This window comes from Erythrobacter sp. S259 (assembly GCF_057364965.1).
The window spans coordinates 2710705-3165696 of the sequence record NZ_CP200286.1; the positions used below are offsets into that span (position 1 = coordinate 2710705).

424 protein-coding genes, 3 tRNA genes and 20 pseudogenes (1 of these 447 only partly in view) are annotated in these 454992 nt (G+C 57.5%); 226 read left to right on the forward strand and 221 right to left on the reverse strand.

Features of this window, described 5'->3' with window-relative positions:
- On the reverse strand, positions 1–722 hold the 5' portion of the coding sequence (locus AC0V60_RS12845) for a 3'(2'),5'-bisphosphate nucleotidase CysQ (protein ID WP_486178845.1). It extends 64 nt beyond the left edge of the window; 722 of the gene's 786 nt are visible here — the first part of the coding sequence; its start codon is at positions 720–722; its stop codon lies off the left edge, out of view.
- Between the two features lie 155 nt (positions 723–877).
- On the opposite strand from AC0V60_RS12845, the gene sucC reads away from it, so the two are divergent.
- Positions 878–2092 (forward strand): ADP-forming succinate--CoA ligase subunit beta, encoded by a 1215-nt coding sequence (gene sucC, locus AC0V60_RS12850; RefSeq protein WP_486178846.1) that lies wholly within the window; start codon positions 878–880, stop codon positions 2090–2092.
- A gap of 59 nt (positions 2093–2151) precedes the next feature.
- On the opposite strand, the gene AC0V60_RS12855 is transcribed toward sucC, so the two are convergent.
- The gene (locus tag AC0V60_RS12855; protein WP_486178847.1) at positions 2152–2427 is read right to left on the reverse strand and encodes a hypothetical protein; all 276 of its coding nucleotides are present in this window, start codon (positions 2425–2427) and stop codon (positions 2152–2154) included.
- A 286-nt stretch (positions 2428–2713) separates the two neighbouring features.
- Here AC0V60_RS12855 and AC0V60_RS12860 point away from each other — a divergent pair, with 286 nt between their 5' ends.
- The 3 genes from AC0V60_RS12860 to AC0V60_RS12870 all read left to right on the forward strand — a co-directional run bounded on the left by AC0V60_RS12860 (position 2714) and on the right by AC0V60_RS12870 (position 5081).
- Entirely contained in the window at positions 2714–3460 is a 747-nt protein-coding gene (locus AC0V60_RS12860) for an electron transfer flavoprotein subunit beta/FixA family protein (protein WP_486178848.1), read from the forward strand.
- A gap of 33 nt (positions 3461–3493) precedes the next feature.
- Positions 3494–4426, forward strand: coding sequence for an electron transfer flavoprotein subunit alpha/FixB family protein (locus AC0V60_RS12865; protein WP_486178849.1), 933 nt, complete (start codon positions 3494–3496; stop codon positions 4424–4426).
- A 274-nt stretch (positions 4427–4700) separates the two neighbouring features.
- Positions 4701–5081, forward strand: coding sequence for a hypothetical protein (locus AC0V60_RS12870; RefSeq protein WP_486178850.1), 381 nt, complete (start codon positions 4701–4703; stop codon positions 5079–5081).
- A 7-nt stretch (positions 5082–5088) separates the two neighbouring features.
- On the opposite strand, the gene AC0V60_RS12875 is transcribed toward AC0V60_RS12870, so the two are convergent.
- From AC0V60_RS12875 to AC0V60_RS12900, 6 genes are all read right to left on the reverse strand, one after another.
- Complete coding sequence (locus tag AC0V60_RS12875) at positions 5089–6309, reverse strand: DUF445 domain-containing protein (protein WP_486179496.1); 1221 nt, start codon at positions 6307–6309, stop codon at positions 5089–5091.
- 163 nt (positions 6310–6472) lie between these two features.
- Complete coding sequence (locus AC0V60_RS12880) at positions 6473–9976, reverse strand: efflux RND transporter permease subunit (RefSeq protein ID WP_486178851.1); 3504 nt, start codon at positions 9974–9976, stop codon at positions 6473–6475.
- 84 nt (positions 9977–10060) lie between these two features.
- The gene (locus AC0V60_RS12885) at positions 10061–11287 is read right to left on the reverse strand and encodes an efflux RND transporter periplasmic adaptor subunit (protein ID WP_486178852.1); all 1227 of its coding nucleotides are present in this window, start codon (positions 11285–11287) and stop codon (positions 10061–10063) included.
- A 284-nt stretch (positions 11288–11571) separates the two neighbouring features.
- Complete coding sequence (locus AC0V60_RS12890; protein WP_486178853.1) at positions 11572–11841, reverse strand: GlsB/YeaQ/YmgE family stress response membrane protein; 270 nt, start codon at positions 11839–11841, stop codon at positions 11572–11574.
- A gap of 156 nt (positions 11842–11997) precedes the next feature.
- On the reverse strand, positions 11998–12297 hold the full coding sequence (sciP, locus tag AC0V60_RS12895; RefSeq protein WP_486178854.1) for a CtrA inhibitor SciP: 300 nt from the start codon (positions 12295–12297) through the stop codon (positions 11998–12000).
- Entirely contained in the window at positions 12290–12742 is a 453-nt protein-coding gene (locus AC0V60_RS12900) for a hypothetical protein (protein ID WP_486178855.1), read from the reverse strand. The genes sciP and AC0V60_RS12900 overlap by 8 nt, the downstream gene beginning before the upstream one ends.
- A 224-nt stretch (positions 12743–12966) precedes the next feature.
- On the opposite strand from AC0V60_RS12900, the gene mnmA reads away from it, so the two are divergent.
- Complete coding sequence (gene mnmA / locus AC0V60_RS12905) at positions 12967–14139, forward strand: tRNA 2-thiouridine(34) synthase MnmA (RefSeq protein ID WP_486178856.1); 1173 nt, start codon at positions 12967–12969, stop codon at positions 14137–14139.
- 76 nt (positions 14140–14215) lie between these two features.
- On the opposite strand, the gene AC0V60_RS12910 is transcribed toward mnmA, so the two are convergent.
- Positions 14216–14602: a hypothetical protein gene (locus tag AC0V60_RS12910; protein ID WP_486178857.1), complete on the reverse strand. Its 387-nt coding sequence runs from the start codon at positions 14600–14602 to the stop codon at positions 14216–14218.
- Between AC0V60_RS12910 and AC0V60_RS12915 the strand changes: the two genes are divergently transcribed.
- Positions 14601–15761, forward strand: a complete 1161-nt coding sequence (locus AC0V60_RS12915; RefSeq protein WP_486178858.1) for a serine hydrolase domain-containing protein — start codon at positions 14601–14603, stop codon at positions 15759–15761. The two genes, AC0V60_RS12910 and AC0V60_RS12915, sit on opposite strands and share 2 nt — an antisense overlap.
- On the opposite strand, the gene AC0V60_RS12920 is transcribed toward AC0V60_RS12915, so the two are convergent.
- Positions 15762–16586, reverse strand: a complete 825-nt coding sequence (locus AC0V60_RS12920) for a PhzF family phenazine biosynthesis protein (protein ID WP_486178859.1) — start codon at positions 16584–16586, stop codon at positions 15762–15764.
- Positions 16583–17245 (reverse strand): pyridoxamine 5'-phosphate oxidase, encoded by a 663-nt coding sequence (pdxH, locus tag AC0V60_RS12925; RefSeq protein WP_486178860.1) that lies wholly within the window; start codon positions 17243–17245, stop codon positions 16583–16585. Before pdxH ends, AC0V60_RS12920 begins: the two co-directional genes overlap by 4 nt.
- A gap of 234 nt (positions 17246–17479) precedes the next feature.
- Here pdxH and AC0V60_RS12930 point away from each other — a divergent pair, with 234 nt between their 5' ends.
- From AC0V60_RS12930 to AC0V60_RS12945, 4 genes are read left to right on the forward strand one after another with little or no spacing between them, the layout of a single operon-like run.
- Complete coding sequence (locus AC0V60_RS12930; RefSeq protein ID WP_486178861.1) at positions 17480–18472, forward strand: DnaJ C-terminal domain-containing protein; 993 nt, start codon at positions 17480–17482, stop codon at positions 18470–18472.
- 13 nt (positions 18473–18485) lie between these two features.
- A complete protein-coding gene (locus AC0V60_RS12935; RefSeq protein ID WP_486178862.1) occupies positions 18486–19547 on the forward strand; it encodes a YihY/virulence factor BrkB family protein in 1062 nt (353 codons plus the stop codon).
- Complete coding sequence (gene fabI, locus AC0V60_RS12940) at positions 19544–20350, forward strand: enoyl-ACP reductase FabI (protein ID WP_486178863.1); 807 nt, start codon at positions 19544–19546, stop codon at positions 20348–20350. The genes AC0V60_RS12935 and fabI overlap by 4 nt, the downstream gene beginning before the upstream one ends.
- 5 nt (positions 20351–20355) lie before the next feature.
- Positions 20356–21369: an NAD-dependent epimerase/dehydratase family protein gene (locus AC0V60_RS12945; protein WP_486178864.1), complete on the forward strand. Its 1014-nt coding sequence runs from the start codon at positions 20356–20358 to the stop codon at positions 21367–21369.
- Here AC0V60_RS12945 and AC0V60_RS12950 read toward each other — a convergent pair whose 3' ends face one another.
- From AC0V60_RS12950 to AC0V60_RS12990, 9 genes are all read right to left on the reverse strand, one after another.
- The gene (locus tag AC0V60_RS12950; RefSeq protein WP_486178865.1) at positions 21370–22017 is read right to left on the reverse strand and encodes a hypothetical protein; all 648 of its coding nucleotides are present in this window, start codon (positions 22015–22017) and stop codon (positions 21370–21372) included. It abuts the gene before it with no gap.
- Between the two features lie 102 nt (positions 22018–22119).
- The gene (locus AC0V60_RS12955; RefSeq protein WP_486178866.1) at positions 22120–22641 is read right to left on the reverse strand and encodes a demethoxyubiquinone hydroxylase family protein; all 522 of its coding nucleotides are present in this window, start codon (positions 22639–22641) and stop codon (positions 22120–22122) included.
- Positions 22642–22670: 29 nt separating this feature from the next.
- The gene (locus tag AC0V60_RS12960) at positions 22671–23120 is read right to left on the reverse strand and encodes a disulfide bond formation protein B (RefSeq protein ID WP_486178867.1); all 450 of its coding nucleotides are present in this window, start codon (positions 23118–23120) and stop codon (positions 22671–22673) included.
- A gap of 45 nt (positions 23121–23165) precedes the next feature.
- Positions 23166–24569 carry a S41 family peptidase gene (locus tag AC0V60_RS12965; RefSeq protein ID WP_486178868.1) on the reverse strand — a complete coding sequence of 468 codons (1404 nt, stop codon included), beginning with the start codon at positions 24567–24569 and terminating at the stop codon, positions 23166–23168.
- 138 nt (positions 24570–24707) lie between these two features.
- Positions 24708–25937, reverse strand: coding sequence for a murein hydrolase activator EnvC family protein (locus AC0V60_RS12970; protein ID WP_486178869.1), 1230 nt, complete (start codon positions 25935–25937; stop codon positions 24708–24710).
- Between the two features lie 5 nt (positions 25938–25942).
- Positions 25943–26365 carry a 23S rRNA (pseudouridine(1915)-N(3))-methyltransferase RlmH gene (locus tag AC0V60_RS12975; RefSeq protein WP_486179497.1) on the reverse strand — a complete coding sequence of 141 codons (423 nt, stop codon included), beginning with the start codon at positions 26363–26365 and terminating at the stop codon, positions 25943–25945.
- Positions 26366–26649: 284 nt separating this feature from the next.
- Positions 26650–27027, reverse strand: coding sequence for a ribosome silencing factor (gene rsfS / locus AC0V60_RS12980; RefSeq protein ID WP_486179498.1), 378 nt, complete (start codon positions 27025–27027; stop codon positions 26650–26652).
- Positions 27028–27186: 159 nt separating this feature from the next.
- Positions 27187–27837, reverse strand: a complete 651-nt coding sequence (locus tag AC0V60_RS12985) for a nicotinate-nucleotide adenylyltransferase (RefSeq protein ID WP_486178870.1) — start codon at positions 27835–27837, stop codon at positions 27187–27189.
- 13 nt (positions 27838–27850) lie between these two features.
- A complete protein-coding gene (locus AC0V60_RS12990; RefSeq protein ID WP_486178871.1) occupies positions 27851–29140 on the reverse strand; it encodes a glutamate-5-semialdehyde dehydrogenase in 1290 nt (429 codons plus the stop codon).
- 324 nt (positions 29141–29464) lie between these two features.
- Here AC0V60_RS12990 and AC0V60_RS12995 point away from each other — a divergent pair, with 324 nt between their 5' ends.
- Both AC0V60_RS12995 and AC0V60_RS13000 read left to right on the forward strand, forming a co-directional pair.
- Positions 29465–30661 (forward strand): M23 family metallopeptidase, encoded by a 1197-nt coding sequence (locus tag AC0V60_RS12995; protein ID WP_486178872.1) that lies wholly within the window; start codon positions 29465–29467, stop codon positions 30659–30661.
- A 16-nt stretch (positions 30662–30677) separates the two neighbouring features.
- On the forward strand, positions 30678–31088 hold the full coding sequence (locus AC0V60_RS13000) for a bactofilin family protein (RefSeq protein ID WP_486178873.1): 411 nt from the start codon (positions 30678–30680) through the stop codon (positions 31086–31088).
- A 111-nt stretch (positions 31089–31199) separates the two neighbouring features.
- Here AC0V60_RS13000 and AC0V60_RS13005 read toward each other — a convergent pair whose 3' ends face one another.
- From AC0V60_RS13005 to AC0V60_RS13020, 4 genes are all read right to left on the reverse strand, one after another.
- Complete coding sequence (locus AC0V60_RS13005) at positions 31200–32861, reverse strand: long-chain-fatty-acid--CoA ligase (protein WP_486178874.1); 1662 nt, start codon at positions 32859–32861, stop codon at positions 31200–31202.
- A gap of 152 nt (positions 32862–33013) precedes the next feature.
- Positions 33014–33841 (reverse strand): cell cycle transcriptional regulator TrcR, encoded by an 828-nt coding sequence (locus AC0V60_RS13010; RefSeq protein WP_486178875.1) that lies wholly within the window; start codon positions 33839–33841, stop codon positions 33014–33016.
- A 127-nt stretch (positions 33842–33968) separates the two neighbouring features.
- Entirely contained in the window at positions 33969–34598 is a 630-nt protein-coding gene (locus AC0V60_RS13015) for a glutathione S-transferase family protein (protein WP_486178876.1), read from the reverse strand.
- The gene (locus AC0V60_RS13020) at positions 34591–35598 is read right to left on the reverse strand and encodes an NAD(P)H-quinone oxidoreductase (protein WP_486178877.1); all 1008 of its coding nucleotides are present in this window, start codon (positions 35596–35598) and stop codon (positions 34591–34593) included. Before AC0V60_RS13020 ends, AC0V60_RS13015 begins: the two co-directional genes overlap by 8 nt.
- A gap of 165 nt (positions 35599–35763) precedes the next feature.
- Here AC0V60_RS13020 and AC0V60_RS13025 point away from each other — a divergent pair, with 165 nt between their 5' ends.
- From AC0V60_RS13025 to AC0V60_RS13040, 4 genes and pseudogenes are all read left to right on the forward strand, one after another.
- Positions 35764–35967, forward strand: a complete 204-nt coding sequence (locus tag AC0V60_RS13025; RefSeq protein ID WP_486178878.1) for a DUF1192 family protein — start codon at positions 35764–35766, stop codon at positions 35965–35967.
- 114 nt (positions 35968–36081) lie between these two features.
- Positions 36082–38465: pseudogene (clpA, locus tag AC0V60_RS13030) on the forward strand (ATP-dependent Clp protease ATP-binding subunit ClpA).
- A 104-nt stretch (positions 38466–38569) separates the two neighbouring features.
- Complete coding sequence (locus tag AC0V60_RS13035) at positions 38570–40660, forward strand: prolyl oligopeptidase family serine peptidase (protein WP_486178879.1); 2091 nt, start codon at positions 38570–38572, stop codon at positions 40658–40660.
- Between the two features lie 38 nt (positions 40661–40698).
- A pseudogene (locus AC0V60_RS13040) lies at positions 40699–41729 on the forward strand (ligase-associated DNA damage response exonuclease).
- Between the two features lie 52 nt (positions 41730–41781).
- Here the strand turns inward: AC0V60_RS13040 and AC0V60_RS13045 are convergent.
- On the reverse strand, positions 41782–42075 hold the full coding sequence (locus tag AC0V60_RS13045) for a hypothetical protein (RefSeq protein ID WP_486178880.1): 294 nt from the start codon (positions 42073–42075) through the stop codon (positions 41782–41784).
- 97 nt (positions 42076–42172) lie between these two features.
- On the opposite strand from AC0V60_RS13045, the gene AC0V60_RS13050 reads away from it, so the two are divergent.
- Together AC0V60_RS13050 and AC0V60_RS13055 are read left to right on the forward strand one after the other, a co-directional pair.
- Positions 42173–43768 (forward strand): cisplatin damage response ATP-dependent DNA ligase, encoded by a 1596-nt coding sequence (locus AC0V60_RS13050; protein ID WP_486178881.1) that lies wholly within the window; start codon positions 42173–42175, stop codon positions 43766–43768.
- 51 nt (positions 43769–43819) lie between these two features.
- The gene (locus tag AC0V60_RS13055) at positions 43820–44332 is read left to right on the forward strand and encodes a DUF1993 domain-containing protein (RefSeq protein ID WP_486178882.1); all 513 of its coding nucleotides are present in this window, start codon (positions 43820–43822) and stop codon (positions 44330–44332) included.
- Here the strand turns inward: AC0V60_RS13055 and AC0V60_RS13060 are convergent.
- The 4 genes from AC0V60_RS13060 to AC0V60_RS13075 all read right to left on the reverse strand — a co-directional run bounded on the left by AC0V60_RS13060 (position 44329) and on the right by AC0V60_RS13075 (position 48489).
- Positions 44329–44907, reverse strand: a complete 579-nt coding sequence (locus AC0V60_RS13060; RefSeq protein ID WP_486178883.1) for a gamma carbonic anhydrase family protein — start codon at positions 44905–44907, stop codon at positions 44329–44331. The two genes, AC0V60_RS13055 and AC0V60_RS13060, sit on opposite strands and share 4 nt — an antisense overlap.
- Positions 44904–45467, reverse strand: a complete 564-nt coding sequence (locus tag AC0V60_RS13065) for a GNAT family N-acetyltransferase (protein WP_486178884.1) — start codon at positions 45465–45467, stop codon at positions 44904–44906. Before AC0V60_RS13065 ends, AC0V60_RS13060 begins: the two co-directional genes overlap by 4 nt.
- Complete coding sequence (gene hemB, locus AC0V60_RS13070; protein WP_486178885.1) at positions 45460–46455, reverse strand: porphobilinogen synthase; 996 nt, start codon at positions 46453–46455, stop codon at positions 45460–45462. The genes AC0V60_RS13065 and hemB overlap by 8 nt, the downstream gene beginning before the upstream one ends.
- A gap of 69 nt (positions 46456–46524) precedes the next feature.
- Positions 46525–48489: a peptidoglycan DD-metalloendopeptidase family protein gene (locus AC0V60_RS13075; protein WP_486178886.1), complete on the reverse strand. Its 1965-nt coding sequence runs from the start codon at positions 48487–48489 to the stop codon at positions 46525–46527.
- A 256-nt stretch (positions 48490–48745) separates the two neighbouring features.
- Between AC0V60_RS13075 and AC0V60_RS13080 the strand changes: the two are divergent.
- The 5 genes and pseudogenes from AC0V60_RS13080 to AC0V60_RS13100 all read left to right on the forward strand — a co-directional run.
- A pseudogene (locus AC0V60_RS13080) lies at positions 48746–51390 on the forward strand (helicase-related protein); the annotation flags it as partial.
- Between the two features lie 468 nt (positions 51391–51858).
- Positions 51859–52041, forward strand: a complete 183-nt coding sequence (locus AC0V60_RS13085) for a hypothetical protein (protein ID WP_486179499.1) — start codon at positions 51859–51861, stop codon at positions 52039–52041.
- 142 nt (positions 52042–52183) lie between these two features.
- Positions 52184–52522, forward strand: coding sequence for a ferredoxin FdxA (fdxA, locus tag AC0V60_RS13090; RefSeq protein ID WP_486178887.1), 339 nt, complete (start codon positions 52184–52186; stop codon positions 52520–52522).
- A 255-nt stretch (positions 52523–52777) separates the two neighbouring features.
- Complete coding sequence (locus AC0V60_RS13095) at positions 52778–53311, forward strand: CarD family transcriptional regulator (protein ID WP_486178888.1); 534 nt, start codon at positions 52778–52780, stop codon at positions 53309–53311.
- Between the two features lie 217 nt (positions 53312–53528).
- The gene (locus AC0V60_RS13100) at positions 53529–53861 is read left to right on the forward strand and encodes a hypothetical protein (RefSeq protein WP_486178889.1); all 333 of its coding nucleotides are present in this window, start codon (positions 53529–53531) and stop codon (positions 53859–53861) included.
- Position 53862: 1 nt separating this feature from the next.
- On the opposite strand, the gene AC0V60_RS13105 is transcribed toward AC0V60_RS13100, so the two are convergent.
- Positions 53863–54810: an L-threonylcarbamoyladenylate synthase gene (locus tag AC0V60_RS13105; protein ID WP_486178890.1), complete on the reverse strand. Its 948-nt coding sequence runs from the start codon at positions 54808–54810 to the stop codon at positions 53863–53865.
- A 99-nt stretch (positions 54811–54909) separates the two neighbouring features.
- Here AC0V60_RS13105 and AC0V60_RS13110 point away from each other — a divergent pair, with 99 nt between their 5' ends.
- Positions 54910–56652: an acyl-CoA dehydrogenase family protein gene (locus tag AC0V60_RS13110; protein WP_486178891.1), complete on the forward strand. Its 1743-nt coding sequence runs from the start codon at positions 54910–54912 to the stop codon at positions 56650–56652.
- 8 nt (positions 56653–56660) lie between these two features.
- Positions 56661–57494, forward strand: a complete 834-nt coding sequence (locus AC0V60_RS13115; protein WP_486178892.1) for a DUF815 domain-containing protein — start codon at positions 56661–56663, stop codon at positions 57492–57494.
- A 12-nt stretch (positions 57495–57506) separates the two neighbouring features.
- On the opposite strand, the gene AC0V60_RS13120 is transcribed toward AC0V60_RS13115, so the two are convergent.
- Complete coding sequence (locus AC0V60_RS13120; RefSeq protein ID WP_486178893.1) at positions 57507–59000, reverse strand: PQQ-dependent sugar dehydrogenase; 1494 nt, start codon at positions 58998–59000, stop codon at positions 57507–57509.
- A gap of 117 nt (positions 59001–59117) precedes the next feature.
- Here AC0V60_RS13120 and AC0V60_RS13125 point away from each other — a divergent pair, with 117 nt between their 5' ends.
- A complete protein-coding gene (locus AC0V60_RS13125) occupies positions 59118–59615 on the forward strand; it encodes a GAF domain-containing protein (RefSeq protein WP_486178894.1) in 498 nt (165 codons plus the stop codon).
- Positions 59616–59794: 179 nt separating this feature from the next.
- Positions 59795–60850, forward strand: coding sequence for a hypothetical protein (locus tag AC0V60_RS13130; RefSeq protein ID WP_486178895.1), 1056 nt, complete (start codon positions 59795–59797; stop codon positions 60848–60850).
- Between the two features lie 6 nt (positions 60851–60856).
- Here the strand turns inward: AC0V60_RS13130 and AC0V60_RS13135 are convergent, their stop codons facing one another.
- The 9 genes from AC0V60_RS13135 to AC0V60_RS13175 form a co-directional block, all read right to left on the reverse strand.
- The gene (locus AC0V60_RS13135) at positions 60857–63625 is read right to left on the reverse strand and encodes a hypothetical protein (RefSeq protein ID WP_486178896.1); all 2769 of its coding nucleotides are present in this window, start codon (positions 63623–63625) and stop codon (positions 60857–60859) included.
- A 43-nt stretch (positions 63626–63668) separates the two neighbouring features.
- Positions 63669–64505 carry a fimbrial biogenesis chaperone gene (locus tag AC0V60_RS13140; protein ID WP_486178897.1) on the reverse strand — a complete coding sequence of 279 codons (837 nt, stop codon included), beginning with the start codon at positions 64503–64505 and terminating at the stop codon, positions 63669–63671.
- A gap of 221 nt (positions 64506–64726) precedes the next feature.
- Entirely contained in the window at positions 64727–65275 is a 549-nt protein-coding gene (locus tag AC0V60_RS13145; protein ID WP_486178898.1) for a DUF4402 domain-containing protein, read from the reverse strand.
- A gap of 254 nt (positions 65276–65529) precedes the next feature.
- Positions 65530–66528, reverse strand: coding sequence for a ParB/RepB/Spo0J family partition protein (locus AC0V60_RS13150; protein ID WP_486178899.1), 999 nt, complete (start codon positions 66526–66528; stop codon positions 65530–65532).
- Positions 66525–67304: a ParA family protein gene (locus tag AC0V60_RS13155; RefSeq protein WP_486178900.1), complete on the reverse strand. Its 780-nt coding sequence runs from the start codon at positions 67302–67304 to the stop codon at positions 66525–66527. The genes AC0V60_RS13150 and AC0V60_RS13155 overlap by 4 nt, the downstream gene beginning before the upstream one ends.
- 51 nt (positions 67305–67355) lie before the next feature.
- Positions 67356–67994: a 16S rRNA (guanine(527)-N(7))-methyltransferase RsmG gene (gene rsmG / locus AC0V60_RS13160; RefSeq protein WP_486178901.1), complete on the reverse strand. Its 639-nt coding sequence runs from the start codon at positions 67992–67994 to the stop codon at positions 67356–67358.
- Positions 67991–69844 (reverse strand): tRNA uridine-5-carboxymethylaminomethyl(34) synthesis enzyme MnmG, encoded by a 1854-nt coding sequence (gene mnmG / locus AC0V60_RS13165; protein ID WP_486178902.1) that lies wholly within the window; start codon positions 69842–69844, stop codon positions 67991–67993. Before mnmG ends, rsmG begins: the two co-directional genes overlap by 4 nt.
- 74 nt (positions 69845–69918) lie before the next feature.
- Positions 69919–71208, reverse strand: a complete 1290-nt coding sequence (gene mnmE, locus AC0V60_RS13170) for a tRNA uridine-5-carboxymethylaminomethyl(34) synthesis GTPase MnmE (RefSeq protein WP_486178903.1) — start codon at positions 71206–71208, stop codon at positions 69919–69921.
- Between the two features lie 29 nt (positions 71209–71237).
- A complete protein-coding gene (locus tag AC0V60_RS13175; RefSeq protein ID WP_486178904.1) occupies positions 71238–71501 on the reverse strand; it encodes a DUF6489 family protein in 264 nt (87 codons plus the stop codon).
- A 120-nt stretch (positions 71502–71621) separates the two neighbouring features.
- Between AC0V60_RS13175 and AC0V60_RS13180 the strand changes: the two genes are divergently transcribed.
- Positions 71622–72056: a nuclear transport factor 2 family protein gene (locus AC0V60_RS13180; RefSeq protein WP_486178905.1), complete on the forward strand. Its 435-nt coding sequence runs from the start codon at positions 71622–71624 to the stop codon at positions 72054–72056.
- 56 nt (positions 72057–72112) lie between these two features.
- Here the strand turns inward: AC0V60_RS13180 and AC0V60_RS13185 are convergent, their stop codons facing one another.
- The 4 genes and pseudogenes from AC0V60_RS13185 to hemE form a co-directional block, all read right to left on the reverse strand.
- On the reverse strand, positions 72113–72505 hold the full coding sequence (locus tag AC0V60_RS13185) for a BLUF domain-containing protein (protein ID WP_486178906.1): 393 nt from the start codon (positions 72503–72505) through the stop codon (positions 72113–72115).
- A 28-nt stretch (positions 72506–72533) separates the two neighbouring features.
- A pseudogene (rho, locus tag AC0V60_RS13190) lies at positions 72534–73800 on the reverse strand (transcription termination factor Rho).
- A gap of 257 nt (positions 73801–74057) precedes the next feature.
- Positions 74058–74510, reverse strand: coding sequence for a CopD family protein (locus AC0V60_RS13195; RefSeq protein WP_486178907.1), 453 nt, complete (start codon positions 74508–74510; stop codon positions 74058–74060).
- Positions 74511–74514: 4 nt separating this feature from the next.
- The gene (gene hemE / locus AC0V60_RS13200) at positions 74515–75531 is read right to left on the reverse strand and encodes a uroporphyrinogen decarboxylase (RefSeq protein WP_486178908.1); all 1017 of its coding nucleotides are present in this window, start codon (positions 75529–75531) and stop codon (positions 74515–74517) included.
- Between the two features lie 331 nt (positions 75532–75862).
- Here hemE and AC0V60_RS13205 point away from each other — a divergent pair, with 331 nt between their 5' ends.
- From AC0V60_RS13205 to AC0V60_RS13250, 10 genes are all read left to right on the forward strand, one after another.
- Positions 75863–76708, forward strand: coding sequence for a pyruvate, water dikinase regulatory protein (locus tag AC0V60_RS13205; protein WP_486178909.1), 846 nt, complete (start codon positions 75863–75865; stop codon positions 76706–76708).
- Entirely contained in the window at positions 76705–77295 is a 591-nt protein-coding gene (locus AC0V60_RS13210; RefSeq protein WP_486178910.1) for a Maf family protein, read from the forward strand. Before AC0V60_RS13205 ends, AC0V60_RS13210 begins: the two co-directional genes overlap by 4 nt.
- Positions 77292–78143 carry a shikimate dehydrogenase gene (gene aroE / locus AC0V60_RS13215; protein ID WP_486178911.1) on the forward strand — a complete coding sequence of 284 codons (852 nt, stop codon included), beginning with the start codon at positions 77292–77294 and terminating at the stop codon, positions 78141–78143. The genes AC0V60_RS13210 and aroE overlap by 4 nt, the downstream gene beginning before the upstream one ends.
- Positions 78143–78739, forward strand: a complete 597-nt coding sequence (coaE, locus tag AC0V60_RS13220; RefSeq protein ID WP_486178912.1) for a dephospho-CoA kinase — start codon at positions 78143–78145, stop codon at positions 78737–78739. Before aroE ends, coaE begins: the two co-directional genes overlap by 1 nt.
- A 40-nt stretch (positions 78740–78779) precedes the next feature.
- Entirely contained in the window at positions 78780–79484 is a 705-nt protein-coding gene (dnaQ, locus tag AC0V60_RS13225) for a DNA polymerase III subunit epsilon (protein WP_486178913.1), read from the forward strand.
- A gap of 78 nt (positions 79485–79562) precedes the next feature.
- Positions 79563–80126: a ribosome hibernation-promoting factor, HPF/YfiA family gene (gene hpf / locus AC0V60_RS13230; protein WP_486178914.1), complete on the forward strand. Its 564-nt coding sequence runs from the start codon at positions 79563–79565 to the stop codon at positions 80124–80126.
- 162 nt (positions 80127–80288) lie between these two features.
- Entirely contained in the window at positions 80289–80753 is a 465-nt protein-coding gene (locus AC0V60_RS13235) for a PTS sugar transporter subunit IIA (protein ID WP_486178915.1), read from the forward strand.
- On the forward strand, positions 80743–81198 hold the full coding sequence (locus tag AC0V60_RS13240; RefSeq protein WP_486178916.1) for a PaaI family thioesterase: 456 nt from the start codon (positions 80743–80745) through the stop codon (positions 81196–81198). Before AC0V60_RS13235 ends, AC0V60_RS13240 begins: the two co-directional genes overlap by 11 nt.
- A gap of 9 nt (positions 81199–81207) precedes the next feature.
- A complete protein-coding gene (locus AC0V60_RS13245; RefSeq protein ID WP_486178917.1) occupies positions 81208–81543 on the forward strand; it encodes a DUF1491 family protein in 336 nt (111 codons plus the stop codon).
- Positions 81544–81760: 217 nt separating this feature from the next.
- On the forward strand, positions 81761–82453 hold the full coding sequence (locus AC0V60_RS13250) for a cell wall hydrolase (RefSeq protein WP_486178918.1): 693 nt from the start codon (positions 81761–81763) through the stop codon (positions 82451–82453).
- A 142-nt stretch (positions 82454–82595) separates the two neighbouring features.
- Here the strand turns inward: AC0V60_RS13250 and xth are convergent, their stop codons facing one another.
- The 3 genes from xth to AC0V60_RS13265 form a co-directional block, all read right to left on the reverse strand.
- Positions 82596–83402 (reverse strand): exodeoxyribonuclease III, encoded by an 807-nt coding sequence (gene xth / locus AC0V60_RS13255; protein WP_486178919.1) that lies wholly within the window; start codon positions 83400–83402, stop codon positions 82596–82598.
- Between the two features lie 51 nt (positions 83403–83453).
- A complete protein-coding gene (locus AC0V60_RS13260) occupies positions 83454–83783 on the reverse strand; it encodes a HesB/IscA family protein (RefSeq protein WP_486178920.1) in 330 nt (109 codons plus the stop codon).
- A gap of 68 nt (positions 83784–83851) precedes the next feature.
- Positions 83852–84283 carry a CBS domain-containing protein gene (locus AC0V60_RS13265; protein ID WP_486178921.1) on the reverse strand — a complete coding sequence of 144 codons (432 nt, stop codon included), beginning with the start codon at positions 84281–84283 and terminating at the stop codon, positions 83852–83854.
- A gap of 134 nt (positions 84284–84417) precedes the next feature.
- On the opposite strand from AC0V60_RS13265, the gene AC0V60_RS13270 reads away from it, so the two are divergent.
- On the forward strand, positions 84418–84732 hold the full coding sequence (locus AC0V60_RS13270) for a hypothetical protein (RefSeq protein WP_486178922.1): 315 nt from the start codon (positions 84418–84420) through the stop codon (positions 84730–84732).
- On the opposite strand, the gene AC0V60_RS13275 is transcribed toward AC0V60_RS13270, so the two are convergent.
- The 5 genes and pseudogenes from AC0V60_RS13275 to AC0V60_RS13295 form a co-directional block, all read right to left on the reverse strand.
- The gene (locus AC0V60_RS13275; protein WP_486178923.1) at positions 84729–85250 is read right to left on the reverse strand and encodes a S9 family peptidase; all 522 of its coding nucleotides are present in this window, start codon (positions 85248–85250) and stop codon (positions 84729–84731) included. The two genes, AC0V60_RS13270 and AC0V60_RS13275, sit on opposite strands and share 4 nt — an antisense overlap.
- On the reverse strand, positions 85222–86892 hold the full coding sequence (locus AC0V60_RS13280) for a S9 family peptidase (RefSeq protein WP_486178924.1): 1671 nt from the start codon (positions 86890–86892) through the stop codon (positions 85222–85224). The genes AC0V60_RS13275 and AC0V60_RS13280 overlap by 29 nt, the downstream gene beginning before the upstream one ends.
- 84 nt (positions 86893–86976) lie before the next feature.
- Positions 86977–87445 (reverse strand): annotated as a pseudogene (locus tag AC0V60_RS13285) (DUF2497 domain-containing protein).
- 74 nt (positions 87446–87519) lie between these two features.
- Positions 87520–89031: a TolC family outer membrane protein gene (locus tag AC0V60_RS13290; protein WP_486178925.1), complete on the reverse strand. Its 1512-nt coding sequence runs from the start codon at positions 89029–89031 to the stop codon at positions 87520–87522.
- The gene (locus AC0V60_RS13295) at positions 89016–89645 is read right to left on the reverse strand and encodes a protein-L-isoaspartate O-methyltransferase family protein (protein WP_486178926.1); all 630 of its coding nucleotides are present in this window, start codon (positions 89643–89645) and stop codon (positions 89016–89018) included. Before AC0V60_RS13295 ends, AC0V60_RS13290 begins: the two co-directional genes overlap by 16 nt.
- 202 nt (positions 89646–89847) lie before the next feature.
- Between AC0V60_RS13295 and fumC the strand changes: the two genes are divergently transcribed.
- The 3 genes from fumC (at position 89848) to AC0V60_RS13310 (ending at position 93487) form a co-directional block, all read left to right on the forward strand.
- Positions 89848–91308, forward strand: a complete 1461-nt coding sequence (fumC, locus tag AC0V60_RS13300) for a class II fumarate hydratase (protein WP_486178927.1) — start codon at positions 89848–89850, stop codon at positions 91306–91308.
- 133 nt (positions 91309–91441) lie between these two features.
- On the forward strand, positions 91442–92686 hold the full coding sequence (locus tag AC0V60_RS13305) for a sensor histidine kinase (RefSeq protein WP_486178928.1): 1245 nt from the start codon (positions 91442–91444) through the stop codon (positions 92684–92686).
- Between the two features lie 27 nt (positions 92687–92713).
- Positions 92714–93487 carry a LytR/AlgR family response regulator transcription factor gene (locus tag AC0V60_RS13310; protein ID WP_486178929.1) on the forward strand — a complete coding sequence of 258 codons (774 nt, stop codon included), beginning with the start codon at positions 92714–92716 and terminating at the stop codon, positions 93485–93487.
- Positions 93488–93718: 231 nt separating this feature from the next.
- Here the strand turns inward: AC0V60_RS13310 and AC0V60_RS13315 are convergent, their stop codons facing one another.
- Positions 93719–94027 (reverse strand): UrcA family protein, encoded by a 309-nt coding sequence (locus tag AC0V60_RS13315; protein ID WP_486178930.1) that lies wholly within the window; start codon positions 94025–94027, stop codon positions 93719–93721.
- 338 nt (positions 94028–94365) lie between these two features.
- Between AC0V60_RS13315 and AC0V60_RS13320 the strand changes: the two genes are divergently transcribed.
- The 3 genes from AC0V60_RS13320 to AC0V60_RS13330 all read left to right on the forward strand — a co-directional run bounded on the left by AC0V60_RS13320 (position 94366) and on the right by AC0V60_RS13330 (position 95703).
- Positions 94366–94542 (forward strand): hypothetical protein, encoded by a 177-nt coding sequence (locus tag AC0V60_RS13320; RefSeq protein WP_486178931.1) that lies wholly within the window; start codon positions 94366–94368, stop codon positions 94540–94542.
- 52 nt (positions 94543–94594) lie between these two features.
- Positions 94595–95356 (forward strand): metallophosphoesterase family protein, encoded by a 762-nt coding sequence (locus tag AC0V60_RS13325; protein WP_486178932.1) that lies wholly within the window; start codon positions 94595–94597, stop codon positions 95354–95356.
- Positions 95357–95505: 149 nt separating this feature from the next.
- Positions 95506–95703: a hypothetical protein gene (locus AC0V60_RS13330; RefSeq protein WP_486178933.1), complete on the forward strand. Its 198-nt coding sequence runs from the start codon at positions 95506–95508 to the stop codon at positions 95701–95703.
- Between the two features lie 78 nt (positions 95704–95781).
- On the opposite strand, the gene rpsI is transcribed toward AC0V60_RS13330, so the two are convergent.
- From rpsI to AC0V60_RS13350, 4 genes and pseudogenes are all read right to left on the reverse strand, one after another.
- On the reverse strand, positions 95782–96312 hold the full coding sequence (gene rpsI / locus AC0V60_RS13335; protein ID WP_486178934.1) for a 30S ribosomal protein S9: 531 nt from the start codon (positions 96310–96312) through the stop codon (positions 95782–95784).
- On the reverse strand, positions 96312–96791 hold the full coding sequence (rplM, locus tag AC0V60_RS13340; protein ID WP_486178935.1) for a 50S ribosomal protein L13: 480 nt from the start codon (positions 96789–96791) through the stop codon (positions 96312–96314). The genes rpsI and rplM overlap by 1 nt, the downstream gene beginning before the upstream one ends.
- A gap of 183 nt (positions 96792–96974) precedes the next feature.
- Positions 96975–97313: a divalent-cation tolerance protein CutA gene (gene cutA, locus AC0V60_RS13345; RefSeq protein WP_486178936.1), complete on the reverse strand. Its 339-nt coding sequence runs from the start codon at positions 97311–97313 to the stop codon at positions 96975–96977.
- Positions 97310–98345, reverse strand: a pseudogene (locus tag AC0V60_RS13350) (COX15/CtaA family protein). The gene cutA and the pseudogene AC0V60_RS13350 overlap by 4 nt, the downstream one beginning before the upstream one ends.
- A 118-nt stretch (positions 98346–98463) precedes the next feature.
- Between AC0V60_RS13350 and thiS the strand changes: the two are divergent.
- From thiS to AC0V60_RS13365, 3 genes and pseudogenes are all read left to right on the forward strand, one after another.
- Entirely contained in the window at positions 98464–99447 is a 984-nt protein-coding gene (thiS, locus tag AC0V60_RS13355; RefSeq protein WP_486178937.1) for a sulfur carrier protein ThiS, read from the forward strand.
- A gap of 98 nt (positions 99448–99545) precedes the next feature.
- Positions 99546–100077, forward strand: a pseudogene (locus tag AC0V60_RS13360) (hypothetical protein).
- A 228-nt stretch (positions 100078–100305) separates the two neighbouring features.
- A complete protein-coding gene (locus AC0V60_RS13365) occupies positions 100306–102396 on the forward strand; it encodes a tetratricopeptide repeat protein (protein WP_486178938.1) in 2091 nt (696 codons plus the stop codon).
- Positions 102397–102998: 602 nt separating this feature from the next.
- Here the strand turns inward: AC0V60_RS13365 and AC0V60_RS13370 are convergent.
- The 3 genes from AC0V60_RS13370 to AC0V60_RS13380 all read right to left on the reverse strand — a co-directional run bounded on the left by AC0V60_RS13370 (position 102999) and on the right by AC0V60_RS13380 (position 107874).
- A complete protein-coding gene (locus AC0V60_RS13370; RefSeq protein ID WP_486179500.1) occupies positions 102999–104828 on the reverse strand; it encodes an AMP-dependent synthetase/ligase in 1830 nt (609 codons plus the stop codon).
- A gap of 147 nt (positions 104829–104975) precedes the next feature.
- Positions 104976–106769: a gamma-glutamyltransferase gene (ggt, locus tag AC0V60_RS13375; RefSeq protein ID WP_486178939.1), complete on the reverse strand. Its 1794-nt coding sequence runs from the start codon at positions 106767–106769 to the stop codon at positions 104976–104978.
- A gap of 10 nt (positions 106770–106779) precedes the next feature.
- Complete coding sequence (locus AC0V60_RS13380; RefSeq protein ID WP_486178940.1) at positions 106780–107874, reverse strand: quinone-dependent dihydroorotate dehydrogenase; 1095 nt, start codon at positions 107872–107874, stop codon at positions 106780–106782.
- A gap of 294 nt (positions 107875–108168) precedes the next feature.
- Here AC0V60_RS13380 and AC0V60_RS13385 point away from each other — a divergent pair, with 294 nt between their 5' ends.
- The 10 genes from AC0V60_RS13385 (at position 108169) to AC0V60_RS13430 (ending at position 116096) form a co-directional block, all read left to right on the forward strand.
- Entirely contained in the window at positions 108169–109092 is a 924-nt protein-coding gene (locus AC0V60_RS13385) for a helix-turn-helix domain-containing protein (RefSeq protein WP_486178941.1), read from the forward strand.
- Positions 109093–109183: 91 nt separating this feature from the next.
- On the forward strand, positions 109184–109630 hold the full coding sequence (locus AC0V60_RS13390) for an SUF system Fe-S cluster assembly regulator (protein WP_486178942.1): 447 nt from the start codon (positions 109184–109186) through the stop codon (positions 109628–109630).
- Positions 109627–111117, forward strand: coding sequence for a Fe-S cluster assembly protein SufB (sufB, locus tag AC0V60_RS13395; RefSeq protein WP_486178943.1), 1491 nt, complete (start codon positions 109627–109629; stop codon positions 111115–111117). Before AC0V60_RS13390 ends, sufB begins: the two co-directional genes overlap by 4 nt.
- A gap of 279 nt (positions 111118–111396) precedes the next feature.
- Positions 111397–111954, forward strand: a complete 558-nt coding sequence (locus AC0V60_RS13400) for an endonuclease domain-containing protein (RefSeq protein ID WP_486178944.1) — start codon at positions 111397–111399, stop codon at positions 111952–111954.
- 140 nt (positions 111955–112094) lie between these two features.
- Positions 112095–112859, forward strand: a complete 765-nt coding sequence (gene sufC / locus AC0V60_RS13405) for a Fe-S cluster assembly ATPase SufC (protein WP_486179501.1) — start codon at positions 112095–112097, stop codon at positions 112857–112859.
- Positions 112856–113611 carry a SufD family Fe-S cluster assembly protein gene (locus AC0V60_RS13410; RefSeq protein WP_486178945.1) on the forward strand — a complete coding sequence of 252 codons (756 nt, stop codon included), beginning with the start codon at positions 112856–112858 and terminating at the stop codon, positions 113609–113611. The genes sufC and AC0V60_RS13410 overlap by 4 nt, the downstream gene beginning before the upstream one ends.
- The gene (locus AC0V60_RS13415; RefSeq protein ID WP_486178946.1) at positions 113608–114036 is read left to right on the forward strand and encodes a hypothetical protein; all 429 of its coding nucleotides are present in this window, start codon (positions 113608–113610) and stop codon (positions 114034–114036) included. Before AC0V60_RS13410 ends, AC0V60_RS13415 begins: the two co-directional genes overlap by 4 nt.
- The gene (locus tag AC0V60_RS13420; protein WP_486178947.1) at positions 114009–115256 is read left to right on the forward strand and encodes an aminotransferase class V-fold PLP-dependent enzyme; all 1248 of its coding nucleotides are present in this window, start codon (positions 114009–114011) and stop codon (positions 115254–115256) included. Before AC0V60_RS13415 ends, AC0V60_RS13420 begins: the two co-directional genes overlap by 28 nt.
- Before the next feature lie 7 nt (positions 115257–115263).
- Positions 115264–115734: an SUF system Fe-S cluster assembly protein gene (locus tag AC0V60_RS13425; RefSeq protein WP_486178948.1), complete on the forward strand. Its 471-nt coding sequence runs from the start codon at positions 115264–115266 to the stop codon at positions 115732–115734.
- Positions 115734–116096, forward strand: coding sequence for a HesB/IscA family protein (locus tag AC0V60_RS13430; RefSeq protein ID WP_486178949.1), 363 nt, complete (start codon positions 115734–115736; stop codon positions 116094–116096). The genes AC0V60_RS13425 and AC0V60_RS13430 overlap by 1 nt, the downstream gene beginning before the upstream one ends.
- Here AC0V60_RS13430 and AC0V60_RS13435 read toward each other — a convergent pair.
- From AC0V60_RS13435 to AC0V60_RS13445, 3 genes are all read right to left on the reverse strand, one after another.
- Positions 116093–117070, reverse strand: coding sequence for a hypothetical protein (locus AC0V60_RS13435; RefSeq protein ID WP_486178950.1), 978 nt, complete (start codon positions 117068–117070; stop codon positions 116093–116095). The two genes, AC0V60_RS13430 and AC0V60_RS13435, sit on opposite strands and share 4 nt — an antisense overlap.
- Before the next feature lie 83 nt (positions 117071–117153).
- A complete protein-coding gene (locus tag AC0V60_RS13440; protein WP_486178951.1) occupies positions 117154–117474 on the reverse strand; it encodes a hypothetical protein in 321 nt (106 codons plus the stop codon).
- Between the two features lie 73 nt (positions 117475–117547).
- Positions 117548–118240, reverse strand: coding sequence for an EI24 domain-containing protein (locus tag AC0V60_RS13445; RefSeq protein WP_486178952.1), 693 nt, complete (start codon positions 118238–118240; stop codon positions 117548–117550).
- A gap of 169 nt (positions 118241–118409) precedes the next feature.
- Here AC0V60_RS13445 and AC0V60_RS13450 point away from each other — a divergent pair, with 169 nt between their 5' ends.
- Positions 118410–119435: an adenosine kinase gene (locus tag AC0V60_RS13450; protein ID WP_486178953.1), complete on the forward strand. Its 1026-nt coding sequence runs from the start codon at positions 118410–118412 to the stop codon at positions 119433–119435.
- On the opposite strand, the gene purD is transcribed toward AC0V60_RS13450, so the two are convergent.
- Positions 119432–120703 (reverse strand): phosphoribosylamine--glycine ligase, encoded by a 1272-nt coding sequence (gene purD / locus AC0V60_RS13455; protein ID WP_486178954.1) that lies wholly within the window; start codon positions 120701–120703, stop codon positions 119432–119434. The two genes, AC0V60_RS13450 and purD, sit on opposite strands and share 4 nt — an antisense overlap.
- Here purD and xseA point away from each other — a divergent pair.
- Genes xseA through AC0V60_RS13475 form a run of 4 tightly spaced genes read left to right on the forward strand, consistent with a single transcriptional unit; the run spans position 120702 to position 124362 of the window.
- Positions 120702–122201 carry an exodeoxyribonuclease VII large subunit gene (gene xseA, locus AC0V60_RS13460; protein ID WP_486178955.1) on the forward strand — a complete coding sequence of 500 codons (1500 nt, stop codon included), beginning with the start codon at positions 120702–120704 and terminating at the stop codon, positions 122199–122201. The two genes, purD and xseA, sit on opposite strands and share 2 nt — an antisense overlap.
- Before the next feature lie 24 nt (positions 122202–122225).
- Positions 122226–122429, forward strand: a complete 204-nt coding sequence (locus AC0V60_RS13465; RefSeq protein WP_486178956.1) for a DUF2093 domain-containing protein — start codon at positions 122226–122228, stop codon at positions 122427–122429.
- Entirely contained in the window at positions 122430–123380 is a 951-nt protein-coding gene (locus AC0V60_RS13470; protein ID WP_486178957.1) for a M23 family metallopeptidase, read from the forward strand.
- Position 123381: 1 nt separating this feature from the next.
- A complete protein-coding gene (locus tag AC0V60_RS13475; RefSeq protein WP_486178958.1) occupies positions 123382–124362 on the forward strand; it encodes an esterase-like activity of phytase family protein in 981 nt (326 codons plus the stop codon).
- Between the two features lie 78 nt (positions 124363–124440).
- On the opposite strand, the gene rpmB is transcribed toward AC0V60_RS13475, so the two are convergent.
- Positions 124441–124728, reverse strand: coding sequence for a 50S ribosomal protein L28 (rpmB, locus tag AC0V60_RS13480; RefSeq protein WP_486156490.1), 288 nt, complete (start codon positions 124726–124728; stop codon positions 124441–124443).
- Positions 124729–124877: 149 nt separating this feature from the next.
- Between rpmB and AC0V60_RS13485 the strand changes: the two genes are divergently transcribed.
- Together AC0V60_RS13485 and AC0V60_RS13490 are read left to right on the forward strand one after the other, a co-directional pair.
- Entirely contained in the window at positions 124878–125345 is a 468-nt protein-coding gene (locus tag AC0V60_RS13485; RefSeq protein ID WP_486178959.1) for a nucleoside deaminase, read from the forward strand.
- Positions 125345–125890, forward strand: coding sequence for a protein tyrosine phosphatase family protein (locus AC0V60_RS13490; protein WP_486178960.1), 546 nt, complete (start codon positions 125345–125347; stop codon positions 125888–125890). The genes AC0V60_RS13485 and AC0V60_RS13490 overlap by 1 nt, the downstream gene beginning before the upstream one ends.
- A gap of 155 nt (positions 125891–126045) precedes the next feature.
- Here the strand turns inward: AC0V60_RS13490 and AC0V60_RS13495 are convergent, their stop codons facing one another.
- The 15 genes and pseudogenes from AC0V60_RS13495 to AC0V60_RS13565 all read right to left on the reverse strand — a co-directional run bounded on the left by AC0V60_RS13495 (position 126046) and on the right by AC0V60_RS13565 (position 138825).
- Positions 126046–126750: a ribonuclease T2 family protein gene (locus tag AC0V60_RS13495; RefSeq protein WP_486178961.1), complete on the reverse strand. Its 705-nt coding sequence runs from the start codon at positions 126748–126750 to the stop codon at positions 126046–126048.
- Positions 126740–127195, reverse strand: coding sequence for a hypothetical protein (locus AC0V60_RS13500; protein WP_486178962.1), 456 nt, complete (start codon positions 127193–127195; stop codon positions 126740–126742). The genes AC0V60_RS13495 and AC0V60_RS13500 overlap by 11 nt, the downstream gene beginning before the upstream one ends.
- The gene (nadC, locus tag AC0V60_RS13505; protein WP_486178963.1) at positions 127167–128033 is read right to left on the reverse strand and encodes a carboxylating nicotinate-nucleotide diphosphorylase; all 867 of its coding nucleotides are present in this window, start codon (positions 128031–128033) and stop codon (positions 127167–127169) included. Before nadC ends, AC0V60_RS13500 begins: the two co-directional genes overlap by 29 nt.
- Positions 128034–128237: 204 nt before the next feature.
- Positions 128238–129039, reverse strand: a pseudogene (locus tag AC0V60_RS13510) (LytR/AlgR family response regulator transcription factor).
- A 15-nt stretch (positions 129040–129054) separates the two neighbouring features.
- Entirely contained in the window at positions 129055–130269 is a 1215-nt protein-coding gene (locus tag AC0V60_RS13515; protein WP_486178964.1) for a sensor histidine kinase, read from the reverse strand.
- Between the two features lie 120 nt (positions 130270–130389).
- Positions 130390–131418 carry a M48 family metalloprotease gene (locus AC0V60_RS13520; RefSeq protein WP_486178965.1) on the reverse strand — a complete coding sequence of 343 codons (1029 nt, stop codon included), beginning with the start codon at positions 131416–131418 and terminating at the stop codon, positions 130390–130392.
- Between the two features lie 2 nt (positions 131419–131420).
- On the reverse strand, positions 131421–132140 hold the full coding sequence (locus AC0V60_RS13525; RefSeq protein ID WP_486178966.1) for a DsbA family protein: 720 nt from the start codon (positions 132138–132140) through the stop codon (positions 131421–131423).
- A 10-nt stretch (positions 132141–132150) separates the two neighbouring features.
- Positions 132151–133518 (reverse strand): M48 family metalloprotease, encoded by a 1368-nt coding sequence (locus AC0V60_RS13530; RefSeq protein ID WP_486178967.1) that lies wholly within the window; start codon positions 133516–133518, stop codon positions 132151–132153.
- 44 nt (positions 133519–133562) lie between these two features.
- Complete coding sequence (locus AC0V60_RS13535; RefSeq protein WP_486178968.1) at positions 133563–134522, reverse strand: alpha/beta hydrolase; 960 nt, start codon at positions 134520–134522, stop codon at positions 133563–133565.
- 112 nt (positions 134523–134634) lie between these two features.
- The gene (locus AC0V60_RS13540; RefSeq protein ID WP_486178969.1) at positions 134635–135810 is read right to left on the reverse strand and encodes a hypothetical protein; all 1176 of its coding nucleotides are present in this window, start codon (positions 135808–135810) and stop codon (positions 134635–134637) included.
- Positions 135811–135838: 28 nt separating this feature from the next.
- Positions 135839–136444 (reverse strand): annotated as a pseudogene (locus AC0V60_RS13545) (PAS domain-containing protein); the annotation flags it as partial.
- 133 nt (positions 136445–136577) lie between these two features.
- Positions 136578–137006 carry a DUF2141 domain-containing protein gene (locus tag AC0V60_RS13550; protein WP_486178970.1) on the reverse strand — a complete coding sequence of 143 codons (429 nt, stop codon included), beginning with the start codon at positions 137004–137006 and terminating at the stop codon, positions 136578–136580.
- A 56-nt stretch (positions 137007–137062) separates the two neighbouring features.
- Positions 137063–137827, reverse strand: coding sequence for a sterol desaturase family protein (locus AC0V60_RS13555; protein ID WP_486178971.1), 765 nt, complete (start codon positions 137825–137827; stop codon positions 137063–137065).
- A gap of 75 nt (positions 137828–137902) precedes the next feature.
- Positions 137903–138412 (reverse strand): MmcB family DNA repair protein, encoded by a 510-nt coding sequence (locus tag AC0V60_RS13560; RefSeq protein ID WP_486179502.1) that lies wholly within the window; start codon positions 138410–138412, stop codon positions 137903–137905.
- Between the two features lie 47 nt (positions 138413–138459).
- Positions 138460–138825 (reverse strand): hypothetical protein, encoded by a 366-nt coding sequence (locus AC0V60_RS13565; protein ID WP_486178972.1) that lies wholly within the window; start codon positions 138823–138825, stop codon positions 138460–138462.
- Positions 138826–139017: 192 nt separating this feature from the next.
- Here AC0V60_RS13565 and AC0V60_RS13570 point away from each other — a divergent pair.
- From AC0V60_RS13570 to bchE, 6 genes are all read left to right on the forward strand, one after another.
- Positions 139018–139094 (forward strand) — tRNA-Arg (locus tag AC0V60_RS13570).
- Between the two features lie 854 nt (positions 139095–139948).
- Positions 139949–140542, forward strand: coding sequence for a hypothetical protein (locus AC0V60_RS13575; RefSeq protein ID WP_486178973.1), 594 nt, complete (start codon positions 139949–139951; stop codon positions 140540–140542).
- Positions 140535–140897: a winged helix-turn-helix domain-containing protein gene (locus AC0V60_RS13580; RefSeq protein WP_486178974.1), complete on the forward strand. Its 363-nt coding sequence runs from the start codon at positions 140535–140537 to the stop codon at positions 140895–140897. The genes AC0V60_RS13575 and AC0V60_RS13580 overlap by 8 nt, the downstream gene beginning before the upstream one ends.
- 712 nt (positions 140898–141609) lie before the next feature.
- On the forward strand, positions 141610–142803 hold the full coding sequence (locus AC0V60_RS13585) for a linalool dehydratase/isomerase domain-containing protein (protein ID WP_486179503.1): 1194 nt from the start codon (positions 141610–141612) through the stop codon (positions 142801–142803).
- Positions 142804–142874: 71 nt separating this feature from the next.
- Entirely contained in the window at positions 142875–143348 is a 474-nt protein-coding gene (locus tag AC0V60_RS13590; RefSeq protein ID WP_486178975.1) for a diacylglycerol kinase family protein, read from the forward strand.
- Positions 143348–144838 carry a magnesium-protoporphyrin IX monomethyl ester anaerobic oxidative cyclase gene (gene bchE, locus AC0V60_RS13595; RefSeq protein WP_486178976.1) on the forward strand — a complete coding sequence of 497 codons (1491 nt, stop codon included), beginning with the start codon at positions 143348–143350 and terminating at the stop codon, positions 144836–144838. The genes AC0V60_RS13590 and bchE overlap by 1 nt, the downstream gene beginning before the upstream one ends.
- 204 nt (positions 144839–145042) lie before the next feature.
- Here bchE and AC0V60_RS13600 read toward each other — a convergent pair whose 3' ends face one another.
- On the reverse strand, positions 145043–146119 hold the full coding sequence (locus AC0V60_RS13600; RefSeq protein ID WP_486178977.1) for a tetratricopeptide repeat protein: 1077 nt from the start codon (positions 146117–146119) through the stop codon (positions 145043–145045).
- A gap of 43 nt (positions 146120–146162) precedes the next feature.
- Entirely contained in the window at positions 146163–146603 is a 441-nt protein-coding gene (locus AC0V60_RS13605; RefSeq protein ID WP_486178978.1) for a winged helix-turn-helix domain-containing protein, read from the reverse strand.
- A 123-nt stretch (positions 146604–146726) separates the two neighbouring features.
- On the opposite strand from AC0V60_RS13605, the gene AC0V60_RS13610 reads away from it, so the two are divergent.
- The 3 genes and pseudogenes from AC0V60_RS13610 to AC0V60_RS13620 form a co-directional block, all read left to right on the forward strand.
- Entirely contained in the window at positions 146727–148544 is a 1818-nt protein-coding gene (locus AC0V60_RS13610; protein WP_486178979.1) for a serine hydrolase domain-containing protein, read from the forward strand.
- Positions 148545–148769: 225 nt separating this feature from the next.
- Positions 148770–149969: a serine hydrolase domain-containing protein gene (locus AC0V60_RS13615; RefSeq protein ID WP_486178980.1), complete on the forward strand. Its 1200-nt coding sequence runs from the start codon at positions 148770–148772 to the stop codon at positions 149967–149969.
- 462 nt (positions 149970–150431) lie between these two features.
- Positions 150432–150888, forward strand: a pseudogene (locus tag AC0V60_RS13620) (hypothetical protein); the annotation flags it as partial.
- A gap of 120 nt (positions 150889–151008) precedes the next feature.
- Here AC0V60_RS13620 and AC0V60_RS13625 read toward each other — a convergent pair.
- A tRNA-Gly gene (locus AC0V60_RS13625) sits at positions 151009–151083 on the reverse strand.
- A 248-nt stretch (positions 151084–151331) separates the two neighbouring features.
- Here AC0V60_RS13625 and AC0V60_RS13630 point away from each other — a divergent pair.
- The 5 genes from AC0V60_RS13630 (at position 151332) to AC0V60_RS13650 (ending at position 153896) form a co-directional block, all read left to right on the forward strand.
- On the forward strand, positions 151332–152258 hold the full coding sequence (locus AC0V60_RS13630; protein ID WP_486179504.1) for a tetratricopeptide repeat protein: 927 nt from the start codon (positions 151332–151334) through the stop codon (positions 152256–152258).
- 11 nt (positions 152259–152269) lie between these two features.
- Positions 152270–152881 (forward strand): LON peptidase substrate-binding domain-containing protein, encoded by a 612-nt coding sequence (locus AC0V60_RS13635; RefSeq protein WP_486178981.1) that lies wholly within the window; start codon positions 152270–152272, stop codon positions 152879–152881.
- Positions 152882–152950: 69 nt separating this feature from the next.
- Positions 152951–153181, forward strand: coding sequence for a TetR/AcrR family transcriptional regulator (locus tag AC0V60_RS13640; RefSeq protein ID WP_486178982.1), 231 nt, complete (start codon positions 152951–152953; stop codon positions 153179–153181).
- A gap of 32 nt (positions 153182–153213) precedes the next feature.
- Positions 153214–153474, forward strand: a complete 261-nt coding sequence (locus AC0V60_RS13645; protein ID WP_486178983.1) for a hypothetical protein — start codon at positions 153214–153216, stop codon at positions 153472–153474.
- Complete coding sequence (locus AC0V60_RS13650; RefSeq protein WP_486178984.1) at positions 153471–153896, forward strand: MAPEG family protein; 426 nt, start codon at positions 153471–153473, stop codon at positions 153894–153896. Before AC0V60_RS13645 ends, AC0V60_RS13650 begins: the two co-directional genes overlap by 4 nt.
- On the opposite strand, the gene AC0V60_RS13655 is transcribed toward AC0V60_RS13650, so the two are convergent.
- From AC0V60_RS13655 to argB, 5 genes are all read right to left on the reverse strand, one after another.
- On the reverse strand, positions 153893–154519 hold the full coding sequence (locus tag AC0V60_RS13655; protein WP_486179505.1) for a MarC family protein: 627 nt from the start codon (positions 154517–154519) through the stop codon (positions 153893–153895). The genes AC0V60_RS13650 and AC0V60_RS13655 overlap by 4 nt on opposite strands.
- 16 nt (positions 154520–154535) lie before the next feature.
- Positions 154536–155300 (reverse strand): hypothetical protein, encoded by a 765-nt coding sequence (locus tag AC0V60_RS13660; protein WP_486178985.1) that lies wholly within the window; start codon positions 155298–155300, stop codon positions 154536–154538.
- A 24-nt stretch (positions 155301–155324) separates the two neighbouring features.
- Positions 155325–156218 (reverse strand): bifunctional methylenetetrahydrofolate dehydrogenase/methenyltetrahydrofolate cyclohydrolase FolD, encoded by an 894-nt coding sequence (gene folD, locus AC0V60_RS13665; RefSeq protein ID WP_486178986.1) that lies wholly within the window; start codon positions 156216–156218, stop codon positions 155325–155327.
- Positions 156215–156511, reverse strand: coding sequence for a YggT family protein (locus tag AC0V60_RS13670; RefSeq protein ID WP_486178987.1), 297 nt, complete (start codon positions 156509–156511; stop codon positions 156215–156217). The genes folD and AC0V60_RS13670 overlap by 4 nt, the downstream gene beginning before the upstream one ends.
- A 184-nt stretch (positions 156512–156695) precedes the next feature.
- On the reverse strand, positions 156696–157616 hold the full coding sequence (gene argB / locus AC0V60_RS13675; protein WP_486178988.1) for an acetylglutamate kinase: 921 nt from the start codon (positions 157614–157616) through the stop codon (positions 156696–156698).
- Between the two features lie 250 nt (positions 157617–157866).
- On the opposite strand from argB, the gene AC0V60_RS13680 reads away from it, so the two are divergent.
- The 4 genes from AC0V60_RS13680 (at position 157867) to AC0V60_RS13695 (ending at position 160190) form a co-directional block, all read left to right on the forward strand.
- Positions 157867–158208 carry a BufA1 family periplasmic bufferin-type metallophore gene (locus AC0V60_RS13680; protein ID WP_486178989.1) on the forward strand — a complete coding sequence of 114 codons (342 nt, stop codon included), beginning with the start codon at positions 157867–157869 and terminating at the stop codon, positions 158206–158208.
- Between the two features lie 249 nt (positions 158209–158457).
- Complete coding sequence (locus AC0V60_RS13685; RefSeq protein WP_486178990.1) at positions 158458–158865, forward strand: thermonuclease family protein; 408 nt, start codon at positions 158458–158460, stop codon at positions 158863–158865.
- 167 nt (positions 158866–159032) lie between these two features.
- Entirely contained in the window at positions 159033–159407 is a 375-nt protein-coding gene (locus AC0V60_RS13690) for a DUF4870 family protein (protein ID WP_486178991.1), read from the forward strand.
- A 90-nt stretch (positions 159408–159497) separates the two neighbouring features.
- A complete protein-coding gene (locus AC0V60_RS13695; RefSeq protein ID WP_486178992.1) occupies positions 159498–160190 on the forward strand; it encodes a hypothetical protein in 693 nt (230 codons plus the stop codon).
- A 148-nt stretch (positions 160191–160338) separates the two neighbouring features.
- On the opposite strand, the gene AC0V60_RS13700 is transcribed toward AC0V60_RS13695, so the two are convergent.
- On the reverse strand, positions 160339–160650 hold the full coding sequence (locus AC0V60_RS13700) for a hypothetical protein (protein WP_486178993.1): 312 nt from the start codon (positions 160648–160650) through the stop codon (positions 160339–160341).
- 162 nt (positions 160651–160812) lie between these two features.
- Between AC0V60_RS13700 and AC0V60_RS13705 the strand changes: the two genes are divergently transcribed.
- The gene (locus tag AC0V60_RS13705; RefSeq protein WP_486178994.1) at positions 160813–161169 is read left to right on the forward strand and encodes an endonuclease domain-containing protein; all 357 of its coding nucleotides are present in this window, start codon (positions 160813–160815) and stop codon (positions 161167–161169) included.
- A gap of 302 nt (positions 161170–161471) precedes the next feature.
- Here AC0V60_RS13705 and AC0V60_RS13710 read toward each other — a convergent pair whose 3' ends face one another.
- Both AC0V60_RS13710 and AC0V60_RS13715 read right to left on the reverse strand, forming a co-directional pair.
- Positions 161472–162674 carry a hypothetical protein gene (locus AC0V60_RS13710; protein ID WP_486178995.1) on the reverse strand — a complete coding sequence of 401 codons (1203 nt, stop codon included), beginning with the start codon at positions 162672–162674 and terminating at the stop codon, positions 161472–161474.
- A 3-nt stretch (positions 162675–162677) separates the two neighbouring features.
- Complete coding sequence (locus AC0V60_RS13715; RefSeq protein WP_486178996.1) at positions 162678–163718, reverse strand: ribonucleotide-diphosphate reductase subunit beta; 1041 nt, start codon at positions 163716–163718, stop codon at positions 162678–162680.
- A 220-nt stretch (positions 163719–163938) separates the two neighbouring features.
- On the opposite strand from AC0V60_RS13715, the gene AC0V60_RS13720 reads away from it, so the two are divergent.
- The 3 genes from AC0V60_RS13720 to AC0V60_RS13730 are packed head-to-tail and all read left to right on the forward strand — an operon-like array spanning position 163939 to position 166228.
- The gene (locus tag AC0V60_RS13720; protein WP_486178997.1) at positions 163939–164637 is read left to right on the forward strand and encodes a CDP-alcohol phosphatidyltransferase family protein; all 699 of its coding nucleotides are present in this window, start codon (positions 163939–163941) and stop codon (positions 164635–164637) included.
- Complete coding sequence (locus AC0V60_RS13725; protein WP_486178998.1) at positions 164634–165272, forward strand: lysophospholipid acyltransferase family protein; 639 nt, start codon at positions 164634–164636, stop codon at positions 165270–165272. The genes AC0V60_RS13720 and AC0V60_RS13725 overlap by 4 nt, the downstream gene beginning before the upstream one ends.
- On the forward strand, positions 165272–166228 hold the full coding sequence (locus tag AC0V60_RS13730) for a phosphatidate cytidylyltransferase (protein WP_486178999.1): 957 nt from the start codon (positions 165272–165274) through the stop codon (positions 166226–166228). The genes AC0V60_RS13725 and AC0V60_RS13730 overlap by 1 nt, the downstream gene beginning before the upstream one ends.
- On the opposite strand, the gene AC0V60_RS13735 is transcribed toward AC0V60_RS13730, so the two are convergent.
- The 11 genes from AC0V60_RS13735 to AC0V60_RS13785 all read right to left on the reverse strand — a co-directional run bounded on the left by AC0V60_RS13735 (position 166225) and on the right by AC0V60_RS13785 (position 177417).
- On the reverse strand, positions 166225–166512 hold the full coding sequence (locus AC0V60_RS13735; protein WP_486179000.1) for a hypothetical protein: 288 nt from the start codon (positions 166510–166512) through the stop codon (positions 166225–166227). The two genes, AC0V60_RS13730 and AC0V60_RS13735, sit on opposite strands and share 4 nt — an antisense overlap.
- Positions 166513–166534: 22 nt before the next feature.
- Entirely contained in the window at positions 166535–166720 is a 186-nt protein-coding gene (locus AC0V60_RS13740; protein ID WP_486179001.1) for a hypothetical protein, read from the reverse strand.
- Positions 166721–166810: 90 nt separating this feature from the next.
- Complete coding sequence (locus AC0V60_RS13745; RefSeq protein WP_486179002.1) at positions 166811–167173, reverse strand: PilZ domain-containing protein; 363 nt, start codon at positions 167171–167173, stop codon at positions 166811–166813.
- 553 nt (positions 167174–167726) lie between these two features.
- Positions 167727–169733 (reverse strand): ribonucleoside-diphosphate reductase subunit alpha, encoded by a 2007-nt coding sequence (locus AC0V60_RS13750; protein WP_486179506.1) that lies wholly within the window; start codon positions 169731–169733, stop codon positions 167727–167729.
- Between the two features lie 834 nt (positions 169734–170567).
- Positions 170568–171482 carry an alpha/beta fold hydrolase gene (locus AC0V60_RS13755; protein WP_486179003.1) on the reverse strand — a complete coding sequence of 305 codons (915 nt, stop codon included), beginning with the start codon at positions 171480–171482 and terminating at the stop codon, positions 170568–170570.
- Positions 171483–171551: 69 nt separating this feature from the next.
- Positions 171552–172526: a TraB/GumN family protein gene (locus AC0V60_RS13760; protein ID WP_486179004.1), complete on the reverse strand. Its 975-nt coding sequence runs from the start codon at positions 172524–172526 to the stop codon at positions 171552–171554.
- Between the two features lie 75 nt (positions 172527–172601).
- Positions 172602–173345: a hypothetical protein gene (locus AC0V60_RS13765; RefSeq protein ID WP_486179005.1), complete on the reverse strand. Its 744-nt coding sequence runs from the start codon at positions 173343–173345 to the stop codon at positions 172602–172604.
- The gene (gene nadB / locus AC0V60_RS13770; protein WP_486179006.1) at positions 173342–174967 is read right to left on the reverse strand and encodes an L-aspartate oxidase; all 1626 of its coding nucleotides are present in this window, start codon (positions 174965–174967) and stop codon (positions 173342–173344) included. The genes AC0V60_RS13765 and nadB overlap by 4 nt, the downstream gene beginning before the upstream one ends.
- A complete protein-coding gene (locus tag AC0V60_RS13775) occupies positions 174951–175256 on the reverse strand; it encodes a hypothetical protein (protein WP_486179007.1) in 306 nt (101 codons plus the stop codon). The genes nadB and AC0V60_RS13775 overlap by 17 nt, the downstream gene beginning before the upstream one ends.
- 185 nt (positions 175257–175441) lie before the next feature.
- Positions 175442–176455: an MBL fold metallo-hydrolase gene (locus tag AC0V60_RS13780; protein ID WP_486179008.1), complete on the reverse strand. Its 1014-nt coding sequence runs from the start codon at positions 176453–176455 to the stop codon at positions 175442–175444.
- A gap of 11 nt (positions 176456–176466) precedes the next feature.
- Complete coding sequence (locus AC0V60_RS13785) at positions 176467–177417, reverse strand: ABC transporter ATP-binding protein (protein WP_486179009.1); 951 nt, start codon at positions 177415–177417, stop codon at positions 176467–176469.
- A gap of 214 nt (positions 177418–177631) precedes the next feature.
- On the opposite strand from AC0V60_RS13785, the gene AC0V60_RS13790 reads away from it, so the two are divergent.
- From AC0V60_RS13790 to AC0V60_RS13800, 3 genes are all read left to right on the forward strand, one after another.
- Positions 177632–177847, forward strand: a complete 216-nt coding sequence (locus AC0V60_RS13790) for a zinc-finger domain-containing protein (protein ID WP_486179507.1) — start codon at positions 177632–177634, stop codon at positions 177845–177847.
- Between the two features lie 142 nt (positions 177848–177989).
- A complete protein-coding gene (locus AC0V60_RS13795) occupies positions 177990–178535 on the forward strand; it encodes a DUF4402 domain-containing protein (RefSeq protein ID WP_486179010.1) in 546 nt (181 codons plus the stop codon).
- A 129-nt stretch (positions 178536–178664) separates the two neighbouring features.
- Positions 178665–179114 (forward strand): hypothetical protein, encoded by a 450-nt coding sequence (locus AC0V60_RS13800; RefSeq protein ID WP_486179011.1) that lies wholly within the window; start codon positions 178665–178667, stop codon positions 179112–179114.
- 95 nt (positions 179115–179209) lie between these two features.
- Here the strand turns inward: AC0V60_RS13800 and AC0V60_RS13805 are convergent, their stop codons facing one another.
- Together AC0V60_RS13805 and AC0V60_RS13810 are read right to left on the reverse strand one after the other, a co-directional pair.
- Positions 179210–180184 (reverse strand): NAD(P)H-dependent flavin oxidoreductase, encoded by a 975-nt coding sequence (locus AC0V60_RS13805; protein ID WP_486179012.1) that lies wholly within the window; start codon positions 180182–180184, stop codon positions 179210–179212.
- A gap of 84 nt (positions 180185–180268) precedes the next feature.
- Entirely contained in the window at positions 180269–180400 is a 132-nt protein-coding gene (locus tag AC0V60_RS13810; RefSeq protein WP_486179013.1) for a hypothetical protein, read from the reverse strand.
- 136 nt (positions 180401–180536) lie between these two features.
- Here AC0V60_RS13810 and AC0V60_RS13815 point away from each other — a divergent pair, with 136 nt between their 5' ends.
- Together AC0V60_RS13815 and gloA are read left to right on the forward strand one after the other, a co-directional pair.
- Positions 180537–181502, forward strand: a complete 966-nt coding sequence (locus AC0V60_RS13815; RefSeq protein ID WP_486179014.1) for an oxidoreductase — start codon at positions 180537–180539, stop codon at positions 181500–181502.
- Positions 181503–181537: 35 nt separating this feature from the next.
- Positions 181538–182026: a lactoylglutathione lyase gene (gene gloA / locus AC0V60_RS13820; protein ID WP_486179015.1), complete on the forward strand. Its 489-nt coding sequence runs from the start codon at positions 181538–181540 to the stop codon at positions 182024–182026.
- A gap of 3 nt (positions 182027–182029) precedes the next feature.
- On the opposite strand, the gene AC0V60_RS13825 is transcribed toward gloA, so the two are convergent.
- The 3 genes from AC0V60_RS13825 to guaA form a co-directional block, all read right to left on the reverse strand.
- The gene (locus AC0V60_RS13825; RefSeq protein WP_486179016.1) at positions 182030–182725 is read right to left on the reverse strand and encodes an endonuclease III domain-containing protein; all 696 of its coding nucleotides are present in this window, start codon (positions 182723–182725) and stop codon (positions 182030–182032) included.
- A 12-nt stretch (positions 182726–182737) separates the two neighbouring features.
- The gene (locus AC0V60_RS13830) at positions 182738–183355 is read right to left on the reverse strand and encodes a YceI family protein (RefSeq protein ID WP_486179017.1); all 618 of its coding nucleotides are present in this window, start codon (positions 183353–183355) and stop codon (positions 182738–182740) included.
- A 99-nt stretch (positions 183356–183454) separates the two neighbouring features.
- Positions 183455–185044 carry a glutamine-hydrolyzing GMP synthase gene (guaA, locus tag AC0V60_RS13835; RefSeq protein WP_486179018.1) on the reverse strand — a complete coding sequence of 530 codons (1590 nt, stop codon included), beginning with the start codon at positions 185042–185044 and terminating at the stop codon, positions 183455–183457.
- Between the two features lie 699 nt (positions 185045–185743).
- Here guaA and AC0V60_RS13840 point away from each other — a divergent pair.
- Complete coding sequence (locus AC0V60_RS13840) at positions 185744–186175, forward strand: hypothetical protein (protein WP_486179019.1); 432 nt, start codon at positions 185744–185746, stop codon at positions 186173–186175.
- Between the two features lie 22 nt (positions 186176–186197).
- Here the strand turns inward: AC0V60_RS13840 and AC0V60_RS13845 are convergent, their stop codons facing one another.
- The gene (locus AC0V60_RS13845; RefSeq protein WP_486179020.1) at positions 186198–187748 is read right to left on the reverse strand and encodes a class I adenylate-forming enzyme family protein; all 1551 of its coding nucleotides are present in this window, start codon (positions 187746–187748) and stop codon (positions 186198–186200) included.
- 165 nt (positions 187749–187913) lie between these two features.
- On the opposite strand from AC0V60_RS13845, the gene AC0V60_RS13850 reads away from it, so the two are divergent.
- From AC0V60_RS13850 to AC0V60_RS13870, 5 genes are all read left to right on the forward strand, one after another.
- On the forward strand, positions 187914–188828 hold the full coding sequence (locus AC0V60_RS13850; RefSeq protein ID WP_486179021.1) for a PIG-L deacetylase family protein: 915 nt from the start codon (positions 187914–187916) through the stop codon (positions 188826–188828).
- 97 nt (positions 188829–188925) lie between these two features.
- A complete protein-coding gene (gene gyrB, locus AC0V60_RS13855) occupies positions 188926–191496 on the forward strand; it encodes a DNA topoisomerase (ATP-hydrolyzing) subunit B (RefSeq protein WP_486179022.1) in 2571 nt (856 codons plus the stop codon).
- Between the two features lie 29 nt (positions 191497–191525).
- Positions 191526–192350: an FkbM family methyltransferase gene (locus AC0V60_RS13860; RefSeq protein ID WP_486179023.1), complete on the forward strand. Its 825-nt coding sequence runs from the start codon at positions 191526–191528 to the stop codon at positions 192348–192350.
- Positions 192351–192430: 80 nt separating this feature from the next.
- Entirely contained in the window at positions 192431–193603 is a 1173-nt protein-coding gene (locus tag AC0V60_RS13865; protein WP_486179024.1) for an AI-2E family transporter, read from the forward strand.
- Between the two features lie 39 nt (positions 193604–193642).
- On the forward strand, positions 193643–194425 hold the full coding sequence (locus AC0V60_RS13870; RefSeq protein WP_486179025.1) for a M50 family metallopeptidase: 783 nt from the start codon (positions 193643–193645) through the stop codon (positions 194423–194425).
- Positions 194426–194431: 6 nt separating this feature from the next.
- Here the strand turns inward: AC0V60_RS13870 and AC0V60_RS13875 are convergent, their stop codons facing one another.
- The 6 genes from AC0V60_RS13875 to AC0V60_RS13900 form a co-directional block, all read right to left on the reverse strand.
- The gene (locus tag AC0V60_RS13875) at positions 194432–195073 is read right to left on the reverse strand and encodes a hypothetical protein (RefSeq protein ID WP_486179026.1); all 642 of its coding nucleotides are present in this window, start codon (positions 195071–195073) and stop codon (positions 194432–194434) included.
- 140 nt (positions 195074–195213) lie between these two features.
- Positions 195214–195843 carry a lysophospholipid acyltransferase family protein gene (locus AC0V60_RS13880; RefSeq protein WP_486179027.1) on the reverse strand — a complete coding sequence of 210 codons (630 nt, stop codon included), beginning with the start codon at positions 195841–195843 and terminating at the stop codon, positions 195214–195216.
- Between the two features lie 331 nt (positions 195844–196174).
- Complete coding sequence (locus AC0V60_RS13885; RefSeq protein ID WP_486179028.1) at positions 196175–197782, reverse strand: carboxyl transferase domain-containing protein; 1608 nt, start codon at positions 197780–197782, stop codon at positions 196175–196177.
- A gap of 107 nt (positions 197783–197889) precedes the next feature.
- Positions 197890–198252 (reverse strand): hypothetical protein, encoded by a 363-nt coding sequence (locus tag AC0V60_RS13890; protein WP_486179029.1) that lies wholly within the window; start codon positions 198250–198252, stop codon positions 197890–197892.
- A complete protein-coding gene (locus tag AC0V60_RS13895) occupies positions 198252–198569 on the reverse strand; it encodes a DUF1330 domain-containing protein (protein ID WP_486179030.1) in 318 nt (105 codons plus the stop codon). Before AC0V60_RS13895 ends, AC0V60_RS13890 begins: the two co-directional genes overlap by 1 nt.
- Positions 198570–198993: 424 nt before the next feature.
- The gene (locus AC0V60_RS13900) at positions 198994–200160 is read right to left on the reverse strand and encodes an isovaleryl-CoA dehydrogenase (RefSeq protein WP_486179031.1); all 1167 of its coding nucleotides are present in this window, start codon (positions 200158–200160) and stop codon (positions 198994–198996) included.
- Between the two features lie 142 nt (positions 200161–200302).
- Between AC0V60_RS13900 and AC0V60_RS13905 the strand changes: the two genes are divergently transcribed.
- From AC0V60_RS13905 to AC0V60_RS13915, 3 genes are all read left to right on the forward strand, one after another.
- The gene (locus tag AC0V60_RS13905) at positions 200303–200767 is read left to right on the forward strand and encodes a hypothetical protein (protein WP_486179032.1); all 465 of its coding nucleotides are present in this window, start codon (positions 200303–200305) and stop codon (positions 200765–200767) included.
- Positions 200768–200872: 105 nt separating this feature from the next.
- Positions 200873–201586 (forward strand): ATP-binding cassette domain-containing protein, encoded by a 714-nt coding sequence (locus tag AC0V60_RS13910; protein ID WP_486179033.1) that lies wholly within the window; start codon positions 200873–200875, stop codon positions 201584–201586.
- Positions 201583–203121, forward strand: a complete 1539-nt coding sequence (locus AC0V60_RS13915; protein ID WP_486179034.1) for an ABC transporter permease/substrate-binding protein — start codon at positions 201583–201585, stop codon at positions 203119–203121. The genes AC0V60_RS13910 and AC0V60_RS13915 overlap by 4 nt, the downstream gene beginning before the upstream one ends.
- On the opposite strand, the gene AC0V60_RS13920 is transcribed toward AC0V60_RS13915, so the two are convergent.
- Positions 203118–203534, reverse strand: a complete 417-nt coding sequence (locus AC0V60_RS13920; protein ID WP_486179035.1) for a DUF2147 domain-containing protein — start codon at positions 203532–203534, stop codon at positions 203118–203120. The genes AC0V60_RS13915 and AC0V60_RS13920 overlap by 4 nt on opposite strands.
- Before the next feature lie 58 nt (positions 203535–203592).
- A complete protein-coding gene (locus AC0V60_RS13925; protein WP_486179036.1) occupies positions 203593–204567 on the reverse strand; it encodes a class I SAM-dependent methyltransferase in 975 nt (324 codons plus the stop codon).
- A 3-nt stretch (positions 204568–204570) separates the two neighbouring features.
- On the opposite strand from AC0V60_RS13925, the gene AC0V60_RS13930 reads away from it, so the two are divergent.
- On the forward strand, positions 204571–204870 hold the full coding sequence (locus AC0V60_RS13930) for a hypothetical protein (protein WP_486179037.1): 300 nt from the start codon (positions 204571–204573) through the stop codon (positions 204868–204870).
- Here AC0V60_RS13930 and AC0V60_RS13935 read toward each other — a convergent pair.
- Both AC0V60_RS13935 and lgt read right to left on the reverse strand, forming a co-directional pair.
- Positions 204867–205661 carry a hypothetical protein gene (locus tag AC0V60_RS13935; RefSeq protein ID WP_486179526.1) on the reverse strand — a complete coding sequence of 265 codons (795 nt, stop codon included), beginning with the start codon at positions 205659–205661 and terminating at the stop codon, positions 204867–204869. The genes AC0V60_RS13930 and AC0V60_RS13935 overlap by 4 nt on opposite strands.
- Positions 205562–206473 carry a prolipoprotein diacylglyceryl transferase gene (gene lgt / locus AC0V60_RS13940; protein ID WP_486179038.1) on the reverse strand — a complete coding sequence of 304 codons (912 nt, stop codon included), beginning with the start codon at positions 206471–206473 and terminating at the stop codon, positions 205562–205564. The genes AC0V60_RS13935 and lgt overlap by 100 nt, the downstream gene beginning before the upstream one ends.
- A 226-nt stretch (positions 206474–206699) precedes the next feature.
- Here lgt and AC0V60_RS13945 point away from each other — a divergent pair.
- The 4 genes and pseudogenes from AC0V60_RS13945 to AC0V60_RS13960 all read left to right on the forward strand — a co-directional run bounded on the left by AC0V60_RS13945 (position 206700) and on the right by AC0V60_RS13960 (position 214065).
- A pseudogene (locus AC0V60_RS13945) lies at positions 206700–208416 on the forward strand (class I adenylate-forming enzyme family protein).
- 33 nt (positions 208417–208449) lie between these two features.
- A complete protein-coding gene (locus AC0V60_RS13950; RefSeq protein WP_486179039.1) occupies positions 208450–211224 on the forward strand; it encodes a [protein-PII] uridylyltransferase in 2775 nt (924 codons plus the stop codon).
- Between the two features lie 112 nt (positions 211225–211336).
- A complete protein-coding gene (locus AC0V60_RS13955) occupies positions 211337–212284 on the forward strand; it encodes a TonB-dependent receptor plug domain-containing protein (RefSeq protein WP_486179040.1) in 948 nt (315 codons plus the stop codon).
- A complete protein-coding gene (locus tag AC0V60_RS13960) occupies positions 212212–214065 on the forward strand; it encodes a TonB-dependent receptor domain-containing protein (RefSeq protein WP_486179041.1) in 1854 nt (617 codons plus the stop codon). The genes AC0V60_RS13955 and AC0V60_RS13960 overlap by 73 nt, the downstream gene beginning before the upstream one ends.
- Before the next feature lie 63 nt (positions 214066–214128).
- On the opposite strand, the gene AC0V60_RS13965 is transcribed toward AC0V60_RS13960, so the two are convergent.
- Complete coding sequence (locus AC0V60_RS13965) at positions 214129–214581, reverse strand: hypothetical protein (RefSeq protein WP_486179042.1); 453 nt, start codon at positions 214579–214581, stop codon at positions 214129–214131.
- Positions 214578–215240 (reverse strand): YggS family pyridoxal phosphate-dependent enzyme, encoded by a 663-nt coding sequence (locus AC0V60_RS13970; RefSeq protein ID WP_486179043.1) that lies wholly within the window; start codon positions 215238–215240, stop codon positions 214578–214580. Before AC0V60_RS13970 ends, AC0V60_RS13965 begins: the two co-directional genes overlap by 4 nt.
- 23 nt (positions 215241–215263) lie before the next feature.
- On the opposite strand from AC0V60_RS13970, the gene AC0V60_RS13975 reads away from it, so the two are divergent.
- The 5 genes from AC0V60_RS13975 to AC0V60_RS13995 all read left to right on the forward strand — a co-directional run bounded on the left by AC0V60_RS13975 (position 215264) and on the right by AC0V60_RS13995 (position 221611).
- The gene (locus tag AC0V60_RS13975) at positions 215264–215797 is read left to right on the forward strand and encodes a thiamine phosphate synthase (protein WP_486179044.1); all 534 of its coding nucleotides are present in this window, start codon (positions 215264–215266) and stop codon (positions 215795–215797) included.
- A 188-nt stretch (positions 215798–215985) separates the two neighbouring features.
- Positions 215986–218391: an FtsK/SpoIIIE family DNA translocase gene (locus AC0V60_RS13980; protein ID WP_486179045.1), complete on the forward strand. Its 2406-nt coding sequence runs from the start codon at positions 215986–215988 to the stop codon at positions 218389–218391.
- Positions 218392–218403: 12 nt separating this feature from the next.
- Positions 218404–219822 carry an MmgE/PrpD family protein gene (locus AC0V60_RS13985; RefSeq protein WP_486179046.1) on the forward strand — a complete coding sequence of 473 codons (1419 nt, stop codon included), beginning with the start codon at positions 218404–218406 and terminating at the stop codon, positions 219820–219822.
- A gap of 16 nt (positions 219823–219838) precedes the next feature.
- Positions 219839–220648 (forward strand): nucleotidyltransferase family protein, encoded by an 810-nt coding sequence (locus AC0V60_RS13990; RefSeq protein ID WP_486179047.1) that lies wholly within the window; start codon positions 219839–219841, stop codon positions 220646–220648.
- Positions 220649–220786: 138 nt separating this feature from the next.
- Positions 220787–221611 carry a GGDEF domain-containing protein gene (locus AC0V60_RS13995; protein WP_486179048.1) on the forward strand — a complete coding sequence of 275 codons (825 nt, stop codon included), beginning with the start codon at positions 220787–220789 and terminating at the stop codon, positions 221609–221611.
- Here AC0V60_RS13995 and AC0V60_RS14000 read toward each other — a convergent pair.
- Positions 221600–222001, reverse strand: coding sequence for an acyl-CoA thioesterase (locus AC0V60_RS14000; protein WP_486179049.1), 402 nt, complete (start codon positions 221999–222001; stop codon positions 221600–221602). The genes AC0V60_RS13995 and AC0V60_RS14000 overlap by 12 nt on opposite strands.
- 33 nt (positions 222002–222034) lie before the next feature.
- Positions 222035–224224, reverse strand: a complete 2190-nt coding sequence (locus AC0V60_RS14005) for a S9 family peptidase (protein WP_486179050.1) — start codon at positions 224222–224224, stop codon at positions 222035–222037.
- 107 nt (positions 224225–224331) lie between these two features.
- Between AC0V60_RS14005 and AC0V60_RS14010 the strand changes: the two genes are divergently transcribed.
- The 7 genes from AC0V60_RS14010 to AC0V60_RS14040 all read left to right on the forward strand — a co-directional run bounded on the left by AC0V60_RS14010 (position 224332) and on the right by AC0V60_RS14040 (position 231491).
- Positions 224332–226146, forward strand: coding sequence for an aminopeptidase P family protein (locus tag AC0V60_RS14010; RefSeq protein WP_486179051.1), 1815 nt, complete (start codon positions 224332–224334; stop codon positions 226144–226146).
- Between the two features lie 107 nt (positions 226147–226253).
- Positions 226254–226655, forward strand: a complete 402-nt coding sequence (locus AC0V60_RS14015; RefSeq protein ID WP_486179052.1) for a VOC family protein — start codon at positions 226254–226256, stop codon at positions 226653–226655.
- A complete protein-coding gene (locus AC0V60_RS14020) occupies positions 226652–227047 on the forward strand; it encodes a cupin domain-containing protein (protein ID WP_486179053.1) in 396 nt (131 codons plus the stop codon). The genes AC0V60_RS14015 and AC0V60_RS14020 overlap by 4 nt, the downstream gene beginning before the upstream one ends.
- A 317-nt stretch (positions 227048–227364) precedes the next feature.
- Positions 227365–228006, forward strand: coding sequence for an EF-hand domain-containing protein (locus tag AC0V60_RS14025; protein ID WP_486179054.1), 642 nt, complete (start codon positions 227365–227367; stop codon positions 228004–228006).
- Positions 228007–228150: 144 nt separating this feature from the next.
- Entirely contained in the window at positions 228151–228894 is a 744-nt protein-coding gene (locus tag AC0V60_RS14030; protein WP_486179055.1) for a response regulator, read from the forward strand.
- On the forward strand, positions 228891–230366 hold the full coding sequence (locus tag AC0V60_RS14035) for an ATP-binding protein (protein WP_486179056.1): 1476 nt from the start codon (positions 228891–228893) through the stop codon (positions 230364–230366). The genes AC0V60_RS14030 and AC0V60_RS14035 overlap by 4 nt, the downstream gene beginning before the upstream one ends.
- Positions 230367–230396: 30 nt before the next feature.
- The gene (locus AC0V60_RS14040; RefSeq protein ID WP_486179057.1) at positions 230397–231491 is read left to right on the forward strand and encodes a glutathione S-transferase family protein; all 1095 of its coding nucleotides are present in this window, start codon (positions 230397–230399) and stop codon (positions 231489–231491) included.
- Here AC0V60_RS14040 and AC0V60_RS14045 read toward each other — a convergent pair.
- Both AC0V60_RS14045 and AC0V60_RS14050 read right to left on the reverse strand, forming a co-directional pair.
- Complete coding sequence (locus tag AC0V60_RS14045; RefSeq protein ID WP_486179058.1) at positions 231474–232658, reverse strand: serine hydrolase domain-containing protein; 1185 nt, start codon at positions 232656–232658, stop codon at positions 231474–231476. The two genes, AC0V60_RS14040 and AC0V60_RS14045, sit on opposite strands and share 18 nt — an antisense overlap.
- Before the next feature lie 17 nt (positions 232659–232675).
- Positions 232676–234252 (reverse strand): annotated as a pseudogene (locus AC0V60_RS14050) (helicase HerA-like domain-containing protein).
- Between the two features lie 134 nt (positions 234253–234386).
- On the opposite strand from AC0V60_RS14050, the gene pabB reads away from it, so the two are divergent.
- The 8 genes from pabB to AC0V60_RS14090 all read left to right on the forward strand — a co-directional run bounded on the left by pabB (position 234387) and on the right by AC0V60_RS14090 (position 241149).
- Entirely contained in the window at positions 234387–236195 is a 1809-nt protein-coding gene (gene pabB / locus AC0V60_RS14055) for an aminodeoxychorismate synthase component I (RefSeq protein ID WP_486179059.1), read from the forward strand.
- A 46-nt stretch (positions 236196–236241) separates the two neighbouring features.
- Positions 236242–236961, forward strand: a complete 720-nt coding sequence (locus AC0V60_RS14060) for an RluA family pseudouridine synthase (protein ID WP_486179060.1) — start codon at positions 236242–236244, stop codon at positions 236959–236961.
- Positions 236954–237370, forward strand: a complete 417-nt coding sequence (gene arfB, locus AC0V60_RS14065; protein WP_486179061.1) for an alternative ribosome rescue aminoacyl-tRNA hydrolase ArfB — start codon at positions 236954–236956, stop codon at positions 237368–237370. Before AC0V60_RS14060 ends, arfB begins: the two co-directional genes overlap by 8 nt.
- A gap of 144 nt (positions 237371–237514) precedes the next feature.
- The gene (rpmG, locus tag AC0V60_RS14070) at positions 237515–237682 is read left to right on the forward strand and encodes a 50S ribosomal protein L33 (RefSeq protein ID WP_034961594.1); all 168 of its coding nucleotides are present in this window, start codon (positions 237515–237517) and stop codon (positions 237680–237682) included.
- 86 nt (positions 237683–237768) lie between these two features.
- The gene (locus AC0V60_RS14075; protein ID WP_486179062.1) at positions 237769–238449 is read left to right on the forward strand and encodes a LolA family protein; all 681 of its coding nucleotides are present in this window, start codon (positions 237769–237771) and stop codon (positions 238447–238449) included.
- A 287-nt stretch (positions 238450–238736) separates the two neighbouring features.
- Positions 238737–239525, forward strand: coding sequence for an exodeoxyribonuclease III (locus AC0V60_RS14080; RefSeq protein WP_486179063.1), 789 nt, complete (start codon positions 238737–238739; stop codon positions 239523–239525).
- A 68-nt stretch (positions 239526–239593) separates the two neighbouring features.
- Entirely contained in the window at positions 239594–240631 is a 1038-nt protein-coding gene (gene ribA / locus AC0V60_RS14085) for a GTP cyclohydrolase II (RefSeq protein WP_486179508.1), read from the forward strand.
- Positions 240628–241149 carry a GNAT family N-acetyltransferase gene (locus tag AC0V60_RS14090; protein WP_486179064.1) on the forward strand — a complete coding sequence of 174 codons (522 nt, stop codon included), beginning with the start codon at positions 240628–240630 and terminating at the stop codon, positions 241147–241149. The genes ribA and AC0V60_RS14090 overlap by 4 nt, the downstream gene beginning before the upstream one ends.
- Positions 241150–241152: 3 nt before the next feature.
- Here the strand turns inward: AC0V60_RS14090 and AC0V60_RS14095 are convergent, their stop codons facing one another.
- Entirely contained in the window at positions 241153–242157 is a 1005-nt protein-coding gene (locus AC0V60_RS14095; protein ID WP_486179065.1) for a right-handed parallel beta-helix repeat-containing protein, read from the reverse strand.
- 152 nt (positions 242158–242309) lie between these two features.
- On the opposite strand from AC0V60_RS14095, the gene AC0V60_RS14100 reads away from it, so the two are divergent.
- The 7 genes from AC0V60_RS14100 (at position 242310) to AC0V60_RS14130 (ending at position 247570) form a co-directional block, all read left to right on the forward strand.
- Entirely contained in the window at positions 242310–242642 is a 333-nt protein-coding gene (locus tag AC0V60_RS14100) for a hypothetical protein (RefSeq protein ID WP_486179066.1), read from the forward strand.
- Positions 242643–242645: 3 nt separating this feature from the next.
- Positions 242646–242909, forward strand: a complete 264-nt coding sequence (locus AC0V60_RS14105; RefSeq protein ID WP_486179067.1) for a hypothetical protein — start codon at positions 242646–242648, stop codon at positions 242907–242909.
- Complete coding sequence (locus AC0V60_RS14110) at positions 242906–244108, forward strand: acyl-CoA dehydrogenase family protein (protein WP_486179068.1); 1203 nt, start codon at positions 242906–242908, stop codon at positions 244106–244108. Before AC0V60_RS14105 ends, AC0V60_RS14110 begins: the two co-directional genes overlap by 4 nt.
- 103 nt (positions 244109–244211) lie before the next feature.
- Positions 244212–245474, forward strand: a complete 1263-nt coding sequence (locus tag AC0V60_RS14115; RefSeq protein WP_486179069.1) for a CoA transferase — start codon at positions 244212–244214, stop codon at positions 245472–245474.
- The gene (locus tag AC0V60_RS14120) at positions 245474–246724 is read left to right on the forward strand and encodes an acetyl-CoA C-acetyltransferase (RefSeq protein WP_486179070.1); all 1251 of its coding nucleotides are present in this window, start codon (positions 245474–245476) and stop codon (positions 246722–246724) included. Before AC0V60_RS14115 ends, AC0V60_RS14120 begins: the two co-directional genes overlap by 1 nt.
- Complete coding sequence (locus AC0V60_RS14125; RefSeq protein WP_486179071.1) at positions 246721–247314, forward strand: FAS1-like dehydratase domain-containing protein; 594 nt, start codon at positions 246721–246723, stop codon at positions 247312–247314. The genes AC0V60_RS14120 and AC0V60_RS14125 overlap by 4 nt, the downstream gene beginning before the upstream one ends.
- A 55-nt stretch (positions 247315–247369) precedes the next feature.
- Positions 247370–247570, forward strand: coding sequence for a hypothetical protein (locus tag AC0V60_RS14130; RefSeq protein WP_486179072.1), 201 nt, complete (start codon positions 247370–247372; stop codon positions 247568–247570).
- Here AC0V60_RS14130 and AC0V60_RS14135 read toward each other — a convergent pair.
- Genes AC0V60_RS14135 through ppk2 form a run of 3 tightly spaced genes read right to left on the reverse strand, consistent with a single transcriptional unit; the run spans position 247567 to position 249540 of the window.
- Positions 247567–247764 (reverse strand): type II toxin-antitoxin system antitoxin, encoded by a 198-nt coding sequence (locus tag AC0V60_RS14135; RefSeq protein WP_486179073.1) that lies wholly within the window; start codon positions 247762–247764, stop codon positions 247567–247569. The two genes, AC0V60_RS14130 and AC0V60_RS14135, sit on opposite strands and share 4 nt — an antisense overlap.
- Before the next feature lie 24 nt (positions 247765–247788).
- A complete protein-coding gene (locus AC0V60_RS14140; protein ID WP_486179074.1) occupies positions 247789–248706 on the reverse strand; it encodes an SPFH domain-containing protein in 918 nt (305 codons plus the stop codon).
- Positions 248707–248763: 57 nt separating this feature from the next.
- The gene (gene ppk2, locus AC0V60_RS14145; RefSeq protein ID WP_486179075.1) at positions 248764–249540 is read right to left on the reverse strand and encodes a polyphosphate kinase 2; all 777 of its coding nucleotides are present in this window, start codon (positions 249538–249540) and stop codon (positions 248764–248766) included.
- Positions 249541–249595: 55 nt separating this feature from the next.
- On the opposite strand from ppk2, the gene phhA reads away from it, so the two are divergent.
- Positions 249596–250534: a phenylalanine 4-monooxygenase gene (gene phhA / locus AC0V60_RS14150; RefSeq protein WP_486179076.1), complete on the forward strand. Its 939-nt coding sequence runs from the start codon at positions 249596–249598 to the stop codon at positions 250532–250534.
- Here phhA and AC0V60_RS14155 read toward each other — a convergent pair.
- The 3 genes and pseudogenes from AC0V60_RS14155 to AC0V60_RS14165 all read right to left on the reverse strand — a co-directional run bounded on the left by AC0V60_RS14155 (position 250531) and on the right by AC0V60_RS14165 (position 253524).
- Positions 250531–250773 carry a hypothetical protein gene (locus tag AC0V60_RS14155; RefSeq protein WP_486179077.1) on the reverse strand — a complete coding sequence of 81 codons (243 nt, stop codon included), beginning with the start codon at positions 250771–250773 and terminating at the stop codon, positions 250531–250533. The two genes, phhA and AC0V60_RS14155, sit on opposite strands and share 4 nt — an antisense overlap.
- 11 nt (positions 250774–250784) lie before the next feature.
- Entirely contained in the window at positions 250785–251642 is an 858-nt protein-coding gene (locus AC0V60_RS14160; RefSeq protein WP_486179078.1) for an undecaprenyl-diphosphate phosphatase, read from the reverse strand.
- 53 nt (positions 251643–251695) lie between these two features.
- Positions 251696–253524 (reverse strand): annotated as a pseudogene (locus AC0V60_RS14165) (ABC transporter transmembrane domain-containing protein).
- Positions 253525–253711: 187 nt separating this feature from the next.
- Between AC0V60_RS14165 and AC0V60_RS14170 the strand changes: the two are divergent.
- Together AC0V60_RS14170 and AC0V60_RS14175 are read left to right on the forward strand one after the other, a co-directional pair.
- A pseudogene (locus AC0V60_RS14170) lies at positions 253712–254946 on the forward strand (polyhydroxyalkanoate depolymerase).
- A 206-nt stretch (positions 254947–255152) separates the two neighbouring features.
- The gene (locus AC0V60_RS14175; protein WP_486179079.1) at positions 255153–255611 is read left to right on the forward strand and encodes a hypothetical protein; all 459 of its coding nucleotides are present in this window, start codon (positions 255153–255155) and stop codon (positions 255609–255611) included.
- A 156-nt stretch (positions 255612–255767) separates the two neighbouring features.
- Here the strand turns inward: AC0V60_RS14175 and AC0V60_RS14180 are convergent, their stop codons facing one another.
- The 6 genes from AC0V60_RS14180 to AC0V60_RS14205 all read right to left on the reverse strand — a co-directional run bounded on the left by AC0V60_RS14180 (position 255768) and on the right by AC0V60_RS14205 (position 260693).
- Complete coding sequence (locus tag AC0V60_RS14180; RefSeq protein WP_486179080.1) at positions 255768–256373, reverse strand: DUF4126 domain-containing protein; 606 nt, start codon at positions 256371–256373, stop codon at positions 255768–255770.
- A gap of 69 nt (positions 256374–256442) precedes the next feature.
- A complete protein-coding gene (locus AC0V60_RS14185) occupies positions 256443–257054 on the reverse strand; it encodes a hypothetical protein (RefSeq protein ID WP_486179081.1) in 612 nt (203 codons plus the stop codon).
- 124 nt (positions 257055–257178) lie between these two features.
- Positions 257179–258360, reverse strand: a complete 1182-nt coding sequence (locus tag AC0V60_RS14190) for an acetyl-CoA C-acyltransferase (protein WP_486179082.1) — start codon at positions 258358–258360, stop codon at positions 257179–257181.
- A gap of 106 nt (positions 258361–258466) precedes the next feature.
- Positions 258467–258916, reverse strand: a complete 450-nt coding sequence (locus tag AC0V60_RS14195) for a MaoC family dehydratase (RefSeq protein WP_486179083.1) — start codon at positions 258914–258916, stop codon at positions 258467–258469.
- A gap of 167 nt (positions 258917–259083) precedes the next feature.
- Entirely contained in the window at positions 259084–260493 is a 1410-nt protein-coding gene (locus AC0V60_RS14200) for a DUF5935 domain-containing protein (RefSeq protein ID WP_486179084.1), read from the reverse strand.
- Positions 260490–260693, reverse strand: coding sequence for a hypothetical protein (locus AC0V60_RS14205; RefSeq protein ID WP_486179085.1), 204 nt, complete (start codon positions 260691–260693; stop codon positions 260490–260492). The genes AC0V60_RS14200 and AC0V60_RS14205 overlap by 4 nt, the downstream gene beginning before the upstream one ends.
- A 64-nt stretch (positions 260694–260757) precedes the next feature.
- Between AC0V60_RS14205 and AC0V60_RS14210 the strand changes: the two are divergent.
- The 6 genes and pseudogenes from AC0V60_RS14210 to AC0V60_RS14235 all read left to right on the forward strand — a co-directional run bounded on the left by AC0V60_RS14210 (position 260758) and on the right by AC0V60_RS14235 (position 272139).
- Positions 260758–262015, forward strand: a pseudogene (locus tag AC0V60_RS14210) (TIGR04063 family PEP-CTERM/XrtA system glycosyltransferase).
- A gap of 55 nt (positions 262016–262070) precedes the next feature.
- On the forward strand, positions 262071–263339 hold the full coding sequence (locus tag AC0V60_RS14215) for a hypothetical protein (RefSeq protein ID WP_486179086.1): 1269 nt from the start codon (positions 262071–262073) through the stop codon (positions 263337–263339).
- Between the two features lie 254 nt (positions 263340–263593).
- Entirely contained in the window at positions 263594–268246 is a 4653-nt protein-coding gene (gene gltB, locus AC0V60_RS14220) for a glutamate synthase large subunit (RefSeq protein WP_486179087.1), read from the forward strand.
- Between the two features lie 99 nt (positions 268247–268345).
- A complete protein-coding gene (locus tag AC0V60_RS14225; protein ID WP_486179088.1) occupies positions 268346–269797 on the forward strand; it encodes a glutamate synthase subunit beta in 1452 nt (483 codons plus the stop codon).
- A gap of 139 nt (positions 269798–269936) precedes the next feature.
- The gene (locus tag AC0V60_RS14230) at positions 269937–271298 is read left to right on the forward strand and encodes a carbohydrate porin (RefSeq protein ID WP_486179089.1); all 1362 of its coding nucleotides are present in this window, start codon (positions 269937–269939) and stop codon (positions 271296–271298) included.
- Positions 271299–271428: 130 nt separating this feature from the next.
- Complete coding sequence (locus AC0V60_RS14235) at positions 271429–272139, forward strand: hypothetical protein (RefSeq protein ID WP_486179090.1); 711 nt, start codon at positions 271429–271431, stop codon at positions 272137–272139.
- Between the two features lie 4 nt (positions 272140–272143).
- Here AC0V60_RS14235 and AC0V60_RS14240 read toward each other — a convergent pair whose 3' ends face one another.
- From AC0V60_RS14240 to ung, 3 genes are read right to left on the reverse strand one after another with little or no spacing between them, the layout of a single operon-like run.
- Positions 272144–272923 (reverse strand): enoyl-CoA hydratase, encoded by a 780-nt coding sequence (locus AC0V60_RS14240; protein ID WP_486179091.1) that lies wholly within the window; start codon positions 272921–272923, stop codon positions 272144–272146.
- Between the two features lie 37 nt (positions 272924–272960).
- Positions 272961–273287, reverse strand: a complete 327-nt coding sequence (locus AC0V60_RS14245) for a TraR/DksA family transcriptional regulator (protein ID WP_486179092.1) — start codon at positions 273285–273287, stop codon at positions 272961–272963.
- Entirely contained in the window at positions 273284–273970 is a 687-nt protein-coding gene (gene ung / locus AC0V60_RS14250) for a uracil-DNA glycosylase (protein ID WP_486179093.1), read from the reverse strand. Before ung ends, AC0V60_RS14245 begins: the two co-directional genes overlap by 4 nt.
- Before the next feature lie 97 nt (positions 273971–274067).
- On the opposite strand from ung, the gene AC0V60_RS14255 reads away from it, so the two are divergent.
- The 3 genes from AC0V60_RS14255 to AC0V60_RS14265 are packed head-to-tail and all read left to right on the forward strand — an operon-like array spanning position 274068 to position 275953.
- The gene (locus AC0V60_RS14255; RefSeq protein ID WP_486179094.1) at positions 274068–274703 is read left to right on the forward strand and encodes a ribonuclease D; all 636 of its coding nucleotides are present in this window, start codon (positions 274068–274070) and stop codon (positions 274701–274703) included.
- A 12-nt stretch (positions 274704–274715) separates the two neighbouring features.
- A complete protein-coding gene (lptC, locus tag AC0V60_RS14260) occupies positions 274716–275393 on the forward strand; it encodes an LPS export ABC transporter periplasmic protein LptC (protein WP_486179095.1) in 678 nt (225 codons plus the stop codon).
- Positions 275394–275404: 11 nt separating this feature from the next.
- On the forward strand, positions 275405–275953 hold the full coding sequence (locus AC0V60_RS14265; RefSeq protein WP_486179096.1) for an LptA/OstA family protein: 549 nt from the start codon (positions 275405–275407) through the stop codon (positions 275951–275953).
- Here AC0V60_RS14265 and AC0V60_RS14270 read toward each other — a convergent pair.
- The 5 genes from AC0V60_RS14270 to AC0V60_RS14290 form a co-directional block, all read right to left on the reverse strand.
- A complete protein-coding gene (locus tag AC0V60_RS14270) occupies positions 275950–277353 on the reverse strand; it encodes an exopolysaccharide biosynthesis polyprenyl glycosylphosphotransferase (protein ID WP_486179097.1) in 1404 nt (467 codons plus the stop codon). The genes AC0V60_RS14265 and AC0V60_RS14270 overlap by 4 nt on opposite strands.
- A 118-nt stretch (positions 277354–277471) precedes the next feature.
- Positions 277472–278512 (reverse strand): DNA polymerase III subunit delta, encoded by a 1041-nt coding sequence (gene holA, locus AC0V60_RS14275; protein ID WP_486179098.1) that lies wholly within the window; start codon positions 278510–278512, stop codon positions 277472–277474.
- Positions 278509–279054, reverse strand: a complete 546-nt coding sequence (gene lptE / locus AC0V60_RS14280; RefSeq protein ID WP_486179099.1) for an LPS assembly lipoprotein LptE — start codon at positions 279052–279054, stop codon at positions 278509–278511. Before lptE ends, holA begins: the two co-directional genes overlap by 4 nt.
- A 94-nt stretch (positions 279055–279148) precedes the next feature.
- Positions 279149–281701 carry a leucine--tRNA ligase gene (gene leuS, locus AC0V60_RS14285; RefSeq protein WP_486179509.1) on the reverse strand — a complete coding sequence of 851 codons (2553 nt, stop codon included), beginning with the start codon at positions 281699–281701 and terminating at the stop codon, positions 279149–279151.
- A gap of 147 nt (positions 281702–281848) precedes the next feature.
- Positions 281849–282304, reverse strand: coding sequence for a DUF3576 domain-containing protein (locus tag AC0V60_RS14290; protein ID WP_486179100.1), 456 nt, complete (start codon positions 282302–282304; stop codon positions 281849–281851).
- 465 nt (positions 282305–282769) lie between these two features.
- Here AC0V60_RS14290 and AC0V60_RS14295 point away from each other — a divergent pair, with 465 nt between their 5' ends.
- The 5 genes from AC0V60_RS14295 to AC0V60_RS14315 all read left to right on the forward strand — a co-directional run bounded on the left by AC0V60_RS14295 (position 282770) and on the right by AC0V60_RS14315 (position 286563).
- On the forward strand, positions 282770–283570 hold the full coding sequence (locus AC0V60_RS14295) for a hypothetical protein (protein WP_486179101.1): 801 nt from the start codon (positions 282770–282772) through the stop codon (positions 283568–283570).
- A 113-nt stretch (positions 283571–283683) separates the two neighbouring features.
- Complete coding sequence (phbB, locus tag AC0V60_RS14300; protein ID WP_486179102.1) at positions 283684–284406, forward strand: acetoacetyl-CoA reductase; 723 nt, start codon at positions 283684–283686, stop codon at positions 284404–284406.
- A 26-nt stretch (positions 284407–284432) separates the two neighbouring features.
- Positions 284433–284828: a RidA family protein gene (locus tag AC0V60_RS14305; protein WP_486179103.1), complete on the forward strand. Its 396-nt coding sequence runs from the start codon at positions 284433–284435 to the stop codon at positions 284826–284828.
- A gap of 68 nt (positions 284829–284896) precedes the next feature.
- The gene (locus AC0V60_RS14310; protein ID WP_486179104.1) at positions 284897–285730 is read left to right on the forward strand and encodes an EamA family transporter; all 834 of its coding nucleotides are present in this window, start codon (positions 284897–284899) and stop codon (positions 285728–285730) included.
- Positions 285731–285927: 197 nt separating this feature from the next.
- The gene (locus AC0V60_RS14315; protein WP_486179105.1) at positions 285928–286563 is read left to right on the forward strand and encodes a PilZ domain-containing protein; all 636 of its coding nucleotides are present in this window, start codon (positions 285928–285930) and stop codon (positions 286561–286563) included.
- A gap of 17 nt (positions 286564–286580) precedes the next feature.
- Here AC0V60_RS14315 and AC0V60_RS14320 read toward each other — a convergent pair whose 3' ends face one another.
- Complete coding sequence (locus tag AC0V60_RS14320) at positions 286581–287339, reverse strand: DUF4019 domain-containing protein (RefSeq protein ID WP_486179106.1); 759 nt, start codon at positions 287337–287339, stop codon at positions 286581–286583.
- Positions 287340–287476: 137 nt separating this feature from the next.
- Here AC0V60_RS14320 and AC0V60_RS14325 point away from each other — a divergent pair, with 137 nt between their 5' ends.
- Entirely contained in the window at positions 287477–287704 is a 228-nt protein-coding gene (locus AC0V60_RS14325) for a TIGR03643 family protein (protein ID WP_486179107.1), read from the forward strand.
- A complete protein-coding gene (locus tag AC0V60_RS14330; protein ID WP_486179108.1) occupies positions 287701–287940 on the forward strand; it encodes a ribbon-helix-helix domain-containing protein in 240 nt (79 codons plus the stop codon). The genes AC0V60_RS14325 and AC0V60_RS14330 overlap by 4 nt, the downstream gene beginning before the upstream one ends.
- Here AC0V60_RS14330 and AC0V60_RS14335 read toward each other — a convergent pair.
- Both AC0V60_RS14335 and murA read right to left on the reverse strand, forming a co-directional pair.
- Positions 287897–289084, reverse strand: a complete 1188-nt coding sequence (locus AC0V60_RS14335) for a hypothetical protein (protein ID WP_486179109.1) — start codon at positions 289082–289084, stop codon at positions 287897–287899. The two genes, AC0V60_RS14330 and AC0V60_RS14335, sit on opposite strands and share 44 nt — an antisense overlap.
- Complete coding sequence (murA, locus tag AC0V60_RS14340) at positions 289084–290367, reverse strand: UDP-N-acetylglucosamine 1-carboxyvinyltransferase (protein ID WP_486179110.1); 1284 nt, start codon at positions 290365–290367, stop codon at positions 289084–289086. The genes AC0V60_RS14335 and murA overlap by 1 nt, the downstream gene beginning before the upstream one ends.
- Before the next feature lie 130 nt (positions 290368–290497).
- Here murA and AC0V60_RS14345 point away from each other — a divergent pair, with 130 nt between their 5' ends.
- Positions 290498–291376 (forward strand): UTP--glucose-1-phosphate uridylyltransferase, encoded by an 879-nt coding sequence (locus AC0V60_RS14345; RefSeq protein ID WP_486179111.1) that lies wholly within the window; start codon positions 290498–290500, stop codon positions 291374–291376.
- Positions 291377–291988: 612 nt separating this feature from the next.
- Here AC0V60_RS14345 and AC0V60_RS14350 read toward each other — a convergent pair.
- The 8 genes from AC0V60_RS14350 to glnE form a co-directional block, all read right to left on the reverse strand.
- Positions 291989–293731, reverse strand: coding sequence for a flotillin family protein (locus tag AC0V60_RS14350; RefSeq protein ID WP_486179112.1), 1743 nt, complete (start codon positions 293729–293731; stop codon positions 291989–291991).
- 127 nt (positions 293732–293858) lie between these two features.
- Positions 293859–294485 carry an OB-fold-containig protein gene (locus AC0V60_RS14355; RefSeq protein WP_486179113.1) on the reverse strand — a complete coding sequence of 209 codons (627 nt, stop codon included), beginning with the start codon at positions 294483–294485 and terminating at the stop codon, positions 293859–293861.
- 361 nt (positions 294486–294846) lie between these two features.
- The gene (locus AC0V60_RS14360; protein WP_486179114.1) at positions 294847–296136 is read right to left on the reverse strand and encodes a cytochrome P450; all 1290 of its coding nucleotides are present in this window, start codon (positions 296134–296136) and stop codon (positions 294847–294849) included.
- Positions 296137–296149: 13 nt separating this feature from the next.
- On the reverse strand, positions 296150–297688 hold the full coding sequence (locus AC0V60_RS14365; protein ID WP_486179115.1) for an acyl-CoA synthetase: 1539 nt from the start codon (positions 297686–297688) through the stop codon (positions 296150–296152).
- Positions 297689–297917: 229 nt separating this feature from the next.
- A complete protein-coding gene (locus tag AC0V60_RS14370) occupies positions 297918–298652 on the reverse strand; it encodes a M23 family metallopeptidase (RefSeq protein ID WP_486179116.1) in 735 nt (244 codons plus the stop codon).
- Between the two features lie 160 nt (positions 298653–298812).
- Complete coding sequence (locus AC0V60_RS14375; RefSeq protein ID WP_486179117.1) at positions 298813–299604, reverse strand: ferritin-like domain-containing protein; 792 nt, start codon at positions 299602–299604, stop codon at positions 298813–298815.
- Positions 299605–299610: 6 nt separating this feature from the next.
- The gene (locus AC0V60_RS14380; RefSeq protein ID WP_486179118.1) at positions 299611–300084 is read right to left on the reverse strand and encodes a peroxiredoxin; all 474 of its coding nucleotides are present in this window, start codon (positions 300082–300084) and stop codon (positions 299611–299613) included.
- A 4-nt stretch (positions 300085–300088) separates the two neighbouring features.
- Positions 300089–302812 carry a bifunctional [glutamate--ammonia ligase]-adenylyl-L-tyrosine phosphorylase/[glutamate--ammonia-ligase] adenylyltransferase gene (gene glnE, locus AC0V60_RS14385; protein ID WP_486179119.1) on the reverse strand — a complete coding sequence of 908 codons (2724 nt, stop codon included), beginning with the start codon at positions 302810–302812 and terminating at the stop codon, positions 300089–300091.
- Between the two features lie 109 nt (positions 302813–302921).
- On the opposite strand from glnE, the gene AC0V60_RS14390 reads away from it, so the two are divergent.
- Together AC0V60_RS14390 and AC0V60_RS14395 are read left to right on the forward strand one after the other, a co-directional pair.
- Positions 302922–303899, forward strand: coding sequence for an agmatine deiminase family protein (locus AC0V60_RS14390; RefSeq protein WP_486179510.1), 978 nt, complete (start codon positions 302922–302924; stop codon positions 303897–303899).
- A gap of 242 nt (positions 303900–304141) precedes the next feature.
- Positions 304142–304888, forward strand: a complete 747-nt coding sequence (locus AC0V60_RS14395) for a DUF1223 domain-containing protein (protein WP_486179120.1) — start codon at positions 304142–304144, stop codon at positions 304886–304888.
- On the opposite strand, the gene AC0V60_RS14400 is transcribed toward AC0V60_RS14395, so the two are convergent.
- From AC0V60_RS14400 to thrS, 3 genes are read right to left on the reverse strand one after another with little or no spacing between them, the layout of a single operon-like run.
- Positions 304885–305628, reverse strand: a complete 744-nt coding sequence (locus AC0V60_RS14400; RefSeq protein WP_486179121.1) for a sulfite exporter TauE/SafE family protein — start codon at positions 305626–305628, stop codon at positions 304885–304887. The two genes, AC0V60_RS14395 and AC0V60_RS14400, sit on opposite strands and share 4 nt — an antisense overlap.
- Positions 305629–305970: a hypothetical protein gene (locus AC0V60_RS14405; RefSeq protein WP_486179511.1), complete on the reverse strand. Its 342-nt coding sequence runs from the start codon at positions 305968–305970 to the stop codon at positions 305629–305631. It lies immediately after the preceding gene.
- Between the two features lie 22 nt (positions 305971–305992).
- Positions 305993–307990 (reverse strand): threonine--tRNA ligase, encoded by a 1998-nt coding sequence (gene thrS / locus AC0V60_RS14410; RefSeq protein WP_486179122.1) that lies wholly within the window; start codon positions 307988–307990, stop codon positions 305993–305995.
- A 362-nt stretch (positions 307991–308352) separates the two neighbouring features.
- On the opposite strand from thrS, the gene AC0V60_RS14415 reads away from it, so the two are divergent.
- The 3 genes from AC0V60_RS14415 to AC0V60_RS14425 are packed head-to-tail and all read left to right on the forward strand — an operon-like array spanning position 308353 to position 309366.
- Positions 308353–308529, forward strand: a complete 177-nt coding sequence (locus tag AC0V60_RS14415) for a hypothetical protein (RefSeq protein ID WP_486179123.1) — start codon at positions 308353–308355, stop codon at positions 308527–308529.
- Positions 308529–309161, forward strand: coding sequence for a hypothetical protein (locus AC0V60_RS14420; RefSeq protein WP_486179124.1), 633 nt, complete (start codon positions 308529–308531; stop codon positions 309159–309161). The genes AC0V60_RS14415 and AC0V60_RS14420 overlap by 1 nt, the downstream gene beginning before the upstream one ends.
- A gap of 13 nt (positions 309162–309174) precedes the next feature.
- Positions 309175–309366, forward strand: coding sequence for a helix-turn-helix transcriptional regulator (locus AC0V60_RS14425; protein WP_486179125.1), 192 nt, complete (start codon positions 309175–309177; stop codon positions 309364–309366).
- Positions 309367–309443: 77 nt separating this feature from the next.
- Here the strand turns inward: AC0V60_RS14425 and AC0V60_RS14430 are convergent, their stop codons facing one another.
- The 3 genes from AC0V60_RS14430 to AC0V60_RS14440 all read right to left on the reverse strand — a co-directional run bounded on the left by AC0V60_RS14430 (position 309444) and on the right by AC0V60_RS14440 (position 311526).
- The gene (locus tag AC0V60_RS14430; protein ID WP_486179126.1) at positions 309444–309788 is read right to left on the reverse strand and encodes a hypothetical protein; all 345 of its coding nucleotides are present in this window, start codon (positions 309786–309788) and stop codon (positions 309444–309446) included.
- A gap of 75 nt (positions 309789–309863) precedes the next feature.
- Positions 309864–310790 (reverse strand): alkaline phosphatase D family protein, encoded by a 927-nt coding sequence (locus tag AC0V60_RS14435; protein ID WP_486179127.1) that lies wholly within the window; start codon positions 310788–310790, stop codon positions 309864–309866.
- Positions 310675–311526: an alkaline phosphatase D family protein gene (locus tag AC0V60_RS14440; RefSeq protein WP_486179128.1), complete on the reverse strand. Its 852-nt coding sequence runs from the start codon at positions 311524–311526 to the stop codon at positions 310675–310677. The genes AC0V60_RS14435 and AC0V60_RS14440 overlap by 116 nt, the downstream gene beginning before the upstream one ends.
- Positions 311527–311620: 94 nt before the next feature.
- Here AC0V60_RS14440 and AC0V60_RS14445 point away from each other — a divergent pair, with 94 nt between their 5' ends.
- The 6 genes and pseudogenes from AC0V60_RS14445 (at position 311621) to AC0V60_RS14470 (ending at position 321501) form a co-directional block, all read left to right on the forward strand.
- Complete coding sequence (locus tag AC0V60_RS14445) at positions 311621–312364, forward strand: alpha/beta fold hydrolase (RefSeq protein WP_486179129.1); 744 nt, start codon at positions 311621–311623, stop codon at positions 312362–312364.
- Positions 312365–312379: 15 nt separating this feature from the next.
- The gene (locus AC0V60_RS14450) at positions 312380–313237 is read left to right on the forward strand and encodes a tetratricopeptide repeat protein (RefSeq protein WP_486179130.1); all 858 of its coding nucleotides are present in this window, start codon (positions 312380–312382) and stop codon (positions 313235–313237) included.
- A 2-nt stretch (positions 313238–313239) separates the two neighbouring features.
- A pseudogene (locus AC0V60_RS14455) lies at positions 313240–314231 on the forward strand (LLM class flavin-dependent oxidoreductase).
- A 147-nt stretch (positions 314232–314378) separates the two neighbouring features.
- Complete coding sequence (locus AC0V60_RS14460) at positions 314379–319037, forward strand: NAD-glutamate dehydrogenase domain-containing protein (protein ID WP_486179131.1); 4659 nt, start codon at positions 314379–314381, stop codon at positions 319035–319037.
- 54 nt (positions 319038–319091) lie between these two features.
- The gene (locus AC0V60_RS14465) at positions 319092–320342 is read left to right on the forward strand and encodes an NAD(P)/FAD-dependent oxidoreductase (RefSeq protein WP_486179132.1); all 1251 of its coding nucleotides are present in this window, start codon (positions 319092–319094) and stop codon (positions 320340–320342) included.
- A gap of 7 nt (positions 320343–320349) precedes the next feature.
- On the forward strand, positions 320350–321501 hold the full coding sequence (locus AC0V60_RS14470; protein ID WP_486179133.1) for a CaiB/BaiF CoA transferase family protein: 1152 nt from the start codon (positions 320350–320352) through the stop codon (positions 321499–321501).
- Here the strand turns inward: AC0V60_RS14470 and queG are convergent.
- Positions 321498–322550: a tRNA epoxyqueuosine(34) reductase QueG gene (gene queG, locus AC0V60_RS14475; RefSeq protein WP_486179134.1), complete on the reverse strand. Its 1053-nt coding sequence runs from the start codon at positions 322548–322550 to the stop codon at positions 321498–321500. The two genes, AC0V60_RS14470 and queG, sit on opposite strands and share 4 nt — an antisense overlap.
- Positions 322551–322620: 70 nt before the next feature.
- On the opposite strand from queG, the gene AC0V60_RS14480 reads away from it, so the two are divergent.
- The 4 genes from AC0V60_RS14480 (at position 322621) to msrB (ending at position 326979) form a co-directional block, all read left to right on the forward strand.
- The gene (locus AC0V60_RS14480) at positions 322621–323622 is read left to right on the forward strand and encodes an ABC transporter ATP-binding protein (RefSeq protein WP_486179135.1); all 1002 of its coding nucleotides are present in this window, start codon (positions 322621–322623) and stop codon (positions 323620–323622) included.
- Complete coding sequence (locus AC0V60_RS14485) at positions 323619–324917, forward strand: ABC transporter permease (protein WP_486179136.1); 1299 nt, start codon at positions 323619–323621, stop codon at positions 324915–324917. The genes AC0V60_RS14480 and AC0V60_RS14485 overlap by 4 nt, the downstream gene beginning before the upstream one ends.
- Before the next feature lie 123 nt (positions 324918–325040).
- Complete coding sequence (locus AC0V60_RS14490) at positions 325041–326390, forward strand: cytochrome P450 (RefSeq protein WP_486179137.1); 1350 nt, start codon at positions 325041–325043, stop codon at positions 326388–326390.
- An 82-nt stretch (positions 326391–326472) separates the two neighbouring features.
- Positions 326473–326979, forward strand: a complete 507-nt coding sequence (msrB, locus tag AC0V60_RS14495) for a peptide-methionine (R)-S-oxide reductase MsrB (protein ID WP_486179138.1) — start codon at positions 326473–326475, stop codon at positions 326977–326979.
- Between the two features lie 14 nt (positions 326980–326993).
- Here the strand turns inward: msrB and AC0V60_RS14500 are convergent, their stop codons facing one another.
- The 7 genes and pseudogenes from AC0V60_RS14500 to AC0V60_RS14530 all read right to left on the reverse strand — a co-directional run bounded on the left by AC0V60_RS14500 (position 326994) and on the right by AC0V60_RS14530 (position 333062).
- Positions 326994–328781: a hypothetical protein gene (locus AC0V60_RS14500; RefSeq protein WP_486179139.1), complete on the reverse strand. Its 1788-nt coding sequence runs from the start codon at positions 328779–328781 to the stop codon at positions 326994–326996.
- A 4-nt stretch (positions 328782–328785) separates the two neighbouring features.
- Positions 328786–329235: a GtrA family protein gene (locus AC0V60_RS14505; protein WP_486179140.1), complete on the reverse strand. Its 450-nt coding sequence runs from the start codon at positions 329233–329235 to the stop codon at positions 328786–328788.
- The gene (locus AC0V60_RS14510) at positions 329235–330860 is read right to left on the reverse strand and encodes an NAD(P)/FAD-dependent oxidoreductase (protein WP_486179141.1); all 1626 of its coding nucleotides are present in this window, start codon (positions 330858–330860) and stop codon (positions 329235–329237) included. The genes AC0V60_RS14505 and AC0V60_RS14510 overlap by 1 nt, the downstream gene beginning before the upstream one ends.
- Positions 330861–331008: 148 nt before the next feature.
- Positions 331009–331716 (reverse strand): PilZ domain-containing protein, encoded by a 708-nt coding sequence (locus AC0V60_RS14515; RefSeq protein WP_486179142.1) that lies wholly within the window; start codon positions 331714–331716, stop codon positions 331009–331011.
- Between the two features lie 330 nt (positions 331717–332046).
- Positions 332047–332132 (reverse strand) — tRNA-Leu (locus AC0V60_RS14520).
- Positions 332133–332222: 90 nt separating this feature from the next.
- A pseudogene (locus tag AC0V60_RS14525) lies at positions 332223–332505 on the reverse strand (integration host factor subunit beta).
- Between the two features lie 218 nt (positions 332506–332723).
- The gene (locus tag AC0V60_RS14530; RefSeq protein ID WP_486179143.1) at positions 332724–333062 is read right to left on the reverse strand and encodes a GntR family transcriptional regulator; all 339 of its coding nucleotides are present in this window, start codon (positions 333060–333062) and stop codon (positions 332724–332726) included.
- 249 nt (positions 333063–333311) lie between these two features.
- On the opposite strand from AC0V60_RS14530, the gene AC0V60_RS14535 reads away from it, so the two are divergent.
- Both AC0V60_RS14535 and AC0V60_RS14540 read left to right on the forward strand, forming a co-directional pair.
- Complete coding sequence (locus tag AC0V60_RS14535) at positions 333312–334967, forward strand: peptide MFS transporter (RefSeq protein WP_486179144.1); 1656 nt, start codon at positions 333312–333314, stop codon at positions 334965–334967.
- A 280-nt stretch (positions 334968–335247) separates the two neighbouring features.
- A complete protein-coding gene (locus AC0V60_RS14540) occupies positions 335248–335577 on the forward strand; it encodes an FKBP-type peptidyl-prolyl cis-trans isomerase (RefSeq protein ID WP_486179145.1) in 330 nt (109 codons plus the stop codon).
- 13 nt (positions 335578–335590) lie between these two features.
- Here AC0V60_RS14540 and AC0V60_RS14545 read toward each other — a convergent pair whose 3' ends face one another.
- Positions 335591–335944 carry a winged helix-turn-helix transcriptional regulator gene (locus AC0V60_RS14545; RefSeq protein WP_486179146.1) on the reverse strand — a complete coding sequence of 118 codons (354 nt, stop codon included), beginning with the start codon at positions 335942–335944 and terminating at the stop codon, positions 335591–335593.
- Between the two features lie 79 nt (positions 335945–336023).
- Here AC0V60_RS14545 and AC0V60_RS14550 point away from each other — a divergent pair, with 79 nt between their 5' ends.
- Positions 336024–336473 (forward strand): PaaI family thioesterase, encoded by a 450-nt coding sequence (locus AC0V60_RS14550; protein ID WP_486179147.1) that lies wholly within the window; start codon positions 336024–336026, stop codon positions 336471–336473.
- Between the two features lie 33 nt (positions 336474–336506).
- Positions 336507–337181: an NnrU family protein gene (locus AC0V60_RS14555; RefSeq protein ID WP_486179148.1), complete on the forward strand. Its 675-nt coding sequence runs from the start codon at positions 336507–336509 to the stop codon at positions 337179–337181.
- A gap of 5 nt (positions 337182–337186) precedes the next feature.
- Here AC0V60_RS14555 and AC0V60_RS14560 read toward each other — a convergent pair whose 3' ends face one another.
- A complete protein-coding gene (locus AC0V60_RS14560) occupies positions 337187–337984 on the reverse strand; it encodes a crotonase/enoyl-CoA hydratase family protein (protein ID WP_486179149.1) in 798 nt (265 codons plus the stop codon).
- Between the two features lie 195 nt (positions 337985–338179).
- On the opposite strand from AC0V60_RS14560, the gene AC0V60_RS14565 reads away from it, so the two are divergent.
- Positions 338180–339217, forward strand: a complete 1038-nt coding sequence (locus AC0V60_RS14565) for an MlaA family lipoprotein (protein WP_486179150.1) — start codon at positions 338180–338182, stop codon at positions 339215–339217.
- On the opposite strand, the gene AC0V60_RS14570 is transcribed toward AC0V60_RS14565, so the two are convergent.
- The 8 genes from AC0V60_RS14570 to rpe form a co-directional block, all read right to left on the reverse strand.
- Complete coding sequence (locus tag AC0V60_RS14570; RefSeq protein WP_486179151.1) at positions 339214–339339, reverse strand: hypothetical protein; 126 nt, start codon at positions 339337–339339, stop codon at positions 339214–339216. The genes AC0V60_RS14565 and AC0V60_RS14570 overlap by 4 nt on opposite strands.
- 289 nt (positions 339340–339628) lie before the next feature.
- Positions 339629–341554, reverse strand: coding sequence for a 1-deoxy-D-xylulose-5-phosphate synthase (gene dxs / locus AC0V60_RS14575; protein ID WP_486179152.1), 1926 nt, complete (start codon positions 341552–341554; stop codon positions 339629–339631).
- Positions 341555–341670: 116 nt separating this feature from the next.
- Positions 341671–342144, reverse strand: coding sequence for a Fur family transcriptional regulator (locus tag AC0V60_RS14580; protein WP_486179153.1), 474 nt, complete (start codon positions 342142–342144; stop codon positions 341671–341673).
- A 56-nt stretch (positions 342145–342200) separates the two neighbouring features.
- Positions 342201–342893, reverse strand: a complete 693-nt coding sequence (gene msrA, locus AC0V60_RS14585; RefSeq protein WP_486179154.1) for a peptide-methionine (S)-S-oxide reductase MsrA — start codon at positions 342891–342893, stop codon at positions 342201–342203.
- Entirely contained in the window at positions 342890–343120 is a 231-nt protein-coding gene (locus AC0V60_RS14590) for a hypothetical protein (protein ID WP_486179155.1), read from the reverse strand. Before AC0V60_RS14590 ends, msrA begins: the two co-directional genes overlap by 4 nt.
- 339 nt (positions 343121–343459) lie before the next feature.
- Complete coding sequence (gene purH, locus AC0V60_RS14595; RefSeq protein WP_486179156.1) at positions 343460–345082, reverse strand: bifunctional phosphoribosylaminoimidazolecarboxamide formyltransferase/IMP cyclohydrolase; 1623 nt, start codon at positions 345080–345082, stop codon at positions 343460–343462.
- Positions 345083–345089: 7 nt separating this feature from the next.
- Entirely contained in the window at positions 345090–347039 is a 1950-nt protein-coding gene (locus tag AC0V60_RS14600; protein WP_486179157.1) for a heparinase II/III family protein, read from the reverse strand.
- Complete coding sequence (gene rpe, locus AC0V60_RS14605; RefSeq protein WP_486179158.1) at positions 347039–347701, reverse strand: ribulose-phosphate 3-epimerase; 663 nt, start codon at positions 347699–347701, stop codon at positions 347039–347041. The genes AC0V60_RS14600 and rpe overlap by 1 nt, the downstream gene beginning before the upstream one ends.
- Positions 347702–348000: 299 nt before the next feature.
- Here rpe and AC0V60_RS14610 point away from each other — a divergent pair, with 299 nt between their 5' ends.
- Positions 348001–348528, forward strand: a complete 528-nt coding sequence (locus tag AC0V60_RS14610; RefSeq protein ID WP_486179159.1) for a DUF2141 domain-containing protein — start codon at positions 348001–348003, stop codon at positions 348526–348528.
- Positions 348529–348555: 27 nt separating this feature from the next.
- On the opposite strand, the gene AC0V60_RS14615 is transcribed toward AC0V60_RS14610, so the two are convergent.
- Complete coding sequence (locus AC0V60_RS14615) at positions 348556–349464, reverse strand: hypothetical protein (RefSeq protein WP_486179160.1); 909 nt, start codon at positions 349462–349464, stop codon at positions 348556–348558.
- 20 nt (positions 349465–349484) lie between these two features.
- A complete protein-coding gene (locus AC0V60_RS14620) occupies positions 349485–350522 on the reverse strand; it encodes a diacylglycerol/lipid kinase family protein (protein ID WP_486179161.1) in 1038 nt (345 codons plus the stop codon).
- A gap of 370 nt (positions 350523–350892) precedes the next feature.
- Between AC0V60_RS14620 and AC0V60_RS14625 the strand changes: the two genes are divergently transcribed.
- Positions 350893–352905, forward strand: a complete 2013-nt coding sequence (locus AC0V60_RS14625) for a DNA/RNA non-specific endonuclease (protein ID WP_486179162.1) — start codon at positions 350893–350895, stop codon at positions 352903–352905.
- Between the two features lie 266 nt (positions 352906–353171).
- Positions 353172–355316, forward strand: coding sequence for a TonB-dependent receptor (locus AC0V60_RS14630; RefSeq protein WP_486179163.1), 2145 nt, complete (start codon positions 353172–353174; stop codon positions 355314–355316).
- A gap of 120 nt (positions 355317–355436) precedes the next feature.
- On the opposite strand, the gene AC0V60_RS14635 is transcribed toward AC0V60_RS14630, so the two are convergent.
- From AC0V60_RS14635 to dcd, 3 genes are all read right to left on the reverse strand, one after another.
- Positions 355437–356612, reverse strand: coding sequence for a saccharopine dehydrogenase family protein (locus AC0V60_RS14635; RefSeq protein WP_486179164.1), 1176 nt, complete (start codon positions 356610–356612; stop codon positions 355437–355439).
- 278 nt (positions 356613–356890) lie between these two features.
- Positions 356891–357676, reverse strand: coding sequence for an acyl-CoA thioesterase (locus tag AC0V60_RS14640; protein WP_486179165.1), 786 nt, complete (start codon positions 357674–357676; stop codon positions 356891–356893).
- Between the two features lie 4 nt (positions 357677–357680).
- Complete coding sequence (dcd, locus tag AC0V60_RS14645; RefSeq protein ID WP_486179166.1) at positions 357681–358235, reverse strand: dCTP deaminase; 555 nt, start codon at positions 358233–358235, stop codon at positions 357681–357683.
- Between the two features lie 244 nt (positions 358236–358479).
- On the opposite strand from dcd, the gene AC0V60_RS14650 reads away from it, so the two are divergent.
- Positions 358480–359118: a class I SAM-dependent methyltransferase gene (locus AC0V60_RS14650; RefSeq protein WP_486179167.1), complete on the forward strand. Its 639-nt coding sequence runs from the start codon at positions 358480–358482 to the stop codon at positions 359116–359118.
- Positions 359119–359126: 8 nt separating this feature from the next.
- On the opposite strand, the gene AC0V60_RS14655 is transcribed toward AC0V60_RS14650, so the two are convergent.
- Both AC0V60_RS14655 and putA read right to left on the reverse strand, forming a co-directional pair.
- Entirely contained in the window at positions 359127–359666 is a 540-nt protein-coding gene (locus tag AC0V60_RS14655) for a hypothetical protein (RefSeq protein ID WP_486179168.1), read from the reverse strand.
- Between the two features lie 44 nt (positions 359667–359710).
- Complete coding sequence (gene putA / locus AC0V60_RS14660) at positions 359711–362842, reverse strand: bifunctional proline dehydrogenase/L-glutamate gamma-semialdehyde dehydrogenase PutA (protein WP_486179512.1); 3132 nt, start codon at positions 362840–362842, stop codon at positions 359711–359713.
- 231 nt (positions 362843–363073) lie between these two features.
- Between putA and AC0V60_RS14665 the strand changes: the two genes are divergently transcribed.
- On the forward strand, positions 363074–363367 hold the full coding sequence (locus AC0V60_RS14665; RefSeq protein ID WP_486179169.1) for a YciI family protein: 294 nt from the start codon (positions 363074–363076) through the stop codon (positions 363365–363367).
- 19 nt (positions 363368–363386) lie between these two features.
- Here AC0V60_RS14665 and AC0V60_RS14670 read toward each other — a convergent pair whose 3' ends face one another.
- From AC0V60_RS14670 to AC0V60_RS14680, 3 genes are read right to left on the reverse strand one after another with little or no spacing between them, the layout of a single operon-like run.
- Positions 363387–364634 (reverse strand): M24 family metallopeptidase, encoded by a 1248-nt coding sequence (locus AC0V60_RS14670; protein WP_486179170.1) that lies wholly within the window; start codon positions 364632–364634, stop codon positions 363387–363389.
- An 11-nt stretch (positions 364635–364645) separates the two neighbouring features.
- A complete protein-coding gene (mtnP, locus tag AC0V60_RS14675; RefSeq protein ID WP_486179171.1) occupies positions 364646–365521 on the reverse strand; it encodes an S-methyl-5'-thioadenosine phosphorylase in 876 nt (291 codons plus the stop codon).
- A 38-nt stretch (positions 365522–365559) separates the two neighbouring features.
- Entirely contained in the window at positions 365560–366264 is a 705-nt protein-coding gene (locus tag AC0V60_RS14680; RefSeq protein ID WP_486179172.1) for a glutathione S-transferase family protein, read from the reverse strand.
- Between the two features lie 178 nt (positions 366265–366442).
- Here AC0V60_RS14680 and AC0V60_RS14685 point away from each other — a divergent pair, with 178 nt between their 5' ends.
- The 4 genes from AC0V60_RS14685 to AC0V60_RS14700 all read left to right on the forward strand — a co-directional run bounded on the left by AC0V60_RS14685 (position 366443) and on the right by AC0V60_RS14700 (position 370413).
- Positions 366443–367870 carry an aldehyde dehydrogenase family protein gene (locus AC0V60_RS14685; RefSeq protein ID WP_486179173.1) on the forward strand — a complete coding sequence of 476 codons (1428 nt, stop codon included), beginning with the start codon at positions 366443–366445 and terminating at the stop codon, positions 367868–367870.
- 108 nt (positions 367871–367978) lie between these two features.
- Positions 367979–368776: a M48 family metallopeptidase gene (locus AC0V60_RS14690; protein ID WP_486179174.1), complete on the forward strand. Its 798-nt coding sequence runs from the start codon at positions 367979–367981 to the stop codon at positions 368774–368776.
- Positions 368777–368788: 12 nt separating this feature from the next.
- Positions 368789–370144, forward strand: a complete 1356-nt coding sequence (locus AC0V60_RS14695; protein ID WP_486179175.1) for a phosphotransferase family protein — start codon at positions 368789–368791, stop codon at positions 370142–370144.
- Positions 370141–370413 (forward strand): hypothetical protein, encoded by a 273-nt coding sequence (locus AC0V60_RS14700; protein WP_486179176.1) that lies wholly within the window; start codon positions 370141–370143, stop codon positions 370411–370413. The genes AC0V60_RS14695 and AC0V60_RS14700 overlap by 4 nt, the downstream gene beginning before the upstream one ends.
- 3 nt (positions 370414–370416) lie before the next feature.
- Here AC0V60_RS14700 and AC0V60_RS14705 read toward each other — a convergent pair whose 3' ends face one another.
- Positions 370417–371379: a bile acid:sodium symporter family protein gene (locus AC0V60_RS14705; RefSeq protein ID WP_486179177.1), complete on the reverse strand. Its 963-nt coding sequence runs from the start codon at positions 371377–371379 to the stop codon at positions 370417–370419.
- Between the two features lie 195 nt (positions 371380–371574).
- On the opposite strand from AC0V60_RS14705, the gene AC0V60_RS14710 reads away from it, so the two are divergent.
- Entirely contained in the window at positions 371575–372342 is a 768-nt protein-coding gene (locus tag AC0V60_RS14710) for a hypothetical protein (RefSeq protein ID WP_486179178.1), read from the forward strand.
- A 5-nt stretch (positions 372343–372347) separates the two neighbouring features.
- Here the strand turns inward: AC0V60_RS14710 and AC0V60_RS14715 are convergent, their stop codons facing one another.
- The 6 genes and pseudogenes from AC0V60_RS14715 to AC0V60_RS14740 form a co-directional block, all read right to left on the reverse strand.
- The gene (locus AC0V60_RS14715) at positions 372348–373097 is read right to left on the reverse strand and encodes a sigma-70 family RNA polymerase sigma factor (RefSeq protein ID WP_486179179.1); all 750 of its coding nucleotides are present in this window, start codon (positions 373095–373097) and stop codon (positions 372348–372350) included.
- Positions 373094–375240 (reverse strand): annotated as a pseudogene (locus AC0V60_RS14720) (flagellar biosynthesis protein FlhA). Before AC0V60_RS14720 ends, AC0V60_RS14715 begins: the two are co-directional and overlap by 4 nt.
- A gap of 29 nt (positions 375241–375269) precedes the next feature.
- Complete coding sequence (locus AC0V60_RS14725) at positions 375270–376469, reverse strand: transglycosylase SLT domain-containing protein (protein WP_486179180.1); 1200 nt, start codon at positions 376467–376469, stop codon at positions 375270–375272.
- 148 nt (positions 376470–376617) lie between these two features.
- Positions 376618–377004: a flagellar protein FlgN gene (locus AC0V60_RS14730; RefSeq protein WP_486179181.1), complete on the reverse strand. Its 387-nt coding sequence runs from the start codon at positions 377002–377004 to the stop codon at positions 376618–376620.
- A complete protein-coding gene (gene flgM, locus AC0V60_RS14735; protein WP_486179182.1) occupies positions 377001–377318 on the reverse strand; it encodes a flagellar biosynthesis anti-sigma factor FlgM in 318 nt (105 codons plus the stop codon). The genes AC0V60_RS14730 and flgM overlap by 4 nt, the downstream gene beginning before the upstream one ends.
- A gap of 88 nt (positions 377319–377406) precedes the next feature.
- Positions 377407–377979, reverse strand: a complete 573-nt coding sequence (locus AC0V60_RS14740; protein ID WP_486179183.1) for a flagella basal body P-ring formation protein FlgA — start codon at positions 377977–377979, stop codon at positions 377407–377409.
- Positions 377980–378450: 471 nt separating this feature from the next.
- On the opposite strand from AC0V60_RS14740, the gene AC0V60_RS14745 reads away from it, so the two are divergent.
- Positions 378451–379260, forward strand: coding sequence for a GGDEF domain-containing protein (locus AC0V60_RS14745; protein WP_486179184.1), 810 nt, complete (start codon positions 378451–378453; stop codon positions 379258–379260).
- A gap of 81 nt (positions 379261–379341) precedes the next feature.
- On the opposite strand, the gene AC0V60_RS14750 is transcribed toward AC0V60_RS14745, so the two are convergent.
- Positions 379342–379827, reverse strand: a complete 486-nt coding sequence (locus AC0V60_RS14750; RefSeq protein ID WP_486179185.1) for a hypothetical protein — start codon at positions 379825–379827, stop codon at positions 379342–379344.
- Complete coding sequence (locus AC0V60_RS14755) at positions 379824–380504, reverse strand: MotA/TolQ/ExbB proton channel family protein (RefSeq protein ID WP_486179186.1); 681 nt, start codon at positions 380502–380504, stop codon at positions 379824–379826. The genes AC0V60_RS14750 and AC0V60_RS14755 overlap by 4 nt, the downstream gene beginning before the upstream one ends.
- Positions 380505–380794: 290 nt before the next feature.
- Here AC0V60_RS14755 and flgB point away from each other — a divergent pair, with 290 nt between their 5' ends.
- The 15 genes and pseudogenes from flgB (at position 380795) to AC0V60_RS14830 (ending at position 394119) form a co-directional block, all read left to right on the forward strand.
- On the forward strand, positions 380795–381148 hold the full coding sequence (flgB, locus tag AC0V60_RS14760) for a flagellar basal body rod protein FlgB (protein ID WP_486179187.1): 354 nt from the start codon (positions 380795–380797) through the stop codon (positions 381146–381148).
- A gap of 17 nt (positions 381149–381165) precedes the next feature.
- Positions 381166–381576 carry a flagellar basal body rod protein FlgC gene (gene flgC, locus AC0V60_RS14765; protein WP_486179188.1) on the forward strand — a complete coding sequence of 137 codons (411 nt, stop codon included), beginning with the start codon at positions 381166–381168 and terminating at the stop codon, positions 381574–381576.
- A 2-nt stretch (positions 381577–381578) separates the two neighbouring features.
- Entirely contained in the window at positions 381579–381971 is a 393-nt protein-coding gene (locus AC0V60_RS14770) for a flagellar hook assembly protein FlgD (RefSeq protein ID WP_486179189.1), read from the forward strand.
- Between the two features lie 65 nt (positions 381972–382036).
- Positions 382037–382849: a flagellar hook-basal body complex protein gene (locus tag AC0V60_RS14775; RefSeq protein WP_486179190.1), complete on the forward strand. Its 813-nt coding sequence runs from the start codon at positions 382037–382039 to the stop codon at positions 382847–382849.
- 23 nt (positions 382850–382872) lie between these two features.
- Entirely contained in the window at positions 382873–383634 is a 762-nt protein-coding gene (locus AC0V60_RS14780; protein ID WP_486179191.1) for a flagellar basal body rod protein FlgF, read from the forward strand.
- Between the two features lie 18 nt (positions 383635–383652).
- A complete protein-coding gene (gene flgG, locus AC0V60_RS14785; protein ID WP_486179192.1) occupies positions 383653–384444 on the forward strand; it encodes a flagellar basal-body rod protein FlgG in 792 nt (263 codons plus the stop codon).
- Positions 384445–384454: 10 nt separating this feature from the next.
- Complete coding sequence (locus AC0V60_RS14790) at positions 384455–385138, forward strand: flagellar basal body L-ring protein FlgH (RefSeq protein ID WP_486179193.1); 684 nt, start codon at positions 384455–384457, stop codon at positions 385136–385138.
- 16 nt (positions 385139–385154) lie between these two features.
- Positions 385155–386259: pseudogene (locus tag AC0V60_RS14795) on the forward strand (flagellar basal body P-ring protein FlgI).
- The gene (locus AC0V60_RS14800) at positions 386256–386564 is read left to right on the forward strand and encodes a rod-binding protein (RefSeq protein WP_486179194.1); all 309 of its coding nucleotides are present in this window, start codon (positions 386256–386258) and stop codon (positions 386562–386564) included. The pseudogene AC0V60_RS14795 and the gene AC0V60_RS14800 overlap by 4 nt, the downstream one beginning before the upstream one ends.
- On the forward strand, positions 386564–387922 hold the full coding sequence (flgK, locus tag AC0V60_RS14805) for a flagellar hook-associated protein FlgK (RefSeq protein WP_486179195.1): 1359 nt from the start codon (positions 386564–386566) through the stop codon (positions 387920–387922). The genes AC0V60_RS14800 and flgK overlap by 1 nt, the downstream gene beginning before the upstream one ends.
- Positions 387922–388836 carry a flagellin N-terminal helical domain-containing protein gene (locus tag AC0V60_RS14810; RefSeq protein WP_486179196.1) on the forward strand — a complete coding sequence of 305 codons (915 nt, stop codon included), beginning with the start codon at positions 387922–387924 and terminating at the stop codon, positions 388834–388836. The genes flgK and AC0V60_RS14810 overlap by 1 nt, the downstream gene beginning before the upstream one ends.
- A 51-nt stretch (positions 388837–388887) precedes the next feature.
- Complete coding sequence (gene motA / locus AC0V60_RS14815) at positions 388888–389751, forward strand: flagellar motor stator protein MotA (RefSeq protein ID WP_486179197.1); 864 nt, start codon at positions 388888–388890, stop codon at positions 389749–389751.
- Between the two features lies 1 nt (position 389752).
- Positions 389753–390727 (forward strand): flagellar motor protein MotB, encoded by a 975-nt coding sequence (locus tag AC0V60_RS14820; protein WP_486179198.1) that lies wholly within the window; start codon positions 389753–389755, stop codon positions 390725–390727.
- A gap of 63 nt (positions 390728–390790) precedes the next feature.
- A complete protein-coding gene (locus tag AC0V60_RS14825; RefSeq protein WP_486179199.1) occupies positions 390791–393292 on the forward strand; it encodes an HAD family hydrolase in 2502 nt (833 codons plus the stop codon).
- A complete protein-coding gene (locus tag AC0V60_RS14830; RefSeq protein WP_486179200.1) occupies positions 393289–394119 on the forward strand; it encodes a class I SAM-dependent methyltransferase in 831 nt (276 codons plus the stop codon). The genes AC0V60_RS14825 and AC0V60_RS14830 overlap by 4 nt, the downstream gene beginning before the upstream one ends.
- A 116-nt stretch (positions 394120–394235) precedes the next feature.
- Here AC0V60_RS14830 and AC0V60_RS14835 read toward each other — a convergent pair whose 3' ends face one another.
- On the reverse strand, positions 394236–395060 hold the full coding sequence (locus tag AC0V60_RS14835) for a flagellin N-terminal helical domain-containing protein (RefSeq protein WP_486179201.1): 825 nt from the start codon (positions 395058–395060) through the stop codon (positions 394236–394238).
- Positions 395061–395204: 144 nt separating this feature from the next.
- Positions 395205–395339 (reverse strand): hypothetical protein, encoded by a 135-nt coding sequence (locus tag AC0V60_RS14840; RefSeq protein WP_486179202.1) that lies wholly within the window; start codon positions 395337–395339, stop codon positions 395205–395207.
- 174 nt (positions 395340–395513) lie between these two features.
- Here AC0V60_RS14840 and AC0V60_RS14845 point away from each other — a divergent pair, with 174 nt between their 5' ends.
- From AC0V60_RS14845 to AC0V60_RS14935, 19 genes are all read left to right on the forward strand, one after another.
- Positions 395514–396935, forward strand: a complete 1422-nt coding sequence (locus AC0V60_RS14845; protein WP_486179203.1) for a sigma-54 interaction domain-containing protein — start codon at positions 395514–395516, stop codon at positions 396933–396935.
- A complete protein-coding gene (gene fliE / locus AC0V60_RS14850) occupies positions 396932–397309 on the forward strand; it encodes a flagellar hook-basal body complex protein FliE (RefSeq protein WP_486179204.1) in 378 nt (125 codons plus the stop codon). Before AC0V60_RS14845 ends, fliE begins: the two co-directional genes overlap by 4 nt.
- A gap of 14 nt (positions 397310–397323) precedes the next feature.
- Entirely contained in the window at positions 397324–399063 is a 1740-nt protein-coding gene (fliF, locus tag AC0V60_RS14855) for a flagellar basal-body MS-ring/collar protein FliF (protein WP_486179513.1), read from the forward strand.
- Positions 399063–400109 carry a flagellar motor switch protein FliG gene (locus AC0V60_RS14860; RefSeq protein WP_486179205.1) on the forward strand — a complete coding sequence of 349 codons (1047 nt, stop codon included), beginning with the start codon at positions 399063–399065 and terminating at the stop codon, positions 400107–400109. The genes fliF and AC0V60_RS14860 overlap by 1 nt, the downstream gene beginning before the upstream one ends.
- Entirely contained in the window at positions 400093–400881 is a 789-nt protein-coding gene (locus tag AC0V60_RS14865; protein ID WP_486179206.1) for a FliH/SctL family protein, read from the forward strand. The genes AC0V60_RS14860 and AC0V60_RS14865 overlap by 17 nt, the downstream gene beginning before the upstream one ends.
- Positions 400882–400899: 18 nt before the next feature.
- The gene (locus AC0V60_RS14870; protein ID WP_486179514.1) at positions 400900–402255 is read left to right on the forward strand and encodes a FliI/YscN family ATPase; all 1356 of its coding nucleotides are present in this window, start codon (positions 400900–400902) and stop codon (positions 402253–402255) included.
- A complete protein-coding gene (locus AC0V60_RS14875; RefSeq protein ID WP_486179207.1) occupies positions 402248–402760 on the forward strand; it encodes a hypothetical protein in 513 nt (170 codons plus the stop codon). Before AC0V60_RS14870 ends, AC0V60_RS14875 begins: the two co-directional genes overlap by 8 nt.
- 32 nt (positions 402761–402792) lie before the next feature.
- On the forward strand, positions 402793–403416 hold the full coding sequence (locus tag AC0V60_RS14880; RefSeq protein ID WP_486179208.1) for a hypothetical protein: 624 nt from the start codon (positions 402793–402795) through the stop codon (positions 403414–403416).
- Positions 403417–403607: 191 nt separating this feature from the next.
- Positions 403608–404651, forward strand: coding sequence for a hypothetical protein (locus AC0V60_RS14885; protein WP_486179209.1), 1044 nt, complete (start codon positions 403608–403610; stop codon positions 404649–404651).
- Positions 404652–404686: 35 nt separating this feature from the next.
- A complete protein-coding gene (locus AC0V60_RS14890) occupies positions 404687–405265 on the forward strand; it encodes a flagellar basal body-associated FliL family protein (protein ID WP_486179210.1) in 579 nt (192 codons plus the stop codon).
- The gene (locus AC0V60_RS14895; RefSeq protein WP_486179211.1) at positions 405262–406197 is read left to right on the forward strand and encodes a FliM/FliN family flagellar motor switch protein; all 936 of its coding nucleotides are present in this window, start codon (positions 405262–405264) and stop codon (positions 406195–406197) included. The genes AC0V60_RS14890 and AC0V60_RS14895 overlap by 4 nt, the downstream gene beginning before the upstream one ends.
- Positions 406194–406694 (forward strand): flagellar motor switch protein FliN, encoded by a 501-nt coding sequence (locus AC0V60_RS14900; protein WP_486179212.1) that lies wholly within the window; start codon positions 406194–406196, stop codon positions 406692–406694. Before AC0V60_RS14895 ends, AC0V60_RS14900 begins: the two co-directional genes overlap by 4 nt.
- Complete coding sequence (locus tag AC0V60_RS14905) at positions 406691–406993, forward strand: flagellar biogenesis protein (protein ID WP_486179213.1); 303 nt, start codon at positions 406691–406693, stop codon at positions 406991–406993. Before AC0V60_RS14900 ends, AC0V60_RS14905 begins: the two co-directional genes overlap by 4 nt.
- A 2-nt stretch (positions 406994–406995) precedes the next feature.
- Positions 406996–407790: a flagellar type III secretion system pore protein FliP gene (gene fliP / locus AC0V60_RS14910; RefSeq protein ID WP_486179214.1), complete on the forward strand. Its 795-nt coding sequence runs from the start codon at positions 406996–406998 to the stop codon at positions 407788–407790.
- Positions 407791–407803: 13 nt separating this feature from the next.
- Positions 407804–408076 carry a flagellar biosynthetic protein FliQ gene (locus AC0V60_RS14915; protein ID WP_486179215.1) on the forward strand — a complete coding sequence of 91 codons (273 nt, stop codon included), beginning with the start codon at positions 407804–407806 and terminating at the stop codon, positions 408074–408076.
- Positions 408077–408091: 15 nt separating this feature from the next.
- Positions 408092–408901, forward strand: coding sequence for a flagellar biosynthetic protein FliR (locus AC0V60_RS14920; RefSeq protein WP_486179216.1), 810 nt, complete (start codon positions 408092–408094; stop codon positions 408899–408901).
- A 3-nt stretch (positions 408902–408904) separates the two neighbouring features.
- Positions 408905–410041 carry an EscU/YscU/HrcU family type III secretion system export apparatus switch protein gene (locus AC0V60_RS14925; protein WP_486179217.1) on the forward strand — a complete coding sequence of 379 codons (1137 nt, stop codon included), beginning with the start codon at positions 408905–408907 and terminating at the stop codon, positions 410039–410041.
- A 30-nt stretch (positions 410042–410071) separates the two neighbouring features.
- Positions 410072–411502: a flagellar filament capping protein FliD gene (fliD, locus tag AC0V60_RS14930; RefSeq protein WP_486179218.1), complete on the forward strand. Its 1431-nt coding sequence runs from the start codon at positions 410072–410074 to the stop codon at positions 411500–411502.
- 15 nt (positions 411503–411517) lie between these two features.
- Positions 411518–411901: a flagellar export chaperone FliS gene (locus tag AC0V60_RS14935; RefSeq protein WP_486179219.1), complete on the forward strand. Its 384-nt coding sequence runs from the start codon at positions 411518–411520 to the stop codon at positions 411899–411901.
- Here the strand turns inward: AC0V60_RS14935 and AC0V60_RS14940 are convergent.
- Both AC0V60_RS14940 and nhaA read right to left on the reverse strand, forming a co-directional pair.
- Positions 411898–412767: an alpha/beta fold hydrolase gene (locus AC0V60_RS14940; RefSeq protein WP_486179220.1), complete on the reverse strand. Its 870-nt coding sequence runs from the start codon at positions 412765–412767 to the stop codon at positions 411898–411900. The two genes, AC0V60_RS14935 and AC0V60_RS14940, sit on opposite strands and share 4 nt — an antisense overlap.
- A gap of 4 nt (positions 412768–412771) precedes the next feature.
- Positions 412772–413977, reverse strand: a complete 1206-nt coding sequence (nhaA, locus tag AC0V60_RS14945) for a Na+/H+ antiporter NhaA (protein WP_486179221.1) — start codon at positions 413975–413977, stop codon at positions 412772–412774.
- A gap of 209 nt (positions 413978–414186) precedes the next feature.
- Between nhaA and AC0V60_RS14950 the strand changes: the two genes are divergently transcribed.
- Entirely contained in the window at positions 414187–414696 is a 510-nt protein-coding gene (locus AC0V60_RS14950; RefSeq protein WP_486179222.1) for a flavin reductase family protein, read from the forward strand.
- Positions 414697–414706: 10 nt separating this feature from the next.
- On the opposite strand, the gene AC0V60_RS14955 is transcribed toward AC0V60_RS14950, so the two are convergent.
- Genes AC0V60_RS14955 through AC0V60_RS14970 form a run of 4 tightly spaced genes read right to left on the reverse strand, consistent with a single transcriptional unit; the run spans position 414707 to position 428781 of the window.
- Positions 414707–415132, reverse strand: a complete 426-nt coding sequence (locus AC0V60_RS14955; protein ID WP_486179223.1) for a PaaI family thioesterase — start codon at positions 415130–415132, stop codon at positions 414707–414709.
- Entirely contained in the window at positions 415132–418170 is a 3039-nt protein-coding gene (locus AC0V60_RS14960) for a CHAT domain-containing protein (protein ID WP_486179224.1), read from the reverse strand. The genes AC0V60_RS14955 and AC0V60_RS14960 overlap by 1 nt, the downstream gene beginning before the upstream one ends.
- A complete protein-coding gene (locus AC0V60_RS14965) occupies positions 418167–426971 on the reverse strand; it encodes a beta strand repeat-containing protein (protein WP_486179225.1) in 8805 nt (2934 codons plus the stop codon). The genes AC0V60_RS14960 and AC0V60_RS14965 overlap by 4 nt, the downstream gene beginning before the upstream one ends.
- A 40-nt stretch (positions 426972–427011) precedes the next feature.
- Positions 427012–428781, reverse strand: coding sequence for a ShlB/FhaC/HecB family hemolysin secretion/activation protein (locus tag AC0V60_RS14970; RefSeq protein WP_486179226.1), 1770 nt, complete (start codon positions 428779–428781; stop codon positions 427012–427014).
- A gap of 395 nt (positions 428782–429176) precedes the next feature.
- Here AC0V60_RS14970 and AC0V60_RS14975 point away from each other — a divergent pair, with 395 nt between their 5' ends.
- Both AC0V60_RS14975 and AC0V60_RS14980 read left to right on the forward strand, forming a co-directional pair.
- Positions 429177–429716, forward strand: a complete 540-nt coding sequence (locus tag AC0V60_RS14975) for a hypothetical protein (protein WP_486179227.1) — start codon at positions 429177–429179, stop codon at positions 429714–429716.
- On the forward strand, positions 429713–432010 hold the full coding sequence (locus AC0V60_RS14980; RefSeq protein WP_486179228.1) for a GAF domain-containing protein: 2298 nt from the start codon (positions 429713–429715) through the stop codon (positions 432008–432010). The genes AC0V60_RS14975 and AC0V60_RS14980 overlap by 4 nt, the downstream gene beginning before the upstream one ends.
- Here the strand turns inward: AC0V60_RS14980 and AC0V60_RS14985 are convergent.
- The 9 genes and pseudogenes from AC0V60_RS14985 to AC0V60_RS15025 form a co-directional block, all read right to left on the reverse strand.
- Complete coding sequence (locus tag AC0V60_RS14985) at positions 431949–433361, reverse strand: TIGR01777 family oxidoreductase (protein WP_486179229.1); 1413 nt, start codon at positions 433359–433361, stop codon at positions 431949–431951. The two genes, AC0V60_RS14980 and AC0V60_RS14985, sit on opposite strands and share 62 nt — an antisense overlap.
- 114 nt (positions 433362–433475) lie before the next feature.
- On the reverse strand, positions 433476–434183 hold the full coding sequence (locus AC0V60_RS14990) for a DUF4166 domain-containing protein (RefSeq protein ID WP_486179230.1): 708 nt from the start codon (positions 434181–434183) through the stop codon (positions 433476–433478).
- Between the two features lie 63 nt (positions 434184–434246).
- Positions 434247–434828: a GbsR/MarR family transcriptional regulator gene (locus AC0V60_RS14995; protein WP_486179231.1), complete on the reverse strand. Its 582-nt coding sequence runs from the start codon at positions 434826–434828 to the stop codon at positions 434247–434249.
- Positions 434829–434954: 126 nt separating this feature from the next.
- Positions 434955–435524 carry a cytochrome b gene (locus tag AC0V60_RS15000; RefSeq protein ID WP_486179232.1) on the reverse strand — a complete coding sequence of 190 codons (570 nt, stop codon included), beginning with the start codon at positions 435522–435524 and terminating at the stop codon, positions 434955–434957.
- 27 nt (positions 435525–435551) lie between these two features.
- Positions 435552–436286 carry a VOC family protein gene (locus tag AC0V60_RS15005; RefSeq protein ID WP_486179233.1) on the reverse strand — a complete coding sequence of 245 codons (735 nt, stop codon included), beginning with the start codon at positions 436284–436286 and terminating at the stop codon, positions 435552–435554.
- A gap of 27 nt (positions 436287–436313) precedes the next feature.
- A complete protein-coding gene (locus AC0V60_RS15010) occupies positions 436314–437129 on the reverse strand; it encodes an alpha/beta hydrolase (protein WP_486179234.1) in 816 nt (271 codons plus the stop codon).
- Positions 437130–437147: 18 nt separating this feature from the next.
- Positions 437148–438329: an iron-containing alcohol dehydrogenase gene (locus AC0V60_RS15015; protein WP_486179235.1), complete on the reverse strand. Its 1182-nt coding sequence runs from the start codon at positions 438327–438329 to the stop codon at positions 437148–437150.
- Positions 438326–439492, reverse strand: a complete 1167-nt coding sequence (locus tag AC0V60_RS15020; RefSeq protein ID WP_486179236.1) for an acyl-CoA dehydrogenase family protein — start codon at positions 439490–439492, stop codon at positions 438326–438328. The genes AC0V60_RS15015 and AC0V60_RS15020 overlap by 4 nt, the downstream gene beginning before the upstream one ends.
- Before the next feature lie 93 nt (positions 439493–439585).
- Positions 439586–440952, reverse strand: a pseudogene (locus AC0V60_RS15025) (MFS transporter).
- A 197-nt stretch (positions 440953–441149) separates the two neighbouring features.
- Between AC0V60_RS15025 and AC0V60_RS15030 the strand changes: the two are divergent.
- The 4 genes from AC0V60_RS15030 (at position 441150) to AC0V60_RS15045 (ending at position 447412) form a co-directional block, all read left to right on the forward strand.
- Positions 441150–442742, forward strand: coding sequence for an acetate--CoA ligase (locus AC0V60_RS15030; RefSeq protein WP_486179237.1), 1593 nt, complete (start codon positions 441150–441152; stop codon positions 442740–442742).
- Positions 442739–443515 carry a FadR/GntR family transcriptional regulator gene (locus tag AC0V60_RS15035; RefSeq protein WP_486179238.1) on the forward strand — a complete coding sequence of 259 codons (777 nt, stop codon included), beginning with the start codon at positions 442739–442741 and terminating at the stop codon, positions 443513–443515. Before AC0V60_RS15030 ends, AC0V60_RS15035 begins: the two co-directional genes overlap by 4 nt.
- 130 nt (positions 443516–443645) lie before the next feature.
- Positions 443646–446159 (forward strand): TonB-dependent receptor, encoded by a 2514-nt coding sequence (locus tag AC0V60_RS15040; RefSeq protein WP_486179239.1) that lies wholly within the window; start codon positions 443646–443648, stop codon positions 446157–446159.
- A gap of 200 nt (positions 446160–446359) precedes the next feature.
- Positions 446360–447412, forward strand: coding sequence for a phosphotransferase family protein (locus AC0V60_RS15045; protein ID WP_486179240.1), 1053 nt, complete (start codon positions 446360–446362; stop codon positions 447410–447412).
- Positions 447413–447483: 71 nt separating this feature from the next.
- On the opposite strand, the gene AC0V60_RS15050 is transcribed toward AC0V60_RS15045, so the two are convergent.
- The 5 genes from AC0V60_RS15050 to AC0V60_RS15070 all read right to left on the reverse strand — a co-directional run bounded on the left by AC0V60_RS15050 (position 447484) and on the right by AC0V60_RS15070 (position 452608).
- On the reverse strand, positions 447484–448824 hold the full coding sequence (locus AC0V60_RS15050) for an MFS transporter (RefSeq protein ID WP_486179241.1): 1341 nt from the start codon (positions 448822–448824) through the stop codon (positions 447484–447486).
- Entirely contained in the window at positions 448821–450149 is a 1329-nt protein-coding gene (locus AC0V60_RS15055; protein ID WP_486179242.1) for a short-chain fatty acid transporter, read from the reverse strand. Before AC0V60_RS15055 ends, AC0V60_RS15050 begins: the two co-directional genes overlap by 4 nt.
- Positions 450150–450268: 119 nt before the next feature.
- The gene (locus AC0V60_RS15060; RefSeq protein ID WP_486179243.1) at positions 450269–451462 is read right to left on the reverse strand and encodes an acyl-CoA dehydrogenase family protein; all 1194 of its coding nucleotides are present in this window, start codon (positions 451460–451462) and stop codon (positions 450269–450271) included.
- Between the two features lie 31 nt (positions 451463–451493).
- Positions 451494–452315 (reverse strand): acyl-CoA dehydrogenase family protein, encoded by an 822-nt coding sequence (locus AC0V60_RS15065; protein WP_486179244.1) that lies wholly within the window; start codon positions 452313–452315, stop codon positions 451494–451496.
- Complete coding sequence (locus AC0V60_RS15070) at positions 452312–452608, reverse strand: acyl-CoA dehydrogenase family protein (RefSeq protein ID WP_486179245.1); 297 nt, start codon at positions 452606–452608, stop codon at positions 452312–452314. The genes AC0V60_RS15065 and AC0V60_RS15070 overlap by 4 nt, the downstream gene beginning before the upstream one ends.
- Before the next feature lie 566 nt (positions 452609–453174).
- Here AC0V60_RS15070 and AC0V60_RS15075 point away from each other — a divergent pair.
- Complete coding sequence (locus AC0V60_RS15075) at positions 453175–454404, forward strand: tyrosine-type recombinase/integrase (RefSeq protein WP_486179246.1); 1230 nt, start codon at positions 453175–453177, stop codon at positions 454402–454404.
- Positions 454405–454992 lie beyond the last annotated feature (588 nt).

Here is a 454992-nt window from a genome sequence, read left to right on the forward strand (position 1 = left end):
CCCGGCGCGCTCACCAAAACCCCAAAATCACGCGGGTCGCGTTTATTGTAGGCGAGCGGCTTTCCAAACGCGTCTGTAACGCTTGCACCCGCCTCGCGCGCAATCAGCGCAGCAGCGCCAATGTCCCACTCAAAACCCCAGTGTAAAGTTGCCAGCAAATCGGCCCGGTCATCGGCCACCATAGCGATGCGCAGCGCAATCGAATTGGGTTTCTCGACTGCGACCAGATCCGTATCGTCACCGGGCAGGTGATCCACAGGCACTCTCGCGCCTGAAAACTGCGTTCGCTGGCTTGCGCTTATGGCTGCACCGTTGAGCGCTGCGCCGCGTCCAGCCATGGCAAACCACTCTTCGCCGCGCGCAGGGGCTGAGAGCATGCCGATCAGCGGTTTTCCCGCACTCACCAACGCAACCGACACAGCCCACCCTTTGCGGCCCCGGACAAAATCGCGTGTGCCATCAATCGGATCGACCAACCAGATCAAGTCTTGACCAAGACGCACAGGATCATCGGTGGATTCCTCCGACAGCCAAGCCGCAGACGGCAACAGGCGGGCCAGCTCCCGGCGAAGAAATTTGTCGACCGCCAAGTCCGCCTCGCTCACCGGATTGCCGGGGGTTTTGTCCCAAGAATCAAGCGTATGTCCCGCTCCCGGCCAGCGCGCATAGGCCATGCGCCCTGCCTCGCGCACAATCTCTTGAAACTGGTTTTGGTCGATCATGGAGCGGCTTTCTTGCGTCGAACCCTCGTGCTCGCACTTTGAGTACTTTTCAAGTGGAGCAAACCATGCTTATGCCCCTCGCGTGGAAAAGTTGCCTTCTTCGGAATTTGGGGCACCTTTTCGAACGCGATCAATACCAAAGGGATCATCCTCTCATGAACGTCCATGAATATCAGGCCAAAGAACTGCTCAAAGAACACGGGATCGCGATTCCGGCTGGCCACGCTGCGCTCACTGTCGAAGAAGCCGTCGAAGGTGCGAAGAAGCTGCCCGGCCCGCTTTACGTTGTGAAAGCGCAAATCCACGCAGGCGGCCGCGGTAAGGGTAAGTTTAAAGAGCTTCCTGAGGATGCAAAAGGCGGCGTGCGCCTCGCATTCTCGCTTGATGAAGTGGAAAGCCACGCAAAAGAAATGCTCGGCAACACTCTGGTGACGATCCAAACCGGCGCAGAGGGCAAGCAAGTGAACCGCCTGTATGTCACCGACGGCGTCGACATTGAGAGCGAATATTACCTTGCGATGCTGGTTGACCGCGCGACAGGCCGCGTTGCCATGGTGGCATCCACCGAAGGCGGCATGGACATCGAAGACGTCGCCCACGAAACGCCTGAAAAGATCACCACGATCACAATCGATCCAGCACAAGGCTTTATGGCGCACCACGCACGCAGCGTCGCGTTTGCATTGGGCCTGACCGGTGACCTCAACAAGCAGTGTCAAAAACTTGCCAAGCAGCTTTACGCAGCGTTCACCGCAAGCGATTGCGACATGCTCGAGATCAACCCTCTGGTAGAGACCGAGAAAGACGCGGACGGCAACGCTTCGCTCCTCGTGCTCGACACAAAGATGAGCTTCGATTCCAACGCCCTTTATCGCCACCCAGCGATCGAAGAGATGCGCGATGAAACCGAAGAAGATCCAGCCGAGGTTGAAGCGTCAGAATATGACCTTGCCTACATCAAGCTTGATGGAAACATCGGCTGCATGGTGAACGGCGCCGGCCTTGCGATGGCGACGATGGATATCATCAAGCTGAACGGCGCATTCCCAGCCAACTTCCTTGATGTGGGCGGCGGCGCAACCACTGAGAAAGTGACAGCAGCCTTCAAGATCATCCTCAAAGACCCTGCGGTTGAAGGCATTCTCGTCAACATCTTTGGCGGCATTATGAAATGCGACATCATCGCCAATGGCGTTGTTCAGGCAGCCAAAGACGTGAATCTTCAGGTTCCGCTGGTCGTGCGCCTTGAAGGCACCAATGTTGACGCCGGCAAGGAAATTCTAGCGAACTCCGGCCTTGCCATCGTGCCTGCCGATGACCTTGGCGATGCGGCCAAGAAGATCGTCGCCGAGGTGAAGAAGGCGGCATAGGCCTCCAAATCTAGAAAGCTGAAAGAGCCGCCCGGTTTTAGCCAGGGCGGCTCTTTCAATTATCGGGTGAAGCCGAAGAGCAGTTCGCTACCGCTCTGCATCCACACAGCGGCCACCAGTCCTTCGCCCGGTCTATCCTTCTCTGCGCACCGCAAGGTCTGTGCATGGAAATAGGCAACGCACTCTTCCATCGCGGGAGCCCCCTGAATACCGGTGCCGGCCCATTGGCCGACCAGCCAGTCCACATGATCAAGTGTGGCCGCAGGCGATTCGAATTCCTCTTCGCCAAGCCTCGTTTCTCTTTGCCCATCGTCAGCCAGCACCGCACTAGACATGTACAACACCGCAAAAATGGACGCCAGAACTCTCACAATTGCAAACATTGCAGTTCTCCGCTTCAAAAGGTTCTACCGCGCATGGCGCTATCAAAAAAGCGACCACACAAAGGGTTGACGTAGCTATGACGGATGGCGACACCCATATACGGCACGGCGAGGCAAAAACCCTCGCCCCAAGGCGCAACTTGACGTTTACGTAAACGCGAGATAGGGCCCCGTCACAAGAGTTTCACGCATGTCTCAAATCCCTTCTTGAGCATGCGCTAATGGGAAAGGTACTGCCATGAAAATCCTCGTCCCCGTCAAACGGGTGATCGACTACAACGTCAAGCCGCGGGTGAAAGCCGATGGCACGGGCGTTGATCTTGCCAATGTTAAAATGAGCATGAACCCGTTTGATGAGATCGCTGTCGAAGAAGCGATCCGCATCAAAGAGGCAGGCAAGGCAGAAGAAATCATCGCGGTTTCTGTAGGGCCTGCAAAGGCTCAAGAAACGCTGCGGACGGCGCTCGCCATGGGCGCGGACCGCGCGATCCTTGTGGAAACCGATGAAGAGGTTGAGCCTCTCGCGGTTGCCAAAATCCTCAAAGCCATCGCTGACGAAGAACAGCCCGGCCTGGTGGTCCTTGGTAAGCAGTCAATCTCTGACGACAGCAACCAAACCGGCCAAATGCTCGCCGCTCTGATGAACCGCCCGCAAGGCACCTTTGCCAACACGGTCGAAGTTGACGGCGATGCGGTTATCGTAAAGCGCGAGATTGACGGCGGTCTTGAGACAGTCAAGCTCACCATGCCAGCGATTGTCACCACCGATCTTCGCTTGAACGAGCCGCGCTACGCTTCGCTTCCCAACATCATGAAAGCAAAGAAGAAGCCGCTCGACACCAAGACACCTGGCGACTTTGGCGTTGATATCGCACCGCGTCTCACCACCACTAATGTGGCCGAACCACCCGTTCGCCAAGCCGGTGAAAAGGTCGAGGACGTTGCCGCTCTCGTTGCGAAAATCAAGGAGCTGGGGATCGCGTAAGCGGCCCGGTCTAAAAGGAAAAGGACAACAGATATGAACACTCTGGTTCTGGTCGAGCATGACAACCTTTCAGTAAATGACGCGACGCTTGCGGTGGTTACCGCTGCAGCCAAGCTTGGCGATGTGACTGCTCTGGTTGCAGGTTCAAACTGCGGGGGCGCGGCTGAGGCGGCAGCGAAAATCGCTGGCGTTTCTAAGGTACTCAAGGCCGATGATGCCTCTTATGGCGAAGGCCTTGCTGAAAACGTAGCGCCGCTCGTGGCTGGCCTTATGGCTGACTATGACGCGCTGCTCGCTCCTGCGACAACGTCTGGCAAGAACATCGCCCCGCGCGTGGCTGCTCAGCTCGATGTGATGCAAATCTCGGACATTCTTTCGGTCGAGGGTCCAAAGACTTTCACCCGTCCGATCTACGCTGGTAACGCGATTGCGACCGTTGAAAGCTCGGATGCAAAACTCGTTATCACCGTTCGCGGCACCGCCTTTGAAAAGGCAGCAACCGAAGGCGGTACGGCTGCAATCGAAGATGTGAGCGGTGCAGGCGATGCTGGCATCTCCACCTTTGTAAGCCGCGAAGTCGCCGACGGCGGGGACCGCCCCGAGCTTACCAGCGCCAAGGTTATCGTTTCAGGCGGCCGCGCTTTGAAAGACGGCGAAACCTTTGAGAGCATCATCAACCCACTAGCAGACAAACTCGGCGCCGCCATCGGCGCATCGCGCGCTGCGGTCGATGCGGGCTATGTGCCCAACGACTATCAGGTCGGCCAAACCGGCAAGATTGTGGCTCCAGAAGTCTACATCGCCATCGGTATTTCAGGCGCAATCCAGCACCTAGCCGGCATGAAGGACTCCAAAGTCATCATCGCGATCAACAAAGACGAAGACGCACCGATCTTCCAAGTCGCAGACATTGGTCTGGTTGCTGATCTGTTTAACGCAGTTCCGGAATTGACCGGCGCGCTTTAAGCAGCCGCAAGACAATCGAACTTGTCAAAGACCTCTGCCCCGCTACTTAGCGCGGCGGAGGTTTTTTGTGATGCATATAAAGAGCTTGATGATCTGTACCGCTCTCGTCTTTGCTGCATTTGGACCCAGTCCGCTACGTGCAAGCGATAAGGATGAAGCTCATTTCAGATCAGACAATCAAGAGCTCGCTGATATGTTCGCATCGGATCAGGCGGTGCGATCCCAGCTATCGAGCGTTCTTCAATCGCGTGAGCGAGGGGCGATACATTTGCCGGTGGAGGTCATCAAAGCCATGAGCGAAGGGGATGCCAGAAGGCTGGCGCGGGCCGAGCAACTCCTAAAAGACGGCGATCTACACACTGCCAATGATTACTATCATGCCGCCTTCCTCTTTCAGCATGGAGGAAACTCCGCGTCCTATTTGCGCGCGCACCATGCGGCGGTTGTGGCCACTAAGCTGGGCCACCCCAAAGCGCCTTGGATAGCGGCGGCTTCGCTGGACAGATACCTGCTGAGCATAGGCCAGGATCAGATTTATGGGACTCAGTCCTCGAACGAAGGAGGAGAAGCCAAGCACGGGAACATGGATAGCGCAATTCTCACCGAACGTGAGCGGGCTCGGCTTGGAGTTTTAATGCCCGCCGCTTCCGAGTAATCAAACCTCACATAAAGCTCACAATAAAGTGCAGCGTCATGCCCACCATGCCGCCCACTATCGTCCCGTTGATCCGGATAAATTGAAGGTCACGGCCCACTGCGCTTTCAATGCGGCCCGTGATTGTTGTCGCATCCCAGCGCTTCACCGTCTCTGAGACCAACGTCACAATCTCGCTGCCATAACGTGTCGCAATCCCGGCAGCGGTGCGCCTGGCAAAGCGGTTGATCTGCATCTGCAGCCGCTCATCCTGTTTCAAGGCCTCGCCCAAATCGGCCAGTGCGATACGCATATCTGAGCCCAACTCGCTTTCAGGATCGCGCGCACGTTTGATCAGCGACTGGCGGATGCGCTCCCAAACACCCATCCACCATTCGGCGACCGCAGGGTTTTCGAGCAGATCGCGCTTCATCTCCTCCACCCGCGCGCGCGTTTTGGGATCGTCTCGCAAATCTTTAGAAAGCTCCCGAAGGCCCTCTTCGACCTTGTCGCGCAAGGGGTGATCAGGATTGACCAGCACTTCGGCAAGCAGTTTATAGAGCCCTTCTAGCACGTTGGCAGAAATGGTTTTATCAAGGCCCGTCCAGCGCATCACACCGTTCACCCGGTCGTGAATGATGGTGCGCACGGTCTCCTCATTGTCCTCAAGCGTCAGGCCCGCCCAGCGGATAAAGCCGTTGATCAAAGGCGAATGCCGACCATCAGCCATTATATTTTCGAGCATCCGCCCGGCAAGCGGAGAAACTTCGACTTTCGCAAGCTGGTGCCCAAGGCCGGAGCGCACTTGATTTCCTAACCGGTCAGGATCCAGCGATTCGAGCACTTCAGCAAGGAGTTCAGCAGCGCCGCCTGTGATGCGCGAACGTGTATCGATGCCGTCCTCATTCGGTTTCTCCGCTAGAAAATCGCCAACCGCACGCGCGACATTCATGCTCGACATACGGCGAGCAACAACCGCTGGTGTCAGAAAGTTTTCGCGCAGAAACTGCCCCATGGTGTCCGCAATGCGGTCCTTGTTGGTCGGAACAATAGCGGTGTGGGGAATGGGGAGGCCGAGCGGGTGCCGAAAAAGCGCGGTAACCGCAAACCAATCGGCAAGTCCGCCGACCATGGCCGCTTCGGCAAAGGCGTTGACATAACCCCAAGCAGGGTGCGCAGGCACAAGACCATGGGTAGTGAAGAAAAGCGTGCCCATCGCAACCAGCAGCCCTGTCGCGGTCCAGCGCATACGCCGGGCAACATCAGGGCTTAGCGGTTCGCCGCCAAACTTCGAAGGGACAGGCTTTGGAGAGCCGAATTTGGGGCTGGTTGCCATAGCGCCGCGCTATCTGCCCCAATGCAGGCGCATGGGGAAGACCAAATCCGCTGCCTTTGTCTGCGGCAAGAGACGACTACTCCGCAGGCTCAGCTCCGGGGGGCGGAATTTGCGGTTTTGTCTGGGCCGGCGCAGGGATAGGCGCGTCGAGCACCGGTTGGCCGTCATCGCCCGGCTTATAGGTAAGCAAGGTTCTGCGCAGCCACGGGCCAATGCGCTTCTCAACGCCGTCAGCAAGGCTAAAACCGGCGGGCACGATGAGCAGGGTGAGCAAGGTCGAAAGGATCAGCCCCCCAATCACCACAATACCCATCGGCTGGCGCCAGGCACCATCGCCTGTGAGCGAGATCGAGGTGGGAACCATGCCTGCCGTCATAGCCACCGTGGTCATCACAATCGGCTGCGCGCGTTTATGGCCTGCGTCCATGATCGCGGCGAGTTTATCGGTGCCCTTCTCCATCTCTTCAATTGCAAAGTCGATCAGGAGAATGGAGTTCTTCGAGACAATGCCGAGAAGCAGCAGAATTCCGATATAAACCGGCATGGATTGCGGCATGCCCACAAGCCAGATGAGCAAGATCCCGCCAAGCGGCGCCAAAGCAAGAGAGGTCATGTTGACAAGCGGGCTCATCAAACGCTTGTAAAGAAGCACAAGGCACGCAAACACCAGCATCACACCGGAGACCACCGCAACCTGGAGGTTGCCGACAAGCTCTGCCTGAATTTCGTCCTCGCCCACAGCGTCACGGATCACGCCTTGCGGAAGGTCCTTCAATGTTGGCAGCTCGTCGATTTGCGCTTGAGCGGTGCCTTTCAATACGCCGCTGGCAAGATCAGCACCGATGAAGACCCGGCGGTTTTGATTGTAGCGTTGGATCGTGGTGGGACCTGAGCCAAACTCGATGGTTGCGACCCGTGAAAGAGGCACTGTGCCGCCGTTGATCGTTTGAACCGGAAGGTTCTCAATCGTGCTCATGCGGCCGCGCGCATCTTCGCTCAGCTTGACCTCGATCGGGATCTGGCGATCAGACAGCGAAAATTTCGCCGCGTTCTGTTCAATCTCGCCAAGGGTCGCAATGCGGATTGCTTGGCTGACGGCTAACGTTGAGACGCCCAGTTCGGCAGCCAATTTCTCATTGGGAGTGATGATAATTTCAGGACGGCGCAGGTCCGCTGCGACCCTCGGGGCAACGATGGTGTCGAGCCCGCGCATCTCATCGACTAGCTTGGTGGCTGTTTCATTGAGGAGAGCGGGGTTTGATCCTGCCAGCATGACGGTCAAATCGCGTCCTGATCCGGCCCCGCCAAAGCTGTCGGCAACAAAGCGGATACGGGCGTCCGGGATCTGGCTGAGGATCGGCGTCATGTCGCGCTGAAAAACGATTGAGGAACGCTCACGATCTTCCATGAGGGTGATGTACATGGTGGCTTCACCGACGCGGATACGCTCAAGGATGACTTCCACTTCTGGCTGCTCGTAAAGAACACTGGCGATCTCATCGACGACGCGTTTTGTGCCCTCCAGAGTGGTGCCTGGCACCATTTCGACCGCGATTTCGCTGTTTGATTGATTGATATCGGGCTGAAACTGCGCGGGGACGCTGCCAAACAGTACAATGGTCACGAGGAATGACATCCAACCCGCGCCGAGCATCCAGACCCGGTGATCACGGAAGCGCGCGGTCAGATAGCGCATTGACTGGCGCACTCGCGACCCGGTTCCTGCGAACAGCTCGAGAAATTTAAGCGTCAGCCAAGTCGCGACCCCTGCCACGAAGGTCACACACAAAAGCTGTGCGACCTCGAATATCTTAGCAATGGTCTTGAACACGAAACCGTATTGGTCATTGGAGAAAAGACCAGCCATCTGGCCGTGCAGGTTCACCTCGCCCACGACGCCCCAAAGCGCGAAGACAACAAACGCAGGGACCGCGAGCAGGAGGATGGAGGTGAGGAGCAAACCAATCGTGTAGAGCGCACGCGAGCGCGGCCCTTCGATACCCTCACGCAGGCGGTGCATTGTGCCGGTATGAAGCGTCCAGCTCAAAACGCCGAGATAACGCTCCATCCATTTGCCCTCGCCGTGTTCGGCGTGGCCTTTGGCAGAGAGGAAATAGGCAGCCATAAGCGGCGTAATCATCCGCGCCACGGCAAGGCTCATCAAAACCGCTACTACAACGGTAAGGCCAAAGTTCTGGAAGAATTGCCCTGAGATACCCGGCATCAAACCCACAGGCAGAAAGACGGCCACAATACAAAAACTGGTGGCGACCACAGGCAGCCCGATCTCATCCGCTGCATCAATGCTGGCGACATAAGCGGTCTTGCCCATTCGCATGTGCCTGACAATATTCTCAATCTCCACGATCGCATCATCGACGAGCACGCCTGCCACGAGACCAAGCGCCAGCAGCGAGAGGAAGTTCAGGTTGAAACCCATCAGGTCCATGAAAAAGAACGTGGGGATCGCTGACAAGGGAATGGCAACCGCGCTGATAAAGGTCGCACGCCAATCGCGCAGGAACAGGAAGACGACCACAACCGCAAGAACTGCCCCTTCAATGAGGGCCTGCATCGAACTTGCGTATTGGCTCTTGGTGTATTTGACCGTGTCGAACAGCGGAATAAACTCAAGGTCGGGATTTTCGGCTTGAATTCCGTTGATGATCTCTTGCGCATTTTCAAAGACGGTCACATCCGAGGCGCCTTTTGCGCGGCTCATGAAGAAATTGACCACTTCTTTGTTGCGCACCTCGCTCAAAGAAGATCGTTCGGAAAAGCCATCGCGAACGGTCGCAACATCAGCAAGCCGCAAGGTCTGGCCATTACCGAGCTGGATTTGCCTTTGCGAAAGCTCGTAAGCCGTCTCGTTATTACCAAGAACCCGAAGCGATTGGCGCGTGCCGCCGACCTCTGCAAGGCCGCCGGCTGCGTCGATATTGGTCTGACGAAGGACGTTGTTGATCTGCGAAGCGGTGACGCCAAAGGCCTGCATTTTTGCAGGGTCCAAAATGACCTCAATTGCGCGGTCAACACCGCCAAACCGGCCCGCTTCCGCCATGCCGGTGATGTCAAGAAGACGCTTGGTCACCGTATCGTCAATGAACCAGCTCAATTGCTCAATCGTCAAGTCATCAGCGCGCACGGCGTAAATGCCGAGAAAGCCGCCAGCAGCCTCAATCTTATTGACGCGCGGTTCCTGAATGCCGTCAGGCAGGCTGCCTCGGATCCGGTCGACCGCATTTTTGACCTCGGAAACCACGAGATTGGGGTCGATTCCGACCTCAAATTCCACAAATGTGTTCGAAAATCCTTCGCTTGCGGTCGAAGAAATCTGCTTCACGCCATTGATCGAGCGCACCGCGCTTTCGACCTGCTGCGTGATCTGGTTCTCGATCTCACTGGGTGCAGCGCCCGGTTGAGAGATACCGACAGTGACCGCAGGAAACTCAACGTCAGGATTATTCACCACATCCATACGGGCGAAACTGACCATGCCTGCGAACAAAAGCGCTGTGAACATGACGAGCGGGATCACTGGATTGCGGATCGACCAGGCGGAGAGATTACGAAAGTTCATGAATACCTCTTTGTGCCTTTACTCAACCAGTTTCACCCTGAGCGACACCCCCTAACCCTAAGCGGTCGGGGGCCTCTCAGATACTCACTCGGCCTCGTTACTTTTAGCGCCGTCTTCTTCTTCACCCTCGCGTCTGGGGCTGACGGTTTCGCCCGGGTTCAAAAAGCCGCCAGCGCGAACCACAATGGCCTCATCGCCGTTTAGCCCCTCGGCAATGGCAATACCGTCTGGCGTGACCATGCCTGTAACAACCGGAGTGCGGATAGCCTTGTTTTCGTCGTTCACGATATAAACGAAGCTGCCTTGGTCATCTGCAAGAACCGCACTTTCCGGAAGAACGGTCGCGCTGACGGTGCCGCTGTTGATTGTCGCTGTGGCAAATCCGCCGGGCCGCAGTTCTGGCTCGAATGAAAGCGCGATCCGGGCTGTGCCCTGACGTGTGCGCTCATCAACCACTGGCGATAATTGCCACACCTGGCCCGCAAAGCTCTTGTCTGAGCCTGCTGGCGTGACACTAGCCGAAACGCCCACGGAAAGCGCGGCGAGCTGGGTTTCGCCAAGCTCTGCGAGCATTTCGAGCTCTCCGCCGCGCGCGATGGTGAACAAAGCGCCCGAAGCGCCGCCTACGGTTTGGCCAGGTTCGACATTGCGTTCAAGCACGTAGCCAGATGCAGGGGCGGTCACATTAAGCCGGGCGTTTCGCGCTCTCAGCTCTGCGAGCTGTGCCTGCGCGACTTTGATACGGGCCATGGCCGAATCGCGCGTTGCCGATAGCCTATCAATTTCGGCCTTGGAGATGAAGCCGCGCTCGACCAATTGCAGCGCGCGGTCAAGATTGGACTGGGCAAGCTCAGCATCAGCGCGGGCCACACCAATCTGTGCTTCTTGTGCGGCGGCTTGCTGAAGTTGTACCGACCGGTCAATCACCGCCAGGACCTGCCCGCGCGCGACCCAATCGCCAGCGTCCGCCCGCACTGAAAGGACTCGCCCGCCTTCGCCCACAACGCCAACCGGCATTGGACGCCTTGCAGCGAGAGTTCCCGGCGCCTCCACCGCGCCGTTGACCGCCGTGCGGCCGGGCGCAATAACCGTGACGACGGGAGCCTGAGAGTTATCGTCACCTGACCCAGCGGGCTCACCGCCCGCAAGCGCGAAATACGCCCCAAGGGCAAGCAGCAAGGCCAAAAGAACGCCGCCCGCAATCAGCAAATTACGACCAAGGGATGAATCTTGCCGCTCTTCATGCTGGGCCGATGCATCCGCAGGAATCTGATCCTGCGCGCCGGCTGAAATGTTGGTCGCATAATTCATGCGGTTTGCCTTCTAACGGTATCGCCCAAGATAGGTTGAGCCTGCTTCAGTGTGTTGTAGATATAACTCACCATGCGCAATGGTCTTTAACCCGCCCACAGAAAAGCGCAATCCGTACCTCGACAGGTGACTTTGAGCCTAGACGAAGTGCGTGCCGCCGTCTTTGCCCCTTTACGCGCGGTGAAGCGATAAAAACAAAGGCGGCGCAGAGATAAACTCTACGCCGCCATTTTGTTCCAAATCGCACACCCGGTATTCCGGGAGCTAATTAAGGTGTCGCTGGTTTAACCGCGAACCCGTCCACGTTGGATGAGGTTGAGGACGCCAAGCAGTACGACGGCGCCAACCACAGCAACAATGAGCCCTGTAAGCGAAAATGACTGAACGCTGCCGGAAATGCCCAAAAGGGGCCCTGCGATCATATTGCCGACCACAGAACCGACACAGCCTACAACGATATTCCAGAAAATGCCCATCGACGCATCTCGGTTCATAACCATGCTGGCCAGCCAGCCAGCAACCCCGCCGACGATAAGTGCAATAATCCAACCCATAATATATCTCCTTTCCCTCAATATACTCGGAAGAACCCAGGAGGTTCCAAATGAGGGTTCAGGACATGGGATAACACACTTATGCGAATGAGAAGACAGCAATGATATCAAAACGCTGAGACGCCAGTTTTGGACCGGCATACGCTTTGCGGTGGATCAATATTTCAATTGGCGCTCATAAAGGTCGCGGTAATGCTGGATGCGAGTGACCCTTAGGCCTTGCATACCGGAACGGTCGACAGCACGCTGCCATCCGGCGAATTCTTCAAGAGTAAGACCATAGCGCTCAAGCACTTCGTCGATCGTCAGCAGACCGCCATTAACGGCAGCCACGACTTCAGCCTTACGGCGCACAACCCACCGTTTGGTGGAGGGCGCCGGAAGATCATCAACCGTAAGAGGCTCCCCGAGCGGGCCAATCACTTGTGCCGGTCTGATATCCTGATTTTCAATCATTACAACTCTCTCGCATCGCCCGGCTTGCATCGCGTGTTTGCGATGTGTCCGCACTGTCATGGTGCGCAAAGGGAACGTCTCGACCCCCTTCTTGCTTTACAATCTGATACATACCGGACGAGGTTTTTCGGCCCTCTAAAGCAGTAGGGTTAACACCGGGTTCATCATCCTCATTCGTCCGAAAAAACCGTGCCGCTGCATCCGCAAATGCGAGGTCTTTGGCGCCAGTTTGGGCTCCAATATCCTCGCGGAGCAGCTGCCGAAGATCGCGCGCTGCACTCAGCCGTGCGGTTAGTTCGCTCCATTCAATGGTGCGCAAGGGAGGCGTCTTTGCCTCTTCTTTTGCGCTCTCTGTATACGGTGCCTCATCCTGCGCTGACCAGCCCATCGCCGACGTGCGCGGCGAGGCAGCGCTCGCCGAATCGCAAGCTACAGAAGGGATCATTGGAGGCTTCGCCTTTTCGAACATGGGCCATGGTATACACAGCGGTTGTCAAAATGTGGTAAAACCGGGCTTTACCTCTGCTTAGGAAAAGTGCCGGGAGGCAGAGCAACGCTGTGTTGCCATTGATTAACGAGCGAGAAACACGTGTAAAATCAGAAGTCTTGCCCGTAAAATCGCATAACTGTAGTCAATCGCAAATGCGCTCACTATATGCTGCTGCGACCATGAAATCGTCAGAAACCCATACGCTCAGCCCCACATTTGGGCTCGATACGGCCGCTTTGTTCGATCTGCCGCGCCCTGCTTCGCAGTGCCGAATCGTCGTCGCGATGAGCGGCGGAGTCGATTCATCTGTTGTGGCTGCGCTTGCCGCTGACACCGGGGCCGAGGTGATCGGCATCACCTTGCAGCTTTATGATTATGGTGCAGCGACTGGACGCAAGGGCGCGTGTTGTGCCGGCGATGATATTTCTGATGCGCGCGCTGTTTGCGACCGGCTGGGCATTGCGCATTATGTCTTCGATCATGAGAGCGCCTTTAAAGAAGACGTGGTTGATCAGTTCGCAGATGAATACTTAGCAGGGCGCACGCCCGTGCCATGTATCCGCTGCAATATGGGCCCTAAGTTCACCGACCTATTCCGTATGGCGCGCGAGCTGGGCGCAGATTGCCTAACGACGGGACATTATGTGCAGCGGCTCGAGGCCGAAGGCGGCCCTCACCTTTACCGTGCACAAGACCCGGCGCGTGATCAATCGTACTTTCTGTATGCAACCACGCAGGAGCAGCTGGACTACATCCGTTTCCCGCTCGGCGGCCTGCCAAAAACGCAGGTACGTGAGCTTGCCGAAGCCGCTGAGCTGCGCAATGCAATGAAGCCTGACAGTCAGGACATCTGTTTCGTCCCCGATGGCAATTACGCCAAAATCGTGACCAAGCTTCGTCCCGAGGGCGGCGTCCCGGGCGCTATCGTGCACGCAGCCACCGGCGAGAAACTGGGCGAGCACAAGGGCATCGTCCACTACACCGTCGGCCAGCGCAAAGGCCTTGATATTGGCGGGCAGCCAGAACCGCTTTATGTGATCAGCCTTGATCCAGACACGCGCGAAGTTCGCATCGGACCCAAACGCATGCTGGCTGTCGAAAGCGTTGAAGTGATCGAGACCAATCGTATTGGCGCTATCGCGGATGGGGCTAAGCTGACAGCCAAAGTGCGCAGTCTGGCCAAACCAGTGCCGATCACGCTTGATGGGCCGATGGGCGATGGTGCGACGATCCGCATTCATTTTGCAGCCCCTGAGTTTGGCGTTGCGCCGGGGCAAGCGGCGGTCATCTATGCTGATGATCGGGTTATCGGTGGCGGCTGGATCGATAAAACCACTTCGGTTGCAGGATAACTGGGTCGAAAAATGACTGGGTCGAAAAATGACTGGGTCGCGGAATAATTCGGTCGCAGCAAAAGCAGTGGCCTAACTACCCTTCCCACTTGTCGAGAACGCAGCCATAGCCCTCGCGATTTGTGGCCGTTGTCGCATTAACAAAGGGGATGCTGGCGGTAACGCTTTGCGCCTCGGGGTTTTCGCTGAGCGCCACCATCTCCATGCCAGCAAGCTTGTCTTTGGCGCAATCGTCCAAATCGCGGCCCGCGACGAACCTGCAAGAGCATGCAACACGCGCGGCGTAGCTGGTGCTCACCCCTGCATAGCCTTGGATGGGACCACGGTTGAACCACGCCAGCACAGCGATTGCTACAACGACTAGGATAGCCGCGATCAACACTGCCTTGGGCAAAGAGACGCGCTTTGAACCTGCTGAATTTGCCATTGCTTTGACCGTGTCCTTGTCCGATTGAGGGGTCATGACCGCTCGTTCAAAGCCTTCTATCGCCCTCACCGCGCTTCTTCCAGTGTTTGGTATCGGCCTTGCCTCTTGCGGCGACCGATCTGAACAGCCGCCCGCTGAACAGCTGCCTCCGCTCAGCCAAGAAGCGCTTGATGCGGTGAGCCGCGATGCGGGCGCTCCGATGGACCAATTGGCGCGCGCAATCGACGAGCTTTTCACGGCAGAGGGGATAGGCGAAACGCGCGCTGTGTTCCTCATGGCCGATGGCAAGGTCGCCGCTGAACGCTACGCGCCGGGATATGACGCCGAGACGCGTCACATCAGCTGGTCTATGGCCAAGACGGTCACCGCCGTTCTTGTCGGAATGCTTGTTGCCGATGGCCTGCTGAATGAGAAAGCGCCCGCCCCCATCCTTGATTGGCAGCGCAATGGCGATCCGCGGGCGGACATCACATTAGAACACCTTCTGCAAATGCGCAGCGGCCTTCGCCATACAGAAGCGGGCGATCCGCCATATGAAAGCGCCGAGGTGCGCATGCTGTTTCTCGATGGCCGGGACAACATGGCCAAATGGGCCAAGGAACAACCGCTCGAAGCCGAGCCGGGCGAGATGTTTGAATATTCCTCCAACACCACGGTGATCCTCGCCGATATCGCCGCGAGTGCGCTGACCGACAACGATGATCCTGACGCGCGCCGCCTGGCTGTGGCAAACTACCTCGAAGAGCGCCTGTTTGGGCCGCTTGGTATGACCTCCATGGTGCCTGAGTATGATGCGGCGGGCACTTTGATTGGCGGAAGCCTGATGCATGCCAGCGCGCGCGACTATGCCAAGTTTGGCGAATTTCTACGCGATGACGGCCGCGCGCCATCGGGCGAGCAATTGGTGCCCAGCCGCTGGGTTGAAAAGATGCTGTCGCCCAGTCCAGCTTCATCGCATTATGGCTATCAAATCTGGCTCAACCGCAACAACCCCAATCTCAAATCGCCGCATCCCCTGCTCCCAGACCGCGCACCGCGCAGCCTGTTTTCGCTCATCGGCCATATGGGGCAGTATGTGCTTGTCTCTCCAGAGCAAAAGCTGACGCTGGTGCGGCTTGGCCATTCGGACCGTGAGGAACGCCCCGCGATGCTGCAAGAGGCTGCCGACGTGCTGGCACTTTATCCCAGCGAATGATCAAAGGGTGAACTCTCCCTTCACAACAGTTACGCAAGGGCCGCCTAGCCAAACGCGGTCCCCCGCGATGCGGCAGGTGAGCGATCCGCCGCGTTTGCTCGCTTGATACGCGGTGAAGTGATCGCGGCCGAGCTTTGCGGTCCAATAAGGCGTAAGCACCGCGTGCGCGCCGCCTGTCACCGGGTCTTCGTCAATACCGTAAGCGGGCACAAAAACGCGGCTCACTATATCAGTTTCATCGCCCAGCGCGGTGCAAACAAACAGCTCTCCCCCCAACGCGGCAAGTCCGCGAAAATCAGGATCGAGCGCGCGGATCGCTGCCTCATCGCTGTAAAGGAACAGATTGTAGCCGAGTTCGCTTCGCTGCACGGCGATGGGCTGCCCGCCAAGAAGCGAAGCCGCTTCGACCCATTGCACCGGTTCAGTTTCGATCGCAGGCAGGCCGACTTCGTAGACTTCACCTGTTCGCCGCACTTCGAGAATGCCTGCCTCGCGGGTGCGGAACGTCACTTTCCCCCCGCCGGTTTGTAAGCCGGCGATCTCACTGAGCAGCACATGCCCGCTCGCCAATGTGGCATGGCCGCACAGGCGTATCTCTGAACTCGGCGTAAACCAGCGAAGCTTCCAATCAGCCTTGCCCGTTTCATCGCGCACGAGAAACGCGGTTTCGGCAAAGTTGTTCTCAGCCCCGATATTGACCAGCACTTCATCAGGGAGCCACTCGTCCAGAACCATCACCGCAGCCTGATTGCCGCCGAAAGGGGCATCGCTGAAGGCATCAACATGCCAATAGGGGAAGGAGCTAGTCACAGGTTTGGGGTTCACGGGTAGAGCAGCGTGTCTTTCCAGCCGTCTTCAGTGCGCCTGTATTGGCGCCGATCATGGAGACGGTTGTCGCGGTCGATCCAGAATTCAATCCGGTGAGGGCGAAGGGTGAAGCCTGTCCAATGGGGCGGACGCGGAACTTTGCCAGCCGCTTCGTGCGCGCCCCACAATGCCTCGACCCGGTCGAGATAGTCCTGCCGCTTTTCCATCGGCTGCGATTGAGCACTGGCAGCGCTTCCGACCTGGCTGCCATAGGCGCGCGAATGGAAATACTCATCAGCACGCTCGGCGCTCACCTGTGCCAAGGGTCCTTCGATCCGAATCTGACGGCGCAAGCTCTTCCAATGGAACAGCAGGCTCGCTTTCATATTCCCGCGTATTTCCTCGCCCTTGCGGCTCTCGGCATTGGTGAAGAAGGTAAAGCCGCCGACACCGGTTTGGCTTTGATTTTCATGAGGCCCATGGCCTTTCAAAAGCACCATGCGAACAGATGGCATCCCTGCCTTGGTCGCGGTTGCAAGCGCCATAGCATTGGGGTCATTGGGCTCGCTTTTCTGAGCTTCGGTAAACCATGTGTCAAACAAGCCATAGGGGTCGCTGCCAGAAGGGATCACACTGTCTGCCAGTTGCGCTTCATTGAGCTTAGCGGCGTCAATCATGAAATGTGTTCCTTTTTAGATGCTTGATCAAAGTTTGGCACAATTGGTACACTGTTCAGGGAGCAAAAAGTTTCTCCGCTCGAAAGCGGCTGCAAAATGTTCGGCAAAAGGCGGCTCCAATGGGTCATACGAGGCGAAATAGGCACTGGAGGCGCGGTAGGAAAGATATTCCCAACTTACACAATGCACGTTAGGTGGTTGCGCCTCTCAAGCGCCTCACCTAGCTAAGACACCATGCGCGATCCTTATTCCACACTTGGCGTTCAACGCACAGCTTCTGAGAAAGAGGTGAAGAGCGCCTATCGCAAGCTCGCAAAAGAACTGCACCCCGACAAGAATAAGGACAATCCCAAGGCGGCTGAGAAATTCTCGGATGCAACCAAAGCCTACGACCTCCTTTCTGATAAAAGCAAGCGCGCGCAATTTGACCGGGGCGAGATTGACGCTGAAGGCAACCCGCTTAACCCCTTTGCCGGAATGGGTGGCGGAATGGGTGGGGGCCGCCCCAGAGGCGCTGGAGCCGGATATGGCGGCGCGCGCGGCGGTTTCCGCGATTCCGAATTTCAGGGCTTTGGCAATGACGACATGGACCTGGGCGACCTGTTCGAGGGCTTGTTCGGCGGCGGACGCAATCGCACCGCAGAGCCACCACCACGGCGCGGGTTTGGCGGCGCGAGAACCCCTCCGCCCAAGAAGGGCGCAGATATCCAATACCGTCTTGCGGTGCCCTTCGTGGATGCAGCCTCTGGCGAAGATCAGCGGATCACTCTGGCCGATGGCAAGGCGATCAGTCTGAAGCTTCCCGGAGGCGTCGAAGACGGAACACAGATGCGGCTAAAGGGAAAGGGGCATTCGGGCCCCGGTGGTTACGGAGACGGGATCGTAATGGTTGAAGTTGCCGCGCACCCCTTTTTCCGGCGCGAGGGTGATAACATCCGGATGGACCTTCCAATCACGCTCGATGAAGCGATCAATGGCGGCAAGGTCAAATGCCCGACAGTCGATGGCCCGGTTATGCTAACGCTCAAACCGGGAGCCAATGGCGGTACGGTGATGCGCCTTACCGGCAAGGGCTGGACCAAGAAATCGTCGAGCGCCGACAAGCCTACACGCGGTGATCAGCTGGTGACGCTCGAAATCCAGATGCCGGAAGAATTGGGCAAGCTCAAAAAGAAGCTGGGTGATTGGAAAGACCCAGCAAAGCCGCGCGCCAAGTTCGGGCTCTAGACAGATCACACAAATGACCGAAGCTTTGGAACAAGGCACCCCTCCCGAACAAACGGATGAGCGGACGGATAGCGTGACCGAGCTCCGCTCGCTCTCGCCCGAAGCGCGGCGGTTGAGAGCGCTCAAACAGCCGCGCCCGCTTGCCTCAAATCCGGAGCGCACTGGCCCGCACTCTGGCGCGCTCGGACGCCTGGCGCGCTATGCGGGGCCAGGGACACGGGTGTTCGAAATCGCAAAGCGCACTGCGGCTGGTACTTGGCAGGATGGGTTTATCCATGCCGGAAATCTTGCCTATCTTTCAATGTTGGCAATCTTCCCGTTTTTCATCATTGGCGCGGTTCTGTTTGAGATCCTTGGCGGGCGTGATCGCGCGTTGGAATTGGTGACAGCGGTGCTTATCGCAGTGCCGCCGACGGTCAGCAGAGCCATCGGACCTGTGGCCGAAGAAATCGTGGATGCCCCGCAAGGGTGGCTCTTATGGCTCAGCGCAGGGGTGGCGCTGTGGACGGTCTCAAGTCTGATTGAAACGATCCGCGAAATCCTGCGGCGTGCCTACGGTACAAAGGCGCAGCTGACCTTCTGGCAGTCGCGGCTGTTTTCAGCGGCGCTTATTCTGGGGGCAGTAATCATGCTGCTCATCTCGCTCATCGCAAGCGTGCTGATCGGGACCGTGCAGCAGTTCATCCTCAGTTTCTCGCCGCAATTCTCCGAGGCTTTGACCGGGCTGCGGCTGTCGCGGATCATCCCGGCGCTCGGTCTTGGCGCGTCATTATACATACTTTTCTGGTCGCTTACCCCCACGCGCTATAGGCACAAGCGTTATCCTAAATGGCCTGGGCCTCTCTTTACCGTCTTGTGGTGGCTGGGAGTGACAGCGGCGATGCCTCCTCTTATGCACGGGGCTGTCACATACGATCTCATCTATGGCAGCATGGCCGGGATTATCATTGCACTGTTCTTTTTCTGGCTCGTCGGGCTTGGGCTCGTTATCGGAGCAGAATTGAACGCAAGCCTTGCGGAACCTGAATGCGAATTGGCGGTTCCAGACGCAAACAATGAGGACAAGAACGCATGACCAAACTTATGGAAGGCAAGAAAGGTCTCATTATGGGGCTTGCCAATGACAAGTCGCTTGCGTGGGGCATTGCTCGGCAATTGGCAGAGCACGGGGCAGAGCTTGCCTTTTCCTATCAGGGTGATGCCTTGGCCAAGCGCGTGAAGCCTTTGGCAGAAAAGCTTGGCAGCGACTTTACCTTTGAATGCGACGTATCTGATATGGCCTCGCTTGATGCAGGCTTTGACGCCATCAAGGAGCGCTGGGGCGTTCTTGATTTCGTGGTCCACGCCATCGGTTTCTCCGACAAGAACGAGCTGCGCGGTCACTATCTTGACACGAGCCTCGATAACTTCCTGATGACGATGAACATTTCGGCCTATTCACTGGTCGCTGTGACAAAGCGGGCGGCGGAATTGATGCCGGAGGTAGGCGGGAGCATCCTTACGCTGACCTATTACGGCGCAGAGAAGGTCATGCCGCATTACAACGTCATGGGCGTTGCGAAAGCCGCGCTTGAGACGAGCGTGCGCTATCTTGCTAACGACCTTGGCCCCAGAAACATCCGGATCAACGCGATCAGCGCCGGCCCGGTGAAAACCCTGGCAGCTTCGGGGATTGGCGATTTCCGTTATATCCTCAAATGGAACGAACTGAACTCGCCCCTGCGCCGCACGACCACTTTGGAGGATGTGGGCGGCTCGGGGCTTTATCTCCTCTCGAACCTGTCCTCAGGCGTCACTGGCGAAGTGCACCATGTCGATAGCGGCTATCATACAGTGGGTATGAAGCAGGTGGATGCGCCCGATATCTCAGTGGTTTAGAGGCTGTGCGGACTGTCCTCGTCACCGGGTCCGCCGGGTTTATCGGCTACCATTTGTCTCAGGCGCTCTTGGACGAGGGTTTCCGCGTTGTCGGCTATGATGGGCTGACCGATTATTACGATGTGGCCCTGAAAAAGCGGCGGCATCAAATGCTGCTCCAAAACCCAAACTTCACCTGTAAAGTGGGCATGCTGGAGGATTTCGACACGCTCCATACCCTCGCGATGGATGAGAAACCGGATGTGATAGTCCACCTCGCTGGGCAAGCCGGTGTTCGTTACTCGCTGGAGAACCCGCGCGCTTACCTCGACGCCAACTTGGTGGGCACGTTCAATGTCATGGAATGTGCGCGCGAGTTGGAAGTGGAGCATCTCCTTATGGCTTCCACCAGCTCAGCCTACGGCGCGAACACTCAAATGCCGTTTCACGAGCAGCAACAAAGCGATCACCAGCTGACCTTTTATGCCGCCACGAAAAAGGCGAATGAAGCGATGGGGCATTCCTATGCCCATTTGTGGAACCTGCCGACCACCATGTTCCGTTTCTTCACGGTCTACGGCCCCTGGGGACGCCCGGACATGGCCTTGTTCAAGTTCACTCAAGGCATCTTGAACGGCGATCCGATCGACGTTTACAACCATGGCGAGATGCACCGCGACTTCACTTATGTCACTGATCTTGTGCGGGGTATTCGGCTGTTGATTGACGCTAAACCCGTCCGCCCTGAGACGCCCGAAGACATCCCCGAATGGGACTCGCTTTCACCCGCCGCGCCTTACCGCGTCGTCAATATCGGGAACAGCGACACGGTAAAGCTCACCGATTTCGTCGATGCGATTGAAGCGGAATGCGGGCGCGAGGCAATACGCAACTTTATGCCGATGCAAAAAGGCGATGTGCCAGCAACATGGGCCGATGCGAGGCTCTTAAAAGAACTCACCAGCTACACGCCCAAAACCGACGTGCGCGAAGGGATCAAGCATTTTGTCGCATGGTACCGCGACTATTACCAAGTGTGATTAGCTAGAGCCGTCTGGTGCAGGAGAAGGCTGAGGGGCCAGCTCAGGATCGGGTTTGGGAGCTGGTTCGGGGGCCGGTTCAGCAGCTGGCCCGTCGGTGAGCGCCGGAGGGCCTTCTTCGCCCGGCAGCGCTGCTGAACGCTCACGCTCCAAACGCTCCAGATATTCGCGCTCGATCTGCTCCACGCGGGTTTGTTCAGCGGCCGCATCGCCGTCAATCGTGGAGAGCCGGTCCTGGCGTGCTTGCTCGATCAGCTGAGCAAAACGCAGACCTTCGGACTGCTCTCTCTCAGCAAAAGCAGCCTCAACAAATTTCTGGGTGCATCCGGTAAAACCGCCGGCCCCCGCCGGACTGCAAGAGAACGCTCCAAATTCGCCGATATAGCGCACTTTTTCAAACTGTTGCGCCTGCGTTTGATTTCCGAGCGAACTGCTTGTGCGCAAGGTGGATGGGATCCGGTAGCGGTCCGCTTCAACCACGATCTGGCAAACAACGATCTCGTTCTCATCCGTCTGCTCGGGGCATTCATCTTCACTATGGGCGATGACCATATTGACCCTGTCGCCTGCCTGACCTTGTGCTGCCACCGGGGTAGCGGCAAGCGCAGCGAAGGGTGCGATGATGGCAATGCGTGCGAGTGTCGACATGATGTTTCCTATCGGGGGCAAAGTGTGCGGTGGCTAAGTATGTGGGGGCAAGTGTGTTGCTGCATTAGATAGCAGCCGCTGAACGCTGACTGAAGAGGGTTTTTACACCCGCTCGCTCACCTTGATAGCAATCTTGCAGCCCAGACGGATTGCGCCGGAAAGCAGCGGATAGGCCGGGGCCCTCTCTGCCCCATGCTCCAATGCGGCATCGCGGTGCTCGCGCTCTTCCTCGCGGAATTGCTCGATCATTCCGGCAAGTTCGGGCTCCGAATTGGTTTCAGCAAGACGGTCCAATTGCTCGGAATAATGCTTGTCGATTTCTTCTTCGACAGCCGCCGTGCACGCCATCGCTGCCTCGGGCCCCAAAAGAGCCGTGCCCGCACCAAGCGCGTAGCCTGCAACATGCCAAAAAGGTTGCAAAGCGGTGGGGCGCACGCCTCGTTCAGCCATAAGCTCATCAAATTTGGCGCGGTGGACCGCTTCCTGATCGGCCATATGGCGGATTTCCGCGGAGTGAGGACCACGGTCGCCCATGACCGCGAGCTGGCCTTCGTAAATGCGCGTTGCGCCAAATTCGCCAGCTTGATCAACGCGGATCATACGGTGCAATTCATCACGGTCCATCAAAAAACCCTTCTAAAGTTCGCAGGATGCTAGTCCTTATACGCAGCGAGCGCCACAACAGCCGCACCGCCCAGCGAAGAAATGAGGAAATTCCAGCCCGCGAGCGAAATGCCAAAGAGCTCCCAGGGGGCCACATCGCAGCGTATCAATGAAACGGAAAAATCAGTTACATCAACTGTGCCAACCGGCGCGGTGCAACCGGTAATGCCTTCCCACCAGCCGTACTCGACCCCTGCATGAAACCCTCCGATCAGGCCAGAGGTGATAATCGCAAGGCCGGCCAGCGCTGCCCAGACCCTTGGCGGGCGGGCAGCCAAAGAGACAAGCCCAAATGCCAGAGCGGCAAAGTGGGGATAGCGCTGCCACCAGCACATCTCACACGGGAAAAGACCAAAAACGTGCTCAGCCACATAGGCCCCAGCAAGTAAGCCTGCAGGAATGAGCACAGCAAAAGCGCGCGACAGGTTCAATCCATTCATGCGTGCGATTTAGGGTCCGATTGCCGCTTTGCCTAGCGGCCAATCCTACCCGCGAGAATTCAGCGCGACCGAACTCGCTGTGCTTCGGCGCAGTGTCTCCAAGGCATAATGCAATTGAAAATCCTCAATGCCTTGTTCTTCCAATTGCTCTGCGGTGAGCTGGAAGCGCGGATCGGCAATCGTGTCCTCCACCATCTCTTCATCGGCCACCCCAAGATCATTAACGAGGTGCCCGCGAAGATCGCTTTCGCGTGTGCGATATTTCTCGCGCAGCGCAAAGTCGGGATCGGACAGCTGCGGAACGCGGATATCGGGCGCAATGCCGCCTTCCTGCACTGACTTGCCCTTCGGCGTGTAATAACGCGCCGTGGTGAGCTTAAGCGCCGAGTTTGATCCAAGCGGCAGGAGCGATTGGACAGAGCCCTTTCCAAAGCTTCTTTGCCCCATCACCAAAGCTCGGCCATGATCTTGCAAGGCGCCTGCGACAATTTCTGATGCGGATGCAGAGCCTGCGTCGATCAACACGATCATCGGGATATCGCGCGCAATCTCGCCCATGAAAATCTGGGCTTGGCTGCGGCTGATCCGGCGGCGCAGATAATAATCGAGATCATCGGCCTGAAAGTTAAAGGTCTCTCCCCAGCCGCGCCCGCGCTGTGAAACAATCTCGCCTTTTTCAAGGAACAAGTCGGTCAGTGCGACCGCTTCGTCAAGACTGCCCCCCGGATTGGAGCGAAGGTCAAGCACAAGCCCGCCCATGCGGCCGGTCGCCTCGGTCTGAAGCGCTTGCCAAGCCTCATATACGTCCTTGCCGACGTCGGCGGAAAACTCATTGACCGAGATGTGCCCGATATTGCCCGATTGCAGCTCATAAGTGACCGGCTCAAGCTCAATAACGCCGCGCGTCACAGTCAGCTCTAGCGGTTCATCGCGGCCAGGGCGGAAAATGGTAAGATCAATCGAAGTGCCCGCTTGTCCGCGCATCTGCGCCACCGCATCATCCAGATCACCGCCGACAATAAGCTTGCCGTTGAGGTGCGTGATGAAGTCCCCGGCTTTGATACCTTCCTTATCAGCTGGGCTGCCTTTGAACGGCGAAATAACCTTAACCGCGCCCTCTTCTTGGATAACGGACAAGCCGAGGCCAGAGTAATTGCCGTCAATCAGCGTGTTGAGCCGGTCGAGATCGCTGCCATCGAGATAGGCGCTGTGCGGGTCGAGCGCGCCCAGCATTCCGTCAATCGCGCCTCGCACCAACACTTCGTCTTCGACCGGCTCCACGTAATTGGCCTGAACCCGCTGCATAATCGCAAAGATCTTGGCGAGTTCTGGACCTGCCCTTCCATCGACCTGCGCCATGGTGGCGGTGGTGGCGGGGACAAGCGCGACAGCGGTAACCAATGCAGCGCCGCGCAAAAAGGATGTGACGGATAGACCGGCGATTTTCATGATGGGCGAGATGCTCCTTGTCTGTTGGAGTAGATGTATAGGATGCGAGGCCTGAACGCCAGATGAGAGCCACGCGCGGCAATACACTGTCTCGGGCTGGGGCGAAGCTTGGTTGGAAATGGTAGAGCAGACGCTCAATTAACCAAGGTAATTGAGTGGGTTAACCGGATCTCCATTGCGCCTTAGCTCAAGGCTGATCGGTTCTTTGCCCCCGCCCGCGACCCCCAATGGCGCGCCGCCAATGACCTCATCGCCTACTTCAACTTCGGTCCGTTGGAGCCCTGTGACGAGCGAAGTCCAGCCTCCGGGATGCTCGATTATCACGATTCGCCCAAACCCGCGATACGGCCCTGCGAAGGCGATTCGTCCCGCGCTTGGCGCCACAACTTGGGCCGAGGGGGCAGGAGCGAGCGAAAGGCCTTTTGAGCGTAGGCCGCTGTCTCTCACCTCGCCAAACCCTGCAAGTGTGCGCCCTTGAACGGGAAGCTGGAATCCCGGCGGGCGGGCGGTGTCTGTGGCCGTCGCAGCGGGCGCAGGGTTTTCTTCCATAACCCTCGCCGACAGATCGGCAGGCCGCGCAATGGGTCCGGGAAGCGCGGCGAGCTCAGCGCGCAGTTCGGCCGCCTCGCCCAAAGTATCGACCAGCCCATCAAGATCGCGCGCCTCTTCTGCCAAGGCCAATGCCCGCTCGCTTTCGCGCACTGCATTGCTGCGCGCCTCGGTCGAGGTGAGCCTTTGCTGCGCTTCCAACGCCGCAAGCTGAGTGCGGCGGGTTTGCAAATCTTCTTCAGACGAGCGCAGATTTTGCAGCACCCGTGCTGCGCTGCGTTCAAGGCGGCGTCCTTCATCCAGCTCTGCACGCAAAGCCGCAGTGCGGGTGCGTATCTCCGGCACCGCCGAGGCAAGAACCGCGCGCACATAGACCAGGTCCTTGAGCGATCCGGGCTGGAGCGCCGACAAGGCAAGAGGGCGGCGAGCGGTGGTCTGCAGGGCTCCGGTCAATCGCACCAAAGGCTCGCGCCGATCTGACAGCCGTTTGGCCAGCTGTTTGCGATCGTTTTGGACAAGGGAGAAGCGCGCGCGGGCTGCTGTGATTTTGGCTTCTTCGGCCTGAATGCGCGCAGCCATAGCGGCGGCTTCGCGCGCGGTTTTGTCGGCGGCCTCGCTTGCCTCCTCGGCTTCGGCTGCAAATCGGTCGGCCCGCGCTTCTGCACGCTGGCTTTCGCGCGTCGCCCTTGTGAGTTCAGCCTGCGCCTCTTCGGGTTCGAGCAATGGTACATCGCGCTGCGCCCAGCTGTGCGGGACAGCCGCCAGCAAGGCGATTGTGGCAGCGGCGATAGAGCCAAGGATGAGAAGAGATTGGCGCATGGGAGCTACCCTGCCCGATGATAGGGATGCCCTGCAAGGATGCTTGTCGCGCGGTAGAGCTGTTCCATCAGCATTGCGCGCGCCAAAAGATGCGGCCAAGTGGCAGGGCCAAAGGCATACAGCAGGTCAGCATCAGCGCGCTCAGCCTGAGAGTGACCATCAGCCGCGCCCAGCACAAACCGGACCTCGCGCGTGCCGGTGTCGCGCCAGTTTTCAAGCGTAGAGGCGAGCTTTTCGGAAGGCAGCGCCTTACCGCGTTCATCCAAAAGCACCGTCTTATGAGGGCTTTGGGGAAGAGGCACTTTTCCCCCGGTTTCGGGAAGCTCGGTGAGCTTCACCGGCCAAGTGAGCCTCTTTTCATAGCGCGCCACCAGCTCCGCCTCAGGCGAGCGAGCAATTTTACCGCGAGCGATGATATGGAGGAGGATGGTGAGGTTCCTTTTGAAGGGTTTTGTTTTAGGCACCCCTATCCGGGGGTGCGTCCTCGCTAGACGTCCTTCCCCCGGATCAAGTCCGGGGTGCGGACCCGCTGCGGGCGGGTGGTCACCCTTGCGACGCCCTTGGCGCCGAGCCAGCGCTACATACAAACCCGGTCACGGAGCACGGTTTCGCCAGAAATCGCAAGCCCGACTGGGCGCTCGCAGGTGCCCCGAAGCGGAGCGGAGGGAATAGCATCGAGGACGCTCACCCGGCTGGGTGAGCGAAAACCGAATTACGCCCGGCCCTGCCGCATTTCGCCGCCGTCAAATGACCACATGCGCTCCAGGTTGTAGAAGCTGCGCACTTCGGGGCGGAAGAGGTGGACAACCACATCGCCGCAATCGACCAGCACCCAATCAGCTTGAGGCAGGCCTTCGATACGCACCGGACCAAAGCCCGCCTGCTTGACCTTTTCAGACAGTTTCTGCGCAATCGCAGCGACTTGGCGCGAAGACCGGCCGCTGGCGACCACCATGTGATCGGCAACCGAGCTCTTGCCCTCAAGCGGGATCGAGACGATCTCAGCTGCCTGATCATCATCCAATTGGCTGATCACGAGCGCATAAAGATCATCGGCAGCTTCGTTTCCGGTTTTTGAAGTCTTATTCATAGCGTGAACCACCTTGAACGGCGAATTGTCTGCGCCGACAGGCGGCGCTGTGTTTGCCTGTGTCATAGGCTTGAGGGTGTCTCCTGATTGTGGATGAAACTTGGGGGTTGGTATGGCTTTTGCCAAGGTGTTCGATGTGCGAAAGGGTGATCAGAACCCTCATGCAGTCAATTCCTGAATAGGCTTGAACGTCAATCTGTCTGTGAGCGCGCTCGTCTCGCTAAATTCGTCGGCCCAATCGGCTTGCTGACCGCGAATTGCGGTAGCGGAGCGATGATCAGGGTCAAAATGCAGCAACACCAGTGCCGGCGCTCTCCCAAAGCTGTCTCGCCCCTTCTTGCGGAAAGCCGGTACAGACACGGAATAGCGTCTGAGCCAGGCCATGGCGGGGCTCGTCATAGCCTCTCTCGTATAGCCCGGACGCGCGATGACTGCAATCGGCATGGTGCGAGCGATGGTGCGCCAATCTTTCCAGCGGTGAAACTGCGCCAGATTGTCCGACCCCATAAGCCACACAAACCTGCGCGATTTGTAGCGGTTTTGAAGCGTTCTTAGAGTGTCCACCGTGTAGCGGGTTTTGAGTTGAGTTTCGATTGCAGTGGGGACGATCGGTGCGCGTCTGGCCTGCTTATGTGCCGACCGGAGCCGCACGGCTAAGGGCGCCATACCCGCCTTGGGCTTCAAGGGATTACCCGGCGAAACCAGCCACCAAGCCTCATCCAGACCCAGCGCATCAATGGTGAAGCGTGTGATTCGGCGGTGCCCGCCATGCGCGGGATTAAAACTGCCGCCTAAAAGACCTGTCAGCATGTTCGGGGCTTAATCAAGGCCGCGCCTGACCCGTACCGCGCACTAGCCATTTGTACGTGGTCAGCCCTTCGAGCGCGACGGGTCCACGCGCATGGAGCCTGCCGGTGGCAATGCCAATTTCCGCGCCGAGACCAAACTCACCGCCATCTGCAAACTGTGATGAGGCATTGTGCATGACAATCGCGCTGTCGACACTGGTGAGGAATTGCTCGGCGACCGCGTTGTCATCGGTGATGATGACATCGGTATGCTGAGAGGAATGCTCAGCGATAAGCGCGCTCGCCGCGTCCAGTCCATCGACCATGCGGACAGCTGCGATGCTATCGAGAAATTCTGTGCCCCAGTCGCGATCCTGAGCGGCCACTACGCGGCCATCGAGCGCCTGAATACGCTCATCCCCGCGCACTTCGCAACCAGTGTCGATAAGGGCAGTCACAAGCGACTGCGCCTCGCCAAACCCGCTATCCACCAAAAGCGTCTCCATCGCCCCGCAAATGCCGGTGCGGCGCATCTTGGCATTGAGCACGATGGTCTTTGCCATTTCAGGATCGGCAGCGGAATGCACATAGGTGTGACAGATACCGTCAAGGTGCGCGAGCACCGGCACGCGCGCATCATTTTGCACTCGCTCCACCAGACCTCGGCCGCCGCGCGGGATGATCATGTCGATCAGCCCGCTCGATGTCAGCATCGCGCCTACAGCGGCGCGGTCCTGCGTCGGCACCAATTGGACAGCGGCCCGCGGCACTGCGCCCTCGGCTAAGCCTGCGACCATCGCCTGATGGATCGCATGGTTGGAATTCACCGCCTCACTGCCCCCGCGAAGAAGCACCGCATTGCCCGAGCGCACACAAAGCGCAGCAGTGTCAGCGGTCACATTAGGACGGCTTTCATAGATGATCCCAATCAGGCCGATGGGCACACGGATACGGGCCAATTTGAGCCCATTGGGAGGCTGTGTTTCGTCGATAATCTGACCCACTGGATCAGGCAGATCAGCCACCGCTTCAACGCCCGCTGCAATAGCTTCAAGGCGCGCCTCATCAAGGGTCAGACGGTCGACCATTGCCTTGGAAAGGCCGTTTGCAGACCCGGTGTCAACATCCATTGTGTTAGCCGCAAGAATGGCTCCAGCTTGCTTACGGATTTGCGCTGCGGCCTTGCGAAGCGCATCGGCGCGCACATCGCTGCTCATGCGCGACAATTCCCCTTGTGCAAGCCGCCCTGCCCTCGCAAGCTCGCCTATGAGTTCGCCGGGAGACGTGGCCGTATTAACGTTATGATTGGAAGAAATTGCGTTCATGCACTCTGCATTAGCATCAGCTCAGCGGCCTGTCAGGAGAGATAAAAGGCTGCGTCAGATAGCCCGTTTTTGATCAGCGACTCGCAGCCAGTATGAGAGCGAATCGGGCGCTAATCCGTGCCTCTGCGGGACACTCCTAAGTGCTGACCCAGAGTAATATATGAAGATGGTATGGCGTTGGTTCCAAGGCAATTACCGTAGGCTGAACGATTCGTCGCACTAACCTGTCGTCTCAACCTTTCGGACGCTTGGGGGATTCGCATCTTGGGGAATCCGAAGCTAGCAAGGTGGGCAATAACACAAAGATAGTCGGGTCTATTAGCTTTGTCAGAGAAAAACACATCACCGGTGGAGAGAGCCGGACGCACGTTCGCAGAAAGGATCGAAGGTTGGTTTCCCGACCGTGAATTCTTTATGCGGTCACAGGGGCAAGTACGCTTCATCAAGGTCTCATCAGGCCTTCAAAAGGGCGCTGCAACCGCCGCGATTGTCTTGGCTCTGGGATGGGCCGGATCGTTGGGCGTGATGGCGTGGAATAAATATTCCGCCGAATTGCAGGTTGCCTCGTTCCAGGCGCAAAAAGCTGAAGTCGCCAAAGCAGAACAGCGCATTGATGCCTACAGCGGTAATCTCGATAATGTTGTGGCTGACCTTGAGACCCGGCAGCGCGCGCTCGAAACCATGTCAGAAATGCTTCCAGACGAAATCAAGACTGTCGACACCAACGTAACCGACAGCTCAGACGAAACTTCCAAAACCGTTAAACAAGTGGGCGCTTTTCTACCTCAAGCCAGAGGTCTGGCAGAGATCGAAGCGCGGCAGCTTGCTTATGTTGAGAACATGACGCGCTATGCTGATTGGCGCGCGCGTAAAGCCGAACAGGCGCTGCGCAAACTCAACCTTGACCCGCGCGCCATGGAACGCGCCGCGCGCGCCGAGGCGCAAAGCGCGATGGGCGGCCCGCTGGAATTGCTTGCGACCTCCGCTGATGGTTCGCTTGATCCACGTTTTGAGCGTCTTGGCCTTAGTCTTGAGCGCATGTCCGCGCTCGAGCTTGCGCTTGAGGGTGTGCCGCGCGTTGTCCCAGCAGCGGCCACGCGCATCTCATCCAACTTTGGCTATCGCCGCGACCCTTTCAATCGCCGCGCCGCAATGCACAGCGGCATCGACTTCAAAGGGCCGTATGGCTCGCCGATCTACTCCGCTGCCAGGGGCGAAGTCACCTTTGCCGGTTGGAAAGGCGGTTATGGCCGCACGGTTGAAGTCACCCACACCAATGGCATCGTCACACGTTACGCTCACCTTGCCAGCATTGGCGTGAAGGTGGGTCAGCCTGTCGGCGCAGGCGCGACGCTGGGCGGTCTTGGCAGCTCGGGCCGGTCCACTGGACCCCATCTGCATTTCGAAGTTCGTATCAACGGCCGCGCAATCAATCCGCGTCCTTTCCTGGAGACTGCCCCCGATGTTTTCAAAGAAGCCCGCGGAAACCAGCCCGCCCGCTCCCACAGCGCCAAGCGCTAAACCGAAAGCAAAAGGCATGGCGGGCAATTCAACCTTCTCAGTGATCGGCTCAGACGTCACCATCAGAGGCGACGTGAGCGCTTCTGCCGATCTTCACGTCGACGGCACGATTGAAGGCGACATCAAATGCGCCAGCATTGTTCAAGGCGAAGCATCTGTTATCAGCGGCGCAATCACTGCTGAAACCGCGCGCATGTCCGGCAAGATCATGGGGTCGATTACAGCGAAAGAGCTGGTGATCCTCAAAACCGCGAAGATCGACGGCGACGTGCATTATGACGCGCTCACCATCGAACAAGGCGCGCAAGTGGATGGGCGCTTTGCCCCCAATGCGAGCAAGCCAGCCGCAAAACCAGCCGCTGACGCCAAACCTGTCGAGCGTGTCAACACATCTTCAAAAAGCGCTGAACCGCTGATCGCAAGCTAAGCTCTACAATTTAGCCGAAAAAAGTGCCGCGACCCAGTCCGTGATCCGGTCCGTGACCGAGTGAAGGGCGCGGCGCTTTTCATATCTGATAAGACGCGCTTTTCGCAGCGCTCAAAGCACCTCGGCGCGCAGTGCCTTACGGTCGAGCTTGCCAATAATCGTCTTGGGAAGCTCCTCGCGGATCACCACTTGATCGACCCGTTCATGTTTACCGATATGATCGTTGAGCCAGTCCTTGATTTCGCCGCCTGTCGCAGCGGCGCCGTCTTCGAGCACTACAAAAGCGCGCGGAACCTCACCTTTGTAGTCATCTGGCACGCCGATCACGAGGACCTCTTTCACCGCCTCGTGTTTTCGCACCGCATCTTCGACAACGCTGGGGAAGACCTTAAAGCCTGCGACCGCGATCATGTCCTTGATCCGATCGACAATGGAAAGGAACCCGTCTTCATCGCGCACCGCGACATCGCCTGTGCGCAGATACCGCTTGCCGCCGTGCTCCACGAAAACATCGGCATCTGTTTCAGGCCGCTGCCAATAGCCGCGCATGACTTGCGGCCCGTTGAAAGCGAGTTCCCCCGGCTCACCGTCTTCGACAAGCTTGGCGGGGTCTTCCTTGTCGAGGAAGATAATCTCGGTGCCAGCAACAGGCTGTCCGATCGTGCCCTTCTTGCGGGTGCCCGCGTAAGGATTGGCAGAAACCACGCCCGAACTTTCGGTAAGGCCATATCCCTCGACGAGGCGCACACCCGTGGCCTCTTCAAACCGATCATGCACCTGGGCTGGCATGGGCGCGCCGCCCGAAATGCACACTTTGAGGGTCGACAGGTCGGTCTTGGCCAGATCCGGGTGATCCAGCAGCGCCTGAAACATAGTCGGCACGCCCGGAAAGCCGGTGCAGCCGAGCTTCTCGATAGTCTCAAGCACTTGTTTCGCCTCAAACCGCGGCACCATGGCAATCGCGCCGCCTGAAACCATCGCATGGTTCAAAAGCGAGGTGTTGGCGAACACATGGAAGAAAGGAAGCGCGCCCACGAAAATTTCGCTGCGCGGCTCCCCCCACGGGTTGATCGCAGCGGTCTGCTGCGCGTTCTGGGTAAGCTGGCTGTGGCCGAGCATCGCACCTTTGGGCCGTCCTGTGGTCCCCCCGGTGTATTGAAGCAGCGCGAGATCATCCGCTGTGACAGCAGGCAAATCGGCACTCACCTCGCTCAAAAGATCAGTCCATGGGCGGGTATTCACGCCCCACTTGACCTGTGCGATCTGGCTGCGCTTGAACAGATTAAACGCAATGCTTTTGCCAAGCGGAAGCATCGAACCGAGCGAACCGACGATCAGCGTCTCAAGCTCAGATGTCGCCAGCACTTTTCTGGCCGTGTCATACACTTCTGGCACATCGACCGTGACCAAAGCGCGGGTTCCACTGTCAGCGACCTGCCAGCTGAGTTCTTCGACCGAATAAAGCGGCGAGAAATTGACCACGACCGCGCCCGCCATCATCGCGCCGTAATACGCGCTGGCATAAATCGGTACATTGGGCAGGAACAAGCCGACCCTGTCGCCCGGCGCAATACCCATTTCGATCAGCCCGTTTGCAAATTTAAGCGCCTCCGCGTGGACTGCGCCGTAAGAATAGGTGCGGCCCATAAAATGCAAGAAAGGCGCTTGCGGATCATGCGTCACGGTGCGTTCCAGCATCGCGGGCAGGGTCAGAGGCTCAAAGCTCGTATCCCATGGGGTCGGGTGATGGTAGTTGGCGCTATTAACATTCATGTAAGCAGCCTTAGTGATCACTCTGGCGAGCGCAAGGGATATCGCGTTTAAAGTACGGCCGCCTATCCGCGTCCGCTACACACAAAACGCCCAACAAAAAGGCGGCCACGCTCATTCCAGCGGGCCGCCTTTGCATTGGATTGAAGGCCGGATTAGCCCGCGTCGTTCGCGTCCGGGTCCTCTTCGGAAGGAATGTCCTCATGAGCAGGTGCAGCTTCCTCAGTAGGAGCAGAAAAGGCTGCTTCTGCATCGACAACCACCTCAGCAGCCGCTTCTTCAGCAGCGCGTTTCTCGGCAATCCATGCTTCGGCTTCGGCCTCTTGCGCGGCCTGAGCAGCGGCCTTCGCGTTGGCGTCGCGCTCTGCACGCAGCTCTTCGATCAGCTTATCCTTGTCAGAGCGCGTGTCGAGCACTGCTTCATCGGCGACAGGCGCTTCTTCGGTTATACCGGCACGCTTGGCGGCCTTAGCCACCACAGCATCAAGCTCGCGCTGTGCACACAGTCCAAGGGTGACAGGGTCCTTTGGCTGGATGTTCTGAATGTTCCAGTGAGACCTCTCGCGGATTGCGCCAATCGTGTTACGAGTGGTGCCGATAAGCTTGCCGATCTGGGCGTCCGACACCTCCGGATGATTGCGCAGAAGCCAGGCGATGCCATCGGGCTTGTCCTGACGCTTTGACACAGGCGTGTAGCGCGGCCCCTTAGTGCGCGAGACCTCAACTGGAGCCTTGTGCATTTTCAGCGCATATTCGGCGTCCTCTTCGCCCAGTTTGATCTCATCGAGCGTCAATTCGCCGGCATGCACCGGATCGCGCCCGGTGTATTTGCTGCCCGCAAGATCGTCGGCCATGGCTTGCACTTCGAGGATGTGAAGGCCGCAAAACTCAGCGATCTGTTCGAAGGCAAGACCAGTGTGATCGACCAGCCAAGTGGCCGTGGCATGCGGCATCAGCGGCTTTGGCTGTTCCTTGGAAGCCATGGGATGAAATCTCCGTTAGAAATAATAAGGGCCGCCCCTTGCGGAGCGGCCGTTGCGTGAAGCTAGATAGGCGATTGGAAGCCTCGGGGCAAGGAAATGGTTTTGAGGCGCGCGATTGCCAGCGCGATCAATCCATTGGCGCAAAGTCTGGACGGCTCTTGATGCGCTCCAACCACGCTGAAAGATGCAAATGAGCGCCGATCTCAAAACCCGCTTCATACGCCAGATGAGTGTAAGCAAACAGCGCGATATCTGCGAGGGTTATCGCATCACCGCATAAGAAAGGCCCGTCAGCAAGCTCTGCATCCATCAAGGCCAGCGCCGCCGCTCCCGCCGCTCGCTTACCCGGCATCAGCGCGCGCTGCTCGTCTGACAGATTGTCTTCGCCCACAAACCGCAGCCAAAACCGCAAGGTCGCGACATTTGGTTCCTGTTGGTACTGTTCAAAAAACATCCAGCGCAGGACATTGGCCTGCTTGAACGGATCGGTAGGCACCAAGTGCGAACCAAAGGCGAGATACCAGCAGGCTGCGTTGCTTTCGGGCAAAAAGCGCGCGCTTTCACCCTCACCAATCTGCAAAACCGGAATGCGGCCATTGGAGTTCACGTTCTTGAGGAACTCGGGCGTGCGCGTCTCGCCTTGAAGAATATCGTATTGTTTGGTTTTAAGCGGTAGACCCAACATCGCAGCGGTCAGCTTGATCTTATAGCAATTGCCCGAGCATGGGTCCTCGTGAAGGGTCAGTGCCTCAGCCACCCGCGACCTCCAGCATGATTTTGCCAATGTGCGCGCTGGATTCCATGCGCGCATGCGCCGCTGCCGCCTGTGTCAGCGGAAAGGTCTGGTCCATCACAGGCGCAAGCTCCCCGCTCGTGAATAGCGGCCAGGCATGGGCGGCAATTTCATCGGCCAGCGCGGCCTTGAACGCATCAGAACGCGGACGTAGGGTTGATCCCGTTAGCGTGAGGCGCCGCATCATCACCATCGGGATGAACAGCTCAGCCTTCGCCCCGCCCAGTACTGCAATCGTCACATGGCGGCCATCTTCGGCCAAGCATTGCAGATTGCGCGGCACATAATCGCCCGAAACCATGTCAAGCACGATGTCGACACCCTTACCGCCGGTGAATTCCATTGCAGCAGCCACAAAATCGGCCTCGCGGTAATTGATCGCAAGGTCTGCGCCCAGCTGACGCACGGCCTCGCATTTGGCCTCATCGCCGCAAGTGGTGACGACTTTCAAATCAAAAGCCTTGGCGAGCATGATCGCCATCGTGCCGATGCCGGAGGTTCCGCCGTGGACCAGCAAAGTCTCCCCATCGCGCGCCATTCCGCGCTCAAACACATTGTGCCACACGGTGAAAAGCGTTTCAGGCAAAGCGGCGGCCTGTTTGAGATCCATTCCGCCGGGCACTGGCAAGCAATGCTGCCAAGGCGCGGTGCAATATTCGGCATATCCGCCGCCCGGTGTGAGCGCAGCGACGACGCTGCCGATCATTTCACGCGGCACTTCGCTGCCCACTGCAACCACTTCGCCAGCAATTTCGAGCCCAAGAATGGGTGAGGCACCCGGCGGCGCTGGGTAATTGCCTGCCCGCTGAATACAATCGGGACGGTTAACCCCGGCATAGGCGGTTTTGATGAGAACATCGGCAGGACCCGGCGCAGGAACTGACACTTCCTCAATTTTCAGCACTTCGGGCCCGCCCGGTGCAGAAAATCCGATTGCCTGCATTGTTTCTGGTGTAGTGTCCATTGCCGCCCCGATTGTTTGCTGTTCCCAAAGCACGATTGTTCCCTCGCAGGCCCAAACAGCCTTCCAAGGGGTTTCATGGCACAAATGCGCCACATTCAATCAGACGCGCAAATACCTGCCTTGGCCATTGACAGCAAGCCGGTGTGCGAGTGATGTTTGTAAACAATGGAAGACGACAACCTCCCCCGCCCCAAGGGCGACGCTGCGAGTAAGCTCGCGGCTGAAGATTTGGCACCTTATAGTCAGGATGAATTGGCCGTTCGCGTATCGCTTCTCAAAGCAGAAATCGCGCGCGTTCAAGCGCATAGCGAGCGTGCAGCCAAGCACCGAGCAGCGGCCGATGCACTTTTTAAGGGTCCAGGATCATGATGGCACCACGCATCCACCACCAATTTGGAGTCGTATTTTCCAAAGGGCGCACCATATTGCTCTATACTCCACCTGCCTCTCAGTCCTTAAGGACACCCCCGATAGAGACCTCATATGCCTAGTTTTGCTCAGAATTTAGAACGCACTCTTCATAACGCGCTCGCCCATGCGTCGGAACGACGCCATGAATATGCGACTTTGGAGCATTTGCTGCTTGCGCTGATTGACGATGAAGATGGCGCAGCGGTCATGGGCGCATGCGGCGTGGATCTCGCTGAACTTGGCGAAGTGGTTAAGCAATATCTCGATCAGGAATATCAATCGCTTAAAACCGAGGAAGACGCTGACCCTCAGCCAACGGCGGGCTTTCAGCGGGTGATCCAGCGCGCGATTTTGCACGTTCAGTCCTCGGGCAAAGACACGGTGACGGGCGCCAATGTGCTGGTGGCTTTGTTCTCCGAACGCGATTCTTATGCGGTCTATTTCCTCCAGCAGCAGGATATGAGCCGCCTCGATGCGGTCAGCTACATCAGCCACGGCATTGGCAAAGGCGGCCGCCAGATCGAATCGAGCAATGCTTCGGGCAGCGAGGAAAGCGCGCCAAACGAGGCTGAAGCTGCCAAAGAAGGCGGCAGCAAGAAAGAAACTGCGCTCGACCAGTTTACGGTCAACCTCAACAAGAAAGCTGAGGATGGCAAAGTCGATCCGCTTATTGGCCGCGGGCCAGAGGTGGACCGCACGGTTCAAATCCTGTGCCGCCGTTCAAAAAACAATCCACTTTACGTGGGCGATCCGGGCGTTGGCAAAACCGCGATCGCAGAAGGTCTTGCGCGCAAAATCGTCGAGGGCGATGTGCCTGAGGTGCTTGAGCCTGCGGTGATTTATTCGCTCGACATGGGCGCATTGCTGGCAGGTACGCGGTATCGCGGCGACTTTGAAGAGCGTTTGAAGCAGGTCGTAACAGAGCTTGAGGCGATGCCGCACGCGATTCTGTTTATTGACGAAATTCACACTGTCATCGGTGCGGGCGCAACCAGCGGCGGGGCGATGGATGCCTCGAACTTATTGAAGCCTGCGCTTTCAGGCGGGACGATCCGCTGCGTGGGTTCAACCACTTACAAAGAGTTTCGCAATCACTTCGAAAAAGACCGCGCGCTCCTGCGCCGTTTCCAGAAGATTGATGTGAACGAGCCTACGATTGAGGACACTATCAAGATCCTCAAGGGCCTTCGTTCAGCCTTCGAAGATCACCACAAGGTGAAATACACGCCCGACGCGCTTAAAACGGCAGTCGAGCTTTCCGCCCGCTACATCAACGACCGCAAATTGCCTGACAAGGCGATCGACGTGATCGACGAGGTCGGTGCGATGCAAATGCTGGTGCCGCCCAGCCGCCGGAAAAGAAAATCACCGCGCGTGAGATCGAGCAGGTCATCGCAACCATGGCGCGCATCCCGCCGAAATCGGTCAGCAAAGACGACAAGAAAGCGCTCGAAAACCTCGACCGCGATCTGAAACATGTTGTCTTTGGCCAGGATGAGGCGATCACCCGCCTTGCCACCGCGATGAAGCTGTCACGCGCCGGTCTTCGCGATCCGGACAAACCCATCGGCTCCTTCCTGTTCTCCGGTCCCACCGGTGTTGGTAAAACAGAGGTCGCCCGCCAGCTTTCGTCCATCATGGGCATTGAGCTTAAGCGCTTCGACATGTCTGAATATATGGAGCGTCACTCGGTCAGCCGTTTGATCGGTGCGCCTCCGGGCTATGTTGGTTACGACCAAGGCGGTCTTTTGACAGACGCGGTTGACCAGAACCCGCACTGCGTGCTGCTGCTTGACGAGATTGAGAAAGCGCACCCGGACCTCTTTAACATCTTGCTCCAGGTCATGGACAATGGCCGTCTCACCGACCACCATGGCAAGACGGTCGATTTCCGCAATGTGGTGCTCATTATGACCACTAATGCGGGCGCTGCTGATATGGCGAAAAGCGGTATCGGCTTTGGTGACGTGTCCAAAGAGGACGCCGGGACCGAGGCCGTGAACAAGATGTTCACCCCCGAATTCCGCAACCGCCTCGATGCGATTGTGCCGTTTGCCTACCTTGGCAAGGACACCGTCGCGCGCGTTGTCGACAAATTTATCCTCGAGCTTGAACTGCAACTCGCAGAGCAAAACGTGCATATCCAATTCGACAGTGATGCGCGTGCTTGGCTGGCTGATAAAGGCTATGACCGTCTTTATGGTGCGCGTCCGATGGGCCGCCTCATTCAGGACAAGATCAAACAACCGCTCGCTGAAGAGCTTCTGTTTGGCAAACTTTCCGATGGCGGTGAGGTTTCGGTGACGATGAAAGATGGCAAGCCCTCTTTTGAACTCTCCCCCGCCGCGCCCAAGGCCAAACCGAAGCCTAAGCGCAAGCCAGCGGCCAAAAAGGCGCCTCCTGCAAAGAAGGATGACCCCAAGCCCGAGGCTTCGGGTTCGGACAAAGAGGGCTGATCGCCCAAATGCCTACCTAGGCTGTCAGGCGTAACGCGCTCACCCTAGACTTGGGCGCAAAAAATGGCATGGATTGGCTCCAGAAATCTTATCTGGAGCCAATTATGATCCTCCCAAAGCACACACGCAATTTTGCTCTAAAGGTCCTTTGTGCAGCCTCGGCCTTTGCGCTCACTGCGCCTCTTGCCGCTGATGCGCATACAGACGAGGAGGCAGGCCCCGAAAAACACTTCACCGGAGATGATCTCTTCGGCCTGTCGGTCGCCGCCGATCCTCAGATCAGCCCTGACGGCAGCCAGATCGCTTACGTGCGCCGCACCAATGACATTATGACCGACCGCGCGGTCTCCTCTATCTGGCTCATTGATGTGCGTTCGGGAGCCGAGACCCCATTGGTCACGGGCGCTGGCACGCATGTTAGCCCGCGTTGGTCGCCTGATGGCGACCGGCTCGCCTATATCTCAACCGAAAGCGGCGGCGGACCCGAGTTGCATGTGCGCTGGATGGAGAGCGGCGTTTCCGCGAACATTACTGCACTTGCTGAAGGACCCGGCGGGATTGAGTGGTCACCCGACGGCAGCAAAATCGCTTACACTGCGCGCGTTGCGGGCAAGGGCCTGACCCTTGGCACTGCCCCGGCAAAGCCCGAAGGCGCGGAATGGGGCAAACCGCTCCAAGTGATCGACCGCCTCGTCTATCGCCGCGATGGTGGCTCTTATGTGAAGCCGGGAACCACGCAGCTCTTTGTCGTTAGCGCCACCGGCGGCGCGCCTCGCCAGCTTACCTTTGGCGAATATTCGAACGGCGGCGCAGTTGAGTGGTCGCCCGATGGCTCAAAGCTCTATTATTCCGCCATTCGCCGCGAAGATTGGGAGCTTCAGATCTTTGGCAGCGAAATCTACGCGCTCGATGTAGCGAGCGGAGACATCACTGCGCTCACGGACCGCGATGGCCCGGACGGAGCGCCGCAGGTTTCCCCCAATGGCTCAAGGATCGCCTATCTCGGCCGCGACGACAACGGCAATGCGTTCGATCAAACCAATCTCTATGTGATGAACGCTGATGGCAGCGGCTCTCGCCAGCTGGTGCCCGGATTTGACCGGGGCTTTGATGGGCTTGAATGGACCGATGCTGGCCTGTTTGCCAGCTACGAAGATGACGGCGAGCACCGCGTTGCCCGCATTGGGCTCAATGCGAGCGCGCCCAGCCCGTTGGAGGCCCGTGTTGGCAGCGGTTATTACGCCCTTCCCTACACCGGCGGCCAATGGTCGGTGAGTGACAATGGCAGCCTCGCCTTCACAACCCAAAACTCTGTCGCACCGCCTGATGTGGGCGTTCAAACGCGCCGCGGTATCCGCACGCTAACCTCGCTCAACGCGGTCAGCCTTGGCGGCAAGCAAATGGGTGAAACGCGCAAGCTTAGCGTCACCATGGATGATGGCACGGTCATTCCTTCGTGGATCATGCTGCCCCCCGGCTACGAAGCAGGAGACAAAGTCCCAACCATCCTTGAGATGCACGGTGGGCCCTATGCTGCCTATGGCCCTGAATTCTCGGCCGATTATCAGCTTTACGGCGCGGCGGGATATGCCGTGGTTTTTGCCAACCCCGGCGGCTCCACCGGCTATGGCGAAGAATTTGCCGACCGGATCGAAGACAATTACCCGGTCAGCAATATTCCCGAGCTTATGGCCGTCGTTGATGCAGCTATTGCGCAAGGGTTTGCGGATGAAGAAAACTTGTTTGTCACAGGCGGCTCCGGCGGCGGTATCCTCACAGCTTATATGGTCGGGAAGACGGACCGGTTCAAAGCGGCAGCGGCTCACAAACCCGTCATCAATTGGGTGAGCCAAGGGTTGATGTCCGATCTTCCCACGCTCATTCCGCGCTATTGGCTCGGCGGGCTTCCTTGGGAGAAGCCAGAAGAATATTGGGAGCGCGGACCTTTGAGCAATATGGCCAATGTCACCACCCCGACGCTGGTTTTGGTCGGCGCCGAGGATTACCGCACGCCGCGCAGTGAGGCCGAGCAGTTCTACGCAGCGCTTAAACTGGTGGGCGTGGACACCGCGCTCGTCGTGACGCCCGATTCCAGCCACAACAACCTCTCGCAAAGCCCCAGCCAGCAGGCCGCACGCACCGCGAGTGTGATCGCATGGTTTGATAAGTACCGGACCGATAAAGACGCGGAATAATTGGAACCTGACGGTGTGCTTAACGGTTTAATCTAGCGATGAGCGCGCCTTTTTCCTGGATCAAACCGCACCCTTGGGGGTGGAAGTGTTGCCAGCCGGCGCCTTCATCGACCCCTCGCGCGCGGTCGATAGAGCGCTTGTCACTCACGGTCATGCCGATCACGCACGCGGCGGCCACGGGGAGACGATTGCAACCCCTGAAACGCTCGCGATCATGGAGCTGCGCTATCGCACCGGCGCATCGGACGATGACGGCGAAATCCCGCACAAGGCTGTGCCGGTCGAATATGGCGAGACGATCCGCCTGGCCGGAGGCGTTGATGCGACCTACATCCCGGCGGGCCATGTGCTGGGCTCTGCTCAAATCCTGCTTGAATACACGGGCGAGCGGGTGGTGATTACCGGCGACTATAAGCGCAGACCCGATCCGACCTGTGCGCGCTTCCAAGTGACACCGTGCGATGTATTTATCACCGAGGCGACCTTTGGCCTCCCTGTCTTCACCCATCCACCGATTGCCGATGAAATGGCAAAGTTGCTTTCGGCATTGGAGGCGAACCCTGAAGGCTCAGTGCTTGTCGGTGCCTATGCGCTTGGCAAAGCGCAGCGGGTGATTGCTGAGCTTCGTGCGGCAGGCCACAAGGACCCCATTTATCTTCACGGTGCGATGGAGAAGATGTGCCGGCTTTATGAAGAACTCGGCGTGGACTTGGGCGAATTGAAGCTGGTGAGCGATCACACCAAGGCGCAGATGGAAGGCGCGGTCATTATCGCACCGCCTTCGGCGATGAATGCGACGTGGTCACGGCGCCTGCCTAACCCGATCACTGCGATGGCAAGCGGCTGGATGCGGGTGCGCGGGCGGGCGCGGCAACGCGGCGTCGAATTGCCGCTGATTATCTCGGACCATGCCGATTGGAACGAGCTCACCGAAACAATCCGCGAAGTGAATCCGGCCGAAACCTGGATCACCCACGGACGCGAAGAAGCGCTGCTGCGCTGGTGCGAGCTCAATCAGCGGCGCGCGCGAGCATTGGCGCTGGTGGGGCGGGAGGAAGAGGATGAATGATCGTTCCCCTTCCCCGCTGGCTTCCCCGACAGCTTTCCCGGCAGGCAATCCCTTACAGGGCCGCCAAGTCCGCTTTGATTTTCTCAAGCGTCTCGGTTGTGATCGCGCCGTTCGACATAGGCTGAACCTGCGGCAGTGTCATCGTTTTAATCTGGCCATAAAACGGGTGTTGATCAATCGGACCCAGATGCTTCAGCACAACCGCTTTCGCCCCCTCATTCGCCATCAACGCTTCGATAGGACTGTCTATCGAGAGTTTGGCTGCGGCTTCCTCAGCAAGCGCCGGCGCTGCAGTGATGGCAAGAACTGGGGTAAGCGCCAGTGCGGCGGCGTGAAGCATTTTCATCAAATGGATTCCTCAAGAAATGGACGCAAAGTCGCGGATTGGCACAAAGCTGTACAGATTGCACCTGTCCTCACGATGAAGGCGGCGTGTTAGCGGCATGAAAGCCTTCGCCGCCCTTCTCGACACGCTGGTCTATACAAGCAGCCGCAATCGCAAGCTTGCCCTGATCGCGGAGTATCTGCGCGAGACGTCGGACCCGGACCGGGGCTGGGCATTAGGAGCCCTTACCGGCGAATTGGATTTCCCCGGCGTCAAATCCTCCACCATCCGCAATCTCATGAAAGACCGCGTAGACCCGGTCCTTTGGACGCTGAGCCGGGATTTCGTCGGTGACACCGCCGAGACGGCCAGCCTCTTGTGGCCTGAGCAAGGCGCTCCCCAAGGTGAGCCTCCCAGCGTGAATGAGGCTGTGAAGCTTCTCTCCAGCCTCAATCAAAAAACTGCCCTCAAACAATTGCCAGAACTTCTGGACCGTCTTGACGCCAATGGCCGCTTTGCGCTGATCAAAATGGCCACGGGAGGGATGCGGATTGGCGTCTCGGCGAGACTGGCGAAGACGGCCTTTGCGCAAGGTTTTGACGTCAATGTGGATGAGGTCGAGGAATATTGGCACGCACTGGAGCCGCCTTATGACGAGCTGTTCGCATGGGCCGCAGACGGGGCCGATCCGCCCGATGTATCAAATCGCCCCATGTTCCGGCCCTTCATGCTCGCACACCCGCTCGAGGATACTGAGGTTGATCTCAAAGACTATGCGGCCGAATGGAAATGGGACGGCATTCGCGTGCAATTGGTGCAAGTGGCGGGTGAAACGCGGCTCTATTCGCGCTCTGGCGACGATATTTCGGCGACTTTTCCCGAGTTGCTGGACGTTCTGCCGATCGACGCGGTGCTCGATGGTGAACTGCTGGTGCGCGGCAGCACCCAAGGAGGTAAGACGGGCGGCGCGGCCAGTTTCAATGCACTTCAGCAGCGTCTTGGCCGCAAAACCGTCTCCAAGAAAATGCTGGCCGAAGCGCCTGCCTTTGTCAGGCTGTATGATGCGCTGATTATCGAGGGCGAGGATCTTCGCGAACAACCGTGGGAAAGCCGCCGCGCCGCGCTTGAAGCCTTGACGCCGCGCCTTCCGCAAACGCATTTTGACATCTCAGCCCTCGTGGAAGCACACGATTTTAAACACCTCGCCGAAATCCGTGAGGGCACACGCGATGACGCCATTGAGGGGTTGATGCTCAAGCGCCGCGATGCGCCTTACATCGCGGGGCGCAAGGCGGGTTTTTGGTACAAATGGAAGCGCGATCCGCTGCTGATCGACTGTGTGCTGATGTATGCGCAAAGGGGCTCGGGCAAGCGCTCGAGCTTCTACTCGGACTACACATTTGGCTGCTGGGATGGCGATCCCGATGCGGGAGCCGAACTGCTCCCAGTAGGTAAGGCGTACTCCGGTTTCACCGATGCCGAACTTAAGAAACTCGACAAATTGGTGCGCCGAACCACCCTCAACCGCTTTGGTCCCGTGCGCGAGGTTGAGCGGACGCTCGTGTTCGAGGTCGCCTTCGACAGCGTGCATTCTTCCAAACGTCACAAGTCCGGGCTCGCCATGCGTTTCCCGCGCATCCACCGCATTCGCTGGGACAAACCGGTGCACGAAGCGGACCGGATCGAGGCTTTGCGCGCGCTGATCAGAGATTAGGTTGGCACCCCTCGCAAAGACGTTATGGATGGTCCCAAGGAGAGACAATCTATGAACCTTTACGACCAATCTGTTGCCACTTATCGCTCGCGCCTGGACACTTTGGCCGCAATGCTCGCAAAAGCTGAGGCCCATGCAGACGGCGATGCTCTGCTCCAAGCAAAGCTTACCGATGATATGCATCCGCTAGCGACCCAAATCCGCTTTGTGGCCAACACGCCTGGCGAGGCGCTCAGCCGCTTGGGCGCGGCCGAATTCGCATCTAATGATGACGAGATTTCTTCTTTTGCAGACGCCAAAGCCCTCATCGCCGCGACTTCAAAAATACTCGATGCCGTCTCTCAAAGTGATCTTCCCGCACATGATGCGCGTGTAGCGTTCTCAATCGGCGATGGAGCGTACAACTTTGAGATGAGCGCGGAGGAATATGTGCGCGAGTTTTCGCTGCCCAATTTCTACTTCCACCTCTCCATGGCATATGCGATTTTGCGGATGAAGGGGCTGGCCGTCGGCAAAGCGGACTTTATCCCGCATATGATGCAATATTTTAAAGCGCCCGGTTAGCCCATCGCACTGGCAACCGCGTGTGCATGGTGCTTCGCGTTTTCGGTGTAATGCATAACGCCTGCGCGCATCCCTGCGATCGCAGCATCGTTCAACTCTTTGAGCAATTTCGCCGGACGCCCTGCCCAAAGCTCGCGTGTCCCCATAATCTTGCGCTCGGTCAGCATCGCGCCAGCGCCAAGCATCGCATCGCAAGCGATCACCGACTTGTTCATTGCGATCGCTCCCAAGCCTACAAAGCCGCGATCATGGATCGTGCAGCCGTGGACCATCGCCATATGGCCGATTAAAACATCATCGCCGATGATCAGCGCAGAGCCGTCCTCATCGCCGGGCCGCGGCGGATCGCAGTGGAGGACTGAGCCGTCTTGGACATTGGTGCGTTCACCGATGCGGATTTTGTAGACGTCCGCTCGCACGACGCAATTGTACCAGATCGAGCTTTCAGCTCCGATTTCCACATCCCCGATGATGGTGCAACCGGGCGCAATAAAGGCTGTTTCGTGAATCTTGGGCGTTTTGCCATGGATCGAAATGATGTTTGCGCCGGGATGCGCAGACGGATTTTGGGTCATTTGGTGGCTTCCCATTGCTCTTTGGTGATGGAGTAGACGATAACCGATTCTGATCCAAAAACATCGCTCTCAAAATCCAGGTCTTCTCGCCGTTCCATCCCGAGGCGCTTCATTAAACCCCAGCTTGGAGTGTTTCCGATCACGGTGAGAGCGATGATATGGGGCGCGCCAAATTGGCCAAATCCCAATTGCAGCGAAGCGAGCGCGGCCTCTTTGGCATAGCCATGCCCCCAGGCGTCTTCGCGAAGGCGCCACCCCGCCTCAAAGTCGCCCAAGGGACCCGCCTTGTCATTGCATCGCTTGAGGCCGCAAAAGCCGAGCATTTCGCCCGCAAGATGCCCGCCGTCCTCCTTGCGTTCGCACACCCAGAAGGTGTGACCAAAATCCCGGCGGTAGCCCTCAACTCTGTCGTTTGCCGCCGTCATCGCGGCCTCATCAGCCACCCCGCCAAGCCATTGCATAACAGCAGGCGTGTTGCAGTGACGCCAAAACACTGGCCAATCGTCCTCACCCCAATCCCGCAGGATCAAGCGGTCCGTCTCATGATAGAATTCAGCCACCGAGAAGGCGCGCGGCTAGCGGTGCGTGATAGGTGAGCACACCGCTTACCCCGGCGCGTTTGAATGCGATCAGTTTCTCCATCAAAAGGGCGTCGCGGTCGCCCGCACCAACCGATTGCGCAGCCTCAAGCATCGCGTATTCGCCGCTGACTTGATAGGCGAAGACAGGCACGCCGAACTTCTGCCGCACGCGGTAGATAATATCGAGATAGGCAAGGCCAGGCTTCACCATCACGCTGTCTGCGCCCTCAGCGATGTCCAGTTCCACCTCGCGCAGGGCTTCATCGCCATTTGCCGGGTCCATTTGGTAGGTCTTTTTGTCGCCTTTAAGAAGGCCGCCAGAGCCCACTGCATCACGGAAAGGTCCATAGAACGCAGAGGCATATTTGGCCGCATAGCTCATGATCTGAATGTTCGGATGGCTGTTCATCTCAAGCGCCATGCGGATCGCTTGGATGCGCCCGTCCATCATGTCGGACGGAGCGATAATATCGGCGCCGGCCTCTGCCTGGTTGATCGCTTGATCGACAAGCACCGCGACCGTGTCATCGTTAAGAACATAGCCTGCATCATCAATCAGACCGTCCTGCCCATGGCTGGTGTAAGGGTCGAGCGCTACGTCGGTCAGCACGCCCACTTCATCGCCGCATGCGTCTTTGACCGCGCGGATGGCGCGGCACATAAGGTTATCGGGATTATATGCCTCGGCCCCATCTTCGGACCTGCGGTCTGGCTGGGTGTTGGGAAACAGCGCAATTACAGGAATGCCAAGAGCCACCGCTTCCTTGGCCTGCTTTACAATACCGTCAACCGACCAGCGCGAGACACCGGGAAGCGAAGCGATAGGGTCTTCCACCCCTTGACCCTCGGTCACAAACATCGGCCAAATGAGATCGGCGGGCGTGATCAAATGCTCGCGGTGAAGCGCACGGGACCAAGAGGCGGCGCGCGTCCGGCGAAGGCGGGTGTTGGGATAGCTTGCGGTCATGGGCGCAAGGTCTGCCCGAAATTGACAGCGCAATCAACGCATGTTGACGCGTCCAAATGTCAAGAATGCTCAATCAGCAGCGGTGCCAACGGCAATCTTCTCAATCTCGCGGGTCGGCTCTTCGATTTCGCTGGGAAGCGGCTTCAAATCCTCAAGCGCAGCCCCTGGTTCGATCTCGCGCAGCGCAATCAGCTGGCGGCGGAAATCAATCAGTTCGGTGCCCGATAGCACTGCGCGTGTGACATAGTTGACACCGGCAGGATTGATCGCACGGCCACCCCGGTACATCTCGTAATGAAGATGAGGACCGGTTGAGAGCCCAGTCGAGCCTACATAGCCGATAACCTGCCCGCGCCTCACCTGTTGCCCTCGGCGAACAGCCATGCGGCTCATATGACAGTACCGCGTATCGAGCCCGCCCCCATGGCGCAGTCGCACAGCAATTCCGCAGCCGCCTGCACGGCCGGCCGCTGTCACAGTGCCATCGGTGACAGCCACAATCGGCGTTCCATGGCGCGCGCGGTAATCCTGACCTGCGTGAAGGCGGCGAATGCCAAGAATTGGGTGGCGGCGCATGCCAAAGCGCGAAGAAACCGCGCCCGGAACAGGTGCCACAAGGCCCCGGCGTTGTTCACCTACCCCTGAGGCTTCGTAGAAACGCCCCTGATCACCCCAACGCATAAGCTGGGTCTTGGGTTTACCCTCACGATCAATCCCGGCGTAAAGCAGATTGCCCGCTTGGCGCTCTCCTGTTGCAGCGCGCCTGTACGCGATAACGATATCGAACTCGTCCGAAGAACGCACTTCGCGCTCAAGCTCGATGTGATCATCCAAAGCCTGAAGGTAGTCCTGCGCCGCGCTTGCTGGCACACCTGCTGCACGCATGGAGCGGTAAAGGCTGGAGCCAACGAGACCGCGCACTCGCAGCGGCGTGTCGTCAACGCGGATCACGTTGCGCTGGAGAGAGAGTGCTCCGGGTTCGCCGGTCTCCAAATCAACGTCCGCGCGCGCAATCTTCAGCTCCAAATCAAACCGCGCGCGGAAAGCCAAGGCATCGAGCGGCCTGGAATCGCCTTGTTTGCTTCGCCGGCCAAGGATGATATCCATTTTTGTGCCAGCCTCGATCTCAGAGAGCGGCATAGCATCGCCGATCAGTGCGCTAACCCTGCCAATATCAGTTGCCGAGACGCCAGCACGGCGGAGCATTGCCGCGAAACTGTCGCCCTTGGCGAGCGTTGCAACGAGTTCAATCTGTGGGCGTTCGGGTGCGCTTTCCAGAGGTGTCACGGCAGCGGTCGGCCCCATTCGGCGTCCACTATCGGCACCAAGTGCCAAAGGCATTATCATCTGGCTGCGGAATTCATCTCGGATGTCATCGCCTTCGGGGATGGCTGAACGGGCTTGGAGCGGCGTCAGACTTGGCCAAAAGGCGAGCGCGGCGGCGCCCAATACAACCATCGTGGCAAGCCCGCGAAACCACCGGCGGCTCCCGATATTTTCAGCAAGGTCAGGAACCAAGTCGATTTCATCCAACCTATCACTGACACTCAGCTTCCATTCGTCATAGCGCGCGCCCCAACCTTGGACACGGGCGAGCACCTGACGTTTGACTTTGCGAGAACCTGTGGGAGGCGCGACTTTCATGGAATTGGCGAGATAAGGCGCAAAGCTGCGAGCGGTTTCCTCGTCCATTCCGCCTTTGGCAGCGGCATCTGATCGGCTTAGCGCAGGATCAAACGCGCCGGCCTCGTCAAAGCCCAGCTCACCGCCGTCAGAGCTCTGATTAGAGCTCTTGGGAATGTCGCCTGTGTGGTCCAATTCTCGCCTTCCCACTGCATCCAGCCTACGCTCAATTGTTAGAGCGGCCTTCTGCACCCCTTCCATGGCCAAAGATGGTAAATGTAAACTTAACACGCGGCCAAAGGATTCGCGGATGCGATAAGTCGTTTTGCCTATGCGCGCCAGAGTGGGATCGGTGCAGAATCCCCATGCGGGACGCTCTTGGCCATTGCCCTTACGGCAAGTGTTTGACACAGACTGAGGCCGTGTGGACACATTCGGTGTGGTCACGGCGTGACGAGTTTGCGTCAATTCAAGAAGCGAGGACGAAGGACATGCTTGGCATATTCAAGGACGAGGGACGCAGAATTGACGCAAACTCGTCGCGCCCCTGCGGGGTTTGGCCAAAATCTGCTCTCGCAGCGTCGCATACGCTTGAAAGTGCGCCGCACTTCCTGCGCGTCCGCTCCTTGAGACAGCAGATTTTGCCCCAAACCGTGATCCACACCGAATGTGTCCACACGGCCTATCCGTGACCTCTCAAATACCCCATCGCTCCCCTAGTGACAGCCGGGTTCGCGCCGTGCTGGGCCCTACCAATACGGGCAAGACTCATCTCGCGATTGAGCGGATGTGCGCGCACTCCTCTGGCATGATGGGTTTCCCGCTGAGGCTTTTGGCGCGTGAGGTTTATGACCGTGTGCGCGCGATCAAGGGCGATAAGGCGGTGGCACTGATCACCGGAGAGCAGCGGATTGAGCCGCCTGATGCGCGCTATTTCTGCTGCACGATGGAGGCGATGGATAGGCTGGGTATGGGAGCAAATGGCCCCCATGCCTTCGTCGCGATTGATGAGGCGCAGATTGGCGCTGATCCTGAGCGCGGGCATATCTTCACCGACCGATTGATGCATGCGCGCGGGCGCGAAGAGACGATGATCTTGGGATCTGCGACACTGCAGCCCATTGTCAAAAAGCTGATCCCGGGCGCGGAAATGGTTGAGCGGCCGCGCTTTTCCACCCTCACCCATGCAGGCGAGGCAAAGCTCTCGAGGCTCCCTCCCCGCAGCGCCGTCGTCGCGTTTTCGACCGAGCAGGTCTACGCCATGGCCGAGGCGCTCAAACGTTTTCGCGGCGGGGCGGCGGTGGTGATGGGCGCATTGTCGCCGGAAACGCGCAACAAGCAGGTCGAGCTCTTCCAGAACGGCGAGGTTGATTACATAGTGGCGACCGATGCGATTGGCATGGGGCTCAACCTTGACCTCCACCACGTTGCATTTGCCGCGCTCACCAAATTCGACGGGAAGCGCAAACGGCGGCTTACCCCTTCGGAAATGGCGCAGATTGCTGGGCGCGCTGGGCGGCACCAAACCGATGGCAGCTTTGGCGTGCTCTCTGGCGGAGGCTCCAGAACAGGTGCGCCGATCGAATTTGCCGAAGAAGAAATCTACGCCATTGAAGAGCACCAATTCGCCCCGCTGACCAAACTGTATTGGCGCGAGGCAGAACCGCGCTTTGATACGCTCAGCGTGCTGATGGGCGATTTGGAGGAGAAACCTCAAAACGAGGTGCTGAAACCGGCTCCGCAAGCCATCGACTTGGCGGTGCTTAAACGGCTGGCAAGCGAGCCCATCGCCGATACGGTCAAAGGCCACGGCAGTGTACGCCGGTTCTGGGAAGCCTGCTCGCTTCCAGATTTTCGCCAGCTGGGCGTTGACCCGCACTCGCGCTTTGTCGCACGGCTTTGGCAGGATTTGCGCGAAGGCTACATTGGCGCTGACTTCGTGGCTGCGCGGATTGCGGAACTCGACCGCACCGGGGGTGATATCGACACGCTTCAAGGAAGGATCGCGGCGATCCGGTCCTGGGCCTATATTTGCCAGCGCCCCGACTGGGTGCTGGCCCGCGATGAGATGGCTGCGCGCGCAAGGGGGTAGAAGCGAGGCTCTCTGATGCGCTACACGCGCGCCTCACCGAAAGATTTGTGAATCGAAGGACGACAATTTTGATGAAATCTCTGGGGCAAGATGGCGCAAGCCTCCCCGTAACACTTGAGCCCGATGGCCGCGTAAGCGTTGAAGGCGAAACCATTGGCAGGCTCGATGGCTTTCGCTTCTCGGTGGATGCTGATGCGGCGCTGGCTGATCGCAAGATGCTGTTGTCAGCGGGCGAAAAAGCGCTTCCCGGGATTTTGTCGCAGCGCGCAGAACAATTGCTCGCAGCAGGGCTCGATGATCTCGTGATCGAGAAGGGTGCCATTTATTGGCTTGACCAAGAACTCGCGGCCATCACCATTCCCGATGATTTTGGCGAACCGCGCCTGACTTTCCCCCGCGAGATTTCGGCGCTTCCGGATGTATCCCGCGAAAAACTGGAAGCTGGGCTCAAGACATGGCTTTCTGAGAAGCTCGCGCCGCTGGAGCCTTTGCGCAAGCTGTCCGAAGCGGCCCGCGATCCGAATGCAGGAAGTGAGGCGCGCGCGCTGCTTGTCACTTTGATTGATGCTCGCGGAGTGGTCGCCCGAGAGAAGGCAGGCCTTGAACATCTGCCCAAGGAAATGCGCCCGTTTTTGCGCAAACTTGGTGTGACCTTTGGCGCGCTCGATATCTTTGCGCGCGATTTGCTCAAGCCTGCGCCTCGCCAATTGCTCCATGCACTGGGCCTCGATGACAGGCCCTTGCAACAGGCAATGCTGCCGGTGATTTCGGAGAGCAGTTCCATCCCGGCAGGTTACCGAATGGCTGGTAGCCAGATCATCCGGGTAGATCTTGCTGAGAAGATCCTGCGGAGCGCATTCGATACCCGCGCCAAGGCCAGCGAACAGCCTGCCGCTCCCAAGCCAGCAAAAGAGGCTGCCGGTAAAACTGCCGAAGCGGAAATTGCGGCTGAAGTGGTCCCTGAAGTCACGCCCGAAGTGGTCGCTACCGATGGGGCAGCCGATAAGGCTGTTGAGGCCGCAGCGCCTGAAGCGAAGGCAGAGCCAGAGACAGCCGAGGCACCCGAAGTTGCAGAAGCGCCCGCGGCTTCTAAAGCCCCGGCCACCTCGAAGGCTAAGCCGCGCGCGTCCCGCAACGCGAAATTCAGCCTTGATCTGTCGCTTCCCATTTCCATTGGGTTAGAAGAAGAGAACGCGCGCCGCTTGCTTGGCAGCGCGGGCTTCCGGGTTCAGCGCCCGAAAGCTCTTGCAGAAGGAGCCCAAGGCCCGGTTCTCCCAGACAGTTGGACTTGGCGGCCTAAACGCGCGGGAGATGATAGACGGGACGGTCGCCGCAGGGATGGCCAAAACAGAGGCCAACCGCGCAATAAGCACGAGCCCAGGGGGCCGGGAGCAGGGGCGCCGGCGGCAAAAACTTCAAGGGCAAAGGCAAGCCGAAGGACAGCAAGGACCGCCAAGGCAAACCCAAACGCGGCGGCGGCAAGCCCAAAGATTCGCGGAATCAGCGGTCAAAGCCCGACTTTGGTCCGGCCCGGGCAAGCGGCGCGTTCGACAAGCTGGCGGATTTGCTCAAGTAATGATGGCCTAATGGCAGACAGCGCGCAGGAAACCTCAAAGCCTGACACACTCAGGTTAGACAGACTTTTGGTATACCTGCGTTTTGCCCGTACCCGCTCCGCTGCCCGCGCTATGATTGAAGGGCGTTCTTTGCGGCGCAATAGAAAGCATGTGCAGCGCGCCAGCGAGGCGGTTGCTATTGGCGATGTGCTGACATTGGTTGTGGGCGGCGAGGTACGAGATCATCGAATTGGTAGACTTACCCAGACGGCGCGTGTCGCCTGGTTTGGCGAAGACCTTTTACCAAGAGTATGATCGCGGCGGTTAGAGGAGGGTCTTGAGCAGGTGCCTGCCCCCGTTTTTCTTGACCATCCCCCCACTTGCCATTAGCAGCGCGAAACTCGTGATTCCTGTCAACTGCGCCAGCTGCGGATGACACAAAGAAAGACATTTTTGCATGACCTACGTCGTCACTGATGACTGCATCAAATGTAAATACACCGACTGCGTGGAAGTGTGCCCAGTGGACTGCTTTTACGAGGGCGAGAACATGCTCGTCATCAATCCGGCCGAGTGTATTGATTGCGGCGTGTGCGAACCGGAATGCCCAGCCGAAGCAATCCTACCTGATACCGAGGATGGCCTTGAAAAGTGGTTGGAATTGAACACCAAATTTTCCGCCGAATGGCCCAATATCACGAGCCAGAAAGAGCCGCCTACAAACGCAGACGAGTTTAAGGGTGTTGAGGGCAAGTTCGAGAAGTATTTCTCAGACGCACCCGGCGAAGGCGACTAATTGAGCCCCGTTTTGGGACTTGTGTGACCGCGACTCGCAATTTTGTTACGGATGTGCTATATAATGCAACAACCGGGTTGGCTCGCTCCAACCACGGCTGTCTGAATCAGAAAGGCCAAGCACCAGCAACGACAATCTGAAAAGGGTTTGCGCCCGGTTCCCGCTTCATCTTCGAAGTGCGGTCCCCTTGCGTAAAGTTCGGCTCATGCTTTTGTCGGTTAGGTTTTTGCTGGAGGCCACGAGAAAGGAATTCGCATGGCAAGCAATGCGCCCGCCTTCACTGTTGGCGACTATGTTGTTTACCCCAAGCACGGTGTTGGCCGTGTGATTGAACTTGAAAATCAAGAAATCGCCGGCATGCAGCTTGAGCTGTATGTGCTGCGGTTTGAAAAAGAGCGCATGACGCTCCGCGTGCCGACCAACAAAGTCGAAGCGATTGGGATGCGCAAGCTTTCTAGCGACAAGACCCTCAAAGAAGCGATGGAAACGCTCAAAGGCAAGCCCAAGGTGAAACGCACCATGTGGTCACGCCGCGCGCAGGAATATGAAGCGAAGATCAACTCAGGCGAGATCGTGCTGATCGCTGAGGTCACCCGCGACCTTTTCCGGCCTGATGATCAACCTGAGCAAAGCTATTCCGAGCGTCAAATCTTTGAGGCCGCCTCCAGCCGCCTTGCGCGCGAACTGGGTGCAATGGAAGAGAGCGACGAAGCGACAGCGCTTGAGAAAATCCTCGATGTGCTGCGCGAACATGCGCCGCAATATTACGAAAGCACCGAAGAAAGCTGATCTTCGCCTTTCGAAAATTGCAAGAACCAAAGGGCTGCCTGAAGGGGCGGCTCTTTCGTTGTGGGCTATCAAGCTGGAGCGGCCATAGATAGAACCCGCCTTTAAGCGTGCTCGCTCGTCTGTTCGCGGTAAAGTGACCGCGCCTTGCGCTGAGCGACTGTTCTCAAGGGGTATTCCTGACTTGCATTCCGCAGCGCTGCGGCGCACACTTTGACCCATGCGCATCACCCCCACGCTCGCTATCGCTCTTGCGACCTGTTCGTTGACCCTTTCGGGCTGCCTTGTCAGAACCGCTGCTAATGTTGTGACGGCGCCTGTGCGCGTTGCCAGCAAGGCTGTCGATGTTGCGACCACCAGCCAATCAGAGGCTGATGAAAACCGCGGCCGTGAGATCCGCCGACGCGAGGCTCGGCTTGGCAAACTAGAGCGCCAGTACAAGAGAGAAAGCGAGGATTGCGCCGATGGGGATCGCGGGGCGTGTAAAGACGCGGACGAAACCCGCGAAGAAATCGAAGAATTGCTTCCTCAGGTCCCGCTAGAGCCGCGCTGACCTATTTGCTGGCCGCGCGTTTTAACCGGTCATTGATCGCCTGCCCCACCCCCTCCACTGGGATCGGGGCAACCGCTATGCGGGGTTTGCTGGAACCGCTTGCCAGATGCAGGCACTCGTAAAGATTGGCCGCAGCTTCATTGAGGTCACCGTTTGGTGACACATTGCAATCACCGTGCAGCTCGCCGAACCCGATCCAAAACTCGTCTTGCGCAACTTTTGCGGCGTTCAACCGCACTGGCTTACCAGGAGAATAGTGCCGAGCCGATTGGCCGGGGGCTTCGATTGTTGCTGTCTGAGGCAGCATTTGAGGACCGAGCAGATGTTCCAGCACCTCTTGGGTGATGGGGCCCGGCCGCAAGAGGCTCCAACCTCCCTCTTCACGAAGCGCTATAATCGTCGACTCAAGCCCTGCTTCGGTCGCGCCATCGCAAATGACCGCAGGACAGGCATTCCCCAAGGATGCCATAACATGCTCGGGCCTTGTGGGGCTCACCTCTTCGCTCGCATTGGCAGAGGGAGCGGCAAGGGGGAAATCCAGTTTTTCGAGCAGCGCCTGCATCGCGGGGTGCGAAGGCTGACGCAGAGCAATCGTGGGCAGGCCCGCGCTTACCGCTGCCGCCAATCCGGCACCCTCTTTCATAGGCAGCACCAGCGTCAGGGGCCCCGGCCAAAACTTCTGAGCCAGATCACGGGCGCGCGCATCGAAATGAGCGAGTGTTTCGGCCTGCGCCAGGTTCTTCACATGTACTATAAGAGGATTGAAACCCGGCCGGCCCTTGGCGGCATAAATCCGCGCCACAGCATCAGCACAGTCCGCACGCGCGGCAAGGCCGTAAACCGTCTCCGTTGGCACTGCGACTAGCCCGCCGCTCTCCAAAATCTTGGCCGCACGGTCCAATCCTTCGCCCTTAGGGGACAGCTGCTGCGTTACGTTCTTGCGGGCCATGGCCTCGCGCTATATCTGGTAAGCGAAATTGCCAAGCACACTTTCACAAGTGTCGCCACAAGTGTCGCGGCGCGCTCAAGTTTGAGAGGATCAACTCCAGTGACCCCGTTTACTCCGCCCACTCAGGACCAATTGCTCGCTATCCGGGTGAATGCCGGCATCGAAGAGCTCAGCCAATCAGAGAGGTTCGCTCACGCGGAAAGTGATCTGGTCGAAGCCATCGTGGAAGGCGTCGGCCAGTTTGCAGCGGGCGAATTTGCGCCGCTCAACCGCATCGGTGACCTCGAAGGCGCTAAGCTTGAAAATGGCGTGGTGCGCCTGCCTGATGGGTTCAAAGAAGCCTATGAAGGTTATATCGAGCAAGGCTGGAACTCGATTGGCTCCTCCACCGATTTTGGCGGACAAGGTCTGCCCTTCACGCTTTCATGCAACGTACTTGAGAACCTGGGCAGCGCCAATATGGCCTTTTGCCTCCTCCCCATGCTGTCCGTAGGCGCGGTCGAAGCGCTCGAACACCACGGCAGCGACGCGCAGAAATCGCTCTATTTGCCAGATCTGATCAGCGGAAAATGGTCGGGCACCATGAACCTCACCGAACCTGCTGCAGGAAGCGACGTGGGCGCGCTGCGCTCCAGCGCTGAGCCGATCACGGACGGCGAGCATGCGGGCAAGTACAAGATCAAAGGCCAGAAGATTTACATCACCTGGGGCGATCACACTCTGGCGGAGAACATCATTCACCTTGTGCTCGCTCGCCTTCCGGGCGCCCCTGAAGGAACGCGCGGCATCTCGCTCTTCGTAGTGCCGAAATATCATGTGAACGCGGACGGCTCGCTTGGCCCCCACAACGATTGCCGACCTGTGAGCCTTGAGCATAAGCTCGGCATCAACGCCTCGCCCACTTGCGTCATGTCGTACGGCGACAATGACAATTGCATCGGGGAACTGGTGGGAGCGGAAAACCGCGGGCTGATGGCGATGTTCACGATGATGAACAATGCGCGGATCAATGTCGGCAACCAGGGCGTCCAAATCGGTGAACGCGCAACACAGCAGGCAATCGCTTATGCTTGCGATAGGGTGCAATCGGCAAGAGCTGGCTCTCCGGATAAATCGCCGGTTGCGATTATTGAGCATCCCGATGTCCGCCGCATGATCCTGCGGATGAAGTCTCTCACCGAAGGTGCGCGCGCGCTTCTCTATTACTGCGCCGGACAGGTGGACCGGGGCACACTGGGCGATAGCGATGCGTCAAACCGCGCTGAAATCCTTGTGCCATTGCTTAAGGCGTGGGGCACGGACATCGGCGTCGAGGTCACCGGCATCGGCGTCCAAATCCACGGCGGTATGGGCTTTGTCGAAGAAACAGGCGCGGCGCAGCATTGGCGCGATTCGCGCATTGCGCCGATTTATGAAGGCACCAATGGCATTCAGGCCGCCGACCTTGTGACGCGCAAGCTTGGGCTTGACGGCGGAGAGGCGATGCTCACTCTGTTTGCCGATATCGTGCGCGATGCTTCTGGCGAACCTGCCTTGGCAGTTTTGGCACAGGAGTGCTCCGCAATCGCCAGTTGGATGCGCGATGAGGCGAGCCTTGATGACCGCCTGGCCGGTAGCGTTCCGTTCTGCACTATGGCAGCCGTGGCAGTCGCTGGCTGGCAGCTGATGAAACAGGCCGAGGCGGTTGCGAACGGCGCGGCGCCTGCATTGGAGCAGACCAAACCCGTGACAGCGCGCTTCTTCCTCGACCGCATCGTCCCCGAAGCTGCCGGTCTTAAGGCGAGCGCGGTTGCAGGGGCGGAAGGCCTCTACACCCTCTCGCCAGAAGCGTTGGCAGGTTAAGCGGCGCGATGGGTGAAGAGCGCGACCTGCTTGAGCGGATAGCTGAAAGCCTCGAGCGGATTGCACCCACCCCAGGCGAGTTCCCCCGTGCTCCGGTAGATTGGCTGGAGGCGCCTGCCTATGTGTGGGATGGCGAAAGCGCGCGTGCGCTCAAAACCCTGGATGCTCTGCCTCTTGAGCGGTTGAAAGGGATTGAAGCGCAAAAGCACGCGCTTGCCGAAAATCTAAAGAGACTGTCTTCAGGTGCCGCGGCTCACGACATGCTCTTGTGGGGCGCGCGCGGAATGGGAAAGTCGGCGCTTATCCGTGCAAGCGTAAAGGCCGTTCAGCAAGAGGGAGGTCAAATTGCACTCATCCAGATCAGTGCAAGCAAATTTGCGCAGATACCATCGCTGATAGAGGCGCTCAGCAACTCTGCGCGGTCTTTTGTCCTGTTTATCGACGATCTCGGTTTTGGCGAAAGTGATTTACAGGCCAACCTTGCGCTTCGCAGTCTGCTGGATGGAGGGGTTCTTGTGCGTCCCGCCAATATCAAGATCGCGGTGACATCCAATAGGCGTGCGATTGTGCCAAGGGAGGCAAGCGCGCCCGCAGAGCTGCACGAACGCGATGAGCGTGACAATGCGCTGGCTCTTGCTGACAGGTTTGGCCTGACGCTTGCGTTTCACCCCTGCGACCAGGCCACATATCTTGAAATTGTGCGCAGCTACGCCGATCCTCTCGCCCTGTCGGTTGACGAAACCGAGGCGCAGCGATGGGCGATTGCGCGCGGCAACCGCTCAGGTAGGACCGCCTATCAGTTCGCCTGTGAGCTAGCGGGGCGTGCTGGCCTCAAGCTGTAGGCCAACCACGCGTTATTCGGCCTCTTGGCCAGCCTGTGTGCGCAGGAAGTCCTCTTCAAATGCAGCGCGCGGGTCGATCAGTTCACGCAAAGGCGGGAGAGGTTCGGCCTGCAATTCCTCAATCGCGCTGCCCGGCGCGCTTTCAAGCGCCAGAGTGCGCCAGATGATGCCAGCGGTGTCGTCGGTCACGAGGAGCGATCCATCACCGGCCCATTCGACCCAGGTTGGGCGGCCTTTGGTGCTCCCATCTTCGTTGAGGAAGTCTGTCAGGAGCGGCACAGGCTTGCCAACCGGATTGCCGTTCGCATCAAAAGCGACATAGACCACATCATATCCTGAAGGCGGCTTGCGGTTCCACGATCCATGACGCGCAACAAAAGCGCCGCTTGCAAATTCATCACCCATGCGGTGGCCGTCTGCGGTGAACACCAGTCCCAATGCAGCCACATGCGGTCCGAGAGCAAATTCGGGATAGCGTGTGTATTCCATCATAAACCGGGGCATCCGGCTTTTGACCCGGCGATCAATATTCTTCTGATAATAAACCCAAGGCCAGCCATATTGCGAACCCAAAGGTACGCTGGTGAGGTAATCAGGAACGAGGTCTGAGCCCAGCATATCGCGCTCGTTTACAGTGGTCCAAAGTTCGCCCGTCCATGGGCTGAAATCGAGACCATTGGGATTGCGAAGACCCACAGAAAATGGCCGCGCCCCGAGCGTTTCAAGGCTAAGCTCCCAGATCATGGCGCGGTTTTCTTCCACTGCCATGCCTTGTTCGCCGATGTTCGAAACCGAACCAACCGCAACATAAAGGCGGTCACCATCGGGGTGAATTTCAAGATTGCGCATCCAGTGGCCGCCTCCCGGCGGCAAATCGGTGATCTTTGTGCTCTCGGCCTCAATGGTCAAAGCGCCGAGTTCGTATTCGAACGCGAGGATCGCATTGTGATTGGCGACATAGAGTTTGCCATCGGTCCAGCCCATGCCCGATGGGGAATCGAGGCCGTTGTCCGCATTCAGCAAGACCTCCTTTATCTCAGCAACCCCGTCACCATCCGCATCCCGCAACAACACCACCTCATTCGCCGAGGCTCCGGCAGCGCCAGCCTGTGCGAAAAGCAAATCAGCCACCCAGTTGTAGATCGAGGCGAAGAAGCCAGCTCCTTCCTCATCCGAAGGGCGCGAGGGTGCCCGGGTCAATGTTACCAGAACATCCCCATTGGGAAGCGCGTAAAGGACACGCGGATGATCGAGCCCTTCTGCAAAACGGTTGACGGTAAACCCTTCAGGAGCGGTAGGCGCTTCACCGTCTTCCCAGCCCACAGGTTCAGCAATTCGAACGGTGGGAAAACTCTCAGCCGATGGCTCTGCCAAAATCGGATCAGTTCCAGCAACGTCATCCACGCTCAGCTCGGCCTCTTGTCCGATCGAGAGATAGAAAACACCGGCCCCTGCAACGACAATAAATACGACAAGAGCGATTGCGAGCTTGCGAAAGATACCCATGTGAAAGCCCGATACGGCAGGCTTTGGCTTGCCACAAGCATCAAGTGCTCATGATAAGGCATGCGATGGCGCTCAAGATGGTGCTCGATAAGGTGCTCAGTTCAGGGACACTCAAACATGTTCGATTTCAAACCTGATGAAACCGCGACCAAGCAAGAGCGGTATCAGCAATTGGCCGAGGCAGTGGACGCCATCACTCTCGGCGAGGATGATGGCATTGCGAACATGGCCAATGTCGCCGCTTTGATGTGGGAATTTCTGCCGGGTCTGAATTGGGCGGGTTTCTACCGGATGGGGGCTAATGCGGCTGGCGATGCAGAATTGGTTTTGGGCCCTTTTAACGGCAAGCCAGCGTGTATTCGTATCCCCACCGGCATTGGAGTGTGCGGCGCGGCTGCGAAAACCTTAAAAACCCAATGCGTTGAAGACGTCCATGCCTTTCCCGGTCACATCGCTTGCGACGCGGCCAGTCAATCGGAACTGGTTGTCCCCATTGTGCGCAGCGGTAAGGTCATCGCTGTCATTGATCTGGATAGCCCCGATAAGGGACGCTTCACATCCGAAGACGCCGAGGCAATTGAAGGGCTGGCACGGATTTTGGCGGACCGGTTGTAAGATACGATCGCAGCGTGGTGATTACACTTGCGCCAGCATCCGCCCCGTTTCGAGACACGGTGCCTTAGTCCATTTGTGAGCAGCAGAGCCCTGATGGTAACACTTCTGCAAGCATTTTTCTAAGGCACCATTGCCGATTCGCCAATTGGGGTGAACCGCGGTGCAACAGGGGACACTGGATGACACCGACCACTCTTTCCCGAGCAACTCTCACCGGCATCGGCCTTACGGCCGCAGCAATGGCATTGCCGGCATCTGCGACGGCTCAGGATTTTATGCCTGATATGCCTGATATGCCTGAGGTCGAGGTGCTGAGCGATTCAGAAGCGAGCACTCTTCCGCGTGATCTTCAGACCGCACCGCGTGACAACACTTTCCAGACCCAGACATTGCCGTCTACTGGGCCATCTACCGGGCCATCTACGGGCGGCGAGATAAGCGAAACAAGCGTTGGTCCCGACGGTGTGGAAACCATCACCCGCACCCGCCGGATTGCTCGCTCGTCTCCTTATACCCAGAGCGCGGCCCCTTCTGTGACTGCACAGGGATCTGCGGCGCAGCTTCCCGCTCTTCCTCAGGGTCAGCTTTATCAAGGGCAAGTGTATGGCGGCCAGGCGCCCGTTTACGCGGGTCATTACGCGCAAGGATATGCGCCGGGCGCGCAAGTGTTTCAGCGTGAGCAATGGATCGCAGAATGCGAGCGCCGCACTGATGGTCATCGTGGTCGCCGCAAGGGCGGTATCATCGGCGGTCTTCTTGGTGCGGTCGCAGGCGGCATCATCGGCAACCGCGCGTTTGACAGCGAGCGACTTGGTGGAACCCTTCTGGGCGCTGGAGTGGGCGGCATTGGCGGCGCTATTTTGGGCAGCCTGATTGGTGGCGGCCGGAATGATCGCGGCGAATATGACTGCGAAGCAGCGCTGGATGCCTATCTGTCGCAATATATCCAAGGCGGCCACCGTGTTGCGGTTCGCACTATCCCGGCCCGCGCCCCGGTTTATGCTCAAGCTGCACCTGTTTACGCGGCTCCGGTCTATGCAGCGCCGCAGTACTATTACCAGCCGCCGCAACAGATCACATACGTGCCAATCGAATATCAGCAACGCCAACGCGTGATCGTGCGCGAAACGGTACGCGAAGAGGTCATTCCAGGCGCCCGCCGCGAAATTCCTCGGCCCGTTCGGCGCGAGCCAATTCCGATCAAGGGTCAGCCGCGCTTGATTAAAGGCAACTGAGCTGCCCTACTGAGCATTTGCTGCCGCGATTACTGGACCCGCCGGGCGATTGCCGGGCGGGTCTTTTGCGTTGGCGGGCGACAGTTTGACCGTACCAAAGCGCACGACATCTTCGCCCTGCCCAATCTTGAAACGGATGCGCCCGTCCTGAAGCGCAAGGCCCGGCTCGACGGCCAGCGTCTCAGCCGCCTCGTCGGAAACACGCAGGCGGTATTCACCATAAGGGACTCGCTGGAATAAGAAGAAGCCGTCGAACTCGCTGATAGTCTCTGCCGCAACAGCTCCGCGCTGATTGATCAGCTGCAAACGAACGCCAGATTGCTCGGTTCCGGTCACGCTGCGAAGTGACCCTTCGACTTCGCCCGTGGGAGAGACAGCCAAATCGATCTGTGCGATCACGCCGGGACGCGGCGTTACGACAATGCCTTTGGAAGACGGCGCAAGAAACGGATCATCGAGCGAGCTTTCGTCAATACCCACAAGCACCGGTTGGAAGGGCCTCAGCTCATCGACAATAGCCGTGCCGTTTTCACCGGTGATGGCATCAGTGCTGCGCAGCCCCGCTTCGACCAGAATATTTTTCAAGACAGCCTCGCCTTCGTCGCGCCGATCATTGCCGTTGTCATCGCGGAAGACGGTCACAGCCGCCTGACCATTTCTCGCCAGTTTTGAATGGGTTACACGCACTCCGCCGGAAACCGGATCAGGCCCGAGGCTAAATGCGGCCTGGAGACCAACCCCAAGAACCCCGCGCGAGGTGACAAAAGCATCGCCGCGCAGCGAGAACTCTTTGAATAGGTGTGTGTACCCCGCCGTCAGCCTGAATTCGTCAGATCCAGCGAAATAATCAAGGTCCCCTTGGAGAACCCCGTCCTCACTGACGTCAGCCTCGAGCCGAACTGCCGCAGATTCGAGGCCTTGGTCCGGACCATTGGCCTTAAACGTCGCATTCCCGCGCAATCGAACATTGCGCCAACGCCTGTTGGCGATCAGACTCAGCTCGGTCGTGTTGTTTTCCGGCCTGCCGCTGTCCTTTTCATGGAAGATTTGAGCAGAAAGAGACAATCGGCCCGCACTGACCGAGGTGAGAAGGTTAAAACCGTTGACGGTGTCGCCATTAGAGCGTTTCGCGTGGGTGACTGACCCTTGGACAGGCAAAGAGAGCCTCCCCATCCGCAATGAGGTCGAGAAATTGACCCCGCCGAGGTAATCAATATCGTTATCCGCAAATTCGCCGCGGAAATTCCCGAAAAATACGCGAGCATTTGCGCCAAAATTGACGTTACCCACCCTGCCGAGCGTGTTGAGGTTGGTGACCACCCCTCCGCCAAACTCATGCGCCGCCGCCAATTCAAATTGAGCGAAGGACAGCGAATGCGTCAATGTCGCCTCGGTGTAGGTGTGCCGCGCATTGTTGCGATACAGGTTATGAAGCCCGAACCCGGCGCTGGTGCGTTTGCTCAAACCGCGTTCAACCCCCGTGCCCCAGCGCCATTTCTGCGGCTCTTGGTTGGGCTGCGCGGTCGGACGGTCCAATTGGATCAGATCGCGGTTGTCTTGAACGATCCCTGCCCAATACTGCGTTTCGCCTGGCTCGATTTGGTTCACACCGACGGGAACCGACGATCTTTCGCGCCGGATCTGACCCTGAGGCCCATAAAGCACAACTTCAAAGTCATTTCGGCCAAAGAATAGCTCTATGTCGATAAACTCGTAGCGCCCATCTGGGCGCGAGCTTTGGAATGCAAGCAATTGTCCATTCCGGTAAAGCTCAGCATCCCATCCAGTCGGAAGCGTGCCGCGCAGAACCGTGGTCGAGAAGCGAGAGGTCTGATTGAGCGGGCGATTTGTGATAAATGCCCCTCGTCCAACGGCGGTTTGGCCGACCAAACGGCCCGGAACCGTCTCGACATCACCAATCGCGATATCGGTGGCATTAAGCGGTCCCAGAAGCCCTCCATCTGCATCACTCCGATACGCTCTTACGCGAAGAGTTTGCGGGTTGAAATCGCTATCTGTGGCCACCCGCGCGGTGTAACTTGCTCCCAAGGCTTCGCCCGCAGCAAAGAATTCCACCCGGCCGCCGATACCGCTGTTTTGCCGAGCTTCAACATCGGCAACCACATCAACTGAAGGCGTTCTCCAACTGCGATAGGCCATCTTCGACTGCGGATATTGCGAAAGGTCGAAATCGTTCGATCTTGGCCGAAGACGTTCAGCCCGTTTGCGGCGCTCAATCGCCTGCATAAATGGCAATTCAGCGTCGGTTTCCAGGCGAACCGCTGCATTGAAAAGTTCAGGCCTGAAGTCCACTCCAAACCAGCGCGACAAGGCATCGGTATCCACGCACCACCCCTCTGGTGTGTCATAAATATCGTTTGCGAGAGGAGCAGGCCCCGTGTTCACGTTTTGTACTGTGTTGGAGCTGCGATCAATCGTGATTTCCTGATCCTCAGCAAACAGCCAGCCAGTCGCGCGGCGCGACTTTTTGTCGATCCGTATCGGCAGATCCAAAGTTTGGATGACATCTGCAAGGTCGAGGCAGACCCCGCGATCCGTTTGATACCCGCGCACATCATAGGTGAGTTTGAAATTCTTGATGGTCATTTGAAGCAGAAGATAATCGTCTTCGCTCGGTTGCCATGTGTTGGTCGGAGCGCCTGAATTTTGGCCTGCACCATTTTGCGCTGAAGCCTCAACGCTTGGCACAAACGCACTAAGCGCCGCTGCAAAGCTCGCAACGGCGCTGAGAAGTGGTTTGCGCTCAAATTTCATCTGTCAAAGCTCAGGCGAAAAGCCCGACCGTTCTCGCTGACAATCAGCCGATCACGCCATCAATAGACGCAATCAGTCCGCCGCCATTCTCCGGAAGCTCGCGGTATTCAACCCGGCCCGGCCCTTTGAGCTGGGCCGCCTGTTCCGGGGTAAGCTTCACGCGAACCTGACGGGTGCCGATCTCAGGATAGACCGCGATACCGCCTGCAAGCAGGATAGGGTTATCAAAGCCCGGTTTCACAACGCTCAAAGCACCATAGGTCGAACTTTCGCCTGAACGCTCGATCGTCATGGCAAACTCTGGTCCGTCTTCGCCTTGAATGATGCTCGGCTGCGTTAGAGCCACCTGGGCTTCAACCCGTCCGTGACGCACAATGATCGGAATGGTGATGCCATAGATCGGGATAAGGCGAAACTTGACCTCCCCCGTTTGCGTCTCTTCCTGCGTGACCTCACGGGGCCGCGGGATCGCTTTGAACGACATATGGACGCGGTACTCCCCATCGGGAAGCTCTGCGCCGGGACGCGCGGCAAGGCGTACCGCCTGCGGTTGGCCGGGCGGAAGCGCGATGCGGCGCGGTGCATATCGGATCATGCCAAGCGAGGCTTCTTCAACGCCGTTTGCGTCGACCTTCTCGACCGGAACCAGTTGCCCCTCTTGCGTCATCCGGCGCAGTTCGAGGCTGATGCGGTAAGTCGCTTCCTCAGAGCCGATATTGCTGAGAATAACTTCCGTCCCGCGCGATCCGTCAAGGATTACGCGCGTAGGAGCGACAAGCAAATCACCTTGAGCATAGAGCGGAGAAGCCAGAATAGCCGTGCCTGCGGTGGCAAGAATAGCAGCAGACTTGAGAGTTTTACGCAGCGATTTCAGAAACATAGTATTCAGGGCTCCTTCAAGCAGAGACCCATCACCAACGGGCCCCTACGCAAGTTCACCTATGGGGGGTAATCAATCATGGTTAAGATTGGTTAAAGGAGCGAGGCTCAAACCTGGGCGCACTCCAGACATGCAAAGGGCCGCACCCCTTTATGAAGGGATGCAGCCCGAATGCCTGTTCAACCACCAGCGCTCAAAGCGCCGATGCTTGGTTTTCGATCTTACTGATAGGCAACAGTAACTTCGAATGAACCTTCGTAAGTGCCAGCGATTTCGCTGCCGTCGAGCGAAATGCTGCCACCGACGTTGAATGATTCGCTGCCGCTGAATGAGGTGAAGCCGCCGAGCGAACCATCATCAAGAGCAGTAAGCTCAATATTGTGCTCTGCGCTCGTTGAGCCTGCGTTTGCAGTGTGCGTCAGGCTCACTGGGTTTGCAACGAGGTCCTGAACGGTCACGTTGATGGTGCTGTTTGCAGCGCCAGTGACGGTGAAGACAGCAGGCTGCTCTGAGCCGCCTGGACCGCAAATCACATCGCCGTTGCAGTTGCGGAAGCCCCCACCGCTCACATCGACAGAACCGCCAGCTGAGTTGGCGTTCATGATCAGCGAGCCGAAGTCGAGAGCGGCATCGTTGGTAAGCTGCAGTGCTGCGAGGATCTCAGCCGTCGCATCAGCGCTTTGCGAAACCTGTGCTTGAGCCGCTGAGCCCATGCCTACAGCTGCAAAAAGAGCGACGCCGGCTGCGGCGGTGCGAAAAATCTTGGTCATGTGTTGGTCCTTCCGAAAAATTCTTTTTCCCGTTGTCAGGATGACCGAAAGGCATTTTCGCAACCCGTCGCGAATCAGTGCACCATGCCACCCTAACCGAACGAGTTTGCCCCCGTTCGAGTTCTCTAAGTAGAAGTGCGGAGTTCCGCTTTCGTTTTTAAGTATGATTAACAAGCGGGTAAGGCCTAGGATCCACCTCACATAGGGCCTTGAAAAACCGCGATTTCCATCTGAGGAAGCGCATAAGTTTTCTGTTAAAAGTCGCCGCCGGTTAAGCGCTGACACACCAAATCCAGCTGATCGAGCGAGCCATATTGAATGGTTATTGCCCCTGATCGCGGGTCTGTATCGGCCTTGATTCGAACCTTAAGTCCCAAAAATTCCTCGAGATGCTTCTGGACAGCCACAATATCAGCATCTTCGCCAGACGCGGCGACAGGCTGGACAGTGTCGCCATTGCTCGTGGCCTTCTTAGCCGCCTTGCGAACCAGCTTTTCGATCTCGCGTACGGACAAATTGTCGTTCACAGCCTGCTTTGCGAGCGTTGCCGCATTCTCTTGCCCTACAAGAGCCCTTGCATGGCCCATCGAAAGCTTGCCGCCTTCGACGAGGTCGAGGACAGCTTCCGGAAGGCCCAAAAGACGTTGAATATTCGCAACATGACTGCGCGACTTCTCTACCATCCTGGCAATGTCAGACTGCGTCATACCTTCTTCATTGGCGAGGCGCTGGTATGCGCGCGCTTCTTCAACCGGGTTGAGATCTTCGCGTTGAAGGTTCTCAATCAGCGCAAGAGCCATGACCTCGCGGTCTGTTAATTCTCGAACAAGCGCCGGGATTTGATGCAGGCGGGCCTTTTGCGCCGCTCTCCAACGCCGCTCGCCTGCGACCAATTGATAGCGGCCCTTTCCCTTAGGCCGCACGATAATGGGCTGGATCACACCTTTTGATGCGATAGATGCGGCTAGCTCCTCTAGCGCGGCCTCATCAAAATGCTTGCGCGGGTTGCCGGGCAGCGGAGAAATAGTGGCAATCGGCAATGATTTGAGCGGCGAATCCCCGGAGACACCCGAATCGGATGCCGATCGGCCCGCAACACCTTGATTTTCTTGACCTGTCTGAGAGACCAATGGCTCTTCTCGCTTGGTCTCACCCATCAGCGCGCCCAGACCTTTGCCTAGCTTTTTCTTGCGGTCCGAAGGGCTTTTCTGAGGCACAGAGAATCGAACAGCGTCGGATGTTTTACCGGTCATGCGGCTACCTGTCTTTCGGGAGGAAATCGTCCAATGAGTTCGCGGGCAAGCGCGATATACGCCCGGCTTCCGACACAGCTGTGATCATAAACCAGAGCAGGAAGACCATGGCTCGGCGCCTCAGAAAGGCGAACATTGCGCGGGATTACGGTTTCAAAGACCAACCCGCCAAGGCAATCCCGGACATCATCGGAAACCTGATCAGTGAGCCGATTGCGGCGATCAAACATGGTCAGCGCCACGCCGATAATGCTGAGTTCGGGGTTAAATCCTTGCTGCACCCGCTCCACAGTCTGAAGAAGCTGGCTGAGCCCTTCAAGCGCGAAAAATTCGCATTGGAGCGGAACAAGGATCGAATCCGCAGCACAAAGCGCGTTAAGCGTCAAAAGACCCAAGGATGGCGGACAGTCAATGAAGCAAATGTCGTGACCAGAATGGCTCGCCAAGGCGCTGCGCAGTCGCTGTGTGCGCTCTTCGACCGATACAAGTTCCACCTCAGCGCCGCTCAGATCCACTGTTGCTGGCACTATCTCAAGGCCTGGAATGCTGGTCTCATAGATCGCCTCTGAAACCGCCAATTCTTCGACGAGAAGATCGTAGGTTGAAAGCTCCCGGGTGGCAGCCTCAACCCCAAGCCCAGTCGATGCGTTGCCTTGCGGATCAAGATCAAGCAGCAGGGTGCGCCATCCGGTCGCCGCCATAGCGGTCGCCATATTGATGGCGGTGGTGGTCTTGCCCACTCCGCCTTTCTGGTTTGCGATGGCGATTGTTAGCACTTCCCGCTCCTCTTGATGGCTATCATCGGCGCCTAATGCGCGTATCAAAACCTATTTGCTCACGATGATCCCTGCGTCCGGGTCGGTCAATGAATGTTTCACGTGGAACATGCTCCGAATCGACTTTTTCACCTCTTTCAATTCGTGCGCCGCAGATCGTCCCTTAGGCAAGAGCCAGCAAGTCTGCTTTGTGGAGAAGGGTGCGGATAAATTGAGGAGCTTTTCCAACGGAGCGAAGGCGCGGGCTGAAATCACTGCTGCCCGGAACGGGGTAATTGTCTCCAAACGGGAGCCTTGCACCTCGCAGTTGTCGAGGCCTAGCTCTTTCACGCAGTGCCGAAGAAACGTCGCACGCCGGCCGCGCGATTCCACCAGAACGACTTTGAACCGAGGGCGCAGAATAGCAATTACGAGACCAGGAAGGCCCGGCCCAGTCCCTAAGTCGAGCCAAACCCCGCCCTTGTGGACCCCATTTCCATCAGGCACATGCGTGAGCAGTTGAGCACTGTCGGCCAAATGCCGGACCCATAGGTTCGCCTCGCTCGGCTTGCTTATAAGATTTTGCTTCTGATTTTCCTCAAGGAGGAGCCGCGCATAGTGGTGCATACGCTCGGCCGCATGAGTATCACCCAGCCCTTCAACAAATGCGCGCGAATGCTCTTCACTGGCGAGCAGGTCCAAGTCGCTCATGCCGCGTTCTGCCAACGCCGCGCATGGACGAGGACGGCAGAAAGCGCCGCAGGGGTTATCCCTGCAACACGTCCAGCAGCAGCGAGGTTCCTCGGCGCGGACCGTGTCAGGCGTTCCACCATCTCATTGGATAGTCCCGGCACCTGAGCGTAAGGGAAATCTGCAGGGAGCTGGAGATCTTCGCTTGCCCGCAAATCGCGCAGTTCCGCCTCTTGCCGGGCGAGATAAGGCGCGTAGACCGCATCCTCGGCCATTTCCACGAGTAGCGATGGCTCGATGCCTTCGAGGTCTATGAGCCAGGGCGCTAGCACCTCTAAATCAACACCATTGTGCCGCAGCCACTCTTCAATTGACTTCTCGCCAGTGTCCTTCCGCACGGCAACACCGGTATCGGCAAGGTCACTTGAATGGATTCTAGCCGCAAACGCGGCTTCGACTGTTCCACGTGAAACCTCACGCGCCTCAAACCAGCTGCGCCTTTCGCTGCCGATACAGCCGCTTGCAATACCGAGCTGCGTCAATCGAGTGGACGCATTGTTTGCGCGCAGCCGTAACCGATACTCCGCGCGTGATGTAAGCATCCGGTAGGGTTCGCTGACACCCTGAAGCGTCAGATCGTCGATCATTACTGCGATATAGGAATTGGCGCGGTCAAGCTTTGGTGCCTTTTTGCCAACCGCAGCTGCGGCCGCTTCCAAGCCAGCAACCAAGCCTTGTGCAGCGGCCTCCTCATAGCCTGTCGTACCGTTAATCTGTCCAGCACAGTACAAGCCCGGGATAGACCGCAGCTGCAGATCGGGTGTTAACGCACGCGGGTCGATATGATCATACTCCACCGCATAGCCAGGCACAGCCATCTCAACCTGCGACAATCCGTGCATGGTGCGAAGCATGCTGAGCTGCACATCGACGGGCAGCGAGGTACTAATACCATTGGGATAGACAAGGTGTGTGTCCAAACCTTCGGGCTCTAGGAAAATCTGATGCCCGTCACGGTCGCCGAACCGGTGAATTTTGTCTTCAATCGAAGGACAATATCGCGGACCCGCTGCGCCGATTGCGCCTGAAAACAAAGGTGAGCGATGGAGGTTTTCGCGGATAATATCGTGGGATACCTGATTGGTCCGGGTGATCGCGCAGAAAACTTGGGCGTTCACACGCCGCTTCGTCAACGCAGACATGGTCCAATGATCGGCATCGGAAGGCTGTTCATCAAGCTGAGACCAGTCGATCGTGCGCCCATCGAGCCGCGGAGGGGTGCCGGTCTTCAGGCGTGCCATTGGAAGGTCCGCGCCGCGCAATTGGTCGGCTAAGCGTGCAGCAGCATTCTCCCCAATCCTGCCGCCGTCAAAACGCTCCTCTCCGCGAAACAATACCCCGCCGAGGAAGGTCCCGGTGCAGAGTATTACCCGCTCAGCCACAAGTTTCGAGCCGTCTGCCAACTCAAGACCTGCCGCCCTGCCACCGGTGAGCGATAGGGCCGCAGCCTCCCCTTCGATTAGCTCAAGGTTGTCCTGCGCTTTCACACAGCGCTGAACCTCTGCTTTGAAAAGTTTTCGGTCGGCTTGAACCCTTGGCCCCCAGACGGCGCTCCCCTTTGACCGGTTCAACATTCGGTAATGGATCGCGCCTGCATCGGCTGCTCGGCCAATTACACCGTCAAGCGCGTCCACTTCGCATACGAGATGCCCTTTGCCCAGGCCGCCTATGGCCGGGTTGCAGCTCATCGCGCCAATGGCCTCGAGATCGAAGCTGACCAAGCCCGTTCGCGCGCCCATACGCGCTGAGGCAAGAGCCGCCTCCACACCGGCATGGCCGCCGCCGACTACTAGAACATCATAGGTGTGCATGATCCGCCAGATAGGCGTTCACCCACCCCGCGTCAAAGATGTTTCACGTGAAACAGTGCTGAAACCGGGAGTACTCATTTTCCGATACAGAACCGTCCGAATAAAGTATCAAGCATATCTTCTGTCGTTGAGCGGCCAATCAAGCGGTCGAAGGCCAACCGAGCCCTGCGCAGATCTTCACCGAGGAGCAGAAAATCAGTCTGCTCCTTGGCGCTGATCAATGTCTCATAGGCATCGTTGATACGGCTATGCTGCCTTTCGTTTAGCGCGGTTTCGCCGGGCTTTGGCAGGCTCATGCGAGCCAGATCGACAAGCGCCCCTTTCAGAGCCTCCACACCGGCACCGCTTACACCAGACACTGATCGGGCCAAGTCCGAGGTTTTTGGTACAAAATCGGGACAGTCATTCCGGGCAGCAATCTCGAGTGAACCGGCGGGGCCCTGCCCTTCCTCGCCCAGCCACAGCACACAGTCCGCTTGCGCGAGTTCCCCCTGAGCTTTCACAATCCCGATCGCCTCGATCTCCTCAGCGCCATCATCCCTAAGCCCCGCAGTGTCCACAAAAACAAAGGGAACGCCCGAAATCGACACGCTGCGTTCGATTACATCGCGCGTTGTCCCCGCGATTGGCGAGGTGATCGCCGCCTCGCTCTCCACCAGCGCATTAAACAAAGTCGACTTTCCAGTATTGGGCGGCCCGGCCAGCACAACACGAAAGCCCTCCTTGAGCTTTTCTGATCGCGGTCTTTTCAGCCATTCCTTAAGCGAGCCAACCAGGCGCTCGAGCTTGGTTGCAAACGCGGTTGGAAGTTCCGAAACGTCATCCTCGTCAGAGAAATCGAGCACAGCCTCGACGTGAGCAGACAGTTCCAAAACGGTGTTTCGCCACTGTTCGGTCTGACCCGAAAGCGCGCCGCTGGCGCTGCGAATGGCCGCTGAGCGTTGCAGCTCTGTCTCCGCTTCAAGCAGATCGGCTAATCCTTCTGCTTCGGCAAGGTCGATCCTGCCATTGGCGAAACTGCGCCTGGTGAATTCCCCCTCAAGCGCTGGCCGAAGCCCATCCATCTCGCTGAGAGCGGTGCACACAGCCGCGAGGACCGCCCTGCCCCCATGACAGTGAAACTCAGCCAAATCCTCGCCCGTGGCCGTGTTGGGGCCCGGAAACCACAGAACAAGCGCCTGATCCAGAACCTCGCGCGACGAACCGAGCAGCAGGGCAAGCGATGCCGTTCGCGGCGTTATATCACGCCCTGTCAAGGCGCGAAGAGCAGTGCCTGCCTTTGGACCGCTCACCCGTATCACGCCAATCGCAGCAGGGGGCGAGCCGCTTGAGACCGCAAAAATTGTTTGTGCGCCGCTATCCATATTCAGGCCAAAACGCTGCCCTTGCCGCGCTATTTTTTAGTGTCAGCCGGCTTGCCCGCACCGGTGGCACCGCGCATACCGCTCTCAACAAAGTTCTGGAACAATTTCAGGCCCATTTGCCCCATCGGAGCCAAAGCTTGGGCGTATTCCTGCAATTGGGCAGGGCTTTGAACGCCGCTCATCGCTTTTGAGATGTTCTCGACATAAAGCGCGTTCGCCTCGCTCACATCCGGCAGGCCCAGAAATTCGCGGGCCTCCTGCGGTGTGCAGTCGACTTCTACGTTGATCTTCATCGCCCTCTCGCCCTTCCATGATGCGGCATCGCCTGCACCCTTACCACAATACCGTTTGCATCAAGCCGCCGGCAATGGCTAGGTTTCATTCAAAATAGGCCGAATGGGTAAGAGAGAACGATGACACATACTACAGCTGCAGCTTCACAGGAAACTCACGCTCCTGCAACATCAGGCTTAGAACGCTGGCATGAGGTCATGGCGACCGGAAGTTCGATGGGTGCTCTTAACGAAATATTGCACGAGGACGTCGTCTTTCACTCCCCGGTTGTTCACACGCCTCAGGAAGGCCGCAAAATCACCGCAGCGTATCTTAGTGCGGCCAGCAAGACTTTGGGCAATGACAGTTTCAAATATTTGCGCGAGGTTGTGAGCGAGCAAAGCGCTGTCCTTGAGTTTCAGACCGAGATGGACGGAATTCAGGTCAACGGGGTCGATATCATCACCTTTGATAATGACGGAAAAATCATTGATTTCAAGGTGATGGTGCGCCCGCTCCAAGCTGTGAACAAGGTTTGGGAGATGATGGGCGCGCAGCTCAAGCGCGGCAGATGAGCCCATTTCTATCGAACGATGGCTGAATATAGCGCTTTCAGACGCGGCTCTTCACTTTAGTTCAGCATCGCAAAATTCAGCATGGTCTTTCGGATAGCTGGATCAATGCCAGCTGGCAATTCATCCTCCAATTGCTGCTGCCTTGCTTCGACGGCGTCAGCAATCGCGATGCGCTTCATCGCCCATTCCGGGCAAACGCACGCCTCAACCTCGCCCTTGTGCAAGACGACCATGCCAACGTGGCGCGTATCGCTCTCAATTTTGGCGAGAAGACTGTCCAGAACAGGTTTATCGCCTTCCAAAAGCTGAAAGAAGTTACGCCCGTTAAAAAGGAGGAGCCCTGTCACGCCTTGCGCAGTGTTGTTGCGGGCACACGTCTCAAGGATGTCATCCACATCATCACGGCTTAGATTGAGCGCGGTGCTTATGTAAACATATTGGCTTATCAATCTTCGACCCCTCCCCAGGCCACCAATTCTACTGATTCATCGTATCGAAGAAATCTTCGTTTGTCTTTGAATCCTTCATCTTGTCGAGCAAGAATTCCATCGCATCTACGGTGCCCATCTGCATGAGGATGCGGCGCAGGACCCACATTTTGGAAAGCTTATCCTTCTCGACAAGGAGCTCCTCCTTACGCGTACCTGATTTGCCAACATCGAGCGCAGGGAAGATACGTTTGTCAGAGACCTTTCGGTCCAGAACGATTTCAGAGTTACCGGTGCCTTTGAACTCTTCGAAGATGACCTCATCCATACGGCTGCCAGTATCAATCAGCGCAGTTGCAATGATTGAAAGCGAGCCGCCTTCTTCGATGTTACGTGCCGCACCAAAGAAGCGTTTTGGGCGTTGGAGCGCATTTGCATCCACACCGCCGGTAAGCACTTTACCCGAGGATGGAACAACCGTGTTGTAAGCGCGGCCAAGGCGCGTGATCGAGATCCAGCAGAATGACAACATCATTCTTATGCTCGACCAAACGTTTGGCCTTTTCGATAACCATTTCAGCGACTTGAACGTGGCGTGTTGCTGGCTCGTCAAAAGTTGACGAGATCACTTCACCTTTCACGCTGCGCTGCATGTCGGTGACTTCTTCCGGGCGTTCATCGACGAGAAGAACCAGCAAGAAAACCTCTGGGTGGTTGTCCGTGATAGCCTTGGCGATGTTTTGGAGAAGAACCGTTTTACCCGTGCGAGGCGGCGCCACAATCAGAGCACGCTGGCCCTTACCTTGCGGGGACACAATGTCGATCACGCGGGCCGATTTGTCTTTGACCGTCGGATCAAGCGTATCGAGGCTCAACTTTTCGGTTGGATAAAGCGCTGTGAGGTTGTCGAAATTGGTCCGCATGCGAACCGCATCGGGCTCCTCGAAATTGACTGTGCTGAGGCTCGTCAAAGCAAAATAGCGTTCTCCATCTTTGGGTGCGCGAATTTCGCCCTCGACTGTGTCGCCTGTGCGAAGACCCCATTTGCGGATCTGATTGGGCGAGACATAAATATCATCTGGTCCAGCAAGGTAGTTCGCCTCAGGAGAACGCAGAAAACCAAAGCCATCTTGCAACACTTCAATCGTGCCGATCCCCATGATCTTTTCTTGGTATTCTTCATCCTCTGCAAGCTCGCGCAGGATTGAGAACATAAGATCCTGACGCCGCATGGTCGATGCGCCTTCAACGCCGAGCTCTTCCGCCATGGCCACAAGATCAGCTGGAGTGCGTGCTTTTAAGTCTTTGAGATGCATGAGAAACAATATTCCAAATCAAACGACGCGAAGAGTGTCTTGCGCCAAGGGGGTGACCGGTTTGTCAGTACCTCTTTTTAAGAAGAGGCCTCCTGTCGCTTTAAGGCTTCACCTTAAAGAGACGAGAGGATGGGCTTGGAGAAAGCAGACTGTCCGCGCATGAACTGAGCGAACCCACCGGATGAGTGTTTTGGGAAATACGAGCAGGACGCGCCGCGGTCAATCCACCAATCGTAGGCACGCCTAAATTCGGCTGACTAAGCCAAGTGTATGCGGCCAACATACAAAGCGACGATGATCAAGATCAGCAATATACCGGGAACCTCGCCCACCAAACGCAAAGTCTTGTCGCTCAAAGGCCGTTCACCGCGCGCCATCTTCTTTGTCTGGCCGACAAGCCAACCGTGATAGCCTGTAAGAAGGAAAACCAGTGTGATTTTGATGTGCAACCACCCTTGAGTAAACATCTCCATCGCGATTGCTTGACTGAGGCCAAGGATCCAAACAACGATCAGGCTGGGCGTAAGTATGATCCTGCGGAGCAGTCCCATACGGTGCGTCCACAGTGCTTCTTCGTCAGAGCCGGGCGCAGCATCAAGCATGTAAATGCATTGGCGCGGCAACATAAACAGGCCCGCCATCCAAAACACGACAAAGATGACGTGACCCGCTGTCAGCCACGGGTAGATAGTGAGCAATACGTCTTGCATGATGCTACCCCCGCACAGCCTTCAAAAGCTGCTCAACATGCTCGATGGGAGTGAATTGGCCGATCCCGTGCCCAAGGTTGAAGACATGGGGACGGTCTGCAAATGCTTTGAGGATAGTCTCCGCACGCTTTGGCAAAGCATCGCCGCCAGCCTCGAGCAGAAGAGGGTCGAGATTGCCTTGAACAGGCATTCCCTCGGGAAGGTGCGCATTGACCCAATTGGGATCGAGCGATTCATCAATACCAACCGCATCAACACCGGTCTCGCGTGCATAGGCGGGAAGCTTTTCATTCGCCCCTTTTGGAAAGCCAATGACAGGCGTGTCAGGATGGCTTTCTTTGATGGCCGCCGTGATCTTGGCATTGGGCGCAATCACCCAGCGCTCAAACTCATCAGGCGCAAGGGTCCCGGCCCAGCTGTCAAACAGCTGCACCGCTTCTGCCCCGGCATCAATTTGGCCCCGTAGATAGGTGATTGAAACATCAGCGATAGCGTCACAGATGGCCTGAAAACGTGCCGGATCCTGATAGGCCAAAAGCCGTGTCTTGCCCTGGTCTTTGGATCCTTCACCTGCAACCATATACGTCGCCACCGTCCACGGCGAGCCTGCAAAGCCCAGCATCGTCACCTGATCAGAAATCAGCGCTCTGGTTTGACGCACGGTCTCATAAATTGGATCAAAACGCTCAAACTGAGAAGTGAAACTCTCAAGCTCAGTTTCGAGAAGCGTCGGAGAGAGCTTAGGCCCCTCGCCCGCCAAAAACTCCAGCCCCTGACCCATCGCATGGGGCACGATGAGGATATCGGAGAACAAGATAGCGCCATCAAACCCAAACCGTCTGATCGGTTGAACTGTGATTTCCGCTGCCGCTTCGCTATCATAGACCAGCTCGAGAAAGCCGCCCTTCTCCGCACGCAGTTCGCGATATTCAGGCAGATAGCGGCCCGCTTGGCGCATAAGCCAAACAGGTGCGATATCTTGGCGGTGACCCTTCAGGGTTTCGAGCAATGGACCGGGCATAGGGCTTCTCTAAACAAATAAATTATAATTATAAAAGGATTGATTCAGTCTGTTGGCCCTGTGGAAACCGGGGATTACCGTCATATCCATCATACGCCGGGATAGGTCCAGTAGGATTTACATATCGCGAATCCGCTGCGTTCTTGAGTCAAGTTTAAGATATCCCCGAGGTTCACAGCCTGTGGGCGCTACGTATGTTCTGTCGAGAACCGCTGAGAAGAAAATGCCGAGATCGGGCACGAAAATGTGTCCCAAGGTTGTCGACGCATCCGTCCCGTGGTTTATGCGCATATCTGTCCACAAACCAAATGGGCCCAGCGCGAATCACCATATGAGCCGACTAAACCTCCATCTGGTCTCCGATTCCACCGGCGAAACGCTTGAGATGATTGCCAAGGCAGCCATCGCTCAATTCGATGACCCTGATGTGAGCCGGCATTTTTGGCCAATGGTCCGCTCGCGCCAGCATTTGGACCGTATTGTCCCGGATCTTGCTGATAATCCCGGCCTGGTGCTTTTTACACTCGTCAATCCGGACACCCGCGCCCGGTTAGAAGAGCATTGTTTGCATCTGGGGCTCCCAGCCGTGCCGGTGCTCGACCAAGTGACTGCGGCGCTTGAATCGCAGCTGGGTCAGGAAGCGCATGGCAGGCCAGGACGCCAGCACTTGATGGATGATGACTACTTCCGGCGAGTGGATGCGATCCAATATACAATCGCGCATGACGATGGGATTGCGCATGAAGATTGGGAAGAGGCAGACATCGTTCTTGCCGGCGTGTCTCGCACCTCGAAGACGCCGACGAGCATTTATCTGGCAAACCGCGGCTATAAGACAGCGAACATTCCTCTTGTGCCTGAAAGCCCTCCGCCCAAAGCGCTTTTTGGCCTGCGTCATCCCTTGGTCGTTGGCCTGACCACGGCTCCGGAACGGCTGGTGCAGATCCGGCGCAACCGTCTTTTGTCGCTGAATGAGCAAACGCAGACCTCCTATGCCGATAATGACAAGGTCAAGGACGAGATCCAATTCGCCCGCCGCATGTTTGCCGACAATGGGTGGCCGGTGATCGACGTGACGCGCCGTTCAATCGAAGAGAGCGCGGCCGCTATCATCAGGCTTGCTCAAGAACGTGCGCGCAAGGACCGGCAGGTTGACGGCGTGAGCAAGCCGATATGATCCGCCTCATCCTTGCATCCAAATCCGCATCGCGGCGGGCCATGCTGGATGCAGCGCGCATTTCTTATGAAGCCATTCCCGCTGACGTCGATGAACGCGCGGTCGAACGCTCGCTCGAGGGGTCTGCTCCCGCAGACATCGCGCGGGCGCTCGGCATCGCGAAGGCCGAAGCGGTTGCTAGAACAAGACCGGACGCGCTTGTTTTAGGGAGCGACTCTCTTGTGGTTGCAGGCGGCAGACGCTTTGATAAACCGGCCTCGCGCGAGGATGCCGCTGAACATCTTGCATTCTTTTCAGGCAAGATCATCGAGCTTCACAGCTCTGCTGCATTGGTGCACGGCGAGAAGTGCGAATGGAGCCACCAATCCTGCGCACGTCTTAGTGTGCGCAAGCTATCGCCCCAATTCATCGAGCATTATCTGACCGCCGAATGGCCCGAAATAGGCTTTACCGCCGGGTGCTTTCGGATTGAGGCGATGGGCGTGCAGTTGTTTGACAGGATCGAGGGCGATCAATTCACTATCCTGGGAATGCCGCTTTTGGAAGTTCTTGGCGCGCTTAGGGAAAAAGGTGTGCTGGTCGCATGACCCCTTTCGCGCATGTGATCGGTGATCCGATTGCTCACTCCAAATCCCCTCTGATCCATGAATTCTGGCTTCAGAAACTGGGTTTGGAGGCGCGCTACACCCGCCAGCATGTGACCAGCCTTGAGCTTTCTGATTATATAGAGGCATCGAAACGAGATCCGCATTGGGCAGGTTGCAATGTCACCATGCCGCACAAACAGGCTATTGCCTCTGATCTCGATACGCTTGACCCCTTGGCGCAGCGGCTTGCTGCGGTGAACACCGTGGTGCGCGGCGAAAACGGCGCGCTTACAGGCTACAATACCGATGCGGAGGGTTTTCTTGAGCCGCTGCAAAGCCAGCTTGATCAAAAGCACTATTTCCGCATGGCGCGTATCATCGGCACCGGCGGCGCGGCGCGGGCCATTATTGCTGCCCTTGCTGATCATGGATTCACACTGGTGGTGGCTGGCCGAAATCCTAAAAAAGCGCGCGCGCTTCTGAGTGAATTGGCGCCCAAAGGTGAACATCACGCGGTTCACCTCGACCATTTTGCAAGCCCAACCGATTTTGCTTTTGATGAACGTGAAGGGTGCCTTGATCTTATCATCAACGCCTCCCCCTTGGGTATGCAGGGCAACCCGCCGCTTGCATTCGATTGGAGCCATGCTCCCCCCGGAAGTATAGCGTATGATATTGTGACCAGTCCAATTGGCACCCCGTTTCTAGAGCATGCGCGTGCGGCGGGGCATGATACAATTAACGGTTTTGCGATGCTTATCGGGCAGGCAGCCACCGCCTTCGAGAAGTTCTTTGGCCGTCCGCCCCCGCGCCAATTTGATACCGAGCTTATGGAGTTGCTTGACTGATGACACGCCCGAAGATCATCGGTTTGACCGGTTCCATAGGGATGGGAAAATCCACCGTTGCCTCGATGTTTGAACGCGCTGGCATCCCCATTTTCGATGCAGATGCGCAGGTTCGCGCGATGCAAGGGCCAGACGGCGAGCTTGTTCCGGCAATCGAGGCCGCATTTCCCGGTTCCACTGGCCCTGACGGCGTTGACCGCGACGCGCTTGGCAAACATGTCTTTGCCGATAAGACAAACCTTGCTCGGCTTGAGGCTATCGTCCACCCCGCAGTTGCACAAAAACGGGCCGCTTTCTTGCACGAAAACGCAGACAAGCCCCTGATCCTCTTCGATATTCCGCTGCTGTTTGAAAGCGATGGTCATGCTCAGGTCGATCATATCATCGTCGTCTCAGCGCCGGCCGATGTTCAGCGTGAGCGGGTCCTTGCGCGCCCCGGAATGACGATAGAAAAGTTTGTGCAAATACTCGGGCTGCAAACACCCGATGAGGAAAAGCGTGAAAGAGCCGATTTTGTGATCAACACCGGGGTTAGTCTTGAGCACACGCAGGTCCGCGTGCGCGAACTTATTGAGGCATTAACAGCCCCCGCTTAAGCCCTTGCGCTCTCCTCGACATGGGCCGATACTCCTGCAAATGCGTGAGGTTATATTCGATACAGAGACCACCGGATTGGACCCCAAAACAGGGGACCGGATGGTCGAAATTGGCTGCGTTGAAATGGTGGACCGGGTTGAGACCGGCAATTCTTACCATGCCTATTACAATCCGGAGCGCGATATGCCTTCCGCCGCAGAAGCGGTGCACGGACTTTCGGCTGACTTTCTTTCAGGCAAACCTTTGTTCTCGCAAACGGCTGACGAATTGCTCGAATTTCTGGGCGATGCGCCGCTTGTGGCTCACAATGCGAATTTTGATTTCGGCTTTTTGAACACAGAGCTTGAGCGGATTGGCCGTGAGCCAATTTCGATGGACCGTATGGTCGACACTGTGGCTATCGCTCGTAAAAAGCACCCGGGTGCAAAGCTTTCATTGGATGCGCTGTGCACACGCTACGGTGTTGATCGAAGTCACCGGGTGAAGCACGGCGCGCTCCTTGATGCAGAATTGCTCGCGCAGGTCTATGTAGAGCTTAAGGGTGGGCGCCAAATTGGTCTTGAACTCGCCGCTGAGCCGGAATCTGCATCATCCCGCGATGCGCAGGCGCAGCTCACAGCGTCAACTGGGTCATTTGAGAAAAAAGAGCGCCGAGAACCGCGCCCTCACAGTGCAAGCGAGGATGAATTGGCGCGGCATGCCGAATTTGTTTCCGGCATAGAAGAGGCGATCTGGACACGCTAACGGGGACCACGCAGCGTTTGAGAAACTGCGTTCGTCCCGCATTAAATTAAAGCGACCAGTCAAGAAAGGTCAGCGACTATGGATATGAGAATCTCAGGCCATCAGGTTGAAACAGGCGCCGCGCTTCAGGCTCATGCCTCGGACCGGCTTGGCGCAATCGTCGAAAAGTACTTTGAGCGGGCCCTTTCTTCGCACGTCACGTTTGGCAAAGGCCCGGGCAGCGCTTTCACCTGCGACATTGTGATGCACGTGATGCAGGGTCTTATCCTTAAGGCGCAAGGCAGAGCGCATGATGCGCACCAATCCTTCGATGATGCGGCGGCAAAGATCGAAAAACAACTGCGACGGTATAAAAGGCGGCTCAATGACCGCCATGAACGCGCCCTTCATGCCCGTGCGCAAGAAGAAGCCGCTTACACCATTTTCGCGCCCGAAGACGAAGGCGAGGAGGTGGTTGCAGAAGCGCCGCCAATCATCGCTGAGACAAGCGTTGATGTGCCCGAATGCAGCGTGGCAGACGCCGTTATGATGCTGGATTTGCGCGATACCCCGGCATTATTTTTCAAAAATGCTGGAACTGAGCGGCATAATATGGTCTATCGCCGCGCTGACGGATCAATCGGATGGGTTGAACCGAATTAGGATCAAGTAAGCCCGGCAGCAGTAGAGAGCTGTATTGAACCGGGAAGGTCCACTCACAAATGAAGGAAATTTGGCGTCTGCCTTAATTGCGGCGTTTTTCGTTATTAGTGGAAAGATTGAAATTCTCTTGGGAGAGGGGATTCTTATGAACTCGGGATTTACATGGACGTGAATATATTTGTTCGGCCTGAAGCAATCGCAATTGCTCACGCGGAAACCAGCCATCAGATACTCAAAGAGCTTTCAGGTATTTTTGCATCGGTCTACGGGCTTGAGGCGGAAGATGTGCTTGAGGGTCTTGAGCAGCGCGAAGCTTTGGGAAGCACCGGCTTTGGACGCGGCGTTGCTATTCCGCATTGCCGCCTTCCCAGCGTGACGCGCCCTACGCTTGCTGTTCTTAAGCTTGAGCATCCGGTCGATTTTAAAGCCGCCGATGCCGTGCCTGTCACACTCGCATTTGGGCTCGTGTCGCCTGAGAATGCAGGGGCCACGCACCTTCATGCGCTCGCAGCGATCTCGCGCCTTATGCGGGATGAAAATATGCTGAGCGCGCTTGGCGAGGCACCCGATGCAGAAGCGGTTTACGCGCTTTTGACCAACCAATTCCTCAGCCGTGATGCCGCCTAAGCAGACCGGGGCAGACGAACATTATCGCGCGCTCGAAAGGCTCTATGCCTCAGCGCCGATCAACTCGCTGTTCTGCTCCAAACTCGCTGTTACAGGTGAAGGTCTTTCGCAGATCCGCTTCACGATAAGCGAAGATGTGTACCACGCGGCGGGGGCGGCGCATGGGACGATCTATTTCAAGATGCTGGATGATGCGGCCTTTTATGCGGCCAACACTCTTGCGACCGATACATTCCTCCTGACCACGAGCTTCAACCTTCACTTCACCAAGCCAGTGAAAGAAGGGGACATCGTGGCAGAAGGCAAATGGGTCAGCGGCAAGAGGCGGGTGATGGTCGCCGAATCGCGGCTCGTGGATGACGAGGGTGAGGAGATCGGCCGGGGTACGGGCACATTTATGCGCTCGCGCATACCGCTTTCCAGCCTGCCGGGTTATGTCAATTAGCCCCGTAATATGAGCGAGCGGCTCCCAGCACATCTTGAAGTTTCCAGTATGATTCGCCTGGCTGAATCGAATGGCGGCTTTGCGATGGTGCTCCACAAGGGGGAGCGCGATGCAGGGACGATCCTCATTGTAAGTATGTTTCGCGGGGCCAATACACAGCTTTACGAAAGAATGCCGCAATTGGATGGAACACGCCCTTTCATTCTTTCAAAATCGCAAGACATTGAAAATCCATCAGAATTTGATGAGTACATTTCGCGTCGACGTTCACAAGACCCCGATATTTGGGTTTTAGAGGTGGATATCGCCAATCCGGAACGGTTTATCGCACTTTTGCCAAGTTGAGCGGCTGTTAACTTGACGCAAACGTAAGATCGCCTATTTGCAGCCTCGCTTCCAGATGCGGAGGCCATGACGTGAACAATACGGTTCACCAGATGGCACGCAGACGGGGGGCAGCCGGCAGGCTTTTTGAACCACCCATAAACCCCGCGACCCAATCGCAACTTTACAGGTTCTCTCCTGCGTCGGAGCTCGCTCACCGCACAAAAAGTAGATTTCAATGAGTCGTAAGACTTATTCATACAGCGCCGCTGCGATTGTTGCGGTTGCAGGATTGAGTTTCTCGAGCGCCGATGGCGCTACCGCTTTTGCGCAGGACCTTATTGCTCAAGATCAGCTTCAAAATGAGGCAGACGCGGAGCAAGCTGCGCAAACCGAGGCACCATCCATTGAGATTATGCCTATGGTGACCACTTCTGAAGACGTTGCATTCGTCTCAAACGAAGTGGTTCAGCCCGTCGCTGAGGAGCCTGAAGAACAGGTTTTGGGCGAGGCTTCATCGCTGCGCGAACTTGTCTCCAGCATGGATAAGGACACAAATCTGTCCGAGCAGCTTCGCTGTCTTGCCGGTGCTGTTTATTTTGAGGCCCGGGGTGAGCCACTGTACGGCCAGCTTGCTGTCGCAGAGGTTGTGGTCAACCGCGCGCAAGACCGGCGTTGGCCGGCCAGCTATTGCGGTGTTGTGTACCAGCGCTCGCAGTTCTCTTTCGTGCGCGGCGGAAAAATGCCTTCGATCAACACATCGAAAGCCACTTGGCACCGCGCAAAGGCGGTGGCGCAGATCGCTCATGATAGGCTTTGGGAATCCGATGCGAGCGATGCTGTGTATTTCCACGCAAACTATGTGCGCCCCAAGTGGAGCCGCCGCAAAACGCCGGTCGCCCGCATCGACACCCACGTTTTTTACCGCTGATATCAATGTCTATCGCTGGGTCTTAACTCGGCTGGTGGCTTAAGTCCCCGCCTTCCCCCCCGAAGGCGGGGCACTTTTGTCCCAGAGGGTTTTCCGAACATCCTGAGGTAATCCCGCTGAAGCAGGATGGTCGCAAAACGCTCTAATCGCGCAGAACTGCCCAAGTCGGCGCGTGATCGCTCGCTTTCTCGCGGCCTCTGTGCTCGCGGTCGACCCCTACCGCCTCAAGCCGATCTGCAAGCTCTGGCGAAAGCAGAATGTGGTCAATACGAAAGCCGTGGTCGCGCTGCCAGGCCCCTGCCTGGTAATCCCAATAGGTCCACACCCCGCCCCTCGGGTTGAGGGTGCGCACCGCATCGGTCCAACCGTCTGCGAGCAAACGAGAGTATGCGCTGCGCGATTCGGGCTGCATCAGGGCGTCGGACGCCATGGCTTTGACGGCATAGACATCGTCGTCCTGCGGGATGACATTGTAATCGCCAAGCACTGCGGCAGGCACTTCTTCAGCCCAAATTTCAGCCATGCGCGCACGCAATTTTTCCATCCAGGCCAGCTTGTAGTCAAACTTGGGACCGGGCAGAGGATTGCCATTGGGCAGATAGATGCACACTATCCGTGTGGTGACGCCGTCCTTAGCGACATCGGCCTCCAGATAGCGGGACTGCTCACCCTCCCCCTCTTTTGGTCCGTCAATGCCAAGGCCGCGCTGGACTTCGCTTAACGCATAGCCTGCCTTTTCATCGACCAGAATTGCCACGCCGTTGAAGCTTTTCTGACCATGCCAGATGAGCGAATAGCCAAGCGCTTCAAATTCGTGCGCGGGAAAGTCTTTGTCCTGGCTTTTGATCTCTTGCAGGCAAGCGACAGAGGGACGCGTTTCCTCGAGCCATTCGATAAGCCTGGGCAAGCGCGCTTTGACGCCGTTAATGTTGTAAGTGGCAATTTTCATGAGCGCTTTCATGACCGATGAGAGCGCGTGCGTCTATTGCCGAAAATGCGATTATATGCCGAAGCTTGACCCGCACCCGCAACCAGCTGCTGCATTGGGATTTTCCACCCGGAAGGCAGCGCCCCCCAGCGATTCCACAAAATCAACAACGCTTCCGCCAACAAGATCGAGACTGATCGGATCCACCACAAGCTTCACGCCGTCGGTTTCGCTTATGGAATCGCCCCCTTGCGCACCTTCAGCAAGGTCGAATTTGTACTGAAAACCCGAACACCCCCCACCCTCTACTGAGAGGCGAAGTATCGCAGGCTTGGTCTGCTTTTCAGCGATCCAAGCGACACGCTTTGCAGCGGCCGGGGTAAGTGTGAGTGTTTCAGCCATAAAGCCTATTTAAGGCCCCGCAGCCCAATCCTCAAGGGCCCAACTCTCGAGGGGACGTGATCTTACGCTCAAACGGTTTGGATATAATCTCGCAGGGCTGCTGCTTCGTGCTCAACCTCGTCGATCTTGTCTTTAACCAGGTCACCAATTGAAACAAACGCGACCAACACCTCGCCTTCAACCACAGGAAAGTGGCGAAAACGCCGCTTGGTCATGAGGGCCAGAGCATCATCAATGCGGGTTGAGGGTTCGATGGTTACCGCAGGCGAGGTCATAATCGCCTCGACCGGCCCATCGAGACATTTGGGTCCATCGCCCGCGAGTCTGTAGATAATGTCGCGTTCTGAAACGATCCCGGCGACCTTACCGCCGCGCAACACAGGTAGGGCGCCTATCCGTTTTCCGGCAAGCATCCCAATGACTTGGTGGACCGGAGTGCTCACATCGCAAGAGATGATATCTGCACTGCCCCGATCACTGATGATCTTTGCAATAGTCATGGCCAACTTCTCCTGAGAAGAAACGTGCCATCAATTGCCGGGAATTGCGAGTCGTCTTGGGGTTTAAACTTAGTGAGGCTTTGTCACGTAACTTGGCCATTGCAATGTCATCACACCCGCCTCATGGAAACCTCATGGTCAAAAAGTCCCCCTTGGATGATCCCGAAAACGCTGCTCACGCATGGGCGCGCTATCGCCAGATCATGCGGCTTTTGCTGTCGGTAACGATAGCGACTGTTCTGATCGCCGTGGGACTGTTGTACGCTTACAATGGTGCGATTTCGGTGCACTTTTACATCGCGGTTGCTCTTGGGATCAGCTTTACGATGCTGCTTGGCGGCGGACTAATGGGGCTCGCGTTCCTGTCAAACGGAACGGGCCACGACGAATCGGTCGACAACCGCCTGCCCAGCCGCGATGAGCTGTGGTCTCCAAAGGATGATGACTAACCCTCTTCTTGCAGCTCAGCTTTTGGCTGTTTGAGCCAGCGATCAAGCCAAGCAAACACCGTTTCATGCCATTGCAATGAATTGGCAGCCCCTAAAACCCAGTGGTTTTCATCAGGAAAGACCAGCAATTGTGAGGGGATCGCGCGTTCTTGCAGCGCGGTGAAGCTTTGCAGACCTTGGGTGTAGGGTACGCGGAAGTCTCTTTCGCCAGCGATCACGAGCATTGGCGTTTGCCATTTGTCGACGTGATTGACCGGGTTCCACTTTTCATAAACGTCCGAATTCTCAGCGTAAGAACCGCCGAAATCCCACCGAGGAAACCACAATTCTTCCGTTGAGTAATAGAAGCTGCGCATATCGAAGAGGCCATCGTGCTGGATCAGGCAATCGAACCGGTCTGGCCAATTGCCAGCGATCCAGTTGACCATATAGCCGCCGTAACTTGCCCCCATGGCGCACGTCCGCGTGCCGTCAATCTGGCTGTCGAGCTTAAGCGCTGCGGCAAGACCTTTTTGCAAATCCTCGAGCGGTTTTCCGCCCCAATCTTGGTTGATCGAGATCCTTGAACGCCTGCCCATATCCCGCACTCCCGTGAAAATCGACGGAGATCACCGCGTAGCCTTGGCTTGCCAAAACGCGCGGGTTCCAGCGCGAGGACCAACCATCGAGGAAGGAGCCTTGGGGTCCTCCGTGAATATAGAGGATTGCAGGAATTGGACCTTGTTGATTTTCGAGCCGGGTTATCTGTCCCCAGACTGTGTCGCCCCCTGCCCCTTCAAAACTAAAGCGCGTTGTGACGGTTGAGGCCAATTGACCTGTGCGCGAGGTCACAATGTCGGTTAGCGGCTTACCCTTGGTGCCGCTGTTGGCAAGGTAGAGCTCTTTGGCTGCGCCGATCGAATCGCGGGTGAATAACATGCGTCCGCCCGGTAGCGGTGTGAGACCGCGAATATGCGCTTCATTGCCTGCGATCAGGTTGAGCTCGGTCACTTCGCCGCTTTTCGGGTCGATCCGGTAGGCGGGCACATCGAGCACATCGGTGGCGGTCGCAAGAAGGGTGCTTCCGTCATCGCTCCACATAAGGCCGCCAAACGACAGATCTGTGCCGGCAGTAAGCGCACGCGTCTCGCCGCTTTCAAGATTGCGCAAATGGACCACCAACCGGTCCGATTCGTAGCCTGCGCGCTCCATAGCGAGATAGGCGAGGCTTTTGCCATCGGGTGAAGGTGCAGGACCGCTATCATGGGCCGGATTCGAGGCGGTTAGCTCAGTGGGTGCATTTCCCGAGAGGTCTGACCAGTAAATGTCGAGATCGGTCGATGTGGGTTCCTGGCTGCCTGAACGCCGTGCAACAAAATAGAGGCCCGAACCATCAGGTGCCCAGGCAATATCCTCTCCCCCGCCAAAGGGCTTTGTGGGCGTATTGCCAATGCCAATACCGCCATCGGCCGGAATTGCGGTGCCCGAGACTTCGCCATTGGCAAGATCAAACACGAACACACGGCTCAAAAGTTCTGGTTCGGTCCAATGATCCCAGTGGCGGTAAAAACCAGCGTCGCCATCGTAAAGACGGCCTGAACCGGTGCGCACATCCTCCGGAACGCAGCCAAACTCAGCGCAATTGCGGCCCACCTCGCCCCAGATGGCGATTTTGCCCCCGGCCGGCGCGATTTTGAACCCAGCAATGTCCGCGCCATCCAGATCGGCAACCAGCACCGGGCCGGTCACATTGCCATCGCCTTCAAGAGCCACGCGCCAAATGCGCGAGCGAGGGCTTTCGTCCGCGTTGGTGTGCTCAGAGCTCAGGAAATAGAGGAAGTTATCGGGCCCGAAGGCAAAGGAATGGCCTGCTAGACCCAGATCGAACTCGGCGGGTGTGTCTCCTGATGTCTTGAGATCAAGCACATAATGTTTGGGCGCCCTTTCTAGCGTATCAGGGTCGGTGTAAGTCACTGAATAGACGGCGTACCTTCCATCTCCCGTCACAACCGGTGATCCAAGACGCGGCATAGTGATATGGTCGCGCGCAGTCATGGGCGGCTTGGTTAGGCCAGAGATGGCCTTGCCTGCGTCTACCGCCGCATGATTATCGGCGGCCAGCGGTGAGGCGAAGAGAAGCGGAGCAGCGCAAAGAACGCGCGCAATTGTGTTTTGTCCCATAGCGCAGTTGCTAAAGGGAACAGCGCCAAGTTTCCAGCAAAACCAGATTTACTGACAGCTTAGCCCTGCGGCAAAGTGCCCTGCTCAGTCGCGCTTACCAGCGATCCTGGCGATTTCGGCCTGGACCATCTTTTCGACCATGCCCGGCAGGTTCTCGTCGAGCCATTCAGCCAGCATCGGGCGCAAAAGCTCGCGGGTCAGACCCTCAAGCGAGGTTTCGCCCGAGCGCACAATTTGCGGCTTAGCGGGCGGCTCGGCCAGCATTGCAAGCGCTGCGAGGTTTTCTTTCATCGCGCCGCGCGTTTCTTCAGCAATAAGCGGCTCATCATCGGTTGCCTCAACCGTTTCGGCAAGCTCGAGCTCTGAAAGATCGAGAACCTCATCGTCCAGCGATTGTTCGGGCGCATCGTCCAAACGAATAGCGGTAAGCTCTTCGCCTTCCGCTTTATTACGGCGTTTGGCCTCAGCCGCGGTGTTGCGCGAGATCGCGCTCCATCACGTGCTTGATGGATTCAAGTATCTCTTCGACTGAAGGTTCGCCGCTTTTACCCAAGGTGCTGCCCCAAAAATTGTTAACCCCAAAGGGTCATCGACCCCAGTATGTCATTAACCATTACGAATCGCAGCTTACGGCGCTTCGTCCGGTGTCATAACGGGTCCTATGAAAGCCTCAGCCGCCTCAATGTCAACGGTTCTCGTCGATTTTGGTTCAGGTTCAGGGTCACGGTCCCAGTCCCAAATTTTGCCGCGCACTCTTTTTGCGTTGACCTCTGGGTCGTAAAGCGGACCACCTGTATCAAGGTTGAGGTCACGCGCTTCTGCTCGCCCCATAGCGGCAAGCAAAGAGAAACCGGCGACATAAGCATTGCGCCGGGCCGTCACGAGATTGGCTCTTGCGGACAGCAATTCCTGTTCAGCGTTCAGAACATCAATAATCGTGCGATTTCCGATAGAGTTTTCCGCACGCACGCCTTCAAGGCTGACTTCTGCGGCTTCGACCGCTGATTTTGAACTTTCAATAACGGCGACCGACGCCTGCCAGCTCGAATAGGCTGAGCGGGTTTGCTGGATCACGTTGCGTTCAGCGGCAATAACTTGCTCAAGCGCGGCGGTTTCGCGGGCACCGGCCTGTCTTTGGCGTGCTGCTGTGAGGCCGCCTTGAAAGATCGGGATCGTTAGCCTGACGCCCGCATTTGCGGTGGTTTCGCTCTGTGCAAATTGCGCTGCCACCGGTCCGCCGAGCGTACCGAAGAAATTGGTGTAATCGCCGTTGGCAAACAGGCCAACTGTGGGCTGGCGCCCTGACCCTGCTACCTCCGTATCGAAGCCTGCTGCCTCAGCGCGTTCTTTAGCAGCGATCAGATCAGGATTGTTATCAAGCGCTGTCACCACCGCCATACCAACAGTTTCCGGCAAGCCGGGAAGCGGCGGCGGGGCCTGCAGATCATCGGGAGCGCTTCCCACAAGCTGAACATAGGTCTCGCGCGCGCCGACCTGGTTGGCATAAGCGGTGCGCAAATCCCCCTGCGCCACGGCCAGACGAGAGCCCGCCTGTGCCACGTCGGTCCGGGTTAGATCGCCAATTTCGAAGCGGTCGTTTGCCGATTGAAATGTCACTTCAAGCACTTCGACCTGGTTGGCGGCCAACCGGGTCAAGGCCTGTGTTCGCAATACGTCCATATAGGCCGCGACCGTTTGGCTGAAGATCGCGCTTTCTGTGCCGCGCAAATCGGCTTGACCTGCAGATACACGCTCGCGCGCTGCCCGAACGCCGTTACGCACTGCACCTCCGGAATAAATCGGAACCTGAAGCTGCGCGTTGACGCCCAGATTGCGCTCAGGCGCGTTAAACTGGTTCACGGATTGGCGAAGGAATTCGATATGGGTGGCGGTTGCGTTGATGGTGGGGAGGCCCTGTGCTCGCTGAACTGGAACATCCTCATCCACGGCCCGCTGATTTGCCCGCGCTGCTTCGAGCGTGGGGTTCGTATTGTAAACCGCCGCCAGCGCATCGCGCAGGGTTTCTGCCTGAGCAGTGCCCGCTCCGCCCGCTCCCAGCATCAAAGCTGCAGCACTGGTGCACCGCGCAGCCCTAAGGGCCCATTTGGAGCGAGCTTTGGTTGTCACGAAAAGGTCCATCCTTTAGGCTGGTCGAATGCATGGAGAACGGGAATGCCAAGATCCTCGGTAGGTTCCAGTGACAGGTGCCCGGCAATCTTGCGGCCGGAGGCAAGGCGGGTCACACCGCGGAGCAAGAGGCCCGAAACAATCCGGCCCTCGTCCTCAAGCGCATTGGCTAGAGCGTCATGAAGCGCCTCGATTGCGCCATCAATCACGATGAGCGAATAAGAGCCTTTGATCGCCGATCCTGCTGCTGCATCGGCTGCCGACATCGTATCCATACTGGCGACGAGGGGGCGCATCAATTCTGCAAGATAGCCGGTGCCGCCATCCACCACCAAGGCGCGGTCTGAGGCATCGGGCACGGCTTCGAGCAATAGTTTTCCGTAAAACAAAGGCGAAGCAAGGTGTGCATCAGGGCCAATCGCAACGGAGCGGTCGATGTAGGCGAGACTTGCTTTATCGCCGGGCAAAAATGCCTCTCGCGGCACAGCGTTCATTCGAGACAGAACAAACTCTTCATTCACGCCGCTGGTGCGAAGTTGGCTGTCGATCATAGCTTTGCGCGCGGCTTCAGTGCCGGTTTTCTCAGAGCCTGCTTTCACATCAAGGGTCATGGTCAATTCACTCATAGAGATATCGTGGCGCTGTATTATTGATCTAATACAGCTCGTCAACCTTTCCTAGACTTTGAAGCAGCGACTTCCAAGTCAATAGGTCAAACACAGATAGCTTCCCTTTGACCTGTCGCACTTTAGCGTCATATGGAAAGCTAAGTATTCCCGCCGATCCATTACGGACAGTACGGGATCGACAGGCGAATGGAGAGTTTCGATGAGTGACATGAACACATCCGGCGACAGCCGCGCAGTAAACAACGATGGCTCAATCTTCGGGGCAACCGGAGAGGTGCGTATCGAAACAGATTCCCTGGGCGAAGTCGCAGTGCCGATTGATGCCCACTGGGGCGCGCAATCCCAGCGCAGCCTTTATAACTTCGCCATCGGCACAGAGACTATGCCTGGACCGCTTGTGAAGGCGCTCGGCATTCAAAAGATGTCTTCTGCCAAAGCCAATATGGATCTTGGTGTGCTTTCTTCCGAAATCGGCGATGCCATTGTAGCGGCGGCCGGCGAAGTGATCGACGCAACGCTCGCCGATCAATTTCCATTGAGCGTTTGGCAAACAGGTTCGGGCACCCAGTCCAACATGAACGCGAACGAGGTGATTGCCAGCCGCGCGAACCAGATTCTGACCGGTGTTCACGGCGGCAAAGAACCTGTGCACCCCAATGACCACTGCAATATGGGGCAAAGCTCCAACGACACATTTCCCACCGCCATGCATATCGCTGCGGCGTGTGAAACCATTGAGCAGCTTATCCCTGCGCTCGAGCACCTGCACGGCGCGCTTGACGCCAAAGCGAAAGCCTATGCAGACATCGTCAAGATCGGCCGCACCCACTTGCAGGATGCGACACCGCTGACACTGGGTCAGGAGTTTTCTGGATACGCCAAACAAGTCGAATATTCGATTGCGCGTATCAAGAACGCTTTGCCCCGCGTGCTTGAGCTTGCCCAAGGCGGCACAGCTGTCGGCACCGGGATCAACTCAAAGGCGGGCTTTGCGGAGAAGTTTGCCGCTCATGTGGCGGATATCACAGGCCATGCCTTTGTCACCGCGCCCAATAAGTTCGAGGCCCTTGCAGCGCATGACGCATTGGTTGAGATTTCCGGCGCTCTCAACAGCACCGCTGTCAGCCTGATGAAAGTTGCCAATGATATCCGTCTGCTGGGTTCTGGTCCGCGTTCTGGTCTGGGCGAGATCGCGCTGCCAGCCAATGAGCCAGGTTCCTCAATCATGCCGGGCAAAGTGAACCCAACCCAGTGCGAGGCGCTCACCATGGTGTGCGCGCAGGTGATGGGCAATGCGACGACTGTGAGTGTCGCCGGCAGCCACGGGCACTTGGAGCTCAATGTCTTCAAGCCGGTGATGATCTACAATGTGCTGCAATCGGTGCGCCTGCTTTCTGATGCATCGCGCAGTTTTGCGGACAATTGCGTCGCGGGGATCGAAGCCAATACCGCCCGTATCGACCAGCTCATGAATGAAAGCCTGATGCTCGTCACGGCGCTCAACCCGCATATCGGTTATGACAATGCGGCCAAGATCGCCAAAAAAGCCCATGCCGATGGTTCCACGCTGAAAGAAGCAGCGCTGGAGCTGAAATTGCTCACCGAAGAGCAGTTTGCCGCTTGGGTGGTCCCGGGTGATATGATCAGGCCGCGCGACTGAACGAATGGGTGCTCGGTAAAGGCGAGGCGCAAGCCCCCTCGCCAAACGCCTTGCACCATTCGACCAAGCGGGCTTTGAGACCGACGACCGGTTGGCCCTTTTGGCTGAGAGGCGCTATTCCCCTGCGCTAGATATGGACCTAAGCCGCACTCCAAACGCCCCCGCCAAAGAGGGGCCTATCAGCGTACCGTTCCGCTCGGTGCTGATTTCCATGGTTTTGCTGTGGGGAACCTATTTTCTGCTGATCACCCTGCGCAGCTATTTGTTCGAGATGGATTTGCAGCCAGCAATGGCTTGGCGCCGCTTCTTGGTCACGCTTGCCGCTATTGGCCTTACTATGGTTCTCTGGGCTCTTCTGCGCCTTGTGGAAGCCCGCCCCTTATGGATCAAAATTGGCGCAGCTATTCTTTTTGCGATACCGATTGCTGCCGCGATTGGGCAGATCAATCAGTTCGCCTTTCAGGAACTGAGAACCGAACTTCAGCAGAAATTTGCAGAAGAACGCGGCCTTCGGTACGATGATAAGGGCAACCTTCTTGTCGATTTACCTGATGGCACACCGCAAGAGGCACCTGCACTAGGCGATAATTCCATTGCTCAAACTGAATCGCTGGTGATTGTGGCCGCAGAAGAGGCGCAGGGCTCATGGCGCTCTATTCTTGAGATTGCGCTTGGTCGATATTTCCTTCTCCTTGCTTGGGCCTCGACCTATTTTGCGCTTGTTGCTGGAACTAAGGCGAGGACCGCAGAGCGGCGTGAACAGCAATTTCGCTCCGCTGCTAAGGCGGCAGAATTGCGCTCATTGCGCTATCAGGTGAACCCGCATTTCCTGTTCAACACGCTTAATTCGCTTTCGGCATTGGTGATGACACAGAAAACCGATCAGGCCGAGCGCATGATCCAGACAATCAGCCGCTTTTACCGCCACAGCCTTGCCAACGAGCCGACAAGCGATGTGGCGCTTAAAGACGAGTTCGATCTTCAAAAACTGTATCTCGATATCGAAGCCGTGCGTTTTCCGGAACGCCTTGTGCCCGTATTCGAATTGCCCGAAGAGCTGGAAGAAGCGCGCGTCCCTGGCATGATCTTGCAGCCTTTGGTCGAAAACTCGGTGAAATACGCCGTGTCCGCAGTGACGCGCCCGGTGACCATCAAAGTGGCAGCGCACGAAGAGTTTGACCGGCTCGTTATCACCATCAGCGATGACGGACCCGGTATTCCTGAAGGCTCGCCCCATGGGTTTGGCATTGGGCTTGCCAATGTCAGCGACCGCTTGGAAGCGCGCTTTGGATCGGATATCGGGTTTACGTCCACCCCTATTTCCGGCGGCTATCGGACCGAAATCCGCATTCCCCTAACCCGGCCCGGCCGCAGGTAATTTCGGGGTAATTTTGAGAGGTGATATTTGGCTAAGGCTGAAAGTGAAGACACAGGCGTCCAACTGCGCACTTTGATTGTTGATGATGAACCTCTTGCGGTCGAACGCATCCAGGTCATTTGCGCGGAACTTCCTGCCATCAATGTGGTGGGCACCGCGAGCGACGGGGCTGCGGCTTTGCGGCTCGCCGAAAAGCTCACCCCTGACCTTGTGCTCCTTGATATGACCATGCCTGAGCTTGACGGGCTGGGCGTTGCCCGAAAATTTGCTGAGGAGGAGAACCCTCCAGCGGTGATCTTCGTCACTGCTCATGATCATTTTGCGGTTGAGGCCTTTGACCTTGAAGCGATTGATTACGTCTTGAAACCCGTCTCATCCGAGCGACTGGACAGAGCCATCGAACGCGCGGTTGCGCGCAAAGGTGAGCGTAAAGCGACTGCTAGCGAATGGCTCGATGAATTGTGGGTGCCGCACCGCTCAGAGCTTTTGCGGATCGCAGTGAGCGAAGTGCATCAGATTGATGCAGAGCGCGATTACGTGCGCCTCCATGTGGGCGATCCAAGCGAAAATGCACACGACCGGCGTTCCTACCTGCTGCTTCAAACAATTGCTGGGCTTGAGGCGCGGCTTGATCCGGAACAGTTCATCCGCATTCACCGCTCCACGATCCTTCGCAAAGACAATATTCGCGGGCTGAGGCACGATGGTTTGGGAGTATGGTCGGCGGAATTGCAAAATGGTGAGGCCCTGCGGATCGGGCGCACCTATCTGTCCAAGGTGAAGGCCATGGCTGGGCGCTGAGCGTTTAGCACACATACGCATACCGGGCTCAAAAAGCCTGCCAGTGCGTCTCCACGCCCGGAGGCGCCCCGCCCCCCGGACGTGATCGGGGGGAAGGGATCAGCCCCTTGGGAAACAAAAGACCCAAACGACAAAAAAACGGCCCGAACCCCGGGACTGAATAGGGTTCGAGCCGAAATGTCTGCGCTTTGTATCGGGGATTACCGGGTAAGCGCAGGGAATGCGCGAAGATTAGCCGCCGCGTCGTTGATCTGCGACGATCGCTGCCATCTGCTTCTTGCCGCTGGCGCGGGCACTGGCGAGGCAAGCTGTATATTCAGGTGAACGCAGGCGAGTGCCGGTGCGGTATTCGAGGGCGCTGCAGACGCTCTTGGCGGCCGATTCAATGCGCTGTGCGAGGCGCGCCTGGCCTTGAGATGTGTTGAGGTTGAGGTCAGCGAACTCAACGTCTTTGGTAGGGATTTCGCCAGCATTGGCCAAAGCGGGGCTGGTGGTAAGAGCGAGCGCTAGGGTTGCGGCTCCGATTGCTAGGGTCTTCATAATTACTCTCCATCATAAGCACCGAGGTTGGAGTTCGAAGGGGCCGAACTCGGGCCAGAATTTGGGGATGCCAACCTTCCGTGCTGTGATCCTTAAGTACGATATGGACCCTGGCACGTCATTTGATGTTCGACGAAACCACTTGTAGTCGCCGACTGGCGGCATCAGAAATGACCGGCGTCTGATCTTTGCGGACCAACGGCGTATTTCAAAGGACGAGCGTTTACGTCATACGGGTCAGTATGGTTTTCGCTCTCGCTTTGTCCTTCCTATTGGGGATCGCCAACTTTGCGTTGCACAGTGCGGTCATAAAGAGCGGCCATCCGTTGCTTCGGCAAATGCCTGAATTCATCTACTCGATGGGCGGCCGGATGTCGTTTATAGTGGAATTTTTGGTTCTGCTTGCCGCTATGCTCTTGGCAGCGAACGGGTGGGAAGTTCTGGTTTGGGCCTATGCCGCCTACAGCGGGCTCAACGCGGTTTCGGCTTGGCTGATCCTTGGTGACAAGCTGTAGACATGCTTTTGGACTTGCGCTTTATGAGTGACCGCGCTTGGGCGTATTTGCGATGACGACGCGGCTTTTTCATATCAGCGATGTGCACTTTGGCGTCGAAGACCAAGCGGCCCATGCCAGCGTGGCTAGAGCGGTGCACGCGGAGCGGCCCGATGCCCTTGTGTGCACCGGCGATGTGACGCAGCGTGCCACGCGGGCGCAGTATGCGGCTGCGGCGGCCTGGTTTGCACAGTTCGAGGTGCCTGTGTGGATTGATCCTGGCAATCACGACATGCCCTATTACAATTTGTTGGAGCGGTTTCGCAGGCCCTATGACAGGCACAACGCGCTGCGGGCAGCGGTAGCAGTGGACCACTTTGAGACCGATGATGTGGTCCTGATCCCGCTGAAGAGCACAGTGCGCTCCCAGAGGAGATGGCCATGGTCGGACGGGCATATCACCCCTTCTGCCGAATGGCGCACGCTTGAGGCGTTATCGAACTATGGTGCCGACCCCCGGCACCTCATCGTTACAGCTCACCACCCGCTTCACGGTCCGGTGCCGGGCGGGGCAAATGCAACGATCCGCGGGGATGAAGCTTTAGAGGCGCTTGCCAAGCAGGGCATGGATGCGGTTTTGACCGGTCACATTCACAAGCCCTTTGATGAGCTTCGCAAAGGTGACGGCTGGCAGACCCATGTGATCGGTGCTGGGACGCTCTCAACGCGGCTGCGCGGCGGGATTCCGCCTTCTTACAACGTGCTCACCTGCGACAAAGGTGAGCCCATCAAGGTTGAGGTCAGAGAGTTCGCAAGGGATATTCTCAGAGGCTGAATTTAACCTCATCCTTACCAAATTTAACGCTTCTTGGAGGTTCGCACTTAACGGCTCCCGAGCGATAACCACCGCTGGTTCTGGGCTCTGGAAGCCCCCTGTGAAGCGGGCCCCTTGTGAAGCAGGCCCCATACGATGGAGTGCGAGCGATGGAATTGTTAAAGGCTATGGGCCTTAGCGCGCTTTTGACCGGCTGCGTTGCCCTTGTGATTGGATCGCAAGGCGCGAGCGGGGGAAGCCTCGCAATCTATGCGGTAAGCTATGACGGTTTTCGTTTCTTTTGGTCTTGGCCCTTGTTCATATACGCAAGCGGGCTGGGGTGGGGCATAATGCTGCTTCAGCGGTGAGGCGAAGCCCCATACAGCAACAAAAAGGCGGCCCCGGTTTGGGAGCCGCCTTTTCGTATTTGAAAGGTCTTGGGAAACTTAGCGTTTCGAGAACTGGAAGCTACGACGTGCTTTCGCGCGGCCGTATTTCTTACGCTCAACAACGCGGCTGTCGCGGGTGAGAAAGCCAGCGGCTTTCACTGTGCTGCGAAGCTCAGGCTCGTACTTGCTAAGAGCTTGGCTGATGCCGTGCTTGACCGCGCCAGCTTGACCAGAAAGGCCGCCGCCTTTGACGGTCGCAACAATATCATACTGACCTTCACGCTCAGTGATGGCAAAAGGCTGGTTGATGATGAGACGCAGGGTCGGACGCGCGAAATACACTTCCTGTTCCTTGCCATTGACCGTGATCTTACCGGTGCCAGGCTTCAGCCATACGCGCGCGGTTGCGTCCTTACGGCGGCCAGTGGCGTAAGCGCGGCCCTGTGCATCAATCTCTTGCTCACGCAGAGGCGCAGGCGGATTGTTCGCGGTTGTTTCAGCGATTTCCGCCGCATCCGCAGCAGGCGCATCACCAGCGATGTCTTTCAGATCGGCGAGATCTGATACGGTTTCGTTATTGTCAGCCATTATGCAGACACCTTGTTCTTACGATTCATTGCAGCAACATCGAGCACGGTTGGTTTTTGGCCATCATGGGGGTGCTCAGTGCCAGCGTAGAGGTGAAGGGCGCGCATTTGATCGCGGCCAAGAGGACCACGCGGGATCATGCGCTCAACAGCTTTTTCAAGCACACGCTCAGGGAAACGGCCTTCGAGAATTTTCTCAGGCGTGGTTTCTTTGATACCGCCGGGGTGACCGGTGTGCTTGTAATAGATTTTGTCAGTGTTCTTGCGGCCGGTGAAGCGCACCTTGTCAGCATTGATCACGATCACATGATCGCCGCAATCGACGTGGGGGGTGTAGGTTGGCTTGTGCTTACCGCGCAGGATATTGGCAATAATCGAGGCGACGCGGCCTGGTACGAGACCGTCGGCATCAATGAGGTGCCATTTCTTTTCGACCTCTGCCGGTTTTACCGACGCGGTCTGTTTGCTGATAGCCTTCATGGCTGATGCATCCTTAAATCAAGGGTTTTTCGAAAACTGTGTGCAATCCGGCAGTGCGAGATCGCGGCGGCAAACAACCGAGTTGCTCACCGAAGAAGCGCGCATTTGTGGGTTTAGGGCGAATAAGTCAAGCAATTGCGGGGGTTTCAGGAGTGGTAAAATAATACCACATAGTCTCTTGGGCTATTTTAGGGAGCCGATTAGCCACTCCATGGCGCGAGGAGGTGTTTCATCAACTAACCACCCCATAATGGCGGGTGTTTCATAGGGATGAAGCTCGTCAATGCGCTTGGTCAGAGGAGCCAATTGCGCGGAGCTTGTCTTGAAGAGGACAGCGCTTTCGGTCTCGCTGGATACCGCGCCCTTCCACGTAAAGACTGACTCAATGGTGGGCACGATATTGGCACAAGCGATGCGCTTTTCTTCGAGAAGTGTGGCGGCGATAGCGCGCGCGGTCTCAGCATCGGGGAAGGGGCACCAGACAAGCGCGGCTCTTGGGGTCGCTGCCTTCTCCTTGCTCATGGGGATGCCTTACCGTCTGAATGCATCGCCCAGGCAACCGAGGCGACCAGCAGCGCGCCGGTGAGTTGGTGCGCAGCTGCCACCCACAGCTCAACCTCGGTGAGGACCGTGGTAATGCCAAGGATCACCATGACCCCAAAGGCGCTGTGCACGGCGATAGAGGCGGCGCGGTCGATCTTGCGGACCCGGCGGGCGAGATAGACCAATGCGACGACTGCGACCCAGTGCCCACCAGCGGTGCATCCAGTGGAGAAGGAAGGGATCGCTGGTAAGCGTCGCCAAGACACCGCTAGAGAAGTCCACCTCGGGAATGAGCTTCCCGTTCATCAGGGGCCAGTCGTAAGCTGCGTGCCCTGCGTTGAGGCCCGCCACCCAAGCACCGAGCAGCAGCTGGATGAAGAGCACGCCAGCAACGATCGCAGACGGTTTAGTGAGCTTGGCGGTGCTCCCGCTTCGCAAGTCGCGAGCGGTCCAAACAAGCCCGCCAAGCAGGAACAGCGCGGTGAGTAAGTGGGCCGAGAGGCGGAAGTGACTGACATCGGTAAGGTCAGTCCCGACCCCAGAGTTCACCATATACCAGCCAAGCGCTCCCTGCCCGCAGATCAAGGCAAACATGGCGAGAAGGCGCGGCTTGTAGCCTTGCGGAATGGCGTCTTTCACCCAAAACCAAACCATCGGCAGAAGAAATGCGAGCCCAATCACCCGGCCAAGGATTCGGTGGAACCACTCCCAGAAGTAGATGAACTTGAACTTCGCAAGATCCATCCCCGCAGGCCCGCTCTCAAATTTATACTCGCCGGTCTGCTTGTAGAGCTCATATTCCGCCAGCCAGCCCGCCTCAGTCAGTGGGGGCAGGATGCCGGTCACGACGCTCCAATGGGTGATCGAAAGACCGCTTTCCGTGAGTCGCGTAATCCCTCCGACAAGCACGATGAGCACGACAAGACCAGCGACAACTTCAAGCCAGCGCGCTAGCGCAAGCGGGCGCGCAACAGGGGCCGCAGTGGCTTCTAAGGGGGCGGTTGTGGCCATATCGCCGCTGTAAATGTGCGCACGGCCTTTGCCAAGCAAGTGCAATTGCTGAAAACGACAGGGCATCTGATGCAAGGGAGACTTGCGCCCCTGTGTGAGCCCTCTATTTGAAAGCCCCATGAGCGATATGATTTCCATCACCCTGAACGGCGAACCGCGCCAGACATCCGCCTCGACGATCGCCAGCCTTGTGCGCGAGCTGGACTTGGAGCCCGCTAAAGTCGCAGTGGAGCGCAACCGGGAAATTGTGCCCCGCTCTACGCTGGAAGATGCACCCTTGGCGGATGGCGATACCTTGGAGATCGTGCATTTTGTCGGAGGCGGCGACCATCAAGCAGATACATGGGAAGTCGCAGGCCGCACTTTCACCTCGCGCCTGATCGTGGGGACGGGCAAATACAAAGATTTTGAGCAAAATGCTGCCGCGGTCGAGGCGAGCGGTGCCGAAATCGTCACGGTTGCTGTTCGCCGGGTCAATGTGACCGACCCCAAAGCGCCAATGCTCACCGATTTCATCGACCCCAAGAAGGTCACTTACCTCCCCAACACCGCTGGCTGTTTCAATGCAGACGATGCGATCCGCACCTTGCGGCTGGCGCGCGAGGCGGGGGGCTGGGACCTCGTGAAGCTCGAAGTGCTGGGCGAAGCGCGCACGCTTTATCCCAATATGAAAGAGACCCTCGAGGCGACCGAGGTTCTCGCCAAAGAGGGTTTCAAGCCTATGGTTTACTGCGTCGATGATCCCATTGCGGCCAAGCAATTGGAAGACGCTGGCGCGGTAGCAATCATGCCTTTGGGCGCGCCGATTGGGTCTGGGCTTGGGATTCAAAACCAAGTGACAATTCGCTTAATCGTCGAAGGAGCCTCTGTACCAGTGCTCGTCGATGCAGGCGTTGGCACGGCGTCTGATGCAGCGGTAGGTATGGAGCTTGGCTGTGATGGTATCTTGATGAACACCGCCATTGCAGAGGCGAAAGACCCGATCCGCATGGCCCGCGCCATGAAGCTTGCAGTGCAAGGCGGGCGCGAGGCTTATTTGTCCGGCCGTATGGGGCGGCGCAAATATGCTGATCCTTCCAGCCCACTGGCGGGCCTCATCTAGCGAGCGAATATGCTGAGCGAATTGTAAATTGTTCGCTCTGGTTACTACGTATTAACCATAGGACGTCACACCCGTTTTCTGAAGTCAGGAGACGATGAATGACACTTGCCAGCACCTCGACCTTGACCATTGGTGAAATGCGCGAATTCGCAGGCTTTGGCCCGCGCGAGCAGCGCTACATTAAGCGCAGCCTCGATATCGGGCTCTCACGCTGTGATGCCTTTCGCCTTTGGGGCCGGACAGAGGACGAGAATATCGCAATCCGCCGGCAATATGTCGCCTATCAAGACCTCAAGGCCCTACGCGAACTGGTCCCGCAAGACTGCGGTATCGGCGAGATTGAGCGATTCGTTGGTAAATGCATCCGCATCGCCGCCTTTGATCTTGGCCAAGAGCAGAATCGAGAGCTTCTCCGCCTTCCGCTTCCTCTATGAGCGGCTGTTAGGTGCCGAAGTGCGCCCCTACCTCCCAAGCGTATTCTGCGCCGCCGCAGCCCTTCCGCTTATCCGCCCAGACCACCGCAAGGTGCTGTTGCAAAGCTTAAGCGAAGCGGCAGCCACCGCCCCTGCATGGTCAGAGCGTCAGCCGAACTTCCTGCCGGAATATGTCGAGGATGTTGAGGCGGCCTGAACTGACACGCGCGCCCTTTTGAGCTCCGCTCAGGAGTTGGTGCAAGCACCCGCAGGCAGCGCCGCAGAATATTGAAATAAAAATGATAGAAGAAATTGCCGCGAAACGGTGATATGCACGCTGTGTGTCAATGGTGGATTCTTCATGAGAGCGGCCCCGGTCTCGTTCGCTCTAAGCCGCGTATCTTCGTATCTGCGGTCATTTCGTCATTTCGTTAAGGCTGTGCTCTTGACGCTCCTTCTTGCGCTGTTTGCTGCGACCTCTCCTGCTGTTGCACAAAACTGTGCAGAGTGGATCGAGAGGGTTCCGGTTGACCGTGAAGACACTCCGGCGGCATCAGCGGTATGCCTCAAGGAGATCGAGAAAGGGGAAGGCGGCGTAAGTGATGCGTTGCTCGACCAATACCTGCTGTCTGATGGGCAATTTATTGATCCCACCGCCTTGGGCCCGCTGGCCGAGCGCCTTTCCGAACCAACCGCGCTGAAATTGCGTGCAATAAAAGCGCAATACGCCAGGCGACCCGATGTCGATCTGTCTTATGACGACATCGCCCGCTTTTCCGATCAAGCAGCCAGTCGCGGTGACACAGTGGCGCAGGCCGCGCTCGATTTCGGTCTGAGCACGCTTGCGCTGATGAATGGCGATATGGAAGATATGGGTGCACGCGCGCAGTCGGCCCTGGATCTGGCCGAGGCTGGCGGGATGACGCGGCTGTTGCCGAAAGTGATCAACAGTCTTGCCGTCAGTGCAACTGTGCAGGGTGATTACAAGCGCGCAATCGATCTGTACGAAGACGCAATCGAAGCCGCGCAGGCGATTGGCGATCAGTATCGCGTCGCCAACGCCACAGCCAATATTGGGAATATCTTCTCCGATCTGGGCGATGGCGAGGCGGCTCTGAAATACTATGACCGCGCGTTGACGCTGGCGGAAACGGTCAAGGTGGACGACCCCATCCTGACCGCCGGACTGCTGACCAATATCGGCTCGATCCACACGATCGAGGGGCGCCATGAAAAGGCGCTTGAGATATACGAACGAGCCACGCCATTCGTTCGCCGGGCCTCGCGGCGTGATCTCGATGGCCTCCTTCATTTCTTCCAGGCGCAATCGCTCGACGCGACCGGTCGATCAGCCGAAGCCATCGCGATGGCCGAACAGTCCATCGACGAATCGCTATCCTATCGCGATCCGGTCGAAGCGGCGACGGCGCTCAACTGGCTTGCTGAGCGCTATCTGGAGCAGGGCGACCCGGCAAAGGCGAGCGCAGCGTTGCAGCGAGGACGCGATATCGTCGATCCCGGCGGCAACGGCGCTGCTGCCCTGAGAGAGCGCACCGACAACCTTTTCTGGACGCTCGAATATGCACGCACTTTGTCGCGCGTGCTGTCTGCTGTTGGCCGCCGGGACGAAGCGCTGGCTTATGCCTCAGTAGCGCTCGATCTGAGCGAGGACAGGTTCGAAGCGGAAAAGACCAAAGCGGCTGCCAATGCCGAATTGCTGTTCGATCTGAGGCAGCGGGATGACGAGCTGACACAGGCCCGGCAATCGGCAGAAATCACGGAACTTTCACTTGGCCGGTCCAGAGCCTTCTTGCTCGCTGCGTTGCTGGTCGTCGGGTTGATTGGCCTGATCGCATTCCTGCTGTGGCGTTCGTACAGAGCGCAGCGGGAGCTGACCCATACGCGCGAAACGTACATGTCCGAGATGCATCACCGGATCAAAAACAACCTGCAGGTTCTGATCAGTCTGCTGTCGCTGGAGGCACGGCGCAAACGCGGCGAGGCTGGCGGCGAGGTTCAGACCGATGCGGCCAACCGGGCGCGCACGATGGCACTGGTGCATGAGCGGCTATACGGAATGGAGCCAACCACGTCGATCGAAGCTCCGGCGTTCGTTGATGATCTGCTGGCGCTGTTGCGCACGAGCATTGGCCGCGACGATGTCGTCATGGAGGCCGATATCGAAATGATGAAGCTGGAGGGCGACACGATCACACCGCTAGGCCTGATTATCTGCGAGGCGGTAACAAACGCATTCAAACATGCCTTTCCGAAAAAAGGCGGGCGGATTGAAATTGCGCTTCGGGAAGATAGCGGGGTGATAGGTCTGGAAATCTGCGATGATGGCGTTGGCATGGGTGATCCAGGATCGAGCAGCAGAGATAGCTCCGGTCTTGGCGCTGATTTGATGGACGATCTCGCCGATCAGCTCGGTGGAAGTCTCACGCGGGAACGGATTGACGGGCAAACCTGCATCAAAGTCTTAGGTATCAAGCCAAGCAAGCCTGTAGGTTCGACAAGAATGATTAGCTTTTAATTGCAGTGAGGTTGCCTGTGCCTTGTGCACTTAACGCGCCGCCGCAGCCCTGCCGCTTATCCGCCCAGACCACCGCAAGGTTCTGTTGCAGTCCTTAAGCGAAGCGGCAGCCACAGCGCCCGCATGGTCAGGGCGTCAGCCGAGCTTCTTGCCCGAGTTTGTCGAGGACGTTGAGGCGGTTTGAGGGTAAAACTACTTGGCCAAATAAGCCTCAGCTGAGGAAAGCCAGCTATCAAATTCACGTCTCGCACTTCGATAGCGCCTGTCCGTTGATGCGAGTGACGAATTGTGATCCCTGCATCGACCTACAATGATCTGATCTTTCGCTGGACCAAACTTCTCTTCTGCCAACGCATGCAGGCGCTCCAAGCGTTTGCCAAATTGCTCGTCAAACAAAGCGCCGTAGCGGGCACTTAGGGAAGGGTCACAAAAACCCTGACCCCTTGCTCGAGAAACGGCGGCTAAGACATCTCTTCCCCAGTCATTCGAAAAAGAAAATGATTGGGCAGACGCAACCTGTGTATCTTTGTGAGCGCATCCGCTTCCAAAGACGGCCAACACCAGAAAACAGACGAACGTCCAGTTTTTGGCTCTGCTCAACTTCACCTCCGATACATCCCATCGATCCGCTCCTGATAGCGATCACGGATTTTATGACGGCGGATTTTCATGCTCGGGGTCATCTCTTCGTTCTCGATGGTGAAAGCCTCGTCCGCAAAGGCGAAGCTCTTGACCTTTTCGACCACGGAGAGGTCTTTGTTTGTCCGGTCCACCGCCGCCCGCACTGCGTTCTTGAAGGCGGGGAGGTCTTGCAGGGCGGCTAGGTCGAATTTCTCATCATTCGCCCGCGCCCATTCCAATGCCCATTCGGCATCGGGCACGATCAGACCCACAACGTACGGCCGGTTGTCGCCGCTCACCATCGCCTGTGCGATTTCCGGCTGGAGGGTCAGCATCCCTTCGACCTTTTGCGGGGCAACATTGTCGCCCTTGTCATTGACGATCATGTCTTTCTTGCGGTCGGTGATCTTGATCCGGCCTGCATCATCGATGAGGCCAATATCGCCGGTGTGCAGCCAGCCATCCTTTACCGTGCGCGCAGTCTCCGCATCATTGCGCCAATACCCATGCATGACGAGTTCGCCTGCGCACAGGATCTCGCCGTCCTCAGCGATTTTGATCTCCACCCCGCGCATTGGCGGACCGACGGTGTCCATGCGCAGGCCAGTTTTGGGGCGGTTGCAGCTCATGATCGGCCCAGCCTCGGTTTGACCATAACCTTGCAGCATGGTGAGACCCATGGCTGCGAAGAAATTGCCAACATCGGGGTTAAGCGGCGCGCCGCCTGAGACCATCGCTTTCAGCCGGCCACCAAACTTCGCGCGGATTTTGGGGCGCAGGGCTTTTTCGACGATAAGATCAAGCGGCCGGTCGCGCAGCCGCTTTTTGCCTCTACGCGATCTCTCAGTGATCTTGATCGCGCTATCCATCATGAAGTTGGCAAGGTTACCCTGCTTTTCCACCTGCTTCATGATGCGGGTTCGCAAAACTTCGAAAAGACGCGGGACCACAACCATAATGGTCGGGCGGGTTTCTTCGATGTTCGATGCGAGTTTCTCAAGCCCTTCGGCGTAGTAAATTTCAGCGCCCACTGCGATGGGCAGGTATTGTCCAGCAGAGTGCTCATAAGCGTGGCTCAGCGGCAGGAAGGACAAGAAGCGTTCATCCGTAATGCCAAAATCATTGATGAGAATTTCGCCCGCACCCGAAACATTGCACAGGATTGCGCCGTGGTGCTGCATCACGCCGCGCGGGGCGCCGCCGGTGCCGCTGGTGTAGATAAGGCAGGCCGTGTCATTGCGGCCAATCTTGGCAATTCGCGCATCAACCGCAGCGCGGGCTGCTTTTGCATCTCCACCGGCAAGATTGTCCCAATTGTGATACTCAAAACTGCCCGCTTGATGACGCTTGAGATCTTCAATGCCGATCACGAAGTCGGTGGAACCTGTTTCTCCAATTGCGCCCACCAATGGTCCGAGCAATTTCTCATTCGAAACAATCACAGCGCGCGCGCCCGAATTGTCGAGAATGTGTGCATGATCACGCTGTGTGTTGGTGACGTAGGTGGGCACCGAAATGCACCCAGCCGCCATAATCGCCAAATCAGCGACGCACCATTCTGGCCGGTTCTCGGAGACCAGCGCCACCCGGTCGCCCGGCTGCAGTCCGATGCGAATTAGGCTTTCGGCCAGTAAACACACTGTCTCAGCAATTTCCGCCCAGCTTTGTGTCGTCCACTCACCTGCCAATTTGCGCCCCAGAAAAGGCGCATCGCCTTTCTCATCAGCGCGCTTCAGAAATAGCTCAACCAGATTGTTAGCCCGGTCGATATCCTGGAGGATGAGGCTATCATTAGGGTCGATGACAGGCATCTTTTGGGGGGCATTCACAGATGGTGGCTCCTCTTACCGCGATCATATACAGGCCGCATAGGACGCTCGCATAAGCGCATAAATGTATCTCTTTGACTTCCTGAGTTAAGCAATGAATACCAGGGCGACAAGTGATCGGGCTTTTGATCAGGGCGCGTTGGCCGCGTTTTCCTCGTCGATTTGCTCGCTCGGCTCATACGACAACAACGGTGCGACGCGCGGATCGCCCGCCACTTCCCAGCCGCTTTGGGTACGGCGCAAGGCATTGGTTTTGCCGCGCGGCCCAATCACCCGGATTTGTTCGTGGCCAAGAGCGTTTAAATCATCGACCATGCCGGCGATAACGCTGCCTTCCTCGGTTATGGCAACCGATCCAAATGACATGATGAGCGGGAGGCCAAGCGCTTCTTCAGCGCTCATTCCAAAGTCGAGAACACCGATAATCGAACGGGCAACTTGCACAGGGATCGTAGGCCCGCCCGCTGCACCAATGACAAGCACGACCTCGCCGTTTTCGTCAAAGACGATTGTGGGCGCCATGGATGAGCGCGGCCGTTTGCCGCCTTCGACCCTGTTAGCAACTGGCTTGCCATCCACTTCTGGGTTGGTGCTGAAATCGGTGAGTTCATTGTTGAGGTAGAACCCGCCCCAATAAAGCCCCGATCCCCATGCGCCTTCGATGGTAGAGGTGTAGCTCACAGCGTTTCCATCGGTATCGACGACGGAAAAATGGGTGGTGCCGCGCTCCATTGGCTCGTCTCCATCCGCGCGGGCAAGAGGAGCGCCCGGCGGTGTCCCGGCTTCTGCTTTCTCAAGCGCTTTGGCGGGATTGATCAACGCGCTGCGGCTGGCGATGTAGGCGGGGTCAACGAGCCCGGCGACTGGCACTTCAACAAAGTCCTCATCGCCGATGTACAGCTCCCGGTCAGCATAGGCGAGACGCTGCGATTCAAGGAAGATATGCCAGAATTCAGCGCTTTCCGGCCCGAGGGCGGCCACATCAAAGCGCTCTATCTGCGCCAGCATCTGTCCCACCGCTACACCGCCAGAGGACGGCGGGCCCATCCCGCAAACCTTGTAGGTCCGGTAGCGCGCGCAGACCGGCTCGCGCTCTTTGGCCTCATAACTCGATACATCGCTGGGCGTTATCGTCCCGTCTTGCGGAGTTTCGCCTGCGACATAGCTTGCAAAATCTGCTGCGCTGTCGTCATAAAAGGCTGAGATGCCTTGGGCTGCGAGCCGCTCGAAGGTTGATGCGAGCAGCGGGACTTTGACAGTTTCGCCGACGCCAAGCGCCTTGCCATTATAGTCATAGAAGACACCGCGTGCGGCCTCGGTTTTGCCAGCCCGGCTTTGGCGGCCGCTAAGGCTTGCGTGGAGGCGGCGATTTACGAGAAACCCATCTCGCGCAAGTGCAATTGCAGGCTGAAACAGGTCAGCCCATGCGAGTTTTCCGTATTTTTCATGCGCTTTTGCCGCGAGCGCCAAATTGCCGGGCACGCCCACGCTCAAACCCGAGGTCACGCGTGTCTCAGAGGGGAGCCGTTTGCCCTCTGCGTCCAGAAACCGGCTCGCTGTCGCCGAGGCAGGTGCAGTTTCGCGGCCATCGAGTGTGACCAGCGATCCATCGCCAGCGCGCACCATAAAACCGCCCCCGCCGATACCGGAGCTTTGAGGCTCAACAACGGTGAGTGCCAGCATCACTGCAATCGCTGCGTCAGTGGCAGAGCCGCCCTTTGCAAGGATTGCCTCGCCCGCTGCTGTCGCGCGCGGATCAGCGCTACTGACCGCTCCAGTTCTGGCCCCAATTTCGGCACCTGTTTCGGCAGAAACAGCCGGCGGAGGCGTGCTGGCAATTGCAGTTTGAGGGCCAGCGCAGCCCGCTAAGGTTCCGGCAAAGACAAGCGCGATAGGCGATAATGCAGCAAGGTGTTTTAGCATGAAAGCCTAGCTATTCGCTTCCAACCGCCTCTGCAATGGCCGAGACCCCCTCACGCTCCATAATATCGAGCAAGCCTTTCGCGATTTTCGCACCAAGTGTGGGCCCTTCGTAGACCATGGCGGAATAAAGCTGCACCAGGCTTGCACCGGCCTTGATCCGCTCCCACGCATGCTCAGCTGTCGCGATACCGCCGACACCGATAAGCGCCATTTCACCGCCAGTGCTTTTGCGAAAATCACGCAGGCGTTGCAGCGCGAGTATGCGCAATGGTTCGCCTGACAATCCGCCCGTCTCGCCCGCATGACGCGATGTGAGCCCGTCTCGTGAGATTGTTGTGTTTGATACGATTAGCGCGCCGAGGTCTTTGTCAATCGCGATGCGCGAAATTGCATCAATGTCAGCTGGCTCCAGGTCGGGCGCAAGTTTGAGGAAAATGGGCGGCAGGTTTTCATTTGCGCTTTCGGCGCGGGCCGCAATCACGCCGTCGATCAGGTCTGTCAGTGCGCCTTCATCTTGAAGTGCGCGCAGGCCGGGCGTGTTGGGGCTCGACACATTGACGGCGAGATAGCTTGCAAACGGGGTCATCGCCCTTGCCATTTCAGCATAGTCCGCAATTCTGTCTTCAGAATCTTTGTTGGCTCCTATGTTGATGCCCACCAAACCGCCGCGTGATTTGCGCGCCTTCAGGCGCTCAACCGCGGTCGCTGCTCCGTCATTGTTAAAGCCCATCCGGTTGATGACGCCCTTATCTTGCGTCAACCGAAAGAGCCGGGGTTTGGGATTTCCCGCCTGAGGGCGCGGGGTGATTGATCCCACCTCGGTAAATCCAAAGCCGAGCGCGAGGAGTGCGTCGGGGACTTCTGCGTTTTTATCAAACCCGGCAGCGACCCCTACGGGGTTCGGGAAACTGAGCCCTGCGACGTTTACACCAAGCCTTCCTGTATCGCGTGATGAACCCGTCCGCGAGCCAATTCGCGCGCCTGCCTTCAAGGTGGCTGTGGGCGCGGTTTTCAGCGCCTTTATCGCTAGGTTGTGACCGGTCTCCGGACCCAGCGCAAAAATCGCTGGCCGGGCGAGATTAAACAGTTTGAAGGGGTTGAGCATGGCACAGCGCTAAGCCTCAAAACGGCCGCCATGTCGAGCCCAAACACCGCCATGATCACCATTCCGTTTGCCTGGCCTGCGCAAAGGCGCGGATTATGGAAGATGCGAATCTTGTCGCTTCGATACAATTAATTTCAATACCCCCTAGCTAGAGAGGCTCTGCGACCCGGAGGGCTCAGAGCAATTATGCAAAGAGTTCCTCAACTCATAAGGGCGGCCCGCTTTTTAAGCTGGCCGCCCCTTTTTTGAGCTGACCCCTCTGTTAGTCTGCGAAGACAACAGGCGGGGGTGCACATGGTTGAGGGTTTTGATGGCTTTCCCGAAGTTTCGGGCTCGCTGAGTGCCGCAATTGAGGCGGACCTTACCTCAAGCGACCTCATCAAAATTGACTACATTGCCCCGCCCATCGCCATCAGCGCCTATGTTACCATTCTCTATTATTTCCGCTGTGATGAGGCAGAAATCTGCGATATTCAGCCTGCCTCGGTTGGACATTTTGCGCTGTTCCCGCATGGCAAAGGTGAGATGCAATTTCGCAGCGGAAGGCGTGATCCTAACCCGCAGGTCGCGGTGATGACGCCCCTATCGACCTCGCATCCGATCAAAGTCGCAGGGCCGATGCATTCGATTGGCGCTGCGCTTACGCCGCTTGGCTGGGCGGCTTTAACCGGGCTTCATGCAGGCGATAATTGCGATCAACTGCTCCCTGCAGGGCAGGTTCTGGGGGATGATGCGGCTGAGCTTGGTGCGAGGCTTAATGATGCTTACCGTTCTGGCGAGAAGACTGGACGGGACTGCGCGCTTGCGCTCGGCGAATTTATCGGCGCGCATGCCAAGCCGATCAATTCGCGCCATGCCGAGCTTATCAAGGTCACCAACAATTGGCTCGGCTCTTCGCTCAATCCTGACCTGGACGATCTCGCGCAGGCCGCCGCCTATTCCAAACGTCAGGTGCAGCGCTTGACTGAGCGGTATTTTGGCCTGCCCCCTCAAGCCTTGGCTCGCAAATACAGAGCTCTGCGGGCGGCGGCTTTGCTGTCTTTTCCGACCCTTACGCCGGAGTTTGAGGCACAGCTTGCCGAAGCGTTCTTCGATCAGTCGCATATGATCCGTGAGATCAATCTGTTTGTTGGCCGGACCCCGGCGCGCCTTAGGGACCCTGGCACTCCCTTTTTGAGCGAGATGATTGCGCCGCAGAATTTGCGAGAACTAGAGTAAGCTTGAAATCGGACCATATTGCGCGTATTTGAAATCCGACTCAATTAGTCCGATTTAAGAACCACTCGCAATAAGGCACTTTTCAGCTCCCATGCGCCTCTCCAATCTCACCGACTATGCCATCATAACGATGGTGCAGGCCTCGGCCCATTGCGGGGACGGGCGGGTGAGCGCGGCTGAGCTGGCGAATGAGACCGGGCTGCCGGTGCCGACGGTCCAGCGGCTGGTGTCGAAGCTGACCAAGGCGCAATTGCTGCGTTCAGTGCGCGGCGCAAATGGCGGTTTGCAATTGGGCCGTCCTGCCGCTGCGATCACTGTGGCTGACATCGTCGAGGCGGTGGAGGGGCCGATTGCGCTCACCGCTTGCCTTGACCATGGAGATTGCGACTACGAGGCGGGCTGCAACATGAAACCGCATTGGCCGCTCATCAATTCCAAGCTGCGCGGCGCCTTGGCTGAGGTGTCGCTTTCCGATCTGCGCCAACATCCCGCGAAGCAACCCTCTCACGTACTAACACAAAAAGAGCTTACGGCATGACCGACAATCTCGACCTAAAACCTGAAATGGACCAGGACGCCAAGGACGCAGCCGCTGCTGCGACCGAATATGAGCATGGCTGGTCCTCTGATATTGAAACCGAATTTGCCGAGAAGGGTCTGACCGAAGACACGGTCCGCTTTATCTCGGGCAAAAAGGGTGAGCCGGAATGGATGCTCGACTGGCGCCTCAAAGCCTTCCGCATGTGGCAAGAGATGGAGGAGCCCGATTGGGCCAAGGTCGGCTATCCCAAGATCGACTACCAAGACGCTTATTATTACGCCGCGCCCACCAAGAAGATCGAGCTCGATTCGCTCGACGATCTCGATCCGGAGATTAAGCGCGTTTACGACAAACTCGGCATTCCGCTGGGCGAACAGGAAGTGCTCGCCGGGGTCAAAGGCGCGAAGAAAGTCGCCGTGGATGCCGTGTTTGACAGTGTCAGCGTTGCGACCTCGTTCCGCGAGGAGTTGATGCGGGCGGGCGTTATCTTCCGCTCTATTTCAGAGGCTATCAAGGAATACCCCGAACTCGTCAAAAAGTGGCTGGGCCGCGTTGTGCCTACGCGCGACAACTACTTTGCCTGTCTCAATGCGGCAGTCTTCTCCGACGGCACCTTTGTGTACATCCCCGAAGGCGTGCGCTGCCCGATGGAGCTCTCCACCTATTTCCGCATTAATGCGGAAAACACTGGCCAGTTTGAGCGCACTTTGATCATCGCGGAAAAAGGCTCTTACGTCTCCTATCTCGAAGGCTGCACCGCGCCGATGCGCGATGAAAACCAGCTCCACGCCGCCGTGGTGGAACTGGTCGCGATGGAAGATGCGGAGATCAAATATTCGACTGTCCAGAACTGGTATCCGGGTGATGCCGAGGGCAAGGGCGGGATCTACAATTTCGTGACCAAGCGCGGCCTGTGCCAAGGCGACCGCTCCAAGATCAGCTGGACGCAGGTTGAGACCGGCTCTGCGGTGACGTGGAAGTATCCGTCCTGCGTCCTCAATGGCGAAGACAGCGTGGGCGAGTTCTACTCGGTCGCGGTCACCAACAATTACCAGCAGGCCGACACCGGCACCAAGATGATCCACAATGGCAAGGGCTCGCGCTCGACCATTATCTCCAAGGGGATCAGCGCTGGCCATTCCAGCAACACCTATCGCGGGCTTGTTCGCGTGGGGCCAAAGGCGGAAGGGGTGCGCAACTTCACCCAGTGCGACAGTCTGCTTCTCGGGGATGAATGCGGCGCGCACACCGTGCCCTATATCGAGGTGAAGAACCCCGGCGCCCAGATCGAGCACGAGGCGACCACGTCCAAAATCTCCGACGAGCAAATGTTCTACGCCCAACAACGCGGCCTCGACGAAGAGGAAGCGGTGGCGCTGATCGTCAACGGCTTTGCCAAGGATGTGCTGAAAGAGCTGCCGATGGAGTTTGCCGTGGAAGCGCAGAAGCTGCTGGCGATCTCGCTTGAGGGGAGCGTGGGGTGATCACTTTTCTTGGATTTGTTGCACTGACTTGCTTTTTCGCTTGGGGATTCCGGGTATTATGGAGGAGCAAAGGTAGGCCCATAAGCAATCAGGTTGCGATTGGAGATTTCCGGCCACGATGGAGTTTCTTTGGCGCATTTGTTGCACTTCATTTCGCTGGTGCAACACTGATAAGCCTCGCAATTACGCTGATCTGGGCATCAGATTCCCTTGGCTTTTCAGATGCGCTAAAATCAGAAGTCGAGGCTGACTTGGTTCGCCAAGCGTCAGAGGTGCCTCATGACTGACCGCAAAACCCTAGGCCTCCGCGACACAAGCGACTCCGAAGTCCCCGATCTCCCCAAAAAGGGCCGTGGGTGGAAGATTTCGGATAAGCGTCTCGACGCGCTCCACGACCGTGCGCGCGAAATGCGGCGCTTTGCTTCGCCAGCGAACAAGGCGCTCGCCAAGAAGTTCGCGGAAGCCGACCTTGGCCGCTACACCTTCAAGCGCTTTGCCGTTGTTGGCAGCGCGATTGTCGACTTCAACTGCCACAACCTCGGCATGGCGATCATGATCGACGAAGAAGATCAGGACGAAACGCTGGCGAAACGCCGCGACAAGAGCCTTGAGAGCGTCGGCATCCGCGTGATGCGGATCAAGGCGGCCGATATTCTCGATGATATGGACGCAGTGCTCCAACGCATCACCGCCGGTATGCGCATCCGTATCGGCGACAAGAAAGACGCCGCCCGCGCCCACCGCGAGGCCAACCCTAACCAAGATTACTCACGGCCCGACCGCAAGGACAATCGCGGACATGACCGCGGTGATCGCGATGACGGTGGCCGCCGATGACCCAATTTACCCCCTCCCGTCATTGCGACCCCGGACTTGATCCGGGGGAAGCAATCCAGGGCGTAACGCTCGGCGGCTCTGGATTGCCGCGTCGCTTCGCTCCTCGCAATGACGACAAAGAAAACAAATGAGACGAAATGATGCTTAAAATCACCGACCTTCACGCCGCCGTTGGCGAGGACAATCCAAAGCCGATCCTCAAAGGCCTATCCCTCGAAGTCGCGGCTGGCGAAGTTCACGCAATCATGGGTCCCAATGGCGCGGGTAAATCGACGCTCGCCAATGTCCTTGGCGGCAAGCCCGGATATGATGTGACAAGCGGCTCGGTCGAGTTTGCAGGCGAAGACCTGTTCGACCTCGACCCACACGAGCGGGCGGCCACGGGGCTCTTCCTCGGCTTCCAATACCCGGTCGAAATTCCCGGCGTCTCCAACGTCCAATTCTTACGCGAAGCCTTGAACGCTCAGCGCAAATTTCGTGGGCAGGAGCCCCTTTCCGGCGGCGAGTTCCTGAAACTCGCCAAGGAGAAGGCGGGTCTGCTCAAAATGGATATGGAAATGCTTAAGCGGCAGGTGAACGTCGGCTTTTCCGGCGGCGAGAAAAAGCGCGCTGAGATGGTGCAAATGGGCATTCTCGATCCCAAATTTGCTGTGCTTGATGAGACCGACTCAGGCCTCGATATCGACGCGCTTCGCATTGTGGGTGAGGGCATCAATTCGATCATGCGCGCACCCGACAAGGGCGTGCTCCTCATCACCCACTACCAGCGCCTGCTCGACGTGGTGAAGCCTGATAAGGTGAGCATTCTTGCAGGTGGCCGCATCGTCCAAACCGGCGGCCCAGACCTCGCGCTTCGCCTCGAAGACGAAGGCTATGACGCGGTTATGGCAGAGGCTGCGGCGTGAGCGACACAGCAACCCTCCCAACACGCCGCGATGAAGCGTGGCGCTATGCCGACATCGACGCGGTCGCAAAGCTTGGCTTTGCTGGCATTTCCGACTGGCAAGATATCGTGCTGGCCGAAGGCGAGACCAAGCGTGTTTGCCTGACGGTGGGCGGCAATGCCCCTGAAGTCACTCGGATGCGGCTGATGGTCGGCGATGGCGGGCGCGCGGAAGTCTTTGCGACCAGCGCTGGCTCTGATTACACCCGGCTCGAGATTGAAGTGATCCTTGGCAAAGGCGCGCATTTTGAGTTTGGCGGTGTCACCATCGGCGGCGGTGAGGCGGTGCGCGAGTTTGTGACGCAAACCATCCACGCAGAGCCCAACGCCACTTCAAACCAAACGGTGCGCGCTGTGCATTGGGGACAGGCAACCGGCAATTTCCTCGGCGAGATCAAAGTCGCGCGCGATGCGCAAAAGACGGACGCAGCGCAGGATTTCAAAGGCCTGCTCCTCGAAGCGGGCGCGAGCGCAAACGCTGTGCCGCAGCTTGAGATCTTCGCAGATGATGTGAAGTGCGCCCATGGTGCAACAGTTGGACAACTCGACGAAGCCGCGCGTTTCTACATGGCGGCGCGCGGCCTCTCTCCACAGCAAGCCCAGCGCCTTCTGGTCCAAGCCTTTATCGGTGATGCATTCGTCGAACTTGACGATCAGGCGGAACGTGAGAAACTGCTTCAAGCAGCACTCAAGAAACTGGAGGGAATGTTATGATTTCGACTAGGTCAAAATGGGCCATCCTGCCGGCCATCGCAGCGTTGGCAGCCGCGCCCGTAACATTGTCTGCTCAGGAAAGCTCCAGTGCGCTCACGCTTCCAGCGAGCGATTTTGCGCCCATGCAACGATACAATATCGTCTATGAAGAACCCAAAGAGATGGCCGAACTTTATGTTCGCACCCTTGGTCTTGAGGCGCGGGATGCCGAATATGAGGAAGGGCGCAACCCGAGCAATCCGAAGCACAAGGTCGTGATTGCGACCGTCAAAGGCATTGATGATCCGACCGTCAACGCCGTCCAGTGGCGGCTCGAGCTTAAGGCCGAAGGTGGCAATTGGGAGGCGGTTTCGGCAGGGCTTCGCCGCCAATGTCAAAAAGGCCCCAACACCAACACATGGACGAGAGAAGTTTGTCCCTCATAGCTGAAGCCAAGCCAGCAGCCACCTTGCGCGGCGACTTTCCGGGTCTTGTGACGCCGGAAGGTAAGCCGTGGCATTACCTTGACACAGGCGCGACCGCGCAAAAGCCGCGCCAAGTTATCGAGGTGATGGCGCGCGCCATGGGCGAGGATTATGCAACCGTCCACCGGGGAGTGTACTCGCGTTCGGCGGACATGACGCTTGCCTATGAGGCGGCGCGCCGCCGGGTTGCGTCGCTTATTGGTGGTAGCGATGATGAGATCGTGTTTACCCGCGGCGCGACAGAAGCGATCAACCTTGTTGCGAAAACCTGGGGCCGCGCAAACCTCAAAGCTGGCGACCGCATTCTGCTCTCGCAATTGGAGCATCACTCCAACATCGTGCCGTGGCAAATGCTTGCCAAGGAAGTCGGCGCCCACATCGACGTTGTGCCGCTCACCCATGACCATCAAACTGACCTAGACGCGGCCGAAGCGATGCTGACCGAACAGCACAAATTGGTCGCATTTGGACACGTTTCCAACGTCTTGGGCAGTGTTCTTGATGCGCATCGCGCGGCGGATATGGCGCACATGGTTGGCGCAAAGCTCCTGCTCGATGGATGTCAGGCTGTGCCGCATATGCCGGTTGATGTGGCGGCGCTGAATTGCGATTTCTACGTTTTCTCGGCTCACAAGCTCTATGGCCCAACCGGCATTGGAGCGCTTTGGGCGCGTTCGGAAATCCTTGCCGAAATGCCTGCGTGGGAAGGCGGCGGGGCGATGATTGACCGCGTGACTTTTGAAAAGACCACATATGGCACAGGGGTCCAGCGCTTTGAGGCGGGCACGCCTGCTATCACCGAGGCTATCGCCTTTGCAGCTGCCGCCGACTACGTTTGCGAGGTTGGCCTTGGCGCGGTGCATGAAGCGGAAGGCAAGCTTGTCGAGCGTCTCCGCCGCGAGCTGACCGCCATGAACGATGTGACCGTTTATGGGCCTGAAACCAGTGCGGGAATTGTGAGTTTCGCGATTGATGGCATTCACCCGCACGACTTGGGCACGATCCTTGACGAGGCGAATGTCGCTATTCGCGCAGGGCACCATTGCGCTCAGCCATTGATGGATTATCTCGGCGTTCCCGCCACCGCGCGCGCCAGTTTCGGGCTCTATTCAAGTGACGATGATGTGACCGCGCTGCTTGACGGGATTGCCCGGACCCGCCGGATTTTTGGAAAAGGTTAGACACGTTATGACCACGACCGATCAAACATCGGCAAAACCGCCCCGCGCACGGGTTGAGGATGCGGTTGATCCCGATACGGAAAGTGCTGATGCCGCCAACAATTCTGAGCGCACCCGCGATTATCTCGACGGGTTTTTGCATCAAAAGCCTGCGGACACCGCAGGCGGCCCCGGCGGCGACTTGCAGCAAGCGGTGATTGATGCGCTTAAAGAGATCTATGACCCGGAAATCCCGGTCAACATCTATGATCTGGGCCTCATTTACGGTGTTGAGGTCGATGATGAGTGCGACGCCACTGTCACAATGACCCTGACGACGCCGCATTGTCCCGTCGCAGAGACTATGCCGGGAGAGGTTGAATTGCGCGCGTCCTCTGTGCCTGGCATTCGCGATGCAGAGGTTGATCTGGTCTGGGACCCGCCGTGGAGCCCTGAGAAGATGTCGGATGAAGCGCGGCTTGAATTGGGGATGCTCTAATGACCGAGACCACCACGAAAACTCGCAAGTTGCCCGCCGCGGTGACCCTTACAAAGGGCGCGGAGGACCGCATCGCCCATCTCATGAGCAATGCGCCTGAGGATGCGATTGGGGTAAAGCTTTCTACCCCGCGCCGCGGTTGTTCGGGGCTTGCGTACTCGGTCGATTATGTGACCGAAGAGGCCAAGTTCGACGAAAAGATCGAGACGCCAGGCGGCATCTTCTACATCGACGGCGCAAGCGTGCTCTATCTGGTCGGTTCGGTCATGGACTGGGTCGAAGACGACTTTACCGCTGGCTTCACCTTTGAAAACCCCAACGCCAAGGGCGCGTGCGGCTGCGGCGAGAGCTTTATGGTCTAGCGGTCGTCTTCGGCTAGCCGATTGATCAAACGGCGCTCTAGATCGTCCAGTTCGCCGTCTGCCTTTACCATCGCATCAAGCCAGCTTGATTCGGTATCGGTAATCTCTGCACCTGCTTGCGCTTGGGCGACGATTTTTGCGCCAGCATATTCAGATACTGGTCCGCCTTTGCGTTTGCCGAAAACAACTCCCATCGCATTACCGAAGTTTTGAGCGACGTTTGGTGCCTCGCGCACCATGCGGGACATGAAGCGCCCGACATTGCTTGAGTTATCAGCGATAAAGCGCTCCAACTCGAGCTTGCGCTCATGGCTAAGCTGCGCATTGGCCATCGAAAAGCCTTTGAGGTAGTTGGCAACGCCATCAACGAACAGATCTCTCCATTCAGCCGCGTTCGCATCGGCTAGCGTTGCATCCTTCAGGCGGAAGAGCATTTCTGCATCAAACCGGCTAACAGCCGCTGGGCCGTACCCGCCGCTTGAGAAGATCACACGGCGCAAGATTTTGCATTCTGCTGCGCTGATATGGGTGTCGGAAAGCTCGCCCCCACAGCGTGTGGGGCCGGTTCCGCTCAGAACCTCTCTCTCAACCTGTTCAAGCACATAGTCTTTGAGCAAAGTTGGCACATTTTCCGCGCGTTCAATGATGCGAACCATGGTCTCAAGCTCGACAAAGCTCTCTACCACGCCGTCGCGGTCGACCTGCTCGATCAGCCAGCGGGCTTCTTTTTCACTGCACTGCCGCTTTGGCTCTGTGCCGTTCAAGACATACTCGCCAATCGCCTCAACGAAGAAGTCGCACCACTCCTGGCCCCGATCCTCGACCGCATCATTCAATGCGAACAGCGCCTCTGCCTCTTCGCGAACGATGATCCCATCGCCCCAGCCCTGACGGCGCAGCGCAAGCACCTCTTGCGGATCAACGGTTCCATCAGCAGCAGCGGCCTTGGCAAGTTCAGAGAAATGCATGGTCATTTTGGCAAATACCCCTTTGATACCCTTAGTGGGCAGTGGATCATAAATGCCACAATGTGCTTAAGGCTGCGTTACCAAAGCGATCAACGACTGCGCGCTGCGCTTGTCACCTCGTCAATGCACTTTGCCCGGTCAATATCACCGCCGCCCACACGTTGGCGTGCTTCGACATGGGTTGCGACCGGAGCGCGTCCACGCTCTAGTGGGTAGAGGAAGATATCCAGCACGCAGGCATCGGAGCTGAACTGCAATTTGCGCGCATCGCCTTCGGACAGGTCAATACGTGCCCTTCCAAAACGCTGGGTGAGCGAGGATGCGCCTTGTCCAATCACGCCTTCGAGGCCTTTTTCGCGCAGGATTTGCGGCGCGGGCGTGCCGCCTGGCGGTGGCGCAGCACTGACCATAGGCGGCGCTTTTCTGACGCTGGGCGCGCAAGCACCCAATAACGCGGTGCAAAGGCACACGAGACCTGCTGATCTATGCCTCATGAGCAGCTCCCATGTACCGGTGCGTAAGGTGGGTCCCCGCAGCTGCGCCTAATATCGGCGCGATAAAATTCGCAAAGGGAACCATCATAATCATTGCTATAACCCCGCCCAGAAAGAAGCGTTCCATGCTTGGCACAGGATTGGGTGCGCCGGGCTCTGCTCTGTGTCTGAACCAGGCCATATCGGTAAGCTCGCGCCCCAAAAGCACCGCATTGACGATCAGGAACACGACGGCAGGCCCGACCGCAGTGAACAGCAAGACAATCGCAAACGGCAAGGCCAACGCATTGAACATAAGCGCTCTTCCAAGGCCCCTGACGCTGTTGGCAAGGTCTTGGCGAAACGGCAATTTGCGCGCTCTTGCTGCCGCTTGCGGATAGTGGCGTTCCTCCACGGCAATCACGATCTCGTCGGCAAAGAATTGCAAAACGGCAAGGGCTACCATGCGGAACAAGAACCAGAAGGCGAGCGCGCCAACGATCACCGCAGCGGCTGCTCCTGCCCATCCGCTGAGCTCCCAGCCCATCGCTGCAATGACCCAGCCGAAAGCGAAATAGACCGCCGCGCCAAGCACTAGGAACGCCAGCAAAGTGAGAGCAGCCGTCTTTAAAAGCACGCGCAGCACGGCAGGGTCGCTCAATTGCCCTGCGCCTTTCGCCAACGCTGTGATCACCGCATTCATTAGCCCTACCGTTGCGTCCTTCCGCCCGGCTAGTCAAACCACTTGAGACCTATATCACCCCTTTCACGCCCTCAGTCTTTGCTCCCCATTTTGGCTTGGCGTACCTGCAACTTGGCGCTAGGCGCAGCTCCAACATTTCCTTTCAATGCCATCCAAGGACCCAGCCACCGTGTCAGACGCCAACTCATCAGGGCCCGCCCGCTACGACGTAGTCGCCATCGGAAACGCTATCGTCGATATCATCGCCTCGTGCAGCGAAGAGGATATTGAGGAGCTGGGCCTCAACCGCGGCGGCATGACCCTTGTAGATCCAGCGGGCGCTGACCGCCTGTACGATGCGATGGGACCAGCAACCGAGAAGTCGGGCGGCTCGGCGGCCAATACGCTTGCAGGGCTTGCTGCGCTCGACATCCAGTGCGCTTTTGTGGGCCAGGTTGCCGATGACCAGTTCGGCAAGATCTTTGCCCGCGACATGCGCGCAACCGGCATCGACTTCGACACTGCGGCTCGCCCGACTGACGGCACACCGGCCAATCCGCCAACGGGCCGCTGCCTCATCTTCGTAACGCCCGACGGCGAGCGCACGATGAACACCGACCTCGGCTCCAGCCAGTTCCTTCCTGCCTCCGCCCTCGACGAAGACCTGATCAAGGGCGCGGCCATCCTCTATCTCGAAGGCTATCTCTGGGACCCCGAGGAGCCGCGCAATGCGATGCGCCGGGCGATGGGTGTAGCGCGCGAGGCTGGCCGCAAAGTCGCCTTCACCGCTTCTGAAAGCTTTGTCATTGACCGTCACGGCGATGACTTTCGCGCGATGATTGAAGAGGGTCTCATTGACATCCTCTTCGTCAACGAGAGCGAGCTTGCGACCCTCACAGGCGAAAACGACTTCGACACCGGTTTTGACGCGCTTGCCGCCAATGTCCCTGTTCTCGTCGCCACCAAAGGCGCCAAGGGGGCGGTCGCTAGCGCTAATGGCGAGCGGGCCGTTGTTGCCGCAGCGCCGGTTGCCAAAGTGGTCGACACCACCGGAGCAGGCGACCAATTCGCCGCCGGTTTCCTCGCTGGCTTTGCGCGCGGAGAGAAGCTTGAGACCTGCCTCAAACGCGGCGCGATTGCGGCGGCTGAGGTGATCTCGCACTACGGCCCGCGACCTGAGACCGATATGAAGGCGCTTATGGAGAAGAGCCTCTAGCGTTTCTCCCTCGCAACTTCTTTCCAGCCGATATCGCTGCGGTAGAAGCCGCTCTCGAAGTCCACTTTCTCGACCGCCTCATAGGCCGCCGCTTTCGCCTCGGTCACGTTCGCGCCGCTGGCGGTGACGTTGAGGACGCGGCCTCCGCCTGCGACCAGTTGGCCATCTGCCAGCTTAGTGCCAGCGTGGAAGACCTTTGCGCCGCCTTCTTCGCTCGCACCCAAATCAATTGCGCCGCCTTTTTCGGGCGTGCCGGGGTAGCCATTGGCGCACATCACCACCGTAAGCGCGGTTTCGGCCGCAAACTTCGCCTCCTGACCGCCAAGCTCACCCTCGGCGCAGGCCAGCATAACCGCTGCCAAGTCGCCTTTGAAACGCGTCATCAGCACTTGGCATTCCGGATCGCCAAAGCGGCAGTTGTATTCGATCAGCTGGGGGCCGGTCGCGGTTAGCATGAGCCCTGCATAGAGCACGCCGGAATAGGGCATACCCTCGGCGCGCATTGTGTCGACGGTCGCCTGGATGATTTCGGCGATCACTCGCTGTTGCAATTCTTCGGTCAACACAGGCGCAGGCGAGTATGCGCCCATTCCGCCAGTGTTCGGGCCGACATCGCCCTCGCCCACCTGCTTGTGGTCTTGCGCTGTGCCGAAGGGGAGGACGTGTGTGCCGTCGGTGATAGCAAAGAAACTGGCCTCTTCGCCTTCGAGGAATTCCTCGATCACCACCTGCGCGCCAGCTTCACCAAACGCGCCATCGAACATATCGGCGAGCGCGGCCTCTGCCTCTTCGAGGGATGCAGCGATCACCACACCCTTGCCTGCCGCCAGACCATCGGCCTTGAGCACGTAAGGCGCGGTGAACTTGGCGAGGGCTTCGGTGGCTTCAGCTAAAGAATGCGTGCGGACATAGCCGCCTGTGGGGATATTGGCGCGCGCGCACAGGTCCTTGGTAAAGCCTTTGGAGCCCTCCAATTGCGCGGCTTTAGCGGAGGGGCCGAATGCGGGGATACCGGCGGCGGCAAGGCTATCGGCGAGGCCATCGACCAATGGCGCTTCTGGACCGATCACCACCAGCCCGATTGTCTTCGCCTTACAAAACTCTACCACTGCGCCGTGATCGCTCACATCTAGCGCCGCCAATTCCGCTTCCTCAGCGATTCCGGGATTTCCGGGGGCGGCGTAGAGCTTGGCGCAAGACGGGGATTGCGCGAGCTTCCAGGCTAGAGCATGTTCGCGGCCACCCGACCCGATTAGCAGGATATTCATGGCTCGCAGCCCCTCTTCTTCCGATAGTTCTGGCCTGCTAGCGCGCAGCCGCGATGGGGACAACGCTGAACCTTTGTCGATCAGCGAGATTTCCCAAAGCTTGAAGCGGACGGTCGAGGATCGCTTTGGCTATGTGCGCCTCCGCGGGGAGCTTTCCGGTGTCAAACGCGCAGCTTCTGGCCATATGTACTGCGCGCTGAAAGACGATAAGGCTGTGCTCGACGGCGTTATGTGGCGCGGCAATGCTGGGCGGCTGGCGTTTGTGCCCGAAGATGGGCTTGAGGTGATCGCGACGGGTAAGCTTACGACGTATCCGGGGCGCTCCAAATATCAGATCGTGATGGACAGCCTTGAGATTGCAGGCGAGGGCGCATTGCTGGCGCTGCTTGAAAAGACCCGCGCCCGGCTTGAGGCTGAGGGGCTGTTTGCAAGGGAGCGCAAGCGGCGCCTCCCGTTCCTGCCGCGCACGATCGGGGTGGTGACATCGCCCACAGGCTCAGTGATCCGCGACATCCTCCACCGTCTCGCCGACCGTTTTCCAAGCCATGTGCTTGTGTGGCCGGTGCTGGTGCAGGGACAGGGCGCTGCGGAGCAAGTGGCGGGGGCAATTCGAGGGTTTTCTGAGATCGCTCCGGGCGGTCCTGTGGCGCGCCCCGATGTGGTGATCGTTGCGCGCGGGGGCGGTTCGATAGAGGACCTGTGGGGCTTTAACGAAGAGGTCGTGGTGCGCGCAATTGCGGAATGCTCGATTCCCGTAATCTCCGCCGTGGGTCATGAGACGGACACAACGCTGGCCGACTACGCCGCGGACCAACGCGCGCCGACACCTACGGCTGCGGCAGAGATGGCTGTGCCGGTCAGGGCTGACTTGGATGCGACCGTCGCTGATTTCGCTGCCCGCCAGCGCCGCGCAGTGTATCGCCCGCTGGAACTTGGGCGCGAGCGTTTGGAAGCACGCTTGCGCCGAATGCCTAGAATCGAAGCGCTTCTGCAACCCCAAGCGCAGAAGCTTGATGATCTGTCCGAACGTCTCCGCCGGGGACTCCGAGATCAGGCAGGGCAGGGTCGCGAGAAATTGGCAGGTACAGCGGCAAGGCTCGGTCGCAGGTTGCTGGATACAGCGCTCGAAAAACGCCAAGACAGGCTGGACCGGGTGCGCCTCATCCCTGCCATGGTCGAGCGCCCCATTGTGGAGCGGCAGCAACGCCTGACCGCACTCGCCCGGCTGGTGGAGCAGCTTCATCCGGAAAAGCCGCTGGAGCGAGGGTTTGCCATGGTGCGCGCGGGCGATGGCGCGGTGGTTACGTCCCGGTCGCGGGCGAGCGAGCATTCAGCGCTTACCCTCAAATTCAAGGACGGCGAGCTGGATGTGGGGGTTGGCGGTGCGCTGCCTCCACCCCGCACGCCCAAGCAGGCCGCAGCAACGCCTAAGGGAAAGCCCCAGACGAAAACCAAGCTCCAGGCGTCAAATCCGCGCCAAGATGATTTGTTTGGATAGCCTGCCTTTGCTATGGATGCTCCCATGTTGATGTCCTCAGGCGATAAGACCGCAAAACTTCACTATGACCCTTCTGGATTTCGTGTCCTGAGGCCGGGCCACCATGTCATCTGCGCAGTCTCTGGCGCGGTGATTCCTCTTGAAGAGCTGCGCTATTGGAGCGCGGAGCATCAGGAGGCTTATGCTTCACCCGAAATCGCGACCAAGCGCCTGCTTGAGGCGGACTAAATGATGCGTCTGCTATGCGCGTTCGCTGGGTTGGGATTGCTCACATTGGTGAGCTGCACCGGCACCGAAGCTGCAACAACAGAAGCGGCAGGAACAGGGGCCGCAAAAACAGCGGCGGCAACCCCCGCTATCCCGGAAGCACAAGCAGCGCCTGTGGTCGCGGCTGAACCTGTGCTGCCTGCTGCGCCTATTCAGGCCGATTTCCTGTTTCTGGCAGGCGAACTCACCCAAGGCGGTTTTATTCGGGGGCAAGCGCCTACGGGAACGATCAAAATCACCCTCGGCGACCAAGCGGTTGATATCGGCGAGGATGGATTGTTCTTCGCGGCCTTTGACCGCGACAGCGCGGCCAATGTTGCCCTCACGGCAGTGCTGGAAAACGGGAGCACCGTCACCGAAACCCTTGCTGTGTCACCTCGTGATTGGCAGATTGAGCGGGTCAATGTCGCCAAGCGCGCGCTTCGCAATCCTGAAGCTTATTGGCGCAAACGCGAACCCGAACACAATGCCATCGTGGCGGCGCGCGCCAAGGTGACGGGAGCGCAAGGTTGGAAACAGGATTTCATCTGGCCCGTCAAAGGACGCATTTCGGGCCGCTTTGGCCGCCAGCGGATCTTTCGCGGCGAACCGGGAAGCTATCATTCCGGCATTGATATCGCGAAGCCCACCGGCACTCCTTTTGTGGCTCCGGCTGACGGCGTGGTGATCCTTGCGCGGACGGGTTTTAGCCTCGAGGGCGGCCTTTTGATGCTTGACCACGGCAATGGTCTCAACAGCGCATTCCTCCATTGCCACCGCATCCATGTGAAAGAGGGCGACACCGTGCGCCAGGGTCAGCATATTGGCGATATAGGCTCGACCGGGCGCTCCACTGGTCCCCATCTTCACTGGGGCCTTAAATGGCACGATGCGCGCTTTGATCCGATCCTTCTTGCAGGGCCTATGAGCTAGCGTGGCAAGAGCAATTAGGGTGACTGCGGCGCTCGTCGTCGCTGCCATGGCCGCGCCCGGAACGTGGCTGCGCACACCGGTTGACGAAGAGAATCCTAGAGATATTGCGCTCGAGCAAGTGGCGGCCGCCTCGCAAACCGGTGTCCCCGGCTGGCAGGTTGAAGGTGTGTGGCATTACTCAACCGAGCCGTCTTTACGCTTTGGCGGTTTCTCCGGGCTTTTGACCCTTGGCGGAGGGCGTTTGCGCGCTTTTTCCGACCGGGGTTTCCTGTTCACTTTCGTGGAACCCGATCGTTCAGAGGAAAGGCCGGAAACGCGCCTAACAGCAGGCCTGCCCTACAATGATCCTGCTCTCTATTCGCTTTTATGGGACATCGAATCCGTAACGCGCGATCCTGCTCAAGGCGGGGATTATTGGGTGGGCTATGAAAACACCCATGCGGTCCACCGGTTCTCTTACAAAACGCAGCCGGAAGAGGTCCGGATTTTCGATGACATGGCCAAGGACTGGTATTCCAATGCAGGACTTGAGGCGATGGAGCGACTGTTTGACGGGCGGTTCTTGATCCTGCCAGAAGGGCGAGATGAGGCGTTGATCTTTGATAGTGATCCGGTCGAGGGTGGCTCCCCCAAAACCGTTCCGTTTCAAAACCCAGCGGTTGGCTTTGCTGTTACCGATTTGGCGCAAATGCCCGATGGCCGAGTGCTGTTGCTGATGCGCGATGTGGATTGGGGCAATTACCCGCCTTTTGCGGGCAAACTTGCGATCATGGATGCACCGAAGCCCGGTGCAAATGCGGCCATAGCGCCGCGTGTGCTGTTCGATTTCGAGGGCGTTTTGCCGCCTGAGAACTATGAGGGTATAGCAGTTCGTGCTGAGGAAAACGGTAGAATGACGGTCTGGATTATCTCAGATGACAATCTGGCCGCCATGCAGCGCACTTTGGTGGCAAAGCTAACCTACACGCCCACCGCAAGCTGAACGAGAAAAGGACGCTAACGCTTGTATCGCGCTGCGCCCTTCTCCTATTTTTGTCCTGTTTTCATCGCCGAAGCGAGATTAAGCGGCTTTTGCCAGCTTCTTAAGTTCACGCTTCACTTTTTGTGCGCGCGAAGAAAGCTTCTCGTCTTTGGTTTTGAGGAGCCAGTTGTCGAGACCACCATTGTGCTCAACCGAACGAAGACCATGGGTCGACACACGGAATTTGAAGCTGCGCTCGAGCTTTTCGCTCATCAAAGTCACGTTCTGCAGGTTAGGCAGAAAAACGCGCTTGGTTTTGTTATTGGCGTGGCTGACGTTGTTGCCAACCTGGCGGCCTTTGCCAGTCAGTTCGCAGATGCGCGACATGATAAATCTCGTCTTGTTTGTCGGTTGCGGGAGTGCCGCCGTAAAAGCGGACCGATCGCTCGGAAACCCCGGAAAGCGCGGCGCATAGCGGGCCACTTGCGAATCGTCAATTGATTCGTGAGCCCGCGAGGGTTAGCGCTTGGGGTCTGATGACCACCCAAGGAACCAAATGGCCGATCCCGCAGCCGATGCAAACCGCATTGCAGGCTGCCCGCGAGGCGGCGGAGGCTGGCGAAGTGCCCGTGGGCGCGGTGATCGTCAAGGACGGCGAAGTGGTCGCGGTGGCGGCCAATGCGACCCGCTCGCCCCCTGATCCCACCGGCCATGCAGAGATGCGCGCGATCCGCATGGCGTCGGACTGGCTCGGAGACGACCGCCTGACCGGCTGCGACATGTATGTGACGTTAGAGCCCTGCGTCATGTGCGCAGGCGCGATTTCCCATTCGCGGATTGCGCGGCTTTACTATGGTGCAAGCGACCCCAAAGGCGGCGGCGTAGAGCACGGCGCCCGCGTCTTCGAACAAGAGCAATGCATGCACGCGCCCGAGGTTTACACAGGGCTGGGCGAGGAAGAGGCGGCTGAGATGCTGCGCGCGTTTTTTAAGGAGCGGCGGTGATGGCCAGTTTGCAGACAATCAAGACCATCACCAAATACCTCGGCACGGTCATCGCCAAACGGCTGGGGATTTCGCTTGGGCGCGCGGATATTGAGAGCATCTTCAACTATGTGAAGATCACCGACAATCTCTCGACCTCGGGTCAGCCCACCCAAGAGCAATTTGGCGCGATTGCGGGGGCTGGCTTTGATGCTGTGATCAATTTGCTGCCCCAAGAAAAGGAAAATGCGCTTAAGAATGAGGGGGACGTCGTGCGCGGGCTTGGCCTCGATTACACCTATATTCCCGTCAATTTCGCAGCGCCCAAAGAGGCCGATTTTGCCAAGTTCGTCGAAGCAATGCAGGCCAATGGTGGCAAGCGCGTTTGGGTGCACTGCGCGGTCAATGCGCGCGTTTCGATCTTCACAGCCCGCTACCGCCACGAGGTGCTGGGCGAGCCGGTAGAGCAAGCCCGCGAACACATTGCGCACGTCTGGGAACCCTTCGGAGCGTGGCCGGAATTTTTGGAGAATGGCTCTCAAACCCCCTCGTCACCCCGGACTTGATCCGGGGTCCAGCTGACCGTGCAGGGTCGCTTGTCGTTGCAAAAGGGTTAGTCCCAGCCAACTCGCAGAAAAATCCCCACTAGAACCGCATTCACTCCCGCATGACCCTCGAGAAGCTGGACCCCGGCCTTCGCCGGGGTGACGCTAAAGCCCTCTCACAAACCGCGCCAAATCTTCGCTTTTGCATCATCTCTTGCCCCAAACCTGCGATCATCGCAGCGGGCGGGGCGGAAGCGTTTGTTGTAGCAAAGGCGCAGTTCTTCCAGCCATCCATCGCGGTTGAGTTTCACGCCGACATGGCCCGCCTGCCACATGCGACCATTGGCATCGGCAAAGGCTTGGCGAATGCGGCCAGCGGTCAGGCCATCCTCGCGGCTGATCCGGTCGTAGTCCGGGATCCGAAGGCTCTCCCACAGAACTTTGGTGACGGCGAGATAGGTTTCCGGGCGTTTGACCATGCAGGAGCCGTGCTTTGCCCATTGCCGCGCAATGAGGCGGGCAGAGGGCATCATGCACATGTTTTGGCGCACTTGGCTGGCGGTAAGGCGGCTTTGAACCCCGCACCACTGAGGCCATGTGCGCGCCCCTTGCGGCCACAGGCCATGCACAACGAAGCCAAAACGCCCATTGTCGCCAGAGCATTGGACGCGGTGATTGCGGGAGTCCTGTCGCGTGCGGCAGAAGGCCGGGGACCAGCTGAGCGCAAGGGTGTAGCCTGTGACCGGCACCACGCGGGGGCGTTGATCGGGCGCAACTTGCGGAACCGAAGACACCTGCGGCGCGCGGCATTGGTAGGCCTGCGCGTTGCCAGCCACAGGTAGGGCAAAAGCCAGAAGCGTCGCGCCGAACTTAGAAATCAAGTTGCGGATTGGGGAGCCCCTTCTTCTCCGGGTTGAACCAATAATAGACAGAGCTGTGGAACAGCCCGGTTACTACACACATCATCCCAAAAGCATGCGCCAAAACCAGCGGATCGAACGGATCTGGACTCAATGAGGAATAGATTTGCAACAAGACGATAAAGAACGACAACATTGCGGGAACGCACATCAGCATCCGAGCAATTCGGCTACCGAAACCCCAGATCGCAATGACTGGGATCAACGTGATCGTAAACAAGGCGAAGGCACCTATTACCTTGTCTTCTTGCTCCTCCCAGAGGCTGTAAATGGGTAAAGCATCAATGAGGGTGAATAGCCCGGTTGCGACCATGAAGGCAGCAAACGCGTGAATGGCAATGGGCCTTGGCCCCTCGCGCCATCGCGCACGGAAGAAATCAAACAAGAGCAAAATCGAGGCCAACATCAGCCGCAGGAGCGCTCTGCGTGAGGCGACCGACAGAGCAATAATCCACCCCGCTCGCAGCTTTCGCCGCGATGGTGACCAAGTTGATCCCGCCGCTCGCCTCGGTTTTGGCGCGGCCTGCGACCATTGCGACCGCCTCTTTGAGCGTTTCGGGCGACATATTGTCGAGCAGCAAGTGGTCTGCCCCGGCCTTTAGCGCGGGTTCGATCTGGTCCAAGCGGTCCACCTCGCAGATGATCGGGGAGACCCCTGCATCTCTTGCGCGCCGCACCGCTTCGCCCACGCTACCTGCAACCGCGACGTGATTGTCTTTGATCATCGCCGCGTCGTAGAGCCCCATGCGGTGATTTTGCGCGCGCCCTTGGCGTGTGGCGTATTTCTCGAGCACGCGAAGGCCCGGAAGCGTCTTGCGGGTGTCGAGCAGGGTGCAGGCCGCGCTGCCCTCGCGCATGGCCGTCACATATTCGCGGGTCATAGTGGCGATGCCGGAGAGGTGCTGAACAATGTTTAGCGCGCTTCGTTCTGCGGTCAGGAGCGCGCGCGCATTGCCCTCGAGCCGCATGAGGTCGGTGCCGGCCGCCACTGCATCGCCATCGCTCACAAGCGCCTCGATCACGCAAGCGGGGTCAAGATGCCTGAAGAACGCCTCTGCCAGTGGGAGACCTGCCACCACAATGCTATCTCGAGAATCCATAACGCCGGAAAATCGTGCATCAGCCGGGATCACGCTCTCGCTGGTCACGTCCTTGCCGCCGCCGGGAAGGCCAACGCCCAAGTCCTCCGCTAGGGTTTCACGGACAAATGTATCAAGGTCGAAGCCCTCAAGTTGAAAAGACATCAAATTCCCGTTCGTGCTGAGCCAGTCGAAGCACCGTAGAGGCTTGGGCCGCCTTTCGACAAGCTCAGGGCGAACGGATGTTGGTGTTTGTTGCCAGAAATGGACCTAACGGGTTCGCAAGCCTGACCGGGCGCCCGCAGGTGCCCGGCAGCGTAGCGGCGGCAATAGCGCCGAGGCGTTCGTCCGTATGGGCGAACTCAAATATCAATGCACGAAACGCGCTACCACATCCCGGTAAGACCGGCTCACCTTCACCTCAGCGCCTGAATCGAGCACTAGGAAGCATTCGCCATTGGTGTGCGGCTTGACCTGACGGACCTGATCAAGATTGACAATCCAGCTGCGATGCACACGCTGGAAGACGCGCGGATCAAGACGGCGCTCCAGATCCTTCATCGTTTCGCGCAGGATCAACGAGTTCTCGGCAGTATAGATGCACATGTAATCGCCTGCTGCCTCGATCCGTTCGATCGAGATCCACCTCGACGCGGAAGATTTGCCCGCGGTCCTTCACATTGATGAGTTTTTCAAACCGGTCAGTGTTCTCGGCCGCCGCCTCACAGGAAAAGTCCGCCGCTCGGTCAGGGGCGACTTCTGCAAGGACGCCCATCAGTTGTTCTGCATCCTCGGCGGATTTCTTCTCAGCCAAACGCTGGCGCACGCGCTCGATCGTATCTGCCAGCTTGTCTTCATCGACCGGCTTCATCAGATAATTCACCGCATTGGCATCAAACGCACGGATCGCGTGCTCTTCATAGGCGGTGACGAAAACGAATAGCGGCGGCTCTATTTCCATCACGCCTTTGACGACGCTAAAGCCATCAAATCCGGGCATTTGAATGTCGAGAAAGACCAGATCTGGCTTCTCGGTCTTGATCTTGCGGATCGCCTCGCGCCCGTTGGAGCACGTGTCGATAATCTCAACATCTTCATGTGGCTGGAGCCGCAATTGCAGGCCCTGAATGGCGAGTTTTTCGTCGTCGACGAGGATAGTGCGAATGGTCATGCTAGGATTTTCCAATCACGCGTTGGGGGTTTCGGGGGAGTTAAGATTGATCACATTGTCCGCCGCCTCTGTATCGGGAGGTGAGGGGGCTTCAGATGTGTGGGAGGGTGAAACTGAGCTGCTCGCAGCTGTATCGCTTTCAGGCTCGAAAGGAATCTCGATCAAGACGGTAAATCCGCCGCCCGCTTGCGAGCGGGTTTCGAACAGATGGTTAGCGCCATACCCTTGTGCAAGGCGGTTCTGGATATTGGCAAGGCCGACACCGGTTGAGACAGGCTCTCCGGGACGTGGGAGGGGCCTAGCGCCTGGCATTACGCCAGGGCCTGTATCTTCGACCGAAACCCTGAGGCGCTGACCCACTACGCGGCCAGTGAGCGAAATGCGCGCGCCTTCCTCTTGCGGACCCACAGCGTATTTGATCGCGTTTTCGACCAAGGGTTGCAGCAGCATAGCAGGCAGCCGTGCCGTGAGTGCGGCCTCTTCAATATCGAAATGCGTACGCAGCCGCTCTTCAAAGCGCATGCGTTCGATATCAAGATAGAGTTGAAGCGTTTCGATCTCTTGCGCGAGAGTAACCTTGCTCCCCGGCTCTGCGATCAGGGTATGACGCAAGAATCCCGATAGCCGGGTGAGCATCGCATTAGCAGGCTCTGTTTGTTTCAAAAGAACCAAAGTGCTGATAGAATTCAATGTGTTGAACAGGAAGTGCGGATTGAGCTGATAACGCAGCATCGCCAGTTGAGCCGATGTCGCCTGCGCCTCTAATCGGTCGGCTCTGTGGGTTTGCTCTTCAACCCGGAGGAAGTAATTGATCGCGTAATACAGCGCGCTCCACCCGCCGATGATCGCAAGCGGGATGAAGCTGTACCCAACCAACCGCTGGGCAAAGCTTATTTCGCCGAGGGACCCCTGATAGACACCCTGCAACCACGCTTCGATTGTAACGTGCATAAGCACAGCAAGAGACAAAACAATAGCTGTCCCACCCCATGTAACTATGGGTTGGCGGTCAATTAACTGCCGATAGACCACAGACAGTAGAAGGGTAATGGAAAACCCGGCTATGGTGGTCACCAACAAAACCACCATTTGACTTAACGGTTGTCCATTGTTGAGTGCGATGACGGCCCGCATCAAAAAATACCCGCCCCACCCAGCGAATTGCAGGTTCCAGAAGGCGCGGTTTTTGCTCGCAAAGAAGGGCGCAGGCTGGAAATTCACCATCGACATAATAACCAGTGTAGCGCAATTTTCGGTTCATCGCACAAATTAAGGCAAAAGGGCTCGCAAACGAACGCAAAGCTGGAACCGCTGGCCGCATGGCTTGGGGCGATTGGGAAAGGCACGGGGCTAGAGCCCGGTATCTGGATCAATCTCGCGCCGGAAATGCGCGCGCCAATTCGCCTTACCCTCACTCGTCATAACGCGCTCAATGAGAGACGTTTCAGCCTCGACCCATTCTTGCCGGTCGCGCCATTTCGGGTGCGAGCCGCGCACAAACAGAAAGCTCCCGCTGGCGGGGCGATATTCGCGAAAGAAAACAGAGGCAGCGCCCAGGTTATAGCCTGCATTCACAAGCAGCCACGGCATCAAACGGTCGGCTTCCTTCTCAGTCATTCGAACGCGTTCGAATTTTCGCCCCAGTCGCTGATGGAAGCCATGATGGGCGAACAGCACATGGGCAAGCTCATGGGCAATTCCTGCGGCAAAAACATCTTCGCTGTAGCCGAAAGCCTCGGACTGAATGCCGATGTAGACGCGCTCATCATTGGCAACGAGCTTTTCGTCATTCGCGGCGAGTTCAAATCGCGCAGCGCACACAGGAACAGGATTGACCGATACAGCCTCGCTGTCGCCGAACCTGACGGAAATTGGGCTCCCATCAGCGAGCAATTGATCGAGCAGATCATGGACGCGCTTTAGCCGGGCCCATTTCTTCTCTCGGTCAGGCGCCAATGTGCTCAGATCCACCTCGCCCAAATGGGTAATCTCGCGGTTCCGGGTGAAGGCTCCGCTTGTGTGCGAGGGCGAGCCATTTGCTGCGGTCGCGACTGCGAAATCTCCTGCGAGTCTCAGCGCCCGGCGGGCAAGCTCTGGCTTTCCGAATGTCGTCACGTCCTGGATCTGTAGTCCGATGGAGGGAATAGCGCGCTCACAATGATCTGCATTAGCGCGCACCAACCTCCAGCCGACATCCTGAAGTCTTTGATCAAAGGCTTGAAAATGGGCGATGGACCCTGGCGAATGGGTGATTGCCGCTTGGTCCCATTCCTGCGCCTTAGCGGGCTGAGCCGCGCCTCCCAGAAGCGCGAGAAGTGCCAAAAACCCCAAATGTGTACGCCGAAAGACCCGAATAATCCGCCCGTTGCTGGTCAGCATTATCAGCCACCTGCACCGGCGAGCGCCTCTCTCAACCGGTCTGCTCCAACCGCGCCTGGCAACAACGTGTCGCCGGTTACAAACGCCGGAGTACCACTGAACCCGAGGTTTTGCGCGAAGGTCAGATTGCGTACGAGCTCCACAGAGACCTCATCGCTCACCGCATCCGCGCGGGCTTGCTCCATGTTGAGGCCAATAGTCTGAGCTGCGGCTTCGACGCCTTGAGCGCTTGTATCGCCGCGTTCGAACAGGGCGGAATGAAACGCCTGATAGCGCCCCTGTTTGGCTGCTGCGAGCGCCATACGGGCAGCGGTCTCGCTGCCTTCAAAAATCGGCCACTCACGCATGACGACTTTCAGCTCAGGGTCTTCGGCGATGAGGCGCGAGATGTCCTGAAAACTGCTTGCGCAATACGGGCAATTGTAATCGGTAAACTCGACCAGAACCTTTGACCCCTCCGGATTGCCCATAAAGGCGCCGGGGAAAGGGGTGTAAAGCTCCTCTTTTACAGAGGCCAAACGGTCTTTTGCATCTTTGGCAGCGAGCGCTTCGGCCACGTCCTGCAAAATCTCCGGATTTTCCATTAGATAAGCTCGGGTCCGATTGTCAGCTTGCCCTGTGTAGGACCAGGCTGCAGCCCCCAGAAACCCAAATGCGAGGGCCAAGAGCGCGGTGAGCAGCGAGTGACGGAAAGGCGAAGTCGCCGAAGAAGTCTCAGTCATGCAGGCGTGCTTAGCGGCTGTCGCGAAGCTGTTCCAGTTCCGCGCGCGCTTGAAGGCCTACATCTTGTGCACGGATCCAATCGGGCGACCCTACCGGAAGCCCTGCTTCGGCATCTTTCGCATTACGCAAAGCTTCAGGATAATTGCGGCGCATGATCTGCTGCTCAGCGCTGGCAAGTTTTGCGCGCGGAATATCACCGCGCTCGGCGTAAACGACCCCCAATTGATACCATGCGAAGGGGTTGAACCGGTCTTTTGCAACCGCTGCACGCAAGACTTTTTCCGCTTCATCATAGTTCGCCCGCTCTTCCGTTGCGATCAGAGCGTGGCCAAACATGCCAGCGATCAGCGGCTGATTGAGAGTAAGGTCTGTCGCGCGGCGAAGCGGCTCAAGCGCTTCTTTCGGGCGGCCCGATTCGAGCAAGATCTGCCCTTTGAGTTCAAGAAAATATGGGTTCTGCGCGTCAAGAGCGAGCAGCTTATCAGCCTCCGCTAACGCTTTCGTCACCTGCGCATCCTTGTGATAGGCATAAGCGCGGGCATAGCGCGCAGGGGTGCTCTGATCGCTTTCGGGATATTGTTGAAATGTGCGCTCTGGCTTGGCGAGATAGCCATAAAGCTTAGCTTGGACGGCCCGAAAACGCGCTTGGAGTTCAGGATCATCAGGGGTCTCCCAAGCGTCATCTTCGGCCAATTGCACGCGCAAGAATTGGATGCGGTCGCCCGAAAGTGGATGAGTTCGGCTGTATGCTGCATCATCCGACTGGCTGTAGCCGCGGCGAATTTCGAAATTCCTGAGCTTTTCAAAAAAGCTGATCATGCCGCGGCCTGAAATACCCGCGCCCGACAAATATCGCGCGCCTGCCTGATCGGTTGCCGCTTCCTGATTTCGGTTGAAGGCAAGGAAGTTGCCGGTTGCTGCCTGTTGGCCCGCTAAAATCGCACCGAGCGCCGCATCACCCGCGCCTGCCAAGGCAGCGCCAACGCCAAGGATCAGCGAGAGGATCGAAATGCCCTGCGCGCCCTTGGTCCGCTCTCCAAACCGAACCACATGGCCTGCGGTAATGTGACCCAGTTCATGCGCGATTACGCCTTGCACTTCATTGGCAGTGTCGGCCGCGTTCAAAAGCCCTGCGTGCACATAAACCACCTGGCCGCCTGCGACAAAAGCGTTGATCGACGCATCATTGATCAGAACGATCTCGACATTCTCAGGCTCAAGCTCTGAGGCTTCGATCAGCGGACGCGCCATATCCCGAAGGAGCGCCTCGGTCTCGGCATCGCGCAAAATGGACTGAGCTGCCACCGGTTGGAGCGACAGTGCAAATGTGGCGAGCAATGCAAGAGATGCAGCGGCTAAGGAGCGAAAAAGAGGCATATTAGATGTGCTAACGCCTTTGGGCCTGAACGGGAACTGAAGTTTTATTCAGACGCGGTCTGTGTGCGGGCAAATTGGGCGATCTTGGCCGCAATATCACGCCGCGAGCGCCAAGGTGCGGCGATCGAGATCAGCGGATCGGTGTGGTTCATATCTGGATAGAGCTCGAGCGCCGATTGGACCCCAGCATCCTCCAGCAAAGCCTTGATATTGCGCGAATGAAATGCGCCCACTGTGGTGTCCTTCTCGCCGTGGATCAGCAGCATCGGCGGGGCACTGGCGCTCACATGGTTGATCGGCTGGGTCGCATCCAAATCGGCGGCGTGGCCAAAGCTTGCCTTGGTGCTGTCTGATTCAAGAGGCAGAAAATCATAAGGGCCCGAGATCCCCACCACGCCCTTGATAGCGCCAGGCGTAAGCCCATGCCGCCCGAGCCATTTGCCCTCAAGCGCGATCATCATCATATTGTATGCACCTGCAGAATGGCCAGCAACAACAATGTTTTTCGGGTCTCCCCCATAGCTTTCAATCTCGCTATGGACCCACTCAAAGGCGCGCGCTGTATCCTCGATCATGGCGGGATATTTGCCTGCAGCCCCGAGGCGATACCCGGAAAGGACGACCACAAAGCCTTCTTCCACAAAGGCGCGTCCGACGAAATCATAGCTTTCCGGATCGCCCGAGCTCCAACTGCCACCATGGACAAACATTATGACCGGGCGAAGCGGCTTATCCGAAGCGTGCTTTTCAGGAGCCCACACGAGAAGCTTTTGATCCGGGTGATCGCCTGTCGCAATCTTGGCTTTAAGCTCTGCGCCGCCTGTCCCGCCTGTGGTCCGGTCGACAAGGCTCAAAACCGCGGGGCCATCGCGCGAAACCGCGATTTGAAGGCCGGCCGCCGCAACAATGATGACTGCCAACACAACGCCTAAGGTCCATGCCATGATCCGATAGGGTCCTTTGGTTTTGCGATTGCGTTCGGTTGGAGGTGTTTGCGTGTTCATCGCCCCCTATTGGGGCGCGATACCTGCGGCGTAAAGGGTATGGGCCAATCAAAAAGGGGCGATTGCCGCTCCGGCATCGCCCCTATTGAAAAGACTTTGGCTCAGACCCGTTTCAGCCGATGAGTTTTTTGCCGGCACGCTCAATCAAAGCAACATCATCAGCAATTTCACCGATCATTGCGACATTGCCTTCGCCATCGCGGCGCACCATTACCAACGAAAATTCTGGCCCATCCGAGGAGAGCGCGTCAAACATGAGCGCATCAAGCTCGCGCAATTTCTGTGCAAGCCTTGCGCGGACGTCGCCTTCTTCCTCGACCTCTTGTCCTGCCTCTTCACGGCGCAGGCGGCGTTCGCTCGCGACAACCGCTTTGAGGCCGCCTTCCGCATCGCCAAGGTAATCGGCGAGCGCGCCGCGCTCCAATCCAAGGCGGTGTGCATGGGTCAATACCGCAGCATATTCGGTCACCCGTGTTTTGTCGTAATCTGCGCCAAAAACGAGCTTCACAACCGGTGTCATCGGCGCGCGTTCCTGCACCGCAAGTCCGCATTCATCAATAAGTTCAGCAAAGGCTTCAGGCTCATCTTTTGCGGCAAGCGAGACGTCATAGGCGCGGCCAACGGCGGCATAGAGCGCATGGCGGCTGCGATCTTCAGAAACGCGGGCGCTCTGGGCAAGCTCGCGTGCTGAGGCGAGGCAGTCATAAAGGGTCGCGTCAGGATCAAAGGCGTAGTCGCTGCCCTTTTGCTCGTGGTTCAATTCTTTGCCGGCTGGCGCCTGATCAGGGGAAACTTCATCCCACAGTTCACCGGCACCCTCTCGGACATCATCTTCGCCCGCGTTTTCTTCAGCGCCGTCTTCTTCCCCTTCGACTTTGTAGTCATCGGGATCAAACCGGTCTGCTTCCAGATCAACGGCTTTTTTCGATGGGGCCTCAAGATAGTCGGCGAGCGAGGCAAAGCTGTAGGATGGCTTGTCGCTTCCTTCTTCGTCCTCGTCGATCTCTTCTCCGAACTCGTCAATTTCCGGATCATCCAGATTGAAAAGGCCAAAGTCAGGGGCGGGAAAATCAGTATCAAAGTCTGCAGGGGCACTTACCATCTCATCAGAAAGGTTCGCGACATTATCATCGGTGCTCAGCTGCGCTGCTGCCTCGTCTTCGGCCCACAGGTCCATTTCGCCCGGCTCGGCGATTTCATCAGGGGCGCTAGCGGCTTCGTGAGCGGGCAGAATCGGCCCATTCTGTAAGCGGTCCAGCGTTATGTTTCTGGGCCTCGTCGGTCTCATCCTGCGCCCGGCCAGCAAGCTTGTCGTCAATCGCCTGATCAATTGCTAGCAAAAGCTCATCAGCCGTCGCGGCATCGGCCATCTCTTTCCAGTTGATAACACCGTAGATGAAATCAATCGTCTCGTCGTCGCTAGAGAAGGGCAAAAGGATCCCGCGATAGAGCACGGATGCACCGCGTTCGTTCACAAATTCTGCCTCAAATCCAATCGGTGCCTGATTGGCGAGGATTTGCATGTAATGGTCGGTGATCCGGCTCAAAAGTGAGCGTGGGGGCACGTCTGAAAGGTGCTGGATCAAAGGTTTCTGAGCGCCGCATTCCTCTGCGAGTTTGTCGCCGAGGAATTGCACCGCTGGGTCTTCGATGCCTTTGGAGAAATCGAGCAATACAGAGTTTGGCCCGAAGTCTGTGAGGTTTTCAGGACTCAGCTCTTCGATCGAGGGGAAGTTGGCATCACCCAAGAGGCTGGCCCAGTGATTGTAGGCGCGAACCTGCATACGCCGCTCATCTTGGCCGATGGCCTCTGGTGGCATTTCGCGCACCATCTCTTCTTCGCGTGCATCATTATCCGCGCCCCAATCGGGCGTGTCTTCGGCGGGTGTGCCGCTCTCAAAAGGTCCGCGAAGAGTATCCATGATTAGGCCAAATGCCCCCGAGCTAATACAGTCTTTGGGAGGGTTCTGGCGCTACGTGGTAAACATCACGTTAAGTGCGCATGTAATCTTTGGTCTGCTCGATTATTTCCAGCGCAGGCAGCGCTGGCTGCAACTAAAGGAAATACCGCATCTTGATGCTTAGGTTCTGATCAGCAGATCCCACAGTAAAAACCGCATCGCTCCAATCAGGCGGCGCCATGCGCACGGGCGCATCGCGCGAAAAACCATACCCCTCTTTGGGGGCCATGCCGAGAACGCGGTTGGCTTTGCCGTCTTCATTTTCATCGTGAAGCAAAGCGATCGCATAGTCACCCGGCGTCACATCATCGAATGTGATCGTGATTGTGCCCGCGGCCTTTACAACCGTGCGGTGAGAATTGGGATCACGCCGGCAACGCGGAAAAATGCTCTCCTTTGTGGTCATGCACGCGCGCACCACGCCTTTGATATTGCGCAGATCGGTGACTTCAATCGTCACTGTTCCAGCCGAAGCAGGCGCGGCAGCGGCAACCATTGCACCGCCAGCAAGGCAGAGCGCCATTCGGCCAATCGACACAGACAGCGTACGCCCGGTCGAATGACCAATCGCAGTTGCAGCTAAGGCGCGTTCTCCGCCTCGCGCTCGAAGCGCCGCGAAAGACCTCGGTCGGTTCCGCAAACCTTGTCCCAAAATCGGAAATAGAGACCAAAATTGCATTGATATTCCTCGTGATGCCTCTCGTGATGGCTAGCGGTTATCACAGCGCTTCCCAATGAAGAATGAACAAGCCAGCGAGGAAATATCTCCCACCCCATATGGTTCACCACCCCCATTATCGTTGCGACGCTTAGCACGATTCCAAGCATCGCCAAATGGATCGGCACAATAAAGACGAGGATTGGTATGAGAATTGCCCCGCTAAGGCTCTCCACCGGGTGAAAACTCATCGCGGTCCAAGCGGTAGGCGGCTTGCTGTCATGATGGACTTTATGCGCCAGTCGAAACAGCCCCTTCCATTGATGCATCGCCCTGTGGCTCCAGTAAAACCAGCTGTCCTGGACAAACAAATAGATCAGCACGGAAAGCGGCAAATACCACAAGGGGTACGCGTTCCAGTCGGTGTAGATGAGAGCAAAATCATGGTGCCGCCAAAGCCAGAAGACCGCGCCCGCAGGTACGCCGTATATAACCGCTGCGATGAACGAATATCGTATCTCGCTTGCGATCTGGCTGCGCTGACTAAAATACAGGCCCGGGCGCGCTTTACCTGTCATCCAGGCAAAGGCTCCACTGAAGAGTAAATAGCGCAAGGCCACCATCGCGCTCATGGCTAAGCCGACGATCAGAAATGCGAGCCATACAGGGGTGTCTGCGGGTACCATGGCAGATGCTTATGGCTCAGATGTCCAGCTTCGCACAGACCTATCTGCAATCGGGCGGGCGCGCTTAGCCAACACTCAGCCTGCGCTGTCCAGATCTGTGCAACGCGGGTCCATCAAAGCGGTGTTGCGGCGCATCGCGGTGCGGGCCAATCTTTCAATCTGAGCTTTGCGCCGCGCTGCTGCCAACGGTTCAAGCGAGGCCTGACGCACGATTTCTGCATCATAGGCATCGGCGACAATGATCCCGCATCTGCCAGGACTATACCCCGCATTCTGGAGCGGGCTACGGTCCAGTTCAGCGGGCACACCCCAGAAAAAGCGATCGCAATATTCGAGATATTCAGGCCATTTGCTGTCACCAAGCAGATCACCTTTGGCGACCTTGATCTCGACAATGATCACCTGACCGCGCACATCTATTCCCATCAAATCAGCGCGGCGATTGTTTTTAAGGGTCATTTCCTCAAGGCACCAAATATCATTGCGGGCAAACAGCCGCTTGATCCCGCGCGCCACATCTCGCGCCGTTCGCGCGGCGCTGCCGGTTGTATTGTTCTCAAGAATGGATTGATCGGTGCCGGTCATTTGCACCAGATGGAACATAATAAGAACAGCGTCAAGCCGTAACGCGCCTACCCTGCGACCGGCTCCATAGCTGTCACGATGGCGCTGCGGGCGTGATAGAATTCCCGCCACAATGCGAGCGCTGGTGTGTGTGTGCACTGGCATCGCAGCTCAAGAGTGTTCAAGGCTTTGAGGCCCATCGCCATCAGCCTTTCGGTGTCTTCAAGCATGTGTAGCACCGCATCAAGACGCGCGCCTTCCAAGCCGCGAACCGCACTAGAGAAGTCGTTCGTGTCTTCGCTAAAGCTCTCTCCAGACAGGTCAGCCATTACGGCGACTTGCCTCGCCTTGTCGTTCAGACTGATCCAGCGCTGCTCAAGCGAGCCATCGGGAGCCAGGCTGGTGTGAACAGTTGGGGCAGGCGTATTTTGCATTATTGATGGATAGCGCACGGTCCCTTGCCGAAGAGTTAAATCTGCACTGCGTTCAGGCGGGTAGCTGCGTAGAGCAGGCGGAGCTCGCGATTAACTCTAGCCTATCGGCAAAACGCTTGCTAATCGCCGCGCCCACCGCTCAAAAGGCACTTGCGCGTTCGCATTCCATAGACGACAAGCGCCAAACCCAAAGCACCCGTAGCTCAGCTGGATAGAGCGCTGCCCTCCGAAGGCAGAGGCCAGAGGTTCGAATCCTCTCGGGTGCGCCATTATTTCAATGACTTAGCGGGATTGTTTTTCGTTCGTACGGAATGAGTTTGGAAAACAGGGGGTCAGTATGGTCCGCCAAGCTCGCAATCCGACAATCGTAGCGCGGCTGGCAGTCCAGACCATCGCGGGTCCTACCTGTCGAATGCGCCAGCGTTGAGCACTAGCTGACCGCATTTTCTCCGGCTGGGCAGCTTCTAGGCGATAGTTTCAGTCAGAAGTTACAGTCTGGGCCATAGCGGCTGGCCTGCTTAGAATGGGCGAACTGTGCGGATCGCAAACAACTCGCGCACCCTGTCGAATTTCAACCCCTGTTTCAGGGGCTTGCTTTTTGATGAGTTGGCTGCGGATCAGCGCAAACCCGCTCAACTCGTAGGTGGGTTGCTTCCGCCCGAACCGCGTTTCATCCATAATACGAGTGGCTTATGTCCCGAAGTCGCGGGGTAGGGTGTGCCCAAAATTGTTCCCCATATGTGCAAGGTCTGATCTACCACCACCCCGACCGATCAATGGGGGCAAAGGCACTGGTTTCAAGCGGATTCTCTAGCCCAAACCGGGCTTGAGGGGAAGTCATAAGGACGAGAGCTTTTTCTCTTGGCTGCCCTTTTTGGTAACAGATAGCCACTTCAACAGGACAAACTGAAACCCGCAATTTGCTGTCCGCATAGGGCTCGAAGTTCTGCAGTTTACATGCGGTCACTCTGCGTGATTCGTCCGCTTTTGGGAGTTCAAGTACCTTAAGGCTACGACCGACTTTGGGAGTGAAAGCGGACATAGAAAACTCATGATTCTCAAGGTTGAAATATTTCGCAGCAAATTACTTTACAAAGCAAAGTAATTTGCGTATCCGGTGCCTATGAGTGAATTCGATTCGGCTCTCGATGATATCGCTAGAGTGCGCGAGCAACTTGCCGCTAGCAGTCGCTTTCAGGGCTTTGCCCCGGGGGTGGTCGCAGTGACTGGTCTGCTCGCTTTTGCTCTGGGGGCCTGGCAGGCCTTGAACCAAAGGGACGACTTACTTGTTTGGATTTTGTTTGCAGCCATTTCTGGGCTCTTAATCGGAATTGAGGCCGTTGGGCGGGCCCGAAAAGCCCACCGCTCTATGGCAGACAAGATGCTCAGCTCCACCCTGAGCCGCTTTCTGCCTGTTGCGGTAGCCGGAGGTGCGATTGGGACCCTAATCATCGTGCAAATGCCCGAGCATAGTCGGTTGCTCCCTGGAATTTGGCAGTTCTTGATGGGCATTGGCATCTTTGCAGTTTTAGTCGGATTACCCAAGCAGATGGCAATTGCAGGCGGGTTCTATTTCGTGACTGGAGCATTGAGCCTGTCACTCAGCGGCGCAGAGGGGCCATCTGCAGCATTGCTTATGACGCTCCCGTTTGGCGCTGGTCAGCTATTGGTAGCCGCCATTCTCTACCTAACATCTAAGGAGTCGAGTCATGGCTAAAGGCAATAAGGCCCCATTTGCTTTCGAAGGGCTTGAGAGGCTTTTCCACGAAAAGGCTAGGCTTAGCATCATGACATCGCTTGCGGATCATCCAGACGGTCTGAGTTTCACTGAGCTACGTGACCTGTGCGGGCTCACTGATGGCAATTTGAGCCGCCATGTCCAGATTTTAGAGGAGGCCCGAATGCTCAAGGTTAGCAAAGGGTTTGAAGGGCGGCGGCCGCTCACGACTTGTGCGCTGACTGATCAAGGCCGCGCACGGTTCTCTGACTACTTGGGAGTCTTGGAGCAAGTCCTTCGTAGCGCTCGGCCTACCAATGAACTCGCATCCTCGCTTAAAGGAAGGCTCGCATGATTAGAAACTCCACCCCGACGCCAACCGAGCGGCACAATCCTGCAACCCGCGGGCTATCAGCCCCTTTTTTGCCTAGTAACTTTGTACTGCAAAGTACTTTCTTTGGTCTGAGGCAATCGCAGTTTCGCCGACGACAGGCGCTGACTATATTCGCATACTCGACATTCGTCTCGGCTATCGTCTGCCTTTCTTTTTGGTAGATTTAGAGGCAGCCTCGCCGGTTGCGCTGGGCCTGACATTTCCCGGGGCTGGGTTTCTGCATTGGCTCGCTGAGGGTCAGTTCATTTTATCTGGAGCCGGGTTTGCATTAGGCGTTGGTGCCTTCGCCATCGCCCTGGTTGTTTGGTTTGCGACTGGCAATTTATTGGCTCCGCTTGCCACTTGGATTAGCCTGGCTGCGCTTGCCGCGTTCCCAGAGCTTATTGGGCTAGCTCCAACCGTTTCGAAGTATCAGATTCCATGGATCGTTGGCCCCAGCGTCGCTCTTGCAGGATGGCTGTTATGGCTTTTGTTTCGTCCATCTCTTCGGACTGGAGCGTCAGCAAGGGTGTCGTTCCCAAAGGTTGAAAGCGCACAACCGGCCCCAATAGCCTCAACCAACGAGAATAACGCCCGGCTTCGACTGTTGCTCGACCGCGCTCTACAACCAAGGGACACCTTTAAAGGGTTCGAATGGCGTGATCAGTTTCAGACAGCTGCGGTTCGGTATCAAGTGAACTTCTTGAGCTATGCTGTGTCCATGGCGAAGGCACGACATGCTCCATCGGCTTCAGCCTATTTCGACGATGCTCAAGAGCAGTTAATGGAGAAAATCGGCAGCCAATGTTTGTGGCGATATTGGGGATTGGAGAATGCGTGGGGCAATCTCAAACTCAATCGTGATCCCATTCCGCATCAGAACATCATGTATTCCGGCTTCACCCTGCTCCAAATGGCGCTGGCTGGCAAAGATTGCCTCAGATTGAAACGTGGTAGCGAGATATGGCGACGCTATTCCATGGATGACATCGCGGAAGCGCTCAAACGTCAGTATTGCAGTAGCTCCTATGGCCTGCTGGCGTGCGAACCAAATTGGGTTTACCCGCTTTGCAATCTCATCACGATGGCGGCCATCAAAGCCAGTGACACGCAGCTTGAATCGGACCGGTGGGAGAACCTCCGGGAACCGTTTCTCGCATCACTTGACCGGGAGGCCACCCGCTCAGACGGGAGCTTCATTGCCTTTCGTTCCAGCTTGACTGGTTTCGCGCCGCCCGCGCCTGGTGGTATCGTGATGCAGGCGTTCCCCTGCTTGTTTCTCAATGCGCTCTCGCCAGAACGCGCCCAGCAGCAATGGCACTATGTGCGCGGCAAACTGGACAAAGGATCTTGGAAGCGTCTGTTCTGGCCGATCGATACAGGGAACTATGGGTTCAGCCGCGCATCTGGATACGCCGCAACCGCAGCTGCTGCGATGGAAATGGGCGATGTAGAGGTGGCGGAAGAGTGTTTGAGACGGCTTGAAATTGAATGCCCTACGCATCAAAGCGGCGGTGTTGCCCACAGATCGAATGCATCGCTTTGGGCTCATGCGCTCGAGGTGTTTGCACGCAGCAATCGGCCCAATGGCCTCAGCGAGCTTATCGGCACCGCCACACCTTCAAGTCGACCTCATCTTGCCTCGCTGAACTACGAGCAAGCTCAAATTCTCTTCGCTCAAAGCAACAGGGACGGGCTGGAATTCACCCTGGCACCCGCCCGCAATCCTGTCTCGACCCACATCGAAGTGGGCGAATTACAGCCGCACCGCGAATACACGACCGGTCTTAGCGAGCGCCGTTTTGTCACAACAGATGCAAGCGGCTCCGCCAGCTTTACGGTTTCACTTTCTGGCGAGACCAAATTTTTCATCCATCCCGCATTTTAGAGGAAGTGAGCATGGTCTGTTGTACAATCATCGCGGCCCTTTTGGCTCTGCTGTTGCGACCATTTATCTCAATGCAGGCCAATCCACTTGAATGGAGACTGGCCGAAGCAGGGGGAGCACAAGCTGGTACCACGGGGAGAGCCGAGACTCGTTTTGCAAGTGTCTCATTTGCGCTTGCGGGCTGGGAGTTTGTCGCCCGCAATGAGCCAAACATGCGCATCCACATTGCCGCCTCGACCTGTGTGGTGGCGCTTGGGCTGATGCTCCAAATACCGATTTCTGATTGGCGCTGGCTTATCATCGCAATCGCCACCGTATTCGTCGCCGAGGCGCTAAACACCGCCGTTGAGCAGGCCTGCAATGCGACCAGTCGCGAATTTAACCCAGCGATCAAGGCCGCAAAAGATGTCGCAGCTGGTGGTGTGCTGATCGCTGCGATTGCTGCAGGATTGATAGGAGCTAGCGTGTTTCTGCCCCACTTGGTTAGCAGCGAGCATATGGCAGATCAGACATCACTTCATCCTATGTGTCATGGGAATATTTGATGCGGATTGTTCTTGTTAACGTCCCGCATCCAGCGATTGGTAGCCGTATCCCAGACGATCACCTGCCGCCGCTTGGTCTGCTTATGGTCGGCGGTCCATTGATCGATGATGGGCATGAGGTTTGTCTGATTGACGGTGAGTTTGGACCGATGCCGCTTGCGGACTTAGTCCGTGAGGTCGTGCGGCTTGCCCCTGACGCGGTTCTTTTTGGTCATTCGGGTTCTTCCTCTGGGCATCCTATCATCAGCAAAGTGGCTGAGGCCGTGAAAGAGTGCCTTCCCAATTGCCACATCATTTATGGAGGCGTTCATCCCACCTACTTTTGGCGAGAAATCCTCACTAAGGAGCCTTGGGTTGATGCAATCGTCAAAGGGGAAGGTGAAGAAACGGCAAGACACTTAATGAAGGCCTTCGAGGACGGTTCGGCGCTCGATGCCGTTGACGGAATTGCCTTTCGCAAATCAGGACAGCTCTTCGCCACCAAACCTGCAAGCGTCATTCGCGACCTTGATGCGTATCGGATTGGTTGGGAACTCATAGACTTTGACCGCTACAGTTATTGGGGTGGCAAGCGAGCCGTTGTTGTCCAATTTTCACGGGGATGTCCGCATCTTTGCACCTATTGCGGTCAAAGAGGGTTTTGGACACGCTGGAGGCATCGTGACCCCGTTCTATTCGCCCGTGAGATCGCTCATCTTCACCGAGAACATGGCGTTGAGGTTTTCAACTTTGCCGATGAGAACCCATCCGCTGGACGAAAAGCTTGGAAGGCTTTTCTGAAGGCACTGATTGCAGAAGAGATTGATGTGACCTTGGTTGGCTCAACCCGCGCGGATGACATTGTCCGTGATGCTGAGTTTCTTCACCTCTATAAGCAAGCCGGGTTTGAGCGGTTTCTGATGGGGACCGAGGATGTCGATGAGGCAACGCTCAAGCTTGTCAAAAAAGGTGGTAAGACGAGCTCAGACCGAGAAGCGATCCGTCTGCTTCGAAAACACAACATTTTGTCCATGGCGACGTGGGTCGCTGGATTTGTTGATCAGACAGATCGCGACATGATCCGGGCTTTACGCACTTTGATCGCCTATGATCCCGATCAGATTCAGGCGCTATATGTCACGCCTCATCGCTGGACGCCCTACTTTCGTGAAGCCGAAGAGCGAGAGGTTGTTCAGACTGATAAGACAAAATGGGACTACAAACATCAGGTTCTGGGGATGCAGAGAATGCCGTCGTGGCGACTTTTTCTGTGGGTCAAAGTGGTTGAGGCATGCATGCAGCTGCGTCCCCGCGCACTTAAACGATTCTTGTGGAACCCAGACCCAAAAATACGACACGCGATCCGCTGGTACTACAAGATGGGCCGACGAGTTTGGCTGCATGAAATCGCTGGATTTTTCCTCCGCGATCGTACCGGACCAACTGGCGTTAGTGTTGGGCGTTTTCTGGGAAATTCCCAAGAAGCCGAGGAGGAGGCCATGTCCATTTGAAGGGAGACCTTGCCGAGGGCTGGTTGATGAATGCGATAATGTGCGCAATTGGATCGTAAGGGGAACGGCAGTTTTTAGGCGCCTTGCTCCCAAGAGCGCACTGACCGCTTTCGGCCCCGATCAAGCCATTGCAAAAGGTCTGCAAATAGGGGTGGATGCAGGCATTATTATTCTGCCAAGAATAGGCGGTTGCCGATATCGCGGTCAGCCATTGATTGCCAGCATCAATTCCGTGTTACCCTCAACCAGTCGGCGCTGCGCATGCAGTTCACGCGAAATTCGATTTTCCAGTATTTGACCTTTATCCGAAGCTATCAACTCACCTAGAAATGGGGACCGCTTCAACCATTTTATATCCCTCCAACCCACGCTGATGGCTTGAGCGATTAATCTGATCGCTTCATCTTCATTCCCCAGAGCAGCGGCCACTTCGGCCAAGTGAACTCTTAGTAAAGGATCGGGGTCAGCATCCAATTCAGCGAGTTTGTCCTGAGAAAAGAGCGCGTTTCCGCGCTCAGGATCACCGGCCATCGCGGCAAGTGCAGCCTCGTCGTATTTCCCTCTCCAGCCAGCAGCCTGTAGGTCTTGCCTCGCCTCTACAATTCGCCCGAGCATAATCTTGGCCCGTCCTTGCAGTTTCAGAATTGACGGCGCCGCACGGTCTTCGCCATTGACTTGGGACAGCGTTACTAGAGCGGCATCCGGATCACCTTGCCTGATTTGTGATCGTGCAATTTCGCCCAAAACGACGACCTGCCCCGGGTTGAGCGTAAGCGCCTTCTGATACCATCGCCGCGTGGCAGGATGTTCGATCAGCTCCAAGTTCTGGGCAATCTGAACTTCCGCATAGCGCGACCGCCCGCCGGCCTGAAGCACCTGAAATTCGATGCTTAAAGCTCGATACAACTCTCCTTTCAGAAGATGAAGATACGCCGCACTTGATGCTGCAGGTGCATTCTCAGGATCGAGCTGGTGCGCGTACTGCAGTGCCGACAGGCTTTCATTAATGCGCCCCTGCGACCCAAGCGTATAGCCAAGAGCAGACCAGGCATTACTATCGTCTGGCCTCTCGCTGATTAGAGCACGAGCGAGCGTTTCGGCTTCCTGCTTCTCGCTTCGCTCACCGCCAAATTTTGTTGCTTTTGTGGAAAGCGCAAAACTCAGGGACAAGCGTGCATCGAAATTGTTCGGGTCCTGTGTCAGCGCCTCTCGCAGCATTTCGATCGCGCGATCGGTCTCGGCAGACTGATGGAGGTTTAGCTGTTGTTGGGCACGGGTCACCAAGGTCTCGGTGTTCGTATCAGACGTTGCTAAGTCGGAAAGATCATTTGCGGTCGAGATCTGGATTGCGGATATCCCATAGGAGCCAGCCGGCAAGGAGCACGACAGCAATGACCGTCGCAAGCCCACGAGTGCGGCGTGATGCAAAGGTATACGCTCGCGATGGTTTGCAATCTGATCGCTGAACTACACCGACGATCGCATAGCCTGACCCGCGAACTGTCCGAATATATAAGGGATCTTTATGATCGTCGCCGAGAGCCTTGCGTAAGAGCGCAATCCGCTGTGCGACGGTTTCATCGCTGACGTATTCTGTATTCCATACCGATTTGGAGAGTGCCGAATTGCTTAAAGGTTCGGGGGCTGCCTCGATCAAATTGGCCAGCGCATCAAAACTCAGGTCAGGCAGCTTGATTGGGTTCGCACCGCGGCGAATCGTGCGCGTATTGGTATCTATCGACAGATCATTCAAAATGTAGTGCACGATGGTCTGCCTACTCTCCCTTTAAATATGTGGCTTCAAGTATCTTCAAGTTTCTTCAAGTGACATGCACAGGCCCGAAAGTGATACTTCTTGGTATCGTATCGTAATGTTAGGGGATAATCGATGAAAATACGTCCGATTGCTGCTGCACTCTTGGTTGGTCTGCTTGGTACTTTTGGCACGATGGCAGCGCGCGCTCAAGATGATGCTCCTGCGACACAAGCCCCACTTGGATTGTGGTATTGGAGTGATGATGAGGCTGACACCCGACGTTTGGTGTCTATCGCAGTCGTCGATGGTGTTTGGCGCGCCAAGATTGATGGCTCGGTCGCTACCACAACGCATAGCAATGGTAACATAATCGTACATCTGTCTGACGGCCAGTCTTTTGGCGGCGAGCTGACAGCCGATAAATCTCAAATACACGGCCATTGGTTCCAACCGTCAACGCCGCTCGATTATCAAAATGTCGCCACACCAGTAGTTCTGTCGTCGGTCGCGCACAATCAATGGCAGGCTGTTGTCGAGGTTCAGGCCCGTCCATTCCAGTTGATCTTGGACGTTTTTGAAGGCGAAGAAGATACCGTTGAAGCGGTTTTGAGAAATCCCTCAGGCAACAACACTCTCGGTAGCAGTCAGTTTAGGGTCGAGGGCGAAGCATCCGGCGGTTGGAGCTTGGTCAGCGGCAGCGGCGAGCGTGAGCAGCGGCATCGTTTCTATCAGCAGCAAGGCGGCGAGATCCTACTCCAGTATGATCGTTTTGAAGAACCAATTGTTCTCACTCCCGCCAAAGAAGCAGCCCGATCCGCCTATTACAGCCGCGTCGAAGAGGAAGGTGGGGTGCGCCACAATCCTCCTCCTCAGCTCGGTGATGGGTGGAGTGTAGCCGAACCAGAACAGGTAGGCTTCGACAGGGCCGCACTCGAGGCACTTACTGAAAGGATTGGAAATCTCGATCCAAGAACGCAGCCACATTTGATTCATTCGCTACTTATCTCACGCGCTGGGAAACTGGTATATGAAGAGTATTTCTACGGCCATCACCGGGAAAAGCGCCATGATGTTCGGTCGCTTGGCAAGGTGTTCGGCTCAGTTATGGTCGGCGCGCTACAACAAAAAGGGCATGCTATCACAGCAGAGCACCGACCAGTCGCTAGCCTTCTTGAGAACGCTGGCCTGCCAGTCGACGATAAGAGAAAGGCGGACATCACCCTTGGCAATTTGATGACGTTCACAAGCGGCCTCGACTGCGACACCAATTCGAACGAATCAGCAGGTAGTGAATGGAAAATGTGGGAGCAGGAGGAACAGCAAAACTTCTGGCTTTACACAGCTAAGCTCGCAATGTTGCACGATCCGGGAAGCCGCTATGCCTACTGTTCGGGCAGCGCCAATCTCGTGGGCGCTAGCTTGGCTGAATTTGGCCAGGCTCCGATCCACGAGCTCTTTGATGAGCTTATCGCGAAGCCCTTGGATTTCGGTCCTTATCACTGGGCGCTGGCACCGAACGGCGAGGGTTATCTCGGAGGCGGCGCCTACATGCGCCCTCGAGACATCTTGAAGATCGGCGCCATGTACATCGCTGATGGTCGGTGGAACGGGCAGCAGATTGTGAACCGCAACTGGATTGAGGAATCGACCAAGGCTCACGCGGCGATCACTCCAGAAACAACCGGCATGACCCAGGAGGTGTTCCAAAACAGCTACTTTGGCGGATCGCAGGCATACATTTGGAGTGTCAATTCCATCGAGGTTGGTGAGCGGAGCTATCCCTCATATCAAGCCAGTGGCAATGGCGGGCAATTGTTAATCGTGGTCCCGGAGCTTGATCTGGTAGTCGGGATCACAGGTGGCAACTATCGCATGGGCGGCATCTGGGGACGATGGCGCGATCAGGTTGTCGGCGGCTACATCATTCCCGCGATGACTAATCTGCCGTGATGATATGCCAGTTTGGCACAAGTCCGCGGTGGTTCGATTGTCGCGCGCCGTATTGTGCCCTCGGACATCGAGACGCCAGATGCGGTTTAAAATCCGCCGATTTCCTTGGGCGTATTCGGCGGACCAGATCTAATGATTGACCGCATTGTTATGAGTTCTTTCCCGAACTACTAAAGCACCAGGATATTAACACCGCCAAGCGGAACGTCGGAGGAAAGTTACGCAATGACCAAACCCCACTTTAGAGCCATGATGTTGGCTGCCGGGTTGTTGTCTGCAGGGGGATGTGCAGAAAATTCTCCGCCAGTGGCAGTCTCGGAGGCAAATTTGCCAATTGCGCGCTCTCTCGATGTTCAGATGGAGACAATCCTTGACGAACATGGGATCGCTACGGCTGGCGCGGCAATAATCCAGAATGGCAACATCATCTGGACGGGATATTATGGCGAACAGGTGCCGGGTGTACCTGCGTCTCGCACAACGATGTTCAATGTGGGATCAATCTCCAAAACGATCGCGGCAGAGACTATTCTCAGGCTCGCTGATGACGGAGCGCTTTCATTGGACGAGCCAATGGCCCCAATCTGGAGTGATCCAGACATTGCCGATGATCCGCGCCACAAGACCCTGACCGCGCGAATGATGCTCACCCATCGGTCTGGTTTTCCAAACTGGCGCTATACGGACCCACAGTTTAAACTTAGGTTTGTGCGCGCTCCCAATGTCTCCTTCGGCTATTCTGGAGAGGGCCTAGAATACGTCGCTAAATTTGCAGAGAACAAGCTGCAAACCCCATTTCCCGAGCTTGCTAGGGCGCGTGTGCTCGAGCCATTGGGGCTCACGTCAACCTCACTTGGGCCACAGGACTGGGTCATGGACCGCATCGTACACCCTGTCGGCGAAGATGGAGCGCGTCACAAACCCTTTTGTACTGATGCGAGCGAATGGCGCTGCGCACCCAATGGAGAATGGTCTGCCGCGGACGAACTCGCTGTTACCGTCGAGGACTACGCCAATTTTCTCATCGCGGTGATGCATGGCAAAGGCGTAAATGATCCGCTTCATCGAGACAGGTTCACGATTCAGACTAGTACTGCGGATGACGAGATATTGCGATGCAATCTGCCAGACCAAGCTAAATGCCCACTTGCTCAAGGGTATGGCCTTGGCTGGGAAATATTTGAGTTCAACGACGCCAAGATTGTGAGTCACGGAGGGAGCGATTGGTCCGAACGGGCAATAGCGTATTTCGACACGGAAACGAAGAATGGCATCGTACTGTTTCTCAATGGTCCGGCTAGCTCCAGCACCCAGGCCCTCATCGATGGAATGGACGTGCTTGACCCGGGTTCAAAATTGGCAGTGCTCTATCGTGGTTGGGTTGACGGCATTGAGAAGAGACAAGCGACTGGTGGTGCGGATTAGCTCACAGTCTGAACCACATGTCCTGAAAAACGAAGGCTGGCGTCCGATCATGGCTCGAGAGCGGACAGACTGGTTCCGGCGCTACGTCGGTCAAAGCCGCCACTCCAGTGGCAAGCGATTTCATTGAGCCAGCATCTGGACAGATAAAATTCGTGGCGGGCCAAATTTGGCCCAGCGGTTTCCAGAACTGCAGTCACTTCTTTAAGCCAAGTTGTTCCATCATTTGGCTGAAATCCTTCTTGGTTAGTGGTTGGTCGTCATCGCTTGCGGTTTTTCTGATCGACAGAAGAATCTCGCGCGGCTGGTAAAGATCAAGCTTGCCATATGTTGCCGTTGTTGTGAGCACGTTCTCAGGCCCGAAATGTTCCCCGTCAGCGCCTATGGCACAAATTTGAGGTTGTGATTTAAGGAGGATTTGGCTCTCGTCGTAGTGACGAAGGACACGAAGATGAGAACCAAACATTGAAATTTAAAGCGAGTGCTGCGCGGGTGGTAAGAGACATCAGCCGCTAGACGAGGCGGCACTTGTCCGCGGAAGACAAGATCAGGATCGTGCTTGATGACCTGCGCGGTCACGATAGCATCGCTGAATTGTGCCGCCGTGAAGCCCCAGAACGCTTTTGACCCAGCACGCTTTGGGCGCAGAGCCTGTATTACAGATGGTCGAAGGATCCTTCGATAGGCTCAGGAGAGCATTTATGGAGGCGGGCAAGCGCCGCCTTGCCGGTGACACTGCGCGTGCTGCAACCAGCGATGAGTTGAAGGATCTGCGTCATGAGGCGCGTGATCTGAAGGAGTGCGTGGCGGACCTGACACTGGAGAACCGTCTGCTCCAAAAGAGCATTTGTCCCGATGGGGGAGACGAAGAATGAGATATCCTGCAACTGAGAAGCTGGAGATCATCCGCCTCGTCGAGAAATGTAAGCGTGTCGGTGGCGAAATCTGATCTTTTTTGCGCCCTAAAGGATCGACGCCTACACGCTCCTTTTCATGTTTTTTTATGGAAACACCAATGACCGTCCGTAAGCCATTGAAATAATGGAGCGGGCGAGGCGATTCGAACGCCCGACCCCAACCTTGGCAAGGTTGTGCTCTACCCCTGAGCTACGCCCGCTCACTGACGTCTCACACAGACTGCTTGAAAACAGCGCTTCTGTGCCGGAGAGGCGGCGCAAGTAACAGCGGGGGCGAAACGCTGCAACCCCAAAAACGCGCAAAAATGTTCTCTTATTCGTATTGCCCGACTAGCCAGCGGCCCTAGCAACCTTCAAAGGTGCACAAAACGCCCCATATCGTGGGCGAGAAGAATCATCCGGCCGTAAAAATTCGGCTACAAATCACAGGAGCATTCCCTTGGCGAGCATGGGACTGAATATCGAAGAACAAAAAGCTGTTGATCGCTTCCGCAAGGAAGTGGTTGAGCCAAGCATGGCCAAGCTGGTCATTGTCGATTTCTGGGCGGAGTGGTGCGGCCCGTGTAAAGCGCTCACCCCGGTGATCGAAAAGGTTGCGGCCGATTACGCTGAGAAAGGCGTCATTCTGGCCAAGATCAATGTCGATGAAGACAAATTCATCGCAGCCCAGTTTCAGGTAAAGTCGATCCCGACCGTCTATGCCCTGTTCCAAGGACAGCCCGTGGCTGACTTGACGCAGGCGCGCACCGAAAGCCAGCTTAGCCAAATGCTCGACCAATTGCTGGGGCAGCTCCCTATCGAGGCAGGCGCAGCAGACGGTACGCCTCAAGGGCCTTCGCCCGAAGAAATTGAGCAGTTCCTTGCGATGGGCGAGGCAGCGCTGAGCGAAGGCGATGCACAGCGCGCTGCTGGTATCTTCTCGCAGGTTGCCGAATTTGCAAGCGACAACGCTGCGGCTCCTGCTGGCCTGATCAAAGCGCTCGTGGCTTTGGGGCAGACTGACGAGGCCGCTCAGGTTCTGACCGCAGCGGAAGCTGATCCCAGCCTCGCAGGCGACCCTGCGATTGCCGCTGCCAAGAGTGCGCTGGAATTGGCCGCAAATTCGGTTGATGACGATGAGCTTTCAGGCCTGCGTGCAGCGGCGAGCAGCAACCTTGATGATATGGACGCTCAGCTGGCCTTTGCCGAGGCCGCCTTTGCTGCAGGCGCGCGCGATGAAGCGGCTGACACACTTCTTGGCATGGTTGAGAAAGACCGGGAGTGGAACGAGGGGGCAGCACGCGAAAAACTTCTGAAGATTTTCGAGGCGGTCGGTCTCGAAGATGAATGGGTGGTAGCCACCCGCCGCCGCTTGTCCAAGATCCTCTTCGGATAAACGGCCCCCGCATGCCCACACGCCTCTCCATCTTTCCGCTAACCGGCGCGGTCCTTTTTCCAGGGCTGCAACTGCCCTTGCACATCTTTGAGCCGCGTTACCGCGCGCTTGTGGGGGATGCATTGGTGCGAGACCGGCGAATTGCCATGGTTCAGCCGCAGCGCACCGTCGATGGCGCGCCGCTTTATTCGATCGGCTGTGTTGGCCACATCGGCGAGATCGAAGCGATGGAGGATGGTCGCTATAACCTTATCCTCGAAGGACAATCGCGCTTTCGCATCCTCCATGAGATGGACGTGGCGAGCGCCTTTCGTCAGGTTGAAGCTGAGCTGATTGAGGATGATGAAGATGAAACGCTCAGTTTCCCTCAGCGCGGCGGCTTTGAACAAGAGGCGCGCGAATTTGCCGAACTTCAGGGCTACAGTGTCGACTGGGAGTCGGTGAAGCGGCTCGATGATCAATCGCTCATCAATGGGGTTGCGCAAATTGCGCCGTTTGATCCAGCTTCAAAGCAAGCGCTGCTGGAGGCGAATTCGCTTGCCGAGCGGTGCGAACTTTTGGTTCAGTTGATGCAGTTCTTTGGCCGCAGCGATGGCACCGAAGAGATTACGACGCTGCAATAAGGCCCATTGCGACAGTTTGTCGCATCCTATTGCTGGGCTGGGGCTCCAAAAGTAACTACATGGTTACTTATGAACAAACCGGCGCTTCTCACAAAAGGCGAACGCACCCGCGCTCACATTGTTGCAACAGCGGCTTCTTTGTTTTGGCGCCGGAATTTTCACGGCGTCTCCGTCGATCAAGTGGCAACGGCTGCCAAGGTCAATAAGGCGACGATCTACCGCTATTTTGCAGACAAGAATGACATCGCGCTCGCCGTGACGCGGCTTAATGCCGAGACGTCTTTGGCTGCCCAATTGTAGGGCTGGCGTTAGAATTGGGGCAAGAACTTCCGATGCTGCGCGAAGAAGCCAACGGTGTTTTCAAGCAGGTTGAGGCGATGCTGACGCTCATTGTCGGCGATGCTTATCGCCGCCAGGCGATCGGCAGCGATCCGGCACCTCTGGGCCGGACCCTCACGCAGCTTCTGCACGGAGCTTTTGCCTCCGCCCGCTTGGCGTCAGATCCCGGCCTTATCCTCGATGCGGGCCGGGCATCGCTTACGCTGATCGGGTATCCCCACACACCAATCCATAATGCGGAGCCAACTCTATGACCAATTTGCCGATGTATTCCGCCACACTTGGCGCTTTCCTTATCATGCTTCAGGTGATCTTGATGCTGACAGTCGGCCTGCACCGGGCCAAAGGGGCATTCATCGGGATCGGCGAAGACCGCGACCTTGAGCGCAAGGTGCGCCGTCACGGCAATCTGGCAGAAAATGCAGGTCTTTTTCTCGTTGTGATCGCCCTTTTTGAGATGCTTGTCGGCCAAACAACCTATGCCGCCGCTGTCTGCATCGCCTTCGCAATTGCGCGTCTGCTTCATGCAGCGGGCTTCTCCTCCCTTGCAGGATCGCACGGCGAGGATCTGACCGGTGCTCGCAAAGCTTTTGCTGGTATGCGGGCGATGGGCGCATTTGGAACCTTGGGAGTGGCGATAGCGCTTGCCTGGGGGATTGGCTCGAACATCGCCTAGGCGAAGCCGAAGTTGCCTTTGATCCCGTCGATGACATATTGCGCGGCAAGTGCCGCAAGGAGCACTCCTAAGAGCCGTGTGATCACGGCTTCGACCTTGTCGCCGAGCAAGCGAATGAGGGGCCCTGCGGCCACCAGCGCGGCTGCGGTAAGGAACAGGACCAGCCCCAGTGCTGCAAACACCTCGACCGTCTCTGCCGCCGTATCCGCCTCATTCATTAGCAGCATGATCGCCGCTATTGCGCCCGGCCCTGCGAGCATCGGCATGGCCATGGGGAAGACGGACACGTCCTCAACTTCAGGGTTGGCGTTGACCTTGTCCGCGCGTTCTTCGCGCCGCTGTGTGCGTTTTTCAAACACCATCTCAAAGGCGATGAAGAACAGCATCAGGCCCCCTGCAATGCGAAAGCTGTCGAGCTCAATATGGAGCGCGCCCAATAGTCCCTCGCCAAAAAAGGCGAAGATCATAAGGATCACTGCTGCGATAATCACTGCGCGCAGGGCCATATTGCGGGCCTGCGCAGGCGTCGCCTCCTTGGTGAGCCCTGCGTAAATCGGAGCGCAGCCGGGCGGATCAATCACCACAAACAGGGTGATAAAGGCAGAGATGAAGAGTTCAGGCAGCATTTGCGGCCCTTGATCACTCTCCCGATGCAGATGCAAGCGTTTCTTCGATGGCCGTCACCCATTGACCCTCGAAGTAATAGTCTGCGGTCACATATTTCATATTGCCCTCGCGGTGCTCCCAGCGCCAACGCAGCGTGCCATCGCGCGAAATCTGCATCGCGGACGCGCCGCCGGTGTTCGCCGGGATGGCGGGCGCTTCGGGAATGGTCTGGCCCGCTTGCGGGCAGCTTGCGATTAAGCCCTCTACTAAGTCGATCGCTTGCACCACAATATCGCCGTCTTCAAACTGGCGGCGCGGTGGCGGCTGGGGATTGTCTAGCCCGGCTGCATCATAGGCCCATTTGAAGCTGCCGTCTTGCTGGCGCACCCAAGTCGTGACGTAATTGCCAACCTTGCCTTCACCATCGACAAAGCGCCCCTGACTGAGCGCGAGCGAACCATCGCAGCTTTGCACCACGACGCGCGGGGCCCACTGGGTCTCTACGCCCGCTTCTTCAAAAGCCTGCGCGATAGAGGCGATGGGGACGACGCCATTGCGAAGATGGATTTGCGCACCGGGCGCCGAATAGGCGAGCGCTGCCTCAGCAAAGCCCTGCTGCTCGGCAGCCCTTGCATAGGCAATCTCGGTTGAAACGATTGTGCTGGGCTGCGCTTTGCCCGGCGCTTTGGCAAGGACGCGTTCAATGACTTTATTCGAAGGTCCACGCTGCGGCGCAGCGCAGGCGGATAAAGACACTGCAAGGGCTGCTATTAGGCCAATAGTCAAAGCAGGCTTCATCCAAGCTCTCCGTTTTTACTGCGATCAGATGCCTTCTGGCACCTCAAGCCCCGCATTGCGATGCGCCGCCACCAACGTATTGCGAAGGAGCACCGCGATTGTCATCGGTCCAACCCCGCCTGGCACAGGTGTAATCGCCCCTGCAACCTCGCTTGCCTCAGCATATGCGACGTCGCCGACAAGTTTGCCTTTTTCCTTGCCCGCCTCAGGCGGAAGGCGGTTTATGCCCACGTCGATCACAGTTGCGCCAGGTTTGAGCCAGTCTTTTCCGATCATACCGGGACGACCCACTGCGGCCACTACAATGTCTGCACGCTTAACAACGCCGGCCAGATCCTTGGTCCGGCTGTGCGCAATGGTGACAGTCGCATTGGCATCAAGCAGCAGCTGAGCCATAGGCTTGCCCACGATATTAGAGCGGCCAATGACAACCGCCTCAAGGCCGGAGAGATCGCCCAGACGGTCAGTCAAAAGCATCATACAGCCAAGCGGTGTGCAAGGTACAAAGCCCGATTGGCCAACACTCAAACGCCCGGCGTTGATCACGTGAAAGCCATCAACGTCTTTGTCCGGGCTGATTGAGGCGATGATGGATTGTTCATCGAGGTGATCGGGCAAAGGCAATTGCACCAAAATGCCGTCCACGCTGTCATCTTCGTTGAGCTGTTTGACCAGCGCGAGCAGCGTCTGTTCATCAGTGTCAGCGGGCAAGCGGTGCTCAAAGCTTTCCATATTGGCAGCGAGCGTCGCTTTACCTTTAGAACCCACATAGACCTGGCTTGCAGGATCATCGCCCACCAGAACCACAGCAAGGCCAGGTTTGCGCGCGGCGGACTTGGCAAATTCGAGCGCATATTCGCCAACGCGCGTCCGCAGAGCGGCGGCAAAGGCTTTGCCGTCTATCTTGGCCGCGCTCATAGCGAACGGGCAACCGAATTGAGCACGATCAGCAAGATCTGAGCGCCGACAATGACGACCAGAGGTGACAGATCAAGCGCGCCTGTTTGCGGCATGATGTTTCTGACCGGTCGCAGTACGGGGTCCATCACCCGGTTGATGCTTTCGTAAACCTGCATCAAAAACTGGTTCGATGTGTTCACGACATTAAACGCAAACAAAAGGCCGATCACAAATTGCACGATCACCAGCATGACGAAGACGTTCACCAGCAGTGATACGATCTGGATGAGTGTATCTATAAAAGTGGGCATGGGGTTCGCTATTACCTTGTCGATTGACGCATTGAGCTTGCCCATAGCGTCTGTTGTGTCCCTTTGATCGGCGTATTACCTAACTAATACGCCTTTTTCCAGTCCTGCGTATACCAATCTGGTCGATGCAGTCTCGGGGTGTCCCCTAAAGACGGCTTCGATCTGAGCCGCTTTAGCTTTGGGATCACGCTCGCACCAGCGTCCCTACACCGCTGGCGGTAAAGAACTCCAGAAGCATCGCGTGGGGCACACGTCCATCCAGCACAACCGCAGCCTCACACCCTGAATTCACTGCAGTGACGCAGGTTTCCAGTTTGGGGACCATCCCGCCTTTTACGACGCCGTCTTCGTTCAGCTTTGCGATATCAGCGGGCCTCAGGTCGGTTAGCAGCTCGCCATCGGCGCCCAATACCCCTGCAACATCGGTCAAAAGGAACAGACGCGCTGCTCCTAAGGCTGCTGCAATGGCACCTGCCATCGTGTCGGCGTTGATATTGTAAGTCGCGCCGTCCTCGCCCGCTGCAATCGGCGCTATGACCGGGATCATGCCAGCTGCAACCGCTGTATCAATTACCGAAGTGTCGACAGTGGCAGGCTCGCCGACAAAGCCCAGATCAACCACGCTTTCGATCAGGCTCTCGGGATCTTTCGCGGTCCGAGTGACTTTGCGAGCCGACACAAGGCCGCCGTCCTTGCCAGAAATGCCAATCGCCTTACCCCCTGCTTTGCTGAGCCAGCTGACAAGATCTTTGTTGATCGCGCCTGACAGGACCATTTCGGCAACTTTAGCGGTGGCCTCATCTGTGACGCGCAGCCCATCGACAAACGTGCTCTCCACCCCAAGACGCGCGAGCATGTCACCGATCTGCGGCCCGCCGCCATGCACCACGACAGGATTGATGCCCACCGCTTTTAAAAGAACGATGTCTTCAGCGAAATCGCGTGCTGCCGCAGGGTCGCCCATCGCATGACCGCCGTATTTCACAACGAATGTGCGCCCGGCATAGCGCTGGAAATAAGGAAGCGCCTCGATCAGCACCTCGGCCTTGGCCAGGTTCGGAGCAGATCCGCCCTTTTCAGCTTCGCCTGTTTCGATTGTGCTCATATTCTCGTCTCGCCCTTTGACCGCGATACACTGTGCATGATGGGAGCGCGCTTAGCCGCTTAGTTCATCTGAGGAAAGCGGGTGATAAGCCCTTTCGCTTTAGCAAGGTTCTCCCACCAATTAAAAAATTTCTCCTTTCCTTTGTAACCGAATGCTGGTTCGATCCGAATCAGTGATTATGCAAGGGCTCAGGTCTCACGCCTGAGCCGGACGAATTTGCCTGTGTCAGGCAACTTGAAGGAGGAAAGTTATGAATACCACACGTCTTAAGGGATCAATCGCATTGGCCGCAGCTGCTGGTCTTGCAGCGGCTTGTTCAGGCGGCGCGGAAGCACCTGCTGAAACGGCCGGCGCAAGCACCGAAGCGGAAGCTCTTGCAGATGCAGGTTCCGGCGAGAAAGAGAAGTGCTTTGGCGTCTCCCTTGCGGGTAAAAACGGCTGCGCTGCTGGTCCAGGCACGAGCTGCGCTGGTACGTCTACCATCGACTATCAAGGCAATGCATGGACCTATGTTGATGCAGGCACCTGTGAAAGCACCGAGCGCCCAGACGGCACCTTCGGTTCGCTGGAAGAAACCACAAACGTCGGCTAATTCCCGCCGCAATCTCAAACTAAAAGCCGATCAGGACATTCCTGGTCGGCTTTTTGTATGCGCGGCTTCTTTTTGCCGGGTTGTCCGAGCGGTTCATCCCGGCCTACGCTTCCATTTGAGCATGCAGCGCTGCTATTCTCAGACCCGCTGCTATTTTCAGGTTCAATGCCCCGCAAACACACAAACCCGCGATTTCGCCGCCCGAAAGCTCCCTCGCCGGGTTTGTTGCGCTGGTGGCTGGCTTGGCGAGTGCCTGCGCTCGCGCTTCTTGTGATGTGTGCGTGGTGGTTCATCGTAAGACCGGCTGTGCAAGAGCAAGGGTGGATGCAGGTGAACGCAGGCTTTGCCTTGTGCAACGAAGGACCCCGGCAGGCAGGGTGCGTGATTGATGGCGACACACTGCTATTGGGCGAGGGCAAGGATCAACGCCGCATTCGCCTCAAGGGATTTGATGCCCCGGAACGCGGCGGCGCATGCGAGGCGGAACGAGCCAGGGCAAAAGAGGCGCGCGCTAAGCTGCATCAATGGCTCAATCAAGGCGACTTTGAATGGGACGGCGCCGGTAGCCCCCGCGCGATCAATATGGCCGCGAGCTACGCAGCGCCCGCCGAATTCAGCCTGATGGAACCTATGAAAGCCTTGCCGAGGTTATGCTGAACAGCGGCCTCGCATCCGGTAGCGGCTGGGGGAAGCCCCTCGCGATTGGTGCGCGAACTGATTGCACATGTGCGTGCACGCGGGCGGGGCTGAGGAAACGCTTGCCCCCTTAAAGACAATGCGTAGACTGCGCTTCAACTTTAACGGCCAATCAAGGGGGATCAGCCATGACCGAGCCAACCAATCCACGAAATTCAGCCGAACCCAATTCTGGTGTTGATTTTAACCAACCCACCATCGTCTCGCTGTGCTTTCTGGCAAGCTTTGTGACCGGTATCACTGGGCTTGTCGGCATTGTTTTGGCCCATGTCTGGGCAGGGGAGAGCAAAGACAGCTGGTCTGCATCGCACTTCACCTATCTTATCCGCACCTTCTGGTTTGGCTTTCTTGGCTTCATTATCGCAGGTGTTTTATCGGTGGTCTTGATTGGTTTTCTGATCATGCCACTGATCGCGGTTTGGGTCGGCGTTCGCAGCGTGTTGAGCCTGATCAAAGCGCAAAAACAAGAGCCTATGCCCGATCCGCAGACGCTTCTGTTCTAAAGGTTTCTCACCACATTATAGAATGGAATGGGGGCGGTTGCCATTGCGGCAGCGCCCCTGTTTCTTTGCCAGCAATAAAGGTTTTAGCCCATGAAACGCACCTGCACGATTTTTGCGCTCACACCCGTGACTTTGGCGCTTGCCGCATGCGAGGCAGAGCCGCAAAAGGCCGCTGCACCTTCCCCGCAAACCGAGTTCTGGGGGGCGCTCTCCAGCCACTGCGGCAAGGCCTATGCCGGGCGCCTCGTGAGCGAAGACGCAGCTGATGCGGACTTCGCGGATGCTGCGCTGGTGATGCATGTGTCTGAATGCTCGGACGAGCGAATTGCGGTGCCATTCCACGCCCGGCTAGACGGTGAATGGGATCGCTCGCGCACATGGGTGATCACCCGCCGCACCGTCCCGCATATGAGCGGCAGTGGTGAAACATTGCTGGGCCTTCGCCTCAAGCACGACCACCGGCACAAGGACGGCTCAGAGGACAAGCTCACCCAATATGGCGGCGATACGGTTGAGGAGGGCACAGCGCGCGTCCAAAACTTCCCGGTCGACCAGTTCAGCATCGATATGTTTGGCGAACAGGGGTATGACGCCTCGGTCACCAACTTGTGGTCGGTTGAGGTGGACCCGGCCGGCACCGAAGGCGGCAAATACGTCTATCAGCTTAAACGCACTGCCGAAGGCGGCGCGCCTGAGGACCGCTTGTTCCGGGTGGAGTTTGACCTTAGCCAAGAAGTCGAAGCGCCCCCGCCTGCGTGGGGCTGGAACGCATCAAGCCTGTAGGTGCGGCTCTCTCCCGGCGTATGCATTCAAGTCTCGGCAAAGAGGTTTTAAAGCAGCTTCCCGTCATCCCATACGAAAAAACGCGCACAAGGCCGGTGATTGGCCTTGTGCGCGCTCTTCGAGGTTATAGCCAAGAGGCTGACGGGGGTTATTTTTTCATATCGTCAAGTTGTGGGGGGTTGTCCTCAATGTCCTGATATTCGGTGTTTTCTTCCTCGTCCAGCTCAGCTGTATTGGGAGTGTCGCCTTGAGGATCGGCGTCAACAACTCCGGGCACGGCCTCTTCGATTTCTGCACCAGTAATTTCGTCACCGTCAGCATCATACTGGCTTTCCGGCCGGTCATCATCGCCAGCGTTCACACTTTCGGCTTCGCCCGTGCAGCCGCCGAGACCCAAGGCAAGGGTCGCTGCCATCGTTGTGGCAAGGGCGAGATCTGCTTTGCGAAAGGGGACGTTCATGGTTCACTCCTGTGTGTCTGTATGCGCTATCTACGCAGCCGGGGCATGGAGCGTTCCGAGAAAGTTTCGAAGATATGCAAAAGGCGGTGCGTAATTGTCTCGGCGCAGGGGTGGGTTTGGGATGTGCTTGTTTCCTCCAAACCATTGCGGCAATATCCCAAAATGCCCAATTGGCGTCCTAGAAACACTGGGCGAGCCCGCACTTTGCGCCGCGAAGCCACGCCCGCCGAGCGCGCCCTATGGGAACACCTCTCCCGCAGCCAGCAAGGCGTCAAATTCAGCCGTCAAATGCCAGTCGGGCCATACTATGCCGATTTCCTGTGCCGAGAGCTCAAATTGGTGATCGAACTCGACGGCTATAGCCATGACGTAGCGCCTGAACGCGATGTAGTCCGCGACGAGTGGATGCGGGCGGAGGGCTACACGGTGCTCCGTTTCACCAACGCGCAAGTGCATGAAAACATCGAAGGCGTTGTCACCGCAATCCGCTTGAAAGTCGAAGAGTTGCGCGCCCTATGAAAAACCTCCCGCTTGCGGGAGGGTCGGGAGGAATCGACCAAAGGGAGATGGCCAAAGGCCACCTAGCAGCTTGCTGCTTAGTCGCACGGGGTGGGCCGATCCTGTCGCAGCAAAGTGGGCACTTGCCTGCACCCCTCCCGCCCGCGGGAGGGGCAGTGAGACTTGCGAGCTTGCTCGCTAGTCGCAACGGGGTGGGATGTTTCTTTTGCAGCAAGGTTGGCAATTTCCCGAGGTCTCCGACCAAGCCAAGCCCACCCTAACCCCTCCCGCAAGCGGGAAGGGGATAAGCTTGAAGGCGGATGTTAAGCTTTTTCGGAGCCAATCATTTTGACTAACAACTTGAGCAATTGCTCGGTAGTCAATTCCACTGGATGGTCAGCCGTATGATTTTCGACCGTTTTCCCAAAATAGGCGGCAGCCAATGACTCTATGACTTGCTGTCGACGCTCAATTGGAAGAGCCTCTAAGAATGGCGTAAGTGATGCCAGCTCGAGCTCAGTCTGCTTGGCGCTGTCAGCGTTCGAACGATGCCTGGCAGATTCTTTGGCAAGATATATCGCCGGGGTCGAGATGGTCACGCCGATCAGTGCACGCGCAATCAATTCAACGACGTCGATTTTGCCATCGAAACTGAGGAACACGCTGATCCCAAGAATGGAAGCCCCAACAACAAAGAACCCAAGAGCAAAGACCCGTAGCAAGTTGGCCTGGCCTTTTTCGGATGTTGCCCGGTTTTGATAGTTACCAGTCAGACCGATATTGCCAACGATCTGAAGAATGTTCTTAGCCTGCCGCTCATAGTCAGATATTTCGTCTGTCTTCGTCTGAGCCAACTCTGTTTGGCTGTCAAAGTAAGCACCAAGCGCCGCCTCTTGTTCCGCTCGATCGTTTCGTCTCTCTGTTTCGATTTCGGACCGGAGCGTCGCAAATTCGGATGCGATCTCATCTAGACGTGAATTGGATAATGACTTGATTTGAACAAGAAGTGACTGCGCGCTTTCAATTTTCTCTTCTTGTTTTGCAACCTTTGCCTCTAACTCGCTGACTTTCGTCTTCGCCTTATCACGGTCTGCATCAAGCGCCCTAATTGACTGAGTTGCAGCCTTCCGGACGGATGCGATGGTCTCCCCGTAGACTTTTGATCCTTTGAGAGACCGCCTGAAGAAGGCCCAAGCGGCAACGGCGAGAGCTCCGTCAAGGTTTGACCCAGCATTGGCTAGATGGCCTTGATTTCCGTTAGACTTGAACGCATTCAGTTCGTTGTAGACGTTGTTCACATTCTTATTCAGCTGGTTAAGACCACCAATGCTGACTTCAAGATCTGTGCTTGTCTCTACCTGCTTCTTCAGTTGACGAGCAAATTGCTCTGCAGATCTTGCAATAGCTCGCTGCTGAGGTTCAAGATCCGCAAGGCTTGCGAACAAATCTCCGTCTTCATAAAGACTGATGAGGTTCGCGATCGACCTGTTTATCGCGTGGTTGGTGACAAGAGACTTCTCAGCCAACTATCACTCCGCCGCTTCAAACATATCCGGCCCGTCGCTTACAACCTCATCCTCGTTCACCGCTTTCGCCTTCTGCCGATTGTCAAAGCTTGACCACACGTCGTTCCAGTCGCCTTTCGTCGCGCCTTTCGAATACTCTGTCGCGCGCGCTTCGAAGAAGTTGGCGTGCTCGACACCGTTCAGAAGCGGGGACAGCCATGGCAGCGGGTGCTCGTCGATCATGTAGATCGGTTGAAGCTTAAGCTGACCCAAACGCCAGTCGGCGATGTAGCGGATGTACTTCTTGATGTCCTTGGCCGTCATGCCCTCAACCGGGCCCATCTCGAACGCCAGGTCGATGAACGCATCTTCGAGGCGCACGGTCTTTTGGCAGATGTCGATGATGTCTTCCTTGACCGCCTTGGTCAGGCAGTCGCGCTCTTCGCAGAAGGTGTGGAACATCTTGATGATGCCTTCGCAGTGCAGCGTCTCATCGCGCACCGACCATGAAACGATCTGCCCCATACCCTTCATCTTGTTGTGGCGCGGGAAGTTCATCAGCATGGCGAAGGATGCAAACAGCTGAAGCCCTTCGGTAAAGCCGCCGAACATGGCGAGCGTGCGGGCGATATCCTCGTCGGTGTCGACGCTGAACTGGTGCATGTAATTGTGCTTGTCGGCCATCTCTTCATAGTCGAGGAAGGCGCTGTATTCGCTCTCTGGCATGCCGATCGTGTCGAGCAGGTGCGAATAGGCCGCGATGTGCACCGTCTCCATATTGGAGAAGGCGGCGAGCATCATTTTGATCTCGGTAGGCTTGAACACGCGGCCATATTTGTCGTGGTAGCAATCCTGCACCTCAACGTCGGCCTGCGTGAAGAAACGGAAGATTTGGGTGAGCAGATTGCGCTCTGATTCGGTAAGGTTCTGTGCCCAGTCGCGGCAATCCTCACCCAGCGGCACCTCTTCAGGCATCCAGTGGATTTGTTGCTGGCGTTTCCAAAACTCGTAAGCCCAAGGGTATTGGAACGGCTTGTAGGTGTTACGGGCTTCGAGCAACGACATGTTGTGTAATCCTGTTTTCGTGGTGGCCGACTTATATAGGTGAACTAGGTTCGATCCGACAGGTAGGGGTGGATGATTCGGTGGGGATAAGCCGTGTAAATTCTGAGTCGAGTGGAGCGTAGCCGAGGGCGGGATACGCATTGCTGCGTAGAAATTTCTTGGCGGTTTGTTGGCCCATGCTTAGCTTGCCTGACACGAGTAGCTTGGGGATCGCACTCTCATGACATCACAAAGCTCTGACCAAGAGGTCAAAAACCGCAGGCCTTTGGCAACGCGCAGCGCGGGCTGGGCCAAGGGGCTGGCGAAGGGTTTGGCTGCGGTAGGTCTGACCCCCAACGCTATTTCGGTAATCGGGATTTTGTTCGCAGCGGGCGGTGCATGGTGCTTTTGGCTGGCGGCAGATGGCAAGGCCAGCGAGTGGCTGTGGCTTGGCGGGGCGCTTGGGATACAGCTGAGATTGCTTGCCAATATGCTCGATGGGCTGGTCGCGGTTGAAGAGGGCAAGTCTTCGGCGACTGGGGCGCTGTACAACGAAGCGCCTGACCGCGCCGAGGATGCATTGCTGCTGATTGCGGCAGGCTATGCGGCTGGTGTGCCTGAACTCGGATATGGCGCAACGATCCTCGCATTTGGCACGGCTTACATTCGCGCGCTCGGCGGGGCGCTTGGGTTTGAGCAGGATTTTGTGGGGCCAATGGCGAAACAGCACCGCATGTTTGTGCTTACATTGGCGGCGATTGCTGCATTCATTTGGCCACTTAGCGCTGTGGGAGACCTTAAGCTTGATGGCACCGTTGTAATGGGTGCTGCCTTATGGGTTATCGTGGCGGGAGGCGCCCTCACCTGCGCCATTCGCCTGCACCGCATCGCGGGTCTCTTGCGCGGCAAAGAAGCGTCGTCCGGGGAGGCGGGTGAATGATCGCGGGCCTCTTTGGTGAAGCGCTTTTCGGAGCGGCCAAACTCCTCGTCGGCGGACAGGCACGCTGGGACGGATGCGAACCTGCGACCACGCAGCGCATCTACTTCGCCAATCACGCAAGCCACATGGACACGATCATCATGTGCGGCGCGCTTCCCGGATATTTGCGCGAGACCACTCACCCCGTGGCGGCAGCCGACTATTGGGGCGGCGGCGCGGTTCAGCGCTTTGTTGCGCTCAAGGTTTTGAACGCGGTTCTGGTGGAGCGCGCCAAAGACGGCGTACGCGCGAAAGACCCACTCGCGCCTCTTCGCGCAGTCCTTAAAAGCGGCGAATCGCTGATCATCTTTCCCGAAGGCACACGGCGCGCCAAAGCGCTTCCTGGAGAGTTCAAAGCGGGCCTATATCACTTGGCGAAGGAATTCCCGGAAGCCGAGCTGGTGCCCGTTTATCTCACCAATCTCGCGCGGGCCTTTCCCAAAGGCGCGATCGTGCCAGCGCCAATCAGCGCAGCTGCGCATTTCGGGACGCCGATCCAACTAGGTGAAAGCGAGGAAAAGCCTGCATTTCTTGAGCGTGCTCAGCAAGCGATCATAACGCTTGCTGGTCGAGATTTGGCAGGAGAAAACGCGTAATGCCCAATTTGGATTTCGCAATTGACCCCGTGATGACCACGCTCTTCGCAGGTGTCTTCGCACTGTTACTGCTCGCTTCATCCATCGGTTTCGTGCTGTCCAAGCGGGTTAGCAGCGAAGGCGGGATTGCGACGGTCCAGAACCTCAATCAGCGCATCAAAGCCTGGTGGTTTATGATCGCGATTTTCGCGGTTGCCTTCGTGTTCGGCAAAGGCGTGACCATCGTGCTTTTCGCGCTCACCAGCTTTTTCGTGCTGCGCGAATTTTTGTCGCTAACCCCGACGCGCGCCGAAGATCACACCGCAACGGTGGCCGCGTTTTACCTATTTATCCCATTGCAATATTGGCTGATTTATTCCGATTGGCAGTCGCTTTTTTCAATCCTGATCCCGGTCTGGGCTTTCCTCCTTTTGCCGCTGCTCGCCGTGCTGAAGGGGGAGACGGCCGACTTTCTTGCTCGCTCTGCCAAAATCCAATGGGGCATGATGCTGGGTGTTTATTGCATCAGCCACGCGCCCGCGCTGCTGCTGCTCGACATTCCGGGATACTCAGGCAACTTCTTGCTGCTTTTCTTCCTCATCACCGTGGTGCAGCTCTCAGACGTTTTGCAATATGTGTTCGGCAAGCTTTTCGGCAAACACAAGGCCGCCCCGCGCGTGAGCCCTGCCAAGACGTGGGAGGGCCTCATCGGAGGGGGTCTGTCAGCCGCCGCCATCGGCGCTGCATTGTTCTGGATCACGCCGTTTGCGCCGTGGGAAGCAGCACTCCTCGCGCTCACCATAGTGCTGGCGGGATTTGCCGGGGGGCTTGTGCTTTCAGCAGTGAAACGCTCGCTTGGCGCAAAGGATTGGGGCACGATGATTGAAGGGCATGGGGGCGCGCTTGACCGGATGGATTCGGTGAGCTTTTCCGCGCCCGTTTTCTTCCATCTGGTGAATTACTTCTTCACGGTTTAGTCCCGGCGGCTTTTCGATCCGAAGACACTGCCGCCGCCCAAAACGGTCACACCGAGGAAGAAACCGAAGTCATACCAGCCGCCGCTGTTGGGCACTGCGTAAACGGCGATCTCAGGGCTGAACAGCGATCCTATAAAGCTCCACGGGAAGATGAACCCATGCCATAAACCCCACAAGAAACCGGGTGTGCCGGGTTCGGCGCTGACGCCTGTATCAATCTGCGAGGCGCATGCTGAAACAGCAAGGGCGAGGACGACAGCGACAAGAATGCGGCGTGTTTGCATAGCGGATGCTTTGGGCGGCGGATTACATATTGGCAGCAGCTACGACAGCCAGCCACATAAAGGGAAGCGCAATTCCGCCAATCACCGTATGAAGCCGCCCGGCGTTGGCACCGTGCCCTTCGGGTCCGCGCGAAAGGCGCATTCCGTTGATGATGAAAGCCAGCAGCACGATTGTGCCGCCAATCCCGACCCAGATTTCCGGTGCCATTGATCCCTCCTATCCTCTTGGAGCGAAGGATTTGCACATTTTGTCCTAAAGCGCGAGAGCAAAGCCTGCCGTTAAAGCGGGCTTTTTGCCTCAGCACATGCGGCGCACTGGGAAGCTGGTCGTATCCGTGCTGTGAGCTTCGCCTGCAAGCTCCCATTCCTCAGCGGCCAGATGCTTGAACACGCGGGGCGGAAGAGGGCGGAGAAATTCAAGGCCAACACAGTCACCCTGCCGCCAAGCCACTTCGGCTTTATGCGGGCCGGTGCCTGCAATGATAAGGCTGACAAAAGCACCAAGGTCCATGCCGCCTTTGGGATCATCCACTCGGCACCCTCCACTGGAGAGGTCCTTAAAGGCAATATCCAACTGATAGCCTCGGTTGGTCTTGCAAGTGCCTGTCGCACTGGAGGGGACCCGCTCAGAGCCCCGCGTGATGATATCTTTTTTGATCAACGCTCGCATCTCGTAAAAGCTTTCTGCATTTGCCGTTACAAGACGTGACGTTAGCTATGAGGGGTTAACACTTGTTTGCGATTTTCTTGGATGTGCGGCGAGCAGGCAAAGAAACCCCCGCACAGGCACTTGGCTCGGCGGGGGTTTGTTTGACCGTGAGAGAATGTGGTTACCCCAGATTGTTGTTTCGCGTCCTGTCCGGATTAGACACCGGTGTCTTTACACCTTTCACTTCGCGAACATGATAGTTTTCATAGTTGCCGCGCTCGATCTCCCGCACAAAGTTCGCACGTGTCATATCGTCACCTGTGAAGTTATCGTGAAACCGTTTGTTCCGACCACTCTTGGTTTCTTCAGTTGCTGATACTCGCTTTGGCATATTTCAATCCTTCAAGTTTTCTGAGGGATTGACTGACCCACTCTGTTCACACATTGTGAGCTCCTAATGCAGCGACCCTCAAGGTTGTTGTTTGAGGCCCAGATCAGTTAGCGCTGTTCTGGGCCTCAGCTTTCTCCGGCTAGATATTCCGGAAATTCGTGTCTCTTTCTACGATCACTGACAGCTGAGGCATTCCTCATAGTCGGTCTGCTCAGCGGAGAGCTCAAACTTGGCCGCATCCGCTGTGTTGTCGGCCTCAACACCGCCGGCAAAGCCTGCGCGTTGGACCGATTTTGAACGGAGATAATAAAGCGACTTGATGCCTTTCTCCCACGCTTGGAAGTGGAGCATCATGAGATCCCATTTATCAACGTCCGCCGGGATGAAGAGGTTCAGCGACTGAGCCTGATCGACATATGGCGAGCGGTCCGCTGCAAATTCAAGCAGCCAGCGCTGATCAATCTCAAAGCTGGTTTTGAAGCTGGCCTTTTCCTCTTCAGAGAGGAAATCGAGGTGCTGAACACTGCCGCCCTTTTCAAGGATCGAGTTCCACACATTGGGCGAGTTTTTGCTCTTCTTATCGAGCAGTTTCTCCAGATAGGGGTTCTTGACGATGAAAGAGCCCGAAAGCGTCTTGTGGGTGTAAATGTTCGCCGGGATCGGCTCGATGCAGGCACTGGTCCCGCCGCAAATGATCGAGATCGACGCGGTCGGCGCAATTGCCATTTTGCAGCTAAAACGCTCCATCGCGCCCATTTCAGCCGCGTCAGGGCACGGTCCACGCTCCTGCGCAAGAAGCATGCTCGCCTCAGACGCTTTGGCTTGAATATGCTTGAACATTTTGAGGTTCATGGCCTTACCCATTGCGCTCTCAAACCCAAGCCCCTTCGACTGCAGGAAGGAATGGAAGCCCATCACACCCAGACCAACCGAGCGTTCCCGCTCTGCGGAATAACGTGCACGAGCCATTTCGTCGGGCGCACGGTCGATATAGTCCTGAAGCACATTGTCGAGCATGCGCATCACGTCTTCGATGAATTGCTTATCGCCGTTCCACTCATCCCATTTTTCCAAGTTGAGCGAAGAGAGGCAGCACACAGCCGTGCGGTCATTGCCAAGGTGGTCAATGCCAGTGGGCAGAGTGATTTCGCTGCACAGGTTCGAGGTTGAAACCTTCAGGCCAAGCTCGCGGTGATGCTTTGGCATCATGCGGTTCACCGTGTCGTTGAACACGATGTAGGGCTCACCTGTTGCAAGGCGCGTCTCGACCAGTTTTTGGAACAGTGAGCGCGCATCAACCTTACCGCGCACTTCCTGCGTTTTGGGTGACTTGAGTTCGAACTCAGCGCCGTCACGCACCGCTTCCATAAATTCGTCGGTGAGAAGCACGCCGTGGTGCAGGTTCAATGCCTTGCGGTTGAAGTCACCTGAAGGCTTCCGGATTTCGAGGAATTCTTCGATCTCTGGGTGCGACACATCAAGATAGCACGCCGCCGAGCCCCGGCGCAGCGACCCTTGCGAAATCGCCAGCGTGAGCGAGTCCATAACGCGCACAAATGGGATGATGCCGGAGGTTTTGCCGTTGAGGCCCACAGGCTCCCCGATACCGCGCACATTGCCCCAATAGGTGCCAATGCCGCCGCCTTTGGAGGCAAGCCAGACATTTTCATTCCAGGTGTTCACAATGCCATCAAGGCTATCGTTCACCGAGTTCAAATAGCACGAGATCGGCAGGCCGCGGCTGGTGCCGCCGTTTGAGAGCACAGGCGTTGCCGGCATGAACCACAGGTTCGAGATGTAATCATAAAGGCGCTGCGCATGCTCTGCATCGTCGGCATAAGCATCGGCGACGCGTGCAAACAGGTCCTGATACTTCTCTCCGGGGAGCAGATAGCGATCGGTCAGCGTCTCTTTGCCGAATTCGGTGAGGTTCGCATCACGGCTTTCGTCCGTCTGCACGTCGAAACGGCGATCATTGACCTTCTTGCTGTCATCAACAGACGCCTTCGCAGCTTCAGCCACTGCATTGCCCAGCGCCTCCGCGCTTTTTTCCGCAATCAGGGCATCGCTGCCTTTGTCGGCTTTTTCCATCGTCACTGCCTTTTGCGCCTTTTCCTCAGTGCTGACCGCGTCGCTTGTTTCAGCATCGCTTAGCACTTGATCACCTGATTTGAATTCCATCATCGCCCCATTCTAACCTGTTTCGAATCGGGCTGCTGCTCTCTTAGGGGAAAAGCACCAATGTTCCGACTCTGTTCCAAAACTCTTTGCCGACAGTTTTTGCCCAGCCTATCCGCAAACGAGTGCACACAGTTGTCCATCAAACAGTCCACATCTGTCCGTTCAGGCCCCATTTTAGCGACTCCTTCCCCGCTTAGCCCTTTGGAATCTCACCTCAGACAGGAAAATTTACACTACAATTTGGGGGTCCATTGCGAACCAGACCCCTAGATGATGAATCAGAAGCGGATGAGGGTCAACGGGCTTTTAACCATGATATTGCACCACATCGGCTGACAACCCTATGTTGCAGTGCAGCGACGCGTGGGAAAAGCTTGAGTCATGGGGTGCGCAAGCCCCAAACTGAATCTGTGAAGAAAAATTTGGTGATTGTTCGGTGTGAATCAATCCTTGAATCTTTCTCACATAGGCTTGCAATATTGTTGCGGGACCTGCCGCCAAGAGGAAGCGGGCAGCGCAAAGGTGCCTTTCAAGGGCGCAGCGGGAGAGGATTAGCCAGTGGATACCTTGCTAACCAAAATTGTTGAATTCGCAGACCGGCACGCGCGAGATCATCAACGGCATAAGTGCTGCGTGGTTTGTATTCTCCACCGCTTCTTGGATTCCGTTTATAGGCATTCCAGAGATACCCTACATCACAGATCGGAATTTCTGGGTCTCAGCGGCGGTCTGGAATGTTGTATGGTGGTGTTTCGCCTTTCCGGCCATTACCGAACATCGCAAAAAAATGGACGAAGCAGCTATACAACGCGAGCGGTCTGACCCGGCCGGTGACTAAGCGGCGTGAGGCGTTGCCTCGCTCGCTGATCGGGCATGGCCTGCCACATAATCTGCAAGGGGCTTAATCAATTCCATGGGCAGATCATGACCCCAGCCCGGAATGGTGACCAGCCTTGCACCTGTTATGTGGTTGGCGGTGTCCTCGCCCCCGGCAAGCTTCACCAGGGGATCATCCTCGCCGTGCAGAACGAGTGTTGGCGCAGTGACTGAGGCGAGACGCGAACGCCGGCAGCCATCGTCGATGATCGCTGCCAATTGGCGTGCGAGGCCGGGCGGATAGACGCTGCGGCGCACCGATTTGATTGTTCGTTCTCGCACGCGCTCTGGATCGGAAGGGTAGCCAGGCGAGCCGATACTGCGCGAAATATGAAGGCCTTGAAGCACGAGATCCTCCTCATCAAGCGATTTGGGTTTCGCAACCAAAGCCTCCATCGCTTGTTTGTCTGCCATAGGAAGCGAGCTATTACCCGTGGTTGACATAATCGAGGTGAGAGAAAGAAGGCGGTCAGGGTGATTGATCGCAGTAAGCTGCGCAATCATCCCACCCATGCTGGCGCCCACAACATGCGCTTTGTCGATCCCAAGAGCGGTGAGCAAGCCCGCCGCATCATCTGCCATGGAGGCTAGCGTGTAAGGCACTTTTGCAGGCCAGCCGATCTTCTTGCGGATGACTTGCCATGCAGGGCTTGGCGCCTTTGCGCCTTCAAACTTTTGCGAAAGGCCGATATCGCGGTTGTCATAGCGAATGACGCGAAACCCGTGCCCCACCAAAGCCTCAACCAGTTCATCAGGCCACAAAGTCATCTGCGCGCCGAGGCCCATAATTAGAAGGATGGGCTCATGGTTTGGGTCACCGTGATCGTCGTAAAAAAGCTCGATCCCGGTATTTGGCGAGGTGATGGTGGGCATGAATGGGTGCATTCCTGACGGTGATGTAAGTCATCACCACAATGCAGGTTAGTGCCCCAAGAGCAAGGGCTAGCCTTCGGGAGAGCCTCTCCAATCAGGTCCGCCGATTAGGAACTCTTTGGCCTCTAGCTGATCGAGCACACCGTTATCCTCCGCCAAGACGCGCAAAGGAACCACCGCTAGGGTCACACCGCTCTCCTGCGAGGCCTTAGAGATCATATTTACCCATTGCCCGCGTATTTCATCGCCCAGTTCATCATCCGCCCACGGCCAGCACGTGCCAAGCGCCATTTCCAGCGGGTTGTCCATCACCGCGGGAATATCGAAGCTGCGCCAGTCGTCACCGCGTTTTTCAATGATTGCTTGACCCGCCTCTGTCGCGCCCATCGCTGCTTCCAGGCAGGGGATATGGCTTTCTGGCGGTGCATCGGCGAGATTGTCGAGCAAGTCTTCGCCCCGGAAGCGTTCGGGCCGGGTGATGGGTACATCCGCCTTGTTTGCGGCCTTCTTCACAATGTCGGTGGCGTCTTTGACCGTATCATCATCAAAATCGAGCCGCCGTGCGAGCATATCAAAGCTCGTCATCAAAAAGGAGCGGCGGTCATAGTTGATATCATACTGCGCCTCGAGAGCGGCCAGGCGGGCACGCTGAGCATCGCTGAGATATTCGGCTGCGACGGTTTTATCAGGCAGCTTGGTAAACTTGCCCCCGCTGAAAATGAGGCGAAAGGCATCGCCTGGAGAGAATTTGGGAGCAGCGCGAAGGATCACACGGTCGGCTTCTTTGGTCGCCTCTTCCAGCCGGTCGGGAAACCACGGCGTCGATTTGGGGACCGCGCGAATTTCTCCAACAAGGATGACGGTTCCGCTGTCCGTATCAATCGTCCACATCGGTGCGCCGGAGCGCTGTGCGGTTACGACGATGGAGTTTGCGGACACGCTTTGGGTGGCGCTTTGGGTAATCCCCGCCTCATCCTGACCCAAAACCGCAACTGAGCAAGGCAGACACAGCGCAATGCCGAAAGTAAGAGTGAGCCGGTTCATAAGCACGCCGTTAGCGTAAGACCGCTGGCTCGCAGGTGAACGGGGCCAGTGGAGAGGGCTGGGAGCTGCAACCACTTACCGCTCAACTGCGGGCATCTGCATCACAACCGAGGTCGTCTCGCTGTCCTCATCATAGGCACAGTGGACGCGCACCAGGTACGGCCGATTTCTCTGACCAAGCATCCAATACTCCAGCAATTCAGCGTTATAGCATTGCGCTGCCGTTACCTTGCGGCCTTCAAAATGCTGCTTTGTGGTCATGGGCGAAGAGCGCGGATGATCGGCCACATTCTTCGCCATAAATTGCCCCACGCCGGTCAGTTTTGCCTGAATGGCTTCGCTGGTAATCTGCACCAACGAAGTGGGGCCGAATTGCACTTTAAGAGCGCCCTCTTCCATAGTGATTTTTGCGCGCGGAGTGGCTCTAGGCACCGAAAGCACTGCCGCCCAAGGAAGCGCGCCGCGCCCTCTCAAGATTGCGTAAGGATCTCGCGGTGTGATCCCGGCGTCGCGCTTGACCGAATGGCCAATCAAATTGCCCTCATCAGAGTAATCCGATGAATGAACAAATTTGTCGATCACAATGGCCTCCTCCTGGCCTGTCGCAAGGTCTTGCTCGATCAGAAATATCTCGGCCCGCTTGGCTTCGTAATAGCCAAGGTTGTCGGTGGACGTGCGCAATAGGTAAAGATGCGTCTCGCTTATCCCTACGGGTTCTTCGTGAATGTCGATAAAGCTATCAGGAGATGCATTTGCAGGGCTGGCGACAGCTAGGACGGTGGCACAAAACGCAGTGAAAATGGTTTTGATCAGGTTCACGGCACCAAAACCGTATCGCGCACGCTTGTTTTCAGGTCTGGATAATCCATCGTGTAATGGAGCCCCCGGCTTTCCTTACGGGTGAGAGCCGATTGCACGATCAGCTCTGCGGATTGGAGCAGGTTCCTGAGCTCAATCAGGTCGGTAGTCACGACAAAGCTGCCGTAGTATTCCTCTACCTCTTGGCGCAGCAGAGCGATGCGGTTGGCGGCGCGTTCCAAGCGCTTGGTGGTGCGCACAATGCCAACATAGTTCCACATAAAGCGGCGGATCTCGGTCCAGTTCTGCTTGATCACCACCTGCTCATCGGAATCCGAGACCCGGCTCTCATCCCATGGTAAGATCGCGGGCGGCTCTGGCAATTCATCCCATTTGGCCAGAATATCCGCCGCTGCCGCTTCGCCAAAGACAAAGCATTCGAGCAGGCTGTTGGAGGCTAAACGGTTCGCACCGTGCAGCCCGCTTTCGGTGCACTCACCCGCCGCCCAAAGGCCTGGCAGATCAGTGCGTGCGTGCAAATCCACTACGATCCCGCCGCAGGTATAATGCTGGGCAGGGACCACAGGGATGGGCTCTTTGGTCATATCAATGCCAAGGCCGGTGAGCTTCTCATGGATAGTCGGGAAGTGTTCGCGCACGAATTCAGGCGGCTGGTGGCTGATGTCGAGGTGGACGTAATCAAGACCGTACCGCTTGATCTGATCGTCGATAGCGCGCGCCACCACATCGCGCGGGGCAAGCTCCATGCGCTCGGCGTCATATTCGGTCATGAAGCGGTGCCCGGTTTCCGGGTGCTTTAAGTGACCTCCTTCACCGCGCACGGCCTCTGTGATGAGGAAGTTTTTGACTTCAAGATTATAGAGACACGTAGGGTGAAATTGCATCATCTCCATGTTGGAAACCCGCGCGCCTGCCCGCCAGGCCATGGCAATACCGTCACCGGTTGCGCCGCGCGGGGCGGTGGAGAACTGATACACTCGGCCTGCCCCGCCGGCGGCAAGGATCGTCGCGCGCGCCACATGGCGTTCGACCCAGCCGGTCGATTCATTGAGGGCATAAACACCCCAGACATGGCCCGCGCCCGAGTAATGTTCGCGGTTGCGGTCCGTGATAAGGTCAATCGCTGTGCGACCGCCCAGCATGGTAACATTGGGATTGGCCTCAGCCGCTTTAAGCAGAGCGTCCTGCACAGCCCACCCGGTGGCATCATCGACATGCACGATCCGGCGGTGCGAATGCCCGCCTTCGCGCGTCAGGTGCAGATCGCCGGCATCCTTGTTGAAAGGAACGCCCAGCTCGACCAACCGGTTGATGCTTTCAGGCGCTCGCTCGATCACGTACTCCACCGCTTGGCGGTCGTTAAGACCGGCGCCCGCCACCATCGTATCGCGCACATGGTTTTCGAATGTGTCGCCCGCATCCAGCACCGCCGCAATCCCGCCTTGCGCCCATGCAGTAGAACCTGATGTGAGCGAACCCTTGGCAAGCACAAGCACACGCTTACTTGTCGCCAGCTCCAGCGCGGCGGTCAGCCCAGCCGCGCCTGATCCTATGATGATCACGTCGTAGGCGCTGATTATGTCGCCCGTCTGCGCATCCTTGATGTCAGTCGTCTCTGCCATGAGCTAAGCCATGACGCCCGCTTGCCGGCTTATCAAGTCCTGCGTTGAAAGCGCCCTTGCACTGCGGAGCTTCTGTCTGGTTGCGAAAATTTAATTCATCGAGGCTGAGAGACAATCCACCAGCTATCGGGTTGAAAATGAAAGCCAAGCTTTGCGCGGTGCCAAATTCGCGCAGGGGGTGATCTATGCCATTGCCATCATTTAACCGCTGATCCTGCGGCTTTACCCTTACAAGACAGATGCGGGACCGTGCACGCGGAGGTATGTCCATGTCGATGATGTCAGCCATATATTGCCTGCGCGGCCACCACCGTCCCGATCGCCGCAGTGTGCATTGGGACGGACGCGAATATCATGGAAAATGCAAATATTGCGGCGCGAAGCTCGAGCATATTTCACGCCGGAACTGGCGCGAGCGTATAACCGAATAGCCAAAGGTTCAGGGCTCTTGCGCATCGCCCGGCCGGCCCTCGATTATTGCTTCTGATCCGCTTCAGAAACCGTATAGCAATCCAGATCACCGGCCACACTCACCGGGCCGGAATAGTTTTTGCCAATCGCTGCAAGGCCATCATCAAGCCGGCTAAGGCTGCGCTCCATATTGTGCGTGAGAACCAGACGCTTGGCACCGGCCTTTCCCGCCAGTTCGCCGATTTGTTCCGGTGTACGATGGAGCCCAATCGGCTGCCCCTCTTCACCATTTATGACATGGTGCGCGAAAAGAATATCGGGTTCTTCATTGGCCATTGCGCGGTAAAACACACTCGACATTGCGCTTTGATCTCCGGTGATAACGAAGACTTTTCCTCGGGCTTGCACCCAATATCCGACAGCAGGGACCGGACCGTGATGCACTGGAAACGCCAGAGCAAACAGGTCATCGGTAAACATGAGAACATGAGGATCAAATCCAGTGCCGTCATATTGCGCAGTCGGGTCTTGGAAGGGAATGTCTTGGGCTGTGATTTTCGGCTTGTTTTCGGTCCCATCCAGATAGCCGCCATTGTAGGCAAACGCGCCGCCATCTTTTGCTAGCAGTCTTTGGAGAAATTCGCTTGTCGATGGAAAGCGCGGTGCGGAGCTGGGCCCAGCAATAATCAACGGCTCACTGCGCCCTTCGAACCCTCCCGAATTGAGCACGTCGATCAAATCGCCGGTATGATCAGCGTGGAGGTGCGTCAGCAGAATAGCATCGAGCCTGCCAATGCTTGCGCCCGCCTCGGCAAAGCGCAGGAAACTGCCCGAGCCTGCATCAACCAAGAGCCGCGGCTCGCCGTCAATCCACAGGAGATACGACGTGCCAGCGCGCGCAGCTGTTCCGCCTTCAGCAATGGGCCCGCCGCTCCCTAGCACTTGCATCGCGACCCCTTCCTCTGGGCAAGGTGCGGGCTGCTCTGCCCGCGGGATGGCGTTGTCAAAAGCCGTACTCTCCTCAGCGCCGCAGCCGACAAGCGCGAGCAAGGTCAAAAATGTGAGTGTTCCGCGCATCGCCTTACCTCTTAATTGCCAGACCCGGTGAGTTGCACGAAGACGTCTTCAAGATCGGCCTCACGCGTGGTCACATCTTCGATTGTGAGGCCTTGAGACTGAAGGATACCCAGCACCTGGCCAGCGTTCATCCGATCCTTGTCATAAGTAACTTCGACGCCGCGTTCACCGGTCATCTCGACCTTGTTGAATGCCTCATGCGACGGCGCTTTGCCTAGGTCATCTGAAACGGTCACAGCAACGATCTTTTCGCGCGCCATATCAACCAGCTCGCGGGTTGGTTTGTGCGCGATAAGCTCTCCGTGGTTGATGATCGCAATCTCATCGCACAGCTCTTCTGCCTCTTCGAGATAATGGGTGGTGAGCACAATAGTGACGCCCTCGCGGTTCAATTCCGTCACCAGATCCCACAGCTGGCGCCGGAGTTCTACATCGACCCCTGCCGTGGGCTCATCCAGCACAAGGATTGGCGGTGAGTGCACCATAGCTTTTGCCACCAACAACCGCCGTTTCATTCCCCCCGAAAGCGTGCGGGCATAGGCGTTGCGTTTGTCGGCAAGGTGCACCGCTTCGAGCAATTCTTCGCTGCGCCGATAGTCCTTGCCAATCCCGTAAAAACCGCCTTGGTTTTCAAGGACCTCAAAGGGGGTAAAAAAGGGGTCAAACACGATTTCCTGAGGCACAATTCCAATCGCGCGGCTGGCATTGCGGCGCTCGGCGTCGATATCAAAGCCCCAGATCTCGGCAGAACCGCTGGTCTTGTTCACCAGGCCTGCAAGGATATTGATGAGTGTCGATTTGCCAGCGCCGTTGGGGCCAAGCAGGCCGAAAATCGACCCTTCAGGCACATCGAAACTGACTCCGTTAAGGGCGAGTTTCCCCTCGGCATCTGCACCTTTGGCCCCTTTGGGCGCGGCATAGCGTTTGACGAGGTTGTCGATCCGGATGGCAGGTGGTTTCATACATCAACGCCATAAAGATGGTGTGCGAGGCTGCAAGGGGAAGGATCAATTTGCACTGCCTCAATATCTGCGGCCACCTTCTCAAAACTCCGCACCGCCGCGAGCAGGCGCACTATTTTCGCTTGGATAGGGCGAGCACCCATTGAAATGCGTGCGCACCCGCAGTAATTGCCAATTCGATATGGCAACCACTGCGCAAGAGATCACCCAAGAGATGGTCACCCCAAAGATGGTCAATCCAGAGACAATCACAGTCGACACTCGCCGCGTCAGCTGCGACGGGGCTAGCGCCATTCGCGGCGGAAAGGGCTATCGCCCAGCAGCGCTTGGCCATCCGCTCATCTATATGGAAATTGATGAAAGCGGACTTGCTGACTGCGGATATTGTGACCGCCGGTTTGTTTTGCGCGGCGGACCTGCTGACCGCTGAGCCAGCGATGGTCTGCGCTTGCGGGCGAAACCGGGCCTTGAATGGGGTTTGCAGACACTACGCTCGCAGTGCGCTGAGATTTCAAACAAATTTAAGGTTTGGCGTTTAGCTCTGATGGCTGGGAGCGGTTAGGCCACTAAACATGCGTCGTTTGAACACACTTGCTGCACTTTTGAGTGCTTTTGGCGTCATGATGATGATGCCTGCGGCGGCGCATGCGCAAGAGGTCGAGCAGGGCGAGGCGCAGGCGTTTCTCGTCACGCCCCTGAGCTTTCTCAAACAGTTCGACCTTGAATTTGGCACTGTCATTCCCGGCAATACCGGCGGCACCGTGGTCATGGATTCGGCAGGTAACGTCATCACAACCGGTTCTGTCATCCACATTGAGGGAACCCAGCAGCCCGCGCGCTTCGCAGGTTTTGGCGCCTTTAACCAAACAGTGCTCATCAATGTTGATGCCAATTCCTATATCCTAACGCGCAATGGCGGCACGCAGACCTTGCTCATGGATACGCTTTTGATTGGCAGCCGTCCGCCGATTATCATCAACACCAATCCGCGTCGTTTTCGGATTGCGAACCCCGATGGGTTTTTCTTCTTCACCATCGCAGGGCGGCTGCAAGTTCCAGGCAATGCAATTCCGGGAACTTATGAGGGCGAATTCACTGTCACGCTCGAATACGAATGATCACGCCGGGTGCTCGGTAAAATCCCTGCGATAATCTCCACCACCATCCATGTGGCTGCCACCATTTGGTCAGCCTCCGTTCACACAGCGCGGGCCATGCACTGCGGCGAGGGCTAACAGGAGACTGTTATGATTCGCACATTCAAATCCCGATCAAACCTGTCGGCAGGACTTGCCGCATTTGCGCTGTTTGGCGCATCGACCGCTTTTGCAGATGAAGGCGACCCGGCGCCTGCTCAAGAGTTGACCAAAGGCGAAGCTAAGCTTGCTGAGATACTCGAAGGCCGCGTTGCAGGTGAGCCGCAGGAATGCATCCGCGATTTTCGCAACACCAACCTCCAGACCATCAACGACACCGCCTATGTTTATGGCCGGGGCCGAACAATCTACATTCAGCGTACCCTTGATCCCAGCAATATCGACGATGACGATATTCTGGTTGTCCGCCGCTTTGGTTCATCGCATCTGTGCCGATTGGATTTTGCCACTACGATTGATCGCTATACCGGATTTTTCACAGGCGGCGTGCGGTTTGATCAATTCATCCCCTACACCAGAGAGGACGCGGAAGGCTCATAAGCGCCCCTGCAACGACTTTAATTGGCTTTGTATAAAGGGCAGACGAGAGGCAGGCCTAGCGGTCTGATACACTAACCTGCCCACGTTCACTGTCCCTATGCCGCCTGCAAACCGTTCATTCGAGCCAAAATCTTTTCAGCATCACTCATGATACCGTCGATCAGCTCTTTGCAGGTCGGAATGTCGTTGATGAGCCCTGCGACCATGCCGCAGGACCATGCCCCCTTGTCCATTTCGCCATCCATCATGATCGAGGGGTACACGCCCGCAACTTCTGGCAAAATATCCTGAATGGTCAAAGCATCGCCCAGCTCTTTTTCCTTCTCGAGCAGACGCTCAACGCCGGCATTGTTGAGCACGCGCTCTGTGTTGCGAAGCGGGCGCATCACAAGGCGCGTGTCGAGTTCGGATGCGGCCACAATCGCCTTTTTCACATTTTCGTGAACGGGCGCTTCTTTGGTGGCGATAAAACGCGTGCCCATATTCATACCCTGCGCGCCCATAGCCAGCGATGCCACAAGGCTGCGCCCATCAGCCATCCCGCCTGAGGAGACGAAGGGTATCTCCAGTTCATCGGCCGCGCGGGGCAAAAGGATGAAGTTTGGCACATCATCTTCGCCCGGGTGTCCGCCGCATTCAAAACCATCGACACTAACCGCATCGCAGCCGATGGATTGCGCCTTCAATGAATGGCGCACACTGGTGCATTTGTGGATCACTTTGATCCCTGCGTCCTTGAGGGGGCCGATCAGCTCAATCGGATTGCGCCCAGCGGTCTCAACCGCTTTGACGCCGCCTTCGATCACGGCTTTGACAATGCCCGGATAATCGGGCGGGGTCAGAGTTGGCAGGATCGTGATGTTCACGCCAAACGGCTTATCCGTCATATCCTTGCAGCGCGCGATCTCATTGGCGAGATCGGCGGGCGTTTTTTGCGTGAGGCCGGTGATGATACCAAGGCCGCCAGCATTGGAGACGGCGGCTGCCATCTCTGCAAATCCGACATAATGCATGCCGCCTTGAATAATGGGGTGCTCAATGCCGAACATTTCGGTGATGGCGGTTTTCATCGCGGTATCCTTCCCAATTTGTTTCTTATTTGCCATGGAAAAGAGCCGAATATAGACTGCAGCGCAAGAGCCCATTTTGCTAGGCTAAAGCCCGACGCAGCGCGCCGTAGCGTCAAGGTCGTAGGTGGTGGCGCAGCCGGGATCAGTTTCATCAAGGAGCGGCAAATGATCGAAAAAGCAGCTGCCCGGCCAAAGGCCCGTGATCGGTTCCTCCATAGCCTTTCTGCGCCCGCTTTGGTTTATTTAGCCAGCATATGCGCGACCGCGGCTCCGAGAGCGCTTGCACATTTTGTAGCAGCCCATTTTGCACCGGACCGAGCATTGCCTCGACCAATTTTGAAGGAGTATCGTCTTGGTATCACCGCAAGCCCCTATTGAATCGCCATTCGGCTATCGTTCGACCGCGCTCGAGGTGGTGGAGGGGATCGACCTTGCGGGCAAAAGGGTGCAGGTGACGGGCGGATATTCCGGCATCGGGACCGAGACTGTGCGCGCGATCGCCAGGACTGATGCAGATGTAATCGTCGGCGCACGGCGGCCAGAGCAGGCGCGCGAGGTGCTGGCTGATATGCCAGGCAAAATCACGATCATGGCGCTTGATCTGTCTGATCCCGCTTCGATTGACGCTTTCGTTGAGGGTGCGGCGCAAAATTGGGACACTCTTGACATCCTCATCAACAATGCGGCGATCATGGCGAGCCCTTTGATGCGCGATGCGTGCGGAAATGAGATGCAATTTGCGACCAATCATTTGGGGCATTTTCAACTGACCGCGCGGCTTTGGCCCCTGCTCCTTGCAGCAAACCGGGCGCGCGTAGTCTGCCTTTCCTCCATCGGGCACCGCTTGAATGGCCTCGATTTGGATGATCTCAATTGGGAGCAGCGCGAATATGAGAAATGGCCAGCCTACGGCGCGGCCAAAAGCGCCAATGCGCTGTTTGCGCTGCACCTGGATAAGCTGGGCGAACCACATGGCATCCGCGCCTTTGCTGTCCACCCTGGAGGGATTGCAACGCCGCTACAACGCCACCTCACGATGGAGGAGCAAAAGGCGATGGGTTGGTATGATGATGAGGGCAACACGCATGAAGCCTTCAAATCCACGCAGGAAGGCGCCTCGACCAGCGTATGGTGCGCGGTGTCGCCGTTGCTAGAAGGCATGGGCGGTGTATACTGCGAAAACTGCAATATTGGCGCGATGGCGGATGAGGAAGCACCAGCGGGATCAGGTGTCTATCCGCACATTCGTGATGAAAGGCTGGGCGAGAGGCTTTGGAGAAAATCGGAAGAACTCACCGGCGTGACCTTTCACGGCTAAGCTCTTGCTTTAACGGCAAAGACTAAGGACCAAAAATGACTTCCAACCCCCACGGCTTCACTCTCAATCACACCATGCTTAGGATCAAAGACCCGGACGCTAGCCTTGCTTTTTATTGCGGTGTTCTGGGCATGACCTTGCTGCGTAAGGTCGATATCGAGATGGGCGAGTTTTCGCTTTATTTCCTTGGGTTTACGGATGGCGACGATGAGGTGCCCGAAGATCCCAAGCAAGCAATACAATACGTCTTCTCACGCCAGGGTGTGCTCGAGCTGACCCACAATTGGGGCACCGAAGAGGAGGACGGCGCGGTGTATCACGATGGCAATGCGGAGCCGCGCGGCTTTGGCCATATTGCGCTTGATGTGCCCGACTTTGATGCAGCGATTGCGCATTTTGATGAACACGAAGTCGAGTATCAAAAGCGTCCCGAAGACGGCACAATGAAGCACATCGCCTTTATCAAAGACCCTGATGGCTATTGGGTCGAAATCTTGAGCGCCAACATGATGGCGGGCATCTGATTTCTACCGCCCGGTCGCGCAATCTTCACGCACGGGACACCCTTCACACTTCGGCGCGCGCGGGCGGCAAAAGGTTTGGCCCAGCTTCTTCAACAGCAGATGGTGTTCATCCATATCTGCGGCCGACCATTCAGGCGGGACGATCGGCATAAGCGCGTCATAGGTCTTGGCTGTGCCGGCTTTGGCTGGAACCACGCCCATTCGCTGAATGATGCGGCGGTGGTGGCCGTCGATCACCATGGCTTTTCGGTCAAACGTACTTGCGTTCATCACGCCTGCTGAATTCTTGCGTGCGACACCGGGCAGGGTCTCAAGCTGCGCCATAGCCTCTTCGAGAGGCAGATTGGATAAGTGAGCAAGGCTCACGTTGCCGCGCTCTGCTATGATGGCCTGGAGGCAGGCTTTGAGCCGTTTTGCCGCCACGCTAGGGAAGCTTTGGCGCCCAAGCCGCGCTTCCAACTCGGGCTCTGAAACCTCAGCCACCGCCTCCCAGGATCCAAACTCTGCGAGCAGTCCATCGGTAGACGCATTGGACGCGGCGGTCTTGGTCTGCGCGCCGATCACCCCGTGAACCAGCACCCACTCCGGGTTTCGGCGCTTGTCAGACGGGCGGATGATCCTGCCAAAATGACATATCAGCGCGGCTTGCGCACGGCGCAAAATGTCCGTTCGATGATCACCGCCAAGGTCAAACTGCATGAGAAAAGGAGTTTACCGCTCAAATGCGATCGAGAAGGTTACGGGCACCGCTGGCGAGATGGATTCGAGCCCAGCAAGCTGCTGAAGCGTTGCCAATTCATCGCTCAGCTCAAACCGGCCCGCATCAATGATCACAGGCTTGTCGGTCACGGCGATCACCCGGTCAGGCCCCGCGCGCGTCACGCTAACCTCGGCTTGAAACGGCGCCTCAACACCTACGAGCGAGAGCATGCCATCGAGCGTCGTATCAGCGCTTTCGCCCACCCCGAGCGCTTCAAAAGATGCCGGGTCCACTGCGGCAGTCACTGTCGCCGTGGGGTTACTGGCGACCACAAAGAAGATGTCGCGCATGCGTTCATTGCGGATATCGACGCCGGTGGACACCGAAGAAAGGTCGATCTCAATCGTGGCCGCGCCATCAGCCGTCACTGCGCCAGTGACAGTTTCAAACGTGTTGGCCTCGGCAATCTCGCCCTGCTTTATCGAGACGTAGGACAGTTCTGATGCGCCAGTGTCCACGGTCCATTCAGTCCCTGTCACTGAAGGTGCCTCGGCCGGGGCCTGCGAGCAAGCAACAACGGCCAATGTGGCAAGTGCGGCGAGGCCAGGGTTTACGTAAGAGCGGGGCATGGGGTCGGTCCTTTGCATCTTTGATCTTGCCGGCACACTAACAAAGTGGAGGCCAAGGCATAAGCATATATTTCTGCCCATAGAGGCGAGAATTCTTAATCACTCCCACTCGATCGTGCCCGGCGGTTTTGAGGTGTAGTCATAGACCACGCGGTTAATGCCTTGGACTTCGTTCACAATCCGGGTGGCGACCTGCGTTAAGAACGCCGCATCGAAGGGGTAAACATCCGCCGTCATACCGTCGGTGCTGGTGACCGCTCTAAGACCGCAAACGCTGTCATAGGTGCGGCTGTCGCCCATGACCCCCACGGTCTTAACCGGGAGCAGCACCGCAAAGGCTTGCCAGATCGCATCATAAAGCCCGGCATTGCGGATTTCCTCGAGGTAAATCGCGTCAGCCTTGCGCAGGATATCGCATCGTTCCTTGGTCACCTCTCCTGGAATACGGATCGCAAGGCCGGGCCCGGGGAAGGGATGGCGGCCAACGAAGGCATCGGGAAGGCCCAGCTCGCGGCCCAAATCGCGCACTTCGTCTTTGAACAGTTCGCGCAAAGGCTCGACCAGCTGCATATTCATGCGCTCTGGAAGGCCGCCAACATTGTGGTGGCTTTTGATCGTAACCGAAGGCCCGCCGGTGAAAGAGACGCTTTCGATCACGTCCGGGTAGAGCGTGCCTTGCGCGAGGAAATCGGCTCCGCCCACTTTCTTGGCTTCCGCCTCAAATAGGTCAATGAAGGCCCCGCCAATAAATTTGCGCTTTTTCTCAGGGTCGGTGACGCCAGCCAGGCCTTTAAGAAAGGTCTCTTCGGCATCAACAGCGACGAGAGGGATGTTGTAATGGTCGCGAAAGAGCGAGACGACCTGCTCGGTTTCATTGAGCCGCATGAGGCCATGATCGACATAAACGCAGGTGAGCTGTTCGCCGATTGCCTCATGAATGAGAACCGCCGCAACCGTGCTGTCGACCCCTCCCGATAGACCGCAGATCACCCGGCCAGAGCCGACCTGCGCGCGGATTTCCTCAATCTTGGTTTTGCGATACTCGGCCATCGTCCAATCGCCTTTCAAGCCGCAGACATGGCGCACGAAATTGGCCAGCAGCTTTCCGCCGTCGGGCGTGTGGACGACTTCGGGGTGGAACTGCGTACCGTAGAACTTGCGCTCCTCATCCGCGATCACCGCAAAAGGCGCCCCGTCAGAAGTGGCGACGATCTCAAAACCGGGCGCAAACTGTGTCACCTTATCGCCGTGGCTCATCCAAACCTGATGCCGTTCGCCTTCCTGCCACATCCCATCGAAGAGCGCGCACGGCTTTGTAACGGTGAGATAGGCGCGGCCAAATTCGCCGCCTTCGCCGGTCTCGTGACCCGGCCTTACCTCGCCGCCCAATTGGTGGTTCATCACTTGCTGGCCGTAACAAATCCCAAGGATCGGAATGCCTGCCTCAAACAGGCTTTGAGGCGCGCGCGGGCTGTCGTCATCGGGCACGCTTGCTGGTGAGCCTGAAAGAATTATGCCTTTGGGCTTCATCCGGCGGAATGCGTCTTGCGCCATGGTAAAGGGCGCGATTTCGGAATAAACCCCGGCCTCGCGTACGCGGCGCGCAATAAGCTGGGTCACTTGGCTGCCGAAATCGACGATGAGTATCGATTCTGCCCGGCTCGAATCTGTAATTTGGTCTGCTTGCATGGCTGTCCGTTACGGCAGGCGTGCGCGCGCTGTCCAGCGGGCGCGTTGTCCCTTGCGCAGACTATCGACAAGCGCGCACTGCTTCGAGCGCTCTGCTGCCCGGAATTTCGGCCTCTTTGCTTACTCACCGGTCCGCCATCCGAAGCGCCGGGGTGCATTGTTGCAAAAAGCGCAAGAGAATTAGAGATTTTGTCATTTGTGTTTTACGCAGTCGAACTTCATTTGGAGTTCAGCAACGACGAACAGCTTCTTCTCTCTCCAGGCTGACGCGTTGCCAGTGACGGATCACAAGGTTTCCCCGGACCTGATCTGTCAAACTGCTTGCGACAAGCCAGCAGCCATGATGAGTGCGATTTCTTATGAGCCCGGTGTCTTCCAGCGCCCCGCTCAGGCGATGAACCCGCACACTGCAGCATATTAATGCTGAGGCTGACTGGCTGTTTGAGAGCTCAGACCTGGCGGCGCTCTCCCCAAGCGCCAGGATCGCAGGACTGATGCTTATCAGTAGCGCAACGCTTGCCAAGCAGCGAGCGAGACGCGGCCACCACTTTCTCCCTCTCCCAATGGTGGCCGCGTCTCAAACTTGGCGCAAGGGCTCTGCGTTTTTGTTAGTTTCTGAAAAAATTGCTTAAAAATGTTCGATCATTTATCACGCATACTGACAGGGGTTTAGTCAAAGGGGTCGCAGTGATTTACACCATGAAAACAAGCGTGCTCGCAGCCGCGGCATTTGTTGTCACCAGCGGAGTATCTGCGCAGTCGATCAGTCCAGCGTTCGATCCCCACAGGAGCGAGGCTCAGGTCGTGGGCGCGCTAACAATTCCCCTCGGGCATTCCACCGATCACCGTCACACCGCACCGCGGGTAGAGATCATTGCGCGGAACCGGGTGTCGGCGAGTCCACTTTCGATCGTTGCCAGAGACGATCACCGCCGTTGGCAAGAACGCCGGATTGGTTTTGCGCTCGATGGAAGCGATGAACTTCTTCTCAATGGGCGGCCGATCACCACGCCCAACAGGTCAACGAAGCTGGATACTGCGGAGACGATCCTTGTCGTCGTAGGCGGAGTGCTGGTTGTAGGTGTTGTGGGTGTATACGCATTGGCCGATGGACTCTCTGGGGCCGAGTGAGGTCTTACGACGGTCAGCGCACCTAATGCCCTTCCGCAATTTCGCGCAGTTCGCTCTTCAGCAGCTTCCCGATATGACTGCGAGGCATTTCAGATATCGAATGGAGCGCGGAGAGGCGCTGCGTCTTACCAAGCCGCGCATTCACGTTCGCAAGGATTACATCTGCATCGCGCGCACCATCGCCAAGGACAACAAAGCCAACCGGCGTTTCGCCCCAAGCTCTTGATTTTAGACCGACAACCGCAGCTTCGATGACGTCCTCTTCGCGCTCAAGCTCGGCTTCAAGGTCGCTTGGGTAGATGTTAAATCCGCCTGAGATGATCATGTCCTTGGCGCGGCCTACCAATTCGACAAAACCGTCTTCATCGACCCGCGCAATATCGCCCATACGCATCCAAACGCCGCCATCTGCGTCAACATATTGCGCTTCGCTGGTTTTGTCGGGCTGGTTTTTGTAGCCGCTCATCATAGTGGCCGACCGTCCGATCAGATTGCCCGTAGTGCCCGGTGACACCTCTTTATCCTCATCGTCCAAGACTTTGAGCTCGCTGCCAGGAGCGGGGCGTCCGACTGTGTGAAGTTTATCGGGAAATTCATGGGCTTGCAGGAGGCATACGACCCCGCCCTCGGTCATCGAATAGATCTCAACCAATCCTCCGGGCATGCGTTTAAGGACTTCGCTCTTCAGCTCCGCAGAAAACGGCGCAGACGTGCAATATTTCAGGATCAGCGATGATAAGTCGTGATCGTCAAATCCCGGATAATCCATCAGCCTTTGGTATTGCACGGGGACAAGCATCGTAATGGTCGTGCGGTCCTCAGCAGCATGGGAAAGCCAGCGTCCGCAGTCGAACTTGCCCATCACTCGCACAGTGCCCCCTGCCAGGAGCACAGGCAGAAAAGCCACCATCGTCGTGTTCGAATACAGCGGGGTCGAAGCCAATGAGCGGACCGGAAACCCGCCCTCCAGATAAGACACGCCCGTTGATGCGAACTGAAGCCAGCGCATTTGGTGCGAGTGCACGATCCCCTTGGGGATCCCGGTGGTGCCTGACGAATAGATGATGTTGAACGGGTCGCTTGGGGCAGGTTCAAAATCGGGTGCCAGATTCCCGGGCGGGGCCATCCACGTGCCAATGTCTTCAAGGGGCACGCGGATCAGCTCTGACATAAAATCAGGGCCAAGTTCGGCAGCTTTGCCAGCATCAATAAACAGATGGCGCGCCCCTGAATCTTCGGCCATGCCTTGAAGCTGCTGGGGTGAGGCACTGGTGGTGAGCGGCGCTGCCACCCCTCCAGCGCGCACGGCGGCAAGAAACACAAGCGCATAGTTTATGCTGCTTGTCCCCAGGATCGCGACCGACTGCCCCTTCTCAAGACCAGTCTCAACCATCCGCGCTGCAAGCCGTTCGACCTCACCGATCAACTCTGCCCATGCTATATCGCGGGTGTCATCCACCATCGCGATCGCATCAGGCTGGACCTGTGACCATTTGCGCAAAATGGCTGAAAAAGAGCCAAACGGCTCGGCGAGGTTGGCGGCAATTGCTTCTTTTGGATCATGTGGCGTCATGGCCCGGAACAATAGGGCCAAGTATGGCAGCGGCAAGCCTCATCAAAGAGTGGCCAAGAATTTTGAGCGCGGATGGTGGGCATTTCTTTACCCAATTCTCGCAAGATGTCGTTTGGCTAGATACCATCCGCTCATCGGCGGCGTGGGCGAGAGGAGAATGATAGAGTGAGCACCGGGCGCAGGGCAAAGATGCACAAATGGCTCGCAGTCGGCCTTGGCTTGACGATTAGCGCGGCCACAAGTGCTCAGGTCGGACAGGAGGAAACACTTGAAGACGGCCAGATAGTAACCAGGATTCTCCCCGATGAGGCCCCGCTATTAGCCCAGCCGAGAGATAGCGCCGAGGGCGAGGAAAATCTATCGGTTGATCCCAATATCCCGTCTGTGCTCGCAATTCTTGCTCACCCCGATGATGAGTTGACCCTTGCGCCTGTGCTTGCGCGGATTGTTCGGGAAAAAGGCGAAGTGACGCTGGTTTTTGCGACCAGCGGCGATGCGGGGCCGGGAAACAGCGGCCTTGATACAGGCAATGCCTTGGCTAAGCTTCGCGAAAACGAGGCGCGCTGCGCGGCTTTTGCCCTCGGCCTTGAGGAGCCAATTTTCTGGCGTTTTGGCGGCGGCACCCTTGCGCGCAAGGCCCGCAACACTTCTGAAGAAATGCGGGATTTGGGCGGGCGGATTGCTGGCCTCATTGAACTGCAAAAGCCCACTGTCATTATGACATGGGGGCCAGATGGCGGTTTTGGTCATGCCGATCATCGCATGACAAGCAATGCGGTGACCCAAGTGGTCCAGGCGCTCGGTCCTGATAGACCCGATCTTCTTTACGCCGCTTTTCCGAGCACCAAACAGGGCGACTCTGAGTTGCCCGGATTTGAAGGCTGGGCGCGAATGCATCCATCGCTAGTGACCGACCACATAAGCTATGAGGTGCCTGATCTCGATGCGACTATTGCGGCGGTTGATTGCTATCAAAGCCAGTTTGATGCCGCAGCTCGCAGGGTCCTTGCGGGCACTTTGCATGAGCGGGTCTGGCGCGGGAGAGTGCCGTTTCGCTTAGCGTTTGCACGCCAGCGCTGAGCTTGCCGTTAAACTAGGGCTGGCAATGCGGTGGAAAAGCTTCGTGACAGCGCTGTCACAGCTTGGGTTTTGAGGTTCGAATGCCTATATCTTTGGCATGGACGAGAACGCATCAAACGAGCCGCAGGGCACATCCAAACCTGAGAAGCAACAGGGCGAATATGGCGCTGATTCCATTAAGGTTTTGAAAGGCCTTGATGCGGTTCGCAAGCGCCCGGGCATGTATATTGGCGACACCGATGATGGATCGGGTCTGCACCACATGGTGTTTGAGGTGTCAGACAACGCGATTGATGAGGCTTTGGCGGGGCACTGCGACCTCGTTTTGATCGAACTCAACCCCGATGGCAGCGTGTCGGTCGAAGACAATGGCCGAGGCATTCCCGTGGGCATGCACAAGGAAGAGGGCGTATCGGCGGCCGAAGTCATCATGACGCAGCTTCACGCTGGCGGTAAGTTTGAAAACACCTCCGACGACAACGCTTACAAGGTCTCGGGCGGCCTTCACGGCGTGGGCGTTTCGGTGGTGAACGCTCTGTCTGAATGGCTGGAGCTGATGATCTGGCGCGAGGGCAAAGAGCATTGGATGCGGTTCGAGCACGGCGATGCAGTGAACTCGCTTGAGATCAAAGGCAATGCGCCCAAGGTTGAGCAGAACCCGGACGAAAACGGCTTTAAGAAAGGCACGCGGGTCACCTTCCACCACTCAAACGGCACGTTCAAAAACGTCACCGAATACGATTTTGAAAAGCTGGAGCACCGCTACCGCGAGCTCGCTTTCCTCAATTCGGGCGTGCGCATTCTCCTGCGCGATAAACGCCACGAGGAAGTGATCGAGCATGACCTCTATTACGAGGGCGGGATTGCGGCCTTCGTCAAATATCTGGATCGTAACAAGGATGCGCTGATTTCTGAGCCGATCTCCGTTTCGGCGGAGAAGGACGGCATCGGCATCGACGTCGCTCTGGAATGGAACGACAGCTATTACGAAAATGTCCTCACCTTCACCAACAACATCCCTCAGCGCGATGGAGGCACCCACTTGGCAGCTTTTCGTGCGGCTCTGACGCGGACGCTCAATGGGTATGCTGACCGTGAAGGGCTGCTTAAGAAAGAGAAGGTTTCGCTGTCGGGTGAAGACATGCGCGAAGGGCTCACCGCGATTGTCAGCGTGAAGCTGCCCGATCCCAAATTCTCCTCGCAAACCAAGGATAAATTGGTTTCCTCTGAGGTGCGCCAGCCTTTGGAATCGCTCATGGGCGAGAAGATGACCGAGTGGCTGGAGGAGAACCCAGCCGATGCACGCGCGATCATTCAGAAAATCATCGACGCGGCTGCTGCGCGCGAAGCTGCAAAACGCGCCCGCGAAATGAGCCGCAAGGGCGCGATGAGCGTGGCCTCGTTGCCGGGCAAACTCTCCGATTGCCGTGAGCGCGATGCGACGAAAGCCGAAATCTTTCTGGTCGAGGGTGATTCTGCTGGCGGCTCTGCCAAAGGTGGACGCGATAGCCAGTATCAGGCGATCCTTCCGCTCAAGGGTAAGATTCTCAACGTCGAACGCGCGCGCTTTGACCGGATTATCTCATCCAAAGAGGTCGGCACTCTTATTCAAGCGATGGGCACCGGCATTCGCGATGAGTTCGACCTTGAAAAACTGCGCTATCACAAGATTGTGATCATGACCGACGCTGATGTCGACGGGGCGCACATCCGCACGCTGTTGCTTACCTTCTTCCACCGCCAAATGCCCGAAATCATCAAAGCTGGGCACCTCTACATCGCACAGCCGCCTTTGTTCAAAGTCGCCAAAGGCAAGAGCGAGGTCTACGTCAAGGACGAAGGCGCGCTCGACCGTTATCTGGTCGATGCAGGGTTGCAAGGGCGCATTCTGGAAACCTCTGGCGGCGCGCGTTCGGGCGAGGATTTGCGCAGTCTGGTTGATGGTGCGCTGCGCCTCAAAAACATGCTCGCCTTTGTCCCGCGCCGTTATGACGGCGGCATCATCGAACAAATGGCGCTTTGCGGCGCATTGGACCCCGCGCTTTCTGACGCAAACCGTATCAAAGCTCTCGAAGTCACCGCCTCGCAGCTTGAGGCGGGCGATCAAGACGCGCGTTGGAGCGTTCGGATGCTGGAAAGCGGTACGGTTCAGTTCTCGCGCGTTTGGCGCGGTGTCACTGATGTGCACGAGATTGAAGGCCGGTTCCTCACCAGCACCGAGGCGCACAAGCTCCACTCCATCGTCGCCGATCAAGCCGACGCTTACGCGGGCGCGGTTCGCTTCGCCAAGGCAGGCGATGCAGCCGAGCCTGAGACAGCAGCGCCAAGCGATGAAGGCGCCGGGGAAGATGGCGGTCCAGATGGAGGCGACGAACCGGCGATCCTTGCTGAAGATGCGATCACCCGGCCCAGCCAATTGCTCGAGGCGGTGTTTGCAGCAGGGCGTAAAGGCCTCTCGATCAGCCGCTACAAGGGCCTTGGCGAGATGAACCCGGAACAGCTTTGGGAAACCACGCTCGACCCGGAAAACCGTGTGTTGTTGCAGGTGAAAGTCGAAGACGCCGATGTTACCGACGAGATTTTCACCCGTCTGATGGGTGATGTGGTGGAACCGCGCCGTGAATTTATTCAGAACAATGCCTTGAGCGTCGCTAATTTGGACGTTTGACCTTTCATGTTCTGCGTAAGCCAAAAATTATGAAAAAACTTTTCGACCTTGGCAGGCTGAAAACAATCAGACGCCAAAGCAACCAGATATTCATCCGCGATGCGTGCCAGAATGCATATCTTGGCAATCATACTACGCTTGCGCGGGTGCTGGGACGCTACAAGATGTTTCTTGATACTCGCGATGTTGCCTTCACGCCCCATATGCTGGCTGATGGATATTGGGAAATACCCCACACTGAGGTCATGGCCAAGCTTGTCAAAAGGGGCATGACAGCGGTCGATCTGGGCGCAAATCTAGGGTACTTTACCCTCCTCATGTCCGACCGGGTTGGTCCGCAGGGCACTGTTCACGCTTTTGAACCCAACCCCCATATTGCGAAGCTGTTGCGCAATTCGGTTGAGGTGAACGGCTTTGCAGCGCGTGCGACCGTTCACGAACTTGCCCTAAGCGATCAGGCGGGCGAGCTGGACTTCTATATTGATCCGGCACGGCCCATGAATGCGACCGTCAATCCCATGGGCGACCACGAGAAAATCACTGTGCCGACGGCAAGGTTCGATGATCTGCCTGAGCTGGAGGACTGCGATTTCGTCAAGATCGATGTGGAAGGCGCAGAAGAAGCGGTCTGGGCGGGAATGGAAAAGCGTCTGGCAAACCCGCGCCCGTTGACCATAATCCTTGAGTTCACCCCTGATCGCTACCGTGATGCGAGCGGGTTTCTCGACTTGTTCGAGAAACAAGGCCTGTCGCTTGCCTACGTCCACCAACGGCGCGGCGTTGTACCAACAAGCAAAAGTGAAGTGCTCGCAAAACCGGGCAATGTTGATCAGCTTCTTGTTTTGCAGCGTTAGGTCGCGCATGTTTGTGCATTGATCGATTGCTAAAGATGTCCTCTTGATGTTTGAGCGATTTATCCCGACATCATAGAGATATGTCCCAAGAAGAACCCAACGACACATCCTCTCTCGAGCACTGGAGCTTTCTCCTTCTTCTTGCAGCGGTCTCGATACTCTTTGTTTGGGTGGCTTGGCCCTTTGTGGGTCCTTTGATGTGGGCCGCGCTCGCGGCGATCATGTTCCAGCCCCTCTACAAGTGGTCACTCATCAGGACACGCGGGAAGCGCAATTGGGCGGCCGCCTTGTCGCTCCTGATCATTTTTGTCGCGGTCCTCCTGCCCGCCTTATGGATTGGGTCAATTGTGCTCACTGAAGCGGTAAAACTGGTGAACCGGTTGCAGGCCAATCCTGTCGACGTTGGCGCTTGGGTGAATGAAACCTACGCCCTGCTGCCAGCGAGTGTGCAGAAATTTGCCGCCGAAAACGGGTTCACCGATTTTTTGACCATTCAAGCCCGTCTCCAAGAAATTCTGGGTGAGAGCGCTGGCATCATTGCCCAGCAGGCTCTTACCATCGGCAGCGGCGCTCTTGGATTTGTCCTGAGCTTCAGCATTGGCCTTTATGTGCTGTTCTTCCTGCTTCGCGATGGGTCCCGGATTGGTGAGACGATTATCCATTCAGCGCCCATCGAGCGCGGGATTGCCGATAGGCTGGCTGAACGCTTTCTCGGGGTTGTGCGTGCGGTCATCAAAGGCTCAGGTGTCGTTGGCATCATACAAGGTACGTTGGGCGGCATTATGCTTGCCATTGCCGGCGTTCCATCCGCTTTGCTCCTGGGCGTGCTCATGGCAATCCTCGCGCTGATCCCCGCGATTGGCACAGCGCTTGTATGGGCGCCTGCCGGAATTTGGCTCATCGTGATGGGCGAAGTGGGGTCAGGCGTCTTTGTCCTTGCCGCAGGCTTTATCATCATCTCCAGCGTCGATAACGTCCTTCGCCCGATATTGGTTGGGCGCGATACCGGCATCCCCGACTGGATTATCTTGGTAACGACACTTGGCGGGATTTCGCTTGCTGGCTTCTCCGGCATTGTTCTTGGGCCGCTTGTTGCAGGGATGTTCCTTGCCAGTTGGTCGATCTTGCAAGAACAGCGCGCTGAGGACGAGGAAGCCGCGGCGCGTTACCGGATGCGCGTGGGGCCGGATGGTAAGGCGCGAACCGACGAAGAGATCGAGCAAATCGAACGCCTCGCCGATCCGAGCGCTTAAGCCGCCGCCCGCTTTCGGAAAGGAGCAAGGATGCGTTCAATGGTAAAACCTGGAAGCCAAGCCGAAGAAGTAGGCAGGCTCATTCTTGCAGGTTTCATTGTGCTTGCGTTGCCCTCGCTTCCCTTTGGTTCTTACCTTGTTTATCCCTTTGCGATCCTGACAACGTGGTTCCACGAAATGGGCCACGGGATGACTGCACTCTTGCTAGGTCAAAGTTTTGACCGCCTGCTCATTTTCGCCGATGGTTCAGGGCTCGCAGACATCAGGGTCGCAGCCGGCGCCTCGCCGTTCCTGCGCGCCGCTATTGCTGCTGGAGGCCCGCTTGCTCCGACATTTGTGGGAGCGGGATTGATCCTGGCAAGCGCGCACCGAAAGCTTTGGCGCCCGGCGCTTTGGGGCTTGTCTGCTGCGATTTTTGCATCGGTCATGATCTATGTGAGATCCGCCGTCGGGGTCGCAGTTCTGCCGCTTGTCGCTCTCGCATTGGCGTTGATCGCGTGGAAGGCTTCTGAGGGCATCAACCGCTTTACCTTGCAGTTTCTGGGATTGATTGGCGCGATGAGCATGTTCAGCGACTATCGCTATTTCTTCACAGAGCAGGTCGTGATTGAGGGCAGGACCATTTTATCTGACACAGGGCAGATCGAGGCGGCCTTGTGGCTGCCGCATTGGGTTTGGGCTGCACTTATCCTGCTCATCTCAGCTGGGATGGTCGGGGCGAGCCTCAAATATGCCCTTGACGAAAAGCGGCGGCTCAACGCGGCCCGCAAACTGCCCGCCAATGTGCTGCAGTTCAAACGAACGTCCGACCGCGAACGTTAGTGGGCCTTAAGAGACAGCGACGCGGATAGTGTTGACGCCCTTGGCCTCGCCTCCCGCTTCGCCCGAAAGGCCGGTGAAGATGGTGTCGATGATCTGGGCAAGCTTCTCCTCGCTCAGCTTGTCGGCAAGGTAAATGAGCGATTCCGGCAGTGTGTATGGTCCGACCATCTGATTGATGAGCGACAAGGTTTCGTCGATCTCAAGCCCTGCGAAATATCCATCAGCCTGCGCCTGGACGATTACCTCGCACAGATAGTGATCAGCGAGGTCCACATAGGACCGCACCCGTTCGAAATTGGCGGCCCCCATCTCGCAAATCATGGTGAAGTTCTCAGGATCGTCACGGTAACGCTGCCGCGATATAACGAAGCGCTGCCTGAAAAACTCGTACATCTTGCGGATGGGAGGAAGATTTGTTGCCAGCACCTCTTCCATGACTTTCATGTGAGGAGCGAGCCAGACCGCAGCGATCGCGTCGAAGAGGTCGTCATAATCCTCAAACACCCATTCAAACCGGCTGCGCGAAAGGCCGCTTTCGGTTTGTGCGGTGGCAAAGGAAATCTCGCTCCCGCGCTCTTTGACAAGGTCGAGGACCATCGCCGCAATGCGCTGGCGTTCGTGTTGGCGGGTTTCTTCGCTCAAAGACATGGCAAGGGGGCCTCCTCAATTGGAGCTAAGATAGGGTGCGAAGAGGCGGGCTTAAAGCCATATCTGCGCAAAAATGGTGCGACGCGGCATCGCAATTTGGGGAAGGAGCGCGGGCCGCTTGTGCAGCTTGCTATATCAAATCAGAACTCGTTCTTGCCCGCGATGATGTCTTTTGCCTGTTGTTCCAGCACCTTATACCGGTCGAGATCGGGGATTTTGGAGCGGAACCACTCTGCGATTTTGAGTAGGTCCTCGCCATAGTTGCCAGAAGGCATCATCGGCGGGCTAAATCCGATCGTGCGTTTGTCATTGTCGGCATAAGCAAGGACGATGGGGACCCCGGCGGCCTTGGCGATGTTGTAAAAGCCCGACTTCCACTTGCCGTCGGAATTGCGCGTGCCTTCGCAAGCGATGACGAGGTTGAGTTCATTGCGCGCGGCGAACTCATCTTTGAGTTGTTGGATCGTACCGCCCGCAGCGCGCCGATCAACAGAAATGCCGCCCATATCGAGCATGAAATTGCGCATGACCCCTTTGAAAAGCGTGTGCTTTCCCATGAAGTTAGGCTGCACTTTCTCTTCCTTGGTGGCGCCCGCGAAAAAGACAAAGTCCCAATTGGAGGTGTGCGGGGCGCCCGCGATAACGCATTTCTTGACGTCCTTGGGGAAGCGCTCTTCGATCCGCCAGCCCATCCAGCTGTAGAAAAACAGAATGATCCGGTTCACGGCGCGCGACAACAGGCCGACATTACGGGTTTCGTTGTGTTTCAAACGCTGGGGTCCTCTCTTGTCCGGGTGGGAGACTAGCAGTTACGCTGCGGAATGCGAGGAAGACTTAGGACGTTCCGCCCAAATGGGCTTCGAGCTCTTGAAGATTGGCCATAATTCTCGCTCTAACCTCCGGATCGCTAGAATTGCCGGAGAAGCTTGGTTCTTCAAGTATTCTCCCAATCTTATCACGGAGCTCTAATGCTCCATGTTTCCTCGCCAAGGCTCGAACAGAGTCTGCGATCTCGCTCCCGAACCCCGCCGACGAGCGATGAATCAGAATATCTGTGTATGGGTGATCGCCCCGAACTCCGCCCGACATAGCTATTCCACCCTACATCCTAAATACACCAAAGCGGGACGCTTCCGCAATCGGGGCCTCCAGTGTCGCGGCAAAGGCCAGCCCCAGCACATCGCGGGTCTGTACCGGATCAATCACCCCGTCATCCCACAGTCTAGCGGTGGCGTAATAGGGGTTGCCTTCGTCCTCATACTTCTGGCGGATCGGGGCTTTGAAGCTTTCCGCCTCTTCCTCGCTCCATTTGTCTGCATCGCGGTGGACGGTGGCTAGCACGGAAGCGGCTTGCTCGCCGCCCATCACCGAAATGCGCGCATTGGGCCAGGTGAAGAGGAAGCGCGGGGAGTAGGCTCTGCCCGCCATGCCGTAATTGCCCGCGCCAAAGCTTCCGCCGATGACCACGGTGATCTTGGGCACGGTCGCAGTGGCAACGGCGGTCACGAGCTTTGCGCCATGCTTGGCGATGCCTTCTGCCTCATATTTGCCGCCGACCATAAAGCCGCTGATATTCTGGAGGAACAGAAGTGGGATGCGCCGCTGGCACGCCAACTCGATAAAGTGCGCGCCTTTTTGTGCGCTTTCGGAGAACAGCACGCCGTTGTTGGCGATAATCCCGACCGGCATCCCCCAAATATGGGCAAAGCCGCACACCAGTGTCGAGCCGTAATGCGCCTTGAACTCGTGGAACTCCGACCCGTCCACCAGCCGCGCGATAACCTCTTTCACATCGTAAGGCGCGCGCACATCGTCTGGCACGATGGCGTAGAGATCGTCGGCGTCGAACTTGGGCGGACGCGGATCTTTTAGCGCTATGTCCGTCGCTTCCCCCGTATTCGCTCCCAGTTGACTGACAATATCGCGCACAATGGTGAGCGCGTGTTCGTCATTCTCAGCCAAGTGATCGACGACGCCTGATTTTTTGGCATGAAGGTCGCCGCCGCCAAGGTCTTCGGCGGTGATTTCCTCGCCCGTTGCTGCTTTCACCAAGGGAGGACCAGCGAGGAAAATCGTGCCCTGGTTCCTCACAATCACGGTCTCATCGGACATGGCCGGGACATAGGCTCCGCCCGCCGTGCAAGAGCCCATCACACAGGCAATCTGCGGAATGCCAGCTGCCGACATATTCGCTTGATTGAAGAAAATGCGCCCGAAGTGATCGCGGTCGGGAAAGACCTCGGCCTGATGCGGCAGGTTCGCCCCGCCGCTATCGACAAGGTAGATGCAGGGCAGCCGGTTCTCCATCGCGATTTCCTGCGCGCGAAGGTGCTTCTTCACCGTCAGCGGGTAGTACGTGCCGCCTTTGACCGTCGCATCATTGCATACGATCATCACCTGACGCCCCGACACGCGCCCAATCCCGCAGATGATGGAGGCAGCGTTTACGTCGCCCTCATACATGCCGTTCGCTGCAAGCTGACCGATCTCAAGGAAGGGCGAACCGGGATCAAGAAGGCGTTCTACCCGCTCACGGGGCAGCAATTTTCCGCGAGAAATATGCCGCTCGCGGCTGCGCTCTGGCCCACCGAGGGATGCCTTGGCGACAGCCTCGCGAAGATCGCTCGCGAGAGCCTTGTTATGCGCGGCACGGGCCTTGGCATCCGGCGCTTCGGTGCCGAGTTTGGTTGTGAGAACAGGTGCGGTCATACTTTACTTTCTATCTGTCATCCCGAACTTGTTTCGGGATAACAAGCGATAAGCGGTGCCAGTGTTATCCTGAAACCAGTTCAGGATGACGGCGGTGTTTGGAACGGTCATACGGTTTCTTTCTTGGAGCTGCGAAAATGCTCCCAGCTCGCGAAAAACACAAATGCGGCGAAGAGGCTCTGCAAAATGAGCGCGAAGAAGAACTCTTCATAGCCGATCAAATAGGTGTAGCCGTTCACCAATACGTTTGAGGCTATAATGGCCATTCCCAACCAAACGCCCCATCGCTCCCTCGCCCAAATCAAAATCGCTGCGAGCGGGTCAAGAAACGTCAGCGAAGTCCAATAGATATTCCACGGCAGCGGCCTAAAATCATATGGCAGCCAGCCGAGGTGGAGAATGTCGAGCGAATGGGTGATCGTCCCGACGACAAAGCCCAAAGTCCAGATGATCTTCGCGATTGTTGGCATCAGCTGCCAAGGGAGGCTTCGGGCTCGCGGCCCTCAACAATAATCGCCTCCGCCGTGCTGCCTGCGTCGCGAAATTTGCCGATCTCTTGGTACTCAGGAGAAGTCAGCCATGCGAAGAGCTTGGGCTTATCGGGAAATTCGATGAGGACGCTGCGGGTCGCGTTCCATTCGCCAGCTACCACCTGTGGCTCTTCGTCGACGCTCAGCATTTTGCCTTCAAATTTCTCGAAGATCTCCATGAAGCGCTCCTCGTACTTATCGTACTCGGCGCGGTCGTGGATGGTCATACGGCTGATCATGTAGACGGGTGCGGTCATTTTTTCAGCCTCATTCCTTACCCATGGCTTTCCAATTCTGCCGATCACATTCAGGCACCTCGGCTGACCGCTGGCGCATACGCTCCAGATCGCAAGTCGATGCAGCCGAAAGATATTTCACCCTACTAGGCGGGCTCTTTGGCAGCGGACATGAGTTGTCCTTCATCATCTGATAGATCATGTCCGCACGCCCGAGGCTTTCTAAGTCTTCAAGCTTGCGAAGGGTGGCTCGGGGGGCCGAGTTATCAGTCAGCCCAGCGCTAAACGATGCTGCCAAACTTTTTTCCAGATTATCCCAATCGAATGTGAGCGCCTCGCACGTTGGCATTGGCTGGTTTTGGGCCGCTACTGAGTATTGAATAGGCATTCCACACAGACAAATAGCAGCCATCATAAAGTATCGAAACATCGTTATCTTTCCCTCCTAGTTCGCCCCAATCAATTCGCGCCCAATAAGCATCCGCCTGATCTCATTTGTCCCCGCGCCAATATCGAGCAGTTTCGCATCGCGCATATAGCGCTCGACCGGCCAATCGGTGGTGTAGCCTGCGCCGCCCAGTGCTTGCACGCTTTCGGCTGCCACTTTGAACGAGTTTTCACTCGCATAGAGGATCGCGCCTGCGGCATCGAAGCGGGTGGTTTGGTTCGCATCACATGCTTTCGCCACCGCATAAACATAGGCGCGGGCAGTTTGGAGCGCGACGTACATATCCGCGATCTTGCCTTGCATCAGCTGGAACGAACCGATGGGTTTGCCGAACTGCTTACGCTCGCGGACGTAAGGGATGACGGTGTCGAGGCAGGCTTGCATAATGCCGATGGAGAGCCCGGCGAGCACCACGCGCTCATAATCAAGGCCGCTCATCAACACGCCTACGCCGCCATTCAGCGGGCCCATGATGTTCTCTTCGGGCACTTCGCAATTGTCGAAGACGAGCTCCGCTGTGGGAGAGCCGCGCATGCCGACTTTCTCGATTTTCTGACCGATGGAAAAACCGGGCATGTCTTTCTCGATAAGGAACGCCGTGATCCCGCGCGAGCCTGCGTGCCCGTCGGTCTTGGCATAGACCACCAAGGTGTCCGCTTCGCTCGCATTGGTGATCCAGAATTTGGTGCCATTGAGGACGTATCCTCCCTGCACAGCTTCTGCCTTCAATTTCATCGAAACCACATCAGAGCCTGCGCCCGCCTCGCTCATAGCAAGCGAGCCGACATGTTCCCCGCTGATCAGCTTGGGGAGGTACTTTGCCTTTTGCTCAGGGCTAGCCCAGCGGCGGATCTGGTTGATGCAAAGGTTGGAATGCGCGCCGTAGGATAGCGACAGCGAAGCGCTCGCCCGCGCGACTTCTTCAACTGCGATCACATGCTCGATATAGCCGAGGCCAAGCCCGCCATCTTCCTCATCGACAGTGATCCCGTGCATGCCAAGGTCGCCCATGGCCTTCCACGCCTCGTCCCGCGGGAAATAATCTTCGCGGTCGATTTTGTCGCCCAGCGGCATCAGCTGTTCATCAACAAAGCGCCCGACGCTTGTCCGGATCATCTCAGCAGATTCGCCGAGCTGGAAATCGAAATCAGGGGTGGCTCGCATCAGTGTTCTCTCAGACAGGTATGTTCATTTGTTGCGCGCATTAGCAATCTTGTTGGCAAAGGCCAATGATGCGGCACAGTTCCATGGAGATCTTAGCACAGCGCTTGGCGTGACGCGATTTGCGCTCTAGGCTGCCCCTATCATGGCAACGCATATCAATTTTTCTCGCTTTTTGCTTCCCCTTGGCCTGCTGGCCATTGGCGCATGTGCGCCGGCTGATGAAGGGCCGGGTGAGGCTGGGGCGAGCGAAGAACAGAGCGCAGATGCTGCCAACAATGCCGAGCAAGCCCCGCCCATGCTTATGGCCGACACTGGCTGGCTTTCCGTTGGCAGCGATGGATCGGTGCAGACGACTTTCCTCGATACTGGCGGGCGTTACCGCGATTTCCGCAATGGCGTCGCGGCAGACAGAGGCGATTGGGAACGGCGACCTGATGGGTCCCTATGTTTTGCGCCCGATGGAGGGCTAAAGGTTTGTTGGACCCCCGCAAGCCCGGATGATGACGGGATGATCATCGTAACCAACGACGATGGCAAAAGGGTAGAGATCAAGCGCATCGCCTACACGCCTCCGCCTGCAAGCAAAGCCGAGCAAGAGAGCAGCTGAACGCAAAAAAGTTAGGGGCAGATCATTTCCGCAAACTCTTCCGGCACAGGCCCACAGGCAGCGCTTATCCGTTTTGAGCAGGCAGAGCGGCGCTACAGCGAGGTAGTGGCCGTTGGCGGCGTTACACTCGATATAGCGGCGGGCAGCTTTGTGGCGCTCGTGGGATCATCTGGATCAGGCAAATCGACGCTGCTCAAGATGGTCAACACACTGGTCGAGCCGACTGGCGGGCGGGTGCTTTTTGGCGGAGACGACGTGACCACCCTGCCCCAGGCAAGGCTGCGCAGAAGGGTGGGCTATGCGTTCCAAGGGATTGGTCTCTTTCCCCATTTTTCCGTCGGCGAGAATATTGCCATCGGACCGCGTTTGGCTGGCGAGACCTTGCCGGTTTCGCGAATTTCCGAGCTGCTCGAATTGGTGGAACTAGAGCCTGCAATGGCGGGCCGTATGCCGGATGAGCTTTCGGGCGGGCAGCGCCAGCGGGTGGGGGTCGCGCGCGCGCTTGCGAGCGACCCCGAACTTCTGATCATGGATGAACCCTTCGGTGCGCTTGACCCGATTACCCGCGATGCCCTGGGCGAAAAAGTGCGCGAGCTTCACGCGAGACTTGGCCTCACCACGGTGATGGTAACGCACGACATGGCAGAGGCGCTTTTGCTCGCTGACAGGGTCCTTGTGATGGACAAAGGCGCGGTTGTGGCAGACGAAACGCCGCGTGCACTGCTCAAAGGCGACGGCGGAGAGATCGCGCAAGGGCTTGTCGCGGTTCCGCGTGAGCAGGCGGAGCGCTTGGCTCATATGGAGAACGATCCAGCATGAGCGAGATCTTCGAAATCCTGCTTGGCCTGGGCGGCAAATTTGCCGCCCATATTGTGCTGGCCGCCAGCGCGATAGGGCTGGGCATTGTGGTGGCATTGCCGCTCGCTATTTGGGCCAGCCGATCTCAAACCGTGTCCCGTTTTGCTCTTGGCTTCGCGAGCCTCGTGCAGACCATTCCTGCCCTGGCTTTATTGGCGCTGTTCTTCCCGATCTTGTTAAGCCTCAGAGCGGTATTCGGCGAGGAACTGCCGACGCTCGGCTTCCTGCCCGCGCTTCTCGCTCTGGCGCTTTACGCCCTGCTGCCGATCCTGCGGAACGCCGTCACAGCGCAGGCCAATCTTGACCCGCAAGTGCTTGAGGCCGCCGACGGCGTTGGCATGACCTCTTGGCAAAAACTGCGCCTTGTTGAAGCGCCATTGGCCGCGCCCTTTGTGATGGCCGGTATCCGCACGGCAAGCGTTTGGACCATTGGCGCTGCGACGCTTTCAACCACTATCGGACAGCCCAGCCTTGGCGACCCGATCTTTGCCGGGCTTCAGACGCAGAACTGGGCGCTGGTCGTAGCAGGCTGCATTGCAAGCGCGGGCCTTGCCATAGTGGTCGATGCGCTTTTGGGGATGATCGAAAACGGCTTTGCAAAACGGCGCAAATGGCAATGGGGCGCGGGGATTGCAGCAACCGCGCTTGGCCTTGGAGCGGCGCTGCTTGCGCAAGGCGGCGGGGAGGATGACGACACCATCATCATCGCCTCAAAACAGTTTTCAGAGCAGTATATCCTTGCCCAATTGATCGGCGCTCAATTGGAAAAAGCGGGCTATTCCGTCGCATACCGCGATGGGTTGGGGTCCGCCGTCGTGCACAGCGCGGTGGCTTCATCCAATATTGATATATCTGTTGATTACACCGGCACGATCTGGACCAATGAGCTGGAGCGCACCGACAATCCTGGGCGCGAGGCGATGTATGAGACTATCGTGGACTGGGAGCGCGAAAACACCGGGGTGCGCGTGCTCGGACGGCTTGGGTTTGAGAACGCCTATGCTTTTGCCATGCGCGCCGATCGCTCAGCCGAACTCGGCATCACGAGCCTTGAGGACATGGTCGCAGTGGCCCCGCAATTGACCCTGGGCGGGGATCCTGAGTTCTTTGAACGGCCCGAATGGATCGCAGTGCGCGAGGCATACGGTCTGCGCGTGGGCGAAACCCGCAATTTCTCGCCCACCTTTATGTATAATGCGCTCAAATCCGGCGAGGCCGATGCGATCAGCGCTTATACCTCGGATGGGCGGATTGCAGCGGACAATCTGGTCGTTCTAGAGGACCCGCGCGAGGCGCTGCCGAGCTACGATGCGATGCTGATGATGAGCCCGCGCATTGCCGGGGACGATGAAATTGCCGCCGCGCTTGCGCCCTTGATCGGAGCGATTTCAGTCGAGGCTATGCGCGAGTCGAATTACGCTGTGGACCGAGAGGGCGAAGGCAAGCTTTCGCCTAAGGAAGCGGCTGAAGAATTGGCACAGACAATAGGGCTCTAACGCGCGCGCCGCCAAGTTTGGCTCTGACAAAGCGGGCCGATGCAGCCGCTCACCTCGATGGTGTTTGCACCTTTTCGCTCAATAACTGAGCGATAGCTTTTTCCGTTGTTGGGATCATAAATTCGTCCGCGCCATTTGCTGCCATCTTCGCGAAACTGGGTCAGGATCGGCAGGCCCAAAAGCTTGCGTTTGCGCAAGGCAGCATCGGGGTTGTTGATATCGCGCTGGTCCGCGCCGTCAGGAGGCGTGATCAGGAAACGAGCGATCCTGCCGCATTGTTTAATCTCAACCACAGCGCCGCGGTCTTCGGTGATCCAGCGGCCAGTAATGGGATCGGCCGCTAGCGCCTGTGCTGGAAGAGCGAGCAAGGCGGCTCCGGCCATTAAAAGTGACAAAACCAAGCGCTGGATCATGCAAATTCTCCTCCGAGATGTTTCTGGTTCGCGCAAAGCCATGCGAAAGCTGCGGCTATCACTCGAAGCCGACCCCATCGGGCCATCTGCGTCCGCAAATGCCAAGCACTTTGAACAGCAGGCCCATTTGCCCATCGTCAACCAGCCGGCTATATTGCCGCTTGATCTTATCCGCTTCGCCCGGATTTTGCCGCTGAAGCGCCTCCATGCGCACATCAATGCCCATCTGCCTTAGCCATTCGCCCTGCATTTGGACGCCCATCACATCGGCCCCCTGCGCATCGGCCACGTCTTTGAGCATTTCGAAATCGACGTGAGCGGTAAGGTCTGCTTGCCCGGGATGATCGAACACATCGACCTTCTCATGGGATTTGAGCGCTTGCAGCGTTGAGCCCGAGCGCGCCTCGAACGGGCCGTAGTCGATAATCAATGCTGCCCCGCCTTGGTTTTTCAACCGCGCGGCGATCTCGCTCATCAGTGTCGACGCCGCTGCGCTGGTTTCGATCATCGTGCCTTGGCTGGCGCTTTTCCAGCCCTTGGGGACAATCGCATCCATCGGTTTATCGCCTGCAACAAAGACGAAATCATCGCCCTCAAGCCCCACCATACGCTCGTGCCAGCCATTGGCGGACCGGATCAGCTGGTGGATGGGAAGCGCATCGAAAAACTCATTGCCGACGATCAAAAGCGGCGCATCATCGGGAAGCGTCGACATATCATCGTGGTGGACGACATCGGGAAAAGCCTCGCGCTGAATTTTGCGAAGCGCTGGCGATGTTTCGACAAAGTGCACGGTGGGCGCAAAATCATAGCGCGCTGCGGTTCGAAGCGCGTCTTTTGACAGTGTGCCGCGCCCCGGGCCAAGTTCGACATAATGAATGTGCTTGCGCGCGCCCATCTTGACCCAAAGGTCCGCAAACCAAAGGCCGATCAACTCGCCAAACATTTGGCTGACTTCGGGCGCGGTGATGAAATCGCCTTCCTCGCCCAATGGGTCGCGGCTGGTGTAGTAGCGCGCGTTGCTTTCCGCCATGTAATGGGCAAGGCTGATCGGGCCGGTTTCGCGGATCAGGCGGCGAAAGGTTTTGCCAAGGTTCTTCGCTTTTTCAGCCGCCTCGGCGAGCGTTTTGGCTTCGGCTTTTTCGCGTGCTTTCTCTTCGGCCTTTTGCTCTGCGCGCGCTTTCTTGCGGGCCTCGGCCTCGGCTTTCTTCTTGGCTGCGGCTTCCGCTTTGGCCTGGGCTTCGGCCTCTTCTTTAGCTTTGCGTTCAGCCTCTTGCTTAGCCTGTTCTTGGGCTTTTTTCTGGGCCTGTTCTTGAGCCTTTCTCTCCGCGTCTAGCCGAGCTTTTTGCTCAGCCTCAGCCTTTTTCTTGGCGGCTGCCTCGGCTTTGGCTTTCTTCTCAGCCTCAAGCGTTGCCTTTTTTCTGCTTCGCGTTTGGCCTTCGCTTCGGCCTCGGCCTTTTTCTTAGCTTCCGCCTTGGCCCTTTCTCTCTCGGCGCGCTCTGCGTCCTGCTTAGCTTTCGCCTCGGCAGCAGCCTTTGCCTTGGCTTCTGTCTCTTCTTTGGCTTTGCGTGCAGCTTCGTCCTGCGCTTTCGCTTCAGCCTGCGCGAGTGCCTTTGCCTCGGCTTCTTCTTTAGCCTTACGATCAGCGTCTTCGCGCGCCTTTGCCTCGGCTGCTGCAATCGCCGCTTGTTTTTGCGCCTTTGCCTCAGCTTCGGCGCGTGCTTTTTCCTCGGCCTCCGCCTTGGCCTCTCTTTTGGCCTTGGCCTCCGCCATCGCCTTGGCCGCGAGCGCCGTTTCCTCGGCGATGCGGGCGTCTTCCTCGTCCTTGAGAGCTTTAGCGAGCGCTGCCGCTTCGTCACCGGCGACCGGCTCAGCCTTACGCTGCTGCTTCTCCTTGACGGGCTCTTTTGCGGCTTCTTTTGCGGCTTTTTTCTCAGGCGGCGCTTCAGCCGGAGCAGCAACGGCCGCTGCATCCGGTTCAATCAAACGCAATTCGCTCACACGGCTCGTGCGAAGCGTGATGACACCTAGGCCAGCCGCGCTGCCATCCCTGAGCCCACGGGCGGCCTCATCATCGCGGCAATCACGACAATCAATCCAATCACGATGAGCGGTACGCTTAGCCATTGGCCCATTGATAGCCCGGTTTGTGTCACCAAGTCAGCCAATTGTTCGTCGGGTTGACGGAAAAATTCGTTAAAGAAGCGCGCACACCCCATGCCAAGAGTAAAGACGCCCGCCAAAAGGCCGGGGCGGAACCGCGCTCGCGTCTTCCAGAACAAGAGCAGCATCACGATGAGGAGCACAAGCCCTTCCAGCCCTGCTTGATAGAGCTGGCTGGGATGGCGTGCGATTTCGCCTGCACGCGGGTCGGGGAAGACCATTGCCCAAGACACGTCGCTCGCGCGGCCCCACAGTTCGCCATTGTTGAAATTGGCAAGACGGCCCAGCATCATGCCCATGGGAACACTCACTGTCACATAATCGCACACGCGCACGAAGGAGAGGCTGTTGCGCCACGCCACCCAGAGCATGGCTACACCCACGCCTAGCATCCCGCCGTGGAAGCTCATGCCCCCGTCCCACATGCGCAAAAGCTTCCAGCTGACTAAGCCGTCGCCGGAAAAGTCAGTAAAGGCCGATGGAATGCCTGTGTCGCCGCCGGTGTAGAACGCGGCATAGCCAAGACGGCCACCCAGGATCACCCCGAGCGTGCAATAGAAGAATAGATCATCCGCATGACGCTGTGCCATCGGTGCACCGGGCGTTTTAAGCGCTTTTGACGTGTGCCAATACGCGAAGATTACGCCCAGCAGATATGCGAGCGAATAATAGCGCAACTGGAACGAGCCAAGCTCGAACAGATAGGGCGACATGCCCAGATCTTCCCAATAAATTGGCTCAGCCACGCCGGTGGCTGCAGCAAGTAGTGACAGCACGAAAGGAACCTCTTAAAGCTCATGGAAGTGCCATATCGGCACGGGAAGTCAGCGCGGCTTTTGGCACAGCATTGCGGCTACGCAAAGCGCTTTGCTAAACGCTGCTCGCAGAACTTCATGGCACATTGCGCTATTTGGCCTCTTGCTCAGAGGAGCTTAGAGCGACAAATAGGCGAAAAACAATCGGCGCTCAGTTGAGAGGGGCGCAAATGGGAGAGAAGACCGCATGGCCACTGAGCTGGACAAAGCCCTTGAAGCGATCATCGGGGAACTGACCAAGGAAGGTCAGCCGTTTCATACCACTCCGTTTGAACGTGAGGGTACGGTGATGCCCCAGTTCACAACTTCCCCCGTCATTGGCGCATTACCTCGCGCACTTCTGCCAGGAGCACAAGGATGTGCCCTTCATCGTTGATGGCGATTTGCGTTTGACCTTTGGCGAAACCTATCAGGCCGCCGTTTGCGTCACGGAAAGCCTTGTGAACGATCACGGCGTTGAAAAAGGCGACCGGATCGGAATTGCGGCGCGCAACTCGGCCAATTGGATGATCGCTTATATGGGCATCGCCATGGCGGGCGGCTGTGTGACCTTGCTCAACGGTTTCTGGTCAGGTGATGAGCTGGCTTACGGCATTCGCTTGGCAGAATGTAAGATTGTGCTTGCCGATACAGGCCGCGCCGCGCGGCTGGAGGGCACCGATCATTCGGCACAGCTGGTTATGATGGAGCATAATGCGCCGCATGAGGGGCTCGCCAATGTGTGGAAAGCGCCGGAAAGCTTTGAAGCGTCTGCTGCGATGGCGATGCTCGGACAGCTTGGCCCGGATGATCTGGCCACAATCCTTTATACCTCCGGCTCAACCGGCAATTCGAAGGGTGCGTACTCCGACCACCGAGGCGTTGTTGCTGGCACCATGAATTACGTTGCGCAAAGCGCGATGGCCAAGGTGCTGCTTGAAAGCAGAGGCGAAGACATGAGCGCGCAGCCGTCTGCTCTGGTTGCTGTGCCTTTGTTCCACGTCACGGGCGAAGTTCCTCTGTTCCTTCAATCCTTTGCAATCGGCCGCAAGCTTGTTCTTATGCCCCGGTGGGATGCGCTCAATGCGATCCAATTGATGGATAAAGAGAAGATCACCTATTTCGTCGGCGTGCCGCTCATGAGCTATGAAATGGCCATGCATCCCGATGTGAAGGACTATGATCTTTCCGCCTGTAAAAGCTTCGCTGCTGGCGGCGCGCCGCGTCCGGTTGAGCACGTCACGCGCATCAAAGATGCCTTCCCCGGCGGCTTCCCGATTTTGGGTTATGGCCTCACAGAAACCAATGGTGTGGGCTGCGGCAACTTTAACGAGAACTACATCGCAAAGCCGGGCTCTACGGGGAAAGCTTCTTTGCCATTGGTCGATTTGGCGATCCTTGATGATGACGGAAACGCGCTTGCTCAAGGGGGCGTTGGCGAGGTGTGCATTCGCTCTGTTGCAAACTTCCGCGGCTATTGGGGCAATGAAGAGGCCACAGACGCCGCCTTCACCGACGATCAATATTTCCGCACCGGTGACCTCGGATATGTCGACGAAGACGGCTATCTCTACATTGTCGATCGCAAGAAAGACATCATCATCCGCGGCGGTGAAAACATCACCTGTATCGAGGTGGAAGACGCGATTTACGCCCATAGCGATATCGCCGAATGCTCGGTCTTTGGCCTGCCTGATGACCGCATGGGCGAAGTGCCGGCATGCGTTTTCAATGTGAAAGAGGGCCGCGATGCGATGGAGCCAGGTCAGCTGCGCGAGTTCCTGCTTTCCAACATTGCCCCCTTCAAGGTTCCGCTTGAAGAGCATATCTGGGTCGTCAATGATCCGCTTCCCCGCCTTGGCACGCAGAAAATCGACAAGAAATCCCTGCGCGCGCATTACACTGAACAGCTGTCGGCTGCCTAGAAAATACACCCAAATCAGCTTGAGAGGGACGCAATGACCGACTGGTCTTCACCCAGCCGCCGCGTCCCTCGCCAGAGGGCAATCCTTGATCGCCGAGCGCTTAGCGGTGCGGTGAATGATTTGGCTGCCGGACACGGCGAGAATGCCCGTCCCCTGGTGCTCAAAGAGCTGAAGGCGGCGCAAGAGGCTGGGCATACAGAGCTCGAACGGCGCCTTAAAGAAAGGCCGTCGGCGGGCCATGAAATTACGCTTGGCTATGCCTTTCTCACCGATCAGCTCATTCGGGTGATCCACGATTATGTGGTGGAACACATGTTCCCGGTTGCCAACCGGACGACGGCTGAGCGGCTCGCTGTGCTGGCGGTGGGCGGTTATGGCCGCGCTGAGATGGCGCCGCATTCTGACGTCGATATCGCGTTTATCACCCCAATGAAGCGCGCACCGTGGTGCGAGCAGGTGATTGAGGCGATGCTCTATCTCCTGTGGGATATGGGCCTTAAGGTCGGTCATTCCAGCCGCACTGTGGGCGACACTATGCGTATGGCAAAGGAAGATCTGACGATCCGTACGGCCCTCCTGGAATCGCGCCTGATTTGGGGCGACCAAGGGGTTTATGAAGAACTGCGCCAACGGTTTTGGGCCGATGTCGTGCGCGGCAATGAACGCGACTTTCACAGCGCTAAGCTCGAAGAACGCAATGCCCGGCACAAGCGTATGGGCGACAGCCGCTATGTGGTCGAACCCAATGTGAAAGAGGGTAAGGGAGGCCTTCGCGATCTCCAGACGCTCTATTGGATCGGCAAGTTTGTGCACCGCGTTGAAACAGCTTCGCAGCTGGTCGATGTGGGCCTCTTCACAAAGACTGAATACGCTAGTTTCCGGCGGGCCGAAGGGTTCCTTCTCGCCGTGCGGTGCCACATGCACTCGATAACCGGGCGCGCCGAAGATCGCTTGACCTTCGATCTTCAAAGGCAGGTTGCAGAGGCGATGAACTTTGCGGATCGCACAGGCAAAAGCGCGGTCGAGCGGTTCATGCAATACTACTTCCTGCAAGCCAAACGAGTGGGCAATCTAACCGGCGTGTTTCTGTCGCAACTGGATTCCAAGCTCGCCAAAAAGCGCGTCGCCAGCGGCTTTTTTGCAGGTTTCGCTGCAAAGCGGCGCATTCATAAAGGCTATGTGATCGAGGCTGGCCGGATCAAAGCGCCAAGCGATGGCTGGTTTAAAGAAGACCCGGTGCGCCTCATCGAGATTTTCCAGATCGCTGAGGCGCAAGGTCTCGAGATTCATCCTGAGACCATGCGCCAGGCAGACCGCGACCAGAAGTTGATCGACAAATCGGTCAAACGGGACCCCCGCGCCAACACGCTATTTCTGGAAGTTTTGGGAGGGCGCAAAGACCCTGAGAGCGCTCTTCGGTGGATGAATGAGGCGGGCGTATTTGGGCGTTTTGTGCCAGATTTTGGCCGTGTGAACGCTCAAATGCAGTTCGACATGTATCACCATTACACCGTCGATGAGCACACCATTCGCGCCATCGGCCTGCTTAGCCAGATTGAGCGCGGTTTGCTTAGAGCAGACCATCCGCGCGCTACCCAGCAGATCCATAAGATCGCATCGCGCCGCGCGCTTTATGTTGCTGTGCTGCTGCACGATATCGGTAAAGGGCGAGGGGGTGACCACTCGGTGATTGGCGCTGAGATTGCTCACAAGCTGTGCCCGCGATTTGGCCTTGATGAAAAAGAGACCAAGCTTGTGTCTTGGCTGATCCTTCAGCATCTTTTGATGAGTTCAACCGCGCAAAAACGCGATTTGACGGACCCTAAGACTATCGAGGATTTTGTGGGCGAAGTGAAATCGGTCGAGCGCCTGCGTAATCTCTCCATACTTACCTGTGTGGATATCCGCGCGGTTGGCCCTGGCACTTGGAATAGCTGGAAAGGGCAGCTGCTGCGTGAGCTTTATGACGCTGCGCAAGAGCGCCTGCGTTTGGGGCATAAGCGCACTGGCCGCGCCGAGCGCGTTGCCGCGCGCAAGGCGGCTGTGGCCGAAATTCTGGCGTCGAAGGGCTATCTGACCGAGCAAGTGGGCGAGTTGCTTGCAGATGCCTATTGGATTGCCGAGCCTGAGGATATCATCGCGAAGAACCTGATCCAATATGAAGAGGCCCGGCGATTAGACGAAGACCTCTCGATCCACTGCGAGGTCGATGAGGAGCGCGGCGCAACTCTGGTGAGTGTCATTGCAGGCGACCATCCGGGACTGTTCTACCGTATTGCAGGCGGAATACATTTGGCCGGGGGCAACATAATTGATGCCCGTATCCATACCGCGACCAATGGCTATGCGATCGACAATTTCCTCGTGCAGGATTTGAACCAGGCTCCGTTTCGCGAAGCCGGTCAGATTGAGCGCCTCAAGAAGGGTATTCGCGATGCTCTGCTTGCCAAGATTGAGCTCGTACCGAAACTCGCCGCCCGCCCGCTTCAGCATTCGCGCTCTAAAACCTTTGCTGTCGCGCCCACGGTCAATTTCGACAATAAAGCCTCGAACCGTTTCACCGTGATCGAAGTCAATGCGCGGGACAGGCCAGCTCTTCTCAACCGGCTCGCGCATGCTTTGTTCAGATGCAATCTGATCGTCCATTCGGCGCACATCACAGCCTACGGCGAGAGTGCGGCCGACACATTCTATGTGACCGACCTGACCGGAGGAAAAATCACACTGCCTGACCGCCTTGCTGAAATCGAAGCAACACTGCTGGAGGCGGCCAGCGATGAGCGGCAGTTGGAGCTGGAACAGGCGTGATTTTGCAACGCTCAACGCTCTAATAATGTTTTTCGTCGCCAAAGGGCTTGTAAAAGTTATAAGTTGCATAAATAGGTTTTCGAAACAGAACCTAATCTAGGGAGAGAGATTTATGCGTTCCTTTACTTCGCTTCGTGCGTTGGCACTTTTGGGTGCCGGCATGGTTTTGGCCCCCGCGGCTGCTTCTGCTCAAGACGCTGATGTGACCACTGATGACAGTGCCGCGGCCTCGCAGGACGAGGGCAACACTATCCTCGTGACCGGTTCGCGTATTCGCCGTCAATCACAGGCCGACCTTGCATCCCCGCTTGCAACACTTGGCAGTGAGGCCATTTCGGATATTGGCGCGCAAAATATCGGTGAGATCACACAGACCCTGACCATCAACTCGGGCGCACAAAACAATCCCGACGCCTTCACACAAGGCGGCACCACCGGCACCTCGAACATCAACCTTCGAGGGCTCGGCGTTGCATCGACCTTGATCCTCCTGAACGGTAAGCGTCAGACGCTCTCAGCGGCGCCCACCAATGACGGTATCAACTTCGTCGACACCTCTTCCCTTGTTCCATTGATCGCGGTTGAGCGTGTGGAGATTCTCAAAGACGGTGCCTCGTCGCTCTATGGTTCAGACGCGGTCGCAGGTGTTGTGAATTTCATCACCCGCGAAAACTATGAGGGCTTTACCATATCAGGCGAATTCACTGATCATTTCAGTGAGGGCAATTACTCAGAGTATAATGTCCAAGCTCTTGGCGGCATCAATATCGGCGACCTCAACCTGATGGCGGCGGTAAGCTATGTAGACCGGAGCGCGCTTACCACCAGTGAGCGCCGTTTGTCCCAGCCTATTGATGACACCTCATCGCTTGGTAATCCCGGTGCCTTCTTCGGCGTCCCCGGTTTCCCAGCAAGCGCACCAGTGATTGATCCGGGATGCGCGCAAGCGGGCGGCTTCCCCGGGTACTTTCCGCGACGCCGGCGGGCGTGCCAGACGTTGGTTTCTGTGGTTTTGACTTCGGCACGTTCTTCAATCTCGTGCCAGAAGAAGAGCGTCTGACAATCTTCGCCTCGGCTGATCTCGATATCTCCAGCGCGGTCCGCTGGAGCGCTGAAGTCGGCTATGCCGATAACTCGGCTCTGCGCGGCAACTCGCCAACCTTCCCATTCTTGCAGCTGGGTCAGGCCGTGGTGCCAGAGTTCAACCCGGACAACCCGTTTGGGGCCAATGTGGTCTTTTTCGGCCGGGCAAGCGGCAACGGCGGCGAAGTCTCGCCAGCTCCGTTCAGCTCAGAAACTTTCCGTTTCTCGACCACCCTCGAAGGCGACTTTGACGGCTTCCTTCAAAACGGTCTTTGGAACATCAGCGCGACCTATGCTGAGAACGATTTCGAAAACCAAACCGAGGACACCGTGCGCGACCGATTTGCCTGCGCACTTCGCGGGTTCAATGCCGTGCCTGCGTTTAACGCAGCGACCGGTCTTGATTGTACCGCGTCCAACCCGTTCCTCACGGCGAATGGTGCGACAATCCCGGCGGACGGGACATTCTTCAACCCGTTCTCCTCGGCTCTGCTTGGCGATCCGGGTGATAACGCGGCGCTGCTTGAATATATCGTAGAACCGCTGGTCTCGACCCGCGACTCTGAGCTGTTTGTGGTCGAAGGCTTTGTTTCAGGTGAGCTGTTCGAACTGCCTGCAGGTCCCGTGGGTGTAGCCCTTGGAGCGCAATATCGTGAGCAGCAGATCTCTGCATCGTTCGATGATATCGCGGTCAATGATGGCTTTGCCTTCCTTATCGGTGAACAACCCTTCGCAGGGACGCAGGACGTTTACGCGATCTTCGGTGAAGCCAACGTGCCGCTCACCGAATGGGCAGAGGTACAGCTTGCGCTTCGTTTTGAAGACTACGGCGCAGACGGCGGCGACACGCTCGATCCAAAAATCGCGCTGCTGCTTCGTCCAACCGACACGTTGTCGCTTCGCGGGTCGTTCTCGACCTCGTTCCGCGCGCCTTCGACGTTCCAATTGCAAGGCCAGTCAACCACGCTGCAACAGGTCTCTGACCCGAACAATGGCGGCGCCAATGCCTTTGTCGCGGTGCGCGCTTTGGGCAACGCTGCTCTGACGCCGGAAACCTCGACTGCCTATAACCTCGGCTTCACGTTTGAGCCGGTGCCAGGTCTCGAGCTGAGCGCAGACTATTACAACTTTGAATTCGATGATGCGATTGTGCAAACCGCGCCTCAGTCGATTGTGGACGCAGACCCTGACGGTCCATCAATCATCCGTAGCCCTGCTGGTACGATCATTCAGGTCAACAACTCATTCGTGAATGCAGCCAGCGTGGAGACATCAGGAATCGATTTCTCGGTGCGCTATATCATTGATGCAAGCTTCGGCACGATCACGCCGAGCTTTGAAGGCAATTACGTGTTTTCCTATGACCTTCAAACGACCGCTGGTGGTCCTGAGATTGATGGCGCGGGCAACCGCAACTTCACAAACTTTGGGTCTCCAACCCCGGAGCTGCGCTTTAACGCAGGGCTCCAGTTTGAAACTGGCCCACACGCCCTCAACCTCTTTGGCCGTTTCATCGACAGCTACAGCGATGATCAGAACGGCGGCGTGACCATCGAAAGCGACTTCCGCGTGGATGCGCAATATTCGGTCGATATCGCTGACTATCTTGAGGTGGATAACCAACTGACGCTGACAGTTGGCGCGCGTAACCTGTTCGGTGTGACAGCGCCGACCGTTGCGACCAATGGCGGCTTTGATAGCCGGGTCCACGACCCGCGCGGTACATTGTTCACTATCGGCGTTGTGGCTGGCTTTTAAGCTCGCTGACAATTGGACGACAAACAGGGGGCGCTTCCTTCGGGGCGCCCCTTTTTTGTGAGCTTAATCGGCGAGGAGAAGTAGGACGATCTGCTTTTCGTCAAAGCCGACGAAGCCCCATTCGCTTGTCCCGCCAGCGATAGGGTTCCACAGGCCATTATATCGGTTTGATACAAGTGAGTGGTTAGCTGGATCGAACAGGTCCAAGAACTCTTCTGCACATTCCTGCGCTGTGTCTTTGCTCAGCCATAGCCTGCTGGGGTTGGCGAGGTTAGCGGTGAGGGCTTTGACGAGTTCCCCCTTGCCCGAACGCTTATCCCCCTCAGCCGCCCCCGCATCGAGCAGCTCCCAATTAAAACCAATCGTCTTTAGGCCAAGTGTTTGCACAAATTGGTCTGCAACCTTGCAATGGTTGCCGCCTGCATCGCTGCGCGGGCCATATGCGAATTTCACCATTGCCCCGTTTTCGAGCACCGGCTGCCAGCGCTCAATGAAAGCCTGCGGGCCTTCGCTCATCCGCGGCCGCCGAACAATGCTGTGCCTACCCGAATATGGGACGCCCCCAGCTGAACTGCGGTTTCATAGTCGCCGCTCATGCCCATGGAGAGGCCTTCAACGCCGTTATCTTTTGCGAGTTTCGCCAAGAATGCGAAGAATGGCGCTGGCTCGATTTCAGAAGGCGGCAGACACATCAGGCCTGCGAGCGGAACATCCGCCTCGCGCACTTTATCAAGAAACGCGGGCAGATCAGCAATCGGGCACCCGCCCTTTTGCTCCTCATCGCCGATATTGACCTGTACGAAACATGGCACGCGCTTGCCGGACTTGGCCATCGCCTTGGCAAGCGCTTTCAATAGGCTTGGCCGGTCGAGTGAGTGGATGACGTCGAAAAGTTCTACTGCTTCCTCGGCTTTGTTCGATTGAAGCTGGCCGATGAGGTGCAATTCGACATCGGAATAGTGCTTGCGCAATTCTGGCCACTTGGCTTGCGCCTCCTGCACCCGGTTTTCACCAAAGGCGCGGTGGCCTGCATCCAGCAGAGGAGTGATACGTTCAGCCGGGTGCGTTTTGCTGACAGCGATCAGGTTCACGTCTTCGACCTTACGCCGCGACGGTTTGCACATTCGGGCGATGTTTTCGCGCACGGTCCCAAGTTTATCAACTGCACTTTCCATGGGAGAGCCGCTATAGCGAGCTCGTGCAAAACTCAACTCTCCCGATGCTCTGGCTGATTTCGGATGCGCGCAATGATGCGGTGCTGGAAGGGTCTTTGATGCGATTGCCGCGGGCAAGCGGGTTTATCTATCGCCACTATCATTTGAGCGACCCTGAGCGTTGGGAGCGGTTTCGCGCGATCCGCCGTGTGGCTAAGGCATGCGGCCATACGGTGATCTTATCCGACAGCGCTCTTACGGCAAAGGAATGGGGCGCGGATGGCATCTATGGCTCCCCGCGCTCGCTTTGGCCAAGGCGCCAAGGGCTGCTGCATCTTGCAACCGCCCATAACCATGCTGAGGTGGGGCTCGCGAACCGGTTGGGGGCCGATGCGGTGCTCCTTTCCCCCGTTTTCGCCACCCGTACCCACCCTGGCGGCGGAGTGCTTGGTCCGGTGCGTTTCCAGATGTTGGCGAAGCACTCGAGGGCACCAGTGATTGCGCTGGGCGGAATGACAAAGCCCCGCGCCCGGACCCTGCAATGGCAGCGATGGGCCGCAATTGATGGGCTGAGTTAAACCGGCTTGAAAGGCTGCGAGGGCGGCAAGAGCCTCATGTGCCCGCCTGCAGCACAGCGAGGAAAGCCACATGAGCGGATGCGAATGCCAACGCTGGAGACCCTCGAAATAACGCTCTTTCCTTGACCGGACCGGCGTGAGGATTCATGGTGTGTTCTCGTCAAACCCCGTGAAGAAGAGAGCGCCCCATGGCGACCCGAGCAGTGAGCACCCGTAAGCAGGCACAAGCAGACTGGCGCATAGGCCTTCGCAGATCCATCCGGCGCGCAGCCCAGATGACGGGTGCGGGCGTGCTGTTGGCAGGCATGGTGTTTTTGGCGCTTGCTTTGGCAAGCTATACCCAGACTGACCCGAGCCCTTCGACCGCGGCCGATCCGTCGCAGGTCAGCAATTGGATGGGCAGCTGGGGCGCATGGGCCGCCGACCGCGTATTGTTTGCCTTTGGACTGACCGGTGTATTGCTCTTACCGCTTCTATACATCTCAGCGCGCAGATTGTGGCGCGCCGTGGAACTCGACACGCAAGAGGGCGAGCGCACCCGCTGGTGGCTTCCGGCCGGACTTTTGCTGGTGGCGATGGTGCTCTTGGGGACGGTGTTATCGCTGACCTTTGATACGAGCGCTGGCTCGCTTCCTGCGCAATTGGGAGGCGTATCCGGCCTGTTGGGTGCGACGGGCATCGAAGCGGTTGCCTCCCGGTTTGGAGAGGCGGCGTCAGGTTGGGTAACGCTTGTGGCCGCGCTGATGTGCCTTGCAGGTGGCACGGCATTGCTTACGCGCGTGTTCGCGATTGATTGGCGAATACTTTTGACGCTGCCCAATTTCGTGCGCAGCTCTTCGATTGGCAGCGCAATCACCGCCCGCCTGCCGTTCCTTAGAGACCAACAGCCCGCTCTCACATATGCGGGTGATGACGATGAAACCGCCGCGCCTGCAACAAAATCGCGCCGCACAGCCAAGCCCGATGCGCCGATCATGGAAGAGCCTGTCCAGCGCCGCTCGCCGGAGATCACCGATCCATCCGCACCGCCCAAGCGCGCCAATCCGGCGGCCAAGAAGAACCAGCGCGATATGTTCGCGACCTATAACTTGCCGAGCCTTGATCTGCTCGGTGACCCGCCAGAGGATAATGCGCCCAAGCTTGATAAGCTGGCATTGGAGCGCAATGCGCGATTGCTCGAAAACGTGCTCGACGATTTCAACGTCAAGGGCGAGATTACAGCTGTGCGCACCGGCCCTGTGGTCACTATGTATGAGCTTGAGCCTGCTCCTGGCATTAAGGCAAGCCGCGTTGTGGGCCTTGCCGAAGACATCGCTCGCAATATGAGCGCCATTTCCGCACGCGTCTCGCCCATTCCGGGCAAGACCGTGATGGGCATCGAACTGCCCAATAAGGACCGCCAGATGGTAGCCTTGAAGGAGCTTGCCGAATGCGCTGACTTTGTCGATCATAAGGGCGCGCTGCCAATCATTCTGGGCAAGGATATCGCCGGCGAGCCGATTGTTGCTGACCTTGCCGCGATGCCTCACTTGCTAGTCGCAGGGACGACGGGTTCGGGTAAATCGGTGGGCCTCAACTGTATTCTGATGTCGCTTCTCTACCGGTTCACACCGGACGAATGCCGTCTGATCCTGATTGATCCTAAGGTCTTGGAACTCAAAACCTACGACGACATCCCGCACCTTCTCTCCCCCGTGGTGACAGAGCCGCACAAATCGGTGCGGGCACTCAAATGGGCGGTTGAGGAGATGGAGCGCCGCTATCGGATGATGAGTTCAATCAACTCGAGGAACCTCTCCGGCTTTAACGAGAAAGTGCGCAGCGCGATTGCCAAGGGCAAACCGCTCGGCCGCCGTGTGCAAACGGGGTTTGATCCGGATACGGGCGAGCAGCTGTACGAAGAAGAACAGCTCGATTACGCGCCGCTGCCCCAGATTGTTCTGATCGTCGATGAACTTGCCGATTTGATGGTGACGGTGGGCAAAGAAATCGAGATCCTGATCCAGCGTCTCAGCCAAAAATCGCGGGCTGCCGGTATTCACCTCATCATGGCGACGCAGCGTCCGTCGGTTGATGTCATCACCGGCGTGATCAAAGCCAACTTGCCGACCCGGATCAGCTTTAAGGTCACCAGCCGCATCGACAGCCGCACCATTCTGGGTGAGCAGGGTTCTGAACAGCTGCTTGGCAAAGGCGATATGCTGTATAAGCCCAACACGGGCGCGACAGTGCGCGTGCATGGGCCTTTCGTTAGCGACGACGAGGTTGAGGCGGTCGCCGATTTCTGGCGCGAGCAGGGCGCCCCTGAATATGTCGATGCCGTCACCGAAGAACCCGAAGATGGCGGCGGTCTCAATTTCGAAGACGACATGACCGCGTCAGACAACCCCGAAGAGCGCAAATATCGCCAAGCCTGTCAGATCGTGATCGAGAACCAGAAAGCATCGGGATCATGGCTCCAGCGCCAGATGGGCGTGGGCTATAACACGGCGGCCAAATGGATTGAGCGCATGGAGAGCGAAGGCCTAGTGGGTCCAGCCAACCATGTCGGCCGGCGCGAGATTTTCCGAGACCAGGACGGCAATCCGATCTAAAGGGCTTTGAATATGCCCAATACCGTAACGTCCTTTGCCCTTAAAGCGTTTGCCGCTTGGGTCGCTGAAACGCCCCGAGATTGGCCCGATGAAGCGCTGCACACCGCACGCCGGTCGCTGATTGATACGGTCGCATGCATGGTGCCGGGCGCTGCTGATAGCGCTCCATCCAAGCTGTGGCCTGTGGTTCAAAGCTGGGGCAGCGGCGAGGCGAGGGCCACTGCGAAGGCGCAAACACTCTCTGCGCCAAACGCGGCTCTCTTTAACGGAACCTGCGCCCACGCGCTCGATTTCGACGACAATTTTGACCCCGCAAAGGCACATGCTTCGGCAGTGCTGATTCCTGCCCTGCTTGCGCTGGCCGATAGCGAAGATGCATCCATTGGCGATGTGCTCGATGGATACATCGTTGGCCTCCAGATTATGGGACTTGTGGGACAAGCGGTAAACCCGTTTCACCGTAGCCGGGGCTGGCACGCAACTGGCACTATGGGCGCTATAGGAGCGGCGGCTGGATGCGCGCGGATGCTGCGCCTTAACGCAGAGCAATCAGCCCACGCGATCTCGCTTTCGACCAGTCTTGCCGGCGGTTTTATGAGCCAGTTTGGCTCTGATACAAAACCGATCCACGCAGGGTTAGCGGCAAGCGGCGGCGTGCAAGCGGCGCTTATGGCACGAGGCGGGATCACCGCAGGGGCCGAAACGCTCGACGGGCCAACGGGTCTTCGCACGCTGATGGTTGGGCAGGATGTCGATGATCTCGCCACGAGCATGGAGGGCAAGGCGGAGCACGGCCAGACCATGCGTTTTGACGCCGATAATGTCGGCGCGCCGCTCCACATCACCGAGCACAGCCTCAAAATCAAACGCTTCCCTAATTGCGGGAGCCTCCACCGCGCGCTTGATGGATTGCTAGGTCTGATGGACGAGCACGGGATCACAGCTGATGCAGTTGAGAGCGTCCTGGTCCGTGCCCCCGCAGCGCACTTGCGCAATCTGATGCACGAAAACCCGCAAACCCCGGCAGAGGCGAAGTTCAGCCTTGAATATAGCCTTTCTGCTGCTCTGCATTCTGGCGAAGTAGGCCTTGGCGATTATGATCCCCAAGCGCTCCACCGGCCGCAAGTCCGCGCGTTGATGCCGCTTATCACCAAGGAATATGTCGAAAAGCTCGAGAGCGAGTTTCCCACCGAGGTCCGCATCTCGCTCAAAAACGGGCGCTTCGTTCAAACCGCGCTTAAGATGCCAGTGGGCAGCAAAGCGCACCCGATGAGCGACGCGCAATTGTGGCAAAAGCTCGAAACTTGCCTCGCTGCATCGCCGGGTTTTGAGGCGGCCCCTCTCATCAAACAGCTCACAGAGCTTGACCCGGCAAAGCCCGCCCGTCAATTGACCGCCACTCTTCAATCAGCAAACGCGCTTCAATCCTAACCGATAGGTTCGACCCATGGCCACCACGAGTAAAGTCACCGTCCTAGTCCTCGCTGCCAGCCGCGCAGGGCCTCAGGATGCGGTCGCAAAGCTCCAGAATGTGAGCCACAAGTGCCTCGTGGACATCGACGGTGAAGTCATGCTCCAGCGCGTTGTGCGCGAAATCGCTGAAAGCGCGCATGCAGGCGATATCTACGTTTCAATCGAGAGCGAGGAGCTGATGCGAGGCGTGCCTTACCTCAACGATATGATGGAGGCAGGCCGCCTCAAGTTCGTTGCTGCTGGAGAGAATCTGTTTGCCAGCATCGAGCACGCCGCTGCCACCATTCCGGGTGTCTACCCCCTCGTTGTCTCCACCGGCGACAACGCGCTCCACACCTCAGAGATGTTCGACCATTTCTGCGCGGAGACCCTGGCGAGCGGAGCAGAGGTAGCAGTGGCGATGACACGGGCGGAAACAATCCTCAAAGCATATCCAGACGGCAAACGCGCTTTTCATGAGCTTAAAGACGGCGGCTGGTCGAGTTGTAATCTCTACGCGGTCACTTCTGCCAACGCGATCAAAGCGGCCAAAGTCTTCGAGACAGGCGGGCAATTCGGCAAACAACCTCGCCGTATTCTCAAAGCATTCGGCCTTCGCTTTATGCTCATGTATAAATTCAGCCTCGCCACCATGGATGGCATGGCCGATTTTTTGGCGCGGCGTTGGGGTGTGAGTGTTCAGGTGGTGCGCATGCCATTTGCCGACGCGCCGATTGATGTTGATAACCCTGGTGATTTTACTCGGACCAATGATATTTTGAAGAGGCGCCGCGAAGTTGCTTAGTGGCGTCGCTTGCAAATAATTGACCAGAATTACTTCAACAGTACTTCTGCTTAAATATCCGGTAACTAATTGCCCTTTATAGCGCTGTGCATGCAAGGGGGGCATCTTATTTTCTATTTCACTGCAGTGAGTGCGGCCATGTTTCTTGGCGCTCCTTTGGGTCTTCCGCATGCAAATGCGCAAGTTGATGGGGCATCCTGTACCGCGCCCTCATGCTCAGGGCTTCTGCCTGCGTCCGGTTTCGAACGGTCCTTTGAAGGATGGACGCAGACCTTTGGCCTGGGCATGAGCGGCGTGATATTGGTGGCATTGCTCGTTGCCGGGGTCATTGCGCTAAGCGCTGTAAGCGTCACGCTGGCGCGGCGGAGCAGGACCTTTCGCAAACAGCGGGACGCAGCCTTGCATCAAGCAAAAGCACTTGAAGCTTCGGCGGAGCGTGACCCTCTTACCGGGCTGTTGAACAGGCGCATTGTGGAGGAACGCTTCGAAACCCTGCGAGGACAAGGGTTCGATACTGTTGCGTTGATCGACCTCGACAATTTCAAGGCCGTGAATGACCTTTATGGCCATCAGGTCGGAGACGAGGTCCTCGTCGCTTGCGGGGCTGCGCTTAAAGGCGGAGAACAGCGCGACTATTTGGCTATGAGGCTGGGCGGTGAGGAGTTCGTGATCCTCCTTCGCGGGGTTGATGCCTATTACCGCGCGGAAGCGTTGCGAAAGTCGCTCTCCTTACGCATCGCGCGCGCAGTGCCCTGTCTTGAAGAGCCTGTCACAGCGAGCATGGGGCTGATCGAATTGCCGAGCGCCAGCCACAAGGTTCTGAGCTTCTCAGCGCTTTACACGCGCGCTGACCAACTGCTCGACAATGCCAAATCGTCCGGACGCGATCGCACATGTTTTGAACGCCTGACGCTAATCAATGACGCTCCCCCCACGCGCGATCTTGAAAAGTCAGCCGCCTGAGCGACGAAAAGGCGCGAGAACCTCGGGCCGTACACGGGCTAAGCGCCCGCTTTCCCTATCGAGCATTGCCCAAGTGGTTTGCGCTGTCACGAGCAGCTTTCCGCCAGCGTCAGTAAACTCGACCATGCGGATGGACTTTGCGCCTTTTGGATCTCCGGAAATGTAGGTTGTGCCGTTCGCGCTTTCTCCTGCCGCAATATTGCCGCGGTAGTCGATTTCATGGCGGATCACGACCCAGAAGAATTGCTCTTGATGTGCAGGATCAGCCACCGCAGACCAATGCGCGGTGGCCATTTCCTGAACCCACGTTACCCAGACCGAATTGTTCACATGGCCAAGCTCATCAATGTGATGCGGCTCTGCTGTGAAGGTTTGGGTGAACTTATCCATGGTCCCCCTCACGCTGGCCGGAGGGGATGAGGGTTACTCACTCGCCATGCCCATCTGCCATAGAATAAAGGCGAACTCTTCAGCCGTTTCCTTCAAAGAGTTCCAGCGGCCCGACTGACCGCCGTGGCCTGCGCCCATATTGGTTTTGAGCAGTAGCAGATTGTCATCGGTTTTCACGTCGCGCAATTTGGCAACCCATTTGGCAGGCTCCCAATAGGTGACGCGCGGGTCGTTGAGGCCCGCTGTGACCAGCATCGGCGGATAGTCTTGTGCAGTGACTTGGTCATAGGGTGAGTAGGAGAGGATATAAGCGAAACTAGCCTTGCTAGTTATCGGATTGCCCCATTCCTGCCATTCACCCGGGGTCAGTGGCAGGTCCTTGTTGAGCATCGTATTCAGCACATCGACAAAGGGCACATGGCTGACGATGGCGCCATATTGCGACGGGTCTTGGTTGATGATTGCGCCCATCAACTCGCCGCCTGCTGAGCCGCCAGAGGCGGTGACCATGCCCTCGGCAGTATAGCCCTTGGCGATCAGCCCCCGGCCAGCATCGACGAAATCGTTGAAGGTATTGGTGCGCTCAAACATCTTGCCTTGCAGATACCAGCGCCGCCCGAGGTCATCGCCGCCTCTGATATGCGCAATCGCATAGGCAAAGCCGCGATCAACGAGGCTTAGCCGCGTGGTCGAGAAGCCGGGCGGCACGGCATAGCCGTAAGCGCCATAAGCATAGAGATGCAGCGGGCCGGGACCTTCGATGCCTGCCTTAGCGAGGATTTCCTCGCGGTCCTTGCGCATCACAATGCTGACCGGGACCATAGTGCCATCGCGCGCTTCGATCTCGACGCGTTCAGTGGTGTAGAGCAATGCGTTGTAGCCGCTCGGGATTTCCTGCGTTTTCAGCGTCGTGAGCGTTTTCGTCGCCACATCATAATCGAGAACTGTGTCAGGCGTCACCATACTCTCATAAGCGAGGCGCAGTACGGTTTGACCGTATTCCGGATTGTAAGCGAGGCCTGCGTCATAGCTTGCTTCGGGAAAGGCAATTGGCTCAATCTCGAGCGGCGCGTTGTAGCGGCGGATTTGCACCTGATCCAATCCGTTCAAACGCCCTTCGGTGACGAAAAAGCCTTCGAACAAGTCGAAATCGGTGAGGTAGAACTCGTTGGAGCCCGCGATGACGGTCTCCCACTCGCCAGGTGCGGCGATGTCGGCCTTTGCGAGGCGGAAATTGATGTGGTCGTCATTGGTCCACACCCACAGTTCACCATCACGGATATCGACGTTGTACTCGGTGCCTTTCTCGCGCGGTTTGACCAGCGTGAGACCAGCTGCCGGGGTAGCAGCCGGAACAAACCGCACTTCTGACGTTTCATTGTCACCGCTCGCGATGATCAGATAATCGTCCTGCGCGCTAAGACCTGCCCCGACACTAAAGCTTTGATCCTCTTCAAGGAAAAGCGTGATGTCGGTCTCGTTGGGGTTGCCAATGGTATGGAGCTTGATCTCGAGGCTGCGCCATTCCTCGGTCGAAGGGGTGTAGACAAGCGCGGTGTCATTCGCAGCCCAAGTCAAACCGCCGCGAAGCTCGGTAAGCTCATCGGCTAGCAGCGTGCCCGTCTCCAGATCTTTGATCCGTCCAGTGTAGCGCTCTGACCCATTGGTGTCGGTCGAATAGGCGAGATAGCGCCCGTTCTTGCTCACGCTGAGAGCGCCGAGACGGAAATATTCAAGGCCCTCGGCAAGCTCATTCTGGTCAAGGATCAGCTGCGGCTCAGCATCGTCGGGAGCGCCGACAGGTTTGCGATAGTGTTTGCGGTACTGCGAGCCCTCTTCGAACTCCGACCAATACATATAATCGCCATTGCGCTGAGGAACGGTGGAATCGTCCTCTTTGATCCGCGCGCGCATTTCGGTGAAGAGGGCCTCGGTTACTTCCTCTTGCCCCGCCATCTTCGCCTCGAAATAGGCGTTCTCCGCCTTCACATAATCGAGCACGTCCTCATCATCGATGGTCGGATAGGACTTGTCGTAGAGCCAGTCATAAGGATCGCTGATTGTGATCCCGTGATGGGAGTAGCTGTGCTCGCGCTTTTCAGCGATTGGCGGTGTGACTGACACGTTTGCGCGTTCCTCTTGTGTGTTGGCTGATGCGATATGGGCAGGCAGAACCGCCAAGGCCGCTGCGCATGTAAGGATGGTGATGCGTGATTGCGACACTGTGAGAATTCCCTTTTGCGAACGCTTGGGTGGAAAGGTGCTGAGTTGCAGCTTATCTCATGGTATCTAACGAGACACACGACACGCGCAAGCAAGGATCAAACATAATGCTGATGCAAACTCACGAAGCGCGCCTCAAGGCTCTGCGCGAGGAATTGAAACGCCGCGAGCTTGATGGTTTTGTCATTCCTATCAGTGACGAACATATGAGCGAATATGTGGGCGATTATGCGCAGCGGCTTAAGTGGCTCACCGGGTTTGGCGGGTCTGCCGGGTTTGCTGCCGTGACGCTCACCCATGCGGCGATCTTCGTGGACGGGCGCTACACTGTGCAAGTGCGCGATCAAGTAGACGGTAAGCTGTTTGAATATCGCAGTATTCCAAGCGAATCTTTGAGCGAATGGCTCGGCGATGTGTGTGAGGAAGGCGCGAAGGTCGCCTATGACCCTTGGCTCCACACATGGGGCTGGGTTGCCGCCCAAGAGAAAGCGCTGGAGCCCACAGGCGTGCGCATGGTGCCAGCCGACAGCAATCCGCTCGATGCCGTCTGGTCCGATCAACCTGCTCCATCCGATGCGATTGCGGTAATCCAGCCTGACGAGTTGACCGGGCGAGGCTCAGCCGACAAGCGTGCCGAAGTTGCCGATTATTTGTGCGATGAGGAGCTGGATGCAACCGTCATCACCGCGCTCGATTCGATTGCGTGGCTGCTCAATATTCGCGGCTCGGATGTTGACAACACGCCGGTCGCGCTGTCCTATGTGATCGCTCACAAGGACGGGACGGCGGAGCTGTTCATCGCGCCTGAAAAGGTGACGAGCGAGCTAACCCAGCATCTGGGCAATGCGGTCACAGTCCGGGATCGCTCTGAGTTCACATCTGCGCTGGGTGAATTCTCCGGCAAGCGAGTGAGCGTGGACCCCAATTACGGCGTGGTCGGCATTGCTCAGGCTCTTCGGGCAGGCGGGGCGAATTTTACCTTTCGCCAAGACCCAACAATCCTGCCCAAGGCGATCAAAAACCCGGTCGAGATAAAGGGACACCAAGACGCACAAGCCCGCGATGGTGCTGCGGTCGCACGCTTCCTGCGCTGGATGGAAGTCACCGCCCCCGGCGGCACTGTGGATGAACTCTCGGCTGCCGCCAAACTGGAAGGTTTCCGGCGCGAAGCGTGCACTTTGCGTGATCTCTCCTTCCCCTCGATTTCGGCAGCCGCCGGACATGCCGCGCTCCCCCATTATAAGGTCGATGGAGAAACCAATATCCCCGTGCCCCCCGGCTCGATCTATCTTGTCGATTCCGGCGGTCAGTATGAAGACGGCACCACCGACATCACTCGCACCATATGGATCGACACGCCCGAGGGTTCCGAGCCAACGAGCGAAATGCGCGACCGCTTCACCCGCGTTCTCAAAGGCCATATCCAGATTGATCGGGCGATCTTCCCGCAAGGCACCAATGGCGGCCAGATCGACGTTCTCGCGCGCCAGTACCTCTGGGAAGCAGGCGTCGACTATGCGCACGGCACAGGCCACGGTGTCGGCAGTTTCCTTTCGGTCCACGAAGGGCCACAGCGCATCGCAAAGCCCTCTGGAGGCCAGGCTGGCACGTCTCAAGAAATACACGCTGGTATGATTTTCTCCAACGAACCCGGCTATTACAAGCAGGACGCGTTTGGCATTCGGATTGAGAACCTTGTTCTGACAGTTGAGCGTGACATCGAGGGCGCGGAAGGCCGCTATCTTGGCTTTGAGTGCCTCACATGGGTGCCGCTGGACAGGCGTTTGATCGACACGAGCCTTCTTACGACAAGCGAGATCGCTTGGGTGGATGACTACCACGCCAAAACCCGCGCTCTTTTGGCTCCGCAGCTTGAAAGCGAAGACTTGGCGTGGGTGGAGCGAGAGACAGCTGCACTTTAGAATTGGGCTCGCGGGCGGCCCGGGCCGTTGCATGAGTGTACATGTTCCTTTAATGTTCTCACTATCTCGAGTCGCGATGGAGGCGCTCGGCAAAAGGGAGAACGATCATGATCGGCTATGTAACGCTTGGCACCAATGACTTGGGCAAGGCCTCGGCATTCTACGACGAAGTGGCCAAAGCCATGGGTTATGGCCGCATGATGGAAGAGGGCGAATTTATCGCTTGGGGCAATTTTGAAGACGGAACCGCTGGCATTGCGGCGACCAAACCCTTCGACGGAGATGCGGCGAGTGTCGGCAATGGCACTATGGTTGCCCTGCAAGTCGACAGCCCTGACAAAGTCAAAGCGGTCTATGATGTCGCCATGGCCAATGGCGCAAGCGATGAAGGCGAGCCGGGTCCGCGCGGTGAAGATGGTTTTTACGCAGGCTATTTCCGCGATCTGGATGGAAATAAGCTCAATGTCTTCTGCATGACGCCGCCTTCTTCATCAGAGCCGCAATCGTGAGCGCGCCCAAACTCAGCGACACTTTCCTCCACCTGGGGTGCGGGGCAACCGCCGTTCCCCAGCCTCCGTTCGATGGAATGGAATGGTACGCAGGATATGGAGCACGCCACGGGAATGATGGTGCAGAAGGCAGGCTCGTTTCTCAGCATACTTTTACCGAAGGATGGGACAGCTGGGAAATGCATCCCAAAGGCGAGGAAGTCGTCGTTTGCACTGCAGGCGCGATGGTTCTCACACAGGAATTTCCCGACGGCTCGCAAAAGACCACTGCGCTTGAGGCTGGCGAATTTGCCATCAACCCGCGCGGGGTTTGGCATATCGCTGATGTCGAAGAGAGCGCGACAGCAATTTTCATAACAGCAGGCGAAGGCACAGAGCACCGCCCGAGATAGCCCCGGTGAGCCTCCCATCTTTCGGCTTTCTGAACGCGGCTGCCTTATTGATACAAACCGCGACACTTTGCCCGTGATCCGGCATACTCCTGCGACACTGGGCCTCTAGAAAGGTATCTGTGAGTTGCGGTGAGGAGCAAACAACTGGCTCCGGCCCTTTTGAACCCCGATCACCCGTTTGGGTGCAAACAAAAGGGACCGGTCAGCGGTTTAGTCTCACTGGGCACCCAGAGCCTGCAAAAGGTTTGGGTATTGTGGGATGCCTCGCCGCAGCTTCGTAGTGAAGTGAACAGTAAACCCCTAGAAAGGAGCGTATAATGCGCAAACTAACCCTCTCACTGACAGCCGCTGCCCTCGTCATGGGCGGTGCAGGCCTCGCATACGCCCAAAAGGGCGACCGCATGGCGCGCGCTGATACCAATGGCGATGGCGAAATCTCAATCGCCGAGGCGAAGGCGCAAGGCGACAAGCGATTTGCCCGCATGGACGCCAATGGTGACGGTCAGCTTACAATGGAAGATCGCGGCGCTCGCGCTGAGGCCCGCTTTGCCAAGGCTGATGCCAATGGCGACGGCGAAGTGACCCCGGCGGAATTGTCTGCCGTTCGCGAAGAACGCGCTGCTGAGCGCCAGGCACGCATGTTTGAACGTCTTGATACAGACGGCAGCGGCGGTCTGTCGCAAGCTGAAATGACGGCAGGCCGCGAGGCACGTGCCGAGCGCCGAGGAGGTCGCGGCGGTGACCGCGCGATGCGGATGATCGAGCGGGCAGACACCAATGGCGATTCTGCCGTAAGTAAAGCGGAATTCGATGCCGCCATTGAGCAGCGCTTTGCCCGCGCCGACACCGATGGCTCAGGCATAATCACCGCTGCCGAGCGCGAAGCCGCCAAAGCCAAGCGGCAGGAGCGCCGTCAGGAGCACCGTCAGGAGCGCAGGGGCCAGCGCGGCACCCGGTAAGTCCCCTCGAACAGGTTGGCACCCGCGAGAATTGCTTACCCCTCCTTGGTCCCTCTCGCGGTTGCCAACTATTCGGCCCGGTGATGCAAGCACTCCCCAAAGGCTTGCACACCGGGCCGACACATTTCATGAATGATACCGCCTATGACCCAAGACGCGCCCATAATTCTGCTTGTCGATGACGAGGCCACCTTGCGTGAGCCCTTGGCGGAATATCTCTCAGGTCAAGGCTTTTCAGTGGTCGAGGCGCACAGCGCTTCTGCCGCGCGCTCAGAGCTGACAGCGATGCGGCCCGATCTTGTGCTGCTCGACGTAATGATGCCGGGCGAGGACGGGCTTTCGCTGTGCCGCCATTTGGTCGAGACACAGGGCCTTCCCGTGATCTTTCTCACCGCTAAGGCTGAGGCGATGGACCGAATTCTTGGGCTTGAGCTTGGCGCGGATGATTATGTGGTGAAACCCTTTGAACCGCGCGAGCTGGTTGCGCGTATTCGCACAGTGCTGCGCCGGGTGGATCGCTCGGCCGCACCGCAGGCCGAAATGGAGGATTGGCACTACAGTTTTGATGGTTGGCGGCTTGATCCGCTGAAACGCAAGCTTACCGATCCTGAAGGTGTCACTGTTCCCATCTCGACCGCAGAATTTCGCCTTTTGAGAGCCTTTCTTGACGCCCCGCGCCAGGTGATGGACCGCGATCTGCTGCTTGACATCGTGCAGGGACGAACCGCCAATCTTTTCGACCGCGCTGTCGACAATCAAGTGAGCCGCCTGCGCCGCAAAATTGAGGCAGATACGAGCTCACCGCAATTGATTTTAACGGTCCGCGGCGGCGGCTATCGTTTTGCTGCAAGTGTCAAACGCATTCCGCCGGGGACTGAGCTTTCGTGAAGCGTTTTTTGCCCTCGAGCTTGCTGGGTCAGGTCATGGTGAGCGTCGCGCTTGCCCTCCTAATCTCGCAAGGTATCTCGGTGACACTGCTCTTTCGGGCAGGCGAGGACCGACGCGAGAATGCGGCAGTCACAACCGCTGCATTCCGCCTCATTAATGGCGCAGAGCGTGCAGAACGCACAGAGCGTTTAGGGCGCGGGGACGGTCAGCAGGCAAACCTGGCCGAGAGGCAGCGTCTTCAAGAACAGCGCCGCCGATTGCGCGAGGCGGGCGGCTTGGCGGCAGAGCAAGCCGGGCGTGGCCGCCTGCCGCCGCGGCTTCGCTATATGATGACGCCGCGCGAACCTTTGGCGGCTCAGAACTTTCCACTCCGCCCGGATTTAGCCGAAAGGCTCGGCGAGGTTCTTGAAGGTGAGGGGGTCACTCCTACTGCGCTTTCGGTCACCGTAATTCGTGCTGGCGATGATCCATTGCTTCGGCGCGTTGCAGCGCGCCGCCCAAGATTGGCGGCAAACCGTCAGTGGCAGGACCGCGATCTGGTCGTGGCAACCATTCAACGAGCCCCAGACAGCCAGTGGGAGACGGTAAGGCTCTTTGCGCCGAGGCGTCCTCAAGGCGGGCTTGGCCTAGTCGTTCTTCAGACGCTGGTGACCTTTGGATTTCTCATTGTCATTCTATTCTTTGTTATCCGCAGGATCACACGGCCTTTGGCAGCACTCACAGCGCGCGTGGCAGATTTTTCGCGCGACCCTGATCAAGTGGTGGAGCTTGAGGAAACGGGGCCCGATGACACCCGCCGCCTTATCGCTGCTCACAACGCGATGGAGGCTCGCATTGCCGCTCTGCTTGACGAGAAAGACGTGATGCTGGGCGCGATTGGCCATGACCTCAAAACGCCGCTTGCCGCGCTTCGCGTTCGCACTGAGAGCGTTGCCGACAATGAACAGCGCGCCAAGATGGCGGCCTCGATCGAGGATATTTCTGCGACGCTCGACGATATTCTTATGCTGGCCCGGATGGGCCGAAAAGACACTCTTGAGACCGAGGCTGCGGATTTGGGCGCTCTTGTCATAGGCGTGGTCGAAGAATTTGAGGATCTGGGCGAGCCTGTGACGATGAATGATCCGCAGAGGCTGGTCGCCGAGGTTCAGGTTACATGGGTAAAGCGGGCGCTGCGCAATCTCACGTCCAATGCAGTTCGCTATGGCGGGTCGGCTCAGATATCCATGGTGCGCAGCCAGACCCATGCCATTTTGCGCGTCGAAGACAATGGCCCCGGCATTCCTCAGGAGGCCTTGGGGCAGATGATGGAGCCTTTCACCAGAGGCGAGGTCTCGCGCAACCGGGCGACCGGAGGGACAGGTCTCGGTCTGACACTTGCGCGGGCTATCGCTGAGGCTCATGGGGGATCATTGGTAATCGAGAACCGTAACGAAGGCGGCCTTCGCGCCGAAATACGTCTACCACTCTAATTTTGCGAACACTGCCTAGGAGACTCATGAATGAGCGTTACACTGTTTGGCGCGCCCCCTTCGCTTTTCTCAGGAAAAGCGCGCAGCTATCTCGATTGGAAGGGGATCGATTATACCGAGAAACTCCCGAGCGATCCCGCCTTTGTCTCCAAGATAGTCCCCGCTATTGGTAGGCCAGTGATCCCGGTTGTCGAGCTCAGCGACGGCACACTTGTTCAAGACACGACCGTTATCATCGACCATTTTGAGGCCCAATCAACTGGCCCCTCAGTCTATCCCGCAAGCCCGCGTCAACGATTGGTCGCGCTCCTGCTTGAGTGTTTTGGAGATGAGTGGCTGGTTATTCCTGCCATGCATTATCGCTGGCACTATAATGAGGAATGGATCTACTCAGAATTCGGCAAAACGGCGCTGCCTGATGGGAGCCTGGCTGAGCAATATGAGGCAGGCAAGAAACGTGGGAGCATGTTCAAAGGCTTTGTGCCTATGCTCGGCATCAATGAGACGACGATCCCTGCTGTCGAGGCCTCCTACGAGGCGCTGCTGCATGACCTGGACCAGCATTTTGCCGCTCACGATTTTCTCTTCGGATCGCGGCCAAGTATTGGCGACTATGGCCTGATTGGCCCGCTTTACGCGCATAATTACCGTGATCCCAAAAGCGGTGAGATAATGAAACGGCTCGCGCCCAATGTGGCGCGCTGGGTTGAGCGGATGATTGCACCTGATGTTTTGTCCGGTGACTTTCTGCCGGGTGACGAAGTTCCAGAAACGCTCTTGCCCATTTTGCGCCGGATGATGACAGAGCAGCTTCCTTATCTTGCAAGGGTGGCGCAGCTTTTAGAGGCTTGGGCGTCCACCAATCCCAATACCGAAGTGCCGCGCGCTTTGGGTCTGGTCGATTTTTCGGTTGAAGGTGTGACAGGGCAGAGAGCCGCATTGCCCTTTAGCCTATGGATGTTTCAGCGTGCGCTTGATTACCTTGCAACGCTAACCGGCGGGGCGCGCGAGGAGGCAAAAGCTATACTGAAGGCATGTGGAGGCGAAGCGGTTCTGTCATTCGAGCTGCCCTGCCGGCTGAACTTTGAAGATTTTCGTCTATTCCACTCACCGCTCGGCAAGTAACTCCTGAGCCCGCTCAATCAGAGCCAACTCTCTTGGGTCAAACCCGCCTTCGTCCTCAGCGCTTTGACGCGGCGGCACCGCGGTGGTGAAATATGCGAGACCCTTGCCGCTTACCGGATCGAACCAGAGCCCTGAACGAAGGCCGTAAGCCTCGCCTGCATGACCATAGCGTTTGACGCCGTCCTTAAAGAGTGCGTCGGTGCAGGTCCGTCCGGGCGTTTCTAAAGCTTGCAAATGCAGGCCATAGCCGCAGAAAAACTCTTGGCCTTCGATCTGCGGATCAGCGGAGGCGAACATTGCTTTCAATGATCCTGACGACAGAAAACCGTCAGATTCTCGCACCAGCGCCTGTCCGATCTTGGCAAGGTCCACCATGCCGATGCGAACACCGCCCTGCGGGCTGAACACGCTGGCATTGGTGCCGGGCACATAGCTTTCCAGTGAACATTCCGTCCCGTCTGCGACCGGCACGGTGCAATTGGGCGGGAGGTCTGCGGGATCATCGCGCGCCACTTCGCCCGTGTCGCGGTAGAGGATGACGGCGCGCGCGGCCATATCGTTAGAGCAGCCGATCCAATTAACGCAGGCTTCAATGCCGAGCGGCTCAAACACGAGCCGGTTGAGCAGCGCATCATACCGCTCGCCGCTGGCCGCCTCGAGAACGCTGGCGACCACTGGTGAGCCGATATTGGCATATTCAAACGGGGCCTCTCCCGGCGCGGCATCGGCGTACCAGCTGTCTGGGTTTTCGAGTTGTTCTTGCAGGCTTTCACCAAGCGGTATCACATATCCGCCTGCGTCGCGAAGGCCCGAACGGTGCGAGAGGAGCTGCGCCAAAGTGACCGGTATTTCAGGAAATTCGGGTGAGCGAAGGGAGTACCCGAGATATTCAGACACATCGGTATTCAGATCAACCACGCCCTCTTCAGCAAGGCGCATGGTTGCAAGCCCCATGATGAGCTTTGAAATGCTGGCAATCCGCACTGGATCATTGGGAGCCACGCGGCGACCGGTTTCCCGGTCGGCTACTCCCTCGGTGACGAGAAGGTCGGCGGTCTCGCGGTCAAAAGCGACAACGACAGTGGCAGGCTCGGGCGTTTGCTCACCGGGGCTGCAGGACCCAAGCAAAACGCCGCAGCCAAGCGCAGATAACAGTCGTTTCAGCATGCCGGGGCTCTCTCCAATCAACGCATCAATCCGCCGATAAGATTGCGCACAAAACGTCCCGCAATCGGCCCTGCGAGATCGGTTGCAAGCGAGCCTGCGGCCGAAGTGATCCCAGAACGCATGGGGTTGGCGCGGGATTTCTTGCCAAGAACCGCAGCAGCGGCAGCGCCCGCGACACTGCCAGCGGCGACTTTGGCGCCTCGTGACATGGCTTTTTCCCAGATCGACTTGGATTTGCGCGAGCGCTTGGCGACTTCGGCCTCGCCTTTTTCCTCGACCTCCTTGGCGGTTTCCACCGCATCGGAGGCCTTTTGCGCGAGCACTTCTTCGGCGCTTTGACGGTCTACAATTTCGTCATATTTGCCGTCGAACGGGCTGATCGACTGGATGATCGCACGTTCTTTTTTGTGACAGGGCCAAGGCGCGAGCGCGGCGGATTGATAAGCGTGCGCTGTACAATTGTGGGCGCGCCTTCCTCGTCGAGCGTCGAGACAAGCGCTTCACCCACTTTAAGCTCAGTAATCGCCTCTTCCACATCGAGGTCGGGGTTGATCCGGAAGGTTTCCGCCGCCGCCTTGATCGCGCGTTGATCGCGTTTGGTGAAGGCGCGCAGAGCGTGCTGAACGCGGTTGCCCAATTGCCCTGCGACTTCCTCAGGGATGTCAATCGGGTTTTGGGTCACGAAATACACGCCCACACCTTTGGAGCGGATCAGGCGAACGACTTGCTCGATCTTGTCCTGAAGCGCTTTGGGAGCGTCATCGAAGAGCAAGTGCGCTTCATCAAAGAAGAACACGAGCGTGGGTTTTTCAGGGTCGCCCACTTCGGGAAGCGTCTCAAACAGTTCCGCCAAAAGCCACAGCAAAAAGGTCGCATAGAGCTTTGGCGAGCGCATCAATTGGTCTGCAGCGAGCACATTCACATAGCCGCGCCCATTTTCGTCCTTTTGCAGGAAGTCGTCGATCTCAAGCGCGGGTTCGCCAAAGAAATGGTCTGCGCCTTGCGATTCAAATGAGAGCAATTGCCGCTGGATCGCGCCCACCGATTGCTTGGAGACATTGCCGTATCCAGCACCAGACAGCTCCTTTGCGTTCTCATTCGCCCATTGGAGAAGGGACTGGAGATCGCCAAAATCCAAGAGCAGAAGGCCATTGTCGTCGGCATAGCGGAAGACGATTTGAAGAACGCCTTCCTGAGTGTCGTTAAGGTCAAGCAAGCGCGCCAAAAGCAGCGGGCCCATTTCTGTGATGGTGGTGCGGATCGGGTGGCCTTGTTCGCCGTAAAGATCCCAAAAGATCACCGGATTGTCGGAGTACTCATAGTCCTCCATGCCAAGCTCTTTGGCGCGGCCCTCAAGCTTGTCTGCGTGTTTGAACTTTGCCGAACCGGGCATGCCGATGCCGGACAAATCGCCTTTCACGTCAGCCACAAACACCGGGACACCGTCTGCTGAGAAGCTTTCAGCCAGCCCTTGGAGCGTCACCGTTTTACCAGTCCCGGTGGCGCCTGCGATCAATCCGTGGCGATTGGCCCGCGACAAAGCGAGGCTTTGATTTTCGCCATTGCCCCCAAGACCCAGAAATATATCGCTCATTGCTTACCCAATCCTTCGCCCAAATTCGTCTGTTTGCGTGTGCCGCTCACCGGTGGCTTGGTCAACCGTGCGGCACGCGATTTAGCCAAACCACCCTATCGACTTGAGGGTGCGAGGGCCTTAAAGCAAAAAAGATGGGTCAGGCTCCGAATAAAGAGTGCTTTATACTGCTGGACGACGCCCGCGAGGCAGGCGCGGCGGCGGATGCGCTTTTGTATTCGGCCCCGCGCGAGATTTTTGCAGCCTACCGCGCTGAAGAAGTGGCGCTGACCCTTGAAGCTGCGGACGCCGCGCGCGGCAATGGGGGCGAGCTTGCCGGGATAATTGCCTATGAGGCGGGCCTCGCTTTAGAGGGCAAACTTGCGCCTCTCGCCGATGCGAGAACCGGTGCGCATGGGCCGCTTGTATGGCTTGGGCTTTTCGATGAACCGGCACGGATTGCGGCGGGCGATGTACCAGCGTGGCTTGCCGCGAGGGCGCAAGGCGAGGCGCGGCTTGGCCCGCTGGAGCCGCAAGTGTCGCCCGCTGGATATGAGGCCGCGTTTGAGGCTTTGCGCGAAGCTATTCACGCAGGTGATGTCTATCAGGCCAACCTGACCTATCCGCTTGCCGGGTCTTACCGAGGCGATCCGGTGGCCCTCTATTCGCAGCTTAGGACTAGCGCGAATGCCGGTTACGGCGGGATGATCTTCGATGGCTCGCATTGGCTTTTGAGCTTTTCGCCTGAGCTGTTTGTCGCGCTCGGCGCAGAAGGCAGCGCCAAAGCCAAGCCTATGAAAGGCACGCGTCCGCGCGGGAGAGATCCGGAAACGGATGCAGCATTGGCTAAGGAGCTTAGCACTTCGGTCAAGGACAAGGCCGAAAATCTGATGATCGTCGACCTGATCCGCAATGACCTGTCGCGCGTTGCTGTGCCCGGAAGTGTGCAGGTCGATGCGCCTTTTGCGATTGAGAGCTATCCAACGGTCCATCAAATGGTCTCCAGCGTTCGCGCTCAATTGGCAGATGGTATGGGGGCAGCCGATCTGGTGCGTGCGATGTTCCCATGCGGCTCGATCACTGGCGCGCCCAAAATCCGTGCGATGGAGCTTATCCAAGAGACGGAACGCGACGCGCGCGGGGCCTATTGCGGTAGTATTGGGCGCATTGGCGCGGATGGCTCGGCGGCGTTCAACGTGGCGATCCGCACCTTGCGTCTAACCCCGATAGAGAACGGACAGGGCTCTGCTATTCTGGGTGTGGGCTCTGCGATTGTTGCCGATAGCGAGCCGCTTGCTGAACGCCGCGAATGCGAGGTGAAGGCCGGTTTTGCACGCGGGGCAGCTTCGGGCGGCGCTGACCTGATTGAGACCATGGTGTTCGATCCGGAGACAGGCATTGCCATGCTGGAATTGCATTTGGAGCGGATGAAGCGCAGCGCATCCGCGTTTGGCTTCGAATTCGACCGTCATGCGCTTCGCAACCAGATCCATGCTCTTGTGTTTGAGCTTTCCGAGCCTGCCAAAGTGCGCCTCCTCACCTCAAAAAGCGGTGCGAGCGTGATCGAGACGGGACCCATGCCAGAACCATTTGAGAGAGTAGTGCCGGTTGCGGCCCTGCCGAACCCGCTTGATCCATCCGATTGGCGGCTGCGCCACAAAACAAGCGACCGCGGGTTTTACGAGGATGCCTTGAAAGCGGCCAAGGCGCTTGGCGGCGCGGAAGCCATACTGGTGCGCGAAGATGGATTGGTGACTGAGGGCAGTTTCACCAATGTGTTTGTCGAGCGCGATGGCGTGCTTCTCACCCCGTCTCAATCGCTCGGCCTGCTGCCGGGTATCCTGCGCGAGTACCTTATCGAGAAGGGCAAGGCGCGCGAGGCCGAGTTGACGCTCGAGGACCTTAAAGACGGCTTTCAGCTTGGCAATGCAGTGCGCGGTCTCTTCGCTGCAAAGCTGGTCTAGGCAAACATTCTTCGACAATCCGCAGGCCAGGCAGTAGGGGGCGCATATGACCTCCATTCCCATCCTCTTCGAAGACGGCGAAGCGCTCGTTATTGATAAGCCTGCCGGACTGCCCGTGGATCGCCCAAAGCGTGGAGGAGCATGTCTTGAAGATCATCTCGATGATTTGAAGCTCGGCTTTCAGCGGCGCCCTGTGGCGGTGCACCGGCTTGATACTGATACATCAGGCTGCCTCCTTCTGGCGCGCAATCCCAAGGCATTGAAGCGCTTCAACAAGGCGTTCGAAGACCGGCTGGTGGGCAAGACCTATCTGGCCGTCCTCGACTTTAAACCGGAAGAGACCTCGGGCACTATCGCCCTGTCACTTTCGAAGATCAGTTCGGCGGAAAAAGGCTGGCGCATGATCGCCGCCAAAAAGGGTAAGCCTGCGGTTTCGCACTGGGAGCTTATCGAGACAATTGGTGAAGGAGAGCGCGTGCGTTCGCTGATCCGTTTTCGCCCTGAAACCGGCCGCACGCACCAATTGCGGGTGCACGCATTGCAAGGGTTGGGCGCGCCGCTTTTGGGCGATCCTGTTTATGGCCCGGTGAGGGGTCAGAACAAGGGCGCGCCGCGCACAATGCTTCATGCTGAAACCTTCACAGTGGAGCGTCCGGGCAAGAACACAATCACCGCTCATTCACCGTTCCCAGAGGATTTTATCCGCGCGGGGCTTTCCGAGCCGCCTGCGCCAGAGTTAGAATTGCCAGAGAAGGATCATGGATAGCAGCCTCCTTGATCGCGCACATGCTCTTGCGCAGGAAAGCTTCCTTGCTGGCTCTGGGCCGGGTGGTCAGAACGCCAATAAGGTCGCGACCGAGGTGCAGCTGCGGGTCAATATCTATGCTCTGCGCCTGCCTCCGCCGATTTTTGCAAGGCTGCGCGAGCTAGCAGGCTCGAAACTCACCACATCAGGCGACCTCCTAATCACTGCCCGCCAGCACCGCACGCAGGAGGCGAATCGCCAGCTTGCTCGCGCGCGGTTGGAGGAGATGCTCAAGGCCGCACACCGCGCTCCAAAGAAACGCGCCAAAACCCGTGTGAACCGGGTTGGCAAGACACAGCGTCTCAAGGCGAAGAAAGTGCGGGCCGATGTGAAGTCCAAGCGCGGCAAAGTCAGCCGGTCTGATTGGTGAGTACTTCTTGACTTTTCCCCGTGAATCGCTCAGAGGCGCGCGACTGTAAGGCGGCATGCTTGGCACACCCCAAGCGCCGCCCTTTGTTTTTACGGCCACCAGGGTTCGTCCTTGGGCCACCATCTGTTTTGTAGGAACCTTGCAATGGCGAAGCCAGCAACCGTGAAAATCCGTCTCGTGTCGACTGCTGACACCGGCTTTTTCTATGTGACCAAAAAGAACCCGCGTAACATCACCGAGAAGATGACGTTCCGCAAATACGATCCTGTTGTCCGCAAGCATGTTGAATTCAAAGAAGCCAAGATCAAGTAAGATCGGCTTTTGCAGCGCCTCTTCTGAACAATGAGAGGCGCGCAAATTCATCGACAGTTCAACGCTGGCCGCGTAACCGTCGCGTTATGAAAATCACCAAACTTTTCCGCCCGCTCGGCATTGCGCTGGCCGCTGCGGGCACATGCGCTCTGGGCTTATCGCTCGGGAACGCCTCAAGCGCGCCCTCGTTTGCGCCCGCAGCGCAGGCTCAGTCCAGCAGCGCGGATCTTGACCGGGCCGTGACCGCCCTACGCGCAATCTCTACGATGAAGGCGGACTTCAACCAGATTGATCGTGCGGGCAATGTCGCCAACGGGACGATGACGCTAAAGCGGCCCGGAAAAATCCGCTTCGACTATGGCAAGGATGCTGATCTTCTCGTCGTATCCAACGGCAAATCGCTCTACATGGTCGATTATGAGGTCAATCAAGTCGAACGCTGGCCAATCAGGAACTCGCCGCTCGGCGCGCTGCTCGATCCCAACCGCGATGTGAAGCAGTATGGGACGCTGTTGTCCCTGGGTGGCTCAGAGATCGTCAGTGTCGATGTATCTGACCCCGGCAGACCCGAGTTTGGCCGGATTATTATGAACTTTGCGCGTGATGCAAGAGCACCGGGCGGATTGCGCCTGATGAACTGGGTTGCGGTTGATGCGCAGAATTATCGCACCACCGTGCGTCTCAGGAATCACCGTTACGGCGTTGCGGTTCCTGATTCGACGTTCAGGTTCCGCGATCCGCGCCGCTCCTCTCGTCGGCCAGGGTGAACGGTTCGCCTGCAAAAAGTTGTAATATTAAGACAAACCTAGGTTTGCGTTCATTCAAGTGAAAGCCAGCCCAGAGTAAAACGCGCTAATCAGAACGGCAAAGCTTAAGGGCTTCCCCCTGTTGTCCTAGGCGCGAAAAAATGCCGTTTTGACCAAGCGTGACGAACGCTAACAAGGAGCCCCAGTGCCAACGCCCCCCGGCACTGGGGTTTTCTTTTTGTGTTTCTTTATCGGCCTTTTTTCCACCCCAGCTTGTAGCCAATAAGAAGTCCGACTAGTTGGAATGCATGCTTAGCGTCGCCACTTGGAATATAAATTCTGCGCGTTTGCGCTTGCCTATTATCGAAAGATATTTGGGCGATCACGGGCCTGATATTTTGTGCCTGCAAGAGATTAAATGTCAGGAACACCAGTTCCCGGCTGAAGCTTTGGCAAAGCTTGGATATGAGCACCAAGCGATCTGCGGGCAAAAAGGGTATCACGGCGTCGCAACCGTCAGCCGTGTGCCTATCCGCGAATATTCCCGCCACGACTGGCAAGCCAATGGCGAAGCGCGCCATGTCGGCGTTGAAATTGTCGATCGCGGTATGCGCGTCGACAATGTCTATGTGCCAGCAGGCGGCGATGAACCTGACCGCGCAAAGAACCCCAAGTTCGGGCAGAAGCTCGATTTTCTGGCCCGCATGACCGATTGGGCGAAGGGCATCGACGCTCCCACTTTGATCGTTGGCGATTTCAACATTGCTCCGCTCGAGGCCGATGTGTGGAACCACAAACAGCTCCTTAAAGTCGTCAGCCACACGCCGCTTGAGGTTGAGACCTTGCAGCGCTTTAAAGACGCGCATGGCTGGGTCGATCTGGGCCGCGAGTTTATCCGCGATCCTGAGCGGTATTTTTCATGGTGGTCCTATCGCAGCAAAGATTGGCGCGTGAATGATCGCGGGCGGCGCCTGGATCATATGTGGGCCTCGCCCGAATTGGCGGCCAAGGCGACCGGACACTCTCTGCTTGAGGACGCGCGCAATTGGGAAAAACCTTCTGACCACATCCCGCTCATCACCGAGTTTGATGTGTGAATGACAGCGCCCGCCTAGCACCAACCGGCTTTGTCCAAGCGTCGCCCGAACGGCGCGCAGCGCAGGGTGTGGATGCATTGCGGCATGGCTGGGCGCTCGATTTTGCAGGCGGGCCAGTTTTATTGCCGGTTGAGACCGCGACCGCGAGCGGTGCGCAGTCGGGCCAATTGCTGATTTCCGCTGCGCGTGCGGCGACCCTCAAACTTACCAATCAGCGCGAAGCAGCTAGGGGCGACCTGCCCCACACGCCGATCCTGATCCGTTCAGCCGAGCCGGTCAATTTGGACATCGCACGGCCCATCGCAGACCCTTCGCTCGATCTGAATAACCCTTTCAAAGGGCCTTTCAAGGCGGAGGCCATCGACTGGGCGGATGAAGCGGTCGCGGCGATGGAATACGCCCGGATCGCAGGGATATTGCCCGCCTTTATGGTGGACCCGGTCCATGGCGGTGAGCCGCATTCCCTCATCGCAAGCGACCTTGCCGCCTACACCGATGCAAGGCGGCTCGATATAATCACCCGTGCACGGCTTCCGGTCAGGGCCAATGAGGAGGCGGAGATCATCGCCTTTCGCTCCGCCGCCGACACTCGCGAGCATATTGCGCTTATCATCGGAGAGCAATCGGGCGACTGCGAGCCATTGGTTCGCTTGCACTCTGAATGCCTCACCGGAGATGTTCTGGGCAGCCTTAAATGTGATTGCGGGCCGCAGTTGGATGCAAGCCTTGAGGCGATGTCTGAGCACGCGCGCAAGGACGGCGGCTGGGGCATCCTTCTCTACATGCGCCAAGAAGGGCGCGGAATTGGCCTGATCAACAAACTGCGCGCTTACCGCTTGCAGGATCAAGGGTTCGACACGGTGGAAGCGAACGAGCGGCTTGGCCTTCCCGATGAGGCGCGCGATTTTCCCGTGGCCGCGCGCATGTTGGAGCTTATTGGTGCGCGCAAGATTCGGCTTCTCACCAACAATCCTGCGAAAGTGAAGAGCCTCAAGATGTCGGGTGTGACAGTGACCGAGCGGGTGCACCACCAGCTCCCAGCAGGTCCGCACAACGCCGAATATCTCGCCACTAAACGCGACAAATCAGGACATTTGCTCACATGAAGGGGCCCGAAATAGCCGTCACCATCCGCCCCGAGGCTCAAGGCGATGAAGCGACTATCCACGCGCTGACTAAGGCTGCATTCAAGGACATGCCCTTCAGCGAGGGCGACGAGCAGCATGTGAATGACCGACTGCGTGCGGCGGGTGATCTGACACTGTCACTCGTCGCAGAGGACGAGCAGCGGATCGTTGGGCATATCGCCTTCTCGCCTGTCACAATCAGCGATGAAACGAAAAATTGGTATGGGCTTGGCCCGGTATCCGTCTTGCCAGAGCTTCATCATCGGGGCATCGGCGGCGCGCTGATTACGCGCGGTATTGCCGATATGCGCGCAAGCGGCGCCAGAGGCATCGTGCTTTTGGGGAGTAATGTTTACTACCCGCGCTTTGGATTTGAGCACGTACCACAGCTCACCTATCCGGGCCCACCACCAGAATTTTTCCAAGCGATGTTGCTGGACGGCGAAATGCCGCGCGGGAAAGTGGATTACGCGCCCGGCTTCTACGCCCCGGATTAGGGTCTAGCGAAGCTCGTACTTCGTCAAACCGCGCGCAAGGCTGTTCCCGCTCATCACCACCCGCGAATTGGTCCAATCGGCGAGAAAGACGCTCGCCCGGTTAAGACCCGGGACAAAACGCGCGGTGTTGTCTTTGACCACCAAGCCGTCTGGATCATGCAGCACGGTTTCAGCGCCCAGAGCGATAAACGCAGAGTAGTTCTCTTTGTCTTTGCCCTGCACGAACCAATTGTTCGCAATCGAGCCTTTGGAACCGGCTGGCAGGTCGATCATGTAATTGGTGCCGGTGCCCTGTGCGTCATCAAAAGAGTTGTCTTCGAGCACAACATTCGCGGTGCGCGCTTTGACATAGTGGCCGCCCCGACCTTTCTCAAAGCGGCTCTCTTTGACAGTCAGCGAACCATAATTGCCAATATAGATCGAGTGAGCGCAGCCTGCGGAATGCTCGCAAGTGCCAAGGCCGCTGAATGTTGAGCGCAGGATGTAGATCTGACCCGCCGGATTGTCGGCGGTCAGGATGCCTTGCTGGCTATTCATGAAACGCGAATATGCCACGTTGAGAGCACCTGTCTCAAGGCGAATACCAGCCCCATTGCCGTCGCCCACGGCCATATTGGTAAAAGTGATCCCGCGAACTTCTGCTCCAAGGCCTCGAAGTACCAGTGCGGCTTTGCCTTCGCACGCCCGGCGGTCGAAAGTGACTGTGCCGTATTCGCGTGCGACATAAATCACGACGCCCTTTGTCTGGACGGCGCACTGGCGATAGGTCCCCGGTGCAATCTCAATTGTCCCGCGGCGCTCGCCAATCGCGTTCACGGCGTCTTGAAGCGCGGCAAAGCTGCGCCCGTTTTCCTTGATCGTGAACGGTTGTCCGTTCTGCGCATTCGCCGCGGTTCCTGCGAACAGGAAGGCGGCCAAAAACAGCACAGCGAGAAAGAATACATGGTCAAACGCATTGGCAATGCGGACTGGAAGAGGGCGGGCGGACGGGGTCAGATAGCTTCTCATGAGCACAGGCATACCGGGCAATGCGGGCGCTTGGGAGCTAGCAAATCGGTACTGTCTCGTTTCGGTCCACCAATTGGGGCTTGGCTTAACGCTGCTCTGGCCGCTACACCCACCGCTGACACGTTTGGGATGATTTGAGGAGGATACCCCCCATGAAGAAATTAGCATTTGTCGCCGCTCTGGGCAGCCTGGGTCTGGCCGCTTGTGGCAGCACCGATGACGCATCGACCGAAGCGATGCCTGATACAGTTGAAATGCCGGCGGATGAGGCGTTGGAACCGATCGTCGAGGAGCCTGTCGAAGCGCCCGAACCGGTCGAAGACGTGGATCCAGCCGAAACCGCACCAAGCCTTGAGACCACTGAGGCCGCAGCAGATGCCGCAGCTGATGTGGCTGCCGAAGCAGCGGCCGCGGCAGAAGCTGCCGCTGCGGTTGATACATCGGCGTTTGGCGGCGAAGACGCGCCTGCTGACCCACCGGAATAAGCCATGCGCATTAGCACTTTGGCATTAATGCCAATCGCGTTGATGCTGTGCGCCTGTGGGTCAGGCGGGGCAGACGCTCCTGGTTCGGTGAGCGTAGATGAGGCACAGGCGCTTGATGAAGCAGCTGAGATGCTGGACGAGCGGCGCCTTCCCGAAGGCGCTGTCTCTACGCCCGCCCCCCAAGGCGCTGAGGCAGAAGATGGGGCGCAAGCCGGTTCGCAAGCAGGCTCGCCAGCCGAGGCTAAGCCGCAGGAGACGGGCAAATGAACGGACCCCGCGCCAAAGGCATCTTTAATCCGGGCATGGATGAAGAAACCTTCGAACAATTCGCCGAGCAACTCGAGCGATACGTTCGCGAACGCTTGATCCCGGCAGAGGCGCAGGTGATTGAGGACGATGCGGTCCCTGCTGATATCGTGCAAGAGATGCGCGAGATGGGCCTGTTTGGGCTGACCGTACCCGAAGAATACGGCGGCGCGGGCCTCAATATGATGCAATATGCGCGCACCGTGAACATCATGGCCTACGCCGCGCCCGCCTATCGCTCTATTTTCTCGATCAATGTCGGGATGTTCGCAAGCGCGCTTAAGAACGGGGCGACAGAGGCACAGCGGGCCGAATGGTACCCCAAGCTTGCAGAGGGCAAGATTGCGTGTTTCGGGCTAACAGAGCCGGGCTCGGGTTCGGACAGTGCCGGCCTTCAAACAACCGCCAAGCCCAGCGAAGACGGAAACGGCTGGGTGCTCAATGGCTCCAAACGGTACATCACCAATGCGCCGCACGCTGATGTTGCTCTGATTATGGCACGCACGGAAAAGGACAACCTTCCCAAGAACGCGCACGTCAGCGCGTTTTTGGTGCCTATGAATGCCGCCGGTGTTTCTACAGGCTCGCCGGATAAGAAAATGGGCCAATCAGGCAGCCACATCTCGGACATTATGCTCGACGATGTGGAGGTTTCGGGAGAGGCGCTGTTGGGCGGCGAAACCGGTAAGGGTTTCCGTTTTGCGATGCAGAGCCTCGATAATGGGCGAATTTCTGTTGGTGCAACGGCGGCAGGATATGCGCGCCGCGCGCTTGATTCAGCGATACGATACGCCAATGAACGCAAGGCTTTTGGCGAACCGATTGCGAACTTTCAGCTGATCCAGCAGATGCTCGCCGATAGCGAGATTGAAATCTACGCAGCAGAAGCAATGATGAAAGATGTCACCGAACGCGCTGACCGAGGTGAAAATATCCTCATCAAAGCCGCCGCATTCAAGGTGTTCTCTTCCGAGATGTGCGGGCGCGTGGTGGACCGAGTAGTCCAAGTCTATGGCGGCGCGGGATATTTGGCCGAATATGATGCTGAACGCTTCTACCGCGATGCGCGCATATACCGCATTTACGAGGGCACAACGCAAATTCTCCAGCTCCAAATCGCCAAGCATATGCTGCGCGAATGGCAGGCGGCTAACGGGTAAGGGAGAGAACAGCCCACCCCGCTGCGACTAAGCGCGCCTCCGGCTTGCTAAGTCTCGCTCCCCTCCCGCATGCGGGAGGGGTTGGGGGTGGGCCGAGAACCATATGTATCAACTAATCAACGACCTTTCGATTGTCGAAGTCTCCAGCTTCGTCGCCTCGCCCACAGCCGGGCTCTATCTTGCGCAAATGGGCGCGGAGGTCATCCGCGTGGACCACAAGGCGGGCGGGCTCGATTACGACCGCTATCATCTGACTAAGGAGGGCCGATCGCTTTCGTGGGAGAACCTCAACCGCGCGAAAAAGTCAGTCGCCTTGGACCTTCGCAGCGGTGAGGGACGCGAATTGTGCGTCGAACTCGCTGCGAAGACCGGACAGTGCATCACCAACTTGCCTGAAAAGAGCTTTATGAGCCACGCGGCGATGCAGGCCCGAAGAACTAAAGAATTGGGGCGCGATGATATGGTGAGCGTGCGCATCATGGGTTGGCACGATGGACGCCAAGCGATGGATTTCACCGTCAATGCGGCGGCGGGCTATCCGCTCATGACAGGGCCTGAGGAGTGGGATGCTGAAACCGCTCCGCCGATCAGCCAGCCGCTACCGGCGTGGGATTTTATCACCGGTGCTTACTGCGCCTTTGCCCTGATGACCGGGCTGCACAACCGCACGGCGACAGGTCAGGGCGCAGAGATGCGTGTGCCCCTTGGCGATGTGGCGATTGGGACGCTCGCCAATTCAGGCACGATGGCCGAAATGCTCTATCGCGGGACGGACCGGGAGCGGCTTGGCAATGCGATCTGGGGCGCGTTTGGGCGGGACTTTCAGGCTAAGGATGGCACCCGCTTTATGGTTGCAGCGCTCACGCCAAAGCAATGGCACGGTCTTGTTGCTGCCTTTGACGTGGCCGAGGGTATCGCCGCGCTGGAGCAGGAGCTGGGGGTGGACTTCAATTCCGGCGACCGTGTGCGTTTCGAAAATCGCCACCGTCTGTTCGACCTGTTTCAAGCGGTGGCGGAGCGCTTCGACTACGAAACCCTCTCAGGCCGCATGGCGGCAGAGGGCGCTACGTTTGAAAAGTATCGCTCGCACCATGAGGCATCGAATGACCCCGTACTCGTGGCAGAGAACCCCCTGTTCGGGCCTTCGCCTGCCAACCCGTCGGGCTTTGAGTATCCGGCGGCGCGCTCATTTGCGAATATGCCGGAGTACAAAGCGGGCGACCCCGCCCCAGCGCCCTTCCTCGGGCAACATTCTGAAGAAGTGCTGACCGACAAATTGGGCCTATCCTCCGGCGCAATCGCCAAGCTGATTGATGCAGGAACCGTCGCTCTGTCCGATAAAAATGCCGATTACAGGAACCGCTAATGAGCAGCTTATCACCCCGGCGCGCCGCCATCGTATCACCCCTTCGTACGCCTGTGGGCAAGTTTCTCGGCGGGCTCTCCAGCCTTAACGCAGGCGAACTCGGCGCGATTATCCTGAAGGCGTTGATTGAGCGCTCGGGCATTGATCCGGCACGCGTTGACGATGTGGTATTCTCTCAAGGCTACGGTAACGCAGAAGCACCTGCGATTGGGCATTGGTCCTGGCTTGCAGCGGGCCTTCCTTTGGATGTGCCCGGATACCAATTGGATCGCCGCTGCGGTTCGGGGCTCCAGGCGGTCGCCAATGCTGCGATGATGGTCGAAACCGGAATGGCTGACGTAGTGGTGGCTGGAGGATGCGAAAGCATGTCCAATGTCGAGCACTACACGCTTCAAGGGCGCGGCGGTGCACGGATGGGCGATATCACACTCCACGACCGCCTATCGCGCGGGCGTTTGATGAGCCAGCCAATCGAGCGTTTTGGCATCATCACCGGGATGATCGAAACCGCCGAGAACCTCGCCAAAGACTATGGCATCACCCGCGAACAGGCCGACGCCTACGCCGTGCGCTCACACCAGAATGCCGCCGCCGCATGGGAAGCAGGCAAGTTTGACGATCACCTTGTTCACGTAGAGGTGCCGCCCAAAAAAGGATGGGGCCGCGCAGACCCGGTGACCTTTGCGCGTGACGAGGGCTACCGCGCCGATGCGTCCATGGAAACGCTTGGAAAATTGCGCGCGATCGACGCGAAGCGCGACCCCGACGCTATCGTGACCGCAGGCAATGCGAGCCAGCAGAACGATGCGGGGGCCGCATGTCTTGTGGTGGCCGAGGACAAGCTAGACGAGTTGGGCCTCACCCCATCGCTCTGGTTTGGCGGCTGGGCTGCGGCTGGCTGTGACCCCTCGCGCATGGGCATCGGGCCTGTGCCTGCAACAGAGCGCTTGTTTGAACGGCGCGGATACAGCTGGGACGATATGGACCTTGTCGAAGTCAACGAAGCCTTTGCTCCGCAAGTGCTCGCGGTTCTCAAAGGCTGGGGCTGGAGCGAGGACGATACACGCCGCGAAATCCTTAATGTGAACGGGTCCGGCATTTCGCTGGGCCACCCCATTGGAGCGACGGGCGGGCGTATTCTTGCCGATATGGCGAGCGAAATGCATCGGCGTGGTTCTCGCTACGCATTGGAGACGATGTGCATCGGTGGTGGTCAGGGGATTGCCGCTGTGTTCGAGAGGGCCGCATGAGCTATGACGCTTGGATTGGACGCGAGCAAACCGCCCATGACACGCTGACGCCGCAACGCGCGGCGCAGTGGTGCGCGACTTTCGACCTTGCACTGCCCGAGCGCTGGATCATGCCCCAAGGGATCCACCTAGTGCTTTGCACACCCGATGCGCCCAACGAGGCGCTGGGTGAAGATGGCCATCCCATCCGCGACGAGAGCCCAGACAGCTTCTTTCCCCCACTGCCGCTGCCGCGCCGCATGTGGGCATCGAGCGACATCCGCTTTATCGCGCCCATAGCTGTCGGAGCGATTATCAAACGCTCCAGCCGTGTGGCTTCCATCAGCGAGAAGGAGGGCAGTTCCGGCAAACTCGCATTTGTGAATATCGAACATGAAACGGTCGCCAACGGCACGCTTTCAGTGCGCGAAACGCAGACGCTCGTCTACCGGCAGGCAGCGGCGAGCGATACTGCGCTAAGTCCTCCATCGGTAGGAGAGGACACTTTTGCGCCCAGTGCCTGGGACAAACACCGCAGCATTACCCCCGATCTCGCGGCTCCTGTTCCGTTACTCCGCTCTCACCTTCAACACCCACCGCATTCACTATGACGCGCCTTACGCGCAGGACGTAGAGCGATACCGCGGGCTCGTGGTTCACGGGCCGATGATCGCCTCGCTGCTCTTGCAATTGGCCGCAAGCGAGCTGGGTCACAACCGGCTGCGCAAATTTGCCTTTCGCGCTGTCTCACCAGCGATCGCTGGCGACCAGCTCAATCTTGTGATGAGACAGGGCGAAGATGGAATAGAGCTGGGCGCATTTGCCAATGATGGACGGCAAACCCTCAAGGCAAGCGCGCAGCTCTAGGGCTTGGGCGGCCGCCCACGGCGCGGCGCTTTGGTCCGCTCGACCTCGATCCCTCGCGCCTTCAAAGCTTCGCGCAAAAGCATCTCGATCTGCGCATTGGCAGAACGCAGTTCCGCACCCGCCAGCCGCTCGACCGCAGCGTGAACCGCTGGATCGAGCCGCAGTGCAAATGCCTTTTTTGAAGATGCAGCCATCGCTGCCTCCGTCGGGTTACTGGCCTACTGGTAGAGCGTGCCTGTGTTCACAACCGGATGCGCTTCGCGGTCACCGCATAGGACCACCATCAGATTTGAAACCATTGCGGCCTTACGCTCATCATCAAGTTCGATGATGCCGTCAGCCGACAACTTGCCCAGCGCATCCTCGACCATGGAAACCGCACCGATTACCACCTTCTTACGCGCTGCGATCACGGCATCAGCCTGTTGGCGCCTCAGCATGGCCCCTGCAATTTCGGGAGCATAAGCGAGATGAGTGAGGCCAGCTTCATCGACGACGATACCGGCGACAGCGAGCCTCTCGTTAAGCTCCTCACACAGTTCCGTGGCAATGACGTCAGCACTGCCCCGAAGCGTCGTTTCGTCCTCATCTGACATATCATCGTAAGGATGGCGCGCACCGACCGTGCGAAGGCCGGCCTCGATTTGAATGTTCACAAATTCCTTGTACTCATCGACGTCAAACACGGCCTGCGCGGTGTCCGAGACACGCCAAACCACGTTGCACGCAACCTCAATTGGATTGCCGCGCAGATCGTTGATCTTGACGACTTCTGAGTGGATGTTGTGCGCGCGAACGCTCACCTTGTTCTTGATCATCCAGGGCCATACCCATTGCAGGCCCTCTTCGCGCACCGTTCCGCGATATTCACCGAACAGTGTGATGACGGCGGCCTGATTGGGTTGGATCATAAAGAAACCAATGAAACCAAGAAGAACTGTAAGCGCGCCTATGATCAGAGTGCCGACAAACCCGGCCTTGACTGCTTTGGACGCCCCTTCCGGGGGAATGGAGCCGACAATCATGTAAACGACCGCAAGCGTGATGACCGTGAATATCGCGAGCATCACATAGCCATTATGCGCAGAGCCCGAATGCTCCCGGCTCGATGTCATCGGCTTAATTGGTTCGGACATAAATATCACTCTTCGATATAATTATGATATCATATTTAAATCGGAAGAGATATGGAGTCAACCAAGCGGATAATCCTTGATCGGTTGCAGTACATGGTAGGTTTCGGAAAGAGGCTCATGCCCAAGGTCTGGAAATTCGATTGTTGGTGGCTCGATATACGTGTCAGGCAGCCGGTCGAGCAGGTCGCGGATCAGGGTGAGCCTTCCCCGTTTCTGGTCGTTGAAATCCACCAGTGTCCACGGCGCATTGTCCGTATGGGTGGCCCTCAGCATATCGGCGCGCGCCTGAGTATAGGCCTCATACTTCTCGCGCGCGGCGAGATCGACGGGTGACAGTTTCCAGCGCTTTAATGGGTCTTCGCCGCGTTCTTTGAGCCGCTCTTCCTGCTGGTCCTGACCGGTGGTGAGCCAATATTTGAACAGCATTATACCGTCATCGGTGAGCATTTTTTCAAACACCGGTGCGGCCTCCAAAAACGCTTCGGCCTCTTCCTCGCTGCAATAGCCCATCACCCGCTCAACCCCTGCGCGGTTGTACCAGCTGCGGTCGAACAGCACGATTTCGCCCGCATGGGGAAGGTGCGTGACATAACGCTGGAAATACCACTGCGTTTGCTCTTCCTCGCTGGGTTTGGACAGGGCCACGGTGCGGCATTGGCGCGGATTGAGTTTATCGCGCACCGCGCGAATCGCGCCGCCTTTGCCAGCGGTGTCGCGCCCTTCGAAAATTACCACAATCCGCGAGCCAGTCGCCCGCGCCCACCGCGCCATGCCGACCAATTCTTCGGTCATGGGGTCCAAGAGTTTGCGATATTCTTTGCCTTTAAGCGCCATGGAATGCCCCTTATTCTGCTTGCCTTTGAAGGCTGTTAGTATCAGGTGATACTTTATGGAAACGCGCCCCAACACTGACACCGATTTCACCGCACTTCCAGAGCTGGACGCGGATATCTTCACCGCGCCGCTCGCCCGGCCGGCGCACGTGGGTGAGGATTGGATTGAGCCTGCGCAAACCAATTATTCCAGCGAAGATCACAGCGTCTGGAACGATCTCTTCGCGCGCCAGATGGAAGTGCTTCCCGGACGTGCGGCAAGTGCCTTTCTGGCGGGGCTGGATAAACTCGACCTATCGCGCGGCGGCATTCCGGAATTTGGTGAGCTTTCGGAGGAACTTGGCAAGCTGACCGGGTGGAGCGTTATACCGGTGCCTATGCTGATCCCTGATCACGTCTTTTTCTGGCATCTGGCAAACCGGCGCTTTCCTGCGGGCAATTTCATCCGCACGCGCGAGACTTTCGATTACATCCAAGAACCCGATGTGTTCCACGATGTGTTCGGCCATGTGCCGATGCTCACCGACCCTGTATTTGCTGACTATATGCAGGAATATGGCCGGGCCGGATGGAAGGCGATGCGTTACAACCGCCTCAAATCCTTGGGCGCGCTCTATTGGTATACGGTTGAATTTGGCCTTATCGAGGAGACAGACGGTATCCGCGCATACGGCGCTGGCATTCTTTCAGGGCCAACAGAGGCGAAGTTTGCGGTGGAGGCGGAAAGTCCCAACCGCATCATGCTCAATGTCGACCGCGTTATGCGCACCGATTATGTGATCAGTGATCTGCAACCCACATATTTCGTGATTGAGAGCTTTGGTGATCTCTTCCGCCAAACGGTGGAGCGTGATTTTGACCGGCTTTATCGCAACCTCGCCCCTGGTTTCACTTACGCCAATTCAGCGGTGATTGATGTCGATTATGTCGTGAACCGGGGTACACAGGAATATCACCTTCGCGGTGGGAATGGTTCAGGGGCAGATCCTGTCTAAACCTCGCGGGTCGCAAAAGCATAATAGCCAACGATGGCAGGCATTGCGACGCCTGCCGCCGCGCCAAAGCCCAGTAGGCTAAGCGAGCCAAGAAATGTGCCCCCATTGGCAATAAGGCCAGCGACAAGGCTCGCGGCAACACCAACCAGCATCATCCGCAGAACCGCCCCCGGTATCTCAAGCCGCAAAAGGATAGAGCCGATCCAGCCCAAAACCGCGCCCAAAGTGATCAAGATCATGAGTGCCATGGCTAGAAGAAGTATAGCAGGGCGGCGCCCATAGCCACCCGGTAGATCACGAAAACCATCATCGATGCCTTCTTTAGGAAATTCATCAGGAAATACATGGTCGCAAAGGCCGCTGCAAAGGTGAGCGCGCCCGCGATGAGAGCATCTACCGCAAGCTCCATCCCCGCATCGAATATCTCAGGCACAATCAGCACCCCAGCGCCTGCCACGGCCGGGATCGACAAAAGGAATGAGAAGCGCGCCGCCTCGACCCGCTTATAGCCGAGGAAACGCGCCGCAGTCATGGTAACGCCTGAACGCGAAGTGCCCGGAATAATCGCAAGCGCCTGAGCCAGCCCCACGATCAAGCCATCGCGCCAGCTCATGTCTTCGAACTCCTTGATCTCTTGCCCGACTTTGTCTGCAATCCCCAACAGGATGCCGTAAACGATCAGGTTGAAAGCGATCAGATCGGTGAAGCGTATCGAGGCCATGAGGTCATCATCGACGATCTCCACCCCGAACACGCCGCTCGCTATGCCGTTGAAGAGGCCCATTTTGATCGACAGCCCGAATACAACTGCGGGAATAGTGCCAAGCACGATCCACCAAAATAGCCTCCGCTCTTGCGGTGCGTTGGGGGCCTTTGCGCCCACGCCAATGCTGGCGAACCCGCCCCGCGCGAGGACAAGCACATCTTTAAAAAAGTACACAATGATCGCCAACAACGAGCCCACATGCACCGCCACATCAATCAACGGGCCTTGATCTGGATAGCCGGTAAAGAATTGGATCAAAATGAGGTGGCCTGACGAGGAGATCGGCAGGAACTCGGTGATCCCTTGCACCGCGGCAATGATGAGCAATTGGAGGAAAGTCATGGTGGATGGGCTTTGGCCACGGCGGGCCGCTCAAGTCAATCGGGAGAAGCGCTTCAAGCGGCCTGCTCGCTTGCAAATTGCAGCTTGGCCAGCCGGGAATAGAGCCCGCCGGACGCGGAAAGCTCTGTATGGGTGCCTTGTTCTGCAATAACGCCTTGGTCGAGCACAATGATCCGGTCTGCCGCGCGCACGGTCGCCAAGCGGTGGGCGATAACCAGTGTCGTGCGGTCTTTCATCAGTTCGTCGAGCGCCTGCTGAACCAATTGCTCAGATTGCGCGTCCAATGCGCTGGTTGCCTCATCAAGAAGCAAGATCGGCGCATCACGAAGAAGCGCGCGCGCAATCGCCACACGCTGACGTTGGCCGCCTGACAGCTGAGTGCCGCCTTCACCAAGGTAAGTGTCGAGGCCTTGCGGCAGCGCCTTCAGGAATTCCTCAGCATTGGCAGCCCGTGCGGCTTCCCAAATGGCCTCATCGCTCGCACCCCAATTGCCGTAGCGCAAATTGTCGCGCGCATTGGCGCTGAACAAAACGCCTTCTTGCGGAACAAACGCAAGCCTTTCGCGAATATCAGCAGGGTCGGCTTTGGTCAGCGGCACTCCGTCCAAGCGGATGGTGCCGCCTTGCGGATCATAAAACCGCTCCACCAATTGGAAGATCGTCGATTTGCCTGCACCCGAGGGGCCGACAATCGCAATCGTCTCGCCCGGCTGGATTTCGAGGTTGAAATCATCAAGCGCTGTATCCTCAGGCCGCGCCGGATAACGGAATGTCACCCCCGAAATGAGAGGCTTCCGCGCGCTGGACTTGGCAATTGTTCGGGCCGCTCAGGAGGCGCGATGATCGGCTGCGTCTCAAGCAACTCGGCCAACCGGCTCGCAGCGCCCGCCCCGCGCAAAAGATCTCCATAAACCTCGGTCAATGCGCCAAACGCGCCCGCCACGAGCATTGCGCCGACAAGGAAGCCTAGCAGAGTGCCAGATGTGATGTCGCCAACTGACACTGCGACAGCGCCGCGCCACAGGAGAAACACGATGGAGCCAAACAGCGCGAAGATCACAACCGAAGTCATAACTGCGCGCAATATGATGCGTTTGCGGGCAGTGTCGAAAGTGCGTTCGACCGCATCACCAAAGCGGTCTGCCTCCCGTCTTTCCTGACCAAAGCTCTGGACGATCTTCATTGCCGAGAGCACTTCTGTCACCATAGCGCCCACGTCCGCCACTCGGTCTTGACTGTCGCGTGAAATGCTGCGGATACGCCTTCCAAAAATCACGATAGGAAGGACCATCACTGGAATGCCAACGACAAGCCAAATGGTGAAGCTGGGGAGCAGATAGAACAGGTAAATCGTGCCGCCGATACCTAGGAAGACGTTGCGCAATGCCACCGAGACTGTGGTTCCAACAACGGTTTCGATAATCGCTGTGTCCGACGTCATGCGGCTCGAAATTTCCTTGGGCGAATTTTCTTCGTAAAATGCTGGCGACAAACGCATCAGATTGCGGTGAACCTTGCGCCGCACATCGGCGACCACGCGTTCTCCGATCCAGCTGACGAAATAAAACCGCGCGGCGGTCCCCAAAGCGATGACCACCACGATCATGCCGAGATAACGGAACCAGCGCTCAATACCTTCGCCGCCTTCGCCAAACCCGCGATCGACAATGAGTTGTACGGCCGCTGGGATCGCCAGCGTGCCAGCCGCTGTGACGGCAAGCGCGATGAGTGCAAATATAACCTCGCGCGGGTATTTCGCCGCCTCGCGGTAAACCATCTTTAGCGGCGCGAGCGAACGCGATTTCGGCGCCTCAGAAACAGCTTCTGGCGCCTCGCTCTTTTCGTCGTCATTGATTGGATTTGTCGTCTTTTGCCCGCCCATATTGCCTTTCCCCTAGGCGCAATGCGCGCAAATTACACCTGCAAAAGACATATTAATCGAAGCGGTGCCAGAATCTCAGTCATTGTGCATTGCACAATTGTCTGCCAATACGGCCTGGGCCTCGAAAAACACCGAGTCTTGGGTAGGGCATCTTCCCCACGCGCTCACAATTATGGACGGGTAAGACATGCTTTACAAAGCCTACGAACTTCAACGCAGCTGGCTCAATTCCTTGAGTACGGTTGCCTCGCTCAGCTCCGAATTTCTCAGCACTCCTGCGAACCCGTGGAGCAAGACCCCCTCGGCTCAATGAGCGCAAATGCATTTGATGTGCTTGCCCACTCGACCGCTGCTTACAATAAGCCCGCCTTTGGTATCACCGAAGTGGATGTGGAAGGTACAGTCTTCCCCGTCATCGAAGCGACCGTCATGAACCGGCCATTTGGTGATCTTAAGCGCTTTCGCTTGGACGGGGTGGGCGACAGCCGCCCAAAAATGCTTATCGTTGCGCCCATGAGCGGCCACTTCGCGACGCTTCTTCGCGGTACGGTTGAGCGCATGCTCCAAAGCCATGAGGTGTATATCACCGATTGGGCCGATGCTAAGACAGTTCCGGTGCACGAAGGCTCGTTCGACCTCGACGACTATATCGACTATCTGATTGAATTCCTGGAGTATATCGAGCGGATAACGCCCGGTCAGCGTCCGCATATGCTCGCCGTTTGCCAGCCATCGGTCCCTGCGTTCGCCGCGACCGCATTGATGAACCAGCACAAATCGCCTGCGACCCCTGCGACCCTCACCATGATGGGCGGACCGATCGACACGCGCGAAAGCCCGACCTCGGTGAACGACCACGCAATGAACCGCCCGATTGAATGGTTCCGTAAATCGGTCATCGCCTCGGTTCCCATGCAATATCGCGGAGCCGGTCGCCGCGTCTATCCGGGCTTTATGCAGCTTTCGGCCTTTATGAGCATGAACCTGCAAAGTCACATGATGAGCCATTATGAGATGTACAAACATCTCACCACAGGCGATGAAGCATCAGCGCAGGCGACCAAGGATTTTTACGACGAGTACCGCGCGGTGTGCGATATGCCCGCTGAGTTTTACCTCCAGACGGTTGAGGAAGTGTTCCAGAAACACTCCATCCCCAATGGCACTTTCCGCCACAAGGGAGAGATTGTCGACCTTGCGCAAATCACTGACACTGCGCTTCTCGCGGTTGAAGGCGAGCGCGATGATATTTCAGGCTTGGGCCAGACAAAGGCAGCGCTCCAGCTGGCGACCGGCCTTAAGAAAGCCAAGAAACGCTATTATATGGCCGACGGCGCTGGCCATTACGGAATCTTCAACGGTAGCCGCTGGCGCACCAAAGTTGCGCCTGTGGTTGAGGAATTTGTGGCGCAGCACTCCTAGGGCGTATGTGGGACGAGAGCCGCTGTTTGGGCGGTTCGGCTCCCACACCCTTCATTGTGTAGTGGTTTGTGGCGGCGGTCTAGGGACTGTAAGGCCAAGGATTGCCCGATCCTGATTACGCAGTGTTAAGCATAAGGCCAAAGCCTCGGGTAAACCCCTGATGCTATCTCCCCCAAATATCTTGATGCGAGCCTTGGGGGGCACTTATGATCCAGATTTCAAAAGCAGTGTGTGTGGCGGCGGCTTTGTTTATGGGAAGCAGTGCGCTGGCTGAAAGCTCTGGTTGGAGCATTTCGGAAGCCGATGGACAGGTGTCGGTTATCCGAGGCGATAAATCGCTCTACGGCGCAGAGGGCACACGGTTGCAGGTCGGCGATGTCGTCAAGACAAGCGGCGCTGCCAATGCAGTTTTGGTGCGCGGGGACGATTTTGTCGTCGTCGCATCTGGTAAGGCCGTGCGGATTAAGCCTGCACAAAGGTCCGGCCAAAGCACAGGCGTTGTCGGGCAAGTGGTCGAGTTTGTGAACGGTCTTCTGGGGCCGAGCGAAGACCGCGCAAGGCTCAATCGGCCTTTGGAGGCGGCTGTCGTCAAAGGCCTTGATGGCAATATGGTCGCTGGCTCTAAAAGCTCCGAAACGGTCAAGTCAGAAGATTCGCGTGAGTAATTGCGCAATTCCGCAGTCGTAAGGGCTTCTAGCTTCGCGTGCGCTGGCCTGGATCATCTGAACAAACGGCCGCGCGGGTCCTGCACCCAAAACGGTTAGGTTATAACGCGTCATACGCATTCCCGGCTAAGAGAAAACGGCGCGAAATTTCTGGACTTAACCCTCCGGAGTTTTCTTAGGCGACCGGAAAAACAGCCGCTGGATGAGCTGTTTCGTCATCCACAAAAGACCAATAACCAACACCAAAAGGAACGCTGCTACGCCTGCTGCGGCGAAAGGATATTCATAAGCGAACCACAAGAGCCCAACGGTCGCGACATCTTCTGCGGTAGACACCGCGATATTGCTGACGGGCTCGGGGGAGGTGTTGACGACCGCGCGGGCGCTGGCCTTGCCTCCGTGCGCCAAAAAGCTCGCCCCTCCGCCGAGCAGAAAAGCGATCACCTGGGTGGCTGGGTCTGACGGGTCGACAATTGCCAGCGCTAGCAACGCCCCGCCGACAGGCCGCACCAGCGTATGAATGGTGTCCCAAGCGCTATCGAGCCACATGATTTTATCAGCGAAGAATTCTGCCAATGCGCCGATCGCGGCGATTCCCATCACCCAGGGATTTTCCAGCACCCCAAGGCTGGCGAGATGCTCAGGTACAGGAAGGGCACCCAGCCGCATCGCAAGGCCCGTTGCAAAGATGCACAGATACAGCCGCCATCCTGAAAGCAGGCTGACACTTCCTGCAATGCCAATGATTTCGATGATCCCCATGTCAGTCTCCCATTGCGTATTCTCGGCAAGTTCGCGTGCAGACGCAAGACTGACAATATGTCGGCGACGTTACGCTGCGCCTTTTCGGCCGAAACCACCTGCCGAGTGGCTGGGCCTTACATCAACGGATCGCGTTATGACCGATTGGCTCATAAAACCGTTGGCCTCGCGCACAAACCCTTCAAGCTCGGCGACAGAGCCTACCATAAGCACACCATTACGCGGCCCCCCTTCGCCTTCCATGTAGAGGACAGTGGAGCCGCCGAGTTGCGGAGAGTGGCTAGCCTGAGAGCCAGCATAAAGGCGCTTGATATCGGAAAAGCCAATCACGTGTTTGACAATGCGTTTGCCTTCTTGATTCACTTCAAGAACGCTCATCTCACGGGCGATAAGGTCGAATTCCAAGCGGGTCACGGTATCGCGCGGGATAAGCGCGCTGCGACCAAGAGCTATGCCAATTGCGCACATCCCGCCGCACAGGACAATGCGGATGATCAAGGTGGTCGCACCATCGTTTTCGACCGGCATTTGCCAGAAAAACAAGCACGCAGCCATAAAACAGATCGCGCCCAAACCGCCGAAAACACGGCCTATAATGCTAGGCTCAAACACCTCTTCGATCTCGACGCGCTCTGGCGAACGCGACACATTGACCGTGCCTGTCGTGGTAATGTGAACCATATGCCTCTCTGCTGCGATACGGGCAGTCTAGCAAGGAGAGGCTGTAAAGCGGTTAACCCAAACAAAAAGGGCGGCGCAGGATCGCTCCCACGCCGCCCTTTGAATGGCGGAATTGGCGTGCGGCTCAGAAGATCTCGAACAGACCCGCTGCGCCCATGCCGCCGCCGACACACATGGTCACGACCGCATATTTCGCGCCGCGGCGCTTGCCTTCGATAAGAGCGTGGCCGGTGCAGCGTGCGCCCGTCATGCCGTATGGGTGACCGATCGAGATCGAGCCGCCGTTCACGTTGAGGATGTCGTTGTCGATGCCAAGCTTATCGCGGCAGTAAAGAACCTGCACTGCGAACGCTTCGTTGAGTTCCCAAAGACCGATATCGTCCATGGTGAGGCCATTGGCTTTGAGAAGCTTCGGAATAGCAAAGACAGGACCAATGCCCATCTCGTCAGGCTCTGTGCCCGCAACCGCCATGCCGACATATCGGCCAAGCGGCTCAAGACCTTTTTGCTCGGCGACTTTGGCTTCCATCAAAACACTTGCCGAAGACCCATCGGAAAGCTGCGAAGCGTTACCCGCGGTAATGGTCATGTTCGGCCCCATCACCGGCTGGAGGCCTTGGAGACCCTCGAGTGTGGTCGACGGACGGTTGCCTTCGTCCTTGGTGATGGTGACTTCTTGCTGGCTCACTTCGCCTGTCGCTTTGTCCTTAACCATCATGGTAGTGGTGACAGGCACGATCTCTGCGTCGAAATGGCCGGCTTCTTGGCCAGCGGCAGTGCGACGCTGCGATTGGAGCGCGTATTCGTCCATCGCCTCGCGGCTCACTTTGTATCGCGCAGCCACGGTCTCAGCGGTGCCGAGCATCGGCATATAGACGTCTTTGTGCATCGCGATGAGCGAGGGGTCAGGCGCCACGCGCATCTCGGGGGTTTGAACCATTGAGATGGAGTCCTGACCGCCGCCAACGACGACATCCATGCCGTCAACGATGACCTGCTTTGCAGCGGTTGCGATGGCCATCAGGCCTGAGGAGCACTGACGGTCGATGGTTTGCGCTGCGACCGAAGTTGGCGCGCCGCCGCGAAGAGCAACCTGTCGGCCGATGTTGCCAGCCTGCGTGCCTTGGGTCAGCACTGCGCCCCAGACAACATCGTCGATTTCAGCGGCATCAATGCCAGCGCGCTCAACGGCGGCCTCGAATGAAAATGAACCGAGCGTTGCGCCCGGCGTTGCATTAAAGCCGCCCTTGTATGCGCGGCCAATGGGTGTGCGGGCGGTAGAGACGATGACTGCGTCACGTGACATATTGGGGGTGTCCTTTTTTTGCGAGGCCTAGCGAGGGCCGGGACCTCTTGAAACTGGGTGCAATTTTGCGGGGTGGTCCCAGCTTTCGCTGGGACACGCGGTCACCTTAGACGAAAAACTGGGTAATCCATTCGCATATCAGCGCAGGCTTTTCTTCGCCTTCAATCTCGATCGTGATCTCTGCTGTTTGTTGCCATTGGCCGGGGCGCTTTTCGATCATCTCAGCCAGCTTCCAGTGGCCGCGAATACGCTTGCCGACGCGCACTGGCGCGATGAAGCGGGTCTTGTTGCCGCCATAATTCACTCCCATTTTGACGCCGTCGATCTTGGGCATGTCGCTGTTGGCAGAAAGGTAGGGGATCATCGAGAGGGTCATAAAGCCGTGAACGATGGTGCCGCCGAACGGGGTCATCTTGGCTTTTTCTTCGTCGATATGGATGAACTGATGATCGCCGGTTGCATCGGCGAACATGTTGACCTTTTCCTGAGTCATTTCGACCCATTCAGAAGTCCCGATGTTTTCGCCAGTTTTGGCGGCCAGATCTTGTGGTGACATAAAGTATCTCCCTTGCCTAAAGCGGCAGCGCTCTGAGCGACGCTCGCACGGTTTACGTTTACGTTAAGTTGGGAGTATCAATGGCAGGCGCGGGGCCCAAACGCAATGATAAAGCGCCAGAATGATTGGGGCTGTGTGCACGGAAAGGTCATGCCGTTACGGCATCGTTAGCTATGGGCAGGCTCTGGGTCAGATTTGCGCGAACCTGTGCGGCGATTACCGCGCGTATTGCGGCGTTTTGAAACGCGGTCCGAAACAAGAGCGCGCTTTCCCGAATCAAGCCGGGTGACGTAGGAATACAGCCCGATTTGAAGCCCAACGATCATCAGCATCACTGGCTGATAACCAATCCCCTGGAACGTTGCGCCGACAAGGTAGATCAGGCTCGCAATCTGCAAAGCGGCGGCAAGAGGGGAAATCCACGCCTCATTTTCCTTGGTTTTGCCCTTCCAGCGCCTGTAAGTCTTCTCCATCTGGAGCACGCCAAGGCCGTGGAGCAATAGCCACATGATGAGGCCAGGATAGCCCTGCTCACCCAGTAGCTCGAAGAAAGACGAATGGAACGCACGCGCTTCGTCGGTCACTTCGCGGTACTGCGTTGTGGTGGTGTTCCCGTTCTGCTCCTTTACTGGAATGGTGTAGGTGAAGGAGTTGGAGCGGTAGCTGTCAAAGCCGCCCCCGAGTGGGTTTTGGTTCGCATAATCCAAGGTCCACTTCCACACCTGCATGCGGGTGGAGGCGCTTTCATCGCCGCCGGGCTCTGCAATCGTCGCCATTCGGTCGTAGTAACTTTGAGGCAGAAACGGCAGCGCCATAAGGCCAAGCACCGGAGCCGCTGCAATGAACATGAGCCGCTTTTCGGTGTAGCGCAGCAGAAACACGCCAAGCGCTGCGATACACACTAGGCCTGTGCGCGCCTCAGTCCCGATAGGGATCATGAGGCAGGCAAAGCACAGAGCCACCGCGAACACTGTTACCGTCCAATGCGGCTTTATGATTGTGCCAAACCGGGTGAACCACATGATCACCGGGATAAGGCCAATGGCGACCGTTGCCAGCGTCGAGCTTTCGTAAATGCCGCTGTTGTCTTTGACGAAGAATTTGAGGGAGCCATAGCCGCCCCCACCAAGCACCGTCTTCATCCCGGTTGAGATGACAATCATGCCGACGGCCAGCACCATTGTGAGCGCTAGGGCCTCGATCCGTTGGCGGGTCGTGACGGTAAAGGGCAGGAAGATCGCAAAGACCATGGCCTTCCACACCCAATCCCATTTCGTCCGGGCCTCAGCCGGGAAATCGGCAAATTGCAAAGTGATGAAGCACCAAATGAGCAGTGCAAGGATCAAGCCTTGGCGTAGCGAAAAGCGCGCGCCTTCTTTGCGGTCGAAGAGTATCCACCCCGCAAACGCTGCGCCAAAAGCGATGAAAGACACTTGCACGCTTTGGATAACGCCGTACCCGATAAGCTGCGGGGCGAGGATGTCGATGTAGACGTAAAGCAGCACCCACAAATAGGGCCGCTTTAACCCAAGCGCTAAGACAAAGCCGATAAAGGCGAGGAATATGAGATCAATCACGGCTTGCCCGCGCCTTCATCGGGAACCGAGCGCGTGCGCGGGCCGCTCCGATTGGCTCTAGGCCCTGGCCGTTTGGCCTCGGCTGCTTCCTTTAATTCGGCGATCGCTGGGTCTATGTCCAGGCTGTCACGCATCACCAGCCGCATAAATGCGAGCACAAGCAGGCCATGCCCTAATGCGAGAGCGAAATAGTCGATCATGGCGATGAGCTTTACGGCAAGGCGGTTGACGGCGCGTTAAGCACAATCGGGTAAAACACGCCTCATGACACGGATTTTGCACGTTCTTGACCACTCGCTTCCGCTGCACAGTGGTTATACCTTTCGCACGCGCGCAATTTTGAAAGCGCAGGAGGCGGCGGGGCTTGAGGTGCGAGGCATCACGTCGCAGCGGCACAATAACGAGGCGGAATGGAATGAGAGCCGCGAGACCTTTGATGGTCTCACTTTCCACCGAACAAAGGGCACCCCCAAGGGGCCGGTCGGTGTTTCCGAATTTCGCGAAATGGCAGCGCTTATGGATCTCGATCCTTGAGCTCGCTAAAGAATGGCGCCCTGATGTGATCCAAGCCCATTCGCCCGCGCTTTGCGGCGGCGGCGCCATGCGAGCAGCGCGCAAGCTCGGCGTTCCGTTTGTCTATGAAATCCGGGCCTTTTGGGAGGATGCCGCTGTCGGCAATCTTACCGGAAGGGAGGGATCGCTCAAATACCAGCTCACACGCGGGCTGGAGACGCAGATCGCAACCGGAGCCGATGCTGTATTCACTATTTGCAATGGGCTGCGCGATGATCTGATCGAACGCGGCATTCCCGGCGGCAAAATTGGTGTGATGCCAAATGGCGTGGATCTTACCATGTTCGGCGAGCCTTGCCCGCGTGATGAGAGCCTTGCCAAAGAGCTGGGGCTTGGCCCTGATACGCCGCTTATCGGGTATATCGGCAGCTTCTACGATTACGAAGGCGTTGATGATCTGATCGCAGCAATGCCGATCTTGCGCAGGTCCCATCCTGATGCGCGGCTTCTTCTCGTGGGGGCCGGCAATCTGGACAAGGAATGGCGCGCTGCTGCGGCAGCTCTGCCAGAACCAGAAGCCATTATCTTCACAGGCCGCGTGCCGCATAACGAGGTTGAGCGGTATTATTCGCTGATCGACGTGCTGGCTTACCCGCGCAAACACTCCCGGCTAACCGATCTTGTGACGCCGCTCAAACCGCTAGAGGCGATGGCGCAGCAACGTCTTGTCGCAGCGTCCAATGTCGGCGGCCACCGCGAGCTTATCACCCACGGTGAAACCGGCGTTTTGTTCGAGCCCGATAACCCGGCGGCCTGTGCCGAGGCTTTGAGCGAACTTCTTGAACAGCGCTCTGAATGGGATCGTTACCGCGCAAATGGGCTTGCTCACGTCAAAACCCGGCATGACTGGCATTTGAATGCGCGGCGTTATCTCGATGTTTACCATATCCTTTTAGCGCAATCCTTGAACGAAGGTTCTCCCCCTCGGGAGTCCGCGAACTTGGGTTAAAGGCCTAAGGCGATATGCGAAGCGCCTAACGGTCACATTAGGGCAGTAAGGCGCAATGCAATCAGACAACCACATCGGCAAGATCGTCGAGCAACATGCAGAAGCTGTGGAGAATGGCAAGACGGGCACGCGGTCTCGCAATTCAAAGCTGAGCAAGCTTGCCGGTTTTAGCGCTGTCCCCAATCACCGTGCTTTTGTGCCGATGGTGACGGTTTGGGGCGGCCTTTTGCTTGCGGCGGTTACTGCTGCTCTTCCTGATCATGTAATCGCGCAAGCGTCCGTTCTGACCGGCTTTTATTTGCCGCTACTTTTGACACGCCTGATCCTATCATGCGCGGCGGGAATTGCTGGCGCATTGCTGGGCTATATCGCCGCAAAGGCGCTTTCTAAACGCGCACAGACAAAGGCGGCCGATATGGATTTACAACCCATTGACCCGGCCGCCGACCTTGGCAGCGACAGCTTTGATGAACCGTTGGACGGCGCAGACGAAGAGCGGGAGGGGGGCCATAACCTCTCCGAAACAGCCGAAGATGGCGAGCCTGCCCTAAGTGAATTGGCACAGCGCGGCTACGATATTGAGGCGCCTGAAGAGCTTGGCGAACAAGACGCGCTGCATGCGAAAGACGCGTGGTCGTTTACCCGGAAACGTCCCAAAGAAGCGGTGAACGAACCGGGCGAAAGCGCAACCTGCGAAGCGGCCCCGGCAAATGAGGGCGGCGCACATATTGGCGCGCATTCCCTGGCACCGTCTTGCGGCAACAAACCGAGCACGCTTGGCCCTAAAGAACTTAGCCTTGAAGAACTTGGCCCTAAAGAACTTAGCCTTGAAGAATTCGCCGCCTTGCCAAATCGCAATGCTGTTTGGGTAGACGAGCCCATTTGGGAAGAACCCAAGGTGCCCGCTAGTGAGTATACAGCCGGGCCTCAAACCAACCAACCAAGCGCGGTTCCCGAAGCGGCATCAGAAATGGCTCACGAGAAGGTGGCACCTGATCCGGCAAACACGCCAGCCAGCGCGCTTGAGAAACTGCGCCGCACGCCTCCGGAGGACCTGAGCCTCGTGGAAATGGTGGAGCGGTTCGCCGCTGCACTCCACGATCATCAGAAACAAGAACGAGCGAAAGCAGCCGAAGGTCAGATTGCCCGCGAGATCGCACTTGCCGAAGCGCTAAAAGCCCTATCTCTTTTTACTCAGGCAGGCTTTGATGTAAGCAGTGGGCCAGATAGCGATATGAAAAGAGATTACGATCAAATCGGCGCGACCGAAGGCGAGCTTCGCGGTGCGCTTGATCGTTTGCATCAAGTGCGCGGCGCTGCATAAAGCTCAGACGCTGCACGCGTTTTCGACTGAGACCGAGCGTTTTTTGCAGGGCAACTTGCCTAATGCAATTAAAATTAACTGCTGCACGAAATAAAATTTCACGCTTCGCGGTTGCAATATCGCTATTTCATCTGCCATAGGGATCCAAACGGATAGGCCGCGCGTAACTCGTGGCTATCCGGCAAAATCGCCGCTGCGGCGCGCTTTGGCGCACAACGCCCCAGCAGCGGCATCTGACAGATTGGAACCTCGCCATGGGATACCCAGATTCCCAGGGTCTCTATGACCCGGTAAATGAACATGACGCCTGCGGAGTAGGCATGGTTGCCCATATCAGGGGCGAAAAAAGTCATGCGATCATTGAACAAGCGCTTCAGATTTTGGAGCGGATCGACCACCGGGGCGCGGTCGGCGCTGATCCGCTTTTGGGCGATGGTGCGGGGTTGCTCATGCAGATTCCCGATCCGATTTTCCGCAAATGGGCGGGAGAGCATGATGTAAATCTGCCGCAGCCGGGCGAATATGGCGTCGCCATGTGCTTTATGCCTCAGGATGCGGCTGCGCGTGCCTTCGTCACCGAGCAGTTCGAAAAATTTACGGAAAAAGAGGGGCAGAAGCTCCTCGGCTGGCGTGATGTGCCGGTGACGATGGATGGTCTGGGCAAGGCGGTTATCGATTCGATGCCCGTCATCCAGCAGGCCATCATCGGCAAGGGCGAAAATTGCGAAGACCAGGACGCGTTTGAGCGCAAGCTCCTTGTGATCCGTAAGCAGGTTCAGAACCCTCTGGCTAAATTGCAAGAGAAGCACGGGCTTCCGGGGCTGACCGATCTTTATGTGCCGAGTTTCTCAAGCCGAACCATCGTCTACAAGGGCCTCTTGCTGTGTGAGCAGGTGCGCAGTTTCTACGACGATTTGCGCGATCCTGATTGCATCTCAGCGCTAGGCCTTGTGCATCAACGATTCTCGACCAACACCTTCCCAAGCTGGCGGCTTGCGCATCCGTTCCGCCTGATCGCGCATAATGGTGAGATCAACACCAATCGCGGCAATGTAAACTGGATGAACGCGCGTCGGCGGACGATGGAGAGCGATCTTCTCGGGCCGGATCTCGACAAAATGTGGCCGATCATCCCGCATGGCCAATCGGACACGGCATGCCTCGATAACGCCTTGGAATTGCTGCTCGCAGGCGGATATTCGCTCGCGCACGCAATGATGATGCTCATCCCGGAAGCCTGGGCGAAAAACGAGCAGATGAGCCCCGAGCGCCGCGCGTTTTACGAATATCATGCTGCGCTTATGGAGCCATGGGATGGCCCGGCAGCCGTATGCTTTACAGATGGCCGGCAAATCGGTGCGACGCTGGACCGCAACGGTCTTCGCCCGGCGCGTTTCTGTGTCACCAAGGACGACATCGTCTGCTTGGCGTCTGAAAGCGGCGTTTTGCCATTCGCCGAAGAAGACATCACCCGCAAATGGCGTTTGCAACCGGGCAAAATGCTCCTGATCGACCTTGAAGAAGGGCGCATAGTCGAGGACGAAGAGCTTAAGGCTGATCTTGCCAATGCGGAACCTTATGCCGATTGGCTCGAGCAAGCGCAGTATAAGCTTGCCGAGATCGTGGATATTGAGCCTGAGCTTTCCGAATTGCCAGTGAGCGAAACGACGCTCCTCCAACGACAACAAGCCTTTGGTTACACTCAGGAAGATGTCAGCAAATTCCTCGAGCCGATGGCGACTAAGGCCGACGATCCCATCGGGTCTATGGGCACTGACACGCCGATTGCGGTGCTTTCTAATAAGGCGCGCCTGCTTTATGATTATTTCAAGCAGAACTTTGCGCAGGTGACGAACCCGCCGATCGACCCTATCCGCGAAGAGCTGGTGATGAGCCTTCTCTCCATGATCGGTCCGCGTCCGAACCTGCTTGGCCATGATGCAGGAACGCATAAGCGGCTCGAGGTGGAGCAGCCCATCCTCACCAACGATGACCTTGCGAAAATCCGCTCGGTCGAGGCGGTCCTGGATGGCGCGTTCCGCTGCGAAACCATTGATATGACATGGGACGCCAGCGCCGGGGCCGAGGGCCTGGAGATGGCGATCAAGGAAATGTGTTGGGCCGCGACCGAGGCGGTGCTTCAAGACCAAAACATCCTTGTGATCTCTGACCGCGCGCAAAGCGAAGACCGCATCCCCATGCCAGCGCTTCTGGCGACAGCGGCGGTGCATCACCACCTCGTGCGTCAGGGTCTGCGCATGCAAACCGGGCTCGTCGTCGAAACCGGCGAAGCGCGCGAGGTGCACCATTTCTGCGTTCTCGCAGGCTACGGAGCAGAAGCAATCAACCCGTATGTGGCTTTCGAAACGCTCGAAGACATTCGCGCCAAAAAGCACTCGGGGCTGACGCCAGAAGAGGTCCAGCAAAACTACATCAAGGCGGTCGGCAAAGGCATTCGTAAGGTGATGTCCAAAATGGGCATTTCGACCTACCAGAGCTATTGCGGCGCGCAGATTTTCGATGCGGTTGGCCTCTCATCCGAGTTCATCGCAAAATACTTCACCGGCACTGCGACCACCATCGAAGGCGTTGGCCTTGCTGAGGTTGCCGAGGAAAGCATCCGCCGCCACGCATCTGCTTATGGCGACAATCCGATCTATGCAGGCATGCTCGATGTGGGCGGTATCTACCAATACCGCCTGCGCGGAGAGGAACACGCCTGGACGCCGGAAAACGTCGCGCAATTGCAGCATGCTGTGCGCGGGAATAACCATGCAAATTACGAAGAATTTGCCAAATCGGTCAATGACCAGAACGAGCGGCTGCTGTCCATTCGCGGGCTGATGGAATTCAAGAAGGCCGACAAACCTCTCAGTATTGATGAGGTTGAACCGGCCGCTGAAATCGTGAAGCGCTTCTCTACCGGCGCGATGAGCTTTGGCTCGATCAGCCACGAAGCGCACTCGACGCTTGCGATTGCGATGAACCGCATCGGTGGGCGCTCGAACACCGGCGAAGGCGGCGAAGAGCCGTTCCGTTTCACACCGCTCGAAAATGGCGACACGATGCGCAGCCGCATCAAGCAGGTGGCCTCGGGTCGCTTTGGTGTGACGGCAGAGTACCTTGCCAATTCCGACGATATTCAGATCAAAATGGCGCAGGGCGCAAAGCCGGGTGAAGGCGGACAGCTGCCGGGACACAAAGTCGATAAGCGTATCGGCGCGGTGCGGCACTCGACGCCGGGCGTTGGCCTCATTTCTCCGCCGCCGCACCATGACATTTACTCGATTGAGGATTTGGCACAGCTGATCCACGATCTCAAAAACGTGCAGCCTTCCGCGCGTATTTCGGTCAAGCTTGTGTCCGAAGTCGGCGTTGGGACGGTTGCCGCTGGTGTGTCGAAGTCGAAAGCCGATCACCTCACGATCTCAGGCTATGACGGCGGAACCGGCGCATCGCCGCTGACCTCGCTGACGCACGCAGGCAGCCCATGGGAAATCGGCCTTGCCGAAACGCAGCAAACGCTGCTTCTCAACGACCTGCGCAGCCGCATTGCGGTACAAGTCGATGGCGGGCTTCGCACAGGGCGCGACGTCGCAATCGGCGCGCTCCTTGGCGCCGATGAGTTTGGCTTTGCCACCGCTCCGCTGATCGCGGCGGGCTGCATAATGATGCGCAAATGCCACCTCAACACCTGCCCTGTGGGTGTCGCGACGCAGGACCCCGTGCTGCGCAAGCGCTTCACCGGGCAGCCTGAGCATGTGGTCAACTACATGTTCTTCGTCGCCGAAGAGCTGCGCGCGATCATGGCCGAAATGGGCTTTCGCACGGTCGCCGAAATGGTGGGCCGCGTGGATCGTCTCGACATGACCCGCATGCACCGTCACTGGAAAGCGCAAGGCATCAATCTCGACCGCCTTCTCCACGCGCCAGAGCTCGATGAAGGTGCGAGCCTCGACCACACTGAGACGCAGGACCACGGGCTCGACGCAGCGCTCGACAATCACTTCATCAAGGATGCAAGCGAGGCGATCGCTAATAAGACGCCGGTGGAGCTCAAATACGAGATCCGCAACGTCAACCGCACCGCTGGCACGATGCTCTCTGGCACAATCGCCAAACAGCACGGTCACCAAGGCCTGCCAGTCGATTGCGTCCGCATCAACTTGACCGGGGTTGCGGGACAGAGCTTTGGCGCTTGGCTCGCGCACGGTGTGACGCTTGATCTGGTGGGCGATGCCAATGACTATGTCGGCAAAGGAATCTCAGGCGGGCGCATCATCGTGCGACCACCGGAAAATGCCCCGCGCGCGGCCAATGAGAACATCATCGTCGGCAACACCGTGCTTTACGGCGCGATCTCGGGCGAAGCCTATTTCTCAGGGGTAGGCGGAGAGCGTTTCGCGGTCCGCAATTCGGGCGCCATCGCGGTGGTCGAGGGCACAGGCGATCACACCTGCGAATATATGACTGGCGGCGTGGTGGTGGTGCTGGGCAAAACGGGCCGCAACTTCGCAGCCGGCATGAGCGGCGGTGTCGCATATGTGTACGATGCCGAGGGCAATTTCTCGGATCTCGTTAACCGCGCGCAGGTTGAACTGGAGCCCATTTCAGCCGAAGCAAACGAAGAAGAAGGCGCTAACGATTCTTGGGGCCGCCCAAGCCAGCGCACGCGCTCGGTCAATGATCTGGGCATGGGCGATATGCTGCGCCACGATGCAGAGCGCCTGCGTATTCTGGTAGAGCGTCACCAGCTTCATACTGGCAGTAAGGTCGCATCAGACCTTTTGGCAGATTGGGACAATGCGCTGACCAGATTCGTGAAGGTCATGCCGACCGATTACAAACGAGCCCTTGAAGCCATCGAAGCAGAGCGCCTCGAAGCTGAAAGCGTGGCGGCGGAATAACTGCCCACCCCCAACCCCTCCCGCATGCGGGAGGGGAGCGAGACTTGCCAGCTTGCTGGCTTAGTCGCAGCGGGGTGGGCCCTAGAAGGCAAAAGTAAGATGGGTAAAGACACAGGCTTCCTCGAACTCGACCGCCGCGAGCGGGATTATATCGAGCCGGAAAAACGGCTTGAGAACTACCGCGAATTCGTGGTGCAGCCCGATGATGAGACGCTGAGCTCGCAAGCCTCGCGCTGCATGGATTGCGGGATCCCCTATTGTCACAACGGGTGTCCGGTGAACAATATGATCCCGGACTGGAACCACCTCGTTTACGAGAACGATTGGAAGAATGCATTGGACGTGCTGCATTCGACCAACAATTTCCCGGAGTTTACGGGCCGCATTTGCCCCGCGCCGTGTGAGGCGTCGTGCACACTCAACATCGTCGACCAGCCGGTTACGATCAAATCCATCGAATGCGCGATTGTTGACCGCGGATGGAAAGAAGGCTGGGTCACCCCTCAAGTGCCTGCGAAAAAGACCGGCAAATCGGTTGCGGTTGTCGGCTCAGGCCCTGCCGGTATGGCCGCTGCCCAGCAATTGGCGCGCGCTGGCCACTCGGTGACCCTGTTTGAGAAAAACGACCGTATCGGCGGCCTGCTTCGTTACGGCATTCCAGACTTTAAAATGGAAAAGCACCTCATCAACCGCCGCTGCGTGCAGATGGAAGCGGAGGGTGTCACCTTCAAAACCAGCAAAGAAGTGGGCGTTGATGTCTCCTTCCAATCTTTGCAGGAAAACTATGACGCAGTGGTGCTGTCAGGCGGCGCAGAGAATGCGCGCCAACTGCAAATTCCGGGCGCTGAACTCAACGGCGTTCGCCTCGCGATGGAATTTCTGACCCAGCAAAACAAACGCAATGCAGGCGATGAAGAAAGCCGTGCGGCCCCTCGCGGAACGCTCAAAGCGACCGGCAAACACGTTGTCGTGATCGGAGGCGGTGACACGGGCTCCGACTGTGTTGGCACCTCCAACCGTCAGGGCGCCGCGTCCGTTACCCAGCTCGAGATCATGCCCAAACCTCCTGAAAAGGAAGATAAGGCAATGACGTGGCCAAACTGGCCGCTTAAGCTTCGCACCTCATCCAGCCATGAAGAAGGCGTAGACCGCGATTGGGCCGTCCTCACCAAACGCGTGGTCGGCGACGGCGAAAAAGTCACCGGCCTCGAATGCGCACGGGTTGAATGGGTTAAGGACGATGATGGCCGCCACCAGATGCGCGAAATTGTCGGCAGCGAGTTTACCATTCCAGCCGATCTTATCTTCCTTGCGATGGGCTTTGTGGGACCGATTAAGGCTGGCTTGCTCGACCAAACGGGCGTTGAGCTTTCTGATCGCGGCAATGTGGCAGCGAACGAAGAAAATTACGCAACAAGCGTCGAGAATGTCTTTGCCTGCGGTGATATGCGCCGGGGCCAGAGCCTTGTGGTCTGGGCTATTCGCGAAGGTCGTCAATGCGCGCGCGCCGTTGATGAAGCGCTCATGGGAGTGACTGAACTCCCGCGTTGAACACTGCGAAAAGGTTGTGGTGGCATTATTGACACGGCCCAATGTAAACCGTTCGCGGCCGTTCAGTAATCGTGCTTATCTTCTTGATTTTTACTTCATTAATCGTCCATCTTTGATACCGGAGAGAAGGCGCAGGACCGTGTGCCTCTTGAGAGAGGGTCGAAGAGGTGATGTTACCGCACACAGACGGCGCAAAGTTCGCGCGCCTTTCGATTTTGAGCTCAATCGCTTTGGCGTCAGCGGCCCCCTTTGGGCACAAACCCCTTCTGAAGAGATGGGGCCCGAAGTGGCTGGTCCCGCGATGGAGGGGCCTGAGCTCCGTGAGGTCGCTCTTCAAACATCAACAAAATCGACTGAGGAGGTTGCACCGGCTGCTCCTGCAGGGGCAACAGCGGCTAAGCCTGACCCAATTGATGTCGAATTTGTCGCTTCTCATTTCCTTGATTTGCCCGCCGCAGGCGATGCACCTGAGACGCTTCGCTATGGCGGGCGCATTGATGGTTATATCACCGCAAGGGCAAGCAGTCTTGGCGGGCCATCGAACCTTACTTTAAAGCTTCGTCCTGAATTTCGCTGGGGTGAAGATTCCAACGGCGAAATAGGGCTCGTGCCCAGCAACACCGCACTTTTCAGGCCTGAAGGGCGCGGCAGAGTCGATCTGTCGGCAAGCCTCGAGTACAAATGGGACAATGGTGCCGTTTTGGAAGTGGGCAAGATGAATGTGCTCGACGTGACAGCGCAGACCCCGCTGATTGAGAGCAATGGGCACTTCGGCTTTCAAAATCTCGGGATCGCACTTCCCCCGACAGGGATTGCACCCAATACGATGACAGGGGCCATGCTCACGGTCCCAAAAGGCTCCGCGCTTTACCGGCTTTGGGTGTTTGATGTGGACAGTCAATATGCGCGCAGCGGTCTCGAAGACCCTTTTGAGAACGGCATAGCCTTTCTCGCTGCAGCCACAAAGATCGCAAAGGTCGGCGGAAATCCGGGCTTTTACACATTTGCTCTGGTTGGATCGAACCGGGATGATTTCGCCCGCGATTTGCTGCCAGCCGCGCTCACCCCTCCGCCGCAACCAATCGGTACATTTGGAAATGAAAGCGGCGAACTGGCGGTGCAGCTTTCCGCTTATCAATACGTAAAGCGCTACGCAGAGGCGCCGGGCAAAGGTTGGGGTATCCTGGCACGGTTTCAAGCATCAATGGGCGATCCGACCTTCCTCGATTATTCGGGATATATAGGCATTGCAGGAAACCCCCAATTTCGCCCGCAGGATCGGTTCGGGCTTGCCTATTTCCATTATTCTCTCACCGATGAACTCGTCGAAGATATTGCGTTTCGATTGGGGCTTGAAGATGAGCAAGGCGTCGAGCTGTTCTACACCTACCAATTTGCAGACAGCCACGGCCTGACTTTTGATGTACAGATTGACGACAGCGCAATTTCTGCGCGCCGCACGGGCGTAACCGTTGGTCTCCGGCTCACGAGCGTTTTTTGACCAGGTGAAGCGAAAGACGCGGCCTTGCGCGGCTGCTTTATCCGAAGGCTTTTATGCGAACCACACGGTTTTCGATGGAGGTAAAGCAGGCCGTCTGTATCTTATCTCCAGTGCCTGCTAGTTTGTCGCAATGACGGTCAAACAAAGCGCTGTGTTTGGGGCATTGGCCCTTCTTTTGAGCGGCCATAGCACTGCTGCCTTCTCGCAAGATGCTGCGGAGCAGACAAGCGCGGTATCGCGTGACGAATCCCGCTTTGTTGGTGAGTACGATGGCAGCGGGTTTGAAACCGCGATGGGAATGGCTGTTCGCGCTGATGGGACGTTTCAATGGGGGCTTTCGGTCGGTGGGCTTGATATGCGTGCGCAGGGCACGTGGTATGAGGAAGATGACACGATCATCTTTGTAAGCGATCCAAAGCCTGTAGCGCCCGAGTTCACCTGGTCAGGGACAGAGCAAACGGGGGACGGACCTGCTTTGCGTCTTGTATGGGCGGGCACCGACCAGCCTTTTCAGCACGCCAGCGTTCGTGTGCAATGCGTCAATGGGGAGACTGTGACCGACTATCTTGATGAGGGGACGTGGTCTCCGGGCGAAGAATGCAGCCAGCTCGAAAGGCTGCAATTTCGCATGCAGAGTTACGGAATTATGTCCGAAGTGTTCGAACTCACGGGTGAGCGCGCGTTAGCGGAGGACCGGACGATCCGTTTCGAATTTCATCGCAATGATCTGGGCCTCGCCAATTTTGACAAGGCGATGGGATGGCTCGAAGACGGCACGCTCCGTGTCGAAGGCCCCGGGGGTCAGATGCTATTGCGCAAGATCGGCCCGCCTTTGCAATAAAGGCCTACTGGGTGCGCCCGCGGGCCTGCACTTTTGCGCGGCGCTCTTCCACGTCTTGGGACGCGACCTTCGAATTTGCTGATGATGAGCGAGCAGCCTCAATTTGCATCCCTTCACCAAAGCTGACGGCATATCCATCGTCGATCAAACGCTTATAGCCGCGCACAAATTCCGGATCTATTCCGGCGACATCGCCTGCAAGCTTCAAGGCTTCATCCAGCAGATCTTCGGGTTCGACAACATGATTGACGAGCCCCCAACTGAGGGCGGTCTGCGCATCGAGAAAATTGCCAGTAAATGCGAGCTCTTTGGCGCGGCCTATGCCGATGATGCGCGACAGTTTTTGCGACAGGCCCCATCCAGGCACAATCCCGACGCGCGCATGGGTGTCGGCAAAGCGCGCATTGGTTGCAGCGATCAGAAAATCGCATGCCAGCGCCACTTCGAAGCCGCCCGTTATCGCCACACCGTTAACCGCGCCGATCACAGGCTTGCGGCAAACCTCGATGGCTTTGACGGGGTTGTTGGCGGGGTCCTCATCGTTGGCAGCGCCCAACGCGCCTTCCTCAGAGCCTAGCTCCTTAAGGTCAAGGCCAGCTGTGAAGGCGCGTGTTCCAGCGCCAGTGAGCACCACGGCATTCACAGCCCCATCCGCATCGGCCTTGCGCATAACTTCGTAAAGCCTGCGTCTGAGAGCCTTGTTGATCGCATTCATCGCTTGCGGCCGGTTTAATGTCACCAACGCCACTCCGCCGTTCACCTCATAGAGCACTTCGTCAGACATAATCTTTCCTCTTAAGCTGCGCCTTTAGCTGGACCTGTCAGGCCGCGCATTTGATGCAGGTTGGTGTGGAAGGGTCATGGCGCAGGCGCGCATCGGCAATGTCTTCGCCGCAACCCAGGCAATATCCCCATTCACCCTCGTCAATCCGTTCAAGCGCAGCCTTTATGCGCGCGTGTTCGCTTACCCTGCGAGCCTGCACCGCCTGAGCCATAGCTTGCTGTTGAAGCGCATCCATTCGGCTCAAGCGCCCAACGCTGTCCTGTTGCAGCTCAACGGTATCGCGGGCATCGGCATTGGCGATGTCTTCCTTTGCCAATGCCTTTTCGCGGTCCAGCAGAGCAGCGCGGGCCTCATCTGTTGTCATAGTGCCCAGTCTATACTCTGCTGCCCGTGCGCCTCAAGGAAGGCGTTCGTCTGGCTAAAGGGTTTGGAGCCGAAAAACCCTCTGTGCGCGGACAGCGGGGAGGGGTGGGGGGATTTGAGGATAAGGTGGTGGCTGGCACCGCCCAATCCTTTCACCCGTCCCGCTTTCTTCGCGGCATGGCTGCCCCACAGCACGAAAACGCATGGGGCGCCTGCGTCCACGACCGCTCCAACGCACGCATCCGTGATAGCGTCCCAGCCCCTATGCGCATGGCTTCCGGCTTGCCCTGCTTCCACCGTTAGAGTGTTGTTGAGAAGAAGAACGCCCTGCCTCGCCCACGGGGTAAGGTTGCCCGTTTGCGGGCGGGGTATGCCAAGGTCGCTCTCGAGTTCTTTGAAGATATTGACCAGCGAAGGCGGCTGTTTGACGCCGTCCATCACGGAAAAGCTTAGGCCGTGTGCTTGCCCCGGTCCGTGGTAGGGGTCTTGGCCAAGGATCACCACGCGAACCTCATCCAGCGGCGTCGCGTCCAATGCTGCAAGCCGCATCCCGCGCGGAGGAAAGATGGTCTTGCCGGCTTTCTCCTCGGCCACCAACCACCCGCCAAGCTTGCGTGCCTCGGGCGTTTGGAGCGCGGGCTTGATCGCTTCTTGCCAGCTTTCAGGGATGGGATCGCTTGCCACACGCCGATACTACACAGGTGATGGCGTGAGTGGCGAGACGGGTGCCCGTCAATATCCCCCTCTTTCCCTAGCTGCCAATGTCGCGTATTGGCCCTGCATGACAGTTCACTTTCACGAAGAAGACCTGCCCGACGGCGTGCTTGAAGGCACAAGCGATCTGGCCGTTGATACAGAGACAATGGGCCTCATTACGCACCGCGATAGGCTTTGCGTGGTTCAGATTTCGGATGGATCTGGTGATGAGCATTTGGTGCGGTTTTCGCCGGGAAGTGACTATGAAGCACCGAACCTCAGCCGCATTCTGGCGGATGAAAGCCGGGTCAAGCTTTACCACTTTGGCCGCTTTGATCTGGCAGCTATCCAATTCTATTTGGGCGTCGTTGCGGCTCCCGTTTTCTGCACCAAGATCGGCAGCAAGCTCGTGCGGACTTACACAGATCGCCACGGCCTCAAAAACTTGACCGAGGAATTGCTGAGCGAGAGCATTTCCAAACACCAGCAATCGTCTGATTGGGGCGGGCCGGAGTTGAATGACGCTCAGCGCGATTATGCCGCCTCTGATGTCCGCTTTTTGCACCGGCTGCGTGACGAGCTGGTGGTGCGCTTGGAGCGCGAGGGACGCATGGAAATTGCGCAGGCTTGTTTCGACTTCCTACCCACCCGCGCCGCGCTCGATATCGCTGGGTGGGATGGGCGCGACATATTCAGCCATAATGAAGGTTTCTACCGCTAGGTTGGCTCCGCTATGGTCATCAAACGCCGCATCGAAACCGAGCGCGCCGAAGCGCTACGCAATAAGAGGCAGGATTTCGCAGCTCCTGGCGGCAGCCACGATAAGCTCGTCGGATTCCTTGCGCGTGCTTTGCCGATGGGTGTGGGCGTTCTCGCCGCGTTGATGATCATTACGCCTCTGTCGCCGCGCGGCGAGGTGAGTTTTCTGCTCGACCGCAACCAGGTTTCCGTGATCGAACAGCGCCTTAGCGTCGATAATGCGATGTACCGGGGCCGAGACGACAGCGGGCGGCCGTTTTCCATCACAGCAGGTGAGGCGGTTCAGCGTTCGAGCGCTGAGGGGAAAGTGCGCATGGATGACCTTCTTGCACAGCTCCTCCTGCAAGACGGCCCAGCGCGGCTGTCAGCAGAAGGCGGGGTCTACGATATCAATAGCGAAGTCGTCGATGTTGAGGGCACTATGCGCGTGCGCACCGCAGATGGCTATGCGATCAGCGCCAGCGGCGTCAAATTCGATCTTGAGACGCACACAATGACAGGCTCCAACGGCGTGGAAGGCACTGTGCCGGCCGGTAAGTTTTCTGCCAATTCAATGCGCGGCGATTTGGATGCACGCACTATTTCACTTAATGGGAATGCTCGGTTCACTATGGTGCCCGGCAAATTACAGAGCGGATTGAGGGTGCCGTAATGGAGGGCTTTATGTCTCGTAAACTTGGAAAAATCGCGTTGAGCTGGGCCGCTGGCGGCCTGGTGATGGGTGCAGTGCTGGCGGGCGGGATGACCCTCAATGCTCAAACGCTCGCCTCGCATAACACCCGCGCGCCGGTTTCATTTGACGCTGGCAGCATCGACTTTGACGACCGTGCCAACCGCGTCGTGTTAAGCGGCGGTGTGACGGTCAATCAGGCAGGGCTTAGCGTGCGCTCTAACCGCATGCTGGCCAATTACACCGACGATGGTTCGCTTGATGTGCAGCGCATTACCGCCAATGGCGGCGTGGTTGTGACACGCGGGGGCGAGCGGGCCTCGGGTGATGTTGCGGTTTATGATTTTGGAAAACGCTTAATTACAATGGCGGGCAATGTCTCGCTCAGCCGGGGCGGTGATACACTCAACGGCGGACGCTTGGTGATTGATCTAGCCTCGGGCCTGTCCAGCATAGATGGGCGTGCCGCTGGCGGGGCAAGTGGCGGTGAAACAGGGTCCAAAGGCCGCGTCACCGGCACCTTCAGCGTGCCTCAGGATTAAAAGGCGTTCTCGTGGTTGAGGACCAAGGCGGTCTTGAACACGATCTCAATATCGCGCCGGAGCGACCAGCCTGAGATATACTCAAGGTCTGATTGCAGGCGGTCAGTAAGATCCGTTTCCTTTTCGGTTGCTCCCCTATGCCCGCGAACCTGCGCCAAACCTGTAAGCCCCGGCTTCAGGCAGTGACGGCGCCAATATTGCGCATCCACTTCCCAGAAATATTTGTTGTTGGCCTGACTACCCAGTGCGTGCGGACGCGGGCCGACAATCGACATATCGCCCGCTAGCACATTGATCAGCTGAGGGATCTCGTCGATGCTGGTCTTGCGGATAAACGCACCGATCCGCGTGATGCGGTCATCCTCACGGCCAGTCGAACGCGCGCCCTCGGCATCGTTGTTATCAACATTCATCGAGCGGAACTTGAACATATTGAAGAAGGTGTTGCCGCGCCCCATGCGGCGCTGAACGAAGAAGATGGGGCCGCCATCCTCAAGCTTGATCAGAAGAGCGAGGAGTAGCAGTAGCGGTGACAAAACCAGCAAAGCCCCTCCAGCAATCGCCGTGTCGAACACGCGTTTCGATATGCGCGAGCGCAGCTCCAGTGGACCGTTAGAGACGACCAATGTGGTGCGATCTTGGGTTTCGTAATGGTGCAATCCCAATGCGCCCAGCTCATGCGCAGGCTGGCTCACGATTTCGCCGTGTACACCGGCGGATTTCAGCAAAAACGCCCATTGCGCCCGCCGTTCGGCAGGCGTGCTGACGACCACCTTGTCCTGGTTTTGCAAGAGCTTGCCCAGACGGTCGAACATGAAGGGATCATGGCTTGTCGGATCGAGCGCGTAATCGGAAGCCTCAATGACATCGCCCTGGCCTGCTGCAAAACTGGGGCCGCCGTCGTTGATCACCAGCTCATTGACAGTGCGTCCTGACCAAAAGCGGTCGATGAACATGACCAGCACTCGCCTGAAGATGACAAGGGCAACCGCAGAAAGGATCAAGCCCAGCGTCACCGAAACTCGCGAAAAATCGGCGTTTGATTTGGTGTAAAAAGCAAGGAAGTTGACAAGCGCGGTCGAAACCAAAAGCGCTGTCAGCAAACGCCTCGATGCAAACAGCCAATCACCCAGCGACTTGTCGCCATAGCTCCCATTATAAAACGCTATGGTAAAGAAGACCGGCAAAAGGGTCTGAACCACGAGCATATTGCTCGATATCCACCAGCTTCCAAGATAGATCAAACCCGCAAGCGCAAAGGCAAGATGCAGAAGCGCCGCATCGACAACCATCATCACTGCAAAGGCGCGCAAACGGCGCTTTTCCAATGATGGCGCGATTGGCCTCGCTAATTTCTCCGACTGTGCTGCATCAAGCAGCACGCTGGTCTGTTCATTCATGTCCTAAAATTTGCCCCCAGCAAACGCCCCCAACGTTGCACCCTCAAGGTCTCTTAGCGATTTTTACGTAGGATGGGAATTCTATACGTGGGCGCGAACTCGCACCTGCCGAACAATGCTACCTTTTGGCTGCGAACCTAGCGATTTCGGTAAGGTCCTGAGCGAGCAGCAGCTCCGCGCTTTGACTGTTGGTGAGGAGGGTCTGGTGGAGCGCGGTAAGGCGCGGGATCAAGCGGTCGAGTTTCGCCCGAGGCCAGCGGCTAAGTTGTTGGCGTATCTCGCGTTCTTCTTTCCAGAAAATACCGAGCTGCGCTTTTTCGCCTTTTCCCAGACTGTCAAAATTGCCGCGTGGACCGAGTTTTGCCGTAATTTGCGTCAATTGCGCCGCGCGCCGTTCAAACGCCAGCAAAAGGCCAACCGGATTGAGCCCGAGCTCTTTCATCCGCTTGAGTTCGAACGGTAATTTGCGCAGCTCTCCGCCAATGACCGCGTTGACGACCGGACCAAAACCATCATCCTCGGTAGGAGCGCCAATTTCGGCATAATCTTGGGGGCTAGCGGTCTTGGGATTTTGGGAGGAGGCATCCAAATAGAGCGCCAATTTATCGACTTCGGACTGTGCAAGACGCACATCGAGACCACTTGAGCGTGCGATTCGCTCCGCCATATCACCCCCGAGTCGCAAACCGGCGGCATCTGCCATAGCCCGCACTCCGCCCGCGACGCTACCGATGTCTGGCGGATAAAACATAGTGACGAGCGCATCGGCGCGTTTTTCGAGCAATTTAGCGGTGCGCGATTTGTCGGTGGCAGAGGTCGCGATGACCAGAACGGGCGCTGCGTTCCCAGCGCCTGCATCGCCCGTTTCGATCAGGGCTTTGACGGCATCGTGCGCCTCGTCGCCGCTAACGCGTGCCAAGATGTGCCGCTTGTCTCCAAAAAGTGAGCCTGAGCGCGCCTCGTCTCCGAGAAGAGCAGGATCGCGTTTGAGATCGCTGCCGGAAAGCTCGATACGTTCGCCTGCATCAGGCAAGTTCGCGATGACTTTGGTGGCGGCAGCTGACGCGCCTGCCTCATCGGGTCCGCAAAAGAAGAAGATCGAGGCTTGGCTGGCTGAACGGGGGAGTCCGCGTACAAATTCGCCGTGTTTGGCTTTCATTCGGAAGTGACGCGTTCGCGCTCCCGCAGGGTTAGGGCAACCCGGGTGACCATCCGGCTTGCGACCTCTTGAGCGAGGTTTTCGAGCGCGCGTTGCTCGGCGGCGATGGTGGCGTATTCGCTCGAGACCACGTCGATCCCTGCGTCTGAACCGGCGGTCGCATCGAGCAGGATTTCGCCGGTCGTCAGGTCCACCAATTGATAGCGCGAGCGCAAAATGCGCAGCTCGCGGCTGATCGTGTCATCGTTGAGCACGCCCAAAGCCTCAAGCGCGTCATCCAGCCGCACATCGAGCCGGTAGCGATAGCCTCCCTGATCGCCTGCTGCGCCGAGGCGCTCTTGCAATGCGTTGCGCACCAGCCACCCATCGCGGCCCGGAATGGCAGGGACGTCGACCGCCGCAAGGCCCTGTGCAACAGAACTCGATGCGCCGCTTGAGTAAAGCGGTTGAAGCCCGCAGGCGGAGAGGAGGAGCGCGAGCGGAAGCAGGAGTGCCTTTGCCCCCTGTCCCCCAAATCCGTCATGCTGAACTCGTTTCAGCATAACCCTCTCCTTCATGCGCTGCGTTTGTTGCGATGGTTATCCTGAAGCAAGCCTGTACTGAGCCTGTCGAAGTGTTCAGGATGACGATGAATTTCTAAGTGACGATATTAACGAGCCGGTCGGGCACGACAATGACTTTGCGCACTTGTGCACCGTCAAGTGAGCGTTGCACCTTCTCTGAGGCAAGCGCCATGGCTTCCAAATGCTCTTTGGACGCGCCTTTGGGAGCGGTGAGAGTGTCGCGCAATTTGCCCTTGTGCTGGACCGCGATAGTGACCTCGTCCTCGACCAGCATAGCTTCGTCATGGGCTGGCCATGGTGCGTCGGCGATCAATCCGTCACCAAACAACTTCGCCCAAGCTTCCTCGGCGAGGTGGGGCATCATGGGGCTGACAAGCTTTATCAGCGCGATAATTCCATCTTGTCGATCACGTGTTTCCCGAGCCTTTTCGAGCGCATTTGCTAGTGCGTAATACTTCGCGACCGCTTTGTTGAACTGCAAAGCTTCGATATCAGTGGCAGCGCCTGCAATTGTTTGATGCACAAGGCGGCGAACTTTCAGATCTTCTTCTGTTGGAAAATTGACACCCACTCCCGTAGCCAAATTGTCATCTCCAGCAGGCGGGACGAGTGGGTCAATCGACATGAACAGCCGCCACAAGCGTTGGACAAAGCGGTAGCAGCCTTCGATGCCAGCCTCGGACCATGGCAGATCGCGTTCTGGCGGCGAATCTGAAAGCATAAACCAGCGCACCGCGTCCGCGCCGTAGTCGCGGATGATGTTGTCAGGGTCGACGACGTTCTTCTTCGACTTCGACATTTTGATAACGCGGCCCCTGGTCACCTCTTCGCCGCTTTCAAGGGTGTAGGCCTTCTCGCCTTCGATACGGACCTCATCCGGGCTGAGCCATGGGCCTTCTCCCACTTGGTAAGTCTCGTGCGTCACCATGCCTTGGGTAAAGAGCGAGGCGAAGGGTTCTTTCACATCGAACTTGCCAATATGCGCCAGCGCGCGGGTCCAGAAGCGGGCATAGAGCAGGTGCAAGATCGCGTGCTCAATCCCGCCGATGTAATGCTCGACCGGCATCCACTTGGCGATTTCCTCTGCGTCAAACGGCTTGTCCGAAGGCTGCGAAGCGAAGCGCAGGAAGTACCAACTGGAGTTGGTGAAGGTGTCGAGCGTGTCGGTTTCGCGCAGCGCAGGCTTGCCGCTGATCGGGCAGACCGTGTGCTTCCACGTTGGGTGGCGTTCCAGTGGGTTGCCGGGAGTTTCGAAATCAACGTCGTCGGGCAGCTCCACCGGCAATTGATCGCGCGGCACGGGTACGGGGCCATGGTCGGGTGAGTGGATGATGGGGATGGGAGTGCCCCAATAACGCTGGCGCGAAATGCCCCAATCGCGCAGCCGCCAAACGGTTGTACCCTTGCCCCAGCCGCCCTCTTCGGCACGGGTGATGACTTCGGCTTTGCCGTCCTCGACGCTCATTCCGTCAAGGAAGTCAGAATTGACGATCACACCGTCGCCTGACTCCGCCTCATCGCCCATCGGCGCATCGGCCTCGGACACATCTTTGGCCACCACGCGGGTGATGGGAAGCTCGTATTTGGTCGCAAATTCAAAGTCGCGTTGGTCGTGCCCTGGCACGCCCATAACCGCGCCCGTGCCGTAATCCATCAGCACGAAGTTCGCGATGAACAGGGGCATTGCTTCGCCCGTGAACGGGTGCTTGGCAGTGATTTCAGTGCGGAAGCCCAGCTTCTCAGCCGTTTCCAGCGCTGCCGCCGTAGTGCCGCCCTTTTTGCACTCCTCGATAAACGCCGCGACCTCAGCGTCGCCAGCCAGCGCCTGCGCCACAGGGTGATCGGCGGCAACCGCTACGAAACTAGCGCCGAAAATCGTGTCAGGCCGCGTCGTGTAGACCGGGAGCTTTTCGCCATTGGAAAGCTCGAATGAGAACTCCAACCCAGAGCTTTTGCCGATCCAGTTTTCCTGCATCAGCTTGACCTTCTCAGGCCAGTCTTTGAGATCGCCCAGACCCTCAAGCAGGTCCTCAGCAAAGTCGGTGATCTTCAAGAACCATTGGTCAAGCTTGCGCTTTTCGACCTCTGCGCCAGAGCGCCAACCTTTGCCGTCGATAACCTGCTCATTGGCGAGCACAGTCATATCAACCGGATCCCAATTGACCTCGCTTGAGCGCCGATCAATCAGCCCCGCCTCATACATATCGAGGAAAAGCGCCTGTTCGTGGCCGTAATATTCCGGGTCACAGGTCGCAAATTCGCGGGTCCAATCGAGCGCAAAGCCGATGCGCTTTAATTGCGCTTTCATCGCCTCAATGTTTGATCTGGTCCAGCTGCCCGGGTGGACCTTCTTTTCCATCGCCGCGTTTTCCGCTGGCATGCCGAATGCGTCCCAGCCCATCGGGTGGAGCACTTCAAACCCGCGCATCTTTTTATAGCGCGCCAGAACATCGCCCATGGTGTAATTGCGCACGTGGCCCATATGGATGCGCCCTGATGGATAGGGAAACATCTCAAGCACGTAAGACTTGGGCTTGTCACTATTGGAATCGGCGGTGAAAGTGCCAGCCTTGTCCCATGCAGCCTGCCAGCGCGCATCAGCATTTGCGGGGTCGAGATCGTATATCGGTCATGAAGTCTCGCTAACGCTGTTCATGACAAGCGCAAGGGGCGCACCGCTGTATCAGGCGCGTTTCCAACATTGATGAGCACAATAGCGAGCGGGGTGCGCACAACCGTGTTGGCATAGCCCTATCCGCACACCGAGCGCCGATTAGCTGCCGGACAGTGCCTTGCGGCGAAGGTCACGTGCTTTGGTGAGGATAATATCTTCAAGCTTTTGCACAGTCGCCGCCTGAACAGGGGCGTCCACCCAGTTTCCGCTTTGTGAAACTTGACGATTCGCGGTGACGCGAAGGGCGTCTGCACGAAGGTCCTGATCAAGGATCGCCACAAAAACCTTAACCCGTTCTTCCGGGTTGGAAGGGTTGGCGTACCAGTCGGTCACAATCACGCCGCCGTCGCTATCGGCGGATGCCAATGGCGCAAAGCTGAGGGTTTCAAGCGCGCCGCGCCAAAGATAGGCATTAACGCCAATTGTGTTGATCTGGGCTGCTGCGAGCTCGGTGCGAGGCCGCTCTGACCCGCCGCAAGCAGCAAGGCCAGCGATTGCGGCGGCACCAATTGCGAGCTTGGCAGTGTTCGAAAGTGTGAGTCTTGCGCGTGTCACAGCGAATGTATGTCCCTCTTAACGTCTTCGGCTCCGCTCTATACCGGGCGGGGGGCCTGCGGCAAGCGCACTTTAACAGTGTGCACCGACAATGCGTATCGACCGCGCTATAAGATGCCTCCTTTCCGTTTGCTGAATTGAGCGCAGTGCGTGCGGAGCGCGGTTCTGGCGGCCGATTTCGTCTCGGCGCGTCCGGCGCATATGTGCCCCATGGCGCGCTGCGGGCGTGTGTGAAGAGCGCAACAGGTTGAAGGTTTAGCGGGGCGTCTTTGCAGAAACGATTGCGTAGCCGCCTTTCATGATCGTATTACCTTTGCCAAGTAGTTGATAACGAGTCTTCTTTGTGTGGCTCCCTAGCCGCGAAAAGCGCAGGGTTACGAAAAACGAAGGGCCACGAAAAACGAAGGGTCAGGCGAGGTTCAGGAGCAAGCTGGTTATGTACACCAGCGAAGTATTGGAAATGTTGTGAAACGAGAGCGGATCAAAGCAGCGGGCAAAGGAGGCGGGCAAAACCGGGCCTCTCGATTGCTGCTTGGCATGTCCGCTGTTCTTTCGCTCGCTCTTCCATCGGCAGGATTGGCCCTCGCCAGTCTGGGTGATGAGAATCCACTCTCGCCATCTTTCGAACTTTTTACACCAGCCTCGGTGGATCCTGCTCTTGCGGCCCGTGTTGCTGACAAAGCCCGCGAACACGGCATTCATTTCACACCGCGTGGCGCAAACGTCTCCAGCAGCGAACGCACGGTGACTGTCGCGGTGCGGATTGATGACAATATGGGAAGAGTGGTATCAGTCCGCTCTTCAAGCGTGTCAGCGCCAGGCCTTGGCACTGATATTGCCGCTCTCCAGACGAACCGGTTTAACCTCGGTACTGCTCGCGGATACCGAAGCTTTGCCCGGCCTCAGGCGGCTGATACGGCGCCTTCGGGCCGCTCGATTGAGACAGGTGCTCTTAGCTCGATGGGAATGCCTGATCTTGCCGACTTTGAGCCAGCAGGGCCTAGTGCAGCCGATAAGCCGAGCCGTCTTCAACCCCGGATCGAACTTGAGGATGAACGGGTTGCTGGTCGTTCGCGCAACACGCTGGATGATGTGGCGGCGCAAACGGTGGACCTTGGCGGGTCTTTCCGGCTTTCGCCCAACCTTGACGTCACAGCGGGTGTTCGCCTCAGCCAAGAGCGTGACCGTCTGGACCGCCTCGATCCTCTGACCAATTCAGTCAAAGACAGCCAAGCGGTTTACGTCGGCACTCAAATTCGCTTCTAAAGCGCCTCTCTCCCTTAGAAATTGCTATGCATAATCGCGCCTTTGCGCATGTTTGGGTTGCCTGATGTGGCGGCACGGTTACTCTCACCGGATCAGCATCAAGGGAATCTATCATGAGCAAAGTAGCGATCGTAACAGGCGGCACACGCGGAATTGGCGAGGCCATCTGTCAGCGGCTCAAACGTCAAGGCCACACGGTGATCGCCAATTACGGCGGCAATGATAAAGCGGCAACCGCCTTCACCGAGGCGACCGGCATTCCCTCCTACAAATGGGACGTTGGCGATCATGAGGCCTGCATTGAAGGCTGCGCGCGCGTTGCCGAGAAACACGGCGAGGTCGATATCATCGTCAACAATGCCGGCATCACCCGCGATGGCACACTCCACAAGATGAGTTATGACGATTGGCACGATGTCATGCGCGTCAACCTTGGTGGATGCTTCAACATGGCGAAAGCAACCTTCCCCGGCATGCGCGAGAGAAAATGGGGACGGATTGTCAACATTGGTTCGATCAATGGCCAAGCAGGCCAATACGGCCAGGTGAACTACGCCGCAGCAAAATCGGGCATTCACGGCTTTACGAAGGCTCTGGCACAAGAGGGCGCAAAGTTTGGCATCACCGTCAACGCGATTGCGCCGGGTTATATAGACACCGATATGGTGGCCGCTGTGCCTGAACCGGTCCTGGAAAAGATCGTCGCCAAAATCCCCGTGGGACGCCTTGGCCACGCCGAGGAGATTGCGCGCGGGGTTGCGTTTCTCACATCGGACAATGGTGCATTCATGACCGGCTCAACGATGAGCATCAATGGCGGCCAGCATATGTATTGATGCAACGGCATAAGGGGAGCCAGCACATGCAAAAGACAACGCACAATCCGAGCGCTTGGATGCAAGGATTTGGGCTTAACCACGCGGTCGAAATCAACGGCGGCGAGCGCACACTCTATCTGTCGGGTCAAACATCAAGCGATGCGCAAGGCGCGCCCCTGCATGCGGGTGACATGGTCGCTCAGTACAAGACCGCGTGGCAATGCCTGCTTGATGCGCTCGCCTCAGCGGGCATGGATGCAAGCAATTTGGTGCGGCTTAACTTTTATGTGACTGATGTGCCCGCGTTTATGGCAGCCGCAGACCAGATCATGCCGATCCACGGCGAGGCAGGTGCACAGATTGTCTCGACCTTGCTTGGCGTAAAAGAGCTGTACCACCCCGATATTATGGTCGAAATCGAAGGCACCGCTGTCGCCTGATTCAGCTGAGCCTCTGGCCCCGCATTGCGGTTGCGGCAGCGGGTAGCCTTCGTTAGTGCGCGAATGCAGTGTCGCTTCTCGCCCTATTTCTGCTTCTTGCCGCCGCCGCTATTCACGCCGGATGGAATGCACTGGTCAAAAGCGACATGGACCGCTTTCGCTCGGTCGCGATCATAGCCGTCTTCGGAAGCTTGGCTGCCATTGTATTGCTTCCGTTTGTGCCAGCGCCCGCCCGGCAAAGCTGGCCGTTCATGATTGGCTCCGCCGCTATTCAAGTGGGATACTGCTTTGCCCTTGTGCGAGCTTATGATCACGGCGACCTTGCCAGCGTCTACCCCATCGCAAGGGGGAGCGCCCCGGTGATTGTGACCATCGGCGCGGCTCTGTTTGCCAGCGAAGTGCCTTCTGCCGCAGGTCTTGCGGGGATTGCGCTGGTGTCGCTGGGCATAGTCACCTTATCCGTAGGCTCCGGCAGGCCCAGTTCCAAGGCCATCCGCGCCGCTCTCACAACCGGGCTCTTTATTGCATCCTATGCGCTCGTCGATGGGATCGGCGTGCGCCGCGCTGGCAGCGCGATGGGCTATATTGTGTGGCAAGCGGTCCTTGCCTCCACGCTGATCGCTGCATCGTATGTGGTCACGCGCCGACAATTGCCAAAAATGCCCGGCGGTAAAGCTTCCCTGGCCCTTGCGATTGCCGGGGTCCTTTCAGCGCTCGCCTACGGTATATCGGTTTGGGCGATGAGCCTGTCTGCCATGGGCGCTGTCTCAGCCGTGCGCGAAACCAGCATTCTGTTTGCGGCGCTCTTCGGAGCTGTCCTCCTTAAGGAAAAGCTCACCGCAGCGAAAATCCTCGGCATTGTTATCGTAACAGGAGGGGTCATCACCCTGTCTGGCGCGTGACACATTGCGAGCGTAAAACGCACCCCTCATGCGGCGAATGGAGGCGCCTGTCTTAGGGCTTTCTTAAGCCTCTTTATGTAATATCCCTTAATAGAAGTTACGAAGGTGTGAACGCTCTGGGACAGCTCCTGCGGGCAAATACTCCTTCGCCAACGCTTTAGGAGCGAGCCGAAGTGGAACAGACGAGCTCAACACCAATGGACAGTTCACCCGCCGCCGCTGAAAATCGCTGGCCGCGCTGTGCCAGCCTTATGCTGCGCCGCGCAAAACTGGTCTGCCAGAGCGGCGAATATCTGACGCTTATCCGCGATGTGTCTGAAAAAGGCATTGGCCTTGGATTTTTGCACGAAGTTCCGCCAGAGCCGCGCACTCTCCTCCAACTTGCCAATGGTATGACCTACCCGGTGGAGCGCGTCTGGGCGCAGTCACGCCAGGCAGGTTACCGGTTTGGCTGCACGATAACCTTGAACGAATTTCTGCGCGAAGAAACACCCCATCCGGTCCGCCCTTTGCGCCTTAATGTCGAAGGGACTGCACGGGTTCAGGATGGTCGCACTGTCCTGAACGCAAGGTTGCTCGATCTCTCATGCGAAGGGGCGAAGATCGAGAGCGACAATGACATTCGCGCACGTGGTCTCATCAGTTTTGAGCTTCCGGGTATATCGCCGCGCCTAGCGCAAGTGCGTTGGAATAATGGCGCACACTATGGCCTGCAATTCCAGCACCCGCTTGAGACCGAAGAGCTCGCAAGGTGCGCAATGCTGCTCCAACCCTTTGGCGATATGCGCAAAAGCCGCTTTGCCAAACTTCTGGCAAAGGCACGCGCAGCATAGGTTCTGCCGCCAAGGTATCAGTTAAGGTAATAACCAATCACGCGGTATGTATCGCCCTCGGGCTGTAGCGTGACAGTTTCGATTACACGCGGCTGTGTTTCAAACTCGGTTAGAAATTGCACTACTTGATAACGCTCTGGGCTCGGTACCTCTTGGAAGCTCACCGCCTTTCGGGTCACAACATCGCCCAGAGGCCCGCGTGCCATTTCGCTTGCCGCTTGCCAGCGCTCGACTGAGTTCGCGTCGCGGAAGATTTTGCCGGCTGCGGCATGGCTCGAGGCCCAATCTTCCTTGTCCACCAGCGCAAGCCATTCGCGCGCTGTGCGTTCGTAAACGGCGTTCTTGTCTGCGGTGGCCACAGTCGCATCACTGGATGCGGTCTGGGTCCCGGCCGGTGAAGCGGCAAGCCAAAGGGCAGTGCCAAGAGCAACGAATGAGAGCATGACTATTCCTCCAATCCAAAGCGCCCGAGTGTTCCGGGCTGATGGCGTTGGATGATCGACATTAACTGCCGAGTCCGCATCCCCAAATCCTTTGTCTACAAGAGAATCGTCTACGAGAGTTGCGGGTGTTCCCTCTTCGCTGTCCAACAAGAGCCGCGCGGCTTCCTTACTGCTGGTGACGCCCAGCTTGCGCCGGGCAGAGCGCAAACGTTCATTGATCGTGTGCACCGAAAGGCCAAGCTCGCTCGCAGCGGTCTTGGCATCATGACCGCGCACGATCAGGCGAAGCGTAACCCGTTCTTTTTCGGTGAGATCATCAATCGAGCCGTCCATGCAGGCTATCATAGGGAACGACACGCAAATTGGACCACCCCAAATTTTTTGGGGCCGTTCTTGGGACGAACGTGGTGGAACCAATTTGGCAGTTTGCCGCTTGGGTCCGTATAACGGATTTGAAGAGACCTAGAAAAATGCCAAGCGACCTGCCCCCCTCAGACAGACTTTCAGCGTCGGACAAAAGCGCCATTATCGAAATGGCGCTGAGCGATCACATGCCTTTTGCGGTGATCGAGGCGGAATTTGGCCTCAAAGAGCGCGAGGTCAAAGAGCTGATGCGCGATAATCTCAAACCCGGCAGTTACCGCGCATGGCGCAAACGCGTGCGCACGTTCTCTGACCGCCGCGAGCATTACAAATGAGCGCTCCCTATCATCCGCCGGTCAAACGCTCGATTGCGATTGAAGGGCACAGGACCTCTATCAGTCTGGAGCCAGTTTTCTGGGATATGCTCAAAGACGCAGCGGAGGATGCAGAAATGCCGGTGAGCACACTAGTGGCCAAAATCGACGCAGAGCGCATCCAATCCGACACCCCTCCCGGTTTGGCGAGCGCTATTCGGGTGTGGTTGGTTGCTTCTCAGAGAGCTTGGGAATAACCGCGCGTACCGTGTAGCGTCCCGGTTTGAGCGCCAACCGCACATCCTCGCCCGGCTCAACCCACACCCGGTCGATGGGCACTGCTTCAAAGGGCTCGCCCTCAGCGAAAGCCTCAATGACGAGCGGTGTGTCAATTGGCTCAAGCGCTTCCGGGATTTCGACCGCCTGAGCGCCATCGGCAAAGCGCCAAGTGGGCCGACCAAAGCGAAATTCATAGGTAGGGTGGTCGATGCTGAGGTCAAAACCGACTTGAGTTGATGGGGGTGGCGCGAGGCTCACTGTACTTGTGCTCCCACGACAAACCGTTTGTCCGATAGTCAACGGGTCAACGCCGGTTTGCCTTGTGAGACGGGCCGCCATCCATGCATTTTCCCAGCCATCCTCATCAATAGAAGTAGCCTCGCTCGCATGACCATATCCAACATGAACGATCAGCTTCTGATCTTCAGGCAGATCGGCTAAAATGGCGGCAAGGTTGCGGGCCTGAGCTGTCTCGCGATCACGGATTGCAATGCGCCAATCGTCGGGCAAGGAAGCGCTCGGTTCTGATACCTCTTCATATGCGACAAACCGGTAGCCTAGCGCCTTGGCATCCCGCAGCATCTGTCCGAATACCGGCTCGCGACTGTACCAGCCAATGCGGCGATCAATATAGGCGAGGTCGCCATAAGTTTCGACCGGATCCGGCTCGCCATCGACATTGCGAAATGTTTCGGCAGCCAATGTTGCAAAGCCATGCGGTCGAAGCGCTGCGATGACCATGCGCGAAAAATCGCGGTGACGGGTGACGGTGTGGCTCTCATTGATGATCACCACCCGGTGCGAGCGGGCAGCTTCAACGATATGTGTCAATATCGCCTCGCTCCCTGCGACGGGTGGATCGCGCAGCGGGCATGGTTTTTCACGATATTCGCTGTCGGTCTCGGCCGCCCGGTCCTCGCGACCAAGCATGGACCAGCCTTGCTCTACTACTCCGCCTCCCGGATAGCGGTAATCTTCTTCGGGTTCTTTGTATAAAAAGGCCTGTCCCGTCTCCTCCGCTTCTATCGGTGGCCCGGCAACTTCGAGAACAACCTCACCCTCCTGCGCACTGGCTCCGGCGGCCAAAGCAGCAGCAAAAACAAAGGTACAAAGCCGCCTCATCAATCATCAACCCGCTCAATATCAGCACCCAAAAGCTGCAACTTTTCCTCGAGCCGCTCGTACCCGCGATCGAGGTGATAGATGCGGCGCACGGTCGTCTCACCCTCTGCGGCTAGCGCTGCGATGATCAGGCTCATTGAGGCACGAAGGTCGGTTGCCATGACCTCTGCGCCGGTCAAATCCGCCGGACCCTTTACGATAGCGGTGCGGCCTTCGGTGGCAATGTTGGCCCCCATGCGAGAAAGCTCTGGCACATGCATAAAGCGGTTTTCGAAGATCGTCTCTTTGAGGACTGAGGTGCCTTCCGCTTTGGTGAGAAGGCTCATCAATTGCGCCTGCATATCGGTGGCAAGGCCGGGGAAAGGCGCGGTGGTGAGGTCTGCGGGCTTGAGACCGCCGCCCGACTTGATCGTGACGCCCCCCTTGTCCGCCTCGACCCGGACGCCGATGGTGCGCAGGGCCGATAGGGTCGAATTCATATCGTGCTCGTTTGCCCCCTCCAGCCGCACATCGCCGCCTGTGATTGCCGCTGCGCAGGCGTAGGAGCCTGCTTCGATCCGGTCGGGCATGACCTTGTAGGTCGCGCCGTTCAATCGTTTGACCCCGTGGATCGTGAGGTCGCTTGAGCCAATCCCTTCAATCTCTGCGCCCATAGCGACCAGCAAATTGCACAGGTCCACAATCTCAGGCTCGCGCGCAGCGCCGGTGAGGCGGCTTGTACCATTGGCGAGCACCGCTGCCATCAGCGCGTTCTCCGTCGCGCCCACTGACACCACGGGGAAGTCAAAGTCACCGCCGGGAAGGCCGCCTTTGGGCGCAATCGCTTTCACGTAACCTGCTGCAAGTTCAATCTCTGCGCCAAATGCCTCAAGCACTTTTAGATGCAGGTCAATTGGCCGGTTCCCAATCGCGCAGCCGCCTGGCATCGACACAGTTGCCTCACCCATTCGCGCCAGCATTGGGCCTAGCACAAGGATCGAGGCGCGCATTTTGCGCACCAGATCATACGGTGCAACTGTCGATGTGACGCGCGCGGCTTGGTACGTTACGACCCGGCCAAAATCCTCAGGGCGATTGTTGCCCTGGATGCTCACCGTCACCCCGAACTGGCCCATCAGATGCTGGAACCCGTCAATATCGGCAAGCCGCGGCAGGTTGCGCAAGGTGAGCGGCTCTTCTGTCAAAAGCGCGCATGGGATGAGCGTCAGTGCTGCGTTTTTCGCACCAGAAACAGGAATTGTGCCAGAGAGGCGATTGCCGCCTTTGATAATCAGTTTGTCCATGGGCTAAGAGCCTTAACAAAAGCTCGCTATCGCGCAACTGAGCGGGCGGCCTTCATCCGCATCATTGACCTTCGCCCCGGCGCAAGGCACGAACCCAATAACACCATCTTATGACCAAAGAGCACATTTTATGAGCCTCAAGCCAATCAAAAAGGCCGTTTTTCCTGTCGCAGGACTGGGCACGCGCTTCCTTCCCGCAACTAAGGCGATCCCGAAGGAACTGCTTCCCATCGTGGACAGGCCGCTGATCCAATATGCGGTGGACGAAGCGCGCGAGGCGGGGATCGAGCAGATGATCTTTGTGACCGGCCGCGGAAAAACCGCCATCGTTGAACATTTCGACGTCGCCTATGAGCTGGAAAGCACCATGGGCGAGCGCGGTAAGGATATGGGGGTGCTGGAGCCGACACGGGCCACACCTGGCGATATCATCACTGTGCGTCAGCAAGTGCCGATGGGACTTGGCCACGCTATCTGGTGCGCGCGCGCGATCGTGGGCGATGAGCCTTTTGCGATCTTCCTGCCCGATGAACTGATGATCGGCCACAAGAACGGGTCAGGCTGTATGAAGCAGATGGTCGATGCCTACGATCAGGTCGGCGGCAATCTGATCAGCGTTCTCGAAGTGCCGATGGAGGAAGTCTCCAGCTACGGCGTGATTGAGCCCGGTGCTGAGAACGGTTCTCTCACCGAAGTCACCGGCCTCGTTGAAAAGCCTCCGGTGGCAGAGGCCCCTTCCAACAAGATCGTCTCAGGCCGCTATATCCTTCAACCCGAAGTCATGCGCACTCTGGAGACGCAAGGCAAAGGCGCAGGCGGCGAGATCCAGCTCACCGACGCCATGGCAAAGATGATCGGCACCCAGCCATTCCACGCAGTGACCTTCGACGGCAATCGCTACGACTGCGGCAGCAAGCTTGGCTTTGTTGAGGCGACCTTAGCGCTGGCGTTGGAGCGCGATGATATGGGCGCGGACGTGCGGGCGATGGCGGAGCGGTTGTTGGGTTAGGAAGAGAAACTCGTTCGCCCTGAGCCGGTCGAAGGGCCGGACTTCACTTCGAAAGGAAAGGCGGTGCTTCGACAAGCTCAGCACGAGCGGTATTATTAGGTTAACGCTGACTCAGCCGCTTCGCGTTTCCACGGCCCATTTGCAGCCAGTTCTAAGATTGTTACAATAGACCCATGATAGTCGTTCTGCTTGGATCATCGATCCCAGTTCTTTTCGCCTTGATCCTTGGGTCTCTCACTTATCGGAATGAGTGGCGGTTTTGGGGCATAGGTAGCCTTGGGTTGGTGACGGTTTATCCGATTGCCCATTGGTACTTACTCCGTGCGATCCGCGAAACGTTCTATGATCTTTTGCCAAAGGATGAGGCGGTTTGGGCTTCGGTAACAGCGTACCTCGCATGGTTGAGCATTCCGGTTTGCTTATGCGGTTTCTGGGCGACTCGTTGGATTACGCGTCGGTTTGCCCGTGAATAACTCTGGTTACCTTCAATTACCGTCATCCTGAACTTGTTTCAGGATCCATTTGCACACTAGGCGCTGCTCCCGAGGGAACAGCGCCTAGGGTTTGGATAGACCCCGGCTCGGAGACCGGGGTGACGGTTGTTTCTAGGGCTTACTCAGCCGCTTCGCCTTCTGAGCCGCCGAGACGCTCTTCAGCTTCTTGGACTTGCTCGGAGACATCAGCGATAATCTCTGCCAAGGATGCGTCATTGGCTGGCGCGACTTCCGCTGCAGCCCCTTGAGCGAGGCTGCCAAGCGATGACCCATCAAGTCCAAGCTCTTTCATCAGCCCGTCGAGCACGGGGGCCTGTGCGCGGTAGGCTAAAGCTGCGGAGACCGCGTCAGTTGCCAAGTTTCCCGAGCCACCGCCGGAACCGCTTGCGCCGGGCGCACCGGACGAACCGCCGCCGTTTTGCGTAAGCCCGTCGACCTGAACGATCTTGATCGAGTCGATTGCCTCCATCGGCTTGGCGCTTTCTTTGATGACCTCTGGGAGCACTTTGAGGAGAGCCAGCTTGGTCTGAAGGCTGATCTGATCCATCGAAAGGATATTGGCCGCCTCGTTGACCGCTTGTTGACCTGCGGCCTCAACTTCAAAGCGCACACGGTCGGCTTCAGCGCGCAGAATTTCAGCATCCGCCTGACCCTTGGCCTCAAGACGTGAAGCCTCCGCGCGGTTGGTGGCTGCGTCTTTCTCTGCTTCCGCCTCGACCTTGATTGAGATGGCGTCGCGCTCTGCGACCTTTGCTGCTTCGATAAGCTCGATCTTCTTCTGACGCTCGGCAACCTCGCTTTCGCGCGACGTTACAACCTGCTCTTCAGCGGCCACGGCCAGAGCCCTTGCAGCGTCAGCTTCGGCTTTCGCCTGGCTTTCCTCGCGGGACTTATTCTGGACCTCGATCTGCTGCTCTTGGCGAGCGATTTCGAGAGCACGGGTCTGGTCGATCCGCGCCTCTTCAACAAGGCGGTCAGCTTCAATCTGCTGCGCATCGACTTGCTTTTTGGCCTCAATCTTTGCCGCATCGGCTTCGCGCTGACGCTCTGCCTGTTCACGGGCGATTTCGGACATTTGCGATGCACGGCGCACCTCAACTTCGCGCTCTTGCTGGAGCTTTGCGTATTCGGTGTCACGCCCGATCTCGAAGGAGCGTTGGTCCGCCTCCAAGTTCTTGCTTTCCATCTGAACGCGGGTGTCCTGCTCGATATCGTTGCGCAGTTTTTTGCGCGCTTCGATCTGCTCGGTGAGCTTGGTGAGACCCTCGGCATCAAACGCGTTGTTGGCGTTAAAATGCTCAATGCTCGTTTGGTCGAGACCGGTGAGGGAGACCGATTCCAGCTCAAGACCGTTCATGGCGAGGTCGTTGGAAGACACTTGCTGCACTTTTTGGACGAAGTCGGCGCGTTGTTCATGCAGCTCGTTCATGCTCATGCCCGCGGCCACAGACCGCAGTGCGTCGACGAACTTACCTTCGACCAAGTCTTTGAGCATTTCTGGCTGCATCGTGCGCTGACCAAGGGTTTGCGCCGCCATGCCAATCGCGCCTGCATCAGGGCGAACGCGGACGTAGAATTCCGCCTTCACATCAATCCGCAAGCGGTCGAGCGTAATCAGAGCTTCTGCATCCTTACGGACCACGGCTAGCACAAGCGTGTTCATATTGACTGGCATGGTCTCATGCAGAACAGGGAGCACCAGCGCGCCTCCGTTCATGACAACCTTCTCACCGCCAACACCGGTCCGCACAAAGGCAATCTCTTTGGAGGCCCGGCGGTAAAGGCTCATAAGAAACACAACGATGATCAGCAGGACGACAAAACCCAGCCCAATCATAATGGCAAGATCAATAATACTCATTTTCCCTCCGTTTGTATGATGCGCGCGGCCCTCTATTGCGGGCGGACTTTTCGGGGTGTCCTATACACGCACGTATTTGATTGTTTTGTGGCTCAGCGCTCGGGTTGAGTCCACCAATTCAATGCTGTTATGAAATAGACAGCATCGGGTTTTCGTACTGGACGCCGAAAAAGGTCTCCCCCTCGCGCCGCACCAGCATAACGGTTTCCCCTTGTGTCAGCGTCGCCTCCGGATCGTTGGGCTCAACCATCACGAAATGTGGATGGCCATGCCGGTCGATCACTTTGGAGCGTGCAGGAGAACCTGCGGTTGCGCTTCCCAGCTGGATTTCGGCGTCGCGGCGCACAAGGCTATCGAGCCCGACCGCGCTGGTTTCATCCTGCGGGAGGAGCCGCGCCAAAGGCCGGGTAAGCGCGCCCGTCACAGGCAGTGCTGCGGCTCCTGCGGCAATAGCGGCAAGCCAAGCCGGGAACGGCGCGCCGACCATGCCCACCACTATCTGCTGACCCACGACCCCGATCACCGTAAAGACGAACAAAAGCACGCAGAACCAGATCAGAAACGGCACACGGCCAATTCCAAAGACGGTCTGAAGCGTTTCAGAAAAGCCGCTAGCAGCAGTTGGATCGGCGTCGATATCGACATCGGCGCCTTCGAACATATCGCCCATGCCAATAACTTGAGCAATCGCGATAAAGACCAATAAAATGGCAGCCCCTGCGAAAGGCAGATTGTAGGCTTCTAACAAAGTCATAAACTCACCTCCTTTCATAAAGGGAGGCGGTTTTCACGAAGTTGCGGCTCAAAGCCCTTTTGCTCGTAAAAACGCCTCCACCTTCACAAAAAGCGGCGCGCTTCCAATTGCGTCCCATGAATGCTGTGTTAACAGATATCGCCCGTAAAGAACAGTAAAATCGCACATCTTGTTTCAATAATTCGTATGCGGAAAAGATATTTTGTGTGATCCCTTGAATTGTTGCGAATACGTACCTAAATATGATGCTTGATTACACGGTTTCGCGTCAAAATTTCCTACACAGCATTATAAAGTGGGTATTGGAGTTCTTCTTCAATACTCCCCTGCGGCTGTATCTCATCAACTTGCCGGTGCGCATTCAGCTTGGTGTGATCTTCAACGGAAGCGTTTTCAGCCCTCCGACAAAGGTGGTGTTTGACCGCCGTGCCTCGCCCGCAGGCTCAACGCTATCCAGCCGGTCCAGCAGCACCTCGAACAGCACTTTGATCTGAAGCCGTGCCAGGTGCAGCCCGAGGCATTGATGGGCGCCAGCCCCAAACGCTGCGTGACGATTGGGCGTGCGGCTCGCGTCAAAGCCCCGGGGGTTCTCAAACTGGGCCGGATCGTAATTGGCCGAAACATAGCTCAGCATCATCCAATCGCCTTTTTGGATAAGTTGGCCGCCCACTTCGACGTCTTCGGCAGCGGTGCGCATAAAGTGCTGTACTGCGGTAGTGGTGCGGATCGCCTCTTCGACGAGGCCGGGAAGCAGCGAACGGTCTGCTTTGACCCGCGCGAATTCTGCCGGATCATTGGCTAGCGCCTGCATCGCCCCCGATATAGTGGCTGAGGTGGTGTCGTGGCCGGCGGCTGCCATAATGATGTAATAGCCCGCCATGTCGCGGTCAGGCAGAAGCTTGCCGTCCACCTTAGCATTGGCGATAACACTGGCGACATCATCGGTCGGGTTCGCACGGCGATCTGCGGCGATCCCGGTGAAATAGTCCTCAAAGACTTTGACCGCGCCCGACACGAGTTGAAGCACTTGCTCAGGCGTCATATTCTCCATGCCGGTGCCCGATAGGTCGGCATCCTGTCCGCCAAACAGCTTTTGGGTGAGCATGAGCATGCGCGGCTCATCTTCTTCAGGAATGCCTAGGATCTGCATGATTACATGGAGCGGCATGGGGGCTGCTACCAGCTTCACAAAGTCGATCTCGGGGCCCTCAGCAATCATCGCCTGGACCCGCTTTTCAGCAAGCGCGCGGATCTCGTCTTCCATCTTGGCAAGGTTGCGCGGCATGAACCAGTCCATGGTCAGCTTGCGGTACTTTGGGTGGATTGGTGCGTCGAAGACCACGAGGCTGTCGACCAACATGTTCGACCCCGTCGCCTTGCGAGCGAACTCGGTCGCCTCGCGGGTTGCAAAGACCACAGGTTTGGGATTGTTGAGGAAGGTTTTGTTATCCTTCGAGATGCGCATCACATCTTCGTAGCGCGTGATCAGCCAGAAAGGTTCAAACGTGTCATCCTCGGCCACCACTTTGGCGACGGGCATGTCATCACGAAGCTCATCGAAGGTATCGAGGAGGCCGTGCCATTCGCCGTAGCTGGTAGGCGCAATGACCTCGCGGGCGATGTTTTCTGGCAGGACGGCTGGCTTGTTCATGATGCTCTTCTCCTTACGCTTTGGCCATTGCTTCATACTCATCGCGCAGTTCGCGCTTGTAGAGCTTACCATTGGCCTCGCGCGGAAGGTCTGGGCGGAAGTCGAACTGCTTTGGCATCTTAATCCGAGCAAGGTTGGGCGCGAGAAAATCGCGCAGTTCTAGTTCGAATGCCTCGCCAGCATCGTCCATCGTCACCGGCTGGATTACCGCGACCACGCGCTCACCCAGCTCAGGGCAAGGCGCGCCGATCACGGCTGCGTCCATGACCTTGTCATGGGTGACGAGCAGATTCTCAATCTCCTGAGGATAGATGTTCACACCGCCTGAGATAATCATGTGGCTCTTGCGGTCGGTGAGGAAGAGGAAGCCTGCCTCGTTCACGTGACCTATATCGCCAAGCGTCATCCAGCCTTTGGCGTGCATGGCATCTTTGGTCTTCTCAGGGTCCTTATGATAGGTCGGCAGAATATCATTCTCGAAGTAGATCAGGCCATCTGTGCCTGCCGGCACCTCTTCCCCGTCCGCGTCGCAAATGTGAAGCGTGCCGTGAATTGCCACACCAACGGTTCCAGGGTGCTCCAGCCATTGCTCGGATTTAACAAGTGTCATGCCGATGCCTTCTGAGCCGGCGTAATATTCATTGATGATCGGCCCCCACCAATTGATCATCTCATGCTTGATTGGAACCGGGCAAGGAGCGGCGGCATGGAGCGCGCGCTGGTGGCTGGATAGATCGTAGCGCGAGCGCACCTCTTCATCGAGTTTGAGGAAGCGGACAAAGTGGGTCGGCACCCATTGGCTGTCGGTGACCTTATATTTCTCAATCGCGGCCAGAGCGTCTTCGGGATCGAATTTCTCCATCACGACGATCGTGCCGCCCAAACGCTGAACGGTGGAGGCCCAGCCAATGGGCGCTGCGTGGTACATCGGAGCAGGGCACAGATAGACTATCGAGCCATCAGCGGGCATGCCCGCTCCCATGGTGGCAAGGCCCATAAGAGGGATCGGCGCCTCGATGTCTTCTTCGGCGGGCGGCGCGGGGCGCACACCTTTGGGGCGGCCAGTTGTGCCTGATGAGTAAAGCATGACCTGACCCGGCACAGGGCCGGCAACCGTATCAGGCGAATGCTGACTTAGTGCGGCCTCGAAGTCGTCTGCGCCGCCGCTGCCGGCAACAAGTATCTCCAAATCGGGAAGCTCAGCGCGTATACCCTCGACCACCTCGGCATAGGCGGGCGAGGTGATCAAAAGCTTCGCCTCAGAATCGCGCAGGATATAGGCAATTTCCGGAGCAGTCAGCCGGGTTGATACTGGCACCAACATTGCTCCGCAGCGCTGCGAACCCCAGATGAGAGTGAAATACTCCATTCGGTTCTCTAGGAGCACACCAAATGCGTCTGACGGCCCAAATCCGCGAGCGCGCAGCAAGTGCGCAAACCGATTGGAAGCCTCGTCCATCTCTCTGAACGTCATCTGCTCGCCGCTACCAGCCATAATAACGGCAGGATGGTCGGGTCGCGCCGCCGCATGGGCGATCGGGTGCAAACTCATGTCTCTCTCCATTCCAGTCGCCGGTCCTTCTGATAGGGACCTGCGAACAGTCTCGAGCCGCAACCTAAACTAAGGCTGTAAGTGCTCAAGCCATTTTATTGATAGGAAGCTGGAGAAAAAAAGGCGGCGGGAAAACCCGCCGCCCTATCTCGGACACCCTCTCCAATGTCCGGCCCGCTTGCCAGCGGGTGTCTGTCATCCGCTCTGCGGAGAAATTCTTGTGCGGGGGTTATTGACCGCCTGATCCGACCCGGCGCCGTCCTTCAATAAGGGTTTCCGGATTTTCGGCGACCAGAGGATCTTGTTTCTTCGCCGCCATATAGTGAACTGGGTTCACCGCAACGCCATCGACACGGACTTCGTAATGGAGGTGCGGTCCGGTCGACCAACCTGTTGAACCAACATAGCCAATCACCTCGCCTTTTTCGACGCGGTCCCCTGCGCCAACCGCAAGACGCGACAAGTGCGCATATCGGGTTTCAAGCTCAGCGCCGTGATCAATCTTGATGTAAAGTCCATAGCCGCGGCCCCAACGCGCCAAACCAACGATGCCGTCGGCAGTAGCATAGACAGGCGTACCCGTAGGAGCTGCAAGATCAATGCCCTTGTGCATCCTGCGTCCGCCGCGAACCGGGTGCTTGCGCATGCCGAACCGACTGGTCATTCTTGCGCCATTCACCGGAGCAAGCGATGGTACGGAAACCGTTGGCTGCTCCAAAACGGCGATGGGATCGTTCTGCTGCGGTTTCTTAAGAGTGTCGAGCGAAGTCCAGCTTGAAAACAATTCGCGGAACCGCTCATCGCCGTTCGCCAAAGTTTCCGCCTGAGCCTCCTTAACTGGAGCGACGATATCAGCCGCAGTGCTCGCAGCGGTGTTAGCGTGAGAAGCTGGGCTTATCACCAAGGATGCTGCGACACACAGTGCAGCTGCTACTTTTGAAACAGAGCGCGTTAGCAAGCTCATCGAGACCCGGTCCTATCTGACGCTTTGAGCGTCACTCACAGTTCAAAACCACGTTTATGTTTTGTTGTCTAAGAGACCCAAGCCTCAAGCAATGTGGTTAATTATTCACGATCACAGGCCTGACCGCGAATTTGTAAGATTTAGTTATCGGACTGATTCGCTAAACCGCAATATCTTCGTAGAAGTCCCGCGATAAACCGGCTGCAAGACGCGCTGAGTCGTTGAATGGCGGTTTAACCGGGCCTCTGAAATGCTTGCGAACGAGGGATTTCCAGGCTTTCGCTGGCTCTTCGCCTGATTCTTGCGACACCTTCAAAAAGTATTTGGTGCCAAATCCGACATGGCGGATCTCATCGTCAAGAATCCGCGCCAAAATTCTCGCGCCATGCGCGTCACCCGCTGCCTCAACCCGTTCAAGCGTGGCCGGCGTCACATCCAATCCGCGCGCCTCTAGCACCATCGGCACCACTGCCAATCGCGCCGCTACATCATGGCGGGTATCATGCGCGGCCTCCCACAATCCGCCATGCGCTGGCAGAGCTCCATAATGGCTGCCAAGGCTTTCAAGCTTCCGGGCGAGCAGCGCATGATGCATCGCTTCATCGGCTGCAACATAAAGAAATTCGGAGACGAACTCCTCCCCCATTTCGCCGCCGAAGCGCCCTGCCATATCGAGCGCTAAGTCAATCGCGACAAACTCGATATGGGCCAATGAATGCCACAAAGCGATGCGCCCGCGCTCTGATCCAAATTTGCCGCGTTTCGGCATTTTGTTGGGTGGCAGAAGCTCTGGCGCATCAGGCCAAGCAGGCTGATCGGGCATCGCATCATCGAACGCAAAAGCCAGCTCGCCTTTGCGCCAGCGCCGGGCGACATCCCTTGTGGCAAAACACTTGGCGCGCGGGTCGCCGGTTAGCATGGCGGAGCGGATCGCGGATGAGACGGATTGCATTGCGGCTTACAGCGCTTTGGCGGCGGCCAGCACTTCCTCGGCGTGGCTCTTAACCTTCACCTTGTTCCACACCTGCGCGATTTTGCCGCCGGTTCCCACGAGGTAGGTCGTGCGGACCATGCCCATATAGGTTTTGCCGTACATTTGCTTTTCAGTCCAAATGCCAAGCGCATCGGAAAGCCCGCCTTCTTCTGCATCAGTTGCCAAAGGCGTGGTCAGATCGTGTTTGGCAATAAAGTTCTGGTGCTTTTTCGCGCTGTCTTTGGAAATTCCGAGAAGCTCCACTCCGGCGGCATCGAACTCGCTCTTGAGCGCGGTAAAATCCTTGGCCTCGGTTGTGCAGCCTGGCGTGTTGTCCTTGGGATAGAAGAACAACACCAGTTTTTTGCCGGCATAGTCGGATGGCTTAACAGAGCCGCCATCGGGGGTCCCCATCGCAATATCGGGAAGGGCGTCACCAGGGCCGGGAAAATCAGTCATCGGTTCAAATCTCCAAAGTCTCTTCAAAATTGTGCACCCATTGGCGGGCCACGCACCGCCGCGCCTGTGCTAAGTCTGCAAAAAGCTCTGCGTAGCTAGAGCGTCCACAAGCCCGCGCAAGCGCTTTTGCAGCGGCAGGCGGCGGCTCTTGGCGTTCGGGCGCAAGGAGCCTGCTTGCGATCAGCACATCCGTCATAAGGTCGTAGGCAGGCCAAAGTTCCCTCTCTAGCAGGCCCAAATCCATCAGCGCCGGAATTGCTTCGGCAAAATCGGGCGAAAGCATCAGCGGGTTTTTGGCCGCCAGTTTTGACGCATCACGCAGCTGAATGAAGTGAACAAGAAACTCGACATCAATCAATCCGCCGCGCAAAAGCTTTACATCAAGCTCACCTTCGGGCGGCTTATGCTGAGCCATATCGCGGCGCATTTGCAGCACGTCTGTGCGCAGGTCCGCTGTGTCACGCGATCGGCACTGTGTCCGCGCAATGATCTCTTCGACTTTCGCTCGGGCCTGATCAGAGCCTGCCAAAACGCGCGCGCGGTTCAAGGCCATGTGCTCCCAGGTCCAAGCGGAGGACTTTTGGTATTTGGCGAAAGCTTTAATCGAGACTGCAAGCGGCCCCTGGTTGCCTTGCGGTCGCAGCCGTGTGTCTACCTCATAGAGCGCCCCTTGCGCGGTGGGCACGCTGAGCGCTGCGTTCACCCGTGTCGCGAGGCGGTTATAGTAAAGCGTTGCACCAAGAGGGCGCTCACCATCTGACTCCGTTCCATAATCGCCTTTGAACAGATAGATCATATCAAGGTCCGAGGCGGGCGACAGCGCCCCTCCGCCCAGCCTTCCGAGACCCAGCACCAGAAGCTCGCTTTGCGCTATACGGCCATGAGCCCGGGCGAATTCCTCATGCGCGGCTTCAATCGCCGCGGTAATAGCGGCCTCGGCGACGTGCGAGAGCGCCGCTGCAATGCGCGATGGCTTATGCTCTGCTTCAAGCAGGCTGATGCCAAGCGTGAAGCGCGCCTCGCTGATGACCTGCCGGATGCAGTCGAGCTTCGCTTCATAATCGTCCCGCTCAGGCCCTTCGCGCATTTGCTCAAGCGTGCGGGTATAGGTGTGGTCAAAGTCAATCGGCTGGCGCTCAAGCAGCACGTCGAGCGTTTCGGGACGCCGCGCCAGAGTGCTCGCAATCGGAGAGGAAAGGGTAAGCGCGCCTACCAAACGCTCAATGAGTGCGGGCTCAGCGGTGAGGAGCCGGAACAGCTCAATTGCGCTCTGGGTGCGCTCGATGATCGCTTGAAAGCGGATGATGGCGCGCTCAGGGTCATCGCTTTTGCAAATGGCATCGAGGAGCTGGGGGAGAAGACGGTCAAAGGCCTCAAGCGCCTGCGGGCTCCTGATTGAGGAGTATCGTCCATCCCGCCAAGCCTCGATCCTCGCTGCTAGAGCATCGCTGTCTGCAAACCCCATCTCTGCCAGTGTCCTTGCGCGGCTTTCACGCTTGGGCTGGGGGTAGGGTGCCGGCGCTTCTTGGCCGATCAGCTCATCGTAAATTGCGCCGGTTTGGCCTGTGAGCTGCGTCAGCTCTGCGACCAGGGCCGCGCCGTCCGCCAATCCGTCAAGCTTCGCCGCCGCGTCCAATGCCGCTCCTCCAGGCAGGCTATGGGTTTGGCGGTCCTCGACCATCTGCAAGCGGTGTTCTATCACTCGGAGGCGGTCATATCCCTCGCCAAGAATGCGTGCGTGCTCTGCCTCAATCCTCCCCGCCTGTGCCAGCGCGTCCAATGCCGCTCGCGTGCCGCGAAGGCGCAGGGATGGGTCGCGGCCGCCGTGAATAAGCTGATGGGTTTGCGCAAAAAACTCGATCTCGCGAATACCGCCGCGCCCCTTTTTGACGTCAAAGCCGGGGCCGGGGCAATCGGGGCCTTCGTTGCTTTCGCGAATACGCTGGGTGAGCGTGCGGATTTCCTCCACCGCTCCAAAATCCAGCTTCTGACGCCAAATAAAAGGGGCAATCTCTGACAGGAAGGCCTCTCCGGCCGCGGTGTCACCCGCCGCAGCCCGCGCGCGGATGAACGCTGCGCGCTCCCATGCAAGCGCTTGGCCCTGATAGTGCGTAAGCGCCGACGACACGGGCACAGCAGGAGGGCTGATCTCGCTTGCCGGACGAAGGCGCAGGTCAACGCGCAAGACGTATCCTTCAGCGGTGTTTTCAGAAAGCAGGCTCACAACGCGCCTGGCATAACGCTGGGCCGCCTCTCCCGGATCATCTTTGCCCCGGCGCGGCAAGGCCCCGGGATCAAACAGCAAAATCGGGTCAATGTCAGAGGAATAGTTGAGTTCTCCTGCCCCTTGCTTACCAAGCGCCAAGGCGATCATACCATCGCTCCGGCTCTCTCCCGTGCGGTCCTCAATCGCTGAGCGGATCGCTCTATCAAGCGCGTAATCGGCAAAATTGCTGAGCTCGCTCACCACCTCTTCGAGCGAGAAAGCGCCCGCAAGATCGCCAATGGCAAGCGTGGCGGCGAGCGCCAGTCTGTGACGGCGAAGGGCAATGCCCGTGTCCTGGTGCTTGCTGCGCGTACGTGTCCATTCCATCGCCGTATCACTGTCGCCTGCGGCTAGCAGCGTTTCCAATTCTGGTTGACGATCCAAACAACGGGCGAGAAAGGGCGCAAAGCTGCGCGCCCGCCTGAGCGCATCTGCCCAATCAAATTCTCCCTTCACTGCCATCACTCCCAATTGGCGAAGCGGCTTGCAGCACGCAAGGCCATCTGTAAGGACGCGCCTTCGAATTTGGCTCAATTCTCGTGTTCGGAGCAAACGTGTGAGCGCTGTAATAATGCCGCCTGAATGGGCTCCGCAGGACTGGCTTTGGATTGGCTTTCCGCATCTGGCAGAGGAATGGCCCGGCTTTCTTGAGCCTGCGCAAGAACAAATCGCGGCCTTTGCCAATGCGGTGGCGGATAGCGGTCAGGATGTGCGTTTGCTGGTGCGTGATGAGGCGAATGAGGTCCGCGCCCGTTCATTGGTAAGCGCGAGCGTTACGCTGGAGCGGCGCGTCTATGGCGATATCTGGCTGCGCGATACAGGGCCCTTGGTGGTGCGCACGTCCCAAGGCCGATCAGCCGCCGATTTCGGCTTCAACGGCTGGGGCGAGAAGTATCTGATGGACGGCGACCAGACCATCGGAGAAGAGCTTGCCCGCAGTGCTGGGCTGCCTCGTTCGGTCTCGGCCATGATCCTCGAGGGCGGAGCGGTGGACAGCGATGGCAGAGGGCTTGCTGCGACGACCGAGCAGTGCCTCCTGAACCCCAATCGCAACCCTGATATGAGCCGCGATGAGATTGAAGATGAGCTTTCGCGAATGCTGGGCTTCAGCCGGGTCTTGTGGCTGGGCGAGGGGCTGATTAACGACCATACCGACGGCCATGTCGACAACCTTGCGCGCTTTGTCGGACCCGGCAAGCTGGTGGTGCCACAAGCCACTGGCGAGGATGATCCCAATGCTGCGATTTACGCTGATGCCAAACGCCGTGCGCAGGATTTCGGCGTCGAAGTCTTCACGATCCCATCGCCAGGCCTCATTAAAAGGAGCGGCGCAATTGAGCCTGCAAGCTATGTGAACTTTGCTATCACCACGCATTTGGTGGTGGTTCCCACTTTCGGCTCGCCCCATGATGAGGCCGGTGTGGAGGCTATCGCATCACTTTTCCCGGATCGCCAAACCCTCGGTCTCCCAGCTGATGCGGTCCTGGCGGGCGGGGGCGGTTTCCACTGTGCGAGTCAGCAAATGCCCTCGGCTTTGCCGCTGAATTAACGCTTCGTTAGGGAATTGCCGCGAAAAGGCGTAAATGAGCCGAGCAATCGCCCTTTCCCGCAGCACATTTCAAGCTGCACATACGCGCCAGACGGAAATGCTGAACAGCGTGATTGTCCTTGGCTGTGCGGGCGCATTGATCTTTGCTGGTCAAGCTTTACCGCTCTAAACTTACCTGCTGTAACCATTGCCGCTTATTCACCGAACTTCCGAATAGCCTTTGGCTATTGGGACAGATGATTATGCGCTCTTACAACTCTGTGTTTTTGGTGGTGGTCGCAGCGACTGTGGCGGGAGCAACCTTGTTCACCGGCCCCAGCGAGGCGCAGGACTTTTCTCCGCCCAAAGAGCCCGTTTTGATTGAGCTCTTCACCAGCCAAGGGTGTTCTTCATGCCCGCCCGCTGACCGTTTGGCACAGCGCTTGGATAAAGAGGACGGCCTCGTAGTTATCTCGCGGCCTGTCACCTATTGGGACTACCTTGGTTGGAAGGACAATCTCGCGCTTGAGGCGAACACTCAGCTTCAGCGCGGTTACGCCAAGCGCGGCCTTACCGGATACAACGGCGTCTATACTCCGCAATCGGTCGTTGCAGGAGCGCAAGGCGAGGTGGGCTCACGCGAACGCGCTGTGCGCCGAATGATCGCGCGTGCTGCTTCAAATGTAGTGGCGGCGATCAGGGTGCGCGGTAACGAGGCCAAAGGTTTCGGGATCGGGCTCGCCGGAAAAACTGACCGGCCTGCGGAGCTGGTTCTGATAGGGGTTGATGCCCATGCTGAGATCGACATTGGCAGGGGCGAAAACCGCGGCCGGCGGATCGCCTACACCAATGTTTTGAAAGACGAGCGACGTTTGGCCAGTTGGCGCGGTGGTTCGGCAAGCCATGTGATCGAGCCCTCGGCTCTCAATATGCCGGGCGCAGATCGCTACGCTCTGGTTCTGCGCGAGACCGGCGCTGGACGCGTGCTTGCTTCAAGCTGGCTGAACTAGATCAGTTTCACAAGGGCGGCGAGCGCTGCTGCGCCGAGCACCACTCCAACGCATGCCCGCCACACAGGATCGCTGACTTTGCCAAAGGCGAGGCCGCCCGCCCAATTGCCCAAAAGGACCAGCGGGAAGAGCGCAAGACCGAGCACCACGATGCGCCATTCAAGCACACCTATGGCTGCGCCTGATCCAACTCCGGCCAGAGCGGCGATCCCAAAGATGCAAACCATCGAGGCCTTAGCGGTAATGCGCGGAATGTCGCGCCCCACATAATAAGGAACGACAGGCGGTCCCGGCATGGCCGCAAAGCCTGTTAGCACCCCCGATGTCAGCCCGACAAAACCAGTGGTCACAGCGCCCGGCTGCGCTGCGCTGCGTTTGGGCAGGAGGATCGCAAAAAATGCTGAAAGCGCGATCAGCGCGATCAAAAGCCGTGCCAAATTTGCGGGTGTCGCATCGAGCAGGATGAGCCCGGGAGCGGTGGCTACGACCACAAGAGCGGCAATGATGAACGCGCTTTTCTCAGCTTCGCGGAGGATCAGGCGGACCTCTGTGAGAGCCAAGAGACCCGCCATAATATTGATCGCCAGGACCGCTTCAACCGGGGTCAGTGCAAGGGCCAAAATCGGCACCAACAAGATGCCAAAGCCGAACCCGGTGAGCCCCCGGATAAACGCTGCGCCCAAAGTGGCCGCAACCGCGACCGCGATCTGAACCGCACTAAAACCAGCGAGGAACTCCACCTATTGACCAGCTTTGTAGATAATGAGGCCAAGGGTCACACAATGGAACGCAGCAATGGCCAAATTGCTAGCCACAACTGGATTGCCCAAGGTTCCCACCGTAAACGGGGTAATCACTTTGTAGACGATCTGAACCATCAAGAGCGCGGCCACCATGGCAGGGATTGGCTTTATCATCAGCCCCGCAGAGCCAATCAGGATCGCCAGATAGACCGCCAACAATATGCCCCGCGCTGATGTTTCCACACCGTAAGCGTCTATGACCCAGCCTGCTTTAGTGAAAAGGCCATAAGTCACTGGCACCAGCACGAACATGTTTAGCGCCAGTGACAGATAGATCATCAGCTTCACGCGAACAGTGCCCCTATACCGCCAAATCAGGCGCACTTGCCGCCTGCGTCAGCATCGCAATTGCCTCATCGAGCGGCAGGACCTTTTGATCCTTCTCGCCCAATGTACGGATCGCCACCGTGCCCTCTTCCTGTTCGCGCTTACCCACGATAAGCAGGTGCGGAACCTTGGCAAGGCTGTGCTCGCGGATCTTGTAATTGATCTTCTCATTGCGAAGGTCACTTGAAGCGCGAATGCCAGCCGCCTCCAGCTTCGCCAGCACATCGCTCGCATATCCATCAATGTCAGAGACAATCGGCGCGACCACTGCCTGCATCGGCGCAAGCCAAACGGGCAGGCGGCCGGTAAAGTGTTCAATCAGAATGCCAATAAAACGCTCATAAGAGCCAAAGATCGCGCGGTGGAGCATGACCGGGCGGTGTTTCTCACCATCCTCGCCAATATACGTCGCATCAAGGCGCTCGGGCAGAACACGGTCCGATTGGATCGTGCCCACTTGCCACGTGCGCCCAATCGCATCGGTGAGGTGCCATTCCAGCTTTGGCGCATAAAACGCGCCTTCGCCGGGAAGCTCTTCCCATTCGAGGCCATTGGCGGTGAGCGCATCGCGCAGTTCCTGCTCCGCCTTGTCCCAATCTGCATCCGAACCAAACCGTTGTTCGGGACGAAGGGCGAGCTTGATTTTGTACTCAAAGCCAAAGTCGCGGTAGACCTCATTAGCCAGCGTGATGAAGGCTTGGACCTCCTCGACAACCTGATCCTCGGTGCAGAAGATATGCGCATCGTCCTGAGTGAATTGGCGCACGCGCATGAGCCCGTGGAGCGCGCCATGCGGCTCATTACGGTGGCAACACCCCATCTCGCCCAGGCGGATTGGCAGATCGCGGTAGGAGGTGATGCCTTGCTTGAAAACCATGACGTGCGCGGGGCAGTTCATCGGCTTTAGCGCCATCCAATCCGCGTCTTTAGAGACGATGTCGCCCTCATCCTCGGTGTTGGGCACCTCGTCAGGGATGACGAACATGTTCTCGCGGTATTTGCCCCAGTGGCCCGACTGTTCCCATTGGCGCGCGTCCATCACCTGAGGGGTCTTGATCTCGCGGTAGCCAGAACCGTCCATCTTACGGCGCATATAGGCTTCAAGCTCTCGCCAGATACGGTAGCCTTTGGGATGCCAGAAGACGCTGCCATGCGCCTCTTCCTGAAGATGGAACAGGTCCATCTCGCGGCCAAGCTTGCGGTGATCGCGCTTGCCCGCTTCTTCGAGATTATGAAGGTGCTGCTTCAGCTGCTTCTTATTGAGCCATGCTGTGCCGTAAATGCGGGTTAACTGGGCATTCCTTTGATCGCCGCGCCAATACGCGCCAGCGGTCCGCATCAGCTTGAAGGCTTGCGGGTCGAGCTTGCCGGTACTCGCCAAGTGCGGGCCGCGGCACATATCGAGCCAGTCATCGCCCGACCAATAGACCGTCAGATCCTCGCCCCCATCCTCGTTGGCGGGCAGTTCTTTGGCCCATTCCGCCTTAAACGCTTCGCCGTCGGCTTCCCATTTGGCGATAAGGTCATCGCGCGACCACACTTCGCGCTTGAGCGGCTTGTCCGCCTTGATGATCTCGCGCATCTTCTCTTCGATCGCTGGCAGGTCTTCGAGACCGAATGGCTCACGGCTCGCCGGCGCCATCACGTCGTAATAGAAGCCATCGTCGGTCGCAGGGCCAAAGGTGATCTGCGTGCCGGGCCAAAGCGCCTGCACCGCTTCGGCGAGGATATGCGCAAAGTCATGGCGCACCAATTCCAGCGCGTCTGCCTCGTCTTTTGACGTAATGAGAGCAAGCTCGCTATCACCGTCAAAAGGACGGCCAATATCGCGCACCTCGCCGTTCACCCGCGCAGCGAGCGCCGCTTTCGCAAGGCCGGGGCCAATGGCAGCCGCCACATCGTAGGGCGTAGAGCCCGGTTCCATCTCGCGCACGGAGCCATCGGGAAGGCTGATCTTAAGCAGTTCGGTCATCGTACTAATCCGTCTTATTTGATGCGCGCCTTAGTGCATGAAGGCGCGCACCGGAAGAGCGGTGTTGGCTTGTTTAACCGATTTCAAGGAGGACACCGCGCCGCCCCAAACCGGGAAGCGATTTCGCGAGGCTCTAACCCAGCAACAACCGCCCCCGGCGAGCCGAGGTGCTAGTGGTTGTTGTTGGGGCCAGCAGTTTTGCCATGCGCTCCAGATGAGAGCCCTTGGTTCAGAAGTCACCTCTTTAGTTGATGAAACACGGCCGCAAACGGCAAATCTGTTTTCCATTTTGGAAAGCACACTTGACAAAACCGCGAATCAATGACAAGCATACTTTCCATATTTGAAAGGGCACTTTACCAATGACCACAGTTCACAAATCTCTCATTTGGGCGGCCATTATCATCGCAGCCGCCCTTTACTCCAATTACCTAGACCTCAGTTCAGGCGCGAGTTTTGGGATCACTATGGGAATGGTTGGCGCGGCCTACGGGTCGGTCCAGGGCAAGCGCGGCCGCTGCGCTAAGGTGTGCAGCTGATGACCACTCAAACCGCAAAATCATCAGGATTTTTGGGACGCGGCCCGGTGTTCTGGATCGGTATGACCTTTGTTACTTCGGGCGCAGTGATCGGGCTCATCCTGTCGGGTGCCATCCAAGGTAAAGGGACAGCTTTCCTGCTTATGATTGTCCCGCTCGCCTGTATGTCAGCCGCGTTCATCGCTATGCTCACCATGAACAAATCGGGCAGCGGCAATTGCGTCAACAAGGGGCAGGCCCAGCGCGTTTACATCAAACGGGTGGCGGTTTTCACATCGCTCTATCTGGCGGCGTTTGCTGTGCTCACCTTTATCGACGAGCTTGGCGATTTGCCTGATCCGGTGCGCATCGGCCTAGGCGTTTTGCCCGGCCTTGCGATCACCGGGTTTTTCTGGGCGATCGGGCGCTTGATTGTCGAGGAAACCGACGAATTCATTCGTATGCTCCTCATCCGCCAAACTCTGATTGCCTCCGCTCTCGCCATGAGCGCAGCATCTGTTTGGGGTATGCTTGAGAGCGCGGATCTCGTGCCTCATGTGGACGCATATTGGTACGCTATTATCTGGTTCGCAGGGCTGGCTGTGGGTGCGGTCGTCAACCGGATCACTTATGGTGCCTGGGGCACGGTATGATGGGGCGCGGGATATGAAGAACCGCCTCAAAGTGCTGCGTGCTGAGCGTGACTGGTCGCAGCAGGACCTCGCCGACCGCCTCGGCGTCTCGCGCCAGAGCGTCAATGCAATTGAGAAAGGCCGCTACGACCCCTCGCTGCCGCTCGCCTTTACGATTGCCGATGTGTTCGAGCTCACCATCGAAGAGATTTTCAGCCGAGATTGATGCGCTTCGCGCCAACGAAAAAGGGGCGGCACCCACGTGCTGCCCCCTTCTTTGGTTAAATTGAACGAGGTTTGCGTTTATGAAATCCCAGCTGGTAGCGGCTGCGCTGCGATTGCGGCCGCGCCATTGGGGCGGGTTTTGACAGGATCAAAATCTGATTTTTCTGCATCATCCCCGGATGGAGCTTTGGTCTTAGCTTCCAGCGAAGGTTTCCCGGCGCCATCATCAGCCACTTTGCGTTTATCGAACATGCGCTTTGCCAGATAACCGCCCGCGCCCAGCACAATCATGCCCGGGATGCTCAGACGGCTTAGGATAAAGGGAGCAGCGGCACCTACGATCGCACCTGCCGGGCTGTTCATTCCGGTCGTCTTTTTAACAACAGCGTTGCCGAGCGCGGCTCCTACAATCTTCTTTAGCATTTCGTGTCTCCTTTACCCCAGTTACAGGAGATCGCGGCGATTGGTTCCAAAAAGTGCAGCAAAACTGCGACCCGGTCAGCTCGCTGTGTCGCTGCGAGGCTTTACCATTTCCTTGTGCGTTTCCACAATCTGGGTCGAGCGCGTCTTGGTGCTCGCAGTAAAGCGCCATTCGCTCGTCGCCTCCTCCGGCGTCAGCTCCACCACCATATAACCGCGCTGCGATGTGTCGGCCCAGGTTAGCTCCTCATTGGCGTTCACCAATGCGCCCGCGAGCAGGGTTGGCGGGAGCGCAGAGAGATAGCTTTCAAAACCGGGTGAGCTGACGGAGGACGTCGCAAATTCGGCGCCCACCGGCTCGCCTTCATGATTGAGGTCAAAGGCCCAAGCATTGTGGGTATCTCCAGCCAGTACGACGAGGTTGGCATTGGCCTCGCGCGCGCCTTTCAATACGCGGTCGCGCGCGGCAGGATAGCCGTCCCAAGCATCCATATTGAGCGGCAGGCCCACTTCGGCTGCAAAGCTAGCAGCGGTCAGGCGAGCCCGCGCAAATTCAGGAACATTGTCACCCAGAAGCTTGCTCACGCCTTGGGGAGCGGAAAGTTTCCCGATGAGGACCTGTTGGACCAGCACTTGCCATGTGGCCCCGCGCGCCCTTGAGCTTGCGAGCCCGTCGATCAGCCATTTCTCCTGGGGTTCTCCCAAAAGTTGACGTTTCTGATCTGACCATGCGCCATCGCGAAGCGCAGTGTAAATCTGACGGATTTCCTTGGGGCTTTGCGCATCACGGATCATGCCGACAAGGTCAAATTGCTCCTCGCGGCCCTCGAGGCGGGTGTCGATGCGAAAGAGTGTCGCCAGATCGCCGACATCGTAGGCAGCATAGGGTTCATCTGAGACGGGCATCCATTCGCGGTAGACTTGCTTGGCAATTTCTTTGCGGGTTTCCCAATCGCCTTCGGTGTCGCTCTGGTGGTTCTGCGCGCCGTCTTTCCACGAGATCATTGGTGCTTTCATGGTCGTCCCACACCGCGATCATGGGCAGGACCTGGTGGAGACGCTGAAGATCGGGGTCCGCGCGGTAGGAGGCATATCGTAGGCGGTAGTCAGCTAGCGCGACGATTTCGCCGCCAGGTGCAACGCTGCGATCAGGGTGGCGCTCGTCTTCGCTAGGGTAAGTGTCGCCGCCATATTCGTAGATGTAATCACCAAGGTGCACCGCGAGATCGACATCGTTCGCCTCGGCGGCGTGCGCATAGGCGTTGAAATAGCCAAAGCCGAAGTTCGCACATGAGAAGACCGCCATGCGGAATTTGGCAGTTGGGCCAAGCGGTAAAGTTCGCGTGCGGCCAACCGGAGAGGCTGTGCCTGAAGGGGCAAGGAAGCGGTAGAAATACCAGCTATCGGGTCTCAGGCCCGTTGCCGCGGCTTTGGCGCAAAAATCGCGCGCCGGTGAGGCTGTGACTTCGCCTTGTGCGGCGAGGTCGGTGAAATCGGCATCCGCGCTCACCTGCCATTTGAGCGTCGTCGTCGCGGCAGCGACATAGCGGGTCCACAATAGCACGCCCGAGCTTTGCGGCTCACCGCTCGCGACGCTGTGGGTGAAGCCTTTGCCGTGGCTGGTCGCAGCAGACGGCGCAGCAGCCACGGCGGCTGTGGCTCCTGCCAGTGCAAAGACGCCGCGCCGAGTAACTTTGGAGGCGGGTGCGGGGGTTACGGTTGGCGTTGTTGTCTTTGTCATATCGACTCTCTTGGCTGTTCGTGCGTCCGGTACACTCTGGCAGCTTTGCGCCAACACTTGCACTAATTGCGCTCTTGTGGGCAAGAAATACGCCATGAGCGACACACGTTTTCACGAAATGCCCGACGGACGCCGGATTGCGTTTCGGTACACCGCCGGATCGGGCCCCACCCTCGTTTTCTTGCCGGGCTATATGTCCGATATGGCTGGAGGCAAAGCGACAGCAATCTTCGACGAAGCCAAAGCCAAGGGGCGCGCATGCCTTTTGCTCGATTATTCGGGATGCGGGGAAAGTTCGGGCGATTTTGCCGATGGCACTTTGTCGCGGTGGTGCGAAGAGGTTCTGGCATTGATTGGCGCCTATGTTGAAGGACCGGTTCTGGTCACAGGGTCTTCAATGGGCGGCTGGCTGATGCTGCTTGTGGGCGGAGCATTGTCTGTATCTGAAGACAATCGGCTGGCCGGGATTATCGGCATTGCCTCCGCGCCCGATTTCACCGTGTGGGGTTATAGCGCCAATAAACGCGAGAGGCTCTTTGCAGGCGAAGTGGTGCTTGAAGAAAACCCTTACGGCCCAGAGCCCACGCCAACCCATCCGGCATTTTTCGCAGATGCCCAGGATCACTTGCAATTGATCGACGAAATCCCGCTCGATACTCCCATCCGCCTGATCCACGGGCAGCGTGATGACGACGTGCCTTGGGCGATCAGTATCAAGCTCGCAGCCGCGCTTCGTTCGGATGATGTACAGGTGACACTGGTAAAGGACGGCGACCACCGCCTGTCGCGCGATAGCGATATTTCGCAGCTTTTGGGACTGGTGGATAGCTTTTACTGACGGAAAGACTTCTTCTTGACCCTTATCTCCTCGCTCCTTTTTATCGCCCTGCAAGTGGGCCCCAACCCCCATATTGGTAACACAGTTGGCGCGCCCGATGAGCTGCGCAATCGCCCGCCGCGCCCGCGAGAGGAAATGTCCCTTGAGCAAGATCCCGACGCCCAGTGGCTCGCGCAGTGTCTTGCCATGCTCCCTGAAGATGCCGCACGCGCGCACACCCTGTCGCAGGTTCGCCGCAACGAGACCTCGGGGCGAGCACGCATTCTTGCAAACCACTGCTTGGGGCTGGCCGCGACCGAACTGGAACTTTGGGATGATGCGATTGGTGCATTTAGCGCTGCACGTGACGAAACACCGTCTGATGAAATGCGCGCAAAGGCCCGGTTTGGCGCGATGGCGGGAAATGCCGCTTTGGCCGCGCAGGACCTTGAGCGGTCGCGCGCAATTTTCACGCAAGCAAAAGCGGATGCACAAAGCTCTGCATCTGCGCCCATGCAGGCTGTGATTGCGCGTGATCTGTCTCACGTCCTGGTGGCGCTTGGAATGCTGGAGGACGCCCTCAACGAACTGGAATCTGCGAGCGAGCTGCTACCGGAAGAAGCGGACACATGGCTTTTGAAAGCGACGCTCTTGCGGAGATTGGAGCGGTTGGACCAGGCACAGACAGCGATTGAAACGGCAGGCGGGCTTGCACCGACATCTGCGCCGGTCGGACTTGAGGCGGGGGTGATCGCAGTTCTCGCAGGGCGAGATGAGGCAGCGCGGGAAAGTTGGCAATCGGTGATTGACCTGGCACCCGGCAGTCCGCAGGCCTTGACGGCGCAAGAGTATCTTGGTCAGCTTGGTCCCGCATCTCAGCCGCCTCAGGAGTGACCGTGACCCAATTTTCTGTTCTCGACCTTGTCCCGGTGCGTCAGGGTGGGAGCGTCGCCGAGGCTTTAAAGACCGCTGCTGAGCTCGCCGCTCATGCTGAGAAAATTGGATGCAAGCGCTTTTGGGTGGCCGAACATCACACGATGGAGGGGATCGCAGGAGGCGCGACTTCGGTTGTGCTCGCCCACATCGGCAATGCGACAAGCACCATTCGTATCGGGTCGGGCGGGATCATGCTGCCCAATCACACTCCGTTTCAGATCGCAGAACAATTCGGCACACTGGATGCGCTTTTTCCAGGACGCATTGACCTGGGGCTGGGCCGGGCACCGGGCGCAGGGCCGCAGCTGAGCCGCGCGCTTCGTAAAGATCTGCACAAAGCTTCTGAATATTTTCCGCAAGATGTGTTGGAACTGCGCGCCTTGATGACGGGTGATGTGGACCTGCCAATCACAGCCACACCGGGCCTCGGTTCTAATGTCGAGTTCTGGATGCTGGGCTCGAGCCTTTTTGGCGCGCAACTGGCTGCGAAACTCGGCATGCCTTATGCCTTTGCTGCGCACTTTGCGCCTGACCACCTTGACAGCGCGCTCGAAGTCTACCGCCGCGAATATCAGCCTTCCGAGGCGTTTGAAAAACCGCACGTCATGGTCGCGATGAATGTGTTTGCTGCGGACACCGAGAAGCAAGCCCAGCTTCTTGCCTCAAGCCAGCAGCAAAGCTTCGCCGCGCTGCGTAGTGGAACGCCCGGAAAGCTTCCACCCCCATCGCCGACTACACCTCGACACTTCCCGCCCCAACACGCGCAATGCTCGACCATTTGGGCCAAGCAGCGGCAGTGGGTACGCCTGAAAAAGTGCGTGATGACATCGAGCGTTTCGTCAAACGCACGGGCGCTGATGAGATCATCTTGTGCGGCGCGACCTTTGATCCGGCCGCGCGCCTGCGCTCGCTCGAACTCACCCTTGAGGCCTGTCAGTCAGTGCCCGCATAAGGACTAATCGTGCTTGCAAGTGCACCCTATGGGCCTGTACTGCTTGGCACGATAAGAACGCGCTGGCACAATAAAATTACATGACCTGGAATGGCATGACATGAGGGGCGCCGGCTTTGGTGATCTCAGGAGAGGAGCTCTCAGGCGATGAGTGCTAATGATAAGTCCCTTCTAAAGGCGCTGGTAAAGCACCTTTCTGCATCCAATTTGCCGGGGGAAGCCCCCTTGGAGAAGGCTGCTGCCGAAAGCGCCGCCTCATTCCTTTTGGAAGCAGCCGCCAAGCGCACGCCTGCCCGAAGCGCGATTGCCCACCAGTCCGACACAAGCGAGCGGCGCCTACGGATCGCCATCATCAATGATGACATGCCGTTTCTGGTCGCTTCAGTGGCGGCAACTGTGACGGCAGCTGGGCTCAGCATAGAGCAATTGCTTCACCCGATTGTGCCTGTCACGAGGGATGCCTCTGGCGCGCTGACTGGCCTTGGCTCTGCTGGCGAAAAGAGCGCACGCGAATCCTTCATCTACATTGAGACGCCACGGGTGGATGCAAAGCAGCGGCGCGAATTGCTTGCCGCCTTGCGCGCCACTTTGGGCGATGTGCGCGCTGCGGTGAGCGACTGGCCGGATATGCAAGCGGCCATGACCAGTGATGCGGAAGCGATTGGCGAGAGTGAGGGCGCAGAGCTCCTCAAATGGCTCAACGGCGGGATGCTCACCCAGCTGGGCGCACTGAAACGCAGCCGCAATGGCGAGGTGAGCGGTGCCCTTGGCATTTGCCGGAAGAGCGCAAAAACCATCCTTGCAGATGCCACTTATGAAGGCGCATTTGCTTGGTTCGAAAAGGAGGGGGCTCACGATAGGCTGCTCGCGGTCAAAGCCAATCAGCATTCCAATGTGCACCGGCGCGTGCCGCTTGATGTGTTCCTCGTGCCCATCCGCGAAGGCAACAAAGTCACCGCGCTTCATATTCATGCAGGCGTGTGGACAAGCGCAGGGCTGCTCGCAGCGCCAGCGCAAGTTCCCGTTATGCGCAAGGCGCTTGGCGATATGACGCAAAGCCTCGCATTTGATCCCAAGGGGCATGCGGGCAAAGCGCTCGCCCACGCATTCAGCGCGCTTCCAAGCGACGTGTTAATCGGGTTTGCGCACAAGGATATCGTTTCGCTTGCAACCGCGATGATGGGTTTGGTGGATCGCCCGCGTCCGCGCATCATTTTGGTGCAATCGCCGCTTGGCCGCCATGTTTTCGCCTTCGTTTGGCTGCCGCGCGACTACCTCTCGACCCAGATCCGCCAACAAATCCAAGCGCTGCTGACAGGTGCGACCGGTCTCGATTTGCTCAGTTGGAATTTGGAAGTGGATGGCGGCTCGCTTGCGATGCTTCAATTCCTGCTGGATTCGCGCACTGTTGCGAACATGCCCGATGCGGCCGCGATTGAAGAGCAGCTGGTGGATCTCCTCAAGGGCTGGCCCGAGGCGGTTGAAACACAGCTTGCCAAAATTGACAACAGCACCCGTGTGCCTGCCATTGCGCAGCGCTATGCGGAGAGTTTTCCGCCCGGTTATCGCCTGCGCTATGGGCCCGCTGAGGCCGCGCTCGATATAGCGCAAATTCATACGCTTAGCGGCGGTGATACCCCGGATGCGCGCGCCTGCCGTCTGTATAGGCTGAACAATGACACACGCGGTGATTTGCGGCTGAAAATCTATCATCTCACAGGCAGGGTGGCCCTGTCTGATGCGGTTCCGGTGCTTGAAAACTTCGGCTTTCGTGTGCTGTCAGAAGTTCCAACCAGATTGGACGATGGCGCGCTAGGGACCATTCACGAATTCACGCTTGTATTGCCTCAAGGGACCGGCGCTGACGCGCTTTTGGGCCGTGCCCAGCAGATCGAGACCGCGATAGCAGAGGTGCTTAATGGCGCGTCTGAAAACGATCCATTCAACAGGCTTGTAGTCTCAAACGGGCTTGGAGCGCGGGAGACCGTGTGGCTGCGCGCGATCTATCGCTATTTGCGCCAGACGGGGGTCAATTTCACGATCTATCCGGTGGTCGATGCATTGGAGCGCGCGCGCGATGTGACAGCGGCGATGATAGACCTGTTTGCCGCTCGCCATGACCCGGACTTTAAAGGGGGGCGCAAGGCTGCGATCGAAGCGGCAATTGCCGCTTTTGGCAAGGGCCTCGCTAAGGTTTCGGCGATCAATGATGACCGGCTCCTCAGGCTGTATCGCGCGGTGATTGATGCGGTTTTGCGCACCAACGCCTTTGCACCGGCCGCAGAAGAAGCGCTCGCGTTCAAGATCGATTCTAGCCTTGTTCCCGGCCTGCCCAAACCTGTGCCGTGGCGAGAGATTTTTGTGTATTCGCGCAGGGTTGAGGGCATTCACCTGCGTTCTGGGGCCGTCGCACGCGGCGGGCTTCGTTGGTCCGACAGGCGCGATGATTTCCGTACCGAAGTTTTGGGCTTGATGAAAGCGCAAAAGGTCAAGAACGCGGTGATCGTGCCCAGCGGTGCGAAAGGCGGTTTTTATCCCAAACAGCTCCCATCACCAGCCGTAGACCGCGACGCATGGGCGGCAGAGGGCCGCGCGAGCTACAAAGTCTTTATCCGCACGCTTCTGTCGGTCACCGACAACATCGTCGATGGCAAAGTGGTGCACCCGGACGCCGTGCGCGTCCATGACGGCGCGGACCCCTATTTCGTGGTCGCCGCCGACAAAGGCACTGCGACATTCTCCGACGTCGCCAACGGTATCGCGCAGGACGCAGGCTTTTGGCTCGACGACGCTTTCGCGAGCGGCGGCTCTAACGGATACGATCACAAAGCCATGGGCATCACTGCCAAAGGCGCATGGGTCAGCGTTCAGCGCCACTTCCTCGAAATGGGCGTGGATGTTCAAAATGACCCTGTGCGCGTGGCGGGATGCGGCGATATGTCGGGTGATGTGTTTGGCAATGGGATGCTATTGTCCAAAGCGATTAAGCTCGTTGCAGCCTTCGACCACCGCCACATTTTTATTGACCCTGATCCCGATCCCGCCGCGAGCTGGAAAGAGCGCAAACGCATGTTCGAACTCCCCCGCTCAAGCTGGGAGGATTACAATGCGGACCTCATTTCCAAAGGCGGCGGCGTCTATTCGCGCATCGCCAAAAGCATCAAGCTTTCCAAGAAAGCGCAAACCATGCTGGGCCTTGAAGAGAGAGAAATCGGGCCGGACGAGCTGATCTCTGCGATCCTCAAAGCGCAAGTTGACCTTCTATGGTTCGGCGGCATCGGCACTTATATCAAAGCGGAAAACGAGAACCATATCGAGGTGGGCGACCCCTCCAACGACGCGCTGCGGGTGGATGCCCGCGAAGTTGGCGCAAAGGTTATTGGCGAAGGCGCAAACCTAGGCATCACGCAGGCCGGGCGCATCGCCTTTTCGCTCAAAGGAGGCCGGATAAACACCGATTTCATCGACAATTCGGCAGGCGTCGATTGCTCGGACAATGAGGTGAATATCAAGATCGCGCTTGCCTCTGCCACCCGCGATGGTTCGCTCACCAAGGCCAAGCGCAACGCCCTGCTCGCCAAGATGACGCAAGAAGTGGGCGATATCGTGCTTGAGGACAACCGGCTACAAGCGCTCGCTCTATCCATTGCTGAAGCAGGCGGTGCAGCGGCCAATGCCTCGTATATTCGCCTGATCGAGCAGTTGGAAGAGATGGACGCGCTTGATCGGCGCACTGAAGGATTGGCTGATAGCGAGACCTATATGCGCCGCGCGGCAGAGGGCGAAGGCCTCACCCGGCCTGAACTTGCGGTGATCCTTTCCTCAACCAAACTTGCGCTCCAAGATGCGATCGAGGCAAGCAGGCTGCCCGATGATCCGGTGCTGGAAAGCAATCTTATCGCGATGTTCCCCGAGCCGATGCGGAGCAAATATCTGCCACAGATTCGCGGCCACCAATTGCGCCGCGAGTTGGTGGCGACAGACCTTGCCAACCGGATCGTCAACCGGCTCGGCCTGATCCACGCCTTCGAGCTTCCCGAAGAAGAAGGTGTGGCTTTGAGCGATGTTGCCGCTGCTTTCGTAGTGGTCGAGCGCCTGTTCGGGCTCAAGATTTTGTGGGCTGATATTGACGCGGCGACCATGCCGGAGCCTGCGCGCATCGCTCTTTTGGACCGGCTGGCGGCTGCTGTCGGCAATCTCATGTCCGATGTGCTTCGCACGACCGGAGGCCGGGTTGAGGCAGGCCCGATGGTGCAGGAACTTTCGAACGGAGTGGCCACCCTACGCGAAGGACGCGAGGCTTTGTTGTCAGGAGAAGCGCGCGAGCGGTCGAGTGTATTGCGCAGCGACTTTATCGCCAAAGGTGCACCGCCTGCTCTTGCGGGCCGTGTGGCTGACCTGTTCGACTTCGATGGTTCAGTGGCTCTTGCAGGGCTTGCCCTAAAGACAGGGATTGATCCTGCCAAGCTCACCTCAGCCTTTGGCGATATCGGGGAGCGCATTGGAATTGACTGGGCGCAAGGCGTGGCGGCCCATATGTCTCCTTCCGATGTATGGGAGCGGCTGCTTGTCGATGGACTTGCGCGCGATTTTCAGCACATGCGGATCGAATTCTTGCGCAGGCTTACCCGCCGCAAATCGGGCAAGGATGACCCCGCTGGCGCCATTGCCAAATGGGCTGATACGAATGCTCCAGCGATTGCACAATTTCGCTCGATGATAGCGCGTGCGCAAAGTTCACCGCCCGTTGCTCCTGCTGCTTTGGCGCAAATCGCGGCCCAAGCACGCAATCTTCTGGAGCGGTAAACTGGTCGCTTCTCGCTTGACGAAAGCGCACTTTTTGGGTGAACGCGATTGCTTATGAGTGACACGGGACATTCTTCGGCGTCCGCAGACGTTGTGATCGTCGGCACTGGCCACGGCGGTGCTCAGGCAGCTATTGCGCTGCGACAACAGGGCCATGAAGGCTCAATTCTTATGATCGGGCGCGAGGCCAACCCGCCTTATGAGCGCCCGCCCCTGTCCAAAGAATATTTGGCCGGCGACAAAACATTTGAGCGGATCATGATCCGGCCTGAGAAGTTTTGGGCGGACAAAGGCGTCGAGCTGCGCCTTGGCAGCGGTGCCGCTTCGATCGACTGGATGCGCCATTCTCTGACCCTCTCGGATGGCTCTGAAATCGGCTACCGCCAGCTTATCTGGTCGGGCGGAGCAGACCCCCGGCGACTGGGCATTCCCGGCACCAATCTGAACGGCATTTTTTATGTGCGCGATAAGCGCGATGCGGACGGGATGATGGCGGCGCTCGAAGCGGGTGCAAAGCGCGCGGTTGTCATTGGCGGCGGCTACATCGGGCTCGAGGCAGCAGCTGTGTTGCGCAAGCTTGAATGCGATGTCACTGTGGTCGAAATGCAGAACCGCTTGCTCGCGCGGGTTGCTGGCAAGGCGATCTCTCAATTCTATGCAGACGAGCACACGCGCCAAGGCGTCGATATCCGCTTGGAGCAAGGTGTATCCGAGATCGTAGGCGAAGACGGCAAGGTGACCGGCGTGCTTCTGGACAATGGCGAGACCGTGCCTTGCGATATGGTGATCGTGGGGATTGGCATTGTGCCAGCGGTGGCGCCGCTAATCGCAGCAGGTGCAGCAGGTTCCAACGGGGTCGATGTGGACGTTTTTTGCCGCACCACCCTCGACGATATCTACGCCATTGGCGACTGCGCTGCTCACGCCAATCCCTATGCGGGAAGCGCGGTCATCCGATTGGAATCGGTTCAGAACGCAAATGATATGGCGAATACGGCCGCAAAAGCGATACTGGGCGAGAAAGTACCTTATCACGCGCTGCCGTGGTTTTGGTCGAACCAATATGATCTGAAGCTCCAAACCGCCGGGCTCAACATCGGCTATGATGCGACCGTGCTTCGCGGTGATCCGGAGACGCGCAAATTCACCGTGGTCTATCTCAAAGAAGGGCGCCCTATCGCTTTTGACTGTGTCGGCACGATGAAGGACTATGTACAAGGGCGGAAGCTTTTGGAGAGCGAGCCGGGCCGCATTGATCCGGCCATCCTTGCTGACACCGATGTCCCGATCAAAGAGATGATGTGAGCTAACTTTGCCAGCACAAATTGAAGACAATCAGCCGATGCTGGAAGGCATCAAAGTCGTTGATTTAACCAGCGTCGTTTTCGGACCCTATGCGACCCAGATATTGTGCGATTACGGCGCCGAAGTCACCAAGGTCGAGGCACCGGGCGGCGATGTCTATCGCTACGGCGCAAAACCGGCAAAGACACCGGGCATGGGGCCGGGCTTTATTTCGCTTAATCGCGGTAAGAAGTCGCTCATGCTCGACCTAAAGCAAGAGGCGGATGTGAAACGCCTGCGCTCTCTTTTGCGCGAGGCGGATGTGTTCGTGCACAATGTGCGTGAAGAAGCGATCGAACGGCTCGGCTTTGGCTATGAGGCGGTCAAAGCGCTCAATCCGCAAGTGATCTATGTTCACTGCGTCGGCTTTGGCTCGGGCGGGCCATATGCAGGACTTCAAGCCTATGATGACGTCATTCAGGCAGCGACCGGCACGACCACGCTTCTGCCGCGCGTCGATGGAGATGAGCGGCCGCGCTATATCCCCTCGCTGATCGCGGACAAAGTCGCGGGGCTGCATGCCGCCTATGCAACGCTGGCTGCGATCACGCACCGCCTTCGTACAGGGCGCGGGCAATTTATCGAAGTGCCCATGTTCGAAGCCTTCGCAAGCTTCATGATGAAGGAGCACCTCGACGGTCACACCTTCGATCCGCCCAATGGCGGGGCAGGCTATGGCCGCCAGGTTGATCCCGACCGTCAGCCGTTCCCAACCAAAGACGGCTGGATCAGCATCGTGCCCTATATCATCCCGCATTTCCCGCTTGTGGTGGGCCTTTTGGGTGATGAGGCTATGGCGTCTGACGAGCGCTGGAAGGACCCGGCCAATGTGGTCAAAGGGGCGCCTCAGCTCTACGCCCGCATTGGCGAGCTGACCCAGACCAAGACCACTGCTGAATGTTTGGAAGTCCTGCGGGCCGCGAACATTCCGTGCATGCCTGCGGTTGATCTCGACGAGGTCATCAAAGACGAACATTTGCATGCGACCGGCTTCTTCGAAAAGTCGGAGCACCCCAGCGAAGGCCCGCTTTATCAAATGCGCGATCCCAATAAGTTCAGCGATTGGAAGCAGGGGGAGCTGGGCCACGCCCCTCGGCTCGGTGAGCATAACGAGGACTAGGTTAGCTGCGCCTTGGCCCAGAGGGCGGCATCGGCGACCACCGGGTCAGGATCGTTCGTGAGCGGTTCGACCTGAGAGAGCAACCCAGGCTCGCCGCTGTTGCCAGCTGCATAAAGACAGTTCCTCACAAACCTGTCACGCCCGATCCGTTTGATCGGAGAGCCTGAAAAGAGCTTGCGAAAACCTGCATCGTCCAGTGTGAGCAACTCCGCCAGGCGCGGCGCGGTGAGTTCGGCGCGTGGCAAAAATTCACCTGCGGCATAAGCTTCGCTTGCAAATTTGTTCCAAGGGCAAACAGCGAGGCAATCATCGCATCCATAAATACGGTTGCCGAGCGGTTTGCGGAATTCCTCGGCAATCGGTCCCTTATGCTCAATGGTGAGGTAAGAGATGCAGCGCCTCGCATCGAGTGTGTAGGCGCTAGGGAAAGCATCGGTGGGACAGCTATCAAGACACGCGCGGCAGGACCCGCACTGATCGCGGTGGGGCGGGGCGGGCACCAATTCCAGTGTCGTATAAATCGCACCCAGAAACAGCCATGATCCATGCTCGGGGCTCACCAAATTGGTGTGCTTGCCCTGCCAGCCGATCCCCGATGCCTCGCCCAAGGGTTTTTCCATCACGGGGGCTGTATCGACAAAGACCTTGAGCTCGCTTGTCGGCTCTTGCTCCACCAGCCACCGAGCGAGCGCTTTCAGCCGCTTCTTCACAACGTCATGGTAGTCGCGCCCTTGCGCATAGACCGAGATGCGAGCGCGATCCCCTGTGCCTTCCAGAGCCAAAGGATCAAGCGCCGGGGCGTAACTCATCCCGAGTGCAATGACCGACTTCGCCTCTGGCCATAACCCTTGCGGCGAGCGGCGGTGGTGAAGGCGGGTTTCCATCCACTCCATGGTGGCGTGTCGCCCCTCACCCAGCCACTCCTGAAGCCGCTGAGATCGTAACGGATCTTCCGCTGCGGTCGTAAAGCCTACAGAGGCAAAACCAAGCGCGCGCGCCTGCTCTTCAATCTGCCTGTTTAAGGTAAGTGTTGCGCCAGCGTTAACCATGGTTGAGGTTGCTCTCGTTCAGTTTCACGCGTTAACTGCTGCTTCCATGTACATGCAGGTAGATGATCCAATGACGCCAGACAATGGGCAGACCCCCGATGGCCGTCCACTCCAGAACGCAGCCCACGCCGACGACCGCCCTCTCGCAATCGAAGCGCGCGGCCTCGTGAAGAGTTTTGACGGCACACGCGCGGTGGATGGCGTCGATCTGTCCGTGCCAGAAGGCGCGATTTACGGCGTGCTAGGCCCGAATGGCGCGGGCAAGACGACGACCTTGCGCATGCTGCTCGGCATTATTGACCCTGATGACGGCGTGCGCATGATTTTTGGCCACGATCGCCCGCACGATATTGGCCGCCTAATTGGCTATCTGCCGGAAGAGCGCGGTCTTTACCCAGCGATGAAATCAATCGAAGCTATCGCCTTTATGGGCGCGCTTCGAGGGCTTTCCCTGAAAGAGGGCCGCAAAAGGGGCATGGAACTGCTTGAGCGCCACGACCTTGGCTATGCCGCCAACCGCACGATCCGCCAGCTCTCCAAAGGCATGGCGCAAACGGTGCAGTTGCTCGGCACTCTGGTTCACCGCCCGCGTCTGGTCGTGCTTGATGAGCCGTTTTCAGGGCTCGATGCGATCAACCAGGGCAAGCTTGAAGGCATGATCCGAAACCTTGCCGAAGACGGGGTGACGGTGATCTTCTCCACCCACGTTATCCACCACGCAGAGCGCCTGTGCGAAGGTGTTGCGATCATCGCCGGGGGCAAAGTGCCATATGCGGGCAGTGTTGAGACCGCGCGAGACCGTATCCCGGCACAAGTTCGCCTGGAGACCCGTGCGCGCGAGGGAGGTTGGACCGCGGCTCTTCCCGAAGAGACACGGCGAGAGGGTGATTTCTTCTACTTCCCGCTTCCGGGAACAGGCATTGAGCCTTTGCTGAAGACGCTCATTGAAGGCGAGGCGGGAATTCTCTCGCTGTCCATCGAACGTGCGGGGCTTCATGACGCCTTTGTCTCGATTGCTGGCGAGGCCGCTGCCCGTCAGCTTGAGGCGGATGCGCAGGGAGGCTCGAAATGAGCGTGCACGATTCTGCCGCCATCGGCGCCTCCCGTATGGATTCTAGCCCGCGCCTCTCGAAACTTGAGGCCGCATGGGTCATCGCCCGGCGCGACTTTATCGCCGTGCTGTTCAGCCGCGCGTTTCTGTTCTTCCTAGTCGGCCCGCTCTTCCCGGTCCTTGTGGGCGGGCTTGCGGGCAGCATTGGTGGGCAGGTCTCTCGTGAAGCCGTAACGCTCGAAGTCGGCATCGCCATGAGCGCCGAGGACAACGCCGCTATGATCGCGGCAAGTGAGCGGATCGGCCCGCAGTTGCGTGGTGCTATCCCGGTCCTGAGCGAAGTCTCAGAGGCAAAAGACAACCCCTCCTTTGACGCACGCACCTTCATGGAAGAGCGGCGCGGGAACTACGCCGTTATCATTACGGGCACGCTCAATGCGCCAGAGGTTGTTGGCACCGAGGCCCAAGTGGACCGCTGGACCGGGCCCGTAAGGCTGATGGCAGCAGACGCGCTTGCCGCTAGTCCCCTCGCATTCCCGAGCTCGACCAAAACCACCGTCGCCTCAAGCGCAGCCTCGGAACGCACCACACGCTTGCGTACCGCCCAGGCAGCTCAGATGGTGATGTTCCTCCTCACAATGCTGCTTGCAGGCATGGTCTTGTCCAACTTGGCCGAGGAAAAAGGCAACAAGATCATTGAGATCCTTGCAGCGGCCATCCCAATGGACTCTGTCTTTATGGGTAAGCTCTTCGCGATGCTCGGCGTGTCTTTTGTCGGGATTGCCGTTTGGGGAACAGTTGGATGGGGCTTTTGGGCGATTGCCGAGGACGCCATTGTCACCGTCACCCAAACCAATTTCCGCGAACTGCCCGGCCCTGCGGTCGGATGGGGCATGTTCGTGGTGTTCGGTGTGCTCTATTTCTCCATGGCCTACCTGTTGCTGGGTTCCTTGTTCCTGACAATCGGCGCCCTCGCCAGCACCGTTCGAGAAGTTCAAACCCTGTCGATGCCGGTTACAATGATGCAGTTGATGGTTTTCTTCATGGCGAGCGCGGCGCTAGCGCCCAACTACGCCTTTCTTGAGCCATTCGTTGTAGCCTTCCCGCTCTCCTCGCCCTTTGCAATGCTGGCGCTCGCGGCATTGGAAGAGACGCTGTGGACCCATCTCGCAGCGCTTGCATGGCAGGCCGTCTGGGTGGTTCTGCTTGTCAAAGGCGGCTCCATGCTGTTCCGCAAGCGGGTCATGAAATCGGGCGGTGCTGGCACGAAAAAACGCCGTTGGTCCTTTGGCAAGCGGGCCTCGCAAGCTTCATAAAGGTCCGCGCAACAATAAGTGGCTGATGAAAACTCATATTGACATTGCTGTCAGTTAAGGCAGGATGGTAATTGAGGGGAGAGTGCAATGGATAAGACCCCGCGCCTCCTATAGGAGAGAGATATGGCCACCGCTGCGCCCGGAAACACAATAGCGCGTCCTGACGTGCGCACTTCGCCCACCGCTTACGAAGCGATCAAAAAACACTACGCAGAGCACCCGGAAGAGCGGCCCAACCACCCTCACAAATGGGACCTCAGCCGGTCCGATATTTATTTCGAGGACAAGTGGCAGCCAATTGTCGCAGAAATGCAAGCGGCAGGCCCGCTTCATTACATCGACGACAGCCCTTTCGGCCCCTATTGGTCGGTCGTGGGGCACAAGGCGATCCAGCATATTGAAGCTTTGCCAGAAACCTTCTCCTCAAGCTGGGAACATGGCGGGATCACTATCCTTGAGCGGCTGAGTGAAGAGGAACTTGATAAGCGCGAAACCGACACGCGAGAGCTCCCGATGTTCATCGCGATGGACCGGCCCAAACACACCGGTCAGCGCCGTACGGTGGCACCGAAATTCACGCCATCCGGCATGACCGCGATGGAGCCGGAAATTCGCGCAAGAACGGGCGAACTGCTCGATTCCCTGCCGCGCGGCGAGACGTTCGACTGGGTCGATAAAGTCTCGATTGAGCTCACCACCGGGATGCTTGCGATCCTGTTCGGATTCCCATGGGAAGACAGGCGTTTGCTCACCTTCTGGTCGGATTGGTCAGGCGATACCGAGCTTGCGACCATTCGCGAGCTTGACGATATGCGGTGGAGCTTCCTGCATGAGATGGCGGCCTATTTCCAATCCATTTGGGTAGAGCGCACGCAGGCCAAAGAGCCGGGCGATGACCTTATCTCAATGATGCTGCATTCCGAGGCGATGAACCAGATGCGCCCTGAGGAATTTATGGGCAATCTCATCCTTTTGATCGTCGGCGGGAATGACACGACCCGCAATTCGATGAGCGGGTTCATCCATGCGCTCGACAAATTCCCGGACCAGCGCAAGCTGTTCGAAGAAAACCCGGATGTGATCCCCAACGCGGTTCAGGAAATGCTGCGGATGCAGACCCCGCTTGCGCATATGCGCCGGACCTGCACCGAGGATACCGAGGTGTTTGGCCAGACCATCAAGAAGGGCGAAAAGGTCGTCATGTGGTATCTGGCCGCGAACCACGAGGAAGAAATCTTCCCGGACGCCCACACGCTTGATCTCAATCGTGAGAATGCGAAGCGGCATATTGCGTTCGGCTATGGCATCCACCGCTGTGTAGGGGCGCGTTTGGCGGAGCTTCAATTGCGCATTCTCTTGGAAGAGATGCACAAGCGCCGGATGCGTGTACATGTCGCCGGTGATGTTGAGCGGGTGCGTGCAAACTTCGTCCACGGCTTCCGCAAGCTTGAGGTCGAAATCACCGAATTCTGATCTTTTGACACTCTTAGTGTAACCTTTTCCGCCTGGCGTACGTATTCACTGAGTGAAACCAGTGATTGTGAAAGCTATTTAAATGTTACCAAAACCGACAAACCGTCGTTCATTTCTCGCCACCAGCGCGATTGTGGCCGTGCTTCCGCTCGTAAGCGGGTGCGGCTCAGAGGTGCAGGCGCGCACAGCAAGCGGGACCTTCCGCGTCACCAAGACCGCGGCGCAGTGGCGCCGTAAACTGACGCGCGCTGAGTATTATGTCTTACGCGATGCAGGGACAGAGCGGGCCTATTCCTCGCCCTTGGACAAAGAAAAACGGCGCGGCACCTTTGTCTGCGCCGGATGCAATAACAAGCTCTATTCCAGCGTCCATAAGTACGACAGCAAGACCGGTTGGCCCAGTTTTTGGCAGCCAATTGGTAAAGGCGCGGTGGGGACATCGACCGATTATAAAATCGGTGTCCCGCGTACCGAAGTGCACTGCGCCGATTGCGGCGGTCACTTAGGGCATATCTTCGGCGATGGTCCGCGCCCAACAGGCAAGCGTCACTGCATCAACGGCATCGCTATGAATTTCATTCCGGCATAAGCCGGAGGGGGACATCATTCCGGCTTAACGCGCCAAAGTTTGAGCCCGTTGTCGCCAGAAATTGCCACGGGCTCCAGCCAATCAGGCGCTGCGCCTCTCGCCAATTGCGGAACGAAACCGTCGCTTGCGATGTTTGCATAGGTCCGCGCTTCGTAGAGTGCAGGGCATATAGCAACATAGTTCGTCCCGCGCGCAAGGAGTGTCCCGCGCGCTGCCTCTGGCGAGCCAATCGCGGTCTCAATCAGCACTTTCATTGCCTTGTGTCCGCGGTGGTGGCCCGTCGCGATAACGCTGTGGTCGCTCACAAGAAGCAGTTCGGGGGCGATATCCAGCAAAGCGTAAATCTCGCCTTCCGGCAGCGCATTCAGGGTTTCAGCGGCATCCTGCACGCGGCAATCAGCCACCCGGATCGGCACATCTTGCGCGCCTCCAACAGAGGCTCGCACCGGCATCGCGCTGGTGAGGAGAAGGGCAGGAACAGCAGGGAGAAGCGCGCAAGCCACGCCCACCATCGCGGCCATGCGCGGCAAGGGGCTTTCCATCAAACGGATTGCTTTCAGCCAGCGCCTGAGCTGCCAAGCGAGCAGAGGACTTGCAAGAACGCAGGCCACCGCGCCGGTGCGCGCGACAAACACTGAAGTGGCAAGCGCGCCTGCAAGGATTAGGGCATAATCAGTCCAAAAGAGCGTGAGGCCATCATGTGACCGACGCGCCAATTGGACCGCAGCATAAATGCCGATCAACGGCGCTGCGAGGTATTGGAGCGCAATGGCAAGCACTTGCTCCCACAAGGGTCGGCCTTCGAGCACGTTGGAAAGCCAGATTTCCGCCACCATCGGATCGACTTGTGAAAAGCCTCCCCCGGCCGCGCATTGAGGTGCGGCACTCAGCATCATAGTGAGCGCGCCGCCGCCCGCGACGGTGAAGCCGGTCAGTGTTATAGCGAGGCTCGGTCTGCCCGCCCTTGCGAGCAGGCTCAAAATCACTGCGCCCCAGGCGAACATGGCGAGGTGGACCGGGCCGATAGCATCGCAATAATTAGCAAGATCGGCAAAGCCCCTGGTGACTGCGAAAAGAACGGCGCTCACGGCCGCCAGAGATTGAATCGCACTGGTCAGCCAGACTTTGGCTGAAGGATCGCGCAGCCAGCGCCAAGCAAGCACCGCAAACGTAATCGCTGCCAGCGGGAGACCCTCAATCGAGATCGAGAGCCAAGCCGCAAATCCAGCTCCGATGACCCAACCACCGACACGCGGCGACCGGGCCAGGAGGCCGTTCAAAGCCGCCAGCGCACAGACCATTTGCCAGCCGTGATGGTCAATCCGCAAAGGTGAGAGTTGAAACAGCACAGGGATCGAAATCACGATCATCAATGCTGTGAAGATCGCCTCCTCATCGCCCCAAAGCCTCCAGGCAATGCGCGAGGCCAAGAGCATAACAAAGGCCAGCGTGATGAGCGGCACAATAACGATGGCAGCACTCTCTGCCGCGGCAACGCCAACGAGCGGGGTGAGAGCCATAATGACCAGTGCCAGCGGGATATCTACGAGCCGCGACCAATGCATGGCAACGCCGCCATTTGCGGGATCAATGCGGTATTGGGTCACGTCAAACCAGCTTTGCCCGCCGAGAAGATCGCGCACTTGGATAAGGCGAAGCACATCATCGGGATCAGAGAAGTGAAGGCTGGAAATCGAGGTCCAGTTGGCCGCGACTAGGAACGCGCTGACCAAACCCCACGCAAGGCCTGCCTTGGCGAGAAAACCAAGCGGAAAGGCAGCTCTGCGGCGCTCTTCCAGCATCAGCTCACGCACTTGGGCGGTGGGTTGGATGGGGCAAGGTCTCCTCGCGAAAGACGACTTTTGCGCGGATCACCCAGGTGGCTATGAAACTGACACCAATCGCTGCCACTTTGGCTGCGCGCGGGTCAAATCCGCCCCAGTCTGCTGCGCCAATAATCGCCGTGGTGAGGGCAAGCCCCACTAAGGCGGAAGTCACGAACAGCGCTTTTTGCTTTGAGCGCTCTTGGCCGCCCTCCGCCACCCGGTCCTGAAACACTGCGCGGCTGGACAACAGCCAATGCGCCAAGATACCGAGCGAGTAGCCTATCGCAGAGGCAGGAACCGCCAGCACGCCAAGCGCCATTAGCGCAAGAAAGCTCCCAAAATCAACGGCAAGCGCGCCAACGCTTGCCAGCAGATAGCGCACGAAACGCATATCGCTGAACTTGAAGATGAGAGGGCGGCGGTAACGCATTAGGCGCGCCGTCTTGTGTCTTCTTGGCGGGTTTCTTGTGCGGGATCGTCGGAGGAAATCCGCTCTGGCATACCGCGCAAAGACGTAAGCGCTGCGACCTGATCCTCGCTAAGAGGTTTGGTCTCGGCGTCGCTTACTGGAAGCGCCTTTTCAGCGCCCTCGTCACCAGCCTCGTGATATTCGGCATCTTCGTTGACGCACCACGTATCGTAAACGCGCTTGCCCGCGAGGATATTCTCCACTGTCAGCATCGCGGTCATCATCGCATGATCTTGGTTGTTGTAACGGTGCATCCCGTTGCGTCCCACCAAGTGAAGGCCCGGGTGCTTCTCCTCAAGCTCATGGCGCATCGCATCGACGTTCGCTTCGTAGTCGTCGTCATAGACCGGATAGGCCTTTTCCTGACGAACAACTGCGCCGCTGACGACTTTAGCAGGGTCGCAAAGCCCCAAGATTTCCATCTCGCGCGTCGCCTGTGCGATCAAATCTTCGTCAGAGGAAGACCAGAGCCCGTCGCCTTCGAAACAGAAGTATTCAAGGCCAACACAGGCCATGCTCTCATCCGGGATCATCTCAGGCGACCACGAACGGAAATTCTGAACGCGGCCGACCTGCACCCGCTCGTCATGGATATAGATCCAATTGTCGGGGAAGAGATCTTCGGATTTCACCATCAGCGCCACTGTCAAAAAGTCGCGGTAGCGCAGTTTGTCGGCTTTGAGCGTTGATTGCGGCAGCGGGTGGATGCGTTTTGAAAGCTCGCGCATGGGCGCTGAACTGATCACGTGTTTTGCGCGGATTTGTGCCGTGCTTTCACTGCTCTTCGCCGTCATGGTCCAGCCGGTGCCATCGTCCGCAACCCGCTCAAGCGCATGGCCCATCAGAACCTTACCTTTGCCGGTTGCCAAAATGTGATCGCGCGCCGCATCCCACATCATGCCCGGGCCAAGCCGAGGGTAGCGGAAGGTTTCGAGCAGGGTTTTGACCTCCTGCCCATCGTTCGGCTTCTTATTGAGGCCGAGGCTGCGCTTCAGCCCGTCCATCACCGCGCCCCAGAGCGACAACCCCTTGATCCGCTGCGCTGCCCAATCCGCGCTCATCTCATCGCATGGCATCCCCCACACTTTTTCAGTGTAGGTCTTGAAGAAGATCGAATAGAGCTTTTTGCCAAATTGATTGGTCGTCCAATCCTCAAAGCTTTTGATGTCTTTGATCGGGAACAGCTTATATTTGAGATAGCTCGCCATACAGATGGTGGAGCGCAAAATGCCAAGGTTCCAGAGCGCCTCAAACGCGCGAAGGGGGTAAGAATAGAACTTACCCTCGTAATAGATGCGGCTCATCCGGGGGCGCTGGATAAAGTCGTCGGGCAGGATCTCATTCCAAAGATCAACCACCTCTTGGCTTTTGGAGAAGAACCGGTGCCCGCCAATGTCAAAGCGGTAGCCGTCATGCTCAACCGTGCGGCTGATGCCGCCCACATAGGTTTCATCTTTCTCGATGATGACGACCGACTTGCCTTGTTTGGTGAGCAGGTAGCCAGCTGTAAGACCTGCTGGTCCGGCACCAATAATGGCAACATCACAGTCTATTGTAGCCGGATTTTCAACGCGCGCTTGCGTCATGAATGGTCCCCGTTTGGATTTTAGGCGTTGACACCTTGCGGCACGCGCACTTGCGGTCCGCTCACGAAGGGGAGTGAAGGAAATTGGTTAGCGAGACGTAAACATTCGGGGCGAAACCCACAAAAACCGTCAAATGCATCCGATGTTTCTAGGGGGAAGCTTCTGGGGACACGCCATCTAGCAATCGGGGGCATTGAACCATGGCTGCGAGCCGGGCAAACTCCTCTAGCGAGAGCGTGTTTTCAAACACAACGCCGTAGTCCTCGCCGCGCCGCCACCGCACTTTTGCGCTTATTTCGGCTAAGGCGGAGCCTGCCTCCGGGCATTGAATTCGCAAAGCCTGATGCACCGCATACACCGCATCGCACGAAAAGCGCGCGCCCTGCTGCGATATGTTCTCGATGATCCCTTCACTTGCGCCGCCAATCGCAGTGATCTTGGCAGGCAGAAACAGATTGAGCCGCAGGGCCCGCTTAGGAAATTGGGATGATCCGGCAACCAATTGGGGCAAGTCTATCGGTGAAGGGAATTTAAAGCCTGCTTCCTTCTCCTTGCTCCACACCTCCTCAAGCGGATAAACGCTTTGATCGGGCATATGGAGTTCAAGCGGGCTTCCCGAAGGCGTGTCATGAAACAGCCGAAGACGCACGCCAGTTTCAGAGATGTCGCGTATTACGCAGATAAATTCGCCGCTACGGCTCACCAGCTTGGCGGCTCTGATCAATAAAGTGTAGCGGGCCGCGCGGGGCTGAGCAGCGCTTTGGCGGTTGGCGCTGGCTTCAATCGGTGTGAGCGTCGTCGCACCATTATCAAGTCGCGACAACGGCGCACCTGCACCCAAGGCCGTGGTGCTCAATACCGTGCTCCTCATTGACCTAACACCTCTATCTTCTGCTGCGCACATTATGGTGCCAACATAATGCCTTCATGGCGCCATGAAGGCGTTGATGCGCGCCTATGCATGACACGTATCTGCGCAATTGACGCAAAAACAGCTAAAGGAGGAAAGGTTAAGACCACTCGAAATGCGGCTCGGGGATGATCTCTTAGAGACGTGTAATTCGCTATCAACCACGACGGGAATTAGCGTTCTGTTTCCGACGGCTGGGGTTCCACCGGGCCCCTATGATCGGCGACCAGCAAGCGCATTATTTACGATAGCCGCAACCGTTTAGCGCGCGTTGAATGGTGCGGGTGGCGGGACTCGAACCCGCACGATCAAAAGATCAGGGGATTTTAAGTCCCCGGCGTCTACCATTCCGCCACACCCGCATAGCCTTCATCTGGTTCTGGAGCCCAGAGGTGCTGGCAGGCGCGATAGCAGACATCGCTGGAAGGGCAACTGAGAAGCGAGCAGGAAATCTAGTCGTCGTTGAGACGATTTTTGATTTCCTTACCGGCCTTGAAATAGGGAACCCGTTTCGCCGGGACGCTGACAGATCTCGCCAGTGCGCGGGTTGCGGCCCACTCGGGCTTCGCGTTCGCGGGTTGAAAAGGCACCAAAGCCTCTGAGTTCCACACGCCCGCCCTCGGCAAGGCGCTGTGTGATCTCATCGAAGAAAACGTCGACCACTTGCTCGATCTCATCGGCACGCAACTCAGGGTTGTCTTTGTGTAGTTCGTTGAGAAGTTCGGATCGTATCATCATGTCCTCCGAGCGGTAGGTTCTGCACCTGCCCGTGCACTATTTGCGCAGCAACTTTAACAAGTCGTAATTCTTACCCTGATTCAGACCCGACGAACCAGAACACGTCCATCTTCTGCCAGACACATCAATAAACTGCAAGGATTGAAGGCATTAACCAGCACCAAAAATTGCCCCAAAACGGACATAGCTGCAAAAGTGGGCTTTCTTGAGCCCGCTCAGCTTTGCTCGGCCAACTCTTCAGGCGATATTCCGAGACGCGCCATGCGGCTGCGGATTTCGGGCCATTCCTCTGCGAGGAATTGCTCTCTTTCGCGTTTGCGCAAAACCTGAGCGGCGCCTTTTACGACATACATGCCGACACCGCGCCGAACTTCGACGAGGCCATCGTTTTGAAATTGCTGATACGCTTTGGCGACAGTGAGGGGGTTGGCTCCCTCTTCCGCCGCCAGGGTGCGCACCGAGGGCAGCATTGTGCCCTCTTCATAATCGCCCTGGATGATGCCAGCTGCGATTTGATCGCGCAATTTGAGATAAACGGGGCGGGCCTGGGCCATTTTCGTGGTTCTGCTTCTTATGGGTCTCTCTAGGTGCCTCAGTGCCATAATACACCCATGCGCGTCAAGCTGCGCACACATTGTGCGGGGGTGTCGCAGCAGCGCATCGACAGGCGCGCAAACAGAGCAATATTGTTGGCCTGCCGCGAAACAAAAGCTTCACACAGGCAAATTGCCCGCTAGTGTGCGGCGCGTATTAAAGCTTGCGGGGAAGCGGGCCAAAACATTCAAGAGGGATCGGGAACGCAAATGGGCGAACTGAAAGATATTGCCTTGTGGAATTACGCCGACTGGGCAGCGTTAATCGCCGCCGTTGTGCTGGCAGGATTTCTGGTAGCAGGCGCTATGGCGCTCACTCGGGATCAAGAAGAAGTGATGGGCCACCCCAAAGGCCTCTACATGCTTTTCTTTGCCGAGATGTGGGAGCGTTTCTCCTATTACGGCATGCGGGCTTTGCTGATCCTCTATCTGGTCAAGCATTGGCTTTACTCAGATGGCAGCGCGAACCTCATTTATGGCGCTTACACCAGCCTTGTGTACATCACCCCTGTGCTTGGCGGCTGGCTGGCTGACCGGTATCTGGGTCAGCGTAAAGCGGTGGCATTTGGTGCGATCCTCCTCACCCTTGGCCATTTCTTTATGGCGTTTGAGGGTGATGGTTCTGGCTATCAGAACGATGGAACGCTCAATATCTTTTGGCTCGCCCTTGCGCTTATCATTGTGGGGTCGGGTTTCTTGAAAGCCAACATTTCGGTGCTTGTGGGGCAATTGTATTCGCGCACAGACACACGCCGCGATGGGGCCTACACGATCTTTTATGTCGGAATTAATCTTGGTGCGGCCACCGGTGTTCTGATTGCCGCCTACCTTGGTGAGACAGTGAGCTGGGCGCTTGGGTTTGGCCTTGCCGGATTTGGTATGCTGCTGGGCCTTGTGGTGTTCATCCTTGGCAAATCGCTTCTTAAAGGGAACGGCGAGTCGCCTGCGCCAGAAAAGCTCAAACAGAAGGTGGCAGGCTTCAATTTCGAATGGCTGCTTTATGGTGTTGGCCTTGCAGGGGTTGCGGTGATCTGGTTCCTGATCCAGTACCAGCATCTTGTCGGCGGCATTCTGCTGGTCTCGGGCATCGCGCTGCTTGGGTATGTGCTTTATGAGAGTTTCAAGCTCGACAAGGAGGCGCGCGAGAGGGTCTATGCGATGATCTTCTTCATCCTGCTCATGCCCTTGTTCTGGGGCCTGTTCGAACAGGCTGGCGGTTCGATGAACCTGTTTACTGATCGCTATGTTGAGCGCGGCGGGGTGCCGACCACTTTCTTCCAATCGATCAATGCAATCTACATCGTGCTCTTGGGCCCGCTGTTTGCGATGGCTTGGCAGTGGATGGCGCGCACCGGCATTGAACCCTCGACCCCTGCAAAGATGGGGCTGGGGATCGCTCAAATGGGTCTGGCGTTCATCGTCACCGTCTGGGGCGCTGAAAACTTCAGCAATGCCAATGACGCAGGCGTTCTTTTGACGCCGGTGGTCTTCATCTTCATCTTCTATCTGCTTTCAACCACAGGTGAGCTTTGTCTCAGCCCGGTTGGACTGTCTGCGATCAACCGTTTGTCGGTGAAGCACATGGCCAGCCTTATGATGGCAGCCTTCTTCTTCGGCACTGCGGGCGGCAACTTTGTCGCAGGCGCCATGGGCGCTCTAATGGGGCAAGGTGAAGGCGGCGAGATGACCCGCGATGCAGCGCTTGAAATTTACTGGGCCATGGGGCTTGTCGCGACAGGCGTCGGCATCCTGGTCTGTTTCGTCAGCCCGCTGGTTAAAAAGCTGATGCATCTTGATAAGCTGACCGATGATGAGGCAGGGCCGAGCGCTCAGGACGCTTCTTCCGCAGCTGCTCAAACAGCGTAATTTCTCACGAGGAAGGGGCAGGAACGATTGTGTTCTTGCCCCTCCTTTTCAAAACGAGTGAACAGATGAACTCTCCACGCACACACGTCCGCCGCGCAGCCCCCTCATCGCAGCACTGGCGGCGGCTTTCGCCCTTGGCACAGCCGCATCGGCACAACAGAGCGAAAACGCCGGTTCAGTTCAAGGGCCCTCGACCAAGGGTGAGCGCGATGAGCGTGCTTATCACAATGCGCAGGCCGCCTATCTTGCCGGACTTCAGGCGAGCGATGGATGGTACACGATGGAAGGGGGATTGCGGTGGCGCTATCTCGAATATCGCGGGACCGGAGCGAGCCCTGATCCAACCGATACGGTGACGGTGCACTATGCGGGCACTTTCATTGATGGTGAGAGCTTTGATAGCTCATATGACCGAGGGGAGCCGGCAACGTTCCCATTGACGGGTCTTATCCCGGCTTGGGGCATGGCCATCCCGCAGATGCGGGTGGGTGAGACGATAGAATTGGCCGCGCCCTCAAGCCTTGCCTACGGTCCGCGCGGACGCGGTTCAATTCCGGGCGGGGCAACGCTGGTGTTCAAAGTGGAATTGCTAGAGATTAAAGGGCGATAAACCTAAAGCTCAGTCAATTTTGCAGCGCGGGCCACAGGGCGCTTTGTTCGCCTTCTTCAAAAAGGTGCTCCCCGCCCCAAATTGCCATCTCGCGGTAGAGCGGCAACAGCGCGCTTGCTTTCTCAGTCATGACATATTTGGCGCGCTTTCCCGCTGGCGGATCGCGGGTCAAAAGCCCCGCCTCCTGCATCATCTTCAGCCGGGATGTGAGCGCTGCTCGGTTGATTTGCAGAGGCTCGATAAAATCCTCGAACCGTTCTGCTCCAAGGTAGATCTCGCGCAGGATCAATAAGACCCAGCGATCCCCAAGGATGCGGGCAGCGCGGCCTATTGGGCACGGCGAGCGAGAGGGCTGATACGACTTCATTTTGGTCTGTATAGCAGACTTGCCACGGTGTCTGGCAAGGGGCATAAAGTCTGTATTACAGACTTAAAGGGAGGGCCCCATGCCCAATTCGCGGTTCGACAGTCCAGAAGCCTCGATCGAATATATGAAGCGCATAGCTGTTGCGCGTTCCGGCTTTTCAAACTGGCTTGAGGTAGAGCCAGTCGTAGTGTGGGACGGCATAAGCGAACTGTCCCTCAAACTGCGCCCTGATATGACTCAGCACCACGGCTTTGCCCATGGCGGTATTGTGGGCCTTATGGCTGACAATGCATGCGCTTGGGCAGGAGCGTCTTTGCTCGGCGATGTTGTCACAGGCGGTTATGCAATCAACTTTCTGCGTCCGGCAAAAGGTGAGCGTTTGCGCGCAAAAGGCGAGGTTATCAAAGCGGGTAAGCGCCAAGCTGTGGTGCGCGCCGATGTGTTTGCTGAAACTCATGGAGAAGAGCCGGTGCTTGTCGCGGCGGCGCAAGCAACTATCATTCCCACTGGGATTTCGCAGCAAGCCTAGGCACCGCGCCAGAGCGATGTTAGATTTTCTCTCATGACACCGGCGCTCATCGCATTGATTATCGCGAATATCGTTTTTGTGGGCACGCATTTCGCGATGTCGCACCCCTTGCGTGCCCCTTTGGTAAAGCTGCTGGGCGCGACGCTCTTTCAAGCGGTCTATTCGCTGGTGAGCCTTGCGGCCTTTGCCGGGGTGTATTTCGCCTTTGTTGCCTCCCCGGTTGCTGATTTATCGGGAACCGGAGAAACCGGCTGGGCTATTGCCACTGTGATCAGCCTGCCAGCGATGGTTCTTTTGGCAGGCTCGTTTATCGGCAACCCGGCATTGCCGACACCCACGGCTAGCAAAGATGCACGCGCTGAGCCGAGAGGCGTCTTTGTTATCACCCGGCACCCTATGATGTGGAGCTTTGCGCTCTGGGCTGCGGCGCATATTGTCCTTCATTGGAGCCTGCGCACCACTATCACCGCCACGGCGATGGGCATTCTCGCTCTGGTGGGCGCGCGGCTGCAGGATACGAAAAAGCGCGCCCTAATGGGGGAGGCTTGGGCCGAATGGGAGGCCAAGACGAGCTATTGGCCGCGCTTATCCGGCTTTGCCAAAGCAGGCGCGCTGCCATGGGCGGTGGGCCTCATCTTCCTCGTGTTCTTTACTTGGCTGCACATGCCCATCGGCGGCATCCCAGCCGGGATTTGGCGCTGGTTCTAAAAAGCTCATTCGCCTGTAAAATTTCCGGTACGCTTTTCAATAAGCGCGGCGACCCCTTCTGCATGGTCCTTGGTTGTGTGCATCATGGCCTGCGTGTTCGCAGCCATTTCAAGAGCTGTATCATAATTCACCTGCTGCCCCTGGCGCAGCAGCATCTTAGATTGACGCAAGGAATGAGGCGGCATGGCTGCGATTTTCTCAGCCTTGGCACGCGCTTCTTCGAGCAGGGTGTCATGCGGAACAACTGAGCTGACCAGTCCCCATTCACGCGCGGTTTCAGCGGTGATGACATCTCCGGTGTAGAACAGATCTGAAGCGCGGCTCATCCCGATCACGCGGGGCAATATCCAAGTGCCGCCATCGCCCGGAATGATCCCAAGCTTGAGGAAGGTCACACCAAATTTCGCCTTGTCGCTCGCGATACGAATATCGGCAAGACACGCTACATCGCAGCCAAGGCCGATCGCTGGCCCGTTGACCGCCGCAATAACGGGCACGCGGATCGAATAGAGCGCACGCAGCATCATATGGATATTGTTGCGATAGCCATCTGAAATCGCTGGCGTGCTGCCGCCGAAAGTGCCTGTCCTGTCCCGCATTGCCTTCACATCACCGCCAGCGGAAAACGCCCGGCCAGCGCCTGTGAGGATAACGCAAGAGACACTCATATCGCGGTTGATCTCATTGCAGACTTGTTGAAACTCGTCCCCATCGCCCGGCGCACCCAAGGGGTTCATCGTTTCTGCCCGGTCAATGGTCAGAGTTGTCACCGCGCCATCGCGCGCAATATTGAGAAGAGCCATAGGAAATTTTCCGACCTTTTATCTGTTCTTTGCGCGTCCTAAGTCATAGCAAGTGCAAGCAAGCCATGGGAATTGGCTGCAACTGTGCTAGCTATGCTGCGCAAACATGGAGTAACCCGATTGCCAAGCGCCTCACTTCTTATGCTGACAAGCCCGCTTTTGATAGGCCCCGCACCAGTTAATACCGCTTTAGAAATGGCTGCGTCCGCTCAAGTTGAAGCAGCCACCTCTGCGCATGTGGTACAGCCGTGGGAGACGCCTGCGCAAGACATGCTTAAGCTAAGATGGTCGCTTGCTTCATCTCAAGAACAAGAAAGCCCGCGCCAAGAAGGCGATGCTCCGGCCAGTGACAGCGTTGGCGATGGAAGCGATGAAGAGGGCGATGGCCGCGAAATCGTGGTTGAGGGCGAATATGGCCCCAGTGAGCGCGATCCGGCCGCTGCCTTTAACGAGACTAGCTACCGGATCACTCAGGATCTTGATGAGGCGTTCCTCGAGCCTGTTGCCTATGCGTACCGTGACGGTCTGCCGAGACCATTGCGTGATGGTTTGGGCAATGTGGTTCGCAATTTGAGCGAGCCCACCAATTTCATCAACTTTCTGCTGCAAGGTAAGATTGGCAAGGCTTTCGAAACCCTTGGCCGCTTTACGATCAACTCAACCTTCGGGCTAGGCGGTTTGATTGATATCGCGGGCAAACCCGGCATCGGTCTTCCCTATCGGCGCAATGGTTTTGCCAACACTTTGGGGTTCTATGGGATCAAGCCGGGGGCTTATCTCTACCTGCCAGTGACCGGTGCAACGACTGTCCGCGATCTGATCGGCAATGGCTTCAATCAGCTGCCGCTGCCTGTGCTTGTGGGTAAGCCTTTCAATACACCGGAGTATACAATTCCCTTCTTCATCATCAGCTCGCTCGACGCGCGGCTTGAGGTGGATGATGAGCTTCAACGGATCGACGATATGGTTGACCCCTACGCCGCCCGCCGCGACAGCTATTTGTGGACCCGCGAGCGCGACATTGCGCTGCTGCGCGGCGACCCAGTTCCGCCTAAGCCTAATATTGTGCGCGAAGTGGACGGGGAGCTGGATCTCGATGATGAGGAGCTTGGCGAAGAGTTAGGCGAAGAGAGCGACGAACCTGCGGTTGAGCCCAGCGATGCGCCTGCGATGGTGGAAGATGAGGAAGTGGACGCGGAAGCTGTGACGATTACCGTTCCGACCACCCGTTAAACCGGAGCCATATCGAGCCATTTGGCGAAGTTGCGAACCGTAATGGGCCAGTCTTCTGGCCAATCGGGGCAGTTGCTCTCGTGGAACCCTTGCTTCTGGGCCCATTCAAGCGGCCAATCCATGCTCCAGTCTTCTTCAGCTATAGGCAGATCCTGGGCGAGATCATCGCCGGGATGTAAGGAAAGCTCCCGTCCAAAATAGTCAAGACGGGGCTGCGCTGACGCCTATAAAAACTCACTGACTTGCCCCGAAGGGGTTCGGCCAAAATTTGCCCTCACAGCGTCACTCATGCTCGAAAGTGCGGTGCACGTCCTTCGCAATCGTTCCTTGTGAGTACAAATTTTGGCTCAAACCGTGACCGGGTTGAATTTGTCCACGCGGCCTAAGCAACTCGCCCATAGACCAAAAGCGTTAGGCCCGCGCTTCTTCCTCGACGTTTGCCGAATTATGCTTAAGCGCTTTCAGCACTGTTTCTACGATGTTCGGGGCGTTGAGACCGGCTTGATCATATTGCTTGTCGGGCGAATCCTGATCCTGATAGACATCGGGCAAACGCAGTGTGCGGATTTTGAGGCCGTTGTCAGTGAGGCCTTCGTCTGACGCGAAAGTCAGAACGTGTGCACCAAGGCCGCCGATAGCGCCCTCTTCCACAGTCACCACTACTTCATGCTCGCGCATCAGCCGCGCGATAAGGTCTTCATCGAGAGGTTTGGCAAAGCGCATATCGGCGACCGTGGTTGAAAGGCCTTTGGCCTCCAGCTGATCGGCGGCTTTCTTTGCTTCTTCCAAACGCGCGCCGAGCGATAGTATCGCAACCTTTGTGCCCTCACGCACAACGCGGCCCTTGCCGATTTCAAGCTTCTCTGGCGTCTCAGGGACCGGAACACCAATGCCGCTTCCACGCGGATAACGAAAGGCAATCGGGCCATCGTCATATTCTGCTGCGGTGTAGGTCATATGGGCGAGCTCAGCCTCATCGGCTGCGGCCATAACCACCATATTGGGCAAGGTTGCAAGATAGGTAATGTCGAACGACCCTGCGTGCGTGCACCCATCCGCGCCGACGAGCCCGGCACGGTCAATCGCAAAGCGAACCGGCAAATTTTGGATCGCAACATCGTGGACCACCTGGTCATAGGCGCGCTGCAAGAAGGTCGAATAGATCGCCGCAAAAGGCCGCATACCCTGTGCGGCAAGACCGGCTGCGAAGGTTACGCCGTGCTGTTCCGCAATGCCGACGTCAAAACTGCGTGCGGGATGACGCTTTGAAAAACGGTCAACCCCTGTGCCAGACGGCATGGCGGCGGTGATTGCGCAGATGCGGCTGTCTTTGTCAGCAAGATCGGCCAACGTATCGCCAAAGACGTTCTGATATGCAGGAGGGCCCGCTGAACCTTTTTGCTTTTCTCCGGTAACTACATCAAACTTGGGCACGCCGTGATATTTGTCCGCTGAATCCTCAGCCGGTTTGTACCCCTTACCCTTCTCTGTCACGACGTGGATGAGCACAGGACCTTCGGAGGTGTCGCGCACATTCTCAAGCACTGGTACGAGGTGGTCGAGATTGTGCCCATCTATCGGGCCGACATAGTAAAAGCCAAGCTCTTCAAACAGAGTCCCGCCCGTTACCATGCCGCGCGAATATTCCTCGGCTTTGCGCAAGCCTTCGTGCATGCGGCGGCTCATCTTCTTGACCGCGCGCGAGGCGAGGCTGCGAAGGCCAAGGTACTCGCTCGACGACACCATGCGCGCAAGGTAGGCCGAGAGGCCGCCAACAGGAGGCGCAATCGACATGTCATTGTCATTGAGGATCACGACGAGACGATTGCCCGCCTGCGCTGCGTTATTCATTGCCTCATAGGCCATGCCCGCGCTCATTGCGCCGTCACCGATCACTGCGATACCGCGTCCAGGCTGATCATTGAGCTTGTTCGCCACAGCAAACCCAAGCGCTGCCGAAATAGAGGTCGATGAATGCGCCGCGCCGAAAGGATCGTACTCACTCTCTGCACGCTTGGTGAAACCAGACAGCCCGCCGCCCTGACGAATGGTCCGGATCCGGTCACGCCTGCCGGTGAGGATTTTATGCGGATAGCACTGGTGTCCCACGTCCCAGATCAGCCGGTCGTCAGGCGTATTGAACACATAATGGATAGCAACAGTCAGCTCGACCACGCCGAGCCCGGAGCCAAGGTGCCCGCCAGAAACACTGACGGCATCAATCATCTCAGCGCGCAATTCATCGGACAATTGGCGCAGTTGCTCAGGCTGAAGCTGGCGAAGTTCGTCAGGCGTCGGAACCGTATCGAGCAGGGGTGTTTGCAGTGGCTGATTCATAAGGCGATGTTACAGTGCAATTTCGCGTCTGTCGATCTATCGGTTCTTGAAAAGCGATTTGCTGCCGCCGCGCGGTGACAATTCGGCTAAACGGACATACGCGTCTAGCCCAATTGTCAAACGCATGCGGCGCAAATACCGCGAATTTCCAAAACAGGCCGGTCAGGGCGGAAATTCTGCGAGGCGGCGATGGATCGCAGGGATTGCCCAACCTCCTCGCTATCGACATGCGAGGCAGAGCCGCAGGCGTCACAAACGAGAAAGACGCAGTCGTGCTCTTCGCCCGGATGAGAATTGAACAGAAAAGCGTTCGCGCTTTCGATCTTCACCGCCAGGTTCTTTTCTACGAATAGATCCAGGATGCGGTAAATGCTGTTAGGGGCAACCCGCTTCCCGCGCGCTTGCGAGAGGTCATCTGCAATCTGGTAAGCGGACGTCGGCCCATCATGGCGCGCCAGTTCCAGAAACACAGCCTCGCGCATCTGGGTCCACTGCTCGCCAGACGCCTCAAAAGCAGTCTTCGCAGCGGATTTCAGTTGTTCAGGATCGCTATGGTCATGAGTGTGATCGTGGGTGTTGGTGCAGGCCATAGCCTCCACATAAGAGCTGATCAGGCGAAGCGCCAGATGGGATCACATAGGCATTATCAGTTGTCACGCAGAAATGCCTTTTTGAAGTCACGCCGGAACATGATCTTGAGCGCGTCTACCTTGGGTGCGTCCCAGCGCCGGATATAACCATGCCCCGGGTTCTTCGCCATGAAATCTTGGTGATAGGTTTCGGCGCGGTAAAAGGTGCGTTTGCTCTCCACCTTAGTGACGATGGGGCGGCGCCAGACGTTCGAGGCTTCCATCTGCGCCAAATAGGCTTGAGCCACGGCGCGCTGTTCAGCGCTCGTTGGGACGAGAGCTGTGCGATAGTGGGCGCCGACATCCGGACCTTGGCGATTTTTGAGCGTGGGGTCCGCGACAACCGAAAAGAAGATGCGCAAGAGTTCGTCATAGCGAACCACATAAGGGTCATAGGTGATCTGCACAGCTTCAGCGTGCGCGGTGCTGCCAGTGATAACACGGTTGTATTTCGCCGTTCCAGCCGAACCGCCATGATAGCCGGAAACTGCCGATTTAACGCCTTTGACATGGCTAAATACGGCCTCAACGCCCCAAAAACAGCCGCCAGCAAAGATCGCGGTTTTGAGCCCAGCGCCCTCACGCGCAATACGTTTTGGTGCAGGCGCATTCACTGGCTTTTCTAACGCAAGCGCAGGAGACGCTGGGACAGCCACACTAAACGCGCTCGCTGCAAAAGCGGAAATGGCAAGAATACTAACGCGCTTCACGCTTCATTCTCCAATGGGGCGATCATAAATTCATCGCTTGGCTGCGGCGCTTCAAGCGGCACGGCAGCGTTTACCGGTGCATCAAGCGTGCTTTCCAATAGGCCGAAAGTCGACACACTAATGACCATGCCGCCCACGACAAAGCCGAGAGCAAAGTTGCGGAAAAGGTCAGGCGTAAACAGGTTCATAATCGTCTCATCAGGGCATTTGCCCAAGCAAAAGCGCATAAGGGATTTCTCCCTTAAGAGCGCCTCGCTTGCGCCGAAATGAACGAAGGCTCTGTATAAAATTACGAAGCCGGGTAGGATTTGGTTACGTTTTTCTTTTCAAAGCTGCATCCGCGCCTTTGTCCTTGAGGCCAATCCCTTCGCTTCGTTTCAGAGCGCCAGCAGGCGCGGGCGGCCTTGCAGTTTCTAGCGAACCCGTGCTCTGCGACTTCACCACGATGCAGAGCCAGAACGACGCCGAAGGCGTCGCAAGGGCGCCTGCCCGCCCGCGGCGGGTCCGCAGCGTAGCGGAGGACGTCTAGCGAGGACGCACGCCCGCATGGGTGTGCCTGAAACAAACTAGTGCCTGAAGTGCCGCATTCCGGTAAAGACCATGGCTAGGCCTGCTTCATCGGCAGCGGCAATCACCTCGTCATCGCGGATTGATCCGCCCGGCTGGATGACAGCGCTCGCGCCTGCCTCGGCGGCTGAAATCAGACCGTCCGCGAAGGGGAAGAATGCGTCTGAGGCCACCGCGCTGCCTTTGGTGCGCGGTGTTCCCCACTCGTAAGTCTGTGCTGCCTCTGCCGCCTTGCTCGCCGCAATCCGCGCGGAATCGCGGCGGTTCATTTGGCCAGCACCGATGCCAGCGGTGATCCCGTCTTTGGCATAAACAATCGCGTTTGACTTTACATGACGAGCAACCGTCCAAGCGAAGAGGCAGTCTTTGAGTTCTTGTTCGGTTGGCTCGCGCTTGGTCACAACCTTAAGGTCATCCATCGTCACCGCGCCATTGTCGCGGCCTTGGATGAGCATGCCGCCCGCTATCGTTTTCATAAAGAAGCCGCCGCGGCGCGGGTCTGGCAATGCGCCGCATTCAAGCAGGCGCAGGTTCTTCTTCTTAGCGAAGATTTCGCGCGCCTCCGCGCTTACTTTCGGAGCAATCACAACTTCGGTGAAGATGCTGGCAATCGCCTCTGCCGTCGCGCCATCAAGCTCGGTATTTACCGCGACGATACCGCCAAAGGCGGACACGCTGTCGCACTGCAGCGCGCCGTTCCATGCCGCGAGCAAGCTCGTTCCTTGCGCCACGCCGCAGGGGTTCGCGTGCTTGACGATAACAACCGCCGGATCGCCGCCATCAAATTCTGCTGCGAGCTCAAGGGCTGCATCGGCATCGTTGAGATTGTTGTAGCTGAGCGCTTTGCCCTGCAATTGCTCCGCCTGAGGTACGCCGTTCGTGCCCGTCACTTGCGGCACATAGATCGCGGCGGATTGATGCGGGTTTTCGCCGTAGCGCAGCGTGTCCGAACGCTTGAACGCCAGCGGCATGGTGTCGGTGAAAGGTGTGGCCTTCAGTGCCTCTGGCCCCAGCGGATTGGTAAAGGCATCGCCAAAGGCAAACCAATTGGCAATCGCTGCATCATAAGCGGCGGTGCGGGCATAGGCCTTGCCAGCCATGCGTATGCGAAAGGCGTCCGAAGTCGCGCCGTCATGCGCGTCCAATTCCTCAAGCAGCTCGGCATAATCGGCTGCGTCCGTCATGATAGTCACAAACCCGTGGTTCTTCGCCGCAGAGCGCACCATTGAAGGCCCGCCAATGTCGATGTTCTCGATTATCTCTTGGCGCTCAGCACCCTTCGCAACAGTCGCCTCAAAGGGATAGAGGTTGACCACGACCAGGTCTATTGCGCCGATATCGTGCTCTTTCATCGAAGCGACGTGATCATCATTATCGCGAAGTGCGAGCAGACCGCCATGAACGCTTGGGTGCAGGGTTTTGACCCGGCCATCCATCATCTCTGGAAACCCAGTAAGGTCAGAGACATCCTTCACCTCAAAGCCAGCCTCGCGCAATGTGCGCGCTGTGCCGCCGGTGCTCACCAGCTCAACGCCGCGCGCGGCCAGTGCCTTGCCCAGTTCTGCCAAGCCGCTTTTGTCGGACACCGAAAGAAGCGCCCGTTTGATCTTTGTAGATGCCATTTTTGGTCTATCCCATTTTCTTAAGGAGCCAAGAAAACTGGCCGCCACTTCTGGAGGCTAGGCCCTCTATCACCAATTGCTGCGTTGCGTGAGGGCACCCGCCGCCATCCACCCACAGGCTGTCGTCACAGGTGAGTTTGACTTCCTCACCTCCCTCAGAACCCGCAAGTGCCTCGCTGCGAAGGCGCAATTGCCATAGCTTGCCATCCGGGGTGAGAAGGCTTGCGCCCATGCCGTCTTCGGTAAGATGCGCCTCGACCCCTTTGCCAAGGTGGAAACGGATCGCAAAACCAACCTTGCCGCGCTTGCCCTTGCGTGAGGCTGGCACAAGAATGTCTTCGCCGGCGATTTCATTGCCGTCATTGGCAATGGTTAGAATGCGCTCGTGAATAAGACCAAAGCGGGTGGCATAGCCGTCGTGGCTTGCCTCAACCCGTGTTGCCTCGCGCCGCTGTGAGCCGACCCCGCGCCCGATTGTGCGGCGTTCAACCTCAACCGTCTCTGCGCCCCGGCCAAGCTTGCCGTGAAGCAAAACGGCGGTCGAATTGGCGTCATCCAGCACAAGCGTCGAATGCGCCGCGCTGGCACGCAGCGGCTTGCCAATGTGCGCTGGGACCAACCCTCCTGCAAACGCTGCCCCGCCGCAATTGACGATAACGCGCGATGCCCCGTCCGACATTTCAAAAGAGAGCGTCGATGCACAGCCGCACCTTGTATGGCGCGCGCGCGGTGGAGGTCCGGCGTCGAATTGGACCGATGTTTGGGCGGCGCGGATACGCTGGTATCCCCAGTGCTTAGGCTCGTTCAGTGGCCGTGTTCGTACACCGCTCGCGGCGATAAGGGCTGAAACCTCATCCGCCGAAATCGCGCCTTGCCCCTGCCAATTCCCAAGTCCGCCGTCCCCATGGCGCAGCGCCAAGAGCGGCGGGACGAGAAGCTCGCGCATGACGAGCAGCGCCTCTGGCGGATCACGTTCCACCGCGCCATAGCAGGCGACCAGATCGGTGAGCGCACCAATCGCATCCATCTGTGCGCGAGGGCAGCGCCCAAGACCGCCGCCGTCTTCAGCAACCAGTTCGCCCAGCGCTTTGATAAGCCCAGCTTCGCCATAAAGCCTGCGCGGGCGGCCTTCGGGAAGCAGCAGTCCAGTTGCGGTGACGCCTGCCCAGCCAGCCACCTGACCAAATCCGGCCCCGCTGCGCAGTGCCTTGCGGTCAAGCCAGTGGGCGGTGTCCTCAATCGCATCAAGAAGGCGCGGCCTCAGTTCCCCGCCAAGCAGCAAGGGTGCATGGGTCAGCCATGCCAGCAAACGAAGCCCTGCATTCTCAACATCCCATGCAGCGCTTCTCACCGATGCCTTGGAACGCTTTTCATGTGCATCGAGCCAGCCCCGCGCAATTCGCTCCGCAATGCTAGCGGCGTCGGTTTGCGGCGCACTGGCCGCAAGGTCTGCAAGCCAAGAAAAGGAATGCACGGTGCGCTCCAGCCCCGGAGCGAGCCTTGTCCCTGCGGTGAAATCGAGTGTGCCAATGGGCTGCTTGACGCCGTGCACATGAAAATGGCCCGCTCGAAGCGCGATACCGGCGGCCCTGTTGCCAGCGATAGGGCTTTCCACGGTTGCCAAGAGACGTTTTGCAGGCGCTTTGCTGAAAGGGGCGGCGAGGGTGTGGCCTGGAATACCTATGCGATATGCCATGCGGATCAACGCTTCACCGGGCTTTGCTCGCGGTGCAATCACATCGCTTAATGCAAGCGCACGCGAAGTGTCGATTGGTTCAGCGGGAAAAGCCGTGCGCGTGTCCGGGGATGGCTCGGCAAGAGCCTCCGCTGCTTCCTCGCGCAAGGGCTCATCGCTTTGCCCCAGCTTGAGCACTGGTTCTTCATCTGATGAACGGCCACCTGCAACATCAAATTCGGTCAGGCTCGCCTGTTTGGGTTCGCCGAAAAGCGTCTCCATCAATTATCCCCCTTAAGCGCCCTTATATTAGCCGCATATTGGTCTGGCCCGCCTTTGAATGTGGCAGAACCTGCGACCAGAACATCGGCGCCCGCCTGGACGCACAGTTTGGCGGTGTCCGCGTTCACACCGCCATCAACTTCCAAATGAATGCCGCGCCCGGTTGCTTCGATCATAGAGCGAATGCGGGCGACCTTCTCAAGCTGTGAATGGATGAAACTCTGCCCGCCAAAGCCGGGGTTGACGCTCATCACCAGGACGAGATCAACAAGGTCCATCAGATTGTCGAGCACTTCGACAGGGGTGCCCGGATTAAGCACCACGCCGGCTTTCTTGCCAAGCTTGCGAATAGCTTGAAGCGTGCGGTGCACATGGGGCCCTGCTTCGGGGTGAACTGTGATAATATCTGCACCCGCCTCAGCAAATGCCTCAAGGTAGGGGTCAACCGGCGCAATCATCAAATGGACGTCGAAGATTTTATCCGTATGCGGCCTAAGCGCTTTCACCACATCAGGGCCGATTGTAATATTAGGGACGTAATGCCCGTCCATCACGTCAATATGCACCCAATCTGCGCCAGCTTTGTCGATGCGCCGCACTTCCTCGCCCAATTCGGCAAAGTCAGCGGAAAGAATACTGGGCGAAATAAGCGGTGCTGACATGGGTCATGCTCTCAAAGATCACACCAGGAAATTGCCTGAGCGTGCGTCAAATGGTTAAGATTGGCCTTACTCCGCGTGCGAATCGGGCAGCAACAGCGCGCGGCATGCTTTTCCCCGCCCTTTTGTGGAGGCGCTTGGCCCGCAAACTCTCGTAAATTGGCCAATTCAGCCGTAATTCAGCACACCTATGCCATTAAGAAGCCACAACAAGCGCTCTCGCTTTTGGCCTGCACCGAGCGTGTATCTGCCGATAAAGGGCGTATGGTTCAGCGAAGAGCTGAGATAAAGGGTTTGATTTGATGACGAAATTCAAGAGCATCGCAGCACTTGCCAGCGCTGCTTTACTGGCCGGCATTGGGGCTGCTCTTCCGGCGGCACCGGCCGCTGCGCAAAGTTCGGGGCCAAGCGATTACCGGAATGTGGTTGCGAACAATATGCGCTCATGCGCGCCGGGCGGCGGGCCTGCAATCCGAGTGACTATCACCGGGGTCAAAACGGCCAGCGGCAAGGTTAGGGCGCAGGTTTATAACGCGACGAGCCGTGAGTGGCTTGAAAGCGGCAAATGGCTCAACCGGGTTGAACTTCCAGCACGGCGCGGACGAATGACGATTTGCCTGCCAGTGCCTAAAAGCGGAAATTATGCTGTGGCTGTGCGCCATGACCTCAACGGTAACGGCAAAACGGATATTCGAACCGATGGCGGCGCGATGTCCAATAACCCGTCGATCAATATTTTCAATTTGGGCAAGCCCGGTGTCGACAAAACCCGGTTTTCAGTGGGCCGCGGAGTTAAATCCATCGCTATGACGATGAAGTATTTCACCTAGCATTTGGGCCTCAGGCCTGACCGAAAATTATTTGCGCGATTTGCGGTGTTTCCTGAGCGCCCAAAGCACACTTGGCGCGGCCAATAGCGGGTATTTCTCTCGCCTCGGTGTCACCTCCACCGGCATACCGGTGTGCCGCTCAATCTTCCACGCAGCATAGCGCGCCGCCCCCTCAAACGTGGTGCTCGCTTTGATCAGCCGCGTGAAGTTCAAGGGCTTTCCCATGCGTTGCCGCCGTTTCCACCAGCTAAGGGTGCGCGCGCGTTCGCGAGCTGTGAGGCTTGGTGTTAGCCGGCTGCCTTGCAATGTGAAGGGGATACCGCCCGCCTTAAGAGCAAGCGGCAAAAGCCCCGCAAAATGCTCTTCGTTGACGCTGAGGATATCGTTCTCGCGCCCTGCTTTTTCCACCCGAAACTCAGCTTTGTAGGTGGCCCGGAAAAGCGCGCGCCAATAGTCTTCGGCGCTTCCGCTGGGAGGGCCGAGGGTAACGGCGAGCCGCGCTGCTGTTTGAGCGGCCGATCCAATTGCCCGGACGACCTGCTCTTTCGCATCTGCACCCACCTGCCAAACAAGTGCAGAGGGTTGCACGAAGCGCGCCCAAATTGTCGTGTCCAACAGTTCTCCTGACGCAGCCTTTGCAAATGCCGAAAGCGCCATCGTCGCAATCTTTGCGCGCAGCACGCTACCATCTGGCTGTGTTCGTTCTTGATAGCTCACACGCGGCCAAATGCGCTCGCGCTGCTCGCCGGGCAAAAGGACGTAAAAATCGAGCACACCTTCAAGCGAGCCCGTGCGAAGGTTTGACCCGTAAAATAGAACAGCGGCTGCACCTGCCTCATCAGCAAGTGCTTCAGCGAAGCGCTGCACGGCTGGATTAACAAAGGCGTCAAGGCTCTCTTCGACGCGCGCTTCTAAATTGGTAGAGCTGCTCGCCATTGCAGGCTTAAATACCCGCGCTAAGGCGCGACGAATTCCAGCTCAGGGCCCTGTCCGATACGATATTCGCCGGGAGGAAACGCCTCGCCATCGAGAATAAAGGAATCCTCGATCCGCAAAGAGAACTGGGTCGTGCTGATTTGATGAAATCCTTTTTCGCGAATGCCTTCAGGTGTCTGGCCGCGAATTATCCGGAGCAATGTAAAAGCTGAACCGCGCGAAATTTGATCGGTTATCGCCAGCTTCAGCCCCTCGCGAATTTTGCCGAACGGTCGGACGCCCGCAGGCATTTTTTCAAGGGTCGATGCAAAGAGCAATTGCCTGCGCTGGGTATCACCAATCCCAGAATGCTCCATTGGAACATCTTTGACGCCTAGCCCGATTGCCATCTTCGACCCTTTGCGCCAAGCGTTTTGGCGCGAAGCAAAAAGCCACTGCATCACGCCCATTGCGGTGGCGACAGCCACAGCCATCGAATTGAACGCCCCTATTTTGTGAGCGCTTTGCCCCGCCGTCGTGGCTGTCGTAAACGCGCCCGCTCCAAGGATGAATCCGAGCACACGCGCCGCTGGGCTACCGCCAATAGGGGTGATCTCAACTGGACGCCGGCGCACGCGGGTGCCGCCGTCGTAAGCATCAATCGCTTCTTGCAAGGTCCAACCCTTTGGAACACCAAGGTCCACCGTCAGTGCATTCGTTTTGCCCTTGGGAAGCACTGCCAAGGTCGGCCATGTGTCACCAAAAATTGGAGCGCCGCTGGTCAGCACGTCGCGCACGGTCCCATCACCGCCATTGATGACGAGCAAGTCGACGCCTTGTGAAGCAAATTCGGCTAACGCTTCTGGAAGCTGCGAGCGCTCCCCGGGTTTTGCAATGAAAACCTGAGGCGACATTCCGCAGTCAAAATCAGCGCCCTTGTTGCCGTGGCTGCGCGGATTGTAGATCACCCCTACCCGGGGCGCTCCACTCTCAGCGGGCGAACTGCCGCCTTCCGCTCGATCCTGAGCGGGCTCGGTCCCTTGGGGGAGCGCGGAAAATTGATGGATGCGTGAAGCCATGACGGTCCTATAGTTAGTTGCACGGGAGAATACCACCGTTGCATCGCGGGCAGAGGGACATTGTCAGCCAAGCGTTACCTCAAGGACGCGCTGGCAATCTGCACGCTCTGCCCATGCGTTCGGGTCGGGCCTGAACGATCTTCGAAGGACCCAGCTCAATTGCCCGCAATATTATCAGCGGTGTGAACCCTTTCGTGTGAACGCTCACCATACAAGGCGCTTCTGCTCCAAATTAAGCGCTGATTATAATAGCTTTCCCCTGATCGGGGCCCAAACCTGCTCAAATGCTGTAAAATTGCACAAGCCGTAGGTGCCATTTGTAGTACCGTTCTGCGCACGCACAGCGCAATGATCGGCAATGGGGGGTAGAATGGATCACTCGGCAAAAGAGAGCATCGGTGAGCTTGAAGCGATGCAAAGCAACGGCTGGATAGACCGAGCGCGCGAACGCCTTCAAAAGGGCAGCTCGGCAAGATTGCTTTCAGGCGTTGCGCAAGATCAGCTTGATAACATGCTTGAGAAGGCCGCTGATAATCCGAAGATGATCGCCCACTCTGCCCCCATGGTTGAGGCTGTTATTCGCACAGAAAACCGCCCGCCGCTGATCGTGCGCGGCGGAAAGGTGGAGCTGGAGGAAGACGATCTGCCGCCGGGCGATTTTGGATCGGACATAGAAGAACAGGTGCGCAAATCGGAAAACTGGATCCCTAGTGTTGGCCGGATCGAGTTTCGCAATCACGATATGAGCTGGGGCGGCACGGGCTGGGTGATTGGCGAGGATGAGAAAATGCCCGGCCACCTTCTGATCGCGACAAATCGGCACGTTGCGCAGATCGTTGCTCGGCGCAGTCACCGGGGGAACGGCGTATATCTGTTCTCTCCATTTGGCGGGATCCGGTATGGGTCGCAAATTGACTTCAACGAAGAGGTCGGAGCGAGCCCCCAAGATGCCCTTTCCACCAAAATTCTCACATATACCTATCTTGCCTCCGATGCGGCCTCGGATGTGGCGATTGGACGCATTAAGGCGCCGGAAGGATGGAATGTTGCCCCGATCCCCTTGGCAAATGAGAGGGTCAAAGACGGGGAGCGGATCGCTGTCATTGGATATCCCGCGCGCGACACCCGCGTGCCGCAAAGCGTTGTCCATATGGAACGGTATTTCGGCGGGCTTTACGATGTGAAACGTTACTCGCCCGGCCTCGCCATGGGCGGCGGCCAGAGTGAGCGTATGCGTTATGACGCCACAACCACTGGCGGCTCTTCTGGAAGCCCCGTTTTCAGTCTTGATCAGCAAGCGGTGGTGGGGCTGCATTTCCAAGGGATATTTGGACGCCACAATTCTGCTGTGAAGGTTCAAACACTGCAAGACATTCTGGCTGGCAAGGTTACCAGCGTCATGCTCGGCGACCTTCCTGATCGCAATCGGCCAGAGGCTTTGGTGGAGCTTGCTGATAAAGAGCGCGAAGCGGCCTATTTCGAAGGGCGCGAGGGATATGATGAGGCGTTCCTTGGTCCTAAAGTGCCGTGGCCGAAATTCCCCGGGGGTGCCTTTGACCTTGCTCAGCCAAGCGATGCGACGCCTGAACGCCCCCATGAACTGCGCTATCAGCATTTCGGCGTGAAATATTGCGCAAACCTGAAAAGCACTGTTGCAACCGCGGTCAACATTGACGGTGATCAATCGCGGCGGCTCAAGCGGTCACGCGACCGGTGGTATTTCGATATGCGTATCCCGCGCGAGATTCAGATTGGCCAAGAGGAATATTCTAGCGTCGCTTGCGACAGGGGGCATTTGGTCAAGCGCGAAGATCCCAATTGGGGCGATGCCGCGACCGTCTCCCTCGCCAATTTCGATACCTTTCACTACCCTAATGCCAGTCCCCAACACTCCGGTCTCAACCGCAGCCAATCGCAGTGGCGCGGTCTTGAGGATTATATTCTGGGAAGCGCGCGAACCCATGATTTTCGCGCGAGCGTTTTCACTGGCCCGATCCTTGATGACAATGTCGTGATTGAAGAGGGCGTCACGATCCCGCTCGAATTTTGGAAAGTCGTGGTGATGATGACTTCTGATGATGCAAGCGGCGCTGAAGAACCAGAGCTGCGCCTGCATGCAACCGCTTACCTCCTCAGTCAGGGACAGCTCATCCACTCAATGCTCGCCAATCGCGGCCAGGATGAAACGGTCGAGGGTTTTTCCTTTGGTGAGTTTAAAACCTTCCAGCTTTCGATTGCGGATTTGGAAGAGGCGACCGGATATGACTTTGGACCTTTAAGGGATGCTGACCCCATGCGTGCAGGGCTTTCAGCGGTTGGGGAATTTCCGGCGGGCGCTGCGATGTACAATGCCGTGGACGAATTCTCGCAATTGGTCTTGTAACAAGCCTCCCCCTTCTGGGCATGAGCGCCTCTTTGTAATAGCCCGGCACTGGGATTGAGCAGCGCAGCGCGCTGGAAATCCTGCGTGTCATTTTTGCCGCACCCTTCGCAGCATGCGCGATCATCGCCTGCTTGGGCTCGCTTTATACTGGACCAGCGCGCCAATAATCGCCATCTATCGCTAATTGATACATTATATCATCTTCTGGTTGCCGGAGACCCTTGGCAACCGCAGAATATGATCTGAGTATGAGCAAGGGATATCCAATGAAAACTCTTACCTCCACCATCGCGATTGCAACCACGATGGGCATGGTATTGAGCGCTGCTCCAGCGCTCGCGGAAAATGAAAATGAGAATGAAGCGGCGGCAGACCGCTCCACTGCCGCAGGCACCGCAGGGGCCAGCAACACCATCATCGTGTCTGCCGAAGGGCTGGAAGAGCTCGATTTTATTACAGGGCAAGATGTTCTGGAGGCCGAGGATATTCAGGAAAATCTGGCTGGCCAGATCGGCGAGGTTCTTACCAAGGTCCCCGGAGTGTCCGCGACAAGCTTTTCGCCCGGTGCCTCGCGCCCGATCCTTCGTGGTCAGGACGGCGAGCGTGTGCGCGTTCTGATTGATGGGCTTGGGACCGCCGATGTCGCAAACACTTCGGCTGATCATGCGACCACTATTGATCCGCTCACTGTCACCCGTATCGAGGTACTTCGCGGCCCAACCGCGCTGCTTTATGGCAGTCAGGCGCTTGGCGGCGTGGTCAATGTGATTGATCGCCGGATCCCCATTGAAATCCCGGAAGACGGCATACAATTCGATGCGCTGACCGCCTTTGATACGGTGAGCAATCTTCGCAGCGGCGGTGCCTCGCTTGATGTTGGGTTGGGCGAAGTGTTCGTGCTCCACCTCGATGGCTCTTACCGAGAGACCGGTGACCTTGAGATCCCCGGCTTTCAGCTCACAGATGAGCTTCGTGCGGATCTTCTGGCGGACGCTGCAGAAGAAGAGGCAGAGGGCGAACTTGAAGAAGCAGAGGAGCTACGCGAAGCTGCTGCGCAAGAGGGCTTCCTGCCAAACAGCGCGACCGAAACCTACACTGTGAATGGCGGTTTCGGCGTGATTTTGGGCGAATCCAGTTTTGGCGCATCTGTTGGATATTACGACACATTCTACGGCCTCGTTGGCAATCCTGAAGGGGGCCATCATGATGATGAGGAAGGCGAAGAGGGCGAGGAAGAAGAAGGCGAAGAAGAAGAAACCGTCTCCATCGGGCTTGAGCAATGGCGCTTTGATTTTCGCGGTGACATCGCCCTTGGCGGCGGCGCGCTCGCCGAGCGCCTGAAAATTCGTGCAGGCTATTCTGATTACACCCACACCGAGTTTGAGGGCACAGAAGTCGGCACTGTTTTCGAAACCGAAACTTTCGAAGCGCGCGCTGAGCTGCTCCAATCGACCGGGGTGATCGGAGTGCAATTCACCTCGCGCGATTTTGAAGCGGTCGGCGAAGAAGCCTTTGTCGCCCCCAATGACACGCAGCAAGCCGCGATCTTCACCGCCCAAGAATTTGACCTTGGCGGTTTCCAGATTGAAGCCGCTGCTCGGGCTGAACGGGTTGAAGTCGATTCCGATCCGCTCAATCTTGAGCGCAACTTCAGCCTCTTCTCCGGCGCGCTCTCGGGCATTGTCGAGACGGGCGAAAATGTGCGCATTGGTGCAACCGTTTCGCGGTCAGAGCGCGCCCCAGCTGGCGAGGAACTGTTTGCCGACGGTCCGCACATCGCAACGCAAATTTTTGAGATTGGTGACCCCGATCTGGGCACTGAAAGCGCCTGGGGCTTTGAAGGCTTCGTGCGCGGCGATCTGGGAGCGATAGAATTCAACGCGGCGATCTATTATCAGGCGTTCGACAACTTCATCTTCCTCAATGACACTGGTCTTGAAGAAGACGATTTGCCAGTCTTCAACTTCCTCCAGCAGGACGCAGACTTCTTCGGGTTCGAGGTTGATGCTGTCTTCCCGCTGGTGGAAAACGATGGCTTCAGCCTCACTGGCGATGTTCGCGCGTCTTATGTTGAGGCCGAACTTGACGACGGGTCGAACGTACCCCGCATTCCGCCGTTCAGCGGGCTTGGCGCACTCGAGGCAGAAGTGGACGCGTTCACCTTTCGCGGCGAGGTTCAATATTTTGGCGGGCAGAGCGATGTTGCCGCTAATGAGACCGAAACAGACAGCTTCGCTTTTGTGAACGCCTATCTTTCCTGGCGTCCGCTTACCAGCAATCAGAATGTGACGGTGCAACTGGCTGGCGAAAATTTGTTCGCTGCAACGGGGCGGCGCCACTCCAGCTTTACGACGGATTTCGTGGCGCTTCCCGGCCGCAATGTTCGCGTGAGCGCACGGCTGAGCTTTTAAGAGCTGAATGAGCCCAACTGGCGAAAAAACGCTCCCGCCCAAATTCATCGGCGGGGGCGTTTTTCATGAACTGAGCTTTCAATCTTCGGACATCAGTTTCCAGCCATCAGTTTCTTGCCATCAGTTTTCTGCGGCGAACTGAATTTCCGCATGCTCCTGAAGCCGGCCGACCAAAGCCTCACCAAGCAAAGCGCCGGGTGTTCCGATCCCGCCCGCTGCATCGCTGTGAAGGAGCGCGATACCGGTCTCGGTCAGCATGCGGCTGGTCGAACCATAGCCTGGATCATATTTGCCTTTCACACCGTAGTGCAGGCTTTCGCCATTCGGGCCGTCGGCCACAAACAGCACATCATAAAAGCCGTTCTCGCGCTCTTCTGCGCTTGGGCCTTCGCCGGGTTTGGGCGGCTTTGCGCCAAAGGGGTTCTTTGCCATTTCAACCGCCGCTTCGGCCATTTTCTTGCCCGCTTCTCCCGGGCTGGTGAGCACCATTTCATCATATTGAAAGTCTTCGCCATATGGCGTGCCGAGCAAGAAGTTGGTGCGGTGCACGTTCTTTGTGTTGATCGGGGCCATCACAAAAGGCGCAGCCCATTTGCCAAGGTCGTCCTCGTACATAGGCACCATGCCCGTCGGCTGGCTCACGCCTTCGAACCCTTCGGTCAAAGCAAAGGGATTGCGCAGTGCATTGATGATGCCCGGGTTCTTTGCAGCTGCTTTCATGGTTGCGCCAAGGCTTGCAGCGGTCCCGCCAGAGAAAGTGCCTGCCATTGCGCGCACACGGCCCCGGATTTTTTTAGACGGCTTACCGAAACGCTCCATCGCCGCCTTTTGCGTCATAAGAACGCCAAGGTCGAAAGGGATCGAATCGAAACCACTCGAGAAGCAAATCCGTGCGCCGGAATCCTTGGCCGCTTCATTATGCTCTGCGATTTTTTCCGCCATCCATGCAGGTTCCCCGCAAAGATCGGCATAATCGGTGCCCGTTTTTACGCATGCTGCGATCAGCTTGTCGCCGTATAGCTGGTATGGCCCAACTGTTGTGAGCACAACTTTGGTGCGCGCGCACATCGCTTCCAAATCCGCTTGATCATCCGCATTGGCGACCACGAGGCTTGTATCGGCAGCAGCGCCAATTTCATCGCGCACCGCTTCGAGTTTCTCCTGAGAGCGGCCTGCCATCGCCCATCTGGGCGCATCATCACGGCCGCCGTAATGTTGGTCGAGATATTCTGCGACTAAGCGCCCGGTGTAGCCCGTTGCGCCATAGACGATGATGTCGAATTCGGTATCGCTCATGCGAGATAGCTCCTTTTGTTGCTTCCCAACTAGGTGATTGAGCGCGATTTGCGAGTCTTTGAATGCCGCTTTTTTCGGGTGCCGCGCGGTGCATTAGAAAACGCTACCGCCAAAGCGGTGCTGCGTTATCTCCGATATGATCTTGGATGACCATCTCAAACCGGTCGAATTTCGGGGCCAAGCTAACGCGCCCCCTCGCAGGCGGACCACCATCAGGCCAAACAGAAAATGGCAGTGGAGCAAATTCGTATCAGCCGCGGCCGAACAGTGACCCCGCGTCACCCATGCGGTATTCGCGGCAGGACACCCGTTTGGCTTGAAAGCGCAAGCAGCTTTCCCTCCTTGCTGAAGTATTGCGCCTGGCCGTGCATCACGCCGCGATCGGCCGCCCCCATTCGCGTCACGCACAGCACCCATCCTGCCTCAGAAGGCTGGATGAACCGAAAATTTGCATCAAGGCTTGAGCCCGCGACGCTTTTGGGGTGCGAGCCCAGGAAAAGATCAGAAATGATGGCTAGCCAACCGCTGTCATTGGGTAGACCTGCGGTATTGCGGATCCATAGAGCGCGGCAACCCTTGCCGAAATCTTCGAGCGCGATGCGCCCCTCCATCTGATCAAACAAAGAGCCGGCCACGCCCCAGCGAGGATCGTTGGTAGGCTCACATTCATCAGGGCCGGGCAGGTCTGGCATGGGCATAAAGACCTCGCGCTCGCTTGGCTCGCGCGCGCCCAGTGACGCGCTGAAACGGTGGGTGGGGCGTCCGTTCACATGAGCATCGGCGAGCCACTGCCCGATGGATTGCCCGCCCCCGCATTGCTCGCAGTGAATGTCGAGTTCTTCTGCGTGTTGAGTCGGGCTCAAGAATTGAACGTGTGCCGATAAGATCGGCTGACCACTGGCAAGCTCCATCGCATCAATCGCTGCCGCTAACGCGACCCCGCCCATAATGTGCGGGGCACCCTCAGGCCCGACGGTCGCGGGCAACATGACGGGAAGAGTGTAAGCGCCGTCTCGGCCACTTTCTGCAGGCACAACGCGCCAGAAAGGGAAACCAGTAGGCATCCTGTTATAACCTGGGCAGGGTCACGCCGCGCTGCCCCATATATTTGCCTGCTCTGTCGGCATAGGTGACCTCGGGCCGCTCATTGCCTTTGAGGAACAGGAATTGGCATGCGCCTTCATTGGCGTAAATCTTTGCTGGCAGAGGAGTGGTGTTCGAAAACTCCAGCGTAACATGGCCTTCCCAGCCCGGTTCAAGCGGCGTCACATTCACAATGATCCCGCAGCGCGCATAGGTGCTTTTTCCAAGGCAGATGACCAGCACGTCTTCCGGAATACGAAAATATTCAACCGTCCGGGCCAGTGCGAAGGAGTTGGGCGGGATGATGCAAACATCAGTTTCCCGGTCGACAAGGCTTTCAGCGTCGAAATTCTTAGGATCGACCGTTGCCGAGTTTACATTGGTGAAAATCTTGAACTCGGGAGCCACCCGCGCGTCGTATCCGAAAGAGGACAGGCCGTAAGAAATCACACCTTCGCGCCGCTGAGCCTCGACAAAGGGCTCAATCATCCCGTCATTCTCAGCCGCTGCGCGAATCCATTTGTCTGAAAGAATTGCCATTGCGCATTGATTCCGCAAAGGGAGGGGCAGGGGCAAGGTGGGGCCGCGACTTATCCGGATGAGTCTGGCGCTACCCAATCTCACCTACCTAAACTTGCAGCGTGCATAAGCTGCGATAACTCGGGATATCGCCTCTTCACACCCGCGCTGCGTGCGTTCATGGTGCCTTATCGGTGCTGCGGAGGCTGCTTTTGGGCTAGTTTCCTTGTGCAGCCGTTTAAGCCAAAAGGGTGACACACATTATATGACCGGGAATATCAGCGCGAAATCGGCCTTCGATGGGGCTCGGCGCGGCAGCGCGCGGCTCAGCGGGAAGCTTTTGGGGGCCTCCGGCGTGTTTCTTCAAGGCGCGATTGAGAACCCGGGCATGGTGGGTGCGCTCTTCCCTTCGTCACGGGCGACCATCAAAGGGATGCTTCAACGCGTCGACTGGGCCTCGTGTAAGGTTGTGGTCGAGTATGGACCGGGGGTTGGCACGTTCACCCGCCCCATTCTTGCCCGCCTGCCAGTTGACGCGAAACTTATCGCAATTGATACAAGCGCCCACTTCATCGACCACTTGGAGGAGACCATCACCGATCCGCGCTTTAAAGCGGTTCTGGGGTCTGCCGCCGATGTTGAAACGATCGTGCAAACAGCCGGTTTTGGTCAGGCGGATGTTGTGATTTCGGGTCTCCCCTTCTCCGGCCTTCCCGAGCCATTGGCCAAGTCGATTGTCGAGGCGAGTTACCGCGTGATGAAGCCGGGCGGAGCGTTCCTGACCTATCAATATCGCCTGATCGCACGCCGCTTGACCGAGGAGGTGTTTGACCGGGTTGATAAGCAGGTTACCTGGGCCAATATGCCGCCCAACAACCTCACCTGGGGTTGGAAGGCAGCCTAGGCTCAGACCTATTTGATAGTCTTTGCTCCAAGGTCAGGGTTCAGCACCGTGATATGGTTGAGCCATTTCTTCGGGCGGCGCAGCATGTTGCTGGGGTATTCGACTTTTAGGCCCAATATCTTCGCCATCTCGCCGACGAAATGGATGCAATTGCGCTCTCCCAGACTGTAGCGCTTGCCCGCTTCAGTGCGCCATGCCTCCTTCTCCTCGATGATCCGGTGATATTGTTCATCGGTGAGCCTGATCGAAAAATGGCGATTGGTTTTGCGGATGTATTTGTCCTTTTCGATATAAATCTCATGCGCGGTCCACCCGCTCAAAATCGCAGCTGTCGAGCTTTTCGCAGAGAAGCCGTAGTTCTCATTCACTACTCTTCCATCGGTTTCCAGCGTGCCATCAAGCACGATAAATGTGTGCGGGTATCGCCCAAAAACCGAGCCGTTGAACGAGTGGAAATGGATTTCCACCGCAGCCATTGCCGCCCCGCTGGTCACAAAGGCGAGCAGGGCCAGGAGAGGGGAGAGCAGACGCAGGAATGAGCGGGTCATAGCGTGCATCTATCGCCTCAATGCTTAACCCTTGCAATAAGCCTTTAGAGGCTCGCCAAAAGGCTTGCATTGCCGCCCGCTGCGGTGGTGTCCACGCAGGTCACCCGCTCGGTTGCAAACCGGGCCAGATAATGCGGGCCGCCCGCCTTGGGGCCAGTGCCTGAGAGGCCTTCGCCGCCAAAGGGCTGGCTTTCGACTATCGCGCCGATCTGGTTGCGGTTGATATAGAAATTGCCCACCCGCGCACGGGCAGCCACAAAGCGGTGCGTTGCCTCAATCCGGCTGTGAAGACCAAGGGTGAGGCCATATCCGGCCGCGTTGATATCGGCGATAACCGCGCCCAAACCCTTCGCCTTGTAACGAACGATGTGGAGCACCGGCCCAAAGTTCTCGCGCTTGAGATCAAGGATTGAACCGATCTCCATGATCGTTGGCGCGACAAAGCAGCATTTACTGGCAAACGCCCCCAATTCGCGGCGCCATACGGTAAGGCCAGAGGCTTCCCGGCGCGCGATATGGCGTTCGAGAGCAGCCTGCGCATCTGGATCAATCACCGGACCCACATCGGTGGCAAGATCAGCCGGGTCACCAATGTTCAGCGCCTCAAACCCGCCCCTGATCATCTGGATCATGCCCTCTGCAATGTCCTCTTGCAAATAAAGGACCCGCAACGCTGAACACCTTTGCCCGGCGCTTTGGAAGGAGGAGGCCAGCACATCGCGCACCACCTGTTCGGGCAAGGCGGACGAATCGACGATCATCGCGTTTTGCCCGCCTGTTTCTGCGATGAGGGTGGCAATCGGCCCCTCGCGCGCGGCGAGCGTGCGGTTGATGGCCTGCGCTGTTTCGGTCGAGCCGGTGAAAGCAACGCCGCAAAGGCGCGGGTCGCTCGTGATCATTTGTCCGACATCGCCAGCTCCTGGCAGGAGTTGCAGCGCCTCTGGCGGAATGCCCGCCTCATGGCACAGCCTCACCGCGAGTGCTGCGATTAGAGGGGTTTGCTCAGCAGGCTTGGCGATCACTGCATTGCCAGCGGCGAGCGCAGCAGAGGCCATGCCGGTGAAGATCGCAAGCGGGAAATTCCACGGGGAAATCGTTGCAAAAACGCCGCGCCCGTGGAGGCGAAGTGTGTTGTCCTCGCCCGTTGGTCCGGGAAGCTGCACCGGTGCATCAAACTGCCGCCGCGCTTCGGATGCGTAATACCGCAGAAAATCCACCGCCTCGCGCAGCTCAGCCACTGCGTCGAGCAGTGTCTTGCCCGCCTCACGCTGGCATAGCGACAGGAATTCGGGCGTGTGCGCTTCGAACAGATCGGCGGCTTCTTCCAAGAGAAGCGCGCGTTTGTCGCCGCCTAGCGCGTCCCAACCGGGCTGTATTTCGGCGGCTCTGGCGAAGGCTGCATCGACCTCTTCTTGTGTCGTATCGCGCCGTGTGCCGACTTCGGCAGAGAGATCGTGCGGCATTGTGATGGGAGCAATTTCGCCCGCTTCTTTGGCGGGAAAGGTCGGCTCTGCATGCCACCGTAATGCGTTCAATTCTTCAAGCTTTGCTTGCAAAGGTTCAAGCACCAAGGGATCGGAAAGATCGACGCCTGCGCTGTTGAGCCTTGCGCCCAGAATGTTCTGAGGAAGCGGGATCGCAGGATTGCGCCGCGGCCTCCTTTGTTCAAGTTCGCTCAGCTGATCGCGTACAAGGTCTTCGGCGGCAAATTCAGCATCGCCCATGCGGTTCACAAAGCTTGTGTTTGCGCCGTTCTCCAGCAGGCGGCGCACGAGATACGCAAGCAGCTCCTTATGCCCGCCAACTGGTGCGTAAATCCGCACTGGCGTTGGCATATTACCCTCCAGCTTGGCGAGGGCTTGATACAGTTCCTCGCCCATACCATGCAGACGCTGAAACTCGAACGGCCGGCCCTGTGACAGTTCTTTCACCGCCGCCACGGAATTTGCATTGTGGGTGGCAAAGGCGGGGTAAATCACGTCCTCATGCTCAAAGAGACGCGCGGCGCAGGCGAGGTAGGATACATCGGTCGCAACCTTGCGGGTGAAGACCGGGTAATCGGTGTATCCGCCCACCTGTGAGAGCTTTATCTCAGCGTCCCAATAGGCGCCTTTGACAAGACGAACGAAGAGCTTTCGGCCATGACGCCGGGCGAGCTTTGCGGTCCAATCGCACAAGGGAACGCCGCGCTTTTGATAGGCTTGGATTGCAAGGCCAAAGCCTTCCCATTGGCTCCCGTCTTCGCGCCGGAACAGGGCATCATCGGCCACCAGATCCTCGATTATATCGAGGCTAAGCTCAAGGCGTTCCGCCTCTTCGGCGTCGATCGTGAAATGGATATTGGCACCGCGCGCTTTCACTGCCAGATCGCGTACAATCGGGACGATCTCAGCGCGCGCCTGGCAGGCATAGAAGTGCATGTATTTTGGGTGCAGCGCTGAGAGTTTGACCGAAATACCGGGAGATGTCCCGATGGAGCCTGACGCCTCGCTGGAAAGCCTCTCAATTGCGCGCTCGTAAGCTTCGCGATACTTTGCCGCATCAGCAAAAGTCATCGCCGCTTCGCCCAGCATATCAAAGCTGTGTGTGATCCCTTTTGCGCGTTCCGGGGCTGCGCGTTTCAGCGCCTCATCCATGTCGCGGCCAAACACAAATTGCCCGCCAAGAATGCGCATGGCTTGCAGAGTGGCGGTGCGGATCACGGGCTCTCCCAAACGGTTCATGGTGCGCTTTAGCGTAGAGCCCATTCCGCGCTGCTGGACCTCGGGTTGTTCCAAGACCTCGCCGGTGAGCATCAGTGAGAAGGTCGCTGCGTTCACAAAGGTGGAGGAGCTTTCGCCCAGATGCTCGCCCCAATGAATTTCGCCGATTTTATCGCGGATAAGCGCATCGGCGGTGGCATTGTCCGGCACGCGCAGCAGCGCCTCAGCGAGGCACATCAGCGCGATGCCTTCTTCGGTGTCGAGCCCATATTGCTGAAGGAATGCATCGATCCCGCTGGCTTTGCGCCCCCGCGCGCCTTTGATCAGCTTGACCGATAAATCCGCCGCTGCATCAGTGACTTTGCGCGCAGGTGCGGCCTGTTTGAGGCGCTCTTCGATGCACGCCTCTTCGTCCTGACGATAAGCGCGGCGAATTTCGCTCCGGTCGAGCGTTCGGCCAGACGGCTTGGTCATATCGCCATTTTTCACGGGGCCAATTGTCACGGGGTTATTTGTCACGGGGCTTCAGACCTTCTCCCATTTGAGTCGCGTAGTCCTTGCCAACTGAACCGGCTTGTCCCAGCAATCAAGCCTAGTCGCGAATGTGGTGTAAACAGTCAGTGAAAATTTGCCCTGCTTGAAGGCGAGCGGCTCTGTGATATTGGCTTAGATCTAGCTCAGCGCGATTCACCTTCGGAGAGACCCATGGCCCTATTCTGCTTTTACTGCCGCGATGGTGAGGATTCAGAGACTTTGCGCGAAATGCACCTGAAAGAGCAGCGCAAGCATATGAAAGAGCACAGTAGGAATTATCTTGCAGCGGGCCCGCTAACCAACAAGCAAGGTGAGTTTGTCGGTTCGCTTTTAATCATCGAGGCCGATGATGAAGCGTCTGCGCGCGCAATGGTCAATGACGATCCCTATGTAACAGGCGGTGTTTGGCAATCAATCCGGGTCGATAAATTTGAGCCAGTGAAGGGCCGCTGGAAGGACCGCTAGAGCAGCCTAACCCATAGGCCTAACCAAAAGGATCGTCGATGCTCGGCGCACGCGCTGAAAACAGACGCGGGCCTTCTTCGGTCATGTAGACACAGTCCTCACTGCGCACACCAAATTTGCCGGGAAGGTAAATGCCAGGCTCATTGGAAAAGCACATGCCTTCCGCAATTGGCGTTTCATTGCCGCGCACCACGAACTGGTTTTCATGGATGTCCATGCCGATCCCGTGCCCAGTGCGGTGGGAAAGACCGGGGGTCTCATAGTCAGGGCCGAACCCTTGCGATTCGTAAAAACTGCGCACTGCATCATCGACCGCGCCAAAGGTGCTGCCGATCTGCGCCATCTCCATGACGATGTCCTGACCTTTGCGCACCGTGTTCCAAACGCGGGTTTGTGCCTCATTGGCGCCGCCATGGACCCAGGTTCTGGAAATGTCGGATTTGTACCCATGCACGTCGCACCCGCAATCCATGAGGATCACTTCGCCCATCGCCACTTCGTGAACTTTCTTCGAGCCGTGGGGATAGGCGCTCGCCTCGCCTACCAAGGCCAGCGCAAAGGTGGGCCGTGCGCCGTAACTGCGTGTCGCCTCTGACATAGCCACGCTGATATCGCGGCCCGTCATGCCCTTTGTCACCTGCGGATAGATATCGCGATAAGCGGCCATGGTGATATCGGATGCGGCCTGCATCAGGGCAATTTCACGCGGCGATTTGATCTGCCTTAGCGCGGCGACAATAGTGGTTGCTGATACCACCTTGCGAGAAGGCGCGTCTTTACGCAGCCCTTCTGCGACAAAGTAGCGCGCGGTGCGCTCCAAACCGATAGGACCTTTTGCACCGCGATCATCAAGAACGCCCGCGATCAGTGCGGCTGCGCTTTCATGTTCTTCCCATGTGCGCACTTCCATCGGCATCACCATCAGCTCCGCCAGCTTGCTCTCTTCGAACGCAGGGGTGACGACGACCGGCTCACCCTCGGCCGGGATCACCAGGGCTGTGAGCCGGCTCGATTGCCGCCATGCGAGGCCTGAGAAATAGAGCATCGACGTGCCCGCTTCGATGACAATTCCGCCGAACCCTTGGGACTGCATTAGGCTTTGTGCAGAAGCGATCCGAAACAAGCGCTCTTCATTGGAAACGGGCGGGGGAATGGTGATCTTGGGGCCGCCCAAAGGAGAGCTCGCAAGTGTCGGCGCGGCCACTCCCAAAGCGCCGCCCGCTGCGCCGATCGCGCCCGCCTTCAATATATCTCGCCGAGTTGCCATAAAGGCCCCCTCTATTTGGTTTTGAACGCCCGGCCTGCAATCGCATCAAGCTTTGACAAAAGCGCAGGATCGCGCTCATCAGGCGCGGTTACAATCGCGGTATCAAGGCAGGTATCAATCGGTGAGGCTTTGCGTGTCTTTGGCAAGGCTTTAATGAAACCCAGCACTGCTTGTTTGGCAAGCTCGCCGTTTGCTTTCATCACTTCCATCACGCTTGCAACGTCCACCGCGTCCTCGCCTTCGCGCCAGCAATCGTAATCGGTTGCCATGCCGATCAGCGCATAGGGAAGCTCAGCCTCGCGCGCCAATTTTGCCTCGGGCATGGCGGTCATGCCGATGATGTCCGCGCCCCAGGCTCTGTACATATGGCTTTCGGCGCGGGTGGAGAATTGCGGGCCTTCCATGGCTAGATACGTCGCGCCCACCGCCACGCCGCCCTTGGCAGCGGAGATCGCCTTCGCCGCCATTTCAGACAGCCGCGGGCAGACGGGATCGGCCATGGAGACATGGGCGACGCATCCGCTGGTGAAGAAGGTAGAGGGACGCCCCTTGGTGTTGTCGATGAACTGCTCGGCAATCGCAAAACGGCCCGGCTCGATCTCCTCGCGCAGTGATCCGACCGCGCTGATCGCCAGCACATCGGTGCAGCCCGCGCGCTTCAACGCGTCAATGTTGGCGCGCGAGTTGAGTTCGCTAGGAGAGATGGGATGCCCCCGGCCATGACGCGGCAAAAAGCGCACTTGCGTCTCGCCAATCCGGCCGAACAGGATTTCATCTGAAGGATCGCCCCAAGGGGTTTCGATTTGGAGCCACTGCTCCTCCTCGATCCCCTCGATGTCGTACAGGCCAGAGCCTCCGATGATCCCGATACACCAGTTTTCGGCCATGTTCTTGGGTGGTTCCCTCTTGAGTTGCGTACTTGGCCTTAGGTCAGTTGCACGCGCTCGGGCAAGGGCTTGCGGATAAAGCGTTCTGCCTGCGTGTAGGGTCTTGCGATAGAGGGCCGAGCGCTTATCTGCTCGTAATGTTTGGCCAATGCCGGATAGTCGCCAAGCGGCATATCCGCGACCAATGCAACCTGCATCATACAGGCAGTGACGGCAATGTCGGCAATCGACAGCGTATCATCGACGAAGAACTCTTTCTCTTCGAGCTGACCGTTCAAATAGCCAAGGATTGGGGGAAATTCATTCGCCCATGTCTCGCGCGCCTTGGCGATATCGGGTTCCTTACCTTGGATGAGGTTGAAAAAGATCGGACGAAAGATGCCAAGCCCGCCCGCCATCGCAAGCGTTGTATCGGCGTATTCTTCGATCATCAGCGCGCGGCCATGGCCATAGGCGGTCTTGCCAAAGAGTGCAGGTTCAGGGTGCTTGCGCTCGATATAGGCGCACATAGCAGAGCTATCCGCGATGGTGCCTGCTTCGCCTTTGGCCGAAACGCTGCGGTCGCGCAGGACCGGAATACGGCGCATGGGAGAGATCTCTTTGAACCAATCAGGCATCGGCATAATGTTCACCGCTTCAAAGTCGAACGAGGCGCCTTTCTCAATGCACACAGCCATCGCTTTGCGCGCAAAGGGCGAGACAGGGCTGCCGTAAAGGACGAGCTCGTTTGCGGGTTCGGTCATTCAGATATCTCCCAAAATTTGAGCTACAGATAGCGGGCGCGCGGCCAATAACAACGAACAACATGCACTTTTGATAGGGTGATAGGGCCCCACCCGTTGCATTTGGCAATTGATTTTTGCCAGCAATGCGCCAACTTGTGTCTCAAGCAAAAGACTGAGTCATTTGACGGAGAGAGAAATGGTCACCCAATACAAAAACCTCATCAATGGTGAGATGGTCGAAACCGGCGAATGGCTGGACGTTGTGAACCCTGCCAATGAAGAAGTGATCGGTCAGGTCCCCGCATGCGGCGCGGATGAGCTTGACCGCGCGGTGGCAGGCGCGCGCGCTGCGTTCAAAACGTGGAAGAACACCAGTCAGGAAGAGCGCCAAGCGGCCTGCATGGCGATCTCCGGCGCTATCAAAGAAAACGCCGATGAGCTTTTCCGCCTGCTCACCTCTGAACAGGGTAAACCTCATGCACAGGCGCAGGGCGAAATTCACGGGGCTGCCGGAATTTCAGCGGCGCAATCGACACTGAAACTGGAAGACGTAATCAGTGAAGATTCTGACCAACGCCTCTCGCGCACCCGCCGCGTGCCGGTTGGTGTGGTTGGCGGCATCGTGCCGTGGAACTTCCCATTGATGATGGCGGTTCAGAAGATCATTCCAGCGCTGATGAGCGGCTGTACGATTGTGCTGAAACCTTCGCCGTTCACCCCGCTTACCACCCTTCGCGTGGCAGAGCTGATCGCTGACAAAGTGCCTGCGGGCACTGTCAATATCATCACCGGCGAAGATGCGCTGGGTCCGATGATTACCAGCCACCCTGACATCGACAAGATCACCTTCACTGGCTCGACCGAAACCGGAAAGCGGATCATGGAAGGCGCCTCGGCCGACCTCAAGCGTATCACGCTTGAACTTGGCGGCAATGATGCCTCGATCGTGCTGCCCGATGCTGACCCAAAAAAGGTTGCCGAGCAGCTCTTCTGGTCGAGCTTTATGAACGCAGGTCAGGTCTGCATTGCGGCCAAGCGTGTCTATATTCACGAAGACATCTATGACGAGCTGTCCGCTGCAATCGCTGAATTTGCAGCGCAAGTGAAAGTCGGCGACGGGTCGGAACAAGGGACCGGCGTTGGCCCGATCCAGAACAAAAAGCAGTATGACCGCGTTCTTGAACTGATCGAAGACGCTAAGGATAATGGCTACAAATTCCTAACTGGCGGGGACAAGGATCCATCTGGCACAGGCTATTATGTACCGATCACAATTCTCGATAACCCGCCCGAAGACGCGCGCATTGTGGCTGAGGAACAGTTTGGCCCCGTCATGCCTTTGATGAAATTCTCATCCGAGGAAGAAGTGATTGAGCGCGCCAATAACTCTGAATACGGCCTTGCGGGCGCAGTCTGGACGGCGGACACGGACAAGGGCGTTGAAATCGCTGAAAAGCTTGAGACTGGCACGGTTTGGATCAATGAATTCATGCACCTGTCACCCTTCGCGCCGTTTGGCGGTCATAAACAATCGGGCTTTGGCGCGGAATATGGCCTCGATGGGATGAAGGAATTCACCTATCCTCAAGTTATCACGGTTAAGAAAGACAATGTTGTCGCTTAGGCATTCGCCCAAGTTGGGCATGCAAACTTTCCGGAGACGGGGCCTTGCGCGGCAAAGGTCTCGTCTCTTTTGTTTCTAAATCGCACTTTTCATCTGGGGAGAATGATTATGGCTCGTTCGAACGACACTATTTCGCAAAAGACAGTTTCTAGGCGTGATTTCACCGCAATGGCAGCGCTGCTTGGCGGGGTGAGCCTCGCTGGACCTGTCAGCGCGCAAAGCTTTGGCGATATCATGGGTTCGGCCAAGAAAATCGTCGAAGCCGCCAGCTATTCCGATGCAGAAATGCGCGTTTTCTTCGACCAGATGAGCGAAGATATGGATTCCAAAAATCCAGTGGCAGGACCCGATAATCCCTATGGTCAGCGATTGGCGGCATTGTCGCAAGGGCTCAGCAGTTATGACGGGCTCGACCTCGATATCAAAGCCTATCTCGTGAGCGACGTGAATGCTTTCGCTATGGCGAACGGCACGATCCGCATCTTTGCTGGCCTGATGGACGAATTCACCGACGACGAGGTGCGCTATGTTATCGGACACGAAATTGGCCACGTTCAGCGTGAGCACACCAAGAAGCGCATGCAGGGCGCGCTGCAAAAAGAAGCGGCTTTGAGCGTGGCAGGGACGGCCGATAGCAAGGTCGGCGCGCTTGCAAATTCTGAGATTGGCAAGTTCTTCGGCAATGTGATCAGCGCTCAGCATAGCCAGAAACACGAAAAGCAAGCCGACGATTACGCGCTCGAGTTTATGCTGGACAATGGGTACGATCCGCAGGCCTGTGTGACTGCGCTCGAGAAGCTTGAGGCGATGAGCGGTGGCAGCGGCAGCGGCGGCCTTGCCGCATGGACTGCAACTCACCCAAGCCCCAAGGCGCGGGCCAAGCGGATGCGCAAGAAGATCGACTAGGGAACCGGTCGTTTGGGAGACGTATCGAAAGATCAACTGCTCGAAGGCCTCGCACGGGTTTGCGCCCGAGCAGGGCTTGATGCACCGGTCGGCCTTACGCGGCTAACCGGCGGGGCAACTATGGAAAGCTGGCGTTTTGAGGTGGGCGCTGGCGATTATGTTTTGCGGCGCGCCCCAAGCCTGGAATTCATGGAGAACCGCCCCTTTGGGCATGACACCGAAGCGGCCGTGATCCGCGCGGCAAAAGCCGCCGGTGTGACGGCTCCTGTGGTGGTCGCCGAATTACAGCCCGAGGACGGCATCGGCTCTGGCTTCGTCATGGAAGCGCTTTCCGGCACGCCCAATCCCAAAGAGATTTTGGAGTTTAAGGGCGCGGATGCGCTTTTGAAGCAGGCGGCCCGCGATCTGGCGCGTATCCATTCGCTAAAGCCGGTCGATCTGCCCGATAATGTCCCGGTGATGGATTACCGCCAAGCTATTGCGGACCTCAAGGCGCAATTCGAAGAGGCCGGCGGCGACCGTCCGATCATCGCGCTTGGCCTTAAGTGGATGGAGGACAATTGCCCTTCCCCTTGCGATCCCGCGCTCATCCACGGCGATTACCGCATGGGCAATCTGCTGGCCGAGCCGGGTAAGCTCACCGGAGTGCTCGATTGGGAACTCGCCCATTTCGGCGACCCACATGAAGATTTGGCCTTCGGCTGCATGGCTGTTTGGCGCTTTCGCCGATACGACCGGCCCGCATTGGGACTTGGGTCATTGGAGGAATACTTCGCAGCTTACGAGGCGGAAAGCGGCCGCCAAGTGGACCGCAAACGCTTCCGCTATTGGCTCATCCATCGCACCGTGTGGTGGGCGCTGGGCTGTCTCAACATGGCGCGCATTTGGCGCTCTGGCGAAGACCGGATGTTAGAACGTGTGGTGATTTCTCGGCGCACGAGTGAGCAGGAATTGGACTTGCTGATGCTGCTTGAGGAGGATGCGCCGGAGGAAGAGCGGGCGCGTGCTTTGCCTCCATCCCACATCGACGCCCTCCCTCCCGGTGAGGCAAGTTACGGCGAGCTTGCGATGGCGGTTGGAGAATGGCTGGAGACCATCAAGCATCAGATGAAAGGGCATGATCGCTTTCAGAATGCCGTGGCTCGAAACGCTCTCGGGATCATAGCTCGCGAATGCGCTGTAACAGCTACCCGTTCTGATCATTGGGCGCCCGACTTTCTGTCTGGCGAACGTTCACTGAGTGATCCTGAATGGCTAGCTGTTTTTCGCCGTGAAATCATCGATATGGTTTCGACAGACTCGCCCAAGTACCCGGCCTTAGCAGTAGCGCGCGAACGTTGGATACAATCCGGAATGAGGGAGCAGTGAAGGCCTCGCAATGGTGGTCGATTGTTTTTGTCGCCGTGATGTTCGGCGTCGCATGGATGGAAAACCGCGTCACCGGTAATGCCAAATACCTGACTTGCAGTAATGTGCGGCAATCTGAAATTGAGATTCGTGGCACAGTTTACTGCGTCGATCAGACCACGGCTTTCTTTCACCATGCATACTATACCGTGTTAGTTATCGCGGCGGTCGTTGTCTTGGGTTTGTTGGTTCGCAAATGGTGGCGTTCTCGCGAAGAAGCAGCGGACTAGATCCTAACCCTTCCGCCGCCACCAGCTCGCCAGAATAGACCCGATCAGCACGTGCCACACCGCCGATATCGCAGCGGGTACGGGCGCGAGGGCGGCTTGGGCGGCGCTGGCAAATTGCGCTTGGAAGGCGGGGGTTTTGGCAAGGCCTGAGCCGAGGCCAGAATTCTGCATTCCCACTTCGATCGAAATGGTGCGCGCCTCTTGCACGCCTAGACCCAGCATGCGCGCCAAAACGTAACCAAGCGCAAAGCCTATCGCATGGAGGATTAGCGTTGCGATAAGAAGCACGCCTGCATGCTCTGCAATCTGCGCTTTGGCCCCGCCAACGATGCCGCCCACAATCAGGATGACCAGAACCACCGCGATCAGCGGAAGGAATGTGCTCACCTTCTCAGCCGCGCGCGGGAACAGGCGGTTAAGGAGGCTCCCCAAAAGCACGGGCACCAATACAATCGCGACCATGTTGCGAAGGAGGTTCCACCGGTCGATTTCGACATAGGCTCCCGCAAGCTCTCCTGTCAGAAGCGGGGTGATGGCCACCGCAGCCAGGGTCGAGGCCATCGTCATCGCCACGGACAAAGCGACATTGCCCCGCGCGAGATAGGCAACGATGTTCGACGCGGTGCCTCCGGGGCAACACGCGACAAGGATGAGGCCCACCGCTAGCCCCTCTTCAAGGTCCAAGCCCCAAGCGATGCCAAAGCCTGCAAGCGGCATCACTGCAAATTGCAAGGCAACCCCTGCGATCAAAGCCTTGGGTAATTCGGTGAGCCGCCGATAGTCCTCAAAGCTCAGAGTCAGTCCCATCGCCAGCATAATCAGCCCCAACGCCACCGACAAAAGCGGTTGTCCCGCGATGCGGATCGACCCATCGGTCATCCACGTCATGCTGGGCGGGTAAACCCAAGCCAGCGCGACGCCGATAATGGTGAGCAGGGCGAAGTTATTGGTGAGACGGGCTAGCATGGGGCGCGGTTCAAGTCCTTCATTTGCCTCCCCTTAAGCCATTTGGGCTACGAGTTGCGAGAGGTCAGAGGAGGGGTTTAGTTGATAAAACACCTCCTTGCTGGGGGACTAACGTATCAACAGCCGGACCTCGGGGCGTGAATTTGGCGCAAAAAGGGGCTGGGCGAAGCTAACTGGCCGATGCGGAGTAGGAAAATGCTGCATCAGTTTTGGCTAAAGATTGCGGCGATCGTCGCGGGTGCCTTGCTGCTTAGCGGGTGCTTCGAGAGCGAGATTCCCAGCTATCGCTATCGCCTGACCGTTGAGGTCGAAACACCTGAAGGCCTCAGAACCGGATCAAGTGTGATTGAAGTCGAGACTCAGAGAGCTGGCCCATACGCTATCCCTGATCCCAACAAGGTTATGTCTCGGGTGCGAGGAGAGGCTGCGGCGGTTGATCTGCCGGACGGGCAGACCCTCTTCGCTCTGCTGCGTTCTGACAGCAACGTCGATTGGGCCACGAACATTGTGTTCATAATGACCCCCGATCCCCCAGACGGCGTGGAGGATCGTTTCCGCGCAAGATTCGATATGATGTTGGATATGGAAGGGGCCATTACCTTGCCAAGCACGCTCGGTGAGCAAAACCCCTATCTTCGCAACATGAGTGGCTATCCGATGCTTGTGACATTCCGAGATAAGGCCGATCCAACAAGCGTGGAGAAGGTCAATCCGGAAGACCTTGCCGCAAGCTTTGGCGAGGGGGTGAGCCTCAAGCGCATTACTGTTCAGCTGACCGATGACCCGGTGACGACGGGGATTGAAAAACGGTTGGTGTGGTTTCGTCGCGTAGCAGATGAGGGTGGCGGTCTCATTCCAATGATCAGAAATGACAACGATCGTTGGGAGCCCGCTCCAGGGTATGACAGCTCATTGGTCGATGTGGGCCTGAGCTCCTTTTCGACAGGTGCTTATTTAAACTGATTGAGTCACCCCTCCAAAATCGCCCGCATATCCTTCAAAGCCTTCGCTCGCAGCTGATGCACCCTTGGCACGCTGACCTCCAGCACCTCAGCGATCTCAGTGAGGTTCAGCTCCTCGACAAAGAACAATTGCAGCACCAGCATTAGCCGCTCTGGCAGTTGCCCCATCGCGGCGATCAGGCGCTCGCGGGTCTGTTGGCCTGAGAGGATGTCGAAGGGGTCGGGCTCTTTGCTCGCGAAGGCGGAATTGCTTTCATCATAGGCATCGCTGATTGAGGTGAGGGTGACGGCGCTGGCTTCGATCTCAAGCAGTTCTGGGTCACTAATGCCAAGCGCTTTGGCCACTTGGTCGCGGGTGGGTTCTACGCCGTGGAGCGCTTTGAACTCTTCGACCACCTCTTGCATCCGTGCGCGTTTTTTGCGCGCTGTGCGGGTGTCGTGCATTTGCTTGCGGATAAGGTCGAACATCGCCCCGCGCACGCGGATTTTGGCGTAGGCGGCAAAGCCATCTTCGGTGGGTCCGTCATGGCGGCGCGCGCATTCGGTGAGCGCGACTATGCCGGATTGGACAAGGTCCTCGACCTCCATCCCCTCGCGGCCCGAGCCATAGATATGCCAAGCGGCGCGGTGCACTAGAGGCAGGAAACGTCGCACCCGGTCGTCCACCTCCTCACGCGAGGCGGCGGCGTAAGGGACCGCTCCATAGGCGGCTTTCCCGTCAGCTTGGGCGCCGAATCCAGAGACATCATGCTTCATGCTGAGACGCCTTGTGGGAGCTCATGCTGAGCATCGCTTTCAGAGCCGGGTGCGGGAAGACCCCTAGGCGCTGAATTTTGGGCTGAATTTTCGCCGCCAATGACCGCCACCACCTCAACAGGCTGCGTGGGGGGCAGTTCATTGATCGAAAGCACAATCGCGCGCGCAGCTCTTTGTTTAAGCAGACCTGCGACCGCCCGCCGAGCAGGGGCTGGACGATCATAGCAACCGGGCCGCCTGTGTCCTTGATCGCAGCGTTGACTTTCTCGGCGATAAGCGCGGCCAGATCCGGTTCGATCAAGGGCTGACCGGTGGAGGGGTCGATCATTCCGCCGAGCACCGCGCTTTCTAGACCTGCTTCGAGGGTGACAACCTTGAGCCGCTCTTGCGGGAGAGCAATGCGCGCGACTAACCGCGCCCCAAGGTCGGCGCGCACTTTGTCGATCACGGCGTCAAAATCTTGCGTGGTTTGCAGCGCAAGGGCGAGCGATGTGAACAAGGGCTGCGGATGCCCCAGGCCAATGCCATCAGCGATGAGCGCTCGCAAAATTCGGGTGAGCGCTGCCAGAGTGAGAGGGTCAGGGTGGACCGCATCAATGAGGGCAGGGGCGCGGGCTTTGAGATCTTCGATCAGGGCGCTGACTTCGGAAGGGCCGAGCAGTTGATAGCTTTGGGTGAGAAGTTCCTGATTGGCGTGCGTTGCGACCACTGTGCTCGCGTCAACACACATGAACCCTTCGGCGGTTGCAAGGTCGCGAAGAGGCGGGTCGATCCAAAGCGCGGGGCAATCAAAGCTGGGATCGCGTGTGTATTCGCCGCCCAGAGCAAGGCCGGAATAAGGAGGCAGGGCCCGAACTTCGCCCGTGTCGATCGCAAGCAATTTGCCTGGCTTAATGGTGCCGCGCGCAATCGCCAGGCCGCCAAGCATCACCGCATAATCATTCGCGCCAGCCTCGAGGCTATCACGAATGCGAAACTGTGGGAGGACAAAACCAAGGTCGCGCGACAATTGCTTGCGGATGCCGGTAATGCGCTTGAGCAAAGGAGCCTCTTTGGCCTCATCAACCAGATGCACCAGACCATATCCCAGCTCGAGTGTGACCAGTGTTTGGTCGGACACTTCTGTAATGTCGATTGCGTCGGGCGGCGGCGGTTCTGGAGGTGCTTCTTCGGGTTCAGGGGCATTGGCCTTTTTGTAAAGCGTCCACCACACCCCTCCAGCGATCGCTGCGGCGGGGAGAAAGATCAGCTGCGGCATCGCTGGCACGGTCCCGATAGCGGTCAGGATTGCGGCAACAGGAAGCCAGCCTTTGGGGTCTGCGAATTGACCGCCAATCTGGCCGGAAAGATCGCGCTTGTCGGCCACGCGTGTGACGATGGCTGCCGCTGCGATGGAGAGAAGAAGAGCTGGCACCTGCGCAACCAGAGCATCGCCAACCGCAAGAGTGATGTAGAGCTCGGCTGCCTCGCCCGCTGAAAGCCCATGGCTGATCATGCCTAAGGCAAAGCCTGCGATAATATTGACCCCAAGGATCAGAAGCGCGGCAATGGCATCGCCCTTCACGAACTTTGAGGCACCATCCATCGAGCCATAAAAATCGGCCTCAATCGTAACCTCGCGGCGGCGCTCGCGCGCTTCATCAGCGGTGATAAGGCCTGCAGCGATATCGGCATCAATCGCCATTTGTTTGCCGGGCAAGGCGTCGAGCACAAACCTTGCGGAGACCTCTGATACGCGGCCTGCGCCCTTGGTGATGACGATCATATTGATGATCAGAAGGATGATGAAAACAAACAGGCCAACGGCAAAATTGCCTCCGACAAGAAATTGGCCAAAGCTTTCGATGATCTCGCCAGCGGCAGCTCCGCCTTCGTGACCGTTCACCAATACGATCCGGGTGGATGCGACATTGAGCGCCAGCCTGAGCAGGGTTGCGAACAAAAGCACCGAGGGGAAAGATGAGAAATCGAGCGGCGCGCGCGCGTTCAAAGCTACCATGAGAACTGCTACTGCGACCGCGATATTCAGAACAAAGAACATATCGAGCAGCAGGGCCGGTATTGGCAGCACCAGCAGCACAAACAGCCCGAAAATCCCAACGGGGAGGGCCATGGCAGCCGGGGCTGAACGAATGCGCTCCATCCAGGAAACGCGCGAAAGCGGTTCTAAAATCAAAATCCAAGCGCTTTCAATTGGTCATAGGCGCGTGCAACTTGCTCGCGCGTCGCTTTGCTTGTGGTGTCACCGCTGGCCTCAGATAATGCCTCGCCGAATGCGGCGCGAAGCGTATTGGACATAGACGTCTGCGATCGGGGCTGGGTGAGGCCTGTTATAGGCGCGGATGCGGTAGAAGTTCGGCCCTGCCCGGTGATCACAGGAGGCGATTGGGGTTCGAATACGCGCTCATCAGCGATGAGATAGGGCGGCGGTGTTTGAACGGGGGACGGGGCGAACCCTTGTGCAGCGCCCACATTGGGCGGGCTAAGCGCGGCTATGGCATAGGCGTTGTTGGCGGACACCGGTGCGTTTGCGCGGGCACGCTCAAGCTTTCCTGAGAGATATTCCATGACCCCTTGCAATGATCGCGGTGCGCCATTTCGTTCATAGAATACAGGTTTGTTCGCAGCAGCCGGACGGCGAAATATCTGGGAGGCATTGGCGCCCGGATTATCCCGCAAGGCAGACAGGAACCGGCCCGCTCCCCCTGCGCCAAGAAAATGCGCAAGATACAGCTCGCTGTGGTCAGGTTGGCGGCCAAGGATCGGCGCCAAATGCGCCCGGTTATCTTCTGCCAGTCCTGCTGCCATCAAAGACGCGATCTGAGGATCACGGCGAAGATCAAGGATCGCCTCGCGTGTGCGCGGATCATCGACCTCGGCGCTCCCGCTTTGCGATGTCCGGATATGGGCCGTCACATTGCCAAGACCAAAGCGGTCGCCGTGGCGCTGCATGGTCTCAAGCCATGTGCTTTCGATGAATTGGTAGAGGCCCGTCGCAGAGGAAGTGCGTGCGCGTGCGGCCGGGTTCATCGCGCTTTCGACCTGTGCCTGTGCGATCAGATAGCCGAAATCTATCCCTGTTTGCTGAGCGGCGCTGGCAATCGCCTGCTCGACGGTGACGGGACCGTTGGTGCGCGAGGAGGCAGTCGCAGCGGCCTGGGGAACCTGGCGAGAGGCGCCATTTTGCAATCGCTCCTGATCGAGGCGTGCCCGGTTAAAACTTGGCCGGTCAAAATTCGGCCGATCGAAATTTGGCCCCCCGAATGCCTCTCGTTCCGTGCGGCCTTGCGCGGTCGCGTGCGGACCAAGGCTCCTCTGGGCGGTTTCGAACGCGGGCCTGATCGCGGATGGGGGGACGTTGGACTGTGACATTTGACCGCTCGCTTGACGCTCTCTCGTATGGTTAATGACCAGACAGAAACAGCAAGCATCGTGCCAGACTTGGAGGTTGGGGAGCTTTGGACTTGACGCATGTGGTCAGGGCGATGGGAATGCGGCACCCTTCACACCATCAGCGCGTTTACCCCGTGACCGATTGAGCGGTGTAAGCGTGCGGTTCTGTTCCCAGCGCGGCAAGGCGGCCCGAGATATTGGCGGCGAGCAGATTGCGCACGCGGCGGTTGGCATCGTTCAGCGCCTTCGCTGTTTCGACAAGCGCGCGGGCTTCATCGTCGAGGTCGCATGCACGGATATCCGAAAGCTGCTCGCACAATGCTTCTTTCTCCAGCGTTGCGAGGGTTAAGGCATCGGCCTTCATACCGGCAAGAGCTTGCCGCTCTTTTTCGAGAGCGGCAATCATTTGCCGCAAATTGCCGTGCAGTTGCCGGTCGGAATGCACGTCTCCACCAGCGTTCGCCTTTAGCGCGCTATCCTGCGGTGCTCTGTTCTCTGGCGCGCTTAGGGTCATATTGCGATCTCAAATCTCAGCTGGGCTGCAATCATAGCATCGGCAATTTTGGCGGGCACCAAAGGATAAGTGCCATCGCGAAGCGCGCTGCGGATTTCGGCTACACGGTCGGTGTCGACCGGCGGACCATTGGCGGCAGGCGCGGTGATCTCAACCGCAACACCGGCCCCGCCTTTGGCGGATGGCTGAGCGGCTGATTGACCAGCGATCGGTGCATTCCCGTCGGACGCGGCTTGTGCTTTGGCGCGGTCAGCAGCGGAGGCAGGGCTAATGCCTGTTACCGACTGCAATCTGTTCAATTCGAAAGAAGGCATGGAGCGTCTCCCGGTGGTGGTACTGGTCTAAAGACGGTGATTGGGATGAGTATTTAAGGGCTGAGCGAAATTTTTTGCAGACCCACCCTCAACCCACAGGAATGACGGCAAGACCGGGGCGCTCGATCCGGGCTCTGATCGCGTCTGCGCGCGCCTGTGTCGGCCCCTGTGTGGGGCCCTGTGTGCGCACCGCAATCCAATCTCCGACAGCCCCGCCTTCCATGGCTTGCGCGCTTTGTTGAATGCTAAAACCTCGGCCGCGTACAAGCACCGTTATCGGGTCGCCGCGTGACACCACTTTAGGAATTTCTTGGCCAGGTTTGACCGAACTTATGGCCATAAAAATGCGCCAGCTTTCAGGGCCGGTGCAGTCCACCCGAACGATGGTTTCCGCTCGTCCATGCCATTTGACACTGAGCGGTTTGCGGCATTTGGCAAGCCGCAGCCTCCGGTCGGCAGGCAAGCGCGCTCCGCCGATTTCGCCAATTGCAGCGCCTGTAAATTGCTCAACTGCCTGATCAATATCCGCAGGGTCTGTAAAGCCGTTTGAGTGTGCGGTTTGAGCCGAGGCCAGCCCGGCAAAAACTGGGAGAGTCGCAATAACGCATGCGGTCACCATAAGCCGGACTTCGAGGCGCTGCACTGAGATTCTCGGTTTCATGGCGGGTCCTTTCTGGTTGCAATCGAGACTCATGTGTCCCGCCCAAGCAGTAAGCAAAGCCCGTGCCAAAAGCGCCCCTTGCAAGCATCCAAGTGTGACTAGGGGTAACACGCAGTTCCCCTTTCAGCGGGCCCTTAGATCAATGCACCTATCGCGGACGGAGCCGTATTTGAGAAATCGAAAGGACACTCAGGATGAGTGCATCATCGCCTGCAAAAAAGCTGCACACTCCAGCGGCTGATACTGGAGGAGCCCCGCCTAAGCGCAGCCGCGTAAGGGAAGGGCGAAGCGAATTGATGCAGCGGGTCAGCGAATTTGTGATGAGGCACGATGTTGCACTGACGGGTTCAGAATCTCTCGACTATAGTTGCGGCGCTATCAGGATCTGACCCGGGTCTCGCCCGGATATTTGCCACAAGAGAAATCTCGCGAGAGACCATTACGCAAAGTTGGCTTGATGAGGTTGGCAAAATGCGTTCTCGCGAGGATGAGCGAGCCGATGCCCTTGAGAGCCTGCTAGACCGAGTGGAGACCTCGCTCTCCAAATTCGCACAGACGACACAAAGCGCCCAAAACGAAACCAGCGAGCATCGCGGTGCCCTTGATGCGCAAATCTCGGAATTGGCAAGAAACGCAGATTCGGCCGGTTCAGATGCTGGTATATGGCGGTTGGTCGATCTCTCCCGTGTCATGCTGGAACGCATTGTTCAGATCGAAGAGGCCATGAAAAAGAGCCAGGCGGAGACAGCTGACCTTCGCGAAAGCTTAGCTGAAGCGCGGGCGCAAGCTGATGTTGACCACCTCACACGTCTTCCGAACCGCCGCGCTTTTGAGCGCGAACTTGAGCTGGTGGCGAAAAAGGCGGATGAAAAAGGCGAGCGTTTGTCGCTCGGTTTTTGTGACGTCGACCACTTCAAATCTATCAACGACAACCACGGCCACGATGCCGGTGACAGGGTTCTGGTAGCGATCGCTAACACGCTCAAGAAACATGCAGGCAAACATCTGTTCGCGGCGCGTCATGGCGGTGAAGAGTTTGTGATCCTCTTTCCAGGCCTCACCGCTCAAGATGCATCTGATCGGCTTGATAAGATCCGCATCGACTTATCCTCGCGCCAGATGGTCAACCGCGACAATGGCAGGTCCTTTGGCCGCATCACATTTTCGGCAGGGGTCGCTGCTGTGCAGAACACCGAAGACACAAGAGGCGCGCTTAGCCGTGCCGATGCGGCGCTTTATCATGCCAAGGAAGCGGGCAGGAACCGTGTGCTGATCGGGTGATCATCGCCCAATTGCGATCTGCAAAAAAGAAAGGGGCGCGGCCGGTTTGGCTTCGTCTCATCTTGCTAATGGCCGAGAGATTTACGGTACAGAACCGGCGGTGTCATACGTAAGCTTTGCATAGAGATCGCTTGTCTCAGCTTTGGAAATAACCACTCTCACCGGGATCTTCGTATCTCCCACGCTTGTGGCCAGCCCCCGTGCACCGTCCCACATAATGGCTTTTTCCCGCGGTTTGTGCCGTGCCACAATCGTCAAGGTCATTCGCGGGTCTTGAGGCTGCTCTGCAAGCCATTCGGCAAGGGTCGGGCCGCGCGGTGTCGGCCGAAACAAGGCTTGTAAAGGGGCAAGTCCGGTGTCCTGCTCATTGCCTTTGCCGGGGACCAATCCATCTGAAAGGGGCATGTCTTCGTTTGAAATACCGCTTGTGTTCACCAAAGCTGTGAGTGTCACAAGAAAGAGAATGAGCGCGAGATCAGCAAGCACCAGTTGCCAGCCCTGTCCTCTGGCATGTCCTCTGGCCTGTCCTCTGACATGTCCTGCTCCAATTCCGGCAGGCAAGATCATGCTGCGCCCCTAAGCGCCGAAATCTCGCGCGCGGGTTTAAGGGTGTTCGCCCGTCCCTCAGCAAGTTCGCTTTCAAACCAGCCGAGCAAAAGGGCCCTTTGGGCCTCTTCCTGATTGCCTTTGCGCTCTATTCCCCGAGCGAGCGGGTAGAACAAAAGATGCGCGCTAAGCACGCCGTAAAGCGAAGAGAGCACTGCGCCTGCGACACTTGCCATAACGATCTCGGTCGAGCTTGCGTCCATTTCCGGCATGAGCTGCGTGATCGAGAATAGAGTTCCGACTAGGCCGAACACGGGCGCAAGTTCGCCGGCGGTCTCAAACACGCGCGCAGCGGCAACATTCTGGATATCGCGCTCGAGCCGCTGGGTGCGGGCAAGCTTCATCATCACCTCTATCGAGCCGCTGCGAATATACGCGTTCAGCAACTGGGTGGTGGCGCTGTCTGGCGGGTCAACTGGCTGTGCGCCCAAATGACCCAGCCTGTTGATCTCCCCCACACTTCGGGCAAGCGCGGAGCGCGAGCCGCTGGCGTCAAATCCGCTGCGCACAAGTTTGAGCGAAGAGCCGATCGCGGCTTTCGTGTCCTGCCACCCTTCGCGCGCCAATGTCGCAAAGATGGTTCCTGCCAGCACGATGGCAAGAGCCACGGGGTCAAAAAGGCTGCTCGCCTCGCTCATCGCTCGTTTATCTCTCCCGCAAAGGTCATCCCGGCCAATCGGTGTTCTACCCGAGTGGAATAGTGGCGGAGCCTAGGACGGTCGCTTGGGCGGCTTCTTAATGGGTTGCGTGAGCGGGGCCCAAAACTGAGCGCAAACCATCTGCGGCATATGCAGAGGCTTGCCGAACACCTGCAACCGCTTGCCGCTTAGCCCTCTGGCCCCCGGCAACGCCTCGCAAAAGAGAGATTTGGCACGCTTGGTGCACCATCAGTTCACGCAAATTCGGCCCTCATCATGAAAGCTTCACTATGAGCGATAAAATCTTCGGAATCCACGGCGCCGCGCTGGAATTGCGTTCGCAGAGAATGGGGGTGATCGCCTCCAATATCGCGAATGCAGCAACCCCTGGATACAAAGCGCGCGATGTTGATTTTGAGGCCGGACTTCAGGCCAAGTTCGCATCCCGGTCTGGTGGCACCGCAGCGCTTAATGAGCCTGATCTTCTTTACCGGCAAGCCGTCATGCCATCGCTCGACGGCAACACAGTTGAGCTTGGCCGCGAACAGATCGCCTTTGCCGAAAACGCGCTTGCCTATTCGGCAACGCTCGAATTCGTGAAAGGCAAAGTCAACACGATCACCCGCGCCCTGAAGGGCGAATAAAGGAGGGAGCCCTATTCATGTCTGACGCCCGCCCCGCCACCTTGTTTAGCCTTGCCGAAGGCGCCTTGTCTGCGCAGCTGGTTCGGATGAATGCCGCCACGTCCAACCTTGCGAATGTCGGCGCTGTATCGAGCACTGAGGCGGACGCATACCGTCCTATCCGCACCGTATTTGAAACCGAACTCGACCGCGCCTCCGGCATTTCCACGGTCACATCGACAAGACTGGTACGCAGCGATGTCGCGCCAGAGGAGCGCCATGATCCGACCCATGCTCTTGCCGATGAAGAGGGCAATGTCTGGGTCGCCCCCGTCGATGAGAGCGCTGAGATGATCGAGATCATGGAGAGCGCGCGTCAATACCAGAACATGGTGCAAGCGCTCCAAACTGCCAAACAGCTCATGATGGATACTCTAAGGAGCAACTGACAATGACGACAGTGAATAACACCTTGCCAGCGGGCGTGAATGAAACGCTTGGCCGGCTTAATGCGCCCGGTACAATTGCGCAGCAAAGCGCAGCCTCGCAGTTGGATTCTGCTGATTTCCTTCGGCTAATGACAGCCCAGCTCGCCAACCAAGACCCATTGGAGCCGCAAAGCAACGAACAAATGCTTGCCCAATTGGCGCAGTTCTCATCGCTGGAATCGACCATAGAAGGCAATGGCACACTCGATGACATCGCGGCCAAACTGGACGCATTGATCGAGGCGCAGACCGCTGCGGCTGATGCCGCGATGCAGGCGGCCGAGGCAGCGCAGGCGGCCGCGGACGCGGCAAACAATGCAGCGCTTGCCCCGGATGGCGCGCAGCAATTCGTCTGATCCAATCGGGCAATCAACCCAAAATGCCCATCACCCCATTTTGACAATCGCAAAGGAACCCGCACATGTCTTTCTTCACATCGCTTAGTGGTATGAGAAACGCGCAAACTGATCTTGGCGTTATCTCCCACAACATCGCCAATGCCGAGACAACCGGCTTTAAGAAAAGCAACACCGCCTTTGCCGATATTGTGGCCACAGGCGGCAGCACCAACCCGCGCCTTACGCCCGGTATCGGCTCTTCGGTGCAAAGCATCGCTCAGGATTTTGGGCTCGGTTCACTTGTCCAGACGGGCCGAGGCCTCGATGTGGCGATCAGCGGAGATGGGTTTCTGGCAACTTCCAATCCAGCGACGGGGGACCTCACGTTCACCCGCAATGGAGCGCTTGAAGTTGTGGCGTCGGGCGGTCTGGTCGATCCAAGCGGTGACTTGGTGCAAGGCTTCCCTGTCGATCCGGCGGGCGCTCCGACTTCGGCTGTGCCAGGGGCGATCACAATCCCGACCGCCAATGCCGCAGGTTCAGGCCTTTCCAATGTGTCGATCAACCCCCAAGGCGTGGTGAGTGCATCGTATTCCGACGGGACCAGCGAGCCGGTTGCGCAAATCGCTCTGGCCTCTTTCCCTGCCACAGGCGGATTGCGCTCGATTGGTCAGACCAAATGGGAGGCCACTGCAAATTCGGGCCCAGTCCAATATGGCAATCCGGGTGAGGGCAATTTTGGCCAGGTTCGCAATGGCACACTGGAGCGCTCTAACGTCGATCTTGCCGAGGAAACAGTCTCACTCCTGACGGCTCAGCGCAACTTTCAGGCCAATGCAAGGGCCCTCGATACCGCCACTGCGATCTCTCAGGTCGTCCTCAACCTTCAGAGCTAATGGATAGCGTGAGGAGCTGACCGATGGACCGCATGATCTACACAGCTTTGACTGGCATGGACGCAGCCATGAACCGCCAGCGTGTGACCGCAAATAATCTCGCGAACGCCAACACCCCTGGTTTTCGCAAAGAAATGTTCTCGGTTACATCTGCCACAGTCAAGGACCGCTCTGACAACAACACGCTTGGGCTCGAAGCGCGGGCCATGGCCCGCGGCTTTGTGCGCAACACCGATATGAGCGCTGGCAGTGTCACTCCAACCGGTCAGCCCTTGGATATTGCGGTGAAAGGCGAGGCTCTCATCGCATTCCAAGCGCCTGATGGGGGAGAGGTGTATTCGCGCCGGGGCGACTTGAGAGTATCCCCTTCCGGCGTGCTTGAAAACGGAGAGGGGCTTCCGGTTTTAGGAGAAAACGGCGCACCTATCACTGTGCCTGCTGGTTTTGACATTAAAATCGCTGGTGATGGTTCTCTTCTCGGCTCAGACCCTGCAGCGCCGGGCGAACCGGCGGCGGCTTTTGACCGGATCAAGCTGGTATCGCCTGAAGGCAGCCCTCTGGCCAAAGGGATCGACACTTTCTTGAAAGTGCCAGGCGGGGGTGTTTTGCCTGCCGATCCGACCGCTGGTGTCACGCTAGGGGCTCTTGAGCAATCCAACGTCAATACCGCTGCCGCCTTGGTCGATATGATCGAGGCTCAGCGTGCATTCGAGATGCGTGCCCGCATCCTTCAAACCGCTGGCGAACTCGACGAGTCGAGCTCTGCCCTTCTTAGCATGCGCTAATTTTAAGGACTTTTTGCAATGCCCAGCTCAGCCCTCCACGTCGCCAAGACCGGCCTTGAAGCGCAAGATGCGCGCATGCGGGTCATCGCCAACAATCTGGCGAACATCGGCACATCAGGTTTCAAACGCGACCGCGTGGATTTCGCATCGCTCGCCTATCAGGAAAAGCGCGTCGCGGGTCAGCAATCGACCAATCAGACCGCCTTTGCGACCGGCCTAAACCTTGGCACCGGGGTGCAGGTGCAGGGCACAAGCAAGATCCAGAGCCAAGGCACTTTGAACCAGACCGGCAACACGCTTGATGTGGCGATGGATGGCCCCGGTTTCTTTCAAGTGGAAATCCCGCCAAATGGGCAGATCGGCTACACGAGGGCAGGCAATTTCAGCCTCAGTGCGCAAGGCACTCTTGTGACCGCGCAAGGGTTTCAGCTGAGCCCTCCCATTCAGGTCCCGCAAGGCGCACGCAGCATTCAAATCGGGCCCGATGGCACGGTCAGCGCAGCGCAAGACGGGCAAGCGGCCCCCATCCAGTTGGGTCAGCTTCAGGTCGCCAATTTCATCAATCCGGCAGGCCTTCAAAAGATCGGCGACAACTTTCTGGTTGAAACCGCTGCGAGCGGTCCCGCCGATCTGGGATTAGCGGGTACATTCGGGCGCGGAAACATCCGCCAAGGCATGCTTGAAACCTCAAACGTCAACGTCGTCGAAGAGCTGGTCGAAATGATCGAAGCCCAGCGTGCCTATGAGATCAACTCCCGGATGGTCAGCGCCGTCGATGAGATGCTGCGCAACGCCAATCAGACACTTTGAGGCATTTTCGATGCAGGTTTTTAAAGCTCTTATCATCGGCCTCAGCGCCCTTTCGGTGTCCGCCTGTATGACCGCCGGTTCAAATCGCGAAGCGGGCTTTTATGCACCGCCGCCCCCTCCGATCGCGCCCGTGCAAACGGCGGGTGCGGATATGGGCACCAAGGGCGCGATCTATCAGGCGTCGCAAGGCTACTCGCCGCTCGTGGTCGGCACCCGTGCACGCACGCTGGGTGATATGGTGACGATCACTCTGATAGAGAGCACCAGCACTTCAAAAAGCACAAACAGCGCGACTGACCGCGATGGCTCTATCGGGCTTATCCCGCCGGCGGCTGGCCCGCTTGCATTCCTCAATCCCAATGCGATTGCGAGCAGCGGTCAAACCTCATTTGCCGGCAATGGCAGCGCGTCTCAGCAAAGCCAGATGAGCGGCATTGTCACTGTCACGATTGCAGCGATCTATCCCAATGGCACCGCCGAGGTGGTTGGTGAGAAGCAAATGGCTTTGAGCCAAGGCGATGAGTGGGTGCAGTTTGCAGGACGAATTCGCCTTGTCGATATCGACAGCGACAACACCCTGCCCTCTTCGCGCGTCGCCAATGCGCGGATCATCTACACTGGAAAAGGTGCGGTCCAACAAGCAAGCCGCCCAGGCTGGCTCCAACGCTTCTTCAGCATGATCTCTCCGTTCTAATTGAAGGCTTCAAACCATGCTTATCACCCGAATTTGCCTCCTTTTTCTGGCCGCTGTGACGGCGGTTATGCCAGCCGATGCGCGTGCGGATCGTGTCCGAGATTTGGGCCAGTTTGAGGGGCTGCGTGCCAACCAGCTCACCGGTTACGGGGTCGTTGTTGGGCTACAAGGCACAGGCGATGACAATCTTGAATACGTGCGCGAGGCCATGCGCGGTGTGTCGGGGCGCTTGGGTCTGCAATTGCCTCCCGGTGTCAGTCCGAACCTGCGCAATGCGGCCGCTGTCATCATCACCGCTGAACTGCCCGCTTTTGCAAAGCCGGGGCAGCGCATTGACATCACGGTGTCCACCCTGGGCCAGGCGCGCTCCCTTCGAGGGGGCGCGCTTGTGCTGGCGCCGCTTTATGGAGCGGATGGTCAGATCTATGCGATGGCGCAAGGCAACGTGGCTGTGGGAGGGCTCGGCGTCAGTGGGCGCGATGGGTCGCAGGTCTCGGTCAATGTCTCGACCGTTGGCCGGATCGCTGATGGGGCGACGGTTGAGAAAGACGTGGCGACCGGTTTCGACCGCGAAGGCACCCTGCGATTTAACCTTCACCAAGCCGATTTTCTAACCGCAGCCCGCGTCCGCGATGCGGTGAATACGATGTATCCCGGCATGGCGCAGGTCGAGGACGGGGTGAGCATCAAACTCGCTCTTCCATTTGGCAATGATGAACGCCTCGGCTGCGCTCGCCGCGATTGAGATGCTGCCCGTCACCCCTGCGCCTGTTGCTGCCAAAGTCATCATCAACTCGCGCACCGGCACGGTGGTGATCAATGAAGCGGTGCGGCTTGCCCCTGCTGCGATCAGCCACGGCAAGCTTGTAATCCGGATCGACGAGAACCCGGCCGTGGTTCAGCCCGAACCTTTTGCCAATGGCCAAACCGCGATTGAGGAAGACAGTCAGATCACCATCGAGGAGGCTGACAGCCGGATTGCGCTTTTCCCAGGGGCCGCAAATCTCAATGAGATTGTCGATGCGCTCAACCTGCTTGGCGTTGCGGCAAGCGACCTGGTGGTGATCCTTGAAAGCATGAAGCAAGCAGGCGCATTGCAGGCCGAAATGGTGATCTTGTGATTGGCCCTGTTGGCCCTGTTGGACCTGCGAGCCCTGCCAAGCCGGAGGCGATTTCCCCTGAACTTCAAGAACTGCGCGAGGCTGCACAAGGGTTTGAGGCGATCATGATCCGCAAATTGCTGGAGGCTGCGCGCGAGACGCCTTTCACCGAGGATGCGCCCCTAACAGGCGGCGGGATGAAACAGTTCAAAACCATGCGCGATGAGCATTTTGCCGAAATCGCTTCGCAGTCAGGCAGCCTAGGGTTTGCGCGTAGTATCGAGGAACAGCTTGCTCAATTCGTCTCAGCTAAACCGAGCGAATAATGCCCATAGACCTCATCTCGATCGGCCAATCCGGGGCCAGAGCCGCGCGCGCCAGCATTGAGGTGACGGCGCAAAATATCGCCAATGCATCGAACCCGGATTACGTCCGGCGGACGCTGAGCTTGGAAGAAGCGGCAGATTCCGCAGTTATCGACTTCTCCACGAGCGATGCGCTTTCAGGTGTTCGCATTGGCGGCATTGTGCGTCCGGGCAATCAGCTCCTTCAAGCACGCGTCCGTGACAGCGCCTCTGATGTGCAGCGCGCCGACACCGATATCGCAGCGCTTAGAGATGCGGAATTGGCGCTTGAACAATCGGGGCTTTTTCGCGGGCTTGTGGAATTCGAAGCTTCGCTAACCCTGCTCGAAAGCGATCCCACCGATCCAGCGCTTCGCACAGGAGCCGTTGAAAGGGCGCGCCAATTGGCGGTCACATTTCAATCGGCGCAAACAGGCATTAGCGATGCGCTCGAACTCACGCAAAACGCCGTGACTGTTGGCACTGAGCAGACCAATGCGGCTGCTAACGAACTGGCGCGGATTAACCGCGAACTGGTGAACGTGCGTCCCGGCAGCGCTTCTCATGCCAACCTTTTGGATGCGCGCGATGCCGCGTTGGGGGACATCTCTGAAGAATTCAGCCTTAAGGTGCAATTCGATGAGATTGGCGCTGCAAGCGTGCGCCTTGTTACAACTCCTGCACCCGCAGGCGAGGTGGGACCGGTGCTTGTTGGCGGGGCGAATACGAACACCATCACCTCTACTATTGCCGCAGACGGAACTGCTTCATTTGCGTTAGACGGCCTTACCTTCACCCCCGTGAGCGGGGCTCAAGCGGGGCGGGTGTCGGCTCTCAGTGACCTTCGCGGGCGCGCGGCCACACTTGATGCTATCGCGCTTTCGACCATCACCCGCGCCAATGATGCGCAGGCCAATGGTGCAGCGCTGGACGGGACGCCCGGCCAGCCGCTGTTCTCGGGCACAAATGCCAGCGATATTGCGCTTGCCCTTACCGATGGGGATCAATTGGCGCTTGCCCCGCTGGGGTCTCCGCCGGGAAGCCGCGACACTACAAATCTTCAGACATTGGTTGCAGCCATTGGCGCCGATGACGGCCCTATTGCAGAAACCGACCGCCTGCTGCTTTCGCTCTCCAGCCGCATTTCTGGTCTTCAGACCACGCGCGAGGGGTTGTCGATTATTTCCGGGAGTGCAGCGGCAGAACTGCTGAGCGTAACGGGTGTGGATCTCGATCAGGAAGCCGCCGCGCTCATCCGCCTGCAACAGGCGTTTGAGGCCAACAGCCGCATCATTCAGGTCGCGAGTGATATCTTCGACACCATTCTGGGGCTAAATTGATGAGCTTCGTCAGCAATTCAACCAGCGCTTTTTTTGATCGGTCCTTGGGGCAACTGGCGATTTTGCGCGAGAGTGCAGAGGATTTCCAAACGCAAATCGCAACCGGTGTGCGTATTCAGCGTGGGTCCGAAGACCCCGTTGCTGCCTCTCGGCTGCGCTCGCTCACCCGGCTCGAGGTTCGCGGGGCAACCGAAGAGGAAAACGCCGCGCGGCTTCGTCAGGACCTTGAAGAGACATCCGACCAGATCAGCGGCGTAGTCTCTCTAATTCAACGCGCGCGCGAGCTTGCGGTGCAGGCGGCCAACGATACGCAAGGCGAGAACGGCCGGGCTGCGATTGCTGATGAACTTGAGCAGATGGTCGATGAGCTATTCACTCGCTCCAATGCGATTTCGATCACCGGCGCCCCGCTTTTTGCAGGAACTGCCGGCGCGCCCGCATTCACACGCGCGCCTGATGGGACCGTCACCTATGCGGGCAATGGCCAAGTGGGCACGGTTCCTGTTGCGCCGGGGACAGAGATCGAGCGCGGCATCACCGGGGATCAATTGTTCGAGTTTGATGTCGCAGGAGCGCCGACCAGCAGTTTTAAGGTCTTCAGCGACCTTGCGCAGGAACTGCGAACGGGCGCTGACCCGCGGGCCGCAGCACAGGACGCGCTGGCTGGACTTGATGAGGCGTTGAATGCAGCCAACCGCAATCAAACGGTAGTGGGCACAAGAGCCGCCTGGGTTGAGGCCATCGAAGACGAAACTGCGATCCGCTCCATCAATATCGCTGAAAAGCGTTCAGAGATTGGCGATACCAATATCGCCGATGTGATCATCCGCTTGCAGAACACTCTGACCGCATTGGAAGCCAGCCAAACCACATTCAGCCGGGTCAGCAACTTGACCCTCTTCAACGTAATCTGAGCGTGCCGTCCATGGTGGCGGTAACTATCTCGAACAAGGAAATTCAAAGACGTGTTTGCAGCCATTGGCATTGTTGTCCTGATGGTCATGGTGTTCGGCGGCTATACGCTGGCGGGTGGCTCCATGGGTGTCATTCTGGCCGCTTTGCCGCTTGAAATGATGATGATCGGCGGGGCCGCTATTGGTGCGACGCTGATTGGCAATTCGATGCATGAATTAAAGCTACTGGGCGGCGGATTGGCCAAGGTGTTTAGAGGGCCGCAATATTCTGACCAAGATCATATTGATGTCATCGCGCTCACTTCGAAGCTCATGAAACTGCTAAGATCAGAAGGAGCAGTCGCGCTTGAGGCGCATGTGACTGACCCGTCAACCTCAAGCATTTTTAGCGAATACCCCAAGCTGCAAAACGATCCTGTTGTCTCGGGCCTGATTTGCGACCCGCTCATGCTGATGGTCGTCTCCTCCGGCACGCTCGACACCAATGCGGTGGAGGATGTGATCGACAATGCGATCAAAACGCAGGCTCACGAAATGGAAGAGCCCCAGCACGCCATTCAAGGTCTCGCCGATGCTTTCCCGGCGCTCGGAATTGTGGCGGCGGTTTTGGGCGTCATCAAAACCATGGGCTCAATCAACGAGCCGCCAGAGATTCTGGGCGGGATGATAGGAGGTGCGCTTGTGGGGACATTCTTAGGCATTTTCCTCGCCTATGGTCTGGCCGGCCCGATGGCGAGCCGGGTGAAGCAGGTCATCACGCATGACATGCAAATTTACCATTCAATCAAACAGGTTATCGTCGCAAGTCTTCACGGTCACCCTCAGCCTCTCGTACTCGAAGCGGCGCGGTCGGGCCTGCCCCCTGCGCACCGTCCGAAACTCACCGATCTCCTCGACATGATGCGCGGTAAGTAAAATGGCCGAGGAAGGTGTCGGCGGCGGGGAAGCTCTTGCCCCGATTATCGTCAAGAAAATCACGATTGAACAAGGCGGTCACCACGGCGGCGCCTGGAAAGTGGCTTATGCTGATTTCGTGACCGCGATGATGGCATTCTTTCTCTTGTTATGGCTTTTGGGCGCGACAGAGGAGAACCAGCGCAAGGGCATTGCGGACTATTTCTCGCCCACATTGGTCAAAACCCGCCAGCAATCTGCGGGCTCTTCCAATGGAATGCTCGGCGGCAGCTCACTGACAGATGCTGATAATTATCCCAATTCCATGGGGCAAACGGGCACCCGAACGATCACCGTCCCGCGCTCTGCCAGAGGCGGTCCCAAAGAAGGAGGTGACGAAGGAGAGCTCAAGGCCAACGACGCCGAGGGCAAATCAGCCGAAGAAATCGAACAGGAAATTCTCAAAGAGATGAAGGACAGTGAGGTCCTGTCCAAATACGCAAAGCAAGTGAAAGTGATGCGCGCCGAAGACGGCATCCGCATTGATTTGGTCGATGATGCGGACTTTTCCATGTTTGCGCTTGGCACAACAGTCCTCACGCCGGAGGCGCGCCGCATCATTGAGGTCATAGGCGAAATTGTCGCGAGCGAGAGCAAGCCGCTCATTCTTCGCGGTCACACTGATTCGGTCCCCTACCGCGACGGGGTGCAGGCCAACAATTGGTCGCTTTCCGCAGGCCGCGCCGAGGCCACGCGTCAGCAATTGATCCGCAGCGGTATTTCTGAACAGCGTTTCGCGCGGATCGAAGGCGTTGCCGAAACCGAACCCTTGATCGCCGATAACCCGGCTGATCCGCGCAACCGGCGCATTTCCTTGCTTTTGTTGGAACAGCGACAAAACCGGTCGAAACGAGCTTCGCGCGGGCCCCAAGCCATCGCGCAAGCTTCGCAGAATTCCTTAAGTGACAGCGCGCAGGTTAATCCTCCGACACCGTAAACCAAAAGCATATACCTCATGGCTCTCCTGAAGTTTGGGCCACCAAAACCGGAGAACTAAGAGATGCAAAACACACAGGCGACGCGCGAAATCGCGACTCCGGACGCAACCATCCTGCCGCACGAAATGCCGGTTGCTCTCGATAGGGTGGGTGACGGGATTAAAGTCCTTTCTCTTGACTGCTTTGACACGCTTCTCTGGCGCGATTGCCATGCGCCCACCGATCTCTTCCCGGCATTGCCCCGCCTCTCCATCGGTCAGCGTATCGCCAGCGAACAAGCGGCAAGGCAGACTGAGATGGCTCTACGCACCCGCACGGAAGTCGCGATTGACGCGATTTATCAGCAAGCTTTGCCAAATGCCGACGAAAAGACCCGCGCTGAGGCGGTTAAGCAGGAAATAGAAGCAGAGGCGGGATGTTGCTTCGCTTTCGCGCCAACAGTGGAACTCATGCGCAAAGCCAAAGCGAGCGGGCTTAAACTTGTGATTGTGTCTGACACCTATCTGAGCGCTCGCCAATTGCGCATGCTTATCGAACTTTCTTCTGGCGATGAGGTTGCTGCGCTGATCGACAAGATATTCGTCTCATCACAAGCGGGGCTCTCGAAATCTCAAGGCCTGATGCAAAGTGTTCTAACATCGCTCAAAGTGGGCCCGCAAGATGTCTTGCACATTGGTGACAGTCAGACCGCAGACCTTGAGGCATCCCGCGCTCTTGGTGTGCCCGCTTTGCATCTTGTCCAGTTTAGCGATGCCGCGAAACAGCGTCTTCGTTTTGAGCGCAGCTGTCAGCAAATGGCAGGGGATGCAAAGGGTGATGTGCGTGCGCTTATGCCCCACCGCGCTACTCTTGCTTTAGAAGAACCCAAAGTCACTGGCCGCGCAGCAGCGCTGGGTCTGACGGTTCTCGGCCCGGTTTTTCATGCGTTTGATCAATGGCTCCGCGCAGAAGCGCAGGCGCTCAAGCAAGAGCGAGGGGGACAGGTCCATTGGCTGTTCATGCTGCGAGATGGGCATTTGCCTTACATCGTTCACGATACAGCGGGGGCAGAGCAGAGCGTTGCTAAGGTTGAGATCAGCCGCTTCGTCTCGATCGCCGCATCGCTTACATCGAAAGAGGCCTATACCCAGTATTTTGCTAGAGAGCTTGGCCGAAAACCTTCGACGCTTGCGCGGCAGATGCTCTTCAATGAGGACGAAATCACGGATCTGATTGGCGAGGACAAAACCAACGAGCAAATGCTCGAAGGCAGTTACAAGCTGGCCGATGAGCTTAAGAAGGGGCGGCGGCAGAAGATTGTTCGCAAGCGTTCGCGAGAACGTGCCGATCGCCTGGTCGCGCATGTCCGCTCGCGCGTAAATCCCGCCCCCGGCGATACGCTGATGCTGATTGATCTCGGCTATAATGGTTCAGCGCAGACCCATATTGATGCGCTTTTGTCAGAGGCCTTTGATTGCCATGTCGCGGGCCGTTATCTGATCTTACGCGAACTTGCCGCCACGCTCCTTGATAAAAAGGGGCTGATTGATGAGCGGCATTATGACCTTGAGCTTGTTGATGCGCTGTGCGGCAATGTCGCTGTCATCGAACAACTTGCAACATGTACGCTTGGCTCGGTCACAGATTTCACCGATGAAGGCGAACCCATTCGCGAGACGGCGAGCCTGAAAGGTGCACAAAGCGATGTGCGTGACAAAGTGCAAGGCGGCGTTCTGCGCTATGTAAAGGCTGCGAATTCGGGCTGCGCGATAAGACGCCGCAATACGCATCACAGCCGCTCCCTTCGCGAAGGTGCATTGGCTGCGCTCATGCGTTTTATGTTCCTGCCCGCCGCCCGCGAGATCGAAGTGCTCAAAGATTTTGAGCATGATGTGAACATGGGTTCTGAACGCAAGGTTCCGTTGTTCGATCAAGCCCGCGCCAAAGAAGGCATGCAGCGCCGCGGGCTGTTCTATATGCAAGGCTCATCCCGGATGTTCCTGCCAGCGGAAGTCGAGGGCGAGGACATTCATACAAAGCTCTCGCTCCTGACACAGAAGCGATTTGGTCTCAGCCTTACCCAAAACGATACCAGCCAATATCCGATTGCCATTCCCGCCTTCTTCATGGGTGCAAAAGAAGCGGTGCACAGCGTGGTCCATGCCCACCCCACGCATCAAGGGTATTACTGCGTTCGGCTCCCGGTTTCCTCTGAAACTCTCAACGTAGCGCTGACAGTAGGATCGGTTTTCGAGTGGTTTGAACTCGCGAGCATTTCCTCGATCAGTGTGGGAAGTCTTAAGGGCGAAACGCACAATGATGAACGCATGCAGGAGATCGGCGCGCAGTTTGATGGGCTCAAAACGCATGCGGCGGGTATCCATGAATGCACCGGGACGGCGGCATTTGTGCTGGTCAAGGCTCCGCAAGGATACGATGCACAAGACCCCCAAATGATCGAGATCGTCATGCGCCCGCTTATCCGCCGCAAACAGGCAATACTTGCAAATACCCCGCTGCCCTGCGGTGCCGAAAATATAGCAACGATACCGGCATCCCCGAACCAGCGGGAGCATGCGGCGTGAGCGAGCTTTTGATCCATTCCATGGCCGAATTCTCGAGCCTGATATTGCCCTCACTGGGTCATGCCGGCGCCAAAAACATCGCAGAGATAGGCAGTGAGTTTGGCGGCATGTCGAAAATGCTGGCGCAGCATTCGCGTGATGCTGGCGGTACTTTGACCTGCATTGATCCCGAGCCCGCTGAAGAGTTTACCGATTGGGCTGAGCGGCAAGACAATGTGAAACATATTGCCAAACCTTCCTTAGAAGCGCTGGACGTTTGGGAGCCGTCAGACGATGATGCGATCGGCGCATGGTTTGTCGATGGGGACCATAATTATTACACCGTCTATCACGAGCTGACAGCGATAGATGCCATTCAAAAGGCGAGCAAAAAACCCCTGCTAGCCTTTATGCATGATGTGTCCTGGCCGTGCGCGCGTCGCGATTTTTATTACGCCCCTGACCGCGTTCCGCCTGGTTGGCGTCATCCCCATAGCTACGACCACGGCGTTCGGCTGGGCGAGGACGGCGTGCTCGCTGGAAGGGGGCTTCGCGGGATGGGCGCTTTTGCTGTTGCGCTTCAATCTGGCGGGGAGCGCAATGGTGTGCTCACTGCGGTCGAGGATTTCCTGAAAGAAGCAGATACCAAAGAGCGCCCGCTTTTTTATGTCCATGTGCCAGCGGTGCTTGGTCTTGGTGTTATTTTTGACGCTAATGCTGAATGGGCCGGCGCCCTGGCGGAGTTCTTGCTGCCCTTTCACGCCAACCCCCTGATCGCGCGGCTTGAAGAAAACCGTCTGCGCAATTGGCTCGAAGTGGTCGATTGTCAGGATCGCGCTGTTGGTTGATGTGTAAGCTGACTGCCGCTCCCGCTGCAATTCTCCAAAAAAGGTAAAACCCGGAGCCTTGTAGGGCCCCGGGTTTCCTTGCCACCCCGGCGGGAAGCTTGTGTATTCGGCTTATCTTATCGCAGGAGCGATAGGACGTTTTGCTGTGACTGGTTTGCCTGAGCGAGCATTGCTGTCGAAGCCTGTCCGAGAATCTGGGCCTTGGCCAAAGCTGTCGTTTCTTGGCTAAAGTCGGTGTCTTGGATCCGCGAACGCGCATCGGTCAAATTCGTTGATGTCGCGGTCAAATTGTTGATCGCAGCTTCAAGCCGGTTCTGTCCTGCGCCAAGCGATGACCGCGTCGTGTTTACGGCCTGAAGGCCTGCATCAACATTGTTGATCGCAGTTGCGGCGTTGGTGTCAGTGCTCACATCGAGACCAGCTGCATCAAGGTTGGCATTGTCAATTGCGGGGCTGGTCAAAGTGATTGCACGGCCGGCGTCGATCTGAATATTCACCGACACGTCATTGGCGCTGCCTGTGCCGGTTCCGAACACAGAAACGCCGTTAAACTCAGTGTTGCTCAGGATATCGTCGATCTGCGCGGCAAGCTCTGTGACTTCTGTATCGAGGAAGCCGCGGTCAGTGTTGTCGAGCGTGCCGTTTTGCGATTGCACCGCAAGTTCGCGCACCCGCTGGAGCATATTGGAAACTTCTTCAAGCGCACCTTCTGCTGTTTGAGCAAGCGCGATACCATCGGATGCGTTTCGCACACCCTGATTGAGGGCGCGGATATCGCTGGTCATGCCGGTCGCGATTGAAAGGCCGGCGGCGTCATCAGCGGCGCTGTTGATGCGGCTACCGGTTGATAGACGCTCCATAGCGGTGCCGAGCATTTCATTGGCTTTCATGCTGGCGTTTTGAGCGCGCAGAGCCGAGATATTGGTATTGATTACGGACATGGGTCTAACTCCCGTTTTTCCAAGTGCAAGTGGTTGGAACAGAGCAGCCTGTTGCCGCACCTGTCCCAAACTAGACCGGACACAGGCGCAATTGTTTAAGGCACTAATTTTTGCCGAACGGGGAAACCCCCAATAATTGCTCTCTCAATGCTTTGCATCATCCTCAAACCGCGCGCCCTTCGCAAAGGTATAGAGCCCTGCAAAAGCCGACCCCTGAGCGATTTTGCCGCCGTTTGCCGCTCCGAGGCGTAAATTTCGCCTCAGAACTGGTTTTCCCATACCGCCGCGTATCACCGCGTTTTTAGAGACTTAGATGCAAAACTGCGGGAATTCCTAAGGGACCCTACGGGCACTTAAGTTTGCTCTATCTTGTCCGTGCAAGCGGCAAATCCTTTCCACCAGCAACCCAAAGGACCGCAAGAATTCTCCGGTCTGCAATTAAATGGTGGACCGATGCAGGCTCAAAAAAATAGCCACTTTGCGGCCAGTACGGCCCTCAAGGGCGAAAGGCAGGTTGAGAGCCTGTGTGCAGCAGAGACGGGCGCTATGGATAAGCGCTTTGCAGGTCTTCATAATCATGCCGGGCTAATAGAGCCGACTGTGCCCTTGCTTGCGCAAAGCTGGCTGCAGGACCGCCTTGTGCTTGGCGACAGGGGGCAATTTGTGAGCCCGCCGAATTCCGGCAACGACGCGCGCGTTCGCGGCGGCAGAATGACGGTTGATCTTTGCAAGCTTGCGGATGACGCAAGTTCTGCGGCCTCGCTAAACCGGATCAGCGAAGGAAAAATCGGTCTGCATTACCGCGAACAAGATCTGGATACAGCGCGCCCTGCCCTTATCGCCAGCGCATCGCATGGCGGATGGCCGATTGCGCGCGACCCCCAGAGCTTGGCGCTTCTCACTTTAAGCGAACGCATCGCGGTTAGCGATATTCCGGTTCTGCTCGAAGGGCCAACTGGCACCGGCAAGGAAGTGTTTGCCCGTTTTATTCACCGAATGAGCCCGCGGGCGAGCGGTCCGTTTGTTGCCGTCAACTGTGCGGCGATGCCTGAAGCGATGCTGGAAGGCCTTTTGTTCGGGCACCGCAAGGGCGCGTTTACGGGCGCTGCTGAAACACGCGAGGGGCTGTTTCGCGCAGCCGATAGCGGGACGTTGCTGCTCGATGAAATCGGCGAGTTGCCGCTGCCGCTTCAGGCAAAGCTCCTGCGGACCCTACAGGAAGGCGAAGTTCTGCCTTTGGGGGCGACCAAACCGGTCAAGGTTGATGTGCGCATTGTTGCAGCGACCAATCGCACTTTATCGAGCGAAGTGACCCAGGGTCGTTTTCGCGAGGACCTGTACTACCGGCTCAATGTCTTTCCCCTGATCCTGCCATCGTTGCAAGAACGGCCTGCCGATATTGCGCCGCTCGCATTTGGAATGGTGCTACGCCACGGAGCGCAAAGGGCTTTGCCAAGCTGGCTATCGCGCCGCGCCATCGCAGCGCTTGAGGGTCACGATTGGCCGGGCAATGTGCGGGAACTGGAGAATGTGATCCGCCGCGCCATTCTGCTCGCAGGCGATGCGCCGCTTATTGACGCCGAGCATGTGGTCTTTGACCAAGCCGCGCGGCCGCTGATTGCGAGTGCTCCGGGCTGCGAGGCAGCGGCTCTTCATCAAACGCATTGCTCGCCGACCGCCGCTCAAGGAGAGCCTTCATCGCTGTCTGATGTGGCCTTTCAATCTGAGGCGCAGGCGATCATTCGCGCGCTGGAATCGCACAATGGGCACCGCGGAAAAACAGCGGCGAGCCTTGGAGTTTCAGAACGGACGCTTCGTTATCGCTTAGCGTCGATGCGTGAAAACGGGCTTTTCAAGACGGGAGCTGAGGTATGAAGGTCGGCGGTTCCATGGGCGGTATGCACGAGGTAATGGCATTAAGGCAGGAAATCCTTGCCCGCAGTAAGGCGCTGCAAGAAGTGCGTGTGGGTGTTGCGGGCGGCTCCGCCCCGACACCGGCTACACCTGCGACAGGGGCAAGCGGCCAAGTCGCAGGCTTTGCCGATACGCTGCATAACGCCATGCAGGACGTCAGCGCTGTCCAAAAACGCTCGGGCGATATGCAGGCGGCCTATGAGCGCGGCGAGGTGACGGATGTCGCCAAGGTCATGCTCGCACGCCAAGAGGCAGGCGTCGCATTTGAGGCCACCATTCAAGTGCGCAACAAACTTCTCTCTGCCTATCAAGACATCTTGCGGATGGGGAGCTGAGCTGAGTGGCTGAGATGAGTGTTCCTGTCCCTGCGCAAGGCGCGATACCTATTGGCAGCAGCGCTTTGGGTGCGAAGGGCGCAGCCGGTTGGCAGGCGCAATTGAGCGCTTTTGCCAGCCAGCCTGCATTCAAACGCGCTGTGCCGGGGCTCATCGGTTTTGGTGCGGTTGCTGCGGTTGCGGCCATTTACATGGCGATGTCCACGCCGCCGCAGCGCATTTTGTATTCCGACCTTAACGATGCCGAACGCGCGCAAGTTGTGCAAATGCTCGAAACGAGCGGGATCGCCTACACGATTGATCCGCGCACGGGGATTCTGACCGTTTCACAAAGCGACTATCACCCCGCCAAAATGTTGATCGGAGGACAAGGCGGCATTGCCGCTCCGGCCGGGGCAAGTGAAATGCTCGATGCGATCCCGCTCGGATCAAGCCGAACGATGGAAGGGGAGCGCCTTAGGCTAGCCCGCGAGCGCGAGCTTATGCTTACGATCCGCGAGATTGACGGGGTCGAGAGCGTGCGCGTTCATTTGGCAACGCCGGAGCGCTCTGTCTTTGTGCGTGAAAACAATCCGCCCACCGCCAGCGTGATGCTTCGACTGTCGAGCGGGCGTTCTCTCAGCCAGTCCCAGGTTGAGGCGATCGTCAATCTGGTTTCGGGCTCTGTGCCCGGTATGACGCCCGATCTTGTGCGCGTGGTCGATCAAAATGGCCGCCTCATTTCATCGCCGCGCAAGGACACACTTGAACCGCTCATGTTGCAGCGCGAGTTTGAAGCCAAGCTGCAAGAACAGGTCGCGAGCCTTTTAACCCCGCTCCTAGGTGAAGGGAATTTCTCTAGCCAGGTGCAGGCCGAACTGGTGCGCGAGGAGATTACCTCAGCGCGCGAGAGTTATGATCAGGATGGGGCGGTTCGTTCAGAAAGCGAACGCAATTCCAGCCGGACCGCGCAAGCTGGAGCGGGAGGCATTCCGGGCGCTGCAACCAACACTCCTCCCGATAATCCAGAGCTGGTCGAAGGCCCGCCTGATCCGGATGTTGCCGCAAGAGAGGCTGCGCAAACACCGCGCGATACCGAGAGCGCGGTGCAGCGCAATTACGAACTTGGCCGCGAGGTTGAAGTCAAATCCGCGCAGCCCGGAGGCCTCACCAAGCTTTCGGTTGGCATTGCGGTAAGCGAAGCTGCGCTTGAGGCCGCCGCGCCCATGACAGCGCAGCAATTGCAAACTCTGGTGAGTGCAGCTGTTGGTGCAGACAAGGAGCGCGGTGATCAGGTGCAGGTCGTAGTCGGGGCCTTTGATGATACCGAAATGGCCCAAATGGCTTTTTACGAGCAGTCGTGGTTTGCGCAGGTCCTGCGCATTGTGGCCGCACTGCTCGCCGTCCTGATGGTCCTGCTACTTGCGGTTCGTCCCCTGATCAAAGCCGTCAAAGGTTCAGGCGACGCGAATGCGAAAGGCAATCATATCAAGCAAGGCGCTGGGCTGGACGGCGCAGAGGTGGACGGCGCGGATGAGGACCAGCTGGAAGGCTACCAGGCTGATAACGCCGATGCGCATGGCGCGATTGCAAGCGGGATCACTGCGGCAAGCGGCAGCACGCCGCTTCCCCCTGAAATGATATTCAACAACCGTATTCAGGTTGCTCGAAAGCTCGCTTCCGCTGAGCCGGACCGCGCGGTTGAAGTGCTCAAACGCATGATCGACGAGCCTGAAGAGCTTTCAGAAGATGAAGATGAGGGAGCACAGGCGTGATGGAACATGATGTTGCCACCTCAGCAGAAGCAGTTCGCAAAGCCCCTGCGCGCGCCTTACTCACCCGCGTTCAAAGGGTTGCCATATTCCTTATGCTGCTGGGCGATGATGAGGCCTCCGTCCTCATGTCGCGCATGGAACCAGGCGAGCTTGAGCTGATTGGGGCGACCATGCTCGAAATGGGCGAAATCAAGCGAGAGATGATGAATGAGGCGCTCGCTGATTTTGTTACCGAAAGCAAAAGTGACCGTATACCCGCGCGCGATCGCAATGCTCAGGTGCGCGAGATGATGGAGCGCTCGCTTGGCCCGACAAAGGCTGAAAGCATGATGCTCAAGCTTGATCCAACGCCAAGACCCCGAAGCCTTGAAATGGCGCGATGGCTTGCACCGTCCGTTCTATTGAAACTGGTCGATGATGAACACCCTCAGGTGATCGCGGCGCTTTTGTTGATGCTTGAGCCAGAGCCCGCTGCCGAAGTACTCTCCGACCTGCCCGCCCCTATCCAATCGGTCGTGGTAGAGAAAGCCGCCACGATGGGCCCAATTTCTCAAGCCGCAATTGATATGATTGATAAGCTGCTCTCGCAAAGGATCGGGGCAAGCTTTGGTCCTGCTGCTCTAACAATTGGCGGTGCGAAAGAAGCAGCGGCTCTTATCAATGCAAGCGCAGGCGATCTTAAGGGAACCGTTTTGCCCGCCATCGCTCAGCGCAATGCACCCCTGGCTGAGCAGATCGAGGAAGAGCTCTTCACCTTCGATATGCTGCTGGAACTCGATCCCAAGACAATGGGCCGTATCCTTCGCGATGTGGACAATGATGCGCTTATTGATGCGCTCAAAGGCATTAGGGAAGAACAGCGCAATGTGTTCTTCTGCTGTATGTCCTCGCGCGCTGCTGATGGTATCAAAGATGAGATCGAGATGCGTCAGCGCCTGAGCAAAAAAGACGCCGAAAACGCACAGCGCAAGGTCGTAACGCTAGCACGCCAGCTTGCGGATCAAGGTGAGATTGACCTTGGAGGCGGCGATGGCGAATTCATCTGATTGGTTGAATGCTCTGCTTGAGCAGCCGGAAGAGGAGACGCCCGAGCCCAAAGCATTGAGCTGGCTTCCCGATTTTGGCTCGGCAGGTGAGCCCGCCAGCCGTTTTGTCGAAGGGATGCCATTTGGCCAGACCTTGGCCCCGGACCCGGCCCCGGCCTCGGACCCGCTACAAGCTGACAAAGCCGTGCCAGACGCGCTGCCTGAGGCTTCCTCTGGTCAGGTTTTGCAGGATGTTCTTCTCAAGGGCTTGGCAGATCAAGAAACCGAGCTGGGGGCGGCGGAACCGCAATCCGTTTCCCAGCACGAGCCACCACCGCCGGACCCCTTAGCCGAGGCCTTTGCCAAGGGAGAAGCCGCAGGGCGGCTCGCGGCGCAGTCCGAATTCCAAGCGCGCGAGGACCATAAGATCCGGCTTCGCCAGACGTTACGCGCTCTGGATCAAGCCGCAATGGACGCGCTTGCTAGCGATTTGGAAGAGACCATTATCACACTGTGCTCGCGCGCGATTGCTGATTTTGTGCCTTCTGCTGACGCACTTCGTGAGCGTTGCCGGGAGGTTGCAGAGCGCCTGGGTCATGGGGCGGTGGTGGCAACCTTGCACCTGCATCCCGATGATCTCACCGCGATTGACGAAGCGAGCCTTGGGGGCTGGACAATTGTCGCTGATCAAGCGGTTGAACGGGGCGGATTACGGCTTGAGACCAAGGATGGCTCGGTGAGCGATACCCCTTCCGATTGGCGCCGCGCTATTGCCGCTGCGATCCGGGGGTGATGCGCGGTGCTCGCTGAGATGCAGATCGAACTTGCCCGTCACCGGGCGGCAAAGGTTGAAAAGGGCCCCGTTGTGTCCGGCAAAGTCGCCGCTTGCGACGGCGGGCTGATCGAGGTTTCTGGCCTCGCTCTGCCGATCGGTTCGCTTGGCGCAATTGCCAGCGATGACGGCGATGAACCGGGCGCAGAGGCCTTGGCCGAAGTCATTGGATTTCGCGGCGGACATTCGCTGATGATGCTTCTGGGCGACACCCAGCTTTTGCGGCCCCAATCCCGCGTTCGGGCAGTCGGCAAGCCAGCTTTGGTGCGCGTGGGAGAGGCATTGCTTGGCCGCGCTGTCGACGGTCTCGGCGATCCAATTGATGGCGGGCCTGCCCTCGCGCTGAGCGAATGTTGGCCGTCGGGAGGGCGGCGCGAAGGCGCGCTCGACCGGGCGCAGGTGACCCGCCCGTTTGATTGCGGGGTGCGCGCGATTAACGCCTTGGCGACGATGGGGCGCGGCCAAAGAGTGGGTGTTGTCGCCGGGTCGGGCGTCGGCAAATCGGTCCTGATAGACACGATCTCAGCAAAAGCAGAGGCAGATATCACTGTTGTTGCCATGATCGGCGAACGCGCGCGCGAAGTATCGGATTTCGTGGCGCGCCATATGACCGATGCCAGACGCGGGCGTATGGTTCTCATTGCGGTGCCTGCTGATCATGCTCCCAATTTGCGTCTTCGGGCGGCCCAATATGCAAGCTCGATTGCCGAATATTTCCGCTCGCAAGGCAAAAGCGTCCTTCTTGTTCTCGACAGCCTCACCCGCGTGGCACACGCCGCACGTGAATTGGCTTTGGTGTTGGGCGAGCCGGGAGCAGCGCGCGGATATCCGCCGAGCGCGCTGGCCGCAATTACCCGGCTGGTTGAGCGTGCGGGCAACTCCGCCAAATCAGGGGGCTCGATCACCGGCGTCTACACCGTTTTGGCCGATGGTGATGACATGAACGATCCGGTTGTCGATACAGCACGCGCGATCCTTGATGGGCATATTTTGCTTTCGCGCGATCTGGCGCAGCGGGGCCATTACCCCGCAATTGATATTCCCGCCTCGCTCAGCCGGGTTATGGACTTCGTCGTCAGCCCGCACATTGCCGAGTCCGCGCGCAAGATAAGAGCGCTTATCGCTGCTCGCGAGGAAAACCGCGATCTTGTCATGATGGGCGCATACCGCGCAGGCTCTGACCCTTCGCTTGATATGGCGCTTCAGCACAGTGCTGCGATTGATACCTTCCTTACGCAGGACCGCTTCGCCGCAATCGGCTTGACCCAGAGTTTGGATGAACTTCTCGCCCTTGCAAACGCAGCCGAGGGCGTAGGGCCTGAAATCAATGGGTGAGGACCGGCGGCTGAAAATCGCGCGGCGGCAGTTGATGCTGGCCCAGATCGCCCGGCGCGGGGCACGCATTGCCCTCGCGGCCGCTCTAGCGGAAGAGAAGCGCAGCGGGGAGGTGCGGGCGCGGGCAGCGGGGCTCTTGCAGGAATATGCAAAGAGATTGGGCTCGCCCCAGCTGGTTCCGCATGCAGAAGCGCTGCAGTCGGATTTTGCATTTGCTGGCTCCTTGCAAACGATGGTGGAGGGCGCAGAGGCATCCCACGGCGATGCGCGTGATCAAGTCACCTGGCAGATGCGTTCGCTGGCCGCTGCCGAGGCGCGCCTCAAAGCGCATGAGACCCGTCTGCGCGGCGAAAAGCGCGCGCTAGAGGACTTAAAGGCGCGCCGTGATGTGCCGCTGGAGCTGACCGGGTCGGCGGGCATGGCACGCAAGTTGCACAAAGGTGAGGAAGCCGGTGATGCCGTCTCTTTGGAAGGCGGAGAAAATGCCGGGGACCCTCAACCCTAAGCGCCTTTCTCCAAAGGCGTTTTGCTGCACGGATGAAAGCCTTGATCGCGTTACCCGGCCTAAACACCGCCCCTCTCGCACCTGCCTCTGCTATTGCTCCCAAAGAGCTGATTGGGAGGGTAAGTTTCCCTGGTTTATTAGGCGGTCTTCAGACGAGTGCTGATCCGCGTGAAGGGGGTGAGGGCGAAACCACCGCGCTATCTGATGCGCCTGATAAGCAGGAACTTGCGGCCACTTTGCCCGTGCCTGATATGTTGCTTGCGCCGCAAATTGCGCCGCCCGAAAGCGGCAAAACCCCGCCTAGTCCCGGCACCAATTTGCCGGCTCCGATGGCAAATGCCGATCAGCCCGAGACCGCGCCTATAGACAGCTTTGTGCGCGTTGATACGGTCTCAAATTCGGCTGGAACAACAGCGACAATTTCGGGCTCAGTTTTTTCTCCTGTTCCGCTCCCGCTCCGTGCTTCCGTGGATGCAGTGCATAGACCGGAGCCGCAATTGAATGTCGACGTCACCCAGCCCTTGTCAAATACGGCGGCGGCGCCGGAGATGAGCGCGTCTGAGCGCGGGATACAGCCGCCTTCCATCGCGCCATCACAATCATCAAGCGACCAACACACCGCACCGAGCGCCCCCCTCCTCACCCACCAATATTGACCACTCAGGTCGTAGGCCCACCGGGGAAAAATGCGGAGAAAAGCGATCAGAGGGCCGCATCTGCCAGTCCGGCGGCGAATCCCGCGGTTTCGCCTTTTCAATCGGCCGAAGGCGCAGATTTTTCGGTTCAGCAAAAGGGAAGCGGGGCCATAACGGGCCGCACTCCCAAAGACCGTAACGACCTGAAGCAGGTGACAGACTTGCCAAGGCCAGCTGCCGGAAATCCGCCCAATTCGCGGCCAGCACCGGTCGCCGAGGAGATTTCGTCACCGCAATCTCCGCCTGAACCGAGCATGGCGGCCATCACCACTGCGACCGAAGCGCGCGGCAGAAACGATCTTGCGCATTCACGCACCAGACCACCTCTCGGGCCATTGCTTGGACAGTCTGTGCAAGGTTCGGAAAGACGGCTCACCGCCTCTATGAATGGGCCGCTACCCATTTCCGCTTCGTTACAGCTTTTGTCCTTGGTTTCGGTCAGCGGCTCATCAGAAGCGGCATTGATCTCTCAAAACCCTGCCGTCCCTAGCGAGTATTTCGGGGTTCAGGCGGCGGCAAGCTCGTCCCAATTGCAAACGCAGGCCCAGCCTCAAACGCAGGTTCAGGCCCAACCTCAGGCCCAGCCTCAGGCTCAGCTTCAGGACGGGCTCCCACCTGTAGCGGCGCAAACCAGCAACATTGCATCCAGCACAGACACCAGCCCAGCCAGCAACACAGCGCTTCGTCTCTCGCCCCAGCTTGAGAGCACGATTGAGCAGCTAACTGAAAACCGAAGCAACGCGCAGGCTAACCGCCCGGAGCTGACTGTCAGGCATCATGAATTTGGGGCCATTTCCATGCGGCTAGAAGGGTCTGGAAGTGAGCTGCGTGCAACCCTTGCAGCGCGCGATCCGGGTTTTGTGCCCGCGATCCAAACCGCTTTGGCAGAGCGAGGCATCGCGGCCAGCACCGAAACCGCCGCCGCACATTCGCAGCGCGGCAGTGATCCAAGCGGCTCGCAAGCGGGTTCTCAAAGCCAGTCGAACGCAAATGCACAATCCGGCACATTCGCCAATTCCCATGGGCCAAGCTGGAATTCAGGCGGTGCCTACGGGTCTTCCACAGGGTCAGGGCAAGGAACGTCTCAACCATACGCGGGGCAAACCGGTGATCGAGATGGCGAAGAAGGTTTGAACCGAGGCAATGGCCCTGGTTCTGGCGCTGGGTCATCAGGAGAAGGCGAGCGTTTTGCCTGATCAATCAAACGACCGAATTAGGGAATTGACCTGAGATGTCTGACGCAAAAGCAGAAGAAGGAGAGGAAGCCGCGAAAGGCCGCGGCGGCATGAAGATGATCATTGGCATCATCGCCGCCTTGGGCGTCGGGGCTGGGGGTGCTTATGGCGCTTTTGCGGCTGGATTTATCGGCGATACTGGTGACGGCGGTCCCAATCATCCCGAACTGGTGCGCAAGGGCGATTCTGATCCCTATCCCGCGCCCGGCGGGGACAAGGAGGATAGCCCAGTCGTATACGGCGAAGGCGGGAGCGAATTTCGCACCGCCTATTACACCTTCGAAGACAGCTTCACCTCAAATCTTGCCGATTCATCTGGGCTTATTCAGGTCGAGCTGGCCGCATCAACCCAGCGTGACGGGAGGGTGCTGCAATGGGTTCACAATCACCAGCTTGCTATTCGTTCGGCCATTCTGATCCAGCTTGCCGCAACACCGGAGGCTGACCTTTATGCGATTGAAGGCAAGGCGGAGCTGGCGAAAAGGCTCACCAAAGCCATCAATGACGTGCTTGAGAAAAAAGAAGGTTTTGGCGGCGTTGAAAATGTGCACTTCAAAGGGTTGCTGGTCCAATGAATATGTCAGGCACCTTTGCATCTGATTTTGCCGATGCACGTCCTGTAGCGCGGCATTGCACCGAGCTGACATGGCGCGGTCCGCGCCCGGAAGAGCGCGAGGGCACAATCGCGGAATGGAAGCGCGACCTTGCCAGTGAAATGGCCCATGAGCTGGGGCAAATTCTTCAAGGCGATAAGCTTGAGGTGTCAATTTCCGGCCCGGAAAATATGACGGGGACACAGGTGTTTGAAAAGATCGGCGCGGTTGCCGTCAACACTATCATCCGTATCGGATCCGGGGACCAGACCGTTCTTTTCAGCCTTAGCTGCCCCGCAGCCGTTGCGCTCACTGATGCATCGTTTGGTGGGGAGGGCGCATTGCCTGACAATGTGCCAACACAATTGCCGCGATCCGCGGGGCTTTTGGTCGAACAATTCGCCAGCTCCATCGCGCAAGTTGTCGCATTGGCGCGCCATTCGAGCGAGCCGCCGCGCGGTGATGTGCTTGTGCGATCCGAAAGCGTGATGCGCCTGAAACCGTTCAATGCGGATGCGCAGATAGCGGTTCTGAACATTACCATTGCCCAAAGCGCTTTTGCCGAGTGGCCAATGCTGATCGCATTGCCAGTAGAGCGGTTGGATGAGCTATTGCCCAAGAACAATTCGGGCCGTCCGTCTGCGTCAGATACATCCGGCAGCCGCAGCGGTGATCCTTACGCTGGCGTCCCTCTTAACCTTCAAGCGGTTTTGACCGAGTTTGAAATGCCGCTTGGCAAGCTCGAAGCTCTCGCGCCGGGCGATGAGATTGCCCTGACAATTCCGCGCGAGCTGCCGCTGAGGATCGGGAATGATATCTTCGCGCGCGGGTTGGCGGGGACATCCGAGAACCACATGGCTTTGCGGCTGACCCACGTTGAGCATCGCGGCCACGCTTTGGGAGCGGCACAATGAGCGCATTTGACCAGACATTAAGCCCCGCGCTTCAGCGATTTGGGGCGGTCTCAGTTCGGCTTTCGGTTGAACTTGGCCGCACCAATATGGCGCTCAAAGACGTCTTGGCGCTTGCCGAGGGAAGTGTCGTCTCGCTCGACAAGCTCACTGATGAATTGCTCGATATCACTGCAAACGGAGAGGTCATTGCGCATGGGGAAGTCATCGCGCAGGACGGCCGCTTTGCTCTGAGAATTGTAAGTCTTGCCGGTGCAGATGGCGGCGGGGGCCCTTCGTCAAGCAGAGCACAAAGGCCCGGTGCACGGGCTGCTACGGCACAGGAGCAATCTGCTCGCCCTCAACCTCCGGTTGAGCCACCATCCGAAGCTCCCGGTCAGGCAATAGCCAAAGAACCTGCCAAAGAGGCAGAAGCGGATGCGCTTCCCGAAGCGCCGCACGCCAATAGTCCCAATGTCAAAGAAGCAGCAGGCAGCGCAGACCTGGATCAAGCGATATGATGGCTGACTATTTCTTGCGGCTCGCGCTCTTGCTGCCTCTTTTGGGGTTGATGATCTGGGGTAGCCTTAAGCTCACGCGATATTTGCAGACGCGGTTGGTCGGAATGCAATCGGGTCCAGGCTCTTTGGAACTTGTTGAGACCAGCCTTTTGGCGCCCGGTTTAAAGCTCGCAGTCGTGAAGTTTCACGGGCGCGAAATTTTGCTGGGCTGTTCGCGTGCGGGCATTGTGCGGCTGGGCGAGGCGGAGGCATCTGAACGCGCTCAAACTGCCGCTATTTCTCGAAAAGCTGAGGTTTAGTCATGAGCGCATTCAAACGCATCGGCTGGCTCTTTTGTTTGCTTTCATTAACCATGTTTTCGCTCGGCGCGGCGGCGCATGCTGCGGTTCCGGTCGCTGAACCGGATCCCGCCGGAATTGGCAGCGCCATCGAGCGAGCATTGAGCGCAGAAGGTGCCGGCGAGGATACGCCGCTTAGCTTCTCGATCCAGCTGCTCTTGTTGATGAGCCTCCTCACGCTTTTGCCTTCGATCGTGCTGATGATGACATCTTTTCTGCGCATTCTGATCGTGCTCTCGATCCTGCGCCAAGCTTTGGGCTTACAAGGCTCTCCGCCGACACAGGTGCTGGTGGGCCTTGCGCTTTTCCTATCGCTTTTCATCATGGCCCCAACGCTTGATATGGTGAACACGGCCGCGATTGAGCCTTATGCAAGCGGCGCATTGGAAGCTGATGCCGCCATTGCTGCGGCAGGCGAGGCGTTCCACGAATTCATGCTGCGGCAAACCCGCGAGACGAACCTCATAATGTTCGCGGATATTGCGGGCGCAGGGCAGTTTGAGAACGGCAAAGAGATCCCCTTCTCCATCCTGCTACCCTCTTTTGTGACAAGCGAACTGGAGACCGCATTTCAGATCGGCTTTATGCTCTTTTTGCCGTTCCTTGTGATCGACCTTGTTGTGGCAAGCGTCTTGATGAGCCTTGGCATGATGATGCTCTCGCCAACGATCATTTCGCTTCCCTTTAAGCTGTTGCTCTTTGTCCTGGTCGATGGCTGGTCGCTCTTGATGGGCAGCCTGGCGATGAGTTTTGGATAGGGGACGCTAGGTCATGCAGGAAGATGCGCAGCTTCTGGCGCTGGCTGACCAGACCTTATGGGTAACAGCGCTCATTGTGGGTCCAGTCCTCTTCTCAGCGCTCACCGTGGGATTGATCGTCGGAATCGTTCAGGCGGCGACATCGGTGAACGAACAGACGCTCACCTTCGTGCCAAAACTGGCGATCACCGCTGTGGTGTTTGTCGTGCTTGGCGGGACGATGATGGCGCTTCTGGGGGATTTCACGCGCGAGATATTTGCTCAGGTTGCTGGTATCGCAGGGTAGGGGCAGGGCCATTTCATGACCTTCCTCGACCTTGGTTTTGATACGCTCTTAGAGCAGCTGTGGCAGCTCATGTTCCTCTCAATCCGCTGCGGCGCTGCGATGTTGGCAGCGCCTATGGTGGGCGGGATGGTGATGCCGGCCACCGCACGGCTTATGGCCGCCTTCGTTATTGCGATCTTCGTCGGCGTCTGGATCCCGCTCCCGCCGCTCCCCGAAATGCTCAGTTTCGCGGCGATCCTTGCTGTCCTTCAAGAGGTCTTGATCGGAGCAGCGCTCGGTTTTGTGCTGCAAATCGCGTTTGCCGTGCCTCTTATTGCGGCGGAACAAATCTCGGGCACCATGGGCCTTGCAATCGCCACCTCGATTGATCCTGCGAGCGGCCAGCAATCGGGCGCGCTGGGCAGTTTTTTTGGACTGATTCTGACGCTTCTTTTCTACATTATCGGCGGGCATCTCTTGTGGTTTCGCCTGATCGTGGAGAGCTACCGTTTGCTTCCAGCGGGCAGCGGCGGCGTTGGCAGCGTCGAGGCACACAGTATCGTGCTGTTCGCAGGGTATTGCATTGCCGCCGCCGCTGCGATTGCGCTTCCGGTGATCCTTGTCCTTTTGTGTGTTCAGGTCATCACCGGGACCATTTCGCGCGCTGCCCCTGCCTTGAATTTGTTTGCGCTCGGCCTTCCCGCTGGCACGCTTGCCGGGATCGCAGCGATGATTGTTGCAATGCCGATCTTCGTGGAGCAGTTCACCAACCTACTTCACGTGGCTCTCGAACAATCGGCCGCCATATTCTCCCCCGGCATCGAAAGCCCCGGAGGGTCACGCTAGCCCATGGCCGAAGAAACACCGGGCGAAAAGCGGTTCGATCCCACCGCCAAGCGTAAGGCAGACGCCGCCAAAAATGGCGACGTGCTGCGCTCCAAAGAGGTTGCAACAGCGTCCGCAATGATGACCGGCACATTCATGCTAGCGATCATTGGTCCGTGGCTATTCACCAGTGTCAAAAGCGTGGCGCTTGCCAGTTTCCAGTTCGAGCTTGACCGCACAGCCCCATTCGACCCCAGCGCGCTGGCATGGAACGCTGGAGCCGCGGTTTTGCCGCCAATTCTGGTGATCGGGGTGACAGTGATGGTTATCACGTCCGCGGTACAATTGCTGCTGGGCGAGGGGCGCTTTGTGCCGCAAAACCTCAAACCCAAAGGTCAGCGCATAAATCCGCTCAACGGGCTTAAACGCATGTTTGGATCACAAGGTCTGATCGAGCTTGGAAAGTCGCTTTTGAAGCTCTTCCTTCTCGGGACGGTTGCCGCCTATTGGATCAACACCACGCTGGTAAGCTTGCTCGGGCTTGGACGCGGAAGCCTGGCTGGACAGCTGGCCTTCGCCTGGGATGCAGGCGGAACGCTGATTTTGCTTTTGGTCGCGGGCCTCGTGATCATCGCCCTTATTGATTACCCGATCCAAATCTTCCAGCGAAACAAGCGCCTCAAGATGAGCTTTGAGGACCTGAAGAACGAGGCCAAACAAGCCGAAGGTTCGCCGGAAATGAAGTCGGCTCGGCGCCAGCGCCAGCGCGATCTTGCGCGCGGTTCAGTGGGCAAAGCGATGAATGATGCGCAGTTTGTCGTCGTCAATCCGGTGCATTTTGCGATTGCCATGACCTATGATCCTGACCTCGCGCCCGCCCCTGTTGTCCTTGCTAAAGGGCGCGGGGAAACGGCGCTGGCTATGCGCGAAATGGCAGGCGAAATGGGGCTGCCAGTGCTTGAGTATCCGCAATTGGCGCGCGCCGTTTACTTCACCACCCGCGTCAATCAGATGGTGCGCGAGGAGCTTTATATTGCGGTTGCCGCTTTGGTCGCATTTGTCCTGTCACTAAAGCGGGGCGAACGTATCGAAATGCCTCAAATTCAGGTGCCTGAAGACCTATGTTTTGATGCGGAGGGAAAGGTTCAAAAAGCCGCTTAAACATTTCTGGGATTGCCCGTCCTTGAAAGCATGGAAAACCAAGGCTCCTCCATCATCTCCGCGCTTGGCGCAGGCAGCGGTATTGATTTCATCCAGCTGGCTAACGATTTGTCCGAGGCTTCGTTTGAGCCTCGCCGCGAAAACCTCAATTTGCGCAATGAAACATTGGCAGGGCAGATATCTGCTGCCGCATTGCTGCGCTCCTCTCTAAATGATCTCGCAAGCGCATTGGGTGACCGGGTGCGCAATGGCGATCTCTCTCCGCAGCCAAGCCTTGGCAATCCCGCAATTGCCGATGTGACCACCACCAGCGGCATTGCCCCTCAGGGAAGCTACTCGCTTGAAGTCACACAGCTCGCCCAAAGCCAAACGCTGGCCTCGCAAAGCTACAGCTCCGGCAGCGATTTGGTGGGTGAAGGCACGCTCAATATCCGCTTTGGCATTGTAAACGGGGCAAGCTTTACTGAAGATGCGGAACAGTCTGCCCTTGCCATCGAAGTCACCGCAGATGACACGCTGAGCTCGCTTGCAAGCAAAATCACATCGGGTAGCGATGGAAAGCTGTTTGCCTATACGGCAGAGGGATCAAACGGCGCAAAATTGGTGATCAAGGGCGAGGATGGGGCGCAAAATGGCTTTGTTCTTGAACCGGTAAGCTCTGCCCTCTTGCCCACCTCAACGCCGGGTGATCTCAGCTATCTTTCTTGGAGCCCGGCAACCGATGAAGGAGAACTGCGCCAAGCTTCGCAAGATGCGATTTTCAGCCTTGATACGGTTGAACTGACCAGTTCCTCCAACACTGTTACGGGCCTGCCAGAGGGCATTGGCCTTACCTTAAACGCGACAAATATTGGCGCACCGACAAGCTTGACCTTTGGCACCAATAACGCAGCTATCAGCGCGGTGATGACTGATTTTGTCGCAGCGCTGAATGATATTGTGACACTGCTCAATCAGGGGTCAGGCATTGGCGGCACGCTTAGCAGCGATTCAGGCGCACGCGGGCTCCGCGCTGACCTTTCAGCGCTGGCAACGCAGGTCGTCATGCCCGGCGCTGCTGAAGGCGAACCCTCAACGCTCGGCGATCTCGGGCTGTCTATCACGCGAGAAGGCACATTTCAGCTTGATCCGAACCGTTTGGCCGCAACCCTTGCCTCATCGCCCGAAGGTGCAGCGGCGATGTTCACAGCCGGGGCCCGCGGGGTTTTTGCAACCATTGATAATCTTGCGCGTGACAACACGCTTACCTCTGATCCCGGCTCGCTTGGCGGGTCTGTTGCGCGTTACGAAGCGCAAATTGAGCGCAATGATGAACGTCTTGCGCGGGTTGCGGAAAATCAGGAATCTCTGCGCAACCGCCTCACCCGCAGCTTCATCGCTGCACAGAGCAATGTGACCTCTTCGCAAAGCACGCTCAGCTTCCTCCAACAGCAAATTGATGCCTTCAACGCATCAAACTAGAATGAGGCGGGCGGTATGATACCCTTTTCCTCCAGTGCTGTGCAGGCTTACCGCAAAGTCGATCTGGATGCGCGGATTGAAGCCTCGTCGAGCGAAGACTTGACACGCATCTGTCTTGAGGAGGCGGTCTCATCGCTTGGCCAAGCGGTTGCTGCAATTGGGCATAGACCAGGACAGGTTCCGCATGAACCGCTTTCGCGGGCTCAGTCGATCGTTCTATGGCTGGCCCGCAGTGTTGCGCCGGATAATGAATTGAGCGGTGCGCTGACCCAGTTCTATGGCGGCTTGGCAGCGACGATCGCACGCAATATGACGCGCGCCTCGCTGCCCGAACTTGCAGAAGTGCGCCGTGATCTGGAAGATGTGCTGGACGCTGCAAGAGCCGCAAAAACAGCTTAGTCGGCGATGGCTTCACGGATTATGCGGGCCGCGTCATCGGGGTCTTGAAACGGGTGGAAGTGGGTCATGTCAGGCCGATCTAGATCGGTGCCGTTTGGCATGCTGGCGGCAAGTCCCGGCCATGTGGGGGACCCCTTGAAGTCGCGCACCTCGCTTTGCATTGCGCGCACGACCGTGGCCGGAACTTCTACGCGGCGTGCGGCGGCTAAGGCGGGTTCGCCCGAAAGGGAAGACATATAGAGGCTTGCTTCCACCTCCGGCGTGCAGGCGAGCTCATAACCGCCATCCGGGGCCGGGGTGAGACCATAGCGGCAATAATTCTCAAACACATCGCGGCGAAAGAGGCTGTAAGGTTCGCGCTCTGAAAAGCGCGCGATCATTTCCTCTACGCTCGCAAAGTTGCGCTTACGCCGCGCTGCGGGATGGACCTGGCCATCCGGCGTCAGTGACACGTTCGCCCGGTAGAACTCAGGGGCAAGGATCACAGGATCAAACAGAACCAGCGAACGGAATGCATCCGGCCGCTCAGCCGCAGCGCGAAGGGTCACATGCGCGCCCATGGAATGCCCCATTCCAACCATATCCCGCAGTTCGAGATGGTCGATTAGTGAGGTAAGCTCATCGACGATGATATGCCATTCATCCAGCGGGCCGCCGCTCGACTTTCCGTGGCCATGCATATCGACGGCGATCAACCGGTATTCGGGGAAATGCGCCGCAATAGGGTCATAGCACCGCGCATGAAAGCCGGTTGCATGGGCGATGAACAGCGTTGGTGCACCGGGATCTGCGGCCCATTCATAATAGGCGAGCGTAATGCCATGCGTGCCGAATTGGCGAAGGATGGGTTCTTTGTTTTGTGTCATTAGGTTAGGCGCTCTGCCCGGCTTTGTCCCCTTCTGACAAGTCTTCATCGGGAAGCGCAGATTTCAGCATGAAGAACCCTGCGAAGGCGGCGACCAGAGAGCCTGAGAGCACGCCCAATTTTACCGCGTCAATCAAAGCGGGATCGGTGAAGGCAAGGTTGCCAATAAACAGGCTCATCGTGAAGCCAATCGCAGCGAGGAGCGATAGTCCGTGGATTTTGCGCCAGCCGACGCCTTCGGGAAGCTGCGCGATGCCTGCTTTTACCGCCAGCCAAGCAAAGCCGACGATGCCCAATTGCTTGCCGATAAGCAGGCCAAGAGCAATGCCCAATGGCAGCGGCTGCAAAAGGTCGGCAGGCGACAATCCGAACAGGCTCACCCCTGCATTGGCAAAGCCAAAGATAGGGATGATCACGAAAGCGACCCATTTGTGGAGGCCGTGTTCCATATGTTCAAGCAAATGCGATCCATCGCGCGCCACCATGGGCACCATCATCGCCGCCGTCACGCCTGCAAGGGTCGCGTGGACGCCCGATTTCAGGACGAAAACCCACATGATGACGGTGAGCAGGACGTAAGGAATAGTGGATGATATTTTCAACCGGCCCACAACAAGCAGCAACGCCAGCATTGCTCCGCCGGCCCCGAGCATCGCGACATCAATTTCCTTTGTGTAGAACAGTGCAATCACTGTGATCGCGCCGATATCGTCGATCACCGCGATGGCGAGCAACAACGCCTTCATCGCCACAGGTACGCGCGGTCCCAAGAGCGATAGAATGCCAAGCGCAAAAGCGATATCGGTGGCTGCTGGAATAGCCCAACCGCTTATGCTTTCAGGCGAATCAAGGTTGATGCCGACGTAAATAAGCGCCGGGATCGCCATGCCCCCGATCGCTGCGGCGAGGGGCAAAGATGCCTTGTCCCATGTGGATAGCTGACCGCTGATAATCTCGCGCTTTACCTCTAGACCGATGAGGAAAAAGAAAATCGCCATCAGGCCATCATTGATCCAAAGCAGCAGCGATTTGTTGATCGCAAACTCGCCAAAGGATACATTGAGCTTAGTCGAAAGTGTCCCAAAATAAGCGTCTGCGAGTGGGCTATTCGCGATTAGCAGCGCCAAACCGGCCGCTGCGATCAGCACAATTCCACCTGCGCTTTCTTGCTTGAGGAAGTCTTTGAGAGCAGCGCTCACCCGGTTGATCATCAATAGGTCCTTTGAGAAAGGGTCTTGCAAATAGCTCAACCAGTGAGCTTGAAGTGGGTTCCAATGCTGCGCGCACATCAGGCCGCGCGGCCTACTCCTTGATGTTCGTGCAGGAACAGCGCGCTCGCCCATGCATTGACAATCAGGCCGCTTCAGTCGAACGCGCTGGAGCAATACTCCCTCTCATCCTCACCCATCGGAGCCCTTTTTTGCGCGACGTCCCATCCCAAGCGCTGCCAACTTCTGCGGAATTCCGTAATGCCATGGGGCATTTTCCCACTGGCGTGTGTGTGGTCGCGCTTGAGACAAGCGAAGGCGAGATCGCTGCTATGACGATCAATTCCTTCGTCTCGGTTTCGCTGGACCCGCTTTTGGTGTGCTGGAGCCTTCACAATTCCTCAGGCCGTTTCGACCTGTTTGCCAAGGCGAAGCGCTTCACGGTCAGCATTCTGGCAGCCGATCAATGCGAGCTTGCGATTGCCTATGCATCGCGCGAGGCCAAAGCGGTTCGGGGAGAGGATTTTGAGCCGAGCGCTGGGGGCTGTCCCGTTGTCAAAGGCGCGCTCGCTTCGTTCGAATGCGAGGGGTTTGCGCAGCATGTCGCAGGCGATCACACGATGATCCTTGGTCAGGTGAAAGGGCTGAGCAGACCGCCAGAAAAGGGCGCGAAGGCGCTGGGTTTCTTCAGCGGCGAGTTTATCCCGATCTCTAAGGCTTAGGAAGCGCCTTTCAATACAAGATCATCTGAGTGCAGCGGAAGAGGGCGCATTTGCGGCCCGTCTCTTTATGCGTGACGGTGGAGCTCCAAACCTGCGTTGTGCGCCCCAGATGTTCTGCGTCGGCGCGGCCAATAAGTGTGCCTTCGCTGGCGGTGCCAAGGAAGTTCGATTTGAGCTCAATCGTGGTGTAGCCCTTTGCTCCCTCAGGCAGGACATTGCCCGAAGCAAAGCCGCAGACGCTGTCGGCCAAGGCGATCATCGAGGCTGCATGAAGCGCATTGGCCCCCGAACGCAAATGATGCGGTGCAATCACCATTTGCGCCTCAAGCCAGCCTTCGCCTTCATCAATCAGAGTGATCCCCATATGCGGGACCAGCCCGCCATTTGCTGGGTGAAAGCGGGGGTCAGTCTTGGGATCAGCCGCGGGATCGGCCATTATCCGCCAATCGGACGCGTGCCATCGCCCAGCACAATAAAGGCTGCCCAATAGAAGGGGTGCGAGGTGTTGGCATCGTCCATGAGCTCGCGCTGGGATTTGCCGAGCGAAACCGAGAGGCCTTGATCCTGACCAGAAATGAGGCCTTGTACAAGACGCTGTGTCGCGTTGAAATCATCGGGCACCGGCCAGTGGCTGGCGACAACCGCGCGCGCGCCTGCTCCAACGAATGCTCTAACCAGACCATCAAGAGCGTAGTTGCCCCCTCCCACAACGCCTGCCTCGCGTGAGGCTGCTGTGGTGGCGATACCGGCGGTGTCGCATGCGGATAGGATCACAACATCGGCGTCCAAGTTAAGGTCGAAGATTTCCTTGAAGCTAAGGAGGCCATCAGATCCATTATCGCCAAACGAGGTAACAAGTGCCGGCCTTGCTGCACAATTGGGCTTAGGCGCGGTCACAAGCCCGTGGGTTGCAAAGTGCACGACGCGGTAATCCGATAGCTTGTCATTGGCGAGAAGCGCGGTGTCTGAAAACTCGTCTTCGACCTTCACTTCGCTGTTTGCCTGACCATAGAGGTTGGCAGCGAAATAAAGCTCATCAGAGGCAATCGGATCGCGCCATGTGTCGAGCCCCCATGCACACGGATCGCTAGGATCAGCGCGGCCTGTGGGCAGCGAATTGGAGCCAACGCCGAGATAGGCCTTTTTCGCTTTAGAAGAAGCAATGCGGCGAATGTCGAGGAAACCGCGCGGGCTCACCGCAATCGACACATCACGCGAACGGCCAAGCCAGTCGATCTCGCGGTAATCGTAAAGCTCATCGTCATCGAATGTATTGGCAGTCCGCTCAAGATAAGCATCAACGCCGTCCTGACCCGCGATCAGCACTTGCGGCGGCAATTGCAGCATCGGGCCATCAGGCTCGAAGATGATGTGCTTTGCGCGCGCCATTTCTGCTTCGATGGGCCCGAACAGGCGCAGGTACAAATCACGCGCTCGCTCTACATCGAACGGATAGGTAACTTGCTCGCCGCCCTCGGAAATGACAATAGAATCGCGGATGAAAGCAACCGCTTCGTCGATTTCAGCAAGGCCGCCCTCGATCTTGAAGCTGCGGGCATCTTTGGCCGTGATCCAGAGAGTGTAAACCTCTTCATCGAGCAGGACCATTTTGTAGTAAGCTTCGCCGGCCTTTAGCTCAGATTGAAGCTCAGATAGGTCAAGCCCAGTCGGTGAGAGTGCGCGGAAGCGGGGGAAGTCGCCAAGTTTCGATAGGAGCCCTGTTTGTTCTGCACGCAAATACGCAAGCGTTTCGCGCGCCGCGATCAGCCCATCGGCTTGGAGCTGAGTTGGCCTGGTAAGAGCTGCCAAACGGTCGGCGCGCGCCTGTGTCCGGGCGATCTCACGGCTGCGGTTCAGCGATAGGCGGAAGAGGGCAGAGGCCTCGTCATCGCCTTCCGACATTTGCCGCGCTAGGATCGCTTGGGTCTGTGCAACGCCGGGGCGCTGAAGCAATTGCGAGGCTGCGAAAAACTCAGCTGTTGCATCGGCTGTGCCTTGCTCTGCAAGCATCGAGAAATAGGGCTCGAGCAAATTCCTGAGGCTGGCCCCGCTGTCCGTTGTGTTCTGGGCGCGCTCAACGATATTGCCAAAGATCTCTCGGGCCTCATCATCGCGGTCCAGACGCAGCAGGAAGCCGGCTTTGCGCGCAATCGCGGCAAGCAGAACAGGAGACTGCGGATAATCGCGTGAAATCGCATTGGCCGCCACATCATAGGCCCTCAAAGCGACATCGTTGCGCCCTTGACCTTCAGCCACTAAAGCGCGCTCGATAGCAATTTCAGAGCGCAGCCAGCGTGCCGAAGACACGCGGCCCTCACGCACATCAGCGATGCGCGCATCAGCAGCTTTCAGAATGCGGCTAGCGTCCGCCAAATTGCCCTGTTGGCGCGCGATGGAGCCGCGAATGGCATCGCCCTGCGCATCCAAAAGCTCAGCGCGTTCAGCTTGGCTCAGGCCCAGCTCAACCCCGCCGAGGCGTTGCAGGGCAATGTTCTCACGGTTGATCTGTGCGGACAGCGGATTGTCGATAAACCCTTCGCGGATCGACAGTTCTTCCGGGTCCTGAGAAACCTCGCGCATAGGCTGTGCCAATGCATCAAGCGCGGCTTCGGGGAAGCGGCGGTTGATGAAATTGATCGCCCGGTAATTTCGGATGAGGCGCTGTGCGACACCGTCATTGCGGGTTAGGGTCTCATCAGCGCGGGTGAAAAGCGCTTCGGCGGCCTGATAGTTGCCAAGATTGCTTTGCTGAAGGCCCTGGTTTGCGAGAACCTCAGCATAAGCAGAAGTGCGCGCTTGCGTGCGGCCAAGCAGGTTTTCAAAGAACTGCCCGCTTTCTGCAAAACGGCCCGAATTGTTGCGAACATAGGCTTCATTGAGAGCATCAAATTCGCTCAAAGCGCCCGCTTGAACGCGCGCGAAGGCCGCGGCATCACTAACTTCGGTTTGCGCTACTTCGATTGTGCCGGGAAGCGCTTTATCATTGAAAACACTGGCCAATGCGAGGCGGAGAACCGGGTCATACCCTGCAAGTCCTTCCGCCACATATGTGCGGCCATCCTGTTCGAGCGTGTAGCTGCGATAGGCAACGCCGAACTTCTCATCCTTGCAGGTGAGCTTTGTCACATCGCCGATCATGTCGATTTGAGCAGGCTCAGGCGCGCTGCATGCCGCGTTTTCGCCGGCGGCTTCGGGCTGTCCCGTTCCGCCTGCTCCTTCGCGCAGGACCATAAGTTTACCCACATCACCCGACGCATCGCGGCAAGTGAGGCGGTAAGCGCGGTCAAACATAGTTTTGAGCCGCGGTTCAGCAGGGGCGTTTTGCGCCGTACAACGCACGCCTGCATTTCCGACACGGAAGCTGGTTTTGATCGAGAGCGGCTCACCTTGAGAAGACGCCGGGGTGACCAATGCGCCGCCAGTCAAAACTAAGGCGGCGCCTGTAGCGGCCAAAATTACGCTTGAAAGTCTCATGATTGGCCTCCGGTGTCTGCTGACGTTTGGGCAGGTGGGGCGACGGTCACTTCCGGATCGAGCAGGGCAGGGTTGCCTGAACCGCTGATTGGATCATTGATCGTACCGCGCTGTTCAAGAGTGTCGGTGTTGATGAGGCTAGGCGGCGCTGAGATTGGGCCGGTTACCGGACCTTCGCTCTCCTCTTCCTCGTCTTCAGAGGTCTCCTCTTCTTCCTCAGACTCGTCGTCATCGGTTTCGTCTTCAGTTTCTTCTGTTTCCTCGCCGTCTTCGGCCTCACTCTCGCTCTCGCGGTCATCCGAAGCATCACCCTCGTCAGAAGAGCTGTCGCCCTCATCAGAGCCGCTTTCGGTCTCGGAGCCGCCCTCATCCGAACCGCCATCGCTTGATGAAGCGTCGTCGCTATCGCTGGGTTCGATATCGAACTCGCCGGGACCGCCGCCATCGTCATCCACTGCATCAACGGCTACATCAACGCCGCTGGTGGAGCCGGTGCCGCTTGCTTCTGCGCCGCCGGGTGCACCGGAGGCAGAGGCATCTTCGCTGCTATCTGCGCCTCCGGCATCGTTGGTGCCGCCTGCGCCGGAGCTGGTGGTTGCGACCGCGCCGCTCACCGAGGCTGAGACAGTTGAAGTAATCTCGCCCGTCGATTCTGAAAAAGCGGTACAGCCTACAAACAGGCAGCCGTTGATCTGGCTACCAGCACCAATGCCATTGATATTCTCAGCCGCGCCGAAGATCGCAGTCGCAGCGGCATCGCCGGTGATATTCGTGCCATCAGTTCCCGCGATTTGGCCATTGATAAGCACCAGCGAGCCGTTTGTCTGATCGCCATTGATCACAAGACCATCGGCGCTAGCGATAACAAAGCCTGCGGGCACTTCTTCGGTGCCCACGTTCTGAATAATAGCTGCGTCATCGACATTGATGACAAGAGCGCCCGCGGTGATGACACTTCCTTCAACCGGGGTTGCCGCCGGCGCATTGATTAGCGCTTGTGCATCCGCAGCAGAGAGGTCTGGGCCAAACCCATCAATCACGCTGGTATCGCCGACAATAAAGCTGCCAGCGTTTACGCTCAATGTGCTGCCTGCCGTTCCAAGGTCGATGCTGCCTGTTTCGTGGTTGAGCGTGACCCGGCCGGCTGAGAGCGACAAGTTATCGGTGCTGACGATACTGCCGACCACCGCAATGCTTTCCGCTGAGGAGAAGGCCACATCTGCAAGTCCGTCAATTGCAGTCACGTCCAGATCAGCAATCTGGATTGCGGAACTCGTACCGCCGCCAATTGTAAGACTGCTGCTGCTCAAGCGTTCGAGCAGCTCTTGGCTAAGCACAAGACCGTCAAATTGCGCATCCGCTGGACCGCCGACGAGGATATCGCCGCCTACAGTCGTACCCAAAGAAACGCTGCCAATTGGGCCAGTCCCGATCGCTCCATTGGCGCCAAATTCGATATTTGCCGCATTGATGGTGACATTTGGCGCTGTCCAACTGCCGCCAATGGTAGAGGTGCCGCCCGATTGCGCAAGGATTGCGCCTGCGGTCACATCGCCCAGCGTGATTGAGCCGCCTGCGATGAAGCTTGCGTTGGTGCCAGTGTTGACCGTTCCGCCTGCTGCAATATCGCCAGAGGTCGATGCGGCGCTTAAGCTGCCGGCGTTCACTTCGGCAAAGTTGATTGATCCCGAGGCGCTCAGCCCAATGTTGCCTCCGTCCGCATTAAGCGAACCGGCCGTGATCGTGCCGGTTGGCGAGGCGACCGCAGCGGCCTGCGCTGTTGTTTTGGTGCCGGGTGCAACGGATTGCGCGCCGCCTCCGGCGCTTACGCTGATCGACCCAGCCGTAACATCGGCCAGCGTGACAGCGCCAGCACCCGAAATATCGGCAGAATCGGCGACGCTGAGCGTTTCGCCAGCGCTGACACTGCCGGTCAAAGAGCGAAGACCAAGGCTGCGCGTCGATGCCATCTGGATGCTGATATCGCCATCAGCCTCAATATCGGCCTCTTCCTCGGCATTGATCGCGCCGGTTGCCGTGATAGTTCCATCCAGCGATCTCAGCATAACAGAGCGCGCGTCGATATTCGCAAAATCAATCGCGCCGGATGCTTCAAGATCGACCGAACCATTACCAGCGCTCAAATTGAGCGCTGAGATCGAACCACCTGCCGACCGAGCGGTAATGGATCCGGCAGTCACATTGCCAACTGAGATAGAGCGGCCCGCGGTAAGTCCGACGCCTGCATCAGCAAACACATCGCCAGAGACCGAAATGTCTCCAGAACCGGCCATCAAATCGAGCGCGCCCACAAAAACGCTGCCTAGCATCACAGTATCGGCGGCATTGACCACCGCAACGCCCGCCGCGGTAAGGCTGCCTTGCACAACCACATTGTCGCCAAGCGAGCTCAGGTTGATACTCGATCCGCTTACGTTTTCGACCGCAAGGCCGCCTCCTGCGGTAAGGGTGATCGAATTGTCGCCACTCATCAGGTCTGAGGCGACAATATCGCCTGCCGCGTTCAACGATATAGAATTGGCGGTGAGCCGGTCAGCAGTGATCGAGCCCGCAGCATCCGCTGTCAGATCGCCTGCCAGATTAAGCGGACTGTCGAAATTCACATCACCGTTCAGCGAGCGAAGCAAGAGCGAGGCTGCATCGACCGATCCCGGAGCGGTCAAGTTACCGTCTGCTTCGATTACAATCGAGCTGCCGGGCGTGCTGAGAAGGCCCGTGTCGAGCATTCCGCCCGCTCCCAATGTGAGCAAGAGGGATGAGGCGGTCAGATCAAGCGCGGTGACAGAACCCGGTGAATTAAGGATGAGATCGCCTGGTGTTGCAAGGTTCGCCTCGAGGAGAATATCGCCTTGTGTCGCGGCAAGCCCAAGCGAGGCAGCGTCAATCGTTCCGGGCGTAAAGGCCGGACCCGCCGTGTCGTCGCCTGAGGGGACAAAGCTGCCCGCTGTGATGTCCAAAACATCGCCTGCCGCATCAGAGCCGCTGGCAAGCAGGGCAACCTCACCTTGAGTGGTGATATCAATCGTACCAAAATTCAAGCTCGCACCATCACGTAAAGTGATCAGGAAAGGCTGCGCGGTGACCGGCGCGAGCGCTCCCATCGCGTCCTCTTCCAGATAGTCCGGCGCGCTGTCGCCTTCGATATTGGCTGTGAAAGAGCCAAGGACCACATCGGCTTGTTCAATTTCGAGGTCGCTGAAGGCTGAATACTCATTGGCACCTGCCACAGCGCCCGTGCCACCTTGGCCTCTGCTGTTGATCACCACTGTACCGATATTGGCGCTGCCGGTCAGCGCGCTCTCAAAAGCCTCGGTCACGAGCAAACCGCCGTTGCCGCCAACGCCGTCACCGCCATTGCCCTGAACTGCACCCGCACCGCCATTCCCGCCAGTCCCGTTAAGGGTGAAGGTCACATTATCAGTGGTTACATTGGCGCCGCGGACTAAGAGAGTGGCGCTCCCACCAACCGCTTCGCCGCCGTCGCCGCCCGTACCGGTATTGCTCACACCGCCGTCACCGCCGGTGTTGGTCATTGTGACAGTTATATCTGTGAAAGTACCAGATCCGCCTAAAGCACCAGTGACCGAGCCACCACTTGCAGTCCCGATCTGTATGTTGCCAAAGCGTGCCTGACCGCCGTCGCCGCCGTTACCGCCGGTTAGGCTGTCTCCGCCCCTGCCGCCTGTCGCAGTGGAAGTGATTGTCGTTGCCCCGTTCACCTCCAGGATGCCGTTGATCGCCCGGCCAAGGATAGTGCCGCTACCGCCGGTAGCATTGCCGCCCGTGCCGCCATCAGCACCTCTAAGACCGTCGCTGCCGTCACCGCCTGTGATGACGGAATTGACGCTGATGCCAGCCACTGAGATTAACGAGTTGGGGATCGTTTCTTCATTGAGCGATGCAAGAGTGGTTGCGCCGCCGAGCGCATCGCCGCCTGCACCCTGCGTCTCACCGGCTAGCGCATCGCCGCCAAACAGTTGCTCGTCCAAGGTCAACGCGCCGCTTAATGTAACGATACCATTAGCTAACAACAGTTGACCGCCACCGGTGACGCTTCCCCCGGTTTGGCCATTGCCGCCGCGCCCAACCGATACTTGATCCAAGCCGCCGTCCAGAAGAAGGGATCCACCTTCGAATGCGAAAAGCTGCGTGGTTACCGTTGTCGCAGTGCCGCCGATGCCGCTTGGCGCATTTCCTCCGGTGATTTCACTGAACACGCTGACGTTACCATCAATCGCCAGATCAGAGTTTGCTGAGCCAATGATGATTTGAGCGATTCCGGACCCGGCGTTGCCGCCATCACCGCCAAAGAGTGCGGCATTGCCCCCTGTAGCCGTTGAGGTGAATTCGATATCGGCATTGACGTTTGCAACATTCGAAACACCGTCAGCTGAGTAATTGAGCACGCCAGCTTCAGTAAAGGCTTCGCCGCCCAGATTAGTGCCCGCGCCTAACGCTGAGCCGCCAGTTGACTGACCGTCGAAAGCCACAAGCACTGCGTCGAGGCTTGAGCCTCCCGAAATGTTGATGCTTCTGGAACTGGTTGACGCGGACCCGCCGTCCCCATCCTGGGCGTCCCCGCCGAATGAGATTGAGTTTAAAAGGATCAAGCCGTCTGCGGTTAAGGCGGTGTCTTGCAGACTAAGATCAACAAACCGGTTGCTTGCACTTGCGCCGCTTTGACCAGGTGCCAGGCCATTGCCGCCAAATGCCTGCGTATCGAAGACCAAATCGCCTGCTATGTTGACTGTTGAGCCAACAAAGTTTGCATTCACTGTCGAAGACGTGGCGGAACCACCCGCTGCGCCGTCGCCGCCGCGCGCGATCGCTTGCGCCTCCAGATCGCTCTGGATGTCCAGAACCGAATCATTGGTGGCAAAGTTGATGCTTCCAAATTGAGCCTCGCCGCCCACACCGCTTCCATCACCGGATCCGTTGCCGCCAACGCCTTCTAAGACGAGGCCCGAAAACGCCGCGTTTACGCTGGAGCTATTGATGGCAAAATCAATGTTTCCAAGATTAGCCGCACCGCCTGAGGCGCTTAACGCGCCGCCGGCACTGTTACCGCCAAACACGCTATTGATGATTTCCAGATTGCCAAAGTCGGCTGTTGAGTTGTCGATAGTGGCTACGATCCCGTTGCCAAAGCCGACGCCGCCAACGCCGCCATCGAAGCTTGTGTTGCCGCCAACCGAAATCTGGCTAATCAAGAATGGCGATGCAGAACTGCCCGGTAAGTTAATCGCCGAACCTTCGAAAGCGTTGAGCGACATGAAGCCCGCTTGAGCAAAGCCTCCATCACCGCCGCCGCCCGCTCCGCCTTGGATCTCGCTCGTAATGAAACTGTCAGCTTGCGGGTCGTTGCCTTGGACATTGATGGCCGCCGATGGTCCATTTGCGTTGACGGAAACAGCAGCACCGAATGCGTTTCCGCCTCGATTGCCGGTTGAAATTCCGCCTGTCGAAAGCGCAGTAACCTGAAGCGCATCTCCTACAAGGAGCGAGCCGTTTTGACCAACGGTGACATTAAGCGAGCCACCGTTTGCCATACCGCCGAGACCCAAAGTGGCATCGCCGCCGCTCACATTCGCCATGAAGGCAAGCGTGCCGCCGATCTGTGTGTCGGAGCCTAGATCGGTGTTGATCTGCACCGAGGAGCCAAAGGCATCGCCTCCGGTCCGCCCATCGCCGCCTTCCGATGTTGTCATAAATCTGGCATCGCCGCCAATGGAGACATCGCCGCCGTGGTTAAAGATTTCATTGACGTTCGCATTGGCAGCGCCGCCATTTTGGACCTGCGCATCGCCGCCAATCGCAATCACCTGCGAAATCCAGTCGCCTGTCACTGTGGAGCTGCCAGTAACGCTTGCACCCAAACTCGACGAGCCGCTGCCTGCATTGCCGCCTGCCCCTTGCAGCGCGCCTGCGTTACCGCCAATCGCTTGAGAACGAAGGTTCACATCGGCGTTCACCGAATTGGTGCCGCCTTCAAAGCTGATTGTGACCCGATTTGAATTTGCATCACCGCCGCGGCCAAAGCTGTCCATATTTCCGGCGGTTTCGATTGAACCGCCTTGGGCAATCGAGTTCAGACCGAATTGTGCTGCGGTAATGGATGATTGATTTTGGTCACTAGTGATGCTGACCAAGGCCTCACCTGCGGTTGCCATCCCGCCCAAATTGTTGAACGCGTTGCCGCCGGTTGCCCTTGCAGTAAGATCAAACGAGTCCTGGACTGTGATTTCACTGTCATTTTGGAACACAAACACAGAACCGGTCGACGCGCTGCCGCCTTGAGAAGTGTACGCAAGCCCGGGATCAAACGCTTCATCAATGAGCGAATTGCCGCCAATAGCCTCGTTGGTAAGGGTAAAATCTCCAGCGACCGAAAGATCGGAATTGTCATTGATGTTTAGGGTCAAAAAGCCATTGTTTGCACCGCCGCCAACACCTGCAGCATCGCCCCCGACACCCAGCATGGTCAGATTGAGCCCGCTGACAATGTTGAGCGTGCTGTTAGCGATGGAGAAGTTCAAACCTCCAGCATTGCCAGAGCCGCCAAATGCGGAATTGTCAGAAGATCCCGTGCCCCCCATGGCGGCAAGACGGAATTCTTCGACAGCCAGTGTCGCATTGGTGCCTGCAAAGCCCACAAGGAGACTTCCCGTACCTGCATTGCCTCCGCTTGTGCGCTCGGCACCGGGAAGAGCTGAGCCGCCAATTGCCTCGCCAAGGAATGAGATACGGCCCAGATCCTGAGTGCCGCCAGATGCCTGAATTTGCGACACGCCCACACTGGCATCGCCGCCTCGGCCGTCATCTTCACTGGTATCGCCGCCGACCGCGCGGTTGACGAAGCTTAGCGCATTCCCAGGGGCGTTCGGCAAAGACACTTCGGCGTCTGTGGTGACGATAAAGTCGACATTGCCCGTGCTCGCACTGCCTCCATCGCCATCAATTCCGACCCCGCCAATCGCCTCGCTGAGAAGGAAATTGAGTTCGCCCGAGGCAGGATCGCCGAGGGTGTTGGGACTTGTGACCGTGATCGAGCTGCCCAAGCCGTTCGTCCGCAGGCGCGCATTGCCACTGGTCGCACTGCCAGCCTGAAGGCCCATCCCGTCGCCGTCACCGGCCACAGCTCGGGATGCAATGTTGGCCTCGCCCGTGGTGATTGAACCACCTGTGCCTGCGAACAGATCTGCCCCGCCTGACACCGCGCTACCCGCTTGCCCCGCGATCGCTTCATTAATCACCCGGGTCACGCCAGTGACATTAATTTCGCCCTGGTCCTGAGCTCTGACCTCGGCCAAAAGTGGCTGAGCGGTAAGGCCGGAAAAATCATTGGAAAGGTCAACCCTCGCCGCTGATATCATATCGCCGCCGACAGTGAGGACAGACCCGGTTCCCGAGACAAAAATCTGAGTATTGCCCGTCTCGACAACGCCGTTCAGATCGCCATCAACCGTGCCGATTGCAGCGACATTAAGGTCGCCGGTGATATCCGCAATCGAACCATTAAAGACGCGGAATTCCGCAGAACCTACATCAGCGCCCGTACGCGCGTGATCGGCCACAAGGTTAAGATCACCACCAACCGTTAAGCCGCCAACAGAGCCAGTGCCAGCATCGGTATTGAGCGAGGCCAAAACTTGTTGCCCGGAGAACGCCGCGCCTCCGGCAAAGTCCAAACTGTCGCGAATATTGAGGGTGACGTTACTCGCCGCCTTGCCAACGACGCTTGATGTAAAGTTGATGCCGGCGCCAAAGCCAGTGTCCTCAGGCGTGATGGTAATCGTGCCATCGCTGACCTCAAGCGGATCAATCTCCCCGCCAGTGATGTTGAAGCCGGCTGAAAGCACGACCGTATCGCCGTCCATGAAAGCGCTGTTTGCAACGTCAAAGCCAAGCGAACCGCCGCCGCTAATAGCGATTGTCGCGGCGCTGTTTTTCGAAATCGCGACCATGTAAACGCGGCTGGAGCCGTCTACGCTGGCTGCCCCGCCAATGATGCCGGAGTTATCAATCGGCGTGGCAAATTCACTACCAATATCGACCTGAATATCGAAAAGGCCGTCTGGGCTGAAGGTAATTGAGCCCGCTTCCCCGCCAACGAGGGCTGCTTGCCCATCCACAAAGATACTGCCGCGATTGACGATGCTCGGGGCGAAAAGGGCGACATAGCTTCCCGGATTTTGATCGGCGAAGATTTGCGCCCCTGCGTCAATGCGGACCTCAGAATTGGGAAGAGACTGTTGAAATTCGACCGTATCGCCGAGAATGAAATTGCCAAAACCATCCGTCACCGGCTCAGCTGTGGTCAGCCCGAGATTGCCCACGTCGAAAACGGCGTTGGAGCCCACCAAAATGCCGCCTGGGCTATAGAAGAAGACGGTGCCGCCGACCTGACCTTGAATCTCTGAGATGACTGTGCCGTCAAAAACAATGCGGCGAGATGTATCCATCGGCAAAATACGGTTGAGCACCGCAAAATCGGTAATGATCCCATCATCTCTGAAAATCGCAGTTGAGCCGAACGACTGAAACTGAATATCCCCGCCGCCACCCTGATCAAAAGGCTGCCAGTCGATCACCACGCCTTCGCTTTCCACAATGACCTCTGTGAGGTCTGGGCTACCGAGGACCTGCGCGCCGCCTTCGACGACAATGGCCTCTGCCTGAAAGGATTGAGCAGAGGTCGAAGATGCGGTGAGCATTATGCCTGTCGCCAATGCCAAAGCAGAGGTTTGCGTTAGAGCTTTCGAGTGCGTCTTCAGTGTCATTATCGTGTACTCTCGCGAGGAAAACCTAAAAGCGGGCGGCCTAGAAACGGGCAGACAGTGTGAACAGACCTCTTATGGGGCCGCGCTCCATTTGCAGTCCGGCGCGTTTCAATGGAACGGCGACCATGGCGTCCAAAGAATAACGACCTGCAAACGTAAGCCTCATGCCGGTGCCTACCGAATAAAGGTCATCATCTGGCTCAGGCGCTTCGTTATAGATCCTGGCCAGATCGAAAAACGCGTAAGGCTGAACCGCCACTTTGCTGCCCCACGGCACGGTCGCTGTGCGCACCTCTGTCGTCATGGCAAAGCCGCTGTCACCGATGATCGTGCCGGGATCGTAGCCGCGGCCAACCGAGAAGTTGCCTGCTGAGAACTCCTCAAACCCGAACAAGCCGCCGCTGAGCGACAATTGGGCCCGCGGCCTAAAGGCAACCGCCAATTTGGGCGTAACGGACAGTTCGAGATCGCCGCTTGCCCGGATCACCGAAGAGGTGGGCTCGCCGTCGATGCGTCCCGGATTGATCTGATCGGCGGGACATTGCGGCCCAAGGCACACCGCATTCGCGCCAAAAATATCGAAACCCTGCCGGAATTCGAGCGAAGCCGATGCCTGATAACGCGGCGCGCGCCGGTTAAGATCAATTGTATCGTAGTCAAACTTCAGCCAGCCCACGCGGATACGGTCGCGCGAAAGCGGCGCTATAAAATCCACATCCTGGTCGATATAATCGAACCCGCCGCTAACGAAGAAGTTTTCGCCTTGTGTCCGCTTAACCGGATAGCTTGCCGAAAGGCTCGCAAACAAGGTTGTCGCCTCAAGGTCCTGCGCCGCGATACCGAAATTTGCAGCCGTGCCAATATCAGGTTTGGTTAGCGCATATGTTACCTGACCGCCAACGGTCAGACCTGAACCACCTGGGCGGAATTCGTGAGCCGCCTGAAAGACCTCTTGCTCTTCGAAATCGCTGCTGGTGAAATACGAAAGTGAGGTCACATCGCCAAGGCCGGTGAGGCCAAAGAACTGCGCTTGGGCCTGCGCGCCAACGGGCCCTGTGCCCTCAGCACCAAAGTTTTGAACCGCGACGTCAAACGCAAATCGCTCACGCCGGACAGTGACCTCGCCGATGAGATCGCCTGGCGCTCCGCCAGCAGGACGCAGGGTCAGATTGACAGTGTAGCCGGGCAGATCGCGTGCCAGAAGCAGTGCACGCTCTGCCTGATTGCGGTCGAAAATCTCATCTTCCGCCAGACGTCCGAGATATTGCTGAAGCTTGGTTTCCGCGCCCCTTGTTTCACCCCGGGCACGCACTGCGCTGATCCGGCCATAAAGGACTTCAAACTCAACCGAGCCATCCTCGATCCGCTGCGTGGGGACCTGTGTTGCGGCAAGATAGCCTTTGTTGCGAAGGATTGTAGCGGCCGCATCGCGGATCTCACAAAGGACAGCCACCGGATGATTTTGACCCCTGAAAGGCATCCATGCTGGTTCAAGCTCTTGAGGAGTCGCGCCTTTGAGGCCGTTGAAGGCGACCTCTTCGACCGTAACCGTGACATCGGCATATTGCGGGTCGGCCAAAGAACATGGCGAGCGTTCAATTCCGCCTTCAATTTCAAGGCGCGGTGTAGGCAATTGCTCTGTTGGAGCAATGCCCTGTAATTCTTCACGCGTGGGTGCGATTTGCCCGGATATTTGTGCAGACGCTTCGCTAGCCGTAGCCAGGGTCATACCGCCCAGCACGACTTGACCAAATGCAACTGGAACAGCCCCCGTCCAGGTGCCCGCCCAGCAGGCTTTACTCGATTTCATTATTCCCCCTTGGCGCCCCGACCCCTGCAACAAGCGCAGCAATTGCAGCTGTTGCCTTATTCTTCGCCGCGTTTTTCGTATGCGTAAAGCTCCCCGGCGGCAAGGGCATGTTAAGCATAAAATTGTAGTCCCCTCTGTTACTTATGGCTGTGATTTATGGCACAAATGTAAAAACCTAATGCTTTTCAGTATCTAACGCTCACACATCAGAATCCACAGGTTCTGATAGGTGAGAACTCAAGATTGGAGGAAGCGGAATTGGAGCGGATTTCGAGACGAAATTGCTTGCCTCATTGTGTTACAAGTTCGATGTGCACTGGATTGGGGTGCCTGAATCAGGGGCGGTGATGAACCGTTGATCAGGTAATTTCCGGGGGTTTAAGAAACGTTTAAATATGCCAGGCACTGACACCAATCCTGCGTCTGATCCTTCAATCGAAAACCGCCAATTGCAGCGGACCATTGCGCAGATGCGCGATGCGCTCGAGGAGAAGGACCACGAGGCGCGCTTGCTCGCTCAAAAGGCACAGGTCGATGCCGCAGCGGAAATCGCTCAGCTCAAAGATACGGTGCAATCCCTGCGCGATACGCTTGAAGAACAGGCAGCGGGCATTGGCGATGCGGTGCAGGCGGCACGCGCAGAGGCGGCAGGCGAAATTCGCCAGCTCAAAGACACCGCGCAAAGTTTAAGAGACGCATTAGAAGAACAACGTTCTGAAACCGCACGCGCGGTACAAGCGGAAAAACAAGCCGCCGCCGCTGAGATTGCAGCTCTGCAAAAAGCGTTGCAGGATCAGCGCGAGGTGATGGATGATTTGCGCGCCAATGCTGCGAAGGACAAACAGTCCGCTGCTTTGGCTCACCGCAATTCGATTAGAGAGCTACAGGCCACGGTGCAGAAATTGCGCGATGCTCTGATGGAGAATGCAGCATGAACGATTTGCCAGGCAAGATCGAGCCTGAAAGCGAGGCGTCTGCCCTTTCACAAGAAGATCGGTTGAAAGAGCTTCAGATGATTCTTGATGTGTCGCGTCAGGTGGCCTCGATGGATACGCTTGATGCTGTGCTCGACACGCTGATGAGCGTGGCAGTTGATGCGGTGGGCGCAGATCGCGGTTCGTTATTCCTGCATGATCCCGCCACGAGCGAGCTGTACAGCCGTATCGCGCAAGGGGTGAAGCGGCGCGAAATCCGCATCATGGATGATATCGGGATCGCTGGCGCTGCGTTTCACAGCGGCGAGGGGCTGATCATCCATGACGCCTATTCCGACCCGCGCTTCAACAGCGATGTTGACCGGGAGACCGGCTTTAAAACCCAGAGCATTCTGGCCTGTCCCGTGCGCAATGCGCGCGGTGAGATTATCGGCGTTGCGCAGGCGCTAAACAAGTTGGACGGTGCATTCGATAACCAGGACCTGGCTATTCTGGGAGGGATCACGACGCAGTGTGCGATTACGCTCCAATCCATGCAATTGGTCGAACAGATGGAGGCCTCTCGCAAGCGCGAGGTTGAGTTTCTCAACATCGTCTCTGAGATGACCAGCGAGCTTGAGCTCACCACGTTATTGCGCAGAGTGATGGCAGAGGCGACAGCAATGCTGGATGCGGAACGCTCAACGTTGTTCATCAATGACGAGAAAACGGGCGAGCTTTTCAGCCATGTGGGGGAGGGCCTCGATTCCATGGAAATCCGCTTGCCGAATACGGCCGGGATCGCGGGCTCTGTTTTTACCAATGGTGAGGCGATCAATATCCCTCACGCCTACGCAGACCTCAGGTTCAACCCTGCGTTCGACAAGCAATCGGGATTCTTTACCCGGTCCATTTTGTGCGTGCCTGTTGTCAATAAGGCCGGCGATGTGATCGGGGTCACACAGGTTCTGAACAAGCGCGGCGGGCCCTTTTCTGAAGAAGACGAGAGCCGCCTCAAAGCCTTCACCGCGCAAATTGCCATCGGGCTCGAGAATGCGAAGCTCTTTGCTGATATTCAGTCGATGAAGAACTACAATGAGAGCATGCTGCAATCCATGTCGAACGGTGTAATCACCTTCGATGAGAAGCAGGAAAATCGCACCTGCAACCAGGCCGGGGCGCGGATATTGCGGTGCTCTGCAACCGAACTCATTGGCAAGTCTCCAGAAGAGGTGCTGGGTGAGGAGAACGCCTGGCTTGCTCAGGCTATCGCGGATGTTTCTGCGTCTAGCACGCCGCAATCCTTGCAGGATGTGGAGCTGGTCTTTGAGGGGGATACAGTCTCTGCCAATGTCACCGTGCTTCCTATGGTCTCAGGCGAGGAAGAAGCGCTGGGCACGCTTTGCATGATCGAGGATATCTCGGATGCAAAGCGCGCAAAATCGACGCTCTCGCGCTACATGGACCCCGGGGTTGCTGCTCAAATGCTCAGCGGCGGGGGTGAGGATGAATTTCTTGGAGGAAAAGACACCACGGCCACGGTCCTGTTTTCCGATATCCGCGGCTTTACCACCATTACAGAGACACTCGGTGCGCAGGGCACCGTTGCGCTGCTCAATGATTATTTTGAACTGATGGTGGGCTGCATTACCGATCAAGGCGGCATGCTCGACAAGTTCATTGGTGATGCAATTATGGCGGCGTTCGGCATCCCTGTGGGGCATGACGATGACGAAGATCGGGGGCTTAAAGCCGGGATCAATATGATCACCTCACTCGGCGAATGGAACAAGGAGCGCGCGGCTCGCGGCGAAATGCCGGTCGATATGGGGCTCGGGCTCAACACCGACCGAATTGTTGCAGGCAATATCGGCTCTAAAAAGCGCATGGATTACACCATGATCGGCGACGGGGTTAACCTCGCAGCGCGTTTGGAAAGCGCATGCAAGCAATATTCTGCGCGCATTCTCTTGTCCGAATACACCGTGGCGAAGCTTAAAGGCGTCTACCGCCTGCGCGAGGTTGATAAGGTGGTGGTCAAAGGCAAAACGGAACCCGTTGGTGTGTTCGAATGCCTCGATTATCATGACGATACGACCTTCCCCGAACTGCAAGAGGTGCTTGGCTGCTTTGGCGAGGGCGTAAAGCTCTACCGCCGCCAGGAATGGGACCGGGCGGCGGGTTTCTTCACCAAGGCGCTTGCAGCCAACCCTGAAGATACTCTCAGCCAGACTTACATTGACCGGTGCGAGCTTATGAAAGCAAACCCTCCCGGCGATACTTGGGACGGCGTCTGGGTGATGACGTCGAAGTGAGCTTTTTCTGCGCTGGAGCCGGGGTGCCAACGATTTGCGCAAACGCATCTTCGATTGTCCAGTAATCAAAGATAAAGCCGCTGTGCAAAGCCTTGGTGGGAAGCACGCGTTGCCCGCTTAAGAGCAGTTCGTGCGCAAAGTCCCCGAATGTAGCGCGCAGAGGCGCAGATGGCACAGGCACAAGGGCATGGCGGCCAAGTGCATCCCCAAGCGCCTTGGTGAAGCGAGCATTGGTCACAGGTTCCGGCGCAACCGCGTTCAAAGGGCCGCTCACCGTGCCGGTGGCCGCCGCATGGCAGATCAAACGGACAAGGTCATCGCGGTGGATCCAGCTCGTCCATTGCTTCCCATCACCAAATCGGCCGCCCAATCCAAATTCAAACGGGGTAAGAAGCTTGGCAAGCATCCCGCCGCTTCGATCAAGCACAAGCCCAGTGCGAAGGTATACGGTGCGAACACCCAATTTCTCAGCCCGCGCCGCTGCCCGTTCCCACGCAGCGCAAACACGGCGTGAGAAACACGGGCGACCATCTGACGCCTCGGTCAAAGGCTCATTGCCGCGAAGACCGTACCAACCAATCGCCGACCCATTGATGAGCACCGCAGGCTTTTGCTCCAAGCGGCCGATCAAACGGACCACTTCGTAAGTGGTCTTCAACCGTGAGCGAATGATCCGTATGCGTTTTGCCTTGGTCCAAGGGGTATCGGAAATCGGCTCACCTGCAAGGTTCACGATGGCGTCGATTGGCGCATTGCCCGGTATCTCTTCAAGCGATTGGACGATGCGCAACGGTCCCTGCGCAAGAAGCGGTTTGGCCTTGGCCTTATCTCTGGTGAGCACAGTTACTGTATGGCCAGCGCGAAGCAGACTTTCGGCAAGCCGCGCTCCGATAAATCCGGTGGCTCCTGTGATAAGCACAGATTGACGTTCGGGCAGCGCAAGCGCGAGTTCGCCCGGCTCGCGGTCGGCCAAACGCTTGGTCCGCCGGGCCGCTGCAAGATCGCGAAGGCCAGAGACGATGACGCCGAGGCTGGCAACCACACAGAACCAGCTCATCAACCCATGATCAGCACTAACCAAAGCAGAAGGTTTGCCTGCAAGGTCAACAAGCCAAGGGATGAGCATCGCGAGGATTACGCCGTAATTGAGAGTGAGAAGGGTGTGAGTGATCCGCTCGCTTGGTGGGAGGAGGCGTGTGCGGTCTTCCTCGACGAAATCCCACAATGTTATGTAAAGCTCGCCCAGAAGAAGAAGGATCAGCGCAATCGCCCAAGCGCCTTGCGGTTCGCTCCAGCCAAGCGCCATGAACATCACGGCATAGACGAGGTTTCTGATGCCATGAAGCGTCAACTCCAACCGCTGCGAGGGCCGCCAGTGCCAAGCGCTCAGTCCCCTCGTGGTGATAGAGCGTATCAAAGGCGCCCATCATCATTTGTGCAAAGATGAAGAACCAAAGAATATCGGTCATTGGACGTCTCCGTTTTGGGTGTCAGTTTGATCATGAAAGCGGCAATGCTGATGCATCACCCCGCCCAAAACTGGGTGTTTGAGGGAAAGGGTGAAGGTGAATGCGCCGCTGTTTCCAAGTTCGCTTTCATCCGAATGCTCAATGCTCAGCTCACCCGGGGCGATCCAGCGGGGCAGGCGGAGGCGGCGACCAAAAATTTCGACGAAGTAATGATCGCTAACAAAGCGAATACCCCGTGGGCCCGCGCTAACATTAAGAGCAATTCCAACGCCCCGGCCCAGATATTCCTCAAGCCCGGTTGGCCCCGCAAAACGCTTTGCGGAATGGATGACCTGCGGGAATCCGCGCTTTCTTGCGTACATGCGGGTCCAAACCTGTCCGCCGCTTGCGCCATCTTCGGTGACGCTCACACTTGCAGAGACCCCGCCTTCGCATTCCAGCGGCAGCGGCGCACCGATCACTCGGCAAGCCTGCGCCAAGATACGGCCGCTCAGGTTCATGCGGCACATTTCAACCTGACCGACATAATTTGCGGTCTCGCCCACCCCAAGATGTTTGCCAAACCGTGCGCGAACAAGCGGAGGAAGCGCATCCCATGCAGGCTTTCCCAGCAATTGGCGAAAACGCATGTCGGCGAGCTTCGCAGGAGATTGGACGCCGCGCGGCTCCCGCTCTTGCGGTCTCTCGTTTGCTAGCTTTTGCATCGCGCTCGCCTCCTGAATGATTAGTCATTTCTGTAACAAGAGAAATTCATGCTCAAATTTTTTTCAGCTGTCTTCTGTCCCGCCCGGGTCCTTACGGCTTACGAATTTGAGCAGGCCCACAACTTTCGAACCCAGCCGGATCAAACGCATAATCTGCTGCGGCGGCACATGGATCATTTGGTTGTACCAGCCCTCCACAGTGTTGATGAAGTCGTGCATGCCATGAAGACGTTGGCGCACTTCGGCGCTGATCTTGGGGTCGTCGATGTCCTGCATGGCCGCATTTATCGCGGCGACCATGGGGTCGATCTCGCGTTCCTTACGCCCTTGCGCAACTTTGCTGGCCATCTGCCACATATCGGTTTCAGCCACATAGTGATCACGCCTATCACCCATCACTGGCACGCGCGTCACCAGCTTCCAATTGAGCAGTTCCTTGATCGAATTGGAGACGTTGGACCGGGCCATTGTGAGCTTCTCAGCAATCTCTTCGGCGGTGAGCGGGCGGTCTGACAAAAGCAGCAAAGCTTGTATCTGGGCGACAGAGCGATTGACCCCCCACTGCCCGCCAAGGTCACCCCAGCGAAGCACAAAGGCTTCAACCGCTGGGGGAAGTTTGTCCGACTCGATTGTTATTTCTGTCATAACAGAAATGTCTGTCATTACACCCGTCGAGTCAAGCGGCTTTTGCAACCAATCTGCGGCGATGTGCGATTTGTTCATGCTTTCCCGCCATCAGCGCAGCGCAAACATGAAAGGAACGTCGGACCGTCAGCCGGGGTCCTGCATCTTTTTGCGGCCTCCGAACCACATCCGTCGCAGTACACCGTCTTTTTGCACAAACTGATGCAGGAATGCGGCGGCGATGTGGACGGCCAAGAGGGCAATCAACAGCCAAGTGCCGATCTCGTGCAAGAAGCGCCGCCCGTCAAAATCGCTCGCCCCAAGAAAGCCAAACACCTCCCGCACGTCAAACGCCCCGTATGGGAGGACAGCGTATTCATGCGCAGCGGCCGTGTAGATGCCCGTTGCTGGGACGTAGATCATCAGCGCGTAAAGCAGCAGATGCGAGAGCTTCGACAGTATCGCCTGCGTCGGCGCAACTGTTTCTGGAAGCGCTGGCGGCGGGTTCCCAAGCCGCCACAATATGCGCAAGACCAGCAAGATTATGACCGTAAAGCCCAGCGTTGAATGCCCCTCAAGCGACCAGGTTAAGTCGGCCTCGTTATTGATGTCGTCAAAGCCCTGTCCAAACACCAGCATCATGATGATCAGAAGGGCAATCGCCCAGTGCAGAAATTTGGCTATGCCGGTGTAGTGGTTCAATGTCGCTGAGTTCACGATACCCATCCCAAATTGTGAACGCGGTTAGCCTGCGTGCTTTGCGGCGCGGTCTTCGTCGCTCATCATGGAAGGGGGGCGTTTTTCCATAGGCATCATCGCGAACTGCTCATCGCTCATCGCGAATATGCCTTTGAGAAGGGCCTCTGGGCGGTCCGGGTTATAGCTGTCCGGATTGTAACCGGGGTTGGGGATTTTTCCGCCTTGGCCTTCGAACTCAATCGGGTTCGTAAACTTGGCCAATTCCTCATCGCTGATCCCGGCAAGTTCCTGCACTTCAGGATCGATCCAGTCCTTTGGCCCAATCGGATAATCCGCATTGCCGAATGTCGCGACTTCGAGGCAGGTATCTTCTGGACCTTGGAAATAGATGCTGTGGCACATGCCGTGGTCCATTGGTCCCATGACATTGTAACCGCGCGAACGGATACGGTCGCGCATGTTGAGCAGATCATCAAGCGTATCGACGTTGAACGCGAGGTGCTGCATCGTTCCGGGCGCGGAAGGCCCGCCTGTGTGGCCCGGATTGGTCCGGCCATATTCGACCTTGGCGTCCTTGTTTGCGGGATTGAAAACGAAGGCAACCTGGCTGCTATCATTCATTTCAAGGAAGCCGTGCCAGCATCCCTCGACCCCATGCATCCAGTAAAGCGCTACGAGCCTGAAGCCGAGCACATCGGTGTAGAACTCGATCTGCTCTTTCATATTGTTCGTCGAAATCGCCAGATGGTTGAGGCCGTTGGCCTTGATGTTCTTGTTCATGAGTTCTCTCCGCTCGAGCCTGCTAATCTATATTTGTTTGAGCGCCCATTCATGGACGACATCGGAAAATTCTGCGGTGTGGAACAGCATCAATTGATGCGAGGCTCCATCAAAAACCCGGAAATCAACGGGGCCGCCAATCCCCTCAGCGATCATTTTGACCATCTCCACCGGGAATGACGGGTCCTTCTCACCAACGGTGAACAGAACCGGTTTGTCATTCTCAGAAGGAGGCTTGGGCGGGTCATATTGCATGAGGCTGGCCCAGCTTTCGAGATCATATTCCCAGGTGTTCCAAGGGTCTTTCTTCTTCTGTTCTTGCGCGCCGAGATAACCGTAGTCTTCGTCGAAGTTGAAGAAGCTGGCGATGTCCAGTTTGGCAGCGCCTTTGAGTAGTGGCATCGCCTGCTTGAAACCCTCGGTCCGAAATGGCGCTCCGCCCGCGGCGATTATCTGGTGACCTGGCACAAAAATAGAGCCCATCGCAACGGCTCCAGTTACATCCTCGTGACTAATCGCGCTGATCGCTGCGCCCACACCGAGACTAGACCCCAAGGTAAAGACGGGAAGCCCGGTTAGTTTTTTCACATGGGTCGCATAATCCATGCTGCCCTGGACCCATTCTTCCATAGTCCACTTGCCGCGCGGACGGTTCGTGGTGGAACGGCCGTGGCCGGGCGCATCAAAGCTCCAGATATCGACCCCTTTGGCCGCATGGTGCTCGCAGAAGACGTCGTAAATGCCTGCATGACCGCCAAGGCCGTGCGAGATCACGAGAGCATAATTTGGATCCTCGCCAGGGAAGCGAAAAGAATGCAATTCATTCAAAACGTGCTGTTCCATGCGCATTTGCGCTCTCCCTCAATACGCTTGTTCGAGCAGGGTGATTATGTCTGTTCGGCTCAGTTCTCTTATATTGGCACGGCAAAATGCATTGAGCATCGCGCCATCGGCAATGGCATCGAAATGCCCGCGTTTCACGCCAACATCTCTCAATTTCGTCGGCATGCCAAGGCTGGCGATCAATTCTGCGACCAATTCGCCCGCTTGACGGCTCGGGGTCCCCATGGCGTTCGCAATCCACTGCATGCGCTCGGGCGCCGTTTCTGCGTTAAAGGCCATGACATGAGGTAGCATGACGCAGCTTGTGTAGCCATGCGGCACATTTGCCACCGCGCCCAATTGATGCCCGATCCCATGGCTGGCGCCATAAGGCGTGCGGTTAAGCCCCGTGCAGGCCATCCAAACCGCAGTCTGACAATCAAGCCTTGCATCCAAATTATCAGGTTCATGCTTCGTGAGTGGCAGCGCTTTTGCAAAGAGGCGCAGGGCATGAAGCGCGCCTGCATCCGCGATTGGCTCTGGGCCGCTCGACAATATCGTCTCCACCGCATGATCAATCGCGCGAATGCCGGTTGAAAGCCACAAGGCCTCAGGCGTGTGCACGCAAAGGGCAGGGTCAAGAATGACGCTGGCCGAACCAATCATCGGCGCGGTGAAGAGCTGCTTCACCTGAGTTTTCGTATCGACGCAGCCTGCAAGATCGCTGAATTCGGCACCGGACAATGTGGTCGGCACGATAATCTGACGGCATGGCGGGTCGGCGATCTCTGGAACGATCCGGCTCCCCGATGCATCGACCGAAACCGCAGCCTTGCCTAGATCATCACCGTTCTCGATACCCTGCGCGAGGCAGATAAGCGCAACCTTGACCGTGTCCATCGGTGTGCCGCCACCAATTGTGATCACCAGATCGGCATCGCAATCGCGCAAATAGCTCGCCAAAGCGAATACTGCGGAACGCGGCACATGGTCGATCAGATCGGTGAAAGTGCCTGCGTGTTTTTCGCCCAAGACCTCTTCAATCAGAGCAACAATTGGCGTGTTGGCGACGATGACATCCGGGACAACGATGACCACCCGCGACGCATTTCGGGTGGCGGCTTCCAGCCGAACCGCTTCAGCGGCAGGCCGACCAATATGCACCCGGTCCAAGGCCAGGTTGTGGAACGTGCGTCCGTTGGTATACGCCTGCCCGTTCATCCCCGGGAGAGCCTTTTGGCGAGCGACCAACGGTGAACCTCTGATGGGCCATCATAAATGCGGAAACCGCGCATTTCGGTCGCGATCTGCGCCACAACCGTATCGTGGCTTACGCCAAGCCCGCCAAGGATTTGCTGCGAGCGATCGGTGATCCGGTCGAGCGCCTCAGAACATGCGACTTTGGCCAAGCTGGATTCCCTGCCGCCTTTTTCACCCTGGTCAAGCAACCAAGCGGTGTACCAAATCGTCAATTTGCTGGTGTGAAGGTCGATCTCATTGTCAGCGAGCAGGAAGCCTACGCCTTCATGGTCAATCAAATTGCCGCCAAAGGCTTGGCGCGTTTTCGCATATTCGGTCGCGATGTCGTGGCAGCGCTTCGCCGCGCCCCACCAGCGCATGCAATGCGTAAGACGGGCGGGTGCGAGCCGGACCTGCGCATAACGAAAGCCTTCACCCTCAGCCCCCAAAATAGCCGATGACGGCACCCGAAGCCCGTCAAACACGACCTCGCCATGCCCGCCGGTAAAGGTCCGGTCCACAGTAGGTACATCGCGTTCGATTGTGATGCCCGGCGCATCCATATCGGTAAGGAACATCGTCGCCGCGCCGCCTTGCTCTGGGTCCTGAGGACGCGCCATGATGATCGCAAAGCCCGCACCATCTGCACCTGTAATCAACCATTTACGGCCCGAGATCACGAATTCGTCGCCATCCTTGCGATAGGTTGTTTGCATCAGGCTGGGATCAGAACCAGCACCAGGAGATGGCTCGGTCATGCAGAAGCATGAGCGTATCTCTGCCGCCGCCAATGCGGCGAGCCAGCGCGCTTTCTGCTCGTGGGAGCCCACACGGTACATAAGGTTCATATTGCCTTCGTCCGGCGCGGCACAATTCATCGCGATCGGGCCATAAAGCGAATATCCAGAAGCCATAAACGCGATCGCGCAGTCGATATGGTTTAAACCCATCCCGCCAAATTCGCGCGGGACATGAGGTGACAAAAGACCAGCTTCCTTGGCCTTTGCTGTCAATTCGTCACGAAAGGGGTCGCGCACCTGCTCTGGTAGGCCTGGCTTTTCAAGCGGGATGATCTCCTCACGAACGAAAGTCTCAACGCGCTCTTGCAGCTCGATCTGCTCGGAAGAAAGTTCAAAACTAATCATTGACGATGATAGCCCCTATCAAGATTTCTAACTTTCATTGTCTGACAATAGGACATGATGCAATAGCGCGTAACCGGGGTGAGTGGGTTTTTGCTAAATAGGCCCTTGCTGTTGCTTAGGTGTCCGGCGATCTATCGCTGCTCGAATACGGGCCTGCCGCTCGCGGGTTAATGGCCAGGAAAGCAACACCGGCACTGTTGCCAGAAGGCCGAATGCTGGCATCAAACCAAACGTCCAAACCAAGACGTTGGCGCCCTCTACTCCTGCATCGCTCGCGCGGTAGCCCAAAGCTGCGGGCAGGTTGGTGGCGATCAACACTCCGATTGCGACTGCGCCCTTGTTCACCATGCCCCACAAAGCGAAATATATGCCGGTCCGCTCTTCTTTGCTTCTCGCAGCATCAATATCAATCACATCTGCTGCCATGCCATTGGTGAGAACGGTTATAGCGCCTAGGGATGTCGCTTTCATAAGCGATAGGGCGAAAAATATCGGCAGTGAACTGCTGCCAAAAAGCGCAATGAGCAGGCTAATGCATCCGCCCCAAATCGCCGCCACGGCAATCGCTTGGTGCTTGGAATAGCGCCGCGAAAGATAGAGCCAGAACGGAATGGAGGCGACCATCACCAAGAGCTCGCTGAGCAACAAGACAGGAAACAGTTCTTCATTGAGAAAGACGTGTTCAAAGATCAAAGCTTTGAGCGCGGTTGCCCCAAATTCCGCCGCCAGCATGAAAAAGCTAATGAAAAGCAGCCCGCGAAAAGGGCGGTTTTTCCAAATTATGCGAAGCTTGGCGAAGGGCGTCCCGCGTTGCGTTTTTTCTGCATTTAGATTGGGCAACTCAGGCTCGCGCAGAACCCCAAATGTTATGGAAAATAGCAAAGGCGTCAGGATAATCGCGATCAACGCCATCATGTAAAGCTGATCGCCCAATCCTCCCCCTAAAGAGAGCGACACATAGGCTGCAGCTGACAATCCAAACAACGTTCCAACAAGGCCGAGCCCTTCGCGCCAACCTGCCAGCTCGGCGCGCTCATCATAATGAGGGAGAGCTCTGCTCCGAAAGCTTTGAATGGCAGGTCGACCAGTGTGAACCCCAGATACAGAAGAAACGCCCAGCCAAAAACATAGAGGAGGCTCACCTCTTGCGGCGGGACGAACAGCATCCAGGCGGACAGGCACATCAGCGGCAAACCGATCAGAATGACAGGCTTGCGCCGCCCAATCGGAGTGCTCAGCCGGTCAGAAATCCAGCCCACAATAGGATCGGTCACCGCATCCGAGACGCGGGTTAAAGCAATCATCAAGCCAACAGCCGCCAGACTTAGCCCTCTGTCTGATGAATAAAATGCAGGGATGAAGGCGACCACCGGGATCGTTGCGATCGAATAACCGAAATAGGGCAAGCCATAGACGGCGCGTTGCCATCGGCTGAGTGCTGCCGCAGTGCTTTCGCTCATTTGCCGTTGATCCCCTTCGCTACATCGCTGGTATAAATGCTCGCAGATCAACTGCAATGTGTCAGCGATCGGAAGCTCTGTGACGAACTCGCGCTTCGATTAACCTACGGGCCTTGCAGTGCGAGCGGTTTGTATTACAATATTACAAATTGCAACGGCGGTAGCGCAACGCCGTGATCTATGGGCAGGTTAGGGGAATGGTCATCGCCGAATTACCGAAGGATGGAAGCTCCAACTGGTCGGTGCCGGCAACGTTCAACTTTGCCGGAGACGTTGTCGACCGCTGGGCGCAAGACCCAGCCTGTCTCGCTTTGATCAGTGTTTCTGAGAATGGGGACGAGACATTCTGGACCTACGCCCAGATATCGAAGCGTTCCTCGCAACTGGCGCATTTGCTGGTCCAGAACGGTTTGAAACAGGGCGACCGTGTGATTGTTATGTTGCCGCGTATCGCCGAATGGCAGATCGCGATGACCGCCGTCCTACGCATGGGGGCGGTGCCGATACCTTGCATCACAATGCTAACCGCCAAAGATATCGCCTACAGGGTAAGACACTCTGGCGCGCGCGGTGCAATTGCATGCTTTGAGGACACTTCCAAATTCGACAATCTGGAAAGCCTTGCTGTCAAAGTCAGCGTCGGAGAAAAGGTCAGCGGCTGGTCATCGCTTGAAAGTTCGATCGCACTGGATGAGGTTTTTGAACCCGCAACCGTCAAAAGCGACGACGTTGCGATTATTTACTACACCTCGGGCTCAACCGGTGAACCAAAAGGCGTTACGCACGCGTCCCGTGCTTTATGGGCATGGTCCAATTCAGCCATTCATTGGCTCGGTCTGGACGAGAACGAGCGCATTTGGTGCACCGCCGATACGGGTTGGTCAAAATCAGGGACAAGCATTTTGTTCGGGCCGTGGAGCCAAGGCGCGTCGGTCTTGTTCTATAACGGCTCCTTCGATCCCGCAAAGCGATTGCAACTGCTTGAGAGGTACGAAGTGACCTGTTTTTGCGCTGCGGCAACTGAGCTGAGGCAACTCGTCCTTGAAGATTTTTCGCAGGTTTCGCTGCCACACCTGCGCCGGACTGTTTCGGCAGGCGAATCTGTCAATCCTGAAATTATCAATCGGTGGCGTGAACTGACAGGCACGACCGTGCTTGATGGCTATGGCCAGACCGAAACTCTTATGACGATTACGAACCGGCCAGATGGCGAGGTGAAACCGGGCTCGATGGGACGCGCGCTGCCAGGCGTGGATGCTGCCGTCCAGACGCCAAATGATGAAATTTTGACCAAAGACGCATCCGGGCAGCTTCTCATTGGCATGCCAAACCCGCAGGTCATGCTGCACTATTGGGACGACCCTGTGCGAACCGCTTCGACGATCTTGAAGAGCGATGGCAGAGAATGGTTCCAAACGGGCGATAACGTCCACATAGATGCCGATGGCTATATCTTTTACTCAGGCCGGGCCGATGACATTATCAATTCTTCGGGGTACAGGATCGGCCCTCAAGAAGTAGAGAATGCGCTTAGCGAGCACGCGGCTGTGAGGGAATGCGCGGTAGCCGGCATCCCTGACGACAAGCGCGGCGAGCTGGTCAAAGCATGGGTCATTTTGAACACGGGTTATAACGGCAGCGCTGAGCTGATGTCCGAACTCCAGACGCATACCAAAAAGGCAACCGCCCCATACAAATATCCGCGAGCGATTGAATTTGTCGCGGACCTGCCCAAAACCACCACCGGCAAAATTCGCCGCAATGTCCTTAGAGAAAGCGCCAGCATATGAGCACCGGGTCTTCCATCAAATCTCTCAAGCGTGCGCCGGCTTATGAATTGGCGGAAGAGGCGCTGCGCGGGATGATTATGGAGGGCGCGCTCAAACCCGGTGAAATGCTTCCCGTCGAACACGATCTTGCAGAGCAACTCGGCGTGACGCGGCCTACGGTTCGTGAGGCCCTGCGCAAGTTAGAAAGTTCAGGCCTCGTTGTGAGAGGCGCGCGCCGCCGCTTGGTGGTATCTGCTCCGTCGCCTGACATTGCTTCGGATGCCATGCTCCAAGCGATTGTGCTTCACGGGATTTCCTATCGCGAGATTTGGCAGATGCATATGGCAATGGAGCCGATGGCAGCAGAACTTGCCGCAAACAAAATTGATACGGCGCTGCTGGCCAAGATTGAGGCCAATCTGGTCGCCACCGAAAGTATCCTCAGCGAACCCGAAGCATTGGTCGAGGCCGATATCGAGTTTCACGACCTCGTGGCCGAAGCCTCAGGCAATCACGCCTTGCTCTTAGCACGTGCGCCCATTGGCCAGTTCCTGTTTCCGGCTTACGGCGCGGTGATTGAAAAATTAGGCCCGGGTCAGCGTTTATTGGAGGCACATACTCACGTGTTCAACGCGCTTAAAATCGGGGACGCCGAAACTGCTCGCACCTGGATGGAAAAGCACATCATGGATTTCCTTCGCGGATGCGAAGTCGCTGAGCTCGCAATCGACGATCCCGTGCATAAGGTGAACACCGATTGGAAGCTGCTGCCTTTCAAGCAAGCGGTCACTTAACCACGCTCCGGCTCGCCAACCACTTTTCCAAAGCCTGTAAGCGAACTCTAAAACAGCGCATTTGACACGCCTTTGCAGCATTGTCATACAATACGACATAAAAAATGGAAGTGTTTGGGAGAACGCGACGATGACTAAGCGGAATTTGTATTTCGGTACGGCGAGCATTGCTCTGGCAAGCAGCCTTGCAGTGACACCTGCATTCGCACAAGAAAGCGCAAACGCGGAAGAGATCGACACCGCTGACAATGTGATCATCGTGACCGCAACGCGCCGGGCCCAGGACATTCAAGATGTTCCAATTGCAGTAACCGCAGTCTCGCCCGAGCAGCTTGAAAGCGCTGGTGTGGTCGATGTCAGGGATATTGCGCAGGTCGCCCCAAGTTTCTCTGCAAACTCAGCTCAATCCTCCACTCGCACTCCGACTTTCAGGATTCGCGGTGTTGGCACAGCTGGCAACAACTTGGGCTTCGAGAGCGCGGTTGGTGTCTTTATTGATGGCGCCTATCAATCGCGTCCAGGCATTGCGCTGAGCGAATTTGTTGATGTTGAGCGTCTCGAAATTTTGCGCGGGCCTCAGGGCACATTGTTTGGCCGCAACACAACGGCTGGTGCAATCAATCTTACAACCAACAGGCCAGATCTGAGTGAATTTGGCGGCTTTGCCAATGCGACTTATGGCAATTTCGACTTGATTAGCGTTCAAGGCGCGGTCAACGCTCCTCTCGTCGAAGACACATTGGCTGTGCGTTTGACCGGTGCCTATCGTGAACGCGATGGCTATGTTGATATTGTGGACAGCTCGGGCAATCAGATCGGCGAATCCGGTGTGCTCGATCAATTCCTGTTGCGCGGTCAACTGGGCTATGAAAGCGAAGGCGGTGTCAGGGGGCGCCTTATTGTCGATTACTCCGAGGCGGATACGGTGTGTTGTTCCCCGGTTGAAATCCTGTCGTCACCTCTGGAAACATCTGGACTTCTGGGCCTTTTGAGCGGTGACCCACGGGGCGGACAGGCTGGACCGGTAATCAATACAAACCCATTTGACACAGCGACCGCTGAAGAGGCTCTGGAATCGCTTGTTACAACGGCCAACCGCTTGCCTCTGGAAAGCTCAGAATCCTTCGGCATCACAGGAGAACTTGAATTTCCATTGGGCGACACGGCAGACCTGATCCTGATCGGTTCGTACCGGAATTTTAACACTGTCGAGAGCTCTGACAACGACTTTTCGGGTCTTGATATCTTTGAATCCGATAATGTTGAGGTCACCTATGAGACCTTCACCGCTGAAGCACGGCTTCAAGGTGAAGCCTTTGATGGCAAGCTTAATTGGTTGGTGGGCGGCTTCTATTCCAACGAAACGATTGACTCAGATGTTCAGACCTCTCTGGGGCCGGGCTTTGACTTGGTGACAGGCGCCATTCTCGGCGGAAACTTTGGCCCAGCACCTTTGGCGCTATTCACCGGTGCGTCACCGGCTCTAACGGCAACGGATTATCAATTCACTCAAGATGCGGAAAGCTGGTCGATCTTCACCCACAATGTGTTTGAGGTGACAGACGGGCTCAGCCTGACGGTTGGCCTGCGCTATTCGGATGAAAGCAAGCAGGGTGATTTCGTCCAGTCTGGCAACACCAATCCGACGTGCACAGGAGCACTTGGCTTTGCCGCTGCGAACCAACCGCCGTCACCACTCGCTGGTTTGATCCCGCCAATCGTGGGGCTTGGGTGCTTTGCCTTTACTGCACCCACGATCCCCGGCGTACCGGGTCTGCCGCAGGAATTTGATGTACCGTTTGACGACACAGAATTTATTTACACCGGGAAGGTGGCCTATGAGTTTGATGCGCCTGTCACAGCTTATGCCAGCTTCACACATGGCTTCAAATCGGGCGGCATAAACTTCGATACGACAGCTGCAATCATTAACCCTGCGACCGGTGTGGCAGGCAACCCGACATTCCCATCGGAAGAGGTTGATGCCTATGAAATCGGTGTCAAAGCGCAGGTCTTGGACGATGCTGTTACGTTGAATATTGCGGCATTCCGCGAAGAGTTTTCAAACTTCCAAATTTTGGACTTCAACGGACTGCAATTTACAGTCTTCTCTGTCGACAAGGCACTCTCGCAAGGTATCGAGCTTGAATCGGTCATCCGTCCAACCGACGGCCTCACATTCAACGTCGCCGTGACTTACCTTGATGCGAACTACCCGGACGATTGCGCGGGCACATCAACACTACCAAGCGTTACCGCGCTTTGCGGCTTTTCACTAAGCAATGCGCCAGACCTTACCGTTGTTGCAGGCATGAATTATGAGAAGGATCTTGGCAGCGATCTGCGGGGCTTTTTCAATGCACAAACACGCACGGTCAGCGACCAGCGTACGGGTACACAGGCTGTCGCTCCAGCAACCGGCATTCTGAACCCATTCGATGTTTTGGATGGCCAAACAAAGGTCAATCTGCGTGCAGGCATCGGTGCTCAGGACGAAAGCTGGACCTTGGAGGTGTGGGGCGTGAATGTGACCGATGAGATCACATATGACGCTGCATTTAACACCACGCTTCGTAGTGGCTCTCGCTCGGCCTTCCCCAGCTTGCCTGCGACCTATGGCGTGACAGTCCGGACAAAGTTCTGAGCCTGAAACTCAAAACTTGGGCATTTCTTGATAGGCAGATTTCCGGGCGCGGCTTTGTCCCCGCGCCCGTTCTGTTTGGGCCGCGCGTCACGCGACATTCAAATCGAAACCAACTGCAAAATGGCATTCGACTTTGACGGATATGACCGTGTCGGTCGCTTGCGGTCCCACCTAAAGTTTGAAAGATTTGCGAGGAACAGATGCTAGATACATCGGTGGAAACATTTCCGGTCGATATAGTCGCGCTACTTGGCTGGATGGACGAGCAAGGCCTCGAGGACGGTCCGCTTGCCGATGCCGAATTGTTAGCCGGGGGCACGCAAAATATACTGCTCGCTTTTCGCCGAGGTGGGCGAAAGTTTGTCCTACGCAGACCGCCAATGCATCTTCGTAAAAACTCCAACACGACCATGCTTCGCGAAGCGCGCGTTTTGCAGGCATTGTCGGGCAGCGGCGTACCGCATCCGGGCTTTATCGCGAGCTGCGATGATGAAAGCGTCATTGGTGCATGCTTCTATCTGATGGAGCCAATTGACGGGTTCAATCCGCAGAACGGCTTACCCCACCTTCATGCAAATGCCCCCGCAGTGCGCCGCCGCATGGGTCTGTCCTACATAGAAGGTTTGGCCGCACTTGGCGGTGTAGATTACCGCGCTGCCGGTCTGCAAGGGTTCGGTAAGCCTGACGGGTTTCTTGAACGTCAACCCTCGCGCTGGATGGGCCAATTGGAAAGCTATGCGGTGTTCGATAGCTGGAGCGGCTTCAAAGAGCTGCCTGATGTCGATCCGATTGTCAGTTGGCTAGAGACAAATACGCCGCAAGACTTTCAGCCCGGTATCATTCACGGCGATTGTCATCTAGCCAACACCATGTTCGAGCCGAAAAGCGCCGAATTGGCCGCTTTCGTTGATTGGGAATTGGCAACGATCGGGGATCCGCTGGTTGACGTCGGCTGGGTCATTGCAACCTGGCCCAGTCCAACGGACGACAGCATCGGTGTGGTCCGGGTCGAACCGTGGGACGGCTTTCCCACCGCCGAAGAACTGGTTGCCCATTACGGTGAGCGGACAAACCGCAAGATGGATGCAATCAATTGGTACGCGGTTTTGGCGTGCTTTAAACTGGGGGCAATCCTTGAGGGCACGCATGCGCGGGCAAGTGCGGGTAAGGCGCCCAAAGAAACCGGAGATCGGCTCCATGCATCAACGATCACTTTGTTTGAGCGCGCAGAAAAACTGATTGCTAAGGCCTAGCGAGATGCCGGCAGCGACAATCCCGCGGGCATCGGTCAGAATTTTCCAGCCAGAGGTCGCTGGGATCTAATCTACAGCTGTCGCTCTTGCCTCATATTCGTCCGGTCAATTTGTGCCCGCAGTTCTCTTTGTTGTTCCCGCCCAATCGGGAAATTCCACATGATAACCGCGACCGCCAAGATCAGCACTGTAGGGGATATCGCCGCAACCATACGGACGCCTTCTAGGGTCACCGGATCGTTGACGATTTTCGCATCAAAGCCGACCCAATCTAAAATGGGAAAGGTGAACCCTACGGCCAATGCAGCGCCCAATTTCGCAGTGAGGGTCAACATCGAATAATACAGGGCGCTGCGCTCTGCTCCTGTGTTCACGCGGTCGTAATCAATCACATCTGCCATCATGGACCGCATCAAGAAGGTGTTGCTGCCAAAGGAAACGCCAATCATCAAATAGACAAGCAACGCTGGCCAGAAGGCCCCGCTTGGTAAGAAAAACAAGCAGATTGAGGCCGAGGCAGATTGCAATGAAACGAAGCACAAGGTTTGATGTTTGCCGAAGCGTTTGGCGAGCTTTACAAATGGCAATACACACACAAACCCGACCAGAAAGATCGCCACCAGAAACAGGCTGGCCGCCTGCGGAAGCAGCAGCACATGGATGATGAAGAAGAAATGGATCGACCCGTTTATGCCGCCCTGAATGCCAATCATCAGGTCCGCGAGCAACAAGCGGCGTAGCGCCAAATTTGTTGCAATCGACCGCAGCCCTTCACGCCACTTGGGTTGAGCCGTCCACTCTATTTTTGGCTCGTCCACCGCGAATAGTGCCACAACGAACAGGATCGGTAGTGTGATGAGAATTACGCTGCCCATCGCTTGGCTGCGCATTGCCATGGTTGCACCGGGCGACACATATTCCAAGCCGGCCGGTATCGCCAGCACCACCACAGCGCCTGCCAACCCGCAGATATGCAAGGCCCCCATAATCCGTGAGCGTTGGTCATAATCTGAAGACAGCTCACTAGCCCAGGCTGTGTGTGCCAGCATCAATAAGGTCCAACCTGCGTACATCACGAGCAGCGCGATCAATAGGCTTGACTCGCTGGCAGGCTGGGCTGGGAAAAACAGTGGATAGGCACCAGCCAATATGATCGGTAGCCCCAAGGCGATGGCTGGCCGCCGTCTGCCCCACCGTGACCTGACCCGGTCGCCCAGCACGCCAAAAACCGGGTCGGTAAACACATCGAAAAACCGCGCAGCCATAAACACAAGACCGATCACGGACAGACTAATGCCGAGCTCTGCATACATCGGGGGCAGCACCGCTACGAGCGGCAAAGAAAGCGCAGTGAGTGCAAAGCTGGGCGATGCAAAACGGTACAATGACCAAGTCGAAAGGTGTCTGCTCAAAGGGCTGCCACCACCAATATACCGCCGCCAAACACAGCGCCTAAACTTAAAAGGAAGAAGAAGCAGAAGCCCAAAATTTGGCGGACCTTCAATCCCGCTATCGCCAGCATGGGCAGGGCCCAAAACGGCTGGATCAGATTTGTCCATTGGTCGCCGTAAGCAACAGCCATCACGATTTCCTCATGCGGGGTTCCGAGCGCTGTTGCCGCCTCAATGAAAATCGGTCCCTGTACGGCCCATTGTCCGCCGCCGGACGGGATAAAGATATTGAGCAATCCGCCAGAGAGAAATGCGAAGAAGGGCAAAGTATCAGCAGACGATATCGAGACAATACCCGCAGCCAATATCGCCACCAGCCCGCTTCCGATCATCAACGCCATCATCCCGGCATAGAAGGGATAATGGAGCAGTATGGGTGCAACAACTGAACCAGCCTGTCCAATTTTCTCAACTAGATCGCGCGGGGATTTGATGAACAGGAGAACGGCAAGCAACAGCGTCCAATTGACAGTGTTGAGGTCGATGGTGAGGCTGCCATCGAACGCGCGCTGTGCGAGGTAAAAGCCAAGCCCGGCTGCCAGTAGCAGGGTGAACCAACGCGAAGTCTCGAGTTTGTCAGCAGGCGTGCTCGCGGCATCTACGACGGCCTTATCATCGGCGGGTTCTTCCGATGGCAATTGGGTGGCCTGTTCATCCGAATGCAGGAACAAGGCCGTCGCGCATATTGCGATGATCGCGGCCACGATCATCATGCCGTTCCAAGGCGTGAAAATCGTTTGCGACACAGGGATGACGCCCATCTGCGCTTCCATCGCATGGCCCCTTGTCGCGACAAACAGCGCCGCCGAGCTGGAATAACCCATGTGCCAGATGCACATGCCTGCATAAGCGGTTGCGACAAGCAAAGGGTAGTTGAGTTTGATTGTGCGCTTTCCAGCCTCGGTAGCAACGGCCTTGGCAATAATTGCCCCGCCGACCAGCCCGAGCGACCATGTGATCAAACTAAGCCCCGACCCTGCCAGACCCACGAGCACATAGGCCTGCTGCGCAGAGCCCGGCAATTTCGCCAACCGGTTGAGGCCAGCTGCAACCGGTCCGGTGTTCGCCAATGTATGTGAGAAAATCAGCGTGAGGCTAAGCTGCGCCATAAAGGCCAAAAGGCTGGGCAACCCGTCACCCCAGAGCCCAAAGACTTCTCCCGGTCTGGTATCAGTCAATAGCAGACACGCCGCAATTGTTACCATCGTCAGCGCAATGGTGAATATGATGGGGTCGGGATAATAGCGCGCGAAAAAGCGGTCGAGGCGTTGCTGCAAAGCGATCACGTCATCTCTCTTCCTATGAAGTGCCTGCTACTCCGTTATTTGGTTCTCTAGCGCCTCATCTATGTCCCAGCGCCGATGGCACACAAAAGCACCAACACACCATTTCGCGCAGCGCACCGCTAAAGTTCGGAGAACGCCTTCGCCTTATCGACGCGCACATCTTGGGGCAGGCCTAGAACGCGTTCAGCGATGATGTTCTTGAGGATTTCATCAGTCCCGCCTGCAATGCGCAGACCCGGTGCGTACATGAAACTCTGCTGGAACACCGCATCGGCGGGAGCCTTATCCTTGTCCGTAATCAGCCCGAAATGGTCTTGCATCTCGATCGCGCTGTTGGTGATATCCTGCAAATGATTGGCCGTGATGATCTTGCCAATGCTGTTCTCCGGGCCCGGTGTCTCACCTTTAGAAAGCGCGGTCTGCGTGCGGAATTTGGTCAGCTTGTAGCCCTGCGCTGCGACATACCAATCGGCCAGTTTCTGGCGGAAGGCGCTGTCGGATAAAGTGCCTGATCCGCGCGCATAATCCATGATCTCTTTCCAATCAGGACCCGGCGAACCGCCGACTGCAAGCCGCTCATTCATGAGCGTCACCAGAGCAACTTTCCAGCCCATGCCGGGATCGCCCAAACGGTCGGTGTCGGGGATGCGCACATCGGTGAAATACACCTCGTTGAACTCACTGCCGCCTGATGCCTGATGGATTGGGCGGACCTCGACGCCTGGCTGTTTCATGTCCACGATAAACATGGTCAGACCCTTGTGTTTTGGCACATCGGGATCAGTCCGCGTCAGAAGAATGCCATAGTCGGAAAACTGCGCGCCCGTGGTCCAGACTTTCTGGCCGTTGATCACCCACTCATCACCGTCTTTCTCGGCTTTGGTCTTCAGGCCCGCAACATCGGAACCCGCCGCAGGTTCTGAGAACAGCTGGCACCAGATTTCCTCGCCCACCAAGGCGGGCTGGACGTAGCGCTTCTTGTGTTCGTCACTGCCAAAAGCGATGACCGTTGGCACACACATGCCAAGGCCAATAGCGAACGGCGATGTTGGCGCGTCGAATTTGGTTTCTTCCTGGTTCCAGATGACCTGCTGCATAGGCGATCCGCCGCGCCCGCCGATTTCCTTTGGCCAAGTGATCTGGGCAAAGCCGCCCTCGGCCTTGATTTTCTGCCATGCCTTAGCGCGCTTCAGAAACTCGCCGCCGCGATCACGCGGGTTGCTGTCCGCGTTCTTTGGCTCCAAATGCTTGGAAAGGAACGCGTTTGCCTCGGCGCGGAATTCTGCTTCTTCTGGGCTATCTTTAAAGTCCATGAGTTTGATCTCTTCTCTTAAAATTTTAGCCTTAGCCGGCATTCTTGCGTTCGAGCGCTGTCACCAGCTTCTCTTTCCAAACCGCCGGGTTGCCCGCTTGCACGCCAAGCAGTTTGGCACGCCGCAAATGCAAATGGCAATCCGCCTCCCAGGTAAAGCCCATCCCGCCGTGTGTCTGAATGTTTTCCTTGGACGCAAACCAATAGGCCTCAGATGCAGCAACCCTTGCAGCAGCAGCGGCTTCGGGCAATTCCGCCGCGTCCGTTGAAAGCGCCCAAGCACCGTAATAGCAGTTGGAGCGCGCCACTTCGTTCTTCACATACATATCAGCGAGCTTGTGCTTGATCGCCTGATTGCCGCCAATCGGGCGGCCAAAGGCAACACGTTCTTTCGCATAGGCATTGGCCATTTCGAGGCAGACGGAGGCGCCGCCCAATTGTTCAAACGCAAGCAGGACGGCCGCCCGGTTGAGCACTTGCTCATACAGCGCCAAACCTTGTCCGGCCTTTCCCATCCGTTCTGCGGCTGCACCGTCGAAGACTATCTCTGCATGACTGCGCGTTGGCTCAATCGTGCCGAGCGAGCTGCGGGTAATGCCAGCGCCATCGAGCTCTACAACGACCAGCGATTGCCCCGATCCCTCTTGCACCAGAACAACCGCATGAGTTGCGATATCGCCGTCGGTCACAGGGATTTTGGTGCCGGTGACTTTGTCGTCTTTGAAAGATGCGTTGATGCGTGCGGGCGTTACAGCACCGGGACCTTCTGAAGCCGCGATAGTGCCGACAACAGAACCATCCGCGACACCGGGCAGCAACGCCGCCTTTTGCTCTTGCGATCCGCAAAGCTTCAACGCTTCGGCGAAGAAAATGCGCTTGATCCGAATGGCACGGGCGCGAGCGCGCGGCCCAATTCTTCTGCGATCACGCACAACTCCAGCATGCCAAGGCCAAGGCCGCCATACTCTTCAGGAATGGCCGCGCCCAGCCAGCCCATCTCAACGACTTTCTGCCAGACACCAGCATGGTGGGTCATGGCATCATCATCCAGCACCTCGCGCACTTCCTTAGTCGTGCACTGCGCGCTCAGAAATTTCCGCACTTCATCGCGCAGGAATTTTTGGTCGTCAGAAAAATCGAAATTCATGTTGCGAATACCTCTCTTGCACTCCCGCTAGATCATATTGTTATGAGTAGGGCCAGCCAAAATTCCCTTGAACTGCGCCGTTTGCCGCTCCGCGAACGATTGTACGCCCTCTTTCGCGTCCTCACCTGCGACTAGCTCAGCCTGAACCGGCGCCAGCGCTGCGACGGCGGCGTTGATGAGAACTCAAAGCGCAGAAGAAGGCGTGCGTTATCCAGCCGTCCGCAAAGCACGAGGCCTAATATGGAGGGAATGGTGTGGGTATGAGCGTATACCAAGAGCACCGCGTTCACAGCCTGCTCACACGGAAAGGCGGTCCCGTAACGCGCTGACACTAAGCTATCGAGAAATATGGTGAGCCCTGCTGGGTTCGAACCAGCGACCTACTGATTAAAAGTTTCTGGTCAGGGGGTTTCAGTTCGTCCCCAATGTACCCAGAATTTCCTTCAAAGCCTTGTTAATCAATATGAACTATTGAATCTTAGCTCCCAACTGTTCTTGACTTGTTCCACCAAATCGCGCATACAGTGAATCCTGTATGAATCCTTTTTTGAGCTCCTGATTTTGCCATGGCTAAACGCGTCGCCCCGCTTACTGCTGTCCAGATTTTGCGGACCAAGCCGCATCCGAAGCGCACGATTGAACTTGTCGATGGTGCAGTTCCCGGCCTGCGGTTGAGAGTTATGCCTACAGGTTCGAAGAGCTGGTCGCTCGCTATGAGAGCAAACGGTGTCATGCGCCGTTTCAACGTTGGAACAAACCTGAGCCTTAGCCATGCTCGTATCAAAGCACAGGACTTAAGGCGTCAGATTTCCGAAGGTGCGGATCCAACCGAGGAGAAAAGGGCCGCGCGTCTGAAGGCACTTTCAGCCGTTGAGGGAGTAGGCACGTTTGGCTCGATGATTGATGCCTATTTCACGATCGGCAATGGCGCTGGCCTCAAAACAGCGAAGGTTCAACAAAAGCACCTGAAATCATTCTTCAAGTCCATGCTCAAGCGTCCCGCGATCGATATTCGTGCAGTTGATTTGCAGTTAGCGGTGGACGCCCACAAGGCGAAAATTACCGCTTCTCGTGCTGTTGCCTACCTGAGCCCGGTGGTCAAATGGGCCAGTAAGCGAGAGTTGATGCGTGGCCCATTCAGCATTGAGAAGCCCGTAGTCGGGCCTCCCAGACAACGGGTTCTCGATGAAGAAGAACTGCGCAAGCTGTTGCCTACGTTCGACGATCCTTATGGACACTGCTGCCTGTTCCTACTTCTCACCGCCGCTAGGCGCAGTGAAGCGGTTAACGCAACCTGGGACCAGATAGATTTCAAAGCCAGGATCTGGAAAATCCCTGGAGAGGAACGGAAGGACACACGAGCACGAGCCCAGCGCAAAGCCAAGCCAAGACAGGCAATGGCTGTGCCCTTGTCAGACCAAGCACTTAAGTTACTTCAAGATGTTATGCGCAGCGAGCAGCAGCGGCTCGCGATCCTTGACCGCCCGACTGAAATCAAACTGGCGGATCAAATATTCGTCACGAGTAACGGCGGAACATTGATCAACTGGTCACGCTGGTTGCTTGCGAATACTAAGAAATCGGGGGTAACCGACTGGTCAGCGCACGCATTGCGTCGCACGGCAGCTACCATGGCCGGCAATCTTGGTGCCGCACCGCATGTGATCTCAGCCATGCTAGGTCATACGAATATCGGGGGACAGTTGGTCGCAGGGTATAACAAGTCGAGATACTTCGATGAACACGCTGACCTGATGCAGAGGATCGGCGCACGGATCAAACAACTCGGCTTTTGAACTGGGATTCACAAAGCGACGACCGAATTGCAAAAGGAAGTTGATCAGATTGGCACCGTGAGCTGAAAGAGGTGGATTTGATCAGAAGAGGACTCACATCATGGGCAATAAACATCTGTATTATATAAGCATTTTTGAGCTACTCTTGCATGAGGTCTGCAAATAGGCCCGCTACTTCACGCAACTATCTGATATACTGGGGTGATAAGGGGGCGATCTTTTTGATCGTGCCAGGATCTTAAGTTGAGCAGAAGTCAGCTTTGCGTCCCAAGCCATATCGTCGCAATTGAAAGTAAATCTAAACAGGACGCATTTACCGACTGGTGGCTGAGGGTGTCCAACACATGGACGCGTTTTGGTGCGCATAGCTACGCCGCGCGACCCCACTTATGTGAGGTCGGCGCTCGGAAAGTCACCACCAGTGTTTCTGGCAATTGATGCAGTGATAATGGGTCTTCTGATGGTGCCGTTGTGGACCATCATCATGTTCTGGTCAGCTAGCTTTTGACAGCCGCTTACCTTGCGGTTTGGTCAAAATTGACCTGTCCCCAAAGAAGTGAGTCACATTGAGAGTTAGGATTTCGGTTA

Bases quoted from the DNA above. Each gene is read 5' to 3' on its own strand.
- sucC (WP_486178846.1), top strand. From the start codon at position 878: ATGAACGTCCATGAATATCAGGCCAAAGAACTGCTCAAAGAACACGGG.
- AC0V60_RS12855 (WP_486178847.1), bottom strand. From the start codon at position 2,427: ATGTCTAGTGCGGTGCTGGCTGACGATGGGCAAAGAGAAACGAGGCTT.
- AC0V60_RS12860 (WP_486178848.1), top strand. From the start codon at position 2,714: ATGAAAATCCTCGTCCCCGTCAAACGGGTGATCGACTACAACGTCAAG.
- AC0V60_RS12865 (WP_486178849.1), top strand. From the start codon at position 3,494: ATGAACACTCTGGTTCTGGTCGAGCATGACAACCTTTCAGTAAATGAC.
- AC0V60_RS12875 (WP_486179496.1), bottom strand. From the start codon at position 6,309: ATGCGCTGGACCGCGACAGGGCTGCTGGTTGCGATGGGCACGCTTTTC.
- AC0V60_RS12880 (WP_486178851.1), bottom strand. From the start codon at position 9,976: ATGAACTTTCGTAATCTCTCCGCCTGGTCGATCCGCAATCCAGTGATC.
- AC0V60_RS12885 (WP_486178852.1), bottom strand. From the start codon at position 11,287: ATGAATTATGCGACCAACATTTCAGCCGGCGCGCAGGATCAGATTCCT.
- AC0V60_RS12890 (WP_486178853.1), bottom strand. From the start codon at position 11,841: ATGGGTTGGATTATTGCACTTATCGTCGGCGGGGTTGCTGGCTGGCTG.
- sciP (WP_486178854.1), bottom strand. From the start codon at position 12,297: ATGATTGAAAATCAGGATATCAGACCGGCACAAGTGATTGGCCCGCTC.
- AC0V60_RS12900 (WP_486178855.1), bottom strand. From the start codon at position 12,742: ATGATCCCTTCTGTAGCTTGCGATTCGGCGAGCGCTGCCTCGCCGCGC.
- mnmA (WP_486178856.1), top strand. From the start codon at position 12,967: ATGAAATCGTCAGAAACCCATACGCTCAGCCCCACATTTGGGCTCGAT.
- AC0V60_RS12915 (WP_486178858.1), top strand. From the start codon at position 14,601: ATGACCGCTCGTTCAAAGCCTTCTATCGCCCTCACCGCGCTTCTTCCA.
- AC0V60_RS12910 (WP_486178857.1), bottom strand. From the start codon at position 14,602: ATGACCCCTCAATCGGACAAGGACACGGTCAAAGCAATGGCAAATTCA.
- pdxH (WP_486178860.1), bottom strand. From the start codon at position 17,245: ATGATTGACGCCGCTAAGCTCAATGAAGCGCAACTGGCAGACAGTGTG.
- AC0V60_RS12930 (WP_486178861.1), top strand. From the start codon at position 17,480: ATGCGCGATCCTTATTCCACACTTGGCGTTCAACGCACAGCTTCTGAG.
- AC0V60_RS12935 (WP_486178862.1), top strand. From the start codon at position 18,486: ATGACCGAAGCTTTGGAACAAGGCACCCCTCCCGAACAAACGGATGAG.
- fabI (WP_486178863.1), top strand. From the start codon at position 19,544: ATGACCAAACTTATGGAAGGCAAGAAAGGTCTCATTATGGGGCTTGCC.
- AC0V60_RS12950 (WP_486178865.1), bottom strand. From the start codon at position 22,017: ATGTCGACACTCGCACGCATTGCCATCATCGCACCCTTCGCTGCGCTT.
- AC0V60_RS12955 (WP_486178866.1), bottom strand. From the start codon at position 22,641: ATGGACCGTGATGAATTGCACCGTATGATCCGCGTTGATCAAGCTGGC.
- AC0V60_RS12960 (WP_486178867.1), bottom strand. From the start codon at position 23,120: ATGAATGGATTGAACCTGTCGCGCGCTTTTGCTGTGCTCATTCCTGCA.
- AC0V60_RS12965 (WP_486178868.1), bottom strand. From the start codon at position 24,569: ATGAAAATCGCCGGTCTATCCGTCACATCCTTTTTGCGCGGCGCTGCA.
- AC0V60_RS12970 (WP_486178869.1), bottom strand. From the start codon at position 25,937: ATGCGCCAATCTCTTCTCATCCTTGGCTCTATCGCCGCTGCCACAATC.
- rsfS (WP_486179498.1), bottom strand. From the start codon at position 27,027: ATGAATAAGACTTCAAAAACCGGAAACGAAGCTGCCGATGATCTTTAT.
- AC0V60_RS12985 (WP_486178870.1), bottom strand. From the start codon at position 27,837: ATGCTGACAGGTCTTTTAGGCGGCAGTTTTAATCCCGCGCATGGCGGG.
- AC0V60_RS12990 (WP_486178871.1), bottom strand. From the start codon at position 29,140: ATGAACGCAATTTCTTCCAATCATAACGTTAATACGGCCACGTCTCCC.
- AC0V60_RS13000 (WP_486178873.1), top strand. From the start codon at position 30,678: ATGGCGGGCAATTCAACCTTCTCAGTGATCGGCTCAGACGTCACCATC.
- AC0V60_RS13005 (WP_486178874.1), bottom strand. From the start codon at position 32,861: ATGAATGTTAATAGCGCCAACTACCATCACCCGACCCCATGGGATACG.
- AC0V60_RS13010 (WP_486178875.1), bottom strand. From the start codon at position 33,841: ATGGCTTCCAAGGAACAGCCAAAGCCGCTGATGCCGCATGCCACGGCC.
- AC0V60_RS13020 (WP_486178877.1), bottom strand. From the start codon at position 35,598: ATGGACACTACACCAGAAACAATGCAGGCAATCGGATTTTCTGCACCG.
- AC0V60_RS13025 (WP_486178878.1), top strand. From the start codon at position 35,764: ATGGAAGACGACAACCTCCCCCGCCCCAAGGGCGACGCTGCGAGTAAG.
- AC0V60_RS13035 (WP_486178879.1), top strand. From the start codon at position 38,570: ATGATCCTCCCAAAGCACACACGCAATTTTGCTCTAAAGGTCCTTTGT.
- AC0V60_RS13045 (WP_486178880.1), bottom strand. From the start codon at position 42,075: ATGAAAATGCTTCACGCCGCCGCACTGGCGCTTACCCCAGTTCTTGCC.
- AC0V60_RS13050 (WP_486178881.1), top strand. From the start codon at position 42,173: ATGAAAGCCTTCGCCGCCCTTCTCGACACGCTGGTCTATACAAGCAGC.
- AC0V60_RS13055 (WP_486178882.1), top strand. From the start codon at position 43,820: ATGAACCTTTACGACCAATCTGTTGCCACTTATCGCTCGCGCCTGGAC.
- AC0V60_RS13060 (WP_486178883.1), bottom strand. From the start codon at position 44,907: ATGACCCAAAATCCGTCTGCGCATCCCGGCGCAAACATCATTTCGATC.
- hemB (WP_486178885.1), bottom strand. From the start codon at position 46,455: ATGACCGCAAGCTATCCCAACACCCGCCTTCGCCGGACGCGCGCCGCC.
- AC0V60_RS13085 (WP_486179499.1), top strand. From the start codon at position 51,859: ATGATTGAAGGGCGTTCTTTGCGGCGCAATAGAAAGCATGTGCAGCGC.
- fdxA (WP_486178887.1), top strand. From the start codon at position 52,184: ATGACCTACGTCGTCACTGATGACTGCATCAAATGTAAATACACCGAC.
- AC0V60_RS13095 (WP_486178888.1), top strand. From the start codon at position 52,778: ATGGCAAGCAATGCGCCCGCCTTCACTGTTGGCGACTATGTTGTTTAC.
- AC0V60_RS13100 (WP_486178889.1), top strand. From the start codon at position 53,529: ATGCGCATCACCCCCACGCTCGCTATCGCTCTTGCGACCTGTTCGTTG.
- AC0V60_RS13105 (WP_486178890.1), bottom strand. From the start codon at position 54,810: ATGGCCCGCAAGAACGTAACGCAGCAGCTGTCCCCTAAGGGCGAAGGA.
- AC0V60_RS13115 (WP_486178892.1), top strand. From the start codon at position 56,661: ATGGGTGAAGAGCGCGACCTGCTTGAGCGGATAGCTGAAAGCCTCGAG.
- AC0V60_RS13120 (WP_486178893.1), bottom strand. From the start codon at position 59,000: ATGGGTATCTTTCGCAAGCTCGCAATCGCTCTTGTCGTATTTATTGTC.
- AC0V60_RS13125 (WP_486178894.1), top strand. From the start codon at position 59,118: ATGTTCGATTTCAAACCTGATGAAACCGCGACCAAGCAAGAGCGGTAT.
- AC0V60_RS13130 (WP_486178895.1), top strand. From the start codon at position 59,795: ATGACACCGACCACTCTTTCCCGAGCAACTCTCACCGGCATCGGCCTT.
- AC0V60_RS13135 (WP_486178896.1), bottom strand. From the start codon at position 63,625: ATGAAATTTGAGCGCAAACCACTTCTCAGCGCCGTTGCGAGCTTTGCA.
- AC0V60_RS13140 (WP_486178897.1), bottom strand. From the start codon at position 64,505: ATGTTTCTGAAATCGCTGCGTAAAACTCTCAAGTCTGCTGCTATTCTT.
- AC0V60_RS13145 (WP_486178898.1), bottom strand. From the start codon at position 65,275: ATGACCAAGATTTTTCGCACCGCCGCAGCCGGCGTCGCTCTTTTTGCA.
- AC0V60_RS13150 (WP_486178899.1), bottom strand. From the start codon at position 66,528: ATGACCGGTAAAACATCCGACGCTGTTCGATTCTCTGTGCCTCAGAAA.
- rsmG (WP_486178901.1), bottom strand. From the start codon at position 67,994: ATGAGCGACTTGGACCTGCTCGCCAGTGAAGAGCATTCGCGCGCATTT.
- mnmG (WP_486178902.1), bottom strand. From the start codon at position 69,844: ATGCACACCTATGATGTTCTAGTAGTCGGCGGCGGCCATGCCGGTGTG.
- mnmE (WP_486178903.1), bottom strand. From the start codon at position 71,208: ATGGATAGCGGCGCACAAACAATTTTTGCGGTCTCAAGCGGCTCGCCC.
- AC0V60_RS13175 (WP_486178904.1), bottom strand. From the start codon at position 71,501: ATGAAGATCAACGTAGAAGTCGACTGCACACCGCAGGAGGCCCGCGAA.
- AC0V60_RS13180 (WP_486178905.1), top strand. From the start codon at position 71,622: ATGACACATACTACAGCTGCAGCTTCACAGGAAACTCACGCTCCTGCA.
- AC0V60_RS13195 (WP_486178907.1), bottom strand. From the start codon at position 74,510: ATGCAAGACGTATTGCTCACTATCTACCCGTGGCTGACAGCGGGTCAC.
- hemE (WP_486178908.1), bottom strand. From the start codon at position 75,531: ATGCCCGGTCCATTGCTCGAAACCCTGAAGGGTCACCGCCAAGATATC.
- AC0V60_RS13205 (WP_486178909.1), top strand. From the start codon at position 75,863: ATGAGCCGACTAAACCTCCATCTGGTCTCCGATTCCACCGGCGAAACG.
- AC0V60_RS13210 (WP_486178910.1), top strand. From the start codon at position 76,705: ATGATCCGCCTCATCCTTGCATCCAAATCCGCATCGCGGCGGGCCATG.
- aroE (WP_486178911.1), top strand. From the start codon at position 77,292: ATGACCCCTTTCGCGCATGTGATCGGTGATCCGATTGCTCACTCCAAA.
- coaE (WP_486178912.1), top strand. From the start codon at position 78,143: ATGACACGCCCGAAGATCATCGGTTTGACCGGTTCCATAGGGATGGGA.
- dnaQ (WP_486178913.1), top strand. From the start codon at position 78,780: ATGCGTGAGGTTATATTCGATACAGAGACCACCGGATTGGACCCCAAA.
- hpf (WP_486178914.1), top strand. From the start codon at position 79,563: ATGGATATGAGAATCTCAGGCCATCAGGTTGAAACAGGCGCCGCGCTT.
- AC0V60_RS13235 (WP_486178915.1), top strand. From the start codon at position 80,289: ATGGACGTGAATATATTTGTTCGGCCTGAAGCAATCGCAATTGCTCAC.
- AC0V60_RS13240 (WP_486178916.1), top strand. From the start codon at position 80,743: ATGCCGCCTAAGCAGACCGGGGCAGACGAACATTATCGCGCGCTCGAA.
- AC0V60_RS13245 (WP_486178917.1), top strand. From the start codon at position 81,208: ATGAGCGAGCGGCTCCCAGCACATCTTGAAGTTTCCAGTATGATTCGC.
- AC0V60_RS13250 (WP_486178918.1), top strand. From the start codon at position 81,761: ATGAGTCGTAAGACTTATTCATACAGCGCCGCTGCGATTGTTGCGGTT.
- xth (WP_486178919.1), bottom strand. From the start codon at position 83,402: ATGAAAATTGCCACTTACAACATTAACGGCGTCAAAGCGCGCTTGCCC.
- AC0V60_RS13260 (WP_486178920.1), bottom strand. From the start codon at position 83,783: ATGGCTGAAACACTCACACTTACCCCGGCCGCTGCAAAGCGTGTCGCT.
- AC0V60_RS13265 (WP_486178921.1), bottom strand. From the start codon at position 84,283: ATGACTATTGCAAAGATCATCAGTGATCGGGGCAGTGCAGATATCATC.
- AC0V60_RS13270 (WP_486178922.1), top strand. From the start codon at position 84,418: ATGGTCAAAAAGTCCCCCTTGGATGATCCCGAAAACGCTGCTCACGCA.
- AC0V60_RS13280 (WP_486178924.1), bottom strand. From the start codon at position 86,892: ATGGGACAAAACACAATTGCGCGCGTTCTTTGCGCTGCTCCGCTTCTC.
- AC0V60_RS13290 (WP_486178925.1), bottom strand. From the start codon at position 89,031: ATGGACCTTTTCGTGACAACCAAAGCTCGCTCCAAATGGGCCCTTAGG.
- AC0V60_RS13295 (WP_486178926.1), bottom strand. From the start codon at position 89,645: ATGAGTGAATTGACCATGACCCTTGATGTGAAAGCAGGCTCTGAGAAA.
- fumC (WP_486178927.1), top strand. From the start codon at position 89,848: ATGAGTGACATGAACACATCCGGCGACAGCCGCGCAGTAAACAACGAT.
- AC0V60_RS13305 (WP_486178928.1), top strand. From the start codon at position 91,442: ATGGACCTAAGCCGCACTCCAAACGCCCCCGCCAAAGAGGGGCCTATC.
- AC0V60_RS13315 (WP_486178930.1), bottom strand. From the start codon at position 94,027: ATGAAGACCCTAGCAATCGGAGCCGCAACCCTAGCGCTCGCTCTTACC.
- AC0V60_RS13320 (WP_486178931.1), top strand. From the start codon at position 94,366: ATGCCTGAATTCATCTACTCGATGGGCGGCCGGATGTCGTTTATAGTG.
- AC0V60_RS13325 (WP_486178932.1), top strand. From the start codon at position 94,595: ATGACGACGCGGCTTTTTCATATCAGCGATGTGCACTTTGGCGTCGAA.
- AC0V60_RS13330 (WP_486178933.1), top strand. From the start codon at position 95,506: ATGGAATTGTTAAAGGCTATGGGCCTTAGCGCGCTTTTGACCGGCTGC.
- rpsI (WP_486178934.1), bottom strand. From the start codon at position 96,312: ATGGCTGACAATAACGAAACCGTATCAGATCTCGCCGATCTGAAAGAC.
- rplM (WP_486178935.1), bottom strand. From the start codon at position 96,791: ATGAAGGCTATCAGCAAACAGACCGCGTCGGTAAAACCGGCAGAGGTC.
- cutA (WP_486178936.1), bottom strand. From the start codon at position 97,313: ATGAGCAAGGAGAAGGCAGCGACCCCAAGAGCCGCGCTTGTCTGGTGC.
- thiS (WP_486178937.1), top strand. From the start codon at position 98,464: ATGAGCGATATGATTTCCATCACCCTGAACGGCGAACCGCGCCAGACA.
- AC0V60_RS13370 (WP_486179500.1), bottom strand. From the start codon at position 104,828: ATGCCTGTCATCGACCCTAATGATAGCCTCATCCTCCAGGATATCGAC.
- ggt (WP_486178939.1), bottom strand. From the start codon at position 106,769: ATGCTAAAACACCTTGCTGCATTATCGCCTATCGCGCTTGTCTTTGCC.
- AC0V60_RS13380 (WP_486178940.1), bottom strand. From the start codon at position 107,874: ATGCTCAACCCCTTCAAACTGTTTAATCTCGCCCGGCCAGCGATTTTT.
- AC0V60_RS13385 (WP_486178941.1), top strand. From the start codon at position 108,169: ATGGTTGAGGGTTTTGATGGCTTTCCCGAAGTTTCGGGCTCGCTGAGT.
- AC0V60_RS13390 (WP_486178942.1), top strand. From the start codon at position 109,184: ATGCGCCTCTCCAATCTCACCGACTATGCCATCATAACGATGGTGCAG.
- sufB (WP_486178943.1), top strand. From the start codon at position 109,627: ATGACCGACAATCTCGACCTAAAACCTGAAATGGACCAGGACGCCAAG.
- AC0V60_RS13400 (WP_486178944.1), top strand. From the start codon at position 111,397: ATGACTGACCGCAAAACCCTAGGCCTCCGCGACACAAGCGACTCCGAA.
- sufC (WP_486179501.1), top strand. From the start codon at position 112,095: ATGCTTAAAATCACCGACCTTCACGCCGCCGTTGGCGAGGACAATCCA.
- AC0V60_RS13415 (WP_486178946.1), top strand. From the start codon at position 113,608: ATGATTTCGACTAGGTCAAAATGGGCCATCCTGCCGGCCATCGCAGCG.
- AC0V60_RS13420 (WP_486178947.1), top strand. From the start codon at position 114,009: ATGGACGAGAGAAGTTTGTCCCTCATAGCTGAAGCCAAGCCAGCAGCC.
- AC0V60_RS13425 (WP_486178948.1), top strand. From the start codon at position 115,264: ATGACCACGACCGATCAAACATCGGCAAAACCGCCCCGCGCACGGGTT.
- AC0V60_RS13430 (WP_486178949.1), top strand. From the start codon at position 115,734: ATGACCGAGACCACCACGAAAACTCGCAAGTTGCCCGCCGCGGTGACC.
- AC0V60_RS13435 (WP_486178950.1), bottom strand. From the start codon at position 117,070: ATGACCATGCATTTCTCTGAACTTGCCAAGGCCGCTGCTGCTGATGGA.
- AC0V60_RS13440 (WP_486178951.1), bottom strand. From the start codon at position 117,474: ATGGTCAGTGCTGCGCCACCGCCAGGCGGCACGCCCGCGCCGCAAATC.
- AC0V60_RS13445 (WP_486178952.1), bottom strand. From the start codon at position 118,240: ATGAATGCGGTGATCACAGCGTTGGCGAAAGGCGCAGGGCAATTGAGC.
- xseA (WP_486178955.1), top strand. From the start codon at position 120,702: ATGGCTCGCAGCCCCTCTTCTTCCGATAGTTCTGGCCTGCTAGCGCGC.
- purD (WP_486178954.1), bottom strand. From the start codon at position 120,703: ATGAATATCCTGCTAATCGGGTCGGGTGGCCGCGAACATGCTCTAGCC.
- AC0V60_RS13465 (WP_486178956.1), top strand. From the start codon at position 122,226: ATGTTGATGTCCTCAGGCGATAAGACCGCAAAACTTCACTATGACCCT.
- AC0V60_RS13470 (WP_486178957.1), top strand. From the start codon at position 122,430: ATGATGCGTCTGCTATGCGCGTTCGCTGGGTTGGGATTGCTCACATTG.
- rpmB (WP_486156490.1), bottom strand. From the start codon at position 124,728: ATGTCGCGCATCTGCGAACTGACTGGCAAAGGCCGCCAGGTTGGCAAC.
- AC0V60_RS13485 (WP_486178959.1), top strand. From the start codon at position 124,878: ATGACCACCCAAGGAACCAAATGGCCGATCCCGCAGCCGATGCAAACC.
- AC0V60_RS13490 (WP_486178960.1), top strand. From the start codon at position 125,345: ATGGCCAGTTTGCAGACAATCAAGACCATCACCAAATACCTCGGCACG.
- AC0V60_RS13500 (WP_486178962.1), bottom strand. From the start codon at position 127,195: ATGTTGGCCTCGATTTTGCTCTTGTTTGATTTCTTCCGTGCGCGATGG.
- nadC (WP_486178963.1), bottom strand. From the start codon at position 128,033: ATGTCTTTTCAACTTGAGGGCTTCGACCTTGATACATTTGTCCGTGAA.
- AC0V60_RS13515 (WP_486178964.1), bottom strand. From the start codon at position 130,269: ATGTCGATGGTGAATTTCCAGCCTGCGCCCTTCTTTGCGAGCAAAAAC.
- AC0V60_RS13520 (WP_486178965.1), bottom strand. From the start codon at position 131,418: ATGCTGACCAGCAACGGGCGGATTATTCGGGTCTTTCGGCGTACACAT.
- AC0V60_RS13525 (WP_486178966.1), bottom strand. From the start codon at position 132,140: ATGACTGAGACTTCTTCGGCGACTTCGCCTTTCCGTCACTCGCTGCTC.
- AC0V60_RS13530 (WP_486178967.1), bottom strand. From the start codon at position 133,518: ATGCCTCTTTTTCGCTCCTTAGCCGCTGCATCTCTTGCATTGCTCGCC.
- AC0V60_RS13535 (WP_486178968.1), bottom strand. From the start codon at position 134,522: ATGAACACGCAAACACCTCCAACCGAACGCAATCGCAAAACCAAAGGA.
- AC0V60_RS13540 (WP_486178969.1), bottom strand. From the start codon at position 135,810: ATGAGACCGACGAGGCCCAGAAACATAACGCTGGACCGCTTACAGAAT.
- AC0V60_RS13550 (WP_486178970.1), bottom strand. From the start codon at position 137,006: ATGGCGCTCTGCCTTGCTGGCGGTGCAATGGTTGCCGCTGCCGCGCCT.
- AC0V60_RS13555 (WP_486178971.1), bottom strand. From the start codon at position 137,827: ATGGTACCCGCAGACACCCCTGTATGGCTCGCATTTCTGATCGTCGGC.
- AC0V60_RS13560 (WP_486179502.1), bottom strand. From the start codon at position 138,412: ATGACCGGCACCGATCAATCCATTCTTGAGAACAATACAACCGGCAGC.
- AC0V60_RS13565 (WP_486178972.1), bottom strand. From the start codon at position 138,825: ATGCAAAATACGCCTGCCCCAACTGTTCACACCAGCCTGGCTCCCGAT.
- AC0V60_RS13575 (WP_486178973.1), top strand. From the start codon at position 139,949: ATGAGTGAATTCGATTCGGCTCTCGATGATATCGCTAGAGTGCGCGAG.
- AC0V60_RS13580 (WP_486178974.1), top strand. From the start codon at position 140,535: ATGGCTAAAGGCAATAAGGCCCCATTTGCTTTCGAAGGGCTTGAGAGG.
- AC0V60_RS13590 (WP_486178975.1), top strand. From the start codon at position 142,875: ATGCAGGCCAATCCACTTGAATGGAGACTGGCCGAAGCAGGGGGAGCA.
- bchE (WP_486178976.1), top strand. From the start codon at position 143,348: ATGCGGATTGTTCTTGTTAACGTCCCGCATCCAGCGATTGGTAGCCGT.
- AC0V60_RS13610 (WP_486178979.1), top strand. From the start codon at position 146,727: ATGAAAATACGTCCGATTGCTGCTGCACTCTTGGTTGGTCTGCTTGGT.
- AC0V60_RS13615 (WP_486178980.1), top strand. From the start codon at position 148,770: ATGACCAAACCCCACTTTAGAGCCATGATGTTGGCTGCCGGGTTGTTG.
- AC0V60_RS13630 (WP_486179504.1), top strand. From the start codon at position 151,332: ATGGGACTGAATATCGAAGAACAAAAAGCTGTTGATCGCTTCCGCAAG.
- AC0V60_RS13635 (WP_486178981.1), top strand. From the start codon at position 152,270: ATGCCCACACGCCTCTCCATCTTTCCGCTAACCGGCGCGGTCCTTTTT.
- AC0V60_RS13640 (WP_486178982.1), top strand. From the start codon at position 152,951: ATGAACAAACCGGCGCTTCTCACAAAAGGCGAACGCACCCGCGCTCAC.
- AC0V60_RS13645 (WP_486178983.1), top strand. From the start codon at position 153,214: ATGCTGCGCGAAGAAGCCAACGGTGTTTTCAAGCAGGTTGAGGCGATG.
- AC0V60_RS13650 (WP_486178984.1), top strand. From the start codon at position 153,471: ATGACCAATTTGCCGATGTATTCCGCCACACTTGGCGCTTTCCTTATC.
- AC0V60_RS13660 (WP_486178985.1), bottom strand. From the start codon at position 155,300: ATGAAGCCTGCTTTGACTATTGGCCTAATAGCAGCCCTTGCAGTGTCT.
- folD (WP_486178986.1), bottom strand. From the start codon at position 156,218: ATGAGCGCGGCCAAGATAGACGGCAAAGCCTTTGCCGCCGCTCTGCGG.
- AC0V60_RS13670 (WP_486178987.1), bottom strand. From the start codon at position 156,511: ATGCCCACTTTTATAGATACACTCATCCAGATCGTATCACTGCTGGTG.
- argB (WP_486178988.1), bottom strand. From the start codon at position 157,616: ATGAGCACAATCGAAACAGGCGAAGCTGAAAAGGGCGGATCTGCTCCG.
- AC0V60_RS13680 (WP_486178989.1), top strand. From the start codon at position 157,867: ATGAATACCACACGTCTTAAGGGATCAATCGCATTGGCCGCAGCTGCT.
- AC0V60_RS13690 (WP_486178991.1), top strand. From the start codon at position 159,033: ATGACCGAGCCAACCAATCCACGAAATTCAGCCGAACCCAATTCTGGT.
- AC0V60_RS13695 (WP_486178992.1), top strand. From the start codon at position 159,498: ATGAAACGCACCTGCACGATTTTTGCGCTCACACCCGTGACTTTGGCG.
- AC0V60_RS13700 (WP_486178993.1), bottom strand. From the start codon at position 160,650: ATGAACGTCCCCTTTCGCAAAGCAGATCTCGCCCTTGCCACAACGATG.
- AC0V60_RS13705 (WP_486178994.1), top strand. From the start codon at position 160,813: ATGCCCAATTGGCGTCCTAGAAACACTGGGCGAGCCCGCACTTTGCGC.
- AC0V60_RS13715 (WP_486178996.1), bottom strand. From the start codon at position 163,718: ATGTCGTTGCTCGAAGCCCGTAACACCTACAAGCCGTTCCAATACCCT.
- AC0V60_RS13720 (WP_486178997.1), top strand. From the start codon at position 163,939: ATGACATCACAAAGCTCTGACCAAGAGGTCAAAAACCGCAGGCCTTTG.
- AC0V60_RS13725 (WP_486178998.1), top strand. From the start codon at position 164,634: ATGATCGCGGGCCTCTTTGGTGAAGCGCTTTTCGGAGCGGCCAAACTC.
- AC0V60_RS13730 (WP_486178999.1), top strand. From the start codon at position 165,272: ATGCCCAATTTGGATTTCGCAATTGACCCCGTGATGACCACGCTCTTC.
- AC0V60_RS13735 (WP_486179000.1), bottom strand. From the start codon at position 166,512: ATGCAAACACGCCGCATTCTTGTCGCTGTCGTCCTCGCCCTTGCTGTT.
- AC0V60_RS13740 (WP_486179001.1), bottom strand. From the start codon at position 166,720: ATGGCACCGGAAATCTGGGTCGGGATTGGCGGCACAATCGTGCTGCTG.
- AC0V60_RS13750 (WP_486179506.1), bottom strand. From the start codon at position 169,733: ATGGAATTCAAATCAGGTGATCAAGTGCTAAGCGATGCTGAAACAAGC.
- AC0V60_RS13755 (WP_486179003.1), bottom strand. From the start codon at position 171,482: ATGCCCACCATCACCTCGCCAAATACCGGGATCGAGCTTTTTTACGAC.
- AC0V60_RS13760 (WP_486179004.1), bottom strand. From the start codon at position 172,526: ATGAACCGGCTCACTCTTACTTTCGGCATTGCGCTGTGTCTGCCTTGC.
- nadB (WP_486179006.1), bottom strand. From the start codon at position 174,967: ATGGCAGAGACGACTGACATCAAGGATGCGCAGACGGGCGACATAATC.
- AC0V60_RS13775 (WP_486179007.1), bottom strand. From the start codon at position 175,256: ATGGCTGACATCATCGACATGGACATACCTCCGCGTGCACGGTCCCGC.
- AC0V60_RS13780 (WP_486179008.1), bottom strand. From the start codon at position 176,455: ATGCGCGGAACACTCACATTTTTGACCTTGCTCGCGCTTGTCGGCTGC.
- AC0V60_RS13785 (WP_486179009.1), bottom strand. From the start codon at position 177,417: ATGAAACCACCTGCCATCCGGATCGACAACCTCGTCAAACGCTATGCC.
- AC0V60_RS13790 (WP_486179507.1), top strand. From the start codon at position 177,632: ATGGTCACCCCAAAGATGGTCAATCCAGAGACAATCACAGTCGACACT.
- AC0V60_RS13795 (WP_486179010.1), top strand. From the start codon at position 177,990: ATGCGTCGTTTGAACACACTTGCTGCACTTTTGAGTGCTTTTGGCGTC.
- AC0V60_RS13800 (WP_486179011.1), top strand. From the start codon at position 178,665: ATGATTCGCACATTCAAATCCCGATCAAACCTGTCGGCAGGACTTGCC.
- AC0V60_RS13805 (WP_486179012.1), bottom strand. From the start codon at position 180,184: ATGAAAACCGCCATCACCGAAATGTTCGGCATTGAGCACCCCATTATT.
- AC0V60_RS13810 (WP_486179013.1), bottom strand. From the start codon at position 180,400: ATGGAGGAACCGATCACGGGCCTTTGGCCGGGCAGCTGCTTTTTCGAT.
- gloA (WP_486179015.1), top strand. From the start codon at position 181,538: ATGACTTCCAACCCCCACGGCTTCACTCTCAATCACACCATGCTTAGG.
- AC0V60_RS13825 (WP_486179016.1), bottom strand. From the start codon at position 182,725: ATGCAGTTTGACCTTGGCGGTGATCATCGAACGGACATTTTGCGCCGT.
- AC0V60_RS13830 (WP_486179017.1), bottom strand. From the start codon at position 183,355: ATGCCCCGCTCTTACGTAAACCCTGGCCTCGCCGCACTTGCCACATTG.
- guaA (WP_486179018.1), bottom strand. From the start codon at position 185,044: ATGCAAGCAGACCAAATTACAGATTCGAGCCGGGCAGAATCGATACTC.
- AC0V60_RS13840 (WP_486179019.1), top strand. From the start codon at position 185,744: ATGAAAACAAGCGTGCTCGCAGCCGCGGCATTTGTTGTCACCAGCGGA.
- AC0V60_RS13845 (WP_486179020.1), bottom strand. From the start codon at position 187,748: ATGACGCCACATGATCCAAAAGAAGCAATTGCCGCCAACCTCGCCGAG.
- gyrB (WP_486179022.1), top strand. From the start codon at position 188,926: ATGGACGAGAACGCATCAAACGAGCCGCAGGGCACATCCAAACCTGAG.
- AC0V60_RS13860 (WP_486179023.1), top strand. From the start codon at position 191,526: ATGAAAAAACTTTTCGACCTTGGCAGGCTGAAAACAATCAGACGCCAA.
- AC0V60_RS13865 (WP_486179024.1), top strand. From the start codon at position 192,431: ATGTCCCAAGAAGAACCCAACGACACATCCTCTCTCGAGCACTGGAGC.
- AC0V60_RS13870 (WP_486179025.1), top strand. From the start codon at position 193,643: ATGGTAAAACCTGGAAGCCAAGCCGAAGAAGTAGGCAGGCTCATTCTT.
- AC0V60_RS13875 (WP_486179026.1), bottom strand. From the start codon at position 195,073: ATGTCTTTGAGCGAAGAAACCCGCCAACACGAACGCCAGCGCATTGCG.
- AC0V60_RS13885 (WP_486179028.1), bottom strand. From the start codon at position 197,782: ATGACCGCACCTGTTCTCACAACCAAACTCGGCACCGAAGCGCCGGAT.
- AC0V60_RS13890 (WP_486179029.1), bottom strand. From the start codon at position 198,252: ATGCCAACAATCGCGAAGATCATCTGGACTTTGGGCTTTGTCGTCGGG.
- AC0V60_RS13895 (WP_486179030.1), bottom strand. From the start codon at position 198,569: ATGACCGCACCCGTCTACATGATCAGCCGTATGACCATCCACGACCGC.
- AC0V60_RS13900 (WP_486179031.1), bottom strand. From the start codon at position 200,160: ATGCGAGCCACCCCTGATTTCGATTTCCAGCTCGGCGAATCTGCTGAG.
- AC0V60_RS13905 (WP_486179032.1), top strand. From the start codon at position 200,303: ATGGCAACGCATATCAATTTTTCTCGCTTTTTGCTTCCCCTTGGCCTG.
- AC0V60_RS13915 (WP_486179034.1), top strand. From the start codon at position 201,583: ATGAGCGAGATCTTCGAAATCCTGCTTGGCCTGGGCGGCAAATTTGCC.
- AC0V60_RS13920 (WP_486179035.1), bottom strand. From the start codon at position 203,534: ATGATCCAGCGCTTGGTTTTGTCACTTTTAATGGCCGGAGCCGCCTTG.
- AC0V60_RS13925 (WP_486179036.1), bottom strand. From the start codon at position 204,567: ATGGCGGAAAGCAACGCGCGCTACTACACCAGCCGCGACCCATTGGGC.
- AC0V60_RS13930 (WP_486179037.1), top strand. From the start codon at position 204,571: ATGGGCAAGGCTGATCGGGCCGGTTTCGCGGATCAGGCGGCGAAAGGT.
- AC0V60_RS13935 (WP_486179526.1), bottom strand. From the start codon at position 205,661: ATGGCTAAGCGTACCGCTCATCGTGATTGGATTGATTGTCGTGATTGC.
- AC0V60_RS13950 (WP_486179039.1), top strand. From the start codon at position 208,450: ATGACCGACTGGTCTTCACCCAGCCGCCGCGTCCCTCGCCAGAGGGCA.
- AC0V60_RS13955 (WP_486179040.1), top strand. From the start codon at position 211,337: ATGCGTTCCTTTACTTCGCTTCGTGCGTTGGCACTTTTGGGTGCCGGC.
- AC0V60_RS13965 (WP_486179042.1), bottom strand. From the start codon at position 214,581: ATGAGCGAAGGCCCGCAGGCTTTCATTGAGCGCTGGCAGCCGGTGCTC.
- AC0V60_RS13970 (WP_486179043.1), bottom strand. From the start codon at position 215,240: ATGGAAAGTGCAGTTGATAAACTTGGGACCGTGCGCGAAAACATCGCC.
- AC0V60_RS13980 (WP_486179045.1), top strand. From the start codon at position 215,986: ATGGCGACCCGAGCAGTGAGCACCCGTAAGCAGGCACAAGCAGACTGG.
- AC0V60_RS13985 (WP_486179046.1), top strand. From the start codon at position 218,404: ATGCCCAATACCGTAACGTCCTTTGCCCTTAAAGCGTTTGCCGCTTGG.
- AC0V60_RS13990 (WP_486179047.1), top strand. From the start codon at position 219,839: ATGGCCACCACGAGTAAAGTCACCGTCCTAGTCCTCGCTGCCAGCCGC.
- AC0V60_RS13995 (WP_486179048.1), top strand. From the start codon at position 220,787: ATGTTTCTTGGCGCTCCTTTGGGTCTTCCGCATGCAAATGCGCAAGTT.
- AC0V60_RS14000 (WP_486179049.1), bottom strand. From the start codon at position 222,001: ATGGATAAGTTCACCCAAACCTTCACAGCAGAGCCGCATCACATTGAT.
- AC0V60_RS14010 (WP_486179051.1), top strand. From the start codon at position 224,332: ATGCTGATGCAAACTCACGAAGCGCGCCTCAAGGCTCTGCGCGAGGAA.
- AC0V60_RS14015 (WP_486179052.1), top strand. From the start codon at position 226,254: ATGATCGGCTATGTAACGCTTGGCACCAATGACTTGGGCAAGGCCTCG.
- AC0V60_RS14025 (WP_486179054.1), top strand. From the start codon at position 227,365: ATGCGCAAACTAACCCTCTCACTGACAGCCGCTGCCCTCGTCATGGGC.
- AC0V60_RS14030 (WP_486179055.1), top strand. From the start codon at position 228,151: ATGACCCAAGACGCGCCCATAATTCTGCTTGTCGATGACGAGGCCACC.
- AC0V60_RS14040 (WP_486179057.1), top strand. From the start codon at position 230,397: ATGAGCGTTACACTGTTTGGCGCGCCCCCTTCGCTTTTCTCAGGAAAA.
- AC0V60_RS14045 (WP_486179058.1), bottom strand. From the start codon at position 232,658: ATGCTGAAACGACTGTTATCTGCGCTTGGCTGCGGCGTTTTGCTTGGG.
- pabB (WP_486179059.1), top strand. From the start codon at position 234,387: ATGGGTCAGGCTCCGAATAAAGAGTGCTTTATACTGCTGGACGACGCC.
- AC0V60_RS14060 (WP_486179060.1), top strand. From the start codon at position 236,242: ATGACCTCCATTCCCATCCTCTTCGAAGACGGCGAAGCGCTCGTTATT.
- arfB (WP_486179061.1), top strand. From the start codon at position 236,954: ATGGATAGCAGCCTCCTTGATCGCGCACATGCTCTTGCGCAGGAAAGC.
- rpmG (WP_034961594.1), top strand. From the start codon at position 237,515: ATGGCGAAGCCAGCAACCGTGAAAATCCGTCTCGTGTCGACTGCTGAC.
- AC0V60_RS14075 (WP_486179062.1), top strand. From the start codon at position 237,769: ATGAAAATCACCAAACTTTTCCGCCCGCTCGGCATTGCGCTGGCCGCT.
- AC0V60_RS14080 (WP_486179063.1), top strand. From the start codon at position 238,737: ATGCTTAGCGTCGCCACTTGGAATATAAATTCTGCGCGTTTGCGCTTG.
- AC0V60_RS14090 (WP_486179064.1), top strand. From the start codon at position 240,628: ATGAAGGGGCCCGAAATAGCCGTCACCATCCGCCCCGAGGCTCAAGGC.
- AC0V60_RS14095 (WP_486179065.1), bottom strand. From the start codon at position 242,157: ATGAGAAGCTATCTGACCCCGTCCGCCCGCCCTCTTCCAGTCCGCATT.
- AC0V60_RS14100 (WP_486179066.1), top strand. From the start codon at position 242,310: ATGAAGAAATTAGCATTTGTCGCCGCTCTGGGCAGCCTGGGTCTGGCC.
- AC0V60_RS14105 (WP_486179067.1), top strand. From the start codon at position 242,646: ATGCGCATTAGCACTTTGGCATTAATGCCAATCGCGTTGATGCTGTGC.
- AC0V60_RS14110 (WP_486179068.1), top strand. From the start codon at position 242,906: ATGAACGGACCCCGCGCCAAAGGCATCTTTAATCCGGGCATGGATGAA.
- AC0V60_RS14115 (WP_486179069.1), top strand. From the start codon at position 244,212: ATGTATCAACTAATCAACGACCTTTCGATTGTCGAAGTCTCCAGCTTC.
- AC0V60_RS14120 (WP_486179070.1), top strand. From the start codon at position 245,474: ATGAGCAGCTTATCACCCCGGCGCGCCGCCATCGTATCACCCCTTCGT.
- AC0V60_RS14125 (WP_486179071.1), top strand. From the start codon at position 246,721: ATGAGCTATGACGCTTGGATTGGACGCGAGCAAACCGCCCATGACACG.
- AC0V60_RS14130 (WP_486179072.1), top strand. From the start codon at position 247,370: ATGATCGCCTCGCTGCTCTTGCAATTGGCCGCAAGCGAGCTGGGTCAC.
- AC0V60_RS14135 (WP_486179073.1), bottom strand. From the start codon at position 247,764: ATGGCTGCATCTTCAAAAAAGGCATTTGCACTGCGGCTCGATCCAGCG.
- AC0V60_RS14140 (WP_486179074.1), bottom strand. From the start codon at position 248,706: ATGTCCGAACCAATTAAGCCGATGACATCGAGCCGGGAGCATTCGGGC.
- ppk2 (WP_486179075.1), bottom strand. From the start codon at position 249,540: ATGGCGCTTAAAGGCAAAGAATATCGCAAACTCTTGGACCCCATGACC.
- phhA (WP_486179076.1), top strand. From the start codon at position 249,596: ATGGAAACGCGCCCCAACACTGACACCGATTTCACCGCACTTCCAGAG.
- AC0V60_RS14155 (WP_486179077.1), bottom strand. From the start codon at position 250,773: ATGATCTTGATCACTTTGGGCGCGGTTTTGGGCTGGATCGGCTCTATC.
- AC0V60_RS14160 (WP_486179078.1), bottom strand. From the start codon at position 251,642: ATGACTTTCCTCCAATTGCTCATCATTGCCGCGGTGCAAGGGATCACC.
- AC0V60_RS14175 (WP_486179079.1), top strand. From the start codon at position 255,153: ATGATCCAGATTTCAAAAGCAGTGTGTGTGGCGGCGGCTTTGTTTATG.
- AC0V60_RS14180 (WP_486179080.1), bottom strand. From the start codon at position 256,373: ATGGGGATCATCGAAATCATTGGCATTGCAGGAAGTGTCAGCCTGCTT.
- AC0V60_RS14185 (WP_486179081.1), bottom strand. From the start codon at position 257,054: ATGGTTCACATTACCACGACAGGCACGGTCAATGTGTCGCGTTCGCCA.
- AC0V60_RS14190 (WP_486179082.1), bottom strand. From the start codon at position 258,360: ATGTCACGTGACGCAGTCATCGTCTCTACCGCCCGCACACCCATTGGC.
- AC0V60_RS14195 (WP_486179083.1), bottom strand. From the start codon at position 258,916: ATGTCACCACAAGATCTGGCCGCCAAAACTGGCGAAAACATCGGGACT.
- AC0V60_RS14205 (WP_486179085.1), bottom strand. From the start codon at position 260,693: ATGATCGACTATTTCGCTCTCGCATTAGGGCATGGCCTGCTTGTGCTC.
- AC0V60_RS14215 (WP_486179086.1), top strand. From the start codon at position 262,071: ATGCAATCAGACAACCACATCGGCAAGATCGTCGAGCAACATGCAGAA.
- gltB (WP_486179087.1), top strand. From the start codon at position 263,594: ATGGGATACCCAGATTCCCAGGGTCTCTATGACCCGGTAAATGAACAT.
- AC0V60_RS14225 (WP_486179088.1), top strand. From the start codon at position 268,346: ATGGGTAAAGACACAGGCTTCCTCGAACTCGACCGCCGCGAGCGGGAT.
- AC0V60_RS14235 (WP_486179090.1), top strand. From the start codon at position 271,429: ATGACGGTCAAACAAAGCGCTGTGTTTGGGGCATTGGCCCTTCTTTTG.
- AC0V60_RS14240 (WP_486179091.1), bottom strand. From the start codon at position 272,923: ATGTCTGACGAAGTGCTCTATGAGGTGAACGGCGGAGTGGCGTTGGTG.
- AC0V60_RS14245 (WP_486179092.1), bottom strand. From the start codon at position 273,287: ATGACAACAGATGAGGCCCGCGCTGCTCTGCTGGACCGCGAAAAGGCA.
- AC0V60_RS14255 (WP_486179094.1), top strand. From the start codon at position 274,068: ATGACAGTTCACTTTCACGAAGAAGACCTGCCCGACGGCGTGCTTGAA.
- lptC (WP_486179095.1), top strand. From the start codon at position 274,716: ATGGTCATCAAACGCCGCATCGAAACCGAGCGCGCCGAAGCGCTACGC.
- AC0V60_RS14265 (WP_486179096.1), top strand. From the start codon at position 275,405: ATGTCTCGTAAACTTGGAAAAATCGCGTTGAGCTGGGCCGCTGGCGGC.
- AC0V60_RS14270 (WP_486179097.1), bottom strand. From the start codon at position 277,353: ATGAATGAACAGACCAGCGTGCTGCTTGATGCAGCACAGTCGGAGAAA.
- holA (WP_486179098.1), bottom strand. From the start codon at position 278,512: ATGAAAGCCAAACACGGCGAATTTGTACGCGGACTCCCCCGTTCAGCC.
- lptE (WP_486179099.1), bottom strand. From the start codon at position 279,054: ATGCTGAAACGAGTTCAGCATGACGGATTTGGGGGACAGGGGGCAAAG.
- phbB (WP_486179102.1), top strand. From the start codon at position 283,684: ATGAGCAAAGTAGCGATCGTAACAGGCGGCACACGCGGAATTGGCGAG.
- AC0V60_RS14305 (WP_486179103.1), top strand. From the start codon at position 284,433: ATGCAAAAGACAACGCACAATCCGAGCGCTTGGATGCAAGGATTTGGG.
- AC0V60_RS14315 (WP_486179105.1), top strand. From the start codon at position 285,928: ATGGACAGTTCACCCGCCGCCGCTGAAAATCGCTGGCCGCGCTGTGCC.
- AC0V60_RS14320 (WP_486179106.1), bottom strand. From the start codon at position 287,339: ATGGACGGCTCGATTGATGATCTCACCGAAAAAGAACGGGTTACGCTT.
- AC0V60_RS14325 (WP_486179107.1), top strand. From the start codon at position 287,477: ATGCCAAGCGACCTGCCCCCCTCAGACAGACTTTCAGCGTCGGACAAA.
- AC0V60_RS14330 (WP_486179108.1), top strand. From the start codon at position 287,701: ATGAGCGCTCCCTATCATCCGCCGGTCAAACGCTCGATTGCGATTGAA.
- AC0V60_RS14335 (WP_486179109.1), bottom strand. From the start codon at position 289,084: ATGAGGCGGCTTTGTACCTTTGTTTTTGCTGCTGCTTTGGCCGCCGGA.
- murA (WP_486179110.1), bottom strand. From the start codon at position 290,367: ATGGACAAACTGATTATCAAAGGCGGCAATCGCCTCTCTGGCACAATT.
- AC0V60_RS14345 (WP_486179111.1), top strand. From the start codon at position 290,498: ATGAGCCTCAAGCCAATCAAAAAGGCCGTTTTTCCTGTCGCAGGACTG.
- AC0V60_RS14350 (WP_486179112.1), bottom strand. From the start codon at position 293,731: ATGAGTATTATTGATCTTGCCATTATGATTGGGCTGGGTTTTGTCGTC.
- AC0V60_RS14355 (WP_486179113.1), bottom strand. From the start codon at position 294,485: ATGACTTTGTTAGAAGCCTACAATCTGCCTTTCGCAGGGGCTGCCATT.
- AC0V60_RS14360 (WP_486179114.1), bottom strand. From the start codon at position 296,136: ATGAACAAGCCAGCCGTCCTGCCAGAAAACATCGCCCGCGAGGTCATT.
- AC0V60_RS14365 (WP_486179115.1), bottom strand. From the start codon at position 297,688: ATGAGTTTGCACCCGATCGCCCATGCGGCGGCGCGACCCGACCATCCT.
- AC0V60_RS14370 (WP_486179116.1), bottom strand. From the start codon at position 298,652: ATGAGCTTGCTAACGCGCTCTGTTTCAAAAGTAGCAGCTGCACTGTGT.
- AC0V60_RS14375 (WP_486179117.1), bottom strand. From the start codon at position 299,604: ATGCAATCCGTCTCATCCGCGATCCGCTCCGCCATGCTAACCGGCGAC.
- AC0V60_RS14380 (WP_486179118.1), bottom strand. From the start codon at position 300,084: ATGACTGATTTTCCCGGCCCTGGTGACGCCCTTCCCGATATTGCGATG.
- glnE (WP_486179119.1), bottom strand. From the start codon at position 302,812: ATGGCAGTGAAGGGAGAATTTGATTGGGCAGATGCGCTCAGGCGGGCG.
- AC0V60_RS14390 (WP_486179510.1), top strand. From the start codon at position 302,922: ATGCCGCCTGAATGGGCTCCGCAGGACTGGCTTTGGATTGGCTTTCCG.
- AC0V60_RS14395 (WP_486179120.1), top strand. From the start codon at position 304,142: ATGCGCTCTTACAACTCTGTGTTTTTGGTGGTGGTCGCAGCGACTGTG.
- AC0V60_RS14405 (WP_486179511.1), bottom strand. From the start codon at position 305,970: ATGATCTATCTGTCACTGGCGCTAAACATGTTCGTGCTGGTGCCAGTG.
- thrS (WP_486179122.1), bottom strand. From the start codon at position 307,990: ATGACCGAACTGCTTAAGATCAGCCTTCCCGATGGCTCCGTGCGCGAG.
- AC0V60_RS14415 (WP_486179123.1), top strand. From the start codon at position 308,353: ATGACCACAGTTCACAAATCTCTCATTTGGGCGGCCATTATCATCGCA.
- AC0V60_RS14420 (WP_486179124.1), top strand. From the start codon at position 308,529: ATGACCACTCAAACCGCAAAATCATCAGGATTTTTGGGACGCGGCCCG.
- AC0V60_RS14425 (WP_486179125.1), top strand. From the start codon at position 309,175: ATGAAGAACCGCCTCAAAGTGCTGCGTGCTGAGCGTGACTGGTCGCAG.
- AC0V60_RS14430 (WP_486179126.1), bottom strand. From the start codon at position 309,788: ATGCTAAAGAAGATTGTAGGAGCCGCGCTCGGCAACGCTGTTGTTAAA.
- AC0V60_RS14435 (WP_486179127.1), bottom strand. From the start codon at position 310,790: ATGATCTCGTGGAAAGACGGCGCGCAGAACCACCAGAGCGACACCGAA.
- AC0V60_RS14440 (WP_486179128.1), bottom strand. From the start codon at position 311,526: ATGACAAAGACAACAACGCCAACCGTAACCCCCGCACCCGCCTCCAAA.
- AC0V60_RS14445 (WP_486179129.1), top strand. From the start codon at position 311,621: ATGAGCGACACACGTTTTCACGAAATGCCCGACGGACGCCGGATTGCG.
- AC0V60_RS14460 (WP_486179131.1), top strand. From the start codon at position 314,379: ATGAGTGCTAATGATAAGTCCCTTCTAAAGGCGCTGGTAAAGCACCTT.
- AC0V60_RS14465 (WP_486179132.1), top strand. From the start codon at position 319,092: ATGAGTGACACGGGACATTCTTCGGCGTCCGCAGACGTTGTGATCGTC.
- queG (WP_486179134.1), bottom strand. From the start codon at position 322,550: ATGGTTAACGCTGGCGCAACACTTACCTTAAACAGGCAGATTGAAGAG.
- AC0V60_RS14480 (WP_486179135.1), top strand. From the start codon at position 322,621: ATGACGCCAGACAATGGGCAGACCCCCGATGGCCGTCCACTCCAGAAC.
- AC0V60_RS14485 (WP_486179136.1), top strand. From the start codon at position 323,619: ATGAGCGTGCACGATTCTGCCGCCATCGGCGCCTCCCGTATGGATTCT.
- AC0V60_RS14490 (WP_486179137.1), top strand. From the start codon at position 325,041: ATGGCCACCGCTGCGCCCGGAAACACAATAGCGCGTCCTGACGTGCGC.
- msrB (WP_486179138.1), top strand. From the start codon at position 326,473: ATGTTACCAAAACCGACAAACCGTCGTTCATTTCTCGCCACCAGCGCG.
- AC0V60_RS14500 (WP_486179139.1), bottom strand. From the start codon at position 328,781: ATGCTGGAAGAGCGCCGCAGAGCTGCCTTTCCGCTTGGTTTTCTCGCC.
- AC0V60_RS14505 (WP_486179140.1), bottom strand. From the start codon at position 329,235: ATGCGTTACCGCCGCCCTCTCATCTTCAAGTTCAGCGATATGCGTTTC.
- AC0V60_RS14510 (WP_486179141.1), bottom strand. From the start codon at position 330,860: ATGACGCAAGCGCGCGTTGAAAATCCGGCTACAATAGACTGTGATGTT.
- AC0V60_RS14530 (WP_486179143.1), bottom strand. From the start codon at position 333,062: ATGGCCCAGGCCCGCCCCGTTTATCTCAAATTGCGCGATCAAATCGCA.
- AC0V60_RS14535 (WP_486179144.1), top strand. From the start codon at position 333,312: ATGGGCGAACTGAAAGATATTGCCTTGTGGAATTACGCCGACTGGGCA.
- AC0V60_RS14540 (WP_486179145.1), top strand. From the start codon at position 335,248: ATGGAAGGGGGATTGCGGTGGCGCTATCTCGAATATCGCGGGACCGGA.
- AC0V60_RS14545 (WP_486179146.1), bottom strand. From the start codon at position 335,944: ATGAAGTCGTATCAGCCCTCTCGCTCGCCGTGCCCAATAGGCCGCGCT.
- AC0V60_RS14550 (WP_486179147.1), top strand. From the start codon at position 336,024: ATGCCCAATTCGCGGTTCGACAGTCCAGAAGCCTCGATCGAATATATG.
- AC0V60_RS14555 (WP_486179148.1), top strand. From the start codon at position 336,507: ATGACACCGGCGCTCATCGCATTGATTATCGCGAATATCGTTTTTGTG.
- AC0V60_RS14560 (WP_486179149.1), bottom strand. From the start codon at position 337,984: ATGGCTCTTCTCAATATTGCGCGCGATGGCGCGGTGACAACTCTGACC.
- AC0V60_RS14565 (WP_486179150.1), top strand. From the start codon at position 338,180: ATGGCTGCGTCCGCTCAAGTTGAAGCAGCCACCTCTGCGCATGTGGTA.
- AC0V60_RS14570 (WP_486179151.1), bottom strand. From the start codon at position 339,339: ATGGATTGGCCGCTTGAATGGGCCCAGAAGCAAGGGTTCCACGAGAGC.
- dxs (WP_486179152.1), bottom strand. From the start codon at position 341,554: ATGAATCAGCCACTGCAAACACCCCTGCTCGATACGGTTCCGACGCCT.
- AC0V60_RS14580 (WP_486179153.1), bottom strand. From the start codon at position 342,144: ATGGCCTGCACCAACACCCACGATCACACTCATGACCATAGCGATCCT.
- AC0V60_RS14590 (WP_486179155.1), bottom strand. From the start codon at position 343,120: ATGCGCTTTTGCTTGGGCAAATGCCCTGATGAGACGATTATGAACCTG.
- purH (WP_486179156.1), bottom strand. From the start codon at position 345,082: ATGGCATCTACAAAGATCAAACGGGCGCTTCTTTCGGTGTCCGACAAA.
- AC0V60_RS14600 (WP_486179157.1), bottom strand. From the start codon at position 347,039: ATGGAGACGCTTTTCGGCGAACCCAAACAGGCGAGCCTGACCGAATTT.
- rpe (WP_486179158.1), bottom strand. From the start codon at position 347,701: ATGTCAGCACCGCTTATTTCGCCCAGTATTCTTTCCGCTGACTTTGCC.
- AC0V60_RS14610 (WP_486179159.1), top strand. From the start codon at position 348,001: ATGACGAAATTCAAGAGCATCGCAGCACTTGCCAGCGCTGCTTTACTG.
- AC0V60_RS14615 (WP_486179160.1), bottom strand. From the start codon at position 349,464: ATGGCGAGCAGCTCTACCAATTTAGAAGCGCGCGTCGAAGAGAGCCTT.
- AC0V60_RS14620 (WP_486179161.1), bottom strand. From the start codon at position 350,522: ATGGCTTCACGCATCCATCAATTTTCCGCGCTCCCCCAAGGGACCGAG.
- AC0V60_RS14625 (WP_486179162.1), top strand. From the start codon at position 350,893: ATGGATCACTCGGCAAAAGAGAGCATCGGTGAGCTTGAAGCGATGCAA.
- AC0V60_RS14630 (WP_486179163.1), top strand. From the start codon at position 353,172: ATGAAAACTCTTACCTCCACCATCGCGATTGCAACCACGATGGGCATG.
- AC0V60_RS14635 (WP_486179164.1), bottom strand. From the start codon at position 356,612: ATGAGCGATACCGAATTCGACATCATCGTCTATGGCGCAACGGGCTAC.
- AC0V60_RS14640 (WP_486179165.1), bottom strand. From the start codon at position 357,676: ATGCCTACTGGTTTCCCTTTCTGGCGCGTTGTGCCTGCAGAAAGTGGC.
- dcd (WP_486179166.1), bottom strand. From the start codon at position 358,235: ATGGCAATTCTTTCAGACAAATGGATTCGCGCAGCGGCTGAGAATGAC.
- AC0V60_RS14650 (WP_486179167.1), top strand. From the start codon at position 358,480: ATGACCGGGAATATCAGCGCGAAATCGGCCTTCGATGGGGCTCGGCGC.
- AC0V60_RS14655 (WP_486179168.1), bottom strand. From the start codon at position 359,666: ATGACCCGCTCATTCCTGCGTCTGCTCTCCCCTCTCCTGGCCCTGCTC.
- putA (WP_486179512.1), bottom strand. From the start codon at position 362,842: ATGACCAAGCCGTCTGGCCGAACGCTCGACCGGAGCGAAATTCGCCGC.
- AC0V60_RS14665 (WP_486179169.1), top strand. From the start codon at position 363,074: ATGGCCCTATTCTGCTTTTACTGCCGCGATGGTGAGGATTCAGAGACT.
- AC0V60_RS14670 (WP_486179170.1), bottom strand. From the start codon at position 364,634: ATGGCAACTCGGCGAGATATATTGAAGGCGGGCGCGATCGGCGCAGCG.
- mtnP (WP_486179171.1), bottom strand. From the start codon at position 365,521: ATGGCCGAAAACTGGTGTATCGGGATCATCGGAGGCTCTGGCCTGTAC.
- AC0V60_RS14680 (WP_486179172.1), bottom strand. From the start codon at position 366,264: ATGACCGAACCCGCAAACGAGCTCGTCCTTTACGGCAGCCCTGTCTCG.
- AC0V60_RS14685 (WP_486179173.1), top strand. From the start codon at position 366,443: ATGGTCACCCAATACAAAAACCTCATCAATGGTGAGATGGTCGAAACC.
- AC0V60_RS14690 (WP_486179174.1), top strand. From the start codon at position 367,979: ATGGCTCGTTCGAACGACACTATTTCGCAAAAGACAGTTTCTAGGCGT.
- AC0V60_RS14705 (WP_486179177.1), bottom strand. From the start codon at position 371,379: ATGCTAGCCCGTCTCACCAATAACTTCGCCCTGCTCACCATTATCGGC.
- AC0V60_RS14710 (WP_486179178.1), top strand. From the start codon at position 371,575: ATGCTGCATCAGTTTTGGCTAAAGATTGCGGCGATCGTCGCGGGTGCC.
- AC0V60_RS14715 (WP_486179179.1), bottom strand. From the start codon at position 373,097: ATGAAGCATGATGTCTCTGGATTCGGCGCCCAAGCTGACGGGAAAGCC.
- AC0V60_RS14725 (WP_486179180.1), bottom strand. From the start codon at position 376,469: ATGTCACAGTCCAACGTCCCCCCATCCGCGATCAGGCCCGCGTTCGAA.
- AC0V60_RS14730 (WP_486179181.1), bottom strand. From the start codon at position 377,004: ATGACCCTAAGCGCGCCAGAGAACAGAGCACCGCAGGATAGCGCGCTA.
- flgM (WP_486179182.1), bottom strand. From the start codon at position 377,318: ATGCCTTCTTTCGAATTGAACAGATTGCAGTCGGTAACAGGCATTAGC.
- AC0V60_RS14740 (WP_486179183.1), bottom strand. From the start codon at position 377,979: ATGAAACCGAGAATCTCAGTGCAGCGCCTCGAAGTCCGGCTTATGGTG.
- AC0V60_RS14745 (WP_486179184.1), top strand. From the start codon at position 378,451: ATGCGTTCTCGCGAGGATGAGCGAGCCGATGCCCTTGAGAGCCTGCTA.
- AC0V60_RS14750 (WP_486179185.1), bottom strand. From the start codon at position 379,827: ATGATCTTGCCTGCCGGAATTGGAGCAGGACATGTCAGAGGACAGGCC.
- AC0V60_RS14755 (WP_486179186.1), bottom strand. From the start codon at position 380,504: ATGAGCGAGGCGAGCAGCCTTTTTGACCCCGTGGCTCTTGCCATCGTG.
- flgB (WP_486179187.1), top strand. From the start codon at position 380,795: ATGAGCGATAAAATCTTCGGAATCCACGGCGCCGCGCTGGAATTGCGT.
- flgC (WP_486179188.1), top strand. From the start codon at position 381,166: ATGTCTGACGCCCGCCCCGCCACCTTGTTTAGCCTTGCCGAAGGCGCC.
- AC0V60_RS14770 (WP_486179189.1), top strand. From the start codon at position 381,579: ATGACGACAGTGAATAACACCTTGCCAGCGGGCGTGAATGAAACGCTT.
- AC0V60_RS14775 (WP_486179190.1), top strand. From the start codon at position 382,037: ATGTCTTTCTTCACATCGCTTAGTGGTATGAGAAACGCGCAAACTGAT.
- AC0V60_RS14780 (WP_486179191.1), top strand. From the start codon at position 382,873: ATGGACCGCATGATCTACACAGCTTTGACTGGCATGGACGCAGCCATG.
- flgG (WP_486179192.1), top strand. From the start codon at position 383,653: ATGCCCAGCTCAGCCCTCCACGTCGCCAAGACCGGCCTTGAAGCGCAA.
- AC0V60_RS14790 (WP_486179193.1), top strand. From the start codon at position 384,455: ATGCAGGTTTTTAAAGCTCTTATCATCGGCCTCAGCGCCCTTTCGGTG.
- flgK (WP_486179195.1), top strand. From the start codon at position 386,564: ATGCCCATAGACCTCATCTCGATCGGCCAATCCGGGGCCAGAGCCGCG.
- AC0V60_RS14810 (WP_486179196.1), top strand. From the start codon at position 387,922: ATGAGCTTCGTCAGCAATTCAACCAGCGCTTTTTTTGATCGGTCCTTG.
- AC0V60_RS14820 (WP_486179198.1), top strand. From the start codon at position 389,753: ATGGCCGAGGAAGGTGTCGGCGGCGGGGAAGCTCTTGCCCCGATTATC.
- AC0V60_RS14825 (WP_486179199.1), top strand. From the start codon at position 390,791: ATGCAAAACACACAGGCGACGCGCGAAATCGCGACTCCGGACGCAACC.
- AC0V60_RS14835 (WP_486179201.1), bottom strand. From the start codon at position 395,060: ATGTCCGTAATCAATACCAATATCTCGGCTCTGCGCGCTCAAAACGCC.
- AC0V60_RS14840 (WP_486179202.1), bottom strand. From the start codon at position 395,339: ATGGGAAAACCAGTTCTGAGGCGAAATTTACGCCTCGGAGCGGCAAAC.
- AC0V60_RS14845 (WP_486179203.1), top strand. From the start codon at position 395,514: ATGCAGGCTCAAAAAAATAGCCACTTTGCGGCCAGTACGGCCCTCAAG.
- fliE (WP_486179204.1), top strand. From the start codon at position 396,932: ATGAAGGTCGGCGGTTCCATGGGCGGTATGCACGAGGTAATGGCATTA.
- fliF (WP_486179513.1), top strand. From the start codon at position 397,324: ATGAGTGTTCCTGTCCCTGCGCAAGGCGCGATACCTATTGGCAGCAGC.
- AC0V60_RS14860 (WP_486179205.1), top strand. From the start codon at position 399,063: ATGGAACATGATGTTGCCACCTCAGCAGAAGCAGTTCGCAAAGCCCCT.
- AC0V60_RS14865 (WP_486179206.1), top strand. From the start codon at position 400,093: ATGGCGAATTCATCTGATTGGTTGAATGCTCTGCTTGAGCAGCCGGAA.
- AC0V60_RS14870 (WP_486179514.1), top strand. From the start codon at position 400,900: ATGCAGATCGAACTTGCCCGTCACCGGGCGGCAAAGGTTGAAAAGGGC.
- AC0V60_RS14875 (WP_486179207.1), top strand. From the start codon at position 402,248: ATGGGTGAGGACCGGCGGCTGAAAATCGCGCGGCGGCAGTTGATGCTG.
- AC0V60_RS14880 (WP_486179208.1), top strand. From the start codon at position 402,793: ATGAAAGCCTTGATCGCGTTACCCGGCCTAAACACCGCCCCTCTCGCA.
- AC0V60_RS14890 (WP_486179210.1), top strand. From the start codon at position 404,687: ATGTCTGACGCAAAAGCAGAAGAAGGAGAGGAAGCCGCGAAAGGCCGC.
- AC0V60_RS14895 (WP_486179211.1), top strand. From the start codon at position 405,262: ATGAATATGTCAGGCACCTTTGCATCTGATTTTGCCGATGCACGTCCT.
- AC0V60_RS14900 (WP_486179212.1), top strand. From the start codon at position 406,194: ATGAGCGCATTTGACCAGACATTAAGCCCCGCGCTTCAGCGATTTGGG.
- AC0V60_RS14905 (WP_486179213.1), top strand. From the start codon at position 406,691: ATGATGGCTGACTATTTCTTGCGGCTCGCGCTCTTGCTGCCTCTTTTG.
- fliP (WP_486179214.1), top strand. From the start codon at position 406,996: ATGAGCGCATTCAAACGCATCGGCTGGCTCTTTTGTTTGCTTTCATTA.
- AC0V60_RS14915 (WP_486179215.1), top strand. From the start codon at position 407,804: ATGCAGGAAGATGCGCAGCTTCTGGCGCTGGCTGACCAGACCTTATGG.
- AC0V60_RS14920 (WP_486179216.1), top strand. From the start codon at position 408,092: ATGACCTTCCTCGACCTTGGTTTTGATACGCTCTTAGAGCAGCTGTGG.
- AC0V60_RS14925 (WP_486179217.1), top strand. From the start codon at position 408,905: ATGGCCGAAGAAACACCGGGCGAAAAGCGGTTCGATCCCACCGCCAAG.
- fliD (WP_486179218.1), top strand. From the start codon at position 410,072: ATGGAAAACCAAGGCTCCTCCATCATCTCCGCGCTTGGCGCAGGCAGC.
- AC0V60_RS14935 (WP_486179219.1), top strand. From the start codon at position 411,518: ATGATACCCTTTTCCTCCAGTGCTGTGCAGGCTTACCGCAAAGTCGAT.
- AC0V60_RS14940 (WP_486179220.1), bottom strand. From the start codon at position 412,767: ATGACACAAAACAAAGAACCCATCCTTCGCCAATTCGGCACGCATGGC.
- nhaA (WP_486179221.1), bottom strand. From the start codon at position 413,977: ATGATCAACCGGGTGAGCGCTGCTCTCAAAGACTTCCTCAAGCAAGAA.
- AC0V60_RS14955 (WP_486179223.1), bottom strand. From the start codon at position 415,132: ATGGCCGATCCCGCGGCTGATCCCAAGACTGACCCCCGCTTTCACCCA.
- AC0V60_RS14960 (WP_486179224.1), bottom strand. From the start codon at position 418,170: ATGAGACTTTCAAGCGTAATTTTGGCCGCTACAGGCGCCGCCTTAGTT.
- AC0V60_RS14965 (WP_486179225.1), bottom strand. From the start codon at position 426,971: ATGACACTGAAGACGCACTCGAAAGCTCTAACGCAAACCTCTGCTTTG.
- AC0V60_RS14970 (WP_486179226.1), bottom strand. From the start codon at position 428,781: ATGAAATCGAGTAAAGCCTGCTGGGCGGGCACCTGGACGGGGGCTGTT.
- AC0V60_RS14975 (WP_486179227.1), top strand. From the start codon at position 429,177: ATGCCAGGCACTGACACCAATCCTGCGTCTGATCCTTCAATCGAAAAC.
- AC0V60_RS14980 (WP_486179228.1), top strand. From the start codon at position 429,713: ATGAACGATTTGCCAGGCAAGATCGAGCCTGAAAGCGAGGCGTCTGCC.
- AC0V60_RS14990 (WP_486179230.1), bottom strand. From the start codon at position 434,183: ATGCAAAAGCTAGCAAACGAGAGACCGCAAGAGCGGGAGCCGCGCGGC.
- AC0V60_RS14995 (WP_486179231.1), bottom strand. From the start codon at position 434,828: ATGACAGAAATAACAATCGAGTCGGACAAACTTCCCCCAGCGGTTGAA.
- AC0V60_RS15005 (WP_486179233.1), bottom strand. From the start codon at position 436,286: ATGAACAAGAACATCAAGGCCAACGGCCTCAACCATCTGGCGATTTCG.
- AC0V60_RS15010 (WP_486179234.1), bottom strand. From the start codon at position 437,129: ATGGAACAGCACGTTTTGAATGAATTGCATTCTTTTCGCTTCCCTGGC.
- AC0V60_RS15015 (WP_486179235.1), bottom strand. From the start codon at position 438,329: ATGAACGGGCAGGCGTATACCAACGGACGCACGTTCCACAACCTGGCC.
- AC0V60_RS15020 (WP_486179236.1), bottom strand. From the start codon at position 439,492: ATGATTAGTTTTGAACTTTCTTCCGAGCAGATCGAGCTGCAAGAGCGC.
- AC0V60_RS15030 (WP_486179237.1), top strand. From the start codon at position 441,150: ATGGTCATCGCCGAATTACCGAAGGATGGAAGCTCCAACTGGTCGGTG.
- AC0V60_RS15035 (WP_486179238.1), top strand. From the start codon at position 442,739: ATGAGCACCGGGTCTTCCATCAAATCTCTCAAGCGTGCGCCGGCTTAT.
- AC0V60_RS15040 (WP_486179239.1), top strand. From the start codon at position 443,646: ATGACTAAGCGGAATTTGTATTTCGGTACGGCGAGCATTGCTCTGGCA.
- AC0V60_RS15045 (WP_486179240.1), top strand. From the start codon at position 446,360: ATGCTAGATACATCGGTGGAAACATTTCCGGTCGATATAGTCGCGCTA.
- AC0V60_RS15060 (WP_486179243.1), bottom strand. From the start codon at position 451,462: ATGGACTTTAAAGATAGCCCAGAAGAAGCAGAATTCCGCGCCGAGGCA.
- AC0V60_RS15070 (WP_486179245.1), bottom strand. From the start codon at position 452,608: ATGAATTTCGATTTTTCTGACGACCAAAAATTCCTGCGCGATGAAGTG.
- AC0V60_RS15075 (WP_486179246.1), top strand. From the start codon at position 453,175: ATGGCTAAACGCGTCGCCCCGCTTACTGCTGTCCAGATTTTGCGGACC.